Here is a 367,366-nt window from a genome sequence, read left to right as displayed (position 1 = left end):
GCCGCAACGTCGTCATCGACAAGTCGTTCGGCGCGCCGCGCATCACCAAGGACGGCGTCACCGTCGCCAAGGAAATCGAGCTTGAGGACAAGTTCGAAAACATGGGCGCGCAGATGGTCCGCGAAGTTGCTTCGAAGACCAACGACATCGCCGGCGACGGCACCACGACCGCGACCGTTCTGGCGCAGTCGATCGTCCAGGAAGGCCACAAGGCGGTTGCCGCCGGCATGAACCCGATGGACCTGAAGCGCGGCATCGATCTGGCCGTGACCGAAGTCGTCGCGGCGCTCGGCAAGGCTGCCAAGAAGATCAAGACCTCCGAGGAAGTCGCCCAGGTCGGCACGATCTCGGCCAATGGCGACGAGTCGGTCGGCAAGATGATCGCGGAAGCGATGCAGAAGGTCGGCAACGAAGGCGTCATCACGGTTGAGGAAGCCAAGACCGCCGAGACCGAACTCGAAGTCGTCGAAGGCATGCAGTTCGACCGCGGCTACCTCTCGCCCTACTTCGTCACCAACGCCGACAAGATGGTTGCCGAACTCGAGGACGTCTACATCCTCCTGCACGAGAAGAAGCTCTCCAACCTGCAGGCCATGCTGCCGGTTCTCGAAGCCGTCGTGCAGACCTCGAAGCCGCTGCTCATCATCTCGGAAGACGTCGAAGGCGAGGCCCTGGCCACGCTGGTCGTCAACAAGCTGCGTGGCGGCCTGAAGATCGCCGCCGTCAAGGCGCCGGGCTTCGGTGATCGCCGCAAGGCCATGCTGGAAGACATCGCCATCCTCACCGGTGGCCAGGTCATCTCGGAAGACCTCGGCATCAAGCTCGAGAACGTCGGCCTCAACATGCTCGGCCGCGCCAAGAAGGTGTCGATCTCCAAGGAGAACACCACCATCGTCGACGGCGCCGGCAAGAAGGCCGAGATCCAGGGCCGCGTCGCCCAGATCAAGCAGCAGATCGAAGAGACCACCTCGGACTACGACAAGGAGAAGCTGCAGGAACGTCTCGCCAAGTTGGCGGGCGGCGTTGCGGTGATCCGCGTCGGCGGTGCGACGGAAGTCGAAGTCAAGGAAAAGAAGGACCGCGTCGATGACGCCCTCAACGCGACCCGCGCGGCCGTGGAAGAAGGCATCGTTGCAGGCGGCGGCGTTGCCCTGCTGCGCGCTTCGGCCAACATCAAGGTCACCGGCGTCAATGCCGACCAGGCCGCTGGCATCAACATCGTGCGCCGCGCGCTGCAGGCTCCGGCCCGCCAGATCGCGTCGAACGCCGGTGCGGAAGCATCGATCGTTGCCGGCAAGATCCTTGAGAACAAGGGCGCGACCTTCGGCTACAACGCCCAGACCGGCGAATATGGCGACATGATCGCTATGGGTATCGTCGATCCGGTCAAGGTCGTGCGCACGGCTCTCCAGGACGCGGCCTCGGTCGCTGGCCTGCTCGTCACCACCGAAGCCATGATCGCGGAGGCTCCGAAGAAGGAGTCGGCTGGCGGCGGCATGCCTGGCGGCATGGGCGGCGGCGGCATGGGCGGCATGGGCGGCATGGACTTCTAATCCAGCCAATCTGGCTAAGCTTACGGAAGGGCGCCGAAAGGCGCCCTTCCTATTTGGCGGTCCTCAGACGGCGGCATCCGCGCGTTGCCGCACCTCGCCGGCAAGCACCGCGCCTTCAATCAATGCCGCGACTTCGTCGGCGACCGCCCGTAACGGGGCGCGGTCGCGGGTGGCGCGCGCGATCACCATCAGCCCTTCCAGCGACGATTCGACCAGCAGCGCCAGAGCATGCGCGCGGCGCTCGGGCACCCCTGCCCTAACGAAAGCCTGTTGCAGAAGGCCGATCCATTGCTCGAAGGCCGACCGGCACAATTCGGCCAGCTCCGGCACGTCGGTCGGTGAATCCAGCACCACGGGTGCGATCGGGCAGCCGAGCGTGAATTGGTTCTCCTCGAGCATGTGTCCGACCGCCTGGTAGATATGGTGGACGGCCACCGCCGGATTCCGCTCGGCGGTCAGTGCCTCGCCCAACCTTTGCGTCACCTTGTCGACGCTATCACGCGTCACCTCGATGACCAGTTGGTCCTTGCCGCCGGGGAAATGGAAGTAGAGCGAGCCGCGCGGCGCGCCGCTGGCGCTCAATATGTCGTTGAGCGAGGTGCCGTGATAGCCGCGCTGCCTGAGCAGCAGCGCCGTCGTCTCGAGTATGCGGGTGCGGGTGTCGTTCGCCATGTCAACCTCTGTCAGCAGCAATCATTATAGGCCTTGCATCGAATATGACAATCGGTCTACATAATATGTAGATCAGTCTACATATTACAGGGGAAGCCGACATGCACGCCTATCGTCTTGAGGGGTCCGGCGGGACCGAATGCCTGGTGATGCGCGACGAGGCTCAAACTGAGCCGAAACCGCATGAGATCTTGATGCGCGTTCACGCCACCTCGCTCAACCGGCGCGACACGATGATCCTCAACGGCACCTATCCGCTCACGCCGCGCCAGGGCGTCGTTCCGCTGAGCGACGGGGCTGGCGAGATTGTCGCCATCGGCGATGCCGTCACCCGCTTTGCCGTTGGCGATCGCGTGACCGGCAGCTATTTCGCCCGCTGGATCGACGGCCGCATCAATGCCGGGCTCATCGACCAGCTCGGCTGCACGCTGGACGGCATGCTGGCCGAATATGCCGTTCTCGACGAACAATGGGCGGTACGCTTGCCGGATCATCTTGACTGGCATGAGGCGGCAACGCTGACCTGCGCCGGCGTGACCGCCTGGAACGCGGTGACGGGCGCCGGAATTCCTAAGCCTGGCCAATGGGTTCTGGTCATCGGCTCGGGCGGCGTCTCGCTGTTTGCGCTGCAGTTCGCCAAACTGCTCGGCTGCCGCGTCGTCGCCGTCACCTCGCGTGGCGAGAAGGCCGACAGGCTGCGGGCGCTGGGCGCCGACCTTGTGATCTCGACATCGGAGATGCCCGAATGGGGGGCGACTGTCCGCGACCAGACCGGCGGCATCGACCTCGTCGTCGAAACCGGTGGCCCGGCGACATTCGCGCAGTCGCTGATCGCCAGCACACTCTACGGGCACATCGTGCTGCTGACGCTGCAGGACCCGCAAGGCAGGTCGATCGAGATGCCGGCGGCGCTCTACCAGCGCAGCCTAGCCACCATCAGCCGACTTTTCGTCGGCAGCCGGACCAATCTCGAAGCCATGCTGCGCGCTGTCTCACAGCACCGACTGCGGCCCGTCATCGACAAGGTCTTTGCCTTCACCGAAGCCGGCGATGCGTACCGCTATTTCCAGCAGGGCGACGTCTTCGGGAAAGTGGTCGTCGACGGCGCCTGACCCATCCATTTCTCGCAATCAACGGAGAGCAGACAATGACAATTCGTGAAGCCTCGGCCGAGTGGCAAGGCACGTTGAAGGAAGGTTCGGGCCGGCTACGGCTCGGCAGCGGCGTGTTCGAAGGCGCCTATTCCTTCCCGTCGCGTTTCGAAAACGGTCCGGGCACGAATCCGGAGGAACTGATTGCGGCAGCACATGCCGGCTGCTTCTCGATGGCCTTGAGTGCCATACTGGGCGGAGCCAATCACATCCCGACAAACATCAGCACCATCGCCAAGGTGCATCTCGGCGCAGGCGCTGCCGGGCCGACGATCATCCGCATCGAAATCGAGACGCAAGCCGAGATTCCGGGCCTTGCCCCGGATGAATTCCAGACCCTTGCAGAGACGGCGAAAGCGACATGCCTTGTCTCGCGCGCCCTGGCCGGCGTGGCAACCATCACGCTCAAAGCCGGGCTCATCGCGGCCGCCACCACGCAACAATGAAATCAGGAGATGAGATGAAACAGGACAGCACCGTGACGCTTCATCCGGACGAACACTCCAGGCGCACAGCCGAAATCATGCAGCGCTTCAACGACGTGTTCCAGCTGCACGATCCGTCGGCACTGCCCGGCCTGGTCGCCGAGCACTGCGTGATCGAAAACACCGTCCCGGCACCGGACGGCGCCCGTCATGCCGGCCGGGCGGCATGCGTCCAGCTGTGGTCGGCGATCGCCACCCAGCCCGGTACGCGATTCGACCTTGAGGAGACATTCGTTGCGGGCGAACGGGCGACGATCCGTTGGCGCTACTGGCTCGCCGACGGCAACTCCATCCGCGGCGTCAATCTGATGCGCGTCGAGGACGGGCTGATCATCGAAGCGATGGGATACGTCAAGGGATAGTCGGCCTCGCCCGGTCGCCGCTACCGGTCAGCCAACGCCAGCTTTGCACCGAGCATGACGAAGGCGCCGGCGAAGGTCCGGCGCATCCAGGTCAGCACCATCGGCCGCGACACGACATGACTCCGGATCGAGGCGGCGAAGACGCCATAGCCGACGAAAACCACGAAAGTCAAAAGCATGAAGACGGAGCTGAGCTCAAGCATCTTCGACAGCGCATTGGGCTCGGTGGTGCTGACGAATTGCGGCAGGAAGGCGAAGAAGAAGATCGACAGTTTCGGATTGAGCACGTTGACGAGGATGCCGGTGGCAATCACCTTGCCGGCCGAGCGCGGCGTCACATCCTGCTCGACGCTCAGGCCACCCTTCTCCTTCAGCGTGTTCCAGGCCATGTAGAGCAGATAGGCGACGCCGAGATATTTCAGCGTTTCGAAGGCAACAGCGCTGGTGTGCAGCAGCGCCGCAAGGCCGGTAATGGCGGCCGCCATGTGCGGAATGATGCCGAGCGTACAGCCGAAGGCGGCGATGATGCTGGCGCGCGCGCCGCGCGAAAGGCCGGCGCTCAGCGTGTAGAGAACGCCGGTGCCGGGCGAAGCCACGACGATCAGCGACGTCAACAGAAATTCGATGCTCACGATGGTTTCCTCCGGCGCCTTGCCCTGTCGCAGCGTAGCCAGCAAGGAGGATGCGCACAAGCCGCCGGCAGTCGTTGCCACTGCATGTCGCGCAAAAGTGCGCAGCGGTTTTGGGCGACAAGCGCAAAACAAGGACTTTAAGAGGTCGGCAATCCGTGCGCCCGGCGCGCCATCAGGCAATCGTCGTCGCCAGGCATGCAGGCGCGGCAGACATCCGGGCGGACTTCATAGATGCCGCAAGCGGTCGACTTGCCGATCTCGCCGGAGAGGGCCGAGCAGCGCACGCCCTCGCAGCGCATGCCGGACAAGTTGGCCGCCACATATTTTTCCGGGATGCGGTCGAGCTGCGCGTCTTCCTCGGTGGAAAAGCGCGGCCACTCCGCCGAATAGGAACAGCAGGCGCCGCAGCTCTGGCAGTCGAAGACAGGCGCGGTGCTGTGTTGCGACGACGAAAGGCTTGCAGCGGCCGCCAAGGCGAACAGCCCCGGCTCGGCAGGGTTGCGATCGGTGTCTTGCGGCAAGGCGCTATTTCTTCTTGCCTGTCTTGCCTTTTGGCGCATCCACCGGCGACTTGAACAGATCGGTCGCGGCTTCGTCGGCTTTCGGCGCGGCAACCGGCTTGCCCGGTTTTGCAGCGGCAGCTGGCGTTGCAGGCTGGTCCTTGGCGGAGAATTTTATGGCCATGTCAGTCCTCGTCGGCGAAGCGTGATGATGGTGCGCGCGGATTGCGCAAGCGGCCGATCAGCGCCGAAACCGCCGTTATGTTCATTTCCTCGGGCGACCAGTTCTTCACCGCCTCGATGTGGTGGGGCGCCAGTTCGCGATGCGTGCTGCCGCTGTAGGCGGCATCCTGATGGGTCACCCGCTCATGGGTCTTGGTGTCTTCGCGGACATATTCGATCAGGTAGTTCGGGCATTCGGCGCGACCGCGCACACCGAGCCGCACCTGGGCATCGCCATGGGCGCGCTTGCAGCGCTCCAGCTTTTCCAGCACCCGGCGCACATATTCGACCGGCTTGTTGAGGCCTTCGACCACGTCGGCGATCGTCGAGTCGGCGGCGATCAATTTCGGAGGCACGCGCTTGGTGGCCATCAGCGTCTTCCGGCTCGCTTCGGCAAAGCGGCGAGCGCCGCAGCCGCGGCCATCTCGTCAGCCTCCTTTTCCAGGCGCTGTTCGCGCAGCCGCGCGGTCTTGGCTTCCCGCGCCTCGCTGACGGCATCGCGCTCGGAAATGATCCGGTTGAGCGACATCGACTGGGTCTGCGTCTTGCTGAACAGGGATGCGGCCTGATCAGGAGCTGTCTTCGAATTGACGGTCAAAATCTTTCTCCTGTCAGGAGCCTGGTGCCGACATGGCGAGACCGCGTCTTCGGTCAGGACCACGCACAAAGCAATACGGCAGCGGATTCAAATTGCTGGAGCGTCCCTTAGCACGTTCAGGACGACGCGCAGTGCACTTTCGGCGGCAAGACGCGCAAAACGAAAAAGGCCAGGCACCGCCTGACCTTCCATGAGAGCGCCGCGCATCCAGATGGATGCACACGGAACGCCCTTCTCATGCGCATGACTTGCCGTGGAAACTCAGGTCTCCGCGGCGGCCATGCGCCCGAATTCGCCACTCACCGGTGCCAGTACATCCGTGGTCACCGGGAGAGCTGAATTCTGTTTTCAGGCCGCCTTCAACTGGTCGGCGGACATCTTGCCCGACTTGTTGTCGCGGACCATCTCGTAGCCGAGCTTCTGGCCCTCGACGATGTCGCGCATGCCGGCGCGCTCTACGGCCGAGATGTGGACAAAAACGTCGGCCGAGCCGTCATCAGGCTGAATAAAACCAAAACCCTTGGTGGCGTTGAACCATTTAACTGTGCCGGTGCTCATGACGAACCCTTTCCATGGCAAATATTCGTTAATCGCCGTGCGAATGCACAACGATTTTTGTCTCGATTTTTGATGTGGAAGTTCGTCAAAGGCGCGCATGCGTGCGCGGATAACAAAAGTCGGTCAAACAAATATCGACGAAACTCTTGTAGGCTTCTTTTTGCGTCGTGTCAATTTCTGGTTTCCTGCCATCAGGATTCGACCCAAAATTGTCCGGCGCAAGGGACATCGGCTGGCGAATCCGGGCGCAGAAACAAGGCGCTCCTGTTCCCAAAAAAAAATCGCAGCATGCCGGGAACCAATTCCGCGCCCGTGCATTTGATTGTCGTCAGCAGTTTTAGAGAGCAATCTCAGGAGTGCTGACACAAAGGACGCCTCCCGCACAATAAAAAGTGCGAGGGGCGTTCTTGTATAGTGAAGGGCTTTCAGGCTGCATGAGCCGTCATGGCCTGCCCTACACCCTTTCCCGGATCATCTTGATGCCCAGAGGGCCGAGCGGCGACGACCCGCGCCTTGCAGGTTCTCATTCGTCCGGGCCGGGCTCGGGCCAAGTTTCCTTGGCCGCTTCCGCGTACCAGTGACGCATTGCCGGCGTTGAGAGCACCGCATCGACATAGGCTCTGATGTCTGGCGCCAGCGTGCCGCCATAGGTGTCGAAGCGGGTGACGACCGGCGCATACATGGCGTCGGCGGCAGTGAAATGGCCGAACAGGAACGGGCCGCCCTTGCCGTGTTTTTCCCGACACTCGCGCCACAGCGCCTCGATGCGCTCCCGCTGCGCCTCGCCCTCGGCGTCGAGCGGCTTGTGGCCTTTTGGCCGACGCAAATTCATCGGCCAGCCATAGCGGACCTCGCGAAAACCGGAATGCATCTCGGTCGCCACCGAGCGCGCCAGCGCGCGGGCGCCGATATCGGCCGGCCAGAGATTCTTGTCGGGGAACAGGTCGGCGAGATATTCCAGAATGGCAAGGGTTTCCCAGACGATCCTGCCGTTGTGATTCAGGACCGGTACCAGCCCGGTCGGCGAGACCTTGCTGAGATTGGCAGCGGTCTCAGGCGTGCGCAGTCGCACGAACCCTTCCTCGAACGGGATCTCCAGATGCTTCATTGCCACCCAGGGCCGCAGCGACCATGAGGAGAAGCATTTGTTGCCGATATAGAGTGTGAATTCAGCCATTTTTCTCCCCGCGCGCACGATTGTCCCGAAGTCCTTTTGGCCTGCGCGTCATCGCAGCCTAGCCTGCCAGCCTTGCCGCCGAAAGCGGTTGCGCGACTTGATCTGCGCTGGGGAGGCTTGGAACCTAAACCACGCCGGCTCGTTAGCCTCCGCGGACGAATTCCCCCGAATTCAAAACTCCCAGGAGATGCGGAAAATGGTGAACAAGGATCAGGTCGCGGGCATGGCCAAGCAGATCAAAGGCTCGGTCAAGGAAGCCGCCGGCAAGGCGACCGGCAACAGGCGGACCCAGGCCGAAGGCACGGCCGACAAGATCGTCGGCAAGGTGCAGAAGGCCTATGGCGACGTGAAGGATAAGGTCAAGAAAGCGCTCTGATCTCCCACCGGGTATCACTTTTGTCTGGGAAAAGGCGGCCGCTGGGCCGCCTTTTTCATGTGCCCCAGTCCTTGCTGAAGGCGTTGGTGAAGGCGACCTCGCCGTGGTCACCGGTCGCCTCGCCCAGTGCGACGTCCATGCCGTCGCTGGTCACCCTGGCCAGCGCGAAGCCACCCATATAGGCAGCCTTCGGCTTGATGAGGTCGAGCCCGTCACGGCGGTAGATCAGCGGCGTCTCGTGCTGATGGCCGTGGAAGATGGCGACGACATTATAGCCCTTCAGCGCCGCCAGAAGTGCCTGCCGGTCGGCCTCGCTCCACCAGTGCGGCGCGCCGGCACCGTCATCGTCATAGGTCCTTTTGGCGTCATCCCACCGTTCTATCGAAAAGGTGTCCCAGCCATAGTGCTGGAACAGGATGACCGGGCGGCCATCCGCCGCGTAGGTTGTCAGATCCTGCTTTAGCCATGGCAGGCTGCTGTCGGTGCCGTGGCCGGTATCGCCGGCGAAACGATGCGTCTGGACAAGATGCAGGCCGCCCCAGTCCCAGGAATAGCAGTCGGTGTCGACGTCGTAGTCGGTGGCCGGCACTGGCGGCTTGAAGAAGACGCCGGCGCGGTGATTGACCTCGACATAGTCGCGCATTTCACGCCGGTACCAGTCGACATGATGCGAGGGACCGTTCTGGTCGAGATCGTGGTTGCCGAGCCCGACATAGACAGGCATGTGCACGCGATCGGAGCCGACGCCTTGCTGGTAGCGCTGGCTGAATTGGAGCAGTTGGGTGCCCTCGCTTGGCTGGGTGATCTGGCCGCCGCCATCGTCGGTGATGTCACCGCCGACGACCAGGCCAAGCGGCGCGCCGATACGGCTGGCGGCGGAGCGCAGGCCGGTGGCGACGCCGTTGATTTCTACTGGCCAGTCCTTGTCGCCGAGGCCGTTCAGCACGGCCACGTTGCGCAGCAGGGCGGCGTCGGTCTTGCCTTCCTTCAGGCAGTTGGGGCTCAAGCCGCTCGCCATGCGGCAGGCATGGACGTCGGCGATGAACAGGAAAGTGGCGTCGATCGGCTGAATGCGCTGCCCGGTCTGGCCAAACGCCGGGCGCGACAACGCGCCGGCCGCGGCAAATCCTGCGGCCTGGGCCAGAAAGCTGCGTCGAGAAAACAAACCAGGCGAACGGCGATTCATCATGAAGTGAATTTCAGCATGGAGAGCGGCCGGCCGTCCAGTTCAGCGCGCGGCATCGCTCGAACATCGACATCGTGTCGAGCGTCTGCCATTCCTAGGGGCACTGACATTCAAGTTCTATGGCCGGGAGAATGCCATGAAAATTGGACCTGTCGGAACGATACTGACGATCCTTTCCGCAGCAGGCGTTGCGCATGGCGCCCCATGTTTTGATGCGAAGTCCGCCAAGAATGGTTTCGTTCTGACGAGGCCTGGCATCCAGAGCACGTTTCGGCCTGTGGCGGGCGGAATGATGTCCGTTGCCAACACCTACGAGTCGCAATCGCCCCAGACCCAATATTTGTTTGCCGGCCTGATCGAGGTGTTTCGCGACAGCGACACCGGTCGGCTGGCGATGATCCCGTTTTCCGATCTGCGAAAACTGTTTCCGCTGAAGACGGGGCAAAAAGCACGATAGAGTTCGTCGAGCTGTCGCCGAACAAGCAGCCGAAAAGCACCAAGACGCTGACCTTGGTCGTCGAGGGCAAGGAGACGTTCAGCCTGGGCGACTGCAAATACAATGTGCTGGCGGTCAAAGAGACCTTCAAGAACAGGGCCGGCGAAACGCTGGACGCATTCACCGCCCTCTATGCGCCAGACCTGCAAGCTGCGCTCGCCCGGCGCTACGACGAAGGCACCAGCGCGGAATCGGTGAACGGCTACGAGACGATCAAACCGCTGGCTGAGTAGCTGTTTGTGCTTTCCGAAAACCGGATTCAACCTTTCGGGATCACGTCCTAGTCTCGCCCAGCGCCGTCAGGCAATCGCGCAGAACACCAGCATCCTGCGCCGTCTTGGCCATCGACATGGCGCCGGAATAGGTGGCCACGGCAAGTGCTGCAAAGCGTTGCGGGTCGGTGCCTTGCTCCCGGCCCGCCCGCTGGTCGGCCCTGATCTTGTCGGCGATCGCCTGGCGCCACGCCGAAAAGATGCCGGCAAGTGCCATCCGGAAATCGGGATCGGCGAGCGACAGTTCATGCGCCAGATTGTTGAGCGGGCAGCCGCGCACGAAACCCTGCTGTTCCAGTTCCGCCACCACGGCCTCGAACACGGCGCGCACGCCCTCGCGTGCCGAAGCCGCCGCCCGCACCGGCGCGATCCATGTCCCTTCGACCGCTGCCGCCACACGCTCGTCGATCACCGCCAGCGCCAGTGCCTTCTTGGTCGGGAAATGGTGATGCAGCGCGCCGCCGCTGACACCTGCCGCCGCCATCAGGTCGCCGAGGCTGGAGGCATGATAGCCGCGCCCCTGAAACGACTCCTCCGCGACATCGAGCACTTTGTTGCGCATGCCTTCGGGGTCGTTGATGCGTTTTCGCGGCCGAAGCCTCGGTCGAGCTGTGATCTCTGCTGACATTGCTGAACAATACCATATTGACAAAACAGGACAACCGGTCTGTTTATGAACAGGATGATCACCCTGTTTTGGAGACGGACGGATGAACCTGCCCCTGAATGCCACGCCGGAGCCCGCGCTGCTCGCCTCGCCTGTCGTCGAGCTGCGGCAGTACACGCTGAAGCCCGGCAAGCGTGACACGCTCATCGACATCTTCGACGGCAGGCTGATCGAAGGCCAGGAGGACGTCGGGATGACCATCATCGGCCAGTTCCGGGATCTCGATCGTCCGGACATGTTCGTCTGGATGCGCGGCTTCGACGGCATGGACGCGCGCAAGGATGCACTGACCGCCTTTTATGGCGGGCCGGTCTGGGCAGCGAACAGCGATGCGGCCAATGCGACAATGATCGATTCCGACGATGTCTTGCTGCTCAAGCCGGCGTGGCCAGGCGCTGGCTTCGATCTCTCGGGCGTACTACGGGCAGGCTTGACCGTTGACAGAAAAACAAACCGGAACAAGCCCCTGCCGGGCATTGTCGTCATCCGGATTCATCATCTTCGCCTCGGCGCCGAGACCACTTTCGCCAATCGCTTCGAGACTGAAATGGTACCGCTGATAACGGCATCCGGTGCACGCCTGCTCGCCGCTTTCGTTACCGAGCATGCCGAAAACAGCTTTCCGCGCCTGCCGGTGAGGGCCAGAGAAAATGTCTTCATCAGCATCATGGGATTTGACAGCGCGGAAACGCACGCTCGCCATGAGGCCACAATTGTCGGCTCGCCGGCATGGCAGGTTTTTTGGCAAACCGTCCGGCCGGATCTGACACAATCGACGGAGACATTGCGTCTGTCACCGACCTCGCGTTCGCGGCTTGGGCGGTGAGTAGAGCGAACCTGTGTGCGCGGTTTTGCCGGAAGGCCGCCAGCGGTCGAAGTTCATACCATGGGATAGGCCGATGGCTTGACCGCGGCCGCTTATATGCGGTGCTCTCGATATGGCCAAAGCTGCCTCGGAGCGTCCTATGAGACTTGATAACAAGCGAGCGCTGGTTACCGGCGGATCGGATGGCATCGGCCTTGCGATCGCCGAGGCCTTTTCGCGCGAAGGCGCGGACGTCCTGATCGTCGGCCGCGATACCAAAAAGCTCGACGCCGCCGCCAGGCAACTCGGCGGCAATGTCGAGACGCTGTCGGCCGATCTTGCCACCAGCGTCGGCATCGCAGCCGTGGCCGGGCACGTGAAAAAATCCGGTCGGCCGCTCGATATCCTCGTCAACAATGCCGGGGTGGCTTTCCTGGTGCCGTTCGAGACCGTCAGCGAGGAGCAGTTCCAGCAATCCTTCGCGCTCAATGTGGCTGCGGTGTTCTTCCTCACCCAGGGTCTGCTGCCGCATCTCACAGCCGGCGCGTCGGTGATCAACATCTCGTCCTACTTCGCCAACAAGATGATCCCGAAGCGGCCGTCGAGCCTCTATTCGCTGTCGAAGGGCGCGTTGAACTCGCTGACCAAATCGCTGGCCTTCGAACTTGGCCCACGCGGCATCCGCGTCAATGCCATCGCGCCCGGCACTGTCGACACCGCCATGCGGCGCAGGACAGTCGACAACCTGCCGGCCGAGGCAAAGGCGGAACTGAAGGCCTATGTCGAGCGCAGCTATCCGCTCGGCCGAATCGGCCGCCCCGACGATCTGGCCGGCATCGCTGTCCATCTGGCCAGCGACGACGCGGCCTGGACCAGCGGCGGCATCTTTGCCGTGGACGGTGGATACACGGCTGGGTGAACGGCCCGGCTGTCCCGTCGAGGGGTAAGGGCTTCAACCGATTTGCAGCCGTCCCGCCCGCAATCTCCGCTTGAAGCCGTTTGTGCAACGCGATACGCCGTTGCCGACTTCGACAAGGAGAGACCCGTGACCGCTGCAAAGACCAGAACCGAAACCGACACGTTCGGCCCGATCGAAGTCGCCGCCGATCGCTATTGGGGCGCGCAGGCACAGCGTTCGCTTGGCAATTTCAAGATCGGCTGGGAAAAGCAGCCCGCGTCGATCGTGCGCGCGCTCGGCGTCGTCAAGCGGGCGGCGGCCGAAGCCAACATGGAACTGAAGCGGCTCGAGCCGGCGATCGGCAAGGCGATCATCGAGGCAGCGCAAGAAGTCATCGACGGCAAGCTCAACGATCATTTTCCGCTGGTCGTCTGGCAGACCGGCTCGGGCACGCAGTCCAACATGAACGCCAATGAGGTGATCTCCAACCGCGCGATCGAGATGCTGGGCGGCGTCATGGGCTCCAAGAAGCCGGTGCATCCCAACGACCACGTCAATATGAGCCAGTCGTCGAACGACACCTATCCGACGGCGATGCACATCGCTTGCGCCGAGCGCATCGTGCACGATCTGCTGCCGGCGCTGAAGCACCTGCATAAGGCGCTGGACGCCAAGAGTAGGGCCTTCGCCCACATCATCAAGATCGGCCGCACGCACACGCAGGATGCCACGCCCCTTACCCTCGGCCAGGAATTCTCGGGCTATGCCGCACAGGTCGCCTCGTCGATCAAGCGCATCGAGCTGACGCTGCCCGGCCTGCAGGAACTGGCGCAGGGCGGCACCGCCGTCGGCACTGGCCTCAATGCGCCGGTCGGCTTCGCCGAAAGGGTAGCGGACCGCATCGCCGCCATCACCGGCATCGCCTTCGTCACCGCGCCGAACAAGTTCGAGGCGCTGGCAGCCCACGATTCCATGGTGTTCTCGCACGGCGCCATCAACGCCTGCGCTGCCGCGCTGTTCAAGATCGCCAACGACATCCGCTTCCTCGGCTCCGGCCCGCGTTCGGGCCTTGGCGAACTGTCGTTGCCGGAAAACGAGCCGGGCTCGTCGATCATGCCGGGCAAGGTCAATCCGACCCAGTGCGAGGCAATGACGCAGGTCTGCGTGCAAGTGTTCGGCAACAATGCCGCCGTCACCTTCGCCGGCAGCCAGGGCCATTTCGAGCTCAACGTCTATAACCCGCTGATGGCCTACAATTTCCTGCAGTCGGTGCAGTTGCTCACCGACGCTTCGGTCTCCTTCACCGACAATTGCGTCGTTGGCATCGAGGCGCGGGAAGACAACATCAAGGCGGCACTCGACCGCTCGCTGATGCTGGTGACGGCATTGGCGCCGACCATCGGCTACGACAACGCCGCCAAGATCGCCAAGACGGCGCACAAGAAGGGCACCACACTGCGCGAGGAAGCGCTCGCCACCGGGCTGGTCAGCGAAGCCGACTACGACCGGCTGGTGCGGCCCGAGGATATGACGCATCCGGGGTAAGGTTTTTCGGCGGGAGAATTTCCTCCCGTCGCGGCCTGATTCGACGCGAATTTTGCGTAAGTTGCACGATCGCGGAAATGCAAGCACTGTGAACAATGTGTCGCCAGTCTGGTGGCTTTGGTGAACAGTCCGCATGCTCTATCTCATCGGTATCAACCCCTTCCCGGAGAGAGCCACCATGTCCATCAACACTTCAGTCGCCGGTTCCGGCGCTTCCAATGCCTCAGCCACCATCCTACTCGGCCGCGTCCTGCTAGCTGTCATCTTCCTGCTTTCAGGTTTCGGCAAGCTCACCGCGATCGCTGGCACAGCCGGCTACTTCGGCAGCCTCGGCCTGCCCTTACCGACCGCGACGGCTATCATCGTCGGCCTGATCGAGCTTCTCGGCGGCATTGCCATCCTCATCGGCTTCCAGACCCGGATTGCCGCCTGGGTGCTCGCTATCTTCACCGTCGCCACCGCGCTGGTCGCCCATACCGGCTGGGCCGATCAGATGCAGATGATCAACTTCCTGAAGAATCTGGGGATTGCCGGCGGCTTCATCGTGCTGGCTACCTCGGGCGCTGGCGCCTATTCGGTCGACGCCAAGCGCGGCTGAAGCCACCAACAATCAAAGAAAGAGGGGCACGGAATTTTCCGCGCCCCTCTTTCGTTGTCTATCCAAGCGTCCCAGCTGACCAATTCCTGCTAGGATCGTGGCGTCGGGATGGGGAACCGTCTCAGCCGCCCCTGCCCGATCGACATCGGAGGTGACAAGCATGCCCCGCAACGCACTGCTTCTGCTTTCCCGGCTGCTGCTCGCCGCCCTGTTCGTGCCCTCCGGTTTCCACGCGCTTTCCGACATTGCCGGCACGACGGGCTATTTCGCCGGGCTCGGCCTGCCGCTGCCGACGCTTGCCGCCTGGGGCACAGGCTTGTTCGAGCTGATCGCCGGGCTGCTCATCCTGGTCGGTTTCCAGACCCGGATCGCGGCGCTGCTGCTCGCCGCCTTTTGTATTGTCGCCGGTTTCATCGGCCATTACGGCCAGGGCGGCGGCGACGCGATGCTCACCTTCCTGCATTCGCAGATGCTGATGAAGGATATCGCCATATCTGGCGGCTTCCTGGCGCTGGCGATAGCCGGGGCCGGCGCCTGGTCGGCGGACGGGCGCGGTGAGGCGTAAGGCCTACTTCACCGAAACGCTCTATTTCACCGAAACGCTTGGGCCGCCCTCGACGGCCAGCACCAGCCGGCGATTGGTTATCCTTGCCAGTTGCGCCAGGCGCCCGGCCGGCCGTTCGCCATAGAGGTCGGCCAGCGATGCGGGCAGAACCAGCGCCAGCACGCCATTGCCGCGCTGTTCCCATTTCAGCCTGGGCATGATGCCGGGCATCGATGCCGTCAGCAGGTAGACGACGCGCATCATCGCCGCCAGCACCCGCGCCCGCTCCAGGTAACGCGGCGAAGCCAGCGCCTTGATCTCGGGTGCGATGGCTTCGTTGAAGATGCCGTCGTGGCGATAGGCATTGGCCATCGCCAGGAAGGCACGGCCGGGATGGTCGACGCCGAAGAAGGACGCATGCGCGATGATGTTGAGCGACTGCTTGCCGCGATATTCGGGGTGTGCGCGCCAGCCGATGTCGGCCAGCAATGCGGCTGCGTGGCGATAGCGCGCCTCGTCCTCGGTCTCGTCGATGCCGAAGGCGGCAAAGGTTTTGGCCGTCCAGTCGACAAGTTCATGCGCATGGGTGACGGAGCGTGAGCGCAGACGGGCGAGTTCCTCCGAGGCCGAAATCAGCGGATCGGCCTTCTGCTCGGCCTCGTCGAGCAGCGAATAGAGAAAGCCTTCGCGAACGCCGAGCGCCGAGACGATGATCTTCGACGGCTGCATCGCCGCCATGATCTCCTGCAGCACGATGGCGCCATAAGGCAGCAGCGAACGGCGGTTCTTCGAAACGCCTTCGATACCCTTGACCTTCTCGATCTCGGCTTTGGCGACCTGCTTGAGGAAGTTCGTCGCACTGTCGGCGCTGATCTCGTAATGGTGCATGACGCCGAGCGGATAATTGGTCATTTCCATGTGCAGCCGGGCGAGATTTCGCCAGGTGCCGCCGACGGCGTAGAAGGGCCTACCCTGCCCGCCTTTCAACAGCTTGGCCCTGGCCAGCTCGTCACGCGCGATCTTCGCCGCCTGGGCGAGCGAGTTCTTCGCCATGTCCTGCAGGCGCAGGCCGCCCAGCGGCAGCGTGATGCCGTCGCCGATCGCTTCGCCGTTGACGTCGACAAGTTCAAGGCTGCCGCCGCCCAGATCGCCGGCGATGCCATCGGCCGGGTGGAAGCCCGAAATGACGCCGAGCGCCGAATAATAGGCTTCCTGACGGCCGCTGATCACACGGATCTCGGTCTTGAGCACGTCCTCGGCGCGGTGGATGAAATCGGGACCGTTGATCGCCTCGCGGGCCGCGGCGGTGGCCAGCACATACATGTGCTCGGCGCCCGCCTGGTCGGATAGTGCGCGAAAGCGGCGGAACTCTTCCATCGAGCGCGTCACCGCCTCGGGGTCGAGTTTGCCGGTGGAAACGATGCCGCGGCCGAGACCGGCCAGCATCTTTTCGTTGAACAGCATGGTGGGCGAGCGCGCCAGCCCTTCATAGACGACGAGGCGGATCGAATTCGACCCGATGTCGATGATGGATAGCGGTCGGCGGTCCTGCAACCGGCCCTGGGAATCGGACAGCATCAGCTGGACGCTGCGGCGTTCTTCTTGCGGCGCTTGAACTGCGCGATGCGCTTGGGCGCATGCGACTTCAGCGCGTCACCCCGTCCCGACAGGCTCGGATTGGTCATGAAATATTCCTGCGCGTTGAACGGTTCCTCGCCCTCCTCCAGCACCACGCGCCGGGAGGTTCCATCAGCCAATACGTCGAAACTTTGCTGATTGTCCATGATGTTGCCCAGCATGATCTGGCCCAGGATCTGTTCATGCACAGTTGGATTGGTGATCGGCACCATGGTCTCGACGCGGCGGTCGAGATTGCGCGGCATCAGGTCGGCCGAAGAGATGTAGACGATCGCCTCGTCCGATGGCAGCCCATGGCCATTGCCGAAGCAATAGATGCGGCTGTGTTCCAGAAAACGGCCGACAATCGACTTGACCCTGATGTTTTCCGACAGGCCCGGCACCTGTGGCCGCAGGCAGCAGATGCCGCGCACGACGAGGTCGATCTCGACGCCGGCACGGCCGGCGTCATAGAGCGCATCGATGATGATCGGGTCGACAAGCGCGTTCATCTTCATCCAAATGCGCGCCGGCCTCCCCTCCACCGCATGAGCAATCTCGTCGGCAATATGCTTCAAGATGCGGCTTCTCAGCGTGAACGGCGAGATCGCCAACCGCATTTCATCCGTCGGCTCGGCATAGCCGGTGATGAAATTGAACAGCTGGGCGACATCGCGCGCGATCGTCGGGTCGGTGGTGAAGAAGGACAGATCGGTGTAGATGCGCGCGGTGACCGGATGGTAGTTGCCGGTGCCGAGATGCACATAGTTGCGCAGCTTGCCGTCCTCGCGTCGCACCACCAGCGACATTTTCGCATGGGTTTTCAGCTCGAGGAAGCCGAACACGACCTGCACGCCGGCGCGCTCCAGGTCGCGCGCCCAGCGGATGTTGGCTTCCTCGTCGAAACGCGCTTTGAGCTCGACCAGCGCGGTGACCGACTTGCCGGCCTCGGCCGCGTCGACCAGCGCGCGCACGATCGGGCTGTCGTTGGAGGTGCGGTAAAGCGTCTGCTTGATCGCCACCACTTCGGGGTCGGCCATCGCCTGACGCAGGAACTGCACCACCACATCGAAGGATTCGTAGGGGTGATGGACGACGATGTCTTTCTCGCGGATGGCTGCAAAGCAGTCGCCGCCATGCTCGCGGATGCGTTCGGGAAAGCGCGGATTGTAGGGCGTGAACTTGAGATCGTCGCGAGGGATGGCGACGATCTCGGAAATCTGGCTGAGCGCCAGCGGACCGGTCAGAACGCTGATGCGGCTCGACGACACGCCAAGCTCGCCGGCAACGAAGTCACGCAGTTCCGACGGCATCAGTCTGTCGAATTCGATGCGGATCACCGAACCGCGGCGGCGGCGCTTCAACGCCGTCTCGAACAGGCGCACCAGATCCTCGGACTCCTCCTCGACCTCGATATCACTGTCGCGGATGATGCGGAACGTGCCGGAGCCCTTGACCTCATAGCCGGGGAATAGCTTGCCGATGTAAAGGCCGACCGCCTCTTCCAGCGGGATGAAGCGGACATGGTGCTTGCGGTCCGGCAGACGGATGAAGCGCTTCAACGCCACCGGCAAGCGCAGCAGCGCGCTCATCTCCTCGCCATTCTTGCGGTGGCGCAATTGCAGCGCCATCGAGAAACCGAGATTGGGAATGAACGGGAACGGATGCGCCGGGTCGATAGACAGCGGGGTCAGCACCGGAAACACCTGCTCCTGGAAATGGTCTTCCAGCCAGATCTTTTCGTCCTTGGTCAGCGCGTCACGCGTGATGCTCTCGATGCCTTCCTTGTTGAGCAGCACGGTGAGCGCCGAAAGGCTCTTCTGCTGGTCTTCCTGCAGCCGCTCGACCTCCCGCAGCAGCTGTTCGAGCTGCTGTTCGGGGGTGCGGCCGTCAGGGCTCTTCAGCGTGATGCCCTCGCGCACCTGGCCGGCAAGACCGGCGACGCGGACCATGAAGAACTCGTCGAGGTTGGCCGCCGAGATCGACAGGAAGCGGACGCGCTCGAGCAGCGGATGATTGAGGTTCAGCGATTCCTCGAGAACGCGCCGGTTGAACTGCAGCCAGGAAAACTCCCGGTTGACAAAGCGATCCGGGTTGCCGCCCTCCGGTCGAGCCACCTCGACATTCACGAATTCGCTCTGCACCGGCTTCAGTTCGTTCATGATTCCCGCTCTTCCCCGCAACCGCTGGCCGGTTAACCGGCTTAACTTATCCTCTGACAGGCTTTTGCGACAGTTTGATTTCATCGAACTTGCAAAGAGACCGGTTATGATCCAGATGCAGAAGAGACTGCGTTAAGGAGACGACGATGGCAGGCGGTTCCATTCCCCATTTTCAGAACGATGCGGGCCACCCGGCGATCGACATCGGCGTCAAGGAATTCATGTGCACGGGCGCCAACCCGCCTTTCGACCACCCGCATGTGTTTCTCGACATGGGCGACGACAATGAAAAAGTCTGCCCCTATTGCTCGACGCTCTACCGCTATTCGCCCAAGCTGAAGGCGACCGAAACGCTGCCGGACGGCTGTATCTACATCGACCAGGCCGCCTGATTCTTTCGCGACAAGCCCGATGGACGACACGCGGTCCCGGCAAGTCGTCATCGCCGGGGCGGGCGTCGCCGGGCTGACCGCCGCGCTGGCGTTCGCCGGACGCGGCTACCCCGTGCAGGTGTTCGAACAGGCACAGCGCCTGGAAGCAGCAGGCGCCGGCATCCAGCTTTCTCCCAACGCGACACGCATCCTTCGCCAGCTTGGCGTGCTCGACCGGCTGCTTCCGGCTGCGGTGCGGCCGGAAGCGGTGGTGCTGAAGGATGCCGCGACGTTGCGCGAACTGGCACGCGTGCCGCTGGGACAAGCCGCCGAAGCCCGCTGGCAGGCACCCTATCTCGTCGCTCACAGGGCTGACCTGCAGAGCGCATTGACTGCGCGCGTTGCCGAGATGCCGAACATTCTTCTGACTCCCGGCGCGCACGTCAGCAGCGTTGCCAAAGGCAGCCACGGTGTCACAGTGGCTGCCGAGATGGCCGGCGAGACAATCGAGGCCAAGGGCTTGCTGCTGGTCGGCGCCGATGGCGTCTGGTCATCGGTGCGCGGGCTTGTCGATCCGAACAAGGGGGCGGCCTCGCCGAGAAGTCACTTTTCGGGCGAACTGGCCTGGCGTGCCACCATTCCCGCCGACAGCGCTGCCGGACAAGCCTTTGCCGCGATCGGCGCAACCAATTGCGTCACCACCTTCCTGCATCCCGGCTTCCACATGGTCGCCTATCCCGTCAGCAAGGGTGCTGCCTTCAATCTCGCCGCCTTCACCAAGGGCGAACGCATTGCCGAGGGCTGGTCCGGGAACGCCGACACCAGGATCTTGACCGGTGCCATGCGTGGTACGGCGGCAGCACTTGCCCGTCTGATCGAGGAAGCCGGCCCGTGGACGGCATGGCCGATCCATACGGTCGAGAGCAACCAGCCTTGGACGACAGATGGCATGGCGCTGATCGGCGATGCGGCGCATGCGATGACGCCGTTCGCGGCGCAAGGTGCCGCCATGGCGATCGAGGATGCGGCGATGCTTGCGGATGTCGTCGCCGACTTCCCCGCCGATCAGGCACAAAGTCTTCAAATCTGGGAGAACCTGCGACGGCCGCGTATCGCCAGGGTCGCTCGTCGCGGCGCCCTCAACCGCCTCGCCTGGCATGCCGCGGGTCCAGTTTCTATCGCGCGCAATCTGTTCCTGAAAATGCGGTCGTCGGAAAAACTCGCCGCCGATCTCGACTGGCTTTATGGCTGGCGGGCACCGGAGCTTGGCGAAACATGAAACGCGACAGGCCGGCGCGAAGGAACAAGGCGCTCGTATTCGACAACAGCACCCACAGAGTAGGAATGTTCCATGGCCAAGGTCATTCGATATGAAATCGACCCAAAGAATCCGCCGCCTTTGACCGATGCTCAGAAGGCCGAGATCGCTTGGTTGACCTCGCGGCCAGAGAGTGATGTCGATACCAGCGACATTCCCGAGTTGACCGAAGAGTTTTGGCGAAACGCGATCAGGGGGGGCAAGGCTCGCTGACGAAAGCGCGACGGCTACCCGTCTAATTGTAAAGCCGCATCGACAGGCCGAGCGAAGCCGGCAGCGGGTTCCACCAGCCCGTCCTCAGGCCGGCGGTGCGCAATGCCGCCGCCGTCCAGGTGTTGCAGCCGACCAGCGTGTTGAAATGGCCGTTGGCTTCATAGAAACCGTCGAACCTCGAATAGGCCGCGTCCGGAACAACAATCGGCCCTTTCGGCCCCCGCTGGAAACTCGCATCGATGAAATCGAGCAGCGCCGCAAAACGCTCCTCGCCGATTTCGAAGCCGGCGACATCCGGATGCGGTTCGACGATGGCGCCGGCGACATCGACATGCATGACCGACGCGTCGACGGTCAGTGCCTTCATCACCGGAACAGCCTTGAGCTCAGACCATGTCGGCGTCTCCAGGTAGAAGGCGCGACCACCCCAGCCGAAGACGATATAGCGGACTTCCGGACTATCTGCCGGGATGCCGGCATCGACCAGGAAATGGAAGCGCTGGCGCACCCTGTCGTCGACCGGAATGGCGATGTCGGTGTGGATCGGGTTGTTCAGCACCAGGATATGGCGCGTGGTGGCGGGCGTGGCGGCGGCTGTTTGCCAGAGTGGTCGCGGCACGAGAGTGCCCAGCGTCACAGCGAGCGCAACGACGATCGACAGCAGGCCTAGAAAACGTCCCAGCTTTTTCATGAATGGCGGCCTTGCAAACGCACCCCGACGCGACACAAACCGCCCGCCTCCTGCTCATCCATACGCAAAAGAGCCCGGCACTGTTTCAGCCGGGCTCTCCCTGGTTATCGAAGGCCTAGTGCAGGATCTGCGACAGGAACAGCTTTGTCCGCTCATGGCGCGGATGATCGAAGAACTCGGCCGGCGTGTTCTGTTCGACGATCTGGCCCTGGTCCATGAAGATGACGCGATTGGCGACCTTGCGGGCAAAGCCCATCTCGTGGGTGACGCACAGCATGGTCATTCCTTCTTCGGCAAGGCCGACCATCGTTTCCAGCACTTCCTTGATCATCTCCGGATCGAGCGCCGAGGTCGGCTCGTCGAACAGCATGATGCGCGGGTTCATGCACAGCGAACGGGCGATCGCCACGCGCTGCTGCTGGCCGCCGGACAGTTGGCCGGGATATTTGTTGGCCTGTTCCGGAATCTTGACGCGCTTGAGGAAATGCATGGCGATTTCCTCGGCCTGCTTCTTCGGCGTCTTGCGCACCCAGATCGGCGCCAGCGTGCAGTTCTCCAGGATGGTCAGATGCGGGAACAGGTTGAAGTGCTGGAACACCATGCCGACCTCGCGGCGCACCTCGTCGATCTTCTTCAGATCGTTGGTCAGTTCCTTGCCGTCGACGATGATCTTGCCCTTCTGGTGCTCTTCCAGGCGGTTGATGCAGCGGATCATCGTCGATTTGCCGGAGCCCGATGGGCCGCAGATGACGATACGCTCGCCGCGCATCACTTTCAGGTTGATGTCCTTCAGCACATGGAATTCGCCATACCATTTGTGCATGGCGATGATGTCTATGGCGACATCGGTGGTCGAGATGTGCATCTTGGCGGCGTTGACCTTGATCTCTTCCGCGCTGACGGCATTTTCTATGACCATGGCAGGATCCCCTTGTTCTTTTGTTTAGCGTTTGTGGCCGGTGTCGAGTCGGCGTTCGGTGTACATTGAATAACGCGACATGCCGAAGCAGAACAGCCAGAAGACGAAGGCCGCGAAGATCAGACCCGACCTGGCGGTCTGCGCCGTCGCCCAGTTGGCGTCGGAGAAGTTCTGCTTGACGATGCCGAGCAGGTCGAACATCGAAATGATCGTGACCAGGCTGGTGTCCTTGAACATGCCGATGAAGGTGTTGACGATGCCCGGGATGACCAGCTTCAGCGCCTGCGGCATGACGATTAAATACATCTTCTGCCAATAGCCGAGGCCAAGCGAATCGGCGCCTTCATACTGGCCTTTGGGGATCGCCTGCAGGCCGCCGCGCACCACTTCAGCCATATAGGCGGCGGCAAACAACGACACGCCAATCAGCGCGCGCAGATACTTGTCGAAGGTGACGCCCGGCGGCAGGAACAGCGGCAGCATGACGCTGGCCATGAACAGGACGGTGATCAGCGGAATGCCGCGTACAGCTTCGATGAAGATGACGCACAGCATCTTGACGACCGGCATCCTGGAGCGCCGGCCAAGCGCCAGCACGATGCCAAGCGGCAACGACACGACGATGGCCACGAAAGACAGCGACAGCGTCACCAGCAAGCCGCCCCAGCGCGCGGTTTCGACATGTTCGAGACCGAACGCGCCGCCGACCAGCAGGAAGAACGACACGATGGGGAAAACGACGATCAGCAGCAGGGCGTTGAGGCCCTTGCGCGGCACGCTTGGTATCAGCATCGGCAACAGAAGCACCACCAGCAATATGCCGACCAGGATCGGCCGCCATCGCTCCTCGACCGGATAGGTGCCGAACATGATCTGGCCGAATTTGGCGTTGACGAAGGCCCAGCAGGCGCCAGACCAGCCATCCGGCTGGATACCGCCCTGCGCCACCGTGGCGCAGACGGTCCGGTTGGGTCCCGTCCACACGGCGTCGATGAAGGCCCAGTTGATGATTTGGGGCAGGATCATCACCACCAGCGCGATACCGACAATGGTCAAAATGGTGTCGCCTGCCGAGGCGATCAGGTTCTTGCGCACCCAGGCACCGAAGCCCACGACGCCGGCCGGTGCCGGTTGCGCCAGGGCCATTTCGGTGCGCACCCAGGACATATCATGTTCTTGCATGTCCCTATCTCTCCACCAGCGCCATTTTGGCGTTGAACCAGTTCATCAACAGCGAGGTCAGAAGGCTGATGGCCAGATAGATCACCATCATGATGACCACGCACTCCACCGCCTGGCCGGTTTGGTTGAGCACCGTGCCGGTCGTCGCCGTCAGGTCGGGATAGCCGATGGCGATGGCGAGTGAGGAGTTCTTGGTCAGGTTGAGATACTGACTGGCCAGCGGCGGAATGACGATGCGCATGGCCTGAGGTACAACCACCAGCCGCAACGCCTGGCCGGCACGCAGGCCGAGCGCTGCCGTAGCCTCGCTCTGACCTCTGGCGACGCCGCGAATGCCGGCGCGCACGATCTCGGCGATGAAGGCGGCGGTATAGAAGGACAGCGCCAGGTAGAGCGACAGGAATTCCGGCTTGACGACGAAGCCGCCAGTCAAGTTGAAAGTCGATTGCTTCGGAAAATCGAAGGTCAGCGGAAAGCCGCTCAGCGCGTAGGCGAGCAGCGGCAGCCCGATAATCAGCGCCAGCGATGTCCAGAACACCGGGAATTGCTGGCCGGTCGCCATCTGCCGCTGATGCGCCTTGTGGGCAACGAACCACGCCATGGCAATGCCGGCAAGCAGTCCCACCAGGATCAGCCACGAGCCGTCGCCCCAGATGGCACGCGGAAAATAGAAGCCGCGCTGGTTGAGGAACGAGCTGAACGGCAGGTTGATGCTGTCGCGCGGCGCAGGCAGCACCGCCAGCACGCCGGAATACCAGAAGAAGATGACCAGCAGCGGCGGAATGTTGCGGAACACCTCGACATAGACGGTGCAGATCTTCTGGATCAGCCAGTTTTTCGACAGCCGGCCGATGCCGACGATGAAACCGATGATGGTGGCGGTGATGATGCCGACAAACGCGACGATCAACGTGTTGATCAAGCCGACGATGATGGCCCGGCCATAGGTGGAGTCCGACGTATAGGCGATCGCCGTATCGGAAATGTCGAAGCCGGCGCGGCCTCTCAGAAAGGCGAAGCCGGAGGCAATGTGCAGGTTGGTCAGGTTCACGATCGTGTTGTGAACGATCCACCAGACACCGGACACCAACAAAGCAACGACCAGGCATTGATAGAAAATGCTGCGGACTTTCGGGTCGTTGATAAGAGAAGCGCGACTTGGCTCCTCGCGTAGAACTTCCTGCGATGCCATTCGACCGTCCCCCTGGAAAGAGAAACCGGAAGGCAGACAATCTGCCTTCCGGATCACATTTCGATCAGCGGATCGGCGGAGCGTATTGCAGGCCGCCCTTGGTCCATAGCGCGTTGATGCCGCGGGCGATCTTGAGCGGGCTGCCCGAGCCGACATTGCGGTCGAACATCTCGCCATAGTTGCCGACAGCCTTGACGATGTTGACGACCCAATCATTGGAAACGCCGAGATCGGTGCCGATCTTGGTATCGGCTTCCTGGCCGAGCACGCGCTTGATCTCCGGGCTGGCGGAGCTCTTCATTTCGTCGACATTGGCCTTGGTGATGCCGAGCTCCTCTGCGTCGAGCAGCGCGAAATAGGTCCACTTGACGATGTGGTACCACTGGTCGTCGCCCTGGCGCACGGCCGGTCCGAGCGGCTCCTTGGAGATGATCTCGGGCAGCACGACATGGTCGGCCGGCGAGCCCAGCGTCAGGCGAATGCCATAAAGACCCGACTGATCGGTGGTGTAGACGTCGCAACGGCCTGCGTCATAGGCGGCGTTGACCTCTTCCAGCTTCTCGAAGACGACCGGGTTGTACTCCATCTTGTTGGCCTTGAAATAGTCGGCGAGGTTGAGCTCTGTGGTCGTGCCGCTCTGCACGCAGACGGCGGCGCCGGAAAGCTGCAGCGCGGAATTGACGCCGGGCAGCTTCTTGGCGTTGATCATGAAGCCCTGGCCGTCATAGTAGGTGGTGCCGACGAAGTTCAGGCCAAGCGCCGTGTCGCGGTTGATGGTCCAAGTGGTGTTGCGCGACAGGATGTCGACCTCGCCGGATTGCAGCGCGGTGAACCGCTCCTTGGCGCTGAGTGGCGTGAACTTGACCTTGGTGCCGTCACCAAAGACGGCGGCCGCGACAGCGCGGCAGAAATCCGCGTCGATGCCTTGCCAGTCACCCTTGTCGTCCGGCGCCGAGAAGCCAGCCAGGCCGGTCGAGACACCGCACTGGATGAAGCCTTTCGCCTTGACGGTGTCGAGCGTCGTTGCCGAGGCGGCAGACGCCATCAACCCAAGCGTGGCGGCGCCAAGAATGCCGATAGCAATATGTTTCATGACCCACAGACCCTTTTCTCTGTTTTTCAGGTAAACCCTGACCTTTCCCGTGTGAACGCAGCTCCCATTCCGGCCCATACCCAGAAACCCGCATCGCAATCGACGCGCCGCCTCCCATTCACGAATGGCATCGAAGGCGATAATTCCCGTGAGGTCAAGGAAAATGACCGAATTCGAAAGAGTTTGAAAACCAGCGGCCGCAAATGCCTGAATTGCAGCCAGGAGCGTCAGGAAATTAGCAAGCCAGGCAAACAAAATTGGCAAAGTCCGGCGGGCGCAGATCCGCACTATGCCGGCGAAAATCCGTCCCGCGGATTCACTGCGCGTCACTGAATTTATCCCGGGATAAATTGGCATATCCAAAGACTGTTCCATGGCGAGCGATGGGGTCGCATGGCCGTGCCGCCCGGAAACGGGAGGAGAGCACATGCTCAGAGTGCTTGAACGAGCAGCCAGGCACCGATTGCCGCCATCAGCGCGCCGGAGATGCGCGGGATCAGCTGCCCGGTCGGGACGGTCTTCTCCAGGAGAATGAGGATGGCGATGCCGGCGATCCACAGCACGTTCATGACGCCGCCGACGAACAGGAGCGCCATCAACGCCCAGCAACAGCCGAGGCAATAGGCGCCATGATGGATCCCGAAGCGAAGCGCACAAAGCGGATCGGAGCGGAACCCGCCATGACTGGCCAGAAATGCGATCGGTGCCTGGCATTGCTGCAGGCAGACGCCCTTCATCGGCGTCCATTGATAGAGGCCGGCGGCGATCAGGACGAGGCCGCCGAGAACCGTACTGTTGGTTGTCATCATCGGGCTCAGCAAGGTGAGACTGGCCAGCAGCCATTGCGCGCCGGTCGCCGCGGCGCTGAAGGCAACCCAGACGAGCAGATAGCCGGTAAAAAACCATGCAGTCGATGCGATGGGCCGCCCGCCGGCCCGCGCCTTGCGACCGACCCCGGCATAGAGCAGCACCATCGGCGCGACCGACGGCGTCATCATGCCAACCATCATGACGGCCCACATGGCGAAGATGAAAGCGAAATCGGCTGGCGCCCAGGCCCGGAAACCGGGCGCAACCGCGGCTCCCATGTCCATGCCACCCATGTCCATACCCGGCATGTCCATGCCGCCCGCATTGGTACCCGACATGTCCATGCCAGCCATGTCGCCACTTGCGGCGTTCGGCGTGGTCATGTCGGCGGCGAGCCACAGCACATAGGCCCATGCGAGCACGGCAATGATGACGAGCGCAGCCGTCACGACCGTGCGGTCGCGCTGCAGCACCGCCTCAAGGGCCGTGTCGCTCATCGGATCAGGTCAATGCACGATACCGCTTTGCGAAAGGTGCAAATTGGCGAAATGGCTGTGCGAGTCCGCCAGTTCGAACCTGATCGGGCCGGTTGCCTTGGTCCAGCCGCGCCCGACCTCGGCAAGCGAGTATTCGAAACCATGCGTGAGGTCGATGCGCGCCCGATGCTCTGCACCGGTGACGGGATTCTTGATCGGCTCGCCGTGGCCCGAGGCTACGCCCGGCACGTCCAGGCGAGCCGCTCGGGCATCGACGTCCACTTCGAAGTCTATTGCCGCGAAGATCGGATCGTGGACCGTCTCCAGCGTGGTCGAAAAGACCTGGAATATGGTCGCGCCGGGTTCGGTGTCCTCACCGCTGAGAATGCGCAGCAGCGCGCCGCGCTGCGCCTCGGTCGCCCGCTCGTCAATGACCACTGCCGCCTCGCCCTTGCCCTGGTGAATTGCGCCAGGCCAACGGAAGACACCGGCAAAGCGCAAGCCATCCAGCTTGGTATCGCCGTGATAGCCGCTTTCGATTTCCACGCCGATCACCGCCCGGCAGGATCCATGCGTCGGCAAGGCGTTGAACTGGCACGGGCAGCCATAGGCGCAGTTGCAGTTGACGAACTCGCGCGCCTTGATCATCCACTTGACGTCGGTCATGGCATTCCTCCCCTGGCTGCATTCATTGCTCTGCAAGCGAGATGCCCGGATCGCAGGGGATCAGGAGGTCAACCGGGAACGATCATCCGGCAGCGTCTGATCGAGGCAGTCCGGGAAAAATATTAGGATTCAATCATATATCTTTCCCGGCCGTCTTCAATAGCCGATCGACCCAAGGGCGCAATGCGTTCGGACCGGGCAAGACTGAGCGCCCTTCACCAGAGACGACTTGGTACATCCGAAGTCGGTTCCCTGGCGGGTGCAGGCCGGTTGCACGGCCAAAGCCGTGGCACTATGGCTAGCGCCTTGTCGAACAAGGCGAAGAAGAATGGCGAAAAACGGCGACAGGCAACTTACCAGCAGCATGGGGATCAACACGCGGCTGGCCCATTCGGGCAACAATCCGCATGACTATTTCGGCTTCGTCAATCCACCGGTGGTGCATGCCTCGACCGTGCTTTATCCCGACGCGGCGTCGATGGCGGCACGCAGCCAGAAATACACTTACGGCACACGCGGCACGCCGACGACCGATGCTCTTGCCCACGCCATAGATGCACTGGAAGGGTCGGCCGGCACGATCGTGGTGCCTTCGGGCCTTGCGGCGGTGACCGTGCCGCTGCTCGCCTTCGTGTCGGCGGGCGACCACCTGCTGATCGTCGATTCCATCTATCACCCGACGCGCAACTTCGCCGACACGATGCTGAAGCGGCTGGGTGTCGAGGTCGAGTACTACGCCCCCGATGTCGGCGCCGGCATCGCGGCGTTGATCAAGCCCAACACCAAGGTGGTGTTCACGGAATCGCCAGCCTCCAACACGTTCGAGCTGCAGGACATCCCGGCCATCGTCAAGGCGGCGCACGCCGCAGGCGCCATCGTCATGATGGACAATACCTGGGCGACGCCGCTGTATTTCCGTCCGCTCGACCACGGCGTCGACATCTCGATCCATGCGGCGACGAAATATCCGGCCGGTCATTCCGACGTGCTGCTTGGCACGGTCTCGGCCAACGAAGGCTGCTGGAAGCATCTTTACGAAAGCTTCTGCACGCTTGGCTGCTGCGCTGGGCCCGACGATGTCTATCAGGTGCTGCGTGGCCTGCGCACCATGGGCGTGCGTCTGGAGCATCATCAGCGCAGCGCGCTCGCCATCGCCTCCTGGCTCGAGGGCCAGACGGGCGTGGCGCGCGTGCTCCACCCTGCCCTTCCCAGCCATCCGGACCATGGCCTGTGGAAGCGCGACTTCTCCGGCTCGAGCGGCATCTTTTCCATCGTGCTTGCCGGCGGTAGCCAGAAGCAGCAGCACGCCTTCCTCGACGCGCTGCAGATCTTCGGCCTCGGCTATTCCTGGGGCGGCTATGAGAGCCTTGCGGTGCCGGTCTGGCTCGGCGACCGCGTTGTTGCAAGGGGCCCGTATGAAGGCCCGTTGATCCGCCTGCAAATCGGCCTCGAGGATGTCGAAGACCTGAAGGCCGACATTCTGCGCGGCCTGGCCGCAGCGGCGGCTGCCTGAGCGATCAGGGCACCTGCCAAATTCAGCGGATCGGTAAAAGCAGCTCGAAAGATAGGTGAACCGCCACTTTGCCCTGCGGAGCCAAATCGGCACCGCGGGCGGATGCGGTGACAAATGTCACGGAATTCTATTTCTCAAAACCGCACCTTCGCGGATCAATTTGGCTTTCAACTTCGACAATGCCGCGTCATTGCGGTGCAATCATCGCGGTTTCGACTTTCCTCTGGAATACCGGCAGAGTTTTCCGACGCCCATGGCCTTTCGCCTTTTTGTTCCCATTCTTGCCGGCGCGACACTGCGCGAGCGCGTCATCGCCTGCATCGGCGCGACGATCGGCATTGCACTGACCGGCGCGATCGGCGGTCTGGTGCTCGGCAGCGGCCCGCACGTGCCGCTGCTGGTGGCGCCGATGGGCGCGTCGGCCGTGCTCCTGTTCGCGGTGCCGGCCAGTCCGCTGGCGCAGCCATGGTCGATCATCGGCGGCAACACGATTTCGGCACTGATCGGCGTGATCGTGGCGCATTTCATCCACGAAACCGCCCTTGCCACCGGCATCGCGGTGGCGCTGGCCATCGCCGCCATGTCGTTCACGCGCTGCCTGCATCCTCCAGGCGGGGCGGCGGCCCTGACCGCCGTGTTGGGAGGGCCTGCCGTCATCAGCGCCGGCTTCTTGTTTCCATTCGTGCCGGTGGCACTGAACTCGCTTCTGCTGGTGGCGCTCGGCTACGGATTCCACAAGCTGGCCCGGCGCAATTACCCACACGTGCCGATTCCCCCGACGAACAGCCACGGCACCGTCGATCCGCCGGCGCGGCTGCGCGTCGGCTTCCAGCCCGAGGACATCGATGCCGCGCTTGGCGCGCTCGACGAGACGTTCGATATCGATCGCAACGATCTCGACCGGCTGCTGCGGCAAGTCGAATTGCAGGCGCTGGTGCGCGCGCACCAGAACCTTCTGTGCGAGGACATCATGTCGCGCGATGTGATCTCGGTTGACGAACACACCTCGATCGAGGCGGCGCGGCAATTGCTGCTTGACCACAACATCCGTACCTTGCCGGTCGTCAACGCCGAGGCAAGGCTGGCAGGCACCGTGGGATTGCGGGAACTGGCGCTGGCCTCCGGCACGGTCGGATCCGTGACATCGCCCGCGGCGATAGCCGACGCCGGTTTCGCCGCCATGGGTCTGCTGCCCGTACTCACCGACGGCCGCAGCCATTCGGTCATCATCGTCGACGACGACAAGCGGATTCTCGGGCTGATCACGCAGACCGATCTGCTGGCGGCCACGGCGCGCCTGCAGGTTGCTGACAAGCCCTCGCCGGAAGCGGTACGGTAGCCGCCGCCGGATCCGGCGAAAACGGCCGGGAACCTTTTGCCGGCAATGCCATCCAATCTCTCAATCGGGGTTCCGGTCCGAGATTGGGTAGAGGAACTGGCCATGCCTGCTGTCTTGACGGCCATGCCTTCTGTCGCTTCAGGCGAGATGCAGCTCGTGCGCCGCGCCTTGGCGCGCGAGGGCGATGCTTTCCGCACCATCATCAAGACGTACAACCAGAGGCTCTACCGCATCGCCCGCGGCGTGGTGCGCAATGACAGCGAGGCCGAGGACATCGTGCAGGAGGCCTATGTCAGGGCCTTCGCTCATCTCGATGCGTTTCGCGGCGACTCCTCGCTCGCCACATGGCTGTCGCGCATCGTCATCAACGAGGCGCTCGGCCGCCTGCGCAAAAGGCGCAGAACGGTGTCAATGCCGGAAAATCCGCAAGCCGAGATCATCCGGTTCCCCCTCAACCCCAGCGACGATCCGGAACGGACGATGGCGCAACGGCAGATCCTCCAACTGGTCGAACGGGCCACCGACAGACTTCCCGATGTCTACCGGACGGTGTTCGTGGCACGGGTGATCGAGGGGCTGAGCATCGAAGAGACCGCCGACCTTCTCGGCGTGCGGCCACAAACCGTCAAGACGAGGCTGCACCGCGCCCGCGCCCTGGTGCGCAAGGCACTGGACGACCAGATCGGGCCGGTGCTGCTCGATGCGTTCCCCTTCGCCGGCCGACGTTGCGAAAGGCTGACCAGTGCCGTGATGCGGCGGCTCGGCCTGGAAAGCTGACCGTTCGCCGATTCCTTGGGAACGTTTGCCGCTGCCCGGCATCCAATGACCGTCAACCGAGAAACGCTGTCCGGCGCGAGTCCCGTGTCCGGGCGAAGGAGATGCCATGCTTATCCGACACACCGCTGCCCTGGCCGCCATGCTGCTGCTTGGCACTGCCCCGTTCGCACAAGCGGCCGACAAGCCGACCGACCCACAGATCGCCCACATCGCCTACACGGCCGGGGTCATCGACGTTGAAGCTGCCAAGCTGGCGATCGAGAAATCGAAGAACAAGGACGTCGTGGATTTCGCCAACGACATGGTGCGCGACCACGAAGCCGTGAACGTGCAGGCGCTCGACCTGGTCAAGAAGCTGAAGGTGACGCCCGAAGACAACGCCACCAGCCAGGCGCTGAGCAAGGCGGCGGCCGAAGAAAGGGCCAAGCTCGCCAAGCTTGAGGGTGCTGCCTTCGACAAGGCCTATGTCGACAACGAGGTCGCCTACCACAAGCAGGTCAACGGCGCTCTCGAAACGTTGCTCATTCCGTCGGCCAGCAATGCCGAACTGAAGAGCCTGCTGGAAACCGGCCTGAAGATATTCCAGGGCCATGAGCAGCATGCCGAACATGTCGCCGACATGCTGAAGTGAGGACGGGAAGCATGTCGAAACGCAATCTGTGGATTGCGTTGACGCTGGTCATCGGTACCGTTCCGGCACAGGCTGAAACCATCCAGGTCACCATCGACAAACTGGTGTTCTCGCCAGCCACCGTCGAGGCCAAGGTCGGCGACACGATCGAGTGGGTGAACAAGGACGCGTTCGCCCACACGGCGACCGTCAAGGGTGGCTGGGAGGTGATGATCCCGCCGAAAAAGTCCGCGAGCCTCACCCTGCAGAAGGCAGAGACAGTCGACTATTTCTGCCGTTTCCACCCCAACATGAAAGGTCGTTTGGTGGTGGCGCCCTGATCCAGCGCCAACGAGGCCCGCCTGGCTTCGTCAGGCCGCGCGATATGCGTCCACGAGCCGCCATAGCGGGGCTCGCGGCGCATTAGCCAGGCATCGAGCCCTTCGCGCAGGTCGGCGGTCGGAGCCATGCGGGCGAACTGCTCGGCCTCGACCAGCAGGCCTTCCGCGATGCTCTGGTTGAGGCCGCGCGCCACCGCCGTGAGGATGCTCGCGATCGCCAGATCGGAGTGCCGCAGGATACGCTTGGCCAGGCCGATTGCGGCCGGCATCAAATCGGCATGCGGCACCACCTGGTTGACTAGGCCAAGTTCAAGGGCGCGCGGCGGCGGAAACCAATCGCCGGTCAAAAGCAGTTCGAGCGCCCGCTTGCGCCCGGCGAGCCTGGGCAAGCGCTGCGTTCCGCCAAAGGTCGGCAGCATCGCAAGGTTGATTTCCGGCTTGGCGAACAAAGCGCGTTCGCTGGCGATGGCGAGCGGCACGGCCTCGGTGATTTCGCAGCCGCCGCCAAAAGCAATGCCGTTGACGGCGGCGATGACGGGTTTGCGGAATGCTTCCAGCCTTGCCGTCAGCCGCTGCCCGCGCACAACGAAGTCACGCATCGCAACATCGACGCCAAGCGCCACACTGGCCGAGAATTCGTGGATGTCGCCACCCGCCGAAAACGCCCGCTCCCCTGCTCCGGTAAGAACGACCGCCCGAACGCCGTCATCGACTTCAATGTCGTCGAGGACCGCGAGCAGGCGATCGATCAGAGCATAGTTCAACGCGTTGAGTTTCTCCGGCCGGTTGAGGGTGAGGATCGCAATCCCATCCCTGGTTTCGTTAAGGACAAGATCGGTCATTTGGCTTCCTTCTCCAGCATGGTCATGGGTCGGAAGGCTACGCCCTTTGCCGCTTGTGTATATTCACTAGTCGGTATACATCGGCTGATGCCTGAAGCGCAAAGCCCTACCCGCAAACGTATTGTCGATGCCGCGACAAGACTGTTTTACGCGGAAGGAATCGGCCGCGTCAGCGTCGATGCCGTTGCCGAGGAAGCGGGGCTCACCAAGCGGACGCTCTATTACCACTTCAAGAGCAAGGACGACCTGATCGCCGCCTATCTCGATGGCCGCGACCAACCCAATCTGAAGCGGATGGCCGGCTGGTTCGATGCCGCCGAAGGCGGAGCGGATCGCAAGGTCGAGGCGATCTTCACCAATCTGGCGAGGGCCGCTCACCATCCGAAATGGAAAGGATGCGGCTTCCTGCGCACGGCCGCGGAACTCGCCTCGATGCCTGGACATCCGGCGATCAAGGTCGGGTCGCGGCACAAGTCAAATTTCGAAACATGGCTGGCTGGAGAGCTGTCCGCCCGCAACATCGAGGAGCCGCAAGCCTTGGCACGCGAGATCGTGCTGCTGATAGACGGCTCCTTTTCGATCATGCTGATCCACCGCAACCCCGATTATATCGAGGCAGCCGGCCGCGCCGCGGCGACGCTTGTCCGGGCCCGAATTTCAAGCAACCAGGTCTAGAGCGGTTCTGCGTTCCACGGAGACGCAGAACCGCTCTATCTCTTTGTTTTGACGCAATTCCGTACGGAAAACCGCCACACACTTTTCCTGGAATTGCTCTAGAATCCAAACGCCAGCCATGCCGTGCCGACGCCAAGCGTTATCAATGTCAGCGGCAAGCCGACCTTGAAGAAAGCGCCGAACGACAGGTGGGCGCCGGCGGTCCCTGCCTGCTCGGCGACGATCAGATTGGCGACCGAACCGAGCAGGGTGAAATTGCCGGCCAGCGTCGAGCTCATGGCGACCACCAGCCAGGCACGCTCGGGGTTTTCGAGGCCGGGTATGAAGGGCCTGAGCGCCAGCACGGCCGGGACATTGCTCATGATGTTGGAGAGCACCGCGGTGAAGCCGGACAGGCGCCAGACATCGTCCAGCCCAAGGTTCTTGGCCGAGGCGATGATGTCGGGCGTCAGCAGCGTCTTTTCCGCGCCGGCGACGACCACGAACAGACCGGCGAACATGAACAACAGTGGTCCGTCGATCTCGCGGTAGATGCGTTCCGGTTTGATGGCACGGGTGAGCAAGAGGATGGCGCCGCCGATGAGTGCCGCCTTGGCGACGGGCACGCCGGCGAAAAAGGCGATGGCCAATCCGATGCAGACCACCACCGCCTTCAGCACCTGCCCCTTGTGCATGCGGCCGCGCGAGACCTCGGGCGTCAATTGGGCCGTGCGGGCGAATTCGGCCCGGTAGACGATGCGCACGATGACAACGACCGCGACGAGGCTAAACAAGGCGACCGGAGCCAGTGCCGCCGAAAAGGCAGGATAGGAAATGCCCGACAGCGCGCCGATCACCATGTTTTGCGGATTGCCGGTGATGGTGGCGACGCTGCCGCAATTCGACGCGGTGGCGGTGGCGATCAGATAGGGGATGGGGTTGCGCTTGATGACGCGGGTGACGTGGACGACGATCGGCGCCATCACCAGGCAGATCGCGTCGTTGACCAGGAAGGCCGACAGCACGCCGGTCAGCAGCGTCACCATCACCAGGAGCATGAAGGGCGCGTGCGCGTGCTCGATGGCGACGGCGCCAAGGCCACGAAAGGCGCCGGAGACCTTCAGATGCGCCACCACGATCATCATGCCGAGCACAAGCGTGATGGTGTCGAAATTGATCGCTCGGTAGGCATCCTCCATGCTGAGCGCGCCTATGGCGATCATCGCGGCCCCGCCGAGCAGCGCGATCCCTGCCCGGTCGAGGCGCAAGCCAGGGATGCGGCCAATGGCGACACCGGCGTAAGTCAGGACCAGGATCAGCAGTGCCGCCGCGCCCATCAATGTCATCGGTAAGAAGTCCTGCTCAGTCTGTGGCGCGCCGCTGCCCGTCCGCCCGATGGTTCGTTGCATGCCAGCTTTAGCGCGATGTCGAGATCGATGACAAACAGGCCGGCATATTGTTGCGCCGACGGTGCCCGCAAAGCCCTGCGGACGATGTGCCGCTAATGCAGATAGAAATCCAGCCGCCGTCGAAGCGCCTGCAGGGAAAACAGCTGCTCAACGGTCCGCCGCGCCTCCCGACCCACCGTCGCCCGCAGCCCCGGATCGGCTTGGAGGTCGGCCAGGATCTGCCCCGCTTGTTGCGTCGTCTCGAACAGAAAACCGTTTTCGCCATGCCTGATATGGTCGGCGTAGCCGCCATGCGAATGGCAGACCACAGGCAAACCACAGGCCATCGCTTCGAACACCACCCGGCCGAACGTCTCCACATGCGAGCCGGAGCGATAGTAGAACACGTCGAGCGTTGGCAGGAACTCTTCAGCCGCAAACCGGCCTTGCGGGAGGAGTTCGAGTTGCGAATGCGGTTTGAGCCTGTCCTTGAGCAGCATCCCGCCCTGAATCCGCAGCGCGACGCCACCCGCGAGCAAAGCTTCGTACAGCGGCACATCGTCCGCATGATGTTTGTCCGGGGTGTCGCGGCTCAATCGTCCCAGCGTGAACGGACGACCCGGCTTGGCCGGTTGTGGTAAAAAGCGTTCGATATCGATTGGCGAGGGATGCACGACACCGTCGACCTGCAGCATGCGTTTTTGAAAATCGGAAATCAGCACCAGTTCGGCGTCGGGCCAGTTCAGCATAAGGGGCATGCGCGTCGTCAGCGCAATGACTTTCGGGTGAAAGGTATTGAAGACGTAGATCAGCCGGCGCGGTCGTGGAATCAGGTAAGGCCATATTTTGTTGCGCCAATGCGCGCCGAGGAAGACGTAGGTACCGCCGTCCGGCACATTCCACTTTGGCAGCGAGACGCGGCGAATCGGAAATTGCCGCATCAGCTCGCCGGACACCCTGGAGGACGTTGCCCACAGACGCACCTCGGAGTCGGCGCTCAACAGCCGGTACAGCTCCAGGGTTTCGAGGTCACTGCCGCCAAAGGGGTTTTGAAAGCCATTGAACAGATGGATCATAGTTGCCGCGCTGATCTTGCCTGAACTGTCCCGCCATTCGTTCGCCGGCATTGAGACAGGCCGTGACTGGACCGCCGGCCCGGATGCTTGGGGAACTCAGGAAAGCAGGACCGTTTTCAGCGGTGATCCATACATCACCGACGCAGCGGAAGCACGGCGATAAGGGAACGTCAAGGAAGCGGTCCACGCCAGCTTCCTTCTCCGTTGTCAATGCACCGTGGCGATGCTGGGCAGAGGCACCGGAGAGGCACCTGCCGGATCGAAGCTGACTTGATCGCGCCCATTCGACTTGGCCGTATAAAGCCGTCTGTCGGCCGCCACGAAAATCTCTTCATAGGTGGTCGGGCCCGTAAAGCTTGTGCCGCCAATGCTGACGGACAATGGGCATGGCCTCCCGCCTGGAGAAAAGTCCATTTCACGGATGCGCCGGCGGATGCTTTCGGCAACCACCCAGGATTGCGCGGGATCCAACCCGGGAAGAAACACGCCGAATTCCTCGCCGCCGATGCGGCCAACGATATCGCCGCCGCGCAACTGTCCTTTGATCTCCTGCGCTATCAGCTTGAGCGCCTGGTCGCCGCAGTCATGGCCAAGCCGGTCGTTGATCAACTTGAAATGGTCGGCGTCGATGATCAGCAGCGCCCCCGAATTGGCTTGCTGCTGCTTGCGGGTCTGCTCGAGATAGGCCTCGACCAGCATCGAGAATGCGCCGCGGTTCAGCACCGCCGTCAGGCTGTCGGTGGCGGCAACGACGCTGAGATCGCGCTGGGCGATGGCCAGCTGGCGGATCTTCCACATGAGGAACGACAGAAACGAGCCGCCCAGCACCAAGGGCAGCATCAGATCGGTCAGTTGCGCGCGCCACACCGCCTCGGGCGAGAGATAGGGAAAATTGAAGGAATCGACGAAGAACGCCACGGCAATGAAGAATGCCGTACCGGCTGCCGTGACAGCGATCACCCTGCCCCAGCTCGTCGGCGACAGATCGAGCCTCATTGCGTTCCACTCCGTTAGCCGCCGCTACTATGGCGTACCAACGCAAACAAATTGATAAGACTTTCCTTCCAATTCGATGTCGGTGGCTACGTCAGCCAGAGATCAACGGCCGCCGACGGCAGCCGTGCTCGCTGCCGCGGTGGGAACACTCCGTTTAATGGACTTCGGACTGATGCAGGGAAATCCTGAAAGTCAGCGGTTGGGCGCCGGTCCACTCAGATTCTCGACAACGAAGGATGCTGCGATCAAGTCGTCGGCATCCAGTCGTAGGGAGCCGTCGCCTGCCCCCATGATGGCGGCGACCTTGTGAAACGTTTTCATCTCATGGTCGGAAATTTCGGCATCCTGCATTCTGGCCTTGAGTTCAGCGATACGCCGCCCCAACGCAGGGGACGTTCCAATTTCACGTTTCGACATAACCTGGTTTCTCCTCCCCCAACCCGCGCTTGTTTTACCCCACCCCATTCGTCGGCCCGCACATTGGGTTTTTATGAGACACCGCGAATACAAGGCCCCGAACGTGTGATGGGAGCTAAGGTTCCACCCCCGCCAGATCACGAAATAATTCCGGATCGCCGCGCCGAATGGGCGGCAAGCCGAGGCTCAACTCCCTGTTGCATAGGGTTGTGGCGCTGGCAGCCGCGAGATGACAGATCTAGCGGCCTTGATCAGGTGAACTGGCACAGGCCTTTGAAATTATTGGCGATCCCGACAGGATTCGAACCTGTGACCATCGGCTTAGAAGGCCGGTTTTAAAGCCCTTCCCTTTGCTGACACAACGCTTACTTTTCCACACCAACACCTTGCAAACAAAGGCTTTGAGGCTTACCTTTGCGCCGATTGTCACGCCTAACGCATACCCTCACTTACCGCGTTTTGCTGACATGGTGCTGACACGGCCCATTCGTGTCAGCAAATCGGAGGCGGGAAAATGCCCAAGATCACCAAGCGCATTGTCGATGCCGTGGAGGCAGATAAGGACCGGCGATTCTATGTCTGGGACGACCAGATCAAAGGTTTCGGCCTGCTCGTACTGCCCAGCGGCGTCAAGAGCTACATCTACCAGTATCGCACGCCGGAGGGCAAGGAACGCAGGGCAACGCTCGGCAAGCACGGATCGCTAACGCCCGACGAGGCGCGCGACGCGGCCGACGAGATGCGACGCTTGGTCAAGGCCGGTCGAGATCCCCTGGACGAGAAACGAGACCGCCGCTTGGCGACAACGGTCAAGGAGGTGCTGGAGGCCTATCTCGAATCCGAGGCGTTCAAGGGCAAAGCGGTCGGAACTCGCGCCACCGACAAAGGCAGGATCAATCGTCACCTTATCCCCCTTCTCGGCAAGCATCATGTCGACAAGTTGCGACCGGGAGATTTAGACAAGGCCTTCGCCTCGATCCGCGATGGCAAGACGGCGGTGAGAGAGAAGGTCGGCCCGCGTGCTCTGGCGCGGGTGCGTGGCGGCGAAGGCGCGGCCAGGAAATCCCTCAGGCTGTTGCGCAGCACATTGGCATGGGCGGTGCGCGAACGGCTTATCACCAGCAACCCGGCATCGACTTATCAAACCGGCGCCGATGGGACGCGCGACGTCATTCTTGACGATGCCGCAGCCTATGGCCGTCTGTTCAAGACCCTCGACCTCATGGAGGCGGAGAAACGCATCAGGCAGCCGGTGGCCGACGCCATTCGCGTCATAGCTCTAACAGGTGCCCGCCGAGGCGAGATTGCCGGTCTGTGCTGGTGGCATGTGGATCTGAAGTCGGGGCTCGTCACCCTTCCCCCGGCCGCGCACAAGACAGGCCGCAAGACTGGCAAGCCGCGCATCATTGGCCTACCTGCCGCAGCACAAGCCTTGATCGCGCGCCAGCCTGCCGGCGAACTCGACGACTTCGTTTTCTCCCCCGCCAAAGGTGACGGCCCGGTTGTGTTGTCGAAGATGTGGAACAAGGTCCGCGTAGAGGCAGAGCTGCCAGAGGGTATCGGCCTGCATGGCCTGCGACACTCCCTCGCCTCGCACATGGCAATGGCTGGCGCACAAGCCAGCGAGATCATGACTGCACTCGGCCACCGCGACATGGCGACGTCGGCGAAGTACGTCCATTGGGCACAGGAAGCCCGGCAGGCGATCGCGGAGAAAGGGGCGGCTGTGGCCCTAGCCGGCATGGCGGTTTCCAGCGACAAGAAAACTGCGGAAGTTGTGCCGCTGAAAGGTGGTGCACAGTGAGCGACCAGCGGGACCGCCCGCCGAGCTGGAGGCAAGCCCACAAAGCCTCGTTCATGGAGAAGTATTCAAAAATCCTTCCGGCCGCCGAAGCCGACACCGGGAACGAAACACTTTCTCTTATCGCTCGGCTGATCGGAGGCATGGATATCATTGAGGCGCAGAAATCTGGAGACGACGACAAACTTGTGGAAACGGCCTCTGTCGCACTCGGCGCTGCGCAACAAACAGCCATGGAGTTCGAGAGGTTCTTGAAGCCGTTTCTTAGAGCTTTTGAGGAACCGTCGTTCCGGGATTCACGCGACCCATTGAAGTGGATGTTGACGTTCACCGCCTCAACGCTTTTCCCGGGCGCGCGCAAGGAACCTGATCTGGTTTTCGTGCCGTTGCCGGCCAACTATGTTTCGTTCCTCATTGAACATTTGAATGCGCTTGATCACGGCGAGCGGGACACGATTTTTCAACCAAACCAAACCGGCAAGCATTCGCATCCATATGCCTGGGCGAAGGCAAGAGAAGAGGCCATTCTTCACGTCTGCTTCATGCAGGGTGGCGGGCGAACGAAGACATCCTCCCGCGAGTTGGTGGGAAAGGCCATTGGTGTGGCGTCCAATACCCTTCGGGATTGGGAAAGAGAGATCTCCGATTTTGACTTCGACAACGCGCGGGAAGCCGGGCGCCTCGAAGAACAACGTATCAACGTTGGCATTCCCTGGCCCAAAGTCATGGACGCCCATGTGGAAGCGATGGCGGACCGTCTGAGCGGTAAGCTACCAGGCTTCGCTCGCTGGTACCGTGAAGAATTCGGCAAACGCCATTGGGCGGGTGCTGGCGATTAGACGGTAATTGCCAGCAGTTTTCTGATGTGAAATCGGGCTAGATCACCGACATTACGCAAACCGACTTCGATCGGCATCCTTTCCCTCGCAAACTTAACCAGCCCCAGCGAGGGAATAGAAATGAACACTCCAACCTATCGCGACCGTCGCGAGGCTGCACGCCTTCTGACTGAGCGCGGCCTTAAAACCTCATGGAAGACGCTGCAGAAACTGGCGACTGTCGGCGGCGGTCCTGAATATCAGATCTTTGGCAACCGCGCCGTCTACACCGACCAGGCTCTCGACGCCTATGTCGCCGGCAAGATATCGGCACCGCGCCGCTCGACGTCGGAGGCGGCATGATGACCGGCCTCGATCATGAGCACTCTGCAGCCATCGACGTGGCCGGCAACTGGCTAGCGCAGAACCCACGCAATCGGCTCAATCAACCGGTGATCCCGCTCTTGCGCGAACGCTTTGGCTTGTCGGTTGCGGAAGCGGTGGAAGCCTGTCGTGTCGCCTCCAAAGCCAGGGAGGCGATCGATGTCAGCGGCACCTGAAACGAGAAAACCCGCCTCTGGCAAGGAGACGGGCTCTCAGGAAAATGGAAAAGCGGGCAGCACTTCCACTTCAGATATAAACCAGAACACGGTTAATTTACAAGCCCGCTGCTCACCGGCGACGAAGTGGAAACTTGCTCATCCGAAAGCCGTCTGGGCTCAGGCGGCGCTCCGTTCGGCCCTTAAGCGCGGCCTCATCAGTCAGGAGCCCTGTGCGGAATGCGGTGCCCTCGATGCCGACGGCCATCACGACGATTATGACAAGCCAATGCAAGTCCGCTGGCTTTGTCGCCTGCACCATCGGCGTGAACACCTTCGCCTAAAATGCGAGGCGGCCGAATGAGCGGCGGGCGAGAGTGGTCCAAGATCTCGCCGGCCTTGTGGCGCTCGCCGCGCTTCCTGGGGCTCAAGGGAAGCGATGAAAGGCTGTTGCTGGTCTACTTCATGACCTGTGACCACATGACCTCGTCGGGGTGCTTCAGGCTTCCCGATGGCTACGCAATCGCCGATCTCGGCTGGACGATGGAACGATACCGGACAGCCCGCGATCTGCTCGGCGCCGCCGGCCTCATCAGCTTCGATCCGGCAACGGAGGAAGTCTTTGTCGATCGCTGGTTTCGGCACAACCCGCCGACCAATGCCAAGCACGCCAAGGGCGCCAGGCGCCTCATCAACCAGATTGACAGCGACGGGCTGCGGGAAAAGGCCGAGGCCGAATTCTGTGAAACCGATTGGGGCGGGCAAAGCGAACAGGTGGTGAATAGCGAACTCAGCAACCATTCGCGGCTCGCCAACACGTCAATCTTCCAACGGGCTCGATAGACTATGGATAGGCTATCGAAAGGCTACCGATACAGAGAGACTAGACCGAGACGTGAGACCAGAGACCGAGAGGAGACAAGACCGAAACCGAAACTAAAACCGAGAGAAGACTTTGAGACCTCCGCTTTGGAAAAAAGGAAAATCCGAAGCGCTGGCGCAGCCCTACTGATGCCGCGCGAGCCGGTCCATGGGCGCGTTTGCTTCAGCCAACTTGGCCAGCGCTTGTTCGACCTTCTCTGCCGAAGCATCCGTGCGCTCGATGTGGTGGACCACTTGATGCCGCAGTATCGCAAGCTTTGCGGCGCGATGCATATCGCCGTTTCGCTTAGTTTCGAGGTCGAAGGTCGGGAGCATCATGGGTCAACAATCTCAAGGGTGGGGTCAATTGATGCTGGCGAGATTGATCTTCGTCAGCCGCGACCTAGCCTCGATCACGCGCCGCCGGGCGGACCTAATCCTGCTGCAGAGAGCGATGTTGATCCCGACTCCGCAGTCCTCGTCCAGCATCCCTTCTGCACGTTCAAGGACGAGCTCCGCCCGGTTAATGCGGAGCCTGGCCTTGGCCAATTCGAAGATCAAAAGATCGGCCGCTGTCCCGCGTCCGTCGGGTTCCAAGGTGTTCATCATGAAGTGCTAACACATGGCGGAGCGGTTCGTTCCCTGATGTCGGGCGAAACGGGTGCCACATGACGGACCCGCTCGACATCCTGATCGGCCATCTTCAGGGCCTGGCGGAACAGATCGATATCGCACTCTCTGCCGCCCGCGCCCTGCGGGGGCAGGACGACAGCCCGAGCACGCTGGTCAAGTCCGACCACGATATGCCTGAAACTCTCGCGCCGAAGGAGGCGGCCCATCTCGCAAAAAGGTCAGAGAGCACGATAATCCGATGGTGCGATACCTACGAGATCGGCAAACAGGTGGGCGGGAGATACTTCATTTCGAAGCAAAAACTGATGGACCATCTCGACCGTCTTGGCCGCTGATGGGTGCGGATTTGCCTGCGGATTTATGCGGATTTATGCGGATTTCATAAAATGACCGGCGACCTCGCAGGCCGTATTCTTGGCTCCACGAAACGGAGTTTCAAGAATGGATCTGAAGAATCTACTGAGCATTGTACGCAAGCCGGCGAGCCCACGCGCCGACCTCGCATTTGCCCTGGCAAGTCTTGATCTTGAAAGCGCGGAGGTACGCGCCTCCCAACTCGAGACAGAGCGCCGGCGGATCCTGATCAGCGGCGATGACCGCGACCTCGCAGAAATCGAGGACAAGATCACTGTCGCCAATCGAGAGATCGAGCGGCGTTTTGCTCTTCGCGATGAACTGCAGAGCCGGCTGGCCAAGATCGACGAGGCTGACGAGATCGCAGGGCGAAAGCGTCGGTATGACGAAGCGACCAAGCTAAGCGGCGAAGTGCGCAAGGCACTCGCTCGCTACCCATCTCTTGCCCGGCAGATCATCGACATGCTCGCCGTGGTCGCCGAGGCCGAGGCTGCTATCGCCGCTGCCAACGACGATCTGCCTGAAGGCGCAGCTCCGATCGCCGCTGCCGAGGTGTCAGTGAGGGGTACGGGCGCCGACATCCCGCCGCTGGCGTCAACGATCTTGCTTCCAAGCTTCGACCCGGCCAAGCCCGATCTGTGGCAGCCGTGTGGGCCGTCCGGCTATATGGGCAACTACCACAGCGGCATCGAGGTCGTACTGGCTCGCCTCGCCGAACTTCGGGGCGCCAGGTCATGATCGACTGCCAGCGCCCGTTCGTAGCCTCGCCACCCATAACGGCTCGTATGCGCCGCGCTGCCGCGTTTCATGAGGCCGGACACGCTGTCGCTGCTTTGCAGTTCGGATGGCCAATCGATCACCTCACCATCATTGCCGACGTCGATCGAGATGGACTCTCGCGCGGCGGCCATATCCAGATCACCAAGCGGATGGAGCGCGAGGATCCGGCCAAGGCCATGGTCTTCGCGCTCGCCGGACCTGCAGCACAGCGCCGCGGTGTTCCTCGCTCGCATGTGCAGGCATCAGGCATTTCGGACTTCGAGGAGGCGGACCGGCTTGCCCGCATCCATTGCCGGACGATCCATTCAGAGCGCACCCTCAAGCGCTTCGCCGCACAAGAAGCCAAGGCACTCGTCGCGGATGCATGGGCCAAGGTCGACGCCATCGCCCAGGCGCTGCTTGCCCGCTATGTGCTGACCGGCAGCGACGTGGACCACATCATCCACCCAATCACCCAGGCACAGACCACGGCTTGGCAGCACGGCATGCGTAACATGACCATGCCGACGGTCGAGCAGCGGCGACAGTTCAATGATCAGCGCGAGGCAAGACACGTCACAGTGCGCGATGTGGCTGCTGCTGTCCTCGATGTCGCGTTGCGGAATGCGGTGACAGGCAAGGCAACCAGCCTGGCCACGCCCGCGACCATCAGCACCGTGCTCGACGTCATGGCTTGCCGAGGGCTCGACCCTGATAAGTCGAAGATCAAGCTCGAAGAACTGATCGCATCACGTCACGCTGCAATGCAGTGGCGGACGGTCCATCTTGAGGGGCGGCGCCCTTTGAGGGCTCGCGGTATGTCCAACAACGAAAAGGTGCTCTCCCTGCCGCCTCTGGCATTCGTGCCGCCAAACAAGGGCCAAGGGCACCAAGCCGCACCTATCCACCCCCACCCCTTAGGTTCTTCTCCCCCTACCAGCAATGAGGGGGGGCTGGGACCGTGTAGCGCCTCCAGGCGCAGCATTCGGTTTTGGGTACGCAGTCCGCAGGTGTCCTCATGGGAGGCATAAGCAGGCGTGCCTATGCCAAGCGCCGAGGCTGCACCGAAAAGGCAATCCGCGACCGGATCACCGACGGCACTTTGGCAGACGCGGTGTTGCCCGATGGCACGATCGACGCTGGCAAAGCCGACAGGCTGCTCGCCGAGAAAGTGACCGCCGGCAAGCGCACCGGATCCGATTTGAACGAAGCTCGACGGAGGAAGCTCGCCGCTGGCGTGGCTCTGCTTCAAGACGATGTTAGAGCTCTGGTGGACTCGGTGGTCCGCGTTGACGATGCCGGCCGATACATTCGCCAAAATTCCCTTGAGATCGCACTACGCCTTTTCCGCATCGCCGACGACTGCGCCGGCAAGGTCGCGGGCAAAGAGGCATCGGCGGCGGCGGCAATCCTGGATGAAGCGGTGCGAGCAGCGCTGACCGATCTTAGCGGCGGACCCACTGTCGACTTCGACGACGACCCGGACTCGGACAGCGAGAACGCGCCTTACTTCGAGGCCAACAAGTCCAGGCCACGCGGAGCCGCTCTCGACGATTTGACTGCGGTGCAACTTGCCGCACTGAAGGCTGACCTTGAGGCGCACCGTCTGGAAACCAAGCGCGCGCTGAACAACGGCAAGCTTGTCGAGATCGAACGCATTTGCGGCGAGCTCGCTGCGAGGTGTTCGATCGTCCGAAACCGAATGCTTGGCTTGCATGTGAAAGTCGCGCCGCATTTTCTTTCTGCTGACAAGTCCGAGGCGAAGACACTCCTCGAAATCGAAATCAGCGAAGGCGTCGAGGAAATGGCCTGCACATGGGTCACGAAGGCTGATCTCACGGCAGGACGGGCAAGCGACCGGCGCCAATTCTTCAAACGGGACCAAAAGACCAAGAAGGCAAAAGCAGCATGAAACGACAACTGAAGGCAGTCCTCGATGAGCCCGATCTTCCTTCGGTCTTGTCTGCGCCGTTGAAGGATGCGGTGTCGCTCGTCTGGGCAGAAGTCCGGACGGCGCAGAGGGCGGGCGATTTCGATCTCGCAGAGAAGATAATTCGCGAAGCGCTCGACGGCGCCATGCCTCAGACCATCGCAATTTTCGAGGCCCGCGTTGCTGCGGCCAATGGAGACAAATTCCAATGACCCAGCCAGAGCATGCGGCGGTGCACTGATGGCGAACCCCTTCCGCTTCCGCATCACCGCGCCGGAGGGCGAGATCGAGCGCGCCATGCGGAAGAATTACCACGTCATGGCGAAGGCGGCGCAAGGCGCCATGAACCAGGCCGCGACCAACATCAAAAAGGAAGGCCGCGCCGACATCATGGGCGCCGGCTTTTCGAAGCGGTTCGCGAATAGCTTCCGCGTGAACGTCTACCCCAAACGCAAGGAATCAGTCGGCGCCGCCGCGCTGGTGTTCGACGCTATCAAATACGCTGACATTTTCGAGACTGGCGGCACGATCCACGGCAAGCCGATGCTCTGGCTTCCGCTGCCGACCGCACCGAAAAAGATCGGCCGGCAACGCATGACCCCGGAATTGTACGTCCGGCAAATCGGGCCATTGTTCCCGATCAACCGGGCAGGCAAGCGGCCGCTCCTAGCCGCCAATATCGGCGTTTCGGCACGGCAGCGGGCTTCCGGCAAGGTGGGCAAGATCACCAATGCGAAGCTGCGCAAGGGCGCCAGCGGCTCGGGGCCAAGGCAGGCAGTTCCACTGTTTGTCGGCGTCGATGACGTCACCCTGAAAAAGCGCTTCAACCTGCGGAGAATTACCGCTGCCAACGCTGCGAAGCTTGGCCAGTACTTCGCCGAAAATCTCAAGGACGAATGACCATGGCTGACCAGATCAAAACTCGCATCTCGTTCGAGGGTGTCGCCGGCATCGTGGCTGACCTGAAGGCGCTGGGACAGGCTGGCGAGCGAGCTTTCAAAGATATCCAGGCCGCCGTGAACAAGGCCGATCTTGCCAAGTTCTCAGCGTCGCTCGGCAAGGCTCGCAGCGATATCACCTCATTCGTCCGAAATGTCGCCATCTTGGGCACGGCGATCACTGGCGCAGCGGTCGGCGCTGGCGCTGCGGTGCTCGAACTGGCGTCTTCCGCTGGTGAACTCGCCGACAATGCCGGCAAGGCTGCGCAGTCGGCCGGGTTGACGACCGAGGCCTACACCAAGCTGGCCTTCGCCGCGAAGATGTCGAATATCGAGCAGGGCAACTTCGATGCCGGCATGGCCAAGCTCAACAAGACGATCGGGGCTGCTGCCCAGGGCTCGAAAACGGCAGTCGGCCTGTTCCAGAAATTGGGCGTTTCCATTCGCGATTCTGCTGGCAACTTGCGCACGCCCGACGCCATCCTGCTCGACGTCGCTGACGCCTTTTCGAAGCTGCCTGACGGCGCCTTGAAAAGCGCGCTCGCAATCCAGTTGTTCGGCAAGGCCGGAGCCCAATTGCTGCCGTTTTTGAACGAGGGCAAGAAGGGCTTGATCGATCTTGGCGCTGAGGCGAAGGCGCTCGGCGTCACGCTGACTGATGCTCAAGCAAAGATTGGCGACAACCTCGGCGACGCGCTCGACAGCGTCGGCTTTGCCGCGCGCGGCGTGAAGTTGCAGCTCGGGCTGCTCTTCGCCCCGGCGATCACCCAAGCGGCCACGGCACTCACGGAGCGTATCAAGCAGCTCCGTCCGGCAATCCAGGGCTTTGCCCAGGACATCGCCAACAAGGCGCTTCCGGTGATGCTCGACTTCGTCAATGCCTTGACCGGCAATGACGCGAAGGTGCAGAATCATTGGATCATCGAGTGGCGGGACGATGCCATCGCCTTCGGGCAGTCGATGACCCAGGCCGCGACCATCGTCCTGGCAGCAATCGACAAGCTTCGAGCGGGTCTAGACCTAACCGCAACGGCGCTCAACTCCGTGCTCGGCACCCACATTTCCGGTGACGCCATCGGCCTGGTGCTTATCGCGGGCCAGATCACCGGCGGTTTCAGGGCGCTCTACAGCGCCGTCATCGCGGCGAAGGACGGCATTGTCTTGCTGTTCGGGCTGGCACGCGCAAATCCATGGATTGCGGCAATCACCGTCATTGCCAGCGGCATCGCTCTTTGGGCGACGCGCACAGACGCGGCAACGGCGGCACTACAGCGCCACGAGGGCTTGGTCGAGGGTGTCAAGGACGCCTATGCGAGGGCTGGCAACGCGGTCAAGAACATGACCGACGAGATCCGCAACGGTCTCATCATTCAACAGCGTGCGGCCTTGCAAGACCTCGTGCCGGCGTTCGAGGCCGAGATCAAGCGACTGCGGGAACTGGCGGCGGCACCGGCAAAGGAGAACCCGTTCTCCCAGGCTCTTCGCGATTTCGCCGCCGGCGGCAGCCTTGAGGCGTATTTGGCGGCGATCAAGAAGATCGGTGCCGCGAATCCTGAACTGAACGCTGCGGCGGATGCCTTCGTGCATCTGACCGACACTGCCACAGGGCTGCAGGACAAGATCAAGCCGTCGGCCGACTTCCTCGATCTTCTCACCGGCAAGATCAGCGATGCCGCCTTCCAAGCGCGCCAAGCCGGCGCGGGCTTCCAGACGCTCGGCACCGATGCCAATGCGGGCCTGACCAATGCAGGCGCCGCTGCTGACGCGACAAAGGCCAAGGTCGAGGCTTTGGGCCAGTCGATCACCGTGATCAGAGGCGGCGGCGATAAGCTCACGACCGAGACGTTCAACGTCGTCAATGGCATTGCCCAGCGGACGCAGGAGGGCAAGAAAGCCGTCGACGACTTGAAGTCCAGCGTCGACAGCACCAGCGACGCGGTCGACGGCGTCAGCGACGAGATCACCAACAGCATCGGCACCATAGCGCCGGCCGCACAGGAGGCCGCCAGCGGCTTCAACAGCTCTCTAGGCAATCTCGACGCTGGTGCTGCCCAGGCCGCCGCAGAGGCCATCGTTGCGCCCTTCGAGACGCTGCCGGGCAAGTTGTCAGCAATCCTCAACGGCATGCGCGCTCTGCTTCAGGGCGGGTTCTCTGGCTTGCAGAGCATCGTCACCAGCTTGGCCAGCCAGATCGAGTCCGCAATCGCCCGTATCATGGCATCGCTCCGGGCGGCAGCGGCAGCGGCACAGTCGCTCCGGGCACAGGCGGCCGGCTCGTCATCTTCGGACTCGGGCGGTTCTCATGGCGGCTTCGCGGCCGGCGGCTCTGTGCGTGGCCCAGGCGGCCCGCGAGACGACAGCATTTTGGCCTGGCTCTCAAATGGCGAATTCGTGCTGCAGGCGCGCGCGGTGCAGCGGCTCGGCCTCGACTTTGTCACTGCGCTCAACAATGGCTTTGTGCCATCGCTCAAAGGACTACGCGGCTTTTCGATGGGCGGACTGGCCGACGGCTTCAACCGCTCGATGTCGCAACTCGCGATTCCGCGCTTTGCCACCGGTGGCCTTGCGACTGCTTCGGCGTCGTCTTCTACCAGCGGCCGGACGCCGTTCATCCTGCAACTGCCCAGCGGCGAGCAGATCGATGACATGACAATTGGAAATATCGCTTTGAACCGCCTGCAGAAGCTCGCAGTCAGCAGCGGCGTGCTCACCACGGGTCGCAAGCCGAGAAGGGGAAGTTGATGACCACTTTTGATGAGAGCCTGATTCCCGACTTCGATACGAAGACGATCCCGAAGCCCGGCGATCAGCACGACCCTACGGTGCGCGCTCACCAGGCGACGTTTCAGGAGCGGTTCGGCGACTTCCCAAGCCGGCATGTGGTCGGCCTTCAATTCGGGCCAGCGCCGAAGGGAGAATGGGTCGGCCTCATTGTGGAGCTCGAAGACGGCTCGGCCGTCAAGGCAGCGATCCCGTTCACATTGTGGCAGGCCTTCGGCAACGAATACGCGCTTGCCATGATGACGGCGGCCGAGATCGTGCAGATGGCCTACGGGCCATCCGAGGGGCAGGCATGATCGCCTGGCTCGCCTTCACCCTGTCCGCTGGCGTCGTCTTGGCGCTGGCTTGGTGGCCGGCCTAGGGGCGATTGACGTTTTGTGCTGGCTGTGATCCCTTCAAAAGAAAAAGGAGGGAACCAACCCCCATGAAGAAGAAGCTGAAATTCAATTCAGCCAAGGCGCGTAGCGAACTGGTCGAGCTCCAAGGCGGGAAATGCTGCTATTGCAGGAAGCCCTTCGCCGAGACCAGACCGAAGCAACCCACCCTTGAGCACAAGAAGCCCAAAATGTATGGCGGCACCAACGAGCGGTCCAATCTGGCCGCCGCCTGTTGGCAGTGCAATCAGCGTCGCGGCCGGCAAATGAACGCCACCAAGCAGCGGAAAGAAGCCAAGGCCTAGGCACAAGGCGGGCGCCAGGACGCGCGGGGCGCTTCGGCGCTGTAGGAGAGCGGCCGACCGAAACGCGCGCTGGCGGGGCTATCTGAGGACTCGCGAAATGCGCCATTGAGCGTATTCTATCTTCGTCGGCGCTCGTGAGGGGCAATCGCCGCTTGGGAGACTAGACTGCACTCTCGCCCATTTTGAGGGAGGCAGAGATGCTACGTATCCCGCAAAGCCAATTCCTAAGCCCGGAAGATTTGGCGACCTGTCAGCGTGTATTCGACCGGATATGCGCAGATGCCAGGTTGGACCGCAAATCGGTGGATGGCGAGCTTCTGGCGTCAACCGTGCTGGCCATCTTTCAAAGCGGAACCGCCATTGACGATGCTGAATTGCTGGCCGCAGTACGAGCGCGGCGCAAAGACTTCACGAAGCTCCTTGGCTGACCAGCCGTAGGGGAATGGCTGCTACAGATTCCTGTAGGAGACCCGCCCTTCCATAAGGCGGGCCGCTACTGACCTTTACCGTCCGGTCGGCATTAGGGCTTCTTCCGCTTCTTTAAGAGGGTTACTAGCACGGTCCGCATTGACGAGTGCTCTGGGCTATCGAGTTCCACGTCCCAATCACCGTTGATCTGGTGCTGCCAAGGGAACTGCGCGTCTCGCAAAGCCAGTCGAAACGCTTTCGGATCAACACCGACGGACCGAGCCATTTCTGCGGCGCTTGTCAGCTTGTTGGTCATGACGCCTCCTAAGCATGTCCGCTTATGAGTGTGCGCTAATCTTGGTGAACGAACGGTGAATGGGCCGCTACCCAGCCATAGGGGGAATGGGCGGCGATATAATCGATTACAGGCACGGCAGAGCACGCGGTCAACTCTGACTGGTCTACCATCCCGCGCAACCAACCTCCTCCTCCGCTCGTTGACGCTATGCTGGTTGATCCCAGCGCACTCCAGACCCTGCCCGCCCGTATCCCATTCCGGGCGGGCCTTTTTCCTGACCGTTGGAACATTGTCGCGCCGACGACGTTCGGCTGGATCACTGTCCCCCAGTGATTCCCCAAGCTGGCCCGCTGCCGAAAGGTGGCGGGCTTTTTCGTTGTAGCGATGCGGGAAACTTTTCCCCAAAATATTCGTTCACTGCAATGAAGCTGCTGCTCTAGCAGCTTTTAACAGGGAGGAATTTCCATGAACTTCAAAATGCTCACGATGGGCGCGATGGCGCTTGCGATGATGACTGGCTCAGCTCTTGCTGGCAATACGTCGGCGCTCGATGACCCGGCGAAGATGTCTCCCTTCTTCACCGATGCCGGCATGAAGACCATGAAGTCGGAAGCCGAGTTCAAGGCGGCGTGGATGGCGATGAAGGAAGACGAACGCGCCGGGATGATGAAGGAATGCGGCGACGAAGCCATCGCCAAAGCGCACGACAATTTCTGCAAGATGACCAAGCAGCTCGGCGGCGCCAACTAGCCGCAGCCAACGCTGTATTGTGAATGAGGTGGCGCGCTGAGGGGCGCGCCATTTCGTCATATCTACGCCCGCTGCCTGGCGGGCTTTCGTTTGACAGAATGGTCCTTACTTACGGTCAAAACGAACGTTAAGCCCATGCTCGACGGCGCATTTCGCAATCATGTTATCAAGGGCCTGATCCCCGATCGGTGGGGAAATAAACTGGCGGATCGTTTTGCCGGCAAGCTCAGTAGACACGAAATCGTGGTTCTTTTTCCTTGCTTCGACGTACTGCTCCACCAGAATTTTCAGTCGCCGTTCCGCAATATCCCCTGCGAACATAACGGTTTCCTTTCGAAGGTGCGTAGGTTGACCAGCGGCTTGCGAGACGCCGCCAATGCGGAACAGCGGCCCGGCGTCGCATCGAGGGGGGACTGGCGCCGAGCCTAACCGGCGCGTAGGGGGTGGCGGTTGTGCCGGCTGACTTCAATATAGGCTCTCTCATGCATCATCGCTTGCTAATTTAGTAAAATGATCATGTTCCGTTCCCCTAGCCGTCTAATCGGAGGGGGCTAGACTCGATTCCGTGCGTCAAAAGCGAGTGGGAGCCGGCGGCCGGCTGGATTTCATCGAACCGTTACTGCCGACCTTGGTGGAGAAGCCTCCCGAGGGAGGCGAATGGATTCACGAGGTCAAGTTCGACGGCTATCGATCGCAGATCGTCTTTGACGCCGGCAAGGTCCGCATCTTCACCATGAACGGTCACGACTGGACGTCGAAGTACCGGGACCTCGCCGCGGCGGCCAAGGCGCTCGACGCCGAAAGCGCCATCATCGACGGCGAGATCGTCGTTCTGAACGAAGCCGGCCTTTCAGACTTCGCGGCCTTGCGGAAGGCGATCACGCAGCGCCAGCACGACCTCTATTTCGTCGCCTTCGATCTGCTGCATCTCAATGGTCACGACCTTCGCGACATGCCTCTGGAGGACCGGCGTGAGATCCTTCACGGCCTGATCGAACCGGACAGCCACATCCAGTTCAGCGAGGCGCTGCCGGGCGACGCCAAGGCCATTTTCCATCTGGTCGACCAGGCGGGGCTTGAAGGGATGGTGTCGAAGCGCCGGGACAGCAAGTACCGCAGCGGCCGATCGACTGCATGGTTGAAGATCAAGGCCTTCACCGAAAGCGAGTTTGAATTGCTCGGCGTCGAGCGGGAGAACGGCAAGCCTGCCTTTGCGCTCATGGCCGAGCGGGGCACTGGCCGCTATGTCGGCTCGGCTTTCATCACCTTGAACCGTGAGATGCGCGAGCGGCTATGGACACGCGTCCAGGACCATGCGGGGACCGCGCCAAAGGGCATGAAGCGGCCGGCGACGCAATGGGTCAAGCCGGGCTTAATCGGCCGTGTGAAGCACCTACGCGGCGAGGAAGACCTTCGCCACGCTTCGCTCCAGGATTTTCGGGAGGAGTGAGGAGATGCAATTGATCATCGGTCTCGTTGTCCTGATAGTCTTAAGTGCAGCGGGAACCGCTATAGCGTTGATAGCTACGTCCACCCAACTGCTCATCCATGAGGAAAAGGAAGCATCGGGCTTGTTCGCGTGCCAATATTTCACCGGAACAGGCGTGGAGCTCAACCATTCCAAAACCCGCTGCGAGCGGTTCGCCCTCGTAGCGAAATAAACGAGATGGCGCTCTCTCTGCTCTGATGGCCTTGCCGGCGCCATCGATATCAGGAATATGATCCTTCGTTGCGGCGAGCCCTTCAACGGAGATCGCCATGCCTCAAAAAACCCTCGCCGACACCCTGGCCGCTAGCGAAAGCCTCTATGTCAACTGCGGGCACCCGATGTGCTGCAAGTCGACCAAGCTCGATGTTCCTGCATTGATCGACAGGCTCGGAGCTGATCACGGCTCGATGCATTGGGATTTGGTTGGCCTTTTCGGCTGCTACGAAGGCATCCAGGCGAGGAGCAACCGCGACTGGAAGCCGACTTTCGAATAGAAGGGCGATTGGCGCGGCAGCGAAGGAAGCGCCAATGTGCCCCTCAATGGGTCACAATGGGTTGGCACGGTTATTGCGTCATCGAAAACAGCAGGGGCGAACCAACACCCCCGGCAAGTCCCGCGATCCCTAGGGACGGCCCGCCGCTGCCGTGAATGGAGCGGCGGGTTACACGCCTTTAACAAGGCGAAGAATGACCGAGGCGAAACAGTTTGTGATCGTCACGCAGGGCGAAAGGCCAGCAACACAGTTTTCCGACTTGCCTTCGGCCGCTATCGTTTGGGCAATGCCCGTCAATCGAAATCGATACCTCGTCGTCATCGAGCGCAGCGGTGAAATCATCGCCCGCGAAGCAGTTACCGCGCCACGCGAAGTTGACGCGCGGATCGAAGCTGCGAACCGCCATCGCGGAATTTCATTGTCCGACGAATCGCTAAAGGTCCGCGTCACGATTTCCACAGGCCGGCGCGTAGCAGGTAAGTTTGCCAAATTGTACGCCGACAAACCGCGCGGTATAGGAAAGCCTCTTTCCGTTCGCGAAACGTTCAAGAGACGTTCTTACGTTAGGGAATGTTTAAACAACCGCAGCTAATCGACCGTGTCGCGCACCCGCTTCTTTCGTGTCGGCGGCCGGTATTTTTCCACCAGCCGAACCTTGTCGATGCTGACCGTCACCAGCGGCCCCAGGGCGATCGTCACGCTATCCTCGTCGATACGGGTGACCTCGCCAGTCAACTCTAACTGCAGGCCGCGCTTGACCTTGGACGAGTCGCGGATGGAGTGCGGGAAGTCGTAGGATGGAATCGAAACGCTAACGGTGTCGTCATCGACCCGCCGCCGCACGGTGGCTGTTACCGCCACCAGATCACCAATGCCAATTCCCCGCACCATGTAGAGGATTCTGGAGCGCGAGGGGCATTAGTCAAGCGCTTGCTAATATTCGACTGGAGGCGCAAACTCGCTTGCCGTCGCTCATAGCTGGACCGCGCTCGGAAAGCTCTTAGATTGAACATTTGTGTGTCAACCGATGGGAGGACTTCGAGATGCATAGTTTGCGTGTTGTGATCCTCCTGGCTGGCATCGTGGTCACCTCGTCATTTGCGCAGGCAGCAGGCGACAGCATCGCCGGTCAGAAAGTCATTGTGAAATGCCAAGGGTGCCACGGCAAGGATGGCCTCGGCAGAGCTCTGCCCGGCGGTGGCGAAGCGCCCAATATCGCCGGGCAGAAGTACGACTATCTCGTCCACTCGCTGATGGCTTACAAGGCCAGAGAGCGCAAGAGTTCAATGATGTCGTTGGTCGTCAAGAACCTGAGCGATGAAGACATCGCCAATGTTGCGGCTTACTATGCCGCGATCAAGATTACCGTCGAAGCTCCGCAGTGACATCACTGTGCCGGGCGGGGGCCTTGCGGAATCGACCTAGCCGAACCCCTTGGACCGCGTGGCTGGTCCGTTCGCACTGCGCTGAAATTTCGGAAGGGGGGTTGTCGGGAAAATCAGCCTCAACGCCATAGGCAGCAAGGGGTTGCGGGCGAAAAAACCCGTGCTGGAACGCGCGCTGGCGGGGCTGCCAGATGCCAAATAAGAAAAGCCCGGTGCGGGGGAGCTCCGGGCTTTTCGTTGTGGAAGTTGTCGCGCTTACGGGCCGACACGTCAAACATACATCAGCATTTATGAATAGATCGTTGCCGAGATTGAGGAGATCACGCCGAAGCCGAAAAGAGGCGCTAGGCTTCAGTGTGGCTTCGGTCTGTTGCTCATGTAATCTATGGCCACGACCGCGATGAACGCCAAAATGGCGATGGCTGTTCCACCTACCCAAATAACAGACATTTTGCCCTCCCCCGAGCGAGACACCCTACGCCCAGAGAGGTAGAGCCGCAATCCGGCCAGGCAATTTCTGGCGCGTCGTCGACCTTTTACATCGATCCGAAGATCACGCTGATGAGCTAGGGGGCAACGCTTCACGAGGTGATGATCCACGACCATTTGAATTGCGGTGCGGGTGCTGACTGATTACCTAACCGCCCATGGACAGGCTGACAATCACGCTCTGGATTATGCTAGCGGTGCTGATCCTGATTGTTGTCTATCTGTGGTACGCGCCGGACTTGGCGGATTGGACAATACGACTTTGACGGGCGTGTCGTGGGAAGCGTCATCCGCCGCCCTTCCGCAGCCTCACCCCGGCGCCGCCGCCGTTCTCGGCGATGAACTCGACGCCGGCCGCTTCGAGGGCGCGGCGGATTGCGTCCACAGTACGCTCTTGTGCAGCGAGCGGACCAAATTGCGTTTCGAGCCGTTTTATCGAGGGCAACGAGACCATCGACGCGGCTGCCAGGTCACGTTGTTCCCACCGGATTAGCGCCCTCGCAGCCCTAACTTGTTCGCTCGTAAGCGCATTCACTTTGATACCTCAGGTATTGACAATGCCTCTAAGATAAATAATACCTCAGGTATCGCATAACGCGACAAAGGGAGCAATAGCATGAACACCATGACGACGGCCGCCACCACCAAGGAAAAGATGACCTTCTTTAATCTGGAGCCGCTGATCTGTGACGCGGACAACATGCTCGACGTTCTCGTGAACATGATGGAACATATGCACCTAACCGACAAATTGGCCGAAGGCTCCAATCACGTGCTGACCGATGGTGAGGCCAACCACCTTTTCTTCATTGCCTGTCAGGCAGAGGCGATGACGCACAAATTGAAGAAAGCCTATTACGAGGTTTGGGACAACGAACGCGGCGAAGGCGGTTTGCCCATCGCTGGTCAACTCGGGACCTTGATCGCCGCGCATGTGGAGGCTCTGCGGCATTATGATGCCACGCCCGGCGATAACCCGAAGTCGCCGGCCGTGGCGCGGGCGAACGCACTCGTCACCAAGACGCGCCAAGCCCTGTTCGATCATCGGCCGACGAACATGGCCGAAGCCGCGCGCAAGGGCGAGTTCATGGCATCGTGCAGGACGTTCATCGAATGGGACGACTTTGATCAGGTGCAGTTGATAAGCGCTCTGACGCCGAAAGAGCGTAACTGAACATCGGCAAATTTGCCGACCTAGCCCGCTGCCTCACGGTGGCGGGCTTTCCTTATCTTGTGGCAGAAAAGTCACGCTGCTTGAATATGCAGAGCTTCAACCTGCGCGAGCTTATTATCGAGCTAAGTGGGGCGTAGCGTTATTCACGGGCAAAGGGGAGCCCGTCCTCCCGAACTAGCGCCCGCTGCCCTCTCAGGTGGCGGGCTTTTTCAATTGCCCATCGTCGGCTTCTTTGAAGCCGCAGATCTTGCAATGGTAAGCATGGTCTGGCTCCTCCACGAAAAGGAGCCACTTGATAGCGCCGCGTTCCTGCCAACAGATTGGGCAGGAGTAATCGCTTCCGTACTTCGGCTTGTAAATTTTTAGGCGCTCGGCAGCCATATCTGACGCCTTGAGATGCTCGGACAACTCAGCCAGACTTTTGTAGGTTTCCGCGATTTGGTTTCGCAGTGTTTCTCCGTGCGCGGCCTGGGCGAGCGCTTTTTCCTTCGCGCGAACAACGAGTTTCGCAGCAAACCCTTGCATAGCAACACCTCGCGTCCGTGTCGGACCTGCCGATAGTCGCAGGAAAGGATTGGCACCGCAATTGGAACCGGCCGGCAGGCGGCCCGCGATAGGCGGGCTTTCTCGTTGCAAGGCTGCTGACATGGTGCTGACACGGGCGATTATTGAAGAGACGGAGCAGTGCCAAATTCCGTCTAACTACTTGAAATTATTGGCGATCCCGACAGGATTCGAACCTGTGACCATCGGCTTAGAAGGCCGGTGCTCTATCCAGCTGAGCTACGGGACCGCTGGCCGGCCGCTGGGCCGGCTGGATACTTGGCGCTAGCCGCCGGTCAATGCGTCCAGGGCGTCCTGCGGTCATAGCGGAAATTCTCCGCATAGGAAATCTGGCGGCGCTTGGTCTCTTTCGGCTCCTCGACGCGGTAGGCGAGCGCTTCCTTTTCGGCGTAGGCCACCGCCTCTTCCCTCGTGTCGAAGGTGAGCCTGATCTGGCTCCTCATGTCTCCCGACGTGGTGTAGCCCATCAGGGGATCAATCTTCTTGCGCATCTCAGGATCGAATTCCAGCACCCAATGGCCGGTCTTGGCCTTACCGGACTGCATCGCGGTTTTGGCTGGGCTGAAAATGCGCGCGGACATGGCCACCTCGTTATTGTGCAAGGCAGCATCGCCACCCTTCGTCGTCATTACTGCGCAATGCGCACGGCGGCAAGGTTTTTGCACTTGCCATGCAACACCGAAATGAATAGGCAACAGACCGTTCGGAGTGTAGCGCAGCCTGGTAGCGCATCTGGTTTGGGACCAGAGGGTCGGGAGTTCGAATCTCTCCACTCCGACCATCCTCTCATATTCCACGAGATCTAGGCGCCTATGCCCGCGACGAGAGCCGCAACCACGGCCGTCGCATCTGTCATTCCCTTGATCGTCTTCGTTTCGTCGGAGAATGCGATCCAGCCCTCATTGAAGCCATCGAGCATGCGCAGGCGCGGTTGCGGGTTCTTCATGCCTTGCGAACGGAAAAGCGTTTCCCAGGTTTCGCGCGGCACCGGCATGGCGCGCACCGGCTTGCCAAGTACAGCGGCGAAAGCTGCGGCAAGGTCGTCAGGAGATACGCGGGCCGGGCCTTCCAGTTCGACAATGCGTATGCCGGTCCAGTCCTGCTGGATGAGTTCCGCCGCCGCTCGCCCGACATCCTCGGCGGCAACCATCGGCAGCGCCCTGTCCGTCGGCACCAGGAAACTTTGGATCAGCCCCGTTTCACGGGCCGATGTCACATCCCAGACGGCATTGTCGAGAAACCAGGCGGGCCGCAGGAAGGTGAGTGCCGCCGGGAGCGCGCTCAGCGCGGCCTCCATCATCGTGCGCTGTGACAGCAGATTGTCCTGAACCGCATCGGCGCCGACGGTCGACAGGCAGACGACCCGCGCGGGTCTTGAGGCTTTCAACGCCGCCGCGACGCTGTCGATGACCGCTTGCGCTTCGGGATAGCCGGGCTCGGGATCGAACACCGGCGGTGGCAGGATAAATAGGGCCGTTGCACCGTTGAAGGCTTCGGTCAGCGCTACGGCATCCTCCATGGCGGCGACCGCGACCTCACAACCGAGTGCCGCCCATTGCTGGCCCTTTGCCGCGTCGCGCACAACAGCGCGGACAGGCTGACCCTTTGCAAGCAAAGCACGCGCCAAGGCGCCACCAACTTTGCCGGTAATGCCGGTGATTGTATACATGATCCGTCTCCATTCTTTCGGGGCCACGCCTTTGCGGTGCGGGATGGCGGATCTTTAGCCGGGCACTCATTGTTGCAGTGAGTGCCATTAAGTCATATCATTGATGATCTAAAATCAACGGAGAACCAAATGGCGTTTGATGGACGCGTGATCTCCAATGTCGGCGTACTGGCCGCGATCGCCGAAGGCGGCAGCTTTGCCCGGGCGGCGGACGCACTCGGCCTGTCGCGCTCGGGCGTCAGCCGCGCTGTCTCGCGCCTCGAGACCCGCGTTGGCGTCCGCCTGCTCGACCGGACGACGCGAGCGGTGTCGCTGACCGACGAGGGCCGCCGGCTTTACGCCGAGGTTGCGCCGCTGCTGACAGGAATCGAAGACGCGGTAACCGTCACCTCCGGCACGTCTGTCGCGGTGCGCGGCCGGCTGCGCGTCAACGTCGATGCGTTCTTCTCGCGCCAGCTGTTCACGCCGCATATCCGTGAATTCTTGTCGCTCTATCCCGACCTCTCGCTGGAGCTGGTCGCCCGCGACCAGCTGGGGGATCTGGTGGGCGAAGGATTTGACATCGCTGTCCGCTTCGGAACACCGCCAGTGTCGTCCCTGGTGGCGAGGAAACTCATCGACACGCGCACGGTGACGGTCGCCGCGCCGGCCTACCTGAAGGCACATGGGTGTCCGGCCGTTCCCTCCGACCTGGTCGATCATGCCTGCATCCAGGTTCGGGATTCGCTGACCGGTCAGCCAATCGAGGAGTGGCGGTTTCGACGCGCCGCCGCGATCATTGACGTCAGGACCACGGGCCGCCTCATGGTCACCGAGTTTGGCACGATGCTCGGTGCCTGCCTTGACGGCGTCGGCATCGCCAGGATCAAGGCAATCGGCGTGCAGCACCTCATCCGGCAAGGCGCTCTGGTGGAAATTCTGCCGGACTGGCATGGCGAGAGCTTTCCGCTTTACGCACTCTACCCATCGCGCCATCTGCCGCCCGCCAAGGTGCGCGCCTTCATCGACTTTGTTCAGTCGCATCTGGGTTGAAGGCCGACAGGTCTGGACCACCCTCTCACCGTCCTTGAAAATCGGCCTTGACTTTTTAAGACGACCGGTCATATTGCTCTCATGGCACGAGGGAGCACCAAGGAACAGATCATCGTGGCGGCCGTGGAAACCCTGCACCAGAAGGGCTTCAACGGCACCAGCGTGCAGGACATCACCGAAGCGGCGCAAGTGCCGAAGGGGTCGTTCTACAATCATTTCGACAGCAAGGAGACGCTCGCCGTCGAGGCCCTGGAGCGCTATTGGCAGAAGGTGCTTAACGGGTTGAGCACGCTCGGCGACGAGAAGACGCCTGCTGTCGTCAGGCTGAATCGGTATTTTCAGCACCTGAACGACGTCGCACGCCAGGCCGGGTACCGGACCGGCTGCATGATCGGCAATATGAGCGCGGAAATGCCGGACCAGAGCCGCGCGGTTCGGGAGCGGCTGGCGGTGCTGCTGGCGGCGTGGAGCCGCGCCATCGAATCCTGTGTCAGGGAGGCGCAAGCCGATGGAACGGTGCGGCGCGACATGGAAGCCAGGACCATCGCCATGTTTCTGCTCAACTCCTGGGAAGGCGCGATGATGCGCGCGAAGGTGGACAAGGATGCCGTGGCGCTGACGGCATTCGTGGACGTCGCGTTCGGCGCCTTGGTGACCTGAGGCGTATCCTTTTTTTTGCGACTGCTTTAAGATGACCGGTCATATTGATCGACGCTTACCCCACTCAGTCGGGATCAAAACCATGAAGTTCAATGACACAGCCCCCCTTCTTCCCAAGCCAGATGGCCCTCCGCCATGGCTGGCGAAACTTGCCGAGGACGCCACGCTCGAAGCGACCGTGCTGAGACGACCGGTGGAAGGCAGAGCAAACATTCTGGCGCTGCTGAAGCAGGCCATGCCGCTCTACGATTTCCAGGACTTCACCTATCGTGGTGACTTCGGCGCTGCGTTCTTCATGGAATCGTATCGTGCCGAGATTCGTGGCGTTCCGATCGAATGCTCAGTCCTCGTGCATATGAACGCACAAGGCGAAGCGGACTCGATCCTGGTCAACCACCGCCCGCTCGATGCCGCGCTGCTGTTTTCCCGCCTGATGTGGGAACAGGTTGGAAACGGCTTTGGTGACCTCTATTTGACCGGACCGCAGGCCGACGCTTTGCAGAAGGTGACCGATCCGAAAGCCTGAGCGGCCTCCCCCACACAATCAGTAGAGCCGTCGGCCTTGCCGACGATCAATGGCGGCTGACCGCGATCCTGCGGCTGTGCCATGCACAAGAAGGAAAACAGTCATGCGTGCAATGAGAGCAGAAGGCTTTGGCGGCTACTCCGACCTGAGGCTTGTCGACATTCCCAAACCAGATGTGTCCGAAGGGCGGCTGCTGGTGCGGATGGTTGCCGCCGGCGTCACACCACTCGACCATACTATCCTCAGCGGCCATTTCCCGCTGTCGAAGGCGCCGCTGGTACTTGGCAATGAAGGCGCCGGCATCATCGAAGGCGGCGACCCAGACTTCCCCGATGGCACGCGGGTGGCGTTCCTCGGGCCGTTCGGCGTCTTCGAGGATGGTACCTACAGCGAATATGTCGAGGTGCCCAAGGAATTGCTGCTGCCTGTTCCCGAGACCATCGATGACGTTGCCGCTGCCGGCCTGCCGGTCGCCTATCTCACGGCCTATCTCGCGCTGATGAACGCCGGCTTCGCGACCGGCAAGGTGGTGCTTGCGCCGGCAATCGGCGGTTCGGTCGGCAATGCAGCGACACAGCTGGCGCGAGCGCTCGGCGCCAGACACAGCATCTCGTCCACCACCAGCCATGCCAAGGCCGAAGAGGCAAAGGCGCTTGGCTTTTCCGAGGTTATCGATCTGACGACCGAGGGTCTGGCAGACGGTGTCAACCGCATCACCGATGGCTACGGCGCCGACGTCGTCATCGACGGCATCGGCGGCAAGATACTGAGCGATGCGTTGCCGGCGCTGGCGCGCGGCGGGTCGTTGATCACGCTTGGCTACTCGGCCGGCCGCGAAAGCACGATCAATGTCACCGACCTGATTTGGAAGGTTGCAAGCATCAAGGGCTTTTCGCTGCTGAGCGAGAGTGCCGCTGCCCGCAACGCCGCGTGGTCAGTCATCGCGGACCTGCTGGCATCAGCTCAGGTCAAACCGATCGTCGCCAAGACTTTCCCGCTCGAGGACGCGGCCGAGGCTTTGCGGTATCTCATCGAAGAGCGTCCGCTCGGCCGGGTCATTCTGACGATCTGAGCTGAAGTGCACGGTCTAAAGTCGGCCATCTCGGAGCAATGGGCCGAAACAACCTACAGCCTAGATCTCGAACTCGCCCTGCCCCTCGTCCATGGCGCTGACGGTTTCGGCCGCCAGGGTGCGCGTGATCGGCGTCTTACGCTCGAGCGCGGTGCGGTCCAGCCGCTCGACGATGCGCATCGCGGTCGCCAGCGAGCGCTCGATGCGGCGGACCAGATACTGCACGACATGCGGCTCGACCTCGACCTGACGGTCGGCGAACAGCTTGGTGATGACGCCGGCGAGCAGGAGATCGTCGGGCTCATGGATCTCGACTGTCGCCGCCGCCTTCAGCCGCGAGGCGAGATCGGGCAGCACAACACCCCAGGCCGATGGAAAGCGGCGTGCGGTCAGGAGCAGCGTCGAGCCTGCACCACGCACCGCATTGATCAGATGGAACAGGCCTTGCTCGTCGACCGCCCCGGTATCGACATCGTCGATCAGTGCCGGCCGGGTGCCGAGATTGGCGATGCTGTCACCGATACGCCTGGCGTCGACCGCCACCGCGTTGGCGCGCGCGCGCCAAATGGAGGCCAGATGTGTCTTGCCCGAACCGGCGGGACCGGCCAGCACCACCACCGGCGAAGGCCAGTCCGGCCAGCGGTCGACCAAAGCCACCGCTTGGGCGTTGGTGCCGGAGACAACGAGCTCGTCGCGCGAATAGCCGGTGCCGTGGCCGAGATCCAGCGGCAATTGGCGCGGCGGGTCGGTTTTCTGGTCGCTCATGCGGCTCAGCCGTACGGCCCGGCAAGACACCTGGTCACCGGCCGGATCATGGCTTGATGGCCTTGCGCCGATCGGTCGGGAGCTCCGGCGCAGTGCTGCCGTGACCCTTGTAGAGCGGCGATTCGAGATAACGAGCTATGGCAAACCGCACCAGCACGGCAACTGCCGCCGAAGCTGGCACTGCAATCAGCAGGCCGACGAAGCCGAACAGCGCGCCGAAGGCAAACAGCGAGAACATCAGCCATACCGGGTGCAGGCCGACGCTCTTGCCGACCAGCCGTGGCTGCAGGATGTTGCCTTCGATGAACTGGCCGATGAAGAACACGACGGCGACGGCCACGATCATCGTCCAGTCCGGCCAGAACTGGACGAAGGCGACGCCGACGGCCAGCACCAGTCCGGTGAGCGAGCCGACATAGGGGATGAAGGAGATCAGCCCGGCGAACAGACCGATGAGGATGCCGAAATTCAGCCCGGTCAGCGTCAGCCCGGTCGCATATATCGCGCCCAGCACCAGGCACAGCGTGCCCTGGCCGCGCACGAAGCCGGCCGTTGCGGTGTTGATGTCCTTGGCGATGGCGCGCACCGTCGCGACATTGTCGCGCGGCACCCAGCTGTCGATGACCGCCACCATGCGGTCCCAATCGAGCAGCATGTAGAAGGCAACCACTGGCGTCACCACGAACAGGCTGACCACCGAGACCAGCGCCACGCCCGAACTCCAAATCGAAGTGAAGACCGTGGTGATCAGGCCGAACCCGGAGGTCAGCAGCGAATTCAGCCCGTCGCGCAAGCCATTGGCGTTGACGCCGAATTTCTGTTCCAGCCATTTCGGATCAAACGACGTGATCAGGCTTTGCAGCCGGGTCAGGTATTCCGGCAATTTGCCGGCGAAATCAGCCATCTGCGTCGCCAGCACCGGAATGAGGATGACGAAGGCCAGCACCAGTACGATGAGGAAGGTGATGAGGATGACCACCGTCGCCATGACGCGTGACAGGCCGAGCCGCTCCAGCCGGTCGGCGACCGGATCGAGGAAATAGGCAAGCACCATGCCGGCAACGAAGGGTAACAGGATGGCACTGAAGACATAGAGGAAAAGCGCGAGCACGGCCGCGCCGGCCAGCCAGAAGAAAATCTGCCGGCGGAAAGCGGAGGACGCGGCAAGATCGGCAGCCGCAGCCTCGATCACCGCCGCTTCTCTCTCAGATGTCCGGATTGGAGCCTTCGCCATAGCCGCTCATATGCCTCAGCCAAGCCACGAGATAGGCCGCGGCCGAAGCCACGGTCAAGACCCCGGACAGCAATATGAGGGCTGGCCGCAGCGGGTCGAGGTGAACAGCAAGGGCAAGTTCGCCCAGCACAACCGCCGCCAGCACGATCTGGATGGCGGTGTTGGCCTTCGACACGAAAAGCGGCTTCATCTCGACCGGATGGGCCATGACGGACGACAACACAACCGCGCAAACGATCAGCGCGTCGCGCGACACCATGGTGACGACCAGCCACAGCGGCAATTGCCCGATGAAGCCCATGACGACGAAGACCGAAACCAGCAGCAGCTTGTCGGCCATCGGGTCGAGATAGGCGCCGAGCTCGGACTGCTGGTTGAAACGGCGAGCGATGAAGCCGTCGACGCCATCGGAAATGCCGGCAATGAGGAACCCGGCAAAGGCCCAGTCCCAGCGCGCCTGCAGCATCGCCAGCACCACCGCTGGCACCAGAACAAGGCGCAGGATGGTGATCAGATTGGGGATGGTCAAATGCGTGCCTGTCGGGTTTGCTGGCTGATAGATGATGGAGACGGAGGGTGGGTGCAAGGGAGAAGCGCCACACATAGCAAAGGTAGCTGGACAGCGAGGCACCGCGACCTAGGCTCACATTGAGATATTCTCTGGTTAGGCTGCAGACGCCTCGAGGATGGAAATGGGTCCTCGGGTCTGAATCACTCGATCAAGGCGTAGCCCAGCGGCGTCGAACAAGCTTGCATATTGGACCTGCGTCCTCTCCAGGCCGCCAGTGACGGCGAGCATGACCACGTCGATACCCTTGATCTGGTTCGGTTCGTCACCTGGCGGCACGAGGGTCTCGGCCACAAGCACCTTTCCGTTCGGCAACATTGCCTTGCGGCAATTTCGCAGGATCTCCGCGGCACGCCCATCGTCCCAATCGTGAACGACCTTCTTGATGACGTAGACGTCACCGGTGGGAACGCTTTCAAAGAAATCACCTGCGATAAATTCGGTGCGCGGCAGGTCGCCTCCGGTACCCTGGCGTGCTGCCGCGACGCCCGAAGGCAGATCGAAAAGCACGCCGCTCAAATGGGGGTTGCGGGCCAGGATCGCCGAGAGAAGCTGACCATGTCCGCCGCCAACGTCGACGATCCTTGTGAACGGCCTGAAGTCACAAGCTTCGGCAACGGCCTCGTTACTGCCTTGGCTCAAGGCGACCATGGCACGCTGAAACAAGGCAGCCTGCTCCGGGTGTTCCGACAGCCAGTCAAACCTTGGGCTCCCGAACACCTTATCGAAGGCTGGCTTTCCGGTGCGGACAGAATGCAGGAGCTGCTCGAAGGCAAGATAGGCCTCACTGTTGATCATGCGGACGAAGTCACGGGGACCCGGCTGATCGGAGCGCAGCACGGCACCAACCTCCGTCAATTCGAAATGACGGGGCAGTACTTCCCTAAAGACGCCTTCCGGCGCGAGAAGTCGCATTACACGATAAAGCGCGTCAGCATCCGACTGAGTGGCAGCCGCTAGTTCATCCACTGACTGCTCGCTGACAGCCAGGAGATCGGGGATGCCGAGTTCGATAATTACGCGCAACGCCTGTGACACGGCGAATCCAAAGCCTAGCCTCATGATCTGTTGCGACGGATTGAGCATGGCCTGTCCCCGGACGCCTGATGCGAAGCAACAGAGCACCAACAACAGCCAGACACAAGGATGCAAAAGGGGTGAAGGCGCAGACGGAGGTACGGGGTTTTGCCCCCGATAAAAAGCAAGGACGGGGGGATTTCACACAAGGGGCGCTACCGCCGCCGAAAAACCCGCTCTCCACGCTTTTTATCGGGGGCAAAACTTCGGCATCCCACCGTCATCCTTGCGGGGCGAAGCCGTTCATGCGAAGAGCCCGCAAATGAGCAGGAAAATTGCGATGAGCAAGCGCGACACAAGCCAGCCCAGAACGGGCCAGCCCAAAACGGGCAAGCGCAAGAACGGGCTCACCTATGCCGAAGCCGGCGTCGATATCGATGCCGGCAATCTGATGGTCGAGAAGATCAAGCCGCTGGTGCGCGCCACACGCAGGCCGGGCGCCGATGGCGAGATCGGCGGCTTTGGTGGCCTGTTCGACCTCAAGGCGGCCGGCTTCACCGATCCGGTGCTGGTGGCTGCCAATGACGGCGTCGGCACCAAGCTGAAGATCGCCATCGATGCCGGCAAGCACGACACGATCGGCATCGATCTCGTCGCCATGTGCGTCAACGACATCGTCGTGCAAGGTGCGGAACCGCTGTTCTTCCTCGACTATTTCGCCACCGGCAAGCTCGATCCCGACCAGGGTGCCGCGATCGTCGGCGGCATTGCCAAGGGCTGCCAGCAGGCCGGCTGCGCGCTGATCGGCGGCGAGACGGCGGAAATGCCCGGCATGTATCACGGCAACGACTACGACCTCGCCGGCTTTGCGGTGGGCGCGGCCGAACGCGGGCAACTTCTGCCTACCGACGACATCGTCGAGGGCGACGTGCTGCTTGGGCTCGCCTCCTCGGGCCTGCATTCGAACGGATTTTCGCTGGTGCGCCGCATCGTCGCCGTCAGCGGCCTCGCCTGGAGCGATCCGGCGCCGTTCAACGACGAGGCGACGTTGGCCGAGGCGCTGCTCGAGCCGACCCGCATCTATGTCAAGTCGATCCTCAAGGCTATACGCGGCACGCATGGCATCAAGGCGCTGGCCCACATCACCGGCGGCGGCTTTCCTGAAAACATTCCGCGCGTGCTGCCCAAGGATTTTTCGGCCGAGCTCGACCTCGAGGCGATCGACGTCCCAGCGGTGTTCTCGTGGCTGGCGAAGACCGGTGGTGTGGCGCCGGAAGAGATGATGCGCACCTTCAATTGCGGCATCGGCATGATTTTGGTGGTCGCTTCCGGCCAGGCGGCGCAGGTAGCCGCCGTGCTGCAGGAAGCCGGCGAGACGGTGACGCCGATCGGCCGCATCGTGCCGCGCCGCAACGCCGGCGTCATCTACCGGGGCTCGATCGGCCTATGAGCGCGCAGAGGAAACGCACCGTTGTCCTGATTTCGGGACGCGGCTCCAACATGACCGCACTGATCGCGGCGGCCAGCGACCCGGCCTTCCCGGCCGAGATCGTCGGCGTCATTTCCGACAAGGCCGACGCTGCCGGCCTCGGTGTGGCCAAGGCGCGCGGCATCGCCACACAGGTCATCTCCCGCGCCGACCATGGCAGCAAGCAGGCGCATGACGCGGCGATCGACGCAGCGCTTACGGCATTCCAAGCCGAGATCGTGGCGCTCGCCGGCTATATGCGCATCCTCACGCCCGGCTTCGTCCAGAAATGGCAGGGCCGCATGATCAACATCCACCCTGCCCTGCTGCCGGCGTTCAAAGGGCTCGACACCCATGCACGCGCGCTGGCCGCCGGCATGCGCATCCATGGCTGCACGGTGCATTTCGTCACGTCCGAGATGGACGATGGCCCGATCATCGCGCAGGCGGCCGTGCCGGTGATGGTCGGCGACAATGCGGATGCGCTGGCTGCCCGTGTGCTGAAGGCCGAGCACCGGCTCTATCCGCTGGCGCTGGGGCTGGTCGCCGAAGGCAAGGCGCGCATGGAGGCCGGCCGCACCGTGCTTGCCCACTTTGCCGACGATGCCGACAACGGCACCTCGGTGGTGATGGCACCCGACCCGCTGCGCGAGGAAGCCGACCTCGAGCATTTGGCGCGCATCACGCCTTGAGAGATTGGGTCAATGGACCTCTTCGATAGGGCGGTCCGGACCAAAGGCGACCTTGCCGGGGTCTTCGAATATGACGAGGCTGGAGACCAGCAAAACGCCACAGCATATTTTTACCTCTGCGAAATGCAGAGCAAAACGGTCGGGCCAATCATCGGCACAATACACATTCGATCTGGAGCCTGGCCAATCACCGAAGCGGACATCACTGTTAAATGGGACAAGGGTGAACGGCGTGTCGGCCTATTCATCTACGGCCAGTCGGCAGCGGCTTTCGATATCGAAGCCGGCACAAAGCACGGCGGTGGATATGGCAGAGATTTTCATGCCGATATTCCCTGGTCGGGATCAAATTGATGAAACAGCTTCTCTTGCTTCGCCACGCCAAATCGAGTTGGGACGACCCTGACCTCGATGATTTCGACCGGCCGCTCGCCGGGCGCGGGTTGAAGGCCGCCAAGTTGATGGGGCGCGAGCTTGCGACGCGCGACTGGCTGCCGGATCTGGTCCTGGTGTCGCCGGCGCTGCGAACCCGCGATACCTGGCGACTGGTGGCGGCGGAGTTGCCTGCGCATCCCCGGGTCGCGTTCGCAGAGGCGCTCTATGATGCTTCGGCAACGGATATTCTGAATCAGATCCATCAGGCCGACGCTTCGAGCGGCAGCTTGCTGGTGGTCGGCCACAATCCGGGTCTGGAAGATCTGGCCAAACAGCTTGCCGGATCAGGCTCGGAGGCCAAGGCGCGCAAGAGGATCGAGGAAAAATTCCCGACCGCAGCCCTTGCACGCTTCGTCTTCGAGGGCGACTGGTCCGGCCTGTCCTCGGCCCGGCTGACGCATTGTCTGGGGCCGAGGGATCTAGGTTAGGGGTGCAGGACAGGTGTGACAGGCAACCTGCCGTGCACCCTGCTCGAGACATCAGTTGCCCCAGATGCCCTGACCGGATTCGGGCAAGTCGGTGGTGGCTTTCGTCTTGGGATCGGCAACCTTGTACCCAGCCATATCCGTGTTGCTGACCGCGCCAGTGATGGCATGATCGACGCTGGCAACCGGGGCAACCGTCTGGTCGGCATTGTTGGAGCCATAGTGGTCGCTGCCGGCGAAAGCGCTGCCCGTGGCAACGAGGATGGCGGCGGCGGCGAGAGTAATCCTGTTCATTTTCAAGTCTCCTGGTTCTTCCGTTAGGCGGCGTCTTGGGAGGACGGTTCCGCTAAGGACAAGACCCCAGTCAGTTAGGCTTTATTCCTGGACACTGAATTTTTTTGCCGACTGCGAAGATCGGCTCGCCCAGTGTACGCGGCAGCTGGTGGCTATCCTTGTGCACAAAAAACAAGAGCGGCGGGCCAAGCCCACCGCTCTTTGTAATCAAGACCTGCGTCGTAGATTAGCGGCCCCAGATGCCCTGGCCAGACGGAGCCGGCACGTTGGCATTGGCGTCAGCCTGCGCCTTTTCGGACTTGAAGATCGAGCCAGTGTGCGTGGTGTCGATGTTGGAGACCGAATGGCCGGCAACCGGCTGGTTGACATTGCTGGAGCCATAGTTGTCGCTGCCGGCAAAGGCGGTGCCCGTGGCAACGAGGATGGCGGCGGCGGTGAGTGCGATCTTGGTCATTTCAAATACTCCTGATTGAGGATTGATGGTTCTGGTTTGGGATGGTTCGGACAGACGCCGGCTTACCGGCCCCAGATGCCCTGGCCGGATTCCGGCTGGTCCGAATCGGGCGTCAGCTTGAAGCCGTGGTACTCGACCGGCTTGCGGATCGAAGCCGTGAAGCTGTGGTCGATTTTACCAGCGGGCACGGCCACGGCCGGCTGGTTGACATTGTCGGAACCATAGTGGTCGCTGCCGGCAAAAGCAGTGCCCGTAGCAACGAGGATGGCGGCGGCGGTAAGAGCGATCTTGGTCATTTTCTTTACTCCAGTAGTTCTTCGTTCAGTCCGTCTAGTGGCGTGCCCTTGGGAGGAATTTCGCGTCGCTCGGACCACACCGAAATGGGTTTTTCGTTCGCCGACTTCCAATCACGAAGATGTTCCATCGCGCTCCGAATCCAGACCTTGAAACGGGGCCAGCAGCTGAAGCGGTCAAAATTTTCTTTATCAATATCAGACGGTTATCAGATGCACTCGGCAAACTGTACGGTCGTTCGCTGAACCCGCGTTCACCATCTCATCACGGTCCGTCAAGATAAATTGAACCGACTGGTTCGATTGATAGTCGGCGCTTGCGTCCGCTGGAATGACAACCCGGCTCTGTTTTTGCGGATTCCAACCTGTCGCAGATGGAGGCGGCGGTTGACGGTGTCCGTCGGTCCGAGCATTTGCCTTGCCGATCGATCGATATTATCGCTTGTGCACGATCATCAATCGGGCGTGACCTCGCTGTGCCGGTCGAACAACAGATGGAATTCCGGGTGACCTGCTTCCCAGGACAGCGATAGAAATGCGGCTGCTGCTCGTCGAAGACAATCGCGAACTGGCCGACTGGCTGGGCAAGACCCTGCGTCAGGCGAACTATGTCGTCGACGTCGTCCATGACGGCGAGGATGTCGAGCACGCGCTGGCCGCCGGCGGCCACGCGCTTGTCATCCTCGACCTGGCATTGCCTCGCATGGGCGGCCTGGAAGTGCTGCGCATGCTGCGGGCGCGCGGCAACCGGGTGCCGGTGATCGTGCTGACCGCCAATGCCAGTCTCGACGGCCGGGTCAAAGGCCTCAATGAAGGCGCCGACGACTATCTGGCCAAGCCCTTCCAGATCGAGGAACTGGAGGCGCGCATCCGCGTGCAGCTGCGCCGTGCCAATGACCGCACCGCGCCTGTCGTTGCTTGCGGCGATCTCGTCTTCGACACCAACACGCGGCTGTTTTCGCTGGCCGGTGAAACGCTGGCGCTGACACCGCGCGAGCATGCGGTGCTCGAACAACTGATGGTCAAGGCCGGACGCACGGTGAGCAAGGCGGCACTGTCGGCGGCGATATACGATTTCGAGACCGATGCCGACCCCAGCGCCATCGAGATCTATGTGCACCGCGTGCGCAAGAAGCTTGAAGGGTCGCGCGTCCAGATCGCCACTTTGCGTGGCCTCGGCTATCTCTTGCGTCATGAGGAATAGCAGCCTCCGTTTGCAGTTGCTGGCCTGGGTGGTGTTGCCGCTCGCCGGGCTCGCCACCATCAATCTGTGGACCAGCCATCGAAGTGCACTGGCGACCGCCGATCTGGTCACGGACCGGATGCTGCTCGGTTCGGCACGCGCTATCGCCGAACAGGTCGCCATAGTGGACGGCGTGCTCGATGCCACGGTGCCGCCGGCGGCGATCGAGATGTTCGATACCGGCGATCGCGACAGCGTCTACTATCGTGTCGAGACGGCAGGCGGGCGGCTGCTGACCGGCTACCCCGACCTGCCCGAGGATCCGAGCCATCCCGGCATGGAAGCGGTCTATCGCGACCACGCGCTGCGGCTGCTGACATTCAGTCATGCGGTGGTCGGCGCTGGGGCTGATTCGCCTATATCCGTCACCGTCGGTGTCACGCTGGCCGGACACGATGCGATGGTGCGGGATTTGTGGTTCAACGCCTTTGCCCAGCAACTGGCGCTGGTCGCCATTGCCGGCATCTTCGTGCTGCTCGGCCTGCGTCGCGGCCTGGCGCCGCTGATCAGGCTGCGCGACGCCGTGCGGTCGCCAAGCCGCAGCGACCTCGATCCCGTGGAAGTTCCAGGCGCGCAAAGCGAGATCCGGCCGCTGATCGATGCGCTGAACGCCTATATGGAGCGGGTGCGGGCGCAGATGGCGGCGCAGCGCCGCTTCATCGCCAATGCGGCACATCAGTTGCGCACACCGTTGGCGTTGCTGTCGACACAGGCGAGCTACGCGCTTCGCGAAAGCGCTACCGAGGCGCGCCAGGAAGCCCTGGTGGCGCTGCAGGCAAGCTCCGGCAAGCTGGCACGGCTGGCCGAACAGCTCCTGACCCTGTCGCGGGCCGAGCCGGGTAGCCGGCGGCCACGCGCCGACCGCGTCGACCTGACCGAAGCCGCCCGCCACGTGCTGGAAACGCAGGCGCCGACGGCGATAGGGCGTAACATCGATCTCGGCCTCGAGGAGGCTGGACCCGTGCCGGTCATTGGCGACGGCACCATGCTGCGCGAGATGATCGTCAACCTTGTCGACAACGCGCTACGCTACTCCTTGGCCGGCGGCAGCGTCACGGTGAAGCTGGCAGCCGTCGATGGCGAGGCCGTGTTGACGGTCGCCGATGACGGGCCTGGCATTCCGGCGGACGAGCGAGACCACGTGTTCGAACGCTTCTACCGCATTGCCGGTTCGACCGAGGAAGGCAGCGGGCTTGGCCTGGCCATCGTGCGCGAGGTCGTCGAAAATGCCGGCGGCCGCGTCACCCTTGGGGATGGCGCGACCGGCGGTCTGGTGGTTGAGGTCAGGCTGCCTTTGGCCTAAAGCGCGTCGCGTTTGAGCGGATTCACGCAACGCGCTTTAGGTTTAGGTCTTTGTCTCTATGCATGTCGTTCTCGCAAAACCGGGGCCACTTTTGCGCGACATGCATTAATCGCAGCGTGCTAGGATCAGAAGTGGATCACGTCCCCTGCTCGTTGAACGGCGCCGGCCGCCATTTGACGACATAGTTCTCGAAGCGGGTGATGATGAACTCCACCACCAGCGCCATAACCGCCAGGATGATCATTGCGGCGAAGACGCCATTGGCATTGAAGGCGCCCTGCGCGGTCGAGATCAGCAGGCCCATGCCTTGCTTGGCGCCGAGGAATTCGCCGACGACCGCGCCGACCAGGGCAAAGCCGAAGCTGACATGCAGGCTGGCCAGGATCCAGCTCATCGCCGAAGGGATGATGACGGTGCGGGTGATCTGGAACGGCGAGGCGCCAAGGATCTGGGCGTTGGCGATCATCGCCCTGTCGGCCTCGCGCACGCCCTGGAAGGCGTTGGCGAAGACGACGAAAAACACCATCACCACGGCCAGCGCCACCTTGGAGGCCATGCCGAGGCCAAGCGCGATGATGAACACCGAGCCGAGCACAACGCGCGGCACCGAATTGGCGATCTTGATGTAGATCGAAAAGACATCGGCGAGCAGCCGGTTGCGGCCGAGGATGATGCCGGCGGCAATACCGCCCACGGCGCCAATGACGAAGCCAAGAAAGGTTTCCTCCAGCGTGACGTAGATCTGCACCCAGAGCGGACCTTGCGACGTGCCCTCGGTGATCCACACCCAGATCTGCTGCCAGATGCCGGACGGGCTGGCGAAGAAGAACGGATCGATGATGTTGTAGTCGGCGCCGAGTTCCCAAAGGCCGAGAGAGACGACAAGGATGAGCAGTCGCAGACCGATGACCAGCGCATGGCGGCGGCGCAGCCGTGCCCTCGCCCGGCCTTCGGCAACGGCTATGGAGGCATCGCGGACGGCGGCCTGGGAGGTTGTGGGAGAGATTGCGGTCATGGCGGCGTCTCCTCTCAATGGCCGGTCTGCAAGGTGCGGCTCTGGCCGAGCTGCACTTCCTCGCGCAGATCGTTCCAGATCACCTTGGCGATCTCGACGAATTTCGGATCGTAGCGGATGTCGGCCATGACGCGCGGGCGCGGCAGGTCGATGCGGTAGACGCTCTTGACCGTTCCCGGCCCCGCCGTCAGCACATAGACCTTGTCGGCCAGCGCCACCGCCTCCTCGAGGTCGTGGGTGACGAAGACGACAGAGGATTTCTGTTCCGACCACAGACCCAGCAGCTCGTCCTGCATGGCGGTGCGCGTCTGCATGTCGAGCGCGCTGAACGGCTCGTCCATCAGCAGGATCTTGGGCTGGTTGATGAAGGTCTGGGCGAGCGCGACGCGCTTGCGCATGCCGCCCGAAAGCTGGTGCGGATAGTGCTTTTCGAAGCGGCCGAGGCCGACACGGGCGATCCAGTCGCGCGCCCGCTCATAGGCCTGCGCCTTGGGCGTGCCGCGATAGAGCGGGCCGGCGGCGACATTGTCGATAACGCTGCGCCACGGAAACAGCGCATCGGCCTGGAAGACGAAACCGATGTCGCGGCTGATGTCGGTGACCGGGTTGCCCATGACACGGACATCGCCGGTCGTTGGCCGCAGCAGGCCGGTGACGAGATTGAGCGTCGTCGACTTGCCGCAGCCGGTCGGCCCGACGACGCAGGCGAATTCGCCGCGCGCCACCGTCATGGTGAAATCGCGGATCGCCGTCATCATGTGGCCGTCCGGCGTGACGAAGCGCAATGTCACGTCGTCGATGGCGATCGCCGCATCGGCTGGCAGTGCGGCCTGAGACAGCTTCTCGGCCGCCATGGATTGCAGTTGCATGGCACACTCCTGATGCGTTGAGGCAAGGGAGCCCGCAACATTGCCACGGGTCTCTCAAGTGTTCGGGAACGGCTGCGCTGCTGCCGATTTGAGTCAAGCAAACGGCGCAAGCCCTTGTTCTCTAGCGGGCGATACGGGACCCGTCAGCGTGCTGTTATTTGGCGGCGTCGACGAATTCCGTCGTGTAGGTCTTCGACAGGTCGATCTGCTTGCCCTGCAGGCTCTTGGAAAATGTCGAGAGAACCTTGAGCACGGTCGGCGGGCCATCGGCCGGCATGCGGCCGTCGGGCGTGAACATCGCCTTGCCGCCGGCCAGCCCCTGCACGTAGAGGTCCCTGTTGCCGGCGTAATAGTCTTTCGGCATCTTGTCGGCGATCTCTTCGGCCGAATGGCTGGCGATGAACTTCATCGTCATCACGAAGGCATTGGCAAGTTTTTGTGCGTCTTCCTTGTGGCTTTCGAGCCAGCTCGACTGGACGTAGAAGGAGGCCGCCGGATAAGGGCCACCCAGCGCTTCCTTGGTCTTTTCAGGGGTACGCATGTCGACCAGGACGCTGGCCTCGCCGGTCTTCAGCAACTTGGCAATGGTCGGTTCGGTGGTCATGCCGGCCTGGATCTGGTCCTGCTTGATGGCGGCGATGAAGGTGTTGCCGGCGCCGACCGGCAGCAGTGTGTAGTCGCCGGGTTTCAGGCCGTTGCGCACGGCAAGGTACTGGGTCAGGAAATCGGTCGAGGAGCCGAGGCCAGTGACGCCAAGCGTGGCGCCCTTGAAGTCGGCCGGCGACTTGATCTCGGGGTGCTTGGCGGAGACCAGCTCGACCTCGCCCGGCGCCTGGCTGAACTGGACGATCGACTGGATGTACTTGCCCTTCGACTGCAGGTCGACGGTATGGTCGTAAAAGCCGACGACGCCCTGCACGGCGCCTGCCAGCAATTCATTTTCGGCCTCGACACCGGCGCGCGAATTGACCAGTTCGACATCGAGCCCCTGGTCCTTGAAGTAGCCGAGCTGCTGGGTGAGCACGGCCGGCAGATAAATCTGCTTTTCCATGCCGCCGACGATGATGGTGATCTTGTCCGCCGCCGATGCCGCGGTCGCGCCCGTGGCGACGACGGCAAGGGTTAGCGCGCGCAAGGCGCACTTCGAGATGAAACCGGTCACGAAACTTCCTCCACTTGGGCGACGCACCCGTGAAGCTGCGCCGCATTCTCCTCCTCGCCGGCCGCTCAAGGACCGGTCATGCGGTGACACCGCGACCCTGTCATGGCACGCCCAAGCTTTCAGCTGGCTTTCAGCCGCCGGACGAAAGGGATTAGCCGCAATGCCGTGCCGGGGCGCTCAATCCCAACACGTCGCGCATGTCATATTCGCCAGGTTGGCGCCCCGCCACCCAGAGTGCGGCGGCGATGGCGCCACGGGCGAACATGATGCGGTCGCCGGCCGAATGCGACAAGGTCACTATCTCACCCTCGGCACAGAAGCTGACGCTGTGCTCGCCGACGATGCTGCCACCACGCATCACCGCAAAGCCGATCTCGCCGGCCGGCCGCGCACCGGTGACGCCGTCGCGAACGCGCCTTGCGACCGTACCCAGCTCGATGCCGCGTCCGCTGGCCGCGGCTTGTCCCAGCATCAATGCAGTGCTAGACGGCGCATCGATCTTGTGGCGATGATGCGCCTCGACGATCTCGACATCCCAGTCTCCGGGATCTAGCGCTCGCGCCGCCTGCTCGACCAATCCGACCAGCATGTTGAGCCCAAGCGAAAAGCTGCCGGAGCGGACGATGGCGATGGTTTTCGCGGCATCGGCGATGGTCGCCAACTCGGCGGCATCGAAGCCTGTCGATCCAATGACCAGGGCTGGTCCGCCACGGTCGGCGCAAAACCTTGCCAGATCAGCCGAGGCGGCCGGCGTGGTGAAGTCGATCACCACATCGGCCATGGCAAGCGCCGCGTCGCGGCTCACCAGACCTTCGCCGGAAATGCCCGGCCGATGGAAGCGGGCGGCGAGCGCCAGTCGCGCATCGGCCTGCACGGCGTCCGCCATCTGGCGGCCCATGCGGCCCAGCGCACCCGCGATGGCGATCCTGACCGGTGGTTGGGGCATGGCGCTATCCCGCGGCTATTTCCACATGCCGCGCATGCGCGCGCCAATGTCGAGGCGCACCTCCGGCCGAGGTGCCCTGCCCTGTCCCGCTTGCGCGGTCGGCCACGAGACCTGCTGGAAGGCAGCAAGGATCGAAGCCGGGATGAAGCGGGTGCGCGAGGCATAGAGGTGACGGTCGCCGCGCGCCGCCTGGCCTTGCGGAAAGAAGCGCTGCGGCATGACCAAGTTGAGATTGTCCTTGGCCCTAGTCATCGCCACGTAGAGCAGCCGGCGCTCCTCCTCGATGTCCTCCTTGGTGCCGACACCCAGATCGGCCGGAATGCAGCCGTCGACCGTGTTGAGCACGAAGACATTCTTCCATTCCTGGCCCTTCGCCGAATGGATGGTCGACAGGATCAGATAATCCTCGTCACGGTGCGGCGGTCCGGCCTGGTCGCTGGTGGCGTCCGGCGGGTCGAGCGTCAGCTCGGTCAGGAAGCGTTCGCGCGAGGCATAGCCCGAGCCGATCTGCTCGAGCTGCAAAAGGTCGGCCCGGCGCGTGATCGCGTCCTCGTGGATGCGCTCCAGGTGCGGCTCGTACCAGAGCCTGACCTGTTCGAGGTCGGCCGGCCATTTGGCGGCCGCCCGCAGACCGGAATAGAGCGCGACGAAGCCCGGCCAGTCATCGGCCGCGCGTTGCGGCGGGCGCCAGCCGGCAAGGCCCATGGCCTCATCCAGCGCAGTGGTCATCGTCTCGACGATCTGTGTGGCGGCCGAGGGGCCAATGCCCGGCATGAGCTGCAGCACGCGGAAACCGGCGACGCGGTCGCGCGGATTTTCGGCAAAGCGCAGCACCGCCAGCACATCCTTGACGTGGGCGGCATCGAGGAACTTCAGGCCACCAAACTTGACGAAAGGAATGTTGCGCCGGGTCAGCTCGATCTCCAGCGGACCGCTGTGGTGCGAGGCGCGAAACAGCACCGCCTGGGATTTCAGCGCCGTGCCGGCCTCGCGTTCGGCCAGAATGGTATCGCAGACGAAATTGGCCTGCTCGACCTCATCGCGCACGCTCACCAGTCTTGGCTTGTCGGTTGATTTGCGCTCCGACCACAGGTTTTTGGTGAAGCGCTCCGAGGCCTCGCCGATCACCGCATTGGCGGCGGCCAGAATGGTCTCGGTCGAGCGGTAATTGCGCTCCAGCATCACCACGTCGGCGGCCTGCGCGAACTGTTTTGGGAAGTCGAGGATATTGCGCACCTCGGCGGCACGGAACGAATAGATCGACTGCGCATCGTCACCAACCACGGTCAGCCCGGCGCCGTCGGGTTTCAACGCCATGAGGATCGAGGCCTGCAGCCGATTGGTGTCCTGGTATTCGTCGACCAGGACATGGTCGAAACGCCCACCGAGATGGGCCGCTATTTCGGGCTCGGCCGCCATCTGCGCCCAGTAAAGCAGCAGGTCGTCGTAATCGAGGACGTTCTGCGCCTGCTTGGCCTCGACGTAACCGGCGAACAACTGCTTCAGCTGCTCCGCCCAGCCGGCGCACCAGGGAAAGGCAGACCCCAGCACTTCGCCCAGCGGCGCCTGCGCGTTGACGGCACGCGAATAGATGGCAAGGCAGGTGCCCTTGGTGGGAAAGCGCGCCTCTGTCTTCGAGAACCCCAGCTCATGCCGGACCAGATTCATCAGGTCGGCGGAATCCTCGCGGTCGTGGATGGTGAAGGCCGGGTCAAGGCCGATCTCCAACGCATAGTCGCGCAGCAGCCGGGCACCGATGCCGTGAAAGGTGCCGGCCCAGGTCAGCGCATCGGTGATCACCGCGGCGTCGCGGCCGAGCACTTCGCCGGCGATGCGCTCGACGCGCCTGGCCATTTCGGACGCGGCGCGGCGCGAAAAAGTCATCAGCAGGATGCGGCGCGGATCGGCCCCCTTGACGATCAGATGGGCGACGCGGTGCGCCAGCGTGTTGGTCTTGCCCGAACCGGCGCCAGCAATAACCAGCAGCGGCCCGGCGATCTTGCCGTCGCCATGCTCGACGGCGACACGCTGGGCGTCGTTCAGCCGGGCGAGATAGGCAGGCTGGACGGTCGCTTCCATAAAGGTCGAATCAGAGGTGGCGAGGTTCATCGCCCATCAAGCATCGTTTCTGCTTTGTTCGCAACGTCGATGCGAGGGATGTATTGGCGCGTGTGAAGGATCACCCTAGCGCTGCGGGTCGATCCCCATCGCCACTGACTGCCGGCGCAAGGCTTCACGATCATATCGCGACGGCGGCACCAGCAGCGGGTCGACAGTGTCGGGCACGTCTTCGACCATCTTCCTGGTGATACGATAGGTGACATAGGCCAAAGCGCTGGCGACAAGCAGACGGAACATGGTTGCAATACTCCATTGGAGCAGGACCAACCGAGGAAACGGCATTTGGTTCCCCCTGTCGACCGGCTTGACCGCGCGGTAAAGATCGAGGGCAGGCGACAGCTTCCGCTGATGCGCCCATTTCTCCGGTATTTCGGTGACGCGTTCATCGAGACGCTGGAGTGGAACTTCGCATTGCGAAGTTCGTGCCCGCCTCGCGCCGCCTCTGGCGCTCAGATCGTCAGCAAAGAGAACTTTTGGAGAAGAAGGCCGGCGCCGCTTGGGAGGAGGAATGAAGCGCCGGCCAAGCGGATAAAAGGTCCGCCGCACACCAGAGGTTAGCTGAGTCTTTCCCCGGCGTCATCGGGCGATTGTCTTCGTTAAAAGCGTACCGATCCACACGAACTGCTGGTCGCCGGCCCGTCACGCGCGTGTCTTGACCATCATCCCGGCAATCTCCTTGAGGAGTTTTGCCGCCACGATGGCGGTCAGATTGGCGATGTCGCGAGGCGGGTTTAATTCAACGATATCAGCGGCCACGATCGGCTGGTTGACCGACTGAATCAGGTTGATAACCTGACGAGTGGTCAGACCGCCGGGCTCGCGGTGCGAGACACCTGGCGCAAAGGCCGGATCGAGCCCGTCGAGGTCCATCGAAATATAGACCGGCGTCTTGAGATCGAGCTGCAGATCATCGCCAAACCGCGCCGCCTCGATCACCTCGACACCGAACCGCTTGAACTGGTCGCGATGATGATCGTTGACGGTCCGCAGGCCGACCTGGATGAGGCGGTCGGCAAGCCGCTCTTCCATGATGCGGGCGAAGGGCGAGGTGTGGGAGCGCGGATTGCCCTGATAGGCATCGTACATATCGGGGTGCGCATCGATGTGCAAAATGGTCAGGCTGGGGTGTCGGCGGCGCACCGCGCGCAGTATCGGCCAGGAAATGGCATGGTCGCCGCCGAGGCAAATCAGCGGATCGCCCGGCTCCAGCACTCGCCCAACCTCGCTTTCGATCAGGTCCCAAGGATCGGTGGCGACGTCGAAGCGGATGTCGCCATGATCGACAAGCCTGTCGGTCAGATCGAAACCGGTTTCGCTCCACATGCTGTAAGCATCGGAGAACAATTCGGGGCGGATATGGGCAGGCGCTTGCGCCGGGCCTTTGAAGAAAGACGAGTTGTCGTCGTGGGGAATTCCCAGCAGCGAAATCCTGGTCATCAGCATCCGATCTCCGTCGACGGGAGTTCAATAGAAACTGGGGGAGTTCAATAACCTCGGGAGCTGGCTGTCGATAGCGATGGTGTTTGGACCAGCGGCGGCCTGGCAATCAAAACGCAATCATCTTCCCGCTTCGCCGCCCAGTCTTTGCCTGACCACGGCGACATGGAAATTCGTGCCGAACAGCAGCCCGTCATCGTTGAAGTCGTAGCTCGAATTGTGCAGCGGCGCCGACGTCTCGCCATTGCCGAGGAAGACGAAACAGCCCGGCACATGGTCGAGGAAGCGGGCGAAATCCTCCGAGGCGGTCATCGGCTCGCGGGCGGTGGCGATGTTGCCGGGCTCGAAGACGTTTCTGGCGGCGGCAAAGGCCTGGTCCACCAGTTCGGCGTCATTGCGCAGCGGCACGAACTCGCGTGTGTAATTGACCTCGGCGCTGACATTGTAGGCGGTGGCGGTGCCCTCGGCGATGATGCGCATCTGCCGCTCGATCTCGGCGCTGACCTCGGGGCGGAAGCTGCGCGCATCGCCGAGAATGCGGGCAAGGCCGGGCAGTGCGTTGCGGGTGCCGTCGGTGATCAGCTCGGTCACCGAAACCACCGATATGTCGGCAGGGCTCAGCCGGCGCGACACGATGGTCTGCAGGTTGGTGACCAGCGCGCAGGCGGCGACCAGAGTTTCGTTCCCCGAATGCGGCCGCGCGGCATGGCCGCCGAGCCCTTTCAGCACGATCTCGAAATTGTCCTCGGCCGACATGATGGGGCCAGCGCGGGTCTCGAAATGCCCGATGGGGAGGTCGGGCATGTTGTGCAGGCCGAAGATCTCGTCGAAGGGAAAGCGCTGCATCAGGCCATCGTCGAGCATGGCCAGCGCGCCCTTGCCCCATTCCTCGGCCGGCTGAAAGACGAAGCGCACGGTGCCGTCGAAACCACCCTCTTCGGCCAGCAGCTTTGCCGCACCGAGCAGCATGGTGGTGTGGCCGTCATGGCCGCAGGCATGCATGATGCCGGGATTGCCGGATCGGTAGGGCGCAGCGGATTGCTCGGTGATGCGCAACGCATCCATGTCGGCCCTGAGCGCGATCGCACGGTTGCCGCTGCCACGCTTCAGCGTGCCGACGACGCCGGTGCCGCCGACGCCCTCGGTGACATCATCGAGGCCGAATTCGCGCAGCTTGGCGGCGACGAAGGCCGCGGTGCGCCTTTCCTCGAAGCCGAACTCCGGATGTGCGTGCAAATCGCGCCGCCAGAAAATCATCTCCTGCTTCAGCGCGTCACGATCAAATTCGGACATTCCTTCTGCCCCTCCTGACCTACTTTGCAAGGTCTGTGACCACATCAAGCAGGATGTTGGCGCCGGCAACAAGCTCGGCATCCTCAGTGTGCTCGCGCGGATTGTGGCTGATGCCGCCGGCGCTCGGCACGAAGATCATCGCAGCCGGCGTGATGCGCGCCATCATCTGTGCATCGTGGCCGGCGCCGGACGTCATGCGTTTGACGCCGAGACCGCGGTTTTTCGCGGCGGCCTCGATCCGTTCGACAATGCGGATGTCGAAGATCACCGGCTCGAAGCGGGCCAGCCGCTCGACCGAGATCGTCACGCCTTCGGCGGCGGCAAGCTGATCGAGATAGGCAGCAAGCGCGGCCTCCTCCGCCTGCAGGCGCTGCTCGTCGGGATCGCGCAGATCGACGGTGAAGACGGCTTGGGAGGGAATGACGTTGATGGCATTCGGCTCGAAACGCATCGTGCCGACGGTGGCCACCATAGGCGTGTTCGAACCCTTGGCCCGGTCGTGCAGGTGAGTAATGACCCGCGCGGCGGCATGGCCGGCGTCGCTGCGCATCGACATTGGCGTGGTGCCGGCATGGTTGGCGACGCCGTCGATGGTGATGCGTTGCCAGGAGATGCCTTGCAGATTCTCCACCGCGCCGATCGGCACGCCTTCGCGCTCCAGCACCGGCCCCTGCTCGATATGCAGTTCGAGATAGGCGTGCGGCTTGAGGAAGCCGGGTTCCGTGTCACCGGCATAGCCGATGCGAGCAAGCTCCTGCCCGAGCACGCTGCCGTCGGTGCCGAGTGCCGCCAGCACCGTATCGACGCAGATGCCGCCGGCATGGACCAGCGAGCCCATCATGTCGGGCGTATAGCGCACGCCTTCCTCGTTGGTGAAGGCGGCGACCGCGACCGGGCGCGATGGCGAAAAGCCTGATGCCTTGAGCGTCTCGATCACCTCCAGCCCGGCAAGCACGCCGTAGCAGCCGTCATAGATGCCGGCATCGATGACCGTGTCGATATGCGAGCCGACGAGCAGCGGCGCCTGCCCGGCATCGTCCGGGCTTTGCCAGATGCCGAAAATGTTGCCGACCCGGTCGATTGCGATATCGAGCCCAGCCTGCCTCAGCCAGCCAACGAGGAGGTCGCGGCCCTGCCTATCGGTGTCGGAGGCGGCCAATCGGATTAACCTGCCCTCACTGTCCCGACCAACGGCGCCGAGTTCGCGGATACGGCCAAGCAGGCGCCGCGCGTCGACCGCGATCACAAATTTGCTCCTGCAAGCATCTTGCCGGCCAACACATCGGCCGGGCTCATGCCAACCAGTTCGGCATAGCGATGCGGGTCGGTGGCACCTTCGGTGTTGATCACCAGAACCCGGGATTTGCCGCCAAGTCCAAGGTCGGCCTGGTGGCCTGCCACCGCCCGGATCAGCCCGGCAAGGCCGACGCCGCCGCTTTCGCCGGCGACGATCACCGGATCGCCGGCGGCAGGCCGCGCCAGCTGCCGCATCACCGCGATGGCTTCGTCCTCATCCACCGTCATGAAGGCATCGGCGGCGCGCGCCAGCACTCGCCAGGCGACCGGAGAGGCTTCGTAGCATTCCAGCATCGCCATCACGGTCGGCTGGCCATGCGCAACCTTCACCACGCGCCCGGCCTGGGCGGCTGCAAAAACGCAAGCGGCACGCGCGGGCTCGACCACGATAAAGGTCGGCTTGGCATCGCCGAGCACGATGGCGAGATGGCCGGCGACCGCGGCGGCAATGCCGCCGACACCGGCCTGGACGAAGACATGGGTTGGCGGTTCGCCGAGTTGGTGCAGCGCTTCGCGCACGATCGCCGTGTAGCCCTGCATCACAAGGCCGGGAATGCGCTCATAGCCCGGCCACGAGGTGTCGGAGACCACGGTCCAGCCTTTCTCATCCGAAGCTCGAGCGGCTTGCCTGACCGAGTCGTCATAGTTGCCGTCTACGCGGATCATCTCGGCGCCATAGCGAGCGATGGCGGCGATACGCTCCTCGCTGACGCCGGCGTGGACGAAGATCGCCGCACGCGCACCGACGAGTTGCGCACCTTGCGCGACCGAGCGGCCATGATTGCCGTCGGTGGCGCAGGCAACCGTCATCGTCGCGGCAACCGACCGAACATCCGGCTGATTAAGATCGGCCACATCGACGGGTCGACCAAGCGACCGGCTTGCCTCTTCCAGCACCAGACGGAAGACAGCATAGGCGCCGCCAAGCGCCTTGAAGCTGCCGAGGCCGAGGCGAAACCCTTCATCCTTGATATGCAATGCACCGAGGCCGAGTTCGGCAGCGAGCACCGGCAGAGCATGCAACGGCGTCTGCCGGTGATTGTCGCGATGGGCAAGGAAACGCTCGACGGTGTCGGCCCCGGCAACCCCCAGGGTTTCAGCATCGGCCGGGTCGAGCGGCTGGCGGTGCAAGGCATTGCGATTGGGCAGGAACACTGGCGGCCTCCTTGGCGTTCAGCGAGAACATATTGCAGGACCGGCGCAAAGAGCGCTGTAATATGACCCCCGAAATGCAAGTTTGTTTCGTCAGGATCTCTCCATTGCCGGCATCGCCACCCTCACTCGACAGTTTCGATCTCGCCATCCTTGCCATCCTGCAGCGGGACAACACGACGCCGCAGCGGCTGATCGGCGAAGCCGTCAACCTGTCGGCGCCGGCGGTGCAGCGCCGCATCAAGCGCATGGAACAGACCGGTGTCATTGCCGGCAATGTCGCCGTGGTCGAGCCGGCGGCGGTCGGCCATCCCATCACCATCTTCGTCGAGGTGGAGCTCGAGAGCGAGCGCACCGAACTCATCGACGCGGCCAAGCGGCAATTCTCGGCCGCGCCGGAAGTGCAGCAATGCTACTACGTCACCGGCGAGGCCGATTTCATCCTGGTCATCACCGTGGCCGACATGGGCGCCTATGAGGCGCTGACGCGAAAACTGTTCTTCGACAGCAACAATGTGCGGAAGTTCCGCACTTTCGTCGCCATGGACCGCGTCAAGGTCGGGCTGACGGTGCCCTTGCCCGGATGAGAATTGCTGGCAGGCAGGCCCTCGCCTGCCCGCCATGTTTCTGACATTCTCGGCGCCACGAATTCGGCAGCGGAGGCGCGGTTGGACGATCCAGTTGCAATCATCGGTGCCGGGCCGGCAGGCCTGGCCATTGCTGCATGCCTGCGACAGACGGGGGTCGACTTCGTCATCCTCGAAAAAGAGGCGCAGGCCGCACCCGCCTGGCGACGCCACTATGAGCGCGTCCACCTGCACACGACCAAACGCTATTCCTCGCTGCCCTTCGTACCCTTTCCCAAGGATTATCCACGCTACGTGCCGCGCGATCTCTTCGCCGACTACCTCGACGCTTATGCGCAGCGCTTCGACTTGCGTCCCCGATTTGGTGAGACAGTGCGGATGATCACCCGGCAACAAGGGAGAGGCTGGCATGTCGAAGCGACATCCGGCACCCTGCATGCCTCTCACGTGGTGATCGGGTCGGGCAACAATGCCGAGCCGCTGATGCCCGGATTTGCCGGCGCCGATGCCTTCAGGGGTCAAAGGCTGCACAGCGCCGACTATCGCAACGCCACGCCTTTTGCCGGCCAGTCGGTGCTGATCGTCGGCATGGGTAACACCGGCGCCGAGATTGCGCTCGACCTGGTGGAAGGCGGCGCGCGACCGACGATTTCGGTGCGCGGCGGCGTTCATATCGTGCCGCGAGAGCTGCTTGGCGTGCCCATCCAGATGATCGGCATGGCGTCGCGCCTGATGCCGCAACGCATCAATGATGCCTTATTCCCTGTCATCCTCGATCTGGCGCTGGGCAGGTTGGAGAAATATGGGCTCAGGCGGCCGAAGCAAGGGATGTTGCAGCAGATCGCCGTGGCGGCGCGCATCCCGATGATCGATGTCGGCACGGTCCGCAAGATCCGCGAAGGCGCGATCAAGATCGCACCCGACATTGCCAAGATCACCGAACAAGGCGCCCATTTTGCCGACGGCAGGCATGGCGAGTTCGATGCGATCATCTTCGCCACAGGCTTCCGGCCGGGCTACGCCAGGTTGCTGGGGCCCGGCATCCAGCCGGGTCGCAGCGGCGTCAACGCAAGGGCTTCGGAGCTCGGCCTTTATCTCATCGGCTTCCACAATCCGGTCACCGGATTGCTGCGCGAAATCTCGATCGAGGCCGAGCAGATCGCCGACGACATCCGGCTGCGACAAGACCGAAAGAAGGTGGCCGAAATCCTGCCGGTATGAATTGGCGCGAGAGGAGCGGAGCTCTCTTCAGCCTCAGCTTGCCGCGCGCAGCCACACCTTGTTGTCGTGGAAGGCAGCGCCGCCATAAGGTGCGGGCGCATCGGCGCCGGTCAGCACGTTGATGCCCTCGCCGCGCTCATGCGCGCTGTTTGGCCAGATGCCTTCGGCTATGACGACGCCGCGCTTGATGCCGTCGAACAGTTTTGCGTGCAGCACCACTTCGCCGCGCTCGTTGCCGACCTCGACGCGGTCGCCGTCGGCGAGCCCATGGGCCGCCGCATCGTCGGGATGCAGAAGCAGTTCCGGCCGCACTTCCTTGGCCTTCGACACCGGTGTTTCCGAAAATGTCGAGTTGAGAAAGTTGCGCGCCGGCGATGTCGTCAGCCGGAACGGGTGTGCTGCATCGGCGACCTCGATCAGATCGACATGGTCGGGGAATTCTGGCAGCCGCTCCACCGGGCCGAACAGGCCCATGCTTTTCGGCGGCCGGTTGGGCGCCGCCTGCCCGGTCCAGTCGGCGCGGAAGCGGAATTTCCCATCCGCATGGCCAAATCCCTTGATGAAATGCGCGGTGTCGAAATCCGGCTGCAGGTCGACCCACTTGTCTTCTTTCAAGCTGTCGAAACTGCCCAGCCCGCGCTTGCCCAAGATGATGTCGATATGCTGCTGTTCGGTGAGGCCGAAGCCCGGACGGTCGGCGACGCCGAGACGCTCAGCCAGTTCCTCGATGACGAAATGGTTGGTGCGCGGCCCTTCCGGCGGGTCGATCAGCTTGGGGCCGAGCGTGATGTGCTGGTTGCCGCCGCCCTTGTAGATGTCGTCGTGTTCGAGGAACATCGTCGCCGGCAGCACGACATCGGCGAGCTTGGCCGTATCGGTCATGAACTGCTCGTGCACGCAGGTGAACAGGTCGTCGCGCAGAAAACCCTGCTTCACCAGCCGCTGTTCGGGCGCGACATTGGCCGGGTTGGTGTTCTGGATCAGCATCGCCGTCACCGGCGGACCGCCATAGAGCGCCTCCTTCGCCCCGGTCAGCACCGGGCCGATGCGCGAATGGTCGAGATAGCGGATCGAGGGATCGCGCATCTTGGTGCCTTCCAGCACATCCTGGTTGAGCTTGAAGATGCCGGAATTGGAATGGAAGGCGCCGCCGCCCTCATATTGCCAGCAGCCGGTGACGGCGGCGATGGAGGCGGCCGCGTGCATGTTGACCGAGCCGTTGCGCTGGCGCGCAAAACCATAGCCGAGGCGGAAATAGGTCTTCTTTGTCGTGCCGACGAGCCGGGCGAACGCCTCGATCTCGGCGACCGTCAAACCGGTAATGGCCGCTGCCCATTCCGGTGTGCGAGTCCTCAGATGCTCTTCCAGCCCTTTCGGATCGTCCGTGTACTTCTCGAGATAGGCGCGGTCGGCCATGCCTTCCCTGAACAGGATATGCATGACCGCGCAGGCCAGCGCGCCATCGGTGCCGGGCTTCAGCACCAGGCCAAGATCGGCCTGCTTCATCGTCGCGTTCTCATAGACGTCGATGACGACGATCCTGGCGCCGCGCTCCTTGCGCGCCTTGATGGCGTGGGTCATGACGTTGACTTGGGTGACCACCGCATTGGTGCCCCAGATCACCACGCAATCGGATTTCGCCATCTCGCGCGGATCGGGTCCGCGCAAGGCTCCGGCCCCCATCATCCAGCCGGTCCAGGCCAGATTGGTGCAGATCGAGCCGAAAAAGCCGGAGTACTTCTTGGCGTGGCGCAGCCGGTCGATACCGTCGCGCTGCACCAGCCCCATCGTGCCGGCATAGTAATAGGGCCAGACCGTCTCCGAGCCGTATTTCTCCTCGGCCGCGATGAATTTTTCGGCGACGAGGTCGAGCGCGGCCTCCCAGCTTGCTTCCTTCCAGGCGCCGTCGCCCTTGGCGCCGGCCCGCACCAGCGGCTTCAGCAAACGGTCGGGATGATGGACACGGTCGGCATAGCGCGCGACCTTGGCGCAGATGACGCCTGCCGTATAGCTGTTGGCTTTGGCGCCATGGACGCGGCCGATGCGGTTGCCATCGAGCAGCTCGACCTCGAGCGCGCAAGTCGACGGGCAATCGTGCGGACAGGCCGAATGGCCGATTCTGAGCTTGGCGTGCTGGTTCATGGCACTTGTCTAACGGCTTTCGGGCGCGGCGTGTAGGGCCAGTTACACGCCGTCGGTTCGCTTGAAGAGCGCATTGTAGGCGCCGCATTTTGGGCAATGCATATGACGCTCGACATGCGCGGCCCCTGCCCCCGCGTCGACGACAACCAGATTGCCTTCTCCGCATTCAGGGCATTTTACGACAGCCCCTGGATTGATCGCCAAAACCTTCGCAGCCCCAATCCAAGATTCCTTCGACATACCTACTCCGCCGTGCCTTCCTCATACTCGGCCGACATGGTCAGCCATTTTTCCTCGTGGCCGGCCAGCGTCTGGGCCAGTTGCGAGCGCTCCTTGGCCAGTCGCGTCGCCGTCGAGGGATCCTTCTCGTAGACGGCCGGATTGGACAGCTCGTCCTCGATGCCGTCGATGCGCTTGCGGATGCGGTCCATCAGCGCTTCGGTGGCGCGGATTTCCTTGGCCAGCGGCTCGAAGGCGGCGCGGCGTGCTGCCGCGTCGCGGCGGCGGTCGGCCTTTGACGCCTTGTCCGCCTCGCGCTTGCCGCGGCGGTCGCCGGACACACCGGTGACCAGCGTCTTGTAGTCTTCGAGGTCGCCGTCATAGGGGTTGACCGCGCCGTCCTTGACCAGCCACAGCCGGTCAGCGGTCGCCTCCAGCAGGTGGCGATCGTGCGAGATCAGGATCACCGCACCGGGAAATTCGTTCAGCGCATGGATCAGGGATTCGCGGCTGTCGATGTCGAGATGGTTGGTCGGCTCGTCGAGGATGAACAGGTTCGGTCCCTCGAAGGCCGACAGGCCCATCAGAAGCCGCGCCTTCTCGCCACCGGACAGATCCTTTGCGGCGGTGTTCATCTTTTCGGTGGTGAGGCCGAACTGGGCGACACGGCCGCGCACCTTGGATTCCGGCGCCTCCGGCATCAGCCGGCGCACATGCTCATAGGCGTTTTCGTCAGGCCGGAGATCGTCGAGCTGGTGCTGGGCAAAGATCGCCACCTTCAGGCCGGGCGCCACCGTCATCGTGCCGGTCTCCTGCTTCAGCCGGCCGGACAGCAATTTGGCGAAGGTCGACTTGCCGTTGCCGTTGGCGCCAAGCAGCGCGATGCGGTCGTCGGCATCGATGCGCAGCGTCATCTTCTTGAGGATCGGCTGCCCTTCGGTGTAGCCGACATTGACGTTGTTCAGCGCCACGATCGGCGAGGCCACCGTCTTCACCGGCTCGGGGAAGGAGAATGGCCGCACCGCGTCGTTGACGATCGCGGCGATCGGCTTCATCCTCTCCAGCGCCTTGATGCGCGACTGCGCCTGTCTTGCCTTCGAGGCCTTGGCGCGGAAGCGTTCGACGAAGGATTCCATATGCTTGCGGGCGGCTTCCTGCTTGACCCTGCCCTTCTCCTGCAGTTCCTTCTGCTCGGTATACTGGCGCTCGAACTGGTCATAACCGCCGCGCCAGAAGGTCAGCTTCTTCTGGTCGAGATGAACGATCGAATTGACGGCGCGATTGAGCAGGTCGCGGTCGTGCGAGATCAGAAGTACTGTGTGCGGATACTTCGACACATAGTTTTCCAGCCACAGCGTGCCTTCGAGGTCGAGATAATTGGTCGGCTCGTCGAGGAGCAAAAGGTCGGGCTCAGCGAACAGCACCGCCGCAAGCGCCACGCGCATGCGCCAGCCGCCGGAGAAGGACGAGGCCGGGCGGCGCTGCGCGGCATCATCGAAACCGAGACCTGCAAGAATGGTGGCCGCGCGAGACTCGGCTGAGTGCGCGTCGATGTCGGCCAGCCGCATATGGATGTCGGCAATGCGGTGCGGATCGGTTGCGGTCTGTTCCTCTTCGAGCAGCGCCTTGCGCTCGAGATCGGCCTTGAGCACGATCTCGATCAGCGCGTCCTCGGTGCCGGGCGCTTCCTGCGCCACCTGGCCGATGCGCGTGTTCTTGGGCAGGCTGATCGAGCCGGTTTCGGAAGCCAGGTCACCGGTGATGGCCTTGAACAGCGTCGTCTTGCCGGTGCCGTTTCGACCGACAAGACCGGCCTTGGTGCCGGCCGGCAAGGTCAGCGAGGCGTGGTCGAGAAGCAGGCGTCCGGCCATGCGGAGCGAAAGGTCGTTGATGATCAGCATGGCCGCGCTTTTGCACCGGACATCAACGCTTCGCAAGACCTTGTGGGCCAGTTGGCCGCACAAGGCCTGAAAACGACGCCCGCAAGGGCGCCGTCAAGGCAGCCGATCAGCCTGCCTACCCGGTCAAGCAGCGCTCAGGCAGTCGCCTTGCGCTTCGTCGCCTTGGCTACGACGGCCGGCGCTGCTGCCGGTTTGCGGCCAAGTCCTGTCGACTTTGCCAGCGCCGACCGTGTCGCCGAATAGTTTGGCGCAACCATCGGATAGTCCGGCGGCAAGCCCCATTTGGCCCGGTAGTCGTCCGGGCTCAGGCCATAGTCAGTCCTGAGGTGTCGCTTGAGCGACTTGAACTTCTTTCCGTCCTCAAGGCAGATGATGTAGTCGGGAAACACCGACTTCTTCGGGTTCACGGCCGGAACCAGGCTTGGGCTTTCCGTGACAGGCGCACCAGCCAGCTTGCGAACCGAAGCGCTGACGCTGGCAATTAGCTCCGGCAGACCGGAAGCCGGAAGCGGATTGTTGCCTATATAGGCCGAGACAATATCGGCCGTCAGTTCGATAACGGTCTTATCATCGATATTTGACAATTCTTTCATCCTATTTGCGACAAAGTCATCCACCCCAGCGAAGACTTATGTCTATGTATCTCCTCAACCCCGTCCCCCAACGGACCGCCAAGTCTCAAAAATGAATCAAGACTCGCAACAATTATCTTTCATGGAAAATCGACGACGCGCAAATTAGAAAATCTAATACTTGGGACTAGCAGACTTCGCAGCATGGCCGTCGGCCAATATCTCTAGAATACGCTTCCACCGGGCGCAACGCCTGAAATCCTTTTGCTCTATCGCCTTTTCGGCTTTCATAGCAGCATAAAGCGGTGCCTCGGCGCCAAATTCCTTGATCAGCCAATGCGCTTCCTGCCTGGCCAGACGCTCATTTTCGTCAAACATGGTTCTCGGCCTCCGAACGCTCCACGCCGACCGCGACGCAACTGCCGATGACAAGGACGGCTCCGACAATGGCCGTCATCGTCAGCCTTTCGCCGGACAGGGACAGCAACAGTGTCGAAGCGATCGGCGTGAGATAGGCGACGACCGCGACCTTGCCGCTGCCTTCGAGCTTCAAGGCGCGCGACCAGAAATAGTAGCCCAACCCCATCGGACCGGCGCCGAGATAGAGGCCGAAAACGAGGTCCGTGCCGACGGGCCAGGCGAAACCGTCGCGAACGCACCACAAGAACGTCAAGGCGACACCGATCAGCGACGACGGCAGCAACAGACGATCCGGCGAGGTGGCAACCCGTCCCACCATGATCGAATAGAAGGCCATGCACAGTGCGGACCCGAATGCGGCGACATAGCCGACGAAATCGCCCTGGAGCCAGGATTGGTTGCGCCCTCCCGAAATCACCAGAGCAACGCCGATGAAGCCCACGACCGCGGCGAGGCCCAGCAGTGCCGGGCGCCGCGGATTGTCCAAAGTGATGACCGCCGCCGCGACCATCAACGGCCAGGTGTAGGCCACCAGATTGGCCTCGATCACCGGCATCGAGGCGAAAGCGATGTATTGCAGCACCATGGTGCCGACCAGACCGATGAAGCCGACCGCGAGAGACACGAGCGCGGCCCCGGCCGAGACCGGGGCGGCTCTTTCCCGGCTCCTCAACCGGATGGCGGCGAAGACGAGTGCAGCGCCTGTAAATTGCAGGAACTGTACCTGCGACACCGGATGGCTGGCCAGCAGGGATTTGCCGACCAGCGCATTGGTCGACCACAACGCCACCGCGCCGGCAGCAAAGACCAGCGCGGATATCGAGCCAGATCCATGCCGAAAGAATAGGCATGGGGCTCTATCTCTGTGTTTGACCATGATCCTGTCCGAAAACCGGTTCCCACTTTTCGGGATCGTGGTTCCTTACCATGATTCCCTTGCTCCGCCCGGAACCGGCGTCTCGGACGACACCGGGACGGGATGCTCTTCCTCAAACCGGCGATAGGCCGGCAACTGGTTGGTCCAGACGTCTTCGGCCAGTTCGTTGACCCATTCGCGGTCATGGTCGTTGTCCGCGGCGAGATAGAACATGCGGTTGTCGTCGACATAGGGCTTGGCCACCGAGCGCTGGTTGAGCACGAGCGTGACGCGCTCGCCGAATCGGATCGGCGCGGTGCGGTGCAGGACCCCGAGAAACTGCCCAAGCGTCGCGTAATTCATTTTGTGATCGATGCGCATGACACGGTTGCGCGGAATCTCGCGGCCGGATTCGAGGATGGCGCGGCCGGTTTCGGAGTCGTCGCAGTAGATTTCGAGGTGGCCGCCGACCAGCGGACTGCTGATCGACAGCGGAATGAGCTCGGTGACCGGAACGCCATCGCAATGCCATTCCACGGCACCGTCCTTGGGATTCATGAAGGTCACCGTAGAGCCGACGATCGACAGCGGATACGGCTCAAGCTTGGTGCCCATCATGTCGGACAGCCGCTCCAGGCGCAGCTTGTCATGCAGCAACTCCTTGATCTCAGGGATAAAACGGTCGGCGCCGGTGATGAAGGTCAAGTCGAGGTGCTTGTGCACGGCATGACTGGCTTTGAGCTTCAGTGCAGCCTCCTCAATTGCGGCAAGCAGAGCCGGGTCATAGCCGTGCAGATATTGCGCGACGCCGAAACTCGACACTTTCCAGGCGGTTTCGTGGCCGATGATGGCTTCGCGGCTCATCGCATAACGCAGTTCGGGAATGGTATGGGCGTTCATTGTACTTCTCCAGGATGGGGGCAACCCCTGTAAAATTAGGAATGCTAGTGCTAGCGTAAGCCCAGCTTAAGGTCGAAACCGTGCGTCTGCTCAGTCAGGTCAACCTCAATTCGCTGAAAATCGTGGAGAGTGCTGCGAGGCACAGGAATTTCACGCGCGCCGGCGAAGAGCAGTTCATCACCGCTTCCGCGGTCAGCCAGCGCGTCAAAAGCCTGGAGGACCAGCTTCGCTTCAAGATCTTCCTGCGTGGCGGCAATGCGGTGTCGCTGACGCCGGAGGGCGAGACCTATGTTTCGCGCGTTCGAGAGGCGCTGGAGCGAATCGTTGCCGCCAGCATGGAAGCAACCGGGCAATCGCAGGAGCATGTGTTGAAGATTTCAGTGTTGCCGACTTTTGCCGCGCGCTGGTTGTTTCCGCGCCTGCCGCTGTTCCAACAGCAATACCCGGATATCGAGATGCGCGTTTCGACCTCCTACGCGACGCATGAATTCTCGACATCCGAATTCGATGTCGAGATCCGCTATGGCGACGGCCGTTTCCTCGACCTCAGCGCCGACCTCCTGTTCAAGGAAGACCTGACGCCGGTGTGCAGCCGGAAACTCTTCCACGAAATCCTGGGCGACAAGCCGCTGTCGAAGGTGAGGCCCCAAGATCTGCGCCACTTCACGCTGCTGCATTCCGACACCTGCACCCAGAACTGGCAATCATGGCTCGACTTCGCCGGCGCCAGTTCCGTGCTCCAGCAGACCAAAAGCATCTATTTCGATTCTTGCATGATGTCCTACGAGGCGGCCACTGCCGGGTTGGGATTTGCCGTGGCCAATCGTGCCTATATGGCCAGCGATATCCGCGCCGAAAGGCTGGTGGCCCCATTCGCTGTGCATCACCCGAATACGGCGGGGTGGTATTTCGTCTGCTCCGACAAGACGCTACCTGCGCGCAAGGTATCGCTGTTCAAGCAGTGGATCGCGGCGGAAGCCGCGCTGACGCAGAGCCAGCTGGACAGCGAGATCGGCTACTGAGCTTCGACGTCCGGCAATCTGTTCGCGCAAGCGTCGGATTGGTCGGATTGATTGTCCACCGACGAGTGTCGACCGATCAGAAGCCATGTCCGAAGTTGAGAACCATCGGCCAATGGACGCCCACCCGCAATCCATACAGCCCACCCTGGTCGGCAAGACCGTTGAGCTCACGCCGCTTCAGCAGGGCCATTCGTCTGGGCTTCTGAGCGCGGCAGCGGATGGTGAGCTGTGGAACCTGAAGGCCACCGTGGTCCCGGGACCGGGCACGATCGATGGATATATCGCCAACGCCCTGGCTGGACGACAGGCTGGCACCGTCATGCCCTACGCAATCGTCATGCGCAGCACGGGACTGCTCTGCGGGAGTACGCGTTTTTGGAAGATCGATCGCACCAATAGAAAGTTGGAGATTGGGCATAGCTGGCTCAGCAGCTCGGCTCAGCGGTCGGGGGTCAATACCGAGGCGAAGTATCTTCTGCTGACCCATGCATTCGAGGTCATGGAGTGTGTCCGCGTGCAATTCACCACGGACGAACTGAACGTCGCGTCAAGGGCAGCCATTCTGCGAATAGGGGCAAAGCAGGAGGGGATCGTTCGCAACGAGCGGATCATGCCAGACGGCAGAAAGCGCAATTCCGTCCGGTTCAGCATCATCGATTCCGAGTGGCCGGACATAAAGAAAATGCTGCTGCACAAGATGCAGCGATAGTCAGCGCGGGCCGCGCAACCTGCGGACTGGCAGCGAAAACCATCACGGGATCAGGCGAAAGCCCTGCCCTCCTCGGTTCGCTGGAAGAGCATCAGGTCCAACCCCAGGCTTGGCCGTCCCAGGATGGTCAGAATCGTATGCGCCTGGCCGCGATGATGTGTCTGGTGGTTGAAGACATGATCCAGCGCCGGCGCCAGCCTTTGCGAGACCGTGCGCATGTCCGAGACAGTCATGTACGTGAAGCGGCCCGTCAACGCCTTGTCGCCGAGGCCGCCGACCCAATCGATGATCCTCCTGTCCTCGGCTTCGCGCGCCATCCGCAGGCCAGGCAAGGCCCGGTACAGGATGGCGTCCAGCGTCGTTGGCGCGTCGCCCTCCCCGGTGAAGCGCTTCATCCAGATGCGGTCGGCTGTCAGCAGATGGTTGAGCGTGCCCATCATCGAGCCGAAGAAGGCGCCGACATTGCGGTTGAATTCCTCTTCGTCGAGCTCAGCGGCGGCATCATAGACGCGGTTGTTGGCCCATTGATTATAGGCCGCAAACATCATGAAATGCTGTCTCATGGTTTCCCCTCGGCTCGCATCGATACGGGGCCTACCTAACCTGCGGGGGAGCCGCCGCCAATGACCATTCTGCTCTATGACCTCGTCGGACGCGACGCGACCCGTCCGTTCAGCCCGCATTGCTGGAAGGTGGGGATGGCGCTTGCCCATAAGGGGCTCGCCATTTCGACCGCACCGACGCGCTTTCTCGAGGTGCCCGCTGTCGAGGGCGGCGTTTCGAAAACCGTTCCGGTGATCCGAGACGGCGACAAGGTCGTCGCCGATTCCTTCGCCATCGCGCTCTATCTCGATGAAGCCTATCCGGATCGGCCGACGCTGTTTGGCGGCGAAGGTGGCAAGGCGATGGCGCGCTTCGTCGAGCGCTGGTCGCAGCTGACCATCCATCCCTATGTCACCACCGCGGCGATTATCGATCTCCACGCCATGCAGGACGAAGAGAACGCCGTGTATTTCCGCCAGAGCCGCGAGCAGCGCCTCGGCAAGCGGCTGGAAGATGTCGTCATCGCGCGCGACGCCGGGTTGGCAACATTCCGCGCCGCACTGGAGCCGCTGCGCTCAATGCTCGGCTACCAGCCGTACATCGGCGGTGCATCACCGCTGTTTGCCGACTACATCGTCTTCGGTGCCCTGCAATGGGCACGCATAGCCTCGCCCTACCAGCTGCTCGACGACAGCGACGTGGCGGCGCAATGGTTCGCCCGCTGCCTCGACCTGCACGGCGGGCTGGCACGAAAGGTGGCGGCAGCGGCGTGACGCCTGGACCCCTGACCTTACCGCAGGGCAGGCACGGGGTCGTCAATCCCTTGCGAGCAAGGTCAGCAGCGAGATAGCCAGGCCTTACTTGGCCGCAGCCTTTTTGGGCTTGCTGGTCTTTGCGGCAGCCTTCGCCTCCTTGGGGGCGGCTTTTGGCTTGGCGGCGCCGGCTGCCTTCTTGACGGGCTTTTTGGTTGCCGACGATTTCCCCCCGGCATCTTCCTGGTCGATGTCGGCTGTCGCCTGATGCCAATGGCGATCATGGTGGCCAGCCGGTTGTCCCTCTTGCAGCCAGATCTGATGCGCGCGGTTGCGAATGCGTTCCTGACGATCGTCTGCCATGGTCGTGTTGTCTCCATTCGGGCCGACTCCAGCGCGGCGCCGACACGCGACTATAGCAAGCAAAGCATCGCATTACAGCCATCCGATCTCGCCTGCCGGTCCGCCTCATCGGCGCCGGCCTGGCGCAGAAACGCGCAGCGTTCCAGCCCTTCGCTCTCGCTCCGGGCGTTCGTCACTCGGAAAGCCAAGCAATTGGCTTTCCGTCCGCTTGGCGGACCGTCCTCGCCCCCTTGGCCTCACCCCTTGGCAATGGGCCGGGCGGCTTGTATAGAGCCCGCCACTCTCAATTCCATTCTCATCACAAGGACGACCCATGGCGCTCGAACGCACCTTTTCCATGATCAAGCCGGACGCAACCCGGCGCAACCTCACCGGCGCCATCACCATGATGCTGGAAGAGGCCGGCCTGCGCGTCATCGCCTCGCGCCGGGTCTGGATGAGCCGCCGTGAGGCGGAAGGCTTTTACGCCGTCCACAAGGAGCGTCCGTTCTTCGGCGAGCTGGTGGAGTTCATGTCGTCGGCACCGACCATCGTGCAGGTGCTGGAAGGCGAGAACGCCATTGCCAAGAACCGCGAAGTGATGGGCGCCACCAACCCGGCCAATGCCGCCGAAGGCACCATCCGCAAGGTGCATGCGCTGTCGATCGGCGAAAACTCGGTGCACGGCTCCGATGCGCCGGAGACCGCCGCGGAAGAGATCAAATACTGGTTCTCGGACACCGAGATCGTCGGCTGAGCCGACAGTCCAGACCTTGGATCACGTAAAAGGGCCGGCGTTTCGCCGGCCTTTTTCATTGGCGGAACAGTCAGGTCTCGCGCACGCTCCGAAACAGCGGAAGGACTGGAGGCGCGCAGCGGCTGGCGACGCCGCTGCGCGTCGCGACACGGCTCGGCCCTGTGTCCTTCCTCAACATCACCACTGTTTTCGGCACACCCAACGACGTGACCTTGGCGGAACTTGCTCTGGAAATGCTGTTTTCCGGCCGATGATCAGACCATCGAGATCGGGTTCTGGTCACTTCGGCTGGCGATCTTTTACGTTCGCATGGGCGTTCGCTGCTGCCGTGTCGGTGGACGGTGTCTGGGTATCGGCCCCTGCAAATGGACTACCCTGCCCAGGCGCGAGATCGCCGCTGTGGTCGGCCTTGTTGGTATGGAAGGGTTGGCCGTCGGTGCTGAGACCATGCTGAAGGGCATTGAACAGATGGTCGTCCGCCTTCGCAAGGCCGGCAAGAGCAAGGAGCGATACGCCTGTGGCAGCAAGGATAAGCGCGTGCGTTTTCATCTCTGGACTCCTTTGAGTTAAAGCCAGAACGAGCCGCAGCAGGTCTGGCGGCTTCAACGAAGGGAAATTCGAAAATATCCCTTTTGCCTTACCCGCCATGTCTGAGAGAGAAACGCTTCTCTTGCCTGAATTATTCCGGAAAAGTATTGGCGATGAAATCCGCGCTAGCTTGCGGCGCTGAAGCGCAGGATCTCACGGCCATCCTTGTCTGATATGACGAGCTTGCCGGCGCCGACACTGTATGACGCCGCCTTGGTCAATGCATCGAACAGCGCCTTTTCCTCAGCCATCACCTCGGGTGCGCAGGCCTTGTAGGTCGAGCCGATGTCGCTGATCGCGATCGCCTGGCCATCGACCTTGGCGGTGGCGAAGTAGGTGTTGCAGGGGCCGCTGCCGCCAGCCTTGCCAGCCTCGCTGACCCTGAAAGTGGCTTGCGGGGCAGCGATGGCGCCAATGCCGTCGACAAAGTCCACCAGCCAGAGCTGATCAAAGACAGAAGCCGTCGGCTCGGCGCTCGGCGTGACCATCTTCAGCATGATGGTCTGCGGTACGTCGGTCAGCGGATCGACCTGATGGCGCATATCGGAGATGAACAGGAGCTTGTCGTCGACGGTAATGCGGGCTTGCAGCGCGTAGGTCATCTGCGTTCGGATGACGGACGGGTCGAATTTGACTTCGAAGCTGATCGGCACCTGGCCGGTTGGCTTCACTTTCTGTTCGCCGATGATCGTGGCCGGCGCATCGGCCAGCGAGACGTCGGCAAGCTGGACGGAGAGCACGGCACTGGGCGGCAAGGCGATGCGCTCGCGATAGATGACCTCGCCTCTCACGGCCGTCTCGGCGGCAACAGACAGTTCCGGCACGGCCAACATGCCGACGACCAGCGGCACGAAACCGAAGACGAAGAACTCCGCGATCCTGTCCAGCATGACCATCTCCCTCGCCCAAGCTGACCAACCGCGGTCAATTGGCCAAAGGATTGCGGTCAATGCATGGCTGCGGGCAGGATTTTATTCGGATGGTTTCCAGCGCTGTGCGGCCCTGGCGTCGGCTTCCTTGGCCTCGACCCAGCCGCCCTCGGAGCCGTCAGTGCGATGCTCCTTCTTCCAGAACGGCGCGCGCGATTTCAGGTAGTCCATGAGAAAGTTCGCCGCCTCGAACGCCGCCTGGCGATGCGCCGAAGCCGCCACCACCAGCACGATGTTGTCGCCGGGCGCGATCTTGCCATGGCGGTGGATGGCGGTGAGGCCTTGCAGCGGCCAGCGCTGAACCGCTTCAGTGGCGATGCGGCTGATCTCGGCTTCCGCCATGCCGGGATAATGCTCGAGTTCGAGTGCCGAGAGCGCGCCCTGCTCGTCGCGGCAAAGGCCGGAGAAGGTCACCACGGCGCCGATATCGGCGCGGCCCTGCGTCAGCCTGGCGATCTCGGCAGCGACGTCGAAATCTTCGCGCTGGATCCGCACCGTCGGTACCACGGCGGCCGGCATGGGTCAGCCCCCGGTCATCGGCGGAAACAGTGCAATCTCGCGGGCGCCGGCAATCTTCTCGCGATGCTCGACATGTTCCTGGTTGATGGCGACGCGGATCACGTCGGGATATTGCAGCGCGTGCTCGTAGCCCTCGCCACGCGATTTCAGCCAGCGCAGCAGGTCGGCGACCGTCTCGATGCCAGCAGGCAAGTCGACGTCTTCCTCAGGCAGGCCGATCCGCTCGCGCACCCAGGCAAAATAGATGAGCCGGGTCGTCATCTCACTCGTCCATGATGTGCTTGAGGCCGGCGCGGAAATAGTCGTAGCCGGTATAGAGCGTGACCAGCGCCGCGATCCACAGCAGCACCAGCCCGGTCTGGGTGGTCAGCGGGAAGATCTTGTCGCCGGCCGGCCCAGCCAGCAGGAAGGCGATGGCGACCATCTGGATCGCGGTCTTCCATTTTGCCAGCTGCGTCACCGGCACCGAGACCTTGAGCGCCGCCAGATATTCGCGCAGGCCCGAAACGAGGATTTCGCGGCACAAGATGATGATCGCCGCCCACAGCGACCAGCCGGCAATGCCGGCATGACGATCGGTGTCGGCCGCCAGCAGCAGCAGGCAGGTAGCGACCAGCAGCTTGTCGGCGATCGGGTCGAGCATCTTGCCGATGTTGGAGGTCTGCTGCCAGGCGCGCGCCAGATAGCCGTCCAGGTAATCCGTGACGCTTGCGAGCAGGAAGATGATCAGCGCCGACCAGCGGGCGAAGTCGCTCGACTTCAGATGTCCCTCGAGAAAAAAGCACAGCACCACCAGCGGCACCGCGACGATGCGGGCGTAGGTCAGCATGTTGGGCAGGTTGAACGCGCGCTTGGCCATGTCTTGGGGAACTCTTTCTGCCTGCCTACTCAAATCAGAAGCTGTTGTAGGGGGTCAACAGGCCAAAATCGATTGGCCAGCCGAAAAGTGCTGAAAGTGTGATGCATGTCGTCGCCCCAAAATCGCTGCGCACTTTTGGGCGACATGCATCAGTTCTCATCGAAATAATTATTTACGACAAATTGCGCAACTTTCCCGCCCCCTCGCTAAAACATCGGCGGATACCTGCGAACGTCGCAATGTCCCGAAGCCTGCAACCGCGCCGCTGCGCGCAACTCGGCAGCACGTTTCGTGCATCGCTTTCCGCAATATAACTTCTGGCCATTGTGGCGCGTTCGCTTCATGCGCTTGTCACAGATCACGCATGACAAGGGTGGTCTCGGCGGCTTCGGCTTCCTAGGCATCTATGCCGCTTTTGCACGCTTTGGTGCGACATAGGCGCCATATGCCACTAGATGCCGATCCCGACACGCCCAGACAGCACATGCCGTGCGACCCTTCCCAGCAGACACTCCCATACATTTTCAGCTCTCGTGGAAATGATTGTAGACCAGTTTCGCCACCTGTTCGGAAATGCCGTCGACTTTCCTTAGATCCTCGATGGCGGCACGGCTGACCGCCTTGGCGGTGCCGAAATGCATGAGCAGGGCGCGCTTGCGGCCGGGACCGATGCCGCTGATCTCGTCGAGCGGGCTCTTGACCATCTCCTTCTTGCGGCGCGCACGGTGCGAGCCGATGGCGAAACGGTGGACCTCGTCGCGCAGCCGCTGGACAAAGTAGAGGACGGGATCGCGAACCGGCAACGAAAACGAGTCCCTGCCCCTGACGAAGAAGCGCTCGCGGCCGGCATCGCGGTCCTGACCCTTGGCGATGCCGATGGCGACGACACGGTCCTCGATGCCGAGATCCGAGAGGATCTTGCGCACTGCCGTCATCTGACCCTGGCCGCCGTCGATCAGGATGACGTCGGGCCAGGCCGGGAAACTGCCGGAGATGTCGTCCTCGATATCATCGGCCGCCTCGCCTGCTGCCGCATCGTCGGCCACGACGACATCGCCATGCTCCTTGAGCAGCCGCGAAAAACGCCGCTCCATCACCTCGCGCATCATGCCGAAATCGTCGCCCGGCGTGATCTCGGTCGAGCGGATGTTGAACTTGCGATACTGGTTCTTGACGAAGCCTTCCGGCCCGGCGACGACCATGGCGCCAACGGCATTGGTGCCCATGATATGCGAGTTGTCGTAGACCTCGATGCGCACCGGCGGCTTCGGCAGGCCGAAGGTCTCGGCAAAACCGGCGAGCAGCCGGCCTTGCGTCGAGGTTTCGGCCAGCCGGCGGCCGAGCGCCTCGCGTGCGTTCTGCAGGGCGTTGTCGGTCAGGTCCTTCTTCTCGCCGCGCTGCGGCACCGAGACCGCGACCTTACGGCCGGCGCGGGTCGAGAGCGCCTCGGCCAGCAATTCCTGGTCCTCGACCACCTGCGACAGAAGAATGGTGCGCGGCGTCGGTTTGTCGTCATAGAATTGCGCCAGGAACGAGCCCAGCACTTCCGACCCCTCCAGCGCCGGGTCGGCCTTGGGGAAATAGGCGCGGTTGCCCCAGTTCTGTCCGGTGCGGAAGAAGAACACCTGGATGCAGACCTGGCCGCCTTCCTGATGGATGGCGAAGACATCAGCCTCGTCGACGGTCGCCGGGTTGATGCCCTGATGGCTCTGCACATGCGACAGGGCCGCTAGCCGGTCGCGATAGATCGCGGCGCGCTCGAAATCGAGGTCTTCCGACGCCTGCTGCATGGCGGCCGAGATTTCCGTCTTCACCTTCTGGCTGCGGCCCGACAAGAAGTCCTTCGCCTCGCCGACCAGCTCGGCATAGTCCTCGTGCGAAACTTCTCCGGTGCAGGGGCCGGCGCAGCGCTTGATCTGATAGAGCAGGCACGGCCGTGTCCGGTTCTCGTAGAAGGAGTTGGTGCAACTACGCAGCAGAAAGGCGCGCTGCAGCGAATTGATGGTGCGGCCGACCGCGCCGGCAGAGGCAAAGGGGCCGAAATAGTCGCCTTTGCGCGACCGCGCGCCGCGATGCTTGTAGATGCCGGGCGAGACATGGTCGCCAGTCAAGAGGATATAGGGAAACGACTTGTCGTCGCGCATCAGCACATTGAATCGCGGCCGCAAGCGCTTGATAAGATTGGCTTCGAGCAGCAGCGCTTCGATCTCGGTGCGGGTGACGACGAACTCCATCGTCGACGTCTCGCGCACCATGCGGCCGATGCGACTGGTGTGGAACCTGCCTTGGGCGTAGTTGGTGACGCGCTTCTTCAGGCTGCGCGCCTTGCCGACATAAAGCACATCGCCGGCGGCGTTCATCATGCGGTAGACGCCAGGCGCGTTGGGCAGCCGCTTGACCAGTGTCTGGATCACCTCGGCGCCGACCATGCCTTCGGCGTCGCCGGCATGCGGCGTCCAGTCGATGGCCGTAAAGGCGACATCGGGACCAACGGGTTCGACGATCTCCTCCACCGCCTCGTCCTCAAGGTCAATGTCGGGAGGCATGTCGTCGGCGCCGCCGCGCGGTTTGCTTTTGTGGTCTACAGGACTCATTCCGCCATGCCTGTCACATCGGGCGTCTGCCATGCAAGATGCTGGCCGCCATCGAGCGCGATCATCTGGCCGGTGACAGAGCGCGCTTCCCAGAGATAGCGGATGGTGGCCCCGAATTCCGGCAATTCCGGGCCGCGCTTGAGGATCAAACCTTCGACCTGCGCGGCAAAATCGCCGTCGTCCTGGCGAGCATTCTTCAGGGTCGGCCCCGGGCCAATGGCATTGACGCGGATGCGGGGACCGAGCGCTTGCGCCATCATCTGCGTGGCCGTCCACAGCGTCGACTTGGACAGCGCATAGGAGAAATAGCGCGGCGTCGGCCGCCAGACGCGCTGATCGATGATGTTGACGATCAGGCCCTCCTGCCCCGGCGGCAACGCCCGGGTGAAGTTCCGCGCCAGGAGCGCCGGCGCCTTCACATGCACGGCAAAGTGCCGATCCCAAGCCCGCCAGTCGAAGTCCAGAACCGAATCGTCCTCGAACAGCGACGCATTGTTGACCAGCAGCGAGAGCGGTCCGAGCGCTGCTTCCGCCTGACCGACGAGGTCGCCGGCGGCGTCCATATCGGTCAAGTCGGCGGCGACCACGGCGGCGCGGCCACCGGTCCGGTTGATCAGCCCGGCCATTGCATCCGCCTCATTGCGCGAACGATTGCAATGGATGGCTACGGCAAAACCATGGGCGGCGAGATCCTCGACGATCGCTTTGCCGATCCGTTTCGCCCCGCCCGTCACCAGCGCCGTGGCAGTGGCTTTGCTCATATGGTGTCAATCCTCAATTTCGGCCCGAAAACACGATGCCGGCGAAATATGGCCTGGCAGGCGTTAAATGGCGTTCGCACCTTGGGCAGCATTGTGGCGAACCCACCGATTGGGCATTCCGACTCGTCCTGGACTAGGAGCCGCCCGATCGCAATATAGGACGCTGGACTCCTTGCACCAAGCGGTGTGCAGCGCAGCATTAAACTGCTCCTGCCATTTCGCTGTTGCGAAGATGCAACGTCAAGTTTCCGCCTCATTCGCGCCGGGGAATGACCCAAGTTCAGGTTCGCTTCAGCCGCATTTTGACACGACATTTGGAACCGACGAACGCCAGATCCGTTTCACCCCCCGGACGGGTCGATGGCGATCGTGAGAAACAAGCCTGTGTCCTGTGGCTTAAGGAGTAAAGAACAATGCAAGCCAATCTCAAATTCGCACGGCCGCTGGCCGTGGCACTCGGGCTCTTCGCCCTCAGCGGAACTGCCTATGCCGCGGACGTCGTCCAGGAAGAGCCGCCGGCACCCGCCCCGGTTGCTGAATTGCCTGTCGCGTCCTGGGCCGGCCCCTATGCCGGTCTCAATGTTGGCTATGGCTTCAGCGGCCGTACCAAGGAAAAGGACTTCGACGTTGAAACCGATACCAAGGGTTTCGTCGGCAGTGTCTTCGGCGGCTACCAGTGGCAGCAGGAGAACTTCGTCTACGGTGCTGAAGCCGAACTCGGCTACAACGGCGTCAAGGGCGACGATAACGGCATCGACTCCAAGGCCGGCTTCGAAGGTTCGCTGCGTGCCCGTCTTGGCTACGCCGTGACCCCGGAAATCCTGCTTTATGGCACCGGCGGTCTCGCCGGCAGAAGCCTGAAGGTGGAAGACAGTGTCCTTGGCGCAAGCGATACCGCCACCATGGTCGGCTGGACCGCCGGTCTTGGCACCGACATCAAGCTGACCGACAATGTCTTCGGCCGCGTCGAGTACCGTTACACTGACTTCGGCAGCAAGGACTTCAATGGTATCGGCAAGGTCAAGGCCACCGACAACCGCGTTACCTTCGGCGTCGGTATGAAGTTCTAAGTCGTTCAAGCCACGACACGAAAAAGCCGGGCCTCGCGCCCGGCTTTTTTTGTGTTCGGCGGCATCGCTCGCCTGCCTGTCGCGTTGCACGGCCTGCATAAATATCCCCTCTGGATGCGTCTCAAAATTTGCCGTTGCACGGCATGAGGGCTTGTGCCTATAGTTAGTACGTGGCTCGCACGAACAAACAGAACCACCTGTGATTCAGCGCCCCAGGATCTGAGGCCGACGTACGGTCAGGATGTGAGCCGGAACACTCCGTCAACAGGGGATATGCACAGTGAACCGCTTTCAAAAAATCTCGACCGCGGCGCTCGTCGCGGCATCCTTCGCGCCGGCAGCGCTTGCCGCCGATGACAAGCTGACGATCGGCATCATCACGTTCTCGACTTCCGACGTCGACACCAACCAGATGGTCGACACCATGACCAAGGAAGCCCAATCCAAGGGCTGGGCGGTGGAAACGCTCAATGCCAACGGTGATCCGTCGCAGGCGATCACCTCGATCAAGCAGCTGGCGACCAAGAAGGTGAACGCTATCATCGTCACGGTGTTCGACTCGACCGGGCTGGCGGCCGGACTGCAGGCGGCGGCGGATGCAAACATCCCGGTGCTTTCGGCCGGCGGCGGCATGGCCGACGGCATCGCGCTTTCGGCCAGCACAGGTGCCGCACCGCCGCTGATCGACCTGATGCTGAACGATATCGGAAACGCCGGCACCGTGCTCGACCTCACCTATCATCCCGGCATTCCGTGCCGGGAGCGGGCCGACGCCTTCGATGCGGCGGTGAAGGCCAATCCAGGGCTCAAGGCGACGTCGCACGAGATCAGCATTCCGGGCGCGGCCGAATCCTCGCAGGCCGCGACCAGCGCCTGGCTCGCCGCCAATGCCAATGCCAAGGGACCGTTCGCGATCTTCAACTGCTATGACGACAATGCCATGGGGGCGATCGCGGCGCTGAAGCAGAACGGCCGCAACGACGTGAAGGTCTATTCCTTCAACGCCACGGCGCCCGCTGTCCAGGCGGTCAAGGACGGAACCATGACCGCCACGCTCGGCGTCGACCTGACGTCAGCCGGCAAGATGCTTGTCGACCAGATCCCCGACATCCTGTCGGCTGGCGACCAGTGGAAGCCAAAATCCTTCGTGCCGGGCTATACGCTGGTCACCAAGGAGAATGTCGACCAGTTCATGAAGGACAATCCGCAGTAAGCTCTGCGGATCGAGGGTGCGGCCGGGCTTGCCCGGCCGCACCGGTTACCCTTCATGAGAGTCACCATGTCCGCTGACCATTCCTTGTCCGAAACCTCCGCTCCGGCAGAGGCACCCAGCTCCTTGCCGTCAACGCTGGCCAGATATCCGTCGGCCAGCGCGCGCGACCGGCGCGCGCAGCTGATGCGCCTTCTCGGCACCTACGGCACCATCATCGTGCTGGCGTCGATGCTTGTGATCTTCTCGGCGCTGCAGCCCGCAACCTTCGCGACAATCGGAAATTTTCGCAACATCATCAATGACATGGCGATCGGCACCATTGTCGCCGCCGGCCTCACCGTGCCGCTCGTCGCCGGCGATTTCGACCTCAGCATCGGCTATGTCGCGAGTTTCTGCGGCCTGCTCGTGGTCGGGCTCCTGAGCAGCAGCGGGCTTTCGATCCCTCTCGCTATTGTCCTCGTCATCTGCCTTGGCACCATCATCGGCATCGTCAACGGCATCGTCGTTTCCAAGATCGGCGTAAATGCCTTCATTGCCACGCTCGGCACCGGGACAATCGTCGTCGGGCTGAACTACGCCTATTCGGGCGGCATTCCGCTGCAGCTCACCCAGTCGCGCCAATTCACCAACATCGCCATCGGCCGGATTGCAGGCGTGCCGCACCTCGTCATCATCATGGCCGTGGTGCTGGCGCTGTTGTGGGTGATCCTCAATCGCACGGTGCAGGGTCAGCACATCAAGGCCATCGGCGTCAGCCCGGAATCGGCGCGCCGCGCCGGCGTCGCCGTCGACCGCAGCCGCATCGTCGCCTTTGCCATCGCCAGCACCTGTGCTGCCATTGGCGGCGTGCTGATGGCCTCGAACCTCGGCTCCGGCCAAGTAACGGCGGGCGACAGCTTCATGCTGACCTCGTTCTCCGCGGCCTTCCTCGGCTCGGCTGCGCTGAGAGAAGGCCAGTTCCACATCCTTGGCACCTTGATCGGCGTGCTGACGGTCGCCGTCGGCAACAACGGTCTGGCCATGATCGGCGCGCCTATTTTCACCCAATTCCTGTTCACCGGCTGCCTGCTCGTCGTTGCCGTGGCGCTCGGCGGCATCGGCCGGCGCTACGGAAGGGGATAGGCCATGGCCCAGGCAACGCTGCTCAGCCTGCGCGATATCTGCCGAAGCTTCGGCGGCATCCAGGCGCTCGACAATGTTTCGCTCGAAATCGCCAAAGGCGACATCATCGGCCTGGTCGGCGACAACGGCGCCGGCAAGTCGACGCTGATCAAGATCCTCGCCGGTGCGCATGATCCAACCTCGGGCGACGTCATCCTCGAAGGGCGGCCGCAAAAACTGTCGCCGCCGGCCGAGGCGCAACGCCTCGGCATCGAGACGGTCTATCAGGATTTGTCGCTGATCGGCACCTTCACCGCGGCCGAGAACTTCTTCCTTGGCCGCGAACTCGCTCTTGGCCGCGGCCCGGCGCTGCTGCGCTTGATCCGCCGCAAATCGATGGGAGACACCGCGGTCAAAGGCCTCGATGAATTGCATATCGATATCCCCGGCGTGCGCTCAAAGACGGTCGAGCGCATGTCCGGCGGCCAGCGCCAGCTGGTGGCGATCGCGCGCGGCGCCTTCTGGGGCCACAAGCTGCTGCTGCTCGACGAACCGACGGCAGCGCTCGGCGTGCGCGAATCCCGCGAGGTGCTCGAGCTGATAAAACGACTGACCGCAAAAGGGCTGACCATCGTCATGGTCACCCACAATCTTGATCACCTCTGGCAGGTCTGCAACCGCGTGGTGGTGATGCGCCGGGGCCGCAAGGCCGCCGACCTGTTGAGTTCCGGCACCAATATGGAAGAGGTCGTCGCCTACATCACAGGCGCCAAGGCGCCGATGCAGACCCGCTCCCCAATCGGCGAGGCAAGCGCATGAGCGCGACCGACGCGATGACGCTAGGCCGGCTTCTGGCCGACGCGCCCAATCGCTGGAGCCATTGGGGCGCCGACGACGAGGTCGGCGCGCTCAACTACCTGACCGCCGAAGAGGTCAAACGCGGCATGGCGACGGTGCGGGATGGCCGCACCTTCACGCTCGGCGTGCCGATCGCGACGCATGAGGGCGACGCCGTGTTCCCCGGCCGCTGGCCTGCGAAGCATTTCATGGTCGCCGACAAGGCCGGATTCGAGAACGGCCACTGGCACCCTCTCCCCGGCGGCCTCGAATTCGCCGACGACTATGTCACCGGCTTCGCGCAGGCCGGAACGCATTGCGACGCGCTCGGCCACATGTGGTTCGACGACACGCTATGGAACGGCTTTGCGGCGTCCAGCACCAATGGCGGCATGACCAAGGCCGGTATCATGCCGATCGCCGAGCGCGGCATCGTCGGCCGCGGCGTGCTGCTCGACATCGCCCGCTTCCGCGGCAAGCCGGCGCTGGACCGTGCCGAGACCTTCACCCATCACGACCTGATGGAGTGCGCGCGGGCACAAGCCGTCGAGATCCTGCCGCGCAGCATCCTTCTCATCCGCACCGGCTGGGTCGGCGCGCTGGCGGCTGGACGCGAGAGCATCGGCGAAAATTATTGGGAGCCCGGGCTGACCTTCAGCCTCGATCTCGTGCGGTGGTTCGACGAGATGCAGATCCCGAGCCTAGTTACAGACACGCTGGCCAACGAAACCACCTACGAGCCAGGGAGCGGCCTGATGCTGGTGCTGCACGCCGCACTGATGCGCAATCTCGGCGTCGTCTTCACCGAAATGGCGTCGCTCGATGTCCTGGCCGCCGATTGCGCAGCGGATCGTCGCTACGAAGGTTTCTACTGTGCCAGCCCAGCCAAGGTCAGCAAGGGCACCGGCGGCTCGGCAAATCCAGTGTTCATCAAATAGACGGAATGGCTTCATGACTTCTGCAGACGACGCAACGCAGCTTTGTTTCCTGCCAGCCACGGAACTGGCCCAGCGCATCCGGCGCCGCGACCTGTCACCGGTCGAAGTGACCGAGGCGTATCTGCGCCGCATCGAGGCGCGCAATCCGGTCGTCAACGCCTATACTCTGGTGCTCGGCGACGAAGCGATGGATGCCGCGCGCGTCGCCGAAAAGGAGGTGATGGCCGGCGTGCCGCTGGGGCCGCTGCATGGCGTGCCGGTCGGCATAAAGGATCTCGACGACGTCGCCGGCGTGCCGACATCGATGGCGTCGCGGGCGGTCATGAACCGGGTGCCGAAAACCAGTGCAGCGGCGGTCGAACGCCTGTTGGATGCCGGGGCCATCGTGCTCGGCAAGACCAACACGCCGGAGTTCGGCCACAAGGGCATCACCGACAATCTGCGCTTCGGGCCGACCAGCACACCCTTCGCAATCGGCTACAATTCGGGTGGCTCGTCGGGCGGCAGTGCCGCAGCGGTTGCCGACGGCATGGCGGCGCTGGCGCAAGGTACCGATGGTGGCGGCTCGGTGCGCATCCCTGCTTCGTTCAGCGGCACTGTCGGCTTCAAACCCTCCTTCGGCCGTATTCCTTCAGTGACGCGCCCGGACGGGTTCCTGTGGGGACATCCGCTCGTCCATATCGGACCGCTGGCCCGCACCGTTGCCGACGCAGCGCTGATGACCGGCATCATGGCCGGCCCGCACAGCCGAGACCCGCTCAGCCTGCCGGACGATGGTGTCGACTATGTCGCCGCCGCCGGTGAGCAGACACGTCCGCTGCGTGTCGCCTACAGCCCGCGCCTCGGTAATTTCCCCGTCGACCCGCAGGTCGCGAGCGTGATTGCGGCCGCGGTCGAAACCATGCGGGACAATGGCATTGCGGTCGATGAGGTCGAGCTCGATTTCAAGGCCGATCACAAGGAACTTGCGGCGCTGTGGGTGCGCACGATCTCGATCCACTATGCGGCGATCGCCGTGTATTGGAAACAGGAAGGCATCGACCTGATGGGCGAACACGCCGCGGTGCTCACTCCGCAATTCCTGGCCATGCTGGAGGGCGCCTACAAGGTGTCCGCCGTCGAGCACGCCCTCGACGGTCTGTTGCGCACCGGCGTCCATGATGGGCTCGAAAATGTGTTCGAGACCCATGACCTGATCGTCTCGCCGACGCTGGCCATTCCGCCTGTCAAGAATGCCACCGACGGCAACACGATCGGGCCGACCTCGATCAATGGCGAGGCGGTCGATCCGCTGATCGGCTGGTGCATGACCTACCCGATAAACTACACCGGCCACCCGGCGATCTCGGTCCCGGCGGGCCTGACCCCGCAGGGCCTGCCCGTCGGCCTGCAAATCATCGGGCGGCGGCATGCCGATGAAAGTGTGTTGGCCATGGCAGCGCAGTTCGAACGCATCCAGCCCTGGTTCCAGAACTATCCGGGGCTTGCGCGGTAGAGCGGTGCGCCAAAGCTGCTGATCTCCCCTTGCGGAGGAGATTGGCTCTCATCTCGGCTTTCGCCAATCTTCAAGGTCACCTAGATCGGGAGCTGCAGCAGCTCTGAGATCACCAGTCCGGCCGCCCCCAGAAGTGCCGCGCGATCACCGGCGTCGCCGGCAATGAATTCGATCGCGCCGCCCGGTCGCGAGGGAACCATGGCGCGAACATGGTCGGCGATCGCCGTGAGCAGACGATCGCCACCGAGCACCACATCGCCATGCAGGATGAAGATGTTGGGTGCCACTGTCTGCTGCAGATTGGCGATGCCGACGGCGACGTTGCGGGCGTAGCGGTCAAGCAATTCAGCCGCGCCCGGCAAGCGGCGCGCCGCCATGTCGACAAGGCGGGCCGAATCGACCAGGTCGGCTTCGGGCAAAGCCGCACGCGCGGCCTCGCGCCGCAACCAGCTCAGCGTGGCGATGGTGTCCCAGCAGCCGCGCCTGCCACAACGGCAGAGCTCGCCGTCGAGCTGCACGAAGGTGTGGCCGAGTTCGCCGCCGGCGCCAGCCGTGCCACGATAGAGATGGCCATCGAAGTAGAGTGCGCCACCCAGCACTTCGCCGGTGTAGACGACAGCGAACTGCCTGACGCCACGCCCGGCGCCAAACCAGCGGTCGCCGACCAGCAAGGCGCGCGGATGGTGGTCGAGCTTGACGGGCAGACCGAAACGCCGGCCGAGATCGTCGGCAAGCGGGTAGCGGTCGAGTGACGGCGCGAGGTTGACGGTAACGATCGAGCCGCGATCGGTATCGACCATGCCGCCGACGCCGACGCCAATACCGAAGGGCGTGCGCCGCGCCTTGGCCAGCGTATCGCCGACGCATTGCGCGATCGTTTCGATGATTGGCTGAACCGGCCCCCTGCCGTCGGGCAGTGCGATCTTCCGCTCCGACTCGATCTTGCCGTCGAGCGTCGCAACGCAGGCATGGACAGCGTCCGGCATCAGCAGGACGCCGCAGATCGGACGGGCATGAGGCGAAAACCACAGCGGCCGCGCCGGCTTGCCGCCGCCGGGATTGGCGGGGACGGGATCGCTTTCGACCAGCACCTGATCGTCGATCAGCGGCTGGACGATGCCGGAAATGGTGGTGCGGTTGACGCCGGCAAGGCGCGCCAGCTCGGCGCGGCTGGTCGGCCCGAGATCGAACAGGGCCTGCAATACACGCCCGCGATTGGTGGAGCCGACCATCGAGGAGGACAGCAGTGCCTTGCGCCCACGCCCCGCCCTTTCCGTGCCGGCACCATCGCCGGGCGGCGTGAACGCTGCGTTGCGTGCGCCGTTCGGGCTGTCGTCGTCGGTAATGTTCATCGCTGGGTTTTCACAGGGACATTCTCAAAAACCTTTCTAGCCCAGGAGCTTGCCGGTTTCGAGAACTTTGTGCGAGACGGCAACAAACTCACCGAAAACTGTATGCCGGCCCTGCCCGCGCCAGCTTCGCTGCCGTCTTAGCTCCACACCCGGGGACCTTAAAGTGTCTCGGCAGGTGTGTGGACTGACGGCTTTTGCTGGAAACCGTCATGGGTCGGAATCGACGGCAGCCGGTCGAGCCATTTCGCTCGCGAGCGCATGACGACCTGCGCATCCGGCCGATAGTCGTCCGGATCGGTCATCGTGGCGGCGTGAACATGAATCTCGGTGGGCCATTTGTCGGAGCGGAAATATAGCCTTGAGCCGCAGGACGGGCAAAAACCGCGAAATGTGTTGGGGCTGCTCTCGTAGTGCACGATGTCGCCGGTCCAGGTCAGATGCTCCGGCCTCATCCCCAGGAAGGCCGTGAAAGGGGCGGACGTGGCGCGCTGGCAATCGGCGCAGTGACAGACCAGATTGCGCGTGAGTTGCCCGGAATATGTCCAGGCGACCGCCCCGCACATGCAATGCCCCGCCAGAAATGCCATTTGCTTTCCTCCCGCGCGCGCCGATGCAATGCAATATAGGTTGCGCGATCACTCCGGCTTTCGCCAATCTCCAACCTCGAAGACCAACTCGTCGCTCACCCCGGCACCGCCGGCTTCAGCTCCGGAAACTTCTCGTCGAAGCGTGCAGCCCAGCGTGTCAGCCGGGCGCGGCCCTTTTCCCACTTTCCGGCAAAGCGCAGCGAGAGATAGCCAAGGCAGGCGCGCAGGGCCATGTGGCCGGCGGTGATTTTCTTCGGCAGCTTTGGCGGATTGGCGTTGAGCAGATCGAGCGCTGCCGTGATCTTCGCCCACTGGCGGTCGAGCCAGGGCTGATAGACCATCTCTTCGGGCCGCGTACGTCGTTCATAGACCATCGACAGCGCGCAGTCGCAAATGCCATCTGCCAGCGCTTCCAGCACCTCCGCCTCGAGGCGCTTGTCGGGATTGCGCGGAAACAGCGCGTTCTTAGAAACCCGGTTGAGGTGCTGGGTAATGGCGCGGCTGTCATGGATCGAGCGGCCGTCGTCGAGCACCAACACCGGGATCTTGCCGAGCGGGTTGGCCTCGATCAGCGCCGCCGGTTTGTCCTCGGTCTTGACCGGCACCGCTTCGATGGCAATGCCGGCATAGGCCGCGGCCATACGCACCTTGGAGCTGTAGGGAGAAGTGGAAGCGTAGAGCAGTCTGGGCATGATCGGGTTCCTGTTTGCCGGCCGGCACTTTTGACCGAGAGCGGCTGCCCGGCAATGGCCAGGCAACAAAAAACCAACTGCCAGAAAGCCGGTGATGGTTTCCTGCCATGACCATCGTGACCTGGCTACAGACGGATACACGATCCACACCGGAAGACCACAGCAGAGCGGAACATCCGATCTGCTTTTCAATCCCCCGCAGCCCCGGCTTCGCGGCGGGGCATTCGTTTCATGACCAGGGGTGAAAGAAAACCAACCCACGCGAGCAAGCGAGGCAGCCTGTCCGGCGCCTCGCTTTGCTGCCCTGGCCCCCTTTTCCGACGGTCTTGCGCACGGCCCGAAAACCAGTTTCGGTTTCCGGAATGATCATGCGCCGATCGCAAGTGTCAAAGCGTTCTCCGCGCATCCAGCAGGACACACAGTGCTCCAACAAGACCTGGTCTACTTCTTGGCCGGCGCCTTCGCCTTTGCCGGCGCTGCCTTGGCTTTGGCCTTGGGAGCCGCGGCTTTCTTCACGGCGGGCTTTGTTGCTGCCGCTGCCGCTTTCTTGGCCGGTGCTGCCTTGGCGGCGGGCTTGGCCGCGGCCTTCGCCGGCGCTGCCTTCTTGGCTGCGGGTTTCGCCGCTGCCTTGGCTGCCGGCTTCTTGGCCGGTGCTGCCTTGGCGGCCGGCTTTGCCGCGGCCTTCGCCGGCGCTGCCTTCTTCACTGCCGGTTTTGCCACGGCCTTGGCCGCTGCCGGCTTCTTGGCCGGTGCTGCTTTTGCCTTTGCCGGTGCTGCCTTCGGCTTGGCCGCAGGTGCTGCTTTCTTCACTGCTGCCGCGACCTTCGCCGTTGCTGCTTTCACAGGTGCTTTCTTTGCCGGTGTCTTGGATGCCGGCGCCTTAGACGACTGCTTCGCCATGTCATGCCCCTTGCGTTACGCCGACGGCCGTGAATGACCTCGGCGGGCAATGCATATCTGACTCGCGGCTCTCTAGCCAGCGAAGCAATAGACTGATTTTCGCAGTTTAAATTTTGGTTACTGATGGCACACGATCATGCCGATCATCGCAAAAATACGCTGCTGATCTTCGACCATTGCCAGCAGTTCACCGCCGACATTCTCCGCGCCCTGCGAGACCGACCGCGCCGTGAAGCTCTAAAGGTCAGCGAGCGGCATTGTGCATTGATCTTCGGCCGCGAACATCATCACCTGCTGCTTCATCGGTGCGATCATCTCGTGCAAGCAGACGATCTACACAGATCGCGCGAGCAATGCGATGACCGATCACCGCATCACCTTGTCAAGCATGATCCCATCGCCCGCTTGTCAGCGAATTGACAGATAACTCTACATCACAGAGTATTCTGCGGGAGATGCGGGAGTGCTTCGATGTCGATCGCACAAGGGCAAGCGGCGCTATCCGGGATCGTCAAGACGGCGCGCCATGGCAGCGGCCTCGTCGGTGACGGTGTCTGGCTTGGCCGCACCGGAGCCGCTCGATGAGCGCCGACGAAATCATCCACCAGAGCACGCGGCTCAGGATCATGGTCGCCCTGAACATGCTGGAAAGGCGCGAGGTGCTGGAATTCGCCCGGCTGAAGGTCATCGTTGGCGTCACCGACGGCAATCTCGGCGCGCATCTCGATACGCTGGCCAGGGCCGGCTATGTCGAAATCGAAAAGCTGTTCGTCGGCCGCCGGCCGCAGACGCGTGTCAGGGCAACGACGAGCGGACGGCGAGCATTCCGCGCTCACGCCGCGTTTCTGCGCAAAATTCTCGACCAGGCCGAGGCGACGCAGCGCAGAAAATAGTGCTGCGATTGGGCGAAATCTCTCTATCTCTTGTTTTGACGCAATTCCCTAAGGGAAAGCGCTATGCGCTTTCCCCGGGAAAACCGTTTCGCACTTTTCCTGGAATTGCTCTAACGCGTGGCAACCACGGCGACGCCGGCGCCGATCATCACACCGCCCGCCGCACGGTTGACCCGGCGCACGATCTTCGGCGTGCGCAACAGGCTGCGGGCGCGGCCGGCGAGGATGACATGGCCGCCGATCACCACGACCTCGACAGCCAGGATCACCGTCATCAGCACACCGAGATGACCTGCGTTGAGCGACGCGCCGACCACGTTCGGCAGCAGCGCCACGTAGAACAGCGGCATTTTCGGATTGCCGAGGTTGAGCGCGATACCCGTGGCGAAGATCGTCAACAGCCCGCGCCGTCCGGAGATGGGTTGCAGTTGTGGCACCACGGGCACGGCAGTCCACAGCCTGATGCCCATCCAGATCAGATAGGCCGCTCCGCCATAACGAAGCACCGTCATCACGATTGCCATCTTGGCGGCGATGATTGACAGACCGAAGGCGGCGAGGACCAGGAAGATGAGAATGCCGACCACCGTGCCTGCGCCATAGGCAATGCCCGACGCGGCACCGCTGGAGATCGTACGGGCGACGATCGTCATGTTGTCCGGACCGGGACTGGCGGCGAACACGAAGAAGGCAGCCGTGAAGGCAAGGATGGTGGCAAGGTCCATGGAGGCTCCCGAAAAGTGATCTGTTGCTCTCGGGCGTTCAGACTAGCCGATTTGCCTGTCGGCAACATCAGCAAATATCGGGCTCTGCGCGACGCGCATTTTCGTCACGGCTGATAGCCGAGGCAGATGGCGCCGAGCGCGACGATGGCGCAGGCGCCGACCCGCCGCGGCGTCAGCATCTCGCCGAGAAACAGGCGTCCGATGAAGGCAGCAAAGACGACGCTGGTTTCGCGGATCGCGGTGATGGGACCGGCTGGCCCGAGCGCGAAGGCCGCGACCACGACACCATAGGCCAAAAGCGCGAACAGGCCGCCGCCCAGCGCCTTCCAGGTTTCCGGCGCCTGTAGGTCGACGATGAGCCGGCCACGGCAGGCGACGAAGGTCGCCGGCAGCAATGCGCCGTAGATCACGAGGACCCAGGCGGTGTAGGCGCCGGCATTTCCCGCCGTCCGAACGCCGATCGCATCGACCGTCGCATAGGCGGCGATGATCGCTCCCGTTGCCAGTGCGTAGAGTATCGATGTCGTGGCGGCCCTGCCTCTTCCGAGCGAAAGGCCCATGATGCCGCCGGCGACCAGCGCGACGCCGACGGTCTGCGGCAGGGTGAGCTGCTGGTTGGCCAGGAAATACCCGCCGAGCGTGACAAGCAGCGGCACGCTGCCGCGAACGATCGGATAGACCTGTCCCAGTTCGCCATATCTGTAGGCGGCCACCAGAAACACGCTGTAGCCGACCTGGAGGCAAGCCGAGAGGACGACATAGGGACATGCCGGCGCGGCCGGAAGGGTGAGAAAGATGGCGAAGGGAATGGCGAGTGCGGTACTGGAAAAACTCATGACGGTGACGGTCCACAACCTGTCGGCCCCGGTGCGCAGGAAGGCGTTCCAGGTGGCGTGCAAGATCGCGGCAAACAGCGCGAGCCCGATGACCAACGGGCTCATTGCGGCCTGCGCGAGGCGGCGACGATGTCCAGGGCCGCCTTGCGGGCGTCGCGAATGGCGGTGTCCGCCTGCCCCATCTGCGCCAGCAGGGTCGCGCCTTCGATCAGCATCAGCAGCACCGCAGCCACGCTCTCGGCGCGGCCACGCGGCATCTCCTCTTCGAGGATTGACCGCATGCGCCGCTTGAGGCTGTTCTTCTGCCTGGCGGCAGCCTTGAACACCGGATGCTCCGGATCGCCAAACTCGGCCAGCGCATGCGCGAACAGGCAGCCATGGAAATCCGGGCTGCGGAACCAGCGCTCGTGCCAGTCGAAGATCTTCCTAATTTTCTGCTCGGGCGTGGCGACCTCTTCGGCGAGGCGGTCGAGCTGGCGGTCAAAACGCCTGGCGCGATAGTCGAGCACCTCGACGATCAGTTCGTCCTTGCTGGGAAAGTGACGGTACATCGTCATCTTGGCCACATCAGCCTCGGCGATGATCCGGTCGATGCCGGTGGCATGGAAACCGGCGCGCTTGAACAGCGCGTAAGCCGTTTCGACGACGTGCTGGCGTTTGTCGGAAGCAGGCGATGATGTCACGGTGCTTACCAAGTGGTGAGACAGGTCTGTCTCATAGCTATGCGACGGATCGCCTCTTCTGTCAACACAGCACAAAAAACCGCCTGCAGCCGATCGAGCCGCAGGCGCGAAAAGGGATCGGAACGGAAACCCGCGTTCAGCGCAGGACGCGGCAGCGGCCGTTGTAGACCATCCAGCGGTCGAAGCCCGAGACGCAGAATTCGACATTGTCGCCGATCGAAGCGAAGCCCTGGCCTTCCTCGATCAGGTACCAAATGGTGCGATCGCGGCCGTCGGACAGGCTGACGGTGGCGCCGCAGTAGCGGCGGCCGATCGGCCAGGTCTCGTTGGCCGCCAGATAACGATGCTGATGGATGCGCCGGAAATCCGTGATCTGTACGTCCGGCAGATGCGGCACATGATGCACCTGATAGGAAAAGCGGCTGGTGATCTTGTTCAACACCCAGGCTTCGCCACAGACGCCGCCATCGTCGTCGGAATAGACGCCAAGGTCGGCCGCCTGCACGGCCTGGGTAACGCCGAGAGGCACGGCAAGCGGAGTGCAGAGCGAAATCAGGGCAGCAAGTGCGGATTTGGCGAAGCGAGTCATGGCAGCCTCTCAAGGTCGATTGCGCTCACTGTGCGGATTCGCTTGGCGGCGGTCAAGCGGTTGCGGAAACAATGGTTTCCCAGTTCGGAACGCATTGGCCCAGGCCGAACTTGGACTCAAGAGGGCGCAAGCTCTGGGTCGTTAAAGAGCCCGCCTTCCTGACCCCCCTCCGGAATGCGGGCTTTTCGCACCTGCCGGCGTTCCATTGGGTCGCTTCGATAGAGGCCGCTGCGGCATTACTCGCTGGCCAGCCATTCCAGTGACCAGTGCGCCGGCTTTTCCACGGCGAGCACTCTGTGCAGAGCCGGCAGCAGCGTCCGCAGTTCGTCCTCCAGCGTGAATGGCGGGTTGACCACCAGCAGACCACTGCCGTCGAGGCTGGGTTCCGAAGAGGCGGGCCTGATCTCGAATTCTATGTCGAGCAGCTTCGGGATGCCGGATTGCTTGAGCGCCTTCCGGAAAGCGATGATCGCCTTGCGGTCCTTGATCGGATACCACAGCGCATAGATGCCGCCGGGCCAGCGCTTGTGCGCCCTTATGAGCCCGTCGACGAGGCGCTCGAACTCACCCGCTTCCTCGAATGGCGGATCGATGAGCACCAGGCCGCGCTTTTCCTTCGGCGGCAGATGCGCGCCGAGCGCCAGCCAGCCATCGAGCTCGATGACACGCGTCTGGAAATCGCCGGCAAAGAGGGTTCTCAGTTTGCCTACATCCTTGGGGTGCAGCTCGATAGCCGACAGCCGATCCTGCTTGCGCATGAGATGACGCGCGATCAGCGGCGAGCCCGGATATTTCTGGATGCCGCCCTCGGGATTGAGCGACCGCACCGTCTCCAGATAAGGCGCGAGCAGTGCCGCCACCGGTGCGGCGAACGAGGCATCGATCAACCGGCCGATGCCGCCTTGCCACTCGCCGGTCTTCTGCGCCTCGACCGAGGACAGATCGTAGCGGCCGATGCCGGCATGGGTGTCAATGACGCGAAACGCCTTGTCCTTCTGCTTCAGATATTCGAGCAGTCGCGTCAGCACGACATGCTTGACGACATCAGCAAAATTTCCGGCGTGATAGGCGTGACGATAGTTCACGTGGAGCCCCTGCCCCAACGCGGCGGTGGCGGCTGCGAATTCGGATTTTCCGGCCGGCCGCCACGACTACGCAGGGAGAGCAAAAACCCGATCAAACCAATCGCCATCAGCGCGTAGCCGACCGGCCGCGCACGGCCGTCGATCTCGCCGACACCGGAGCGCAGGATCAGATCGACCGCGCGCATCGGGATGTCTTCGGCATCACCCGGACCGACGGTGAAGAGGTACGGACCGGGGCTGACGGCCGCGATCAGGCCCGCCTCATCGCGAAATATCTTGTCGGGCAGTTGCGGGCTGGCCTGGCGCGGGTTGTCGGCATGGTTGAACTGCAGCGTCGAGGCGAGCACCGTGCGGCCATTGGTGGCGGCGGTCAGCGTCAGCACCGTGCGCTGCCGCGAAACGATACGCTCGGCCCTCGCGGTCAGATCGACCAGCACCCGCACCGGCGCGTCGCGGCTGGCCAGCGGCACCGTCAGCCGCTTGAAGCGGCCCTGCTCGTAGACCCGCCAGGTGCCGATCTCGTGGCCGGAGAAATTGCTCGTCGCCCAGGGATAGATGACACCGATGCCGGTGCCGGCGAGCAGGATCAGGACAAACAGAAAGCGCATTCAGGATCACCAGAAGGTATCGTGACCTTGCCAATAGCGCTCCGACGATCAAAAGGCGATGGCCAGCGTTGGCCATCCTGCTTCCAGGGCTTTCGCTGCTTGCGCGCCTTGAGCAATGCGGCAGGGGCCGATGCGCGCCAGACGACTTGATAGGCTTCCGCCACAAGACCCAGGAGGTGGATCATGGGGTTGCGGGAGCAACCAGATTGGCGGCGCTGTTGGGCACGCACGCGACTCTACCTATGCGCGTTGAGTTGCGCCGCCGGCTCTTTCCTGACGCTCCTCGCTGTCAAGCTTTGGTTCTGCCCTGAAACAGCTTGCCGCATCCGATTGGATTTTTTTGTGACCTAACCAATGCGCTGATTCACAACGAGGATCTGCCCTGTACACCCTAGGTCCGGTCGCGAAGCCAACACCGGCGTCATGATTAACCATTCGCAAACAGTGATGGTTAAGGATTCGCTAATTTAGTTGACTAGGATTTCCACAGGTATATTTTTGATACGTTGGGATGTGCAATTTGGGCGAGCAATCGACGATGATGGCACCAAGCGTGTGATCGCGATTTCGGGGCGCAGAGAAGGCTGAACGGCAGCACACAGGTCGTGTAGTAGCACCAGCTCCGCGAACCCAGAGAACAGTTAACGCACATCAATGATGGCGATTCCGCAGATGCGGAGGGTTTGCCACGTTCTCAAGGACGTGGCCGGGCAATGCATTTGTCCCGGCCCCGGCGGTAGCGTGCGCGGTGCGTGAGAGGAAGCATGAGTAAGCTCATCAAGGTTCTGAAACTGGAGCCCGGGAACAGTCAAAGGGGCGCCAATCAAAACCGAGGCCGCGCCCTGGTCGCCGGAGGTGCGGGATTTTTGGGATCGCATCTGTGTGAACGTCTTTTGCGGGACGGATATGACGTTGTCGCGCTGGACAATTTCCACACCGGCAAGAGATACAATCTCAATGCCCTTCTGCGTAATCCGAGATTCAGGTGCATCGAGCACGACATCGTCAATGCACTGCCTTTGGGTCTTCAGTTCGATGAGATCTACAATCTCGCCTGCCCGGCCTCTCCGCCGCATTACCAGGAAGACCCGATCCATACCTTCAAGACAAACGTGCTTGGTTCACTGAACCTTCTGGAACTGGCGCGACAGAACAATGCCAAGATATTCCAGGCCTCGACGTCCGAAGTCTATGGCGACCCCTTCGTGCACCCACAGCCCGAGAGCTACTTCGGCAACGTCAATACGCACGGACCGCGATCCTGCTACGATGAGGGCAAGCGCTCGGCCGAAACCCTGTTCTTCGACTATTCGAGAACATATGGCCTCGATATCCGCGTCGCCCGCATTTTCAACACCTATGGCCGCCGCATGCAGCCCGATGATGGGCGCGTGGTTTCGAACTTCATCGTCCAGGCGCTGCGCGGCGAAGACCTGACCGTCTACGGCAGCGGCCTACAGACGCGTTCCTTCTGCTATGCCGACGACCTGATCGAGGGCTTTGTCCGGCTGATGAATGCGCCGAGTGCGCCCGTGCATCCGGTCAACCTCGGCAACCCCGGCGAATTCACCATCATGGAACTGGCGACACTGGTCGTCGGTTACACCAACTCCCGATCGAAGATCGTGCATCGGCCGCTGCCGGTCGACGATCCCAGACAGCGCAAGCCCGACATTTCCTTTGCCAGGAACAATCTCGGTTGGGAGCCGAAAATCAGCTTGAGCCAGGGGCTCGCGCATACTGTCGACTATTTTGACACCCTGCTCTACGGAAGCAAACTGGTCACAGGAGCCGCGGCGTCATGACTCGCCCGGCAATCCTGGTGACGGGTGGGGCCGGCTTCATCGGCAGCCACACCTGCAAGCAGTTGGCCGGCGCCGGCTATTTGCCGGTGGTTTTCGACAATCTGAGCCGCGGCAATGAGAAATCCGTCGGCTGGGGTCCGCTTGTCGTCGGTGATATCCGGGACCGGGATGCGCTATCGGGGGCGATGAAGACGTACCGGCCGACGGCGGTCATCCACTTTGCGGCGCTGGCCTATGTCGGCGAGTCCGTTCGCGAGCCTGCCGAATATTATTCGACCAATGTCACGGGCACCATCGCGGTGCTCGATGCGGCGCGCGCGAACGCCATCGAGAACATCATCTTCTCCAGCAGCTGCGCAACTTACGGCGTGCCGGAGGCATTGCCCGTTCGCGAAACCTCCTCGCAGAATCCGATCAGCCCTTACGGGCGCACCAAGCTGATGGGCGAACAGATCATCGGCGACTATGCGTCCGCATACGGAATGAAATTTGCGATCCTGCGCTATTTCAACGCTTGCGGCGCCGATCCCGACGGCGAGCTCGGTGAGTGGCATTCGCCGGAAACACACCTGATTCCCAGGGTGCTCATGGCCGCATCAGGCATCATCGACGAGATCGAGGTTTTCGGCACGGACTACGACACATCGGACGGCACGTGCGTGCGGGATTATATCCACGTCAGCGATCTGGCCCGCGCCCATCTGAAGGCCCTGATGCATCTCGAGGGCGGCGGACAAAGCCTGGCGGTCAACCTCGGCACAGGGCGGGGCGTGTCCATCAAGGAGATTGTCCAGGCCGTCAGCCGAACGACGTCACGACCGGTTCCGGCCGTCTTCAGGACCCGGCGCCCCGGAGACCCGGCCGAGCTCTACGCCGATCCGGGAAGCGCACGCGAACATCTTGGCTTTGTGCCGGAGCTTTCCGACATCGACACGATCGTCAGGACGGCCGCCCCATTTTTTGGGCTGGAGACGAAGCCGATGAAACTACGGCCAACCAAGGCGGTAGCGCCTGTCGCGGCTCGATGGCTCAGGAATAACGCCGGCGGCAGCTCGCGCGTTGGCCAAATCCGCTAGGGCTGCAGATGTAAGGCGAACTCCCCAGGAACGGACCGCCATTGCCCGGATTGTAGGAGACCTTCACCGGCGCCGGCGTGCGGATTTTGACACGCGATGGCGATGCAAAAGCGTAAGCTCTTTCAGCCGTCCGCACTGTGACGCGGACCGGCTGGACCGCAGGCTCACTGCGAACCGAGTGGACCACAGGCTTGACGAGGATCGAATTGGTTTTGGTTGCATCCATACTCTGACAACCCGAAACCATGGCTATCACCATCGCAGCTGCAATAATACTTGCGTTATTTTTGATCGAGCGAAAGGCGCCCATTGCGGAATTTTTCATCATTTGTCCCCTGCCAAAGGCGAGTTGCGACATACTTTGCTTTCGTCGCTTTCACGCCGCGTAAGCGACCGCTCGCTACCACATACGCAGGAACATTAGACTTCACTTATTAATATTCATGAAAACCGAATGGTGAGCTTACCGTCTGGTCGTTCCGTCGGATCTTATTAGAATGCGATCAATCGGCAGTCGGCCCGTCGACGGCACTGGCCGGACCGCTTGAAGGTTGACAATAGGCGATTCGGCCATGCCTTGACAGGCACTCGACAGGAGCAGCCTGCTCTCAGAACAGAGATGGATCTGGGTTGTTTGCTCGACCTGTCAGGATGGGGGCCGGCGCAGGGTAGCGAAAATCACTGGCTGCGTCATGGCTCATGCCAGGCGGCAGTTCCGCTCAACCGCCGCTTTTGACTGGTGCCGGCTGCCCGCCGGGGCTGATCATCTGACGCATCTTTTCGAAGGTCGCTGCGGTCGTATCGCCGGATTTGAACTTGTCGTATTCCTGCGCGGGCTGCGCCGGCGACGCCTGGAAAACATACCAGGAACCGCTCGGATCCTTCATCTGGTATATCGTGCCGCCCAATCGGTGATGGCTGAAGCAGGTTCGCCCCTGCGTGCTGCCGGCAAGCGTCTTCCATTTTGCATCCATGCATAATTTGCCATTCTTGGTGACCAACCACCGGCCCTGGCCGATCGACGCATTGGCGCCGTCGGTCCAGGCGCGAAGTTGGCGCCCATCCTTGGCAAAATAGGCAGCGCCGTTTTCCCAGACCCATGTGCGGTCCGCATAGAGGTGAAACAGGTCCGCCGGGGTGAGCGGCGCGGCCGCGGTGACCGCCGACAAATCAACCTCTTCGGCGGTCGCGGCAGTTGGGCCGCTGACCAAGACCGGCTGCGCAACAATCATTGTCAATAGAAGGCAGCGGATCGACAGGATACCAACCACAGAAGTGATCCTCCAAATGACAACCGGCCAAAAGGCGGGACAAGGCCACCCACATACCATCCCTTCCGCCTGTCACCGACTCTCGTTCCAGCCAGGGTCGAAGTAGAAATTGCGGTCGCCGATCCCGCCCCGGCCGGCGCCGGAAACCGGATAGGCGATCCTAACGATGCGGATGCCACCGGCGCCCTGCTGCAGCCCATATATGCCTTCCAGTCCGCGGTCGTAAAATCCCGCGACCGGGACCGAGAGCGCAACGCAGGCGAGCGATGCCTGCCAGGCGAGTTTCACAACACTGGCTCGCAGCGAAATCCTGTTCTCGATGAGGTGCCTGGTTACGATCACAACCACAAGCAGCCCGTAGATCAGCGCATTGAATGCGGCGAGCCAGTAGAAGCCGGTGGCGTTCGAAGGGTGATCCACGAGAAGAACCGGCAAGGACGCACCTACCGCAAGCACCACATAGGGAACGATGACGCGGGCGGGCAGAAGGTCTTTGGGGCCGCTGCCCTTGGGAGTAACGCGGAAATCGACGAATGATTTGGTCAGATAGTCGCGGATCGACGACAGCGTGCCGGCGAGCACCCACGGCCAACGCGCGAAGAACAGGAACAACGTCCCTTCCCAGCTGAGCGTCTTGGCGGTGATCGGGCGCGAAAGGCCGAACGCCTTCAGCATCATCACCAGGAGAACCAGGGCAATCGAGTTTGGCGCGTAGTAGAAAAGGAAGTCGGCATACATCACGTTGGCGAAGTTCTGGCCCGAACAAAGCGCGTAGATCGGCATGATGTACATCAGCAGCGCAAATGTGGCGAACAGCGGATACCAAAGCTGGCAAAACAGGAACTGAAATTGCAACCGTCGCGGTAGTTTGGAAAGGTAGCTGGGCGAGTATTCGAGCAAGATCGTCATCAGGCTCCGCGACCACTGGAATTCCTGCGTGACAAGATCGGCAAAGGTTTGCGGGCCATCGCCATGCGCGATGGCGTCGATGGCATGCACACCGCGCCATCCGGCCGCATTGATCAGCATCGACGTTGAATGGTCTTCGGCCAGTTCCGGGCCAAGACCACCCGCCTGCCTCAGCGCGGTGGTTCGCACGGCATAGTGCGAGCCGATGCAGAGCGGAGCCCCGCCGCCTGTATGGCCGGACTGCAGGGGCCCGTGGAACATCCCTTCCGGAAACAGTCTGCCGCGCGCCGACCAGCTGTCAGCGGCATTGTTGTCGCAAATGCTCGGCGCCGAGACGTAGCCAACCGAGCGATCGGCGAAGGGAAACAGGATTTCCCTGAGATAGGTTGGCGTCGGTACGTGGTCCGCATCCATCTGAGCGACGAAATCATAGCGCTCATAGCCATAGTGATCGTAGAAAAATGCCAGATTCCCCTCTTTGCAGCGCGTCCGGCGCGGCCACACCTTGCGATGATAATCTTCCCGGCCGCGCCGGGTCGAAATCATGACGTTGCGGGCCTTGCACCAGGCGATCGTCTCCTCGGATGGGTCCTCGTCTGCCAGCCAGGTATCGTGCGGATAATCCTGAGCCAGCATCGCTTCAAGCGTGCGCGCAACCACGGCAAACGGTTCGGACGGGGCCTTGGTGACCACCATCGCGACCCGCGAACGCTTCGGGATCGTGTGAAGCTTGGACGGCTTTTTCGACGCGTGCACGTTCAACAGGAAGTACAGCGGCATGAGCGTGAGCCATACCAGAATGAGTGTCGCGAATGCGTATGGCCCGACATGCTCGACATGCTCGGGCTTCAGCCACCAGAACCAGAAAAATCCGAGCGTGACGAACCAGAAGGCCAGGGCCAGTCTCAAGACCCATTGCTGGGTGGCCGACAGCACGGGCACCAGAAAGGGACCCTTCCGCGCAGTGGCGGCCAGACCCGTCTCAGATCGATGCGCGCGTCTGCTCGCATGGCCGATGATGCTTGCCTGAACGGAAGCACTCATACACTTACTCGCCGCCACTTTGGGCTTCCGCCGACAGATGGCTGAAAGCTCTCAAATCCCGGCGGTAGAATCAGCCCGCGCTTTCTTAGAGTCAACTAAATTAAGCATTCATTAACTATGATTCTTGAGATCTGGTTAACCTAACGCCTTGAATCGGGAGGGGAATAACCACCCCCAAACCACCCTCCCCAATGACGAGCCGGCTAAATTTTCTGCGTTGGAAGTTTGCTGATGGGGTCGAGGCTGTTCAGTGGGGGATCAGGCTCGAGAGCAGCGTTAACCATGTTGGGAATGACAGGGTTAAGCAACCGTTAATTGTACTTGACTCCTGGCCGCGACCGGCTCTTAATTTAGCTAGGGATGATATATCGGGATATTGACGCGAATTTGTGAGTATCGCGGCGAAACCTTCTCTCTGTAGCTCCTCGATGTCGGCGCTTTGAGAGATAGACAATGGTTGGGTGGGCCCTGTGCGAAGATTCGCACGCCCACCGATGGTCGCTCCGAAATCCCGCAGATTCCACCAATAGAGCCGATTGGTTTTTGGGCAATCGCGTGTCGATCAAGCATCGACGCGCACGGGCGAAGCTTCAACTTCCGCAGGATGTTGAAGCCATGGGAGATTAACATGAAACACCCCGCAGCAAATGTACTTGCAATCGCGCTGGTATTGGGCGGAAGCGCGGCGTTCCCCACTGCGGGAGGCGCCGGCTCCGTAGCCGCGACGGACCCCGTTCAGACGAGCAGCGCAGCTTCGGCGTTCGGATCCTATGATCCCTACGGGGACTTCAGTGCCGACAAGAGTGCCAGCATCGAGGAGCTGTTCCTGCCCTGGGAAGACGTCGATCTGGCGAGCCTTCCCCTGGCCGACGCCTATGCCCTTCAGCGAAACCGGTCGCTGTTGATCACTGTCGAGCCGTGGACCTGGTCGAAAGACTGGCGCATCACCCCGGCCGAACTGCGCAACGGCATATTGAGCGGCAAATACGACGCCAACATGCAGGCAATCTGCGACCTGGTGGGGGCCATGAAGAGCCCTGTAACCATTCGCTGGGCGCAGGAAATGGAGGACACGAACGGCCGCTTCACCTGGGCCAACTGGGCTCCCAAGGACTGGATCGCCGCTTACAAGCGCGAGGTCGATATCTGCCGCAAGGCTGCCCCCGCCGCCAAATATATGTGGTCACCCAAGGGCCAAGAGGGTCTGGAAAAATATTACCCTGGCGACGACTACGTCGACGTCATCGGCCTGTCGGTGTTCGGCCTGCAGAAAAAGGACAATAACGAGACCGGTCATGACCGTACGTTCGCCGAGGCGCTGAAGCCCGGCTATGACCGCGTCGCGGGCTTCAACAAGCCGGTCGTGGTGGCGGAGCTCGGCTATGTCGGGAAGCAGGAATATGTTTCGCAATGGGAAATCGATTCCCGCAAGTCCTATTCGGAGTTTCCGGCCCTGACCTCGGTCGTCTATTTCAACCAGAAGGAAGTGTGGCCGTGGTTGGGTGATTATGGGCTGCCCGATTGGAGGGTTACCCAGCATATCTTGCCCTAGGGGGTGCTGCATCGGGTGTGGTGCAAATTGGGCGTGGCGTAAAATAGTGGGGTAGAGTTGTGAAACGAGTACTGGGGAATTGTATCGGAACGGCGCTTGCCTGTTCCATTGGTGTCTTTGCCTTTCAGCTTCCCGCGACAGCCAAGACGGCAGCGCAAGTCGCCGAACTGGCCAGGCAGGCCGAGGCGGTGCCCGATGAGGGTATCTACCAGATGTACCAGAACCGTTCGTGGCTCTGGGGTAGAAACGGCGCTGGATATTTTGCTGTGCAGCGCCGTCAATTCAGCGCCTGGACCTCGGACAAAGGCAAGCCGGGCTACGGTGACGGCACCTGGTTCATCCCTGGAGGTGGCAAGCTCTGCTTCCGCGCCAAATGGCACGGAGCAGGAGGCGACGCCGACGCCCTCACCTGTTTCGAGCATCGCCAGGCCGGCAGGGCGATTTACCAGCGCAAGATTCCGGATGGCGACTGGTACGTTTTCAGGAATTCGCATCGCAGCCTGGCGGACGAGTTTCTGAAGATAAAATACGGCGATTACGTCACAGTGCAACAGAACCGGATCAAGGCAAAACCGTAGACAGTGTCATCTGCGACAAGCCGCTGGCCTACGCCTTGCGCTCCCAGCGGCGGTCTGATGTCTGCTGCCAGTAGGTGACGGCGTGGCCGGCGTCCTTCATCGTCTTCCAATGCCCCCGGGCCGCCTCGACCTGGGCGGCGTCGTGGCCGTCGAACAGGAACACGGCACGCTCGTAGCCGCGAAGCTCGGGCGGCATGGCGCCGTCGACCAGGAAGCGGATCTTTGCCTCGTTGGGATTGGCGTCGCCGGTGGTCAACAGGATCGGCTGTTCGCCGGGATAGGCCTCACGATCGGTTGCATGGGCGAGGAACGAATCGTCGCGAAAAGTCCAAAGATGCTGGTCGAGCGCATCGCGGCGCTCCTCGGTGCCGGTCTGCACCACGGCGCGCCAGCCACGGTCGATGCTGCGCTCCAGGAGGCCGGGCAGCGCATCCTCCAGCGTCGATTCGGTCAGGTGGTAGAACAGGACGTCGGCCATCGCCTCTGCCTATACCGGATGAACCCGCTCACTGCTCATAATTGTCTCGCACCAGCCGGTCGAGCAGCCTGACGCCGAAACCGGAACCCCAGGACTGGTTGATCTCGTTCGACGGCGAGCCGATCGCCGTGCCGGCAATGTCGAGATGCGCCCATGGCGTCTCCTTGACGAAACGCTGCAGGAATTGCGCGGCGATGATGGCACCGCCATAGCGGCCGCCAATGTTCTTCATGTCGGCGTTCTTGGAATCGATCAGCTTGTCGTATTCGGCGCCGAGCGGCATGCGCCACAGCCGCTCCTGCGTCGCCTGCCCCGCCGCCGTCAGCCTTTCGGCCAGTTCGTCATTGTTGGAAAACAGGCCGGCATAGTGCTGGCCGAGCGCCACCATGACGGCGCCGGTCAGCGTCGCCAGGTTGACCATGAATTTCGGCTGGAAGCGGTCATTGCAGTACCACAGCGCGTCGGCCAGCACGAGGCGGCCTTCGGCGTCGGTGTTGAGCACCTCGATGGTCTGGCCCGACATCGAAATGACGATGTCGCCGGGGCGCTGGGCATGGCCGTCGACAGCGTTTTCGACCAGGCCGATGACGCCGACGACATTGGCCTTCGCCTTGCGCGCGGCCAGCGCATGCATCAGGCCGGTGACGGCGGCGGCGCCACCCATGTCGCCCTTCATGTCCTCCATGCCGGAGGCCGGCTTCATCGAATTGCCGCCGGTGTCGAACGTGACGCCCTTGCCGACGAACGCAACCGGGCTGTCCTTTGGCTTGCCGCCGTTCCACTGCATGATCGCCATGCGGGCGCCGCGCGGCGAGCCTTGCGCGACACCGAGCAGCGAGCCCATGCCGAGCTTCTTCATCTCCCTCTCGGCCAGGATCTCGACCTTGACGCCGAGCGCCTCGAGTTCCTTGGCGCGGGCGGCGAACTCAACCGGCCCAAGCACGTTTGCCGGTTCGTTGACGAGGTCGCGCGCCAGAAGCACGCCGTCGATCACCGCCTCGACCTCAGCGAAGGCCTTTTTCGCAGCGGCCGGAGCGGCGGTTTGGATGGTGACCTTGACCGGCTTTTTCGGCTCGGCCTCGTCCTTGTCCTTCCTGGTCTTGTACTTGTCGAAGGAATAGCTGCGCAGAAGAATGCCTGCCGCGAGGCTTGCCGCGTCCTTGCCGCTTGGCGAGGCGCCGACCATTTCGAGCACCACGGCCACGTCGGTCGCCTTGCGCAGCGACGCGGCAATGGTGCCGCCAAGCTTCAGCCACGCATATTCGTCGAGCCCCGACACCTTGCCGGCGCCGATCGCCACCAGCCTGTCGAGCGACGTTCCTTCCGGCGCCAGAACTTCGACGGAGCTGGCGAACTTGCCGGTGAACTCGGCGACCGGAAAGGCCCGCTCCAATGTCTTGCCCGGATCGCAAGCCCTGGCGGCATCGCTCAGGCCGCCCTCATCCGCCGACAGCACGAAGACCGTGCCAGTCTTGGGTGCGGAAAATTTGGCGAAGGCGATCGACGGTCTTTGGCTCATCATGTCCTGCTTTCGGAAAATGCGTAGCTTTTGGGGAAGTGGTTCGAAGCGATGCGCGACATTTGGTCGTTTTCCTGCATTTGGCAAGACTTTGCCAAATTCGCACCCCATATGACCAACGGAATCGATGGTGATTCTTCGCGGCACGGCCCCGCTTTTTGCCGCAACCTGTTGTTAACCATCGATGTTTGCCCTTTCTTATCCATTGCCGCCGACACTCCGACCCGCCGGGGGCGCGTGATGTGGGACGGGAACCGGATCGACCATCCATGGAGCCAGTTGTGCAGGCGCCGCCGGACAGCTACCTTGTGCGGTGGCATGATGCCGTTCGAGAAGATCGAGAAAAGCCTTCATGAAGGTCATTGAACGCTACATCATGCGCCGCGCTTTCGTGGTCTTCATGGCGGCGCTGGTGTGGACGCTGGCCATCGTCTGGACGACGCAGGTGCTGGCCAAGATCGATCTGGTCACCGACAGCGGCCAGTCGTCGCTGACCTTCTTCGAGGTCGCCGCTCTTATCCTTCCCTCCATCATCCCGATCGTCGTGCCCTTTGCGGTGGTGGTGGCGGTTGCACAGACACTCAGCGTGATGAATTCCGATTCCGAGCTCGCCGTCGTCAACGCCGCCGGCGCCTCGCGCTGGACGATCGTGCGGCCGATCATGCTTCTGGCACTCGCCGCCAGCGTCTTTTCCTTTGCCGTCGACAATGGCATCGACCCTTATGCACGGCAGAAAAACCGAGCCCTGGTGGCGGCGTCGCACGCGGATCTGTTGTCGCTGATCATCCAGGAAGGCACCTTCCGCAAGATCGAGGATGGGCTGTTCCTGCAGATCGGCGAGCGGCTTCCCGACAATCGGCTGGGCGGCATCTTCGTCGCCGATTCGCGCGAAGAAGGGGTCAACCTGGTCTACTACGCCAAGACGGGCAACATCATCGAACGCGGCGGCGAAAAGGTGCTGATGATGAATGACGGCGTCATCCATCGCAAAACGCTGACCGGCGACCTGTCGGTCATCCGGTTCACATCCTATGCCTTCGACATGTCGGCCTTCATGGCGGCGGCTTCGGAGGTGAACCTGCTGCCGAAGGACCAGACGACCCAGTACCTGCTCAATCCAAACCTCAACGACAAGAACTACCAACAAATTCCCCTTGAATACCGGGCCGAGCTCAACCAGCGGTTTTCGGAATGGACCTATTCCATCGTCTTCGCGCTGATCGCGCTCGCGGTCGCGGGGGACGCTCGCTCGCACCGCGAGGCGCGCGTCAATCCGCTGATCACGGCGATTTCGATATCGCTGTTCGTGCGTTGGCTGGGCTTCTTTGCCGCCAGCAAGGCCGATGAGATCCCGCAATACGCCTATATGGTCTATGGCGTGCCCATTGTGGCTTCGGCGGTGGCGATCTGGTTCATCGTCTCCAACCGGACCATGGAACTGCCGATAGCTTGGGCGGACTGGATGACGAACTTCGCCACTCGCATCGGTGACAGCTGGAACGCGCTGAAGCTGCGTCTGTCCGGGCGCGGCACTTCTGGGCAAGGGGTCAGCTGATGGGCTGGACGCTGGGCCGCTATTTCTTCTTCCGCTACGTGACGATCACCATCTGGTTCTTCATCGGCCTCCTGGCGCTGGTGTTCCTGATCGATTTCACCGAGCTTTCCGGCCGCACCACCGGCCTGCCTGGCTTCACCTACGGGACGGCAGTGGCCATTTCCGGACTGCGGATGCCGATGATCATGCTGCAGACGGTGCCGTTTGTCGGCCTCTTCTCGGCGATGGCGACACTGGTGTCGCTCAACCGGCGCTACGAGCTGGTCATCGCGCGTTCCGCCGGCGTTTCCGCCTGGCAATTCCTGTTGCCGTGCTGCATCGGAGCGTTGCTGTTCGGCGTCCTGTCGGTTGGCGTCATCAATCCACTCGCCGCGCACGCCTTTTCCTGGTCCGAGCAGATCGAAACCCAGCTGCGCTCCGGCAAATCGAACACGGTTTCGGCCGATGCCGCACCCTGGATCCGGCAGAAAACCAGTTCCGGGGACACCATCATTGGCGCGCGCGCGATCCTCAACCAGGGCCTCGAGATGGCCGATGTCGTCTTCTTCATTCTCGACCCGCAAGGCAACATCGTCGAGCGCAAGGACGCCGCGCGCGCCTTCCTGCGCGACGGCTATTGGGAATTGCAGGACGTCAAGACGTTCCAGAACGGCACGATCCAGGCATCGGCGAGCGATCGCGTGCCGACCAATCTGAAGCCCGAATTCGTGCAGGAGCGGCTGGCGCGCCCCGAAACCATCCCTTTCTATGACCTGCCCGGAAAAATCGAGGTTGCCCGCTCGTTCGGCCTCAAGGCAAATGCCTTTGCCATGCAGTTTGATTCGCTCGTGGCGTTGCCGTTCCTTCTCGTCGCCATGACGCTGATTGCGGCAACGGTTTCAATGCGATTTGCTAGGATGGGACAGTCAGCGACGATGATTCTGGGTGGCATCGTCGCCGGCTTTCTGCTTTATGTCGTTTCGGTGCTGGTGAAGGCATTCGGCGTGGCGGGGTTCGTGCCGACTGTCGTAGCCGCCTGGGTACCGGTCGTGGTGGCTATGTTCTTCGGGGTGACTTTCCTGCTATACAAGGAAGACGGCTAGTGAGGGAGGCGTTTTTGCCCAGCAACAGGCAGGCCGGTTTGGCGCGCCTCTATGCGGCCAGCGCCTTGGCGTGCCTGCTTGCCTGCGCCGTGCCGATGCCCGCGCTTGCGCAGGACGTCAGCGACATGGCGGCCACAGTTCCGTCCGGCTCGCAGATGCTGCTGGCTGCCGATACGCTGGTCTACAACAACGACAACCAGACGGTGACTGCCGTCGGTGGCGTGCAGATCGACTACGGTGGCAATCGCCTTGTCGCCCAGCGGGTCGAATACAACCGCAATACCAAGCGGATGGTCGCGAGCGGCAATGTCGAGGTCATCAACAGCGACGGCACCAAGATCAATTCGGAACATATCGACATCACCGATGATTTTGCCGACGGCTTCGTCAACGCGTTGCGCGTCGAAACCATCGACAAGGCCTATTTCGCAGCCGAAAGCGCCGAGCGCATGGGCGGCGTGCTGACCACGTTCCACAATGGCGTCTACACCGCCTGCGAACCGTGCGAGGACAAGCCCGACAAGGCGCCGACCTGGCGCGTCAAGGCCAGGAAAATCATCTGGAACGGCGAGAAGAAGACGGTTCGCTTCGAGAACGCGAATTTCGAGTTCTTCGGCTTCCCGCTTGCCTATCTGCCCGCGTTTGAGATCGCCGACCCGACAGTGAAGCGCAAGAGCGGCTTCCTGATCCCCAGCATCGTCTACAAGAGCGACCTCGGCGTCGGCGTAAAGGTTCCCTATTATTTCGCATTGTCACCGACCTACGACCTGACCGTCACCGGCACCGGCTACACCAAGCAGGGCTTCCTCGGTGAGGCCGAGTGGCGCCAGCGCTTCAACAATGGCCAGTACAGTTTGAAGATCGCCGGGATTCAGCAGCGGGATCCTGATGCCTTCCTCGACACGGCTGGATTCCCAGCCACCTCTGGCCACAACATCAATTCGGGTGGAGTTGGAGATCCGAACAAATTCCGCGGCATGATGGGCACCCAGGGCCAGTTCGCCATCAATCCGCGCTGGAATTTCGGCTGGGATGTGCTGCTGCAGACCGACAAGAACTTCTCGAATACCTACAGCATCGACAAGTACAGCAGCAGCGTCCACCAGTCGTCGGTCTACCTGACGGGTCTCAACGGCCGCAACTATTTCGACCTGCGCGCCATGCACTTCGAGGTGCAGGAAGATACGCCCAACAGCAATATCTCCGCACGCAGCAACCAGCAGCCCTGGGTGCTGCCGACGCTCGACTATGCCTATATTCCCGACGTATCGGTGGCTGGGGGCCAGTTGTCGCTCAATGTCAACGCACGCGTCATCCACCGCGACGATCTCGACCAGGCCTTTTCGACCCCATACAACTCGCTCACTCCAACTCAGCGTGTTCGCGGCATCGAGGGCGAATCCGGGCGCCTCACCGCCGAGGCCGAGTGGAAGCGGACCTTCGTCACCGATGGCGGGCTGGTGCTGACGCCGTTGCTCGCGCTGCAGGGCGACGCCGACTACGTCAACGCGTCATCGGCCTCGCTTGCCGCCATCAACGAGATGGCGCTGAACCCTGAGATAAATGCCCGCGACGACATGCGCTCGTCGTTTGCCCGTTACATGGCAACCGCCGGGCTCGAAATGCGCTGGCCCGTGCTGTTTTCGGGTGCCAATTCGAGCCATGTGTTCGAGCCGATGGCACAGGTCTTCATGCGCCCGAACGAGCAGTATGTCGGCGGGCTCGCCGTTCCCAACGAAGACGCCCAAAGCATGGTCTTCGACGCGACCACGTTGTTCGAACGCGACAAGTTCTCCGGCTATGACCGGGTGGAAGGCGGTTCGCGCGCCAATGTCGGCCTGCGCTATTCCGGCTCCTACGGCAATGGCTGGGGCACCAATGCCATTTTCGGCCAATCCTACCAGATTGGCGGCGAGAATTCCTTCGCCGCGCCGGATCTGGTCAATGTCGGCGCCTATTCGGGCCTCGACACCACCAAGTCGGACTATGTCGGCCTGTTTGGTGTCAACAGCCCCAATGGCTTCGCTGCCTCGGTTAGCGGCCGTTTCGACGAACAGAGCTTTGAAATGCGCCGTGGCGAGCTAAAGGCCGCCTACACCGGCCTGCCGGTATCGCTGACCGCCAAATACGCCTTCATCCAGGCACAGCCGCTTTACGGTTTCACGACCGACCGCCACGAGGTCACGCTTGGCGCGTCGACTCATCTTGCCGAAAACTGGCGCGTCTTCGGAACCGGAACCTACGATTTGCAGGAAAGCCTGCTGGTCAGCGACGGCGTCGGCTTCGCTTACAACGATTCCTGCTTCACCTATCTGATGTCGTACTCGCAGTCGCGCGACCTGAACACCAGGGAGGTGACGCAGAGCATCGGCTTCAACCTGTCGTTCCGCACCCTCGGCGATTTCGGCTCGTCGAGCAATGCCCTCGGCACGATCCAGTAACAGTCGGCGACATCGTTTCGCCGCATAGGGCTGGCAGGGATTTTGCGCACCCGGAAAGCATAGAATTGGGCGGAACCGGGATAGAATTGGGATGCCAACGATGAGGAAATACCTCTTTTCAGCAGGGTTCGCGCTGCTTTTGGCGGTGACATCCGTGTCGGTCACCGTGATGACGCCGCCGGCTTTCGCCAGCGAGATCAAATACGTCGTCAACGACGTTCCGGTCACCTCCGGCGACATCGCGCATCGCGCCGCCTTTTTGAAGTTGCAGCGCAAGAAGGGCGATGCCGCCCAGGAAATGATCGACCAGACGCTGCGCATGGCCGAGGCCAAGCGGCTTGGTATCCGCATCAGCGACGCGCAGGTCGAGGCCGCCTACCAGCGCTTTGCCTCGAGCAACAAGATGCAGCTCAGCCAGCTCGACGGCGTCATGGAGAAGTCAGGCGTCAGCAAGGGCCACTTCAAGGAATTCATCCGCGCCCAGATGGCCTGGAACCAGGCCTTGAGCGCGCGTTACCGTTCCGGTGATGGCACCGGCGCCGTCAGCGAACAGGACCTCGTCAGGAAGATGCTCGAAAAAGGCGGCGCCAAGCCGAGCGCCACCGAGTACATGCTGCAGCAGATCATCTTCGTGGTGCCGGCCGCCGAGCGCAGCGCGACGCTGGCCAAGCGCAAGCGTGAGGCCGACGCCATGCGTGCCCGTTTCAACGGCTGCAGCACGACGCATGAATTCGCCAAGGGCCTGATCGACGTCACCGTTCGTGATCTGGGCCGGGTGCTGGCGCCGCAACTGCCGGCGGACTGGGCCGAGCAGATCAAGGCTACGAAGGTCGGTGGCGCCACCGTCACGCGCGAGACCGAGCGCGGCGTCGAATTCATCGGCATCTGCTCGTCGCGCGAAGTGTCCGACGACAAGGTTGCCCAGATGGTGTTCCAGAACGAAGGCTCCGGTGGCGACAAGAACGCCGACGAGCTCAGCAAGAAATACGTCGACGAGTTGAAGGCGAAAGCCCGCATCGTCAAGCGCTGACGTGGGCAGTACAGTGATTGCGCTCGCCCTGAGCGCCGGCGATCCGTCCGGCATCGGGCCGGAGATTGCCATCGCCGCCTTCATGGCGCGCGAGGCTGCCGCCTTGCCTCCCTTCTACCTGCTCGCCGATCCGGCGCTGATCGCTTCCCGGGCGCGCCTCGTCGGCATTTCGCTGCCGATCGTTGAAACCACGCCGGCGCAAGCGGCGCAAGTGTTTGCCCGCGCCCTGCCGATCGTTCCGCTGGCCGCTCGCTGCATCGACAGCGCCGGCCGGCCGGACCCGGCCAATGCGGCCGCCACCATCGAAGCCATCGACCGCGCCGTCGCCGACTGCCTTGCCGGCGAAGCCTCGGCCGTCGTCACGTGCCCGATCGCCAAGAAGCCGCTCTACGATGCCGGCTTTCGCTTTCCCGGCCACACCGAATATCTGGCGCATCTGGCGGCCCGACACAGCGGCGTCGAGGCGATGCCGGTGATGATGCTGGCCGGGCCTGACCTGCGCACCGTCCCCGTCACCATCCACATCGCGCTGGCGGAGGTGCCCAAGGCGCTGACCACCGAATTGATCGTCGCCACCGCGCGCATCACCGCCGCCGATCTCATCGGCCGCTTCGGCATCGCCAGGCCACGGCTGGCCATTGCCGGGCTCAATCCGCATGCGGGTGAAGGCGGTGCCATGGGCCTCGAGGACGAGCGGATCGTGCGCCCGGCGGTCGACATCCTGCGTGCCGAAGGCATCGACGCTTTCGGCCCCCTGCCCGCCGACACGTTGTTCCACGCCCGGGCACGGGCCGGCTACGACGCAGCACTGTGCATGTATCATGACCAGGCGCTGATCCCGGCCAAGGCGCTGGCCTTCGACGAAGCGGTTAATGTCACGCTCGGCCTGCCCTTCATCCGCACCTCGCCCGACCACGGCACCGCCTTCGACATCGCCGGCAAAGGCGTGGCGCGGCCCGACAGCCTGATGGCGGCGCTGAAGCTTGCCAGGCGATTGGCCGACAGCGGCGCAAGGGCCGCGGCCGCATGAGCGCTTCCTGCCCGAGCCTGCGCGCATGAGCATCGACGGGCTGCCGCCGCTGCGCGAGGTGATCGAGCGTCATGGGCTGCAGGCAAAGAAGGCGCTCGGCCAGAATTTCCTGTTCGACCTCAACCTCACCGGCAAGATCGCCCGCACCGCCGGCGACTTGTCCGATGCGACCGTGATCGAGGTCGGTCCCGGCCCCGGCGGGCTGACCCGCGCATTGCTCGCCAACGGGGCGCGTCATGTCATTGCCATCGAGCGCGACGAACGCTGCCTGGCTGCCCTTGCCGAAGTGTCCGATCATTATCCCGGCCGGCTGGAGATTGTATCCGGCGATGCGCTGAAGACGGATTTCGCAGCACTTGCCAGTGGGGGAGCAGGCGGCCCGGTAAAGATCATCGCCAACCTGCCCTACAATATCGGCACAGAGCTGCTGGTGCGCTGGTTGACGGTCAGCGAATGGCCGCCCTTCTATGCATCGATGACGCTGATGTTCCAGCGCGAGGTGGCTCAGCGCATCGTCGCCACACCCGGCAGCGATGCCTATGGCAGGCTTGGTGTGCTGGCCGGCTGGCGTACGCAGGCCAGGATCGCCTTCGACGTGCCGCCCCAGGCGTTCACGCCGCCGCCCAAGGTCACCTCTTCAGTGGTGCACCTGGAGCCGCGGGCGACACCCCTGCCCACTGACGTGAAAAAACTCGGCCGCGTCACCGAAGCCGCCTTCGGCCAACGCCGCAAGATGCTGAGGCAGAGCGTGAAAAGCCTCGGCGGCGAAGCCTTGCTCGAACGCGCCGGCATCGATCCGACACGCCGCGCCGAAACACTCAGCGTCGAGGAATTCGTACGCCTGACCAACACGGTGTAGCTTTCTTCTCCCCGTTTACGGAAGAAGATGCCGGCAGGCAGATGGGGGGCAGCACGAACCTTGAAATGATTGCTCCCGCCCCTCATCCGGCCCTTCGGGCCACCTTCTCCCGTGAACGGGGAGAAGGAAGAAGCATCAGCTCGTCTTCTCGTCCAACAGTCCAGAGACGAAATCGAACAGGCCCGGCCGACGATCGCGTCTTAGCCGCTCCGCGACGACGATGCCGCGCACTTCGGCGAAGGCGCGGTCGAGGTCGTCATTGATGATGACGAAATCATATTCCTTCCAGTGCTCGATCTCGTTGCGGGCGTTTTTCAGCCGCGTCTCGATCACCGCCTCCTGGTCTTCGGCGCGACGCTTCAGCCGCGCCTTCAATTCCTTCATCGACGGCGGCAGGATGAAGATCGAGACAATGTCGGCGCGCATCTTCTCCTTGAGCTGCTGTGCGCCTTGCCAGTCGATGTCGAACAGCATGTCGCGCCCTTGAGCCAGCGCCAGTTCGGCCGGCTCGCGCGGTGTCGCGTAGCAATTGCCGTGCACTTCGGCCCATTCCAGCAGCGCATCGGAATCGCGCAGCCGCTCGAAATCGCGCATCGTCCGGAAATGATAGTGAACACCCTCGATCTCGCTGCCGCGGCGCGGTCTGGTGGTGACCGAGACCGACAGTTCGAGGCTGGAATCGCTTTCCAGAAGGTTGCGCGCGATCGTCGACTTGCCGGCGCCGGATGGCGACGACAGGACGAGCATCAGGCCCCGGCGGCGAATGCGGGACCCTAAATCCTTGGCAACCATTGGCTACTCCAGATTCTGGATCTGTTCACGAAACTGGTCGACCACGGCCTTCAGCTCCAGCCCGATCGCGGTGACCGTAGCGGCGTTCGACTTCGAGCACAGCGTATTCGATTCGCGGTTAAATTCCTGTGCCAGAAAATCGAGCTTGCGGCCGACCGCGCCGCCGCCCTCAAGCAGCGCCCGACCAGATGCGACATGCGTATTCAGGCGGTCGATCTCTTCGCGAATATCGGCTTTGGTTGCCAGGAAAGCCGCCTCCATATGCAGCCGGCTTGCGTCCAGGTTGGCGGAAGCGTCCATCAGCAGCCTGACCTGCTCGGCGAGGCGTTCGCGGATCGCCGCTGTCTCGCGCGACGGATCCGCCTCGGCTCGCAGCGTCAGCGCCTCGATTGCGTCGATATGGCCCGCCAGCAGCAGAGCCAGTGCGGCACCTTCGCCCTGCCGCGCCTGTTCCAGTCCTTTGAGGGCCACCTCGAGCGCGGCCGTGATCGCGATGTCGAGCGCGGCGCGCACCTCTTCGGTTTCGACCGTTTCGGGAATATCGAGCACGCCGCGCAGCGAAAGCAATCCGTCGGCTGTCGCGGGGGCAACACCGAACTGCTCCTGCAACCGCTTGGCGAGCCCCGCCAGATCCTTCAGAAAAACTTCGTTGACGACTGGCTGCGCCTGCGCGCCGGCGGCTCGGCCAATGGTCAGCGTCGCCTGGAAATTACCGCGCGCAAAACGCTTCTGAAGCGTCTGCCTGACGGCCGGTTCCAGCCGCTCGAAGCCTTGCGGCAATCGCAGCCGCACCTCGACGCTCTTGCCGTTGACGGACTTGACCTCCCAGGCGATCGCGGTGCCTTCATGCTCGGCGACGGCACGTGCAAAACCGGTCATGCTCTGCAAATTCATATCGCCCACAAGTCCCTGGCACATCACTCCGAACCGGTTTTCCGGAGAAGAGCACGTGCGGCTTAAAAATGACTGCGCCGCAGGCGCGTCGAAATCGGACGCGCGGCGCTCTTCCAAATGTCAGGACGCCGCCTTGTGGGCAACGCCTTTCTTCGTCCTACTGGGCGCCCGCATCACCGCCGCCGCTGTCGTCGCCAACGTCAGCCGGCTTGTCGGCATTGCTGTCGCCAGTGCCGGTGGTATTGGCTGCCTTGGCGGCGTCATCGGCCTGCTTCTTCTGCAGCGCGCGATAGCGGGCGACGTTCTCATTGTGCTCTTCCAGCGTCGCGGCAAAGACATGCCCGCCAGTACCATCGGCGACGAAGTAGAGATCGTCGGTCTTCGACGGATTGGCCACTGCCTCCAGTGCTGCTCGACCCGGATTGGCGATTGGCGTCGGCGGCAGGCCGTTGATCACATAGGTGTTGTAGGCCGTCTGCTTCTGGATGTCCGACTGGTAGATCGGCCGGTCCGCCGGCTTGCCCTTGCCGCCGAACAGACCGTAGATGATGGTTGGGTCGGATTGCAGGCGCATGCCCTTGGCCAGCCGGTTCAGGAAGACGGCGGCAACGCGTGAACGCTCGTCACCCTTGCCCGTTTCCTTCTCGACGATCGAGGCCAGCGTGACGAACTCTTCGACATTGGCCAGCGGCAGGTCCGGCGCGCGCCGCTGCCAGACATCCTCGACCAGCTTCTTCTGATCCGCCAGCAGCTTGTCGACCATCTGCTGGCGCGTCGCACCGCGCGTGAAGCGCAGCGTGTCGGTGGCAAGGCTGCCCTCGGGGGGAGTGGTCGCCGGCATATCGCCGCTCAAGGCAGGCTCGTCGGCGATGCGCTGCAGCGCCTGCTCGACCGTCAGCCCTTCCGGAACGGTCAGCGAATACATCACCGACTTGCCACTCTTCAAAAGCTCCATGATGTCGCGCATCGAAGCTCTGGGCTTGATCTCGTACTCGCCGGCCTTCAGCGCCGAATCATTGCCGAAGGCGCGCACGCCAAGGCGGAAAACCCGGGCGTCGCTGATCAGTCCGCGTCGTTCGAGCTGTTCGGCAATATCCTGGACGCCGGTGTTCGGCTTGACCAGGAAGGTGTCGCCATTGGCCGAGGGGCCAGCTTCGGTGAATTCCTGCTTGCCAAAATACAGCGCGACGCCCGCCGCCAGAACCATCAGCATCACCAAAGAGATGACGAAGTTCATGAACACGACGACCTGGCTGCGCGACGCACGCGAGCGCTTCGGCGGCGGTGTGCCGGCTTCCGGCCGCAAGGCCTCGCTCGCCGTCTTCGGCACGATCGGACCCGATGCCGGACGCTGCCCGAATTCTCCGTTGCCCGCCGGATCTGTGTTCATTTCGCCCTACCGTTTGATCGCTCAACGAATCCCCTGCGGCAGGGTAGGGGCGAATATGGCAAAATTGACGACATGCCGAAGCGTCGCCCGGTAGTGGGACGGTCAGCCATTGTAGCGCTGGAAGACGAGCGAAGCGTTGGTGCCGCCAAAGCCGAAGGAATTGGACAGCGCAACGTCGATCTGGCGGGCGCGCGGCTTGTGGGGCACCAGGTCGATCGCGGTCTCGCGCTCCGGGTTGTCGAGGTTGATGGTCGCCGGCGCGACATTGTCTCTGATAGCGAGGATCGAAAAGATCGCTTCGGCGGCACCCGCCGCCCCCAGCAGATGGCCGATCGACGACTTGGTCGACGACATCGAAATCTTCGATGCGGCATTGCCGACAAGCCGCTCGACGGCGCCGAGCTCGATCGTGTCGGCCATGGTCGAGGTGCCGTGCGCGTTGATGTAGTCGACATCGGCAGGCGTCAGCTTGGCCCGGTTCAACGCCGCCGTCATGCAGCGGAAGGCGCCATCGCCGTCTTCGGCGGGCGCGGTGATATGATAGGCGTCGCCGGTGAGGCCGTAACCGGTCACCTCCGCGTAAATCTTGGCGCCGCGCGCCTTGGCATGTTCGAGCTCTTCAAGCACGACGACGCCGGCGCCCTCGCCCATGACGAAGCCGTCGCGGTCGCGGTCATAGGGGCGCGACGCCGTTTGCGGCGCATCGTTGCGATCGGTCGACAGCGCCCGGCATGCGGCGAAGCCGGCGATCGACAGCCGCGTCACCGGCGCTTCGGCGCCACCGGCGACCATCACGTCGGCATCGCCCCACATGATCAGCCGGGCAGCGTCGCCAATGGCGTGCGCACCGGTCGAACAGGCCGTGACGACGGCGTGGTTCGGGCCTTTCAGCCCGTGCCGGATCGAGACCTGCCCGGAGACGAGATTGATGATCTGGCCTGGGATCAAGAAAGGGCTGATGCGGCGCGGGCCGCGTTCCTTGAGGATCATCGCATTCTCGGCGATGCCTTCGATGCCGCCGATACCGGAGCCGATCAGCACGCCCGTGGCGCACTGCTCGGTATGGGTCTTGGGTTCCCAGCCGGAATCCTTCAGCGCCTCGTCGGCGGCGGCAATCCCGTACAGGATGAAGTCGCCGATCTTGCGCAATTCCTTCGGCTCGAGCACGGCCTCGGGATTGAAGGTGGCATTGCTGCCGTCACCACGCGGAATGACGTGGGCGATCTTGCAGGCAAGATCCTCCACCTCGAACTCGGTGATACGTTTGGCAGCGCTGCGGCCGGTCAGAAGTTCCTTCCAGCTGTGCTCGAAGCCCATGCCGAACGGCGACAGCAACCCAAGGCCCGTGACGACGACACGCCTCATCGCAGGTTCTCCCCGGTGATGACTGCGGAAAGCGTCAGGCCGATGCCTTGTCGATGTACTTGACCGCATCGCCGACGGTCAGGATGGTCTCGGCCGCATCGTCGGGAATCTCGACGCCGAATTCTTCTTCGAACGCCATCACGAGTTCGACCGTGTCGAGGCTGTCGGCGCCCAGATCATCGATGAAGCTCGCCTGCTCCGTCACTTTGTCGGCATCGACGCCAAGGTGCTCGATGACGATCTTCTTGACGCGCTCTGCGGTGTCACTCATTTGGGGCATCCTCGTCTTTTGTTTGTCTGTCTTCGTTAGCGGGCAGAATGCCGCTAATCAAGCTGAAAGATGGTCCTGCCGGAAACGCAACGGCTACGGACCGGTTTTTGCCCGAACCGCCGGGTTGCGGGCCGCATTACACGAAAAATAGCTGAGGTCCAAGCCGAAATGGTCTCTTTTCACAAGCCGGCAACAACTCCGCTGGACCTCGTTCAGATCATCGCCATGCCGCCATTCACATGGATGGTCTGGCCGGTGACGTAGCCGGCTTCGTTGGAGGCGAGATAGGCGACGGCGGATGCGACTTCAGCGCTGGTGCCCATGCGGCGCGTCGGGATCGCCGCCATGATCGCCTCCTTCTGCTTGTCGTTGAGCTTGCCGGTCATCGCCGATTCGATGAAGCCCGGGGCGACGCAGTTGACGGTGATGTTGCGGGTGGCAATCTCCTGCGCCAGCGATTTGGAAAAGCCGATCATGCCGGCCTTGGAGGCGCAGTAGTTGGTCTGGCCGGGATTGCCGGTGACGCCGACCACCGAGGTGATGTTGATGATGCGGCCGTGGCGGCGGCGCATCATCGGGTGGGTGAGTTCGCGGGTCAGCCTGAACACAGCGGTCAGGTTGACCTCGAGCACGGTGTCCCAGTCGGCGTCGGACATGCGCACGAACAGCCCGTCCTTGGTGATGCCGGCATTGTTGACCAGGATGTCGACACCTTCGAGATCGGCCTCCGCCTTCTGGCCGAGCGCCTTGACCTCGTCGCGGTTCGACAGGTTGGCCGGGAACAGCTTGACCCGGTCGCCAAGTTCGGCGGCCAGCGTCTCCAGTTTCTCGACGCGGGTGCCATGCAAGCCGACGATGGCGCCTTGCGCATGCAGCACCCTGGCGATCGCCTCGCCAATGCCCCCCGATGCGCCGGTGACGAGTGCCTTGCGGCCAGTCAATTCGAACATTTTTGTCTCCTGATTGAGAAGAGAACACCCTTCGCACGGGTGGGGTCAAATGGCATTCGATTAAGCAAGCGTCGCCAATGCCGCCTCGACATCAGCCGCGGAGCCGACCGACGCGGTGGCGATGTCGCGGTTGATGCGCCGCGCCAGGCCTGAAAGCACCTTTCCGGCGCCGATCTCGTAAAGCGTGGTGATGCCGTTTGCGCCGAACCATTCCACTGTCTCGCGCCAGCGCACGCGGGCAATCACCTGCTCGACCAGACGTCGCGCGATCTCGTCGGGGTCATTGGTCGGGGTGACGGTGACGTTGGAGACGATGGGAACCACCGGCGCGGCCTTCGCCACGCTCGCCAGGGCCTCGCGCATGATCTCGGCCGCCGGCGTCATCAGTGCGGAGTGGAAAGGCGCCGAAACCTGCAGCATGAGCGCCCGCTTGGCGCCCTTTTCCGTGCAAAGCCTCGCCGCCAGTTCCACTGCGGCTTTTGCGCCGGAAATGACCAGCTGGCCGCCGCCATTGTCGTTCGCCACTTGGCAGACAGAGCCCTTGCCAGCCCCTTGGGCAGCCTCGGCGCAGGCGGCTTCGACATCCGCCTGTTCCAGCCCGATGATCGCCGCCATGGCGCCCTCGCCGGCCGGCACCGCCGCCTGCATGGCATTGCCCCGGATGCGCAGCAGCCGGGCGGCATCGGCAACCGAAACGAAGCCGGCGGCCGCGAGCGCCGAATACTCGCCCAGCGAATGGCCGGCGACATAGGCGACCTTGTCCTTCAGCGCAAAGCCGCGCGATTCCAGCGCCCTGATCGCGGCCAGCGACACCGCCATCAGCGCCGGCTGCGCATTGGCGGTCAGCGTCAACGTCTCCTCCGGTCCTTCCCAGATCAGCTTCGACAGGTTTTCGCCAAGCGCATCGTCAACCTCCTGGAAGATCCTGCGCGCCTCGGGAAAGGCATCGGCGAGATCCTTGCCCATGCCGACAGCCTGGCTGCCTTGTCCAGGAAAGGTGAATGCAACGGCCATGCGAGGGCTCCCAAGGGCTGGTTTTGCTTGCCTGATAGTCGAGTTTTTCTTGCCTGTGACGCAAGGCAGGCCGCCAAGTCAAGCCCAGTTTGACCGTGCCCGGCGGCACCATCTCCGGCCGAGTGCCTGTTCCGAAAAGCTTTTTGGCGATCACTCCTGATGAAAACCGCTCACGAATCGTTTGCTGGCTCTTCTTATTTCCGCCACAGGCGCTAGCTTTGCGTGACAATTCTATGACAATCGAGTGACGTGTTTGTCGCTGGGTGGGAAGTTAAAGTGGCAAAGAGTTCGAAACGCGCCGGCAAGCCCGCGCCACAGTTCCTGGAAGACGATCCGTCCACCGGCTATCTGCCGGGCAGGAGATGGCCGGTTGTGCGCTATGGGCTGATCAGCCTGGCAATCGCGGCGGTCCTGGTGTTTGCCATCGAATTGATCGTGCGCGGCGACTTTGCCGGCACGGTTTCCTTCTTCCTGCAGCCGCTCAAGCCGGGCTGGACCACCATCGTCGTGTTTGCGCTGATCCTGATCGGCCTCGATGCCGTGCTCGGCCGCAGCCACCAGAGCCTGATGATCGTCGCGCCGCTGACGCTTTCCCTTGCCTTCGTCGGCCACCAGAAGTCGCATTATCTCGGCGATCCGCTCTATCCCACCGATTTCCTCTATGCCCGCCAGATCTTCGCGCTGCTGCCGCTCCTGGTGCGCGACCGGCCGATGACCGCGCTCGCCATGGTCGTCGGCATCGTCGGCGGCCTGTCGTTGCTCGTCTGTGGCTGGCGGCTATGGCGTCGCAAGGTTCCAGCGCTCAGCCGCAAGGGCCGCCTTGCCCGGCTGACGCTGGCGGTGCCGCTGCTCGCCTTCTTCGTTTCGATCATGGACTATGCCACCTTCTCCTGGACCAGGGACCGGCTGCAGATCATCCCGATCATGTGGGACCAGAAGGAAAACTATGCCTCCAACGGCTTTGCCCTGGCCTTCGCCCTCAACGTGCCGATGGCGCATGTCTCGGCGCCGCCGGGCTATTCCGACAAGGCAATCGCGGCGATCGACAGGACCGATGTGACCGCCTCGGTGCCGGCCGAGAAGCCCGACATCATCATCGTCATGAGCGAATCCTTCTGGGATCCGACCAAGCTGCCGGGCGTCACCATCACGCCCGACCCGATCCCCAACGTGCGGGCGCTGCGCTCGGGCTCGATGTTCTCGCCCGAATTCGGCGGCATGACCGCCAACATCGAGTTCGAGGCGCTGACCGGCTTTTCCAACGCCTTCCTGCCGGCCGGCAGCATCCCCTATCAGCAATATGTGCGCACGCCGACGCCTTCGCTCGCAACCTTCCTGAAGAGCCAGGGCTATCGGGCGCGCGCCATCCATCCTGGCACCAACTGGTTTTGGAACCGTGGCGCGGTCTATGCTGATTTCGGCTTCAACGATTTCAAATCCGAAGAGACGTTGCCGCCCTTGCAAAAGCGCGGGCCGCTGGCATCCGACGCGGCGATGACCGACGAGATCATCAGCGAGGCCGACGCCAGCGATGAACCGGTGTTTTTCTTTGCGGTCAGCCTGCAAAACCACGGCCCCTACGAGCCGAACCGCTATTACAATCCGACACACACGGTGCAGGCACCGATCAGCCAGTGGGCGCGCGAATCGCTGCTCAGCTACGCCGAGGGCTCAGCCGACGCCGACCGCGGCCTTGAACGCCTTGTCGAATGGGCGAAGAAACGCTCCCGGCCCACCGTGATCGCCTTCTTCGGCGACCATCTGCCGCCGCTGGGGCCGGTCTATGTCGAAACCGGCTTCCTGAAAGACAATGTCGCGCCGCGCAAGGAACCGACGCCGGAAGCCGCACTTGACCATCACCAGACGCCGCTGGTCATCTGGTCGAACCACTCCGGTCCGGTCGAGAACCTGGGCGCGGTGAGCCCGGCGTTCCTGCCCTATCATATCCTTACCACCGCCGGCATCACCCACCCTTACTATACCGGCTTCCTGGGTGAGATGCGCGAGCGCTACCGCGTTGTCGACCGCAACCTGTTGCTGACGCCGACGGGCGAGGCCACACCCGATTGGGCGCGGCAGAAGGAGATCGACCCGGCGATCCGCGATTTCCGCCTGCTGCAGTACGACATGATGTTCGGCAAACGCCTCGCGGCGCCGGACTTCTTCCCCGAAACGGTCGACAAAGTTGTCGCCCATACGAGTTGAGCCGATCGATCCCGTGACGATCAGGCCCGGCGCCCTCGGGTCACGCGTTCAATTCGTCAATTGCAGCTTCGAAAACTTGTTGGCGATCTGCTGGAACACGTCCGGCAGTTTGGTCGGATCGTTGACGGCATAATAGCCGCTCGGATCCGAAGCGCAGGCGCTGTAAAGCGCGCGGTTGGCGGCGGTGTCGGATTGCAGCACCATGGTGTAGATTTGCACGCCCTCGTTCTTCAATTGCGTGCAAACGCTTTTGGTCCAGCCGTCGACATTGCGCGCCGCGGCCGTCTGGTCGTCCGATCCGAAACGGCCACCTGACAGATAGCCATAGGATGTGTAGTCGGACTTCGTCGGCTGTTCGCTGGCGCCGTAGACGACGTTCTCGCCGTCCGTGAGCAACAGCACGATCTTGCTGATCCCAGGCGTCTTCCACGGCGCTGCATCGGTGTAGGGCGCGGCGGGCGACAGCACTCGCATGCCCCACGACAGGCCCTCGGAGACATTGGTGCCCGAACCGTTCCACTCGGTCATCTCGCTTGCTGCCTTGCGCAGCTTGTCGAAATCGTCGGTCAGGGGAACGACGGGTGTGGGGCAAGCGCGGTTCGGGCCGACGGTGATGGGGGTGCCCGTCTCGGTGATGAGCTCGTTGGCGGGCGCAACATATTTGGCGACCTTTTCCTTGGCAGACTTGCCGGGCGTCACCAAATCGCCGACGAGATCGCTGAGATCGATGCCAAGAAGGTTGCCTTTCTGCTTGGCGAGCTTGGTCTTGTCGTAGCCGTCGTCGAGATAGGAATTGTTGTAGTATCTCGCCGCATTGCCGCAGGAGGCAGACGGCTTCTGGGCAACTTCCGGATCGTCCGGCGCAAAATACGGAACGAACAGCGTGTCGGGCTTGTCCTGGTCGGGTGGGGTGTCGGAAATGTTGTAAGCGCCCGGTCGCGCCTCGACGCAGCCCTTCCATCCGGTGTTGTTCCATCCGGGCTCGGTCCATCCGGTCAGCTTGAGCTGCTTGAAAAGCGCCATATGATTGGGACGCTTGCCGTCGATGACCGGGAAATTGACGCCGTTGGTGGAGGACTTGCCGTCCATGTCGATCCAAGACGGATCGAATTCGTCGCCATCGACATTGACGGCCGTGACGAACGGAACCAGCGAGGCGCGGATCTCGCGCGTCGGCGATTTTGTCGCCTCAAGCGTGTCGAGCAATGATTTGGTCGCCGTCCTCAACGCCGTCATGCGCGCGCCGGCCATGGAGCCGGTGTTGTCCAGCACCAGCACGACTTCGAGTTGGTTGTTCGATTCGACGGCGGAGGCATCGACCTCGATGTGCTTGTCCTTGCCGAACAGGAAGGCGAAGTTGAGATTGACGTCGGCTGAGGCAACCGCCTTTGTCTTGACGAAGTTGATGCCCCTGTCGACGGTCAGCGTCGCCTTCGCATTGCCGAGTTCGCCATGGCCGGCGATGTTGGCCTGGAAATAGCGGTCAAAAGCGTCATTGCGGGTGATGTCGAGATCGCCGAGATGCGAAGAGGCAAGGTTTGCCGCATCAAGGGCATTCTGCAGGTTGCTCTTGGCCAGCATGAGAGTGGAGACATCGGTGGCGAAGGCGATAGCCGTGATGATGGCCGGCAACCCCAGTCCCATCACAAGCGTAAAATTGCCGCTCGTCGAGCGCCAGAACTTGTTGAGAAGCATCCTTACCCCCGGAAATGCTTGCCGCTTTTGTACGCGGGTTATCCTGGCTTCTCGCCTCCCATGATGAATCGACCGTTGACGGCGGGGTTTCAACTCCACACAACCTGACAGTGTGGTTAAGGCCTGATTGCCAGAACCACAAAGCCCGGCCGTTGTTGCTGCTTGATTTTTCCGTCCCTGCGACACGAGGGAATGCCGCTTGCGCTTGCGTTATGGGCGGATTGCTGTATAGACGCCCCCAATCTGCCGGTCCCAGCTGGGGGCTGAACGGAGGGCCGGAGGTTTTTTCGAAAACCTTCGTGTGAAGCCAGAAGCGCTTCCGCCTCCCGTGTCTCCGCTCTCGACCGTCTCGTCATGCTCCTTTCTTCCCCGTGCCCTTCGAGGGTTTGCGGGTCAGAGAAGTTGCAGAGGCTTTTGCCGCCGGGAACCGGGAGAGAAACGAAGAAAGGCACTGATACACTATGGCTCTCTACGAACATGTGTTTCTTGCCCGGCAGGACCTCTCGCAGCAGCAGGTCGATGCGCTTGTCGAACAGTACAAGGGCGTCATCTCCGCGAATGGCGGGTCCGTCGGCCGGGTCGAGAACTGGGGACTGAAGTCCCTCACCTACCGGGTCAACAAGAACCGGAAGGCTTACTACACGCTGATGGACCTGAATTGCCCGCCGGCCGCGCTCAACGAGATGGAGCGCCAGATGGGCCTGTCCGAAGACGTGCTGCGTTTCCTGACCATCAAGGTCGAGGCGCATGAGGAAGGCCCGTCGGCCATGATGCAGAAGCGCGAAGAGCGCTCGGAACGCGGCGGCTTCGGCGACCGTGACCGTGGCGATCGTGGCCCGCGCTCGTTCGGCGACCGTGATCGCGGCGACCGTGGCGATCGTCCGCCGCGCTCGTTCGGCGACGCCGGTGCCGATCGTGGTCCGCGCCGTCCGCGCGAAGGCTTTGAAGGGGGTGCAGAATAATGGTCGACATCAACCAGATCCCGACCCGGCGCCCGTTCCATCGCCGCCGCAAGACCTGCCCGTTCTCCGGCGCCAACGCGCCCAAGATCGACTACAAGGACGTGCGTCTGCTGCAGCGCTACATTTCCGAGCGCGGCAAGATCGTGCCGTCGCGCATCACCGCCGTCAGCCAGAAGAAGCAGCGCGAACTCGCCAAGGCGATCAAGCGCGCCCGCTTCCTCGGCCTGCTGCCCTACGTGGTTCGCTAAGGCCTTTTAATTGATCATGATCTCTTCCGAAAGCCGGTATCCACTTTTCGGGATCATGGTCTAGCCAGCGGGCGGCTTGCCGCCCGCTTTTTACCGGCCGTGACGGGCGCGACCGGGTCGACGACAAAATCCCGAGTTGGATTTCGAAAAGAGATCCTAACTGCCTGAACAGGCAGGACAGCGACACCGGCGCCAAGGCGCGCCCCAAGCTTCCTGACCTGTTCCCAAGACATTCGGCGTCGATCCCAATGATTGGCGCCCAACCGAAGGAACAAAACCATGGAAGTCATTCTTCTCGAACGCGTTTCCCGCCTCGGCCAGATGGGCGATACCGTCAAGGTCAAGGACGGCTTTGCCCGTAACTTCCTGCTGCCGCAGGGCAAAGCGCTGCGCGCCAACGAAGCCAACAAGAAGAAGTTCGAAGGCCAGCGCGCCCAGCTCGAAGCCCGCAACCTCGAGCGCAAGTCGGAAGCCACCGAGGTCGCCGAAAAGCTCGACGGTAAGAGCTTCATCGCCGTGCGTTCGGCTGGCGAAACCGGCCAGCTCTACGGCTCGGTGTCGACCCGTGACATCGCGGATCTGTTGACGGCGGAAGGTTTCACGGTCAACCGCAACCAGATCCTGCTCAACCAGCCGATCAAGACCATCGGCCTCACCAATGTGGCGATCGCGCTGCATCCGGAAGTCGAGGTCACGATCACGCTCAACATCGCCCGTACGGCCGACGAGGCCGAACGCCAGGCCGAGGGCGAGACGCTGACCACCGCCGAAGCCATCTACGGCGACGACATCAACGACAATGCCCGGCCGGAAAACTTCTTCGACCCGAACACCGAGTTCGAAGGCGGCGAAGACAACGCCTGACGATTTGAGTTGCCGGTGCGCCCCGCCGGGGCGTGCCGCACTTTAGCTTCCCAGTCGGCCTCAGCCATACTGGACCAATGCCCGGGTCTCTCGCCCGGGCATTTTTGTGCCAAATGGAACTTTTCGAACCCCTATATATTGTTGCAGACTATAGCGTCGCGCGTCCTTTGGACGCTGTAGAGCTTTGGTTTGGCTCATGATCCCATTGGTTTCGGGGTCACGCGCCAAGACAGCCTGTCTGGCCGAGAGGGGATATTTGGTCATGAATATTCTGTTGAAGCGCGTTCTCGACCGCCTGGTGCGCACCGGCAATCTCAAGGTAACCGGGCCCAAGGGCTCGACAGTGGTGTTCGGAGACGGCAGCGGCGAGCCGGTGCACATGCACATCAAGACCGCGCATGCCGAGCGCGCCATCACCTTCGATCCGATGCTGGCGGTGCCGGAATCCTACATGGACGGCGAACTCGACATTCTCGAAGGTGGCGTGCTGGGTGTGATGCGCATCGCCTTCCAGAACATGGGCAGCGGCGGCATCGACGCCACCTGGTCGAAAGCCATCGAAGGCCTGCGCCATGCCTTCCGCCGCCTGCAGCAGATCAACACCGCTTCGCGCTCGCGCCGCAACGTGCAGCGCCACTACGACCTGTCGGGGGACCTCTACCGGCTCTTCCTCGATGACGACATGCAGTATTCCTGCGCCTATTTCGAGCAGCCGGACATGACGCTCGACGAAGCGCAGGCCGCCAAGAAACGCCACATCGCCGCCAAGCTCAGGCTGAAGGCGGGCCAGACGGTGCTCGACATTGGTTCCGGCTGGGGTGGGCTCGGCCTCTATCTCGCCAAGGCGTTCGACGTCGACGTGCAAGGCGTGACGCTGTCAACCGAACAGCATGGCGTCGCCACCGACCGCGCGCACGCGCAAGGGTTGGAAAGCCGCGTGCATTTCGAGCTCAAGGACTACCGCGAGCTCAACGAGCGTTTCGACCGCATCGTTTCGGTCGGCATGTTCGAACATGTCGGCGTCAACCACTTCCGCACCTTCTTCGACAAGAGCGCGACACTGCTCAAGCCGGATGGCGTCATGCTGTTGCACACGATCGGCCGCTCCGGCGTGCCGTGGGCGACCAGCGCCTTCATCCGCAAATACATCTTCCCGGGCGGCTATATCCCCGCGCTCTCCGAAGTCATGCCGGCGATCGAGAAGTCGGGTCTGGTCGTCACCGACATCGAAATCCTGCGCCTCCACTATGCCGACACGCTGAAGCACTGGGGCGAGCGCTTCGCCGCCAACCGCGACAAGGCCAAGGCGATCTACGACGAGCGCTTCTGCCGCATGTGGGAGTTCTACCTGGCCGCTTCGGAAGCCGCTTTCCGCTGGCAGGATCTCGTGATCTTCCAGATCCAGCTCGCCAAGAAGAACGACACCTTGCCGATGACGCGCGACTACATGGCCAAATGCGAGAAGGCGCTTGAGATGCGCGATATGGGACACCGTGAAACGGCTCCCATCAATCCCATCAAAAAGAGCCCGGCTGCTAAGCCAGCTCGCCGCCGCAAGGTTGCGGACTAAAGCGCGTCGCGTTTGAACGGACCCATGCGACGCGCTTTAGGTCTTTGTTTTATGCATGTCGTTCTCCCAAAACCGGGGCCACTTTTGGGCGACATGTATTAGAAATACTATTGCCACTTGCCATTGCCCGCCCCTGCCCTGAAAAAGGTCCCGTGACCGCCACCGGACCTTTTTTCATGACCTACGTCCTCTACGTCGCTGCCGCTCTGGCCGAGATCGCCGGCTGCTTTTCGTTCTGGGCCTGGTGGCGGCTGGAGAAGTCGCCGCTGTGGTTGCTTCCCGGTCTCGCCTCGCTCGCTCTGTTCGGCTTCCTGCTGGCGCTGGTCGATGCCAATGCCGCCGGCCGCGCCTACGCCGCCTATGGCGGCATCTACATCGCGGCGTCGCTTGGCTGGCTGTGGTTGGTGGAGGGCGTGCGCCCCGACCGCGGGGATCTTGCCGGTGCAGCGCTCTGCATTGTCGGCGCCTCCGTGATCCTCATCGCGCCACGCGGAGCCTAAACATGGAGTTGCCGGCCCCACTTCGCCAGGGCGTCGAGCGCTTGCTCGAAAACGTTCCATTGGCGACACTGAAGCAGGCGGCAAAAACGCTGTCCGACCGCTACCGCGCCGAGTTACGCGACGGCCGGCTGCATATGGCGCAGGACGTGGCCGTGCGAGCCTATCTGGCGACGCGGCTGCCGGCGACCTACGCCGCCGTCCGCGCCAGCCTCGACGCGCTGAGCGACGCCAGGCCCGGCTTTCAACCCAAGAGCCTGCTCGACGTCGGCGCCGGCCCTGGTACGGTGCTTTGGGCCACCACCGACCTGTGGCCCGATCTCGAACAGGCGGTGCTGTTCGAAGCCAGCGCCGCGGTGCGCAAGGTCGGCGAGACGCTTGCCGCCGGCGCAATTGCCGCCCGAACCAGATGGCTGGCCGGCGACGCCACCATCGACCTTGCCGACCTCGAGCCGGCCGATCTGGTCACTTGCGCCTATGTGCTCGATGAAATTGTCCCTGCGTCTCTGCCAAAGCTCATCGGTCGGTTGTGGCAACTCACTGGCGATACGCTGCTGGTCATCGAGCCGGGCACGCCGGCCGGATGGCAGCGCATCCTCGCCGTGCGCCGGCAACTGATCGAGGCGGGCGCGCATGTGCTTGCGCCTTGCCCGCATCAGGCGCCCTGCCCGCTCGCCCCGCCCGACTGGTGCCATTTTTCCCGCCGCGTCGCCCGCTCGCGCCTGCACCGGCTGGCCAAGGATGCCGACGTGCCATGGGAGGACGAGAAGTTCATCTATGTCGCCGCCTCGCGACAGCCGGCTCCTTCCCTTCGGGCACGGGTCATTGCGCCGCCAAAATCCGGATCCGGCAAGGTGTTGCTGAAACTTTGCGAGAGCAACGGCAGTGCCGGCGAGAGGCTGTTCACCAAGCGCGACGGCGAGACGTTCAAGGTCGCGCGGCGGTCGGACTGGGGCGACGTTCTGGAGATTTGACCGGCACAATTGTTCTTGCTTCGTTCTTGTTTTTCGTGTAAATTGTTACCTTGCCGAGTCAACTGAAATCGGGGCACGGGAATTCTGTCCTGTGGACGATTTGTTGTTCCTGTGAACAAGCGAGCATTGATGTTGGTTGGCATCGACACTGTTGCAGATAAGTCAGCACTGACTTTTCCCATTCTGGTATCGAAAAAGCCGGGATCGGAATCGGGGATATCATGGCAGAAGCAGCGCGAAAATTCGGCGTCGCGGAAACACCGCTCTATCGCGAAGCACCGAACAACATCGAGGCCGAGCAGGCGCTGCTCGGCGCCATCCTCGTCAACAACGACGCCTTCTACCGCGTCTCGGACTTCCTGAAGGCCAGCCATTTCTACGAGCCGCTGCACCGCAAGATCTATGAGGTGGCGTCAGAGTTCATCCGCATGGGCAAGGTGGCGACGCCGATCACGCTAAAAACCTTCCTGCCGGCCGACGAGAAGGTCGGCGACATGACGATGGCGCAATATGTCGTGCGGCTGGCGGTGGAAGCCGTCACCGTCGTCAACGCCACCGACTATGGCCGCGCCATCTATGACCTTGCGACGCGCCGCGCGCTGATCACCGTCGGCGAGGACATGGTCAACATCGCCTATGACGCGCCGGTCGACATGGCGCCCACCGAACAGATCGAGGATGCCGAGCGGCGGCTGTTCGAGCTGGCCGAAAACGGCCGCTACGACGGCGGTTTCGAAAGTTTTTCCGATGCGTTGAAGAACGCCGTCGACATGGCCAGTGCGGCCTATATGCGCGATGGCCACCTCTCCGGTATTGCCACCGGCCTGCGCGATCTCGACCACCGCATGGGCGGCTTGCAGCCATCGGATTTGATCATCATCGCCGGCCGCCCGGGCATGGGCAAGACATCGCTGGCCACCAACATCGCCTACAATATCGCTGCCGCCTATGAGCCCGCCCAGCAGGCCGACGGCTCCGTCAAGGCAGCCAATGGCGGCGTCGTCGGCTTCTTCTCGCTCGAAATGTCGTCGGAGCAATTGGCCACCCGCATCATCTCCGAGCAGACCGAGATCCCATCGTCGAAAATCAGGCGCGGCGACCTGACGGAAGCCGATTTCGGCAAGCTTGTCGCGTACACGCAGGAGAACCACAAGCGCCCGCTCTACATCGACCAGACGGGTGGTATTTCGATTGCCCAGCTCGCGGCTCGCGCCCGCCGCCTCAAGCGCCAGCGCGGGCTGGATCTGATGGTCATCGACTATATCCAGCTCATGCAGGGTTCGTCCGCAAAGGCGTCGCAGAACCGCGTCCAGGAAATCACCGAGATCACCACAGGATTGAAGGCGCTCGGCAAGGAGCTTGGCGTGCCGATCATCGCGCTCTCACAGCTCTCGCGTCAGGTCGAAAGCCGCGACGACAAGCATCCTCAGTTGTCCGACTTGCGCGAATCGGGCTCGATCGAGCAGGACGCCGACGTGGTGCTCTTTGTGTACCGCGAGGAATATTACATCAAAAACAAGGAGCCGGAGAAAGGCACGCCCGAGCACCTCGCCTGGGAAACAAAGATGATCGAGGTCCAGGGCAAGGCCGAAGTGATCATTGCCAAGCAGCGCCATGGACCGACTGGCACTGTCAGCCTTGCCTTCCAGGGCGAATTCACCCGCTTCTCCGACCTTGCCGAAGAGCATCACCTGCCGGAAAGGTTCGAGTGACCTCTTGAGAAAGGTCTCTTTCCTTCGCCAGGCAGCATCCGACTGATGGCCAAATCGCGCGTTCAGTTCATCTGCCAGAATTGCGGATCGGTGCACCAGCGCTGGGCCGGCAAATGCGACGCCTGCGGCGAGTGGAACACACTCGTCGAGGAAGGCACGTCCGGCGGCATCGGCTCGGGACCGGCCAACACGCGCAATGCCCGCAAGGGCCGCGCGGTGGTGCTGACCACGCTGTCGGGCGACATCGAGGACGCGCCGCGCATCATCTCGGGCATCGGCGAGCTCGATCGCGCCACCGGTGGCGGCTTCGTGCGCGGCTCGGCGCTGCTGGTCGGCGGCGATCCCGGCATCGGCAAATCGACGCTGCTCACCCAGGCCGCAGCTGCACTGGCGTCAAAAGGCCACCGCGTCGTCTATGTCTCGGGCGAAGAGGCCGTCGCGCAGATCAGGCTACGGGCGCAGCGGCTCGGTGTTGCCGCCGCCCCAGTGGAACTTGCAGCCGAGACCAATGTCGAGGACATCCTGGCCACCATCGCCGACGGCAAGCGGCCGGACCTGGTGATCCTCGACTCGATCCAGACGCTGTGGACCGACCTCGCCGATTCGGCGCCAGGCACCGTCACCCAGGTGCGCGCCGCCGCCCAGGCGATGATCCGCTATGCGAAATCCACGGGTGCGGCGATCGTCCTGGTCGGCCATGTCACCAAGGAAGGCCAGATCGCCGGGCCACGCGTCGTCGAGCATATGGTCGACGCCGTGCTCTACTTCGAGGGCGAAGGCGGCCATCACTTCCGCATCCTGCGCACGGTGAAGAACCGCTTTGGACCGACCGACGAGATCGGCGTCTTCGAAATGTCGGACAAGGGCCTGCGCGAGGTTGCCAACCCGTCCGAGCTTTTCCTTGGCGAGCGCCATGCGAAATCGCCCGGTGCCGCGGTTTTCGCCGGCATGGAGGGCACGAGGCCGGTGCTGGTCGAGATCCAGGCACTGGTCGCGCCGTCCTCGCTCGGCACGCCGCGCCGCGCCGTCGTCGGCTGGGACGGCGCCCGGCTGTCGATGATCCTGGCGGTTCTCGAAGCCCATTGCGGGGTGCGCTTCGGCAGCCATGATGTCTATCTCAACGTCGCCGGCGGCTATCGCATTTCGGAGCCCGCGGCCGATCTGGCGGTGGCGGCGGCACTGGTTTCCTCGCTCACCGGTCTTGCCCTTCCCGCCGATTGCGTCTATTTCGGCGAAATCAGCCTTTCGGGCGCCGTGAGGCCGGTTGCGCATGCGCAACAGCGCCTCAAGGAAGCCGAAAAGCTGGGTTTTGGAAGCGCGGTTCTGCCCTTGGGCAGCGAGGAACTTGCCGGGGGGATCGGGGCCGGTGCTTTCCAGCCGACCGAGCTTGCCGACCTCGTGGCACGCATAGCCGGCTCACGCCGAAGCCGCGTGGACGAGCAAGATTAGAGCATCGGACCCGAAAGTGGGAACCGGTTTTGGGAAAACCCGATGCTCCGCGCTATAATGCGGCTCATGGAGTGGGGCGAAAGACATGCCGATTACGCTGCTTGACGGAATTCTCGTCGGCTTCACCCTGGTCTCGGCGATGCTCGCCATGGTTCGCGGCTTTTCGCGCGAAATCCTGTCCGTCGTCTCCTGGGCAGCGGCGGCAGCGGCGGCGTTCTTCTTCTACAAGCCGGTCCTGCCTTACCTCAAGCCTTACATCGACAACGAAAAGATCGCCATGGCGGCTGCCGCCGGCATCGTCTTCGTCATTGCGCTGATCGTCGTCTCGGTCATCACCATGAAGCTCGCCGACTGGATCATCGATTCCAGGATCGGCGCACTCGACCGCACGCTGGGCTTCCTCTACGGCGCGGCACGCGGCATTCTGGTCGTTGCCGTCGCGCTGCTGTTCTTCAACTGGCTGGCTGGCGCCAAGGCACCGGCCTGGGTCACGGATGCCAAGTCGCGGCCGTTGCTGGAACAGATCGGCGCCAAGCTCGAAAGCCTGCTGCCCGAGGATCCGGAAAACGCCATCCTCAAGAAGCTCAATCCGAATCAGCCGGCTGCCGAGACGCCCGCGGCTCCGGACGCACCGGCGGCGGATGCTCCGGCAGGTGGCGACGATGCCAATACGCCCGCTCCGGACGATGACGCCGCAACACCGCCCGCGGACAACGCCCCGGCCAATCCAGCACCAGCTGCACCGGCAAACTGACGCCCGGAACGGGCGCCGTGAACTGACGATGGTGTGAACGGCTGCACGGTGTGCGTTGCTTTCGACGCGAACCCGCATTATATGGCGATTTTAGCGGAGCTTAAGATGGCAGACGCAGACGACGTGCTTTCCGCCGAGGCCGACGACCATTTCCACGACGAATGCGGCGTGTTCGGCATCTTCGGCCGGCAGGATGCGGCAGCCATCGTCACACTTGGCCTGCATGCGCTGCAGCATCGCGGCCAGGAAGCCGCCGGTATCGTTTCCTATGACGGCACCCAGTTCCATGTCGAACGCCATGTCGGCCTGATCGGCGACACCTTCACCAAGCAGCGCGTCATCGACAGCCTGCAAGGCAACCGCGCCATCGGCCATACGCGCTACGCCACCACGGGCGGCGCCGGCATGCGCAACATCCAGCCCTTCTTCGCCGAACTGGCCGATGGCGGCTTTGCCGTCGCCCACAACGGCAACCTGACCAACGCCATGACCGTGCAGCGCGCGCTGCAGAAGCAGGGCGCGATCTTCTCGTCCACCTCCGACACCGAGACGCTGTTGCACCTTGTCGCCACCAGCAAGGAGCGCGATTTGAACTCGCGTTTCATCGACGCGGTGCGCCAGGTCGAGGGCGCCTTCTCGCTGGTGGCGATGACATCCAAGAAGATGATCGGCTGCCGCGATCCGCTCGGCATCCGGCCGCTGGTGCTCGGCGATCTCGACGGAGCCTGGATCCTGGCGTCCGAAACCTGCGCGCTCGACATCATCGGCGCGCGTTTCGTGCGCGATCTCAAGCCCGGCGAGATGGTCGTCGTCACGTCCAAGGGCATTGAAAGCCTGTTCCCGTTCGAGCCCCAGAAGACCCGCTTCTGCATTTTCGAATACGTCTACTTCGCCCGGCCGGATTCCTCGGTCGAAGGCCGCAACGTCTATGAGGTGCGCAAGCGCATCGGCGCCGAACTGGCGCAGGAAAGCCCGGTCGAGGCCGACATCGTCGTGCCGGTGCCGGATTCCGGCACCCCGGCGGCGATCGGCTTTTCGCAAGCCGCCGGCATTCCCTTCGAGCTCGGCATCATCCGCAACCACTATGTCGGCCGGACCTTCATCCAGCCGGGCGATTCGATCCGCCACATGGGCGTCAAGCTGAAGCACAACGCCAACCGCCGCATGATCGAGGGCAAGCGCGTGGTGCTGGTCGACGACAGCATCGTGCGCGGCACCACCAGCCAGAAGATCGTGCAGATGGTGCGCGACGCCGGCGCCAAGGAAGTGCACATGCGCATCGCCTCGCCGCCGACGCGCGCCTCCTGCTTCTATGGTGTCGACACGCCGGAAAAATCGAAGCTTCTGGCATCGCGCATGTCGGTGGAAGAAATGGCCGAGTTCATCCGGGTCGATTCACTCGGCTTTCTCACCATCGATGGCCTTTATCGCGCCGTCGGCGAGGCCAGCCGCGACAACGACCAGCCGCAATTCTGCGATGCCTGCTTCACCGGCCAGTACCCGACCCGCCTGCTCGACTTCGAAGGCCACGACAATGTGCGCACGCTGTCGCTGCTGGCGACGAGCGGGTCTTAGGATTGCCGGACCGTCATCTGCGTTAGTCAAATTCCCGGAATCCATCGCATGACCCTCGACCTTACCGGCCGCGTTGCGGTCGTCACCGGCGCCTCGCGCGGCATCGGCTATTTCATCGCCAAGGACCTGGCTGCCGCCGGCGCGCATGTCATCGCGGTTGCGCGCACCGTCGGCGGGCTGGAAGAGCTCGACGATCAGATCAAGGCGGCCGGCGGCCAGGCGACGCTGGTGCCGCTCGACCTCGCCGATATGGCCGGCATCGACCGGCTGGGCGGCGCCATCCATGAACGCTGGGGCAAGCTCGACATTCTCGTCGCCAATGCCGCCGTGCTCGGCGTCATCTCGCCGATAGGCCATGTCGAGGCGAAAACGTTCGAGAAGGTGATGACCATCAACGTCATCTCGACATGGCGGCTGATCCGCTCGGTCGACCCGCTGCTGCGGCTCTCCGACGCCGGCCGCGCCATTTTGCTGTCCGCGAATTCGGCCCACTCGGCGCGCGCCTTCTGGGCCCCCTACGCGGCATCAAAGGCTGCGGTCGAGACGATGATGCGCTCCTGGGCGCATGAGACGCAAAGCCTGCCGCTCAGGGTCAACGCCGCCGACCCAGGCGCCACCCGCACCGCGATGCGCGCCCAGGCGGTGCCTGGCGAGGATCCCGCAACACTGCCGCACCCCTCGGAGGTCGCCAAACTTATCGTGCCGCTGGCCAGCCCGGACCTGAAAGAGACCGGACTGATCTTCCAGGCCAAGCACAACCGCTTTGTCGCCTATCGTCAGCCGGAATAGCTGCTTTTTTGCCGGAAGATTTTCGGCACTGCCGACGTTCTTCGAATGTCAGACATTCGAACCCTGAACGGAGGACACCATGCGCAGAGTGCTTCTCGCCACCGCCGCCGCCCTGATCGCAGCCGCGGGCGCTGCCGATTCGCAAGACGCAACGATGAGCTTCTTCGTCACCAGCGTTGGCTCCTGCAAGGGTGCCGACCTCGGCGGCCTCAAGGGTGCGGACGCGCATTGCGCCTCGCTGGCGGAAGCCGCCGGCGTCAACGGCAAGAGCTGGGCCGCCTATCTGTCGACCAGCGACACCGACGCGCGCGACCGCATCGGCAAGGGGCCGTGGGTGAACGCCAAGGGTGTGAAGATCGCCGACGACGTCGCCTCATTGCACAGCGACACCAATGGCATCACCAAGCAGACGGCTCTGAACGAGAAGGGCGAAGTGGTCAACGGCCGCGGCGACACGCCAAACCGGCACGACGTGCTGACCGGCTCCAAGCCCGACGGCACGAGGATCGCCGACCAGACCTGCGGTGACTGGACGCTGAGCGGCGCCGAAGGCGCAGCCATGATGGGCCATCACGACCGCACCGGCCTCGACGATTCGGCGGCTGCCAAATCCTGGAACTCCTCGCACGCGTCGCCGGGCGGCTGCAGCCAGGAGGCGCTGAAAGGCACCGGCGGTGACGGCCTGGTCTATTGTTTTGCCACCAACTGAGCCCGCTTGGACCTCAGGAATTGGGACTAGAATCCACCGTATCATCACGCGGCTGTGATGTGACGGTGGAAGGCTGCGCGGCGGTCATGCTTTCGTCATTTCCATGGAGTTGGTAGAAGTAACGACTCCCGCAACAGACGCCCTGGCTGGGCAGAACAAGGAAATTCCCCATGGCTTCGACCGTAGCGTTGGTCTGGTATCTGGTAATCGCCGGCCCGCAGGGCGGCATGGTCGTGCTGCCCAGCACCTTCGACAAGCGCGAACAGTGCACCGCCGCCATCACCGAATATCAGAAGCAGCCGACACCGACCGGCTGGTCGGTGCAATGCGTGCCGAGCGCCTCGCCCTTCACCGACGAGGGCGACGCCGAAGAGCCGGCGGCGCAGTAAGCATCAGGCGCACGAGATCCGTGGCCGGCGGCCGCGGATTTCGTGGCGTTTCAGCGCCGTGTGCTCACCGTAAGCTCCGGCTTGCTGTTGATGGTCTGGAACACCACGCAATAGCGCTCGGTCAGCTTCAGCAGCGAGTCTATCCGCTCCTGCGGCTCGTCGGTGTCGAGACTGAAATTGAGCCGGATGGCGCGAAAGCCGACCGGCGCATCCTTGGCGACACCGAGCGTGCCGCGAAAATCAAGGTCGCCTTCGGCTTCTACCGTGGCGGCGCCGAGCTTGAACTCCAACGCCGTCGCCACCGCCTTCAGCGTCACCCCGGCGCAGGCCACCAGCGCCTCCAGCAGCATGTCGCCCGAGCAGAGCTCGAGCCCTGAGCCACCGGTCGCGGGATGCAGCCCGGCGATTGTAATCGCCCTGCCCGTCTCCACCTTGCAGGCAACCGACTGGTCGTCGATCGACCCTTTGGCGCGAAGCGTGATCAGCGCCTGCGAAGCGTCGTCGCGATAGGCCTGCTTCAGCGGCGCCTGCATGGCCTTCAGTTCGGTGGCATCCATTTTCGTTCCTTTCGACAGTCTTCGGTGCCTTCTTAGCATTGTGTTGCGAGGTATGTGCAGACCCTTGGATGCGCTGGAGGACAGCGCAAAGGAACGCGGCGCCAGGAGACACAGACCATTGCCACAAGCCATTTCCTTTGACTTCGATCGCCTCGGCCATACCTATGCGACAGTCGTTCCCGGAGGCGTCATGCGTACCAGGCTGAAACTCATTCCCGCCATCCTGCTGATACTCACCGCTCTCGTGCAACCCGTCTTGGCCGAAACAGCCGAGCGCCCTGCGCCGACGGATGGCGTGCTGTCGTTGCTGCCGCCCGCGCAGACCACGGACCATTCGATCACCATCGCCGGGCGCAGCCTGCAATATCAGGCTACGGCCGGCACGCTGTCGCTGCTTTCCGGCAAGGGCGAGGTCACGGCGGAGATCTTCTATGTCGCCTACACGCTGCGATCGCCGGCGGGCGCGGTGAAAGACTCGCGGCGCCCGATCACCTTCGTGTTCAACGGTGGCCCGGGAGCCGCGTCCGCCTATCTGCATATCGGCGCGCTCGGACCGCGCGTGATAGCCACCGGAACCGAGGGGGAATTCCTGCCTTCGCCGCAAAAACTCATCGACAATCCGGACAGTTGGCTCGACATGACCGACCTCGTCTTCGTCGATCCGGTCGGAGCCGGCTACAGCCGCGAGGCACCGGGCCAGGACACGCACGACTTCTGGGGTGTCAACCAGGATGCCAGTTCAATGGGGGCTTTCATCCGGCTCTATCTTGCTCAGAACAGCCGCACCGGATCTCCGTTGTTCCTCGCCGGGGAAAGCTATGGCGGGTTCCGGGCGGCGCTGCTCGCCAGGACACTGCAAGAGGATATCGGCATCAGTCCAAGCGGCATCTTGCTGATCTCGCCAGCGCTCGAATTCATGCTTGTCCAGCCCGACGAATTCGAGCCGCTGCATTGGGCGCTCGAACTTCCCTCGCTGGCGGCGGTGCGCCTGCACGCCGAAGGCATTGGTGACGAGGCGCTGCGGGAGAAGCTCGCCGAGGTCGAGCACTACGCGTTGGGCGATTACCTTGCGGCTCTCGCCAGCGGGCTGGAGCAAGGCGGGCGGCTGGCGAGCCAGCGCGTGGCGGAGATCACCGGCCTGCCGCTCGACCTCGTCCAGCGGAACTTCGCCCGCATCCCGACCGGACTGTTCGCAAGGGAGTTCGCCCGCGCCAGCGGCAATGTGCTCAGTCCTTATGACGGCACGATCGCGACTGCCGATATCGCGCCGGAGAGCGCCGGCATTGCCGGTCCGGATCCGGTGCTCGACCGCAGCGTCCCGGCACTGACCTCGGCTTTCGTCGGCTACGCCCGTGACGAACTGAATTTCCACACCGATGTCAGCTACCGGTTGCTCAACGGCGATATCAGCCACAATTGGGATTACGGCATCTCGCGGCAAGGCTATGCCGGCGTGATGGATGATCTGCAGCGAGCGCGCTCGCTGAACCCTGCGCTCGGCGTGGTCATCGTCAATGGCTACACCGACCTTGTCACGCCTTACCTGGCTTCGCGCTACTTGGTGAGCCAGATCCCGTCACTCGCCAACGCCAAGCCCATCCGTCTCGATGTCGTCGAGGGCGGGCACATGATGTATTTCAGACCCGACGGTCGTCGCCGCGCTGAAAGAGGCCGCTTCGGAACTCTACCAGCCGACGCAGTAAGGTTCGCAACGCAGCTCGCCAAGGAACCCCTGCCCCAACGCAAGCATGAGGCTGGCGTAGCGCTGCGCCGGCTTTCGCCCGTATAGCTTGGTGCCAGAGAGCTGACTTCCCAGGCTCTTTACATCGCTCCTCGCAGCATTTCTGTCGCCTCCCGCACCCTAGGTTCCGCGCCTTATGGCCGATGTCGCCATTCTTGAAACACGCGAAAGGGTCCTTGCCGGGATCCTGCTGACGGGGGCGGCCTATTTCCTGTTTTCGACGCAGGATGCCTCGATCAAGCTGCTGGTCACCGGCATGACGGTCTGGCAGATCATGTTCTTTCGCAGCATCACCATTCTCGGCGCCTGCGCGGCGATCGGCGGGCGACGGCTGTTTGCCGACACGGTGCGATCGCCGATCGTGCGGCCGATGCTGGTGCGCAGCGCCTTCACGCTCGCCGCCTGGCTTTGCTACTACAATGCCGCGCGCAGCCTGCAGCTCGCCGAACTGACCACCGTCTATTACGCGGCACCGATCATCGTCACCGTGCTTTCGGTGGCGATGCTCGGCGAAAAGGTGCCGATGCTGCGCTGGCTTGCGGTGCTGATCGGCTTTGCGGGCGTCTTCGTCGCTTGCGACCCGACCCATCTCGGCCTGTCCGTGCCGGTGCTGCTGGTGCTGGCGGCCGCCGGTCTGTGGGGTATCGCCATCGTGCTCTTGCGCAAGACCGCGCTTGCCGAACGCTCGATGATCCAGCTTCTCCTCAACAACTTCTATTTCCTGCTCTTTTCGGCGGGGCCGGCGCTGCTCTGGTGGCACACACCGGACCGGCGCCAGTTGCTGCTCCTCGCCAGCGTCGGCGCGCTCGGCGGGTTTGCGCAATATCTTCTGTTCGAAGGCATGAAGCGAACGCCGGCTTCGATCCTCGCACCCCTTGAATACACCTCGCTGCTGTGGGCGTTCGCGCTCGGCTTTGCGATCTGGGGCGACGTGCCGCGCCGCGAGGTGTTTCTGGGTGCTGCCCTTATCGTCGCCGCCGGGCTGCTGATTGTCGGCACCGAGCATTTCCGCAAACGGCTATGATGTGGATCGCCATCACTGCTGACGCTACGATGTCAGGATGCAACGGCGTAGGCTGGCGGTATGAGTGACATTGCAGCCACGACGGACAGCACCGCCGAACGCACGCTGGGTATCCTGCTGGTGTCGTCGTCGGCGGCGGTGTTCGGCCTGACCGGGGTGCTGACCAAGTCGATCCATGCTGACCCGCTGACCATCACCTGCTGGCGCGGCTTTGTCGGCTCGATCCTGATCAGCCTCTATGTGCTGTGGCGCCGCCACCGCTCCGGCGGCCGCGAAACGCTGCGCCTTGGCTGGCGCGGCTGGCTGCTGGCGGTGGAAGGGGCGCTGGCCAGCATCGCCTTCATCTCGGCCTTCAAGTTCACCTTCGTCGCCAATGTCGCGATCATCTATGCCACCGCGCCTTTCGTCACCGCGCTGCTGGCCTGGGTCCTGACGCGCGAGCCGTTCCGCCTGCAGACGATGGTCGCTGCCGCCGTGTCGCTGTGCGGCGTGGCGATCATGGTCTGGTCCGGCTTCGGCACCGGCAATCTGTTCGGTGACGGGCTGGCGCTGCTGATGACCATCGGCAGCGCGCTCTACATGATCATGGTGCGCGCCTTCCGCGACACGCCCGTGGTCTGGGCCGGCGCGGTGTCGGCCTTCCTGCTGTTCGTGCTCGGCTGGTTCGTTACCGATCCGCTGGCGGTTTCACCAAGGGATGCCGTTCTGCTCGTCACCTTTGGTGTCTCCTTCGCGCTGTCCTCAGTCCTGTGGACAGAAGGCGCGCGGCTCATTCCAGCCGCCGAATCCGGGCTGCTCGGCTCGGCCGAAGTGCCGTTCGCGATCCTGTTTGCCTTCCTGTTCCTGGGCGAGATCGCACCAGCCGCCAGCATGATCGGCGGCGCCATCGTGTTGTGCGCGGTGTTTGCCCATGCCGGGCGGGATTGGCTGATGGCCCGCTCGCAACGCATGGCGTCAAATATTTCGTAAAAAAGTTACACAGTCACGGAACCATCATCCGGGTCAGGCATTATTGATGTGACGGGCCACCCCCAAGTCCCCCCAAACCCCTCGGCCCGTCCTACTTCGAAGCCGACCGCAAGGTCGGCTTTTTCTTTGGCGCCTAATCCGCCACGAGACCCGATCTCGTCGCTTCAACCAAGGAGCCCGGGCAGAGCCAAGTTACCGCTGAGCAGTGCAGCCAGATCGGATGCCGGACCATCGGCACCGGAGCGCAGCCGAATGGCGAATTCAGCCGTCGGAACCTGTGGCAGGCCAAGTTCGCGCGGCGCTTCGACAATGCCGGAGTGGGCAAAGCGCGCCGTTCGAAGCGTCAGCGCAACACCCGCATTCACGGCCGTGCGCAGGCCGGCCAGGCTGGCGCTGCCTGCGGCGATGCGGTAACGGCGGCCGGCCCCATCGAGTGCGCCAAGTGCGGCTTCGCGAAAGCCGCAATACGGATCGAGCAGCGCCAGCGGCAATTCTTCCTGGCGCGAGGCCAGCCCCTTTTGCGAACACAGCCATATCATCGGCTCGCACAGCACGCCGACTTCGTCCGGCGTTGCCACCTGGCGCATGACGATTGCCAGATCGAGCCCGCCGGACTGCATCGCTTGCGCCAGTTCGGCGGAGCGACCGACACGCAATTCGATCCTGACGCGCGGATGACTGACGGCGAAGGCGCGCAGCAGCTCGGGCAAACCGCTGTCGGCAAAATCCTGCGTCGTACCGATGGCAACGCGCCCGGCAGCCCGTGCACCCTTCAACGCCAGCCATGCCTCGCGGTGCGCGGCAAGGATGCGCCTTGCATGGCCGACGAGGTCCTCGCCGGCCGGCGTCAGGCCACGGCCCCGGCCCTGCGGCGCCAGAAGCGGTTCGCCGACGATTTCCTCAAGCCGCTGCATCTGAGCGGTGACCGCCGAGGGTGAACGGCCGACGCTTGAAGCCGCCTGCGCCAGCGTGCCGCTGTCGACGAAAGCGAGAAAGGTCCGGAGCAGATCAGGATCGAGCGTTTCCATAGTTCGATAATATCGAATCTTCAGTTAAAAACAATTCGATTTTTTTGATTCAACGTTAGTGGCATGGTCTCTCCAACGGCGATCAGACGCCGCTCAAACCAAGGAGAAGAAAAATGCCCATCATCAACATCAGCGTCACCGGCAAACCTGATGCCGCCCTGTCCGCCAGGATCGCCAGAGAAATCACCGAGATCACCGCCGCGCAGCTGCGCAAGGATCCGACCATCACCGCGGTTGCCGTATCCTATATCGACCCGCAGCACTGGTTCGCCGGCGGCAAGTCATTGGCCGAGCATGGCAGCAACACGTTCTGGCTCGATATCAAGGTGGTCGACGGCACCAACACCAAGCTCGAACTGGAAGCCTATCTGAAGACGATCTTCGACGCCTTTGGCCGCCTGCTGGGCGGGGTGCACGAGGAAAGCTATGCCTTCGTGCACGAAGTGCCGGCCGCCGCCTATGGCTATGGCGGCAAGACGCAGGAGTTCCGTTTCATCAGCGGGCGGTTGAAGGCGGCGTAGCTCCTTCTTCCCACAAGGGCAGAAGGAAAAAGCTCCGCATTGACGTTGCTCCCACATCGTCTAGATTCTGGCCGAAGCGGCCGCAAAAAGAGCCGCGATCCTAAAATCGTTGGGAGAGACGCGGCATGATCCTGACACTGGCGCTGCTTGCGGGTCTTGTTCTGGCCTGGCTGCTGATCGGCGTGGTGGAGAAATTCCGCCTCGGCCTGCGTTTCACCCAGGCACTGCTCTATGTGCCGTTCAAGCTCGCCTACCGGATCAGCGACAACCGCATCAGGATCGCCCGCAAGGCGCAGGTGCCCGTCATCTACGTCATTTCGCACCAATCGCGTTTCGAGCCGGCGCTGATGCTGTCGCTGCTGCCGGACGACACGCTGCATATCCTCGACGAGGTCTCGGCGCGGTCGCCATGGCTCGAACCGTGGCGCGAGCTTGGCCGCACCATCGCCTTCAACGCCGAGCATGTCTTCGTCAGCCGCCGGCTGGTGCGCGTGCTGAAGGGCAAGGGGCGGCTCGCCGTCTATCTGCCGGATGCGGTCGAGCCTGACGTCAAGACGTTTCGCCTGTTTCGCGCCGTCACCCGCATCGCCATGCAGGCCGATGCCAAGATCGTGCCGATCTTTGTCGCCGGCGCGCGCAGCCTGCCGGTGTCGCTGACGCCGGCGGACAAGGCACCGCGGCACTGGTTTCCACAGCTGTCGATCAGCGTGCTGGAGCCGATGACCATCGCCGAACTGGTGGCGCGCAACCCCGACCAGGCCTCGAACACCAACGCGCTGTTCGACCGTGTCGCCGAGGCCCGGCTTTTCGGCACCGACCTCGATCGTGGCCTGTTCCTGGCCATGCGCGATGCCGCAACCCGTGTCGGCGCCTCGCACCCGATCATCGAGGATGTCATCTCCGGCGCGCTGAGCTACCGCAAGATGTTCATCGGCGCCCGCGTCCTGGGCCGCCGGTTCGAGGCGGTGACGGCGCCGGGCGAAGCGGTCGGCCTGCTTCTGCCCAACGCCAATGGCGTGGTGCTGTCGTTTGTCGGCCTGCTGTCTGCCGGCCGGGTGGCGGCAATGATCAACTACACCGCCGGCCCGGCCAGCGTGACCGCCGCGGTGCGCACGGCGGTGATCCGCACGGTTGTCTCCTCCCGTGCCTTCGTCGAGAAGGCCGACCTCGGCGACATCGTCGCGGCGGTCGAAAACGGCGGCGCCAAGCTGCTTTGGCTGGAGGATGTGCGGGAAAGCGTCGCCGCGCTGGACAAGCTTGCCTCCGCCTTGCTGTGGCGCTGGCCGCTGCAGCGGCAGGATGCGGCCAAGCCTGCGGTGATCCTGTTCACCTCGGGGTCGGAAGGCACGCCCAAGGCGGTGGTGCTGTCGCACAGGAACCTGCTTGCCAACGCCATGCAGGCCGAGGCGCGCATCACCATCTCGCCCGCCGATATCCTGCTCAACGTGCTGCCGGTGTTCCACTCCTTCGGCCTGACGGGCGGCACCATCCTGCCGCTGGTCACCGGGGTGAAACTGTTTCTCTACCCCTCGCCGCTGCATTACAAGATCATCCCGGAGGTCGCGCGCAAGGCGAAGCCGACCATCATGTTCGGCACCGACACGTTCCTCGCCAACTATGCGCGCACCGCCAAGGACGGCGATTTTTCCAGCCTGCGTTTCGTCGTCGCCGGCGCCGAGGCGGTGAAGCCGGAAACCCGCCGCGTCTATCGCGAACGCTTCCAGGCCGAGATCATCGAAGGTTTTGGGCTGACCGAAGCCGCACCGGTGGTTGCCGTCAACACCGCCATCCATGGCCGCGATGGCACCGTCGGCCGGCTGCTGCCGGCGATGCGCATGAAACTGGAGCCGGTCGAAGGCATCTCCGACGCCGGCCAGTTGTGGCTCGACGGACCGAACCTGATGATCGGCTACATGACTGCGGATCGCCCGGGCGAATTGCAGCCGCTGACCGGCTGGCATGATACTGGCGACATCGTTGCCGTCGACCGCGAGGGCTTCATCACCATTCGCGGCCGCGCCAAGCGCTTCGCCAAGATCGCCGGCGAAATGGTGTCGCTGGGTGCTGTCGAGATGCTGGTGCAGTCGCTGTGGCCGGAAGAACGCCATGCGGCGGTGGCGGTGCCGGACAAGAGGCGTGGCGAGCGCATCGTGCTGGTCACCACCGCCGACGATGCCAATCCCGACGAGTTGCGCAAGTTCGGCAAACAGGCGGGTGCCGCCGAACTGATGGTGCCGAACGACATCGTCAAGGTCGAGGAAATCCCGCTGCTGGGTTCCGGCAAGACCGACTATGTGTCAACGAGAAAGCTGGCGATCGACAGGCTGGGCCTCGGCGTTGCGGCCTGAAACTACAAAGACCTGATCGAGAATTCGAGAACCGCTAACCGATGTCCGAAGGTGGCACCTTCTCGCCTTCCTGCCTGGCGCGCTTTGAATAGGCGCGCACGCTGAACGGCAGGAAGAGTAGATAACCGGCGACCGAGGCGGTCAGCGTGTACCAGGGATAGGTCATCAGCAAGAGCACGTAGAGCACGACACCCAGGATGATCGGCAGCACCTTGTCGCCCGGTATCCTCAGGCTCTTGCCGGAATAGACCGGCAGCCGGCTGACCAGCAGGAAGGCGACCAGCACGGTGAAGCCGGTGGCGACGAAGGCAGCCGGGCGACTGGGCTCCAGACCTGTGCGCAGGAAATAGAGATAGAGCGGCAGCATCACCAGCACGGCGCCCGCCGGCGCCGGCACGCCGACGAAATATTCGGACTGCCACACGGGGCGTTCGGCCTTCTCGTCATCGAGCACGTTGAAGCGAGCAAGCCTGAGCCCGCAGGCGATGGCGAACAGAAGTGCTGCGATCCAGCCCGGCGAACCCGCGCGGTCGAGCAGGAAGGCATAGAGCACCAGGGCGGGCGCAACACCGAAGTTGACGATGTCGGCCAGCGAATCCATCTGCGCGCCGAATTTGGAGGTCGCCTTCAGCATCCGCGCCAGGCGGCCGTCAATGCCGTCGAGGAACGCCGCGAGCAGCACCATCACCACTGCCGGCTCAAAACGGCCTTCGAAGCCAAAGCGGATGCCGGACAGGCCGGCACAGATGGCAAGCACGGTGACGAGGTTGGGCAGCACCATGCGCATCGGGATTTCGCGGATGCGCGGGCCGCCGCTGGCATGGGCCTCGAACTTTTTGTATTGCGTGCCCACCGGTCAGGAAATCCGCACTAGAGGGGTGCCGGCGACACCGCCGAATTCGGCCAGCACGGTTTCGCCACCGACCGCGGTCTGACCAACGGCAACGCGCGGCGTGGCGGTCAAGGGCAGGAATACGTCGACGCGCGAGCCGAAACGGATCAGGCCAAAGCGCTCGCCGATGGCGATGGAGCCGCCGGTCTCGGCCCAGCAGACGATGCGTCGCGCCACCAGGCCGGCGATCTGCACGGCAGCGACCGTGCCGTTGGGGCTCTCGATGACCAGGCCGTTGCGCTCGTTCTCGGTGCTTGCCTTGTCGAGTTCGGCATTGAGGAATTTTCCGGGCCGATGTTCGATCTTGGCGATACGGCCACGCACCGGGGCGCGGTTCACATGGCAGGAAAAGACGTTCATGAACACCGAGATGCGGGTCATCTCGACATTGCCGAGGCCGAGTTCGCGCGGCGGCACCGCCGGTCCAACCGCCGAGATGATGCCGTCGGCGGGGCTCACCACCAGGCGGTCGTCGACGGGCGTGACGCGCTCGGGATCGCGGAAGAAATAGACGCACCAGGCGGTCAGGATAAGGCCGATCCAGAACAGGATCGACGAGAAATAGCCCAGGAAAAGCGTTGCCGCGCCGAAGGCCGCGATAAAGGGATAGCCTTCGCGATGGATCGGTACGAACGCGTTCTTGACCGTATCGACAAGGCTCATCGGGCTGGGGCAGGCTCCGTTTCAAGTCCGGCCTCAATAGCCGAAAGCCCAATTCACCGCAACGCAACAATCGGCAAGGCCGCATTGGCCGCAATTGGCGGGAGCCGTGCGAACTGAAATTGTTGCGCGGTGCCTGTCGGCAACCCGTCCTTCCGCCCGTCCTTGGTGAGACGGCGTCTTTCATGGACCGCTCGGCCGTGATGACGCGCGCAACAAGGATTACCCACACATGCAGAAACCATCAGCCCCTCAAACACGTCTCGTCACGGAAGGCCTCGCCTTCGGGGAATCGCCACGCTGGCATGACGGGCGCCTGTGGCTCTGCAACTGGGGCACCGGCGAGATCGTCGCCGTCGACGCCGGCGGCAACAGCGAGATCGTGCTCACAGTGCCCGCCGTCCTGCCCTACTCCATCGACTGGCTGCCGGATGGCCGCTTGCTCGTCATCTCTGGTCGCGGGGGCTTGCTGCTCAGGCAGGAAGCCGACGGCGCGCTCGTTACCCACGCCGATTTGCGCAATCTGTCGAAAAGCCCGTGGAACGAGATCGTCGTCGACGGGCGCGGCAACGTCTATGTCAATGGCGGCGGCCCGGTGCCGGCTCCCGGCCAGCATTTCGGCCCTGGTACCGTCGTGCTGATCACGCCGGACGGCGCGGTCCGGCAAGTGGCGGAAAATATCGCCTTTGCCAACGGCATGGCCATAACCCCGGACAACAGGACGCTGATCATTGCCGAATCGCACGCCAACCGGCTGACCGCCTTCGACATCGCCGCGGACGGCACCCTGTCCAACCGCCGCGTCTGGGCCGATCTCGACGGTTTTCCCGACGGTATCTGCCTCGATGCCGAAGGCGCGGTCTGGTATGCGGATGTCCCCAACAAGCACTGTGTGCGGGTGCGCGAAGGCGGTGAGGTGCTGCAGACCGTCACTATCGATCGCGGCTGCTTTGCCTGCATGCTGGGCGGTGCGGACAGGAAAACGCTGTTCATAGTCGCCGCCGAATGGCGCGGCTTCGAGCATATGGTCAGCGAAGCCCGCACCGGTCAGGTGCTCAGCGTTGAAGCGCCGGCACCTGGCGTCGGCTGGCCGTAGAAGCCTTACCTACACCCCGGGGATCCGCTGATAGTTAGCGATATCAGCCCGAACACCGAGCCGGGCGATCGTCTCCTGTGGATTGAAACCGGCACGCGCATGCTCGGCCGTGACGATCGGCACGACCCGGTCAACGGCCGACTGGCTCTCCCATTCGACGATCGTGACAAGGTTGAATTCGCCCGGTCCCGAGAATTGCTCGAGCAGGAAATCCTGCACGAAGCCATCCTGCCGGCGCAGCACCTCATGCGTTGCCTTGACCTTGGCGAGTATCTCTTCGCGGGCGGCGGCCGGGACGACAAACTTGTCCACCCTGAACACGCTGCCACCATCAGCGCTCTGATTTGTCTTGCTCATTTCGATTGTTCCGTTCTTGGATCTTGGTGTTTCCGGGCTCCAAGAACGGCCTACAATCTCAACTTGAGTTGAGGTCAAGCGGAAAAGTCAGTGCCTCCCAAACCTCAATTCACCTCCGACGTGCGGCGGCGAACGATGACGCCAAGCTCGTCGCCCTCGCGGGCGATGCGCAGCCGCTCCTCGGCTTCGGTCGCTTCGCGCTGGCGGTCCCACATCGAGGCGTAGAGGCCGTGCTTGCGCATCAGCTCGGCATGGGTGCCGCGCTCGGCGATCTGGCCATCCTGCAGCACGATGATCTCGTCGGCCGAAATCACCGTCGACAGCCGGTGGGCGATGACGATGGTGGTGCGGCCACGGCTGACCAGATCGAGCGCGGCCTGGATCTCCTGCTCGGTGTGGCTGTCGAGCGCCGAAGTTGCTTCGTCGAGCATCAGGATCGGCGGCGCTTTCAAAATGGTGCGGGCGATCGCCACGCGCTGTTTCTCGCCGCCGGAGAGCTTCAGCCCGCGTTCGCCAACCATCGACTTGTAACCATCGGGCAGCCGCTCGATGAACGGGCCGATCTGGGCAAGTTCGGCCGCCTTGCGCATGTCGTCTTCGCCGGCGCCGATGCGGCCATAGCGGATGTTGTAGGCGATGGTGTCGTTGAACAGCACCGTGTCCTGCGGCACCATGCCGATTGCTCCGCGCAGGCTCTCCTGCGTCACGTCCCTGATATCCTGGCCGTCGATCAGCACCTGGCCGCCCTGGACGTCGTAGAAGCGGAACAGAAGCCGCGATATCGTCGACTTGCCAGCGCCTGATGGCCCGACAATGGCGACCGTCTTGCCGGCCGGCACCTCGAAGCTGATGCCCTTCAGGATTTTGCGGTTCGGGTCATAGGAGAAATGCACGTCGCGGAACTCGACCTTCCCGGCGCTGACGGCGAGTGGCTTGGCATCCGGTCTGTCGACGATCTCCTGCGGCACATCCAAAAGGTCGAACATCTGCTCGATATCGGTCAGCCCCTGGCGGATTTCGCGGTAGATGAAGCCGATGAAATTGAGCGGCACCGACAACTGCATCAGCATGGCGTTGATGAAGACGAAGTCGCCGACCGTCTGCGTGCCGGCCTGTACTTCCAGCGCCGACATGCACATGACGATGACGGTGCCGAGGCCGAAGATGATGCCCTGGCCGAAATTCAGCCAGCCGAGCGAAGTCCAGATGCGGGTCGCGGCAATCTCGTAGCGCGCCATCGAGCGGTCAAAGCGCTCGGCCTCCATGCCTTCGTTGTTGAAATATTTAACCGTCTCGTAATTGAGCAGCGAGTCGATCGCCTTGGTGTTGGCGTCGGTGTCGCTGTCGTTCATGTCGCGGCGGATCGAGATGCGCCAGTCGCTGGCCCGCACCGTGAACCAGACATAGACCCATACGGTGACCGCGACGACGACCACGTATTTCCAGCCATAGGTGTAGGCGAAGATGCCGGTGGTCAGCGCGAATTCGAGGATGGTCGGCGCCGTGTTGAGCATGATGAAGCGTACGATCGTCTCGATGCCCTTGGTGCCGCGCTCGATGATGCGCGACAGGCCGCCGGTGCGCCGCTCGAGATGGAAGCGCAGCGACAGTTCGTGCATGTGGACGAAGGTGCGGAAGGCGAGCTGGCGCACCGCGTACTGGCCGACGCGGGCAAACAGCGCGTCGCGCAGCTGGTTGAAGCCAAGCTGCACCAGGCGCACGACATTGTAGGCGACGACCAGCATGACGGGCGCCAAAAGGAAGGTCGGCAGCGGCGGCACGGACTTGGCGTCGCCGGCCAGTGCGTCGGTCGCCCATTTGAAGAAATAAGGGCCGGCGACCAGCGTCAGCTTGGCGACGACCAGCAGAAGCGTCGCCCAGGTGACCCGTGCCCGGAGATCGGCACGGTCCGCCGGCCACATGTAAGGCCACAGATTGAGCAGCGTCTTGAAGGTCGAGGAGTCGGAGACGGTTTTTTCGGCCATTTTGTGCCTTCTTCTTATTTTCAGCGGCCGGAGCAGCAGGAATTGACGAGCGCGGCGACCGATGCGGAAACATCGGCAAGCGCGGCGTGGTCGACCGCATAGCGCGAGCGCTGGCGATCAGGCTCGAAGCGGACCAACCCGGCTTCGACCAGTATCTTCAGGTGTTGTGACACGGTGGATTGCGCCAGATCGAAACGATCGACGACTTCGCGGCAGCAACAGGAGTTGCTGGCCGACAGGTGTTTTATGATTTCGATCCGTGCCGGATGTGAAAGGGCGGCAAGCCTTGCGGCGACAACGCGGCTGTCCGGGGCGCAGTTGCGCGGCGCGGGGCGGCATCCGTCTGTTTCGAAGGGGGATTCGGTCATCGTCCATCGGCGATAAACGATGACCGGTTCTGCGGCAAGCTGCCCTTATGGGCAGATTTGGCTGCTAGGTCGTTGGAATGTGAGAGCTGAACCAATCGAGCACCAGCTGGGGGTTTTTTCCGAAGTAGTTATATCCTTCGAAACGCTGGTCTGTCCCTTCGATCCAGAAGAGTTTCTTGTCCTCGGAGGAGATGGTGTCGTAAATTTCCTGCACATTGGAGGGCTTGGTCAGGAAATCATCGCGGACCTGCGCGACGAGTGTCGGAACAGTCACTGCCCTGGCATAGTCCATCGGCCAGACGTCGGCGAGGTGAAAGCCGGTCTGCTTGTGAAAGGCCACGTCGAACAGATCAAGGCCATTGGCGATTTTCTGGTTTTCGACCGCTGTTTCGACGAATACCGCCGGCGTCACGGGCTGCAAGGCGATCATCGCCTTGATGTGGGCGAATTCCTCCGGGTGCTTCTTCATGCCCACGATGGTGGCATTGGCTCCCAGGCAGCGGCTGTAAAGGGCCGTCTTCATGTCCTTGGTATCGGGCCGGGATTTCGCGTAACGCAGCGATCCGATGACGTCACGATATTCCAGCACGCCGTGGCCATTGATGCCGCCGCTGCCCATCCCGCTGCGACCATGGTTGCGCATGTCGTAGGTGATGATGTTGTAGCCTGCATCATGCAGGAGCTTGTATTCCGGCAGGAAATTCACTTCGAAGCCGCCGAAATTTTTCCACGGCTCCAGATGCCCCGGGTAGCCGTAGCGATTGCAGGGCATTGGGTGATTGAAGATGAGCAATCTGTCCGATTGGGCAGGGATGAACCAACCCTCGATCGTCACGCCATCCATCGCCGGAAAGAAGATCTCCTCGTATTCCATGCCGTATTCATTCGGCCACCTCAGGATCGGAGTGCGGGTTGAGTGTGCCATCAAATCGGCAAGGCCATTGATGAACTCTTCGGATTTGGCATCGGTCATGGTTGCACCCGTTTGCATTTGATTGTCCGCAGCCGTCGCAACTGCGGATGAGGCGGCGATGATAGGGAGAGCGGCAAGCGCCACCCCCGCTTTCAGAAGCTGCCGGCGGTCATTCGAGAGAGCGCCTTCCTGCTGAACAGAATTGTCGCGCTGGTTGCCCATGTGGGCCTCCTTGATGGTTGTTGAGATGTCGATGTCCGTTGGGATTTGAGGCGAGGACACACTCGGTGCTGCCCCGCCCTATTCGCCCCTTATGGCTGCGGAGGGACAAACCCTTCCGTGATAACAACCGTGCCTTCGGTCGAGGCGACGCGGAACTTCCTCGCCGCCGTATATTCGGGAGAATTGTAGAAGCGCTGGGCGTCGGCCAGGCTTGGAAACTCGGCTATGGCGATGACCTTTTTCGGCTGGCCTTCCACAGCGGTCGCGTTGAGGTTGAAGACGATGATCTTGCCGCCGTATTTCGGAGCTAGCGGGCCCGCCTCTTCCATATATTTCTGGTAACCCGCGTCATCCTTGATCGTGTAGTTGGCGATCATGTAGCCGGGCGCCTGCGTGTTCTGCGCATAGCCTGTTGCTGCGAGAGCGATGGTGACGGCCGTGGCTGCAGCCGCGCCGATGGCGAGTTTCTTCATTGTATAATTCCTTTGGCTTTGGGCGCTAGAATGAGCCGTCTGTCGACCTGGACAGATCCTCGTAAGCGCTCAGTTGCTCAAGGCGTCCTTCGAGGACCGGCTTGAACGCCGCAAGGGCGTCGCTGCCGGCCACGAACTGCCTTGGCGGATTCTCCATCCCGGCAAGTTTGACGAAGACAGCGCCGAGCCTGGCGGGATCCCCTTGCTGTTTGCCGTCATAGCCCGACCACATGTCTTGGGCAGTGCCTTCAGCCGCGTAGTCCTCGATCGTGCTGGCGCTATATTTGGCGTTCTGCGCATCGAGGAGGTCCGTGCGGAAGAAGCCCGGTGCGACCATCACGATCTTGATGCCGAACTGTTCGACCTCCTGCGCCACCGAAAGGGAAAGGCCTTCGACCGCGAATTTGGCAGCGCTGTAGGCGCCGCAATGCTTGAAGCCCATTATGCCGGCAAGCGAACTGATGTTGATGATCCGGCCCGAGCGCTGTTTGCGCATGACCGGAAGAACCGCGCGCATGACGTGGATGACGCCGTACAGATTGGTCGAGATCAGTCCCTCGATCTGGGCGGTGCTCAATTCCTCGAAATTGCCGAGCAGGCTGTAGCCGGCATTGTTGACCAGAACGTCGATGCGTCCAAATACCTTTATCGCCTCGTCGACCGCAGCCCTCGCCTGTGCTTCGTTGGCGACGTCCAACTGGACGCACACGAGCCTGTCGCCTGCGACATCGCTCAGCGCATTGCGGACCTTGTCGAGATTGCGGGCAGTCGCGATCACCCGATCGCCCGCCTTCAGGGCCGCCCTGGCGGTGGCGGCGCCGATGCCGCTGCCGGCACCCGTGATGAACCAGACCTTGCTCATATCCAACTCCTTGTCTTCAATGGACAGGAGATAGACTGCACAGCTTATCCTGATTAGACGCTATTATCTGCATGAACTTAGAAATGGGATTGATAAATGCGTCATCGCCAGTCGAAAACCGCTACCCTTTGTAGCGGAGCGCTTCGATCAGGACGGCGAAGGCCGGGGTTTGTTGTCGTCTGCTTGGATAATAGAGGTGATAGCCGGAGAATGGCGGGCACCAATCGTCCAGCACACGGATCAGACGTCCGTCGGCAACGTGCTGGGCAACCTGAGTTTCGAAGGTGTAAACCAGCCCCAGTCCGCCGAGGGCAGCGTTTACCAGCATCTCATTGTCGTTGATGACGAGTGACCCGCTGACCCGAACCTCAAGCTCGACGCCGTCACGCTCGAACTCCCAGGCATAGAGCCCGCCTCCTGCGCTTTGCCGGTAGCTGACGCAATTATGGTTGCTCAAATCACGCGGCGTTTGGGGGACCACACGGGCGGCAAAGTAGGTTGGGGAGCCGACCACCGCCATGCGGATGTCGGCGCTCACGCGAACCGCAACCATGTCTTTCTCGACCTGCTCGCCGACGCGGATGCCCGCGTCGAACCGGCCGGCGACGATGTCGGTGAGCCCTTCATCGACATTGATCTCGACAGCGATGTCCGGATATTCCGGCAGGAGCTTCAGCAGGACAGGCCAGAGCACCGTTCTTGCCGCATGGCGGAAGGTGGTGATGCGGATTGTGCCCGCAGGCTTGTCACGAAGTGCGGTGAGCTGAGCGATTTCATTGTCTATATGGTCGAATGCCGGACGCAGGCTGTGAAGCAGCTTTTCTCCGGCGTCGGTCAGCGACAGGCTGCGCGTCGTTCGTGAGATCAATCTGACTTTGAGCCGCTCCTCGAGCATGCGGACGGCGTAGCTCAGTGCTGACTGGGATAGGCCAAGCTTTGCGGCGGCACGTGTAAAGCTTCCCTCTTCGGCGACCGCGATAAACATGGCCAGCTCGCTGAAGTCGCCTTTTCTCATTTATAAGCCTTGCTTCTGACTGCGCGTCGATTATAGCGCCCAATCGGCATGTTCGTCCTCAGCTATTTGTTCCCCCGACGGCCACTGACCGATCGCGGCCGAAGCACCCAGATAGCGGCTAACGCTTTGAGATGGATTTCTCGATCCCTGGGATATCGGCAATCTGTTCAGCCAAAAAGTCGACCAGTAGGCGGACCCTTGCGACGGCCGCGCGCTCCGGGACAATCAGCATGTTCAATGGGACGGAGGGCAGCGAATAGTCCACCAGTATCGTCTCGAGCAAGCCTGCCGCCAAAAGATCGTCGACAAGCCATCGATGAGCCGGTGCGATCCCTCGGCCCGCAACCAGGGCCTCGCGTGCAGCCAGTCCATGGTCGATGCGCAGTCGCCCCGCGAAAGGCACCATATGGAGCTCGCCGCCCGCGCCTTGCAAAGCAAGAGTTTCGCTGCCCGCCACGTTCGACATCCGGATGCCCTCATGTCGAGAAAGATCAGGTGGGATGACCGGTCTCCCTCGCGCCGCCAGATAATCCGGCGACGCCACAAGCAGACGCCTTGATTGGCCGAGGGCGCGTAGCTTCAACGAGCTGTCCGTGAGTGGCCCCAGGCGAAGCGCGATATCGACGCCCTCCCGGACGAGATCAACACGCTCGTCGGTGAGGCTGAGGTCAATTCCGATCTCGGGATATCGATCCTGAAAGGCGAAGATGAATCGGCTGGCGTGCAAGACCCCGAAGGCCGCCGTACAGGATATCCGGACGGTGCCCGCCGGCGCGCCGCGCGCGCCCCGCGCTTCGTCGCCGGCCTGCTCCACAAGGCGCAGGATCTGGATGCTGTTTGCATAGTACCGGCTACCCTCGTCGGTCAGCGTGACCCGCCGGGTTGTCCTGCTGAGCAAAGGCACACCCACCGCCTCCTCGAGTTCCTGCAAATGCCGCGTGACCGTCGATTGCCCGATGCCCAGTTCATTGGCAACCAACGACAGCTTGCCCCGTTCTGCGACGCGAACGAAGGTGCGCATGCGTTCGAGCGTGATATCCGATTTATCCATTATTCGGCACAATCTTATCCATTACCAATGCGTAGCGGATTTCATCGATATTGCCTACCTGATGGACAGGTTTTCAATCCCTGGAGTCGCCGCATGAAAATTCTGCTTGTCTTCGCTCATCCCGAATCGCGCTCGCTCAGCGGCGCGCTCCGCGACGTGGCCATCAAAGAACTGCAGGCACAGGGTCACGAAGTGCGGGTAACGGACCTTTACGCCCAAGGTTGGAAATCAGCGGTCGATCGGACCGATTTTCCGGTTTTGGCGCCGGATGCGCGGCTGATGCCTGGCGCAGCGTCAAAGAAGTCTTTCGAGGCCGACGCGCTGACAGAAGACGTCAAGGCCGAAATCGTCAAGCTGCTTTGGGCGGATGCGCTGATCCTCCAGTTCCCGCTCTGGTGGTTTGCCATGCCGGCAATTCTCAAAGGTTGGGTCGACAGGGTCTTCGCTTACGGCTTCGCTTACGGTGTTGGTGAGCATAGCGACAAACGATGGGGCGACCGCTACGGAGAAGGAACCCTGGTCGGCAAGCGCGCAATGCTGATCGTGACAGCCGGTGGCTGGAAAGAGCACTACGCGCCTCGCGGCGTCAACGGAGAGATCGACGACCTGCTGTTCCCGATCAATCACGGGATTCTCTACTACCCGGGTTACGACGTGCTTCCGCCGTTTGTCGTCTATAGCGTCGACCGCTTTGGTGAAGCCGACTTCGAGCCCGCTGCCGAGCGCCTGCGCGAGCGAATGAGAACGCTCGCTACCACGCAGCCCATTCCCTATCGCCGGCAGAATGGCGGCGACTATTTGATTCCGAGCATGAACCTACGCCCTGACCTGGGCGATCAGAACATGACCGGGCTCAAACTTCACCGGAGCGGCTCAACGAGCTAGCTGACTTCGACCTCTGGGTGGCCTTGGCTCTACTTGGTCTTGGGCGGCGCCGTCGTCGCCTGCTCGCCCATCGCCTTGAGGTCGGCGGCTTCGCCTTCCTTCGACTTTTCCGGGACCTTGAACACCTGTCCAGGCCAGATGCGGTCGGGATCGCTGATCTGATCCTGGTTGGCGAGGTAGATGGTCGAATACCGCACGCCATGGCCGTAGACGCGCCGCGAAATCCGCCACAGCGTATCGTTGCGGCGGATGATGACGGCGCTGCCGGCATGCTCGAGCTTGGGCGCCACTGTCTCGGGCACATTGCCTGGCGGCGTTGCCGCTGCCACATCGGCCGGAGCCTCAGTGGCGGGCGCTGTCGGCGTTGCCAGTGCTTCGGTGGCTGGTGCAGCAGGAGCCGGTGCGGGTACCGCCGGAGCAGCCGCCACGACAGCGGGCGCGGCCGACTTCGGCTCGGCGGGCTTTGCTTCGGCGGGCGCCACGGCGGCGACCGATTCACCCGGCTCGCGCTCGAACGGTACGGCGGCGCGGGCCACAACTTTCACCCCCTCGGCATCGAGACCATCGACATGGATGGTGTAGCTGCCGACCGGAATGTCGCGCGTCGCCTCGACCAGGAAGTGGCCGTCCGGCGACGTCTGCGCGTCACCGAGCAGGATGTCGTTGGCATAGGCGCGCACCTTGCGGCCGGCATCGGCGAGACCGGCGACAAAAATCTTGTTGCCGTCGATCTCGACCGCCTCGACGACGATCTTGGGTTCGGCCACTGATGCCGCGGGTGGCGTAGCTGGAGCCGGAGCAGCAGTTGCAGGGGCTTCGGCTGCAGGAGCAGCCGGGGCGGCAGCATGGTCGCCGGCCGCCGGGGCGGCTGGCTTTGTCTCCGGCGCCGGAACGGTGAGCAGTTCGGCCGGCTTGCCGGGCTCCTCGACCATGGCCAGCACCTGGCCGGCCGCATCCTTGGGAACCGAGACGACAGCGGTCTGCGCCGAGGCGGTCACGACATCGCCGGTGGTGGCGCGCAGTGCAATTGTATAGTCGCCCGGCTTCAGCGGATCGTCGAGCACGATGACAAAGGCGCCGTCGGGGCCGGCGACCGTCGAGCCGAGCACGGTGCCGCCGCTGAGGATCTCGACCTTCGAGTTGGGCGCCGCATTGCCGGCAATGACGATCGAGCCATTGCTCTCGACGCGCACCACATCGAAGGACGGCACGATCGGACCGGTTGCAGCGGGCGTCGCCGCATCCGTTGCCGGTGCGGCCGGGGCCGTCGCCTGAGGCGCCGCAGCGGGAGCAGCCGGCACCGCCGCTGGCGGCAGCCGCGCTTCCGTGCCTGGATCGGCCGGTTTCGGCGCCGCGGGCGGCGTCAGTGCCGCTACTTCCGCCGGCGGCGTGTGATTGAGATACGGGTCGAGTGCGCCCGATACATAGGCGGTTCCTGCGGCCGCAACGGTCCCACCCGCTGCGAACAAGAACGCCTTCAGTGGATTAATTGCCATATTCCCTACCCCTTAGCCACCTAATGCCGGTCTAGCCTGTTTTGCCAAAGCCGACAAGAAAAAGCCCGCCCCGGGCTTGACCCCGCATTCAGACCCAATCACCAATCATCGTATGAACACGATTCGATCCGTCTGCGTCTATTGCGGCTCGTCTCCGGGCCGCGATGAAACCTATGCCAAGGCCGGTCACCTGCTTGGGCGCTCGCTTGCGCGCTCCGGCCTCAGGCTGATTTACGGCGGCGGCACCAAAGGCATCATGGGCGCCGTCGCCGAGGGCGCCTTGCGTGCCGGCGGCAAGGTGACGGGCATCATTCCGCGCTTCCTGATCAACAAGGAGGCGACCGAAACCGCGCTTGACCGGCTCGACGAGCTCGTGATCACCGATAACATGCACGAGCGCAAACACAGGATGTTCGAAAAATCCGACGCCTTTGTGGCGCTGCCGGGCGGCATCGGCACGGTCGAGGAGATCGTCGAGGTCATGACCTGGGCGCAGCTCGGCCATCACCGCAAGCCGATCGTCTTCGGCAACATTGGCGGATTCTGGGATCCGATGCTGGCATTGCTCGACCACATGGCCGCCGAGGGCTTCATCCACACCGCGCAGCGGGTCAAGCCGCTGGTGGTCAACGACCCCGAGGCAATCGTCGCCGCCATCATGGTGGCAGGCTCCTCTGTCGACGCCCCGACCGAGGGCATGCAGTCGGTGATCGACAAACTCTAGGGGAATAAGGGAGTAGGGCAGTAAGGCAGTATGTAGATTGCCTGGAGTGTCCCCTACTGCCCTACTGCCCTACTGCCCTACTGCCCTACTGCCCTACTGCCCTACTGCCCTACCCTCTTCCCGCGCTGCCTCCCTCAAGCCGGCGATCACCGCACGGCGATCATGCCGCCGCCACGCGAGATAAATGGAAACCGTGCGTTCGAACCATGGCAGGTCGCGAAACACGATCCGCGATGGTGCGGCGGCACGCAGGCTGGCCTGCACCGTCGCCAGGCCAAGACCGGCGCTGACCAGACCGAGCGAGGTCAACGGATCTGCCGTCTCGTAAGCGATGTCGGGCAAAAAGCCGGCCTTGGCGCAAGCAGCCAGGAACTGGCCACGGTTGGTGTCGTCAGGTTGGCGCACGACGGTAATCCAGGTGCGGCCGTCGAGGTGGTGCGGCCTGATGTCCGACAACTCTACAAGCGGATCACCTTCGGGGATCGCCAGCACCAGCGGTTCATGGCGCAGCGCCATAGTGGCGATGTCCGGGTCTTCGTCAGCCGGTGGCGAATAGACGAAGCCCAGATCGAGCGACCGCTGCCGCAGCCCCTCCAGTTGCGCCGCCGACCGCAGGCTTCTCAACTGAAGGTGAAAATCCGGCCGTTCGCGGCGGAACTGACGCAGCATCCCGGCGACAAGCCCGGCATGCACGGCGCCTTCGACATAGCCGATGGCGAGACGGCCGACGGCGCCGCTGGCCAGGTTGCGGCCGAACTCCTCCAATCGTTGCGCGTTGGACAGCAGCGAGCGGGCCTCGGTGAGGAAGGCGCGGCCCTCGGCGTTGAGATGGACCCGTTGCCTGGCTCTTTCAAACAGGGGAACGCCAAGCTGCTCCTCGAGCTGCATGATCTGCCGGCTGAGCGGCGATTGCGAGATATGCAGCATTTCGGCGGCGCGGCCGACATTGCCGGTTTCGGCGACGGTGACGAAATAGCGAAGCTGGCGCAGGTCGAACATTTTTGTCCCGAGGGTTCAAGTCCTTTTAGGTCTCAATTTTAGCTTATTCAGTCTTGGACAGTCTGGCTAGCCGCGGCGATAGTTGGGTCATCCCAACCAAAGGAGACCGCCATGCAGTTCTTTGCCCTTCTTACCCGCAACACCGAAAAGTTCACCGATGCCGATTTCGCGCCGTTGCTGCCCGGCGAGGCCGAGCAGAGGCGCACGCTCTATGCCGAAGGCGCGGTGCGCCAGGTATGGAACCGTGGCGACATCCCGGGCAGCGGCATGATGTTCGAGGCCGGCAGCGACGCCGACGTGCGCGGTCATCTCGCCACTTTGCCGCTGGTCAAGGCTGGTATGATGGACATCGCCGCCATCGTGCCGCTCAACCCCTACCCCGGCTTCGGCCCGAAGCGCTGACAGGGCGCAAGAGGCGCGGCGGTCGGCAAGGCTTGCCGCCTCCGTCTCCTTTCTACCTCCAGAGCTTTCGCTGATACGTCGTGCAAACTCGTCCTGTAACGATTTCCGTTTGCGGCCCGCTGGCTAGTTGGCTATCGGAGAATATCGGCAGAGGGACAAATTTTGGAGAACAGACCCGAGGCGGGAACAGATCGCGTTCCACGCGCATCAGTCGTTATGACCGTCTACACCGACCGGCGCTTCCTCGATGCGGCGGTCGACAGCATACTCGCGCAGGAATTTGGCGATCTCGAACTTATCCTCGTCGATGATGGAACGGGCGAGGACGCGGTCTTCCAGGCGCTGGCGCGTCGCGACCCACGCATCCGGATTGTCGTCAATCCCACCAATCTAGGCACTGCCGCCGCCGCCAACCGCGGCATCGAAGCCGCTCGCGCCGACATCATTCTTCGCCTGGACGCGGATGATATCGCCGAGCCGACGCATGTCGGGCGTCTCGTCGCGGCACTGGCCGACGATCCGCAGCTGGGCCTGGTCGGAAGTTCCGTGACGCTGATCGACGAAGCCGATCAGGTCCACTATGTGCAGGCAATGCCGCAAACGGATCTCGAGATCCGATGGACCATCCTGTTTTACAATCCGTTCTACCATTCGGCGGTCGCTTATCGCCGCGACTGCTTCGAGGCGGCCGGACATTACAGGATCGAGGAACTGGTCTCGCAAGACCACTATCTCTGGTTCCAGATGCTGCCCCTGTGCCGCATGCGAAACCTTGCCGTGCCGCTGACGCGCTATCGGATGAATATGCTGGGACTGTCGATGGCAAACTCAAAAAACTGGCGCAACCGGACACATCCGATCCGCGAGGCACTGTGGACCCGTATCGGCCTGACCTACGACCTCTACGACGACGCCTTCGCCCAGGACCTGTCGCGCTTCCTGCGCGGGCATGAGATCGCCACTGAGCGGCGCGTCGCCGCCTACCGCAAACTGCTTGGCGTGCTGCGCGTCTTTCTTGCGGCATCGCAACCCTTTGCGCGCGCCGAGGATGCGGACGACGCCCAACGGCTGGCGCACAGTACAGTCGCGCGCATCCTCGCCAGCCCACCGGTGCGGTTGCGAGAGGTGCTGGAGGTCTGCGCCCTGAGCTGGCCGCTCGACCGGCGCGCCGCGACCAGCGCGGCGATGAGGCGACTGGCAGTCGGCGCCAGTTCCCGGTTACGGACGGCAGGAAAATGGCTGAGCCGGCGTTGGGCGAACTAGGGTGTTTATGGCGCGAGATCTGCCGTCCCTGCCCGTCCGTAACGAGAGAGCATGATGGACCCTAATTTTTCTACGTGGTTTGAGGGCAAGTACCTTTCCACCGACTGGACGTCGCCATTCTTCTCCGTCTGGGCGGCGCTGCTCGCAGCGCGCCGTGACGAGCCCCTCAAGGTCCTGGAAATCGGTTCCTGGGAGGGCCGGTCCGCGATTTTCTTTCTACAGTATCTGAGCAAGTGCCAACTGACATGCATCGATACGTTCAGTGGAAGTCCCGAACACGCGCTTCGTGCCAGATGGGCCGACCAGCTTGCCCATGTGGAACAACGTTTCGACCTCAATATCGCTGAATTCGGCGGACGGGTCGAAAAGATCAAAAGCCGTTCGTCGCAAGCGTTGGCTCGCCTTGTCGCCGAGGAGCGCAGTTTCGACGTCGTCTTCATCGATGGCAGCCATCACAGCGCCGATGTCCAGGCCGATGCCGTGTTTTCCTGGCAGATGGTCCGGGACGGCGGGATCATCATTTTCGACGATTATGAGTGGACGTTCTTCCCGGACGAAGTCGATCGCCCGAAACTTGGAATCGATACGTTCCTGTCGGTGCATGCCGGCCAATACCGCGAGTTGTACCGGGGCCTGCAAATCATTGTCCAAAAAATCGAGGCCTCAAAAATCGAACCTTCACGGGAGCCCGCGCCGGCACTGCCGCGGGAGGCCGGCCAGGCGCTCGACATCGCTGAAAACAGCGTCGAATTTGTCCTGATTGCCGAAGCGGGCATTCTCGAAGCACAAGCCCTGTTGCTGTGCGAGAGCATACGGTGTTTCGCCGGCGCCTATTCGCGGTGCCCGACAACGGTCGTGTCGCCAAGGAGCAGCCGTCGCCCATCCTTGTCGACGCTGCACAAACTCGAGCAGTTGGACGTCGAATATCTGCCGATCGAGATCGAGAGTTACGACCCGCAATACGGCACGTCCTATCGCATTCATGCGCTCGCTCACGTCGAACGTCGGCCGGGACCGCCAGTCATCATCCAGCTCGACAGCGATACGATATTTGTCGCCGAGCCCGATTTTTCGTTGGGCGCAAGTGCGGCCGCCGCGCGTCCGGTGGACATCAAGGGCATGTGCACGACCGGGCCTGGCGACCCATTCGACAGTTACTGGAGACAGTTGTGCACCCTTGTCGGCGTCGACTATGAGCATCTCCCCATCGTGCAGACAACGGTCGATGGTCAGGCGGTGCGAGCGAGCTACGATGGCGGGCTCTTTGTAGCAAAGAGGGCATGCGGCCTTTTCCAGCGTACCGAAGACATTTTCAGGCAATTGGTGGCCGCGGATATGAAACCGTGGACCGACGGGCCAACCATCAGCACCGGGACCGGAGTTCCGCACGGAGAGACCCCAGCCTATTGGGGCACAAGCCAGGCCGCCTTGTCGCTGGCGGCAGTCGCCGGAAACCACTCCGTGCGACTTTTGCCGGACACGCACAATTTTCCTCTCAATTGCGTGGCTGCGCTGGCGGTGCCTGACCCGGCGCGCTTGGTCCACATCCACTATCATGAACTGTTCAGCGCCGGATCGGCTGACGCAAATCCGATATTGAACGGAACGCTGGACCTTCCGGCGGGAATTTCCGAATGGCTTGTGGCCCGACTGCCGCTGCAGGAACACCCGCAACCGACGGTGCCGAAGCGTGACCTGCCAAAGCCACCCCGGAGAAAGGCAATTCTTGTCCTGGGTATGCACCGCAGCGGCACCTCCGCGCTTGGCGGCGTGATCAACGCACTTGGAGCGGCCGGTCCGAAAAATCCGCTGTCCGCAAATTCCCACAATCCCAGGGGATTCTGGGAAAGCGCCCGCCTCTATCTCGCCAATAATGACCTGCTGACATCGGCGAATTCCTCCTGGAGTGACTGGCGGCCGCTCGACCCGCGATGGATGCAATCGCCGGCAGCCGAGCGACATCGCCACAAAATCAGGGCGATCCTCGACAATGAATTCGGCGACGAGCCCTTGTTTTTTGTCAAGGACCCGCGGATTTGTCGATTTGTCCCGCTCTTGTCGTCGATCCTGGCCGAGATGGCGGTCGATGCGGTCGCATTTCTGCCGGTCCGCAATCCTCTCGAGGTCGCGTTGTCGCTGAAGCGGCGCGATGGTCTGCCGCTGCCAAGATCACTTATGCTGTGGCTGAGGCACGTGCTCGATGCGGAGCATCATTCGCGAGGCATGCCACGATATTTCCTGCGCCACGAAGATTTCCTCATCGACTGGCGACGCCATATGGACCGTGCGGCCGAAGCAACCGGTGTCGTCTGGCCGGCTCGTTCCAGCCAGTCCGATGTCGAGATCGAACAGTTCCTGACCGCGGACCTGCATCATGAAAGGGCCTCGATCGAAGACATGCGGAACCATCCGGATGTCACACCGCTGGTCCGGAAAACCTATGACATTTTCCGTGCCATGGCGGTCGATGGCGAAAGCCCTGAATTGCGCGCTGAACTGGATCGGGTGCGGATGGGGTTCGACGAAAGCTGCGATGTGTTGGGTATGATGGTCGCCGCCGAGACTGAACAGCTACGCGGGGAGCTTGGAGCACGGAATTTGGAGTACGGGGCAGTCATTCGCGCCCAGCACGACCTCAGGCTCGAGCACGACGCGGTCGTTCGCGCCCTTCTTGACGTCGGACTCGAGCGCGATGCGGTCGCCCGTGCCCATCACGAGGTCGGACTCGAGCGCGACACGGTCGCCCGTGCCCTCCACGACCTCAGGCTCGAGCACGATGCAGCCGTTCGCGCCCATCATGAGCTTGGACTCGAGCGCGATACGGCCGTTCGTACCGTTCACGACCTCAGCCTCGAACGCGACGCGCTCGTCCGCGACCGAGACGCCCTTCGCGCGGAACGCAACGCGCTTCTCGCGTCAAGCAGCTGGAGGCTGACCGCGCCGTTGCGATGGGTGCGAGGCCCGTTCATGCGCCGAAGATAACGGCAAGATCGAACGCGGCCAGTGCGACGCCAATGATCGACCGTGATCGACAGACTGTGATCGGCTGTCAAGAAACCGTCACACGAAATCGGGTTCGCCCGTGTTAAAAATCGCGATCAGGCAGCCGCCAAGCGGCGCCGCTCTCGAAACCTGCATCTGGCACCGCGCCCATGGATATCGCTCTCGCCCCGGAAGGCACCGACCTGTCGCCTTACCTGCCCGACGAGCACGGGCTGTTCTTCATCTACCATTTCACCACTGAGGGCCTGCGCACCAAGGACCCGGCACAGGCGCGCTGGACCTGGCGCAGCTATCAGATCACCGACCTGCACGCCCGCCAGGAGATCGGCGCCGAAAGGGCTTTGCCGGGGCCGGCGCGCGATGCCTTCCTTGCCCCCAGCCATGGCTGCCACATCGACTTCGAGGATGGCTGGCTCTATGGCGATCTGCCGGATCTCAGACACGACTTTTCGGAGGCGCGCGGGCTCGTCCATTTCCGCTTCGCCTTCAACGACACGATGCTGATCGGCGCTCGCAAGCAGCCGCTGGAATCGGTCGACGCCGTCCGCAAGGCGGTGGAGAATGGATCGCGGAAATTCCGCTCGCCGGCGGAACTGATCGAGGCGGTCACCGGCCAGTCGCTCGATGGCATGCTGGGCGAGCTCGGCAAGCTGGGCGACACGCTCGACGGCATCGAGGACCGCGTCGTGCGCGATGCATGGCACAATGAGCGACAAGCGCTGGTCGAGGCGCGCCGGCAACTGGTGGTGATCCATCGGCAGATGGCGACGCTCGCCAATCTGTTCCGGCATCTCGACCATTCGCATCGCGACGAGTTGCCTGACCCGATCAACGACATGGCGGCCAGGCTCTCGCACCGGGCGCACACGCTCTATCATGACGGCGAGCAGTTGCAGGCACGCACAAGGCTGTTGCAGGACGAGCTGATGGCCAAGCTGACCATGCAGTCGAACCAGCTCCTCTATATCCTCTCTGTCATGACGGCGGTGCTGTTGCCGATGACCATCATCTCCGGCTTGTTCGGCATGAATGTCGGCGGGCTGCCGCTGGTCAACACGCCCGTCGGCTTTTGGGTGGTGACCGCGGTCTCGTTGGTTATCGCCGCAGCTACCTATCTGTTCGTCAGGCGGCTTGGCCGGGGGTTGTAGCGCCGGCCGCGCGGTTTTTACGCTGTGGCGCGAAGATCCTCGATGATGGTGCCGGCGGCACGGATTTCCGCTTCGTGATCGGGCTCGCGCCACGTCTCGGCAAGGCCCGCCGCGTACCATTCGCGCATCGCCGGCAGATTGAGCAGCTGTGCCGGATAGGCGGCAGCAGCACCCTCGAAGGAGAGCCCATAGGACTGGGCCCGAAACGCCACCGGGGCAAAGAAAGCGTCGACGGCGGTAAAATGAGCACCGGCGAGAAACGGCCCGCCGAAACGGGCAAGGCCATCATTCCAGAGATCGCCGAGGCGGAAGAGATCCTGCTTCAGCGCATCGGACATCGGGAACGGTTTGACCCGCACGCCGCAACTCATCGGGCATGCGCCGCGCAGTGCGGTGAGGCTCGAATGCATTTCGGCGGCGGCCGAGCGCGCCCAGGCGCGCGCCTTGGCCTCGACAGGCCAGACGCCATGGTGACGCTCGGCCAGATATTCGACGATGGCGAGCGAATCCCAGACCGCCCAGCCATCGTCGATCAGGCTGTTGTCTATCAAGCAGGGCACCCGGCCGCTGGGTGAGAACGACCGGTAGAGATCCCAGCTCGGTCCGGTCGGAAATGGCGTCAGCCGCTCCTCGAACGGAATATCCAGCTCGCGCATCAGGACCCATGGCCGCAGCGACCATGAGGAATAGTTCTTGTTGGCGATGTGCAGCAGGTACATCCGAAACTCCTTGGAGACTGTTTGGAAATTCTACTCTGGCGGCCATCTGATGGCGCTTTCTGCGCTTCCGTTGCTCACGGACCAAATGTCCGCTGCGCTACGGTTCTCGAAATCACCACCATATGACTCGCCAGAGCGAATTTCGAAACAGCCTCTTACCGGACAGAAGCCCGCCGCGCCGTTGTCAGCATCGACCAGGAATAGATCGCCAGTGCCGCCCAGATCAGAGCAAAGGCGACGGCCTGGGTGGTGCCGAAAGGCTCGTCGAAGATCAGGACGGCGATCAGGAACACCATGGTCGGCGCGATATATTGCATGATGCCGATGGTAGAGAGGCGCAGCAGCTTGGCACCGAAGGCAAACAGCAGCAGGGGCACCGATGTGACCGGACCGCAGCCGATCAGCAACGCCGTATCGGCGCCACTACCGGATACGATGTGGTCCTGCCCGGTCGCGATCAGGTAGGCGATGTAGCAGAGCGCCGGCACCGACAGCAAAAGCACTTCGAGCAGGAACCCTTGGCTCGGGCCGATCGGCAGCGTCTTGCGGAAGAAGCCGTAGGCGGCGAAGGAAAACGCCAGCGCCAGCGACACCCAGGGCAGCTTGCCGCCCTCGATGGTCAGCACCGCGACGGCGACCGCCGCCAGCACCACTGCCGCGATCTGCAACCGGTCGAGACGCTCGCCCAGCAGCAGCGCGCCGACGACGACGCTGACCAGCGGGTTGATGTAATAGCCAAGCGCGGTCTCGACGGTGCGGTCTACGGCGATCGCCCAGACATAAATGCCCCAGTTGACCGAAATCAGCGCCGCCGTTAGCGCGGCCATGGCGATGGTGCGGGGTGAGCGAAGTGCGGCCTTGAAATCCGCCGTGCGGCCGGCCCAGACCAGCACGGCCGCGGCGATCGGCACCGACCAGACGATACGGTGGGCGATCACCTCGGCGAGCGGCAGATGGGCGACCGCCTTCATGTAGAAGGGCAGCAATCCCCACAGCAGATAGGCGCCCAGTGCCAAAAGAAAGCCGCGGCGGGCCTTTGAATCGGCGTCCAGGGTAATTGCTTCAGTGGCCATGGGCCAACGCTATGGCCCAGCCACCTCGCCAAGACCATCGCAAAGTTCTGATGGATCAATGGACTTTCGCTGATGGTTCAACCCTACTCCGCTGCCACCAGCCCGGCCATTTCGCGGTTCTTCATCAGCTTGTAGACGATGGAGTCCATCAGCGCCTGGAACGAGGCGTCGATGATGTTTTCGGAAACGCCGACCGTCCACCAGCGCGCGCCGGTGCCGTCATGCGATTCGATCAGCACGCGGGTGATCGCCTCGGTGCCGCCATTGAGGATACGCACCTTGAAGTCGGCAAGCTCCATGTCGGCAATCTCGCTCTGGAATTTGCCGAGATCCTTGCGCAGCGCGATGTCGAGTGCGTTGACCGGGCCATGCCCTTCGGCCACCGACATCTTCTCCTCGCCGTCGACCAGCACTTTGACGATCGCTTCGGACACCGTCTTCAACTGGCCGTTGGCGTCGAAGCGCCGCTCGACCATGCAGCGGAACGAGGTGACGTTGAAGAATTCAGGCAGGCCGTGCAGCATCTTGCGCGCCAGCAGTTCGAAGCTGGCGTCGGCGCCTTCATAGGCATAGCCCTCGGCCTCGCGTTCCTTGACCACGGCAATCAGCGCATCGAGCCGGTGGTCGTCCTTCGGCACATCGATGCCGCGCCGCTTCAGCTCGGCGAGGAAATTGGCCTTGCCGCCCTGGTCCGAGACCATGACGCGGCGGCGGTTGCCAACCGCTTCTGGGGGCACATGCTCATAGGTCGCCGGCTCCTTGGCCAATGCGGAGGCATGGATGCCGGCCTTGGTGGCAAAAGCCGAGGCGCCGACATAGGGCGCCTGCGCTTCCGGCGCACGGTTCAAGAGTTCATCGAAAGCGCGTGACAGCCTGGAGACTCCGGTCAGGGCCTCCGCCGAAATACTTGTTTCGAAGCGGGTGGAGAAGGCCGGCTTCAGCGCCAATGTCGGCACGATCGATATCAGATTGGCGTTGCCGCAGCGCTCGCCAATGCCGTTGAGCGTGCCCTGGATCTGGCGCACGCCAGCCTCGACCGCGGCCAGCGAATTGGCGACCGCCTGGCCGGTGTCGTCATGGGCATGAATGCCGAGATTGCCGCCGGGAATACCGGAGGCGATGACCTTCTCGACAATGGCGCGGACTTCCGACGGCTGCGTGCCGCCATTGGTGTCGCACAGCACAACCCACCGCGCGCCGGCATCAAAGGCCGTCCTGGCACAAGCCAGGGCGTAGTCGGGATTGGCCTTGAAGCCGTCGAAGAAGTGCTCGCAATCGACCAATGCCTCCTTGCCGGCGGCGGTCGCCGCCTCGACGGAGGCCTTGATGGCGTCGAGGTTCTCCTCGTTGGTGCAGCCGAGCGCGACACGGACATGGTAGTCCCAGCTCTTGGCGACGAAGCAGATGGCGTCCGACTTCGATTGCACAAGGGCTGCAAGGCCGGGATCGTTGGACGCCGACACCCCTGCCCGCTTGGTCATGCCGAAGGCGACGAATTTGGCGCGCGCCGTGCGCTTCTCCTGGAAGAACGCGGTGTCGGTCGGGTTGGCGCCGGGGTAGCCGCCCTCGACATAGTCGAGGCCGAAGTCGTCGAGCAGTTTTGCGATGGCGATCTTGTCCTCGACGGAAAAGTCGATGCCCGGCGTCTGCTGGCCATCACGCAAGGTGGTGTCGAAGAGATAGAGGCGCTCGCGGGTCATGGTCATTTGCCTGCAAACTTGTCCGTCGCCCGGATCAATTGATCAAGGATGCTCGGCTCCGAATAGGCATGACCCGCACCCTCGACCAGGTGGAAATCCGCCTTTGGCCAGGCCTTGTGCAGCGCCCAGGCATAGTACGCCGGACACGGCATGTCGTAGCGGCCATGGACGATGGTGCCGGGAATATCCCCGAGCTTCCAGGCATCGCGCAGCAACTGCCCCTCTTCCAGCCAGCCGGCATGGACGAAATAATGGTTCTCGATGCGGGCAAAAGCGATGGCATAGTCGTCCTGCCCGAAAGGTCCGCTGGTTTCGGGATCCGGCAAAAGCGTGATCGTTTCACCTTCCCACAGGCTCCAGGCGCGGGCGGCCTCGACCTGCGCCTTGCGGTCCGTGCCGACCAGCCGCTTGCGGTAGGCGGCCATCATGTCGCCGCGCTCGGCCTCCGGGATCGGCGCCAGGAACCGCTCCCATTTGTCCGGGAACATTTCCGAGACGCCGAACTGGTAATACCATTCTAGTTCCGCACGCGTCAGCGTGTAGATGCCGCGTACCACCAGCTCGCTGACGCGATCCGGATGGGTCTCGGCATAGGCAAGCGCCAAGGTCGAGCCCCAGGAGCCGCCGAACACCAGCCATTTGTCGAAGCCGGCCATCTCGCGCAGCCGTTCGATGTCGGCGACCAAGTGCCAGGTCGTATTGGCATCGAGCGAGGCGTTGGGCGTCGATTTTCCGCAGCCGCGCTGGTCGAACAGGATGACGTCGTAAAGCTTTGGGTCGAACAGTCGCCGGTGTTTTGGCGAAATGGTGCCGCCCGGTCCGCCATGCAGGAAAACCGCCGGCTTGGCGCCCCTGGTGCCGGAACGCTCCCAGTAGACCTGATGGCCGTCGCCGACATCGAGCATGCCGGACTCGAACGCCTCGATCTCGGGATAGAGGGTACGCGATTGACTGCTCATAGCTGCAAACCTTTGGTCGGCCAGTCCGTCGTTTCGTGGTCGGGGTGCTGGAAGGAGATGATCTGCTCCTGCCTTGTGTAGAAATCGGGATCCTGGTGGACGGGCTGGTCGAAGATCGTCTCCACCCAGGGCAGCCGCGCGGCGTAATTGACCTGGATTTGCGGGGCGAGATCGGAGCGGTCGTCGAAGGCGCCGATGGCAATCTCAAGCCCGCCGGGCTGCCGGTAGGTCAGCGGCGTGCCGCAGCGGGGGCAGAAGCCACGATCGATGTTGACCGACGACTGGAAATAGCTCGGTTCTTCATGGGTCCATTCGACGCCATCCTTGGGCACCGTCACCAGTGCACCGAAGAACGAGCCGAACTGCTTCTGGCACATGCGGCAATGGCAGATCGACGGGCGGCCGAGCGCCCCATGAATGCGGAAACGCACGGCGCCGCACTGGCAGCCGCCGGTTCGTATTGTCTCGGTCATGATCTTTCCTTTGGCGGCCATTGTTCGGTGTCGTGGTCTGGATGCTGGTAGGAGACGAGATCGGCCAGATAGGGGGCCGACGACATGTCGGCCATCGTCTCCTCGCCCGGCAATTGCGGGATCGTATCAACGTAGGGCAGTTTTGCCTCGGTGCCCCACTGGATCAGCGGCACGATCTCCGCCGGATTGTCGAACGCACCGATGGCAAGGCCAACTCCGTCGGGCGCGGTGAAGGTCAACGGCGTGCCGCAATCGGCGCAAAAGCCACGATCGACATGGTTGGACGAGCGGAAATATTTCGGCTCGCCACGCGTCCAGTCGAGCTTTGCGCCGCGCACCGAAACCAGCGGCGCGTAGAACGAGCCGAATGCCTTCTGGCACATGCGGCAATGGCAGATCGAAGCGTCGCCAAGCGCGCCCTCGACGCGAAAGCGCACCGCGCCGCACTGGCAGCCGCCGGTGTAGGTCGGCCGGTTGTCGAGGCTCATCGCGGTTCACTCCGGGGCATGGCAGACGGCCTCGACATTGTTGCCGTCGGGATCGAAGACGAAGGCGCCATAATAGTTCGGGTGATAGTGCGGGCGCAGGCCCGGCCCGCCATTGTCCTTGCCGCCGGCGGCAAGTGCTGCGGCGTGGAAGGCATCGACCTCGGCGCGGCTGCGCGCGGTGAAGGCGACGTGCTGGTGGTCTTTCGGCTTGTCCTTGCCGGAACTCAGCCAGAACACCGGCCGGTCGCGGCCGTAACCGCCGACCTTGGCGCCACCGGTATATTCCAGCGGCACCATGTACAGCAGCGCGGCGCCCAACGGCGCCATCGCCTTGTCGTAGAAAGCCTTCGAAGCATCGAAATCGGCAACGGTTATGCCGAGATGGTCGATCATCTTTTTACCTCCCAGGTGGTGATACGCTCCCCGGTGACGGGGTCCTTGCCGTCCTTCAATTGTACGCCTTGTGCCAGCAGTTCGTCGCGGATGCGGTCGGCCTCGGCCCAGTTCTTCGCGGCGATGAGCGCGAGGCGATTGGCGATGGCCTTGGCAACACCACCTTTATCAATGTCGGCCGACGCGACATCGAAGCCGAGAAACAGCAGCGACGCCTTCAGCGAAGCCGCCGCATCGTTGCCGTCCACGGCCTCGCCGGCCAACTGCGTCAGCACCTGGAAGGCGGCGTAGGTGGCGAGATCGTCCGACAACGCTTCGATGACCTCCACCGGCAACTGCCCCGCCGCTGGCGCCAGATCCGCCGCCCGCTTCCATTTGCGCAGCGTGTTTTCGGCCTCCTCCAGCTTGCGCACGGAAAAGTCGATCGGTTCGCGATAATGCGTCATCAGCATTGCCAGCCGCAGCACCTCGCCCGGCCATTTGCGGCCGCCAAAAGTCTGCGTCTCCAGCAGTTCGTTGATCGAATAGAAATTGCCGAGGCTCTTCGACATCTTCTGGCCTTCGACCTGCAGGAAGCCGTTGTGCATCCAGATATTGGCCATCACGTCGGTGCCATGAGCGCAACGTGACTGGGCGATCTCGTTCTCATGGTGCGGGAAGATCAGGTCGAGGCCGCCGCCATGGATGTCGAAGACCTCGCCGAGATAGGCGGCCGACATCGCCGAGCATTCGATGTGCCAGCCCGGCCGGCCCCTGCCCCACGGGCTGTTCCAGCCCGGCTCCTCCGGTGACGACAGTTTCCACAGGACGAAATCTTGCGGGTTTTTCTTGTGCGCGTCGACGGCGACGCGAGCGCCGGCCTGCTGCTCGTCGAGATTGCGCTTCGACAATTGTCCGTAGTCCGGCATCGACGCGGTGTCGAACAGCACTTCACCCGCCGCGACATAGGCATGGCCGCGTGCGATCAGGCTTTGAATCAAGCTGATCATGTCGGCCTTGCCATCGGCGCGGGGCTCGACGAATTCAGTGGCACGCGGCTCGACCGTCGGCTCTAGGCAGCCGAGAACAGCCACATCGTTGTGGAACTGGTCGGCGGTCTTTTCGGTGACCCGTCGGATCGCCTCGTTGAGCGAGAGCGTTCCGGATGCGATCTCGCCGCCGAAGTCCCGCAAGGCGCGCGCGTTGATCTTGTCGTCGACGTCGGTGATGTTGCGCACATAGGTGACGTGCGTCTCGCCATAGAGATGGCGCAGCAAGCGGAACAACACGTCGAAGACGATCACCGGCCTGGCATTGCCGATATGGGCAAAGTCGTAGACCGTCGGGCCGCAGACATACATCCGCACATTGCGCGGATCGATCGCGACGAAATCCTCTTTCGTCCGCGTCAGCGTGTTGTAGAGGCGCAGGCCCTGCGATGCGTCAGACATTCGTGCCTTCCCGGTTCGTTACTTTGTTTGAGCATGATCTGGTCCGAAAACCGGTTCCCACTTTTCGGGATCATGCTTTGACTGGAGCCGGCGCGTCGAGGCGCAAAACAGACTCCAGCCTGCTGGCCGGGGCGTTTGTCCAATCTGGGGAAGATGAGGCGAAAACGTCCGGACCAGCGCGAGGCTAGCCAATAATGCAAATGCCACAAATGGCGAAAGACGTTTTCATGGGCGGCTTTATCGCCTTGGCCGGTGTTGCCGTCAAGTCGCTAGTTTCAGCAAAAACGTCGCCGGATCACAGGTATTGATGCACTGAAACATTTTATTAAACATGTCGGCACAGTGATGAAACATTCGCCGGCTAGTTCAGCAGGCGTCACGATTTGGTCAGAATCGGCCATCAAACGCAGACACGAAAATGTTACCTGGGAAGAGAGACATGCCCCGAACCAAGCAGGAATCCAACCGCGCCAAGCAACCGGCGCTGGCCAACCACTACCGCGCCATCGGCCCGGCCGCGATCGTCGCCGCCCTTCTCCACACCGCGAAGAAGAAAAAGCCGGCGCAGAAGATCGTATCGCCCCGCGCTGCCTGAACTGGTGCGCGACCGGCCCGAAGGTGGCCGGAATGAAGCGCCAGAGCGCGCCTCGAAATAGCAGCTTTCGTCCTTTTGTTTGAGCCTGATTTCCCGAAATGATCTTTCCCAAAAACTGGGGCCACTTTTCAGGATCATGCTCTAAAACAACGTCATTTGACTGTCGTCCGCGCCGGGCTTCTGGCGCCTGACCTTCTCGGGCTCCGTCCCGATCTCCCCCCTCTCCTGAATCTTCGGTCCGGTGTTGGCGACCTTGTTGACGAGGTCGGAAACCGGAATTGCCTCGAAGAAATCAGGCTGCGCCGGCCGCAACAGGTCGGCGACATCGCGCGGCTCGAGCGTGCGGCAATCCAGCCAGCGGGCGAAATCCCTGATATCGATCACCACCGGCATGCGGTCGTGAATATGCGCGATGTCGGCATTGGCTTTGACGGTCAGGATGGCGCCGGTGTCCATTTCCGAACCGCCCGGCTCGGCATAGGTCTCGATCAGTCCGGCAAAGGCGACCAACCCGCCATTCCTGGGTCGTATCCAATAGGGTTGCCCCTTCTTGCCACCGGTTTGCCGCCATTCGTAAAAGCCGGATGCCGGCACCAGCGCGCGGCGATGGCGCATGGCGGCTTTGAACGAAGCCTTTTCGGCGGCCCCTTCAGAACGCGCGTTGAACAGCAGCGGAAACTCGCGTGTGTCCTTCACCCAGGTCGGGATCAGCCCCCAGCGCACCAGCATCGGCTGGCGGTCCGGCAGATTGGAGCCCGGCGCCCGTGGGGCGCCGGCGATCGCCATCAGGATCGGCTGCGTCGGCGCGATGTTGCAGCGCGCCGGGAAATCCTCAAGCCCCGCCACGTCCAGAAAGGCGGCGGTCTGATCCGGTGTCGCGGTCAAGGCAAAACGTCCGCACATGGTCGACTGGTGCCCTTCGACTGGTTCGGTCTGAAAGTGGCGATGGAACCGGCGTTGCGCAACCGCTAAAGCTTCCCCATGCTGGGCGGTCCACAACAGACCTGCCTTCAAATGAGCCTGATCGGGAATCCATGAACGAAGCGCGCAAGACACTTCCGGCCGTCTCGGTTGCCGTCGTGCGTGGCGACACCGTGCTCCTGGTCAAGCGGGCGCGGCAGCCATCGCAAGGGCTCTATGCCTTTCCAGGCGGCAAGGTCGAGGCCGGCGAGACGCTGGAGGCCGCGGCAAAGCGCGAACTGCTGGAAGAAACCGGCTTGCACGCCACCGACTACCGCCCGCTTCGGGAAATCCACATCGACGGCAGGGATGACGGCCACCCGGTCGATTATCTCCTCACAGTCTTCGGAGCCGCCTATGCCGGTGGCGAGGCGGTGGCTGGCGACGACGCCGAGACAGCAGCCTTTTATACGCTCAGCGAAATGGCGGGGCTGCCGCTCGCCGGCTCGGTGTTTGCCGTCGCCGAGGACCTGTTGGGCCTTGGCGCAAACGCCGGGGTACAGCCCTGAAAATCGCCTTGCGGGCGACAAATTGTTTCGCCACAAAGGCTTATGCTGTTTGGCAGGCCGCAACGGCTTACCCCGTTCGGCAGACCACAACGACTGACGCCGTTCGTTCGGCAGGCCATAACGGCTAACGCCGTTAGGCGGACCACAACGGCTGACGCCGTTAGGCGGAGAAGGCTTATGAACCGTCCATCCCTGCTCCTCGCCATATGTCTTGCCGTCAGCACGGCCGTTTCGACGCGGCCGGCGCTCAGCGCCGAGTCGCCGTTCGAGCCCGGGCTGATGCGGCTGGCGGAAGTTCTGGGGTCGCTGCATTTCCTGCGCAATTTGTGCGGTGAGAAAGGCGACCAGTGGCGTGTCGAGATGCAGAAGCTGCTCGATTCGGAAAATCCGGACGCCGAGCGTCGCGCCCGCTTCATCGCCAGCTTCAATCGCGGCTACCGCTCCTTCGGCGGCACGTACACGCAGTGCACGCCGTCGGCGACTGAAGCCATCAGCCGCTATATGAAGGAAGGTGAGACGCTGTCGCGCGACATCGCCTCGCGTTACGGCAACTGATTTAGCCGTTCCGACCTGCCCATCCACAGATATCCGGACCATCGCTGGCGACAATCGATATATCCGGCTTGTGCCAGGTGACATCTTGGTGCAATCCTCATGTGGCACTTCTGCAACAGTATTAACGAAACCTTACTGCGTGAATGCGGAATTAACTCAAACTGAAGGTTTTCGCCCCGCAGGCCGCCCTAATCGGCTAAGTTTGACTCGAGTTGAACGCAGCTCCGCACAAGGCAATCGGGCTTTGTAAAAAACGATCAAAAAAATGTCGTATTTACAAATACTTAATTGACCCTGCGTGTGAAATGAACAGATCAAGCCTGATCCACATCGACGGATCGCCGCTTGAAAGGGTGGACATCGCATATGGAACATGGTGTCAACGACATCGACGCGCTGGTCAGGGAAGAGAAACGCCTGACCGCCGTGGAAAGCCACAGCGAAGCCTGGGCGGAGGGTCTCTCCGCCGGCATAGAGCCCGAGATCATTGCCGAGGCCGCGCTCGAGACGGCATTCGGCGAGATGTTGCGTGCCAATGGCGAGACCTCGGCCCTTGCCCTGCTCGACCGCATGCGTGAAAAGGTGATTGCTGGCGCCTTCGAACCTGAACGGCTGCGGCACTGAACCGACGTCCGGTTCTTTGACGACAGAATGCCGCTCGGGCGTCATGCCCGGAAGCAGGGAGAAACGGGCAGTGAGTCTTTCGATGTCAGGCAAGCCGCGTGGCTTGGTCCTTTACATCTGCTTCGCCGCTTGCTGTGCCGCGATTCCCCTGGTTCTCGTCAGCAGCCCCGCTTATGCGCTGAGCGAGATCAAGCGCGAAGAGCTCCCCGCACCCGTCACGCCGCCGGTGGACGACGACATGTCGCCGCCCGGAAGCACCGTGCCAATGCCCGACCCGGTCGGACCGCTGCCTCCAACCGGCCAGCCGGCTGCCCCTAAAGAAGCCGAGCCGGACAGCCCGGCGGACGGCGGCGTCACCAGGCCGCGAGTCGATCCGGAGACGCCGGTGCCCGAGGTCGTCTACGATCTCGGCAAGCTGCCGGAACCGGTACGGCGCATGCACGACCTGATCGTCGAAGCCTGCAAAGGCGGCGACATCGAAAAGCTGCGGCCTTTGATCGGCACGGGCGACAACACGACGCAATTGTCGCTGACCGATATAGACGGCGACGCCATCGCCTTCCTCAAGGGTCTCTCCGGCGATCCGGAGGGCCAGGAGATCCTGGCCATCCTGGAAGAGGTGCTCAATGCAGGCTATGTCCACCTCGACGCCGGCACGCCGGAAGAGCTCTACGTGTGGCCGTATTTCTTCGCGCTGCCATTGGACAAGCTCGATGCCAAGCAGCGGGTCGAGTTGTTCAAGATCGTCACCGCCGGCGATTTCGACGACATGAAGCAGTTCGGCGCCTACATCTTCTACCGCGTCGGCATCACGCCCACCGGGCAATGGACGTTCTTCGTCGCCGGCGACTGAGCCTTTTACCCTCCCCTTGCGGGAGGTCGGGGGGCCTAGCGGGGCAATGCCTCGGAAAACTCCACCGCTTTGCCCTGGCCCGGCGTGACGATCTCGCCTTCCCACATGATGCGGCGGCCGCGAATGACGGTGCCGACGGGCCAGCCGGTCACTTGCCTGCCGTCATATGGCGTCCAGCCGGCTTTCGAGCCGGCCTGCGCGTTGGTGATGGTCTCGCGCCGCTTCATGTCGACAATGGTGAAATCGGCGCCGTAGCCGGCGGCGATACGGCCTTTTCTCGCCATGCCGAAGATGCGTTGCGGACCGTGGCTGGACAGGTCGACGAAGCGCTGCAGCGTCAGCCGGCCGGCATTGACGTGATCGAGCATGATCGGCACCAGCGTCTGCACGCCGGTCATGCCCGAGGGCGAGGCCGGATAGGGCTTGGCCTTCTCGGCCAGCGTGTGCGGTGCGTGGTCGGAGCCGAGCACATCGACGATGCCTTGCGCAATGCCGTGCCAGACGCCGTCGCGATGGCGCTTCTCGCGCACCGGCGGATTCATCTGGATCAGCGTGCCGAGCCGCGCATAGTCGTCAGCCGACAGGGTCAAGTGATGCGGCGTCGCCTCACAGGTCGCGACATCCTTGTGCTGTTGGAGGAACAGAATCTCCTCGGCCGTCGAGATGTGCAGGACATGGATGCGGGCGCGAACAGTGCGCGCTATGCGCACCAGCCGCTCGGTGCAGCGCAAGGCAGCGATCTCGTCGCGCCAGACCGGGTGCGATGACGGGTCGCCCTCGATGCGTTCGCCCAGACGTTCGCGCAGCCGAAACTCGTCCTCGGAATGAAAGGCGGACCGGCGGCGCGTATTCCTAAGGATCGAGGCGACGCCTTCATCGTCCTCGACCAGAAGGTCGCCGGTGGACGAACCCATGAAAACCTTGATCCCGGCCGCACCCGGCAGCCGCTCGAGCTCGCCGACGTCTTTTGCATTCTCGCGGGTGCCGCCAACCCAGAAGGCAAAATCGCAGTGCATGCGGCCACTGCCGCGCCGGACCTTGTCGGCAAGCGCTGCCTCGCTGGTGGTCAGCGGATTGGTGTTGGGCATCTCGAACACGGCGGTGACACCGCCCAGCACCGCCGCCCGCGAGCCGGTCTCCAGGTCTTCCTTGTGCTCAAGCCCCGGCTCGCGGAAATGCACCTGGCTGTCGATGACACCCGGCAGGATGTGCAGGCCGCGGCAGTCGATCGTCTCGCCGGCCGAGGCCTGGCCGAGATCGCCGATGGCAGCGATGCGTCCATCCTTGACGCCGATGTCGCGAGCCCCTTCGCCGTCATGGTTGACCACTGTGCCGCCTGTCAGGATGAGGTCGTAGGTCATGGCCATGCTCTCTTGCGGGGGGAGTGCCAGCGGCTTACGTAAAGGCCGACCGTTTTGCAAGATCAGGCTGCTTTCGCCAATGCCCTTTGCCCAGCTCAAAGACCGCGCACTCATCTCCGTCTCAGGCCCCGATGCCGAGCATTTCTTGCAGAACATCCTGACCACCGATCTGGACGTCTTGACACCCGGCCAGGCAAAACCGGGCGCGCTGCTGACGCCGCAAGGCAAGATCCTGTTCGATTTCCTGATCTCGCGCGCCGGCGAGAATGCATTCCGGCTCGAGTGCCGTGCCGACATATCAGATGATTTCGTGCGCCGGCTGATGCTCTACAAGCTGCGCGCCAAGGTCGAGATTGCCAAGGCCGATCAGGCGCTTGTCAAAGTCGCATGGGGAAGTGAGTCAACGGCCTCACAATCTGATTCAACGGCGGCCGCCGACACGCGCTTTCCGAACGGCGCCGTCACGCGCTCCTATGGCGAAACAGATGAGCGGAGCGACCTTGCCGCATGGCAAGCCTTCCGCATCGCCAGCGGCATTGCCGAAAGCAGCAGCGACTACCAACTTGGAGACGCCTTCCCGCATGACGTGCTGCTCGACGAGACCGGCGGCGTCGGCTTCAGGAAGGGCTGCTATGTCGGCCAGGAGGTTGTCTCGCGCATGCAGCACCGCGGCACGGCCCGGCGGCGCGTGCTGATCGTTCAGGCTGGACTTCCCCTGCCCGCCGCTGGCACCGAACTCACCGTCGAGGGGCGGCCGGTCGGCACGCTTGGCTCGACCGCCGGCACGACCGGGCTCGCCATTGCCCGCATCGACAGGGTCAAGGCGGCGCTCGACGCCGGCCAGCCGATCATGGCGGGCGACATGCCGGTTACCGTGGCCATTCCCGGCTGGGCGAAGTTCAGCTTCCCGCAGGAAGCCGTCAGCGCGGAGGAGGCCTGATGGCGGCCGACCGCGTCGGCGCGCCGGCACGCGCCTGGCAGCGCATGCTGTCCGGCCGCCGCCTCGACCTGCTCGACCCCTCGCCGCTCGACATCGAGATTTCGGATATTGCGCATGGGCTCGCCCGCGTTGCCCGCTGGAACGGCCAGACCAGCGGCGAGCACGCCTTTTCGGTCGCCCAGCACTCGCTGCTGGTCGAGGCGCTATTCTGCGACCTGGTGCCGGAGGCTTCGGCCGACGCGCGGCTGGCGGCGCTGCTGCACGACGCCCCCGAATATGTCATCGGCGACATGATCTCGCCGTTCAAATCGGTGATGGGCGGCAGCTACAAGGACTGTGAATTGCGATTGCAGCGCGCCATCCATCTGCGCTTCTCGCTGCCGCCGGAACCGGCCGCGGCGCTGCGCAAGGAGATCAAGCGCGCCGACCAGATCGCCGCCTATTTCGAAGCAACGCTGCTTGCCGGCTTTTCGACCGCCGAGGCGACCGAGTTCTTCGGCCGTCCGCGCGGCTTCAATGCCGATCGCTTCGATTTCACGCCACGCTCTGTTACCTGGGCGCAGAATGCGTTCCTGAAGCGTTTTTCGGCGATCGAGAAGTCGCGCCGCCAGGTCCCGGCACAAGCGATCGGCTGAAAAACGCTAAATTAACCGGCGGCGACCACACTAGCCCGTTCGATCACGAGCCGCAGGCGCGCCTTATGCCCGTCGCTGATGCCAAGGATGGTTCGGCCGTCCCGGAACCGGGGGCCGAAGGCATGGATCGGCCGCGCTCCATTGAATACGAACTGCGCGAACAGAACGAACGCTTTTCGGCCGCCGTCGAGAACATGTCGCATGGGCTGTGCATGTTCGACGCCGACGAGCGCATGATTATCTGCAACATCAACTACATCAACATCTTCTGCCTCGACGCCAGGGTGATACGGCCCGGCATCCGGTTCCTCGACATCCTGCGCCATAGCGTCGATATCGGTATCGCCTCGCAAAGCGCCGACGAACTCTACGCCATCCGCAAGCCCTATATCGACCAGGCGAAAGCCTCGACCTACGAGGAGACGCTGTCGGACGGCCGCATCATCAACATTTCGCATCGCCCGCTGGCTCCGGGCGGCTGGGTCTCCATCTACGAGGACATCACCGAACAGCGACGCGCAGAGCGGGACCTCAAGGAGCAGCATCGCCGGTTCGACGCAGCGCTCGCCAACATGTCGCAAGGCCTGCTGATGTATGACGCCGACGGCAGGCTGATCGTGCGCAACCAGCGCATTCTGGAACTCTACGGTGTCAGCGAAACAGACCTTCCACTGGGCATGGGTCTGCGCGAGCTGCTTGAGCGGCTGGTACGCCTGGGTGTCTATCCTCCCATCGATATCGATGGCGAGGTCCTCAGAACTGAAGCCCGCCTGCAGGTCGGCCAAACGCGATCGACCCCCCGTCAGCTTGCCGACGGACGAACGCTGATGATCGCGCGTCGGCCGATGAGTGGCGGCGGCTGGGTCGCCACGTTCGACGACGTCACCGAAAGCAGGCTGGTCGAAGAGCGCATGACCCATCTTGCGCATCACGACACGCTGACCGGACTGCCCAACCGCTCGATGCTTCGCGAACGGCTCGACCAAGCGCTTGAGGATGCGGCTGCACCGCTGGCAATCTTCTCGCTCGATCTCGATCGCTTCAAGGCGGTCAACGACACGTGGGGACATCCGGCCGGCGACTGGCTGTTGAAGAGCGTGGCCGAGAGGCTGCAGCGTTGCCTGCGCAATGAGACAGACATCGTCGCCCGTTTTGGTGGTGACGAATTCGTCATCATCCAGTTCCCTTTCAAAAGCCTGGCCGAAGCGGAAAAACTGGCGAAGCACATCGTCGCGGTGATCGCAAAACCGTTTCGCGACAAAAACCGGGACATTCATGTCGGCATCAGCCTTGGCATCGCCGTTTTCCCCGATGACGGCCGGGATGCCGACACGCTGCTGAAAAATGCCGATACGGCGCTCTACCGGGCGAAGAGCGAAGGGCGCAACCTGTACCGCTTCTTCGAGCCCGGAATGGACGCCATGGTGCAGGCGCGGCGCGCACTTGAGACCGACCTCGAGGCAGCTCTGCCGCACCAGGAATTCGACCTCGATTTCCAGCCGATCATGAACATAGAATCCGGCGAGATTGTCGGCGCGGAAGCCTTGATGCGCTGGCATTCGCCGACGCGCGGCACGGTGGCGCCGGACAACTTCATTGCGGTCGCCGAAGAAACCGGACTGATCGTGCCGCTTGGCGAGTGGGCGCTGAGGAAAGCCTGCGCGACGGCGGCGAACTGGCCTCCCGCCCTGCGCATCGCGGTCAATGTCTCGGCCGTGCAGCTCAAAAGCGGCGGCTTTGCCCGCAGCGTCATCTCGGCGCTGGCCTTTTCCGGCGTGCCGGCCAGCCGACTGGAACTGGAAATCACCGAAACCGTGCTGATGGACGAAAGCGAGACCGTGCTGAGGACGCTGCGTCAATTGCGCGGGCTGGGCATCCGCATTGCGCTCGACGATTTCGGCACCGGCTATTCCTCGCTCGGCTATCTCAGGCGTTTTCCCGTCGACAAGATCAAGATCGACCGTTCGTTCATCCGCGACATCGGCAATCGCGACACGGCGGCGATCGTTCGCACCATCATCGGGCTGGGGGCCGAACTCGGCATCACGGTCACCGCCGAGGGTGTCGAGACCGAGATGCAGCTCGACATTCTGCGCGGCAACGGTTGCGTCGAGGCGCAGGGCTATCTGATCGGGGTTCCATCAAAGGCAGCGGATATTCAGCGCCTGCTGAAATCGCGCGCGTTGCACAGCCAGACCGGCTGAGGTCGGCCCACCGTCAGCGCAATGTCTCGATGTATTTTTCGTGGAAGCTGACATAGCCCGGTTCGACGACCTTCAGATGGCGCTCGATCAGCGCATGAAACTCCGGCAGTTGATGAAACGGCACGCCGGGATAGGCATGATGCTCGGCATGGAACGGCATGTTCCACGCCAGCTTGCGGACAAGCCAGTTGGTCAGCGTGGTCCTGGTGTTCTCCAGCATGTTGGCGACGAACGGACAGCGACCGTGCTCGGCCAGGAGATAGAGGCGCAGAAACGGCTGCCCGAGCAAGGCCGGCGCGATCCACACATAGAGCAGCACCGTGAGCCGGAAATAGAGGGCCAGCAGAATGACCACTGCATAGAAGGCAATCATGGCGCGCGCCTCGACGCGCACCTTGTAGTGCCCCTTTGGCGGAACATAGCTTCCCCGGCCTCGGTCCATCGCATTGCCATAAAGCGTCTTGAGATGCCCCCACCACGTCGGGATGCCGGAGACATGGACGAGGTATTGCCTCCATGTCTCCGGTTTGGGGAAAGCCAGTTCCGGATCATTGTCTGGGTCCTGGGTGTATCGGTGGTGGGCGAAATGGAAATAGCGGAACCAGTCCGCCGGCAGCGCGATCGCCAGGCTGCATACCCGCGCCACGGCATCGTTCAGCCACTGCCGTTCGAAGGCGGTGCGATGCACCGTCTCGTGCAACAGCGTGAACAGGAAGACGATCAGGATGCCTTGCGGCAGCATCAGCAGCTGCCAGAACGGCACCTTGGCGGCGATCAGCGATCCGATGACCACGATCGCGCCCCAATGAGCGGCAAGCTGAACGAGACCTGAGACATCCGACTTGGCGGTCAGGCGATTGCGCTCTTCCTGCGTCAACGAGGCAATTACGTCGCGATGGTCCACTGCGTCATCCCGCTTGAAAATGTCGACGCCCATCGTATTCAACAAGAAAGCTTTCTAAAAACGAGGAATTCTGCGATTTAGATAAGGTCACCTTATCTATCGGGCATCATGATCGCTTTTCCATCCTTGCGCGGACTCCAGGCTTTCGAAGCGGCGGCGCGTTCCGGCGGCTTTGCCGCGGCAGCCGAAGAGCTTTCTATCTCCGCCGCCGCAGTCAGCCAGCTGATCCGGACCATCGAAGACCAGATGGGCCGCAAGCTGTTCAACCGGGTCAACCGCCGCGTCGTCCTCACCGACGCCGGCAGGGAAATACTGCCTCGGCTGACAACGGCATTCGGTGAGATCGGCAGCGTGTCACGAGAACTGAGCGGCGCCGAGTTCCGCTCCCGGCTCGTCGTGTCGGTACCGCCATCCATGGCGATGGGCTGGCTGTCGTCGCGCCTGGCAGGCTTTGTCGCGGCCCACGGCGCTGTCGACATATCGCTCAGAGGCGAAGACGATCCGGTATCGTTCGACCGCGATCTGATCGACATCCGCCTTTCCTATGGCCGTTCGCACTACCGCGACCAGGCAACGGAAGACATCGTCGGGGATGCCGTCTACCCCGTTTGCGCACCTGATCTCGTCGCGACGAATAAACCTCTGGACGCCACCGCCCTCACCGGCCTGCCGCTGATCCACACCGACTGGGGACCGACGGGCGCGTCGTTCCCGACCTGGCGCAACTGGTTCGAAGCGATGGGCATCGAGCCTGGCCGGGCAGCGCAACGCGGCCTTTCGGCGAATTCGTCGCGGGCCGCACTTGATCTTGCCATTTCCGGCCTTGGCGTCGCGCTGGCGCAAGGGGTCTATTGCGCCGAGGCGCTGGAAGACGGCCGGCTGGTCAGGCCCCTCGCCCAGGCGCTGGAGCTGCGCCAGCCCTATTGTCTGACAACCCCGGAGCGCAGCGCAAGACGCGATGTGGTGGCGGCGTTTCGCCAGTGGCTGATCGAGGAATGCGTGCGCGCCGTCAAATCGCCGGCGCTAGAGAGCCGTTGACGGCCAGTGATGGCCGCTCAGAGGTGCCCGCTCAATGCCTCTACCATGTCCTTGTTCGTCGCCACGGGAACGATCTCGAACTCCACCAGATCCGCCCATTCGATGACCCAGCGCTGCAGCAACGTGACGTCATCAGCCTCCACCAGCAGGAAGCAACGGCTCATATCCGCCGCGATCCAGCTATGGTGCACGAGAAGCTCCTCCGGCTTCAGGCGACCACGGTCGCGGAAGCGGCGGTAGATCTCCTTGCGATCGCAACCGCGAAAGTCCTCGATCACGATGAACAGCATCTTTTCCCCTCGGTGATTACCGGCCTGGGCGGTCCAGCCGCTCCAGGAACCACTGCGTCAGCCGCACCCAGACCTCGTCCTTTTCGCCGGAATCCTCCCAGCCATGGTCGAGGTTCGGATTGTCGTTGACCTCGATGACGAAGACGCCATCCTTGGTCTCCTTGAGGTCGACGCCATAGAGCCCATCACCGATGCAGCGCGCCGCCTTCACCGCCGTCTCGACAACATGCGCCGGCGTTTCCTTCAGCGTGAAGGTCTTGATGCCGCCCTGGTCGGGCTTGCCGTTGGCCTTGTGGTTGACGATCTGCCAGTGCTTCTTGGCCATCAGATAGTGGACGGCAAACAGTGGCTGGCCGCCGAGCACGCCGACGCGCCAGTCATATTCGGTCGGAATGAACTTCTGTGCGATCAGAAGGTCGGAATCCTCCAGCCATTCCGTGGCAAGCGTCTTCAGCTCCTCGAAGTTGGCGCATTTCTTGACGCCGCGCGAGAATGACGAATCCGGGATCTTCAGCACCAGCGGAAAGCCCAGTGTCTGCGCCGCCAGTTCGAGGTCCGAAGTGCCAGCGATCATCACCGTCGGCGGCACCGGCACCTTGTTGTAGGCCATCAGCTCGTTGAGATAGACCTTGTTGGTGCAGCGGATCATCGACAGCGGATCGTCGATCACCGGCATGCCTTCCTGCTGGGCACGGCGGGCGAAACGATAGGTGTGGTTGGAGATCGTGGTGGTCTCGCGGATGAACAGCGCGTCGTAATTGGCGAGCTTGGCGAGATCCCGCTTGGTGATCGGCTCGATTTCGACGCCCATCTTTTCGGCGATCTTGGCCCAGTAGCGCAGCGACGAAATCTCAGACGGCGGCAATTCCTCATGCGGATCGACCAGCGTAGCGAAGGTGTAGCGCGCCGGCGTGCGGCCCTTGGTGTCGCGCCACTCGCGGTTGGTGTAGGTCTCCAGGCACTGGATGAAGCTTTTTTCTTCGTCCTCGGTCATCCGCGCCAGCGGGTGGAAGCCGATCTTGCGGATCGAGGCCCATTCGGCGCTGTCCTTGATGTGGACTTCGAGCGCCGGCGCACGGAACCAGTCGAACAACAGCTTGGCGAAACGGTCCCAGATTTTCGATGGGCCGATGCCGAAGAAGATGCAGACCTTGGTTGGAAAGGCGCCGCCGAGATCCTTGCGGCATTTGTTGAGTGCCAGCTCCAGTTCGGGCAAAGCATGTTCGTAGAGCTTGCGTTCCGACAGGTCGATCATCGTCTCGACGGTCGGAATGACCTTGTGGCCGCGCGAACCCGCCAGCAGCGAGGCATAGTAGCCGCGGCTCTGGTAGGCGTAGTTGTTCGACAGGTTGATGACCTTCGGCCGCTGGCCGCGAAACAGCGACGGATGCGCAAGATAGTCACGGTTGGTGATGATCTTGTGCGGTGTCGCCACCTGGTCGAGATCGCTCTGCCGGCCGGTAAGGATGACCCAGGTCATTGTCTGTCGCGCTTTCCCAGAGTGATGGCGGCACGCAGTCCGTCGCGGCCGAACTGCGCCATGTTCATGAAGATGCCGTAAGGCACGGGAATGTTGGCGGCATCAAGGATGGTCTCCTGTCTCTCGTCCTCGACCCAGGGATCGTGGATCAGGATATGGTCGCCGTCATCGCCGATGGCCAGCACCCAGTGCGGCACTTTCTTGCCGAACATAAGGAAACCGCTGATCAGCACCAGCACCAGTTTTCCTTCCGCGATCGCGGCGCGAATGTCGTCGATGGCGAATGGACGGTAATTCACCGGGATGCCGTAAAGTTCCGCGCGGCGGCGAAAGTCGACCTGGGCCAGTTCCATCACCCGGCGCTTGTCCTCGCTGCGCACCGACTGCAGGAACAGCGCGCCGTAGAAGGAAACATAGATCTCCGCCGCAAGCCCGCTTTCGTACCCCGAGACAGCGAGGCCGAATGGTTCGCAGCCACCGGGTCCCGACATCATGAAGACAGTCGTCGCCTCGCGCCACAGTCGGATTTCCATGACCGGATCCGGCACGAAGCCGGGATCGAAATTGGCCATCGCCATCATCAGGCAGCATGGACCGCAGGTGAATTCGCAGGTTTGCTGGTAGAACGGCACCTTGGTGGCGATCGGAATGTCGCCGCGCAAGGTCTTTTCATAGCGAAGCGCTGCCTCGCCATCCTCATAGTAGCCGGATTCGCGGCCGATCTTGCGATAGCCGGCCTGCTCATAGATGCGGATGGCTCGGCTGTTGTCCTCGCGCACCTCGAGACGCAGCATCATGCGGCCGTGCTCGAAGGCGGCTTCTTCCGCAGATCCGAGCAGCATGCGGCCAACACCCAGCCCACCGAAGAACGGACCGGTGGCGATCGAGTAGAGACGCGCCACGCCGCTTCCCTTGCGAAACAGCACGATCGCGTAGCCGGCCACGCGGCCATCGATTTCGGCGACCAGCGTCTCGGCGGTTTCGCGCTCGATGAACAGACGGAAGGAGCGGCGCGAAATGCGGTCGCTTTGGAAAACAGCTTTCTCAATGGCGGCGAGATCATCGACGTCAGACGCGCGGGCCGTGCGGATCTCGGCAGGCATGCGGCTTGAGAAAACCTCGATTGGTGGTGGGAAATGCCCTACTGGAAAACGTTCGAGACATCAGCCGAAAATACTGATGGCCACAAAGCGCTATCGCACCTCGAATAGGGCCGAATTGTGACAGATTCGGCAACAGCCCAGCGATGCAAAACGCTTTGAATGGGATCACTATTTGTGCATTGGCGCCGCCATCAAAAGCGGCGCCTTTCAACTGGCCAGGCCGGCCAGAAGCTGGCCATAGGCGCTCTTTGCCACGACGGCCAATTGCTCGCGCGGCAGCGAGCCGACAACGGCGCAGCCATAGCCCTTGTCCAGCCAGTAGACGGCCTGGGGGCCGTTTTGCGCCGATGTATAGGTTCCCTTGGCATTCTGCGCCGATTCCGCCGTGACGAAGAGGGATATACGCTCGCCCTTGTCGTCCTCGTAGAGCAGCATCGCGGCCTTGCTTTCGCCGGCCGGCAGCAACCGGCCGCCGATCAACTGGAAACCGTTCGCGGTCAGGTCCGGCGCCACAAGCTTCAGCCCGACCCGGTTGGACAGCCAGGTCTGCAAATGATCCTTGTCGCTCGCCGGCACTTCGACCGCATGCCGCTTTTCGGCAGCGAAGACGACATGGGCCGCGATTGCCTGTTCGGCCAGCCGATCTTCCGCCGGATCCTCCTGTCCAGCGCGGTCGATGCCGGCAAGGTATCCGCCAAGCCCGCCAGCGACCACGAGCACGGCCGCCGCAGCGGCAAGCCACCAGCGCGAGCGTGACGCCGCCGCCCTGACCGGCGTCTCGCCGAGCACGACCTTGCGCAACCGCGCTGGGACGGCTTCGTCGAGCACGCCGGCGAAGGCGGCGCGCAGTGCTGCCCGGTCGGCGGCGAAGCGGGCGCTCCTGGCCTTCATCTCGGGATTGGCGTCGAGCCAGGCATCGTAGGCGGCGCGCTCGTCGCCGGGCAGCTCGCCATCGAGCGCCATGTGAATGTCACGTTCGGAAAAGTCGCGGCGGATCATTTCTCGACGATCCTTATTGCGCGGCGGCGCGCCGTGTCGTCCAGCAACCCGCGCAACTCCTCACGCCCGCGCGCAATGCGCGACATCAGCGTGCCTGCGGGGACGCCGAGAATGTTGGCGGCTTCGGCATAGGAAAAACCTTCAATGGCGACCATGACAAGAGCCGCGCGCCGGTCGGGGCTGATCGCCTGCAATGCGTCGATGATCTCGCGCGAAGCGATGCTCTCCACCTGCTCGGCCGGCTGGGCCACCGCCTCGCCCGCTTCCAGTGGCAGCATCGTCGCTTCACCGCGACGGTTCACCTTGCGCATCTGGTCGATGAACAAATGATGCATGATCGTAAACAGCCACCTCCGGGGACTTTCTCCTGTCTGCCAGTTGTCGAGCCGGACAAGCGCCCGCTCGAGGCAATCCTGAACGAGATCGTCGGCAGCGTCGCGGTCGCGCAAAAGCGAGCGTGCGTAGCGGCGCAGTCGCGGTATTTCGCCAAGGATTGCTGCCTTCTTTTCGTCCATGACCGCTGGTTCTGAGGTCGCCCTTGTTGATCCCGATTGAACGCGCCTTCCGAGCGCGGCGCAAGCGGCCAGCGCGAAGCGGTCCGCCGCCCCGGTCACCCAAGCAATGAGATAACGAGATGGGCGACCGTTTTATTCCCGGCTAAATTGAGTACCTGTCGTCACTGCTCGCCGACGGGTATTTTCTCCCTCGCTGCCCGCGTCAGCAAGCGCTGGTAGAACAGGCCGATGCCGATCAGCACCGCGCCAAGGCCGATGAAGGACAGCGCCCGCAGCACGCCTTCCAGCTCCGACATGTCGAAGATGAAGACCTTCAGCACGGCGACCGAAATCAGCGCGGCGGAGGCAATGCGCAGCACCTGTGATTTCAGCCAGACGCCGGCGGTGAGCAGCGCCACGCCGATAACCAGCCAAAGCGCCGAATAGGTGTAGGTCTCCAATTGGCCAAGACCGCTCCACAGGCCGATGAACTCGCCCTTGAACAGACGCCTGACCGACAGGGTGGCATAGGCGAAGGCAAGCACAGCCGCCACCAGCGCCAGCATCTGCGCATACCATTTCGGCCGCTTGTCCCTGGCGTAGAGCGCCAATGCCCCGGCGGCGACCGCCGGCAGGAGATAGGCGAGGAACAACAGGTTGAACACCGGGATCTGGCCGGTTGATTCGTCGGTGAACAGCGGATTGAGCACCACGAAATGCCGGACGACGATGAAGGCGACCGAAACCACACCGGCGGCCATCGAACCATAGCGCAGCACCGAGCTTGGCGAGCGCATGTCGATGGCGACCAGGATGGCGCCGGCGCCGATGGCGATCAGCGTGTAGATCGCCTGCTCGGCGAGCGTCATCGCCCCCGTGTCGATGACGCCGCCATGCATGGCATGGCGCACCAGCATGGCCAGCGTGAGCAGCGCAAACAATGCCGCCGCTGCTTCCATGGCGAGGCGTGGGCGGCCGTTGGTGGTGCGGGCAAGCTGCCAGGCGGCGAAGCCGAAGGCGAGCGCCGGCACGCTGTAGCCCGGCAGCAGCCAGTTGAACACCGGTGTGGTCGACAAGAATTCGGCGCCGACGATGGTCGGGTCGAAAGCGACCCGGCCGAGCACCGCGATCACCGCGCCAACCGAAATCCAGCCGAGCACCGGATAGGAGCGCCAACGCGTGGCCAGCGCCGGCACGATGGCCGCTGCACCGAGCAGGATGGTGGTCCAGCCGGAACCGAAAGCCATATGCAGCATCAAGAGGCCAGCGATGGCCGCACCGCCCAGGGCAAACGACACCGCCACGCCGCCCTCGAGCGGCGGTTCCTCGCCGCGCGCGATCCACTCGCTGCCGGCGGCGAAAACCACGACCAGCAGCGCTGCGACAGCGGCGTAGACAAGGTCGCGGTCGACATTGCCGAAGGTGAACCAGAGCGCCAGCAGGATGACCAGCGGCACGATGACGCCCCACGCCGCCCATGAGGCCGCGCGGATCCGTGTCGCGGCGGCGAACCTGTGGGCGGCCCAGAAGCCGGCGCCTATGAAGACCAGGCCAAGCGCGATGCCGATGCGCAATGTCAGCGCGTTGGATGTGGCCACAGGCAGGCCATCGACGCCCAAGGCGCCGCCCGAAAAGTCGGAGGCGATCGAGGTCGGTGGGATGATGCCGAGATAGATCATCACCGTCACCAGTCCTGCGGCATAGAGGAGCGGCAGCGCCAGTGGGCGATAGAGCGCGACGGCCACCATTGCGGCGATCAGCACGGCGCCCGGCAAGGCATCACCGGCGGCGATGAAGGCCGGGTCGACTGACAGGCCCAGCGCCGAGAATGCGACGAACAGGCCAGGCACGATGGACGGCCAGTCGAAAGCCCTGGCTGGTCCGGCCTCGTCGCCACGGCGGCTGAGCCAGACAAACGCAAGCACGGCCAGCGTGACGGCGTCGATGAACAGGATGGTGGAGAGGTTCGCGCCGGGCGCATCGGTCATGTAGAGGATGGTCCAGACACCGGTGCCGAAAAAGGCCGCCGCCATCAGCAACGTCCAGTCGCGCATGCGGGCGATGACGGCGGTGGCGGCAAGCACGATCGCGAGATAGCCGAACAGTGCCCAGGGATTGGGCGCCTGCGAGGCAACCAGCATCGGCGTCACCATGGCGCCGATGAGGCCAATGCCGGCCAGCGCCTGGCCATGGACCAGGGCGGCTGCGATCGTCGCCACGCCGATGGCGCCGAGCAGCGTAAAGGCGAGCGCCGGGCCGATGAAGCCGTAAATGCCATGCGCGGCATAGACGGTGCCGAACAGGATGAAGGCACCGGCCGCCGTCAGGATCGCCGGAATATAGGCGCCAGCGGCACCTTGCACCGGCACCTTGAAGCCGGTGCGGCGGATGAACTCGCCGCCGGCGACCAGCACCAGGCCGAGAACCGCGGCCATCGTCAGCCGCACGCCCGGACCGAAAATGCCGGCCTCGATGGTGTAGCGGATCAGGAACAGGCCGCCCAGCGCCAGCGCAATGCCGCCGACCCAGACCGCCCAGCGGGTGCCGAGCGCGGTTTCGACATCGGACTGGCGGGCGGCTTTCGCCGCGGCGGCCGGCTCGGCAGGTTCTGCCGCCTTCAGCGCCGCATCACTTGGCGCCCATGGCCCGGACACGGCCTCGCCGGTCAGGGCTTCTGCCTCCGCGGTGACCGCCTCGCTCACCGCTGGCGAGACGATATCGGTCGCCACGACCGGAGCCACATCGGCGGGCGCTTTGTCGGCCGCTGCCTGTTCGGACGGCTTGGCCGCAGGCGGCACGACGCCCGAAAGCACGAGGCTGCGCAGAGCGCCAAGCTCGCGCTCGACAAGGCCGATGCGACTCTGCTGGCGCGAAATGATGACGAACAAAGCGATGATGGCGACAAGGCCGATCAGGCTTTCAAACATGGCGGTTCCCCCAAACCAGGCCAGTTTTCACTGACGTTCAGTCTCACTGACATTCAAATGCGGCGGCCAAACGGCCGGAAACTCAACGCGCCGCCAGATTGGCGGCCGGAAAGATCGAGCATGTTTCGGTGCCGAAAGCCAGCAACTTGCCGCCGGCATCCTTCAGCGTCGCTTCCGACACCGCCAGCGTACGGCCCTTGTGGACGACTTTGCCCTCGCAGACCACCTCGCCTGTCTTCGGTGTGATGGGCCGGGTCAAATTCACCTTGAACTCCGCCGTTGTATAGGCCTCACCCTTTTCGAGCAGCGTCTGCACGGCGCAAGCCAGTGCCGAATCGAGCAGCGTCGCCGCCCAGCCGCCATGCACGCTGCCCAGCGGGTTGAGGTGGCGCTCGTTGGGCACGCCACGGAACACCGCACGGCCTTCCGACACTTCGGTCAGCGCGAAGCTGAGCTGGAAGGAGATCGGCGGCGCCGGATACTTGCCGTCGATAATACGCTGCAGCAAGTCCAGGCCGGTGTATTCTAGAATGTCGGCGTGCGGAATCGTGCCGAGGCCGAGCGGTGAGACCCAGCCCGGATACAATTCGACCTCGCTCATGTGATGATTTCTCTGGCGGCATCCTCTCCGGCTATGGTCTTGCTGCGCGCGTGGTGTTTGCGCAGTGCGGCAAGAAAGCCGGCGCGGGCGTCGGGCGGCTCTATGCCGCGCGGCTCATAGACGTGGCGGGTGAAGAAGAAGCCGGTCAGCCGGAAGGCGTCGTCGACCGCCGCCGGATCGCCGCGCAGGCCGGAGCCGCGCTGCAGGAAGGCCGGCAAGGCCAGCATCTTGTCGCGCCATGGCAAGCCTGCTTCGCGCGATACCGCGCGTCCCGATTTGGGCGAGACATAGGCCAGGTCCTGCCGCGTGCCGGTGGCGGCGCATTGACTGAGATCGAGGCCAAAGCCGAGTTCGTCCAGCACCAGAAGCTCGAAGCGCGCCACCAGTTCGCCGGCAGCGTCGGCATCGTCGAGATGGACGATCATCACGGCAAGCGTTTCGTAGAGACCTTCATGCGCGTCGCGCTCCGGCAACAGGCGCAGATGCGCGGCCATGGTCTGCAGCCCATAGACGGCCACCGCGCTGTCCATCAGCCGGGCGGCGTTCATCTCGATCGCCTCGGCCTGGAACGTGCCGAGATGCTCGTCAAGCCGCGCCCGCCACAACAAGTCGACGCGATTGCCGGGTTGGAGAACGGGCTGCTGCTTGCGCGAACGGCCGCCGCGAACAAGGCCGAGATGACGGCCATGCGCGCGTGTCATCACCTCGAGAATGGCGCTGGTTTCGCCATGCTTGCGGGTGCCGAGAATGATTCCCTCGTCGCGCCATTCCATCTCCAGAGCTTTTCACCGGTTGGATGGCGAAATCAAGGTATGGGTTTTGGTACCTGACAGACCGGGACTGGGACAGCGCATAAAAAACGCCCGCAGCGATACGCTGCGGGCGGCCTGGTAAGGTCAGTCGATCCGTTAGAACGAGCGCTGGAAGCGGAGAATACCGCCGACGCTGCTCTTCTTGTTGGCCTTGGTCCAGTTGTTGAAGTCGGCGTCGTCGAACTTTCCAGCATTGAGGTAATCGACTTCAGCCGTGACCGTAAAGCCGGGCACAACGGTATAGGCAACGTTCGCGGCGATGCCGAGGTTCTTCCAGTCGTCATAAGAGACCTGGGCGTTGAACGCGGTCTTGTCGTTGAACTTGTAGGTGCCACCGCCCCAGACTGCCCAGTTGCCGCCCCACTGCTTGTAGAAGCCGCGACCGCTGGCATCGATGGCGTTGCCAGCATTGTCGTTGAGGTTGTCGTCCGTGCCGTAGCCGCCGATGATGAACAACGTCAGTTCCTTGCTGACATTGACGTCCAAACGGACCTTGCCGGCCACTTCCTCGTAATTGCTGTCATAGGCGACGACGCCGGTGACCGCACCCCAGTCGCCCTTGTACTTCAAGCCGCCGACGACATGCGGAACATAGCTGTCGATGGTGCCGACCTTGCCGGCGCCTTCTTCGAGAGAGACCAGCCCCGTGAAGCCGTTGCCTGCGTCGAAGTAGTACTGAACGACGTTGCTCTCCTGCCCGCCATACGGAACCAGCGTATCCTGGATGACGTTGCCGGCATAGCCGATGAACGTATCGAAAGCCGTATCATCCTTGCCGACGCGCAGGCCGCCGAGCTGAATCCAGGCATAACGCAGCGAGAGGGACTTGTTGCGGCCTTGCCAGTCGTCCGCATTGGAGGCGGCTTGATCAAGATAGTCGCCGCTGCTGTTGCCGTAGTTGAAGCGGGTCTCGGTGTAGGTCTTGAGGGTACCGAGCTCGGTCTCCTGACCGGTCCAGGTCTTCAGCGTGAAGCGGGTGTTCTTGTAGTAGGTCGAGTGCGTGTCGCCGGCGCTCTGGTGGTCCGGAACGTGGTTGACGCCATCGAGCGAGCCGGCATCGCCAACGCCGATATCATAACGGACATAGCCGCCGATGCGCAGGCAGGTCTCGGTGCCCGGGATGTAGAAGTAGCCGGCGCCATAGACGTCGCAGATCTTGACGTATTCGGCCGGTTCCGGTTCGGCGACGACGACAGCGTCAGCCGCGCGCGCGCCGCTGACCGCGATCAGGGCCGCGGCTGAGCCGAGAAGAAGGCTCTTGATGTTCATTTTCTGACCTCTCCAGTCAAAGTTTAAAATGGCTTCGGATTTGTGGCTGGCGGCAATGTTTTCCCGCCTCACCCCCACAATGAAAAAGGCTCGCACCGCTCCCCCTTTTCGGTGGCGAACATACCCATCGATCTTCTGCCTTCAATGACGATTCCAGAAATAAATCCGATTCCAAGAACAGATTAATGCTGTGTTGCACAAATAACACTTACCACAATCGCTATCGGCACAATTGGAACAACGTCATACATTCAATATATATCCAGATAATTTCGTGGCTAACTACCTTTTGTAGGCAAGTAATTTCTACAATTGCGCCATATGTGCGGATATAAGTCTATTTTTAGTGAAAAACAGCTGGATATTTTTTCACCCACCCAACCATCCGATGACATCCGCCCGTCAATCGTGCCCTGGCGCTGCGCCGAAATGCCGGGCCACGCCTGCCCGGCCGATTTTGCTTTTGCCGAGGCGATCGAAACTCACCGGAGCGCCGTCGCGGTGATTATTGTGACAGCGGCCAACCGTTGAAGACGATTCTGGGCTGGGTCTCGCGCGCCAATTGAGGCGGATCGTCCTGTAGCGACGAGACAGCCGAACGATATCGGCCCCGCCTATGGAAATATCGGAAATCTTTCAGAAACCGCTCGGGATTTTTGGCCGTGTCGGCGTCAATAAGCACGGGTTGTCTTGGACAACTGCGGTAGCCCCGCCATCCAGGCGACATCACGCCCCGCGCGCATCGGCAAGCACTTCATCGATCACATGTCGGGATTTTTCAACCTCACCTAAGTTGACGCCGATGTGGCCGGCGACCGTGATCAGCGCCTTCCACAGCGTCCAGCCGCGACCGCGCGCCCACATGGCCGCGTCGGCCGGAAGGCCGGCGCGAAAAATCTCCCGGCTTTTGCCTTCGAACAGCGTCCACGCAATCGCCAGATCGCATGAGGGATCGCCGACGCCCGAGGTTCCGAAGTCGATCACCGCGCTCAACCGGCCCTGCCTGACCAACAGGTTTCCCCAACTGACGTCACCGTGGAACCAGACCGGCGCGCCGTGGCATGTCGCGGCAAGTGCCGCCTCCCACACCGCGCTTGCGGCGTTCGTATCGATCTTGCCGGCGAGAGCTGCAATCGCATCCCGGGCTTCGCCGTCATAGACGCTGAGCGGACCGCCGCGAAAGAAGTTGTGTTGCCCCGGCGCCGGTCCGCCGGTGGCGTCGATCCGTTGCAAGGCAACCAGGAATGCGGCCAGGTCTGATGCGAATTGCGACAGGCTGGCGATACGCTTCCGCTTTGCCGTCTCGCCTTCGATCCAGCCATAGACGGACCAATGCCAGGGATAGTCTTCGGCAGGTATCCCCATCGCCAGTGGCACCGGGATCGGCAGCGGCAACAGAGGCGCAAGCCTCGGCAGCCAGCGATGCTCCTTTTCCACTTGCCGGGAATAGTCGGCAGCGCTCGGCAGCCTTACGGTCATCTCACCGCCCAGATGGAAGGTCCTGTTGTCACAGCCGCCAAACTCGACCGGCCTGATCGCAAGATCCTTCCACTGGGGAAATTGCGTCGCGATCAACCGGCTGACAAGCGCGGTGTCGATGTTCGGCTTGCTGTCCATGGACCCAGTTGATTCGATGCAATTCCGGATGGAAAACCGCTTCACACTTTTCCTGGAATTGCCCTCTTGTTTTGTCGCAATTCCGGACGGAAAACCGCTTCACACTTTTCCTGGAATTGCCCCCTTGTTTTGTCGCAATTCCGGACGGAAAACCGCTTCACACTTTTCCTGGAATTGCTCTAGCGCGGAAACTCAAGCCCCATCTCGCGGTAGCGCTCGGGGTCGTCGCCCCAGTTCTCGCGCACCTTGACGAACAGGAACAGGTGCACCTTCTGTTCGAGGATGCCTGCGATTTCCATGCGCGCCGCCTGGCCGATGGCGCGGATGGTCTCGCCCTTGTGGCCGAGGACGATCTTCTTCTGGCTGTCGCGCTCGACATAGATGGTCTGGTCGATGCGCACCGAGCCGTCCGGCTTCTCTTCCCATTTCTCGGTCTCGATATGGGAGGAATAGGGCAGTTCCTGATGCAGCCGCAGATAGAGCTTTTCGCGGGTAATCTCGGCCGCCAGCTGGCGCATCGGCAAGTCCGAAATCTGGTCTTCCGGATAATACCAGGGGCCGGCAGGCAGGGCTTCAGCCAGATAATCGAGCACGTCCTTGCAGCCGGAACCGGTCAGCGCCGAGACCATGAAGGTGCGCTTGAACGGCACCCTTTCGTTCGCTGCCGCAGACAAAGCCAGCAGCGCCTCGTGCTTGACGCGATCGACCTTGTTGAGGATCAACACCATCGGCTGGCGGACATCCTTCAGCCGTTCGAGGATGGCGTCGGCATCGCCCCTGATGCCGCGCTCGGCGTCGATCAAGAGCAGCACGATATCGGCATCCTTGGCGCCGCCCCAGGCGGTGGTCACCATTGCCGTGTCGAGCCGCCGCTTGGGTTTGAAGATGCCGGGCGTGTCGACGAAGACGATCTGCGCATTGTCATGCGTGGCGATGCCGCGCACGATGGCTCTGGTCGTCTGCACCTTGTGGGTGACGATCGACACCTTGGCGCCGACCAGCTGGTTGACCAGTGTCGACTTGCCCGCATTGGGCGCGCCGATCAGCGCGACGAAGCCGGAGTGCGTGGCGGCGGCCTCCGTTGCCGGAGAGGTATCTTCGGTGGCGGTCATGCCGCGCTCCCTTCATTAGAGCGCCGCGCGTCCACTTGGACGCGCAAAGGACGCTCCAAAACTTTGAATCTACGCATCGTGCTTTCCAAAAATCGGCTCCGATTTTTGGGCCGATGCGTTGGCCCAGACGCCTTCGCGCAAAAGAAATGCCGAGGCTGCCGCTTCTTCCGCTGCCCTGCGGGAGCCGCCGGTGCCGATAGAAGGCGCAAAGCCGCTGACTTGCAAGGACACGGTGAAAACCGGCTGGTGGTCGGGCCCTTCGCGTTTTTCGATCACATATTCGGGGCGCGCGTCGCTGGTCTTGGCAATCCATTCCTGCAAATCGGATTTCGGATTGAGCGGCTTTGCCACAACCGAGCGCGAGCGCGGCTCCCAGTAACGCAGGACGAAGCGCCGCGCGGCGTCGATGCCACCGTCAACATAAACCGCCGCGATCAGGGCTTCGACCGCATCCGCCAGATAGTTTCCACCCGAGCCACGCGAGCGCGTCTTCAAGGCAGCGTCGGCCCGAACCAGATCCTCCAACTGCATTTCGATGCCGATCTCGGAGCATGTTTTCGCATCCACCAGCGCATTGAAGCGTGGCGCGATTTCACCTTCCGGCGCGTCGGGAAACTTTTCGAAAAGCATATCGGCGACGACAAGCCCAAGCACACGGTCGCCAAGGAATTCGAGACGCTGATTGTTGCTGGCCGCCTTGACCGCACTGGAGTGCGTCAATGCGGTCTCAAGCAAGCGGATATCCTTGAAGACATGGCCGGTCTTGGCCTTCACTACACCGGCCAGTGTTTCGCCTGTCGGGCGCTTCAAAGCCATCAATTGACGAAGTGGAACAGGCGCGAAGCACGCATCAGCGACGGCCATTTCCAGATTTCGAGCGGGCTCGCTTTGCCGGCGATCGAGAAGAAAACAAGATTGGCGCGGCCGACGAGATTTTCCGCTGGGACGAAGCCAACGGTGAAGCGGCTGTCCGAGGAATTGTCACGGTTGTCGCCCATCATGAAATAGTGGCCGGGCGGCACGTTCCATTCGCGGGTGTTGTCGCCGATCGAATTGGGCGAGATGTCCAGCGTGTCATAGCTGACGCCGTTGGGCAGCGTTTCCCGGTAGACGTCGATCGGCTGAGGCTCTTCGGTGATGTCGGGATTGTCGATCTGGCCGGTTTTCACGCGCGGCACGCCGACATCGTTGATGAACAGCTGGCCGTCCTTGACCTGGATCTTGTCGCCCGGCAGGCCGACCACGCGCTTGATGTAGTCGACAGACGGGTCAGGCGGGAACTTGAACACCACCACGTCGCCGCGCTTGGGCTCGGAGCCCCAGATGCGGCCCGAAAAGATATCGGGGCCGAAAGGCAGCGAGTAACGGGAATAGCCGTAGGACCATTTGGTGACGAACAGATAGTCGCCTTCCAGAAGCGTCGGCCGCATAGATCCCGACGGGATCGAAAAAGGCTGGAACAACAGCGTGCGGATGACCAGGGCGAGCAAAAGCGCCTGCACGATGACGCTGACGGTCTCGCCAAGGCCGCCGGATTTCTTCTCAGATTTTTCAACCACGCTCATGTCGTCCTCGATTGTGCGTTGGATGGTATAGAGTCTCGGCGCGCGCTGGGCAACGTCATGCCGGTCCTCTGATGCAATCAATGTGGCGCTTCTTCGACGGGCAACGCCTCGATGATCACAAAGGCTTGAGCGAGCGGGAAATCATCGGTGATGGTAAGGTGGATTGCCGCTCGATGACCCTTTGGCAGGATTTTGTCCAGCCGCGCCTGTGCCCCTCCAGTCAGCGCCATGGTCGGCGCGCCGCTGGGCAGGTTGACGACACCCATGTCGCGCCAGAACACGCCCTGCGCGAGACCCGTACCCAGCGCCTTGGCGCAGGCTTCCTTGGCGGCGAAGCGCTTGGCGTAGGACGCCGCACGCGCCCGGCGGTTCTCGGAGCGGGCCTGCTCGACCTCAGTATAGATTCTCTGGATGAAGCGCTGGCCGTGACGCTCCAGCGACTTTTCGATGCGTCTGATATCGATCAGGTCGCTGCCGATGCCGATGATCATCGTGCGGTGGAACCGATGCTTCCGCCGGGATGAGACGCTTGCGCATGCCGGCTTGCGCGCTCGGCCAGGCGCTTGCGCCGCTGTTCGCGGAACGCGTTCATGCCCCAGCGCGTGAGGGCGTAGAACAGGAGCCCAAAGACCAGCCCGAGCGGCACCGCGCCAATCAGCATCGGCTCAAGCACGGGTTTCCACAATTGCGCGAAGGAAAGCTTGTGCAGCATCTCGCCCAGATGCGCCGGCGGGCCATGCGCAGGCAGCCGATCGTGCAGGATCAGCTTACCGGTTTCCCAGGAGGCGCCCCACAGCAGCGGAAAGGTCAGCGGGTTGCCGAAAAAAACCGCGGCGAGGGCCGCCGCCACCAGATTGCCGGCAATCACCCAGCACAGGATCGCGGCGATGGCGAAATGAAAGCCCACGGGAAAGAACGAAGCGAAGACGCCGGCGGCGACACCGGCCGCCACGGCGTGTGGTGTGGCCTTCAGCCGCAGGATGCGCTTGGAGAAATACTGAAGCGAGCGTGAAAACGAGCGGCGCGGCCACAGATAGGTACGCACCCGCTCGAAAAGGCCATCAGGCTTGCGGCGTCGAAAAAGCACTCTATACCCGTTCCACAGCTCTCGCGCCGGCATTTTCGGCCGGGCGTAACAGCACCATCTTGCGCTTGACGATCGCCCAATGGCAATCTCAACCTTGATGTAACGACGCGCCGGCAGAAAAACAACCAAACCGCCTGTGCGGCGCGCGTTTGTTGCCGCCCTTTTGGGGCGGGCATTCCTCGCTTCGAACATTGGACAATCGCGGCGAATTTAAGGAACCGGCATTGTCGCATCGCCGAAAGGCGCAGCCGCGCTGGCGGTTACGGCAAATATTCGCTGACCTCGACCAGATTGCCGTCCGGGTCGCGGAAATAGACCGACATCATCGGACCTCGCGCCCCGACGCGTTCGACCGGACCGAGTTCCACCACTACGCCATTGGCCGCGAGACGGGTGCTGACTTCGCCCAGCGGCCGCTCGGTGATCAGGCAGAAGTCGCCCGAACCGGGCGTCGGCGACTTCGCCTTCGGCTCGAAGGTGCGGCGAACCTCGTGCACATTGATCTTCTGGGTGCCGAAAGCCAGCGCCGTCGGCCGGCCCGGCGCATCGATGCGTTCAAAACCCAGCACGCGCTTGTAAAAGGCGCAGGTCACTTCCAGCGAAGCGACCGTCAGCACGAAATGATCGATGCCGGCGATCATCGCCAATTTGTTTTCATGCATGTCGTTGTCCCAAAACCGCTGCACACTTTTGGGCGACACGCATGGGTCAGATATTACGGCTGCCGGGCTTGACCGCCGGTATGGCGGCCAGCTCCGGCGGCAGCCGGTCGGCCGGGTAGGCCGGAACCTCATATTCGGCGAGCGCGATCAGCGGCACGCCGACATGGGTCTTGCCGGCCGAACGGTCGATGATGCAGGCTGCGGCAACCACTTCGGCGCCAAGCTCGCGCAGGCACTCGATGGTCTCGCGGATCGACAGGCCGGTGGTGACGATGTCCTCGACGATGACGACGCGCGCGCCCCTGGCGATCTCGAAGCGGCGCAGGCGGAACTCGCCCCCTTCCCGCTCGACCCAGATTGCCGGCACGCCGAGATGGCGCGAGGTCTCGTAAGCCGGGATCAGCCCGCCGATCGCCGGACCGACGACGTAGTCGATCTTGCCCGGCACCGCCGCTCGGATCTTCTCGGCCAGCGCCTTGCACAGCCGCTCGGTCTTGTCGGCATGCATGAACACACGTGCCTTCTGCAGGAAGACCGGGCTTCTCAGGCCCGATGTCAAAATGAAATGCCCTTCGAGAACAGCACCCGCCTCGCGGAAAATCCCCAGCACTTCATCGGTGTTCATTTCTGCCTCTTATTGATTAACCATGATCTTTTCCGAAAACCGGTTCCCGCTTTTCGGGATCATGGTCTAAAGCGCGTCGCGTTGAAACGGATTCAGGCGACGCGCTTTAGTCTTTGTTTTTATGCATGTCGTTGCCCCAAAACCGGGGCCACTTTTGGGCGACATGCATCAGCCGTTCACACGCCTTGCATCGCTGACGCTCGAATTGTCCTTGAGCTGCGACAGCAGCCGGTTGAGGTGCTTCAGATCCCAGACTTCGAGATCGATCAGCATTTCGGTGAAGTCGGGCGCGGTGCGCACCATCGACAGCGTATGGATGTTGGCGTCGTTCGACGCAACGACCTGGGCGATATCGGCGAGCGAACCCGGCGCATTGATGGCGGTGACCGAGACGCGCGCCGGAAACCGTTCCTTGGTGCGCTCGTCAATGTCCCAGCGCACGTCGATCCAGCGTTCGGGCTGGTCGTCGAAGGCCTGCAGCGCCGGCGACTGGATCGGATAGATGGTGATGCCGGTGCCCGGCTGGACGATGCCGACGATGCGGTCGCCGGGGACCGCCCCTTCCGGCGCAAAACGCACCGGCAGGTCGCCACGCACGCCGCGGATCGGTACGGCGCCATCGCGCGGCTGGTCCTTGTCCTTGCGCGCGGCGCGGCCCGGAATCTGGAACAGCATGCCGGCGGCGTTGCGGATTTTCGACCAGCCCTCCTCGCGCTGCTTGGGCGCGGCGGTGGTGACGCGCTCGTCCTTGTAGTCGGGGAATACCGCCTTCATGACATCGGTGGAGGCGAGCTCGCCACGGCCGACCGAGGCCAGCACGTCCTCGATGTCCTTGCGTGCCAGCCGGTGCAGCACCTGCTTCAGGCTCTCCTTGGTGAAGGTCTTGCCGGCGCGTTCGAAGGCGCGTTCCAGGATGCGAATGCCGAGACCCGAATACTGCTTGCGGATGGCATTCTTGGTGGCGCGGCGGATGGCCGAGCGCGCCTTGCCGGTGACGACGACCGATTCCCACGCCGCCGGCGGTACCTGCGCCTTGGAGCGGATGATCTCGACCTCGTCGCCGTTCTTCAGTTCCGTCATCAGCGGCATGATGCGGCCGTTGACCTTGGCGCCGACGCAGGTGTCGCCGACATCGGTGTGCACCGCATAGGCAAAGTCGATGGGCGTAGCACCGCGTGGCAGCGCAATCAGCATGCCTTTCGGGGTGAAGCAGAACACCTGGTCCTGGAACAGTTCCAGCTTGGTGTTTTCGAGAAAGTCTTCCGGATTGTCACCCTCGGCAAGCTGCTCGATGGTGCGCCGCAGCCAGGCATAGGCGTTGGTCTCTTTCGAGATCGCGTGCGCGGCACCGTTGGTCTTGCCGCCGGTGTCCTTGTAGATCGAATGCGCGGCGACGCCGTATTCGGCGATCTTGTTCATCTGGTGGGTGCGGATCTGCAGCTCGACGCGCTGGCGCGACGGCCCGACAATGGTGGTGTGGATCGACCGGTAGTCGTTCTGCTTCGGCGTCGAGATGTAATCCTTGAAGCGGCCGGGCACCATCGACCATGTCGTGTGGATGGCGCCGAGCGCCCGGTAGCAATCCTCGACCGTATCGACGACCACGCGGAAGCCGAAAATGTCGGACAGCTGCTCGAAGGACAGCGCCTTGGCCTCCATCTTGCGGAACACCGACCACGGCTTCTTCTGGCGGCTTTTCACGCCAGCCTTGATCGCATGCTTTTCGAACAGCGTGGACAGCGCCTTCTCGATCTCCGACAGCACATCCTTGTTGCGCTCGAAGATTTCGGCGAGCCGGGCGGTGACGGCGCGATAGGCCTCCGGATTGATGTAGCGGAAGGCGATTTCCTCCAGCTCCTCGCGCATGCCTTGCATGCCCATGCGCCCGGCCAGCGGCGCATAGATGTCCATCGTCTCCTCGGCGATGCGCAGGCGCTTGGCCTCCGGCATGTGGTCGAGGGTGCGCATGTTGTGCAGACGGTCGGCGAGCTTGACCAGAAGCACGCGGACGTCTTCTGAAATCGCCAGCAGAAGCTTGCGCAGGTTTTCCGCCTGCTCGGCCTTCTTCGACACGAGGTCGAGCTTCTTGAGCTTGGTCAGCCCCTCGACCAGCTTGCCCATTTCGGGCCCGAACAGCTCATCGATCTCGGCCCGCGTCGCCGTGGTGTCCTCGATGGTGTCGTGCAGCAGGGCGACCGCGATCGTCGCCTCGTCCATATGCATTTCGGTGAGGATGGCGGCGACTTCGAGCGGATGCGAGAAATAGGGGTCGCCGGAAGCGCGCTTCTGGTGGCCATGCTTCTGCATGGCATAGACATAGGCCTTGTTGAGCAACGCCTCGTTGACGTCAGGCTTGTAGCGCTGGACGCGCTCGACAAGCTCATACTGACGCATCATGGGCGGGATCTCGCAGCGGTGAAATGAATCATGCGCCGCACTGCTGTACGGCGCATGTCATAGATAGCCACGAAACTGCCGATACGGAAGTGCGGAAGATTATTCCAGCGACCTCCGCAACAGAGGTTCGCTTAGTAGTCGTCGCTCTTTTCCGGGGGCACCAGGCCCTCGATGCCGGCGAGGAGATCTTCCTCGGTCATCCGGTCGAAGGTGATGTTCTCCTCGGTGTCATCGGCATCGCTGGCCGCGACGGCGCCGCTGGTCTGGTCGGCAATCGCCTCGCCATCGGCTTCGGGCTCGTCGACCTCGACGTGCTTCTGCAGCGAGTGGATCAGGTCTTCCTTGAGATCGTCGGGCGACAGTGTCTCGTCGGCGATCTCGCGCAGCGCCACGACCGGGTTCTTGTCGTTGTCACGCGGCACAGTGATCGGCGCGCCCTGGCTGATCTGGCGGGCGCGATGGCCGGCAAGGAGCACCAGCTCGAAGCGGTTGTCGACCTTGTCGATGCAATCTTCAACGGTTACGCGGGCCATGGATTGCCCCTTTCATGCGATGGATTTGATGGAAATCAGGCGCGGTCCTTAACCCGAACGCCGCCAAAATACAAGCATCATGGCAATGGCGGGGTCGCAGGGCGCTCAATCCCTCGTTTAAACACCCGATTTGGCAAAACCAGGCTGCATTCATGGGTTCGGCGCCTCGATCACAATTGCTTGCAGTGCGGCAACCGCCCTTGGATTGCCGCGAAACTGGCGTTATCTCGGATGGCGCGAAGGTCAGCCGGTTTATTATGAGCCTGACCGATAGTCGCTATCGCATTTCGTTAGACGGCCGTTTATTTCGAAAAGGACTATTTTCCATGTTCGACCCTCGTGAAAAAATCGCCCTATTCATCGACGGCGCCAATCTCTACGCGACGTCGCGCGCGCTCGGCTTCGACATCGACTATCGCAAGCTTCTGTCGAGCTTCCAGAAGCGTGGCTATCTGCTGCGCGCTTACTACTACACCGCACTGGTCGAGGATCAGGAATACTCCTCGATCCGTCCACTGATCGACTGGCTCGATTACAACGGCTTCAAGGTGGTCACCAAGCCGGCCAAGGAATTTACCGACTCGACCGGTCGCCGCAAGATCAAGGGCAATATGGACATCGAACTCACGGTCGATGCGCTGGAACTCGCCGATGTCGTCGACCACTATGTCATCTTTTCCGGCGACGGCGATTTCCGCACGCTGGTCGAGGCGCTGCAGCGCCGCGGCCGCAAGGTGTCGATCGTCTCGACCATGGCCTCGCAACCGCCGATGATCAGCGACGATCTGCGCCGCCAGGCCGACCATTTCATCGACCTGACGACGCTGAAGAACGAGGTCGGGCGCGATCCGTCCGAGCGGCCGGCGCGCAGGCCCGAGCCGGCCGAAGTCGACGAGGACGATTACTGAGGCCGGTCGCCTTGACCGCGCTTTCCATCTCCGAACCCGGCCGCGACTGCCCGCTCTGCCCGCGGCTGCATGATTTCATCGCCGAATGGCGGCAACGCGAGCCGTCCTGGTTCAACGCGCCGGTGCCGACCTTCCTGCCACCCGATGGCGACGATGCCGTCCGGCTTCTGATCGTCGGGCTGGCGCCCGGCCTGCGCGGCGCCAACCGCACCGGACGGCCCTTCACCGGCGACTATGCCGGAGACCTGCTCTACTCGACGTTGATTTCGCACGGTTTTGCGCGCGGCGAGTTCAAGGCGCGGCCGGATGACGGGCTGGAGCTGGTCGGCACGGCAATCACCAATGCGGTGCGCTGCGTGCCGCCGGAGAACAAGCCAGTGGGTGCCGAGATTGCCACATGCCGGACGTTCCTGGTGCCGACGATTGCCCGCTTTCCCAATTTGCGCGCCGTGCTGGCGCTGGGATCGATCGCGCACCAGTCGACGGTGCGCGCGCTGGGTGGGCGCGTCGCCGCCTATCCGTTCAAGCATGGCGGGCAGCTGCCGGCCGGGGGCATCACGCTGTTTTCGAGCTATCATTGCTCGCGCTACAACACCAACACCGGTGTGCTGACCGAAGCGATGTTCGTCAGCGTCTTCCGCGAGATCGCGGCGTTCCTGCGGAAATAGCGCTGCCCTTCAGAACCCTTCCAGCACGATCTTGCCCTTGGCCTTGCCGGTCTCGATCAGCGCATGGGCGCGCTTCAGATTGGCGGCATTGATAGGACCGAAGGTCTCGCCCAGTGTGGTGCGGATGGTCCCGGCGTCAACAAGCCGGGCCAATTCGTTGAGGAGCTCGCCCTGCGCGGCCATGTCCTGCGTCTCGAACATCGAGCGGGTGAACATGAACTCCCAATGCACAGACACGCTCTTGCGCTTGAACGGATTGATGTCGAGCGATTTGGGATCGTCGATCAGTCCGAAACGGCCTTGCGGCGCGATCAATTCGGCGATCTCGGCCAGGTGCCGGTCGGTGTTGGTTGTCGAGAACACAAAGGCTGGTGCGCCGATGCCAAGGGCTGCGACTTCGGCGGCGAGCGGCCTGGAATGATCGACGACATGATGAGCGCCGAGCCCAAGCGCCCAGTCGCGTGTCTCGGGCCGCGATGCGGTGGCGATCACCGTCAGATCGGTCAGTTGGCGCGCAAGCTGCACCGCGATCGAGCCGACACCGCCGGCGCCACCAATGATCAGGATGGCTTTCGCCGCGCCCGCGACAGGCTTCCTGACATCGAGGCGGTCGAACAGAGCCTCCCAGGCGGTGACCGCCGTCAACGGCAGCGCCGCTGCCTGCGCATAGCCGAGCGAGCCGGGTTTGCGGCCGACAAGACGCTCATCGACAAGGTGGAACTCGGCATTGGTGCCTTGTGGCGCCAGGGCGCCGGAATAGAAGACATCGTCGCCCGCCTTGAACAGGCTGGCGTCCGGACCGGTCGCGACGACCCGGCCGGCGGCGTCCCAGCCGAGCACACGCCACGCTCCGGCTTCGGGCCTGGCGCTTTGCCGCACCTTGGTGTCGACCGGATTGACCGAGATTGCCTTCACCTCGACCAGCAGCTCACGGCCTTTCGGTTTCGGCTTGGGCAAGTCGATGTCGACCAGGGAGGCCCCATCGGTGATGGGGGCTGGGACTTGATAGCCGACGGCGCGCATTTTTTGGTCTCCGCGATTGCTGTTGAGCATTGTTCGGAGCAGAGATGCGGATTATGTGCCGCACGCGCAAGAATGCACATATAAAGCACATAGTGTCGAAAAGGATACCGTCATGCCGCGCATTCGCCATGAGCGATTCGATTGCAGCCCCGGCTGCACCGTTGAGGGAACGCTCCGCTACATCGACGGAAAATGGAAAGGCGTCGTGCTCTACCATCTGTTCGAGGGCACGCTGCGCTTTAACGAGATACGCCGGCGCATTCCGAACTGCACGCAGCGCATGTTGACCAACCAGCTCCGCGAACTGGAAGCCGATGGACTGATTGCCCGCAAGATCTATGCGGAAGTGCCGCCGAAGGTGGAATACAGCCTGACGCCGCGCGGCAGAAGCCTGGAACCGGTGATCACCGCCCTGAAAATCTGGGGCGATGCGAATGTGACGCTCGCGCCGGAGGTTTCCCAGGCCGCGGCATGAAGCGGCGGCGAGCGAGGTCCCTGGATGGGTTCACGGGGATCACTTGGCTTCCGGAGGGATCGATCCCGGTGATGCTGCAGACAGCGCGGCCAACACAGCCGGTCCACCCTGCAGCACATTGAGATCGACATCGCCGTTGATGCCGTCGACGCGCCCTTTGTTGTGGTACTGCCAGTAGACCCAGTCGTCGCGATCCGGCTGCAGCAGCAATGAGCGAAGCCAGAGCGGCCGGGCAGCGATGCGCCCGGCATAGGCCTGCTCAGCCTCGTCAGTCAGGTAAACAATCGCTGGCTTGCCGAACGTGGCCTCGACTGGAGCAAGGAACGCGGCGAGTTCGGCGCTCAGTTGCTCGGGCGTTGGCCGCTGTGGACAATTGCCGCCGAATTCGATGTCGACGACCGGCGGCAGCAAGGGCTGATCGTGCGGCACCACCGAGATGAAATTCTTCGCCTGGTCGGCGCCAGGCCGGCAGAAGGTGAAGAAATGATAGGCGCCGACGGCGAGACCGGCGGCGCGGGCCTCTTCCAGATTCCTTGCAAAGGCATCGTCGACATGATCGCCGCCTTCGGTCGCCTTGATGACGGCAAAGGCGACATCGTCGGCGGCAACGCGCCGCCAGTCGATCTGGCCCTGATGATGGGAGACGTCGATGCCCCTGACCGGATATTTGCCGCGGTCTGGCGAGAATGCCCTGAAATAGAGATAGCCGCCCGCAGCGATGAAACACACCAAAACCAGGCTGGCTAAACCCCAAAGGACGATCCGGCTCCTTAGAATCATTCTTTTGGGATACCCAGCCCTTCGCTATGTCTCCCTGCCCTTCGGGCGTTCAGTCCCTTCAAAAGGTCCACTGGACCTTTTGATCCGCCCCGAAGGCGGACCGGGCCTTCACCGATCGTCGCTCGAGAAGCCAAATCGTTGGCTTTTCGTCCGCTTGGCGGACCGCTCCTCACCCACGCTCCTTCATCAGCCGGCCTTTTTCGCGCGACCAGTCGCGTTGCTTCTCGGTCTCGCGCTTGTCGTGCAGCTTCTTGCCGCGGCCGACGGCGAGCAGCAGCTTGGCGCGGCCCTGATCGTTGAAATAGATCTTTAGCGGCACCAGCGTCATGCCTTCGCGGTCGACGCTCTGCGCCAGCTTGGCCATCTCGCGCTTGTTGAGCAGGAGTTTGCGGCGCCGGCGCGGCTCGTGGTTGAAGCGGTTGGCCTGCAGATACTCCGGCAGATAGGAGTTGATCAGCCAGATCTCGCCGCCTTCGACCGAGGCATAGCTATCCTGGATGTTGGCCTGGCCCTGGCGTAGCGACTTGACCTCGGTGCCAGTCAGCACCAGGCCGGTCTCGATCGTGTCGAGCACCTCATAGGAAAACCGCGCCTTGCGGTTTTCCGCAACGGTCTTGTTGTTGGGATCGGCTTTTCTGACTTGATTCATGATGTGGAGAGGTGGCGCCTCATCCCTAGTTTATCAAGCCGGCGTGCTTCATCGCCGCATCGATCTTGTCGGCGGTCGACTGTTCGACCGTCATGAGCGGCGAACGCAGCACGTTCTCGACCTTGCCCAGCTTCGACAGCGCATATTTCGCGCCGGAAACGCCGGGCTCGAGGAAGATCGCCTTGTGCAGCGGCAGCAGGCGGTCCTGCAATTCCAGCGCCTTGGCGCTGTCGCCGGAAAGCGTTGCTTCCTGGAATTCGGCGCAGAGCCGCGGCGCGACATTCGACGTCACCGAAATGCAGCCGACGCCGCCATGCGCGTTGAAGCCAAGCGCCGAAGCGTCCTCACCCGAAAGCTGGATGAAATCCTTGCCGCACGTGGCGCGCTGCTCGGAAACCCGCTCGACCTTGCCGGTGGCATCCTTGACGCCGATGATGTTCTTGAAGTCGTTTACCAGCTGGCCCATCGTCTCCGGGCTCATGTCGATGACCGAGCGCGGCGGGATGTTGTAGATGATGATCGGCAGGCTGGTTGCCTTGGCGACGGCGGCGAAATGCGCGTAGAGGCCGCGCTGGGTCGGCTTGTTGTAATAGGGCGTGACGACGAGTGCAGCGTCCGCGCCGGCCTTCTCGGCATATTGCACCAGCCCGACCGCTTCCTCGGTGTTGTTGGAGCCCGCGCCGGCAACCACCGGGGCGCGGCCCCTGGCCACCTCGATGCAGACCTTGACGACATGGCGGTGCTCGTCATGCGACAGCGTCGGCGACTCGCCAGTCGTGCCGACCGGGACCAGGCCGGTCGTGCCCTCGGCGATCTGCCACTCGACGAACGCGCGAAAGGCTTTCTCGTCGAAACGCCCGCTCTTTTCGAACGGTGTCACGAGCGCAGTAAGCGAGCCTCTCAGCATGTCGTCCAACTCCTTGGCACTTCTTTGTTTATGCATGTCGTTGTCCCAAAACCGGTACCCACTTTTAGGCGACATGCATCGGTGTTTTGTTTGTGCGCGCCTTCTAGCCGAAAGCGAAGCGGCGCACCATAGTCTCGACATTGTTGCGCGGCAAGCATTGCCATGGTGCCAGCAGGCCCAAATCGAACGACCTCGCTAACTCTTTGTTTACGGGCTCTTCACGACCTAGGTCTAGCCTTCGAAGCGTCACGCATTGCTGGTGGAATGCCAGGACAACGAAAGACGTAAAGACCATGCCGACCAGTCGGCCTCACCTCTTCGCGCTGCTTGGCGCCACGCTCGCGCTGATGCCGGGCATGGCGATCGGCGGCAGCGTCGATGTGCAGGTCACCTCGACCATCCCGATGCCAGGCCTGCAGGCCGAGGCGCAACAGGATGCCTCGCCCAGCGTCGCCCTGTTGAAAAGCGGGCTGGATGCGCTGGCGGCTGGCGACATTCCCGGCGCCCGCGCCGTGCGTGATGCCCTTCCCGGCCACTCGCTCGATCAGCATATCCTTGCCTGGGCGATCGCGCTTTACGGCGGCGACAAGGTTCCGAGCGGCGATATTGCCGCCGCCGCGAAGATGCTGCCCAACTGGCCGGGCACCGTCGCCTTGCGCAAGAACAGCGAGCGCGCGCTCTATCGCGAGAACCCTGCCCCCGATACCGTTATTCGGGCGTTCGACGGCAGCCAGCCGCAGACATTCGAAGGCGTAATGGTTCTCGCCCGCGCCTATGTGGCGTCGGGCAATGCCAAGGCGGCACGTTCGGTGCTGTCGCCATTCTGGCGCACCGCGATCCTGGAGGCCAAGGACGAGACGGCGCTGCTCAAGGAATTCGGCAGCCTTATCCCTGCCGCCGACCACCGTTTTCGCATGGAGCGCATGTTCTATGCCGATCGGGTGAATTCCGCACAGCGCGTCGCCGGCCTCGCCGGTGCCCAGCAGCTTGCCGATGCCTGGGCGGCAGCCGACCGTGGCGACAAGAACGCGCCGAAACTGCTGAAGGCAGTGCCGGCGGCGCAGCGTTCGGCCGGCTATTTTTTCGCGCAGGCCGAATATCTGCGCAAGCAAGAGAATTTTGCCGACGCCGCGGCTGTTGTGTTGCAGGCACCGACCGATCGCGAAGCTTTGGTCGATCCGGACGCCTGGTGGGTCGAGCGCCGCGTGTTGTCGCGCGAACTGGTCGACCAGGGCGACATGAAGACGGCATACCGGATCGTCGCCACGCATGCCGCCGAAAGTGCCACCAGTGCGGCGGAGGCCGAGTTCCATGCCGGTTGGTATGCGCTGCGTGGTCTGAACGATCCAAAAACCGCGGCAACGCATTTTGCGCTCATCGCCGACCTCGCCCAGGGACCGATGACCCTGTCGCGCGCCTACTACTGGCTCGGCCGTGCGGCGGAAGTCGGTGGCCCGGGCAACGCCAAAGACTATTTTGCGCGCGCCGCTGCCTACGGCACGACATTTTACGGCCAGCTTGCCGCCGAACGCGTCGGCCGGCAGGCGCTGAACATCGTCTACCCGCAGCCTGATGCCGCCGACCGGCAGAATTTTGCCGGCCGCGAGGCCGTCAGCGCCATCAAACGGCTGCAGGAGGCAGGCTATGACCGCTATGCCGAAACGCTTTATCGCGACCTTGCCGGGCAGTTGACCAGTCCGGGTGAACTGGCGCTGCTCGCTGTCTTGGCGGAAAAGCAGGGCAACCATTTCATGGCGCTGAAAGTCGGCAAGATTGCCGGCGCGCGCGGCATCGATGTCGGCGCGCTGTCGCATCCGCTCGGCGTCATTCCCGATTCGGCCAACATTTCCGGTTCTGGCAAGGCGCTGGCCTATGCGATCGCCCGCCAGGAAAGCGAGTTCAACATCAGCGCCGTGTCGAGCGCAGGCGCGCGCGGGCTGCTGCAACTGATGCCCGGCACCGCCAAGCAATTGGCGAAGAAGGCCGGATTGCAATTCTCGCAAACACGACTGACCACCGACGCCGGTTACAACGCGACGCTTGGTTCGGCCTTCCTTGGCGAGCAGCTCGACCGCTTCAACGGCTCCTATGTGCTGACCTTCGCCGGCTACAATGCCGGTCCCAACCGTGCCAGCCAGTGGGTGGCGAAATACGGTGACCCGCGCGGCAAGGACATCGACACCGTCGTCGACTGGGTAGAGCGGATTCCTTACACGGAAACAAGAAGTTACGTGCAGCGCGTGATGGAGAATTACGAGGTCTACAAGATGCGTATTTCCGGCAGATACGACATCGTTGGAGATCTGGTGAACGGGCGGAACTGACCGACCGATGAGGTGACAGGATAAGCCAAAGGCTGGCGATCCTTCGCGCCCCCCTCTGTCCCTCCGACATCTCGAAGGTGCTGTAGCGCCTTCCCGATTTGACCATCCCCGCCCTCGCCTGTAGCAGTCGGCTGACGCACCGGCGGAGAGAATCCAGATGTCGAGCAGTGAAGGTTTTTCGGACTTTTTCTACAGCGCGCCGGATGGGTTAAGACTTCACGCCCGCATCTATGGCGAAGCGAATTCCGGACACTGGCCAGTCGTCTGCCTACCCGGCCTGACCCGCAATGCGCGGGATTTTCATGAGCTCGCGCTCCATCTTTCGACGCGAGCGCAGGTTCCGCGTAAGGTGGTTGCCTTCGATTACCGCGGGCGCGGGCAGTCCGCCTACGATGCCGATATCAGCCACTACAATGTCGGCGTTGAAGCTGGCGACATTCTTGCCGGGCTTGCCGCATTGGGAATAGAGGCGGCCGCCTTCATCGGCACATCACGCGGCGGGCTGATCATCCATGTGCTCGGCATGACGCAGCCGGCTGTCCTGAAAGCCATTGTTTTCAACGACATCGGGCCGGTGATCGAGGCAGTCGGTCTCGCCCACATTCAGTCCTATCTTGAACGCGCGCCGAAGCCCAGGACCTTCGCCGAGGCCGTGGATGCCCAGCGCAGCGTTCACGGCCAGGACTTTTCCGCTCTCACTGACGCAGATTGGGCACGGATGGTACGGGCGCTCAACCGCGAGACGGATCAAGGCCTGTTGCCGGATTTCGACCCGAAGCTGGTCGACATCGTTTCGGGTCTTGATCTGACGCAGCCTTTGCCGTCGCTATGGCCGCAATTCGACGCGTTGGGCGCGATCCCATTGCTCACCATACGCGGCGCCAATTCGAGATTGCTGTCGACGGACACGCTCAAGCAGATGGGAGAGCATCATTCCATTATGGAAACGATCACTGTCGAGGGCCAGGGCCATGCGCCATTCCTCGAGACCAGCGACTTGCCGGACGCCATCGCGGCGTTTCTTGATCGGGCTGATATGAGTATGGGCTAGCTCACCATCCACCGATCTGGACCCAGGAAAAGTTGAGCGACGAGCAGTTTCTGCCATCGGAATAGTTGAAACGCGTCTCGGCTTCAAGGTGCCGAGTTCGGTTTCCTGGCCGGTCCAGGTCTTCAGCGTGAAGAGGACCTGCTTATACCATGTGTCGTTCACGCTTCCGTCCTGATGGTCGGTGGCCTGCCGCCCGTCGAACGAGCCAACCTCAGCAGCGGAAGCATCCCAACGGACATGCCTCCGATGCGCAGGCAGGATTCGGTGCCGGATGGTAGAAGTAGCCAGCGCCGTAGACGTCGCAAATCAGTGTCCCAGGGCACTTTGGCGCCGAATCGCGCGGCGCTGGCAGCGGGATACCCACTATCCATCTGTTTTTATGTGGTAATCTTGGGGAGCTCGCCTCGAAGCAGGCAAAAAATGGCGGAGAGGATGGGATTCGAACCCACGAGAAGCTTTTGACCTCTACTCCCTTAGCAGGGGAGCGCCTTCGACCACTCGGCCACCTCTCCGTTGCGCCGCTGGATAAAGAAAAGCGCCGGCACAATCAACAAGCCCGCGTCATAATATCGTAAATAAGAACGCACCGAACCGTAGTTTTTCCGCGATGCGGCGGTTCTGCGAGCGATTCACTGGCTGGCGACCCGGGGCCTTGCCTTGATTCCGTCGGCCGATCGCTGGGATTCGGCAGGGGCGGCGGCACCCGCAAGTTCAACAAGAAGACCTCGTTCAACGCTCAGGTGTCTGCTGACAACCGGAAGAACGTCGGCGTTACAGAAAACGTAGCCTACGACATCGTCCCCGGCTTCATCGTCACGGCAGACGCCGGTTTTTGCATTGAAGCGCAGCTCGATCGGCAACTTGCGCGCGCCCATCCGGCGCGCTAGCAAGAAAGCCCTTTTAAGCGAGCTTCCACCATGCACCAACGCCCTCCCCTCACGCCGCTCGTCGCAGCGCTTCCCTCGACGGTGCCGTTTGTCGGTCCCGAAGCGCAGGAGCGTGAGCGCGGCCGCGCTTTTCGCGCCCGCATCGGCGCCAATGAGAGCAGTTTTGGTCCTTCGCCGCGCGTCATCGAGCGCATGGCCGGAATTGCCCGCGACATGTGGATGTATTGCGATCCCGACAATCACGATCTGAAAGTGGCGGCCGCCGCGCATCACGGCGTGAAGGTCGAGAACGTCGTGGTCGGTGAAGGCATAGACGGCCTGCTCAGCCTGGTGGCGCGCATGTATGTGGCGCCCGGCGATGCCGTGGTCACGTCGCTTGGCGCCTATCCGACCTTCAACTTCCATGTTGCAGGGGTCGGCGGGCGGCTGGTCACTGTCCCCTATGAGAACGACAGGGAAAGCCTGGACGGCCTGCTCGCTGCGGTGCGCAGGGAAAGGGCGCCGCTGGTCTATCTGTCCAATCCGGACAATCCGATGGGCAGCTGGTGGGAGGCGGGCGAACTCATCCGCTTCATCGAAGCGCTGCCGGAAACCACCATGCTGGTGCTCGACGAGGCTTATGGCGAACTCGGACCGGCCTCGGCGCTGCCGCCGATCGATATCTCGCGGCCGAACGTCATCCGCATGCGCACATTTTCGAAGGCTTATGGGCTCGCCGGCATACGCTGCGGCTATGCGGTGGCCGAAGCCCAGGTGATCCGCGATTTCGAGAAGATCCGCAACCATTACGGCGTCAGCCGCATGGCGCAGATCGCCGGCGTCGAGGCATTTGCCGATCAGGACTATCTGCAGAGCGTCGTGGCGCGGGTCGCGGCCGGCCGCCGACGCATCGCCGGCATAGCCGAACAGAACGGGCTGAAGCCGCTGGCATCGGCAACCAATTTCGTCACCATCGACTGTGGCGGCGATGGCGCCTTCGCGCTGAAAGTGCTGCAGGGCCTGCTGTCACGCGACGTCTTCATCCGCAAGCCGGTGGTGCCAGTGCTCGACCGCTGCATCCGCGTCAGCGTCGGCCTGGATCACGAACTGGACGTTTTCGCCGAGGAACTGCCCGGCGCGCTGGCGGCGGCGCGGGGGAATTAGGACCAGGCCGGACCGCGCCTACAAATCCAGCTCCCAGGTCTGGCCGGTCAATTCCTTGCCGAAACTGTGGTGGTGCTCCTCCGAGACCAGCTTGAAGCCGGCGCGCTCATAGATCGCGCGCGCCGCGACGAGGATGTCGTTGGTCCACAGCACCAGCCGCTTGTAGCCGCAAGCGCGGGCCTGGCTCACGCATTCCGCGACCAGGCGTTTGCCGATGCCCAGGCCGCGCGCCGCCGCCTCGACATGCAGCATCCTCAGCTTGGCCACCTTGTCGTCCAGATGAACCAGGAACACCGCGCCAACTGGCTCCTCGCAGCCGCGCTCGGCGATCCAGCAGAAATCGCGGCCCGGCACGAAATTGCGGATGAAATCGGCGCCGATTTCGGCGAGCATGGCTTCGAACTCGATGCTCCAGCCATATTCATCGGCGTAGAGCTGGGCCTGCCGCTGCACGACCCAGCCGACGTCGCCGACGCGGTGCGGCCGCAGCGTCACCTCGCCGTTTTCACTGGCAGGATCACCCAGCAATTCCCCGGCCTTGCGCAAGGCGCTGCCCAGTTCGTGCAGCCTGTCGTCGGGCACGCTTTCGATCAGCCGCGCCGTGTCCCGATCAGCCGCCGCCTGAAGCCTGGCAAGCGCGGCCTCGCCCCTCGGCGTCAGCGAGAGAACCCTTCGGCGTCGGTCGGCCGGATCGGTTCGGGCCTCGGTTAGTCCCTCGCCGGCAAACTTGCGCAGAATCCGCGTCAGATAGGCGGCATCGACACGCAGTTGCCTGGCGATTTCGGAGGCCGCCGGGCCGTTCTCCAGCCGAAATGCCCCGGCCAGGAAACCGCGTTCGCCGGCGATTTCGGCCGAAGCCGGGCGGCTGTGGTGGCCCAGTTCGAACAGCACGCGCGCCTCAGTCAAGGTGAACGCGCTCTGGGTCAAGGTCTCGTCGAGAAGGCCGACGGTGCGGGTATAGAATCGGTTGAAGTGGCGGATCTGCGCCACCAATGCGTTGCGTTCGTCCAACATTGCATCCAACTCCCGACAAGGCAGCTCCATTTTCCAAAAATTAATGGACTGAGTCAATTAATTTTCAGAGGCCAGAGAGCCCAGCTATTGCATCGTTCGCTCAATTCTCAGGTTGCATTCCCTGCGCCATGCGCCAGATTCCAAAGAGACAGGCTTGGAGAGATTCATGGCTGTTCATCGCAGGGAAGTGCGGGCGCGCGTCTACGGCCATGTGCAAGGCGTCGGCTTCAGACTCTGGGCTCGGGGCGAAGCCACAAACCTTGGTCTTGCGGGCTGGGTTCGCAATGAAGCGGACGGGTCTGTAACGACCCAGATTGCAGGCCTCGATGAAGCGGTCTCGACAATGATCGAGCGACTCTGGAAAGGGCCGCCCGAGGCTTCGGTTTCCAAGGTCGACGTCGAGGAGTTGGCAACCGGAAACGCTTTTGTTGGGTTCAGGATTGTTGCATGATGATGGGTTTGGTTCGGATGCTCTTGAATTAATTGAACGTTCGTTTTATTATAGCCCCGCGTGGGGGCTGACATGGCGCGTACGACCGGATCCGATGGCGAAAAGACCGAGGCAGCCGTTCGCGAGGCGGCAGTCAATCTGATCGCGCGTTTTGGCTACGAGGCGATGTCGATGCGTCAGCTCGCCGCCGAAGTCGGTGTGCAGGCAGCCGCGCTCTATCGCTATTTTCCGACCAAGGAAGAGCTTCTGTTCACGCTTATGCGCGAGCATATGGAAGGTCTGACCGACGCCTGGGAAACAGCCTGCCCTATCAGTGCGGATCCTGTGCAGCGGCTCTCCGCCTATGTCGAAAACCACATCGCTTTTCATATCGAGCGTCGACACGCCACGCATGTGTCGAACATGGAATTGCGCAGCCTGTCGCCCGAAAGGCTGACACAGATATTGCGGATGCGCACGGCTTACGAAAAGGAGCTGCGCGCCATCCTGCGCGATGGCGCCGAGGCAGGCGTCTTCAGCATCGACGACACCGGACTGACGGCCATGGCGCTGATCCAGATGATGACCGGCGTCATCGTCTGGTTTCGCCCCGGCGAGCGACTGTCGATAACTGAAGTGACGGCGACATATCTTTCAATGACAATGCGTCTGGTTGGAGCAGGAACCGACGGCGAGACGACCCATGACGGCGCGCGCGCCCTCGGACGCGCAAGAGACGCCGCAGCACTTTGATTTCGCGTATGCTCCTTCGAAGATCGAGAGTGATCTTCGGGGTCATGCGGGCAGGAGGAAAGCATGTACACGAACACGCTCAGCTTCGGGCATGACGAGGATATCGAGGCGCTGCGCGATATGGTGCGGCGCTTCGCCCAGGACAGGATCGCGCCGATCGCCGCCGACATCGATCGCTCGAACGAATTCCCGGCGCATCTGTGGGGCGAACTCGGTGCACTTGGCTTGCTCGGCATCACCGCCGACCCCGATTTCGGCGGCAGCGGCATGGGCTATCTTGCGCATGTGATCGCGGTGGAAGAGATCTCTCGCGCCTCGGCGTCGGTCGGCCTCTCCTACGGCGCCCATTCCAACCTCTGCGTCAACCAGATCAACCGCTGGGCAACGCCGGCGCAGAAGGAGAAATATCTCCCTGCCCTGTGCTCGGGCGAGTGTGTCGGTGCGCTGGCGATGTCGGAATCCGGCGCCGGCTCGGACGTCGTGTCGCTCAAGCTGCGAGCCGAAAAGCGCAATGACCGCTATGTGCTCAACGGCACCAAGATGTGGATCACCAACGGGCCGGACGCCGAAACGCTGGTCGTCTATGCCAAGACCGATCCGGAACGGAAATCACGCGGCATCACCGCCTTCATCGTCGAGAAAGCGATGGCCGGTTTCTCCGTGGCGCAGAAACTCGACAAGCTCGGCATGCGCGGCTCTAACACCGGCGAACTGGTTTTTTCGGATGTCGAAGTGCCCTTCGAAAACGTGCTGCACGAGGAAGGCCGCGGCGTCGAGGTGCTGATGTCGGGCCTCGACTATGAGCGCACGGTGCTCGCCGGCGGCCCGATCGGCCTGATGGCGGCGTGCCTCGACGTGGTGATCCCCTATGTGCACGAGCGTAAGCAGTTCGGCCAGCCGATCGGCGAGTTCCAGCTGGTGCAAGGCAAGCTTGCCGACATGTACACGACGATGAACGCCGCGCGCGCCTACGTCTATGCCGTCGCCGCCGCCTGCGATCGCGGCCGGACCACGCGCAAGGATGCCGCCGGCTGCGTGCTGTTCGCCGCAGAAAAGGCAACGCTGATGGCGCTCGACGCTCTCCAGCTGCTGGGCGGCAATGGCTACATCAACGACTATCCGACCGGCCGGTTGTTGCGCGACGCCAAGCTCTACGAGATCGGCGCCGGCACCAGCGAAATCCGCCGCTGGCTGATCGGACGCGAGATCATGGCGGAGGGGGCGTGAGCGAATGCGGGGCCTGGCGAAATACCTTGGAACGTTGGCGCGAACCATGGTCGCGCTGGTTTCGCTGTCAGGATTGGCAGGGACGGCGCATTCCGAGGAGCTCAAGTTCGAAGATGTTGCGGCGCTACGCGCTGAAGTCATTTCACGTCTAAAAGCGGACCATCGCATCAGGGAAGCAGTGCCCGATCCGAACGACCCGGCGCGCGTCAACGTGATCAGAGCAATCGCAGCTGAGAACAAGCCGGATATTCTTTTGGATGTCACAAATCTGCTTGGTCGAATTCGCGGCCTTTCCGCAGCGGACACCGAGACTCAAATCCAGCGCTTTATCAACGCTCTTGTGTTTGCAAACACAGCAAGCAATTTTGACCCAGCGGACTTAATCGCAAATATTCGGCCGCGCGAATATATCGACGCGCTCAACCAAATCCAGGGAGAGGACGATTCAGGACCGGTGTATGAAGAGTTCGTAGGCGATCTGGTGATTTTGTATCAAATCAATAGCAAGGATGCGCTTAGTTCTATGTTGTGGTCGAGCGTGGGAGGCCGCACCCTCGAAAAACTTCGTCAGATCGCTCTCGACAATATCAACAGAAAACTCAGTAACATCCGAGAAGACAGGCTATCTGACGGGGTATCTACATTTATCATGGAGGGCGACGAAGCGATTTCCCCGGCATTAATTCTCACTGAAAAATTCTGGTCTCGCGTAAATTTTCGCTTTCCCGAAGGAGCATTTGTTGCAATCCCTCGCCGCGACTGCATTTTCGTTTTCGACAAACGGCAACCAGACGCCACCCAGATCGCCCGCAAGGTAATCGATATGGCGTTCAAAGACGGAGCTGATCTTCTCTCCGAAGACATCTTCGAGCGGCAAGACGGCAAATTGCAAGTCGTGGCCGAGTAACAGGATCGCCAATGGCCACGCTTCAGTCCCAGATCTCCCTGTCCTCAGACACATTCCGCGCCAATGCCGAGCGCATGCGAGCACTGGTCGCCGACATTGCGGACAAGGCGGCAAGCGTCGAGCGCGGCGGCTCGGATGAGGCGCGGGAGCGCCACGTTTCCCGCGGCAAACTCCTGCCGCGCGACCGCCTTGCGCAGTTGCTGGATGTCGGCTCGCCCTTCCTCGAGATCGGCCAATTCGCCGCATGGTCGATGTATGGCGAGGAGATCTCGTCGGCCGGCATGATCGCCGGCATCGGCCGCGTCGAAGGCACCGAGGTGATGGTTGTCGTCAACGACGCCACGGTGAAGGGCGGCACTTATTATCCGTTGACCGTGAAGAAGCATTTGCGGGCGCAGGAGATCGCGCTGCAGAACAATTTACCTTGCATCTATTTGGTCGACAGCGGCGGCGCCAATCTGCCCAACCAGGACGAGGTGTTTCCCGATCGCGAGCATTTCGGCCGTATTTTCTACAACCAGGCCAACATGTCGGCGGCCGGTATCCCGCAGATCGCCTGCGTCATGGGTTCCTGCACGGCGGGCGGCGCCTATGTACCGGCGATGTCCGACGAGACGATCATGGTGCGCAACCAGGCGACCATCTTCCTCGGTGGACCGCCGCTGGTGAAGGCCGCCACGGGTGAAGACGTCAGCGCCGAGGACCTCGGCGGCGCGGACGTGCACACGCGGCTTTCCGGCGTTGCCGACCACTATGCCCTGGACGACGACCATGCGCTCGCCATTTGTCGTCGCATCGTCAAAAACCTGAATCGGAACAAGACCGTAAGCCTTAACTTACAGAGATCGATTCCGCCGCTTCACGCAGCGGATGAGCTCTACGGCATCGTGTCGACGGACCTGCGCCAGCCCTATGACGCGCGCGAGGTGATTGCGCGCATCGTCGACGGCTCCGAATTCGACGAATTCAAGCAGAACTACGGCACCACGCTGATCACCGGCTTTGCCCATCTCCATGGCATGCCGGTCGGCATCATCGCCAACAACGGCGTCTTGTTTTCCGAAAGCGCGCTGAAGGGCGCGCACTTCATCGAATTATGCTGCCAACGCAATATCCCGCTTGTTTTCCTGCAGAACATCACCGGCTTCATGGTCGGCAGGAAATATGAGGCGGGTGGCATCGCCAAGGACGGCGCCAAGCTGGTGATGGCGGTGGCCACCGCCAGGGTGCCGAAGGTGACCGTCATCATCGGCGGTTCGTTCGGCGCCGGCAATTACGGCATGTGCGGCCGCGCCTATTCACCGCGCTTCCTGTGGATGTGGCCGAACGCCCGCATCTCGGTGATGGGCGGCGAACAGGCGGCAACGGTGCTCGCCATGGTCAAGCGCGAAGGCATCGAGCGCAAGGGCGGGGAATGGAGCGCCGAGGAGGAGGCAAAATTCAAGAAGCCGATCCTGATGAAATACGAGCATGAAGGGCACCCGCTCTACTCGTCCGCCCGCCTTTGGGACGACGGCATCATCGACCCGGCGAAGACCCGCGACGTGCTGGCACTCAGCCTGTCCGCCGCGCTCAATGCCGAGATCGAGGAGACGCGCTTCGGCGTGTTCAGGATGTGACATGAACGACCGTGCGCGGATTGAGGTTCATGCCGGCGACATCACCAAATTGGCTGTCGATGCCATCGTCAACGCCGCCAACACCTCGCTTCTCGGCGGTGGCGGAGTCGATGGCGCCATTCACCGCGCGGCCGGCCGCGAGCTCGAGTTCGAATGCCGCATGCTGAATGGATGCAAGGTCGGCGAAGCCAAGATCACCAAGGGCTATAAACTGCCGGCGCGATACATCATCCACACGGTCGGACCGGTCTGGCAAGGCGGCGGCAAAGGCGAAGCTGAATTGCTGGCCTCCTGCTATATCAGTTCGCTCGAACTCGCCGCCGCCAATGACTGCCGCACGGTGGCGTTTCCGGCGATCTCGACCGGCGTTTACCGCTACCCGAAAGATGAGGCGACGCAGATCGCTGTCGACACGGTCGGCGCGTTTATCGATGAGCGAACAATGCCGGAAACCGTCATTTTTTGCTGCTTCGACGACCAAATGGCGGAACTATACCGGCAGGCCGTTGCTGCCCTGCGAAAAAGCTGAACTGTATGGACCAACCGATTCACCAGCATAGGCAGCGTCGAAACACCGCCAGAGAGCTGGCGGCGAGGCAAAATATTCGCTATCGCTCATCCTGCACAGTGCAATGGGGACAGGGCGGAAATGAAACTGAAATATTACCAGCGAACAACTGCTTCGATACTTGCGAGTTTGCTCATATTCGCAACACATGGCGCCGGCTCGGCGGAATCGCTGGCAGGCAAGATGGGCGACAAGCGGTTTTCTCCGACCTTGTTGCTCGATCCGAAGGAAGCCTGCTACAAATCCTACCTCGCCTATATCGCGGCGAGCGGCCATTCAGCCTACGCCACGACGTTCTATTCGCGCGTCGTCGATCTCCACATTTTCTGCAGCGTGAAGCTGAACGCACCTTCGCAGAAGGCTGCGGAGGAAACTGCGTTGCGCGCCTGTCAGAGCGGCTTCGCCAGGTGGAAGGTCAAGACCGCAAGCGGCGGCTGCGCGATCGCTGCGTCGAAGTAAGCCGGCGGCCAGACTGGCGCCGCCCGCGGCAAACCCGGGAGGCTCCATGTTCGCCAAGATCCTGATCGCCAATCGCGGCGAGATCGCTTGTCGGGTGATCCGCACGGCGCGCAAACTGGGCGTGCGCACCGTCGCCGTCTATTCGGATGCCGATGCGAAATCCCTGCATGTCGAGATGGCCGACGAGGCCGTGCACATCGGCGCCTCACCCGTTGGCGAGAGTTATCTGCGCGGCGACAAGATTGTCGCTGCGGCGCTGGCGACGGGCGCGCAAGCCATTCATCCCGGTTACGGCTTCCTGTCGGAAAACCCCGATTTCGTCGACCAGGTGGTGGCGGCGGGGCTCATCTTCATCGGTCCGTCGGCGGCCTCGATCCGTGCCATGGGGCTGAAGGACGCCGCCAAGCGGCTGATGGAAAAGGCCGGCGTGCCGGTGGTGCCGGGCTACCATGGCGAGGCGCAGGAAATCGTGCTGCTTGCCTCCAAGGCGCGCGAGATCGGCTATCCCGTATTGATCAAGGCGCGCGCCGGTGGCGGTGGCAAGGGCATGCGCCGGGTCGAGCATCCCGATGCGTTTTCCGAGGCACTGTCCAGCGCGCGGCGCGAGGCGAAAGCCGCTTTCGGCGACGATCGCGTGCTGGTCGAAAAATATGTCGACAAGCCGCGACACATCGAGGTGCAGGTGTTCGGCGATAATTTCGGCAATGCGGTGCATCTTTATGAGCGCGACTGCTCGGCGCAACGCCGCCACCAGAAGGTGATCGAGGAAGCGCCCGCCCCCGGCATGACGCCGGCACTGCGCAAGGCGATGACGGATGCGGCGGTGAAAGCCGCCAAGGCGATCAATTATTCCGGCGCCGGCACCATCGAGTTCATCGTCGACGCCTCGCAGGGCCTGAAGGCCGACCGCTTCTGGTTCATGGAAATGAACACCCGCTTGCAGGTCGAACACCCGGTCACCGAAATGGTGACCGGCACCGATCTGGTCGAGTGGCAGTTGCGGGTCGCCAGCGGCGAAAAGCTGCCGAAGACGCAGAGCGAGATAACGCTTGCCGGCCATGCCTTCGAAGCGCGCATCTATGCCGAGGATGCGGCAAAGGGGTTCCTGCCGGCGACTGGCACGCTGCATCACCTGAAGTTTCCGGACTCGAGCCCCGAAGGCGCCACGATGCGCATCGAGACCGGCGTGCGGGCCGGTGATGCCATCTCGCCCTATTACGACCCGATGATCGCCAAGCTGATCGTCCACGCAAAGGATAGGCAGGCGGCGCTGGAAGCGCTCGGCGCGGCACTGTCGCAAACCGAGATCGCCGGCTCGACCGTCAACACCGCCTTTCTTGCCGCTCTGGCCGCCGATCCGGACTTCGCCGCGGGCGATGTCGACACCGGCCTGATCGCCAGGCATCAACCGGCACTGACCGAAGTCGTGCCGCCGAGCGGCGAAACCGTTGCAGCAGCCGCGCTTGCGGCCTCAGGTGCCGGAGCATCGCCGCCATCCGACGATCCATGGTCGTCGCTTGCCGGCTATGCGCATTTCCACAGCGTGGCGCGCCGCACGCGGCTGAAGTTCGGCGAAATCGATATCGCGGCAAGGGTTTCGATGCGGCTGGACGGGCGGTTCCAGGTGGCGCTGGACAAGCCTTATGATGACACCAACTCGCATGATCTTCGCGCCACACCACGCCTCGCCCGCTGGCCGGGCCACATCACCGTGTTCGAAGGCGCCGTTGGCTATACCTTCGCCGTGCCGGACCCGCTGGCGCGGGCCGATGAGGCGGCAGCAGGCGCCGGCAGCCTGCGCGCGCCGATGCCGGGGCTGGTCAAGCTGGTGCGTGCGGCAAAGGGCGATGCGGTGATCAAGGGCCAGCCGCTGCTGATCCTCGAAGCGATGAAGATGGAGCACACCATCGCCGCGCCGCATGACGGAGTGATCGCCGAGATCGCCACCGAAGGAGCGCAGGTCACCGACGGGACGGTGCTGGTGCGGTTCGTCGAGGACCAGAGCGCCCCGACCGCGGCCGCAAGCTGACAGCCGAAAGCGGACGATGGATTGCAAAGAAAAATGGCCGGGACGCCGGCGGGCATGGCGCTGGCCACAGGCGGGCACCAGGACGCGCGACGCGCCCCTGGGTCCCGCCAGCGCGCGTTTCGGTGAAGCGATGGCGGGACCGCGTAGCATGAAGTGTCGGCGTCGCCCTCGTTGACCGGACATCTCTGCCGCCGCTCTGGCTGCAGCGCGCCGGCACGGGCGAGCCGCCCTTCAGTGGTGATGGGCGGAAACGCTCTTGACGTATTCGGACACCATTTCCCTCGGTGCCGACTGACTGACGTCGCCGACGCTAAGGATGCCGACCATCCGCATATTCTTGTTGATCACCGGCAACCTGCGGATTTTCAGTTCTTCCATGTGCTGTACGGCCTTGGCCAGATCGTCGTCTTCGCGGCAGCAGTGAATGCCGGTCGTCATGACATCGCGCGCCGTTGCCGTGCGGCCGTCGAAACCATCGTCCGCCAGTCCTTTGCAGACAATATCGCGGTCGGTCACCATTCCGATCAGTCGGTCGTTCTCTCCAATGGGAATCGACCCGATATCCTGGGCTCGCATAATTTTCGCCAGTTCGGTGACATCGGTTTCGGGGCTGACCCAGTCGACACCCTTATGCATTGCGTCTTTGACTTTCATGGCGGACCTCCCTTGCTGGGTTGGTGAATGTCCCCCTGTCCCATTTTAACGCGGGCGGGGTTTGACTGCCAGAGGCCATCATCCGGACCCGCATTTTAAAATGGTTATCGGTGTCGCCGATGACCATTTTTTGCGGTTTGGTTGTCATGCTCCATCTCCAGCCAACAGAGCCGCTTGGTGAGATCATGGCGTGGCGAGGAAGACCTCCGCCATGCTTCGCTGCAGGATTTTCGTGACGAAGGCTAGCGCACCGATTGTTTCTTGGCGTATGCGGCGACTGCGCAGAGGAACGCCAATGCGGCGGCATCGCACGCCGTCCGAGACGGGCCTTTGGCGAAAAGAACCGCGTCCGCAGCCGGTATCGTCAGGCCATGCTTTTTGGCGAAAGAGGTAACGTCGTAAGGCTGATCGTCAGATCGAATGGCGATGCCAAAATCATAATTCATGGACTACATCCTCCCAGTTCGCGGCCTTTTCCCCCTTTTGGCCTGACGCAGAAATTAAACTGCCGGCGCATCGCGCGAGTCCAGCAATTCAGGATTGTGTAAAACGATACACTCCGCAATCGCGCCTACATCTCGTTGTTTTCGATGATGCCGGCTTCGCCTCCTCGCCGATATATCTTTCAGCCGACGGAACGTTTGTACTCGCCCGGTGTTATCACCATGATCCCCGCATAGGGATCATAAAGGGCCTTGCCCCCTCCAGGCCCTGGTTTGAGTCCGCTGTCTCCCCGGCAGCGGACCCGACACATTCAGTGATCGCCGCCATCCCTCCAAAGCAAAATGCCTTACGACTTAACTGCCTCCGGCTCGACTGAATACAACCGTGTCGTCGTCTTTGCGTATTTCCACCGCTACGATACCGTCATCCCGCTTCCGAGCAGGAAAGGCCGCAAAGACGTGGTCCCTCGCAGCCTTCTCGGCATCGAATGGCGTCTTTTCAACGACGCCCTGTTTCCCATACCAAATCACTGTGTAGGCCACCGCTGCGATGCTCCTTACTCCGCCGACCCATTGTCGGCAAAGGGTGAGGCGCTCGGGACGCACTGCAGTGACCAGCCGGCCGGTGTCGGCTGCTTCTGATATTCGGTGATGGCGGCGGTGCATTGTTCGCGCTTGTCGAAGGTGCTGGGCAGCACGACCATTCCGCCTTGCGGACCGGCGATTACTAGATACCAGATCAACGCTGCGGTCGAAGTCATGGGAAATTCCTTCTTCCGCCCGCTCGGGAGCCGCGGATGGGTCGGACGATGTCAATTAGACTTCGGCCGGGTGGCGAAAGCATGGCCGGCGCGCAAGCTTCGCCCTCGCAAGGGCGTGCTTGACGATTTCAGTAGGAGGAAGAAGGCCGGCGCCAGGAGGCGCCCGGCCAAAATGAGCATCGCCGCGACGAGGTGGCTTCTGGCGGCGCCTGGCCGCCAATAAAATATAAAGCGCAATCCCAGCTCATAATATCGAGATTATCATTTCTACCTTGATGATTATGCGATCCGCCGGAACAGAAAAACATATATATACACTTTTACTTAAAGACCCTTTTCCCGTCAATCTGCCTGAAATTTGCTTTAAGTTTATTTATAGCCTATTCTTTCTCCAGGGTTTGATATCTGCAAACAATGGGTTAGCGTTGACGGGATCGGGCGGATTTCCTTACGCGGCCTTTCGGGGGAAAACCCATGAAGACTTCAATCAAAGCGCTCGCTTTGACCGCCGCATTTCCGTTGCTGTGGTTCAGTCCCGCACAGGCAGCGACCGCTACCGGCAACATGACAGTCCGGATAACCATCCAGGCGGAGTGCAAGGTTCAGACCGCGACCGATATGGATTTCGGCACGAACGGTGTCATTGACGCCAATGTCGACCAGACGAGCACCATTTCAGTGCAATGCACCAGCAGTACGCCCTACAATGTGGGCCTGAGCGCCGGTGCCGGCGCCGGGGCGACGATCGCCGTCCGCAAGATGACTGGCCCAGCGGCCGCGGTCGTCAACTACTCGCTTTATCGTGACGTGGCGCGAGCCCAGCTATGGGGCACCACCATAGGCACCGACACGGTGGCTGGCACCGGCAATGGCGCCGCGCAACCGCTGACGGTCTATGGGCGCGTGCCGCCGCAAACAACGCCTGGCGCGGGTGTCTACACAGACACGGTTGCGATCACCGTCACCTATTAAGGTGCTCTCAAACAAGGAGGACGCCATGCGTTCCATGCTCAAAAGCATTGGCGCGATCGCGCTTTTACTGCTCGCGGCCGGTTCGGCGCAAGCAGCGTCGCTTCGGGTGGCGCCGACCAACATCGAGATGATAGCGCCGGACAGCGCGGCGGTCTTGACCCTGCGCAATGAGGCGAAGCAGCCCATCAACGTACAGATGAGAGTGTTTCGCTGGACGCAAGAGGGCGGCATCGAACGGCTTGAGCCGACCAGTGATGTTGTTGCCAGTCCCCCGGCTGCGAAGCTTGGCCCCGGCGCCAACTATACGGTGCGGGTTGTGCGGGTATCGAAATCGGCCGTTGCGGGCGAGGAAAGTTATCGTGTCATCATCGACGAACTTCCTGATCCGTCGAGAAAGAAGGCCGGAACCGTCAGTCTGGTACTGCGCTATTCAGTTCCGGTGTTCTTTCGCAATCCCGATGCGGCTGCTCCAAATGTTTCCTGGAGCCTCTCGGGCAAGGGTCGCAGGCTGGTCCTGACAGCAAGAAACACCGGCGAAAGTCGCTTGAGATTGTCCGATTTGATGCTGACTCAAAGCGGACGAAAACTCGGCAGCCGCAACGGTCTTGTCGGCTACGTGCTCGGCGGTGCGACCATGCAATGGCCGGTCGCGGGGAAGGCGCTTTCGGGCGGGGCAGTTTCGTTGTCGGCCCAGAGCGATTTTGGACCGTTCGATGCCAACGTTGCGATCAAAGGCCAGTAGGGTCGCGATCACCGCTGTCGTGGCCGCATTTCCCACCATGCAGGTCAAAGCCCAAAATGTGTTGCCGTCCGCCTCGGTGACGGATTCCACAGCGGCCCCGGCCGACGGCCGCGATCTGTATCTGGAAGTCTTCGTCAACGACGTCTCGACGGGGCTGATCGGCGCTTTCAAGCAGCTATCGGATGGCGGCCTGGCCTCCACGCCGGACGAATTGCAGCAGGTTGGGCTGGAGCCTGTCGAAAGTGCGATGGGTGGCGATCACCTGGTGCGGGTCGATCGGCTCCCGGACGTCTCCTATCGTATCGATGAAGCGACCCAACGTCTCTATGTGACGGCCACCAATGCGGCACGCTCCGCCCACGTCATCGACATTGCCCTGCAGGGCAAGCGGGACAGGCTCGAGCCGCAATCCGGTTTTGGCGGTGTGCTGAACTACTCCCTGTTCGCCAGCACCAACGATCTGAAGGATCGCACCTCGCAGCTCTTTCGCGGCGTCTCAGGCGGTTTCGATGCGCGGCTTTTCAGCCCCTACGGAACGTTGAGCCAAGGCTTTATCGCCAGCCTGTCCGACGGCGAACTTGACGGCTTCACTCGGCTGAACACGACGTGGAGTTATTCCGATCCCGAGCGGTTGCTAACCTACAAAGCGGGTGACTTTGTCTCGGGTGGACTGGCGTGGACCAGGCCTGTGTATCTCGGCGGCTTTCAGATCCAGCGCAATTTTTCCCTGCGTTCCGATCTGGTCACCTTGCCGCTTCCAAGCTTTTCAGGAACCGCTGCTGTCCCCTCGACGCTCGAGGTCTACACACAGAATGCGCGGACCTATAGCAGCGACGTCCCGGCCGGGCCGTTTCAGGTGACAAACCTGCCAATATTCACCGGAGCTGGCCAAGCCCAAATTGTCCTGCGCGACAGCCTCGGCCGTGAAACCACCGTGACGTTGCCATTCTACAATTCCAACATGCTTCTGAAGCGGGGCCTGCTCGATTTCACCGCCGAGGTCGGCTCTCCACGGCGCAATTTCGGTGTCGAATCCTATGATTATGACGGGGCCATTTATGGCTCGGCAAGCACGCGCTACGGGCTGACCAACTGGCTGACACTGGAAGGCCACGTCGAGGGTGGCGAGGATCTTGTGAATGGCGGCGCCGGCATGGCGTTTCCGCTCGGCTATTTCGGCGCAGCCTCCATCGCGGCGGCAGGCAGCCATCACGAAGGCCAGACGGGTGCGCTCGTCAACGCCTCGCTTGAGCTGAGCCACGATGGATGGTCCCTCTATGGCCGCATACAACGCGCGTTCGGCGGCTACGAGGACATTGCATCGGTCACCGCCGACATCGACGCTGTCCCGGGCCCGGACGAATTCCCGATCTTCAGCGCCGGCGTTCCTCGCGCGCTCGACCAGGTGACGCTGAGCGTGCCGATGCCACTTGATTTTTCAAACCTCAACCTTTCCTACGCGCACATAAAGAGCGCCGAGGGAGAGAGCAGCCAGATCGTCGGCGTTTCGTACAGCCAGACAGTGTTCAAGGACGGCAGCTTCTATGCCACTGCCTTCACCGACCTTGACGACAAAAACAGTTTTGGCGTGTTTGCAGGCATCTCCATGCCGCTCGGCGATGATGTCACCGCCTCGACCGGGGTCGCAGACGGCCCTGATGGCGTGTCGGTGTTCGCCGACATCGCCAAATCCGAACGGCTGGAGAACGGCAGCATCGGCTGGCGCGCGAGGACGTCCGAGGGCGGCACGCCCAATCGGTCGGCTGCCGTCAGCTACCGTTCACCATGGGCACGAGTGGAGACCGGCATCCAGCAATTCGACAAGAGCGTTCGTGGAACCGCAGAGGTCGATGGGGCAATCGCCGTCGCCGGCGGCGGCATTTTTGCCACCAACCGTATCGACGACGCGTTTGCTGTTGTCGACGTCGGCGTTGCTGGCGTGGAAGTCCAGCACCAGAACAGGCCGGTCGGCGTCAGCAACCGGCAGGGAAAGATCCTGGTTCCCGATCTGAACTCCTACGAAGACAACACCATTTCCATCGATCCAAGGAACTTGCCGGTCGATGCCGACGTGCCGGAGACGCGCAAAATCGTCGTGCCGGCCGATCGAAGTGGCGTCGTCCTTGATTTCGGCGTTTCAAAGGCCGCCGATGCGGCGCTTGTCTCCCTGGTCGACCGCAAAGGTACGCCGATCGCCGTCGGCGCCAAGGGCCGCGTTGAGGGCGCCGACGAGGAATTTGTGATCGGGTATGACGGCGAGGCCTATATCCGCACCCTTCATCGACAAAATGCCGTGGCCATTGAATTGCCGGATGGCAGCTCGTGTCGAGCTGAATTCGCCTATCGGGCAGTGCCCGGCCAACAGGTGATCATCAAGCAGGTCATCTGTTTTTGAGACGAGGACGAACCATGCTCCGTTTCGCTATGCTGTCGGCCGCCCTGCTCTTGCCGACCGTTGCCTGGGCCCAAAGCTGCAGCTTTGGCGTATCGGCGATGAATTTCGGGCTGGTCGATACGCTTTCCGGTTCGTCAAGCAATTCAACAGCCGCACTCAGCGTAAACTGCACTGGATTGACGTTGCAGCGCATCCTCGTCTGCCCAAATCTGGGTACGGGCACCGGCGGCGCCACGGCTTCGGCCCGTCAAATGCTGAGCGGCGCCAATCATCTCGACTACCAGCTTTATTCGGATTCCGCGCGCTCGGCGGTGTGGGGCTCCTATGCGTGGCCGTATCCGCCTATGGCGCCGGCCTTTGCCCTGACGCTGAACGCGTTCGGCAGCGGTTCCAGCAGCCAGACGATCTATGGCGCCGTGTTGGGCGGACAGGCGATGACCGCGGTGCCGGCGACCTATCTCTCCACATTCTCCGGGAGCCACGTCGAGTTCCGCTATCGATACAGCCTGCTCAACGATTGCAGCACCAGCGCCGGCTCCGTCGACAGACCCACATTCACGATCAATGCGACCGTTCCGGCCAATTGTCTGCTGGCAATCCAGAACATCGACTTCGGATCAAACGGCATTCTGGGCGCCAATGTCGATGCGACCGGTGAAGTTTCCGTCAGATGCACTCCGGGCACGCCTTACACAGTGTCGCTTAACGGCGGAACGAGCGGTTCGCCCCCGACCTCGCGCAAGATGTCCAAGGGCGCGGAAACCGTAACCTACGGCCTCTACAAGGATGTCGCACGCAGCCAGCCATGGGGCGATGCGTCGACGCCAGGCAGTACCGTGGCGGGAAGCGGCGACGGTGCGGCGCATGATCTCACCGTCTACGGCCGTGTTCCCCCGCAGACGACACCCTCGGCCGGCGTCTATACCGATACTGTTGTCGTTACCGTGACGTATTAGGTCGTTGCATCAAAGCGCCGCGCATCCAGAAGAACGCGCGGCGCTGCAATGCCTTGCCTCCAGGCGACGTCAGCGATTACTGCGCGATCGGCGCGTACTTGCCGTCATGCCACTGGTTGATGTCATAGCTGGCATTCTTGAGGTCGCCCTTTTCGTCGAAGGTGACATCACCGACAACGGTGCTGATCGGCGTGCCGTTCTTCAACGCTTCGGCAACCTTGCCCGGGTCGTCGCTGCCGGCGCGCTTGACGCCTTCGGCGAAGGCCTGGACCACCGCGTAGGAGAACAGCGTGAAGCCTTCCGGCACGAAGCCGCCCGCCTTGATCTTCTCGACGGCTGCCTTGGCTTCTGGCTTTGCCTGCGGATCCGACGGGAAGACGAACATGGTGCCTTCGCCAGCCGGGCCGGCAACCTGCCAGAACTCCGGCGAAGCGATAGAGTCAGGCATGATCAGCTGGAACTTGAGGTTCTGTTCCGCCGACTGGCGCAGGATCAGACCGGCTTCAGGATGGTAACCGCCGAAATAGACGACGTCGGCCTTCAAGTCCTTTAGCTTGGTGACGAGAGCCGAATAGTCCTTCTCGCCGGCATTGATGCCGTCATAATACACTTCCTTGAGGCCGCCGGCATTCATGGTTGCCCTGACGGCGTCGGCCACGCCCTGTCCGTAGGCGCTCTTGTCGTGCAGGACGACGACATTCTTGCCGGCAAACTTCTTGGCGATCCATGGGCCGATGAAGGCGCCCTGCGCATCGTCACGCGTATAAAGGCGCATGATCGTCGGCCAGCCGGCTTTGGCCGCCGCGTCGGTCAGCACCGGGTTTGACGAGGCCGGGCTCATCATCAGGGCGCCGGCTTCGGCATAGACGGCAGAGGCCGGAATGCTCGAACCCGAGCAGGCGTGGCCATCGATGAACTTGACGCCATCGGCGACGATCCGGTTGGCGACCGACACGGCCTGCTTGGGATCGCACTGGTCGTCCTGGATACTCAACTTGATCTGGCGACCGTCGACACCACCCGCCGCGTTGATCGCGTCTGCAGCGGCCTGTGCGCCCTGCTTGAACTGATCGCCGATGGTGGCGAGCTGTCCGGTCATCGGACCGACCACCGCAAAGGTGATGTCGTCGGCGAATGCGACCGGCGCACTCATCAACAGGCCAAAAACGGCCGCGCTCAAAATACTCATTTTTTTCATGGTGATAGAACTCCTCCACTCACGCGCGGTCGTCCGGCCGCGCTTCTTCCAGAGAGGCGGGACAATTTCATCCTTCACTGGGCCTGTCTAGGCGCATCGGCGGCACTCGATTGGGCCTGCAAGACGTCTTCCACGCAAAAAAGCCACGCCAGCCTTGTTCCGGCTGGTCGTGGCTTTTTTGCTCGTCAAGCGGTCCCCAAGCGCCCCCGCGCCCCGAAATCCAGCTCGCCTTCCGCATCGCGCGACTGAGCCTAGCTGGCCTGTCGCGTTCTTTTTATCTCTTCGTTTGAGCCTGATTCCGAAAACCGGATTCCACTTTTCGGGATCATGCTCTAGGTCGTCGACCGTCTTGCGCGGCCTTCCATTTCACCGGGTCTGGCCGTCTGTGCGGTCTTGATCCCGGGCTTCCCTGTCTTCGATAGGTCTATCCGCGGTTGGCAGATCTCAGTGCATGGTCATCCATTCGCGGGCTTCGCGAAGCGCCTTGGCGATCTCGACCTTGGACATCGCTGCCGACAGTTCCGAGCGCAGTTCCGCAGCGCGGGCCGATCCCTTGATCGCGGCGATGTTGAACCATTTGTGGGCGGCAATGACATCGGTCTCGCAATCGCGGCCGGTCGCATACATCATGCCCAGTTCGAAAAGAATGTCGGCCTGGGCAGTTGCCCCCATGGCGCCGAAGCCTGCTTCAAGCATTTCAAAACGTGCCATTTCAAATCCCCTGTTTCTGGCCCCTGTCAGGCTCCCGAGAGCTGCCTTCTTTCGTCCTTGCGGGCTGCTCTTCCGATGCTTTCGAGAATGCCGTGGAGGCTTGAATCCGTCGTTAAGTGGCGTGCTTAATTTGAGGAAAACAAAGCTAAAACAAGAGGTAAACGCCGAAATTCGTTAAGGATACAAAGCCAGCAACCGCGCCGGTTTTCCTCAAATTCGACGAAAATTTTCGCGGCAGGAATCAACACTCCGCTAACCACGGGAAACAAACACGATCCGCCGATGCTTTCTTTCCTTGCCCGCACGGCCCGCATTGGCGCCTTTCAAAATCCCAAAGTCTTCCGCTGCGGCACCGCTTTTGTTTTGCCAGGAGCTGGATTAGCTTACGTTTGCGTAAGCGGCAGACCGGCGAGGCGGAGCATCCGGCCGGATATCCAAAGGGAGAAGACCATGTTTCGAAAAGTGAGCCTGGCCCTGGCGGCCACATTGATCATGGCGGGTGCGGCGTGGGCCGATCCGATCGAGGGCGACTGGAAGACGCAGGCCGGCGATACCGCAGCCATCGCTGGCGGCGGCACGTTTTCCATCACGCTCAAGTCCGGCAAATATGCCGGCAAGACCATCGGTTCGCTCAAGGCCGCCGGCGACAACAAATATGCCGGCAACATCACCGATCCGGCAAACGACAAGACCTATTCGGGCAAGGCGACATGAGCGGCTGCGTGCTCGGCGGACTGATCTGCAAGAGCCAAACCTGGCACAAGCTCTGATCGACCGCATCCTTGTGACTTGATGGCGGGGCCTCGACGGGCCCCGTTTTCGTTTTGTCGAGGACGCGTGCCCTCGCCTCGCCGCCTCCTGCTGGCACCTGTCGAAGCTGACGTCGGTGCCGTCGAAACCCCGTCAATCAATTTGAACCGCAGATGAACGCCGGCCTCAGAGCCGGTTCAGTCGCGCTCGGGCATTCTCCAGCGTGTTGAAGGAGACACGACCTAATGCTTGCTCGCCGCTTCACCATCGTCTGCCTGCTGATGAGCCTGTTTGGAATGTTCTTCGCCATCCTCGTCGCCGAAACGGGGCGTCCGGCCCGCGCCTGGGACGAAGCCAGTTCCCGGACCTGCCGCCTCGCCTGCCCCACCCATCTTCGCAACTGAACAAAGAAACCAGACCTCGAAAAGAAAAGCAGAACACCATGAACCGCATCGCCGCCAACGCTCTCAAGACCCTTCGGCTTCTGCCGCGGGCGGCGCTTATCCTGATGGTTCTGGCCGCTCCGGTTCTGGCCGTGCCGATGATGCGCGCCGATGCCGGCTCGACGATCGAAGCGCCAGCTTTGAGGAAGTCCGGCGTCGGCTTCGTGCTCCTGGTCAGCCTGCAGCGCGGTTAAAGAAAAACGACGCTTTGGCCGCCTTCGGTCGCGACACCCCTCCCAAGTGCCGATCCAAGTCTCTATATTGAGCCATGGAAAAGCGAATCTACCCACAAGCCATCGAATCTGTCGTCATGCCCGAGCCTTTTGGCCGGCAAAGCTTTAATAGCGCCGAAAAGGCCGTGGCGGCGCTGCAGACGCTGTACAACCGCAACACCAAGTTCCTGCGCGACTCCTTTGCGGCACTGGCGGCAGCGGGCGGCGACAACAGCAAGCGCTACCGCGCCTTCTACCCGGAGATCGGCGTCACCACCAACTCGTTCACCCAGATCGACTCGCGCCAGGCCTATGGCCATATGCCAACGCCGGGGCATTTTTCGACCACGATCACCCAGCCGGGCCTGTTCGAGAGCTATTTGGTCGCGCAGCTGCGCCTGATCATGCGCAATCATGGTGTCGCGGTCACCGTGTCGGAATCGACCACCCCCATTCCGCTGCATTTCGCCTTTCTCGAAGGCACCCATGTCGACGGCGCGGCCGCCGAGCGCATCAAGCGGCCGATCCGCGACCTGTTCGACGTCCCGGACCTCGACGGCACCGACGACCAGATTGCCAACGGCACTTTCGAAGTGGCCTTCGGCGAACCACGGCCGTTGGCGCCGTTCACGGCGCAGCGCATCGACTATTCGCTGCACCGCCTGTCGCACTACACGGCGACCACGCCGCAGCAGTTCCAGAACTTCGTGCTGTTCACCAATTACCAGTTCTACATCGACGAGTTCGTCGCCCGTGCGCGTGACCTGATGGCCAATGGCGGCGGCGGATATGCCGAGTTCGTCGAGCCAGGCAATGTCATCACCAAGGTTGGACAAAGCGCGCCCAGCGAAGGGGTCGCACCGCCACGCCTGCCACAGATGCCGGCCTATCATCTGAAGAAACCGAACCATGGCGGCATCACCATGGTCAATATCGGCGTCGGGCCTTCCAACGCCAAGACGATCACCGACCATATCGCGGTGCTGAGGCCGCATGCCTGGGTCATGCTTGGCCACTGCGCCGGGCTGCGCAACACCCAGGCGCTCGGCGACTATGTGCTGGCGCATGCCTATGTGCGCGAGGATCACGTTCTGGACGACGATCTGCCGGTCTGGGTGCCGATCCCGCCGCTGGCCGAGATTCAGGTGGCGCTGCAGGAAGCTGTCGCAGAGGTCACCGGCCTGTCCGGCTATGACCTCAAGCGCATCATGCGCACGGGTACTGTCGCCACCATCGACAACCGCAACTGGGAACTGCGCGACCAGCGCGGGCCGGTGCAGCGTCTGTCACAGTCGCGCGCCATCGCACTCGACATGGAATCGGCGACGATCGCCGCCAACGGCTTCCGCTTCCGCGTGCCCTACGGCACGCTGCTGTGCGTTTCGGACAAACCCCTGCATGGCGAGCTGAAGCTGCCCGGCATGGCGACCGAGTTCTACAAGCGGCAGGTGGCGCAGCACCTGACCATCGGCATCCGGGCGATGGAGAAGCTTGCGGAAATGCCGATGGAGCGGCTGCATTCGCGCAAGCTGAGAAGTTTTTCGGAGACGGCGTTCCAATAGGCCGGATTGACGCATCGCCTAAAGCGTATCGCGTTGAAACGGATACACGCGACCCGCTTTAGGTCTTTGTCTTTTGCATGTCGTTGCCCCAGAACCGCTGCGCACTTTTGGGCGACATGCATTGGGCATTTCGTCATCTTGATTGAGCCGCATTTTTGCCGATAACCGTGCCAGCACCACCTTTGGCAACCCGTGCAGACCTGACCCGATGAGACGCAGTCGAGACATGGCAGCTTCACTGGCATTCATCGCGATGATGATGTTCTCGGTTGCCCTGGTCGCCGGGTTCTTCGGCGCCTTGCATCCCGCCTTCGATTCCTTCTCGCATTTCCGCGTCCATCTCGCCGTGCTGATGGCGCTTTGCGCGCTGCCGCTGCTGGCCACGACATTTCGCCTGCAAGCAGCCGCGGCGCTGCTTTTTGCCGTGGCGGCCTTTGCCACGACAATGAGCGCGCTGCCGCAACTGTGGCCGGTGCAAGCGGTCGCCAGACCCGCTGGCCAGATGGTCTACAAGCTGCTGCAGATGAACCTGCGCTACGACAATCCAACCCCGAAGAAGGTGCTGTCGCTGATCGGCCGGACCAATCCCGACGTCATCACCCTCGACGAGGTGTCGGCGATGTGGACGACCGAGCTTGGCTATATTACCAGAGCCTATCCATACCGGATCCTCTGTCCCTACCCCAACGGCATATTCGGCGTCGCGCTGCTCTCGCGGCGGCCCTTTGCCGCCGGCACCGAGCCGCGTTGCGAGCGGCGCGGCGCCATGGCGACAGCGACCGTCGACTTCGGCGGCATTGGCGTCGATGTCGCCGCGATCCATCTCAGCTGGCCGTGGCCACGCGAGCAGCACTGGCAGATCGGTGAGCTTACCGAATCGCTCTCCTCGCTCGGCGAGACGGCCATCATGGCGGGCGACTGCAACGCCGTGCCATGGAGTGCCGCAGTGCGCCGCGTCGCCGCGCTCGGCGGGCTGACCGTCATGCCATCAGCCGGACCGACCTGGATACACATCAAGCTGCCGGATTTCCTGCGGCGTTTCGCCGGCCTGCCGATCGACCAGGTTTTCAGCAAGGGCGGGGTGACCATTCATTCCGCGACCCGGCTGGAGGAAACCGGCTCGGACCACCTGCCGGTGCTGGTCGAGTTCTCGCTCAGGCTGAACGAGCAAAAGCCGACTGACGAACACGAGACCGCGACCGTGTCGCTGACATCGGCCGGAAAGACGCGAAACGGCTATCGAGGTTAGAGCCTGTTCGTTTGCACATGATCTTTCCGAAAAGACCGGATTCCACTTTTCGGGATCACGCGCCAGGCTCAAAACCCTATCCCGCCGAATGACCGGGTTCGGACCCCTGGCGTGTTCGATTTGACATGGCCCGGTGGTCAACCGAAGATCGACCCGCTCAACACACGGGGCGCTGTGCATGTCCCCCACCTTCACCGTCAGACGCGCCACACCAGAGGACGAGTCTGGGGTAAGCGAGTTGCTTCTCGCTTCCTACCCCGGCCTGATGCGCACAGTATACGATCAGGCCATTCTTGAAGCCGCGCTGCCCTTGATCACCCGCGCAAACCCTGCGCTACTTTCTGCTGGCACCTACTATCTCGCGGTAGATGAAAATGGCTTTGCTGTCGGCTGCGGCGGTTGGTCCCGGGAACGGCCGGGAAGCTCCGAGGTGACGCTCGAACTCGCGCACATCCGACATTTCGCCACTCGTCCCGAGTGGTTGGGCCGCGGGATCGGGCGCCAGCTTTACCGGCGTTGCGAAGAAGATGCACGGTCGTCTGGTGTGCGCCGTTTCGAATGCCAGGCGAGTCTCAACGCAGAGGGGTTCTATGCGGCCTTGGGCTTCAGGTCGGTGGGGCGGATCGAAGTGCGCATTGGCCCTGGGCCGATGTTGCCCTCCGTCCTGATGGAACGCACCATTTGACGTCAAGCCGCGCCGTGCTGTGACGACCCGACAACCGTTCGGCGGTGAGGAGTGGTCGTTCGCTCGAAGCAAGCCAAACGTCCGAGACTGGCGCTTTGTGCTCGTTCCGCCGGACGGGTTCAAACGGCATGGTTCACTCGTTTCGGCCATTGGCGGCAGCCAGCTGATTGAGTTTTGACCCTATAGCTGCTCCAGCGCATCGACGAGATACTCTACGTGACCGCCTTCCCTGTGCTCGCGCGCGTCGAAGGCGTTCTGCCTGACCTCATACTCGTCAAAGATGGCGTCGATCCGCCGCCGCGCCTCACGTCGTGTCTTGGAACACTGCGCGTCATTGGGGATCGTCAGGCCCCTAAGCGACTTCTCGGTCGCCTTCATCATCTGCCTGGCAATGTCGCCATGGGTCTCCTCATGCGTGCGAACACCGGTGAAGAACCGCGCCCAGCGTCTGTCGAGGGCCGGCGGGAGGGTGGACGCGACATGGGGGTAGGTAAAATTCAGGTTGAGCGTTCCGCTGGCCTGGCTGACGCGGCAAGTGCCCTTGATCTGAACAAGGTCGAAGTCCCAAGCCTTTGTGTAGCTGGTCTGTGCGATGGCGCGAGTCATGAAGCCATGCCTCGGCCCGTTGCGGTCCATGGACTCGATCAGAGCCTCTCCGGTCTTGCCGGCGATGTCGTATGTCTGCGTCTTGACCAGGACTTTGACGCCTGCCGACGCGGCAGGTGCGAAACCGCACAAGGCGCCGATGATCGCCAGACTTGAAAGCGTGAGCAAGCGCATATCCGCTTCCTTTCAACGACGAGAGGACCGGCGGCAGGTGCCGCCGGCTCGGTCACTCACATACCCTGATAGACTGGGCCCTCGCCGCCCTGCGGCGGCACCCAGTTGATGTTCTGGTTCGGATCCTTGATGTCGCATGTCTTGCAGTGGACGCAGTTCTGCGCGTTGATGACGAAGCGCACGTCCTTCGCAGTTGGATCGGCGGCGGCATTGCCGTCCTTGTCGACCCACTCATAGACCCCGGCCGGACAGTAACGCGTCGAAGGCCCGGCAAAGACATCGTGCTCGGAGCGCTTCTGCAGCTCCATGTCACCGACAAGCAGGTGGACCGGCTCGTTTTCCTCGTGGTTGGTGTTGGACAGGAACACCGAAGACAGCCGGTCGAAGGTCAAAACGCCATCAGGCTTCGGATATACGATCTTGTTGTGCTGGGCGGCAGGCTCGAGCGTTGCATAGTCCGCCTTGCCATGTTTCAGCGTGCCGAAAGGTGAGAAGCCGAACAGCGTGTTCATCCACATGTCGAGCCCGCCAATGCCGACACCAATGATGGTGCCGAAGCGCGACCATAGCGGCTTGACGTTGCGCACCTTCTTGAGGTCCTTGCCGATGTCGGTCGCCCGCCATGCCGCCTCATAGGAGGAAAGCTCGTCATTGGCGCGGCCTGCGCCGACTGCCTCGGCGACATGTTCGGCCGCCAGCATGCCGGACAGCACGGCGTTGTGCGAGCCCTTGATGCGCGGCACGTTGACGAAACCGGCCGCGCAGCCCATCAGCGCGCCGCCAGGGAACGACAGTTTCGGCACCGACTGCCAGCCGCCCTCGGTGATGGCACGGGCGCCGTAGCCGAGGCGCTTGGCGCCCTCGAAGGTGCCTCTGATCGCCGGATGGGTCTTGAAGCGCTGGAATTCCTCGAACGGCGACAGCCAGGGGTTCTTGTAATTGAGGTGGAGGACGAAGCCGACCGCCACCTGATTGTCCTCGAGATGGTAGAGGAACGAGCCGCCGCCGGTCTTCATGTCGAGCGGCCAGCCGAAGGAATGCTGGACCAGGCCCGGCCGGTGGTTCTCCGGCTTGACCTGCCAGAGTTCCTTGAGGCCGATGCCGTATTTGCCGGGCTCGCGGCCATCGGAAAGCTTGTATTTGGCGATCAATTGCTTGGCGAGCGAGCCGCGCGCGCCCTCGCCGATCAGCACATATTTGCCCATCAGCGCCATGCCAGGCGCAAAGCCCGGGCCGTGCGTGCCGTCCTTCTCGACGCCCATGTCGCCGGTGACGACGCCGGTGACGGCGCCTTCCTCATTGTAGAGCAAGCCGGCCGCGGCAAAACCCGGATAGATCTCGACGCCAAGCGCCTCGGCCTTGGTCGCCAGCCAGCGGCAGACATTGCCCAGCGAGACGATGTAGTTGCCGTGATTGTTCATCAGCGGCGGCATCAGGATGTTGGGCAGACGGAACGAACCGGCAGGGCCAAGCACAAGGAAATGGTCCGCGGTGACCGGCGTCTTGAAAGGATGGCCTTCCTCGTCGCGCCAGCCCGGCAGCAGCCGGTCGATGCCGATCGGATCGACGACGGCGCCGGAGAGGATGTGGGCGCCGACCTCGCCGCCCTTTTCAAGGACGACAACCGAGAGTTCGGGATTGACCTGTTTGAGGCGGATGGCGGCGGCGAGGCCGGCCGGGCCGGCGCCGACGATAACCACGTCGAATTCCATGCTTTCGCGTTCGATGTCGCTCATCTACCCCTCCGCACTGGCTTATCCCATTCGGGTATCTTGCTGGCTCCTGCGCTGCATAGCGCATCAATTGGCGACAGGAAACCGGCGCATACGTGACAATGCCGTTTTGGCCAAAAAGTCGCGCATCGCGAGGGCTGGGCGGCTGTTTTCGCCTGGCAGGGCCTCGGCGCTCACGTTTTTAATTGTTCGACGGCTCGCTTATCGGCCATACTTCACACTATGCGCATTCCTGGGCCAGCCGGCTTTTCATCGACGCGCTTTTCATCGACGCCCGGCCGGGTCTGCCGGGCGCTTCTTTTGGCCCTTCCGATGCTGGCACCGGGTCACGCCGCCGCGGACGAGGTGAAAGTCTGGGCGACGGGCGCTTACTCCTTCTCCGACGAGCTTGGCGGCTTCCGCATCACCGGCGCTTCGGGCATCGGAACGAAGGACGACCCGCTGGTCATCACCGAAGAGCTGAATTCGTCAACGCCGGTGACGCTAACCATCCGCACGACAAAGCCGATCCAGGCATTCGGTCCGTCTGGCGAATTCGCCAATGGCATCATGTATATGCGCATCGACGTGCTCAACAACAGCGGCCAGGCCTGGGTCGAATTCCAGTTCGAACTGCAGGAAATCCTGAACCAGCCGAGCGTTTTCGGCGACGGACTTTCGTTCGACCAGCGCAACAAGACGCCGGACAATATCTGGTCGAGCAATTTCGCCGATTTCGATCGCGATTTCGAACCCTATGACCGGCTGCTGTTCAAGAATGGCAAGGTCGACCCGCTGAAAACTGCCAGGTTCGAATTCCTGATGACCGATTACACGCCGCGCTGGACCTTCTATCTGGTGCAAGATCCGCGCATACCCACCGGCTAGAGCAAGCGGCCAGCCTTGCAAATTGCCGTCATGCGGACGAATGTGTCGCCATGACTGCCGCTTCCCCAAACAACAGACCGGACCTTGTCGACCTGCTGGCCTTTTATGCCAGCGCCGGTGTCGACGACGCGCTTGAAGACCAGCCGGTGAACCGGTTCGCCGAGGCGCCCAAACCGGTAGAGCGGGCGGTGGTGCCGTCCGCCGACGCCGTTGCGCCACACCGCTCGACGAGCGCGTCGCGCCCCGAGCCGGCCGACAGAGCAAATGTGCCACCCGTTGCACGCGCACCGTCCACAACCGCTACGGTTCCCGACGAAGCGCAGGCGGCACTGGCGCGCCAATTGGCAACGACGGCAACGACCCTGGACGAGCTTCGCCAGCACATGGCGGCCTTCGACGGCTGCAATCTCAAGGCCACGGCCAAGAACCTGGTGTTCGCCGACGGCAACCCGGAGGCCGCCGTCATGCTGGTTGGCGAAGCGCCCGGCCGCGACGAGGACATCGAGGGCCTGCCCTTCGTCGGCCGCTCGGGCCGGTTGCTCGACCGGATGCTGGCCGCGATCGGGCTCGACCGGACATCGGTCTACATCGCCAATGTCATTCCGTGGCGGCCACCGGGCAATCGCACGCCGACGCCGCACGAGACCGAAATCTGCCGGCCGTTCATCGAGCGACAGATCGAGCTGGTCAATCCGAAGGTGCTGATCAATCTCGGCGGTCCGTCAGCCAAGACCTTGCTCAACACCACAGAAGGCATCTTGCGGCTGCGCGGCAACTGGCGCGTCCACACGACGGCATCCGGCATCACCATTCCCGCCATGCCGACGCTGCATCCTGCCTATCTCTTGCGGACGCCTGCGCACAAGAAGCTGGCATGGCGGGATTTTCTCGAAGTGAAGGCGAAGCTGCGGGCGCTCACCTAGATGACCTCGCAGGTAATTGAAATGCGGCTCTCGCCGGCCTAGTCATTCGCTCATGACAACACCCCAAACCTCCGCCGGCAGCCTCATTCGCGAATGGCGCACGCGACGTCGCATGTCCCAGCTCGACCTCGCCATGGAAGCCGAAATCTCGCAGCGGCATCTGAGCTTCGTCGAGAGCGGGCGGGCTGCGCCCTCGCGCGACATGGTGCTGCATCTGGCCGAGCAGCTGTCGATCCCGCTCCGGCAGCGTAACCAGCTGCTGCTTGCCGCGGGCTTTGCGCCGAGCTTCGGCGAACGCTCGCTCAGCGACACGACGCTGGCGCCGGCGATGGCAGCGGTTGAGATCGTGCTCAAGGGGCATGAGCCCTTCCCGGCGCTCGCCGTCGACCGGCACTGGAACCTGGTTTCGGCGAATGCCGCGATCGCTCCCTTCCTTGCCGATGTCAGTGAGGCTTCGCTGCTGACGCCGCCGGTCAACGTGCTTCGCCTCAGCCTGCATCCGGGCGGCATCGCTCCACGCATCGTCAATCTCGCGGAGTGGCGGGCGCACCTGCTTGAGCGTCTCAACCACCAGAACGACGCAAGCGGCGACCCGGTGCTGATCGAACTGGAGCGCGAACTGCGGACTTATCCGTCCGGCTTGACAGGCAGCCGGCCGGCGTCGGTCGAGCCGAATGCCATCGTGCACCCACTCAGGCTGGCGCATGGCGATCAGGTGCTGTCGTTCATCAGCACCATCACCGTGTTCGGCACACCGCTCGACGTGACGCTGTCGGAACTGGCGATCGAATCGTTTTTCCCGGCCGATGAGCAGACGAGAACGGTGCTGGTGCGGCTGGCAAAGGAGCGGGCCGAACGATCGTAATCACCCTTGAGGCAGAGTCGCCTTCCGCGTGCGGGTGCGCTCCAGGCCAAGCTGGCGCTCGCGCCAGATGATGAAGATGCCGGCGGCAACGACGATGAGGCCGCCGACCAGCATGTTGAGCGTGGCAACGTCGCCAAAGACGAGATAACCGACGACGACGCCAAGGATCATCGAGGTGTATTCGAAGGGCGCCACGACCGAGGCTTCGGCATGGCGATAGGCCGAAGTCATCAGGATCTGGCCGAGGCCGCCGCAGAAGCCGGCAGCAACCAGAAGAGCCGCCTGGAGCGGCGTCAGCGCCTGCCAGCCGAAGGGCAGCGACAGCAGCGCCATGACGCTCGCCGTCACCGAAAACCACAGCACGATGGTCGCGGTGCGCTCGCTCTGCACGAGATTGCGCACGAGCAGCATGGCGACGGCCGAGATCGCCGCCGCGACAAGAGCGGCGATGACGCCAAGCACTTCCTGGTCGTCGAGCGCTTCGTCGGAACTCAGCAGCGTCAGCTCCGGCCAGGAGATGATCAGCACGCCGACGAGGCCGATGGCGACAGCGCTCCAGCGATAGACGCGGATGGCTTCGCCGAGGAAGATCGAACTGAACACCACCACCAGCAGCGGCTGCGCATAGTTCAGCGTGATCGCCTCCGGCAGCGGCAGCCGCGTCAGCGCGAAAAAGCCAAGCCCCATGGCGCAGACGCCGACGACGCCGCGCGCAATGTGATTGAGCGGACGCTTGGTCGAAAACGCGGTGCCGAGTTTTCCCGTGAAGGCGAGAAAGGCAATGATCGGAAAGATGGCAAAGAAGGAGCGGAAGAAGACGATCTGGCCCGCCGGCACGGTGCCTGCCGCCTTGATGCAGGTCGACATGCCGACGAAGACAGTCACCGACACGATCTTGAGCGTGATGCCGGTGAGCGTGTTGTGCCCGACGGCATGGTCACTGGCTACTACGGCCTGACCTGGTTTTGCTGTCACGCTCCAGCCGCTTCCCGGATCGTTGCCCAGATGCGCGCTGGCGTCGCCGGCATGTCGATGTGTTTGACACCGTAGGCGCGCCAGAGCGCGTCAGTCACCGCGTTGAGTGCCGCCGGCGTCGAACCGATAGTGCCGGCCTCGCCTGCCCCCTTGATGCCGAGCGCATTGGTGGTCGAAGGCACGTTGCGGGTCTCGAAATGGAAGAACGGGAAATTGTCGGCGCGCGGCATGGCGTAATCCATGAAGCTCGCCGTCAGGAGCTGTCCATCCTCGCCATAGATCGTGTCTTCGGTCAGCGCCTGGCCAATGCCTTGCACAACGCCGCCATGCACCTGGCCGGCGAGCAGGATCGGATTCACGGTGACGCCGAAATCGTCGACGATGGTGTAGCGGACGATGTCAGTGGTGCCGGTATCGGGGTCGATCTCGACCTCGCAGATATGGGTGCCGTTGGGATAAGTGCACTCGTCCTGCACGAACTCGCCGAACCCCTTGAGATCATCCGGCGTCTTGGCGGCCTTGGCGATACTCGAAAAATCGATCGCGCGATCGGTGCCGACGATGCGGGCAACGCCGTTCGACAATTCAATGTCGCCGGCCGAGGCCTCCAGCTCGTCGGCGGCGATACGCTTGATCTTGTTGGCCAGGTCCTCACCGGCGCGTGACGCCGAAACGCCGCCGAGCGGAATGGAGCGCGAGCCACCAGTGCCGCCGCCAGCTTTCAATTCGTCGGTATCACCCTGGCGGACATGGATCTTGTCGATGTCGAGATTGAGCTTTTCCGACAGGAACTGCGCGTAGGCGGTGGCGTGACCCTGCCCGTTGGTCTGGGTGCCGATCTTCAGCGTCACCGTGCCGTCGCCGTTGAGCTCGACAAAGGCCGGTTCCGAACCCGGAAAGGCGCAGGCCTCAATATAGGTCGCCATGCCGAGGCCGCGGATCTTTCCGCCTGCCTTCGACTGTTCGAGCCGCTGTGGAAACGCCTTCCATTCCGCCTGTTCGATGGCGCGGTTCATGTGGCCTTCGAATTCGCCATTGTCGTAGAGACGGCCGGTTTGCGTGCGGTAGGGAAACTGCTCGGGCCGGATGAAATTGCGGCGCCGGATCTCTTCGACGGGTAGGCCAAGATCATGGGCGCAGGCATCGACGAGCTTTTCCAGCAGGAACGCCGCTTCCGGGCGGCCGGCGCCGCGATAGGCATCGACCGGGCAGGTGTTGGTGTAGAGGCCGGTGACCGAGACGTCGAGCGCCTGGATGTCGTAGACGCCGGTCGACATGGTGACGCCGATATAGGGAATGTAGGGACCGTATTGCGAGACATAGGCGCCCATATTGGCGAGTAGGTCCACCTTCATGCCAAGGAAGCGGCCGTCCTTGTCCAGCGCCATCTCGGCCTTCACGACATTGTCGCGGCCTTGCGCGTCGGTCAGGAAGTGTTCGGTGCGGTCGCCCGCCCATTTCACCGGACGGCCAAGCCGCTTCGCCGCTTCGAGCACAAGCGGATATTCGCGATAGACGAAACTCTTCGGCCCGAAACCACCGCCGACATCCGGCGTGATGACGCGCAGCCGATCCTTCTTGATCTTGAACAGGCTGGCCAGGATGTACTGCATGGAATGCACGCCCTGCGACCCCGTGGTCAGCACGAAGCGGTTCTCCTCAACGTTCCACTCGCCGATCGCCGAGCGCGGCTCCATGTAGTTGCAGACCAGCCGATTGTTGACGAATTCGATGCGGGTGACATGGGCGGCCTTGGCGAAAGCCGCGTCGGTCTTTTTCTTGTCACCCATGTGGTAGGAGAAGGCCCGGTTGGAGCCGAGTTCCGGCCAGACCAGCGGCGTGCCTTCGGCAAGCGCCGTCGCCGTTCCGGACGCCGCGTCTTCGCTGTCATAGTCGACGTCGATCAGTTCGGCGGCATCCTGCGCCAAAGCGCGGCTGTCGGCGACGACGAAAACAACGGCGTCTCCGACATAGTTGACCCGGTCACGGCACAGGATCGGAATGTCGCGGGTCGGCGCCTTGGTGCCATCCGGCTGTTCCTGCATGACGCCGGATTTGAGATCGCCGAGATGGGCAAGGTCCTTGCCGGTCAGCACCAGATGCACACCGGGTGCTGCCTTCGCCGCCTCGGTCGAACCGATGGTGAAGCTGGCCTTGGCGACCGGCGAGCGCAGGACATAGCCATGCAGGACGCCAGCCGGCTGGATGTCGTCGGTATAGCGGCCCTGGCCCTGGATGAAGGCAGCATCCTCGCGCCGCAGCACGGATGCGCCCATCCCGAATTTCGGCGTGACGACGGTCATGGATGCCTCGTGATGATGACTTGAGGAGGAACGCCTGAAATAGGCGTCGTCTCAGTTTTGTCGAGGGACCGTTTCGTGTAAAGAGCGCGGACTTCAAATTTCTTGGACCAGCGGAAACAATCCGCCGCCAACGCAATCGACAGGAAAACCCACGGAATGCGCACGGACACCGGCCAGGTCTTCAAGCTCGAGGACTACCGCCCCAACGATTACCTCATTCCGCAAACCGACCTCACCTTCCGCCTTTCGCCAGACGCAACGCGCGTCACCGCCGTGCTCACGGTCGAGCGCCGTGACGGCGTATCCGCCTCTGCTCCGCTGGTGCTCGACGGCGACGGGCTGACGCTCAAGCGCATCGAGATTGGCGACAAGAAAGCGAAACCAGCCGATATTCTGGTGACATCAGACCAGCTGACCATCCTCAAGCCGCCGGCCGCGCGGCGCTTCCAGCTGCTCATCGAGACCGAATTGGCGCCGGCGGGCAACGAAGCCCTGATGGGCCTCTACCGTTCCAGCAATGTCTACTGCACGCAATGCGAGGCCGAGGGCTTTCGCCGCATCACCTATTTCCTCGATCGCCCCGACATCCTGTCTGTCTACACGGTGCGCATCGAGGCCCTGCGCGAGGAGGCACCGCTGCTTCTGTCCAACGGCAACCCGGTCGACAAGGGCGACCTCGGCGACGGCTGGCACTATGCTAGATGGCACGACCCCTTCCCCAAGTCGTCCTACCTGTTCGCGCTGGTGGCCGGCAATCTCGGCCAGCTCGCCGACAGTTTCGTCACCCTATCCGGCCGCACGGTCGAGCTCGGCATCTATGTCGAGCCCGGCAAGGAGAAGCTGGCCGGCTATGCGATGGATGCCCTGAAGCGGTCGATGAAATGGGACGAGGAGGCGTTCGGCCGCGAATACGACCTCGACGTCTTCAACATCGTCGCCGTGTCCGACTTCAACATGGGCGCGATGGAGAACAAGGGCCTCAACATCTTCAACGACAAATATGTTCTGGCCGATCAGGAGACAGCGACCGACGCCGATTTCGCCAATATCGAGGCGATCATCGCGCATGAGTATTTCCACAATTGGACAGGCAACAGAATCACTTGCCGCGACTGGTTCCAGCTCTGCCTGAAGGAAGGGCTGACGGTTTTCCGCGACCACGAATTCTCTGCCGACCAGCGCTCGCGCGCGGTCAAGCGCATCGCCGAAGTGCGCACGCTGCGCGCCCACCAGTTTCCCGAGGACCAGGGCCCGCTGGCGCATCCGGTGCGGCCGCGCCGCTACCGCGAGATCAACAATTTCTACACGGCAACGGTCTACGAAAAGGGCTCCGAAGTGGTGCGCATGATCCGCACCATTCTCGGCGCAGATGCCTTTCGCGCCGGCATGGACCTCTATTTCGAGCGGCACGACGGCGACGCGGCGACGATCGAGGATTTCATCAAGGTGTTCGAGGACGCCTCCGGCCGCGACCTGTCGCAGTTCGCGCTCTGGTACCACCAGGCGGGCACGCCCAACCTGACCATCAGTTCGACGCACAATCCGGCGTCGCAGGAGTTCATGCTCGAAATCGAGCAGTCGGTGCCGCCGACGCCCTCCGAAAGCCGCAAGCGGCTGATGCACATCCCGCTCGCCTTCGGCTTGATCGGCGCCGGCGGCCAGCCGGTCGACTATAGCGGCGTCGAGGGTGCCAGCGTCGAGGACGGCGTCATCCATGTCCGCAAGCGCCGCCACATGGTGCGGTTCTCAGGTGTTGCCGAACGCCCGGCGGTGTCGCTCAACCGCGGCTTTTCGGCGCCGGTGACGCTGTCGGTCGAGCAGAAAGCCGACGACCAATTCTTTCTCGCCCGCCATGACAGCGACGCCTTCTCGCGCTGGCAGGCCTTCAACACGCTCTTGACCGACGCGCTGATTGCCGCCTTCCGCGAGATCCTCGGCGGCAAGCAGCCGGTTTTCGCGGCGCGGCTGACCGAACTTGCCGGCGGCATCGCCGGCGACGAGACGCTGGAGCCGGCCTACCGGGCGCTGGCGCTGGCGCTGCCCGGCGAAGCCGACATTGCCCGCGACATCGGCAGGAACATCGACCCCGATGCCATCTACGCTGCCCGCGAGGCGCTTGCCCTGGCGATCGCCACGGCCAACCCGGATATTTTTGCCGGCCTCTACGACCGCCTTGCCGACAAGGCCGCGTTCAGCCCGGATGCGGCGAGCGCCGGACGACGCGCCTTGCGCAACACCCTGCTGGACTATCTCTCGCTGCAGCCGGGCGGAGCGGCACTTGCCGTCAGGCATTTCCAGTCGGCGACCAACATGACCGACCGCGCGGCAGCGCTTGCAGTGCTTGCCTATCGCCACCACGGTTCGCCCGAGGCCATCCAGGCGCTGGCGGCTTTCGAGACGACTTATGGGTCCGACCCGCTGGTCATGGACAAATGGTTCCAGATCCAGGCCAGCGTGCCCGGTCCGCAGGCCGTCGACACGGTGCGCGCGCTGACCGCTCATCCCGCATTCTCAATGAGCAATCCGAATCGGGTGCGCTCGTTGATCGGCACCTTCTCCAGCGCCAACCAGACCGGCTTTCACCGCGCCGATGGCGAGGGCTACCGGTTCTTCTCGCAGACCGTGCTCGCGGTCGAAACGCGCAACCCGCAATTGGCGGCAAGGCTGGCGACGGCGCTCAGATCGTGGCGCTCGCTGGAACCTGGCCGGCAAGCCAAGGCCAGGGAAGCGCTGCTTTCGATCGCCAAAGCCGAAAACCTGTCGGCGGATCTGCGCGATATTGTCGAGCGCACGCTGGCTTAGGCGTGCGCTGTTGTCCGGGAGCGGACGTTTCGGCACTATTTTAGTCGATTTTTAATCTTTTTTCGCCGGACCACTGGACAAGGCGAATCACCTTTGATTCTTTACTGACGATTCGGATGTGCGGCGTTTGCCGGATCAAGCAGCATAGGCAAATTCGGGGAGTGCCATTTATGGCGAAGGCGGACGCGTGGGGCGCGCCCGGAGGGAAGGCTTTTGCGCATCGCGAGACGCGAAGCGACGGCCTTGCCGGGAACGCGCGGCTCATCGCCGAACCGGCCTATCGGCGGCTTCTGGCCGCCGAGCCGCTGCTGCGCCGATCGATACCGGCGCTCATCATCACCTTCCTGATCGTCATCGCGGCGCTGCGGGTCCTGTCGCTGATGAACGAGCGCGACGATGTGGAGCGCAACGCCAAGGCGATCCTCACGCTGGCGGCGGGTCAGCTGGCGAGTTCGCTCGCCACCACTTCGGACACAGTGCCAGGCGCCATCCAGGATCTGCTGGAGACCACCAGCCGTCAGGGCGCGATGGGCCGCAGCCATGTGCTCGTCATCACCGACAGCGCCTTCAAGATCGTCGCGGTGACACCGCGCTCGATGCCATGGCAAAGCCATTCGCTCGACGGTCTCGTCCAGGGCGGCCAGCCATTGTTCATGTTCGGCGACCGCGCAGGCGTCATGGAGGTCAATATCGGCGGACGGGACTGGTACGCGGCGGTCAGCCTGGCGAATGGGCGAAAGGGTGCCGCGGCGGCACTGGTACCGCAGGACGCGGTTTTCGACGCCTGGCGCAAGACGGTCTCGCTGAACGTTACCCTGTTCGTGCTGACGGCCGGCGTGCTGATCATCATCCTCTACGCCTATTTCGGCCAGGCGGCACGCGCGCAAGCCGCCGATCGCATCTATCTCGAAGCGCATCAGCGCATCGACATGGCGCTGGTTCGCGGCCGCTGCGGCCTGTGGGACTGGGACATGGTGCGCGGCAAGATGTACTGGTCGCGCTCGATGTACGACATGCTCGGCTACAAGCCCTGCGACACGATGCTGTCCTTCGGCGAGGTCGACGAGATCATCCATCCCGAGGACGGCGACCTGTTCGATCTCGCCAACAGAATTGTCGCCCGCGAAATCGACCATATCGACCAGGTGTTCCGCATGCGGCATGCCGACGGCCAATGGGTGTGGATGCGCGCCCGGGCACAGGTCATCGATTCGGAAGCGCCTGAGATCCAGCTGATCGGCATCGCCGTCGACGTCACCGAACAGCGCCATCTGGCGCTGCGTTCCGAGGCGGCCGACCTTCGCCTCAGAACGGCGATCGAAAACATCAACGAATCCTTCGTGCTGTGGGATTCGGCCCAGCGCCTGATCATGTGCAATTCCAAATACCAGCAGGACAACGGGCTTTCGGACCGCGACGTGATGCCGGGCACCGCGCGCGCCGTGCTGGAAGAACGGATGCTGGCCTTTGCTTCCGAACGGCGACTTGCCAACACCAGCGGACTGCAGGGCGGCGCCACCTTCGAGCGGCAGCTGGCCGACGGCCGCTGGCTGCAGGTCAACGAACTGAAGACCAGGGACGGCGGCATCGTCTCGGTCGGCTCCGACATCACCCAGATCAAGCTGCACCAGGAGAAGCTGGTCGACAGCGAGCGCCGTCTGATGGCGACGATCCATGATCTGAGCCTCGCCCGCCGGGCCGAAGAGGAGCGCTCGCGCGAACTGGTCGACCTCAACCGCAAATACATGAAGGAAACCGAACGCGCCGAAGCGGCGAACCGGGCGAAGTCAGAATTCCTCGCCAACATGTCGCACGAATTGCGCACGCCGCTGAACGCCATCATCGGCTTCTCCGAACTGATGGAACAGGGCCTGTTCGGTCCGCTGGGGTCGGAGCGCTACGAGGAATATGCCACCGACATCAACAGCAGCGGCAAATATCTGCTGGGGGTCATCAACGACATTCTCGACATGTCCAAGATCGAGGCTGGCCAATTCTCGCTGGACCAGGAACAGATCGACCTCGGCCCGCTGATCAGCGAGACGGTTCGCGTCGTCTCGCTGCAGGCGGCGCAAAAGGCGATCACCGTGGAAACACGCATCGCCGACGCGCTGACGCTGTTCGCCGATCGACGGGCGATCAAGCAGATCGTGATCAACCTCTTGTCCAACGCGGTGAAATTCACCGGCCAGGGCGGCCACATATCGGTCAGGGCCCGCAACACATCCGGCGCACTGGTGCTGACGATCGAGGACAATGGCTGTGGCATCCCGAAAGACGCGCTCGGCAAGCTCGGCCGTCCCTTCGAACAGGTGCAGAACCAGTTCTCCAAGAGCCATGCCGGATCGGGCCTTGGCCTCGCCATCTCACGCTCGCTGGCCGAGCTCCAGGGTGGCGCGCTGAAAATCCGTTCGACCGAAGGTGTCGGCACAATCGTGTCGGTGCGCATTCCGTTGAAGAAGAGCGCGCCGGCGATCAAGGTCGCGGCCTGAGCAACCACAGGCTCCGGCTGACGTCGCCGGAGCCTGCATCGGACAATCTCACTGCATGTCGCCTTCGTTGCCGTCGCCATCCCATTGGCGATGACGGCCAAAGCGGCCGCCTTTCGGCAGTTCGCTCTTCTCGATCTTGCCGTCATTGTTCCTGTCGAGCATGGCAAAGACCTTCTTCTCGCGACTGGTGATGTCGTCTGATGTCAGCGTGCCATCGCCCTTGGTGTCGTAGCGGGCGATAATGCGCTTGGCCATCTGCTCAAAACGCGCCTTCTCCAGCGCGTCGGCGAGCTGGGCGACGGTCAGCTTGCCGCCATTGTCGGCGACGAGCTTCTTCAGCCGCGCGTTCATAGCGTCGGAAAACTGGTCGAAGCTGATGGTGCCGTTGGAATCGCTCATCGCCTTGTTGAGGCGCATCATCGTGCCCTCGCGCATCTTTTCGCTGGCATTGTTTTCGGCATAGGCCGTGGTGCCGACGGCGCCGGCCAAGGCGACGAAGGCAAGGGCAAGTTTGGTCGTCGTTCTCATGGTCTTTCTCCTGTTGCATCGTCACCCCCGATGCGAGAGCGGCGGATGTTCGATCCTGTTGCCGCTCTATCTCTTTGTTCGAGCATCGGATTTTCCCAAAACCGGTTTCCACTTTTGGGTCCCATGCTCCGACAACCGCTTCACGGTCGTCCGGCACGAAGCAAAAGATCAAAGTCCTTCCTGACCTTTTGCGACGTCTCCTTGAGGTGTGCTTCCAGCACACCGAAATCCGGCAGGTCGGTGACCGCCAGAAGCAGATCCGAAAGCCCCGGCGGAACATCGTCGCGCTCGAACGCTCCGGTGAGGCACAGCCGCGTCATCTGGGTCAGCGCCAGATAGAGCGCATAGGCATCGCCAAGCTCCTGCCTGACCCCGGCATCGGCAAAGCCCGGCGCCAGACGCGACAGGATTTCGGCCGTGCTGGTGGCACGTGCAATTGGCACGGCCGGGGCATGTGCAATTGGCACGGCCGGGGCACGCGGCCCGGCTTCGACCTGCCCGGTGAGCACGGCCACCTGGGCGATGAATTCGAGATCGATCAGGCCGCCGGGGATCAGCTTGATGTCCCACACATCGCGCGGCGGCTTTTCCTTTTCGATCATGGCGCGCATATCCGAGGCCCCGGCCATCACTTTTGCCGCGTCGCGCGGCTGGCCAAGCACTGCCGCCACTTCCGCCTCAACCTCGCTGCACAGGCCGGCATCGCCGGCAATGGCACGCGCCCGCGACAGCGCCATGTGCTCCCATGTCCAGGCCTCCTGGCGCTGGTACTTCTTGAAGGCATCGATGTGGGTGGCGACCGGACCCTTGTTACCAGATGGCCGCAGGCGCAGGTCGAGTTCGTAGAGCACGCCTTCCGCGGTTGGCGCGGACACGGCCGCGATCAGCCGCTGCGTCATGCGGGTGTAGTAATGCGAAGGCGCCAGCGGCTTGTCGCCATCGGATTCCTCGGCATCCGGCGCGTGGTCGTAGAGCAGGATGAGGTCGACATCCGATCCAGCGGTCAGCTCGCGGCTGCCGAGTTTGCCCATGCCGAGCAGCGAAACCACGCCGCCGGCAATAGTGCCGTGGCGTACCTCGAATTCGGCTGTCACCGCCTGCAATGCCGCCTCGATGGTGAGATCCGCCAGATCGGAAAAGGCGCGGCCGGCCCGAGCCGGATCGATCGAGCCGGCCAGCAGCCGGACGCCGATCAGGAACTTTTGCTCGGAGGCGAAAATGCGCAGCCGGTCGAGCACGTCCTCATAAAGCCGGTCGCCCTCGACAAAGGCGGAAAGCCGCGCCGACAGGTAGGCGCGGTCCGGCAATTCGGTCAGCAAGGCCGGGTCGAGCAAGCCATCGAAGACATGTGGCCGGCGCGTGATGATCGCCGCCAGCCGGGGTGCCGCACCCATGATCGTCGCCATGAGCTTCAACAGGGCCGGATTGGACTGCAGCAAGGAAAACAGCTGGATGCCGGCAGGCAGGCCGGCAAGAAACTCGTCGAAGCGCATCAAGGCTTCGTCGGCCCGGCGCGTCTGGCCGAAGGACCGCAGCAGCGCCGGCGTCAGTTCCGTCAGCCGCTCGCGCGCTTCCGCCGACTGGGTGACGCGGTAGCGGCCGAAATGCCAGCCGCGGATGACGCGGCAGATGTCGCTGGGCCGCTGAAAGCCGAGGCCGTGCAAGGTCTGCAGCGTGTCGGGATCGTCGACATCACCGGTGAAGACCAGATTGCCGATGCCGGTCGAAAGCACCGGCGCGGTTTCGAACAGTGCTGCGTAATGGCGTTCGACCTGTTGCAGCGAGGCGCGGAACGCCTGGGAAAAGGCAGCGGCATCGGCAAAGCCGAGCATGCGGGCGATGCGCTCCAGCCCTTCATCGTCTTCCGGCAGCGTGTGCGTCTGCTCGTCGGCAACCATCTGTACGGCATGTTCGACACGCCGCAGGAACCAGTACTGGCGGGCGAGCGCATCGCGCGCGGCTGATGTGATCCAGCTGCGCGCCGCAAGCTGGCCGAGCATCGGCACCGTCTCTCGCCCGCGCAGTTCCGGGAAACGGCCACCAGCGATGAGCTGCTGCGTCTGGACGAAGAACTCGATCTCGCGGATGCCGCCGCGCCCGAGCTTGACGTTGTGGCCCTTCACGGCGATCTCGCCATGGCCCTTGTGGGCGTGGATCTGGCGCTTGATCGAATGGACGTCGGCAATCGCCGCGTAGTCCATGTATTTGCGCCAGATATAGGGCTGCAACTCCTTGAGGAAGGCGGCGCCCGCGGCGATGTCACCGGCCACCGGACGCGCCTTGATCATCGCGGCGCGCTCCCAGTTCTGGCCACGCGCCTCATAATAGCGCAGCGCGGCTTCGACCGGGATCGCCAGCGGTGTCGAACCGGGATCGGGGCGCAACCTCAGATCGGTGCGGAAGACATAGCCGTGCTCGGTGCGGTCCTGCAGGATGCGCACCAGGCGGCGCGTCAGGCGCGAAAACAGCTCGGTGGCATCGAGCGGATCGACGACCGCGGGCGCTTCCGGATCGAAGAAGACGACAAGATCGATGTCGGAGGAGAAATTCAGCTCGTGCGCGCCAAGCTTGCCCATGCCGAGCAGGATCCAACCCGATTGCTTCGACGGATTGTCGAGATCCGGCAGTTTGAGCTTGCCCTGGCCATGCGCGTCGCGCAGCAGGAAGTCGACTGCGGCCCGAGTGCAAGCGTCAGCCATGTCGCTCAACCGCCGCACCGTCAGCGCCGTTTCCGCTTCGCCGGCAAGATCGGCCAACGCGATCAGGAAATGCGCCTCGGCCTTCCACTGGCGCAGTTCCATCATCAGGCCGGATTCCGAGACCGCCTCGGCCAAATGCGCCTGGCCGATGGCGGTGCCGATCGCTTTCAGCCGCGCCTCGACCGTCTGCTCGAACAGACCGTCCAAAATCTGCGGCCGGCGACGTGCCGTATGGCGCAGGAACGGCGACAGATCGAAGACGGCGGCCAGGAAATCCTGGCCTGGCCCCTTGCCGGCCAGGAATTTGGCCAGCCGCGCCAGCCCCTCTTCCCGCGCCGCGGAAGCGATTTCGGTCAGCTCTTGTCGCGCCCGGTTTTCGTCGAGCGGAGCAAGGCTGGCGTCCGGCTTCAGCAGCCAATCCGTCTCCACCTGCTTCGCAGCGGCGCTCATCAGTGATCCTCCCGTGAGGGGAAACTCATGACCACGGATAATCCGGGATTGCCAGGCAAGAGATCAAGGCGGCCATTGTGGAATGTCATGACCGCCTTGGCGAGGCTCAGGCCAAGACCGGAACCCGGCTGCGAACGGCTCTTCTCCAGCCGCACGAAACGCTCCGTCGCGCGGGCACGGTCGCCATCGTCGGGAATGCCGTGGCCATTGTCGACGACCGACAGTCGAACTTCGGTACCGACCCGCTCAACAGCCACGCGCACGGCCGGTTGGGCAGTGGCGTCGGTCGAATATTTGATGGCGTTGTCAACGATGTTCGACAGGGCCTGGCCGATCAATTCGCGGTTGCCGTTGACGAAGGCCGCCTCCCGCAGTTCTGTCTCGAGCGAGACGCCTGCCTCCTCCGCCACCGGTTCATAGAGTTCAACGACATCGCGCACGGCTTCCGCCAGATCGACGCGGTTGGTGTTCTCGGAGGAGTAGCCCGCCTCCAGCCGTGAGATCATCAGGATGGCATTGAAGGTCTTTATGAGCTGGTCGGACTCGGCAATGGTGCCTTCCAGCGCCTGTCGGTAGTCGGTGGTCTTGTGCTTGCCCGAAAGCGTCGCCTCGGCCCGGTTGCGCAGCCGGGTCAGCGGTGTCTTCAAATCATGCGCGATGTTGTCGGAAACCTGTTTCAGACCTTCGTTGAGCTTGGCGATCCTGGCCAGCATAGTATTGAGATTTTCGGACAGCCGGTCGAACTCGTCACCAGCCCCGGTCACCGGCAGCCGGCCGGAAAGATCGCCGCCCATGATGCGGCGGCTGGCTTCCGACACGCTGTCGATGCGCTTCAGCGCCGCGCGTCCGACAAAGAACCAGATCAGCAGTCCGCCCAGCCCCATCATGCCGAGCGCCAGCATCAAAGCGCGGCGGATGACTGCGCGGAACCGCTCCGGTTCACCAAGGTCGCGACCGACCAGCATGATCATCTGGTTCGGCAACCGAAGCACCAGCGCAATGGCGTTGTGGCCCTTTTCGCCCTGCGCCTGCGCTTCGTTCTGCTCGGATTGGGTGGTGCTCTGGTCCGCCGGCAGATTGCGCTGCCGCTCGAGCTCTCCCTCGCCAAAGCGCTGATAGGAGAATGGGCTGTTGGTCCAGCCTTCGGTTTCGAGTACGCCCGGCTCCAGGCTCTGGACGTTGCCGGTCAGGATCTGGCCGTTGGCGTCGGCGATCAGATAGAGGTTGGCGCCCGGCTGGCGTGAGCGCGCCTCAACCACACGGACCAGCACCGGCAGACCGCCGCGTTGATAGGCGCGAGCCAGACCGAGCACCTCGTCATTGATGGTGTCCTGGGTCTGCGCGGTCAGCATGCGCGCCGACAGCGAGGTCATGTAGAAGACGAGCGCCACGGCGCAGAGCGCGAAGAGCAGGAGGTAGAGCGCCGAAAGCCGCGCTGCCGTCGTCTTCATGATGGCTGGCACGGAAAGAGCCATGCTGCCGCTAGCCGCTCTTCAGCATATAGCCGGCGCCGCGAACCGTATGCAGGATGGGCTTGTCGAAGCCCTTCTCGATCTTGCCGCGCAGCCGCGAAACATGGACGTCGATGACATTGGTCTGCGGATCGAAATGGTAGTCCCAGACATTTTCGAGCAGCATGGTGCGCGTCACCACCTGGCCGGCATGGCGCATCAGATACTCCAGCAGGCGGAATTCGCGCGGCTGCAGCGTGATTTCGCGCGCCGCGCGACGGACCGAATGCGACAGCCTGTCGAGTTCGAGATCGCCGACGCGGTAGACGGTTTCCGCTTCCTTGGCGCTGGCGCGGCGGTTCAGCACCTCGACACGAGCCAGAAGTTCCGAGAAGGCATAGGGCTTGGTCAGATAATCGTCGCCGCCAGCGCGCAGGCCGGTGACCCGGTCGTCGACCTCGCCGAGTGCCGACAGGATCAGCACCGGCGTCGTGTTGCCCCGCGACCTCAGGCCGGCAATGACCGACAGGCCGTCGCGGCGCGGCATCATCCGGTCGATGACCATCACGTCGTAGTCGCCGGCGTCGGCGAGCGCGAAGCCGGTTTCGCCGTCACCGGCAACATGGGCAGTGTGACCGGCTTCGGTGAAGGCTTTCTGCAAGTAATCCGCAGCCTCGCGATCGTCTTCTATGACGAGAATCTTCATGGGGCTGTTATACGCGATTTCGCTGGAAGGTTGAGTGGCAGACATCTGCATTGTGGCCTTTGCCAAAGCGCATCGCGATCAAGATCATCCGAAGCCGTGCGCGATAAATATCCTTGTCCCCGACGTCGTTGCGCCAAGACCGCTTAAACGCTTTTTGACGACATGCGTGGGGGTGCGGCAGCGGGCGATGGGAAGCCCGCTGCCGCCGGGGAGAGCGCGATGACTGACTAACGCGCGCTCCTCCATGCTTTCCCGTACGGCGGCTCGGGGGTGTTGAAACCGCCGCACTGGAAAAGTCGAACCTGCTGCCGAAGCGTCCTCATCCGACTGGAGAGGCAAGAACGCTTCGGGCCGTGCCTCAGCCCTTGGCGACGGGCAGCGCGACGAAACGATTGTTGTCGTCGCGGGTGATCTGCATCAGCACGGCCTTGCGGCCGGACTTGACCGCCTCGGTCATCGCCTTGGTGATGTCGTCGGTGGCGTTCACTTCGGTCGAATTGACCGATGTGATGATGTCGCCCGGCTGGATGCCGCGGTCGGCGGCATCGCTGTCGGGATCGACATCGGTCACCACCAGGCCTTTGCCGTTTTCGGACTTGGTGACGGTCAGGCCGAGATCGGCCAGCGAGTCGGGCTTGGCCGGAGCGGCCGGCTGCTGCTGGTCGACTGATGCCTGCTTGTCGCTCGAGGGCAGTTTGCCGAGATCGACCTTGACCGTCTGGCTCTTGCCATCACGCCAGACCGAGACGTCGACCGACTTGCCAGGCGAGTAGGCGCCGATCAGCCGGGCCAGTTCCTTCGGCGAAGCAACGTCCTTGCCGTCAACCTGGGTGATCACGTCACCAGCAACGATGCCGGCCTTCTTGCCGGGACCATCGTCCTGGGCGCTGGAAACCAAGGCCCCATTCTGCGACTTCAGGCCCAGCGATTCGGCGATGTCGGAGGTGACCGGCTGGATTTCGACACCGAGCCAGCCACGCTGCACGGAACCGCTCTTCATCAGGTCCTCAACGACCTGCTTGGCGGTCGAAGCGGGAATGTCGAATGCGATGCCGACGCTGCCACCTGACGGCGAGAAGATCGCGGTGTTGATGCCGACGACCTGACCGTTGAGGTTGAAGGTCGGGCCGCCTGAATTGCCGCGATTGACCGAAGCGTCGATCTGGAGGAAGTCGTCATAGGGACCAGCGCCAATATCGCGGCCACGGGCCGAGACGATGCCTGCGGTGACCGTACCGCCGAGGCCGAACGGATTGCCGACGGCCACCACCCAGTCGCCGACGCGAACCTTGGAGTCGTCCGCGAAGTCGACATAGGTGAACTTGCCGACGCCATCGACCTTGAGAACGGCGAGATCGGTGCGCGGGTCGGTGCCGATCAGCTTGGCGTCGAGTTCCTTGCCGTCATTCATCACCACGGTGAACGCCGAGCCTTCCTCGACGACGTGGTTGTTGGTGACGAGATAGCCGTCATCGGAGATGAAGAAGCCCGAGCCCTGCGCCACCGGCCGCGGCTGGTCGTTGTTGTGATCGCGGTGGCTGAAGCGACGATTACCGCCACCCTGGCCGTTCTGATCGCCAAAGCCACGGAATTCCTTGAAGAAGCGGCGCAGCTGCGGATTGTCGGGCAGGTTGTTCATGCCGTCCGGATCGTCGGACTGGTCGGAACCGTCATCGGCCGCCGGACTGATCTTGGCCTTGACCTTGACGCTGACCACGGCGGGAGAAACGCGCTCGACGACATCGGCGAAGCCCGGCACCTGCGGTGCCTCGACACGCACGGCATCGGCCAAAACGGGGCTTGTTCCAGTTGTCAGCGCACCGATGCCGATCGCGCCGGCAACGGCGATGGACGCGACGGCAGCCAGGAGACGCTTACGGGTGACGGAATATGAATTGGGGGCAATATTCATGGGGACTCGTATCCTCTTTCAAATGGACGCCCTCGATCGGCATCCTCGGGAAAGAGAATTAGAGAGGCGCACATTACAGCGCCATTTCCGACACATGAAACTTTGGTAATGTTTGAGGGTGACTGCGGCCGTCAGTCGCGGCGCAAAATGGCGTCCAGCGATGCCTGCTCTTCGGCGGACAGGGATTTTGTTGCCAGCGTGCGACGCGACCGCGCGGTCATCACTATGAAAATGCCGCCAACGAGCAGCAGGATGACCGGCGTCCCCCACAGCAAAGCATTGCGCAGCTCGAAGCGCGGCTTCAGCAGCACGAACTCGCCGTAACGCGACACCACATAGTCCATCACTTGCTGATCGGTATCGCCGGCAACGAGGCGCTGGCGCACCAGGATGCGCAGGTCACGGGCGAGATCGGCGTCGGATTCGTCGATCGACTGGTTCTGGCAGACCATGCAGCGCAGGCCTTCGGACAGCGCCCGGGCCCTCGCCTCGAGCGCCGGATCGGCCAGCATCTCGTCTGGCTTCACCGCCTGTGCCGCGCCGGCGAAGAGCAGCGCCAGGAGCAGGACGATCGAGGTCAGCGAAAGCCGTGCGCTCATGGCAGGCCCGCGGACGGCACGGCGCTCGCCTGCTTGCGCCGGCGCGCCGGAGCGCCGACACGCAGGCGCCTGTCCATCAGCGACATGGCCGCGCCCGCCATCATCACCAGTCCACCGCCCCAGATCAGCGTCACCAGCGGCTTCCACCACAGACGCACCACGACCGAGCCGTCATTGCCCTCGTCGCCGAGCGAGATGTAGAGCTGAGAGAGGCCCATCGTCCTGATGCCGGACTCCGTCGTCGTCATCTGCCGCACCGGGTAGAAACGCTTGGCGGAGCTGATTTCGCCAATTGCGCTGCCGCTGACGCCGATCAGCTCGAAGCGGCCGCGATCCTCGCTGTAGTTCGGACCCTGGGCCGGATAAAGCCCGACGAAACGCAGCGTGTGGCCGGACAATTCGACCGTCTCGCCGGCATGCATCGACAGGATCTTTTCGGTGCCGAAGCAAAGCGTGCCGACGATGCCGAGCGTGGTCAGGCCAAGGCCAAGATGAGCAAAGGCAGTGCCGAAGACCGAGCGCGGCAAGCCGAGCAGGCGCCTGACCATGATCCCCGCTGCAACATTGCCGAAGCCGGACTTGACCGCGAGATCGGTGAGCGCGCCAAGGATCAGCCAGACGGCGAGGCCAACGCCAAGGGCCGCGAACACCGATGCGCCGTCGATGAACAGAGCGGTGACCAGCGTCGCCAGAAGGGCTGCGGCAAAGGCCATCATCAGGCGCTGGGCGACGGCGAAGACATCGCCGCGCTTCCAGGCCAGCAGCGGCCCGAACGGAACGATCACCAGCAGCGGCACCATCAGCGGGCCGAAGGTCAGATTGAAGAACGGCGCGCCGACCGAGATCTTGTCGGCTGAAAAGGCCTCTACGGCGAGCGGATAGAGCGTGCCGACAAGTACGGTCGCGGTTGCCGTGGTCAGGAACAGATTGTTGAGGACGAGCGCACCTTCGCGCGAAATCGGGTGAAACAGGCCGCCGGCCGTCAGCCGGGAGGCGCGCAGTGCAAACAGCGCCAGCGAGCCACCGATGAACAGCGTCAGGATGCACAGGATGAAGACGCCGCGCGTCGGGTCGGTGGCGAAGGCGTGGACCGAGGTCAATACGCCCGAGCGCACCAGGAAGGTGCCGAGCAGCGACAGCGAAAAGGTCAGGATGGCGAGCAGCAGCGTCCAGATCTTCAGCGCCGAGCGCTTCTCCATGACGATGGCCGAATGCAGCAGCGCGGTGCCCGCCAGCCATGGCATGAAGGAGGCATTCTCGACCGGGTCCCAGAACCAGAAACCGCCCCAGCCGAGCTCGTAATAGGCCCAGTACGATCCCATGGCGATGCCGCCGGTCAGGAACATCCAGGCGACCAGCGTCCACGGCCGCACCCAGCGCGCCCAGGACGCGTCGATGCGCCCTTCGATGAGGGCGGCGACCGAGAAGGAAAAGCAGATCGAGAAGCCGACATAGCCGAGATAGAGAAACGGCGGGTGAATGGCGAGGCCGAGGTCCTGCAGGATCGGGTTGAGATCGCGGCCTTCGATCGGCGCCGGATTGAGCCGGATGAACGGATTGGACGTCGCCAGGATGAACAGGAAGAAGGCGGCGCCGATCGCGCCCTGCACGGCAAGCACATTGGCGCGCAGCGTCGCCGGCAGGTTTGACCCGAAAGCGGCGACAAGCGCACCGAAGAAGGTCAGGATCAGCACCCAGAGCAGCATCGAGCCTTCGTGATTGCCCCAGGTTCCGGTGATCTTGTAGATCAGCGGCTGCAGCGAATGCGAGTTTTCCCACACGCTCGCCACCGAGAAGTCGGAACTTGCATAAGCGCTTGCGAGCGCCACGAAGGACAGCGCCGTCAAGGCAAAGCCGGTCACCGCGACCGGGCCGCCGACAGCCATCAGGCGCTGGTTGTTCAGGCGCGCGCCGAACAGCGGCACGATCGTCTGCACCAGCGAAAGCGCAAACGCCAGGACCAGGGCGAAATGTCCGGTCTCAACCATGCCCGCAATCCACGCTTCCTCTGCTGCCAGAGTTATTCACTCTTGCTCTCCTGCCAGACGCCCTTGGCCTTCAATCCGTCGGCCACTTCCTTGGGCATGTAGCGCTCATCATGCTTGGCCAGTACGCTGTCGGCAACAAAGGTGCCGTCCGGGCCGAAGGTGCCCTCGGTGATGACGCCCTGCTCCTCGCGGAAAAGATCGGGCAGGATGCCGGTGTAGGTGACCTTGACCGATTTGTGCGTGTCGGTGACCGAAAAGGCGACCGTCGCCCCCTGCCCGCGCTGGATGGTGCCTTTTTCGACCAGCCCGCCCAGCCTGATGCGCTGGCCGGGCTGGACGCTGGCGGTGGTGAGGTCGGCCGGCATGTAGAAATAGGACGCCTTCTGGCCAAGCGCATAGAAGGTCAGTCCGGTGGCCGCGCCCAGGAAGGCCAGCCCGCCCGCGATCACCGACAGTCGTTTCTGCTTGCGCGTCATATCTGGTTCTACTCCGTCGCCGTCAGGCCAAGCGAGGCGGCAAAGGCGGTGAATTTTTTCGCTTCGTCACTGTCGGCTCCAAAGACGGCAATAGCGCGACCCAGCGCGTCACGCGCCTGGTCGGCCTTGCCGAGCACGACATAGGAACGAACGAGCCGCATCCACCCTTCCGGGTCGCGCGGATTTTGCCGCAGTTTGTCGTCGAGACCGGCGACCATGGTGTTGATCATGGCCTCCCTGTCCGCGGGAGACATGGAGGATGCGGCGTCGACATCGCCGGCATTGGGGCCGTTGGTGGCGCCGCCGGAAGCGACTTCGGGGCCGCCGGATTTGGCCAATGCCTGCTCGACCGCGCCGCGCCATGGCGAATCCGGCGGCAGGCTGCCAAGCATCGCCTGCCAGGCCGCGACCGCCTCCTTGGCGCGCCCCTCCTGCGCCAGCGCCATGGCCAGGTAGAAGCTGGCTTTGGCATTGGCCGGATCGAGCTTCAGCGCGGCTTCGAAAGCGTCCTGGGCATCGGCCGAGACAATGCCGCCTGCCGCATTGGCGATCGCCTCGCCAAGACCGGCCCGGCGGACAGCACTGTCACCATCGAGGCGAATGGCATTGCGATAGGCCGCCGCCGCATCGGAAAAGCGCTGCATGCGCAAATAGACGGGGGCGAGCACGTCCCATCCCCTGCCATCGGAAGGGTTGGCGGCAAGATGGGCTTCGGCCCGCGCCACCAACTCGTCCACCGAACTGTCGGCCGGATTCTTGGCCAACCGCTCACTGAGTGGTTGCGACGGCAGGTCGGGAGAGCCGAGCTGGCTGTAGAGACCCCAGCTGACAAGCGGGACCGCCAGCACGGCCGCGGTCGCCACCAGCCTTGCCGCGACCGACGCCTGCCTGACGGATGCCTTGCCGGCCGCTGCCGCATTGTCGAGGCGAAGGATGCGGCGGGCGATCTCGGCCCGCGCCTCAGTCGCTTCCGCCGGCTGGATCAAGCCACGCGCGGCGTCGCGGTCGAGCTCGGACAACTGATCGCGATAGACTTCCAGATCGTGATCGCCGGTCGACGACGCACTCTTCGAACTGGCGGCCAGCGGCAGCAGCACCGCCAGGCTTGCACCCAGCGTGAGAATTGCAGCTATGACCCAGAACAGCATGTTTCTTCCAATACCGGCAGACATCTGCCGTGCCAACACAGGTGTCCTGCGACGCTTTGACGGCAGGCGCGCCGCATGTCCTTGATCGACATCAACCGGCCGAATACCAGCCGGACCGGTTGATTGTCAGGTCAGCGGCGTCCAGCTGCCGTCGGCGTTGCGGCAAGCAGTACCGCGCGCCGTCACTCCGGCTCCGCCGGTAAACACCGTCTGCGTATACTGGCGACAGTCCTGCGAGCCGACGCGATAGGGCTGGGCCGGAACCACCTCGCCATAATGCGAAGCCTGGTCGCCCTTCCATGCCACCTTCTGGCCACTCGTCGTATATTCGAGCGCCTTGTATTCAGCCTCGAGCGCACTGCGCTTCTCGGCATCGCTAAGGCCGTTTCCAATCGAGCCGCCGACGAGACCACCGCCCATTGCGGAAATGATCGTCGTGGTGACCTTGCCGCTGGAAGGAGGTGTCGAGGCCGGTGTCGGCGGAACGGTCGGACCCTTGCCGCTCAAGGTGGTGCAGCCGGAAACGGCCAGCAATGCGGAAACGAGCGCGACGCGAATCTTCATGCCAACAACCGGTTTTCTTGAGTTGGAGCCTGTCATGGATGAGCCGGGGGCCGCGTCATCGGAGAAGTGGGCGTGGCCATAGTATTGATATTTGTCGGAAATTTGGCCGCTGCCGGCCGCTCCGGGATCAATCGACATTCCGCCATGACACGCCCCGTCCACCAATGTCGATTGGCCCTGGATATACATCACTGAAGGCTCCGCAATCGCACCACCGCCTTCAGTCCGCCCATGCCGGACCGTTCGAGCGCCAGGACGCCTCCATACTCGTTGACGAGGTCGGCGACAATGGCCAGCCCCAGACCTGTTCCGGGCTTTGTCTCGTCCAGACGCCGTCCGCGCTTCATCGCCTCGCGCGCCTTGTCCTCGGGAATGCCCGGGCCGTCATCCTCGATGCTGATCTCAAACAGGCTGGCCGCGTCGTCCTTGCCGGTCAAAGGCACGACCGAGACCAACACCGCGCTCCTTGCCCATTTCATCGCGTTTTCGAGCAAATTGCCCAGCAATTCCTCAAGGTCTTCGCGCTCGCCGGCGAAGACGATCTCAGTGGCCGGCAGCGCCAGCGACAGGTTGGTTTGCGGGTTGAGTTTCTGCAAAACCCGCACCATGCGCTGCACCAGCGGCGCCACCGGCGTGCGGTAGACGACGCTGTCGCGTTGCGCCGCGACACGGGCGCGCTGCAGATAGTGCTCGACCTGCTTCTGCATGGAAGCGGCCTGTTCGGCAATCAGCTGCCCCTTGGCGCCGCCAAGAGCCCGGCCCTCGTTGAGCAGCACCGCCAGCGGTGTCTTCAGCGAATGGGCGAGATTGCCGACCTGGGTTCGCGACCGCTCGACGATGCGCCTGTTGTTTTCGATCAACGCATTGGTTTCGTTGGCAAGCGGTTCGATCTCGACCGGGAACTGGCCGTCGAGCCTGTGCGCGGTGCCCTCGCGCACCATGGCAAGCGCATTCCTGACCCGGCGCAGCGGCTGCAGGCCGAGCAGGATGGCGATCGCGTTGATGGCGATCATGCCGACGCCGAACAGGCTGAGATAAGTCAGCAGGCGGTGCTGGAAGGTCGAGATCTCCTGTTCGAGTTCGCTCTGGTTGCCCATGACGCGGAAGCGCGCGGCGCGGTTCTTGGAGTCGAGAACGAATTCGCTCTCGAACACTTCGAGCTGCTCGCCATCGATGCCTTCGGCCGCATAGCTGCGCTGGAAACTGGAATTGAAAGGCTCATCGGCGACACTAGGCGATGGGATCGTCTTGGTCATCGACGACGAATGAAGATCGCCGTGCACGCCTTCCGAAGCGGGTTCAACCGACCAGTACCAGCCCGAATTCGGCTCCGAGAACCGGAGGTCGCCAAGGTCGGGCGCGCCGGTGAGCGCACCGCTGTCGGAGATGCCGATGGAACCGATCAGGTTGAACAGATGCGCCGAAAGCAGGCTGTCGAAGCCGCGCTCGCTGGCCTGGCGATAGAGTGTGGTGATCAGGGTGAAGATGACGACAAGGGTCACGATCGCCCACACCGTGGAAAAGGCGATCACGCGGAACGTCAGCGAACGCGGCCACAAACGCAGCGAAAGCGGCGTCCTTGCGGTTTGTTTGAGCGGTTCCGAGTTACGCCTCCGGCTCACGCATGCGGTAGCCCATGCCGCGCACGGTTTCGATCATGTCGATGCCCATCTTCTTGCGCAGCCGCCCGACAAAGACCTCGATGGTGTTGGAATCGCGGTCGAAATCCTGGTCGTAGAGATGTTCGACCAGTTCGGTCCGCGAAACCACCTCGCCCATATGGTGCATCAAATAGGCAAGCAGGCGAAATTCATGCGAGGTCAGTTTCAGCGGCACGCCGTCGACATCGGCCTTCGAGGCCTTAGTGTCGAGGCGCAGCGGCCCGCAGGTCAGTTCGGACGAGGCATGGCCGGCGGCGCGCCGGATCAGTGCCCTGAGCCTCGCCAGCACCTCCTCGATGTGGAACGGCTTGGTGACATAATCGTCGGCGCCGGCGTCGATGCCGGAGACCTTGTCGCTCCAGCGGTCGCGCGCCGTCAGGATCAGCACCGGCATCTTGCGGCCGCCGCGACGCCAGCGCTCGACGACGCTGATGCCGTCCATCTGCGGCAGGCCAATGTCGAGCACGACGGCGTCGTAAGGCTCGGTGTCGCCGAGGAAATGACCCTCCTCGCCATCGAAGGCGCGGTCGACGACATAGCCGGCATCGACCAGCGCGTCCGATATCTGCCGGTTGAGATCCTTGTCATCCTCGACGACGAGTACGCGCATGCGAAAATCGATACCTGTTGAAGAGCTAGGGGCAGATATAGGCCGATTCCGACGGCCTGGGAAACGGAGGCCTGTAAGATGAAAGATTGGGTCAGTTCTGCGGAACGACGATTTCGGAACGGCGCGGACGCTGCCCGTCCTTGCCCGGGACGAGCACGACGATGACGCAGACCGGCTGGCCGCCGCGTGTCGATTGCGAGGCCTTGGCCAGCGTTCCGCCATTCTGCTCGGCCACTTGCTGGCCGATGGCGTAGCAATCGGACGCCGCCAATACGATCGGGCCGCCCTCGTCAGGTGCGATGACCGGTGTCGCCATCGCCTGCGACGCAAACAGCCCGGCAGCACAGAGCGCCAGTGTCGCGGTTCGGAAGTGGGAGCGAAGCGTTTTCATGGTCGGCGTTGTAACGCATCGGTGCTGAACGTGAAATGAACAGTGAACGCCACCGAGACCATGTCCGCTACACCCCTGAAACGCGAGACAACCGATCGGATTTCACCGCCCACCCGGCGAAATCTCGGAAGCATCAGTCTAGACCCCGTTTGGACCATATTGAAAGCGCATCAGTCATTTTCCTGCGTTATAGCGCGAAAACGCAGCAAGCCGTGATGCACCAGCAGGTCCTCGTCATAGCGGGACTCGGCGAATTCCTGCACGAGGCGTGTCTGTCCACGCGGGCCGATGATCAGCACCGCGTCGGCGAGGCGCGCCTTAATGCTGTCCATGATGGCACGCGTTTCGGCCTCGTCGTGGGTCTTCGACCAGACATGCAGCGTGACCAGCTGATCGGCGTCGTTCTGGACGCCAGTGTCCCAGTCGAAGGCGCTGGTCTGGCCGCAGGTTACGTGGGGAAAGGCGGCATTGTCGGTTGCCTGCTCAAGCAGTCCGGCGCCGCCCAGCAGTGCCGACAGCGATGCATCGCTTCTCAGTCTCTGGAACAATGCCTGCTGCAAATCGCCGGACGCGGTCATCGTTTTCCCTCACCGTAGCGGCTTGCGGATCATGTGCCAGGACTACCCCTCAAGGGTATCCGGATTCTGCCCGGCTTGCCAATCAGCGGGCGCCGCGCAGCCTAACCACGAAACTGCGAAGCGCAAGCACCAGCACCGTGATGATGATCAGGATCACCGAGAGGGCGGCGATCGCCGGATCGATGTTGTCGCGCAGGCCCATCCACATCAGCCTGGGCAGCGTGATGGCGTTGACCGAGGTGATGAACAGCGTGACGCCGATTTCTTCCCAGGACAGCACAAAGGAGAGAAGTGCCGCGGTGATGATGCCGAACTTGATGTTGGGCATGATGATCCGGGTGGCGCGCTCCCAGACCGAGGCGCCAAGGCCACGCGCGGCAAGGTCGATGCGCCGGTCGAGCTGGCTGAGCGAGACCAGCATCAGCACGGTGGCGAAGGGCACCGTCATCACCGAATGCGCCATGGCGACACCCAGCCAGGTGTCATAGCCGAAGAACGAGCTGAAGCCGGAGATCGAGGTGAGCAGAAAGTAGAGCGTGATGGCCGAGACCACCGGCGGCACGACCATGGGCAGCAGCACAAAACCGACGAGTGCCGCGGTGAAGCGCGGCTGAAACATCCACACGCCGAGGCTGAAGCACAGCGCCAGCACGGTGGAAAAGGCGCTGCTGACGAAGCCGATGCGGATGCTGAGCAGGATCGAGTCGATCCAGCGCGGATCCTCGATCAGCGCCCTGTAGTGGCGCAGCGACAGTTCGCCGGATGGCATCGCCAGCATACGGCTCGGCGTCAGCGACACCGGGATGACGGCGAGCAACGGCATCAGCAGGAACAGCGCCACGAAGGCTGCGATGATCAGGGAGACGGGACCGGGGCGGTAGGTCGGCATCAGATCAATTGCTTCGGTCTGACATAGCGGAACAAGAGCGCCATCAGCGCGCCGACGAACAGCACCAGCACGACGCTGATCGCCGCGCCCAGCCCCCAGTCCGGGCTCTGGAAGATCCTGAGATAGATCAGCTCGGCGACCATGACGCTGCGGCCGCCGCCGAGGATCGCCGGCGTCACGAAGAAGCCCAGCGAAAACACGAAGACGATGAGGGCAGCACCGATGATCCCTGAGCGCGTCATCGGCACGAAGACCGACCAGAAGGTGCGCATGCGGCTGGAGCCGAGCCCGCGCGCGGCCAGCAGCACGCGGTCGTCAAGGCTGCGCATGGAAGACGCCAGCGGAAAGACGGCAAAAGGAATGAGGAAATGCGTCATGCCGACGATGACGCCGAATTCGTTGCGCACCAGCGCCAGCGGTTCGGAAATAAAGCCGATCGCCTGCAACCAGGTGTTGATCAGGCCGCGATTGGACAATAGCGCCACCCAGCCGAAGGCACGGGTCAGCACCGAGATCCAGAACGGCACCAGGATGCAGAATTCGGCGATCACCCGTTGCACCGGGGTTCCGCGCACCCAGACGACGGTGATGGCATAGGCAGCGGCCACCGAAACCACGGTGACGACCGCCGCGATGCGCAGCGTGCGGATGAACACCGACTGCACCAGATCGTCCGTGAGCAGCGCCTCATACTGGCCGAGCCCGGGCGTCGGCAGCGTAAAGCTCCATTTGACGACGCCGAGGAACGGCCAGGCATAGGCCAGGACAAGAAACAGGAGCAGCGGCGCCATCAACAGCGCCGCGCCCATCCTGTCGGAGAGATATGCCCTCATTCGGTTCGATTATCCCTGCCTCGGTCAGGCGGAGATGATCTTGGTGTATTCGTCGAGCGCGGCCCCGTAGTTCTTGGCGTACCAGTCCATATCGAGCGCGATCTGCTTTTTCATGTTCTCGGGATCGACCGGATTGATGCGCTTCTTGTCGGCGGGGATCAGCGCGTCGGCGGCCGGGTTTGCGGGGCCCTGGCCGAGCTTGTCGAACATGACCAGCTGCTTTTGCGGATCCTGGGCACTGGCGATGAACTTCATGGCCGCGTCCTTGCCGCCGGGATTGCCCTTGAGCACGGCGAGCGCTCCGGGCGAAATCAGTCCCTGGTCCCAGATGAACTTGATCTTGCCGCCGGAATCCTGCTCGATCAGCGAAGCGCGGGTCGACCAGACGATCGCCATCGAGGCCTCGCCATTGAGCAGCACGCTCTGGCTCTCGGCACCGCCGCCCCAATAGGCAACGACGTTCTCCTTGAAGGCGGCGATCTTGTCATGCGCGCGCTTCAGATCGAGCGGATAGAGCGAGGCGGGCGCGATGCCATCGGCCAGAAGGGCTGCCTCCCAGCTCGACACGCCCCATTTGTAGAGCGAGCGCTTGCCGGGGAATTTCTTCACGTCGAAGAAATCAGCCATGCCGGTCGGCGCGTCCTTGCCGTATTTCTCGGAATCATAGGCGATGACATAGGAGAAGAAATACGTCGAGGCGGCATACTCCCAGCCAAAGCCTTCGCGCATCTTCTTCTTGTCGACGACCGAATAGTCGATCGGCTCGAGCGCGCCTTGCGCGCCGAGCGTGATGGCCGAGAACGGGTCGACGTCGACGAGATCCCAGGTCGGCGCGCCGCTCTTGAACTGCGCGGCGATCGCGCCTTCGGTAGGTCCGGAGCCGTCCATCTTGACGGTGATGCCGGTGTCCTTGGTGAAGGCCTGGCCATAGGCGGCATCATAGGCGGTGATGGCGTCGCCGCCCCAGTTGACCAGCACCAGTTCCTTCGCCGCGGCAAAGGCTCCGGTCGAGCGCAGCAGCATCGGCGTGCCGGCCAGCACGATTGCCGCCAGCTGCGCGAATTGCCGGCGCGAGATCTCGCCGCGACCTGCCCTGGTGGACAGGCCTTCGATGGCTTGTTTTTTGGTGTCATTTGTCATGTCAGTTCCCCTTTTTTGTCGTTGATAGTACCGGAAAGCGGTGGCGCTGATATCTCGCCGCACCGTTCGTCATTGTCCTCCATGCGGAAGGAGGAATCCCTTTTCCGCTGGCCAGGTGAGCCAGACGGAGTTGCCCTTGCTGAGAGCGGCGGCGGCTATCTCGTTCGGCACCGAGACCGTGACCTTCGCGCCTTGCCGCGTCGTCAGGTCAAGCCGCGTTGCCGCGCCGAGATAGGTGGAGTTGGTCGCGGTCGCGGCGATGCCGTTCTCGCCGGCTGCCGCCTCGCCTGATATCGACATGTATTCAGGTCGGATCGCCAGGATTGCATCGCCGCGCACCGTCTCAGCCTTGCAGCGCATGCTGACCGCACGGTCTTCGCAGAGGCCGGTCGAGCCATTGTCGGCCGGGCGCACCCCCTTCAGCGGCAGCATGTTGATCTCGCCGAGGAACTCGGCGACGAAGCGGTTGTCCGGCCTGTCGTAGACCTCGTCGGGCGCTCCGACCTGCAGCAGTTTGCCATGATTAAAGATGGCGACGCGCGACGACAGCGCCAGCGCCTCGCTCTGGTCGTGAGTGACGAAGACGAAGGTGGTGCCGGTCTCCTGGTGCAGCCGCTTCATCTCGGCCTGCATCTGGCCGCGCAGACCCTTGTCGAGCGCGGAAAACGGCTCGTCGAGCAACAGCACGCCCGGCTCGAACACCAGCGCGCGGGCAAGCGCCACGCGCTGCTGCTGACCGCCTGATAGCTGCGCCGGCAGTTTTTTCTCGTGGCCCTTGAGGCCTACGCGTTCGATCATCTCGCCGACACGGCGCTTGATGTCGGCCGCCGACTTCTTGCGCACCTTGAGTGGGAAGGCGATGTTGGCTTCGACGCTCATATGCGGGAACAGCGCGTAACCCTGGAACACCATGCCGGCCGCGCGCTGTTCGGCCGGTCGTTCGGTGATGTCGACGCCATCGCTGAACAGCCGGCCCTCGGTCGGCTGCACGAAGCCGGCCAGGATCATCAGGAAGGTGGTCTTGCCCGAACCAGACGGCCCAAGCAGGGTCAGGAACTCGCCACGGCCAATATCGAGCGTCAGATTGTCCAGCGCACGGAACGAGCCGAAGCTCTTGCCGATTCCGATTGCCTTGATCTCTGCGGCCCGGCCGGGTTGCTGCATCCTGCCTGTTTCCTCAATTCCAGGAGAAATCGTAGGGCAGCGTGCGGCCTCACCGCAACCAAATAGTTTTCGCCGGATCGGCAAATTCCATTCATCTGTCCAATCGGTGGCGTCCGTGGTCGGCCATGCCCTTGGCATTGCTCTCCGCGAGTTTCGATCGCAGCCATCCGGCAAACGCGTCAAGCACCGGATGCGTCGCCTTGGCGTGTTCGGAGACGAGGAAGTAGGAGCGCGGCGATTTGATCGCGATGTCGAAGGGACGCACGAGCCTGCCTTCGGCCAGTGCCTTGCCGCTGGTCAGTTCGTCGCCCATGGCCATGCCCTGGCCGGCGATCGCGGCCGAGAAGACAAGATTCATGTCGGAAAAGAAGATACCGCCTTCCGGGTCGGGGTTCTCGACCTTGGACAGCGCCAGCCAGCGGGCCCAGTCCTCGGTGTCGCCGAGATGCAGGAGATTGGCGCGCAGCACATCGGCGGGCTTGGAGAATCCGCCGACCTTGTTGAGGAGCGTCGGACTGCAGAGCGGTGTAAAGGAAATCTCGCACAACAGTTCGGCGGCCCGGTTCGGCCAATTGCCAACGCCAAAGGCGATGAAGGCATCGGCGTCGGCGTTGCTGACATCATCCAGCCGCCGCGGCGTCAGGATGCGCAGCGCGACGTCCGGGTACATCTGCCTGAACTCGCCGATATGGGTGCACAGGAACAGCGAGGCAAAGCCCGGCGTGCAGCTGATGCTGAACGAGCCGCCGACACCGGTGCCGGCATGGCGCGTCACCGCATCGCCCAGCACGGTCAGCGCCTTGCGCACGTCGCTGGCGTAGCGCTGGCCCCGTGGCGTCAGTGCCACGCCCTTGCCGATGCGTTCGAGCAGATCGAAGCCAAGGTCGCGTTCAAGCAGGCGCAGTTGATGGCTCACCGCGCTCCGGGTCAGGTGCAGTTCGTCGGCGGCGCGCCAGACGCTGCCGTGGCGAGCGAAGCTGTCGAGCGCGCGCAGCGCTTGGGTGGATGGTATGCGCAAGAGGCCTCAGGTGAACCGAATTTGCATGAGCCGGGAAAACATATCACTTTTTGGCGAACCGCTTCACTGCTTTGTTCTCGTCCATGGAGAAACCGGTGGCCACCTCGGCGCAAGCAACCGCCCTTGCCTGTCTCGACGACATCCAGCCGTTGCTGTCGGCGTGGACACGCACCATTTTCGACTTCGGCGAGACCGCATGGCGCGAATATCAATCCGCCGCCTGGTACGTGGAGCGGCTGAAGCGCGAAGGCTTTTCCGTCGAAGAAGGTTCCGGCGGCATGCCGACCGCCTTCTGTGCCCATTGGACCAACGGTCCCGGCCCGACCATCGGCATGTACGCCGAATACGACGCGGTACCGGGCAATTGCCAGGATGCTGCGACGGTCAAGCGTCCGCGCCCAGGCCTCTCCGAACATGCCGGTGGTCATACCGACCCGCATTCCGGGCTGGGCATTTCGAGCCTCGGCGGGCTGCTGGCGACCAAGGCGGCGATGCAGCGCCACGGCATATCAGGCACACTGCGCTTTACCGGCGAGCCGGCGGAAAAGGTGCGCGGGTCAAAGCCGATCCATGCCGCCAAGGGCTATTATGACGGCCTTGCCGGCATGATCTCCTTCCATCCATTCTACATGCTGCCGCTCTGCAACACAGCACGCTGGGACACGCATTGCGGCGCGGCTTACGCGATGATCTATCGCTTCATCTGCGACCAACCGGAGCGCTGGGCGCGGGCGGCCACCGGCGCAGCGCCCATTCCGCAGGCGCATTCGGCGGTGCGCGCGCCCGGCGCCAACGACGCGCTCATGATGATGTACATGGCGTCCAAGGCGCTGCGCGATTCCATGCTGCCGCACCAGGGCGGCTGGTCGATCAGCGAGGCGATCCTCACGGCCGGCCAGGCGACCGCCGACAATCTGCCGGCGGGGCTGGCCGAGATCCAGTACATGATCCGCGTGCCGACGCTGGCGATGGCCGAGCAGGTCACCGCCGTGCTCGACCGCAACGCCGAGGCCGCTGCCGGCATGAGCGGCTGCCGCCATGAGCGGCATTGGGTGTCGAAGTCGCGGCCGGGGCTGGCCAATCACGCCATGGCCGAAATCGCCTATGAAGCGCTGTCGACCGTCGGGCCGCCGCGCTGGGACGAGGACGCCAAGGCAATCGCGCGCGACATACAGGTCAATGCCGGGCGCATGGCGAGTGACGAGCCGTTCATCGAAGAACTGGAGCGCCTGATCGAGCCGCAGGCGGCGGAAGCGATCCTGCGCCGTGATCTGCCGCCCTCGCAGGTGAATTCGACCTCCGACGACTACACCGACATGAGCTGGCATACGCCGACTGCGCGCTTCTATGTCGCCCGCCCGGCGCTACGCTCGGAAACCGGCTACCCCTATCCGTCATGGGTAATGAATGCGCTGGGCGGCATTCCTGCCACCATCGACCCGATGGTCATCTGCGCGTCGAAGACCATCGCGCTCGCCGCCCTTCGCCTGCTGGAGGACCAGACGGCCCGCGATGCGGCGATGAATGAATTCGTCGCCCGCACCGGCGGTGGAATCGGCGGCTCGAACTGGATCGCGCCGCTCTGCGACTACGAACCGCCGATTGGATTTCGTTGGCCGGAATATGTCACCACCCCGCGCGGACCGGACTGGTGCATACCGGGCAATCCCAAAGCCACATGATCAACCAAGTTGCCTCACGAGGAGAACCCCATGACCGTTCACGACCGCATCGTCGCCGAGCCGTTTTCGCTGCAGCGCCGCAACCCGGCCGGCGGCACCAAGCCGCTAACCGCCTGGGGTTTTGCCAACGAGACCGATGTCTTGACCGACGTCCTGCTTGGCTCGCCCAATTTCCTGCGCCATTTGTCGACCAGCTCGCTGTCGCGCAAGCATCTGCGCGAGGCGCCTTGCAACGTCCAGATCGCGCAGGCGCAGCACAAGGACCTTGTCGCCGCCTATGAGCATTTCGGCGTCAACATCCACTGGCACGAGCCGACACCGGAACTGCCGATGCAGGTCTATTCCCGCGATTCCAGTGTCATGACGCCTTACGGCGCCTTCATCACAGCGATGGCCAACTGGTGGCGGCGCGGCGAGAACTACGCCGCCATCCGCACCTACGAAAAACTCGGCATCCCGATCTACGACATGGTCACGGCAGGCACTTTCGAGGGCGGCGACTTCAACGTCATCGAGGACGGTGTGGTGCTGATTGGCTGCGGCGGCGCCCGCACGCAGGAAGAAGGCGCTCGCCAAGTGCAGGCCTGGTTCGATAGGGAAGGCTGGGAAACCCGCATCGCCTTCATCGACGAGTACTATGTCCATATCGACCTGATGGTGGTGCCGATCGCCGAAAAATTGACCGCCGTCTGCCTCGCCTGCACCGAACCCGGCATCGTCGACTGGCTGAAGGGCAAGGGCCACGAGATCATCGACGTGCCGTTCCAGGATACGATGGCGCTCGGCTGCAACTTCATGTCGCTGGGCAAGGACCGGGTGATCGCGCCGACCTCCAGCCAGACGCTGATCGGCCAGCTCAAGGCACGCGGGTTCGAAGTCGCGGCGGTCGACATGAGCGAGATCTCGAAGACCGGCGGCGGCATCCACTGCATGGCCCAGGCGTTGAAGCGCGAACCGGCCTGAGGGGCATCGGTTGGCGGGGCACCAACTATCCCACGTTGACTGACAAAATCGGCGCGCGGCTTTACGCTGCGCCCGTCATCTCAGCGTATCGTCTGAGCCCCATCCCGGCGAAAAAGATGACCATCAGGATGGTGAAGGCGATGAGCAGGCCGATGCGGAAGAACTTCGCTAGCGGCGAGATCTTGACGTTTGCAAGCTGCTTGAACGGAACGCCACTCGGTTTCGTCGCCGCCAGGCCAAGCCAGAAAATGCAGCTGATGACAAAGAGCACACCAATATAAGAATCCATCCAGTCCGGCACTCGCATCAATCCGAAATTGAACGCGAATGCTCGGCTCAAGGACAGGAACAGCAAGGAGGATATGGAGCAGATAAAAAACAGGCGTTTCATACTACTTTCTTTCGCTGCAATTTTTAGCTCACCAAACATATAATTTGCCTTGATTGAAGAAACGTTATGTCTGCTTGCCTTCAACAATTTACCTTTCTCTGGGCGCGCGACAGAGTTGCCTTTCACGCTTGCCCCCTGCCCTTGCGCCAACAAACCTTGCAGCTGTGTCCTCGCTGCCCTTGTGAGCGTCCACAAAATGGATGAATAGTCGGGACAGGGCGCCGCCCTGAAATTGCCGGCTTGCGGTTTTCAGGTCACGCCACAGCCGAGCCGGATTTCCGAATGGCCAGTCCTGAACCGCGCAAGAGAAGAGGTCCGATCGCCGCCTGGCTGCTGGCGCTCGACGCATGGCTCGATTCCTCGCTCTACGAGATCGGTTTCAAGGCACGGCAGTTCTGGGAAGCCGCGACGATCTTCTCGCGGCGCTTCCGGGTCAACGGCTGGCGCCGTGGCATCATCGAACTGTTGAGCGAAGGTTTTACCCTGGGCGCCGGCGGCATTGTGGTGATGCTGGCGCTGGCCATTCCGGCTTTCCAGGATACGGCTGGCGACTGGCGCGCGCAGGGCGACTTCGCCGTCACCTTCCTCGACCGCTACGGCAACGAGATCGGCCAGCGCGGCATCATCCAGCGCGATTCGGTGCCGGTCGACGAAATGCCCGATCACGTCATCAAGGCGGTGCTCGCCACCGAGGATCGCCGCTTCTTCGATCACTACGGCATCGACGTGCTTGGCCTTTCACGTGCTATCTTCGAGAATGTACGGGCCAATTCCGTCGTCCAGGGCGGCTCCAGCATCACCCAGCAACTGGCCAAGAACCTGTTCCTCACCAATGAGCGCACACTGGAGCGCAAGATCAAGGAAGCCTTCCTGTCGCTGTGGCTCGAGGCCAATCTGTCGAAGAAGGAAATCCTGCAGCTCTATCTCGACCGCGCCTATATGGGCGGCGGCACGTTCGGCATCGAGGCGGCCGCCGACTTCTATTTCGGCAAGAGCGTCAAGGACCTGAACCTCGCCGAGGCGGCGATGCTGGCCGGTCTGTTCAAGGCGCCGACCAAATATGCGCCGCACATCAACCTGCCGGCGGCGCGCGCGCGCGCCAATGTGGTGCTGTCCAACCTTGTCGACGCCGGTTTCATGACCGAGGGTCAGGTCCTGCAGGCAAGGCTGCACCCTGCCGATGTCGTCGATCGCGGCGAACAGAAAAGCCCGGATTATTACCTCGACTGGGCGTTCGACGAGGTCAAGAAGATCGCCAAGCCGGGCCAGCACTCGCTTGTCGCTCACACCACCTTCGACGCCAACATCCAGAAGGCGGCGGAAGAATCGGTCGAATTCCACCTGCGCCAGTTCGGCAAGGAGTATAACGTCACCGAGGGTGCTGTCGTCGTCATCGAGACCAACGGCGCCGTCAGAGCCATCGTCGGCGGCCGCGACTATGGCGCCAGCCAGTTCAACCGCGCCACCAAGGCGCTGCGCCAGACCGGTTCGTCGTTCAAGCCCTATGTCTATGCAACGGCGATGGAGCACGGCTTCACGCCCGACTCCATCATTTCCGGTGGCCCGATCAGCTGGGGCACCTGGTCGCCGCACAATTACAGCGGTGGATCGGCGGGCAACGTCACGCTGATCGTGGCGATGGCCAAGTCGATCAACACCGTGCCGGTGCGACTGGCCAAGGACTATCTCGGCATCCCGCCGATCAAGGCAATGGCCGAGGCGATGGGCGTGGAATCGCCGCTCGAAGCGCACAAGACGATGGTGCTTGGCACCTCCGGCATGACCGTGATGGATCAGGCAACGGGCTACAGCGTGTTCGCCCAGGACGGCTTCGTCGGCTCCCGGCACGGCATCACGCAACTCGTCACCCGCACCGGCGAGGTGGTTTATGATTTCGCCAAGGATGCGCCACCGCCGCACCGGGTGCTGTCCGAGCAGGCGCTCAAATCCATGAACACCATGCTGGCGGCGGTGCCGGTGATGGGCACGGCGCGCCGTGCGCAAATTCCCAACATCGTCGTCGCCGGCAAGACCGGCACGACGCAATCCTACCGCGACGCCTGGTTTGTCGGTTTCACCGGCAACTACACGGCGGCCGTGTGGCTGGGCAACGATGATTTCACGCCGACCAAGAACATGACAGGCGGCTCGCTGCCGGCGATGGTTTGGCAGCGTCTCATGGTCTATGCCCATCAAAACATTGACCTCAAGCCGATCCCCGGCATCGACAAACCTTTCGTCGACGAAGAGATCGCAGCCAAGGCCGGGGAAGCGCAGAAGAAGAGCGACGAACAGGCGGCAGCCGATGCCGCGGCCGAACGGCCGCCGGTGTTGTCCAGCCGGACCACGCAGACGTTGAGGGACATGACCAAGCAGTTCCAGTCAGCGCCAGCCCTCGATCCGCCTCAACCGCCGGAAACGCTGTCGGTATTGTGATTCTTTCCGACTGGCCTGATCGGGCAAATCCATCGGCCCGCTTGCCACAGGACCCCACGCCGCGATATCCCCGAGCGGCAACTCTTCGTGTCCCCGGCCCTTCATGCTCAAGAATGCACTCCTGACGCTGCTTTCGCTTGTCATAGCCATCGGCGGCGGTGGCGGCAGCGTCTGGTATGCGCTGAAAGCCCAGGATGGTGTCGGCGCCATCCGGATCGGCCAATGGACGGCCTTTCCCGATATCGGCACTCCAGCCGCCGACCCCTATTCGAAGGCCCGCGTGGCACGCGAGGGCGTGCTTGCGCTCGGCCGAGCCGAAGGGCTGTCCTTCGTCGCCGAGCGCGACAGCGGCGGGGGCGAACTCAAGCGCGAATGCACCTACACGATCGAAGGTGGATTTCCGACGGCACGGTTCTGGACGCTCTATGCCGCCGATCAGTCGCTCGGCGTGGTCGAAACCGGCAAACCACGGCTTGCGGCGCTGCAATCCTACGGGGTGGTACGACAACCCGACAATTCTGTCATCATTTCCGCCAGCGATCACCCGATGCCGGGCAACTGGCTGCTGACCGGCGGCTTCGGCAGGATGTATTTCGTGCTGACATTCTACGACACGCCGATCGCCAGCAGCACCGGCCTGTCTGACGTTTCGCTGCCGCGGATCCTGAAGGTCGGCTGCAATGCGTAGCTCTTATGCGACGTTGCGCAAGCTTCTGCATGCTGTCCTGCTCGGCTTGCTCGGCGCCGGCATCGTCCACATCGTCGTGCTGCTTCTGGTGCCTGAATTTTCCGAACGCGACGCCTGGTCACGGCTGTCCACGGCCTCGGACCTCTACAGGATGACCCGCCTCGATGCCGAGGCCGGTGGCGCGCCAGTGGTGAAATCCGTCGACCCGTTGTTTTACGCCACGGCATGCCGGTTCGACCTGGGCGAAGGACTGGTCCGCATCAAGGCGCCGGGACATGTGCCGTTCTGGTCGGTGTCGGTCTATGACCGCAGCGGCCACAACATCTATTCCTTCAACGACCACACCGCGAACGACGGCGTGCTGGATGCCGTCGTGCTGACACCGGCGCAGATGATCGACGTGCGCAAGGATCTTCCCGAGGATCTTCAGGGAGCAATCTTTGTCGAGGCGCCGATCGAGGAAGGCATCTTCGTCATCCGCACCTTCGTGCCCGATGACAGCTGGAAGCCGATCGTATCAAGCTTCCTCGAAAAGAGTTCCTGCGAGTTGCAGGACTTCTAGACATGATCCCGGACCAATGGTCCGCGGCTGCCTAAACTCAGTGGTGCGGCGCCGGCGGCGTCCGTGGTGATCCCGGCTTGTCGGGATCACCCGGCCGCACTTCGCCGGCGTGAGACCGCTCATAGCGGATGCCGGGAAAGATGATCACCGCCGCCGGAATTTCGGCGGTTTGCTTTGTCCGATTGCTTGGTGCCGTACGCGGCACGAAAGACAGTACCATGCCCATGATTCGCGCATTCCTCTCGGTTTCCCCGGAGCACAACGCAACGCCTCCAAATATCATTAAGGACGGCAGAGGGTTAACGGAGCGCTAACGGATCGTCGCTAACTTGATCTTTGTCTAGAGGTCAGGACGTTCTGACCCGAGGCAAACGCGAAACCGACACAGTCCCGGTGAGCGTGGTTGAGATTGTGTCGAGTACAGGCGTATCCTTCGTGTCATCTTCGGACTTCAGGCAAATCGCGGTACGGACGGACTCGGGAAAGGCTGAAAGGCTGTTCCGCGCCGCGGTGTCGGCGTTCTGCTCGCTCACCCGCCCGTCACGCCGCGAGATCGGCCAGCTCGAAGACCTGACGCTGCCGCTGTTCGACAATGTGTCCGTCGAGTCGCGCCGTTACGTGGCAGCCGCCCTGTCCGAATGCGAATATGCCCCCGCCGCATTGGTGCGCCGCCTTTGCGAGGAACCGGTCGACATTGCCGCGCCGCTGCTCATCCGCTCCCGCGCGGTCAGCGACATCGACCTCATCGCGCTGATCGGGCGGCACGGCCTGCCGCATGCACGCGCCATTGCGCGCCGCAAGGACTTGAACCCGACCATCGCCGATCTGATCAGGGCGCTCGAAAGGCCAACCCTGGTACGGGTGCGGGAGCCGGACGCGAACCCCATCACCGCGGACAAGATTGCACCGGTGAGCACGAAAGCCGCCTCCGAAGAGCCCGCGAGAGAACGAGCGGCCGGCATTGCCGCCGAAAACGCACGGCGCAGGCTGCGCTCCATGATGCGCACCGGCGACGAGGCCGCGGCGACCGATCCTTTCACGGGCGCGGACACCTATGTCAAACTGCGCGAGACGGCGCTGACGGGAAACGCGGCGTTCTTCCAGACCGCGCTCGCCGATGCACTCGATATCGATTTCTCGATCGCGCGATCGCTCACCGCCAACCAGAATTATGCCACGCTGCTTGCAGCCCTTCGCTCGCTCGACCTCAATGAGGACCGGGCGTTCCTGATCACGGTTGCGGTCTATCCCAGCCAGTTCCCGCATCCGCAGGCCATCCGCACCTTCCTCGACCGCTACCGCCTGCTGCATCGCGATGCGGCTCAAGACAAGGTGCGGCTCTGGAAAGCCGAGACCCTTTCAAAAGTGGTTCGCGACGCGGCACCGGCAAACAGCGATGCCCGCACGGTATCGAACAGCGACGATGCGGCGGCTTCGTCCGGCCTCAGGGCGTCTTCACGGAAATGAGCTCCTCGACGGAGACGGCACCGGCCTCGATCTCGACCACCCAGATGTCGGGATCGAATTTCTTTTCCCGTTCCAGCCGCGCTTCGAGCACGGCGGCATTATCGCCGGCGCCGAGAAGGCTGAAGAAGCGATCGTCGGGCTTCGCCGAATCGTAGCTTGTCTGCGGTGCCGGCCCGAACAGGGCAATGTCTCCCTGCCTGCCTCGCGCCAGCACGAAGACAGCGCCGGCTTCGGTGGCGCCGCGCTTGACCACGGCGGCAAATCCGCCGGCGCCGAAAACCCGGCGCAACAGGGCCGAGACCCACAAATCCGATGTGACGCGCATGAGAGAACTCCGCTAATGCATGTCGCCCAAAAGTGGTCCCGGCTTTGGGACAACGACATGCATGAAAACAAAGCCTAAAGCGCGTCGCATGATTCCGTTGCGGGCGCGACGCGCTTTAGGCACGCGGGCTATCTATCGATATTTCCGCCGCTCGGCGAGCCGTCGTCTCAGCCCTCAGTTGGTCAGGCCGATCTCGCGCATCTTGACGTAAACGAGCTCATCGGGCTCGCCAGTCTGCGGCAGTCCGAACAGCGACTGGAATTCCTTGATCGCCGCCTTGGTGCGCGTGCCGACGACGCCGTCCAACTGCATGTCGTCATTGCCGAATGCCTTGAGCCCGGCCTGGATCTTCACGATGCGGGCGTCGGGTCCCTGCGTCGGGGTAGTCTGGTCGGCATTCGCCTGCCCGGAATTCGTCTGCAACGACACCGGAACGGCGGCCGGCATATCCGGGCGCGGCTGCGGTTTCGGTATGACGGCCGCGGTTTTCGGCGTTGCGCCCAATTGGTCCAGCAGAAGCGCGTCGATCTCGCCGGACGCGTCGAGCCCGACCTTCTGCTGATAGGCCTGGATGGCCTTGCGCGTGTTGGGCCCGGAAATGCCATCGACCGTTCCGGAGTAGAAATCGAGATCCTTCAGAATGCCCTGCACCTGCTCGACCACCGGATCGCCCTTGATCGGTGCCGGCGCGCCGGATGGCCGCACGATGTTGAACGTCGTCTCCGGTTCGTCGGACGCCGTGTGCGGAAAGCCCTGGATGCTGCGGGTCGCGAAGAACGCGCCGGCATGCGGGAAAGGCTGGTACCACAAGGCATTGGCGGAAACGTAAAACAGCGTCACCAGGAATGCCGTCGACCCGCCCACCAGGACGGGATTGCGCGAGATCATGCCGCCGACGGCGACGGCGCCGTCCTGAAAGGCACTGCTGCGGCGCTTGACCGCCTTAGGCTGTTTTGCGGAGCGAGCCATTTCTGTCCCCTTTCGCCATGGCCACCGGCATCGTCAGCACTCCGGCCTTCTCCGCCTGATGTCCCTTCGGTCCGTTCACCGGCAGGCTGATGGTCACCGTGGTGCCCTCACCCGGCATGCTTTCGATGGACATCGTGCCTTCGTGCAGCGCCACCAGGCCCTTGACCAGCGAAAGGCCGAGGCCAGTCCCCTCGAACCGGCGCGTATAGTCGTTCTGGATCTGCATGAAGGGCTTGCCGAGATTGGCAAAATCCTCCTCGGCGATGCCGATGCCGGTGTCCCTGACCCAGAAATGCAGACGCGAACCGATCCGCTTGGCGCCGACGACCACATCGCCGCCATCGGGGGTGAACTTGATCGCATTGGAGACCAGGTTTATGAGCATCTGCTGCACGGCACGCCGATCGGCATTGATGTCGCCGGCGTCCGGCGCGATCTGCGTCTGCAGATCGATGTTCTTCGCCTGCGCCTGCAGCCGCAGCATGGACTGGCACATGTCGACCGCTTCCACGAACCGGAACGGCTCCGGTTCGGTCGCATAGACGCCCGACTCGATCCGGGACACGTCGAGTATCGAGGTCACGACGGCCAGCAGATGCTGGCCCGAATCCCTCACCAGGCCGACGTACTCCTTCTGGCGCGGATCCTTGAAAGCGCCGAACATCTCGTGCAGCAGCATGTCCGAGAAGCCGATGATGGCATTCAACGGCGTGCGCAGTTCATGGCTGACCACCGCCAGGAAGCGCCCCTTGGCCACCTCGGCGGATGCGGCCGCCTCATTGGCCGCCGCGAGATTTTCGCGCAGCCGGGCAATGTCGTCATTCTCGCGCAGGACAAGCGTGAAGACGTCGCCCTGTTCTTCACCTCGCACCAGATCGAGCGAGAACGGCCGATAATTGTCGGCTGACTGGCCGTTGCCGTTCTGGGGCAGCCGGATGCGCAATTCGAGCCGGCGCGACAGCGCGCCATCGCGCATGTCGGCCAGTGCGCTGAGATAGGAGACACGATCCGACAGATGGACGCGATCGAAGAAGCCGTTTCCGGACAGCAGTTCGGGCGGCAGCTTCAAAAGCGTGCGCGCCTTTGCCGAAGCGTCCAGAACCTCGCCATGGCGGGCGACGCGCAAGACCACCGCATCGATGATGTCTTCAAGACGGTCGGCCGTGTCGGCGACATCGGCCGCACCGGTCGTGTTTTGAAACGCCGACGCGCGTGGGATCAGCGTGAGCGCCCAGGCCAACGGCACCAGCCAGTGCCATGCCGCAATCTGCGCTCCGGCGAACGGGAACAGAATTCCGGCCAGAGGCTGAGCCAGGATGGCGACAGCGGCCGACACGGCTCCCCACAGTGCCGCACGCCGCGAGGCGCCGATCCACCAGGCTTCGAACGGCAGCGCCACAACGAGCATGGCGACAGGAGAGCTCAGCCCACCGGCGGCGGCGATGAGACTGCCGAGCGCAATACCCGCCATCGCCAGGGCGACCCGAGCAGCCATGGCCATCTTGCCGGTCGCCGCCACCAGCAAGGCGACGAACCAGCACAGGCCAAAGGCCGCGAAGATGGCGGCCACGGTGACGGCGGCGCCCATGCCCGACGTGACCAGCGTGACCGCGGCACCGGCGGCAAAGAAAGGAGCCGCCAGCATGACGCCGATGAAGCGGCGCTGGCGCTCGCGGTCGTTCCGCCCAAGGATGGACGGATGCACCATACGTTCGCAACCAGCTGCCATCGCGCCAGGCAATTCAACGTATCTGGCCTTGATCGAACTCAACTCAACGCACCCGTACTCGTCGTGGACAGCTCTGCTTTTGCAGATTGTTTTGGTTGGCTCTGAAACTCGCATCCAGCGTTTAAGGAATGGATAAGGCAGCGCCGACCAAGACCCGGCCTGCGGCAAATATTGGGATGCCGGCAGCCGAAAGCCCGGGCAAATGCAGCCATAGTAAACGGAGGGTTATCCGGCGCCGGCGCCTATGGGTTGGATCCACGCAGCGCCTGGACTCCCAGGTTTCACGAAAAATGCAGGAAAAGCAGCCAGATAGATGGTAATCCAGCGTTAAGGAAAATCGTTCGGATTTGAAACAAACTGATTGCACAACGGTTCGTTTCGAATTTGCCTAAAATTTGAGGAAAATTCTCGGCGAACCTGCAAGCCGTCCTTTGCGCCTGTGTGCCAACATCCTGCCTACAAAAGAGGTCATGCCATATGGATGCATGATCCGGTCACGACGAGAGGGCAAGGGAATGGTCTTCCTGATAAGAATGGCTTTCTGGTTCTCGCTGGTGCTGCTGGCGCTGCCACTGACCGTCGGTCCCGACGAATCGGGCCGCGAGAGTGTCGGGCCGATCCAGGCCCTGTTTGCGGCGCGTGAGGCGGTTGGCGACCTCGCCGGCATTTGCGAACGCAAACCCGACGTCTGCGAAACCGGCAAGTCGGCGATGCACACCATCACCGCCCGCGCCAAGGAGACCGCCAAGATCGCGGCCGCGATGCTGGACGACAAGTCCGCCGCTGGCCCTGACACGTCGACGATGACCGGCAGCGTGCCGGAGGAAATCGTCTTGCCCGAGACAGTCAACCTGCCGGCGCAGAATTAAGCCGTCTCGACGGCGCACCGCGGGCTGTCTGCCCTCTCGACGCCCGCGGTGTCCTTGTTTTTTCCGTGACGCGGCGCTGTCGCGTGACTATATCGTGAGCATGACGACCACGATCCAGACGATCCGCGACGATTTCTCGTTCCTCGAGGAATGGGAAGACCGCTATCGTTACGTCATCGAACTCGGCGAGGCGCTGCCGCCATTTCCGGACGATGAGCGCAACGCGGCCAACAAGGTGCCGGGCTGCGTCAGCCAGGTCTGGTTGACCACCGAACGCGGACCTGGAGCCGATCCGGCCATCACCTTCACCGGCGATTCGGACGCCCATATCGTGCGCGGGCTGGTCGCGATCATGCTGGCGCTGTTTTCCGGCAGGGCCGCCAGCGAGATCCAGAAGACCGACGCGGAAGCAACATTGAAAGAGCTCGGCCTCGACGAACATCTTTCGCCGCAGCGCGCCAACGGCCTTCGCTCCATGGTCAAGCGCATCAAGCGCGACGCCGAGACGGCGCTCAAGCAGACCGCCTGACGACCCGAGCGGTTCATCGTTTCACGGAACGCAAAACCGCTCTATTTCGTTGTTTTGACGCAATTCCCTAAGGGAAAGCGCTACGCGCTTTTCCCGGGAAAACCGTTTCACACTTTTCCTGGAATTGCTCTAATCGATCGGCGCGCTGCCGCCCTGTAAAATCAAACGGCGCCCGAAGGCGCCGTCGATATCGATCCGATCTGGCGAGCAGCGATTACCGCGCCTTGCGCTTGCGGCCGAGACCCATCTTCTTGGCAAGCTGGGACCGCGCAGCGGCATAATTGGGAGCAACCATCGGATAGGTCGGGTCGAGGTTCCACTTTTCGCGGTACTGATCTGGCGTCAGGTCATAGTGGGTCATCAGATGACGCTTCAGCGACTTGAACTTCTTACCGTCTTCGAGGCAAACAATGTAGTCGTCATGAACCGAGCGCTTCGGGTTGACTGCCGGCTTTTGCTTGTCGGCAGGCGGTAGTTCGGCGGTTCCGCCCACGCGCCCGAGCGCGGCATGGACATCGGATATCAGGTTCGGCAATTCGCCGACCGGCACGGGATTGTTGCTGACATAGGCGGCCACCACATCGGCGGTCAATTCGATCAGCGCATCGCTGTTTCTGGAAGGTGTTTCGACAATATCCATGGTCATCAGGCCCCAACAAGAGTTACGTCAGTGTGCGCCCTTTTTTACAGGCAGGGCATCGCGCGAATTTTGTGCAGGTAGAGCTTCTGCGATTCGTGTCGCGGGCACATCAATGAGCCTGCTGACCAAGTAAGTCAATTCGCTCTTTGCGCTATATTCAACAATGTTGATCAATTATTCCCGGATTAGCTTCAATCTTTCGTGCATTGTGTAATTTTTCGATATTTCGCCCGCCTACCAGCAACCGCTGACGCAACGTCAGCCCGCCGTTACATTCGCCATAACTCACAAAGCAGGTTTCAATGCTTGATTTTGCTTGGCTATCGCACGGGGCAAGCTTGGTTGCTCACACCTGTCCACAAAACCACAGGTTGCTTGCGCCAAGCGGAACCAACCAGGCGACATGCCTGTCATGCAACCGGCCCGGATCAATCGCTGCCAGGTCAATCAATGCGGCGTGATGTATTTGCCATAGGCCCAGCCGGTGACGAAGTTGCCGTTCTGGGCCGGGTCATGCCAGACTTCGCACCAGCGATAGCGAACCGTCTGTTCCTGCTTCCGCGCCGGCTGATTGGCGATGTCGAGCAGGTTTATCCCGCCGGTGCATCGTCCGGTCATCTGCAGAACGGTTCCGTTCGGATACGCCGCTTGTTTCTGGGATGTGCCCGAGGGGTATTTGCGCACATTGAGCGTGTCGCCGAACGGCACATTGGCCACTTGCCAAGCCGCGAATACGGTCGCATGAGACTGGCCGGTAAGAGCCAGAGTTAACGAAGCAACGGCGAAAGCCGCAGCAGTCCGAGAATAAATATCCATCATCTCTCCTCCCGACCCATCTCCTGGAGCCGACACGATGCTTACGTTGCGGCTCTTGAACCCGCCCTGATCGGCGTGTTCATTCGTCATTCAAGATACTTCGCGATTCAAGATACTGGCCCATTCAAGACTGGCAAAAGCGAGACGCAATGACCAAGACTTCCGCATTTCCGCACGTCAGCCCGCCAATGCCCGAGAAACGGCCAGTTTCCGATACGCATCACGGCATCACGCGAACCGACGACTATGCCTGGCTGCGGGCCGACAACTGGCAGGAGATGTTCCGGGATCCGTCATTGCTCGATGCGGGGATCCGCGCCGAGCTCGAGGCCGAGAACGCCTATCAGTCGAAGCTGATGGCCGACACGGCCGAGTTGCAAAAGCAGCTTTTCAAGGAAATGAAGGGCCGCATCAAGGAAGACGATTCCTCGGTGCCAATGAAGGACGGACCCTATGCCTATGGCTCATCCTTCAAGCTTGGGGGCGAGCAACCGCGTTATTTCCGCATGCCGCGCGACGGCGGCGCCGAGCAGATCCTGCTCGACGGCGATGCGGAGGCCGCGGGCAAGGCCTATTTCCGTCTTGGCGGCGTCGATCATTCGGCCGACCACCGCAAGCTCTTGTGGGCATTCGACGACAAGGGCTCCGAATTCTACACGCTTCGCGTGCGCGACCTTGACGATGGCAAGGAGCTCGCCGACCAGATTCCCGACACCGGCGGGTCAGGCGTCTGGAACGCCAGCGATGACGGCTTCTTCTACACGCGTCTCGATCCCAACCACCGCCCGTCCAAGGTGCTGTTCCATGCGCTTGGGCAAAGCCCGGACAGCGATCGGCTGATCTATGAGGAAACCGATCCCGGCTTCTTCATGAATGTCGACGGCACCCGCAACAACGAATGGATCATGATCGCCATCAACGATCACGAGACTTCGGAATACCGCCTGATGCGCGCCAGCGATCCGTTTGCTGAACCGAAACTGGTCTCGCCGCGCGAGATTGGCCTTCAATATGATCTGGAAGAAGGCGGCGACATCTTCTTCATCCTGACCAATGCCGACGGCGCCAAGGACTTCAAGATCATGACGGCGCCGGCGAGCGATCCGGTGCGCGCCAACTGGCAGGAACTGGTGCCGCATGAACCTGGCCGGCTGATCCTGTCGGTGATCGGCTTCAGGGACCACATGGTCCGGCTCGAACGCAAGGAAGGCCTGCCGCGCATCGTCGTGCGCGACCGCACCAGCGGCGAGGAGCATCTTTTGTCCCTCGACGAGGAGGCCTTCTCGCTCGGCCTGTCGGGTTCCTATGAGTACGACACCGAGATCATGCGCTTTTCCTACTCGTCGATGACGACGCCGGCCCAGGTGTTCGACTACAATATGCGCACCCGCGAGCGGGTGCTGCTCAAGACCCAGGAAGTGCCCTCCGGCCATGACCCGGACCACTATGTCACCAGGCGCCTGATGGCACCCGCCGCCGATGGCGAACTGGTGCCGATCTCGCTTCTGCACCACCGCGACACGCCGCTGGATGGATCCGCACCTTGCCTGCTTTACGGCTACGGCTCCTATGGCATCACGGTGCCGGCCGCGTTCAACACCAACTGGTTTTCATTGGTCGACCGCGGCTTCGTCTTTGCCATCGCCCACGTCCGCGGCGGCAAGGACAAGGGCTATGGCTGGTACGATGACGGCAAGCGGGCGCACAAGATGAATACGTTCACGGATTTCATCGCCTGTGCGCGCCACCTTGTTGCCGAGCGCTACACGGCGCATGACCGTATCGTCGCGCAAGGCGGCTCGGCCGGCGGCATGCTGATGGGCGCCATCGCCAACATGGCGCCGGACTGTTTTGGCGGCATCGTCGCCGAGGTGCCCTTCGTCGACGTGCTCACCACCATGCTCGACGCCAGCCTGCCGCTGACGCCGCCGGAATGGCCGGAATGGGGCAACCCGATCGCGTCCGCCGACGATTACCGAACCATCGCCGCCTACTCGCCCTACGACAATGTCGCCGCGCTCGACTATCCGCCGATCCTGGCGCTGGCCGGTCTCACCGATCCGCGCGTCACCTATTGGGAACCGGCCAAATGGGTGGCACGGCTGCGCGACCGCAAGAGCGGCGACAATCCCGTGCTGTTCAAGATCAACATGGATTCAGGCCACGCCGGCGCTTCCGGTCGGTTTTCGCGACTGGAGGAGATCGCCTATACTTATTCCTTTGCGCTGAAGGTGATGGGCAAGGCGCAGCTTACAGGAGAGATTAGCCAATGATCGATCTGTCCACATTGACAGCCTACATCGCGGTTGTGCTCGGCTTTGTCTTTATTCCAGGCCCAGCCACCCTCCTTACCGTCGCGCGGGCAACGAGTTCCGGAACGAAGGTGGGCATAGCGACCGGTGCCGGGATCGCAGCCGGCGACGTGGTTCACACCATCATGGCCATGGTCGGCATATCGGCGATCATCGCCACTTCGGCGGCGCTGTTCAGCATCGTAAAGTACATCGGCGCCGCCTACCTGGTTTATCTCGGCATTCGCGCGATCATCGAGAAAACACCGGCCAACCCGGCTGCCGGCGCGCTTGCCATCTCCGCCGGCAAAGCGTTTCGACAGGCTATCCTGACCGAAGTGCTCAACCCTAAGACCGCGCTTTTCTTCCTTGCATTCCTGCCTCAGTTCGTGCGGGCTGAAAACGGGTCGGTGATGCTTCAGTTGACCATACTAGGGGTCATCTTCGTCACGCTGGGTCTTCTCAGCACGGTGGTCTTTGCAGTCAGCGCCGGTCGGCTTGGCACTTTCCTGCGCCGGAATCCGAGGGTGCTCAAGTGGCAAGGCAAGATTTTCGGCGGCATCTACTGTGCTTTGGGCGTCCGTCTGGCACTGCAGCAACGCTGACGCGCAGCGAGGTGTCGGCACTGCGCTGCCGGCCGCCCACGGTCATCACTTTTTGATTTGCACATGATCCCGTCCGACGCTTCTGTTCCAGCTATGTGAAGTGGATTTTCCGCTCGCAATTGCAATGGCTGCGCGCTAACCAGTGCGCGGCTTCTCTGAGACCACCACAGCCCCAATCGCGTAAAGGTCCATTATGCTGCTCGTCGACGTCTATCTCGACAAATCGCCCATCCAGGGCATCGGCGTCTTTGCCAAGAACCGCATTCCCCGCGGCACGCGGATCTGGAAGCTGGATCCACGGTTCGACCGGCTCATCAAGGTCGAGACCTATGAGGGCGAGACCGGGCCGGTGAAGAGCTATCTCGACCGCTATTCCTATCCCGACAGGCGCGACCCGAACTACATCGTCTTCGAAGCCGACGATGCGCGCTACATGAACCATGCCGACGAGCCGAATTGCGACGTCTCCTCGCCCGAGGAGACCTTTGCGCTGCGTGACATCGCGCCCGGCGAGGAGCTGACCTGCAACTACAACCATTTCTTCGAGACGGGCTTCGACTTTCTGGGCGACCGCCACCCCCCATCCGACAACTGAGCGCGTCGCGCTTGATGAAAATCCTGTACCGCGCTTCAAGCTATTGTTTTAATGCATGTCGTTGTCCCAAAACCGCTGCGCAGTTCTGGGCGATATGCGTCAGTTCGCCTTCTTCTTGCGCGCCGGATAGCCGTTTGGATGCGGCGGTATCGCCTTGAGATAGGCGGCGATGGCCGCACGATCCCCTGCGGTCAGTTCGGCCATGTTCCTCTGCACGTCGACCATCGCGCCGCCGACGGAATCGAAATCGGGCGTGAAGCCGGTTTCGAGGTAATTGGCGATGTCGGCTTCGGACCAGTTGCCCATGCCGCCCTCGCCCGATGTGACGTTCGGCACGACGCCGCTGCCTTCGGCGGCCACGGCACCCGCCAGCCACTGGTTCCTTTTCGTCCCGCCCGCAAAGTCGCGCGGCGTGTGGCATTCGCCGCAGTGACCCGGCCCTTCGACCAGATAGCGGCCGGCGATCACCGGGGCAGGCGTGCTTTCGGGGAGCGAAACGACCGGCTGATCACTGAGATAAAGCAGTTTCCAAAGGCCGATACCGCGGCGGATGTTGAACGGGAACGTCAGTGAATTGCCAGGCGCTTTGCCGGAGACGGCCGGCAGCGTCTTCAGGAAGGCATAGAGATCGGCAATGTCGGCCGGTTTCATGCGTGCGTAGGACGCATAGGGGAACGCCGGATAGAAGTGTTCGCCTGATGGCGACACCCCTTTCAGCATGGCATTGGCGAGGTCTTCGACCGACCATGCGCCGATGCCGTCCTTGGGGTCCTGCGAAATGTTGGGCGGCACGAAAGTACCGAACGCCGTCTTGAGTTCGAGGCCACCCACCAGCTTAAGCCGCGCATCGCCCTGCGAACCCGGCTTTGCATGGCAGGAGGTGCAACCCCCGGCATAGAAAATGCGCTTGCCCCTGGCCGCATCGCCAGGGCCGAGCTTGGCCAGGGCCTCACTGTCGAGCCTCACCGGCGCCGACAGGACCCACCCTGCAACCGCGCCGACGCCGCCCAGAATGACCAGGGCGCCGACGAGTTTTTTCAGCCAGGGCATCGCCCGCTATCAGCCTTTTTTCACCCGGTAGGTCTGGTGGCAGGTGCCGCAATTGGACGCGATGGTGTCAAACTGCGTCTTCAACGTATCGACATCGGCAGGAGCGGCCGCGGCCGCGGCCTTGACGTCGGCGATAAATTTGTCGTTGGCGGCCTTGAAGCCGGCCATGTCTTCCCAGATCTTTGGCGCAGCCGTGGTGTCGCCTGTGTCGCTGCCGGCAGGGAACAACGCGTCGACGTCGACTTTCTCTGCATTCGCTTGCAATGCCTGCAGGGCCGTCAGCACAGCGGCGGCATCATAGGGCTCCTCGCCCTTGACCACCTTCGAAATGCCGCCGACGATCTTTCCACGTTCCTTCATCAGAGCCTGCCGATCGAGGATCGGGTCGGCAAAAGCCGCCGAACCAGCGAGGGCGAGCATTGAGATGGCGATGACAAGCTTTCTCATTCATTTGGCTCCGTGATGAAGGCATTTCGGGGATGAGGCGGTTTTGAGGACAAGACGTCAACGGATGCGACCGGGGGAATATTCCCTTCGCCTCGGATGATTTTGCTGCGCCACAGCAAAAGAAAAGCCCCGGGGATGCCGGGGCTTGGGAGATCGATCAGGACATCAAACTCGTCGCGCCCGAACGGACCCGAACGACTTGGCTTGAGTCCTTGTTTTCGTGCATGTCGTTGTCCCAAAACCGCTGCGCACTTTTGGGCGACATGCATCAGGCCTTTTCGTAGAGCTCTAGCACGTGATCCCAGTTGATCAGGCTGTCGACGAACGCTTCGAGGTATTTCGGCCGGGCGTTGCGATAGTCGATGTAATAGGAGTGCTCCCAGACATCGACGCCGAGGATCGGCGACGCGCCATGAACGAGCGGGTTTTCGCCATTCGGCGTCTTCGAGATCGCCAGCTTGCCGTCCTTGACCGATACCCAGGCCCAGCCGGAGCCGAACTGCGTCGTGCCGGCGGCGATGAAATCAGCCTTGAACTTGTCGTAGCCGCCGAGATCGCTGTCGACTGCCTTTTGCAGGGCGCCGGGCAATTTGTTGCCGCCGCCGCCCTTCTTCATCCATTTCCAGAAATGGATGTGGTTGTAGTGCTGGGCGGCATTGTTGAAGAGGCCGGCATTCTTGCCGAACGACTGCTTGACCACCTCTTCGACCGACAGATCGCCCATGCCGGCTTCTGTGGCGAGCTTGTTGCCGTTGTCGACATAGGCCTTGTGGTGCTTGTCGTGGTGATATTCCAACGTCTCTTTCGACATGTAAGGCTGCAAGGCCTCATAGTCGTAGGGCAGAGCGGGCAATTCAAAAGCCATGGGTAGTACTCCCTCGTGGAAAAATCCGGTGTCGATACCGGACTAAGATAGGTCTGGATTGAGCTGGAACAACTCCGGAATGAAGCGCCGGTTCCCTTTCTAAGCGGGTTGCGGAAAACTGTCACACGGTTTTCCGACAACGAACCGCGCAGCGACAAAAAGTCAGGCCGGACGCGTCAGCCAGCCGACGTCGAATGCGCCCAATCCCAATAGAGCTCGCGCGCTTTCTTGGCCACCGGCCCGGGTTGCAGGTTGCGATCCTCGATACGCGTGATCGGCACCACCTTGGAATGGTTTCCGGTCGAAAAGATTTCGTCCGCCTCCAGGAAATCCCGTATCGACAGCGTCCTTTCGGTGGTCTTGAAGCCATACTCGCCAAGCAGCGTCATGGTGCGTGAGCGGGTGATGCCGGACAGGAAGGTGCCGTTCGGCGCCGGCGTCAGCACATGGCCATCCTTGACCAGGAAGATGTTCGAGGTTCCGGTCTCGGCGACGTTGCCCAGCATGTCGAGCACCAGCGCGTTGTCGAACCCGCGCATCTTGGCTTCGAGAATGGCACGGCCGTTGTTGGGGTAAAGGCAGCCGGCCTTGGCGTTGGTCGGCATGGTTTCGATGGTCGGGCGCCGGAACGGCGACACGGTCACCGAAAAGCCGGTCGGCGGGATCATCGGCGATTCATAGAGGCAAAGGCAAAAACGGGTCGAGGCGGGATCGGCCGGCACGCCCATATAGCCGCCATGCTCGGCCCAATACATCGGCCTGATGTAGACGGCTGTCTTGCCATCGAACTTCTTCAACCCGTCCCAGGTCAGTCCGACGATCTTGTCGGGGGTCATGGACGGCTTGAGGCCGAGCGCAATTGCCGAAGAATTCACCCTGGCGGCATGGAGTTCCAGGTCGGGTGCGACGCCTTCGAACCAGCGGCCGCCGTCGAACACGCTGGTGCCAAGCCACATGGCGTGGCTGCGCGGCCCCAGAATGGCGACATTGCCCTCGTGCCAATCACCATCGACGAAAGTCCATGTCGCGGAAAGTGCCGCAGCCGCCAGTGTCATCGCGTTGTCCCGTTTCGATCGATCTCGTGTGACGGCTATTGGAAGATGCTTTGGCGGGCGCCGTCAACCTGCATCGCGGAGTTTTGTTGAGGCCAGCAACGGGCCGAAAATGCAATCAAAGCTTGCACCTTGTCGCGCCTCGCCTCAAAACTGTTGCCATGCAATACACCGCCTATGTTTTCGATGCCTACGGCACGCTGTTCGACGTACATGCCGCCGTGCGCCGTCATGCCGACCAGATTGGACCGGACGGCCAATTGTTGTCCGAAATCTGGCGCGCCAAGCAGCTCGAATATTCCTGGGTGCGCACGCTGATGGGCGCCTATGCCGATTTCTGGCAACTGACCGAACAGGCGCTTGATTTCGCCTTGCGCAAGGTTCCCTCGGCCGACCCCAGCCTCAAGGCGAAATTGCTGGATGCATACTGGCGGCTGGATTGCTATCCGGAAGTGCCGGCCATGCTCAAGGCGCTCAAGGCTTCGGGGGCGAAACTGGCGATCCTGTCCAACGGCTCGCCCGAAATGCTGCAGGCAGCGGTCAAGTCGGCCGCGCTCGATCAGGTTCTGGACGACATCTATTCCGTCGATACGGTGCGGCGTTTCAAAACCGATCCGGCGGTCTACGACATGGTCACAACCGGCTGGCGCCTCTACCCCAACGCGGTTTCCTTCCAGTCCTCCAATCGGTGGGACATCGCCGGCGCGACCAAATTCGGCTTCCGCACGGTCTGGATCAACCGTTCCGACCAGCCGGAAGAGTACCGGGACTTTCCGCCGGCCTTGATCCTGCCATCGCTCGAGGCGCTGGTGCCCGGCAGCTAGGTCGCGAAGCTGTGTCTGTGGCGCCACAGTGGCGGCGCAGTCACAGCTTCGCCTTTGTTTGTCCACGTTCGGGCCAGAATCGGAACCGCCTATCGCGCCGGGTGTTGGTCAGATACCCACGCAGCGGTCGGCGAATTTATGCTTTGTTGCGATTTGAGACCTAAAGAAGGCAACCATGTCCATAACCGAAATCGAATCCTATCGCCTGAGCCGTCGCGGCTTTCTCAACGCCGCTGCATTGGGCGCCGCTTCGATCGCGGTTTCCGCATGCGCCACCACTGGACCGGAACCGGTCGAGCCGCCACCGCCAGCATATGTCGAGCAGCCGCTGCCCGACTATGCGACGATGTACGCGGCCGTCAGCGATGGCGGCTTCGACCTTCCGGCAATACCGTTCGAGAGGATCGATTCGCAGTTCCTGCGCCAGATCGTTCCCGATCCGACGGGACAGAAGCCCGGTACCATCATCGTCGACACGACCGGCCACCATCTCTATCTCGTGCGCCCTGGCGGCCAGGCGATCCGCTATGGTGTCGGTCTCGGCCGCGCAGGCTTCGAATGGTCCGGCGACGCCGTCGTCCAATGGAAGCAGAAATGGCCGAAGTGGACGCCGCCGGATGAAATGATCACCCGGCAGCCGGAACTGAAGCCATACAGCGCCGACAATGGCGGCATGCCGGGCGGGCTGAAGAATCCGCTCGGGGCGCGCGCCCTCTACCTCTTCCAAGGCGACGTCGACACGCTCTACCGCCTGCACGGCTCGCCGGAATGGAAGTCAATCGGCAAGTCGGTCTCGTCAGGCTGCGTGCGCCTGATGAACCAGGACATCATCGATCTCTACGACCGCGTGCCTTCGAAGACGCCGGTCATCGTGACCAGCGACGTCAGCCAGCCGATGGTGGCGACGGCCAACCGCCGGGCTATTCCGATCGACGCCGGCGTGCCGGACGGATCGGTCCTGCTCGGGCCGGTGAAAGAGATCACCAACTCGATCTTCTGATCTGCGAGGTGCGTGGCGAGGGTTTGCCATCTGCGGGGCTTCAGCTGATCTTCAACGGGCCAACATATCAAGTCAGGTGCTTGGTACCGGGCATGGGTTTCTGACGCGTGATAATCGCCCCGATGACGGCTGTTGACCCGAGAGGACCTATGTCTTGCGCACAGCGAATGGCCGCTATGCGCCGCATGTCGGTCATAACAACTGCTTTTCCGGCTTCTCGAAAGCGGACATTGCAGGATCCATCACCAACGTCGTACTCGCGCGCCATCAACGGACATTGATCGATGGAACCCACGGGCATTGCCCTCACAGCCAAAAGACGAGTCTATGTCTTGATCAGAGCAAGCCGGCGATCCAAAACGATGCGCTCTTAGTCGGGAAGGCCAGCCTTGCGGTAGCCTTCGACGAAGCGCTGGAGCACTTTCTCGTTGTCGAATGGCTGCGATGTTGCCCAGTGCCTGATGCTGAAATGGGGATCGTTCATCATGAAGAATTCCGCCTCCTGACGGGCTTCATCCAGGCGCCCGAGCTGCGCGAGGGCTGCCGCAAGCAAGCGCCGCGACGTGGTGCGGTAGGTTTCCGGCTTGCGCAAAGCCTCAACCGCGGATTGATAGTCGCCGAGCGCATAATAGGCTTGGCCTGCCATCCAATAGTACCATCCCGGGGGGTGCGGATTGAGCCGCAACGCCCGCTTCACGAATTCGACGCCCTTGACCGCGTCGCCCCTCAGGGTGATGAGATCCGAGCGTATCGCCCAGGCATCGGCATGATTAGGATCGAGCTTGAAGGTTGCCTCAAACTCGGCATCCGATTCCGCGTAACGCCGTTCGTGACCAAGTATGATGCCCAGCCCCCAGCGGTTCCCCGCATCGTTAGGGTCGAGCGCCACAGCCCGCTGCGCTTCCGCCAGCGCGCGAGGCTGGTTGGTTTGCTTCGGCTCGTTCCAGAACAGCCAGCCGAGCCAAAGATTGAGGGCCAGCAAGCTATGTGCCTCGGCATAGTCAGGATCGAGTCCGATCGCCTTTTCCAGGAGCATGCGCGCTTCCCGCGTGCCTAACCCGGTCTGAAAACTGACGCCGCGGGCTCGTACGCAAAGGTCATAGGCTTCGAGACTCGTCGGCCGTTTGCGCGCCGGCTGTCCGGCCAATCGGCCGACAAGGGCTTCGACGATCTTGGCCGTGACCTCGTCCTGCACTGCAAAGATGTCCTCGAGGCTGCTGTCGTAGCGTTCGGCCCAGATATGATCGCCGCCAATCGCGTCGATCAGCTGCGCATTGATGCGCACGCGCGCCGCGGCGCGCCGGGCGCTGCCTTCAACCACATAGCGCACCCCAAGATCACGCGCGGTCAAGCGCACATCGACCGACCGCCCCTTGTAAGCAAAGGTTGAGTTGCGCGCGATGACGAAGAGGCCGGCTGAGCGAGACAGGTCGGTGATCAGGTCTTCGGTCAAGCCGTCGACAAAGGTTTCCTGCTCCGGATCGTTGCTCATGTTGGTGAATGGCAAGACCGCGATCGAGGGCTTGTCGGGCAATACGAGCGATGGCAGTCGGCCGACCGGAGCGGCTCTCGGAACGTCCAGGTTCACGCGATAGCAGTATATCGGCTCGGCTATATTCTTCACCCGCTGCTCGCCCATGGGCTCGAACGCAAACGCCAGCTTCTGCCTGACCTCCTTAGACACCTTCTCCGAAACGCAGATGCCACCGGGCTCGGCGAGTTGTTGGAGACGCGACGCCACGTTCACGCCCTCGCCATAGCGATCGTCCCCTTCGACGATCACTTCTCCAAGGTTGATTCCGATCCGGACTTCGAAGCGCTGGTCTTCGGCGACGCTCGCGTTACGCTCAGCCATGCCGCGCTGAAGCGTGACCGCGCATTCGACCGCATCCACCACGCTGCCGAACTCCGCCAGCAGGCCGTCTCCCATCAGCTTGAAGATTCGCCCGTGTCGAGTCGCGATTTCCGGCTCGAATAGCTCTTTGCGGCCACGTTTCAGCCGGTCGAAGGTGCCCGCTTCATCCGCCTCCATGAGCGCCGAGTACCCGACAACATCGATGGCAAGGATTGCAGCGAGCTTCCGCTCCATCTTGAGCCTCAGTAAAGATTCAGGACTCGCAAGCCGCAGGTCAGAGGCAGGCAGGACCGGCGCCTCCGGCCTTACCGGGCTATGATACCACAGATCACGCCTCTTGAGACTATGGCTCGCGCGACGCCCCGGCTCTCCTGCCGCAGCGCCACTGACGCGCGTCCGACCCATCCCGCTGCTTGTTCGCAGCAGTGCCCGCGCAAACGGATCATGACCCCTTTGCGCCGCATGTCGGCCGATGAGGGCGCCTTTGCCACTGCTTAAATGCAGACATCGCCGATGGCGAAGCTGTAGATCGAGGTTGCGCCATTGAACGCGCCATTCGCTGTTTCGATCGCAAACGACCGGAGTCGAGTCGTTGCAGACTTCGACAGTGTGTGTCGAACGGGTTGTCGTTAGCGGCAGACGGTCGCAAGCGACCTTATGGCGGCAAACCTGCTTCCCTTAGCAAGCGGCCAAGCTCCGTAGACTTCTCGGGATCGCGGTAATACTCGCGACTGGTGAAGGCGGAGGCCGTGAGATCTGGCTTGCCGACCACCAGCGGCTGACACTGGCCACCGACGTCGAGGTCTACTTCTGCGATCCGCGATCTCCCTGGCAGCGCGGCTCGAATGAAAACACCAACCGACTGCTGCGCCAATATCTGCCACGTGGCACCGACCTATCCCTGCACAGCCAGGCAAAGCTCAGCGCCATCGCGCGGCAGCTCAACGAACGCCCAAGAAAGACCTTGCTCTATAAGACCCCTGCGGAGAAGTTCGCTGAGTGTGTTGCAGCGATCGGTTGAACCCGCCGCCCACTGCGGTCATTCGAAAACTGGCCGCGGATGACCGCTTCTGGCGTAGCTGCCGCTTCTCACCGCCCCCGCGACAAGCTCCCCAATATCCCGCGCACGATGGCGCGTCCCACAGACGAGCCCACCGAGCGTACCACCGACTTGATTGCGGCCTCGGCCACCGTCTGCCGATTGGACGGGCGCGGCGCCGGCGCGCGCCTGCCACCGGGTTGCGGTGCCGGATCGTCGTTGCCGAAGCCGGGAATGGTCCAGCGCGAGCGGCCGCTGTCGGCCTGCTGCGCCTGCTCTTCGGCGTCCTGCGCCTCCTTGGCCTTTTTCCGCAGCATCTCGAAAGCCGATTCGCGATCGACGACCTGGTCGTACTGACCGGCGACCGGGCTTTCCTGGATCAGCTTTTGTCGCTCGGCGGGCGTGATCGGCCCAAGGCGCGAGGCGGGCGGGCGGATCAGCGTCCGCTGCACCATGGACGGAACGCCCTTGGTTTCGAGCGTCGAGACCAGCGCCTCGCCGGTGCCGAGCTGGGTGATCGCGGTGGCACAATCGAAGTCGGGATTCGGCCTGAAGGTTTCGGCCGCGGTCTTCACCGCCTTCTGCTCGCGCGGCGTATAGGCGCGCAGTGCGTGCTGCACCCGGTTGCCGAGCTGGGCGAGAACGGTTTCTGGAACATCCAGCGGGTTTTGCGTAACGAAATAGACGCCGACGCCCTTCGAGCGGATCAGGCGGACCACCTGCTCGACCCGGTCGATCAGCACTTTCGGTGCGTCCTCGAACAGCAGATGCGCCTCGTCGAAGAAGAACACCAGCTTCGGCCTGTCGGGATCGCCAACTTCCGGCAGCACCTCGAACAGCTCCGACATCAGCCACAACAGGAAGGTCGCGTAGAGCCGCGGATTCATCATCAGCTTGTCGGCGGCAAGCACGCTGATGGCGCCTCGCCCGTCACGGGTGATGCGCATGATGTCGGCGATGCGCAATGCCGGCTCGCCAAAGAAATGCGCCGCACCCTGCTGCTCCAGAACCAGCAGCGTGCGCTGGATGGCTCCGACGGAAGGCTTCGTCACATTGCCGTAGCGCGAGCCCAGCTCGTCGGCGCGCTCGGCGATGTTGGCCAGCAGCGCCTGCAGGTCCTTCATGTCCAGAAGCAGCAGGCCTTCCTCGTCCGCCAGGCGGAAGGCGATGTTCATGATGCCTTCCTGAGCCTCGGTCAGGTTCATCAGGCGCGACAAAAGCAACGGCCCCATTTCAGAGACAGTGGCGCGGATCGGATGGCCCTGCTCGCCGAACAGATCCCAGAAAATGACCGGGAATTCCTGGAAGTCATAGGGGTCGAGCTTGACCTGTTCAGCCCGCTTGACGAGGAAATCCTGCGCCGTGCCCATCATGGCGATGCCGGACAGGTCGCCCTTGATGTCGGCGCAGAACACCGGCACGCCGGCATTGGAAAAACCTTCGGCCAGGATCTGCAAAGTGACGGTCTTGCCGGTACCGGTGGCACCGGTCACCAGGCCGTGACGGTTTCCATATTGCAGCAACAAATGCTCGGCACGCTGATAGCTGTCGTCGGGCTTGCGGCTGGCGCCGATGAAAATGCTGGTGTCGTCAGCCATATGTCCGGTCTCCGCAGACTGATGTGTTTAAAGCCAGTGGCCTTGCCGCAGGTATAGTGAGGCCCTTGCACAGCGACAATGCCAATCGTTCAAGTGGGGGCCAATCGTCCAAATCGGGGCCAATCGTCCAAATCCAGCCCAGTCGTCCAAATCGGGTTTTTGGAACTTGCGGATTTTGCCGGTGTTTGGCAATCGTTCATGGTTCGTCCATGCGAGGCTACCTATATCTGATGGATTGAATTCCGACCTTGAAAGCGCATTGCATTGCGATATCGGACCGGGGACCGTAGACTGAGCTGCTCCAGGCTGTTGCGGTCGCATGAAAACGAGGAAGACGGATGGGCGCCGGAGCCTTGATCCAGGACGTTGAACCAGAGAACGCCGAGCGCCAGCGATGGCTGGCCCTGGCGGAAAAGGCGTTGGCCGGCGCATCCTTCGAGGAAAAGCTGGTCTCGCATACCGACGACAACATCCGCATCGAACCGCTCTACGAGCGCAGCATCGCAGCGGAACCAACCGTGCGCGCAAACCCGAAATCGCCCTGGATCGTCAGCCAGCGCATCGATGATCCGGATATCGACCGCGCCAGAGCCCAGGCCCTGGAGGATGTGGCGCAAGGCGCGACGGGATTGTCGCTTGTCTTCGAAGGCGCGCCGAACGCGTTCGGCTACGGCCTGCCGAGGACGGCGCAGGCGCTGGAGACGGTGCTGGACGGCGTGCCGCTCAACCGCATCCAGGTCCGCATCGATGCCCACCCCTGGAGCCGCGCCGTGGCCGACTGGCTGGTGGCGTTCCTGAGCAAGCGCCGTTCGGACCCGGCAAAGCTCAACCTCTCCTTCGGCATCGATCCGGCGGCGATCTTCGCCGGCACCGGCCGGCTGCGCATGTCGATCGAGGCGCTGCAGGCCTCGATGCCGCAGTCGCTGGCGCATTTCTTCTCGATGGGCGTTCCGGGCGTGCTCTTGGAGGCGGACGGGCGCGTGTTCCACAATGCCGGCGCCACGGAGGCGCAAGAGCTTGGCATCATGCTGGCTTCGGCGGTCTCCTATCTCAGAATGTTCGAGACGGCGCGACAGCCGCTTGTCTATGCCGCACCCCATATCGGCTTTGCGCTCAGCGTCGACCAGGACCAGTTCCTGTCGGTGGCCAAGGTCAGAGCGCTGCGCAGGCTCTGGGCACGGCTGCAAGAGGCCTGTTCGATCCCCAATTCCACCGCCAATATCCATGCCGAGACGTCGTTTCGCATGATGACGGCCATGGATCCGGAGACCAACATCCTGCGCACCACAATTGCCTGCTTTGCCGCGGCATCCGGCGGCGCCGATTCGATCTCCATCCTGCCGCACACGATCGCGCATGGCTTGCCGGCGGGTTTTGCCCGTCGCGTTGCCCGCAACGCGCAGCTGATCATGGCCAATGAAAGCCATATCGATCATGTCGCCGATCCTGCCTATGGTTCCGGCGGCGTCGAAGCGCTGACCGCGGAACTGTGCGAGAGGGCCTGGGCGGAACTGCAGACAATCGAGGCCGAGGGCGGCGTCTTGTCCAGCCTTCAGGACGGACATATCCAGAAGCGCGTTCACGCCGCGGCGGCGCGGCGCAACGCGGCCTACCAGGCTGGCGAGCGGACCATCATCGGCACCACGCTCTACCCGTTGAAAAGCGAACGCCCGGTCGAGACGCTGGCAGCGGAACGGCGGCCCGCCTTCAACGAAGGCGTTGCCGTCTGCGAAGCCCTGTTTCCGGTCCGCATCGACCAATCGATCGGAGCCGTCTCTTGATCCCTGATTTCAGCCAGATCGGCTGGGTGCCGCCACGCCGCGCACCGGTCGAGGTCAAAGGCCAGCGGACGACGCCGGAAGGCCTTGTCGCCAAGCATCTGTACAATCAAAGCGACCTCAAGGGCCTGCCGCATCTCGACACCTATCCGGGCCTGCCGCCCTTCGTGCGCGGCCCCTACCCCACCATGTACGTCCAGCAACCCTGGACGATCCGGCAATATGCCGGTTTCTCGACGGCGGAGGAGTCCAACGCTTTCTACCGGCGCAATCTTGCCGCCGGCCAGAAGGGACTGTCGGTCGCCTTCGATCTCGCCACGCATCGCGGCTATGACAGCGACCATCCGCGTGTCGCCGGCGATGTCGGCATGGCGGGCGTCGCCATCGATTCCATTCTCGACATGCGGCAGCTCTTCGACGGCATTCCGCTCGGCGACATGACCGTGTCGATGACCATGAACGGCGCGGTGCTGCCGATCATGGCGCTTTACATCGTCGCGGCTGAAGAACAGGGCGTTGCGCAAAAGGATCTGGCCGGGACCATTCAGAACGACATTCTGAAGGAGTTCATGGTCCGCAACACGTACATCTATCCGCCAAAACCCTCGATGCGGATCGTTTCGGACATCTTCTCCTATACGTCGAAGCACATGCCGAAGTTCAATTCGATCTCGATCTCCGGCTATCACATGCAGGAGGCCGGCGCGACGGCCGACCTGGAGCTCGCCTATACGATCGCCGACGGCATCGAATATGCCCGCGCCGGCGTTGCGGCGGGCCTCGATATCGACCGCTTCGCGCCGCGCCTGTCCTTCTTCTGGGCGATCGGCATGAACTTCTTCATGGAAGTCGCCAAACTCCGTGCGGCACGCCTGTTGTGGGCAACCCTGATGGAGAAGAATTTTTCGCCCAAGGACGAGCGCTCGCTGTCATTGCGCACCCATTGCCAGACCTCGGGCTGGTCGCTGACGGCGCAGGACCCTTACAACAACATCATCCGCACCATGATCGAGGCGATGGCGGCGACGCAGGGGCATACGCAGTCGCTGCACACCAATTCCTTCGACGAGGCGATGGCGCTGCCGACCGACCATTCGGCACGGATCGCCCGCAACACCCAATTGATCCTGCAAAAGGAATCCGGCACCACGCGCATCATCGACCCGTGGGGCGGTTCGGCCTATCTTGAACGGCTGACGCATGATCTGGCGGCGCGTGCGCTTGCCCACATCGAGGAGATCGAGGCGCTCGGCGGCATGGCCGCCGCGACCGAACAAGGCATTCCCAAACTGCGCATCGAGGAAGCGGCGGCACGCACGCAGGCGCGCATCGATTCGGGCGAGCAGATGCTGGTCGGCGTCAATGCACATCGCCCCGCGACCGACATCGAGGTCGACGTGCTGAAGATCGACAATGCCGAAGTCAGGGCGCGGCAATTGTCGAAGCTGCAACGCCTGAAAGGCACACGCGATGTCGGCGCGGTCGAAAGCGCGCTCGATGCGCTGACCCGTGCCGCGGAAGGCAATGAAAACCTGCTGGAGTTCGCCATCCGCGCCGCGCGCGCCAATGCCACGGTCGGCGAGATCTCGTTCGCCTTGGAAAGAACCTTTGGCCGCCATGTCGCAACGGTCCAGACGATCTCCGGCGTCTACCGCAAGGCACTCGGCGACAATTCCGTGGTCGAGGGGCTGCAGGACAAGCTTGAAGCCTTTGAGAAGAAATCCGGCGGCAAGCCGCGCATTCTCGTTGCCAAGATGGGACAGGACGGCCACGACCGTGGGCAAAAGGTCATCGCCACTGCCTTCGCCGATCTCGGCTTCGACGTCACCGTTGGGGCGATGTTCCAGACACCGGATGAGATCGCCAGGCTGGCGGTCGCGCGGGACGTTCATGTCATCGGCGCCTCGTCGCTGGCCGCGGGGCACCTGACGCTGATCCCCGAATTGCGTGACGCGCTGAAAAAGCTCGGTCGCGGCGACATGCTGATCGTGGCCGGCGGCGTCATCCCGCCACAGGACTACGACGCGGTGCTGCAAGCGGGTGCGGCGGAAATCTTCCCGCCGGGCACGGTCATTCCGGAAGCGGCGGATCGCTTGCTGGATCGACTGCTGAAGGCCTAACGGGGCCTGTTATAATATCTGTTGCAACGCATGCTGATTGCGTTATAATTGGCGTTGCAACAGGATATCCATCATGAACACCACCATTCGCAAGATCGGCAATTCCGAAGGTGTGATCCTGCCCAAGGAAATTCTCGACCGCCTGAACATGAAGACAGGCGATCAGCTCCAGATTGTCGAAACGGACAAGGGTATTGCTCTTGAGCCGGTGGACGACAGTTTCGAGCGGCAGATGGAAGCTGCTCGTAAGGTCATGGACAAGTACAAGGTCGCACTTCAGAAACTCGCCGAATGAGCTGGGAGTTTCTGTCACGTCGCGTGGTCGAAGCGATGCATACGGAGCAATTGCGCAGGCATGGCGGAGCGCAAGGTTTGAGAGATGAAAACGCTCTCGAATCGGCGCTCGCCCGCGCTGAAAACAAGGCGAACTATGAAGACCCATCGGTCGAGAATCTCGCCGCTGCCTATGTCTTTGGCATTGCCAGAAATCATGCCTTCGTCGACGGTAACAAGCGTACTGCTATCGTGGCGGCCGGCGCATTTTTGATTGTGAACGGCCATGTCCTGACAGCCGACAACGGCACGCTTTACGAATTCGTCATGGCCGTCGCTTCCGGCGAAATCGATGAAGCCGGAGCCGCGGCTTTCTTCCGCGACCATGTCGTCAAGCTCGAGGACTAGCTGTCGGAGAGCTTGACGATTTCCCATTCCTTGCCGTTGACCACAGCCACGTCGCCGACCTTCTTGCCGAACAGGGCGACGGCCATCGGCGACACATGGGAAATGGTGCCCTTGGCCGGGTCGGCCTCGTCCTCGCCGACGATTTTCCAGTGCACCTTCCTGCCGTCATCGCCCTCAAGTGTGGCGCCCATGCCGAAGCGCATCAGGTCGCTGTTCGGTTCCGGCACCGATAACTCGGCGCTTTCGCGCCGGGCGGTCCAATAGCGCAGGTCGCGCGACACCACCGCGATGCGCTCGCGGTCCGCCTTCCGCTCGGCTTTGGCCAGTATGTCGCGCAGATCGGCGAGATTCTCTTCGATCATCGCCAGGCCGCGCTCCGTCACCAGGTTGCGGTGCTGGCTGATCGGCCGCTCGCCAACGCCGGCGATGGCGTTTTCGCTGTCTTCCTCGCGCGTGAAAGCTCTGCTCATCCGTTGAACTTAGGCGCGGAGAGGCTGCTCGACAAGCCATTGTCGCTGCGCCGGTGAGGAGCGCCAGTACGTCTGGCACGATTCCTGCGGTGTCGGGGTTGAACGCCAGGACCCTGTGCCGATGTTGAACAGACGAAAGCTGCTAACCGGAACCGCCGGCTTTGCCGTCATGGGCCTTTCGCTTGGCAGAGCGGCGGCCGCCAGCCTGACCGGCATCGAGAAAGCCTCCATGCGCGGTTCGATCAACGCGACTGAACTTGGCGTCTCACCTGGCACCTTTGATGATCAGAGCAAGGCCTTCGCCAAGCTGCTGCGCGGCGCCAACGACCGCGACATGCCGGTGTTCCTGCCGCCCGGCACCTATGTGGTGTCCAACCTGTCGCTGCCCGGCCGTGTGCGTCTTTCCGGCGTGCCGGGCGCAACGCGGATCGTCTATGGCGGTGATGGTCACCTGTTCATGGCCGAACAGGCCGACCATATCGAACTCAGCGGGCTGGTCTTCGATGGCAGCAACCGCTCGATGGGCGACTACGCGCAAGGATTGCTCGATCTGCGCCGGGTCGCGCACCTCGTCGTCGACAATTGCCAGATAACCGGCAGCGCCAAGAACGGATTGGCGCTGGAACACGCGGCGGGCCGGGTCGAGCGCTCGGACATTTCGGGGGCTGCCGATGCCGGCATCTATTCGGTCGAGGCTGATGGGCTGGAAATCACAGGCAACACCATCTCCGACTGTGCCAATGGCGGCATCCTGGTGCACCGCTGGCAGGCGGCGGAAGACGGCACAATGGTCACCGGCAACCGCGTCGAGCGCATCCAGGCGCGCAGTGGCGGAACCGGGCAGAACGGCAATGGCATCAACGCCTTCCGGGCCGGCAATGTCGTCATCTCTGGCAACATCGTCTCGGACTGCGCCTTCTCGGCGATCCGCGCCAACAGCGCCAGCAATCTGCAGATATCAGGCAACACCTGCTCGCGCTTGGGCGAGACCGCGGTCTATTCGGAATTCTCGTTCGAAGGCGCCATCATCAGCAACAACATCGTCGATGGCGCCGCCAACGGAATCTCCATCGTCAACTTCAACGAAGGTGGCCGCATGGGTGTCTGCTCGGGCAACATCGTGCGCAATCTGTTGACCAGCGGCCCCTACCCCGCAGACCCGCCCGGCTTCGGCGTGGGCATCGGCGTCGAAGCCGACACGACCGTTTCCAACAATGTCATCGAGAACGCGCCGCTCTATGGCATGCAGATCGGCTGGGGGCCGTATCTGCGCAATGTCGTCGCCACCGGCAACATCATCCGCAAGGCTGGAACCGGCATCGTCGTCAGCGTGGTCGATGGCGCCGGTACGGCCGTCATCTCAGACAACGTCATCGATGGTGCGCTGAACGGCGCCGTCGTCGGCCAGCGCTGGGCCGAGCCGGCGACAGGCGATCTGACATCGTCGGACAAGAGCGGTTATGCGCACCTGACCGTCGAGCGCAATCACGTCAGCTGAGTGCCGCCGTCGGCCTGAGCGCCCCGACCTTGGCGCCGTTCCGGCTTTCAATCGGAGCGTTGGCCAGTTCGAGTAGCTTCGCCGCCAGGGCCTCATCCGCGTGCAGCAGCCTGGCAATGACGGCGGCAACCATGGCTTCGCCAGCGCGGCCGGCACCATCATCGCATTTGAGCGCGATGCCGAGGCCAAGCTCGGGGAGTGCCGCGCAATAGACGCCTTCGGCGCCGCCTTTTGCAAAAATCCGCCCGGGTGCAGCCTCCATCAAAGCGACATCGGCACGGCCGGTGCCGGCGACAAAGAACGGTTCTGCCATGCAGGCGGCCAGCAGACGCCTCGCGGCCCTGGCTCGCTCGGGACCAAAACCATTTGTCGTGGCCATGCGGGCAAAGCCTAGGGCGAAGCTCCTGAGCGGCACCGCGTAGGTCGGGATCGAGCAGCCATCGGTCGCTCGTTCATCGGCACCATGGACAGCGCCCGTCACTGCCTGCATGGCGTCGCGCACCATCTCCTGCAAGGCGTGCTCCGGCTTGACATAGCCGCGGTGCGCAATGCCTGCGTGGACGCAGGTGCAGAGGAAGCCGGAATGCTTGCCGGAGCAGTTGTTGTGCAATGCGTTCGGCGAACCGCCGGCGCGGGCAAGCGAAATCTCCGAGTCATGATTGGAGGGCCAATGCGCGCCGCATTCGAGCGCTGACCCGTCCAATCCGGCCCTGGCCAGCATGGATCGCGCCAGTTCGACATGCGCGGGCTCGCCCGAATGGGAGGCACAGGCAAGCGCCAGTTCGCGGTTGCCAAAGCCATAGGCATCGGCCGTGCCGCTTTCGACCAGCGGCAATGCCTGGATCGCCTTGACCGCGGAGCGCGGAAACACCGGCTTCGAGGTGTCGCCGATCTCCAGGACCGGCTTGCCATCGGCATCAAAGACCGCGACAGCACCGCGATGGGCGCTCTCGACGATCGCGCCGCGCAAGACTTCGATCAGAACCGGATTTGTCATGGCCACCCCGTAAAAATACGGGCTGCTTCTACCTGATCCGGTCCAATATTGAAACGTAGTTGGCGACGGCAGCACCACCCATGTTGAAGATGCCACCAAGTTTTGCGCCCGGCACCTGGATGCCGCCGGCTTCGCCAACAAGCTGCATGGCGGTCAAAACATGCATGGAGACGCCTGTGGCGCCGATCGGATGGCCCTTGGCCTTCAACCCACCTGATGGATTGACCGGCAGGCGGCCATCCCTGGCGGTCTCGCCGCTCATGGCGAGCTTCGCCCCCTCGCCCGGCTTGGCCAGGCCCATCGCCTCATACTCGATCAGTTCGGCAATGGTGAAGCAGTCATGCGTCTCGACGAAGGACAGATCGTCGAGCGTCACGCCGGCATTCTTCAGCGCACGAGTCCAGGCCTGTTCGCAGCCTTCGAAGGTCAGGATGTCGCGCTTCGACATCGGCAGGAAATCCTGCACATGCTCGTTGGCGCGGAAGGCAACGGCGCGGCGCATCTTCAGTGCGGTCGCGGTGTCGGCAAGGATAAGGGCGGCGGCGCCGTCGGAGACCAGCGAGCAGTCGGTGCGCTTCAGCGGACCGGCAACGAAGGGGTTCTTTTCGCTTTCCTGGCGGCAGAACTCATAGCCGAAATCCTTGCGCATCTGCGCATAGGGATTGTCGACGCCGTTCTTGTGGTTCTTGGCGGCGATCATCGCCAGCGCGTCCGACTGGTCGCCATAGCGCTGGAAATAGGCCTGCGCGATCTTGCCGAAGACGCCGGCGAACCCCGCCGGTGTCTCGCCGTCCTCAGGCAGATAGGAAGCCTTGAGCAGGTTCTTGCCGATCTCGGGTCCGGGCGTCGTCGTCATCTGCTCGGCACCGACCACCAGCACGATGCGGGCGGCATTGGCGTCGATAGCGCGGATGCCTTGCCTGACCGCCGCCGAACCGGTGGCGCAAGCGTTCTCGACGCGCGTCGCCGGCTTGAAGCGCAGCCGGTCGTCGGCCTGAAGCACCAGGCTGGCGGTGAAATCCTGCGCCGAAAAGCCGGCGTTGAAGTGGCCGAGCACGATCTCGTCGACCTCGTCCGGCCCGATACCGGCATGGTCGAGTGCGTCGGTCGCCACCTTGACGATAAGATTTTCGAGCGTCTCGCCCTCAAGCTTGCCGAAACGCGAATGCGCCCAGCCAACGATGCATGCGGTCATGGCGGTCTCCATCCTTGGCGCCAGCCTATCATGTGGGCTCATGGCGCACTTCGCCTTTATTGTTCAAATATAAACAATCATGCCCGCGCCTGGAAGGGCCGGAACCGGACAATCGCTTGGTACAGGCGGAGCCGGTGTCGATTTTTTTGTTGATTGACCCGTCAATAAAAAATAATCCTGCTTCAAAGGACCATAGCGAGATGCCGAAAGTCGGAATGGAACCCCTGCGCCGCAAGGCGCTCATCGACGCGACGATCTCGGCGATCGGCGAACGCGGCTCGCTCGACGTGACCATGTCCGAGATCGCTGGCCGCGCCGGCGTGTCCTCGGCCCTTGCCCATCATTATTTCGGCGCCAAGGACGAATTGCTGCTGGCGACGATGCGCCACATTCTGGCCGAACTGACCACCGACACGCGGCGCGCCCTTGGTGCAGCCAGCAGCCCGCGCGAGCGCGTTTCGGCGGTCGTGGCCGTCAACTTCTCCGACCTCCAATTCCAGCCGGAAACCATCGCCGCCTGGCTCGCCTTCTATGTCGAGGCGCAGAAATCGGCGGCGCTGCGCCGGCTGCTCAAGGTCTATGCGCGGCGCCTGCACTCCAACCTGTTGAGCGGGCTGACCGGCATCTTGCCGAGAGCCAAGGCCGATCGCGTCGCCGAGGCGACCGCGGCGCTGATCGACGGGCTCTATATCAGGCGCGCCCTGAAGGACGGCGTGCCCGACGCCGCGACCGCGATCGCGCTGGTCGAGGACTATCTCGAAACGAAACTTGGTGGGCGACAGACACAGTGACAACCAAGCGAGCCAATTTCCTGATCGTCATGGTCGATCAACTCAACGGTACGCTGTTCCCGGATGGGCCGGCGGACTTCCTGCACGTGCCGCATCTCAAGGCACTGGCCGGCCGCTCGGCGCGCTTTGCCAACAACTACACCGCATCGCCGCTTTGCGCGCCGGGCCGGGCCTCGTTCATGAGTGGGCAGCTACCGTCGCGCACCGGGGTCTATGACAATGCCGCCGAATTCGTGTCGTCGATCCCGACCTTCGCCCATCATCTGCGCGCCGCCGGCTACTACACCTGCCTGTCGGGCAAGATGCATTTCGTCGGACCGGACCAGTTGCACGGTTTCGAGGAGCGGCTGACCACCGACATCTATCCGGCCGATTTCGGCTGGACGCCGGATTACCGCAATCCCGGCGAGCGCATCGAATGGTGGTATCACAATCTGGGCTCGGTGACCGGCGCCGGCGTTGCAGAGACCACCAACCAGATGGAGTATGACGACGAGGTCGTGTTCCTGGCCACGCAGAAACTCTATGAGCTTTCGCGCGATCAGGACGATGCGAACCATCGGCCCTGGTGCCTCACCGTTTCGCTGTCGCACCCGCACGATCCCTATGTCGCGCGCAAGCAGTACTGGGATCTCTACGAACACTGCCAGGCGCTGGACCCGGAAACCGGGTTCATCGCACATGACGAGCAGGACACGCATTCGCAGCGGCTGTACCACGCCAGCGATTATCCGTCTTTCGAGATCACTGCTGAGCAGGTGCGTCGTTCCCGGCGCGGCTATTTCGCCAACATCTCCTATGTCGATGACAAGCTCGGCGAGCTTCTGGACGTTCTGCGGCGAACGCGCATGCTCGACGACACCATCATCCTGTTCTGCTCGGACCATGGCGACATGCTCGGCGAGCGCGGCCTGTGGTTCAAGATGAGCTTCTTCGAGGGCTCGGCGCGGGTGCCGCTAATGATCGCCGGCAAAGGCGTTCGCGCCGGGCTGATCGAGGCGCCGGTCTCCAATCTCGACGTGGCACCGACGCTTTGCGACCTCGCCGGCATCGACATCGGTGCGATCGCGCCGTGGACCGACGGCCAGTCGCTGCTACCCCTCACCAATGGCGGGCAGCGCACCGCGCCTGTGTTGATGGAGTATGCCGCCGAGGGTTCCTCCGCGCCCCTGGTGGCGATCCGTGACGGCAGATACAAGTTCGTCCATTGCGAGCTCGACCCGCCGCAACTGTTCGATCTCGAAACCGACCCGCTCGAGCGAGACAATTTGGCTGAGGATCCGGCCAATGCGGGCTTGGTGGCGGCATTCATGAACAAGGTCCGGGCGCGCTGGGACATGGCTGGCTTCGACGCCGCCGTGCGCGAAAGCCAGGCGCGCCGCTGGGTCGTCTATCCCGCGCTGCGCAACGGCGCCTACTACCCCTGGGATTTCCAGCCGCTGCAAAAGGCGTCGGAACGCTACATGCGCAATCACATGAACCTCGACAATCTCGAGGAGAGCAAACGGTATCCACGAGGCGAATGATGGCAGACCTTCTCGTCCCCTCCCTCGACCATCTCAAGCAGGCCTATGCCGTCACCTCGCGGGCGACACAGATCACGCCGCTGCTGGAATCGGCAGCCCTGGCCAGGGAGACCGGTGCGGCCCGCGTCTTCATCAAGCCGGAATCTCTGCAATGGGCTGGATCGTTCAAGATACGCGGCGCCTATTGGCGGCTGAAGCAGCTTTCAGCCGACGAGGCGAAGAAGGGCGTCGTCGCCTATTCCTCAGGCAATTTCGCGCAAGGGCTGGCAGCGGCCGGCCAGGCGCTTGGCATTCCGGTCACCATCGTGATGCCGATCGACGCACCCGCCGCCAAGCGCGACGCCACGGCAGGCTATGGCGCCCGCGTCGTGCTGACCGACCACGGCGAGCGTGCGCGTGAGGAAGTCGCCGCCGCCAAGGCGCGCGAGATCGCCGAGACCGAGGGGCTGGCTTTGCTGCATCCGTTCGACGATCCGGAGATCGTCGCCGGCCAGGCGGGCGCCGGCCTCGAAGCGCTCGACCAGCTTGCCGCCAAGGACGCCAGCGCTGACCTTTTGTTCTGCTCGGTCGGCGGCGGTGGACTGATCGGCGGCGTTTCGCTCGCCTTCCACTATCTGTCGCCGGCCACCGAGATCATCGGCGTCGAGCCGGAAGGTTTCAATGGCATGGGCTCGTCGCTGGCGCATGGCAGCATCGAGACGATGCCGATCTGCCCGAAGTCGATCTGTGACGGGTTGATGTCGCGACGGCCGGGCGACGCGCCGTTCGCGGCGGTCAAGACCGCCGGCGTTCGCGGCATCACCGTCGACGATCAATCGGTGCGGCAAGCCATGCGGATCGCCTTCGAGCGCATGAAGCTGGTGCTCGAACCGTCGGGAGCCGCCTCGCTGGCGGCGCTGCTCGGCGGCAAAGTGGATGTAAAGGGCAAGACCGTGCTCGTGATGGCAACTGGCGGCAACGTTTCGCTCGCCGATTTCATTACGCATATGAACGATGGGCGCATATGAACCATGCTTGAAGCGGATTTCGTCATCATCGGCTCCGGCTCGGCCGGCTCGGCCATGGCCTATCGACTGTCCGAGGACGGCAAGCATTCGGTGATCGTCATCGAATTCGGTGGCACCGATATCGGACCATTGATCCAGATGCCGTCGGCGCTGTCGATCCCGCTCAACATGAACCTCTACGACTGGGGCTTTGCCAGCGAGCCGGAGCCGCATCTCGGCGGCCGCGTGCTGGCGACGCCGCGCGGCAAGGTGATCGGCGGCTCGTCCTCGATAAATGGCATGGTCTATGTGCGCGGCCATGCCCGCGACTTTGATCATTGGGCCGAAGAGGGTGCGGCCGGCTGGGGCTTTGCCGACGTGCTCCCCTATTTCAAGCGCATGGAGGACAATGACGGCGGCGAGGATGGCTGGCGCGGCCACGGGGGGCCATTGCATGTACAGCGCGGCTCGCGGCGCAATCCGCTCTACGGCGCCTTCGTCGAGGCGGGCCGCCAGGCGGGGTTCGAACTGACCGACGACTACAATGGTTCCAAGCAGGAAGGTTTTGGGCCGATGGAGCAGACCATTCGCGGCGGCCGCCGCTGGTCGGCTGCAAGCGCCTATCTGAAGCCGGCGTTGAACCGCAAGAATGTTAGCCTGCTCAAGGGTTTCGCCCGCCGGGTGATCATCGAGAATCAACGCGCTATCGGCGTCGAGATCGAAGCTCACAGACAGATTCAGGTCGTTAAGGCGCGACGTGAGGTGATCGTCGCCGCCTCATCGATCAATTCGCCTAAGATCCTAATGCTGTCGGGCATCGGTCCGGCCGAGCATCTCAGGGAAAACGGCATAGAAGTGGTGGCCGACCGGCCCGGCGTCGGCCGCAATTTGCAAGACCATATGGAACTCTACATCCAGCAGGAATCGACACAGCCGATTACGCTGAACTCGGTGCTCAATCCGTTCTCGAAGGCGCTGATCGGGGCGCAGTGGCTGTTCTTCAAGACCGGGCTTGGCGCCACCAACCATTTCGAGGCAGCCGCCTTCGTGCGCTCGCGTGCCGGTGTCGACTATCCTGATATCCAGTACCACTTCATCCCGGCGGCGGTCCGCTATGACGGCAAAGCGGCGGCGAAATCGCACGGCTTCCAGGCGCATGTCGGGCCGATGCGTTCGAAATCGCGCGGCTCGGTGACGCTGCGCTCGCCGGACCCGAAATCGAAGCCGGTGATCCGCTTCAACTACATGTCGCATCCTGACGACTGGACGGAGTTCCGCCACTGCATCCGGCTGACCCGCGAGATCTTCGGCCAGAAGGCATTCGATGGCTATCGCGGCAAGGAAATCTCGCCGGGTTCGCACGTGCAGTCGGACGACGATCTCGATGTTTTCATCAGGGATCACGCCGAGAGCGCTTACCATCCTTGCGGCACCTGCAAGATGGGCCGCCCGGACGACATGATGAGCGTCGTCGATCCGGAATGCCGGGTCATCGGCGTCGAGGGATTGCGCGTCGCCGATTCCTCGATCTTCCCGCGCGTCACCAACGGCAACCTCAACGCACCGTCGATCATGACCGGCGAGAAGGCATCCGACCACATTCTCGGCCGCACGCCATTGGCGCCGTCCAACCAGGAACCATGGATCAATCCGCGCTGGCAGGCGTCCGACAGATAGAGCATGATCCGGCGAACGTTCCGCCCAAGCGAAGACGATTTGGAGACCCCCATGCGCGCCCAGCCCACGGCATCGCACTATGTCAACGGACGCTATATCGACGATGAGCAAGGCGCGCCGCTGCCGGTCATCTATCCGGCAACCGGCGAGACCATCGCCATGCTGCGTTCGGCGACGCCGAACGTGCTGGAGCTCGCCGTCGAGGCCGCGCGTGCCGCGCAGCCCGCCTGGGCGCGGCTGAAGCCGGTCGAGCGTGGACGCATCCTGCGCCGTGCCGCCGACATCTTGCGCGCCCGCAACGCCGATCTCGCCCGCATCGAGACGCTCGACACCGGCAAGGCGATCCAGGAAACGCTGGTGGCAGACGCGCCGTCGGCCGCGGACTGCCTTGAATATTTCGGCGGCGCGGTCGCTGCCTACAATGGCGAGGCGATAGATCTTGGCGGGCCCTTTGCCTACACGCGGCGCGAAGCGCTCGGCGTCTGTGTCGGCATCGGCGCCTGGAACTATCCGATCCAGATCGCCGGCTGGAAATCAGCGCCGGCCCTCGCCATGGGCAACGCCATGGTGTTCAAACCGTCGGAAAACACGCCGCTTTCAGCGCTGGCGCTGGCCGAGATCTACAGCGAGGCCGGCCTGCCCGATGGGCTGTTCAACGTCGTGCAGGGCTATGGCGATGTCGGCGCCGGGCTTGTCGGCCACGATGTCGTCGCCAAGGTTTCGGTCACCGGCTCGGTGCCGACCGGGCGCAAGGTGCTGTCGCTGGCCGGTTCGAAGATGAAGCACGCGACGATGGAGCTCGGCGGCAAGTCGCCGCTGATCGTCTTCGACGATGCCGACATCGAGAATGCCATTGGCGGCGCCATGCTCGGCAATTTCTATTCGACCGGCCAGATCTGCTCCAACGGCACGCGGGTCTTCGTGCAGAGCGGCATCCACGACCGCTTCGTCGAACGCCTTGTCGAGCGGACGAAAAAAATCCGCATCGGCGATCCGCTCGACCCCGAGACCCAGATGGGGCCGCTGGTCTCCGAGGCTCAGCATGAGAAGGTGGTCGGCTATATCGAGATCGGCAAGCAGGATGGAGCTGTTCTCGCCTGCGGCGGTAATGTGCCTTCGCTGCAGGGCTTTGACGGCGGCTTCTTCGTCGAGCCGACGGTGTTCACGGGCGTCACCGACACGATGCGCATCGCCCGCGAAGAGATTTTCGGGCCCGTGATGAGCGTGCTGAAATTCGACGGCGAGGACGAAGTGATCGACCGCGCCAACGACACCGAATTCGGCCTCGCCGCGGGCGTCTTCACGCGCGACCTGCCGCGCGCCCACCGCGTCATCGCCGAGCTGCAGGCCGGCACCTGCTGGATCAACGCCTACAATCTGACGCCGGTGGAAATCCCCTTCGGTGGCTTCAAGCAGTCAGGCATCGGCCGCGAGAATTCGCTGGCGGCGCTGGCGCTCTATTCGCAGCTGAAGTCGATTTATGTCGAGACCGGGGATGTGGCCAGCCCGTATTGAATTGGCGATTGGCGAAAGCCGACTTGACGGCCAATCTCCCCCCTTGCGGGGGAGATTGGCAGCTGCAGCCCGTCAGCTTGCCTTCTTCGCCGTGCTGTCCAGATACTGCGTCAGCGCGCAGACCAGATGATAGAAGATGCTGGCCGGCACATCGGTAGCCAGCGAGCGGCCGCGTTCGTCGATGCGGTCGATCCACAGGCCGAGCGGCGCCGGGTCGATGTGCCAGCGGAACAGCCGGCCAACGCGTGCCTCGATCTCCGGCTTGAGATCCGGCCCGCCCGAACCATCGAGCGCAATCGCGGCCTTGACCGCTTCGGCCTGCGGCCAGCTGCGTGAGACAAGGTCGAGCGGCAGGCCATGCCTGGAGACGGCGCCATAAGAAAGGCCGGTGGCGCGGTTGAGGCCATTGGCGATGGCCGAGGCATAAAGTTTCCTGGCAAAGCCGCTCAGTTCGGCCTGGCCGCTGCGCCCGGCGAAATCGATCAGCAGCGAGGCCCATTCGAAGTGATGGCCGGGTTCGGTCCAGGAGCCTTTCTCGCCGGCGGACGGTTTCCATTCGGCATCGAAATATTCGCCCAGCGTCCAGCTTTCCGGGTCGAAGAAATGGCTGCGGAAGAGGTCGATGATGCGTGCGGCACGACGCAGATAGGCGCGGTCGCCGGTGGCCTTATACCAGGCGAGAAAGGCCTCAAGCAGATGCATATGCGGGTTGGAGCGCCGCTCGCCCTCGCCGCCCGATGTCTCGAGAAAGCCGGTCATACGGCTGTCCTCGAGATACGCGTCGAGAAAGTCGAAAGTCTCTTCGCCGAGCCGCAAGGCGTCGGGATTGCCCGACATATGCGCGTGCGCCAGCGCCAGCAGCACGCAGGAATGATCATAGGCATCCTCGGTGGCGTCGGCAACGGAGCCGTCGACATTCAGCGTGCGCACCCAGCCGCCTTGGTCGGTGCGGCCATTTTTGGCCATGAAGTCGATGCCGTGGCTGATCAGCCGGTCGGCCGGACCGTCCCAGCCGCGCGCTTTGGCGACGGCGAAAGCATAGACCTGCCTTGCCATGGTGCGCATGCGCTTGGGCTTCATCAGCGGCGAAGCATCAAGGCCGAGCGCTTCGTGAAAACCGCCATGGCGCTCGTCGACGCCCGATGTCGACCACAGCGGCAAGGTCTCCTGAAACAGCCAGTGATGTACGCGCCGCCGCCATGCGCCATTTTCGATGACGCGGTCATGCGCCGGCGTGAATCGGGTTTCCAGCCGGCCCGATTTCTCGAGCTGCTCGACGATCTTCTTGACGTGCTGGCTGTGGCTGACCGGGGCGACGAAGGTGGCGTCTGATGTCGAGACGATGGCGACGTCCTTCATGCCGATCGCCGACAGCAGGCGGCCGTCGCTGCGGATGTAGGAGTTCTCGCAGTCGATGGCGACGACATCGCCGATGACGACATTGCCCTGGTCGTCGGCAGGGCCGACATCGAGCAGCGACTGCCAGGAGCCGAGATCGTTCCAGCGGAAGCCAGCCGGCACCATGGCGATGTCCTTTGCCCGCTCCATGATGGCGTAGTCGATCGAGTTCGACGGGATGGCCCCATAGAGTTCCAGCGGCATGTAGAGGCCGGACAGATCCGATGTCGCCGCCTTGTAGGCCGCTTCGGTGGCCTGCCAGATTTCAGGCTGGAACGCCGCGAAGGCGTCGCGCATGGCGCCGGCGCGAAACAGGAAGATGCCGGTGTTCCAATAGAAATTTCCGGCCTTGAGATAGTTCTGCGCAGTCGCAAGGTCCGGCTTTTCGACAAAGCGCGACACGTCGAAGGTGCCGCCGCTTTCGGCTGCGACTTCGATATAGCCATAGCCGGTCTCGGGCTGCGTCGGCTTGATGCCGAACACCACCAGCCGGCCGGCGTGTGCTGCCTCGGTGCCGGCTTCGACACTCTGCCAGAATTGGCGCGGGGTTGATATCTCATGGTCGGACGGCACCACCAGCACCAGGCTGTCGCCGAACTCGGACAGCGTGCGCAGCGCCGCCAGCGCGACGGCGGCGGCGGTGTTGCGGCCGGTCGGCTCGAACAGCGGCCCGCCGCCGGCGAGATCGAGGCCGGCGAGATCGGCACGGACGCGTTCGGCATGGCGTTCCGAGGCGATCAGGAAGATCGGCGTTTCGCCTTCCGGCCTCGCCGTCAGCCGACGCAAGGTCTTGGCCAGCATCGAGCCATCGCCGGACAGATCGTGGAACTGCTTGGGGTTGTCCTCGCGCGACAGCGGCCACAGCCGCGAGCCGATGCCGCCGCTCATGACAAAACTAACGATCCGCTCGGTCATTCGGGTCTCGCGCTCAGAAGGCATTGGTGGCCGGTTGCTACTACACAAGCCTTAAGCTGTGTTTATCCCATTGGAAATGCGCTCGGATGCAAGCTCGATGAATGCCTTGACCAGGGGCGAAAGGTGGCGGCTGCTCGGATAGAGGGCATGCAGGCCGCCGGCCGGTGTCGTGTAATCCTCAAGAACGTGCTGCAGTCGCCCCTCCTTGATCAGCCCTTCGGCGATCGCCTGGGGCAATTGGGCGATGCCGAAGCCGGCGTGCGCGGCCGCAACGACCGCCTGCATTTCATTGGCGGCAAAGCGCCCGGCCACCATGACCGTTTCCTGGCCGTGCGGCCCTTCCAACACCCAATGAGCGCCTGAGGCCGAAGCGCCTGCGATGACGCATTGATGGTGCGTTAGGTCCGCCGGGCTTTGCGGCGTGCCGTGCCGCGCGAGATAGTCCGGGCTGGCGCAGAGCAGCCTGTGCGTGGAGCCGAGCTTGCGGGCGATCAGCGTCGAATCCTGAAGGATCCCGGTGCGGAAAGCGAGGTCTATGCCGTCCTCGACAAGGTTGAGCCTGTCGTCGGTGAGGCGGAGTTCGACATTGGTTTTCGGATATAGTGCGAGAAAGTCGACCACGGCGCGGATCAGGAAATGGCCGCCAAAGCCGACCGGGGCCGAAATGCGAATCGTGCCCGATGGCTCCGCTCTCGCCTCCGCCAGGCGCAGATTTGCCTCCTCGATGGTCCGCAGGCCCTGGCTGCTCTGCTCAAAGTAGAGACGCCCGGCATCCGTCAGGTTGAGGCTACGTGTCGTGCGCTGCAGCAGGCGGACGCCGACCTCGCGTTCGAGCGTGGCAATGCGGCGGCTGACCGTCGTCTTGGGCATGGCGAGCTGGCGCGCGGCAGCGGTGAAGCTGCCGGCTTCGACGACGCGGGCAAACACGACGATATCGTTGAGGTCGATCATTGTATCCAAAATTGGGACGACATTTCCCAATTATAGCCAATTATGCATCAATGCGAAAGATCCTAACTCTGCTCCAGCCAAACAAGAAGGAGCAGACATCGTGACCAGCAAACGAAGCATTCTGGTGACCGGCGCTACCGGCCAGCAAGGCGGCGCGGTTGCGCGCGCCCTGTTGTCCAGGGGACATCGCGTCAAGGCACTGACGCGCAAGCCGGACAGTGAGGCCGCACGGCAACTGGCGTCGGCGGGCGCCGACATCGTGGCCGGCGATCTCGCTGACGCGGCCTCCGTCGTGAGGGCCGCAAAAGACGTCGACACCATGTTCCTGATGGGCAACAGCTATGAAGCTGGCATGCAAGAGGAAACCCGCCAGGGGATCATTGCCGCCGACGCGGCGAAGGCTGCCGGCGTCGGACACCTGATCTATTCATCCGTTGCCGATGCCGACAAGAAGACCGGCATCCCGCATTTCGAAAGCAAATATCTCGTCGAGAAACATGTCGTCGGGCTCGGCATCCCCTACACGATCAGCGCGCCCGCCGCGTTCATGGAGAATGTCGTCGCGCCATGGTCGATCGGCGCGCTCGGCCAGGGCACTTATGCCTTCGCGATGCCTCCAAAGCGCGTCCTCCAACTGGTTTCCCTGGCAGACATCGGCGGCTTCGTTGCGGCTTTGGCCGAGCGGCGAGAACAGGTGTTCGGCAAGCGCTTCGATTTCGCCGGGGACGAATTGTCAGGCGAAGAGCAAGCGAAAATCCTGTCCGGGGCCATCGGTCGGCCGATCCGCTACCAGGAAATCCCGATCGCCGTGGCTCGCCAGCAAAGCGAGGATGCGGCACTGATGTTCGAATGGTTCGACCGCGTCGGCTACGACGTCGATATCGCCGCCTTGCACAAGGATTTCCCGGAGGTCCGCTGGCACAGTTTTGCCGACTGGGCGCGAGCGTTCGACTGGAGCGCCCTGCGGCAAACAGCTTCGGCGGGCGACCGCTGAAGCTAGGGCCTGTTCCATCCCGATGAATCGGGATGAGGCTCAATCTTATTGTTCGAGCATGATCTTTTCCGAAACCGTTTTTCGGGATCATGCTCTAGAAAGTCTGGTTGTAGGCGCCGACTTCAGGGCTGCGGCGCAGCACGGCGTCGACGGCGTCGAACATCTGCCGGCGACGCTGCGACGACACCGGGCTTTCGACGACCACGACAAGCTCCGGCTTGTTCGACGACGCCCGCACCAGCCCCCAGGTGCCGTCCTCGGCGACGACGCGCACGCCGTTGACGGTGATCAGGTCAATAATCTTCTGGCCGGCGAAGCTGGCGCCGTCCCGCTTCATCGCCTGAAAATCGGCAACCACCCGCTCGACCACGCCATACTTCACATCGTCCGCACAGTGCGGCGACATGGTCGGCGTGCCGAAAGTCAGCGGCAGGGCGCGGTAGAGATCGGCCATCGAACTGCCGGGGCTGCGATCCAGCATCTGGCAGATGGCGATGGCGGTGACCAGCCCATCGTCATAGCCGCGCCCGATCGGCGGGTTGAAGAAGAAATGGCCGGACTTTTCAAAGCCGGCCACGGCACCGAGTTCGGCGACGCGGCGCTTGATGTAGGAGTGGCCGGTCTTCCAGTAGTCGGTAACAGCGCCGTTGGCGCGCAGCACTGCGTCGGTGTTGAACAGGCCGGTCGACTTGACGTCGACGACGAAGGTCGAGCCCGGGTGGAGCAGCGAAATATCGCGCGCGAGCATGACGCCCACCTTGTCGGCAAAAATCTCGTTGCCTTCATTATCGACGACGCCGCAACGGTCGCCATCGCCGTCGAAGCCAAGACCGACATCGGCTCCGGTCTCCAGCACCTTGTCCCTGATGGCATGCAGCATCCGCATGTCCTCGGGATTGGGATTGTAGCGCGGGAAGGTATGGTCGAGCTCGACATCGAGCGGGATCACGTCGCAGCCGATCCGCTGCAGCGCTTCCGGGGCAAAGGCGCCGGCGGTGCCGTTGCCGCAAGCGGCGACCACTTTCAGCTTTCGCGTGATGCGCTTGTCGTGGGTCAGATCGTCGAGATAGGGCGCGCGGAAATCGCGGACGAAGTCGTAGGAACCGCCGCCGGCGAGGTCGAAGTCGCCAGCCAGCACGATCGCCTTCAAGGCGCTCATCTCCTCAGGGCCGAAGGTCAGCGGCCGCGACGCGCCCATCTTGACGCCGGTCCAGCCATTCTCGTTGTGCGAGGCGGTGACCATGGCGACGGACGGCGTGTCCAGCGCGAACTGGGCGAAATAAGCCATCGGCGACAGCGCCAGGCCGATATCCCTCACCTTTGCACCGGCGGCCATCAGGCCGGTGACCAGCGCCAGTTTGATCGACAGCGAATAGGAACGGAAGTCGTGCCCGGTAACGATATCGGGTCCGGCGCCGAGACGGCGGATCAGCGTGCCGAGCCCCATGCCGAGCGCCTGGACGCCGATCAGATTAAGCTCGGGCGGCACCTCCGAGGCCGGATGGCCAAACCACCAGCGCGCATCATATTCGCGAAAGCCGGACGGTTTGATCAGCGCCGAGGTTTCGAATTCGAAGCTGTTGGGTCGGGCCTCGTCAACGATCCTGGGGGTCAAGACTGGAAAACTCCAAGCGGCTGGAACACGGTTTGTCGAAGCGGTGGCTACCACACAAGCCTTTAAGTCATGTTTATCCCGAAGGAAAATCCGCACGCCCGCAACGCGCGCGACGAAACCTGATGAAATGCGACAGAAGTCCTGCCATTGCCGCTTGCAGGAACGAAGTGCGGCGGCTATAAGCCCGCGGTCTGGTCACGGAGTGTAGCGCAGCCTGGTAGCGCACCTCGTTCGGGACGAGGGGGTCGCAGGTTCAAATCCTGCCACTCCGACCAGAAAAAACAATGTGTTAGCGCATCCCGACTTTGGCGCCCCCACAGATATCCCCACAGAAAAAATGGAAAAGCATCTAGGCCGCTCGATGCAGCTGGCAGACGCATAACTATCAAACTGCGACACGCCATTGCGGCCATTTCACTCGCCAGCCCAGGTCGGCTTGTTTCCGGCGCCTACCGTACCGAGACCGCATTGGCCACTCGCTATTTTGCCGATGGTGCTCATCTGAGGCCGCGCCATCAAAACAATGTCGGCTTCGCGCCCAAAGCGGACTTTCTCAGGTGAAAGCGCACATGACGGCTTTGCGCCCGATCTCGGACGTTGCGCGGGCGATGGCGGCGCAAAAAGGGCGAAATCACGATATCGGCTGGGCAATGACCGATTCGCGGCGCAAAGCTGACGTCATCCTCGTGAAAGACGGACTTCGGGTTCGAGTCAAAAGCGCCTGCAGCAACCAGGATGATTGGCTTTTGGGAAATAAGCTGTAGTTGATGGTGGGCCCGGAGGGACGTCATCTTTTCAACAAAATCAATCAGTTAGAGGGTGGTTCGCCAAGCCATATCCTTCGTATGTTCTCGTATTCGGTGGCGAACCGGGTAAGAGCTCCAAATGAGCATCCCCATCCTCTGATTCCTAATCTGTAGGTCACAGGTTCGATTCCTGTCGGGATCACCAACATTTTCAAACGCTTAGCGAATTTGCGCCGTACTTTTTTTGCGATATTTTTGTGAATAAGTACGGCGAATTTCGCGGACCTTCAGACTCCGGACACACCTGCCCCAAGGACCAAAGGGCCTAAGTCCGCTGCGAAGCGGGGCCCCAGGATGCCCAAATAAGGTTGGTCATCGGTGTTCCCAATCACTCTTGCCCGTGTTTTGACGCTCGGAACTAAGGGCGTCGGCCGGCTACCCGCCCCTCGGCCTCGACTTCTGCAGATTCAAATCATGGAGGCGCAGCCACCGATACCGAGATTCACTAATGGTGGGCATCTGATGGTGGGCATCTGAATGGAGAATTCGTCTCGAAGCAGAACAGCACGATAATCCTGGTGCACAACGATCCCGCTCGACACCCTACGACCATTGTGGATCACGGTTGGTCACGCTTCGATCCAATTTCCCCTGAAATCATAGATTTGCGAGTTTGCCCAACCGTCGTGCGACGGGTGATAGATCGCAAATATAGCCAGCGACCTGCGAGGGCGTTGTCGGCGCAAGACATGCGCCCTTCCCTGCCCCACAACGCAGCGTCGATTTCGCGTCACTGCACCCTTTGACGAACCTGCTGAGCGCCGGAGATATCGGCAATCGCCGCTCGCTGAAACGACATATTGCTCTCAGAAACGGCCCCACTGGCCCGCGATCGGGATGACTGAAATGGGCCGGAAGCGGTCCGTCAGCTTTCGGGATAATCGCCTCGACAAGCCGCCATGCGGCCGGTCCCGAACACGACCCGTTGACAAGTCGGTGCCTTCGCCAGCGATGCAACGATCGCCTCAGCCGTCGACGTCGTCTTCGCGTCGTGGATGACTGCTCCCTCGCGATCGAGAACGCACACATGCGTCTCTTCCATCGAGATGTACAAGTCTGCAAAATATTCCACGGTCGGTCCTCTTCAAATGACGGAGCCAATCCTAACGGTCTCCGACAAGAGCCGCTGCCCATTACCCGATGTTGAAAAAGTCCGACAAGCCGCAAAGTCGGCACCTATAATAGAAACCTGTCCCACGGCAGCGCATCGTGTGGAATCAGGATTCACTTTTAGGGTCTTCGCGGAACGCCATTCTATGCAAATGCCATTGGCAGCCAGGACGCTGGACCGCGACGCCGCGAAATTCGAATCGCGAATGTGTTTGGCTCCAAGCCCACTATTTCTGGCGGAAGGCGGAGTGAAACGACACAAGCAGTGGGCCAAGAACATAGTCCAGTGCGGTGCGCTCCTCAGTGACGATCATGACCGACGCTGGCATGCCCGGATAAAGTGTGATCTGTGGGACCGCCGCCAACTCCGCCGGATCGACCACTATGTCGGCAACGTAGTAGGGGAACCCGGTTTTGCTGTCGGTAATGCGATCCGCCGAAATGCGGGTGATGCGTCCGTGAATTATGGGTATCGACCGCTGCTTGTATGACGTGAAGCGAACCTCGGCTGCCATGTCGGGTCGCAGGTTAGAGATATCCTCGACGTGAATCTGCGCCTGAACAATCAGGGAATTCTGCGCCGGCACGATATCGAGAATTGTCTGGCCCGGCGTGACGACCGCCCCGGTCGAGAAAACGCTGAGATCCATCACTTGACCGTCATAGGGCGAACGAACCTCGGCACGGTCCACTGCGGCCTGGGCCGCAAACATCTTTGGCACCAGGTCCGCCAGATTGGATTGCGTCTCGATCAGCATGGTCGAGAGCTTGGCCCTGCGCTCGTTGGTCAATTGCGCGATCTGGCTTTCCAGCTCGGCTTTCGTCTGGCGGCTTCCTGCGATCGCGCCCAGGCTCTCGTCGATCATGCCACGCAAATCCGAGGCCGATCTGTCCAGTTCCAGTACGCGGGTTCGTGTCGTCAACCCGGCCTTGAGGAGTTTCGACAAGCCGGCCCCCTCGTCGACGGTCGATTGCAGCTGGGCCCGAAACGATTCGACGCGGGCCTCTTTTCCCTGGATCTGTTCATCGAGCTCAGCAATCCGCCGCTGCAGGATCTGCGTGGCGCCGGCCATTGATGCGCGCTGGCTTTCCAGGTCGGCGACCTGGTTTGCCATTGCATCTTTGAGGTAGGCCTCATGCTCCTTGAGAATATCCTTCGGGAAGGCAACTGCCATGGTGCCGTCCAGTTCAGCCCGAATCCTGGCGTCGGTGGCCCGCAAGAGCGCATATTGTTGAGCGTAGAGATTGAACTCGGAGCGAATCCTGCTGTCGTCCAGCACCACCAGTATTTCACCTGATTTGACAATGTCGCCGTCCTTGACCCGTACTTCCTTTACCGTTCCGCCATCGAAGTGTTGAACGCTCTTTCGGTTCCCTTCGACCTTGACGATCGCGTCGGCCAGCACCGCCCCGTTCAGCGGCGCAAGGGCCGCCCAGCCGCCAAAGATGCCAAAAAACGCGACAATGATCAGCACGCCGATATTGACCGGGGCTCCAATGGAATCCGACGCCGGAATGCCGGCTTCGCTGGGCAGGCTGCGATAGGTGAGGGCTGTGTCGGTCAACGGTCTCTCCAGGTCATTGAGCAGCCACCGCGATCGAAGCTGAGCGTTGATTGAGAAGTGCCACGATCTCGTTTCTCATGCCGAAGGCTTCCACGCCGCCATCCCGCAACAGAAGGATCTTGTCGACATTTGCCAACGTGCTCGGCCGATGCGACACGATGATCACCGTGCTGCCGCGGCGTTTGAGTTCGATGGCGCAATCGCTCAGCGCGCGGTCGCCATCGGCGTCGAGATTGGAGCTTGGCTCGTCGAGAACGATCAGGTTCGGCGTGCCGAAAACCGCTCGGGCAAGGGCGATGCGTTGCCGGTAGCCTCCCGACAGAACGGCACCGCCTTCGCCAATTTGCGTCTCATAGCCTTGCGGCAGGCGGATGATCATGTCGTGCACACCGGCCAATCGCGCGGCTTCGATCACCTCCTGGTCCACGTTGGTCTTGAAGCGTCCGATGTTGGCGGCGACGGTATCCGAGAAGAGCTCGATATCCTGCGGCAGGTAGCCGATATGGTCGCCGAGCGCGTCGCGCCCCCAGTGCGAGAGGTCGGCGCCGTCGAGCCTGACGGTGCCGCGGCTCGGTTGCATTATGCCGGCGAGGTGACGGGCCAGTGTCGACTTGCCGGCACCCGAAGGGCCAACAATTCCCAGCGCCTCGCCCGCCTCCAGCTGGAACGATACCTCCCGAAGCAGGACTTTCTGGGGGTTTGGAATGGCATAGCTGACCTGCTCAACCGAGATTTTGCCGGTGGGCTTAGGCAGGTTGAACGATCTTTCGTTTTCCGCTTTGCCGTCGACCAGCTTGCGCACCCGCGCCAACGCGGCGCGCGCCAGGATCAGGCTGCGCCAGAGGCCGACGATCTGTTCGACGGGCTGCAGCCCTCTGCCCAGTAACAGGCTCGCCGCGAACATGGAACCGGCTGTGGTCTGTCGTTCGATGACCAGATAGGCACCGAGGCCCAGGATCAATGACTGCATGGTCAGGCGAAGAAACCTGATCGCCCCCGACATCAGAGCGGCGCGGTCGCTGGCTTCCGCCTGGCGCCGAAGGGCCAGGTTGCGGTCGCGTCCCCATCGGCGGAGCAAACCATCGACCATTCCCATGGCGCGAATGACTTCGGAGTTCCTCAGGCTCATCTCGGTGAAATTGTAGTTGGCCGTCGCGAGGTCGTTGGCCTGCTTCAGCGGCCAGCGCACCAGATATTCATTGATCACCGCCATGGCGACGAGCAGCAGCGACGAGCCCAGCGCAAAAAATCCCAGCCAGGGGTGCAGCAGGAAAATGATGCCGATATAGATGGGTGACCAAGGCAGGTCGAACAGCGCGTGAATACCGCTGCCTGTGATAACCTGCCGGAACGTGTCGAAGTCGCGTATCGGCTGGCTCTGCGATGCGCCTGATGATGAGGTCTCGACCGACGCGGCCACGATCCTTGCCGAAATCAGCCGATCGAGGCGCACGCTTGCGCGCGTAAGGATTCTGGCACGCATGAGATCGAGACCGGCAAGTGCCAGAAAGGCCGCCAAAAGCACGATGGTCAGCATCACCAGCGTGGTTTCGCTGCCGCTGGTCACGACCCGGTCGTAGATCTGAAGCATGTAAAGGGGGGAGGCGAGATAGAGGAGATTGATCGCCAGGCTGAACCCTGCCGCGATCATGAAATAATGGCGGCACGCCAAGAGGGCGTCCTTCACGATTTGGGATTTATTGTTGCTCAAAAACCTAGCGGAGAACCGCCCCCCTGTCCAACTGAACGCCCGGAACCGATACTACCTCTGATCGTTCGTCCCCGCCGGCATTCCTGGCGTAAACCTTAATGCGTAAGCTGAATCTGCAATCGGCGAGCTGCGAGGTGAGCCGTGCGTATCCGCAGGCTCACCTCTTCGGGTCAGAGCACGAAATCGCTCGCCGTAAGTCCAAGCCCGACACCTGTCAGGGTGATCTGCAGATCGGCTGTTGTGTTGCCGTTGACGTCGACATGGACAATGGTGTTGCCGCCGGCTTCCGACCACGTGATGGTGTTGGCGACGGTGGCTATATTCGACCCCCCGATCAGGAAAGCCTGATCACCGCCGCTACCCGTATTCGCGTCAATTGAGGATAGATCGATCTTGTCGACCCCGTGCACGAAGTCGGTGATGGTGTCGAAATTTCCGGCACCTGGCGCCGAATCCGTGACTGTTGGTCCGTAGTAGAATGTGTCGGATCCCGCCCCGCCGGTGAGCGTGTCGGGGCCTACGCCGCCGACGAGGCGGTCATTGCCATCTCCGCCGTTCAACGTGTCGTTGCCACCTTGGCCGAATAGCGTGTCATTGCCGGCCAGGCCGAAGATCGAGTCTGCTCCGCCATTGCCGTAGAGGATGTCGTCGCCGCCCACAGGGTTGCTGAGGTTATCAGTCGAGTTGCCATTGCTGCCGGTGAGGACCTGGAACGTCTCGCTATATTGATAGAGGGCTCCGCCTGGGTCGCCGACCTGGGTTGCCTGTACGGTGATGGAATACGCCTTGCTCGGCGAGAGGTCTGTCGAACTGAGCGTATTGCCGGCGATTGAAAACAGTCCCGAGTCCGATTGTGAGGTGATGCTGTAGATGAAGCTGCCGGGATCCGGATCGGTCGCGGCCAGTGTTCCCGAGAACTGGAACGAGCCGAAACTGACATTGTCCGTCGTGGTGCTCGGCGTGAGCTGGATATCCGTCGGGGCAAACCGCGGCGGGGCATCGCTAGTGCCGAGGATGTCGATGTCGACCGAGGTGTGGGTGCCGTCGGCACTCATCACGTTGAAGCTCTCGGTGTAATGCTGGCCGGCGACAAACTCGTCGTGGGCCGAGGATGCGGTGTAAGTCCAGGCACCCGCCGAATTGATGGCGAAGGTGCCGTAGCTGCCGCCGGTTGCGGCCTGGGCGACGAAGGTCGCCGGGCTGTCGACATCGGAGATGGTCAGCGTGCCGCTGGTTGAGATGTCGGCCGCCGAATTGGTCTCGGTCAGGTTGACCGAGGCCGACGACAGCACCGCCGCGTCGTTGGCGCCATGGATGGTGATGTCGATCACCTTGGCCGTGCCATCGGCCGTCGTGACCGTCACCAGCTCGTGCAGCGTGCCGCCCGTGTTGAGCGCCTGCACATCGCCATTGTTGTCGTCGAGCGTGTAGCTCCAGGTCCCGTCCGCACCGATCGAGAACGTGCCGTAGCTCTTGGCTGCGTCGGTCTGCGTGTTGAAGGTCGCCGGATTGTCGACGTCGGTCGCATTGAGATCGCCCGCGGCCGTCGCGTCGCCGGGCGTGCCGTTGGCCACACCGGAGGCTTCCGTCACCGAGGTGTCCTCGACGCCGTTGACCGTGATCACCGCCGCGTCGTTGGCGCCATGGATGGTGATGTCGATCACCTTGGCCGTGCCATCGGCCGTCGTGACCGTCACCAGCTCGTGCAGCGTGCCGCCCGTGTTGAGCGCCTGCACATCGCCATTGTTGTCGTCGAGCGTGTAGCTCCAGGTCCCGTCCGCACCGATCGAGAACGTGCCGTAGCTCTTGGCTGCGTCGGTCTGCGTGTTGAAGGTCGCCGGATTGTCGACGTCGGTCGCATTGAGATCGCCCGCGGCCGTCGCGTCGCCGGGCGTGCCGTTGGCCACACCGCTCTTTTCCGTCACCGAGGTGTCCTCGGCGCCGTTGACCGTGATCACCGCCGCGTCGTTGGCGCCGGTGAACTTAACGTAGGTCGTGGCCCAGCTCAGCGTGCCATTACCGAGCCGAATGGCGTAGGTCAGTTTGTCGTAAAGAACCTGCCCCTCCGCAAGTGCCTGGACTTGCGCATCTATATCCACCTTGTTGTAGTGGATCGCACCATCAGTACCTATCCAGATACGGGCACCTAGAGCACTCGTGTCAGTGGTCCCGACGAGCCCTAGACTATTAGTGGAGTATGTTGCGTCACGCGCGAGCAGGTCCGTCGGAGCAGCTATCTTTGTTGAGGTCGATGCACTCGTTCCGTCATCGATGGAGTAGAGCAGTTTGGCCGCGCCTCCCTGATCATTGGCCATGACATTCAGGATCAGGACGCCAGTGGCATCTTCCGAAAAGAGAAAAAGGTCGTCACCTGCCTGCGGCGTGTTGGAGAACGACGTCGTGGTCCCACCGGCACCGGCGATTTGAGAAGTAGCCATTTTTAACCCCCTGTTTGTCTGGAGAACAGACGCCCCAACATCTGTTTATCGACCGTAATGAACGACTGACTGCTTTCTGCCGAAATTGGTGTGCGATCGGCAGACGAATTCCGGTAGGGGGGTGGTTGTCAGCTTCGTCCAGGGAGCCGCCCAACGTACCGCCCTACGACCAGCCAGCATAAGCTTGGCGGCTGTTCGCAGACGGGTGGTGGCTCAATGATGACGACTGCGGCGACATTTATCGCCACGCTACGTTGCCCTTACCCCCCATAGCGACGCCTAGCTCGTTGGTTGCCTTTCAGGAGCCAGATTTAGGCGACGCTTATATTAGGGCATTATTAACCCTAGTAGAAAAGAAGCGTCAACGTCCAATTGGAGGAACGGTTAATAGCCGAGTCAAAACATCCGTACGGTCATAGCCGGCCGGCAAAACTCGGCGCACGCCAAGCCAAGCGCGCGCCCAAGTCGGAATAGGCGGCTACCAGCTCGCTTTATCCGAGACGATGGCGCGTTTGTCACTGAATTGACGCGCGTATCGATGTCCGCTTCGGGTCGATATTGTTGAAAAAGTCTGCGTCCTGGCGGCCAATGGCATTTGCATGGAATGGCATTTCGCGAATATCACTAAAAGTGGATCCTGACTCCACACGATGCGGTGCTGTGGCCAGGTGTCAGATCTTCAAAAATCGAAAGGCGAAGCGATCGGTCTCGCCTTTGATCGAGGGATCGAAGACCTTGATCGAGCGCGAATCGTCCTTGTTCGCGAGGATGGTGCTTTCCGCGTCCAGTACGAAGCCGGCCGCCTCCACCTCCTCCCGAACGGATGCAGGCTCGATACGATGCAGCGACTGGGCGTCGCTCGTGCCCGCCCCGACGGCGGCGGCGTGGTCTACGATGACGTACGACCCACCGGGCTTCAGCCGCTCGTAGACGGCTCGATTGAACTGGGCCGCCGTCGCGCCCCTGGCCTGGATCAGCGCGGTGTGGAGATCGTGGTAAAACAGGTGCAGCCACAGCACATCCGCTGGTTGCGTGGCCTCCGGGATAGCCACGAGGTCAGCCGAGACTGCTTCGACGTTCTCTCGGCCGGGCTCCTTCGCAAGCGTCCGCATGCGGCCGACCGGATCGTTCTTGAAGTGGGCGACTTCGGCCGGCACGAAGCTGTAGACCCGCCCCTCTGGTCCGACGATGTCGGAGAAGAGGCGCGTCCAGTCTCCGTCGCCTGGGTACACGTCGATCACGGTGGAGCCCGCATCGATGCGGGAGAACCGGATCAACTCGGATAGCTTGGATTGGTCGTACATCAGAATCTCCCTTGCGGTTGGGCATACGACGAGCGGGCGGCGTGCGAGGGGGCAATCCACGGCTGATCCGCCGTTTACCCCGAGCCGATGGCTGCAGAGGGCCAGCGCTACGCAGGCCCGGACGCGTCCATCTGCGAGGCCCGGGCCAGCGCTTGCGTGTCGACGTATTCCCGGACGTTGGTCAGTCTGCCATCCCGGACCGTGATGGCGAAGACCCAGTCGTCCTCGAACGTCTTGTTCGTAGCTTTGATCTTTCCCCTCGCGAAGCCGACGACGAGGACCCGGTCTCCTTGCGCCACGAACTCCCGGGGTTCCGTGGACGTTTCTATCGACTTGGATGCCGTCTCAAGCAAATCCGCCAGCCCGGCGTGTCCGTGGCGCGTTCCGGCCAGCGGCCAGTCCTCGCCCGGAATGATCCACTCGATGTCTTCGGCGACCAGCGCCAGCAGAGCCTCCCTGTCGCCGCGGCCGATCGCGGCGAAGAAGTCCTTCACGGTCTGGATGTTCTTCTCAATGCTCATGGGAATTTCTCCATTTCGCACGGATCGCATCGCGCTCGATCCGATCCGTGCATCGTGGCCCTGCCGGTTGGCACGTCGTGTTCATCAGTCGAACTTGACCAGGTCCTTGAAGATCAGATGACCCCAACTATTTCCGCGCGCCTGGACTAGCAGCCCACCTTCCGACAGCCCGCCAAGTTTGATCGGCGAGAAACCGAGATTTTCCGCGAGCGCACCAATCTCCGCTGCGGCAGCGTCATCGTCGCTCGCCAGGAACACGACCCTCCTGCCACCATGCACGGCCGGATCCTGGTCAAGGACGGCAGCAACCAGATGGTTGAAGCCCTTGACCAGTTTTGCACCAGAGAATGCCTGCGCGATGAACTTGGAAGAAGGCTGTCCCCCCAGTTCCTCAGGGGGCACGCCGTAGGCATTGGTCACATCGATGATGGTCTTCCCCTGCCAGGTGGGCAGCGCCTTGCCGACATCCGAGTGCGACTCGAAACGAACAGCCAAAAAGATGATGTCCGCCTTGACCGCGTCCGCCAGCTTCTTGGGAATGATCGTAGGCCCGATCGCGGCCGCATCGGATGCAAAGCTTTCCGGGTCGCGCGTCGTTGCAACGGACACGTCGATGCCCTTGCGGGCAAACGCCTTGGCCAAGGCCTTGCCGATATTGCCGAAGCCGATGATTGCGTAACTCACAATGTTTCTCCTATCTTGTATTGGAACTAAAGTTTGAGAAGCGGGGCCACTACTGGCGGGGCTGAAGGGCCAGCCACGGGACCGCGCCGGGGTCAGACCTGCGCCATGCCTCCATCAACGGCGAGATCCACACCGGTGATGTAAGAACTATCATCGGAGGCGAGGAACGTGACAGCAGCCGCGATTTCCTCTGGTTTGCCCCTGCGACCCATTGGGATCTGTGAAGCAAACTGGGCGACCGCTTGCTCGGCTTGCTCAGGGGTAAGGCCCGTTGTTGTCTCCAACGCGGGGGTCTCGATTGCTCCGGGGCTCATCGTATTCACTCGGATTTTGCGGTCTTTCAGCTCTAGAGTCCAAGCGCGCGAGAAGTTGCGCACTGCCGCCTTACTCGCGGCGTATGTGCTAAACCCCGGCAACCCCAACACGTTCGAAACCGAAGAATTCAGAATAATCGAACCGCCGTCTTTGAAGAGGGGAAGGGCCTTCTGCACCGTGAAGAACAGCCCCTTCACGTTCACGTCGAAGGTCTGATCGAAGTGGGCCTCAGTAGCTACTGCGAGCGGTGCGATTGTCCCCGCGCCAGCGTTCGCGAAGAGAACGTCGATGTGACCATGTTTCTCTTTCACGATGGCATAGAGCCGGTCCAGATCTTCCAAGCGAGACACGTCGCCCACGACCGTCGTAATATTACTCTTGATGAAGGCTGCAGCCTCCTTCAACTCTTTCTCGCGTCGCCCGGTGATCACGACGTGCGCACCTTCCTCCACGAAGCGCTTGGCGGTGGCCAACCCGATCCCGCTGCTTCCGCCCGTGATGACTGCGACTTTGCCTTCAAGTTTTTTCATGATGTTCTATCCTTCGTTGTGTGCCCAGACGCGGGATCGAGCCGGGGTCAGAGCTGCGCCAGGCCGCCGTCGACGGCGACCTCGCTAGCGGTCATGAAGCTGCTGTCCGACGACGCGAGAAAGGCAGCCACTGCCCCGATCTCCGCCGGATCGGCCATGCGCTGGAGCGGAGTCATCGCGCCGTAGGCCTTCTGGCCCTCCTCGCCCAGCGCTTCCTTCGCGAGTTCGGTCGCCGTCGCCCCTGGCGACAACACGTTGACCCGGATGCCGGTGCCCTTCAGGTCCTCCGCCCAGGTCCGCGCCAGATTGCGCACTGCCGCCTTGCTCGCGCTGTAGGCAGTGAACCCCGGAGCGCCCGTGGTGCCGGCGCTCGATCCCGTCAGGATGATCGAACCGCCCGGGCCCATCAGCGGCAATGCCTTCTGGACCGTGAAGATCGTACCCTTCACATTGGTGTCGAAGGTTTCGTCAATATGCTCGGCGGTGATCCGGCCGAGCGGAAGCGGGCCTCCGGCCCCGGCATTGGCGAAGACGATATCGAGGCTTCGACGCTCGGCCTTCACTGCCGTGTAGAGCCGGTCGAGGTCGGCCTCATTCGAGACCGAGCCTTTCACCGCGCGGGTATTGGGCCCGAGGTCCGCCACAGCAGCGTCGAGCGCTTCCTGTCGGCGACCGAAGATGAAGACGAAGGCGCCCTCCTCGACGAATCGCTTTGCTGCGGCGCGGCCGATGCCGGTGGCGCCGCCCGTGATGACGGCGGTCTTTCCATTCAGTCTGGTCATGTCGTGCATCCTTCCAGGCTTCCGCCTTGGTCGTTCGGGAACGCTCCCGAGACCCCCAACATGGGTCTGCCGGGGTCAGGCGTTGAGTGCGGAAGGGCGCACATCGGTGGTGCGAAATCGATCCGGTACAGCTATTAACTGGAGCCGCGACGATAAGGTTCCGCCGTTCGGAATTGGGCCTCGATCGTCGACAAATGTTAGGATGGCCGTCCTGTACTGTTGTACGATAAGTTAGGGCATTGGAAGGCGCACCGCGTGGTGCGGGATTGCACCATGATCGACTGGGATGACGTTCGCTACTTTCTTGCCGTCGCACGCGGAGGCTCGGTTCGGGCCGCCGCCAAGCGCCTCGTGGTGAATCACGCGACCGTGCTGCGACGCATCGCCCAACTCGAGGACCGCCTCGGGGCGCAGATGTTCGAGAAGCTGCCTTCGGGCTACCGCCTGACGGCAGCGGGCGAGGAAGTCCTCGAGCTCGCAGAACAGATGGAAGTGTCGTCGCACCAGCTGGAGACGCGCGTCCTCGGTCGTGACCAGAGCGTGCGCGGGCTTCTGCGGGTAACGTTGGCTCCGACCCTCGCGACATACCTGCTCATGCCGGACTTCGCGGATTTCGCGCGTCTGCATCCGGACATCGAGATGGAAATCTTGTCGTCCGGCGAGCTGGCAAATCTGACCAACCGAGAGGCCGACGTCGCGATCCGCGTCGTCTACGATCGCAAAACCCTGCCGCTCAATCTTCACGGCCTGAAGGGACCGGAGCTGTTCGGAGGCGTCTACATGTCCCGGGATCGACTAGCCGCTTGGCGTACGGGGGCGCCTGATCCCATCCGGTGGATCGTTATAAGCAGTCATGGAATCCCGGATTGGGTCCGCGAGGTTCGCACCACGGGAGTTCCATTCAGGACCACGGACGGCGAGGCGCAGATCGTTGCTGTACGGCAAGGGATCGGGATGACGACACTGCCGTGCTTCGTCGGAGATGCCGACCCCCTGCTGGTGAGGGTGCCGGGCACCTCCCTGCATATGTACGGAACGGTTTGGCTTCTCACACAGGGGGAGACACGCAAGACGAAGCGCGTGCGGCTCTTCACGGAGTTCGTATCCCGCAGGCTCGCCGCGCACACTCCGCTTCTCGCGGGGCTTTCTGTATCGCGCGAGTAACCGCCGTCAGGCCGCGGCGCTGCTTTCCGTGGATGACTTACCCACAGTAGCTTTATGAACCTGTCAGTGAGGACGTGGCGTCGGTGGTTCAGCCTAAATCAACGTTCAAGGCGATGTCCCACAGGTCGCGCCATGCTCCGTGAGCAATTCCCTGCTCCACCGATAGAAGGCGACGCAGAACTCACAGCGGCATAAGAATGCGTTGCATCTGTTGAAGGCGGGCTCGATGCGCCAAGAGTTGTCGTCTTTGGCGACGGTGCAGCCGTCGCCGGCCATATGACCGAATGGCGGCTTATAGCAGCAATGAATTTCGCACGAATGACGGAATGGCGGCGCAAAGCGGTCATCATCGCCTGAGCCCTTCATTGGCAGCTTCGGGTCACGACGAGAAGTCCGCGGTGACGGCGCCGGCATTCTCCTCAGGTCTCGATCCGACGGGGTCGCGGGTGCAACAAGCTGTTGCACAACTCTGCTATCCATAACGCCCATGCCTGACCCGAACTACCTCACCCCTGAAGAAGTCATCGCTCGCTATCGCGGACAGGTAAGCGAAGGGACTCTTCGCAACTGCCGTTGCATGCGGATCGGGCCATCGTTCCTCAAGATCGGCAAAGCAATCCTCTATCCGAGCGGCGAGTTGGATCGCTGGGCAAATCGATCCTCGTCGTCTGCAGACCCACACGCGAACTGCCGCGGGAAAAGGCGGCACCGCCAGAGTAGCAGCGAGGCTGTTCAGTCGTTCCGAGGTCGCTGGCTAGATAGATAAGCGTTTGGAATCCGTGGTTGATCGGGACGTCAGAGTACTGAGCACATGCGATCATGCCCAAGCGTGGAAGATCACCAGTGGGCGAATAAATGCCACGGTGAATGCGGCCAACCACTCATACCCGCGGATACTGCTGCCCGTGCGCGTGAGGGAACCCTCGACGTGTATGCACCGTTAAGACGATTGCCAGGGAGAATCGCCATGAATAGCGCGGACCCGACCCACCGAATTCAGCCTGAAGTGCGCGCCGCAATTAGCGCCTTCCTCAACGAGGTCCAAAGAGACCCGAAATCATTTGCTCTCTCGGAAGCCCTAGCAGCAATAAGACAGATCTTTCCTGAACTGGAAATCTCCGACGCCGATCTTGCCGACGCCATCGCGAGCGAAGCTCTATCGGCTGGCGTCGGCATTGAGTTCGACGTGCTTAAGACGCGTAAGGCGCTCGAACGGAGGGCGATCGAGCGATGGGAGAATGAAGGCGGCGCTAGCGGAAGGAAGAAGAACACAGATCGGGGTCAAAGCGACGCGGCGCATCGAGCTAAAACCACTGACACCAATGGCACGAGGCGACGGGCAAACGAATCTAAGGAGCGGCATCGGTTGATCTAGCCAAGTCACTTCCTTAAGCCGCCTCTTTCTTCCGCCGGCGTTCGCTGCGCTTGGTAGCCAAGGGCGGTCGCCGATCAAGAACTCCATCAACGCAATAGTGCCCCGTGTCTGACTCGAACTACCTCACTCTTTAAGACGTCATCGCTCACTACCGCGGACAGCTGAACGAAGAGACGCTTCGCAACTGGCGTTGCATGTGGATCGTCAGCTCAGCGTCGTACACTGGGCGAGCGCGCCACATGGTGTCTTCGTACTGGGCTCATATGCTCAATAGAAAGGCCGGACTGTTAAGCCCGGCCAATTATGCCATTACAGTCTCGATTTCCGCCAGCCAGCTTTGCAGGCGGCCGCTTCAGAGCAAAACCACCGCTCCCCCTTCCAAAGGCTTATAAGTGTCTGCCAGTAGTATTCCTGTCCGGGGAACATGGTAGATGCGCTCGCCTGCGTTGTAGCTGATATTGCCCTTGATGTTGCAGCTTACGAGAGGTGGGCCGATTTCAAGGGTCAGCAAGTCGGCCAGGAATGCGCCGCCCGCAAAGATGGACACCCACCACGACGGGTTGCCAGAACGACGACGGCGTTTGCCGGCGGTACCTTGCGCCACGGTCCAGAGCGATTGTCGTAGGGGTGCTTGTCCACGCCCCTCTTCCACCAGGGCAGAATGCGACCTCTTGCCGTTTGGAGTACAGATGCGGCTAGTTCACCGGCCCTGTGGCGCGCCAATGCTTGAATGTGGCACCGTGCTTTCATCCCCTACCACCCTGAATTCCTGTATGCTTGGCGCAAAGGAACGACCAAAAATGGCCTTCACTGTCATCTGGTACGGAAGACAGGGCATCGTCGACAAGGAGACGTTCGACGCCGAGAAGACTGCGAAAGACCATGCAATCTCGATGTTCCAGACCCGAAAAGGTGACGATGGAATCGTCGCCGTTGAAGTTCGTAACGACAACGGCGCTGTGGTCTTTAGCCATGCGGAGAGCTAGCGATGGCCATCCGGTCTCGCGCAGTCGCTACCCAACCGTAGGGGGCGGCTTCACCGGCCCTGTAGAGCCCTACAAGATCCAAGGGGCGGTCTGGGGACTTCCTTCACCGTTTGCAGAAGCACCTGATTCAGAGCCACCAGTGCACGGTGGCGATCTGAACTGGACGAAATTCTCGGCTACTCTGTTAGCTTGATTTGCCTGCCGGCTGAATGTCGACTTTGACCCAAGCGGACATCGGCACTCATGCCACGACCACCCTACGCGGTAGCGACGCACCACCTCCACGATGCGGCATTGGGGCGGAGAGCCAGCGGTCGGCCTCAATATGTGCTTAGGCTCGGCGATCACGACTCACCGATGTCGACGACGGTCGCTAGGTCGCAGATCATCTGAGAGTGGAACATCACGGGCCGGCCGTCCTGCGGATCAATTCCGAAGGAATGCGTCATGGCGGGCTCGAAGGCGCCGAGCGCATCCTGCTCCGCGTTGGGCTTGTCCCAGTCCTCATAGCGGTGCTCCGCGCTTGCCTTGTCCATCTGCTCCCCCATCCGCCGGCTATCGCAAAATGACAGCAAGGGCGGCAACGGCCCGGCTACCACAGTCGAATACGCGCCCGGGAGCGGTCGACCCGAACCAAGCGCAAGACAGGCATATGTTTCGCAGCTAATGTTCCAGCGCTGCAGGAGACAACAGCCGATGAAGAGCCAAGAAATTCTGGCCAACACCATCCGTCTCGGCCCGGTTCATCTGCGCGTCGTCGACATTCCAGCTTCCCTACCGGTCTGGCGTGACGTGGTCGGCCTCTCGACCTTGACCAGGGACGGCGGGATCGCCGAACTCGGCGTCAACGGCAAGATCCTTATTGTGCTGCACGCCGGGGCAACAACCGTCCTGCCGTCAAAGTCCCGCGATCTTTTTCATGTCGCCATCCATGTCACGACACGCAAGGAATTGGCCCGGGTCGCCGCCCGGGTGCGGGCCTCCAGCCTGAGGCACAGCGCCCAGGATCACCTGATCTCGGAAACCCTTTACGTTTCCGACCCTTCCGGCAACGGGATCGAGATCTGCTTCGACACACCCGGGCGCTTCGCTTCTAGGGAAGAGATGGCTGGCGGCGGTGTTTCGCTTGTCGCCAAGGACGGCACAAGGCATTCCGGGCTCGAACCTCTGGATATCGATCGATTGCTCCAGGAGCTCGACCCGGCGGACCGTGTCAAAGTTCCGCTGGCGGCGGATACCTTCATCGGTCACATTCATATGCGCGCACGGTCGCCCGAAACGCTGATGGCGTTCTACCTCGGCGTGCTTGGCTTCAGGCCACATATCCAGTCTGCAACGTTTGGCCTGTTCGACTGCGGCACCGAGGAACGCGCACACATGGTGGCGTTCAGCATCTGGGCTCGCGACGAGCTGAAGGAGCCACCAGTCGGGGCGGCAGGTCTGGAGCATTTTACCGTCGTGCTTCCCACCCGGGAAGACCTCGCGGCCGTCGCGCGACGTCTCGGCGACGCGCACGTTCCCTGGCTGCAAACGGGCGGGGCGCTGGACCTCTCCGACCCTGAGGGAAACCGCCTGCGGATGGTGCTCGCAAGCGACTGATCGGACGGCTGTAGGCCTGAACCCCGGGGGACTGTGGTGATAAGGGTAATCGGAACGGGCTTTGGCCGGACAGGAACGGATTCGATGCGCGAGGCGCTGACGATCCTCGGCTTCGGCCCCTGTCACCACATGTTCGAAGTCATGGCCAATGAAGACCAGAAGCGGCTTTGGCGTGCGCTGGCGCAGGGCGCGGCACCGGACTGGAACCAGCTGTTTGCGGGCTACGCGTCCTGCATCGATTGGCCCTCGGCGCACTATTGGCGTGACCTGATTGAGTTCTACCCGGACGCCCGGGTCATCCTGACATACCGATCGCCGGAAAGCTGGTGGAAAAGCTTCGAGAACACGATCCTGGCAGGCATCAGCCAGAGCACGGATCAGGAGTCGCTGGGTCTTGCGTTGATCTCCAGGCAAGTCTTCGGCGGCCGGCCGCACGATCGCGCCAATGCCATAGCCGTCTACGAAGCCAATGTAAGGGCGGTCATTGCGACAGTACCGCCGGGTCGGCTGCTGGTCCACAATCTGGGCGACGGATGGGAGCCGCTCTGCCTGCATCTTGGCGTGCCAGTACCGGACCAGTCCTATCCCAATCGCAACAACACCAAAGACTTTCAGTCGGCTCTTGCTCAGAACTAGTCTGACCGTCTGCAAGGGGTGGAAAGCAGACCTTCGGATCAAAGGACCGGTGACCGTGATGCGCCCACAAGGAGACGTTCGCTGCTGTCCGGTTGTGCAAGCATCGTAAATTGCACCGTTACTAGGGCAGCCCGGCGGCGCGGAGGGCCTCGCCGAGAGAGACCGCGAGCGCCGGCGCGCAATTCACGCCTGAAAATTGCCTCGCTCTCGGCCCGCCCGTGTCGATGAATTGCGACCTCAATCTGAGTGACCTATGCTCAAGCAATGCAACATCTCAGTTCGTTGACCGCCAGGCCCCCGCATGGATATTCCGACAAAGAACTCGATGCCTTTGTCAAGTTGGTTGTTTCGGAGGGCGAAGTTTCCCACTATGGGCTGCTTGAACGCATCAAGGGTGCGCGGGGCCTAGTCATGCTCTATGACGGTAAGAAGCTGGTCGGAACTGCGGCGATTAAAAATCCAGAGCCGGACTATCGAACCGTCGTCTTTGCCAAGTCGAAATCAAATGCGGACGCCGCCGCCTACCCAGTCGAACTAGGGTATGTAGTCGTCGCAGAAAGCCATCGCCGTCATAAATTGGGCTGGCGTCTCGTCGACGCGGCGCTGTCATTCGCAAGCGGATCAGCCGTGTTCGCTACAACACGCAGCAATAATGCCGCCATGCGGCGAATCTTGCCGGCTCGCGGTTTCACGGCCAATGGGTCTCCCTACCCATCCACTGAACATCCCGGTCAGGAAATTCATCTGTTCCTACGTGGGTAAGCGCCCTGAGGACCGAACCCGGCCCTATAGCCCGAGCACGCGGTCTTGTTCGACTTGCGGCAGAAAGCTTAGGATCCCTCGAGGAACGACTGCAGCGCCAATCGCGCCGATCCGCCGGTAACGTGCAGAGCCTACGAGGCGCAGCATTGCTAACCCCTCGCCCCTCATGAAACTGTCGTGGCTGACTGATAGGGTGAGCAAATGGTCAAATTTCAGCCCGATGGCTGGCGCACCGTCACGCCGAGAATCGTCACCGACGACGTCAGGGGCTTGGTTGAATTTCTCAAAACCGTATTCGACGCGACCGGCGAGTACCGGACTGGGGCGCCGGCAGGGATGAAGATTGGCGACCCTATCGTGATGGTCAGCGGCGATGGCGAACGCGAAGCAATGCCGGCTTTCCTCTATGTGTATGTAGAAGACACTGACGAAACGTACCGGCGTGCAATCGGTGCGGGCGGAGAGTCGATTGAGGAACCTAAGGACACGCCACATGGCGACCGACGAGCGATGATGTGGGATGCGCGGGGGAATAGATGGCAGATCGCGACACATCGGGAAGACATGTCAGTCAACGAAATTTGAGAATGCGCGGAAGCTGACTTGTTTCGGTTGGGATGAGTCCCCGTCCAACCGCTCCGCCCTAGCGTGTTAACGCTAATCAGAGGCACGGACACATCAATCTTCTTTAGCGGACTTTTTCAAACCGGCCAGCATCATCGTCCAATTTTTCTTGAGTTCGGCCTTGGTCTTTTCGTCAACCTTGGCAGCAGAACCTCGTCCGAGTCGAGCGCAGCGGAAATCGATCTAGCGCGAATCACTCCTGGCCTTGAAGCGTGCTGCCTCTTCCGAACCGCGGGTGGCGTCGCCGGCGCTGTAGGAATGCGCGCCGGCGCCGGCGAGCTTGCCGCCGTCGACGATCAGATATTCCTCACGGATCGGCCGGCCTTCGAACCAGCATTCGAGAATTTCGCGGGTGCCCGCGGCGTAGCGCGCCTGGGCGGAGAGCGACGATCCTGAGATGTGCGGCGTCATGCCGTGATGCGGCATCGATCGCCACGGATGGTCCTTGGGAGCCGGCTGCGGGAACCAGACGTCGCCGGCATAGCCAGCGAGTTGGCCACTCTCCAGCGCGCGGGCGATGGCGTCACGATTGCAGATCTTGCCGCGCGCCGTGTTCACCAGATAGGCGCCGCGTTTCATCCTGGCGATCATCGTCTCGTCAAAGAGGTTTTCCGTCTCCGGATGCAGAGGTGCATTGATCGTGACCACGTCGCAGACGCCGACCATGGATGCGGGATCCTGGTGGAAGGTGACGCCAAGTTCTTTCTCGACCGCCTCAGGCAGGCGGTGGCGATCGGTGTAGTGCAACTTGACGTCGAACGGCTTCAGCCGGCGCAACACCGCGCTGCCGATCCGGCCGGCACCGACGGTTCCGATCTGCATTCCCTCGATATCGTAGGAGCGTGCGACGCAGTCGGCGATATTCCAGCCGCCTTTCACGACCCACTGGTAGGACGGGATGTAGTTGCGCACGAGCCCCAGGATCATCATGACCACATGCTCGGACACGCTGATCGAATTGCAGTAAGTCACCTCGGCGACCGTGATGCCGCGGTCCATGGCGGCCTGAAGATCGACATGGTCGGATCCGATGCCGGCGGTGATCGCAAGCTTCAGTCTGCTTGCCTTGGCTATTCGTTCTTCAGTCAGATATGCCGGCCAGAACGGCTGCGAGATCACGATTTCGGCGTCAACGAGCTCGCGTTCAAAAATGCTGTCGGGACCGTCCTTGTCCGAGGTCACTACCAGGCTGTGGCCCGCGCTTTCGAGAAATTTCCTCAGGCCGAGTTCGCCCGACGCGCTACCGAGCAAGACCCCCGGTTCAAAGTCGATGGCCTTCGGCGTGGGAAGTGTCTGGCCGCCGGGATAGCGGTCGAGCTTTGGCAGGCCGTCCCGCGCATATTTTGTCGGATAACCGTCGACCGGATCGTCATAGAGGACGCAAACGACCTTTGCCATTGTGTATCTCCCTTCGTCTGACAACGAAGAGGAAAACGCTCTGTTGTTAACGCTGCCGGCCAACGATGGTCGGCACGGCGATGCTCTGTTGAATTGCTGGTGTGGAGCAGACTCATCTGCCGGCGCTTCCTCATTCGGAAAGTTGTGCGCTATCGCGTATTACATGGAAGACCCGGGCATGGTTTCAAGTGCTGCGGGCGGCACTGGTGCAGCGTTCGAGTTCCTTTATTTCAGACCGCGCGCACGGTCTGCTGACAACAAATGCTTGATGCGGACACTTCAGAATTGCCGAGGTTGGGCACCGTGCATCATGATCGCTGACAGGCTCCGACTTCGCAGGCCTCAGGGGCTTCGGCATCCCCTCAAAGATTGCAAACAACCTGTTAGTCAGCGCTTATCAAGCGGAGGAATCTCGCATCGCTTGCCGCTCAGACGGTATTGCCAAGCCAGTTCGCAACGCTCACCGATGTCACCTGGAAATGGCGAAAGTGACGAGACAGACAGGCAGCTTATGCGAGTCCTGATCAAGTTCGAGTTGTGGACGCACTAGCCAGCGCTACAAGGCTAGCCTTTCCACAATGCGGGCCGTTTGTTGCCTTTTTACAGAAGATACGAAAACGCCGCTCGACCGGAAGGGAGCGGCGTTTACCAAGTGTGGTGTCCTACCCTAGACGAAACCCCGATTTGGTCGGGGCCGTCGGACTTGAACCGACGTTTCCAGCTTGTTCGCTATCAGTCTATAGGTGGTGTTTTCCTGTCGTCCTTGCAAGCGCCATCGGCGCAGCTTTGCAGGGTGTGCAAGGATAGTCGGAGTCGATACAATTCCATCCGAATTCCGCAATTGAACGACCGCTGCTTTCCAGCTTCCGTGACGCGCACACTCGCTGGTTCTGCCGTCAGCAATGTCATCAATCGACCGGTCGCGTTCGACGCGGCTCGGAACGCCGATGATGCAACGATATCCTGACTCGCCGTAACGGCAGGCGCTGGCCCTGTCGCCTAACTGCTCCGTCACTTATCGATCGATCTCCCCGAACACGATGTCGAGCGAGGCGATGATCGCCGAGATATCGGCTCGCATGTCCTCGCGTCGCTGGCCTTCCGGCGTCCTGGCTATAGTTTTCAGGCGCCGCTCAGTAGTCCATTCCGCCCATTCCGCCCATACCTCCTGCGCCACCCATAGCGGGCGCATCCTTCTGTGGCATGTTCGCAATCATTGCTTCAGCGGTGATCAGGAGCGCGGCAATCGAGCCGGCATCCTGCAGGGCCGTCCGAACGACCTTGGCGGGATCGACGATACCGGCCTTGATCATGTCGACGTAGAGTTCGGTCTGAGCATCGAAACCTTGATTGTGATCCTTGCTGTCCATGAGTTTCCCAACGACGATCGAGCCTTCGACGCCGGAATTCTCGGCGATCTGGCGGATCGGCGCCTCGAGCGCCCTCAGCACGATCGAAATGCCGGCCGTCACATCGGCATTGGCGCCCGTTAGCCCGTTAAGCGCCGACCTGGCGCGCAGCAGCGCCACACCGCCTCCGGGAACGATGCCTTCTTCCACCGCCGCACGCGTGGCGTTCAGCGCGTCGTCGATGCGGTCCTTCTTTTCCTTGACTTCCGTCTCGGTCGCACCGCCGACGCGAATGACGGCAACGCCCCCGGCCAGCTTCGCCAGCCGCGCGAACTACGAGGCCGGAAGGATTGCCATGGCCGAGGCCGCAATTCGCAACTTCACCATCAATTTCGGACCGCAGCATCCGGCCGCGCATGGTGTCTTGCGGCTCGTGCTTGAACTCGATGGCGAGGTCGTCAAGCGCGTCGATCCGCATATCGGCCTGCTTCCATCGCGGGACCGAGAAGCTCATAGAGCACAAGAACTATCTGCAGGCCCTGCCCTATTTCGACCGGCTCGACTACGTCGCGCCGATGAATCAGGAGCATGCATTCTGCCTCGCCGTCGAGAAGCTGCTCGAAATATCGGTTCCCAGGCGCGGACAGCTCATCCGTGTCCTTTTTTGCGAAATCGGCCGGCTTCTGTCGCACCTTCTCAATGTGACGACGCAAGCCATGGATATCGGCGCGCTGACCCCGCCGCTCTGGGGTTTTGCCGAGCGCGAGAAGCTGATGGTCTTCTACGAGCGCGCTTCCGGCGCCCGCATGCACGCGAATTATTTCCGGGTCGGCGGCGTGCATCAGGATCTGCCTCCGAAGCTTCTGGACGACATCTGGGATTTCTGTGACCCGTTCCTCAAGGTCTGCGACAATCTCGAAGTGCTGCTCACAGACAATCGCATCTTCAAGCAACGCAACGTCGATATCGGCGTGATCGGTCTTGACGGTGCCTGGGCTTGGGGCTTCTCCGGCGTGATGATACGCGGATCGGGCGCGGCCTGGGATTTGCGCAAGGCGCAGCCATATGAATGTTACCCCGAGATGGATTTCGACATTCCCATCGGCAAGAACGGGGACTGCTATGACCGCTATCTCGTCCGCATGGAGGAAATGCGCCAGTCTGTGCGGATCATGAAGCAATGCCTGGAAAAATTACGGTCGCCGGAAGGCCGGGGCCCGGTCGCACTTCCAAATCAAAAGATCACGCCACCGTCGCGTGCCGAGATGAAACGCTCGATGGAAGCGACGATCCATCATTTCAAACTTTACACGGAAGGGCATCACGTGCCCGCCGGAGAGGTATACGCTGCGGTCGAAGCACCGAAGGGTGAGTTCGGCGTATATCTGATTTCCGATGGCAGCAATGTTCCGTACCGGTGCAAGATCCGAGCACCCTCCTTCGCCCATCTGCAGGCAATGGATTTCTTGTGTCGAGGCCACATGATCGCCGATGTCTCCGCGATCATTGGTTCGCTCGACATCGTGTTCGGAGAGATCGATCGTTAAGCCGAGTTGCACATCTCGGCTGCTGGAAGATAGGCCTACAATCGCAGGATCATCCGTGGTTTATCGAAGTCGCGCAAAAAAAGCCCGCCGGACTGCGTCTCTCTGGCCTGCTGCCGGTTCAGTGGAGAGGCAGCAGGCCAAGTTGACCCTACCCAGCCGTCAGGGGATGACAAATCCAAGAAGAACGGCTCGCCCTTTCACAAGGCGGGCCGTTCGTTCGCTTTTTACAGAAGATACAAAAACGCCGGAGCGGCGTTTATCAAGTGTTGCTATGGACGGCAGCCGGCTACCGCCCCTCAGCCTCGACGTCTCCTAGCCGCCGCAGGCTCAAATCACGGACACGCAACGGACGATACTTTTAGTGGAATGCCCGATACCTTGTGGCATGGATTGGGCCGTCCTCATTGGTGAAATGAGGAATCCCATCTTATTCTCAAACGGAAGGAAGAATTGGCCATGTCCACTGGAACGAAGTCTTCGCATAGCGAGCCTTCAATCCCGTCAGGCCGCGACATTCTCAATGACACGACGGCGCCACTGGATTCGGCAGCGCGGACAACCTTGAGGAAGTGGCTCGCCATGATCGCAAGTGGTGACTTTGGCGACCTGGACTCTGTCATTGCCGCCGAGGCGGTCTACCATTCGCCAGTCGAATGGCACCCCTACCCGGGACACGATCTGGTGTGCCTTCTGGTCCGGACCGCGGCGGGGGTTTTCGAAGACTTCAAATATGAGCGCCAGATGGCGGGCGGCGACAGCGCCATGCTCGAATTCTCCGCGCACGTCGGCGACATCCAGATGAAAGGCGCGCACCTCATCCGCTTCAACTCTGATGGCGGGATCATGGACATCGACCTGATCGCACGGCCGGCGACGGGCGTCGTGGCGCTCGGTAACGGAGTAGGAGACAAAATCGGACCGCAGATCAAGGCGGCACTGACTGCCGCCGGCGGGCGCAAGCCTGATGTTGGATATGGAACTTCCGACCGCAAAGGTTTAGCACCGTGATGTTCGAAGGTTTTCGACTTGAGACAATCCAGCTGCCCGAGGCGACGCTGCGGGCGAATGGAGAAGGGAGCGTCCCAGCGGTGGCCTATATGGTGATTTGGTACGGGAAAGAGGGCATCGTTGAAAAGACGCCCTTCGATGCCGAGAAAGCCGCAAGAGATCACGCGCTGGCGACATTTCTTGCTCGAAAGCAGAACGACCGCATCGTAGCGGTGGAAGTTCGCAAGGACGATGGCACGGTTGTATTCAGTCAAGCAGGAGCCGGCTAAGTCGTCTGGATCGTCGCCGCAGCGCCCCAGTGGGCAGCCTGGCTATAGGTCGAAAAGATCGTCCTTCAACTGGTCGAGCAGATCAGGCCTGTTCCAGGACGAAACGAAAAAGCCCGCGCCTCTGGCGGAGGACGCGAGCCCCTGGGGTACGGGGTCCCGATCGAGCAGCATCCGGGAGATATCACCGCCAACCCATAACTCTTTAGCTCAGCTAAGGCTCCTGAAAGCCTCGAAGGTGACTTATCGACTGACGCGGTTCAGGCAAGGACGAAGCCGGCCAAAAGGACCGCAAGAACAAGCGACAGAGGAACGGCAAGAAGCCAGCGAGCCTCCACAATGCTGTTGTGCTGATAATCCATTACGGGGACCTAGTACCAGCGTCCGCGACCGTAAAAACCGCCACCACCCAGCAGAATGACAATAAGAACTATGACCAGAATTGTGGTGATATCCATATGTACCTCCTGAGCGCGCCCGGCCGCGTTCGCCGTTCGCCGTTCGCCGCTCTTGCCCTGTAGGGCATGAATTGTTCCTGTCACTTTGACATCCATCAACGTTCCGCGCGGCATTCTTGTTCCAATGGACCTATCAGGCATGACCAGCCCGACGGAACCGCTGGCCTCGCACCTCGGCTGGAAGGTTTCAGAAACTATGTCCGGGTTCATCAAGGAACCAACTGGCCTGACGATTTCTTTAGCTGCATGAAAAAACCTGGCACGCTCGGAACGGAAGATCACGACCACACCGGTTCAGTCCGTACGCC

The 367,366-nt window shown here is 62.5% G+C and carries 375 protein-coding genes, 5 tRNA genes and 5 pseudogenes; 182 read left to right on the top strand and 203 right to left on the bottom strand.

Going from position 1 to position 367,366, the window contains the following annotated elements; all coding sequences use genetic code 11:
- The coding region (gene groL / locus B5V02_RS39970; protein WP_111549374.1) for a chaperonin GroEL at positions 1-1,553 on the top strand (1,553 nt) is incomplete at its 5' end.
- A gap of 63 nt (positions 1,554-1,616) precedes the next feature.
- On the opposite strand, the gene B5V02_RS39965 is transcribed toward groL, so the two are convergent.
- Entirely contained in the window at positions 1,617-2,225 is a 609-nt protein-coding gene (locus tag B5V02_RS39965) for a TetR/AcrR family transcriptional regulator (RefSeq protein WP_111549413.1), read from the bottom strand.
- Positions 2,226-2,326: 101 nt separating this feature from the next.
- Here B5V02_RS39965 and B5V02_RS39960 point away from each other — a divergent pair, with 101 nt between their 5' ends.
- Genes B5V02_RS39960 through B5V02_RS39950 form a run of 3 tightly spaced genes read left to right on the top strand, consistent with a single transcriptional unit; the run spans position 2,327 to position 4,223 of the window.
- Positions 2,327-3,337, top strand: a complete 1,011-nt coding sequence (locus B5V02_RS39960; RefSeq protein ID WP_111549373.1) for a zinc-dependent alcohol dehydrogenase family protein — start codon at positions 2,327-2,329, stop codon at positions 3,335-3,337.
- 35 nt (positions 3,338-3,372) lie between these two features.
- A complete protein-coding gene (locus B5V02_RS39955; RefSeq protein ID WP_111549372.1) occupies positions 3,373-3,822 on the top strand; it encodes an OsmC family protein in 450 nt (149 codons plus the stop codon).
- A 14-nt stretch (positions 3,823-3,836) separates the two neighbouring features.
- Entirely contained in the window at positions 3,837-4,223 is a 387-nt protein-coding gene (locus B5V02_RS39950; protein WP_111549412.1) for a nuclear transport factor 2 family protein, read from the top strand.
- A 20-nt stretch (positions 4,224-4,243) separates the two neighbouring features.
- Here the strand turns inward: B5V02_RS39950 and B5V02_RS39945 are convergent, their stop codons facing one another.
- The 7 genes from B5V02_RS39945 to B5V02_RS39915 all read right to left on the bottom strand — a co-directional run bounded on the left by B5V02_RS39945 (position 4,244) and on the right by B5V02_RS39915 (position 7,910).
- Positions 4,244-4,855, bottom strand: coding sequence for a LysE family translocator (locus B5V02_RS39945; RefSeq protein WP_111549411.1), 612 nt, complete (start codon positions 4,853-4,855; stop codon positions 4,244-4,246).
- Between the two features lie 137 nt (positions 4,856-4,992).
- A complete protein-coding gene (locus tag B5V02_RS39940; RefSeq protein ID WP_111549371.1) occupies positions 4,993-5,376 on the bottom strand; it encodes a YkgJ family cysteine cluster protein in 384 nt (127 codons plus the stop codon).
- A gap of 4 nt (positions 5,377-5,380) precedes the next feature.
- Complete coding sequence (locus tag B5V02_RS39935) at positions 5,381-5,539, bottom strand: hypothetical protein (protein ID WP_111549370.1); 159 nt, start codon at positions 5,537-5,539, stop codon at positions 5,381-5,383.
- Between the two features lies 1 nt (position 5,540).
- On the bottom strand, positions 5,541-5,948 hold the full coding sequence (locus B5V02_RS39930) for a hypothetical protein (RefSeq protein ID WP_111549369.1): 408 nt from the start codon (positions 5,946-5,948) through the stop codon (positions 5,541-5,543).
- On the bottom strand, positions 5,948-6,175 hold the full coding sequence (locus B5V02_RS39925) for a hypothetical protein (RefSeq protein WP_111549410.1): 228 nt from the start codon (positions 6,173-6,175) through the stop codon (positions 5,948-5,950). The genes B5V02_RS39930 and B5V02_RS39925 overlap by 1 nt, the downstream gene beginning before the upstream one ends.
- Before the next feature lie 348 nt (positions 6,176-6,523).
- Positions 6,524-6,733: a cold-shock protein gene (locus B5V02_RS39920; RefSeq protein WP_010915421.1), complete on the bottom strand. Its 210-nt coding sequence runs from the start codon at positions 6,731-6,733 to the stop codon at positions 6,524-6,526.
- Positions 6,734-7,256: 523 nt separating this feature from the next.
- On the bottom strand, positions 7,257-7,910 hold the full coding sequence (locus tag B5V02_RS39915; RefSeq protein ID WP_111549368.1) for a glutathione S-transferase family protein: 654 nt from the start codon (positions 7,908-7,910) through the stop codon (positions 7,257-7,259).
- A gap of 187 nt (positions 7,911-8,097) precedes the next feature.
- On the opposite strand from B5V02_RS39915, the gene B5V02_RS39910 reads away from it, so the two are divergent.
- Positions 8,098-8,286 carry a CsbD family protein gene (locus B5V02_RS39910; RefSeq protein WP_167458852.1) on the top strand — a complete coding sequence of 63 codons (189 nt, stop codon included), beginning with the start codon at positions 8,098-8,100 and terminating at the stop codon, positions 8,284-8,286.
- 55 nt (positions 8,287-8,341) lie between these two features.
- On the opposite strand, the gene B5V02_RS39905 is transcribed toward B5V02_RS39910, so the two are convergent.
- On the bottom strand, positions 8,342-9,475 hold the full coding sequence (locus B5V02_RS39905) for a metallophosphoesterase (protein ID WP_111549366.1): 1,134 nt from the start codon (positions 9,473-9,475) through the stop codon (positions 8,342-8,344).
- Between the two features lie 286 nt (positions 9,476-9,761).
- Here B5V02_RS39905 and B5V02_RS42165 point away from each other — a divergent pair, with 286 nt between their 5' ends.
- Complete coding sequence (locus B5V02_RS42165) at positions 9,762-9,929, top strand: hypothetical protein (protein ID WP_245446402.1); 168 nt, start codon at positions 9,762-9,764, stop codon at positions 9,927-9,929.
- Positions 9,930-9,982: 53 nt separating this feature from the next.
- On the top strand, positions 9,983-10,201 hold the full coding sequence (locus B5V02_RS42160; protein WP_245446401.1) for a hypothetical protein: 219 nt from the start codon (positions 9,983-9,985) through the stop codon (positions 10,199-10,201).
- Between the two features lie 40 nt (positions 10,202-10,241).
- Here B5V02_RS42160 and B5V02_RS39895 read toward each other — a convergent pair whose 3' ends face one another.
- Complete coding sequence (locus B5V02_RS39895) at positions 10,242-10,802, bottom strand: TetR/AcrR family transcriptional regulator (protein WP_167458847.1); 561 nt, start codon at positions 10,800-10,802, stop codon at positions 10,242-10,244.
- Positions 10,803-10,950: 148 nt separating this feature from the next.
- Between B5V02_RS39895 and B5V02_RS39890 the strand changes: the two genes are divergently transcribed.
- From B5V02_RS39890 to B5V02_RS39870, 5 genes are all read left to right on the top strand, one after another.
- The gene (locus tag B5V02_RS39890; RefSeq protein ID WP_111549365.1) at positions 10,951-11,733 is read left to right on the top strand and encodes an NIPSNAP family protein; all 783 of its coding nucleotides are present in this window, start codon (positions 10,951-10,953) and stop codon (positions 11,731-11,733) included.
- Between the two features lie 139 nt (positions 11,734-11,872).
- On the top strand, positions 11,873-12,631 hold the full coding sequence (locus tag B5V02_RS39885; RefSeq protein ID WP_111549408.1) for an SDR family NAD(P)-dependent oxidoreductase: 759 nt from the start codon (positions 11,873-11,875) through the stop codon (positions 12,629-12,631).
- A gap of 126 nt (positions 12,632-12,757) precedes the next feature.
- Positions 12,758-14,155 (top strand): class II fumarate hydratase, encoded by a 1,398-nt coding sequence (gene fumC / locus B5V02_RS39880; protein ID WP_111549364.1) that lies wholly within the window; start codon positions 12,758-12,760, stop codon positions 14,153-14,155.
- A 178-nt stretch (positions 14,156-14,333) separates the two neighbouring features.
- Positions 14,334-14,753 (top strand): DoxX family protein, encoded by a 420-nt coding sequence (locus B5V02_RS39875; RefSeq protein WP_111549407.1) that lies wholly within the window; start codon positions 14,334-14,336, stop codon positions 14,751-14,753.
- Between the two features lie 160 nt (positions 14,754-14,913).
- Positions 14,914-15,318 carry a DoxX family protein gene (locus B5V02_RS39870; RefSeq protein ID WP_111549363.1) on the top strand — a complete coding sequence of 135 codons (405 nt, stop codon included), beginning with the start codon at positions 14,914-14,916 and terminating at the stop codon, positions 15,316-15,318.
- A gap of 21 nt (positions 15,319-15,339) precedes the next feature.
- On the opposite strand, the gene ppx is transcribed toward B5V02_RS39870, so the two are convergent.
- The gene (ppx, locus tag B5V02_RS39865; protein ID WP_111549362.1) at positions 15,340-16,875 is read right to left on the bottom strand and encodes an exopolyphosphatase; all 1,536 of its coding nucleotides are present in this window, start codon (positions 16,873-16,875) and stop codon (positions 15,340-15,342) included.
- Positions 16,875-19,076: an RNA degradosome polyphosphate kinase gene (locus B5V02_RS39860; protein WP_111549361.1), complete on the bottom strand. Its 2,202-nt coding sequence runs from the start codon at positions 19,074-19,076 to the stop codon at positions 16,875-16,877. Before B5V02_RS39860 ends, ppx begins: the two co-directional genes overlap by 1 nt.
- Positions 19,077-19,222: 146 nt before the next feature.
- On the opposite strand from B5V02_RS39860, the gene B5V02_RS39855 reads away from it, so the two are divergent.
- The 3 genes from B5V02_RS39855 (at position 19,223) to B5V02_RS39845 (ending at position 20,978) form a co-directional block, all read left to right on the top strand.
- Positions 19,223-19,468, top strand: coding sequence for a zinc-finger domain-containing protein (locus B5V02_RS39855; protein WP_111549360.1), 246 nt, complete (start codon positions 19,223-19,225; stop codon positions 19,466-19,468).
- Positions 19,469-19,487: 19 nt separating this feature from the next.
- The gene (locus tag B5V02_RS39850; protein WP_111549359.1) at positions 19,488-20,726 is read left to right on the top strand and encodes an FAD-dependent monooxygenase; all 1,239 of its coding nucleotides are present in this window, start codon (positions 19,488-19,490) and stop codon (positions 20,724-20,726) included.
- Between the two features lie 72 nt (positions 20,727-20,798).
- Positions 20,799-20,978, top strand: coding sequence for a hypothetical protein (locus B5V02_RS39845; RefSeq protein ID WP_111549358.1), 180 nt, complete (start codon positions 20,799-20,801; stop codon positions 20,976-20,978).
- A gap of 22 nt (positions 20,979-21,000) precedes the next feature.
- Here B5V02_RS39845 and B5V02_RS39840 read toward each other — a convergent pair whose 3' ends face one another.
- The 5 genes from B5V02_RS39840 to B5V02_RS39820 form a co-directional block, all read right to left on the bottom strand.
- The gene (locus B5V02_RS39840) at positions 21,001-21,669 is read right to left on the bottom strand and encodes a TIGR02117 family protein (RefSeq protein WP_111549357.1); all 669 of its coding nucleotides are present in this window, start codon (positions 21,667-21,669) and stop codon (positions 21,001-21,003) included.
- Between the two features lie 115 nt (positions 21,670-21,784).
- Positions 21,785-22,534 (bottom strand): amino acid ABC transporter ATP-binding protein, encoded by a 750-nt coding sequence (locus tag B5V02_RS39835; RefSeq protein ID WP_031240865.1) that lies wholly within the window; start codon positions 22,532-22,534, stop codon positions 21,785-21,787.
- A gap of 78 nt (positions 22,535-22,612) precedes the next feature.
- Entirely contained in the window at positions 22,613-23,770 is a 1,158-nt protein-coding gene (locus B5V02_RS39830) for an amino acid ABC transporter permease (RefSeq protein ID WP_111549355.1), read from the bottom strand.
- A gap of 4 nt (positions 23,771-23,774) precedes the next feature.
- Positions 23,775-24,962, bottom strand: a complete 1,188-nt coding sequence (locus B5V02_RS39825; protein WP_111549354.1) for an amino acid ABC transporter permease — start codon at positions 24,960-24,962, stop codon at positions 23,775-23,777.
- A 64-nt stretch (positions 24,963-25,026) separates the two neighbouring features.
- On the bottom strand, positions 25,027-26,055 hold the full coding sequence (locus B5V02_RS39820) for an amino acid ABC transporter substrate-binding protein (RefSeq protein WP_111549353.1): 1,029 nt from the start codon (positions 26,053-26,055) through the stop codon (positions 25,027-25,029).
- On the opposite strand from B5V02_RS39820, the gene B5V02_RS40355 reads away from it, so the two are divergent.
- On the top strand, positions 26,047-26,388 hold the full coding sequence (locus B5V02_RS40355; protein WP_146606233.1) for a hypothetical protein: 342 nt from the start codon (positions 26,047-26,049) through the stop codon (positions 26,386-26,388). The genes B5V02_RS39820 and B5V02_RS40355 overlap by 9 nt on opposite strands.
- Before the next feature lie 98 nt (positions 26,389-26,486).
- Here B5V02_RS40355 and B5V02_RS39815 read toward each other — a convergent pair whose 3' ends face one another.
- Both B5V02_RS39815 and B5V02_RS39810 read right to left on the bottom strand, forming a co-directional pair.
- A complete protein-coding gene (locus B5V02_RS39815) occupies positions 26,487-27,362 on the bottom strand; it encodes a DUF2182 domain-containing protein (RefSeq protein WP_111549352.1) in 876 nt (291 codons plus the stop codon).
- A 9-nt stretch (positions 27,363-27,371) separates the two neighbouring features.
- Positions 27,372-28,007, bottom strand: a complete 636-nt coding sequence (locus B5V02_RS39810; protein WP_111549351.1) for a DUF1326 domain-containing protein — start codon at positions 28,005-28,007, stop codon at positions 27,372-27,374.
- 328 nt (positions 28,008-28,335) lie between these two features.
- On the opposite strand from B5V02_RS39810, the gene B5V02_RS39805 reads away from it, so the two are divergent.
- The 5 genes from B5V02_RS39805 (at position 28,336) to B5V02_RS39785 (ending at position 32,587) form a co-directional block, all read left to right on the top strand.
- A complete protein-coding gene (locus tag B5V02_RS39805; protein ID WP_111549350.1) occupies positions 28,336-29,520 on the top strand; it encodes a cystathionine beta-lyase in 1,185 nt (394 codons plus the stop codon).
- A 253-nt stretch (positions 29,521-29,773) separates the two neighbouring features.
- On the top strand, positions 29,774-30,859 hold the full coding sequence (locus B5V02_RS39800; protein WP_111549406.1) for an HPP family protein: 1,086 nt from the start codon (positions 29,774-29,776) through the stop codon (positions 30,857-30,859).
- Positions 30,860-30,961: 102 nt separating this feature from the next.
- Complete coding sequence (locus B5V02_RS39795) at positions 30,962-31,636, top strand: RNA polymerase sigma factor (protein ID WP_111549349.1); 675 nt, start codon at positions 30,962-30,964, stop codon at positions 31,634-31,636.
- A 106-nt stretch (positions 31,637-31,742) separates the two neighbouring features.
- Positions 31,743-32,267 carry a DUF4142 domain-containing protein gene (locus tag B5V02_RS39790; RefSeq protein WP_111549348.1) on the top strand — a complete coding sequence of 175 codons (525 nt, stop codon included), beginning with the start codon at positions 31,743-31,745 and terminating at the stop codon, positions 32,265-32,267.
- 11 nt (positions 32,268-32,278) lie between these two features.
- Positions 32,279-32,587, top strand: a complete 309-nt coding sequence (locus B5V02_RS39785) for a cupredoxin domain-containing protein (protein WP_111549347.1) — start codon at positions 32,279-32,281, stop codon at positions 32,585-32,587.
- Here the strand turns inward: B5V02_RS39785 and B5V02_RS39780 are convergent.
- Positions 32,533-33,429: a crotonase/enoyl-CoA hydratase family protein gene (locus B5V02_RS39780; RefSeq protein ID WP_111549346.1), complete on the bottom strand. Its 897-nt coding sequence runs from the start codon at positions 33,427-33,429 to the stop codon at positions 32,533-32,535. The genes B5V02_RS39785 and B5V02_RS39780 overlap by 55 nt on opposite strands.
- Positions 33,430-33,516: 87 nt before the next feature.
- Between B5V02_RS39780 and B5V02_RS39775 the strand changes: the two genes are divergently transcribed.
- Complete coding sequence (locus B5V02_RS39775) at positions 33,517-34,104, top strand: TetR/AcrR family transcriptional regulator (protein ID WP_167458846.1); 588 nt, start codon at positions 33,517-33,519, stop codon at positions 34,102-34,104.
- A 98-nt stretch (positions 34,105-34,202) separates the two neighbouring features.
- Here B5V02_RS39775 and B5V02_RS39770 read toward each other — a convergent pair whose 3' ends face one another.
- The 5 genes from B5V02_RS39770 to B5V02_RS40985 all read right to left on the bottom strand — a co-directional run bounded on the left by B5V02_RS39770 (position 34,203) and on the right by B5V02_RS40985 (position 38,329).
- A complete protein-coding gene (locus B5V02_RS39770; protein WP_111549345.1) occupies positions 34,203-35,429 on the bottom strand; it encodes an anion transporter in 1,227 nt (408 codons plus the stop codon).
- Positions 35,430-35,584: 155 nt separating this feature from the next.
- The gene (locus B5V02_RS39765) at positions 35,585-36,598 is read right to left on the bottom strand and encodes a glycosyltransferase family 4 protein (protein WP_245446400.1); all 1,014 of its coding nucleotides are present in this window, start codon (positions 36,596-36,598) and stop codon (positions 35,585-35,587) included.
- A gap of 156 nt (positions 36,599-36,754) precedes the next feature.
- A complete protein-coding gene (locus B5V02_RS39760) occupies positions 36,755-37,543 on the bottom strand; it encodes a GGDEF domain-containing protein (protein ID WP_111549344.1) in 789 nt (262 codons plus the stop codon).
- 192 nt (positions 37,544-37,735) lie between these two features.
- Positions 37,736-37,960: a hypothetical protein gene (locus B5V02_RS39755; protein ID WP_111549343.1), complete on the bottom strand. Its 225-nt coding sequence runs from the start codon at positions 37,958-37,960 to the stop codon at positions 37,736-37,738.
- A 283-nt stretch (positions 37,961-38,243) separates the two neighbouring features.
- Positions 38,244-38,329 (bottom strand) — tRNA-OTHER (locus B5V02_RS40985).
- A gap of 145 nt (positions 38,330-38,474) precedes the next feature.
- On the opposite strand from B5V02_RS40985, the gene B5V02_RS39750 reads away from it, so the two are divergent.
- The 6 genes from B5V02_RS39750 (at position 38,475) to B5V02_RS39725 (ending at position 41,961) form a co-directional block, all read left to right on the top strand.
- A complete protein-coding gene (locus B5V02_RS39750) occupies positions 38,475-39,764 on the top strand; it encodes a tyrosine-type recombinase/integrase (RefSeq protein ID WP_111549342.1) in 1,290 nt (429 codons plus the stop codon).
- Positions 39,761-40,600, top strand: coding sequence for a hypothetical protein (locus tag B5V02_RS39745; protein WP_111549341.1), 840 nt, complete (start codon positions 39,761-39,763; stop codon positions 40,598-40,600). Before B5V02_RS39750 ends, B5V02_RS39745 begins: the two co-directional genes overlap by 4 nt.
- A 120-nt stretch (positions 40,601-40,720) precedes the next feature.
- On the top strand, positions 40,721-40,942 hold the full coding sequence (locus tag B5V02_RS39740; protein ID WP_111549340.1) for a DNA-binding protein: 222 nt from the start codon (positions 40,721-40,723) through the stop codon (positions 40,940-40,942).
- Positions 40,939-41,139, top strand: coding sequence for a hypothetical protein (locus tag B5V02_RS39735; protein WP_111549339.1), 201 nt, complete (start codon positions 40,939-40,941; stop codon positions 41,137-41,139). Before B5V02_RS39740 ends, B5V02_RS39735 begins: the two co-directional genes overlap by 4 nt.
- Positions 41,123-41,482 (top strand): hypothetical protein, encoded by a 360-nt coding sequence (locus tag B5V02_RS40350; RefSeq protein WP_146606232.1) that lies wholly within the window; start codon positions 41,123-41,125, stop codon positions 41,480-41,482. Before B5V02_RS39735 ends, B5V02_RS40350 begins: the two co-directional genes overlap by 17 nt.
- On the top strand, positions 41,479-41,961 hold the full coding sequence (locus tag B5V02_RS39725; protein ID WP_111549337.1) for a hypothetical protein: 483 nt from the start codon (positions 41,479-41,481) through the stop codon (positions 41,959-41,961). Before B5V02_RS40350 ends, B5V02_RS39725 begins: the two co-directional genes overlap by 4 nt.
- A 162-nt stretch (positions 41,962-42,123) precedes the next feature.
- On the opposite strand, the gene B5V02_RS39720 is transcribed toward B5V02_RS39725, so the two are convergent.
- Both B5V02_RS39720 and B5V02_RS39715 read right to left on the bottom strand, forming a co-directional pair.
- Positions 42,124-42,318: a hypothetical protein gene (locus B5V02_RS39720; protein WP_111549336.1), complete on the bottom strand. Its 195-nt coding sequence runs from the start codon at positions 42,316-42,318 to the stop codon at positions 42,124-42,126.
- Positions 42,319-42,342: 24 nt separating this feature from the next.
- Positions 42,343-42,588 (bottom strand): hypothetical protein, encoded by a 246-nt coding sequence (locus tag B5V02_RS39715; RefSeq protein WP_111549335.1) that lies wholly within the window; start codon positions 42,586-42,588, stop codon positions 42,343-42,345.
- Between the two features lie 59 nt (positions 42,589-42,647).
- Between B5V02_RS39715 and B5V02_RS39710 the strand changes: the two genes are divergently transcribed.
- The 10 genes from B5V02_RS39710 (at position 42,648) to B5V02_RS39665 (ending at position 50,481) form a co-directional block, all read left to right on the top strand.
- Positions 42,648-42,947, top strand: coding sequence for a helix-turn-helix domain-containing protein (locus tag B5V02_RS39710; protein ID WP_111549334.1), 300 nt, complete (start codon positions 42,648-42,650; stop codon positions 42,945-42,947).
- Between the two features lie 106 nt (positions 42,948-43,053).
- Positions 43,054-43,704 carry a hypothetical protein gene (locus B5V02_RS39705; RefSeq protein WP_111549333.1) on the top strand — a complete coding sequence of 217 codons (651 nt, stop codon included), beginning with the start codon at positions 43,054-43,056 and terminating at the stop codon, positions 43,702-43,704.
- A complete protein-coding gene (locus B5V02_RS39700; RefSeq protein WP_111549332.1) occupies positions 43,701-44,756 on the top strand; it encodes a M41 family metallopeptidase in 1,056 nt (351 codons plus the stop codon). Before B5V02_RS39705 ends, B5V02_RS39700 begins: the two co-directional genes overlap by 4 nt.
- Positions 44,717-45,637 (top strand): hypothetical protein, encoded by a 921-nt coding sequence (locus B5V02_RS39695; RefSeq protein ID WP_146606231.1) that lies wholly within the window; start codon positions 44,717-44,719, stop codon positions 45,635-45,637. Before B5V02_RS39700 ends, B5V02_RS39695 begins: the two co-directional genes overlap by 40 nt.
- Positions 45,634-45,867, top strand: a complete 234-nt coding sequence (locus tag B5V02_RS39690) for a hypothetical protein (RefSeq protein ID WP_111549330.1) — start codon at positions 45,634-45,636, stop codon at positions 45,865-45,867. Before B5V02_RS39695 ends, B5V02_RS39690 begins: the two co-directional genes overlap by 4 nt.
- 28 nt (positions 45,868-45,895) lie before the next feature.
- Positions 45,896-46,555 (top strand): DUF6441 family protein, encoded by a 660-nt coding sequence (locus B5V02_RS39685; protein ID WP_111549329.1) that lies wholly within the window; start codon positions 45,896-45,898, stop codon positions 46,553-46,555.
- Between the two features lie 2 nt (positions 46,556-46,557).
- The gene (locus B5V02_RS39680) at positions 46,558-49,335 is read left to right on the top strand and encodes a phage tail tape measure protein (RefSeq protein ID WP_111549328.1); all 2,778 of its coding nucleotides are present in this window, start codon (positions 46,558-46,560) and stop codon (positions 49,333-49,335) included.
- A complete protein-coding gene (locus tag B5V02_RS39675) occupies positions 49,335-49,670 on the top strand; it encodes a hypothetical protein (RefSeq protein WP_111549327.1) in 336 nt (111 codons plus the stop codon). Before B5V02_RS39680 ends, B5V02_RS39675 begins: the two co-directional genes overlap by 1 nt.
- A 128-nt stretch (positions 49,671-49,798) precedes the next feature.
- The gene (locus B5V02_RS39670; RefSeq protein WP_111549326.1) at positions 49,799-50,053 is read left to right on the top strand and encodes an HNH endonuclease; all 255 of its coding nucleotides are present in this window, start codon (positions 49,799-49,801) and stop codon (positions 50,051-50,053) included.
- Between the two features lie 197 nt (positions 50,054-50,250).
- Positions 50,251-50,481: an F-box protein gene (locus tag B5V02_RS39665; protein WP_111549325.1), complete on the top strand. Its 231-nt coding sequence runs from the start codon at positions 50,251-50,253 to the stop codon at positions 50,479-50,481.
- Positions 50,482-50,573: 92 nt separating this feature from the next.
- On the opposite strand, the gene B5V02_RS39660 is transcribed toward B5V02_RS39665, so the two are convergent.
- Entirely contained in the window at positions 50,574-50,777 is a 204-nt protein-coding gene (locus B5V02_RS39660; RefSeq protein WP_111549324.1) for a hypothetical protein, read from the bottom strand.
- A gap of 447 nt (positions 50,778-51,224) precedes the next feature.
- Between B5V02_RS39660 and B5V02_RS39655 the strand changes: the two genes are divergently transcribed.
- Positions 51,225-51,509 (top strand): hypothetical protein, encoded by a 285-nt coding sequence (locus tag B5V02_RS39655; protein ID WP_111549323.1) that lies wholly within the window; start codon positions 51,225-51,227, stop codon positions 51,507-51,509.
- 105 nt (positions 51,510-51,614) lie between these two features.
- On the opposite strand, the gene B5V02_RS39650 is transcribed toward B5V02_RS39655, so the two are convergent.
- Complete coding sequence (locus tag B5V02_RS39650) at positions 51,615-51,830, bottom strand: hypothetical protein (protein WP_111549322.1); 216 nt, start codon at positions 51,828-51,830, stop codon at positions 51,615-51,617.
- A gap of 244 nt (positions 51,831-52,074) precedes the next feature.
- On the opposite strand from B5V02_RS39650, the gene ligD reads away from it, so the two are divergent.
- Complete coding sequence (gene ligD, locus B5V02_RS39645; protein ID WP_245446399.1) at positions 52,075-52,959, top strand: non-homologous end-joining DNA ligase; 885 nt, start codon at positions 52,075-52,077, stop codon at positions 52,957-52,959.
- A gap of 40 nt (positions 52,960-52,999) precedes the next feature.
- Here the strand turns inward: ligD and B5V02_RS40345 are convergent, their stop codons facing one another.
- Entirely contained in the window at positions 53,000-53,269 is a 270-nt protein-coding gene (locus tag B5V02_RS40345; RefSeq protein WP_146606230.1) for a hypothetical protein, read from the bottom strand.
- Between B5V02_RS40345 and B5V02_RS39635 the strand changes: the two genes are divergently transcribed.
- Together B5V02_RS39635 and B5V02_RS39630 are read left to right on the top strand one after the other, a co-directional pair.
- The gene (locus tag B5V02_RS39635; protein ID WP_111549319.1) at positions 53,268-53,492 is read left to right on the top strand and encodes a hypothetical protein; all 225 of its coding nucleotides are present in this window, start codon (positions 53,268-53,270) and stop codon (positions 53,490-53,492) included. The genes B5V02_RS40345 and B5V02_RS39635 overlap by 2 nt on opposite strands.
- A gap of 193 nt (positions 53,493-53,685) precedes the next feature.
- Positions 53,686-54,084, top strand: coding sequence for a hypothetical protein (locus B5V02_RS39630; RefSeq protein ID WP_111549318.1), 399 nt, complete (start codon positions 53,686-53,688; stop codon positions 54,082-54,084).
- Here the strand turns inward: B5V02_RS39630 and B5V02_RS39625 are convergent.
- A complete protein-coding gene (locus tag B5V02_RS39625; RefSeq protein WP_111549317.1) occupies positions 54,081-54,383 on the bottom strand; it encodes a preprotein translocase subunit YajC in 303 nt (100 codons plus the stop codon). The two genes, B5V02_RS39630 and B5V02_RS39625, sit on opposite strands and share 4 nt — an antisense overlap.
- A 152-nt stretch (positions 54,384-54,535) precedes the next feature.
- On the opposite strand from B5V02_RS39625, the gene B5V02_RS39620 reads away from it, so the two are divergent.
- Positions 54,536-54,877: a c-type cytochrome gene (locus tag B5V02_RS39620; protein WP_111549316.1), complete on the top strand. Its 342-nt coding sequence runs from the start codon at positions 54,536-54,538 to the stop codon at positions 54,875-54,877.
- A 1,105-nt stretch (positions 54,878-55,982) separates the two neighbouring features.
- Positions 55,983-56,540: a hypothetical protein gene (locus B5V02_RS39610; protein ID WP_111549314.1), complete on the top strand. Its 558-nt coding sequence runs from the start codon at positions 55,983-55,985 to the stop codon at positions 56,538-56,540.
- Positions 56,541-56,732: 192 nt separating this feature from the next.
- On the opposite strand, the gene B5V02_RS39605 is transcribed toward B5V02_RS39610, so the two are convergent.
- The 3 genes from B5V02_RS39605 to B5V02_RS39595 all read right to left on the bottom strand — a co-directional run bounded on the left by B5V02_RS39605 (position 56,733) and on the right by B5V02_RS39595 (position 57,685).
- The gene (locus tag B5V02_RS39605) at positions 56,733-57,065 is read right to left on the bottom strand and encodes a hypothetical protein (protein ID WP_111549313.1); all 333 of its coding nucleotides are present in this window, start codon (positions 57,063-57,065) and stop codon (positions 56,733-56,735) included.
- Between the two features lie 191 nt (positions 57,066-57,256).
- Positions 57,257-57,333, bottom strand: a tRNA-Arg gene (locus B5V02_RS39600).
- A 46-nt stretch (positions 57,334-57,379) separates the two neighbouring features.
- Positions 57,380-57,685: an ETC complex I subunit gene (locus B5V02_RS39595; RefSeq protein WP_109662967.1), complete on the bottom strand. Its 306-nt coding sequence runs from the start codon at positions 57,683-57,685 to the stop codon at positions 57,380-57,382.
- A gap of 123 nt (positions 57,686-57,808) precedes the next feature.
- On the opposite strand from B5V02_RS39595, the gene B5V02_RS39590 reads away from it, so the two are divergent.
- Positions 57,809-57,885 (top strand) — tRNA-Pro (locus B5V02_RS39590).
- A gap of 21 nt (positions 57,886-57,906) precedes the next feature.
- Here the strand turns inward: B5V02_RS39590 and B5V02_RS39585 are convergent.
- Positions 57,907-58,773, bottom strand: coding sequence for an NmrA family NAD(P)-binding protein (locus tag B5V02_RS39585; protein ID WP_111549312.1), 867 nt, complete (start codon positions 58,771-58,773; stop codon positions 57,907-57,909).
- A gap of 129 nt (positions 58,774-58,902) precedes the next feature.
- Between B5V02_RS39585 and B5V02_RS39580 the strand changes: the two genes are divergently transcribed.
- The 4 genes from B5V02_RS39580 (at position 58,903) to B5V02_RS39565 (ending at position 62,063) form a co-directional block, all read left to right on the top strand.
- Entirely contained in the window at positions 58,903-59,805 is a 903-nt protein-coding gene (locus B5V02_RS39580; RefSeq protein ID WP_111549311.1) for a LysR family transcriptional regulator, read from the top strand.
- Between the two features lie 114 nt (positions 59,806-59,919).
- On the top strand, positions 59,920-60,465 hold the full coding sequence (locus tag B5V02_RS39575; protein WP_245446398.1) for a TetR/AcrR family transcriptional regulator: 546 nt from the start codon (positions 59,920-59,922) through the stop codon (positions 60,463-60,465).
- Positions 60,466-60,496: 31 nt separating this feature from the next.
- Positions 60,497-60,991 (top strand): hypothetical protein, encoded by a 495-nt coding sequence (locus B5V02_RS39570; RefSeq protein WP_245446397.1) that lies wholly within the window; start codon positions 60,497-60,499, stop codon positions 60,989-60,991.
- Positions 60,992-61,094: 103 nt separating this feature from the next.
- Positions 61,095-62,063: a quinone oxidoreductase family protein gene (locus B5V02_RS39565; RefSeq protein ID WP_245446396.1), complete on the top strand. Its 969-nt coding sequence runs from the start codon at positions 61,095-61,097 to the stop codon at positions 62,061-62,063.
- A gap of 60 nt (positions 62,064-62,123) precedes the next feature.
- Here the strand turns inward: B5V02_RS39565 and hdaA are convergent, their stop codons facing one another.
- The 4 genes from hdaA to B5V02_RS39545 all read right to left on the bottom strand — a co-directional run bounded on the left by hdaA (position 62,124) and on the right by B5V02_RS39545 (position 65,716).
- Entirely contained in the window at positions 62,124-62,828 is a 705-nt protein-coding gene (gene hdaA, locus B5V02_RS39560) for a DnaA regulatory inactivator HdaA (protein ID WP_111549308.1), read from the bottom strand.
- Between the two features lie 46 nt (positions 62,829-62,874).
- Complete coding sequence (locus B5V02_RS39555; protein ID WP_111549307.1) at positions 62,875-64,062, bottom strand: AI-2E family transporter; 1,188 nt, start codon at positions 64,060-64,062, stop codon at positions 62,875-62,877.
- Entirely contained in the window at positions 64,034-64,591 is a 558-nt protein-coding gene (locus B5V02_RS39550) for a CDP-alcohol phosphatidyltransferase family protein (protein ID WP_111549306.1), read from the bottom strand. Before B5V02_RS39550 ends, B5V02_RS39555 begins: the two co-directional genes overlap by 29 nt.
- A gap of 135 nt (positions 64,592-64,726) precedes the next feature.
- Positions 64,727-65,716, bottom strand: a complete 990-nt coding sequence (locus B5V02_RS39545) for a methyltransferase (protein ID WP_111549305.1) — start codon at positions 65,714-65,716, stop codon at positions 64,727-64,729.
- Between the two features lie 271 nt (positions 65,717-65,987).
- Between B5V02_RS39545 and purM the strand changes: the two genes are divergently transcribed.
- Genes purM through B5V02_RS39525 form a run of 4 tightly spaced genes read left to right on the top strand, consistent with a single transcriptional unit; the run spans position 65,988 to position 68,670 of the window.
- A complete protein-coding gene (gene purM, locus B5V02_RS39540; protein WP_111549304.1) occupies positions 65,988-67,097 on the top strand; it encodes a phosphoribosylformylglycinamidine cyclo-ligase in 1,110 nt (369 codons plus the stop codon).
- Positions 67,094-67,807, top strand: coding sequence for a phosphoribosylglycinamide formyltransferase (gene purN / locus B5V02_RS39535; protein ID WP_111549303.1), 714 nt, complete (start codon positions 67,094-67,096; stop codon positions 67,805-67,807). Before purM ends, purN begins: the two co-directional genes overlap by 4 nt.
- Positions 67,808-67,819: 12 nt before the next feature.
- Positions 67,820-68,161, top strand: coding sequence for a hypothetical protein (locus B5V02_RS39530; protein WP_111549302.1), 342 nt, complete (start codon positions 67,820-67,822; stop codon positions 68,159-68,161).
- The gene (locus B5V02_RS39525) at positions 68,161-68,670 is read left to right on the top strand and encodes a SixA phosphatase family protein (RefSeq protein WP_111549301.1); all 510 of its coding nucleotides are present in this window, start codon (positions 68,161-68,163) and stop codon (positions 68,668-68,670) included. The genes B5V02_RS39530 and B5V02_RS39525 overlap by 1 nt, the downstream gene beginning before the upstream one ends.
- A 51-nt stretch (positions 68,671-68,721) precedes the next feature.
- On the opposite strand, the gene B5V02_RS39520 is transcribed toward B5V02_RS39525, so the two are convergent.
- The 3 genes from B5V02_RS39520 to B5V02_RS39510 form a co-directional block, all read right to left on the bottom strand.
- A complete protein-coding gene (locus B5V02_RS39520) occupies positions 68,722-68,961 on the bottom strand; it encodes a DUF680 domain-containing protein (protein ID WP_111549300.1) in 240 nt (79 codons plus the stop codon).
- 226 nt (positions 68,962-69,187) lie between these two features.
- A complete protein-coding gene (locus B5V02_RS39515) occupies positions 69,188-69,415 on the bottom strand; it encodes a DUF680 domain-containing protein (protein ID WP_111549299.1) in 228 nt (75 codons plus the stop codon).
- Positions 69,416-69,477: 62 nt separating this feature from the next.
- Positions 69,478-69,711 carry a DUF680 domain-containing protein gene (locus B5V02_RS39510; protein ID WP_111549298.1) on the bottom strand — a complete coding sequence of 78 codons (234 nt, stop codon included), beginning with the start codon at positions 69,709-69,711 and terminating at the stop codon, positions 69,478-69,480.
- Between the two features lie 532 nt (positions 69,712-70,243).
- Between B5V02_RS39510 and B5V02_RS39505 the strand changes: the two genes are divergently transcribed.
- Both B5V02_RS39505 and B5V02_RS39500 read left to right on the top strand, forming a co-directional pair.
- Positions 70,244-70,912 (top strand): response regulator, encoded by a 669-nt coding sequence (locus B5V02_RS39505; RefSeq protein ID WP_111549297.1) that lies wholly within the window; start codon positions 70,244-70,246, stop codon positions 70,910-70,912.
- Positions 70,902-72,254: a sensor histidine kinase gene (locus B5V02_RS39500; protein ID WP_111549296.1), complete on the top strand. Its 1,353-nt coding sequence runs from the start codon at positions 70,902-70,904 to the stop codon at positions 72,252-72,254. The genes B5V02_RS39505 and B5V02_RS39500 overlap by 11 nt, the downstream gene beginning before the upstream one ends.
- A 136-nt stretch (positions 72,255-72,390) precedes the next feature.
- Here the strand turns inward: B5V02_RS39500 and B5V02_RS39495 are convergent, their stop codons facing one another.
- The 10 genes from B5V02_RS39495 to B5V02_RS39450 all read right to left on the bottom strand — a co-directional run bounded on the left by B5V02_RS39495 (position 72,391) and on the right by B5V02_RS39450 (position 83,548).
- Positions 72,391-73,269: an ABC transporter permease gene (locus B5V02_RS39495; RefSeq protein WP_111549295.1), complete on the bottom strand. Its 879-nt coding sequence runs from the start codon at positions 73,267-73,269 to the stop codon at positions 72,391-72,393.
- Between the two features lie 14 nt (positions 73,270-73,283).
- The gene (locus B5V02_RS39490; RefSeq protein ID WP_111549294.1) at positions 73,284-74,138 is read right to left on the bottom strand and encodes an ABC transporter ATP-binding protein; all 855 of its coding nucleotides are present in this window, start codon (positions 74,136-74,138) and stop codon (positions 73,284-73,286) included.
- A 154-nt stretch (positions 74,139-74,292) separates the two neighbouring features.
- Positions 74,293-75,300, bottom strand: coding sequence for an ABC transporter substrate-binding protein (locus B5V02_RS39485; protein ID WP_111549293.1), 1,008 nt, complete (start codon positions 75,298-75,300; stop codon positions 74,293-74,295).
- A 151-nt stretch (positions 75,301-75,451) separates the two neighbouring features.
- Positions 75,452-76,246 (bottom strand): 4-hydroxy-tetrahydrodipicolinate reductase, encoded by a 795-nt coding sequence (gene dapB, locus B5V02_RS39480; RefSeq protein WP_111549292.1) that lies wholly within the window; start codon positions 76,244-76,246, stop codon positions 75,452-75,454.
- 15 nt (positions 76,247-76,261) lie between these two features.
- Positions 76,262-78,355, bottom strand: a complete 2,094-nt coding sequence (locus B5V02_RS39475) for an ATP-dependent helicase (RefSeq protein ID WP_111549291.1) — start codon at positions 78,353-78,355, stop codon at positions 76,262-76,264.
- 75 nt (positions 78,356-78,430) lie between these two features.
- Entirely contained in the window at positions 78,431-78,604 is a 174-nt protein-coding gene (locus tag B5V02_RS39470) for a hypothetical protein (protein ID WP_111549290.1), read from the bottom strand.
- A gap of 402 nt (positions 78,605-79,006) precedes the next feature.
- Positions 79,007-79,804 (bottom strand): agmatinase family protein, encoded by a 798-nt coding sequence (locus B5V02_RS39465; protein WP_111549402.1) that lies wholly within the window; start codon positions 79,802-79,804, stop codon positions 79,007-79,009.
- Between the two features lie 120 nt (positions 79,805-79,924).
- Positions 79,925-81,097, bottom strand: coding sequence for a M20 aminoacylase family protein (locus B5V02_RS39460; protein WP_111549289.1), 1,173 nt, complete (start codon positions 81,095-81,097; stop codon positions 79,925-79,927).
- A gap of 19 nt (positions 81,098-81,116) precedes the next feature.
- Complete coding sequence (locus B5V02_RS39455) at positions 81,117-82,343, bottom strand: Zn-dependent hydrolase (RefSeq protein WP_111549288.1); 1,227 nt, start codon at positions 82,341-82,343, stop codon at positions 81,117-81,119.
- Positions 82,340-83,548: a diaminopropionate ammonia-lyase gene (locus tag B5V02_RS39450; protein ID WP_111549287.1), complete on the bottom strand. Its 1,209-nt coding sequence runs from the start codon at positions 83,546-83,548 to the stop codon at positions 82,340-82,342. Before B5V02_RS39450 ends, B5V02_RS39455 begins: the two co-directional genes overlap by 4 nt.
- Before the next feature lie 104 nt (positions 83,549-83,652).
- Here B5V02_RS39450 and B5V02_RS39445 point away from each other — a divergent pair, with 104 nt between their 5' ends.
- Both B5V02_RS39445 and B5V02_RS39440 read left to right on the top strand, forming a co-directional pair.
- Entirely contained in the window at positions 83,653-84,132 is a 480-nt protein-coding gene (locus B5V02_RS39445; RefSeq protein WP_111549286.1) for an Lrp/AsnC family transcriptional regulator, read from the top strand.
- 81 nt (positions 84,133-84,213) lie between these two features.
- Positions 84,214-85,353, top strand: a complete 1,140-nt coding sequence (locus B5V02_RS39440) for a flavin-containing monooxygenase (protein WP_111549401.1) — start codon at positions 84,214-84,216, stop codon at positions 85,351-85,353.
- A gap of 33 nt (positions 85,354-85,386) precedes the next feature.
- Here the strand turns inward: B5V02_RS39440 and B5V02_RS39435 are convergent, their stop codons facing one another.
- The 6 genes from B5V02_RS39435 to B5V02_RS40980 all read right to left on the bottom strand — a co-directional run bounded on the left by B5V02_RS39435 (position 85,387) and on the right by B5V02_RS40980 (position 92,363).
- A complete protein-coding gene (locus B5V02_RS39435) occupies positions 85,387-87,495 on the bottom strand; it encodes a molybdopterin-containing oxidoreductase family protein (protein ID WP_111549285.1) in 2,109 nt (702 codons plus the stop codon).
- Positions 87,496-87,737: 242 nt separating this feature from the next.
- A complete protein-coding gene (locus B5V02_RS39430) occupies positions 87,738-89,615 on the bottom strand; it encodes an ABC-F family ATP-binding cassette domain-containing protein (protein ID WP_111549284.1) in 1,878 nt (625 codons plus the stop codon).
- Between the two features lie 134 nt (positions 89,616-89,749).
- On the bottom strand, positions 89,750-90,208 hold the full coding sequence (locus B5V02_RS39425) for a Ros/MucR family transcriptional regulator (RefSeq protein WP_167458844.1): 459 nt from the start codon (positions 90,206-90,208) through the stop codon (positions 89,750-89,752).
- Between the two features lie 153 nt (positions 90,209-90,361).
- Positions 90,362-90,565: a hypothetical protein gene (locus B5V02_RS39420; protein ID WP_111549283.1), complete on the bottom strand. Its 204-nt coding sequence runs from the start codon at positions 90,563-90,565 to the stop codon at positions 90,362-90,364.
- Positions 90,558-91,484, bottom strand: a complete 927-nt coding sequence (locus tag B5V02_RS39415; protein WP_111549282.1) for a DMT family transporter — start codon at positions 91,482-91,484, stop codon at positions 90,558-90,560. The genes B5V02_RS39420 and B5V02_RS39415 overlap by 8 nt, the downstream gene beginning before the upstream one ends.
- Positions 91,485-91,529: 45 nt before the next feature.
- Complete coding sequence (locus tag B5V02_RS40980; RefSeq protein WP_167458843.1) at positions 91,530-92,363, bottom strand: hypothetical protein; 834 nt, start codon at positions 92,361-92,363, stop codon at positions 91,530-91,532.
- An 80-nt stretch (positions 92,364-92,443) separates the two neighbouring features.
- Between B5V02_RS40980 and B5V02_RS39400 the strand changes: the two genes are divergently transcribed.
- Together B5V02_RS39400 and B5V02_RS39395 are read left to right on the top strand one after the other, a co-directional pair.
- Entirely contained in the window at positions 92,444-93,385 is a 942-nt protein-coding gene (locus B5V02_RS39400) for a LysR substrate-binding domain-containing protein (RefSeq protein WP_111549280.1), read from the top strand.
- Between the two features lie 85 nt (positions 93,386-93,470).
- The gene (locus tag B5V02_RS39395) at positions 93,471-94,094 is read left to right on the top strand and encodes a GNAT family N-acetyltransferase (protein WP_208647200.1); all 624 of its coding nucleotides are present in this window, start codon (positions 93,471-93,473) and stop codon (positions 94,092-94,094) included.
- A 50-nt stretch (positions 94,095-94,144) separates the two neighbouring features.
- On the opposite strand, the gene B5V02_RS39390 is transcribed toward B5V02_RS39395, so the two are convergent.
- On the bottom strand, positions 94,145-94,657 hold the full coding sequence (locus tag B5V02_RS39390) for a DinB family protein (protein ID WP_111549279.1): 513 nt from the start codon (positions 94,655-94,657) through the stop codon (positions 94,145-94,147).
- Positions 94,658-94,717: 60 nt separating this feature from the next.
- Between B5V02_RS39390 and B5V02_RS39385 the strand changes: the two genes are divergently transcribed.
- A complete protein-coding gene (locus B5V02_RS39385) occupies positions 94,718-95,410 on the top strand; it encodes a glutathione S-transferase family protein (protein ID WP_111549278.1) in 693 nt (230 codons plus the stop codon).
- Positions 95,411-95,494: 84 nt separating this feature from the next.
- Here B5V02_RS39385 and B5V02_RS39380 read toward each other — a convergent pair whose 3' ends face one another.
- On the bottom strand, positions 95,495-95,752 hold the full coding sequence (locus B5V02_RS39380; RefSeq protein ID WP_111549277.1) for a DUF2934 domain-containing protein: 258 nt from the start codon (positions 95,750-95,752) through the stop codon (positions 95,495-95,497).
- Positions 95,753-96,065: 313 nt separating this feature from the next.
- Between B5V02_RS39380 and ndk the strand changes: the two genes are divergently transcribed.
- Positions 96,066-96,488, top strand: a complete 423-nt coding sequence (gene ndk, locus B5V02_RS39375) for a nucleoside-diphosphate kinase (RefSeq protein WP_111549276.1) — start codon at positions 96,066-96,068, stop codon at positions 96,486-96,488.
- Positions 96,489-96,767: 279 nt separating this feature from the next.
- Here the strand turns inward: ndk and B5V02_RS39365 are convergent, their stop codons facing one another.
- The 7 genes from B5V02_RS39365 to B5V02_RS39335 all read right to left on the bottom strand — a co-directional run bounded on the left by B5V02_RS39365 (position 96,768) and on the right by B5V02_RS39335 (position 102,738).
- A complete protein-coding gene (locus tag B5V02_RS39365; protein ID WP_111549398.1) occupies positions 96,768-97,037 on the bottom strand; it encodes a hypothetical protein in 270 nt (89 codons plus the stop codon).
- 164 nt (positions 97,038-97,201) lie between these two features.
- Positions 97,202-97,966 carry a YbaY family lipoprotein gene (locus B5V02_RS39360; RefSeq protein ID WP_111549397.1) on the bottom strand — a complete coding sequence of 255 codons (765 nt, stop codon included), beginning with the start codon at positions 97,964-97,966 and terminating at the stop codon, positions 97,202-97,204.
- An 81-nt stretch (positions 97,967-98,047) separates the two neighbouring features.
- Positions 98,048-98,524, bottom strand: a complete 477-nt coding sequence (locus B5V02_RS39355) for a molybdenum cofactor biosynthesis protein MoaE (protein ID WP_111549275.1) — start codon at positions 98,522-98,524, stop codon at positions 98,048-98,050.
- Between the two features lie 3 nt (positions 98,525-98,527).
- Entirely contained in the window at positions 98,528-98,785 is a 258-nt protein-coding gene (gene moaD / locus B5V02_RS39350; protein ID WP_111549274.1) for a molybdopterin converting factor subunit 1, read from the bottom strand.
- A gap of 1 nt (position 98,786) precedes the next feature.
- Complete coding sequence (gene pgsA / locus B5V02_RS39345) at positions 98,787-99,383, bottom strand: CDP-diacylglycerol--glycerol-3-phosphate 3-phosphatidyltransferase (protein ID WP_027034531.1); 597 nt, start codon at positions 99,381-99,383, stop codon at positions 98,787-98,789.
- Between the two features lie 524 nt (positions 99,384-99,907).
- Positions 99,908-101,977: an excinuclease ABC subunit UvrC gene (uvrC, locus tag B5V02_RS39340; RefSeq protein WP_111549273.1), complete on the bottom strand. Its 2,070-nt coding sequence runs from the start codon at positions 101,975-101,977 to the stop codon at positions 99,908-99,910.
- Positions 101,974-102,738 (bottom strand): SDR family oxidoreductase, encoded by a 765-nt coding sequence (locus tag B5V02_RS39335; RefSeq protein WP_111549272.1) that lies wholly within the window; start codon positions 102,736-102,738, stop codon positions 101,974-101,976. The genes uvrC and B5V02_RS39335 overlap by 4 nt, the downstream gene beginning before the upstream one ends.
- Positions 102,739-103,151: 413 nt before the next feature.
- Between B5V02_RS39335 and B5V02_RS39330 the strand changes: the two genes are divergently transcribed.
- The 6 genes from B5V02_RS39330 to B5V02_RS39305 all read left to right on the top strand — a co-directional run bounded on the left by B5V02_RS39330 (position 103,152) and on the right by B5V02_RS39305 (position 109,392).
- Positions 103,152-103,808 carry an outer membrane protein gene (locus tag B5V02_RS39330; protein WP_111549271.1) on the top strand — a complete coding sequence of 219 codons (657 nt, stop codon included), beginning with the start codon at positions 103,152-103,154 and terminating at the stop codon, positions 103,806-103,808.
- Between the two features lie 280 nt (positions 103,809-104,088).
- The gene (locus B5V02_RS39325; protein WP_111549270.1) at positions 104,089-105,021 is read left to right on the top strand and encodes a sugar ABC transporter substrate-binding protein; all 933 of its coding nucleotides are present in this window, start codon (positions 104,089-104,091) and stop codon (positions 105,019-105,021) included.
- 66 nt (positions 105,022-105,087) lie between these two features.
- Positions 105,088-106,143, top strand: coding sequence for an ABC transporter permease (locus B5V02_RS39320; protein WP_111549269.1), 1,056 nt, complete (start codon positions 105,088-105,090; stop codon positions 106,141-106,143).
- Positions 106,144-106,146: 3 nt separating this feature from the next.
- The gene (locus B5V02_RS39315) at positions 106,147-106,941 is read left to right on the top strand and encodes an ATP-binding cassette domain-containing protein (protein WP_111549268.1); all 795 of its coding nucleotides are present in this window, start codon (positions 106,147-106,149) and stop codon (positions 106,939-106,941) included.
- Positions 106,938-107,897 carry a cyclase family protein gene (locus B5V02_RS39310; protein WP_111549267.1) on the top strand — a complete coding sequence of 320 codons (960 nt, stop codon included), beginning with the start codon at positions 106,938-106,940 and terminating at the stop codon, positions 107,895-107,897. Before B5V02_RS39315 ends, B5V02_RS39310 begins: the two co-directional genes overlap by 4 nt.
- Positions 107,898-107,910: 13 nt before the next feature.
- The gene (locus B5V02_RS39305) at positions 107,911-109,392 is read left to right on the top strand and encodes an amidase (protein ID WP_111549266.1); all 1,482 of its coding nucleotides are present in this window, start codon (positions 107,911-107,913) and stop codon (positions 109,390-109,392) included.
- A gap of 80 nt (positions 109,393-109,472) precedes the next feature.
- Here the strand turns inward: B5V02_RS39305 and B5V02_RS39300 are convergent, their stop codons facing one another.
- From B5V02_RS39300 to B5V02_RS39285, 4 genes are all read right to left on the bottom strand, one after another.
- Entirely contained in the window at positions 109,473-110,744 is a 1,272-nt protein-coding gene (locus B5V02_RS39300; protein ID WP_111549265.1) for an ROK family protein, read from the bottom strand.
- A 158-nt stretch (positions 110,745-110,902) separates the two neighbouring features.
- Entirely contained in the window at positions 110,903-111,331 is a 429-nt protein-coding gene (locus B5V02_RS39295; protein ID WP_111549264.1) for a GFA family protein, read from the bottom strand.
- Between the two features lie 95 nt (positions 111,332-111,426).
- Positions 111,427-112,023, bottom strand: coding sequence for a glutathione S-transferase family protein (locus B5V02_RS39290; RefSeq protein ID WP_111549263.1), 597 nt, complete (start codon positions 112,021-112,023; stop codon positions 111,427-111,429).
- A 441-nt stretch (positions 112,024-112,464) separates the two neighbouring features.
- Positions 112,465-112,866: a hypothetical protein gene (locus tag B5V02_RS39285; RefSeq protein ID WP_208647199.1), complete on the bottom strand. Its 402-nt coding sequence runs from the start codon at positions 112,864-112,866 to the stop codon at positions 112,465-112,467.
- A gap of 180 nt (positions 112,867-113,046) precedes the next feature.
- Between B5V02_RS39285 and B5V02_RS39280 the strand changes: the two genes are divergently transcribed.
- Together B5V02_RS39280 and B5V02_RS39275 are read left to right on the top strand one after the other, a co-directional pair.
- Complete coding sequence (locus B5V02_RS39280) at positions 113,047-113,343, top strand: hypothetical protein (protein WP_111549261.1); 297 nt, start codon at positions 113,047-113,049, stop codon at positions 113,341-113,343.
- A gap of 161 nt (positions 113,344-113,504) precedes the next feature.
- Positions 113,505-113,816, top strand: a complete 312-nt coding sequence (locus tag B5V02_RS39275) for a transcriptional regulator (protein WP_111549260.1) — start codon at positions 113,505-113,507, stop codon at positions 113,814-113,816.
- Positions 113,817-113,926: 110 nt separating this feature from the next.
- Here the strand turns inward: B5V02_RS39275 and B5V02_RS39270 are convergent, their stop codons facing one another.
- The 6 genes from B5V02_RS39270 to B5V02_RS39245 form a co-directional block, all read right to left on the bottom strand.
- On the bottom strand, positions 113,927-114,541 hold the full coding sequence (locus B5V02_RS39270; RefSeq protein ID WP_111549259.1) for a LysE family translocator: 615 nt from the start codon (positions 114,539-114,541) through the stop codon (positions 113,927-113,929).
- Between the two features lie 104 nt (positions 114,542-114,645).
- On the bottom strand, positions 114,646-115,482 hold the full coding sequence (locus B5V02_RS39265; protein ID WP_111549258.1) for a DMT family transporter: 837 nt from the start codon (positions 115,480-115,482) through the stop codon (positions 114,646-114,648).
- Positions 115,479-116,060: a TetR/AcrR family transcriptional regulator gene (locus B5V02_RS39260; protein WP_111549396.1), complete on the bottom strand. Its 582-nt coding sequence runs from the start codon at positions 116,058-116,060 to the stop codon at positions 115,479-115,481. Before B5V02_RS39260 ends, B5V02_RS39265 begins: the two co-directional genes overlap by 4 nt.
- A gap of 136 nt (positions 116,061-116,196) precedes the next feature.
- Positions 116,197-116,649 carry a hypothetical protein gene (locus tag B5V02_RS39255; RefSeq protein ID WP_111549257.1) on the bottom strand — a complete coding sequence of 151 codons (453 nt, stop codon included), beginning with the start codon at positions 116,647-116,649 and terminating at the stop codon, positions 116,197-116,199.
- Between the two features lie 236 nt (positions 116,650-116,885).
- On the bottom strand, positions 116,886-117,734 hold the full coding sequence (locus B5V02_RS39250; protein WP_111549256.1) for a 23S rRNA (adenine(2030)-N(6))-methyltransferase RlmJ: 849 nt from the start codon (positions 117,732-117,734) through the stop codon (positions 116,886-116,888).
- Positions 117,731-118,342, bottom strand: coding sequence for a hypothetical protein (locus tag B5V02_RS39245; RefSeq protein ID WP_111549255.1), 612 nt, complete (start codon positions 118,340-118,342; stop codon positions 117,731-117,733). The genes B5V02_RS39250 and B5V02_RS39245 overlap by 4 nt, the downstream gene beginning before the upstream one ends.
- Before the next feature lie 764 nt (positions 118,343-119,106).
- Between B5V02_RS39245 and B5V02_RS39240 the strand changes: the two genes are divergently transcribed.
- On the top strand, positions 119,107-120,147 hold the full coding sequence (locus B5V02_RS39240; protein WP_111549395.1) for a UDP-glucuronic acid decarboxylase family protein: 1,041 nt from the start codon (positions 119,107-119,109) through the stop codon (positions 120,145-120,147).
- On the top strand, positions 120,144-121,223 hold the full coding sequence (gene galE, locus B5V02_RS39235; RefSeq protein WP_111549254.1) for a UDP-glucose 4-epimerase GalE: 1,080 nt from the start codon (positions 120,144-120,146) through the stop codon (positions 121,221-121,223). Before B5V02_RS39240 ends, galE begins: the two co-directional genes overlap by 4 nt.
- Here the strand turns inward: galE and B5V02_RS39230 are convergent.
- From B5V02_RS39230 to B5V02_RS39220, 3 genes are all read right to left on the bottom strand, one after another.
- On the bottom strand, positions 121,177-121,581 hold the full coding sequence (locus tag B5V02_RS39230; protein ID WP_378924988.1) for a hypothetical protein: 405 nt from the start codon (positions 121,579-121,581) through the stop codon (positions 121,177-121,179). The genes galE and B5V02_RS39230 overlap by 47 nt on opposite strands.
- A gap of 361 nt (positions 121,582-121,942) precedes the next feature.
- Positions 121,943-122,455, bottom strand: coding sequence for a DUF995 domain-containing protein (locus B5V02_RS39225; RefSeq protein WP_281005107.1), 513 nt, complete (start codon positions 122,453-122,455; stop codon positions 121,943-121,945).
- A 111-nt stretch (positions 122,456-122,566) separates the two neighbouring features.
- Positions 122,567-124,447 (bottom strand): glycosyltransferase family 2 protein, encoded by a 1,881-nt coding sequence (locus B5V02_RS39220; protein WP_111549252.1) that lies wholly within the window; start codon positions 124,445-124,447, stop codon positions 122,567-122,569.
- Between the two features lie 628 nt (positions 124,448-125,075).
- On the opposite strand from B5V02_RS39220, the gene B5V02_RS39215 reads away from it, so the two are divergent.
- On the top strand, positions 125,076-125,999 hold the full coding sequence (locus B5V02_RS39215; RefSeq protein WP_111549251.1) for a glycoside hydrolase family 26 protein: 924 nt from the start codon (positions 125,076-125,078) through the stop codon (positions 125,997-125,999).
- 59 nt (positions 126,000-126,058) lie between these two features.
- Positions 126,059-126,577: a DUF995 domain-containing protein gene (locus B5V02_RS39210; protein ID WP_111549250.1), complete on the top strand. Its 519-nt coding sequence runs from the start codon at positions 126,059-126,061 to the stop codon at positions 126,575-126,577.
- 28 nt (positions 126,578-126,605) lie between these two features.
- Here B5V02_RS39210 and B5V02_RS39205 read toward each other — a convergent pair whose 3' ends face one another.
- Positions 126,606-127,055, bottom strand: a complete 450-nt coding sequence (locus tag B5V02_RS39205) for a DNA polymerase III subunit chi (RefSeq protein WP_111549249.1) — start codon at positions 127,053-127,055, stop codon at positions 126,606-126,608.
- 28 nt (positions 127,056-127,083) lie between these two features.
- Complete coding sequence (locus B5V02_RS39200) at positions 127,084-128,574, bottom strand: leucyl aminopeptidase (protein WP_111549393.1); 1,491 nt, start codon at positions 128,572-128,574, stop codon at positions 127,084-127,086.
- A gap of 51 nt (positions 128,575-128,625) precedes the next feature.
- On the opposite strand from B5V02_RS39200, the gene B5V02_RS40340 reads away from it, so the two are divergent.
- From B5V02_RS40340 to rsmA, 7 genes are all read left to right on the top strand, one after another.
- A complete protein-coding gene (locus B5V02_RS40340; protein ID WP_146606228.1) occupies positions 128,626-128,940 on the top strand; it encodes a hypothetical protein in 315 nt (104 codons plus the stop codon).
- Positions 128,927-130,129 (top strand): LPS export ABC transporter permease LptF, encoded by a 1,203-nt coding sequence (gene lptF, locus B5V02_RS39195; RefSeq protein WP_111549248.1) that lies wholly within the window; start codon positions 128,927-128,929, stop codon positions 130,127-130,129. Before B5V02_RS40340 ends, lptF begins: the two co-directional genes overlap by 14 nt.
- Positions 130,126-131,211, top strand: a complete 1,086-nt coding sequence (gene lptG, locus B5V02_RS39190; RefSeq protein ID WP_208647201.1) for an LPS export ABC transporter permease LptG — start codon at positions 130,126-130,128, stop codon at positions 131,209-131,211. The genes lptF and lptG overlap by 4 nt, the downstream gene beginning before the upstream one ends.
- Positions 131,211-133,652: an LPS-assembly protein LptD gene (locus tag B5V02_RS39185; RefSeq protein ID WP_167458841.1), complete on the top strand. Its 2,442-nt coding sequence runs from the start codon at positions 131,211-131,213 to the stop codon at positions 133,650-133,652. The genes lptG and B5V02_RS39185 overlap by 1 nt, the downstream gene beginning before the upstream one ends.
- A 91-nt stretch (positions 133,653-133,743) precedes the next feature.
- Positions 133,744-134,682: a peptidylprolyl isomerase gene (locus B5V02_RS39180; protein ID WP_167458840.1), complete on the top strand. Its 939-nt coding sequence runs from the start codon at positions 133,744-133,746 to the stop codon at positions 134,680-134,682.
- 13 nt (positions 134,683-134,695) lie between these two features.
- Positions 134,696-135,712 carry a 4-hydroxythreonine-4-phosphate dehydrogenase PdxA gene (gene pdxA / locus B5V02_RS39175; protein ID WP_425374454.1) on the top strand — a complete coding sequence of 339 codons (1,017 nt, stop codon included), beginning with the start codon at positions 134,696-134,698 and terminating at the stop codon, positions 135,710-135,712.
- A 25-nt stretch (positions 135,713-135,737) separates the two neighbouring features.
- On the top strand, positions 135,738-136,571 hold the full coding sequence (gene rsmA, locus B5V02_RS39170) for a 16S rRNA (adenine(1518)-N(6)/adenine(1519)-N(6))-dimethyltransferase RsmA (RefSeq protein WP_111549244.1): 834 nt from the start codon (positions 135,738-135,740) through the stop codon (positions 136,569-136,571).
- Positions 136,572-136,706: 135 nt separating this feature from the next.
- Here the strand turns inward: rsmA and gmk are convergent, their stop codons facing one another.
- From gmk to fabD, 7 genes are all read right to left on the bottom strand, one after another.
- Complete coding sequence (gene gmk, locus B5V02_RS39165) at positions 136,707-137,363, bottom strand: guanylate kinase (RefSeq protein ID WP_111549243.1); 657 nt, start codon at positions 137,361-137,363, stop codon at positions 136,707-136,709.
- A 3-nt stretch (positions 137,364-137,366) separates the two neighbouring features.
- Positions 137,367-138,257 carry a YicC/YloC family endoribonuclease gene (locus tag B5V02_RS39160; RefSeq protein WP_111549242.1) on the bottom strand — a complete coding sequence of 297 codons (891 nt, stop codon included), beginning with the start codon at positions 138,255-138,257 and terminating at the stop codon, positions 137,367-137,369.
- A 157-nt stretch (positions 138,258-138,414) separates the two neighbouring features.
- On the bottom strand, positions 138,415-139,647 hold the full coding sequence (gene mltG / locus B5V02_RS39155) for an endolytic transglycosylase MltG (protein WP_111549241.1): 1,233 nt from the start codon (positions 139,645-139,647) through the stop codon (positions 138,415-138,417).
- A gap of 102 nt (positions 139,648-139,749) precedes the next feature.
- Entirely contained in the window at positions 139,750-141,012 is a 1,263-nt protein-coding gene (gene fabF, locus B5V02_RS39150; protein ID WP_111549240.1) for a beta-ketoacyl-ACP synthase II, read from the bottom strand.
- Between the two features lie 34 nt (positions 141,013-141,046).
- Positions 141,047-141,283: an acyl carrier protein gene (locus B5V02_RS39145; RefSeq protein ID WP_006203723.1), complete on the bottom strand. Its 237-nt coding sequence runs from the start codon at positions 141,281-141,283 to the stop codon at positions 141,047-141,049.
- A gap of 212 nt (positions 141,284-141,495) precedes the next feature.
- Positions 141,496-142,233 carry a 3-oxoacyl-[acyl-carrier-protein] reductase gene (gene fabG, locus B5V02_RS39140; RefSeq protein ID WP_111549239.1) on the bottom strand — a complete coding sequence of 246 codons (738 nt, stop codon included), beginning with the start codon at positions 142,231-142,233 and terminating at the stop codon, positions 141,496-141,498.
- Positions 142,234-142,293: 60 nt separating this feature from the next.
- A complete protein-coding gene (gene fabD / locus B5V02_RS39135; protein ID WP_111549238.1) occupies positions 142,294-143,247 on the bottom strand; it encodes an ACP S-malonyltransferase in 954 nt (317 codons plus the stop codon).
- Between the two features lie 276 nt (positions 143,248-143,523).
- Between fabD and B5V02_RS39130 the strand changes: the two genes are divergently transcribed.
- Positions 143,524-145,452, top strand: a complete 1,929-nt coding sequence (locus B5V02_RS39130; protein WP_111549237.1) for an LTA synthase family protein — start codon at positions 143,524-143,526, stop codon at positions 145,450-145,452.
- Positions 145,453-145,500: 48 nt separating this feature from the next.
- Here B5V02_RS39130 and B5V02_RS39125 read toward each other — a convergent pair whose 3' ends face one another.
- Positions 145,501-147,147, bottom strand: a complete 1,647-nt coding sequence (locus tag B5V02_RS39125; RefSeq protein ID WP_111549236.1) for a pilus assembly protein — start codon at positions 147,145-147,147, stop codon at positions 145,501-145,503.
- A gap of 461 nt (positions 147,148-147,608) precedes the next feature.
- Between B5V02_RS39125 and rpsF the strand changes: the two genes are divergently transcribed.
- The 13 genes from rpsF to B5V02_RS39060 all read left to right on the top strand — a co-directional run bounded on the left by rpsF (position 147,609) and on the right by B5V02_RS39060 (position 159,639).
- On the top strand, positions 147,609-148,109 hold the full coding sequence (gene rpsF, locus B5V02_RS39120; RefSeq protein WP_023761609.1) for a 30S ribosomal protein S6: 501 nt from the start codon (positions 147,609-147,611) through the stop codon (positions 148,107-148,109).
- Positions 148,109-148,357 carry a 30S ribosomal protein S18 gene (rpsR, locus tag B5V02_RS39115; protein WP_006203718.1) on the top strand — a complete coding sequence of 83 codons (249 nt, stop codon included), beginning with the start codon at positions 148,109-148,111 and terminating at the stop codon, positions 148,355-148,357. Before rpsF ends, rpsR begins: the two co-directional genes overlap by 1 nt.
- A 279-nt stretch (positions 148,358-148,636) precedes the next feature.
- Positions 148,637-149,221 carry a 50S ribosomal protein L9 gene (rplI, locus tag B5V02_RS39110; RefSeq protein ID WP_111549235.1) on the top strand — a complete coding sequence of 195 codons (585 nt, stop codon included), beginning with the start codon at positions 148,637-148,639 and terminating at the stop codon, positions 149,219-149,221.
- 262 nt (positions 149,222-149,483) lie between these two features.
- Positions 149,484-150,791, top strand: coding sequence for a cyclopropane fatty acid synthase (locus B5V02_RS39105; protein ID WP_111549234.1), 1,308 nt, complete (start codon positions 149,484-149,486; stop codon positions 150,789-150,791).
- Between the two features lie 176 nt (positions 150,792-150,967).
- Positions 150,968-151,291 (top strand): YnfA family protein, encoded by a 324-nt coding sequence (locus B5V02_RS39100; RefSeq protein ID WP_111549391.1) that lies wholly within the window; start codon positions 150,968-150,970, stop codon positions 151,289-151,291.
- 2 nt (positions 151,292-151,293) lie between these two features.
- Positions 151,294-152,262: a small ribosomal subunit Rsm22 family protein gene (locus B5V02_RS39095; RefSeq protein ID WP_111549233.1), complete on the top strand. Its 969-nt coding sequence runs from the start codon at positions 151,294-151,296 to the stop codon at positions 152,260-152,262.
- 221 nt (positions 152,263-152,483) lie between these two features.
- On the top strand, positions 152,484-153,974 hold the full coding sequence (locus tag B5V02_RS39090; RefSeq protein WP_023761614.1) for a replicative DNA helicase: 1,491 nt from the start codon (positions 152,484-152,486) through the stop codon (positions 153,972-153,974).
- A gap of 45 nt (positions 153,975-154,019) precedes the next feature.
- Positions 154,020-155,423: a DNA repair protein RadA gene (radA, locus tag B5V02_RS39085; protein ID WP_111549232.1), complete on the top strand. Its 1,404-nt coding sequence runs from the start codon at positions 154,020-154,022 to the stop codon at positions 155,421-155,423.
- Between the two features lie 85 nt (positions 155,424-155,508).
- Positions 155,509-156,177 (top strand): CvpA family protein, encoded by a 669-nt coding sequence (locus B5V02_RS39080; protein WP_111549231.1) that lies wholly within the window; start codon positions 155,509-155,511, stop codon positions 156,175-156,177.
- Positions 156,178-156,282: 105 nt separating this feature from the next.
- Entirely contained in the window at positions 156,283-157,752 is a 1,470-nt protein-coding gene (purF, locus tag B5V02_RS39075; RefSeq protein ID WP_111549230.1) for an amidophosphoribosyltransferase, read from the top strand.
- Positions 157,753-157,800: 48 nt separating this feature from the next.
- Complete coding sequence (locus B5V02_RS39070; RefSeq protein ID WP_111549229.1) at positions 157,801-158,541, top strand: SDR family NAD(P)-dependent oxidoreductase; 741 nt, start codon at positions 157,801-157,803, stop codon at positions 158,539-158,541.
- 79 nt (positions 158,542-158,620) lie between these two features.
- Positions 158,621-159,250: a hypothetical protein gene (locus B5V02_RS39065; protein ID WP_111549228.1), complete on the top strand. Its 630-nt coding sequence runs from the start codon at positions 158,621-158,623 to the stop codon at positions 159,248-159,250.
- 170 nt (positions 159,251-159,420) lie between these two features.
- Positions 159,421-159,639: a hypothetical protein gene (locus B5V02_RS39060; RefSeq protein ID WP_111549227.1), complete on the top strand. Its 219-nt coding sequence runs from the start codon at positions 159,421-159,423 to the stop codon at positions 159,637-159,639.
- A 50-nt stretch (positions 159,640-159,689) separates the two neighbouring features.
- Here B5V02_RS39060 and B5V02_RS39055 read toward each other — a convergent pair whose 3' ends face one another.
- A complete protein-coding gene (locus tag B5V02_RS39055; protein ID WP_111549226.1) occupies positions 159,690-160,196 on the bottom strand; it encodes an OsmC family protein in 507 nt (168 codons plus the stop codon).
- A gap of 190 nt (positions 160,197-160,386) precedes the next feature.
- Between B5V02_RS39055 and B5V02_RS39050 the strand changes: the two genes are divergently transcribed.
- The 3 genes from B5V02_RS39050 (at position 160,387) to B5V02_RS39040 (ending at position 163,930) form a co-directional block, all read left to right on the top strand.
- A complete protein-coding gene (locus tag B5V02_RS39050) occupies positions 160,387-161,985 on the top strand; it encodes a S10 family peptidase (protein WP_245446395.1) in 1,599 nt (532 codons plus the stop codon).
- Positions 161,986-162,073: 88 nt separating this feature from the next.
- Positions 162,074-162,961, top strand: a complete 888-nt coding sequence (locus tag B5V02_RS39045) for a DMT family transporter (protein WP_111549225.1) — start codon at positions 162,074-162,076, stop codon at positions 162,959-162,961.
- 60 nt (positions 162,962-163,021) lie between these two features.
- Positions 163,022-163,930 carry a DMT family transporter gene (locus B5V02_RS39040; protein ID WP_111549224.1) on the top strand — a complete coding sequence of 303 codons (909 nt, stop codon included), beginning with the start codon at positions 163,022-163,024 and terminating at the stop codon, positions 163,928-163,930.
- Positions 163,931-164,094: 164 nt separating this feature from the next.
- Here B5V02_RS39040 and B5V02_RS39035 read toward each other — a convergent pair whose 3' ends face one another.
- Entirely contained in the window at positions 164,095-164,958 is an 864-nt protein-coding gene (locus B5V02_RS39035) for a LysR substrate-binding domain-containing protein (protein WP_111549223.1), read from the bottom strand.
- A gap of 113 nt (positions 164,959-165,071) precedes the next feature.
- On the opposite strand from B5V02_RS39035, the gene B5V02_RS39030 reads away from it, so the two are divergent.
- Together B5V02_RS39030 and B5V02_RS39025 are read left to right on the top strand one after the other, a co-directional pair.
- The gene (locus B5V02_RS39030) at positions 165,072-165,479 is read left to right on the top strand and encodes a tautomerase family protein (protein ID WP_111549222.1); all 408 of its coding nucleotides are present in this window, start codon (positions 165,072-165,074) and stop codon (positions 165,477-165,479) included.
- 125 nt (positions 165,480-165,604) lie between these two features.
- Positions 165,605-167,827, top strand: a complete 2,223-nt coding sequence (locus B5V02_RS39025; RefSeq protein WP_111549221.1) for an AMP-binding protein — start codon at positions 165,605-165,607, stop codon at positions 167,825-167,827.
- Positions 167,828-167,861: 34 nt separating this feature from the next.
- Here the strand turns inward: B5V02_RS39025 and B5V02_RS39020 are convergent, their stop codons facing one another.
- Complete coding sequence (locus B5V02_RS39020; protein WP_111549220.1) at positions 167,862-168,680, bottom strand: CDP-alcohol phosphatidyltransferase family protein; 819 nt, start codon at positions 168,678-168,680, stop codon at positions 167,862-167,864.
- A 3-nt stretch (positions 168,681-168,683) separates the two neighbouring features.
- Positions 168,684-169,382, bottom strand: a complete 699-nt coding sequence (locus B5V02_RS39015; protein ID WP_111549219.1) for a phosphatidylserine decarboxylase — start codon at positions 169,380-169,382, stop codon at positions 168,684-168,686.
- Positions 169,383-169,611: 229 nt separating this feature from the next.
- On the opposite strand from B5V02_RS39015, the gene B5V02_RS39010 reads away from it, so the two are divergent.
- Positions 169,612-170,475, top strand: a complete 864-nt coding sequence (locus B5V02_RS39010) for an SMP-30/gluconolactonase/LRE family protein (RefSeq protein WP_111549218.1) — start codon at positions 169,612-169,614, stop codon at positions 170,473-170,475.
- Positions 170,476-170,484: 9 nt separating this feature from the next.
- Here B5V02_RS39010 and B5V02_RS39005 read toward each other — a convergent pair whose 3' ends face one another.
- The 8 genes from B5V02_RS39005 to B5V02_RS38970 form a co-directional block, all read right to left on the bottom strand.
- Positions 170,485-170,832 carry an antibiotic biosynthesis monooxygenase gene (locus B5V02_RS39005; protein WP_111549217.1) on the bottom strand — a complete coding sequence of 116 codons (348 nt, stop codon included), beginning with the start codon at positions 170,830-170,832 and terminating at the stop codon, positions 170,485-170,487.
- Positions 170,833-170,936: 104 nt separating this feature from the next.
- Positions 170,937-172,817, bottom strand: a complete 1,881-nt coding sequence (locus B5V02_RS39000; RefSeq protein ID WP_111549216.1) for an ABCB family ABC transporter ATP-binding protein/permease — start codon at positions 172,815-172,817, stop codon at positions 170,937-170,939.
- 20 nt (positions 172,818-172,837) lie between these two features.
- A complete protein-coding gene (locus B5V02_RS38995) occupies positions 172,838-173,185 on the bottom strand; it encodes an ArsR/SmtB family transcription factor (RefSeq protein WP_111549215.1) in 348 nt (115 codons plus the stop codon).
- A 64-nt stretch (positions 173,186-173,249) separates the two neighbouring features.
- The gene (locus B5V02_RS38990) at positions 173,250-174,320 is read right to left on the bottom strand and encodes an alpha/beta hydrolase family protein (protein WP_111549214.1); all 1,071 of its coding nucleotides are present in this window, start codon (positions 174,318-174,320) and stop codon (positions 173,250-173,252) included.
- An 89-nt stretch (positions 174,321-174,409) separates the two neighbouring features.
- On the bottom strand, positions 174,410-174,793 hold the full coding sequence (locus tag B5V02_RS38985) for a DUF1330 domain-containing protein (RefSeq protein WP_111549213.1): 384 nt from the start codon (positions 174,791-174,793) through the stop codon (positions 174,410-174,412).
- A 25-nt stretch (positions 174,794-174,818) separates the two neighbouring features.
- Entirely contained in the window at positions 174,819-175,655 is an 837-nt protein-coding gene (locus tag B5V02_RS38980; RefSeq protein WP_111549212.1) for an SDR family oxidoreductase, read from the bottom strand.
- Positions 175,656-175,776: 121 nt separating this feature from the next.
- Positions 175,777-176,670, bottom strand: coding sequence for a LysR family transcriptional regulator (locus B5V02_RS38975; protein ID WP_111549211.1), 894 nt, complete (start codon positions 176,668-176,670; stop codon positions 175,777-175,779).
- Positions 176,671-176,788: 118 nt separating this feature from the next.
- A complete protein-coding gene (locus tag B5V02_RS38970; RefSeq protein ID WP_111549210.1) occupies positions 176,789-177,721 on the bottom strand; it encodes a LysR family transcriptional regulator in 933 nt (310 codons plus the stop codon).
- A 93-nt stretch (positions 177,722-177,814) separates the two neighbouring features.
- Here B5V02_RS38970 and B5V02_RS38965 point away from each other — a divergent pair, with 93 nt between their 5' ends.
- Positions 177,815-178,606, top strand: coding sequence for an NAD(P)H-dependent oxidoreductase (locus B5V02_RS38965; protein ID WP_111549209.1), 792 nt, complete (start codon positions 177,815-177,817; stop codon positions 178,604-178,606).
- A gap of 29 nt (positions 178,607-178,635) precedes the next feature.
- On the opposite strand, the gene B5V02_RS38960 is transcribed toward B5V02_RS38965, so the two are convergent.
- Positions 178,636-180,102: a LysM peptidoglycan-binding domain-containing protein gene (locus B5V02_RS38960; RefSeq protein WP_111549208.1), complete on the bottom strand. Its 1,467-nt coding sequence runs from the start codon at positions 180,100-180,102 to the stop codon at positions 178,636-178,638.
- Positions 180,103-180,214: 112 nt separating this feature from the next.
- On the opposite strand from B5V02_RS38960, the gene B5V02_RS38955 reads away from it, so the two are divergent.
- The gene (locus B5V02_RS38955; protein ID WP_111549207.1) at positions 180,215-180,826 is read left to right on the top strand and encodes an LOG family protein; all 612 of its coding nucleotides are present in this window, start codon (positions 180,215-180,217) and stop codon (positions 180,824-180,826) included.
- Between the two features lie 93 nt (positions 180,827-180,919).
- Here B5V02_RS38955 and B5V02_RS38950 read toward each other — a convergent pair whose 3' ends face one another.
- A complete protein-coding gene (locus B5V02_RS38950; RefSeq protein WP_111549206.1) occupies positions 180,920-181,825 on the bottom strand; it encodes a LysR substrate-binding domain-containing protein in 906 nt (301 codons plus the stop codon).
- 111 nt (positions 181,826-181,936) lie between these two features.
- On the opposite strand from B5V02_RS38950, the gene B5V02_RS38945 reads away from it, so the two are divergent.
- The 4 genes from B5V02_RS38945 (at position 181,937) to B5V02_RS38930 (ending at position 187,641) form a co-directional block, all read left to right on the top strand.
- Positions 181,937-182,227 (top strand): muconolactone Delta-isomerase family protein, encoded by a 291-nt coding sequence (locus tag B5V02_RS38945; RefSeq protein WP_111549205.1) that lies wholly within the window; start codon positions 181,937-181,939, stop codon positions 182,225-182,227.
- A 162-nt stretch (positions 182,228-182,389) separates the two neighbouring features.
- On the top strand, positions 182,390-183,490 hold the full coding sequence (locus tag B5V02_RS38940; RefSeq protein WP_281005089.1) for a glycosyltransferase: 1,101 nt from the start codon (positions 182,390-182,392) through the stop codon (positions 183,488-183,490).
- 51 nt (positions 183,491-183,541) lie between these two features.
- Positions 183,542-186,472 (top strand): class I SAM-dependent methyltransferase, encoded by a 2,931-nt coding sequence (locus tag B5V02_RS38935; protein ID WP_111549203.1) that lies wholly within the window; start codon positions 183,542-183,544, stop codon positions 186,470-186,472.
- 170 nt (positions 186,473-186,642) lie between these two features.
- Positions 186,643-187,641 (top strand): transporter, encoded by a 999-nt coding sequence (locus B5V02_RS38930; protein ID WP_111549202.1) that lies wholly within the window; start codon positions 186,643-186,645, stop codon positions 187,639-187,641.
- Between the two features lie 17 nt (positions 187,642-187,658).
- Here B5V02_RS38930 and B5V02_RS38925 read toward each other — a convergent pair whose 3' ends face one another.
- The 8 genes from B5V02_RS38925 to cysS form a co-directional block, all read right to left on the bottom strand.
- A complete protein-coding gene (locus B5V02_RS38925) occupies positions 187,659-188,360 on the bottom strand; it encodes a glutathione S-transferase family protein (RefSeq protein WP_111549201.1) in 702 nt (233 codons plus the stop codon).
- Between the two features lie 155 nt (positions 188,361-188,515).
- Positions 188,516-189,433, bottom strand: coding sequence for an EamA family transporter RarD (gene rarD, locus B5V02_RS38920; protein WP_111549200.1), 918 nt, complete (start codon positions 189,431-189,433; stop codon positions 188,516-188,518).
- 83 nt (positions 189,434-189,516) lie between these two features.
- Positions 189,517-191,139, bottom strand: a complete 1,623-nt coding sequence (gene cimA / locus B5V02_RS38915; RefSeq protein WP_208647198.1) for a citramalate synthase — start codon at positions 191,137-191,139, stop codon at positions 189,517-189,519.
- Complete coding sequence (pip, locus tag B5V02_RS38910; RefSeq protein ID WP_111549199.1) at positions 191,136-192,092, bottom strand: prolyl aminopeptidase; 957 nt, start codon at positions 192,090-192,092, stop codon at positions 191,136-191,138. Before pip ends, cimA begins: the two co-directional genes overlap by 4 nt.
- A complete protein-coding gene (locus B5V02_RS38905) occupies positions 192,089-192,565 on the bottom strand; it encodes a GFA family protein (protein ID WP_111549389.1) in 477 nt (158 codons plus the stop codon). The genes pip and B5V02_RS38905 overlap by 4 nt, the downstream gene beginning before the upstream one ends.
- On the bottom strand, positions 192,562-193,053 hold the full coding sequence (locus B5V02_RS38900; RefSeq protein WP_111549198.1) for a GFA family protein: 492 nt from the start codon (positions 193,051-193,053) through the stop codon (positions 192,562-192,564). The genes B5V02_RS38905 and B5V02_RS38900 overlap by 4 nt, the downstream gene beginning before the upstream one ends.
- A 6-nt stretch (positions 193,054-193,059) precedes the next feature.
- The gene (locus B5V02_RS38895; protein WP_111549197.1) at positions 193,060-193,446 is read right to left on the bottom strand and encodes a VOC family protein; all 387 of its coding nucleotides are present in this window, start codon (positions 193,444-193,446) and stop codon (positions 193,060-193,062) included.
- On the bottom strand, positions 193,443-194,876 hold the full coding sequence (gene cysS, locus B5V02_RS38890; RefSeq protein ID WP_111549196.1) for a cysteine--tRNA ligase: 1,434 nt from the start codon (positions 194,874-194,876) through the stop codon (positions 193,443-193,445). Before cysS ends, B5V02_RS38895 begins: the two co-directional genes overlap by 4 nt.
- A gap of 439 nt (positions 194,877-195,315) precedes the next feature.
- On the opposite strand from cysS, the gene B5V02_RS38885 reads away from it, so the two are divergent.
- Positions 195,316-195,471, top strand: coding sequence for a hypothetical protein (locus B5V02_RS38885; protein ID WP_111549195.1), 156 nt, complete (start codon positions 195,316-195,318; stop codon positions 195,469-195,471).
- Positions 195,472-195,612: 141 nt separating this feature from the next.
- Here B5V02_RS38885 and B5V02_RS38880 read toward each other — a convergent pair whose 3' ends face one another.
- A complete protein-coding gene (locus B5V02_RS38880; protein WP_111549194.1) occupies positions 195,613-196,374 on the bottom strand; it encodes an SOS response-associated peptidase in 762 nt (253 codons plus the stop codon).
- Positions 196,375-196,505: 131 nt separating this feature from the next.
- On the opposite strand from B5V02_RS38880, the gene B5V02_RS38875 reads away from it, so the two are divergent.
- The 4 genes from B5V02_RS38875 (at position 196,506) to B5V02_RS38860 (ending at position 198,972) form a co-directional block, all read left to right on the top strand.
- Positions 196,506-196,940: an NUDIX hydrolase gene (locus tag B5V02_RS38875; protein WP_111549193.1), complete on the top strand. Its 435-nt coding sequence runs from the start codon at positions 196,506-196,508 to the stop codon at positions 196,938-196,940.
- Positions 196,941-197,117: 177 nt separating this feature from the next.
- Positions 197,118-197,495, top strand: coding sequence for a TIGR02301 family protein (locus B5V02_RS38870; protein ID WP_111549192.1), 378 nt, complete (start codon positions 197,118-197,120; stop codon positions 197,493-197,495).
- Positions 197,496-197,861: 366 nt separating this feature from the next.
- Complete coding sequence (locus B5V02_RS38865; protein ID WP_008874920.1) at positions 197,862-198,119, top strand: hypothetical protein; 258 nt, start codon at positions 197,862-197,864, stop codon at positions 198,117-198,119.
- Between the two features lie 70 nt (positions 198,120-198,189).
- Entirely contained in the window at positions 198,190-198,972 is a 783-nt protein-coding gene (locus B5V02_RS38860) for a hypothetical protein (RefSeq protein ID WP_167458838.1), read from the top strand.
- A gap of 35 nt (positions 198,973-199,007) precedes the next feature.
- Here B5V02_RS38860 and B5V02_RS38855 read toward each other — a convergent pair whose 3' ends face one another.
- Complete coding sequence (locus B5V02_RS38855) at positions 199,008-200,339, bottom strand: dihydroorotase (protein ID WP_245446394.1); 1,332 nt, start codon at positions 200,337-200,339, stop codon at positions 199,008-199,010.
- 73 nt (positions 200,340-200,412) lie between these two features.
- Between B5V02_RS38855 and ygfZ the strand changes: the two genes are divergently transcribed.
- The 3 genes from ygfZ (at position 200,413) to B5V02_RS38840 (ending at position 204,112) form a co-directional block, all read left to right on the top strand.
- Positions 200,413-201,273 (top strand): CAF17-like 4Fe-4S cluster assembly/insertion protein YgfZ, encoded by an 861-nt coding sequence (ygfZ, locus tag B5V02_RS38850; protein ID WP_111549190.1) that lies wholly within the window; start codon positions 200,413-200,415, stop codon positions 201,271-201,273.
- Positions 201,273-201,908 carry an HD domain-containing protein gene (locus B5V02_RS38845; RefSeq protein WP_111549189.1) on the top strand — a complete coding sequence of 212 codons (636 nt, stop codon included), beginning with the start codon at positions 201,273-201,275 and terminating at the stop codon, positions 201,906-201,908. Before ygfZ ends, B5V02_RS38845 begins: the two co-directional genes overlap by 1 nt.
- A 65-nt stretch (positions 201,909-201,973) precedes the next feature.
- Complete coding sequence (locus tag B5V02_RS38840; protein WP_111549188.1) at positions 201,974-204,112, top strand: putative bifunctional diguanylate cyclase/phosphodiesterase; 2,139 nt, start codon at positions 201,974-201,976, stop codon at positions 204,110-204,112.
- 13 nt (positions 204,113-204,125) lie between these two features.
- On the opposite strand, the gene B5V02_RS38835 is transcribed toward B5V02_RS38840, so the two are convergent.
- On the bottom strand, positions 204,126-205,016 hold the full coding sequence (locus tag B5V02_RS38835; protein WP_111549387.1) for a fatty acid desaturase family protein: 891 nt from the start codon (positions 205,014-205,016) through the stop codon (positions 204,126-204,128).
- Between the two features lie 108 nt (positions 205,017-205,124).
- On the opposite strand from B5V02_RS38835, the gene B5V02_RS38830 reads away from it, so the two are divergent.
- Positions 205,125-206,054: a LysR substrate-binding domain-containing protein gene (locus B5V02_RS38830; RefSeq protein WP_111549187.1), complete on the top strand. Its 930-nt coding sequence runs from the start codon at positions 205,125-205,127 to the stop codon at positions 206,052-206,054.
- Between the two features lie 17 nt (positions 206,055-206,071).
- Here B5V02_RS38830 and B5V02_RS38825 read toward each other — a convergent pair whose 3' ends face one another.
- The 9 genes from B5V02_RS38825 to B5V02_RS38785 all read right to left on the bottom strand — a co-directional run bounded on the left by B5V02_RS38825 (position 206,072) and on the right by B5V02_RS38785 (position 216,029).
- Entirely contained in the window at positions 206,072-206,344 is a 273-nt protein-coding gene (locus tag B5V02_RS38825) for a DUF3303 domain-containing protein (RefSeq protein ID WP_111549186.1), read from the bottom strand.
- 16 nt (positions 206,345-206,360) lie between these two features.
- Positions 206,361-207,824 (bottom strand): RimK family protein, encoded by a 1,464-nt coding sequence (locus B5V02_RS38820; RefSeq protein WP_111549185.1) that lies wholly within the window; start codon positions 207,822-207,824, stop codon positions 206,361-206,363.
- Positions 207,821-208,927: a peptidase C39 family protein gene (locus B5V02_RS38815; RefSeq protein ID WP_111549184.1), complete on the bottom strand. Its 1,107-nt coding sequence runs from the start codon at positions 208,925-208,927 to the stop codon at positions 207,821-207,823. The genes B5V02_RS38820 and B5V02_RS38815 overlap by 4 nt, the downstream gene beginning before the upstream one ends.
- 207 nt (positions 208,928-209,134) lie before the next feature.
- Entirely contained in the window at positions 209,135-209,926 is a 792-nt protein-coding gene (locus tag B5V02_RS38810) for an anti-sigma factor family protein (protein ID WP_111549183.1), read from the bottom strand.
- Positions 209,923-210,441: an RNA polymerase sigma factor gene (locus B5V02_RS38805; RefSeq protein ID WP_111549182.1), complete on the bottom strand. Its 519-nt coding sequence runs from the start codon at positions 210,439-210,441 to the stop codon at positions 209,923-209,925. Before B5V02_RS38805 ends, B5V02_RS38810 begins: the two co-directional genes overlap by 4 nt.
- Positions 210,442-210,602: 161 nt before the next feature.
- Entirely contained in the window at positions 210,603-213,347 is a 2,745-nt protein-coding gene (locus tag B5V02_RS38800; RefSeq protein ID WP_111549181.1) for a DUF2339 domain-containing protein, read from the bottom strand.
- An 82-nt stretch (positions 213,348-213,429) separates the two neighbouring features.
- Positions 213,430-213,948, bottom strand: a complete 519-nt coding sequence (locus B5V02_RS38795) for a PaaI family thioesterase (RefSeq protein ID WP_111549180.1) — start codon at positions 213,946-213,948, stop codon at positions 213,430-213,432.
- A complete protein-coding gene (gene recO / locus B5V02_RS38790) occupies positions 213,945-214,721 on the bottom strand; it encodes a DNA repair protein RecO (protein WP_111549179.1) in 777 nt (258 codons plus the stop codon). Before recO ends, B5V02_RS38795 begins: the two co-directional genes overlap by 4 nt.
- A 135-nt stretch (positions 214,722-214,856) precedes the next feature.
- A complete protein-coding gene (locus tag B5V02_RS38785; RefSeq protein WP_111549178.1) occupies positions 214,857-216,029 on the bottom strand; it encodes a porin in 1,173 nt (390 codons plus the stop codon).
- Between the two features lie 321 nt (positions 216,030-216,350).
- Between B5V02_RS38785 and B5V02_RS40335 the strand changes: the two genes are divergently transcribed.
- The gene (locus tag B5V02_RS40335; protein WP_146606227.1) at positions 216,351-216,560 is read left to right on the top strand and encodes a hypothetical protein; all 210 of its coding nucleotides are present in this window, start codon (positions 216,351-216,353) and stop codon (positions 216,558-216,560) included.
- Between the two features lie 195 nt (positions 216,561-216,755).
- Here the strand turns inward: B5V02_RS40335 and B5V02_RS38780 are convergent, their stop codons facing one another.
- The 10 genes from B5V02_RS38780 to rpoZ all read right to left on the bottom strand — a co-directional run bounded on the left by B5V02_RS38780 (position 216,756) and on the right by rpoZ (position 225,627).
- The gene (locus tag B5V02_RS38780) at positions 216,756-217,646 is read right to left on the bottom strand and encodes an aminoglycoside phosphotransferase family protein (protein WP_111549177.1); all 891 of its coding nucleotides are present in this window, start codon (positions 217,644-217,646) and stop codon (positions 216,756-216,758) included.
- Positions 217,647-217,825: 179 nt separating this feature from the next.
- Positions 217,826-218,758 carry a GTPase Era gene (gene era, locus B5V02_RS38770; RefSeq protein WP_111549175.1) on the bottom strand — a complete coding sequence of 311 codons (933 nt, stop codon included), beginning with the start codon at positions 218,756-218,758 and terminating at the stop codon, positions 217,826-217,828.
- A gap of 69 nt (positions 218,759-218,827) precedes the next feature.
- Positions 218,828-219,574 (bottom strand): ribonuclease III, encoded by a 747-nt coding sequence (rnc, locus tag B5V02_RS38765; protein ID WP_111549174.1) that lies wholly within the window; start codon positions 219,572-219,574, stop codon positions 218,828-218,830.
- Positions 219,574-220,323, bottom strand: coding sequence for a signal peptidase I (gene lepB / locus B5V02_RS38760; RefSeq protein WP_111549386.1), 750 nt, complete (start codon positions 220,321-220,323; stop codon positions 219,574-219,576). Before lepB ends, rnc begins: the two co-directional genes overlap by 1 nt.
- A gap of 77 nt (positions 220,324-220,400) precedes the next feature.
- Positions 220,401-220,814: a holo-ACP synthase gene (gene acpS / locus B5V02_RS38755; protein ID WP_111549173.1), complete on the bottom strand. Its 414-nt coding sequence runs from the start codon at positions 220,812-220,814 to the stop codon at positions 220,401-220,403.
- Positions 220,811-221,410 carry a DUF2062 domain-containing protein gene (locus B5V02_RS38750; RefSeq protein WP_111549172.1) on the bottom strand — a complete coding sequence of 200 codons (600 nt, stop codon included), beginning with the start codon at positions 221,408-221,410 and terminating at the stop codon, positions 220,811-220,813. Before B5V02_RS38750 ends, acpS begins: the two co-directional genes overlap by 4 nt.
- Positions 221,411-221,670: 260 nt before the next feature.
- Entirely contained in the window at positions 221,671-222,072 is a 402-nt protein-coding gene (locus B5V02_RS38745; RefSeq protein WP_111549171.1) for a VOC family protein, read from the bottom strand.
- A 46-nt stretch (positions 222,073-222,118) separates the two neighbouring features.
- On the bottom strand, positions 222,119-222,697 hold the full coding sequence (gene pyrE / locus B5V02_RS38740) for an orotate phosphoribosyltransferase (RefSeq protein WP_111549170.1): 579 nt from the start codon (positions 222,695-222,697) through the stop codon (positions 222,119-222,121).
- 168 nt (positions 222,698-222,865) lie between these two features.
- Positions 222,866-225,094, bottom strand: coding sequence for a RelA/SpoT family protein (locus tag B5V02_RS38730; RefSeq protein WP_111549169.1), 2,229 nt, complete (start codon positions 225,092-225,094; stop codon positions 222,866-222,868).
- A 131-nt stretch (positions 225,095-225,225) separates the two neighbouring features.
- Positions 225,226-225,627, bottom strand: a complete 402-nt coding sequence (gene rpoZ / locus B5V02_RS38725; protein WP_111549168.1) for a DNA-directed RNA polymerase subunit omega — start codon at positions 225,625-225,627, stop codon at positions 225,226-225,228.
- Positions 225,628-225,953: 326 nt separating this feature from the next.
- On the opposite strand from rpoZ, the gene B5V02_RS38720 reads away from it, so the two are divergent.
- Together B5V02_RS38720 and B5V02_RS38715 are read left to right on the top strand one after the other, a co-directional pair.
- A complete protein-coding gene (locus tag B5V02_RS38720) occupies positions 225,954-226,535 on the top strand; it encodes a LabA-like NYN domain-containing protein (protein ID WP_109662677.1) in 582 nt (193 codons plus the stop codon).
- Between the two features lie 11 nt (positions 226,536-226,546).
- Positions 226,547-227,203, top strand: a complete 657-nt coding sequence (locus B5V02_RS38715) for a uracil-DNA glycosylase (protein WP_111549167.1) — start codon at positions 226,547-226,549, stop codon at positions 227,201-227,203.
- A gap of 9 nt (positions 227,204-227,212) precedes the next feature.
- Here B5V02_RS38715 and B5V02_RS38710 read toward each other — a convergent pair whose 3' ends face one another.
- The gene (locus B5V02_RS38710) at positions 227,213-228,226 is read right to left on the bottom strand and encodes a zinc-binding alcohol dehydrogenase family protein (protein WP_111549385.1); all 1,014 of its coding nucleotides are present in this window, start codon (positions 228,224-228,226) and stop codon (positions 227,213-227,215) included.
- A 112-nt stretch (positions 228,227-228,338) separates the two neighbouring features.
- Here B5V02_RS38710 and B5V02_RS38705 point away from each other — a divergent pair, with 112 nt between their 5' ends.
- Entirely contained in the window at positions 228,339-228,701 is a 363-nt protein-coding gene (locus tag B5V02_RS38705; RefSeq protein WP_167458837.1) for a winged helix-turn-helix transcriptional regulator, read from the top strand.
- Positions 228,702-228,740: 39 nt separating this feature from the next.
- Here B5V02_RS38705 and B5V02_RS38700 read toward each other — a convergent pair whose 3' ends face one another.
- The 3 genes from B5V02_RS38700 to dapA form a co-directional block, all read right to left on the bottom strand.
- Positions 228,741-229,481, bottom strand: coding sequence for a glycoside hydrolase family 25 protein (locus B5V02_RS38700; protein WP_111549165.1), 741 nt, complete (start codon positions 229,479-229,481; stop codon positions 228,741-228,743).
- Between the two features lie 169 nt (positions 229,482-229,650).
- The gene (gene smpB, locus B5V02_RS38695) at positions 229,651-230,130 is read right to left on the bottom strand and encodes an SsrA-binding protein SmpB (RefSeq protein WP_111549164.1); all 480 of its coding nucleotides are present in this window, start codon (positions 230,128-230,130) and stop codon (positions 229,651-229,653) included.
- Between the two features lie 25 nt (positions 230,131-230,155).
- Complete coding sequence (dapA, locus tag B5V02_RS38690) at positions 230,156-231,037, bottom strand: 4-hydroxy-tetrahydrodipicolinate synthase (RefSeq protein ID WP_111549384.1); 882 nt, start codon at positions 231,035-231,037, stop codon at positions 230,156-230,158.
- Between the two features lie 293 nt (positions 231,038-231,330).
- Here dapA and B5V02_RS38685 point away from each other — a divergent pair, with 293 nt between their 5' ends.
- The gene (locus tag B5V02_RS38685; protein ID WP_111549163.1) at positions 231,331-233,361 is read left to right on the top strand and encodes a lytic transglycosylase domain-containing protein; all 2,031 of its coding nucleotides are present in this window, start codon (positions 231,331-231,333) and stop codon (positions 233,359-233,361) included.
- A gap of 157 nt (positions 233,362-233,518) precedes the next feature.
- A complete protein-coding gene (locus B5V02_RS38680; RefSeq protein ID WP_111549162.1) occupies positions 233,519-234,412 on the top strand; it encodes an alpha/beta fold hydrolase in 894 nt (297 codons plus the stop codon).
- 7 nt (positions 234,413-234,419) lie between these two features.
- On the opposite strand, the pseudogene B5V02_RS38675 reads toward B5V02_RS38680, so the two are convergent.
- The 3 genes and pseudogenes from B5V02_RS38675 to B5V02_RS42885 all read right to left on the bottom strand — a co-directional run.
- Positions 234,420-234,719: pseudogene (locus B5V02_RS38675) on the bottom strand (porin); the annotation flags it as partial.
- A 114-nt stretch (positions 234,720-234,833) separates the two neighbouring features.
- Positions 234,834-234,924, bottom strand: a tRNA-Ser gene (locus B5V02_RS38670).
- A gap of 117 nt (positions 234,925-235,041) precedes the next feature.
- Positions 235,042-235,287 (bottom strand): hypothetical protein, encoded by a 246-nt coding sequence (locus B5V02_RS42885; protein WP_167458836.1) that lies wholly within the window; start codon positions 235,285-235,287, stop codon positions 235,042-235,044.
- Positions 235,288-235,329: 42 nt separating this feature from the next.
- On the opposite strand from B5V02_RS42885, the gene B5V02_RS38660 reads away from it, so the two are divergent.
- On the top strand, positions 235,330-236,442 hold the full coding sequence (locus tag B5V02_RS38660) for a pyridoxal phosphate-dependent aminotransferase (RefSeq protein WP_111549161.1): 1,113 nt from the start codon (positions 235,330-235,332) through the stop codon (positions 236,440-236,442).
- Between the two features lie 18 nt (positions 236,443-236,460).
- Here the strand turns inward: B5V02_RS38660 and B5V02_RS38655 are convergent, their stop codons facing one another.
- Complete coding sequence (locus tag B5V02_RS38655; RefSeq protein WP_111549160.1) at positions 236,461-237,456, bottom strand: bifunctional helix-turn-helix transcriptional regulator/GNAT family N-acetyltransferase; 996 nt, start codon at positions 237,454-237,456, stop codon at positions 236,461-236,463.
- A 166-nt stretch (positions 237,457-237,622) separates the two neighbouring features.
- Here B5V02_RS38655 and B5V02_RS38650 point away from each other — a divergent pair, with 166 nt between their 5' ends.
- The 8 genes from B5V02_RS38650 (at position 237,623) to B5V02_RS38615 (ending at position 245,448) form a co-directional block, all read left to right on the top strand.
- A complete protein-coding gene (locus B5V02_RS38650; protein ID WP_111549159.1) occupies positions 237,623-237,907 on the top strand; it encodes an acylphosphatase in 285 nt (94 codons plus the stop codon).
- Between the two features lie 72 nt (positions 237,908-237,979).
- On the top strand, positions 237,980-238,639 hold the full coding sequence (locus B5V02_RS38645; protein ID WP_111549158.1) for a TetR/AcrR family transcriptional regulator: 660 nt from the start codon (positions 237,980-237,982) through the stop codon (positions 238,637-238,639).
- Positions 238,640-238,702: 63 nt separating this feature from the next.
- Positions 238,703-239,866 carry an isovaleryl-CoA dehydrogenase gene (locus B5V02_RS38640; protein WP_111549157.1) on the top strand — a complete coding sequence of 388 codons (1,164 nt, stop codon included), beginning with the start codon at positions 238,703-238,705 and terminating at the stop codon, positions 239,864-239,866.
- Between the two features lie 46 nt (positions 239,867-239,912).
- Positions 239,913-240,773: a DUF1444 domain-containing protein gene (locus B5V02_RS38635; RefSeq protein WP_146606226.1), complete on the top strand. Its 861-nt coding sequence runs from the start codon at positions 239,913-239,915 to the stop codon at positions 240,771-240,773.
- Positions 240,774-240,784: 11 nt separating this feature from the next.
- A complete protein-coding gene (locus B5V02_RS38630; protein WP_111549155.1) occupies positions 240,785-242,392 on the top strand; it encodes a carboxyl transferase domain-containing protein in 1,608 nt (535 codons plus the stop codon).
- A gap of 1 nt (position 242,393) precedes the next feature.
- Positions 242,394-242,921: an O-acetyl-ADP-ribose deacetylase gene (locus B5V02_RS38625; RefSeq protein WP_111549154.1), complete on the top strand. Its 528-nt coding sequence runs from the start codon at positions 242,394-242,396 to the stop codon at positions 242,919-242,921.
- Between the two features lie 120 nt (positions 242,922-243,041).
- The gene (locus B5V02_RS38620; protein ID WP_111549153.1) at positions 243,042-243,419 is read left to right on the top strand and encodes a hypothetical protein; all 378 of its coding nucleotides are present in this window, start codon (positions 243,042-243,044) and stop codon (positions 243,417-243,419) included.
- A gap of 46 nt (positions 243,420-243,465) precedes the next feature.
- Entirely contained in the window at positions 243,466-245,448 is a 1,983-nt protein-coding gene (locus tag B5V02_RS38615; RefSeq protein WP_111549152.1) for an acetyl/propionyl/methylcrotonyl-CoA carboxylase subunit alpha, read from the top strand.
- A 231-nt stretch (positions 245,449-245,679) separates the two neighbouring features.
- Here the strand turns inward: B5V02_RS38615 and B5V02_RS38610 are convergent, their stop codons facing one another.
- The 4 genes from B5V02_RS38610 to B5V02_RS38595 all read right to left on the bottom strand — a co-directional run bounded on the left by B5V02_RS38610 (position 245,680) and on the right by B5V02_RS38595 (position 247,306).
- The gene (locus B5V02_RS38610; RefSeq protein WP_111549151.1) at positions 245,680-246,102 is read right to left on the bottom strand and encodes a CBS domain-containing protein; all 423 of its coding nucleotides are present in this window, start codon (positions 246,100-246,102) and stop codon (positions 245,680-245,682) included.
- Positions 246,077-246,250, bottom strand: a complete 174-nt coding sequence (locus tag B5V02_RS40970; protein WP_167458835.1) for a hypothetical protein — start codon at positions 246,248-246,250, stop codon at positions 246,077-246,079. The genes B5V02_RS38610 and B5V02_RS40970 overlap by 26 nt, the downstream gene beginning before the upstream one ends.
- Positions 246,251-246,344: 94 nt before the next feature.
- Positions 246,345-246,548: a hypothetical protein gene (locus B5V02_RS38605; RefSeq protein WP_111549150.1), complete on the bottom strand. Its 204-nt coding sequence runs from the start codon at positions 246,546-246,548 to the stop codon at positions 246,345-246,347.
- Positions 246,549-247,102: 554 nt separating this feature from the next.
- Complete coding sequence (locus tag B5V02_RS38595) at positions 247,103-247,306, bottom strand: hypothetical protein (protein ID WP_111549148.1); 204 nt, start codon at positions 247,304-247,306, stop codon at positions 247,103-247,105.
- A 474-nt stretch (positions 247,307-247,780) separates the two neighbouring features.
- Between B5V02_RS38595 and B5V02_RS38590 the strand changes: the two genes are divergently transcribed.
- The 4 genes from B5V02_RS38590 to B5V02_RS38575 are packed head-to-tail and all read left to right on the top strand — an operon-like array spanning position 247,781 to position 252,371.
- Positions 247,781-248,278, top strand: a complete 498-nt coding sequence (locus B5V02_RS38590; RefSeq protein WP_111549147.1) for a Csu type fimbrial protein — start codon at positions 247,781-247,783, stop codon at positions 248,276-248,278.
- A gap of 25 nt (positions 248,279-248,303) precedes the next feature.
- Positions 248,304-249,020, top strand: coding sequence for a fimbrial biogenesis chaperone (locus B5V02_RS38585; RefSeq protein ID WP_167458834.1), 717 nt, complete (start codon positions 248,304-248,306; stop codon positions 249,018-249,020).
- Complete coding sequence (locus B5V02_RS38580) at positions 248,992-251,415, top strand: fimbria/pilus outer membrane usher protein (protein ID WP_111549145.1); 2,424 nt, start codon at positions 248,992-248,994, stop codon at positions 251,413-251,415. Before B5V02_RS38585 ends, B5V02_RS38580 begins: the two co-directional genes overlap by 29 nt.
- 14 nt (positions 251,416-251,429) lie before the next feature.
- Positions 251,430-252,371 (top strand): Csu type fimbrial protein, encoded by a 942-nt coding sequence (locus tag B5V02_RS38575; protein WP_111549144.1) that lies wholly within the window; start codon positions 251,430-251,432, stop codon positions 252,369-252,371.
- A 76-nt stretch (positions 252,372-252,447) separates the two neighbouring features.
- Here the strand turns inward: B5V02_RS38575 and B5V02_RS38570 are convergent, their stop codons facing one another.
- Both B5V02_RS38570 and B5V02_RS38565 read right to left on the bottom strand, forming a co-directional pair.
- Positions 252,448-253,569 carry an ABC transporter substrate-binding protein gene (locus B5V02_RS38570; RefSeq protein ID WP_111549143.1) on the bottom strand — a complete coding sequence of 374 codons (1,122 nt, stop codon included), beginning with the start codon at positions 253,567-253,569 and terminating at the stop codon, positions 252,448-252,450.
- A gap of 444 nt (positions 253,570-254,013) precedes the next feature.
- Positions 254,014-254,280 carry a sel1 repeat family protein gene (locus B5V02_RS38565; protein ID WP_111549142.1) on the bottom strand — a complete coding sequence of 89 codons (267 nt, stop codon included), beginning with the start codon at positions 254,278-254,280 and terminating at the stop codon, positions 254,014-254,016.
- Positions 254,281-254,730: 450 nt separating this feature from the next.
- Here B5V02_RS38565 and B5V02_RS38560 point away from each other — a divergent pair.
- The 6 genes and pseudogenes from B5V02_RS38560 to B5V02_RS38540 all read left to right on the top strand — a co-directional run bounded on the left by B5V02_RS38560 (position 254,731) and on the right by B5V02_RS38540 (position 259,181).
- Positions 254,731-255,050 (top strand): annotated as a pseudogene (locus B5V02_RS38560) (DUF2147 domain-containing protein).
- Positions 255,051-255,275: 225 nt separating this feature from the next.
- Positions 255,276-255,434, top strand: a complete 159-nt coding sequence (locus tag B5V02_RS40965) for a hypothetical protein (protein WP_167458833.1) — start codon at positions 255,276-255,278, stop codon at positions 255,432-255,434.
- Positions 255,435-255,472: 38 nt separating this feature from the next.
- Positions 255,473-255,667, top strand: coding sequence for a hypothetical protein (locus tag B5V02_RS38555; protein WP_111549141.1), 195 nt, complete (start codon positions 255,473-255,475; stop codon positions 255,665-255,667).
- A 116-nt stretch (positions 255,668-255,783) separates the two neighbouring features.
- Positions 255,784-257,247 (top strand): AMP nucleosidase, encoded by a 1,464-nt coding sequence (locus B5V02_RS38550; protein ID WP_245446392.1) that lies wholly within the window; start codon positions 255,784-255,786, stop codon positions 257,245-257,247.
- A 226-nt stretch (positions 257,248-257,473) separates the two neighbouring features.
- Positions 257,474-258,496 (top strand): endonuclease/exonuclease/phosphatase family protein, encoded by a 1,023-nt coding sequence (locus tag B5V02_RS38545; protein WP_167458832.1) that lies wholly within the window; start codon positions 257,474-257,476, stop codon positions 258,494-258,496.
- A 178-nt stretch (positions 258,497-258,674) separates the two neighbouring features.
- Positions 258,675-259,181: a GNAT family N-acetyltransferase gene (locus tag B5V02_RS38540; protein WP_111549138.1), complete on the top strand. Its 507-nt coding sequence runs from the start codon at positions 258,675-258,677 to the stop codon at positions 259,179-259,181.
- 180 nt (positions 259,182-259,361) lie between these two features.
- Here B5V02_RS38540 and B5V02_RS38535 read toward each other — a convergent pair whose 3' ends face one another.
- The gene (locus tag B5V02_RS38535; protein WP_111549137.1) at positions 259,362-259,961 is read right to left on the bottom strand and encodes a DUF922 domain-containing protein; all 600 of its coding nucleotides are present in this window, start codon (positions 259,959-259,961) and stop codon (positions 259,362-259,364) included.
- Between the two features lie 56 nt (positions 259,962-260,017).
- On the bottom strand, positions 260,018-261,697 hold the full coding sequence (locus tag B5V02_RS38530; protein ID WP_111549136.1) for an electron transfer flavoprotein-ubiquinone oxidoreductase: 1,680 nt from the start codon (positions 261,695-261,697) through the stop codon (positions 260,018-260,020).
- 219 nt (positions 261,698-261,916) lie between these two features.
- Between B5V02_RS38530 and B5V02_RS38525 the strand changes: the two genes are divergently transcribed.
- The 3 genes from B5V02_RS38525 to B5V02_RS38515 are packed head-to-tail and all read left to right on the top strand — an operon-like array spanning position 261,917 to position 264,349.
- Positions 261,917-262,561: a hypothetical protein gene (locus tag B5V02_RS38525; RefSeq protein ID WP_111549135.1), complete on the top strand. Its 645-nt coding sequence runs from the start codon at positions 261,917-261,919 to the stop codon at positions 262,559-262,561.
- A 50-nt stretch (positions 262,562-262,611) separates the two neighbouring features.
- On the top strand, positions 262,612-263,484 hold the full coding sequence (locus B5V02_RS38520) for a uracil-DNA glycosylase (RefSeq protein ID WP_111549134.1): 873 nt from the start codon (positions 262,612-262,614) through the stop codon (positions 263,482-263,484).
- A gap of 52 nt (positions 263,485-263,536) precedes the next feature.
- Positions 263,537-264,349 (top strand): helix-turn-helix domain-containing protein, encoded by an 813-nt coding sequence (locus B5V02_RS38515; protein WP_111549133.1) that lies wholly within the window; start codon positions 263,537-263,539, stop codon positions 264,347-264,349.
- Here the strand turns inward: B5V02_RS38515 and B5V02_RS38510 are convergent, their stop codons facing one another.
- Together B5V02_RS38510 and B5V02_RS38505 are read right to left on the bottom strand one after the other, a co-directional pair.
- Positions 264,350-265,324 (bottom strand): DMT family transporter, encoded by a 975-nt coding sequence (locus B5V02_RS38510; RefSeq protein WP_111549132.1) that lies wholly within the window; start codon positions 265,322-265,324, stop codon positions 264,350-264,352. It lies immediately after the preceding gene.
- On the bottom strand, positions 265,321-267,627 hold the full coding sequence (locus tag B5V02_RS38505; RefSeq protein WP_111549131.1) for a xanthine dehydrogenase family protein molybdopterin-binding subunit: 2,307 nt from the start codon (positions 267,625-267,627) through the stop codon (positions 265,321-265,323). The genes B5V02_RS38510 and B5V02_RS38505 overlap by 4 nt, the downstream gene beginning before the upstream one ends.
- A gap of 156 nt (positions 267,628-267,783) precedes the next feature.
- On the opposite strand from B5V02_RS38505, the gene pepN reads away from it, so the two are divergent.
- Together pepN and B5V02_RS38495 are read left to right on the top strand one after the other, a co-directional pair.
- On the top strand, positions 267,784-270,429 hold the full coding sequence (gene pepN / locus B5V02_RS38500; protein WP_111549130.1) for an aminopeptidase N: 2,646 nt from the start codon (positions 267,784-267,786) through the stop codon (positions 270,427-270,429).
- A gap of 170 nt (positions 270,430-270,599) precedes the next feature.
- A complete protein-coding gene (locus B5V02_RS38495) occupies positions 270,600-272,921 on the top strand; it encodes a PAS domain-containing sensor histidine kinase (protein WP_111549129.1) in 2,322 nt (773 codons plus the stop codon).
- A gap of 48 nt (positions 272,922-272,969) precedes the next feature.
- Here B5V02_RS38495 and B5V02_RS38490 read toward each other — a convergent pair whose 3' ends face one another.
- The 19 genes from B5V02_RS38490 to B5V02_RS38400 all read right to left on the bottom strand — a co-directional run bounded on the left by B5V02_RS38490 (position 272,970) and on the right by B5V02_RS38400 (position 293,726).
- Entirely contained in the window at positions 272,970-273,449 is a 480-nt protein-coding gene (locus B5V02_RS38490; protein ID WP_111549128.1) for an EF-hand domain-containing protein, read from the bottom strand.
- 140 nt (positions 273,450-273,589) lie between these two features.
- Positions 273,590-276,598 carry a bifunctional [glutamine synthetase] adenylyltransferase/[glutamine synthetase]-adenylyl-L-tyrosine phosphorylase gene (locus B5V02_RS38485; RefSeq protein ID WP_111549127.1) on the bottom strand — a complete coding sequence of 1,003 codons (3,009 nt, stop codon included), beginning with the start codon at positions 276,596-276,598 and terminating at the stop codon, positions 273,590-273,592.
- Positions 276,598-278,073 (bottom strand): sensor histidine kinase, encoded by a 1,476-nt coding sequence (locus B5V02_RS38480; protein WP_111549126.1) that lies wholly within the window; start codon positions 278,071-278,073, stop codon positions 276,598-276,600. Before B5V02_RS38480 ends, B5V02_RS38485 begins: the two co-directional genes overlap by 1 nt.
- 7 nt (positions 278,074-278,080) lie before the next feature.
- Positions 278,081-278,755 (bottom strand): response regulator transcription factor, encoded by a 675-nt coding sequence (locus B5V02_RS38475; protein ID WP_164548653.1) that lies wholly within the window; start codon positions 278,753-278,755, stop codon positions 278,081-278,083.
- A 358-nt stretch (positions 278,756-279,113) separates the two neighbouring features.
- Positions 279,114-280,667 (bottom strand): Do family serine endopeptidase, encoded by a 1,554-nt coding sequence (locus B5V02_RS38470; protein ID WP_111549124.1) that lies wholly within the window; start codon positions 280,665-280,667, stop codon positions 279,114-279,116.
- 131 nt (positions 280,668-280,798) lie between these two features.
- Complete coding sequence (locus B5V02_RS38465) at positions 280,799-281,266, bottom strand: cytochrome c-type biogenesis protein (RefSeq protein ID WP_111549123.1); 468 nt, start codon at positions 281,264-281,266, stop codon at positions 280,799-280,801.
- Entirely contained in the window at positions 281,263-283,254 is a 1,992-nt protein-coding gene (locus tag B5V02_RS38460; protein ID WP_111549122.1) for a heme lyase CcmF/NrfE family subunit, read from the bottom strand. Before B5V02_RS38460 ends, B5V02_RS38465 begins: the two co-directional genes overlap by 4 nt.
- A 32-nt stretch (positions 283,255-283,286) precedes the next feature.
- Entirely contained in the window at positions 283,287-283,730 is a 444-nt protein-coding gene (ccmE, locus tag B5V02_RS38455; protein WP_111549121.1) for a cytochrome c maturation protein CcmE, read from the bottom strand.
- Between the two features lie 8 nt (positions 283,731-283,738).
- Positions 283,739-284,878, bottom strand: a complete 1,140-nt coding sequence (gene ccmI, locus B5V02_RS38450) for a c-type cytochrome biogenesis protein CcmI (RefSeq protein WP_111549120.1) — start codon at positions 284,876-284,878, stop codon at positions 283,739-283,741.
- A 126-nt stretch (positions 284,879-285,004) separates the two neighbouring features.
- Entirely contained in the window at positions 285,005-285,442 is a 438-nt protein-coding gene (locus tag B5V02_RS38445; protein WP_111549383.1) for a hypothetical protein, read from the bottom strand.
- A gap of 188 nt (positions 285,443-285,630) precedes the next feature.
- Positions 285,631-287,064 carry an ATP-binding protein gene (locus tag B5V02_RS38440; protein ID WP_111549119.1) on the bottom strand — a complete coding sequence of 478 codons (1,434 nt, stop codon included), beginning with the start codon at positions 287,062-287,064 and terminating at the stop codon, positions 285,631-285,633.
- Entirely contained in the window at positions 287,048-287,713 is a 666-nt protein-coding gene (locus B5V02_RS38435) for a response regulator transcription factor (RefSeq protein WP_023812809.1), read from the bottom strand. The genes B5V02_RS38440 and B5V02_RS38435 overlap by 17 nt, the downstream gene beginning before the upstream one ends.
- Before the next feature lie 91 nt (positions 287,714-287,804).
- Positions 287,805-288,104 (bottom strand): hypothetical protein, encoded by a 300-nt coding sequence (locus tag B5V02_RS38430; RefSeq protein ID WP_111549118.1) that lies wholly within the window; start codon positions 288,102-288,104, stop codon positions 287,805-287,807.
- A 170-nt stretch (positions 288,105-288,274) separates the two neighbouring features.
- Positions 288,275-288,682 carry a DUF3168 domain-containing protein gene (locus B5V02_RS38425; protein ID WP_111549117.1) on the bottom strand — a complete coding sequence of 136 codons (408 nt, stop codon included), beginning with the start codon at positions 288,680-288,682 and terminating at the stop codon, positions 288,275-288,277.
- 82 nt (positions 288,683-288,764) lie between these two features.
- The gene (locus B5V02_RS38420) at positions 288,765-289,571 is read right to left on the bottom strand and encodes an ABC transporter permease (RefSeq protein WP_111549116.1); all 807 of its coding nucleotides are present in this window, start codon (positions 289,569-289,571) and stop codon (positions 288,765-288,767) included.
- Positions 289,571-290,404: an ABC transporter permease gene (locus B5V02_RS38415; RefSeq protein WP_111549115.1), complete on the bottom strand. Its 834-nt coding sequence runs from the start codon at positions 290,402-290,404 to the stop codon at positions 289,571-289,573. Before B5V02_RS38415 ends, B5V02_RS38420 begins: the two co-directional genes overlap by 1 nt.
- A 24-nt stretch (positions 290,405-290,428) precedes the next feature.
- Positions 290,429-291,544 carry an ABC transporter substrate-binding protein gene (locus B5V02_RS38410; protein ID WP_111549114.1) on the bottom strand — a complete coding sequence of 372 codons (1,116 nt, stop codon included), beginning with the start codon at positions 291,542-291,544 and terminating at the stop codon, positions 290,429-290,431.
- Positions 291,545-291,613: 69 nt separating this feature from the next.
- Positions 291,614-292,708: an ABC transporter ATP-binding protein gene (locus B5V02_RS38405; protein WP_111549113.1), complete on the bottom strand. Its 1,095-nt coding sequence runs from the start codon at positions 292,706-292,708 to the stop codon at positions 291,614-291,616.
- Between the two features lie 91 nt (positions 292,709-292,799).
- On the bottom strand, positions 292,800-293,726 hold the full coding sequence (locus B5V02_RS38400) for a LysR substrate-binding domain-containing protein (protein ID WP_111549112.1): 927 nt from the start codon (positions 293,724-293,726) through the stop codon (positions 292,800-292,802).
- Between the two features lie 83 nt (positions 293,727-293,809).
- Between B5V02_RS38400 and B5V02_RS38395 the strand changes: the two genes are divergently transcribed.
- Positions 293,810-295,408, top strand: a complete 1,599-nt coding sequence (locus B5V02_RS38395) for an amidohydrolase (RefSeq protein WP_167458830.1) — start codon at positions 293,810-293,812, stop codon at positions 295,406-295,408.
- A 30-nt stretch (positions 295,409-295,438) separates the two neighbouring features.
- Entirely contained in the window at positions 295,439-296,371 is a 933-nt protein-coding gene (locus B5V02_RS38390) for a dimethylarginine dimethylaminohydrolase family protein (RefSeq protein WP_111549111.1), read from the top strand.
- A gap of 61 nt (positions 296,372-296,432) precedes the next feature.
- Here the strand turns inward: B5V02_RS38390 and B5V02_RS38385 are convergent, their stop codons facing one another.
- Entirely contained in the window at positions 296,433-296,888 is a 456-nt protein-coding gene (locus B5V02_RS38385) for a hypothetical protein (protein ID WP_146606225.1), read from the bottom strand.
- A gap of 156 nt (positions 296,889-297,044) precedes the next feature.
- Here B5V02_RS38385 and B5V02_RS38380 point away from each other — a divergent pair, with 156 nt between their 5' ends.
- The 3 genes from B5V02_RS38380 to B5V02_RS38370 all read left to right on the top strand — a co-directional run bounded on the left by B5V02_RS38380 (position 297,045) and on the right by B5V02_RS38370 (position 300,448).
- Positions 297,045-299,198 (top strand): transglycosylase domain-containing protein, encoded by a 2,154-nt coding sequence (locus B5V02_RS38380; RefSeq protein ID WP_111549109.1) that lies wholly within the window; start codon positions 297,045-297,047, stop codon positions 299,196-299,198.
- Positions 299,199-299,301: 103 nt separating this feature from the next.
- A complete protein-coding gene (locus B5V02_RS38375) occupies positions 299,302-299,886 on the top strand; it encodes a DUF1214 domain-containing protein (RefSeq protein ID WP_111549108.1) in 585 nt (194 codons plus the stop codon).
- Positions 299,879-300,448, top strand: a complete 570-nt coding sequence (locus B5V02_RS38370; RefSeq protein ID WP_111549107.1) for a DUF1254 domain-containing protein — start codon at positions 299,879-299,881, stop codon at positions 300,446-300,448. Before B5V02_RS38375 ends, B5V02_RS38370 begins: the two co-directional genes overlap by 8 nt.
- 37 nt (positions 300,449-300,485) lie before the next feature.
- On the opposite strand, the gene B5V02_RS38365 is transcribed toward B5V02_RS38370, so the two are convergent.
- Positions 300,486-300,674, bottom strand: coding sequence for a hypothetical protein (locus B5V02_RS38365; RefSeq protein ID WP_111549106.1), 189 nt, complete (start codon positions 300,672-300,674; stop codon positions 300,486-300,488).
- A gap of 209 nt (positions 300,675-300,883) precedes the next feature.
- On the opposite strand from B5V02_RS38365, the gene B5V02_RS38360 reads away from it, so the two are divergent.
- Complete coding sequence (locus B5V02_RS38360; RefSeq protein ID WP_167458828.1) at positions 300,884-301,915, top strand: hypothetical protein; 1,032 nt, start codon at positions 300,884-300,886, stop codon at positions 301,913-301,915.
- Here the strand turns inward: B5V02_RS38360 and B5V02_RS38355 are convergent.
- From B5V02_RS38355 to B5V02_RS38345, 3 genes are all read right to left on the bottom strand, one after another.
- On the bottom strand, positions 301,893-302,240 hold the full coding sequence (locus B5V02_RS38355) for a DUF1491 family protein (RefSeq protein ID WP_111549105.1): 348 nt from the start codon (positions 302,238-302,240) through the stop codon (positions 301,893-301,895). The two genes, B5V02_RS38360 and B5V02_RS38355, sit on opposite strands and share 23 nt — an antisense overlap.
- Before the next feature lie 174 nt (positions 302,241-302,414).
- On the bottom strand, positions 302,415-303,209 hold the full coding sequence (locus B5V02_RS38350) for a peptidoglycan-binding domain-containing protein (protein ID WP_111549104.1): 795 nt from the start codon (positions 303,207-303,209) through the stop codon (positions 302,415-302,417).
- Entirely contained in the window at positions 303,184-304,917 is a 1,734-nt protein-coding gene (locus tag B5V02_RS38345) for an ATP-binding protein (RefSeq protein ID WP_111549103.1), read from the bottom strand. Before B5V02_RS38345 ends, B5V02_RS38350 begins: the two co-directional genes overlap by 26 nt.
- 536 nt (positions 304,918-305,453) lie before the next feature.
- On the opposite strand from B5V02_RS38345, the gene B5V02_RS38340 reads away from it, so the two are divergent.
- Positions 305,454-305,807 carry a DUF5330 domain-containing protein gene (locus B5V02_RS38340; RefSeq protein WP_111549102.1) on the top strand — a complete coding sequence of 118 codons (354 nt, stop codon included), beginning with the start codon at positions 305,454-305,456 and terminating at the stop codon, positions 305,805-305,807.
- Between the two features lie 100 nt (positions 305,808-305,907).
- Complete coding sequence (locus tag B5V02_RS38335) at positions 305,908-306,336, top strand: SufE family protein (protein WP_111549101.1); 429 nt, start codon at positions 305,908-305,910, stop codon at positions 306,334-306,336.
- A gap of 214 nt (positions 306,337-306,550) precedes the next feature.
- On the opposite strand, the gene B5V02_RS38330 is transcribed toward B5V02_RS38335, so the two are convergent.
- Complete coding sequence (locus B5V02_RS38330; RefSeq protein WP_111549380.1) at positions 306,551-306,976, bottom strand: Ros/MucR family transcriptional regulator; 426 nt, start codon at positions 306,974-306,976, stop codon at positions 306,551-306,553.
- Between the two features lie 447 nt (positions 306,977-307,423).
- The gene (locus tag B5V02_RS38325; protein ID WP_111549379.1) at positions 307,424-307,792 is read right to left on the bottom strand and encodes an SH3 domain-containing protein; all 369 of its coding nucleotides are present in this window, start codon (positions 307,790-307,792) and stop codon (positions 307,424-307,426) included.
- A gap of 149 nt (positions 307,793-307,941) precedes the next feature.
- On the opposite strand from B5V02_RS38325, the gene B5V02_RS38320 reads away from it, so the two are divergent.
- The 3 genes from B5V02_RS38320 (at position 307,942) to B5V02_RS38310 (ending at position 311,283) form a co-directional block, all read left to right on the top strand.
- A complete protein-coding gene (locus tag B5V02_RS38320; RefSeq protein ID WP_111549100.1) occupies positions 307,942-310,065 on the top strand; it encodes a S9 family peptidase in 2,124 nt (707 codons plus the stop codon).
- Positions 310,062-310,688: a LysE family translocator gene (locus B5V02_RS38315; protein ID WP_111549099.1), complete on the top strand. Its 627-nt coding sequence runs from the start codon at positions 310,062-310,064 to the stop codon at positions 310,686-310,688. The genes B5V02_RS38320 and B5V02_RS38315 overlap by 4 nt, the downstream gene beginning before the upstream one ends.
- A 193-nt stretch (positions 310,689-310,881) precedes the next feature.
- A complete protein-coding gene (locus B5V02_RS38310) occupies positions 310,882-311,283 on the top strand; it encodes an SET domain-containing protein (protein ID WP_111549098.1) in 402 nt (133 codons plus the stop codon).
- A 99-nt stretch (positions 311,284-311,382) separates the two neighbouring features.
- Here the strand turns inward: B5V02_RS38310 and B5V02_RS38305 are convergent, their stop codons facing one another.
- The 4 genes from B5V02_RS38305 to B5V02_RS38290 all read right to left on the bottom strand — a co-directional run bounded on the left by B5V02_RS38305 (position 311,383) and on the right by B5V02_RS38290 (position 314,700).
- Positions 311,383-312,333 (bottom strand): cytochrome c, encoded by a 951-nt coding sequence (locus B5V02_RS38305; protein ID WP_111549097.1) that lies wholly within the window; start codon positions 312,331-312,333, stop codon positions 311,383-311,385.
- Positions 312,334-312,342: 9 nt separating this feature from the next.
- Positions 312,343-312,780, bottom strand: coding sequence for a c-type cytochrome (locus tag B5V02_RS38300; RefSeq protein WP_111549096.1), 438 nt, complete (start codon positions 312,778-312,780; stop codon positions 312,343-312,345).
- A 268-nt stretch (positions 312,781-313,048) separates the two neighbouring features.
- Positions 313,049-313,645, bottom strand: coding sequence for a superoxide dismutase (locus B5V02_RS38295; RefSeq protein ID WP_111549095.1), 597 nt, complete (start codon positions 313,643-313,645; stop codon positions 313,049-313,051).
- A 176-nt stretch (positions 313,646-313,821) separates the two neighbouring features.
- Positions 313,822-314,700: a branched-chain amino acid aminotransferase gene (locus B5V02_RS38290; protein WP_111549094.1), complete on the bottom strand. Its 879-nt coding sequence runs from the start codon at positions 314,698-314,700 to the stop codon at positions 313,822-313,824.
- Between the two features lie 158 nt (positions 314,701-314,858).
- Here B5V02_RS38290 and B5V02_RS38285 point away from each other — a divergent pair, with 158 nt between their 5' ends.
- The gene (locus tag B5V02_RS38285) at positions 314,859-315,521 is read left to right on the top strand and encodes a haloacid dehalogenase type II (protein WP_111549093.1); all 663 of its coding nucleotides are present in this window, start codon (positions 314,859-314,861) and stop codon (positions 315,519-315,521) included.
- 175 nt (positions 315,522-315,696) lie between these two features.
- Positions 315,697-316,521: a L,D-transpeptidase gene (locus tag B5V02_RS38280; RefSeq protein WP_111549092.1), complete on the top strand. Its 825-nt coding sequence runs from the start codon at positions 315,697-315,699 to the stop codon at positions 316,519-316,521.
- 370 nt (positions 316,522-316,891) lie between these two features.
- Here B5V02_RS38280 and B5V02_RS38275 read toward each other — a convergent pair whose 3' ends face one another.
- On the bottom strand, positions 316,892-318,610 hold the full coding sequence (locus B5V02_RS38275) for an adenylate/guanylate cyclase domain-containing protein (protein ID WP_111549091.1): 1,719 nt from the start codon (positions 318,608-318,610) through the stop codon (positions 316,892-316,894).
- A 526-nt stretch (positions 318,611-319,136) separates the two neighbouring features.
- Between B5V02_RS38275 and B5V02_RS38270 the strand changes: the two are divergent.
- A pseudogene (locus B5V02_RS38270) lies at positions 319,137-319,397 on the top strand (IS30 family transposase); the annotation flags it as partial.
- A gap of 68 nt (positions 319,398-319,465) precedes the next feature.
- Here B5V02_RS38270 and B5V02_RS38265 read toward each other — a convergent pair.
- Positions 319,466-321,013 (bottom strand): helicase HerA-like C-terminal domain-containing protein, encoded by a 1,548-nt coding sequence (locus tag B5V02_RS38265; RefSeq protein WP_111549090.1) that lies wholly within the window; start codon positions 321,011-321,013, stop codon positions 319,466-319,468.
- A gap of 338 nt (positions 321,014-321,351) precedes the next feature.
- On the opposite strand from B5V02_RS38265, the gene B5V02_RS38260 reads away from it, so the two are divergent.
- The 4 genes from B5V02_RS38260 to B5V02_RS38245 all read left to right on the top strand — a co-directional run bounded on the left by B5V02_RS38260 (position 321,352) and on the right by B5V02_RS38245 (position 325,592).
- On the top strand, positions 321,352-322,794 hold the full coding sequence (locus tag B5V02_RS38260) for a methylmalonyl-CoA mutase subunit beta (RefSeq protein ID WP_111549089.1): 1,443 nt from the start codon (positions 321,352-321,354) through the stop codon (positions 322,792-322,794).
- On the top strand, positions 322,791-324,911 hold the full coding sequence (scpA, locus tag B5V02_RS38255) for a methylmalonyl-CoA mutase (RefSeq protein WP_111549088.1): 2,121 nt from the start codon (positions 322,791-322,793) through the stop codon (positions 324,909-324,911). The genes B5V02_RS38260 and scpA overlap by 4 nt, the downstream gene beginning before the upstream one ends.
- 73 nt (positions 324,912-324,984) lie before the next feature.
- Positions 324,985-325,206 carry an AbrB/MazE/SpoVT family DNA-binding domain-containing protein gene (locus tag B5V02_RS38250; protein ID WP_111549087.1) on the top strand — a complete coding sequence of 74 codons (222 nt, stop codon included), beginning with the start codon at positions 324,985-324,987 and terminating at the stop codon, positions 325,204-325,206.
- A complete protein-coding gene (locus B5V02_RS38245; protein ID WP_111549086.1) occupies positions 325,203-325,592 on the top strand; it encodes a type II toxin-antitoxin system death-on-curing family toxin in 390 nt (129 codons plus the stop codon). The genes B5V02_RS38250 and B5V02_RS38245 overlap by 4 nt, the downstream gene beginning before the upstream one ends.
- Here B5V02_RS38245 and greA read toward each other — a convergent pair.
- Positions 325,589-326,062: a transcription elongation factor GreA gene (gene greA, locus B5V02_RS38240; RefSeq protein ID WP_111549085.1), complete on the bottom strand. Its 474-nt coding sequence runs from the start codon at positions 326,060-326,062 to the stop codon at positions 325,589-325,591. The two genes, B5V02_RS38245 and greA, sit on opposite strands and share 4 nt — an antisense overlap.
- A 121-nt stretch (positions 326,063-326,183) precedes the next feature.
- Here greA and B5V02_RS38235 point away from each other — a divergent pair, with 121 nt between their 5' ends.
- Entirely contained in the window at positions 326,184-327,560 is a 1,377-nt protein-coding gene (locus tag B5V02_RS38235) for a TIGR03808 family TAT-translocated repetitive protein (protein ID WP_111549378.1), read from the top strand.
- On the opposite strand, the gene B5V02_RS38230 is transcribed toward B5V02_RS38235, so the two are convergent.
- On the bottom strand, positions 327,553-328,557 hold the full coding sequence (locus B5V02_RS38230) for an asparaginase (protein WP_111549084.1): 1,005 nt from the start codon (positions 328,555-328,557) through the stop codon (positions 327,553-327,555). The genes B5V02_RS38235 and B5V02_RS38230 overlap by 8 nt on opposite strands.
- A 28-nt stretch (positions 328,558-328,585) precedes the next feature.
- Complete coding sequence (locus B5V02_RS38225) at positions 328,586-329,752, bottom strand: acetyl-CoA acetyltransferase (protein WP_111549377.1); 1,167 nt, start codon at positions 329,750-329,752, stop codon at positions 328,586-328,588.
- Positions 329,753-329,952: 200 nt separating this feature from the next.
- Between B5V02_RS38225 and betI the strand changes: the two genes are divergently transcribed.
- Genes betI through betB form a run of 5 tightly spaced genes read left to right on the top strand, consistent with a single transcriptional unit; the run spans position 329,953 to position 336,247 of the window.
- Complete coding sequence (gene betI / locus B5V02_RS38220) at positions 329,953-330,543, top strand: choline-binding transcriptional repressor BetI (RefSeq protein ID WP_111549083.1); 591 nt, start codon at positions 329,953-329,955, stop codon at positions 330,541-330,543.
- Complete coding sequence (betC, locus tag B5V02_RS38215; protein ID WP_111549082.1) at positions 330,540-332,069, top strand: choline-sulfatase; 1,530 nt, start codon at positions 330,540-330,542, stop codon at positions 332,067-332,069. The genes betI and betC overlap by 4 nt, the downstream gene beginning before the upstream one ends.
- Positions 332,066-333,076 carry a threonine/serine dehydratase family protein gene (locus B5V02_RS38210; RefSeq protein WP_167458827.1) on the top strand — a complete coding sequence of 337 codons (1,011 nt, stop codon included), beginning with the start codon at positions 332,066-332,068 and terminating at the stop codon, positions 333,074-333,076. Before betC ends, B5V02_RS38210 begins: the two co-directional genes overlap by 4 nt.
- A gap of 3 nt (positions 333,077-333,079) precedes the next feature.
- The gene (gene betA / locus B5V02_RS38205; protein WP_111549081.1) at positions 333,080-334,732 is read left to right on the top strand and encodes a choline dehydrogenase; all 1,653 of its coding nucleotides are present in this window, start codon (positions 333,080-333,082) and stop codon (positions 334,730-334,732) included.
- 51 nt (positions 334,733-334,783) lie between these two features.
- Positions 334,784-336,247: a betaine-aldehyde dehydrogenase gene (gene betB / locus B5V02_RS38200; RefSeq protein WP_111549080.1), complete on the top strand. Its 1,464-nt coding sequence runs from the start codon at positions 334,784-334,786 to the stop codon at positions 336,245-336,247.
- A 72-nt stretch (positions 336,248-336,319) separates the two neighbouring features.
- Here betB and B5V02_RS38195 read toward each other — a convergent pair whose 3' ends face one another.
- Together B5V02_RS38195 and B5V02_RS38190 are read right to left on the bottom strand one after the other, a co-directional pair.
- On the bottom strand, positions 336,320-338,560 hold the full coding sequence (locus tag B5V02_RS38195) for a mannose-1-phosphate guanylyltransferase/mannose-6-phosphate isomerase (RefSeq protein ID WP_111549079.1): 2,241 nt from the start codon (positions 338,558-338,560) through the stop codon (positions 336,320-336,322).
- 51 nt (positions 338,561-338,611) lie between these two features.
- Positions 338,612-339,511, bottom strand: a complete 900-nt coding sequence (locus tag B5V02_RS38190) for a LysR family transcriptional regulator (RefSeq protein ID WP_111549078.1) — start codon at positions 339,509-339,511, stop codon at positions 338,612-338,614.
- Positions 339,512-339,611: 100 nt separating this feature from the next.
- On the opposite strand from B5V02_RS38190, the gene B5V02_RS38185 reads away from it, so the two are divergent.
- On the top strand, positions 339,612-340,505 hold the full coding sequence (locus tag B5V02_RS38185) for an NmrA/HSCARG family protein (protein ID WP_111549077.1): 894 nt from the start codon (positions 339,612-339,614) through the stop codon (positions 340,503-340,505).
- A 94-nt stretch (positions 340,506-340,599) separates the two neighbouring features.
- Here the strand turns inward: B5V02_RS38185 and B5V02_RS38180 are convergent, their stop codons facing one another.
- Positions 340,600-342,120, bottom strand: a complete 1,521-nt coding sequence (locus tag B5V02_RS38180) for a phosphomannomutase/phosphoglucomutase (RefSeq protein WP_111549076.1) — start codon at positions 342,118-342,120, stop codon at positions 340,600-340,602.
- Between the two features lie 198 nt (positions 342,121-342,318).
- Between B5V02_RS38180 and B5V02_RS38175 the strand changes: the two genes are divergently transcribed.
- Together B5V02_RS38175 and B5V02_RS38170 are read left to right on the top strand one after the other, a co-directional pair.
- Positions 342,319-342,395, top strand: a tRNA-Pro gene (locus B5V02_RS38175).
- A gap of 294 nt (positions 342,396-342,689) precedes the next feature.
- Entirely contained in the window at positions 342,690-342,884 is a 195-nt protein-coding gene (locus tag B5V02_RS38170; RefSeq protein ID WP_111549075.1) for a hypothetical protein, read from the top strand.
- A gap of 1,379 nt (positions 342,885-344,263) precedes the next feature.
- Here B5V02_RS38170 and B5V02_RS38160 read toward each other — a convergent pair.
- The 8 genes from B5V02_RS38160 to B5V02_RS38125 form a co-directional block, all read right to left on the bottom strand.
- On the bottom strand, positions 344,264-345,601 hold the full coding sequence (locus B5V02_RS38160; RefSeq protein ID WP_111549073.1) for an HlyD family type I secretion periplasmic adaptor subunit: 1,338 nt from the start codon (positions 345,599-345,601) through the stop codon (positions 344,264-344,266).
- 13 nt (positions 345,602-345,614) lie between these two features.
- The gene (locus tag B5V02_RS38155) at positions 345,615-347,273 is read right to left on the bottom strand and encodes a type I secretion system permease/ATPase (protein ID WP_281005081.1); all 1,659 of its coding nucleotides are present in this window, start codon (positions 347,271-347,273) and stop codon (positions 345,615-345,617) included.
- Between the two features lie 209 nt (positions 347,274-347,482).
- Entirely contained in the window at positions 347,483-349,750 is a 2,268-nt protein-coding gene (locus B5V02_RS38150; protein WP_111549071.1) for a VCBS domain-containing protein, read from the bottom strand.
- Between the two features lie 671 nt (positions 349,751-350,421).
- Positions 350,422-351,054, bottom strand: a complete 633-nt coding sequence (locus tag B5V02_RS38145) for a class I SAM-dependent methyltransferase (protein WP_111549070.1) — start codon at positions 351,052-351,054, stop codon at positions 350,422-350,424.
- A 107-nt stretch (positions 351,055-351,161) separates the two neighbouring features.
- Entirely contained in the window at positions 351,162-351,575 is a 414-nt protein-coding gene (locus B5V02_RS38140) for a nuclear transport factor 2 family protein (RefSeq protein ID WP_111549069.1), read from the bottom strand.
- An 84-nt stretch (positions 351,576-351,659) separates the two neighbouring features.
- Positions 351,660-352,259 (bottom strand): NADPH-dependent F420 reductase, encoded by a 600-nt coding sequence (locus B5V02_RS38135; protein WP_111549068.1) that lies wholly within the window; start codon positions 352,257-352,259, stop codon positions 351,660-351,662.
- A 92-nt stretch (positions 352,260-352,351) separates the two neighbouring features.
- Entirely contained in the window at positions 352,352-353,104 is a 753-nt protein-coding gene (locus B5V02_RS38130) for an SDR family NAD(P)-dependent oxidoreductase (protein ID WP_111549067.1), read from the bottom strand.
- A 47-nt stretch (positions 353,105-353,151) separates the two neighbouring features.
- Positions 353,152-353,886, bottom strand: coding sequence for an SDR family NAD(P)-dependent oxidoreductase (locus tag B5V02_RS38125; protein ID WP_111549375.1), 735 nt, complete (start codon positions 353,884-353,886; stop codon positions 353,152-353,154).
- Between the two features lie 273 nt (positions 353,887-354,159).
- Between B5V02_RS38125 and B5V02_RS38120 the strand changes: the two genes are divergently transcribed.
- Together B5V02_RS38120 and B5V02_RS38110 are read left to right on the top strand one after the other, a co-directional pair.
- Positions 354,160-355,050 (top strand): LysR family transcriptional regulator, encoded by an 891-nt coding sequence (locus tag B5V02_RS38120; protein ID WP_111549066.1) that lies wholly within the window; start codon positions 354,160-354,162, stop codon positions 355,048-355,050.
- 967 nt (positions 355,051-356,017) lie between these two features.
- Entirely contained in the window at positions 356,018-356,425 is a 408-nt protein-coding gene (locus tag B5V02_RS38110; protein WP_111549064.1) for a hypothetical protein, read from the top strand.
- Between the two features lie 352 nt (positions 356,426-356,777).
- On the opposite strand, the gene B5V02_RS38105 is transcribed toward B5V02_RS38110, so the two are convergent.
- The gene (locus B5V02_RS38105; protein ID WP_245446407.1) at positions 356,778-357,029 is read right to left on the bottom strand and encodes a hypothetical protein; all 252 of its coding nucleotides are present in this window, start codon (positions 357,027-357,029) and stop codon (positions 356,778-356,780) included.
- Between the two features lie 196 nt (positions 357,030-357,225).
- On the opposite strand from B5V02_RS38105, the gene B5V02_RS38100 reads away from it, so the two are divergent.
- On the top strand, positions 357,226-357,411 hold the full coding sequence (locus B5V02_RS38100) for a hypothetical protein (RefSeq protein ID WP_111549063.1): 186 nt from the start codon (positions 357,226-357,228) through the stop codon (positions 357,409-357,411).
- Positions 357,412-357,755: 344 nt separating this feature from the next.
- Here the strand turns inward: B5V02_RS38100 and B5V02_RS38095 are convergent, their stop codons facing one another.
- Positions 357,756-357,947: a hypothetical protein gene (locus B5V02_RS38095; protein WP_146606224.1), complete on the bottom strand. Its 192-nt coding sequence runs from the start codon at positions 357,945-357,947 to the stop codon at positions 357,756-357,758.
- Between the two features lie 130 nt (positions 357,948-358,077).
- On the opposite strand from B5V02_RS38095, the gene B5V02_RS38090 reads away from it, so the two are divergent.
- The 4 genes from B5V02_RS38090 (at position 358,078) to B5V02_RS38075 (ending at position 360,993) form a co-directional block, all read left to right on the top strand.
- Positions 358,078-359,010, top strand: a complete 933-nt coding sequence (locus tag B5V02_RS38090) for a VOC family protein (protein ID WP_245446391.1) — start codon at positions 358,078-358,080, stop codon at positions 359,008-359,010.
- A gap of 33 nt (positions 359,011-359,043) precedes the next feature.
- The gene (locus tag B5V02_RS38085; protein WP_111549060.1) at positions 359,044-359,646 is read left to right on the top strand and encodes a sulfotransferase family protein; all 603 of its coding nucleotides are present in this window, start codon (positions 359,044-359,046) and stop codon (positions 359,644-359,646) included.
- Between the two features lie 246 nt (positions 359,647-359,892).
- Positions 359,893-360,408 carry a GNAT family N-acetyltransferase gene (locus B5V02_RS38080; RefSeq protein ID WP_146606223.1) on the top strand — a complete coding sequence of 172 codons (516 nt, stop codon included), beginning with the start codon at positions 359,893-359,895 and terminating at the stop codon, positions 360,406-360,408.
- A gap of 201 nt (positions 360,409-360,609) precedes the next feature.
- Positions 360,610-360,993, top strand: coding sequence for a VOC family protein (locus tag B5V02_RS38075; protein ID WP_111549058.1), 384 nt, complete (start codon positions 360,610-360,612; stop codon positions 360,991-360,993).
- A gap of 222 nt (positions 360,994-361,215) precedes the next feature.
- Here B5V02_RS38075 and B5V02_RS38070 read toward each other — a convergent pair whose 3' ends face one another.
- Both B5V02_RS38070 and B5V02_RS38060 read right to left on the bottom strand, forming a co-directional pair.
- Complete coding sequence (locus B5V02_RS38070) at positions 361,216-362,430, bottom strand: NAD-dependent formate dehydrogenase (protein WP_111549057.1); 1,215 nt, start codon at positions 362,428-362,430, stop codon at positions 361,216-361,218.
- Between the two features lie 1,133 nt (positions 362,431-363,563).
- Positions 363,564-364,106: pseudogene (locus B5V02_RS38060) on the bottom strand (TCP-1/cpn60 chaperonin family protein); the annotation flags it as partial.
- A gap of 28 nt (positions 364,107-364,134) precedes the next feature.
- Between B5V02_RS38060 and B5V02_RS38055 the strand changes: the two are divergent.
- From B5V02_RS38055 to B5V02_RS38045, 3 genes and pseudogenes are all read left to right on the top strand, one after another.
- Positions 364,135-365,326: pseudogene (locus tag B5V02_RS38055) on the top strand (NADH-quinone oxidoreductase subunit D).
- Between the two features lie 456 nt (positions 365,327-365,782).
- Positions 365,783-366,334: a nuclear transport factor 2 family protein gene (locus tag B5V02_RS38050; RefSeq protein ID WP_111549055.1), complete on the top strand. Its 552-nt coding sequence runs from the start codon at positions 365,783-365,785 to the stop codon at positions 366,332-366,334.
- Positions 366,331-366,603, top strand: coding sequence for a hypothetical protein (locus B5V02_RS38045; protein ID WP_146606221.1), 273 nt, complete (start codon positions 366,331-366,333; stop codon positions 366,601-366,603). The genes B5V02_RS38050 and B5V02_RS38045 overlap by 4 nt, the downstream gene beginning before the upstream one ends.
- Positions 366,604-366,971: 368 nt before the next feature.
- Here the strand turns inward: B5V02_RS38045 and B5V02_RS38040 are convergent, their stop codons facing one another.
- Complete coding sequence (locus B5V02_RS38040) at positions 366,972-367,346, bottom strand: hypothetical protein (RefSeq protein ID WP_111549053.1); 375 nt, start codon at positions 367,344-367,346, stop codon at positions 366,972-366,974.
- Positions 367,347-367,366 lie beyond the last annotated feature (20 nt).

Origin of the sequence: Mesorhizobium kowhaii (genome assembly GCF_003253745.1) — a bacterium.
Classification (GTDB): Bacteria; Pseudomonadota; Alphaproteobacteria; order Rhizobiales; family Rhizobiaceae; genus Mesorhizobium; species Mesorhizobium kowhaii.
Note: the sequence above shows the minus strand (reverse complement) of the source record. Positions and strands in the feature narration are given on the sequence as shown.

Coding starts and splice junctions, on each gene's coding strand:
- B5V02_RS39665 (WP_111549325.1), top strand. CDS start 50,251: ATGCTACGTATCCCGCAAAGCCAATTCCTAAGCCCGGAAGATTTGGCG.
- B5V02_RS38485 (WP_111549127.1), bottom strand. CDS start 276,598: ATGAGCGCCGCTGCGAAGCAGGTGGAGACGGATTGGCTGCTGAAGCCG.
- B5V02_RS39475 (WP_111549291.1), bottom strand. CDS start 78,355: ATGAACCTCGCCACCTCTGATTCGACCTTTATGGAAGCGACCGTCCAG.
- B5V02_RS38295 (WP_111549095.1), bottom strand. CDS start 313,645: ATGGCTTTTGAATTGCCCGCTCTGCCCTACGACTATGAGGCCTTGCAG.
- B5V02_RS38150 (WP_111549071.1), bottom strand. CDS start 349,750: ATGGCTACTTCTCAAATCGCCGGTGCCGGTGGGACCACGACGTCGTTC.
- B5V02_RS39870 (WP_111549363.1), top strand. CDS start 14,914: ATGCCCCGCAACGCACTGCTTCTGCTTTCCCGGCTGCTGCTCGCCGCC.
- B5V02_RS39595 (WP_109662967.1), bottom strand. CDS start 57,685: ATGTCCGCGCGCATTTTCAGCCCAGCCAAAACCGCGATGCAGTCCGGT.
- B5V02_RS39385 (WP_111549278.1), top strand. CDS start 94,718: ATGACCATTCTGCTCTATGACCTCGTCGGACGCGACGCGACCCGTCCG.
- B5V02_RS38620 (WP_111549153.1), top strand. CDS start 243,042: ATGAAACTGAAATATTACCAGCGAACAACTGCTTCGATACTTGCGAGT.
- B5V02_RS39775 (WP_167458846.1), top strand. CDS start 33,517: ATGCCTGAAGCGCAAAGCCCTACCCGCAAACGTATTGTCGATGCCGCG.
- B5V02_RS38345 (WP_111549103.1), bottom strand. CDS start 304,917: ATGGTGCATCCGTCCATCCTTGGGCGGAACGACCGCGAGCGCCAGCGC.
- B5V02_RS39515 (WP_111549299.1), bottom strand. CDS start 69,415: ATGACCAAGATCGCACTCACCGCCGCCGCCATCCTCGTTGCCACGGGC.
- B5V02_RS38305 (WP_111549097.1), bottom strand. CDS start 312,333: ATGCCCTGGCTGAAAAAACTCGTCGGCGCCCTGGTCATTCTGGGCGGC.
- B5V02_RS38870 (WP_111549192.1), top strand. CDS start 197,118: ATGAACCGTCCATCCCTGCTCCTCGCCATATGTCTTGCCGTCAGCACG.
- B5V02_RS38475 (WP_164548653.1), bottom strand. CDS start 278,755: ATGAAGATTCTCGTCATAGAAGACGATCGCGAGGCTGCGGATTACTTG.
- B5V02_RS39090 (WP_023761614.1), top strand. CDS start 152,484: ATGGCAGAAGCAGCGCGAAAATTCGGCGTCGCGGAAACACCGCTCTAT.
- B5V02_RS38705 (WP_167458837.1), top strand. CDS start 228,339: ATGCCGCGCATTCGCCATGAGCGATTCGATTGCAGCCCCGGCTGCACC.
- B5V02_RS38075 (WP_111549058.1), top strand. CDS start 360,610: ATGGTCAAATTTCAGCCCGATGGCTGGCGCACCGTCACGCCGAGAATC.
- recO (WP_111549179.1), bottom strand. CDS start 214,721: ATGGAATGGCGCGACGAGGGAATCATTCTCGGCACCCGCAAGCATGGC.
- B5V02_RS38795 (WP_111549180.1), bottom strand. CDS start 213,948: ATGAGCGAGGTCGAATTGTATCCGGGCTGGGTCTCACCGCTCGGCCTC.
- B5V02_RS38445 (WP_111549383.1), bottom strand. CDS start 285,442: ATGAAGATTCGCGTCGCGCTCGTTTCCGCATTGCTGGCCGTTTCCGGC.
- B5V02_RS39030 (WP_111549222.1), top strand. CDS start 165,072: ATGCCCATCATCAACATCAGCGTCACCGGCAAACCTGATGCCGCCCTG.
- B5V02_RS39050 (WP_245446395.1), top strand. CDS start 160,387: ATGCGTACCAGGCTGAAACTCATTCCCGCCATCCTGCTGATACTCACC.
- B5V02_RS38875 (WP_111549193.1), top strand. CDS start 196,506: ATGAACGAAGCGCGCAAGACACTTCCGGCCGTCTCGGTTGCCGTCGTG.
- B5V02_RS38300 (WP_111549096.1), bottom strand. CDS start 312,780: ATGAGAAAGCTTGTCATCGCCATCTCAATGCTCGCCCTCGCTGGTTCG.
- B5V02_RS39270 (WP_111549259.1), bottom strand. CDS start 114,541: ATGGACCTTGCCACCATCCTTGCCTTCACGGCTGCCTTCTTCGTGTTC.
- B5V02_RS38470 (WP_111549124.1), bottom strand. CDS start 280,667: ATGAATATTGCCCCCAATTCATATTCCGTCACCCGTAAGCGTCTCCTG.
- uvrC (WP_111549273.1), bottom strand. CDS start 101,977: ATGAGTCCTGTAGACCACAAAAGCAAACCGCGCGGCGGCGCCGACGAC.
- B5V02_RS38110 (WP_111549064.1), top strand. CDS start 356,018: ATGAATAGCGCGGACCCGACCCACCGAATTCAGCCTGAAGTGCGCGCC.
- B5V02_RS38225 (WP_111549377.1), bottom strand. CDS start 329,752: ATGACCGCATGCATCGTTGGCTGGGCGCATTCGCGTTTCGGCAAGCTT.
- fabF (WP_111549240.1), bottom strand. CDS start 141,012: ATGAGGCGTGTCGTCGTCACGGGCCTTGGGTTGCTGTCGCCGTTCGGC.
- B5V02_RS38980 (WP_111549212.1), bottom strand. CDS start 175,655: ATGAGCAAGGTCTGGTTCATCACGGGTGCCGGCAGCGGCATCGGCGCC.
- B5V02_RS38805 (WP_111549182.1), bottom strand. CDS start 210,441: ATGGACGAAAAGAAGGCAGCAATCCTTGGCGAAATACCGCGACTGCGC.
- B5V02_RS38830 (WP_111549187.1), top strand. CDS start 205,125: ATGATCGCTTTTCCATCCTTGCGCGGACTCCAGGCTTTCGAAGCGGCG.
- B5V02_RS38900 (WP_111549198.1), bottom strand. CDS start 193,053: ATGAGCCTCGACAACCGGCCGACCTACACCGGCGGCTGCCAGTGCGGC.
- B5V02_RS39205 (WP_111549249.1), bottom strand. CDS start 127,055: ATGGCCGACGTCCTGTTCTACCACCTGACCGAATCGACGCTGGAGGAT.
- dapB (WP_111549292.1), bottom strand. CDS start 76,246: ATGCCCCAACCACCGGTCAGGATCGCCATCGCGGGTGCGCTGGGCCGC.
- B5V02_RS38430 (WP_111549118.1), bottom strand. CDS start 288,104: ATGAAAACGCTTCGCTCCCACTTCCGAACCGCGACACTGGCGCTCTGT.
- B5V02_RS38420 (WP_111549116.1), bottom strand. CDS start 289,571: ATGCCGACCTACCGCCCCGGTCCCGTCTCCCTGATCATCGCAGCCTTC.
- rsmA (WP_111549244.1), top strand. CDS start 135,738: ATGAGCATCGACGGGCTGCCGCCGCTGCGCGAGGTGATCGAGCGTCAT.
- B5V02_RS39395 (WP_208647200.1), top strand. CDS start 93,471: ATGTCCGAAGTTGAGAACCATCGGCCAATGGACGCCCACCCGCAATCC.
- B5V02_RS39875 (WP_111549407.1), top strand. CDS start 14,334: ATGTCCATCAACACTTCAGTCGCCGGTTCCGGCGCTTCCAATGCCTCA.
- B5V02_RS38070 (WP_111549057.1), bottom strand. CDS start 362,430: ATGGCAAAGGTCGTTTGCGTCCTCTATGACGATCCGGTCGACGGTTAT.
- galE (WP_111549254.1), top strand. CDS start 120,144: ATGACTCGCCCGGCAATCCTGGTGACGGGTGGGGCCGGCTTCATCGGC.
- B5V02_RS38955 (WP_111549207.1), top strand. CDS start 180,215: ATGAACACGATTCGATCCGTCTGCGTCTATTGCGGCTCGTCTCCGGGC.
- B5V02_RS39905 (WP_111549366.1), bottom strand. CDS start 9,475: ATGATGAATCGCCGTTCGCCTGGTTTGTTTTCTCGACGCAGCTTTCTG.
- B5V02_RS39080 (WP_111549231.1), top strand. CDS start 155,509: ATGCCGATTACGCTGCTTGACGGAATTCTCGTCGGCTTCACCCTGGTC.
- B5V02_RS38720 (WP_109662677.1), top strand. CDS start 225,954: ATGTTCGACCCTCGTGAAAAAATCGCCCTATTCATCGACGGCGCCAAT.
- B5V02_RS40350 (WP_146606232.1), top strand. CDS start 41,123: ATGTCAGCGGCACCTGAAACGAGAAAACCCGCCTCTGGCAAGGAGACG.
- acpS (WP_111549173.1), bottom strand. CDS start 220,814: ATGATCATCGGCATCGGCAGCGACCTGATCGATATCAGACGCATCGAA.
- B5V02_RS38655 (WP_111549160.1), bottom strand. CDS start 237,456: ATGTTGGACGAACGCAACGCATTGGTGGCGCAGATCCGCCACTTCAAC.
- B5V02_RS39000 (WP_111549216.1), bottom strand. CDS start 172,817: ATGGCCGAAAAAACCGTCTCCGACTCCTCGACCTTCAAGACGCTGCTC.
- B5V02_RS38285 (WP_111549093.1), top strand. CDS start 314,859: ATGCAATACACCGCCTATGTTTTCGATGCCTACGGCACGCTGTTCGAC.
- B5V02_RS38700 (WP_111549165.1), bottom strand. CDS start 229,481: ATGATTCTAAGGAGCCGGATCGTCCTTTGGGGTTTAGCCAGCCTGGTT.
- B5V02_RS38335 (WP_111549101.1), top strand. CDS start 305,908: ATGACGACCACGATCCAGACGATCCGCGACGATTTCTCGTTCCTCGAG.
- B5V02_RS38350 (WP_111549104.1), bottom strand. CDS start 303,209: ATGGCTCGCTCCGCAAAACAGCCTAAGGCGGTCAAGCGCCGCAGCAGT.
- B5V02_RS39160 (WP_111549242.1), bottom strand. CDS start 138,257: ATGAATTTGCAGAGCATGACCGGTTTTGCACGTGCCGTCGCCGAGCAT.
- B5V02_RS39670 (WP_111549326.1), top strand. CDS start 49,799: ATGAAGAAGAAGCTGAAATTCAATTCAGCCAAGGCGCGTAGCGAACTG.
- B5V02_RS39505 (WP_111549297.1), top strand. CDS start 70,244: ATGCGGCTGCTGCTCGTCGAAGACAATCGCGAACTGGCCGACTGGCTG.
- B5V02_RS39180 (WP_167458840.1), top strand. CDS start 133,744: ATGCCAACGATGAGGAAATACCTCTTTTCAGCAGGGTTCGCGCTGCTT.
- B5V02_RS39770 (WP_111549345.1), bottom strand. CDS start 35,429: ATGACATTGATGGGCGCGGCGGCACTGCTGATCCTGGTCCTGACTTAC.
- B5V02_RS39425 (WP_167458844.1), bottom strand. CDS start 90,208: ATGAAAGAATTGTCAAATATCGATGATAAGACCGTTATCGAACTGACG.
- mltG (WP_111549241.1), bottom strand. CDS start 139,647: ATGAACACAGATCCGGCGGGCAACGGAGAATTCGGGCAGCGTCCGGCA.
- pyrE (WP_111549170.1), bottom strand. CDS start 222,697: ATGAACACCGATGAAGTGCTGGGGATTTTCCGCGAGGCGGGTGCTGTT.
- B5V02_RS38960 (WP_111549208.1), bottom strand. CDS start 180,102: ATGGCAATTAATCCACTGAAGGCGTTCTTGTTCGCAGCGGGTGGGACC.
- rplI (WP_111549235.1), top strand. CDS start 148,637: ATGGAAGTCATTCTTCTCGAACGCGTTTCCCGCCTCGGCCAGATGGGC.
- pepN (WP_111549130.1), top strand. CDS start 267,784: ATGCGCACGGACACCGGCCAGGTCTTCAAGCTCGAGGACTACCGCCCC.
- B5V02_RS38610 (WP_111549151.1), bottom strand. CDS start 246,102: ATGAAAGTCAAAGACGCAATGCATAAGGGTGTCGACTGGGTCAGCCCC.
- B5V02_RS39300 (WP_111549265.1), bottom strand. CDS start 110,744: ATGAACATTACCGACGACGACAGCCCGAACGGCGCACGCAACGCAGCG.
- B5V02_RS39655 (WP_111549323.1), top strand. CDS start 51,225: ATGAACTTCAAAATGCTCACGATGGGCGCGATGGCGCTTGCGATGATG.
- B5V02_RS38985 (WP_111549213.1), bottom strand. CDS start 174,793: ATGAAGAAACTCGCCATCGGCGCGGCTGCAGCCACGGCCGTCACCATC.
- B5V02_RS38640 (WP_111549157.1), top strand. CDS start 238,703: ATGTACACGAACACGCTCAGCTTCGGGCATGACGAGGATATCGAGGCG.
- B5V02_RS38380 (WP_111549109.1), top strand. CDS start 297,045: ATGGCCAGTCCTGAACCGCGCAAGAGAAGAGGTCCGATCGCCGCCTGG.
- B5V02_RS38950 (WP_111549206.1), bottom strand. CDS start 181,825: ATGTTCGACCTGCGCCAGCTTCGCTATTTCGTCACCGTCGCCGAAACC.
- B5V02_RS39720 (WP_111549336.1), bottom strand. CDS start 42,318: ATGATGCTCCCGACCTTCGACCTCGAAACTAAGCGAAACGGCGATATG.
- B5V02_RS38595 (WP_111549148.1), bottom strand. CDS start 247,306: ATGACTTCGACCGCAGCGTTGATCTGGTATCTAGTAATCGCCGGTCCG.
- fabD (WP_111549238.1), bottom strand. CDS start 143,247: ATGGCCGTTGCATTCACCTTTCCTGGACAAGGCAGCCAGGCTGTCGGC.
- B5V02_RS39685 (WP_111549329.1), top strand. CDS start 45,896: ATGGCGAACCCCTTCCGCTTCCGCATCACCGCGCCGGAGGGCGAGATC.
- B5V02_RS42165 (WP_245446402.1), top strand. CDS start 9,762: ATGATGTCCGTTGCCAACACCTACGAGTCGCAATCGCCCCAGACCCAA.
- B5V02_RS38265 (WP_111549090.1), bottom strand. CDS start 321,013: ATGGCTGACGACACCAGCATTTTCATCGGCGCCAGCCGCAAGCCCGAC.
- B5V02_RS39005 (WP_111549217.1), bottom strand. CDS start 170,832: ATGAGCAAGACAAATCAGAGCGCTGATGGTGGCAGCGTGTTCAGGGTG.
- B5V02_RS39380 (WP_111549277.1), bottom strand. CDS start 95,752: ATGGCAGACGATCGTCAGGAACGCATTCGCAACCGCGCGCATCAGATC.
- B5V02_RS38745 (WP_111549171.1), bottom strand. CDS start 222,072: ATGCATGAAAACAAATTGGCGATGATCGCCGGCATCGATCATTTCGTG.
- B5V02_RS39010 (WP_111549218.1), top strand. CDS start 169,612: ATGCAGAAACCATCAGCCCCTCAAACACGTCTCGTCACGGAAGGCCTC.
- B5V02_RS39895 (WP_167458847.1), bottom strand. CDS start 10,802: ATGCGCAACAAAGTGCTCGATGTCGCGGAGGAGTCGTTTCAGGGGCGC.
- B5V02_RS39435 (WP_111549285.1), bottom strand. CDS start 87,495: ATGAACCAGCACGCCAAGCTCAGAATCGGCCATTCGGCCTGTCCGCAC.
- B5V02_RS38280 (WP_111549092.1), top strand. CDS start 315,697: ATGTCCATAACCGAAATCGAATCCTATCGCCTGAGCCGTCGCGGCTTT.
- B5V02_RS38730 (WP_111549169.1), bottom strand. CDS start 225,094: ATGATGCGTCAGTATGAGCTTGTCGAGCGCGTCCAGCGCTACAAGCCT.
- B5V02_RS38100 (WP_111549063.1), top strand. CDS start 357,226: ATGGCCTTCACTGTCATCTGGTACGGAAGACAGGGCATCGTCGACAAG.
- B5V02_RS38990 (WP_111549214.1), bottom strand. CDS start 174,320: ATGGGCAACCAGCGCGACAATTCTGTTCAGCAGGAAGGCGCTCTCTCG.
- B5V02_RS38605 (WP_111549150.1), bottom strand. CDS start 246,548: ATGAATTATGATTTTGGCATCGCCATTCGATCTGACGATCAGCCTTAC.
- B5V02_RS38415 (WP_111549115.1), bottom strand. CDS start 290,404: ATGAGGGCATATCTCTCCGACAGGATGGGCGCGGCGCTGTTGATGGCG.
- pip (WP_111549199.1), bottom strand. CDS start 192,092: ATGAGCAGTCAATCGCGTACCCTCTATCCCGAGATCGAGGCGTTCGAG.
- B5V02_RS38810 (WP_111549183.1), bottom strand. CDS start 209,926: ATGATCCGCCGCGACTTTTCCGAACGTGACATTCACATGGCGCTCGAT.
- B5V02_RS39520 (WP_111549300.1), bottom strand. CDS start 68,961: ATGAACAGGATTACTCTCGCCGCCGCCGCCATCCTCGTTGCCACGGGC.
- B5V02_RS38130 (WP_111549067.1), bottom strand. CDS start 353,104: ATGAAAAAACTTGAAGGCAAAGTCGCAGTCATCACGGGCGGAAGCAGC.
- B5V02_RS39950 (WP_111549412.1), top strand. CDS start 3,837: ATGAAACAGGACAGCACCGTGACGCTTCATCCGGACGAACACTCCAGG.
- B5V02_RS38540 (WP_111549138.1), top strand. CDS start 258,675: ATGTCCCCCACCTTCACCGTCAGACGCGCCACACCAGAGGACGAGTCT.
- B5V02_RS39650 (WP_111549322.1), bottom strand. CDS start 51,830: ATGTTCGCAGGGGATATTGCGGAACGGCGACTGAAAATTCTGGTGGAG.
- B5V02_RS39795 (WP_111549349.1), top strand. CDS start 30,962: ATGCCTGCTGTCTTGACGGCCATGCCTTCTGTCGCTTCAGGCGAGATG.
- B5V02_RS39625 (WP_111549317.1), bottom strand. CDS start 54,383: ATGGTGCGGGGAATTGGCATTGGTGATCTGGTGGCGGTAACAGCCACC.
- B5V02_RS39430 (WP_111549284.1), bottom strand. CDS start 89,615: ATGCTGATCATCAACGACCTTTCGCTCCGCATGGCCGGACGCCTGCTT.
- B5V02_RS38550 (WP_245446392.1), top strand. CDS start 255,784: ATGCCCGAGCCTTTTGGCCGGCAAAGCTTTAATAGCGCCGAAAAGGCC.
- B5V02_RS38090 (WP_245446391.1), top strand. CDS start 358,078: ATGTTCCAGCGCTGCAGGAGACAACAGCCGATGAAGAGCCAAGAAATT.
- B5V02_RS39100 (WP_111549391.1), top strand. CDS start 150,968: ATGACCTACGTCCTCTACGTCGCTGCCGCTCTGGCCGAGATCGCCGGC.
- B5V02_RS39365 (WP_111549398.1), bottom strand. CDS start 97,037: ATGAAAACGCACGCGCTTATCCTTGCTGCCACAGGCGTATCGCTCCTT.
- B5V02_RS38815 (WP_111549184.1), bottom strand. CDS start 208,927: ATGCCTGCCGAGATCCGCACGGCCCGCGCGTCTGACGTCGATGATCTC.
- B5V02_RS39690 (WP_111549330.1), top strand. CDS start 45,634: ATGAAACGACAACTGAAGGCAGTCCTCGATGAGCCCGATCTTCCTTCG.
- B5V02_RS39700 (WP_111549332.1), top strand. CDS start 43,701: ATGATCGACTGCCAGCGCCCGTTCGTAGCCTCGCCACCCATAACGGCT.
- B5V02_RS38245 (WP_111549086.1), top strand. CDS start 325,203: ATGAGCTGGGAGTTTCTGTCACGTCGCGTGGTCGAAGCGATGCATACG.
- B5V02_RS38460 (WP_111549122.1), bottom strand. CDS start 283,254: ATGGTTGAGACCGGACATTTCGCCCTGGTCCTGGCGTTTGCGCTTTCG.
- B5V02_RS38095 (WP_146606224.1), bottom strand. CDS start 357,947: ATGGACAAGGCAAGCGCGGAGCACCGCTATGAGGACTGGGACAAGCCC.
- B5V02_RS38210 (WP_167458827.1), top strand. CDS start 332,066: ATGATGGCAGACCTTCTCGTCCCCTCCCTCGACCATCTCAAGCAGGCC.
- B5V02_RS38325 (WP_111549379.1), bottom strand. CDS start 307,792: ATGGATATTTATTCTCGGACTGCTGCGGCTTTCGCCGTTGCTTCGTTA.
- B5V02_RS38535 (WP_111549137.1), bottom strand. CDS start 259,961: ATGCGCTTGCTCACGCTTTCAAGTCTGGCGATCATCGGCGCCTTGTGC.
- B5V02_RS39585 (WP_111549312.1), bottom strand. CDS start 58,773: ATGTATACAATCACCGGCATTACCGGCAAAGTTGGTGGCGCCTTGGCG.
- cysS (WP_111549196.1), bottom strand. CDS start 194,876: ATGTCTGACGCATCGCAGGGCCTGCGCCTCTACAACACGCTGACGCGG.
- B5V02_RS38330 (WP_111549380.1), bottom strand. CDS start 306,976: ATGGATATTGTCGAAACACCTTCCAGAAACAGCGATGCGCTGATCGAA.
- B5V02_RS39570 (WP_245446397.1), top strand. CDS start 60,497: ATGACCGGTCATATTGATCGACGCTTACCCCACTCAGTCGGGATCAAA.
- greA (WP_111549085.1), bottom strand. CDS start 326,062: ATGAGCAGAGCTTTCACGCGCGAGGAAGACAGCGAAAACGCCATCGCC.
- purF (WP_111549230.1), top strand. CDS start 156,283: ATGGCAGACGCAGACGACGTGCTTTCCGCCGAGGCCGACGACCATTTC.
- B5V02_RS39200 (WP_111549393.1), bottom strand. CDS start 128,574: ATGAGCCAAAGACCGTCGATCGCCTTCGCCAAATTTTCCGCACCCAAG.
- B5V02_RS39820 (WP_111549353.1), bottom strand. CDS start 26,055: ATGAAACATATTGCTATCGGCATTCTTGGCGCCGCCACGCTTGGGTTG.
- B5V02_RS39045 (WP_111549225.1), top strand. CDS start 162,074: ATGGCCGATGTCGCCATTCTTGAAACACGCGAAAGGGTCCTTGCCGGG.
- B5V02_RS39605 (WP_111549313.1), bottom strand. CDS start 57,065: ATGCAAGGGTTTGCTGCGAAACTCGTTGTTCGCGCGAAGGAAAAAGCG.
- ccmI (WP_111549120.1), bottom strand. CDS start 284,878: ATGCTGTTCTGGGTCATAGCTGCAATTCTCACGCTGGGTGCAAGCCTG.
- B5V02_RS39620 (WP_111549316.1), top strand. CDS start 54,536: ATGCATAGTTTGCGTGTTGTGATCCTCCTGGCTGGCATCGTGGTCACC.
- B5V02_RS39915 (WP_111549368.1), bottom strand. CDS start 7,910: ATGGCTGAATTCACACTCTATATCGGCAACAAATGCTTCTCCTCATGG.
- B5V02_RS38195 (WP_111549079.1), bottom strand. CDS start 338,560: ATGACCGAGCGGATCGTTAGTTTTGTCATGAGCGGCGGCATCGGCTCG.
- B5V02_RS39835 (WP_031240865.1), bottom strand. CDS start 22,534: ATGCACATCTCGACCACCGATGTCGCCATAGACATCATCGCCATGCAC.
- B5V02_RS38995 (WP_111549215.1), bottom strand. CDS start 173,185: ATGACCGAATCCCCCTTCGAAACAGACGGATGCCGCCCCGCGCCGCGC.
- B5V02_RS40335 (WP_146606227.1), top strand. CDS start 216,351: ATGTGCGGATATAAGTCTATTTTTAGTGAAAAACAGCTGGATATTTTT.
- hdaA (WP_111549308.1), bottom strand. CDS start 62,828: ATGAGCGACCAGAAAACCGACCCGCCGCGCCAATTGCCGCTGGATCTC.
- B5V02_RS38650 (WP_111549159.1), top strand. CDS start 237,623: ATGGCTGTTCATCGCAGGGAAGTGCGGGCGCGCGTCTACGGCCATGTG.
- B5V02_RS38170 (WP_111549075.1), top strand. CDS start 342,690: ATGACGGCTTTGCGCCCGATCTCGGACGTTGCGCGGGCGATGGCGGCG.
- B5V02_RS39860 (WP_111549361.1), bottom strand. CDS start 19,076: ATGAACGAACTGAAGCCGGTGCAGAGCGAATTCGTGAATGTCGAGGTG.
- B5V02_RS38505 (WP_111549131.1), bottom strand. CDS start 267,627: ATGACCGTCGTCACGCCGAAATTCGGGATGGGCGCATCCGTGCTGCGG.
- B5V02_RS38925 (WP_111549201.1), bottom strand. CDS start 188,360: ATGTACCTGCTGCACATCGCCAACAAGAACTATTCCTCATGGTCGCTG.
- B5V02_RS39565 (WP_245446396.1), top strand. CDS start 61,095: ATGCGTGCAATGAGAGCAGAAGGCTTTGGCGGCTACTCCGACCTGAGG.
- B5V02_RS38785 (WP_111549178.1), bottom strand. CDS start 216,029: ATGAACATCAAGAGCCTTCTTCTCGGCTCAGCCGCGGCCCTGATCGCG.
- B5V02_RS42885 (WP_167458836.1), bottom strand. CDS start 235,287: ATGGGCGCGCGCAAGTTGCCGATCGAGCTGCGCTTCAATGCAAAAACC.
- B5V02_RS38680 (WP_111549162.1), top strand. CDS start 233,519: ATGTCGAGCAGTGAAGGTTTTTCGGACTTTTTCTACAGCGCGCCGGAT.
- B5V02_RS38660 (WP_111549161.1), top strand. CDS start 235,330: ATGCACCAACGCCCTCCCCTCACGCCGCTCGTCGCAGCGCTTCCCTCG.
- B5V02_RS39470 (WP_111549290.1), bottom strand. CDS start 78,604: ATGTTCCGTCTGCTTGTCGCCAGCGCTTTGGCCTATGTCACCTATCGT.
- B5V02_RS38190 (WP_111549078.1), bottom strand. CDS start 339,511: ATGATCGACCTCAACGATATCGTCGTGTTTGCCCGCGTCGTCGAAGCC.
- B5V02_RS39660 (WP_111549324.1), bottom strand. CDS start 50,777: ATGACCAACAAGCTGACAAGCGCCGCAGAAATGGCTCGGTCCGTCGGT.
- moaD (WP_111549274.1), bottom strand. CDS start 98,785: ATGACGACCCGGCTCATCTATTTTGCCTGGGTGCGCGAGCGGATCGGC.
- B5V02_RS38370 (WP_111549107.1), top strand. CDS start 299,879: ATGCGTAGCTCTTATGCGACGTTGCGCAAGCTTCTGCATGCTGTCCTG.
- B5V02_RS39760 (WP_111549344.1), bottom strand. CDS start 37,543: ATGAGGCTCGATCTGTCGCCGACGAGCTGGGGCAGGGTGATCGCTGTC.
- B5V02_RS38250 (WP_111549087.1), top strand. CDS start 324,985: ATGAACACCACCATTCGCAAGATCGGCAATTCCGAAGGTGTGATCCTG.
- B5V02_RS39035 (WP_111549223.1), bottom strand. CDS start 164,958: ATGGAAACGCTCGATCCTGATCTGCTCCGGACCTTTCTCGCTTTCGTC.
- betB (WP_111549080.1), top strand. CDS start 334,784: ATGCGCGCCCAGCCCACGGCATCGCACTATGTCAACGGACGCTATATC.
- B5V02_RS40355 (WP_146606233.1), top strand. CDS start 26,047: ATGTTTCATGACCCACAGACCCTTTTCTCTGTTTTTCAGGTAAACCCT.
- B5V02_RS39715 (WP_111549335.1), bottom strand. CDS start 42,588: ATGATGAACACCTTGGAACCCGACGGACGCGGGACAGCGGCCGATCTT.
- B5V02_RS39315 (WP_111549268.1), top strand. CDS start 106,147: ATGGCCCAGGCAACGCTGCTCAGCCTGCGCGATATCTGCCGAAGCTTC.
- B5V02_RS39765 (WP_245446400.1), bottom strand. CDS start 36,598: ATGCCGGCGAACGAATGGCGGGACAGTTCAGGCAAGATCAGCGCGGCA.
- B5V02_RS39240 (WP_111549395.1), top strand. CDS start 119,107: ATGAGTAAGCTCATCAAGGTTCTGAAACTGGAGCCCGGGAACAGTCAA.
- B5V02_RS38405 (WP_111549113.1), bottom strand. CDS start 292,708: ATGCAGCAACCCGGCCGGGCCGCAGAGATCAAGGCAATCGGAATCGGC.
- B5V02_RS39710 (WP_111549334.1), top strand. CDS start 42,648: ATGACGGACCCGCTCGACATCCTGATCGGCCATCTTCAGGGCCTGGCG.
- rpsF (WP_023761609.1), top strand. CDS start 147,609: ATGGCTCTCTACGAACATGTGTTTCTTGCCCGGCAGGACCTCTCGCAG.
- B5V02_RS38965 (WP_111549209.1), top strand. CDS start 177,815: ATGAAAATTCTGCTTGTCTTCGCTCATCCCGAATCGCGCTCGCTCAGC.
- B5V02_RS40970 (WP_167458835.1), bottom strand. CDS start 246,250: ATGACAACCAAACCGCAAAAAATGGTCATCGGCGACACCGATAACCAT.
- B5V02_RS38930 (WP_111549202.1), top strand. CDS start 186,643: ATGGATATCGCTCTCGCCCCGGAAGGCACCGACCTGTCGCCTTACCTG.
- B5V02_RS39275 (WP_111549260.1), top strand. CDS start 113,505: ATGAGCGCCGACGAAATCATCCACCAGAGCACGCGGCTCAGGATCATG.
- B5V02_RS39095 (WP_111549233.1), top strand. CDS start 151,294: ATGGAGTTGCCGGCCCCACTTCGCCAGGGCGTCGAGCGCTTGCTCGAA.
- B5V02_RS38145 (WP_111549070.1), bottom strand. CDS start 351,054: ATGTACGACCAATCCAAGCTATCCGAGTTGATCCGGTTCTCCCGCATC.
- B5V02_RS39125 (WP_111549236.1), bottom strand. CDS start 147,147: ATGCTTCTCAACAAGTTCTGGCGCTCGACGAGCGGCAATTTTACGCTT.
- B5V02_RS38845 (WP_111549189.1), top strand. CDS start 201,273: ATGGCGGCCGACCGCGTCGGCGCGCCGGCACGCGCCTGGCAGCGCATG.
- B5V02_RS40340 (WP_146606228.1), top strand. CDS start 128,626: ATGCGCGACATTTGGTCGTTTTCCTGCATTTGGCAAGACTTTGCCAAA.
- B5V02_RS39935 (WP_111549370.1), bottom strand. CDS start 5,539: ATGGCCATAAAATTCTCCGCCAAGGACCAGCCTGCAACGCCAGCTGCC.
- B5V02_RS38395 (WP_167458830.1), top strand. CDS start 293,810: ATGGAGAAACCGGTGGCCACCTCGGCGCAAGCAACCGCCCTTGCCTGT.
- B5V02_RS38340 (WP_111549102.1), top strand. CDS start 305,454: ATGGTCTTCCTGATAAGAATGGCTTTCTGGTTCTCGCTGGTGCTGCTG.
- lptF (WP_111549248.1), top strand. CDS start 128,927: ATGAAGGTCATTGAACGCTACATCATGCGCCGCGCTTTCGTGGTCTTC.
- B5V02_RS38975 (WP_111549211.1), bottom strand. CDS start 176,670: ATGAGAAAAGGCGACTTCAGCGAGCTGGCCATGTTTATCGCGGTCGCC.
- B5V02_RS38825 (WP_111549186.1), bottom strand. CDS start 206,344: ATGCTGTTCATCGTGATCGAGGACTTTCGCGGTTGCGATCGCAAGGAG.
- B5V02_RS39965 (WP_111549413.1), bottom strand. CDS start 2,225: ATGGCGAACGACACCCGCACCCGCATACTCGAGACGACGGCGCTGCTG.
- B5V02_RS39680 (WP_111549328.1), top strand. CDS start 46,558: ATGGCTGACCAGATCAAAACTCGCATCTCGTTCGAGGGTGTCGCCGGC.
- B5V02_RS39920 (WP_010915421.1), bottom strand. CDS start 6,733: ATGAGCACCGGCACAGTTAAATGGTTCAACGCCACCAAGGGTTTTGGT.
- B5V02_RS39040 (WP_111549224.1), top strand. CDS start 163,022: ATGAGTGACATTGCAGCCACGACGGACAGCACCGCCGAACGCACGCTG.
- B5V02_RS38260 (WP_111549089.1), top strand. CDS start 321,352: ATGGGCGCCGGAGCCTTGATCCAGGACGTTGAACCAGAGAACGCCGAG.
- B5V02_RS39825 (WP_111549354.1), bottom strand. CDS start 24,962: ATGGCATCGCAGGAAGTTCTACGCGAGGAGCCAAGTCGCGCTTCTCTT.
- B5V02_RS39145 (WP_006203723.1), bottom strand. CDS start 141,283: ATGAGTGACACCGCAGAGCGCGTCAAGAAGATCGTCATCGAGCACCTT.
- B5V02_RS38520 (WP_111549134.1), top strand. CDS start 262,612: ATGACTGCCGCTTCCCCAAACAACAGACCGGACCTTGTCGACCTGCTG.
- B5V02_RS40965 (WP_167458833.1), top strand. CDS start 255,276: ATGCTTGCTCGCCGCTTCACCATCGTCTGCCTGCTGATGAGCCTGTTT.
- B5V02_RS39490 (WP_111549294.1), bottom strand. CDS start 74,138: ATGCAACTGCAATCCATGGCGGCCGAGAAGCTGTCTCAGGCCGCACTG.
- B5V02_RS38425 (WP_111549117.1), bottom strand. CDS start 288,682: ATGACCGCGTCCGGCGATTTGCAGCAGGCATTGTTCCAGAGACTGAGA.
- B5V02_RS38465 (WP_111549123.1), bottom strand. CDS start 281,266: ATGAGCGCACGGCTTTCGCTGACCTCGATCGTCCTGCTCCTGGCGCTG.
- cimA (WP_208647198.1), bottom strand. CDS start 191,139: ATGACCATGACCCGCGAGCGCCTCTATCTCTTCGACACCACCTTGCGT.
- B5V02_RS38375 (WP_111549108.1), top strand. CDS start 299,302: ATGCTCAAGAATGCACTCCTGACGCTGCTTTCGCTTGTCATAGCCATC.
- B5V02_RS39800 (WP_111549406.1), top strand. CDS start 29,774: ATGGCCTTTCGCCTTTTTGTTCCCATTCTTGCCGGCGCGACACTGCGC.
- B5V02_RS39850 (WP_111549359.1), top strand. CDS start 19,488: ATGGACGACACGCGGTCCCGGCAAGTCGTCATCGCCGGGGCGGGCGTC.
- era (WP_111549175.1), bottom strand. CDS start 218,758: ATGACCGCCACCGAAGATACCTCTCCGGCAACGGAGGCCGCCGCCACG.
- B5V02_RS39755 (WP_111549343.1), bottom strand. CDS start 37,960: ATGTCGAAACGTGAAATTGGAACGTCCCCTGCGTTGGGGCGGCGTATC.
- B5V02_RS39910 (WP_167458852.1), top strand. CDS start 8,098: ATGCGGAAAATGGTGAACAAGGATCAGGTCGCGGGCATGGCCAAGCAG.
- B5V02_RS38580 (WP_111549145.1), top strand. CDS start 248,992: ATGCCAACGTTGCGATCAAAGGCCAGTAGGGTCGCGATCACCGCTGTC.
- B5V02_RS38235 (WP_111549378.1), top strand. CDS start 326,184: ATGTTGAACAGACGAAAGCTGCTAACCGGAACCGCCGGCTTTGCCGTC.
- pgsA (WP_027034531.1), bottom strand. CDS start 99,383: ATGGCCAAGCGCGCGTTCAACCTGCCCAACATGCTGACCTACGCCCGC.
- B5V02_RS39290 (WP_111549263.1), bottom strand. CDS start 112,023: ATGCCCAGACTGCTCTACGCTTCCACTTCTCCCTACAGCTCCAAGGTG.
- B5V02_RS39635 (WP_111549319.1), top strand. CDS start 53,268: ATGCCTCAAAAAACCCTCGCCGACACCCTGGCCGCTAGCGAAAGCCTC.
- B5V02_RS38820 (WP_111549185.1), bottom strand. CDS start 207,824: ATGACCTGGGTCATCCTTACCGGCCGGCAGAGCGATCTCGACCAGGTG.
- B5V02_RS38800 (WP_111549181.1), bottom strand. CDS start 213,347: ATGTTTGAAAGCCTGATCGGCCTTGTCGCCATCATCGCTTTGTTCGTC.
- B5V02_RS38310 (WP_111549098.1), top strand. CDS start 310,882: ATGCTGCTCGTCGACGTCTATCTCGACAAATCGCCCATCCAGGGCATC.
- B5V02_RS38645 (WP_111549158.1), top strand. CDS start 237,980: ATGGCGCGTACGACCGGATCCGATGGCGAAAAGACCGAGGCAGCCGTT.
- B5V02_RS39735 (WP_111549339.1), top strand. CDS start 40,939: ATGATGACCGGCCTCGATCATGAGCACTCTGCAGCCATCGACGTGGCC.
- B5V02_RS38880 (WP_111549194.1), bottom strand. CDS start 196,374: ATGTGCGGACGTTTTGCCTTGACCGCGACACCGGATCAGACCGCCGCC.
- B5V02_RS39790 (WP_111549348.1), top strand. CDS start 31,743: ATGCTTATCCGACACACCGCTGCCCTGGCCGCCATGCTGCTGCTTGGC.
- B5V02_RS39890 (WP_111549365.1), top strand. CDS start 10,951: ATGAACCTGCCCCTGAATGCCACGCCGGAGCCCGCGCTGCTCGCCTCG.
- B5V02_RS38935 (WP_111549203.1), top strand. CDS start 183,542: ATGATGGACCCTAATTTTTCTACGTGGTTTGAGGGCAAGTACCTTTCC.
- B5V02_RS38570 (WP_111549143.1), bottom strand. CDS start 253,569: ATGAAAAAAATGAGTATTTTGAGCGCGGCCGTTTTTGGCCTGTTGATG.
- B5V02_RS39805 (WP_111549350.1), top strand. CDS start 28,336: ATGGCGAAAAACGGCGACAGGCAACTTACCAGCAGCATGGGGATCAAC.
- B5V02_RS39555 (WP_111549307.1), bottom strand. CDS start 64,062: ATGGCGAAGGCTCCAATCCGGACATCTGAGAGAGAAGCGGCGGTGATC.
- B5V02_RS38125 (WP_111549375.1), bottom strand. CDS start 353,886: ATGACCAGACTGAATGGAAAGACCGCCGTCATCACGGGCGGCGCCACC.
- B5V02_RS38625 (WP_111549154.1), top strand. CDS start 242,394: ATGAACGACCGTGCGCGGATTGAGGTTCATGCCGGCGACATCACCAAA.
- B5V02_RS40345 (WP_146606230.1), bottom strand. CDS start 53,269: ATGGCGATCTCCGTTGAAGGGCTCGCCGCAACGAAGGATCATATTCCT.
- purM (WP_111549304.1), top strand. CDS start 65,988: ATGAGCAAGCGCGACACAAGCCAGCCCAGAACGGGCCAGCCCAAAACG.
- B5V02_RS38050 (WP_111549055.1), top strand. CDS start 365,783: ATGTCCACTGGAACGAAGTCTTCGCATAGCGAGCCTTCAATCCCGTCA.
- B5V02_RS38590 (WP_111549147.1), top strand. CDS start 247,781: ATGAAGACTTCAATCAAAGCGCTCGCTTTGACCGCCGCATTTCCGTTG.
- smpB (WP_111549164.1), bottom strand. CDS start 230,130: ATGAATCAAGTCAGAAAAGCCGATCCCAACAACAAGACCGTTGCGGAA.
- B5V02_RS39220 (WP_111549252.1), bottom strand. CDS start 124,447: ATGAGTGCTTCCGTTCAGGCAAGCATCATCGGCCATGCGAGCAGACGC.
- rpsR (WP_006203718.1), top strand. CDS start 148,109: ATGGTCGACATCAACCAGATCCCGACCCGGCGCCCGTTCCATCGCCGC.
- B5V02_RS39065 (WP_111549228.1), top strand. CDS start 158,621: ATGCGCAGAGTGCTTCTCGCCACCGCCGCCGCCCTGATCGCAGCCGCG.
- B5V02_RS39840 (WP_111549357.1), bottom strand. CDS start 21,669: ATGAAAAAGCTGGGACGTTTTCTAGGCCTGCTGTCGATCGTCGTTGCG.
- B5V02_RS39630 (WP_111549318.1), top strand. CDS start 53,686: ATGACCGAGGCGAAACAGTTTGTGATCGTCACGCAGGGCGAAAGGCCA.
- B5V02_RS38435 (WP_023812809.1), bottom strand. CDS start 287,713: ATGCGCGTACTCGTCGTCGAGGATGACAAGGATCTCAACCGGCAGATA.
- B5V02_RS39070 (WP_111549229.1), top strand. CDS start 157,801: ATGACCCTCGACCTTACCGGCCGCGTTGCGGTCGTCACCGGCGCCTCG.
- B5V02_RS38710 (WP_111549385.1), bottom strand. CDS start 228,226: ATGCGCGCCGTCGGCTATCAAGTCCCAGCCCCCATCACCGATGGGGCC.
- B5V02_RS39420 (WP_111549283.1), bottom strand. CDS start 90,565: ATGTTTGACGAAAATGAGCGTCTGGCCAGGCAGGAAGCGCATTGGCTG.
- B5V02_RS39525 (WP_111549301.1), top strand. CDS start 68,161: ATGAAACAGCTTCTCTTGCTTCGCCACGCCAAATCGAGTTGGGACGAC.
- B5V02_RS38480 (WP_111549126.1), bottom strand. CDS start 278,073: ATGGCTCTTTCCGTGCCAGCCATCATGAAGACGACGGCAGCGCGGCTT.
- B5V02_RS39530 (WP_111549302.1), top strand. CDS start 67,820: ATGGACCTCTTCGATAGGGCGGTCCGGACCAAAGGCGACCTTGCCGGG.
- ccmE (WP_111549121.1), bottom strand. CDS start 283,730: ATGACGCGCAAGCAGAAACGACTGTCGGTGATCGCGGGCGGGCTGGCC.
- B5V02_RS38525 (WP_111549135.1), top strand. CDS start 261,917: ATGCGCATTCCTGGGCCAGCCGGCTTTTCATCGACGCGCTTTTCATCG.
- B5V02_RS39500 (WP_111549296.1), top strand. CDS start 70,902: ATGAGGAATAGCAGCCTCCGTTTGCAGTTGCTGGCCTGGGTGGTGTTG.
- B5V02_RS39310 (WP_111549267.1), top strand. CDS start 106,938: ATGAGCGCGACCGACGCGATGACGCTAGGCCGGCTTCTGGCCGACGCG.
- B5V02_RS38630 (WP_111549155.1), top strand. CDS start 240,785: ATGGCCACGCTTCAGTCCCAGATCTCCCTGTCCTCAGACACATTCCGC.
- B5V02_RS38780 (WP_111549177.1), bottom strand. CDS start 217,646: ATGGACAGCAAGCCGAACATCGACACCGCGCTTGTCAGCCGGTTGATC.
- B5V02_RS39055 (WP_111549226.1), bottom strand. CDS start 160,196: ATGGATGCCACCGAACTGAAGGCCATGCAGGCGCCGCTGAAGCAGGCC.
- B5V02_RS38390 (WP_111549111.1), top strand. CDS start 295,439: ATGACCGTTCACGACCGCATCGTCGCCGAGCCGTTTTCGCTGCAGCGC.
- B5V02_RS38120 (WP_111549066.1), top strand. CDS start 354,160: ATGATCGACTGGGATGACGTTCGCTACTTTCTTGCCGTCGCACGCGGA.
- B5V02_RS38970 (WP_111549210.1), bottom strand. CDS start 177,721: ATGGATAAATCGGATATCACGCTCGAACGCATGCGCACCTTCGTTCGC.
- rpoZ (WP_111549168.1), bottom strand. CDS start 225,627: ATGGCCCGCGTAACCGTTGAAGATTGCATCGACAAGGTCGACAACCGC.
- B5V02_RS38355 (WP_111549105.1), bottom strand. CDS start 302,240: ATGCGCGTCACATCGGATTTGTGGGTCTCGGCCCTGTTGCGCCGGGTT.
- B5V02_RS39330 (WP_111549271.1), top strand. CDS start 103,152: ATGCAAGCCAATCTCAAATTCGCACGGCCGCTGGCCGTGGCACTCGGG.
- B5V02_RS39545 (WP_111549305.1), bottom strand. CDS start 65,716: ATGCTCAATCCGTCGCAACAGATCATGAGGCTAGGCTTTGGATTCGCC.
- ndk (WP_111549276.1), top strand. CDS start 96,066: ATGGCGCTCGAACGCACCTTTTCCATGATCAAGCCGGACGCAACCCGG.
- B5V02_RS39025 (WP_111549221.1), top strand. CDS start 165,605: ATGATCCTGACACTGGCGCTGCTTGCGGGTCTTGTTCTGGCCTGGCTG.
- B5V02_RS39960 (WP_111549373.1), top strand. CDS start 2,327: ATGCACGCCTATCGTCTTGAGGGGTCCGGCGGGACCGAATGCCTGGTG.
- B5V02_RS39725 (WP_111549337.1), top strand. CDS start 41,479: ATGAGCGGCGGGCGAGAGTGGTCCAAGATCTCGCCGGCCTTGTGGCGC.
- B5V02_RS38865 (WP_008874920.1), top strand. CDS start 197,862: ATGGAACATGGTGTCAACGACATCGACGCGCTGGTCAGGGAAGAGAAA.
- B5V02_RS39460 (WP_111549289.1), bottom strand. CDS start 81,097: ATGTCCGAATTTGATCGTGACGCGCTGAAGCAGGAGATGATTTTCTGG.
- B5V02_RS39465 (WP_111549402.1), bottom strand. CDS start 79,804: ATGACCAGGATTTCGCTGCTGGGAATTCCCCACGACGACAACTCGTCT.
- B5V02_RS39705 (WP_111549333.1), top strand. CDS start 43,054: ATGGATCTGAAGAATCTACTGAGCATTGTACGCAAGCCGGCGAGCCCA.
- B5V02_RS39215 (WP_111549251.1), top strand. CDS start 125,076: ATGAAACACCCCGCAGCAAATGTACTTGCAATCGCGCTGGTATTGGGC.
- B5V02_RS38905 (WP_111549389.1), bottom strand. CDS start 192,565: ATGACCGAGACAATACGAACCGGCGGCTGCCAGTGCGGCGCCGTGCGT.
- B5V02_RS39280 (WP_111549261.1), top strand. CDS start 113,047: ATGGCACACGATCATGCCGATCATCGCAAAAATACGCTGCTGATCTTC.
- ygfZ (WP_111549190.1), top strand. CDS start 200,413: ATGCCCTTTGCCCAGCTCAAAGACCGCGCACTCATCTCCGTCTCAGGC.
- B5V02_RS39355 (WP_111549275.1), bottom strand. CDS start 98,524: ATGCCGGCCGCCGTGGTACCGACGGTGCGGATCCAGCGCGAAGATTTC.
- B5V02_RS39510 (WP_111549298.1), bottom strand. CDS start 69,711: ATGACCAAGATCGCTCTTACCGCCGCCGCCATCCTCGTTGCTACGGGC.
- B5V02_RS39255 (WP_111549257.1), bottom strand. CDS start 116,649: ATGACTCGCTTCGCCAAATCCGCACTTGCTGCCCTGATTTCGCTCTGC.
- B5V02_RS38855 (WP_245446394.1), bottom strand. CDS start 200,339: ATGGCCATGACCTACGACCTCATCCTGACAGGCGGCACAGTGGTCAAC.
- B5V02_RS38565 (WP_111549142.1), bottom strand. CDS start 254,280: ATGGCACGTTTTGAAATGCTTGAAGCAGGCTTCGGCGCCATGGGGGCA.
- B5V02_RS39360 (WP_111549397.1), bottom strand. CDS start 97,966: ATGCTGGACAGGATCGCGGAGTTCTTCGTCTTCGGTTTCGTGCCGCTG.
- B5V02_RS39955 (WP_111549372.1), top strand. CDS start 3,373: ATGACAATTCGTGAAGCCTCGGCCGAGTGGCAAGGCACGTTGAAGGAA.
- B5V02_RS39930 (WP_111549369.1), bottom strand. CDS start 5,948: ATGGCCACCAAGCGCGTGCCTCCGAAATTGATCGCCGCCGACTCGACG.
- B5V02_RS39265 (WP_111549258.1), bottom strand. CDS start 115,482: ATGAGCCCGTTGGTCATCGGGCTCGCGCTGTTTGCCGCGATCTTGCAC.
- B5V02_RS39245 (WP_111549255.1), bottom strand. CDS start 118,342: ATGCGCTTTCTGTTTGTCCTGATCCTGCTCGCCGGCACCGGCATCGGT.
- B5V02_RS39855 (WP_111549360.1), top strand. CDS start 19,223: ATGGCAGGCGGTTCCATTCCCCATTTTCAGAACGATGCGGGCCACCCG.
- B5V02_RS39785 (WP_111549347.1), top strand. CDS start 32,279: ATGTCGAAACGCAATCTGTGGATTGCGTTGACGCTGGTCATCGGTACC.
- B5V02_RS38140 (WP_111549069.1), bottom strand. CDS start 351,575: ATGAGCATTGAGAAGAACATCCAGACCGTGAAGGACTTCTTCGCCGCG.
- B5V02_RS38315 (WP_111549099.1), top strand. CDS start 310,062: ATGATCGATCTGTCCACATTGACAGCCTACATCGCGGTTGTGCTCGGC.
- B5V02_RS38230 (WP_111549084.1), bottom strand. CDS start 328,557: ATGACAAATCCGGTTCTGATCGAAGTCTTGCGCGGCGCGATCGTCGAG.
- B5V02_RS39885 (WP_111549408.1), top strand. CDS start 11,873: ATGAGACTTGATAACAAGCGAGCGCTGGTTACCGGCGGATCGGATGGC.
- B5V02_RS39780 (WP_111549346.1), bottom strand. CDS start 33,429: ATGACCGATCTTGTCCTTAACGAAACCAGGGATGGGATTGCGATCCTC.
- betI (WP_111549083.1), top strand. CDS start 329,953: ATGCCGAAAGTCGGAATGGAACCCCTGCGCCGCAAGGCGCTCATCGAC.
- B5V02_RS38290 (WP_111549094.1), bottom strand. CDS start 314,700: ATGACACTGGCGGCTGCGGCACTTTCCGCGACATGGACTTTCGTCGAT.
- B5V02_RS39015 (WP_111549219.1), bottom strand. CDS start 169,382: ATGAGCCTTGTCGATACGGTCAAGAACGCGTTCGTACCGATCCATCGC.
- B5V02_RS39295 (WP_111549264.1), bottom strand. CDS start 111,331: ATGGCATTTCTGGCGGGGCATTGCATGTGCGGGGCGGTCGCCTGGACA.
- B5V02_RS39740 (WP_111549340.1), top strand. CDS start 40,721: ATGAACACTCCAACCTATCGCGACCGTCGCGAGGCTGCACGCCTTCTG.
- B5V02_RS39335 (WP_111549272.1), bottom strand. CDS start 102,738: ATGAGCAAAGCCACTGCCACGGCGCTGGTGACGGGCGGGGCGAAACGG.
- B5V02_RS39105 (WP_111549234.1), top strand. CDS start 149,484: ATGAATATTCTGTTGAAGCGCGTTCTCGACCGCCTGGTGCGCACCGGC.
- purN (WP_111549303.1), top strand. CDS start 67,094: ATGAGCGCGCAGAGGAAACGCACCGTTGTCCTGATTTCGGGACGCGGC.
- B5V02_RS39320 (WP_111549269.1), top strand. CDS start 105,088: ATGTCCGCTGACCATTCCTTGTCCGAAACCTCCGCTCCGGCAGAGGCA.
- B5V02_RS38635 (WP_146606226.1), top strand. CDS start 239,913: ATGGTCGCGCTGGTTTCGCTGTCAGGATTGGCAGGGACGGCGCATTCC.
- ppx (WP_111549362.1), bottom strand. CDS start 16,875: ATGCTGTCCGATTCCCAGGGCCGGTTGCAGGACCGCCGACCGCTATCC.
- B5V02_RS39495 (WP_111549295.1), bottom strand. CDS start 73,269: ATGACCGCAATCTCTCCCACAACCTCCCAGGCCGCCGTCCGCGATGCC.
- B5V02_RS39830 (WP_111549355.1), bottom strand. CDS start 23,770: ATGCAAGAACATGATATGTCCTGGGTGCGCACCGAAATGGCCCTGGCG.
- B5V02_RS39060 (WP_111549227.1), top strand. CDS start 159,421: ATGGCTTCGACCGTAGCGTTGGTCTGGTATCTGGTAATCGCCGGCCCG.
- B5V02_RS39610 (WP_111549314.1), top strand. CDS start 55,983: ATGAACACCATGACGACGGCCGCCACCACCAAGGAAAAGATGACCTTC.
- betA (WP_111549081.1), top strand. CDS start 333,080: ATGCTTGAAGCGGATTTCGTCATCATCGGCTCCGGCTCGGCCGGCTCG.
- B5V02_RS38495 (WP_111549129.1), top strand. CDS start 270,600: ATGGCGAAGGCGGACGCGTGGGGCGCGCCCGGAGGGAAGGCTTTTGCG.
- B5V02_RS38615 (WP_111549152.1), top strand. CDS start 243,466: ATGTTCGCCAAGATCCTGATCGCCAATCGCGGCGAGATCGCTTGTCGG.
- dapA (WP_111549384.1), bottom strand. CDS start 231,037: ATGCTGAGAGGCTCGCTTACTGCGCTCGTGACACCGTTCGAAAAGAGC.
- B5V02_RS38275 (WP_111549091.1), bottom strand. CDS start 318,610: ATGGAGCGGAAGCTCGCTGCAATCCTTGCCATCGATGTTGTCGGGTAC.
- B5V02_RS38840 (WP_111549188.1), top strand. CDS start 201,974: ATGCCCGTCGCTGATGCCAAGGATGGTTCGGCCGTCCCGGAACCGGGG.
- B5V02_RS38490 (WP_111549128.1), bottom strand. CDS start 273,449: ATGAGAACGACGACCAAACTTGCCCTTGCCTTCGTCGCCTTGGCCGGC.
- B5V02_RS38555 (WP_111549141.1), top strand. CDS start 255,473: ATGAACCGCATCGCCGCCAACGCTCTCAAGACCCTTCGGCTTCTGCCG.
- B5V02_RS39230 (WP_378924988.1), bottom strand. CDS start 121,581: ATGTCGCAACTCGCCTTTGGCAGGGGACAAATGATGAAAAATTCCGCA.
- B5V02_RS38895 (WP_111549197.1), bottom strand. CDS start 193,446: ATGATCGACCATCTCGGCATAACCGTTGCCGATTTCGATGCTTCGAAG.
- B5V02_RS39845 (WP_111549358.1), top strand. CDS start 20,799: ATGGCCAAGGTCATTCGATATGAAATCGACCCAAAGAATCCGCCGCCT.
- B5V02_RS39815 (WP_111549352.1), bottom strand. CDS start 27,362: ATGAGCGACACGGCCCTTGAGGCGGTGCTGCAGCGCGACCGCACGGTC.
- radA (WP_111549232.1), top strand. CDS start 154,020: ATGGCCAAATCGCGCGTTCAGTTCATCTGCCAGAATTGCGGATCGGTG.
- B5V02_RS38530 (WP_111549136.1), bottom strand. CDS start 261,697: ATGAGCGACATCGAACGCGAAAGCATGGAATTCGACGTGGTTATCGTC.
- B5V02_RS39675 (WP_111549327.1), top strand. CDS start 49,335: ATGACCACTTTTGATGAGAGCCTGATTCCCGACTTCGATACGAAGACG.
- B5V02_RS39305 (WP_111549266.1), top strand. CDS start 107,911: ATGACTTCTGCAGACGACGCAACGCAGCTTTGTTTCCTGCCAGCCACG.
- B5V02_RS39580 (WP_111549311.1), top strand. CDS start 58,903: ATGGCGTTTGATGGACGCGTGATCTCCAATGTCGGCGTACTGGCCGCG.
- B5V02_RS38885 (WP_111549195.1), top strand. CDS start 195,316: ATGCCCCGAACCAAGCAGGAATCCAACCGCGCCAAGCAACCGGCGCTG.
- B5V02_RS38410 (WP_111549114.1), bottom strand. CDS start 291,544: ATGACAAATGACACCAAAAAACAAGCCATCGAAGGCCTGTCCACCAGG.
- B5V02_RS39225 (WP_281005107.1), bottom strand. CDS start 122,455: ATGATTGTTGCGCAGCCGGTCTTGGTCAGCGGCCCAACTGCCGCGACC.
- gmk (WP_111549243.1), bottom strand. CDS start 137,363: ATGGTTGCCAAGGATTTAGGGTCCCGCATTCGCCGCCGGGGCCTGATG.
- B5V02_RS38365 (WP_111549106.1), bottom strand. CDS start 300,674: ATGGGCATGGTACTGTCTTTCGTGCCGCGTACGGCACCAAGCAATCGG.
- B5V02_RS38515 (WP_111549133.1), top strand. CDS start 263,537: ATGACAACACCCCAAACCTCCGCCGGCAGCCTCATTCGCGAATGGCGC.
- B5V02_RS38585 (WP_167458834.1), top strand. CDS start 248,304: ATGCGTTCCATGCTCAAAAGCATTGGCGCGATCGCGCTTTTACTGCTC.
- B5V02_RS39750 (WP_111549342.1), top strand. CDS start 38,475: ATGCCCAAGATCACCAAGCGCATTGTCGATGCCGTGGAGGCAGATAAG.
- lepB (WP_111549386.1), bottom strand. CDS start 220,323: ATGAGCGTGGTTGAAAAATCTGAGAAGAAATCCGGCGGCCTTGGCGAG.
- fabG (WP_111549239.1), bottom strand. CDS start 142,233: ATGTTCGAATTGACTGGCCGCAAGGCACTCGTCACCGGCGCATCGGGG.
- B5V02_RS38320 (WP_111549100.1), top strand. CDS start 307,942: ATGACCAAGACTTCCGCATTTCCGCACGTCAGCCCGCCAATGCCCGAG.
- B5V02_RS39415 (WP_111549282.1), bottom strand. CDS start 91,484: ATGGTCAAACACAGAGATAGAGCCCCATGCCTATTCTTTCGGCATGGA.
- rnc (WP_111549174.1), bottom strand. CDS start 219,574: ATGGCTTTGAAGCGCCCGACAGGCGAAACACTGGCCGGTGTAGTGAAG.
- B5V02_RS39390 (WP_111549279.1), bottom strand. CDS start 94,657: ATGAGACAGCATTTCATGATGTTTGCGGCCTATAATCAATGGGCCAAC.
- B5V02_RS38945 (WP_111549205.1), top strand. CDS start 181,937: ATGCAGTTCTTTGCCCTTCTTACCCGCAACACCGAAAAGTTCACCGAT.
- B5V02_RS38575 (WP_111549144.1), top strand. CDS start 251,430: ATGCTCCGTTTCGCTATGCTGTCGGCCGCCCTGCTCTTGCCGACCGTT.
- rarD (WP_111549200.1), bottom strand. CDS start 189,433: ATGGCCACTGAAGCAATTACCCTGGACGCCGATTCAAAGGCCCGCCGC.
- B5V02_RS39810 (WP_111549351.1), bottom strand. CDS start 28,007: ATGACCGACGTCAAGTGGATGATCAAGGCGCGCGAGTTCGTCAACTGC.
- B5V02_RS38545 (WP_167458832.1), top strand. CDS start 257,474: ATGGCAGCTTCACTGGCATTCATCGCGATGATGATGTTCTCGGTTGCC.
- B5V02_RS40980 (WP_167458843.1), bottom strand. CDS start 92,363: ATGAACGCCCATACCATTCCCGAACTGCGTTATGCGATGAGCCGCGAA.
- B5V02_RS38685 (WP_111549163.1), top strand. CDS start 231,331: ATGCCGACCAGTCGGCCTCACCTCTTCGCGCTGCTTGGCGCCACGCTC.